This window comes from Bradyrhizobium sp. in8p8 (assembly GCF_000426845.1).
Lineage (GTDB): Bacteria > Pseudomonadota > Alphaproteobacteria > Rhizobiales > Xanthobacteraceae > Bradyrhizobium > Bradyrhizobium japonicum_C.
Genome location: NZ_AUGD01000001.1, coordinates 1 through 459160, shown reverse-complemented (window position 1 = coordinate 459160; position 459160 = coordinate 1). Strand labels below are relative to the sequence as shown.

Sequence of the window (459160 nt, the reverse complement as noted above, 5' to 3'; positions counted from 1 at the left end):
CGCGCGTCAGGGTCGTGCAGGTCGATGGTGCCAACCTCACCGTCGCCGTGACGTAGCGCTCGTATCCTCCAGGCGCCGGCAAGCGCGGTCCTACTTCCTCCACCTCTCCGCAAACCGGTGCAGCGGTACGAACGTCTCGCACAATTCCTGTCCGAGCGGGGTCAATCCGTAGCCACCACCGTCGCCAAGCTCGACGAAACCCGCCTCGCGCAGCTCCGTCAGCCGCGCCTGCAGCACCGTCGGCGAAGCCTCGTCACAGGCTGCGCGGAGTGCTCGAGAGGTGAGGGGCTCGTCCCGTAGCTCCCACAATATCCGTAGACTCCAGCGCCGGCCGAGCAGATCGAGCAATGCCATGATCGGCCGCCCGGTGCGCGAGCCGCGCACGCTGCGTGTCTTGGAGTCAGCCTCTTTCGCCATCGCCGCCTCTTGCGTCATGCTACAAATAATGTAGCGTCATGCTACTATAAGTGTAGCAAAGGAGCCGACCCATGTCCCCATTCGCGCCGCGTATCGCCCCGCTCGCGCCGCCTTATCCCCTGGAGATCCAGGCGCAGTTCGAGCGCATCATGCACGGCGCACCGCCGCTGATGCTGTTCCGCGTGATGGCCGGCCACGGCCGCGCCTGGGACAAGTTCCGTGCCGGTGGCCTGCTCGATCCCGGCCCGCTCTCCTTGCGCCAGCGCGAGATCGTCATCGACCGCACCTGTGCGCTGAACCGATGCGAATACGAGTGGGGCGTGCACGTCGCGATCTTCGCCGGACCGGCAAAGCTCAATGAGGAGGAGGTGCGCGCGACGGTGCTGGGAGATGCGATGTCGCCGTGCTGGTCACCGTCCGAGCAGGCGCTGGTTGCGGCCGTGGACGCGCTGCATCGCCGCGCGACGCTTGACGACGAGGAGTTCGCCGCGCTCTCGGCTCATTACGACGAGGCGCAGATTCTGGAGATCATGCTCCTGTGCGGCTTTTATCGCACGGTGTCGTACCTGGCGAACGGCCTGAGATTGCCGCTGGAGGAGAAGGCGGCGCGGTTTCCGACACCGCTCTAACGGAGAAGAGAGGCGTGCTACACACTCTCTGTCATTCCGGGGCACGCGAAGCGTGAACCCGGAATCCATTGGGTAGCGACCTCGGAGATGAATGGATTCCGGCTTCGCGCCCAAGCGGCCGCGCCCCGGAATGACTCCGTGGAGAGAGCGGGCCCTACGCCACGCCCGCGCGCAGCAGGTCGTGCAGATGCACGATCCCGACCACCTTGCCCGCCTCCGTCACCAGCAGGGTCGTGATCTTGCGGGTGTTCAGCACCTCGATCATTTCGGTCGCGAGCATCGACGGGGGCACCGTCTTCGGCTGCCTGGTCATGATCTCGTCGACCGTTGCGGTCAGAAGATCAGGCCGCATGTGGCGGCGCAGGTCGCCGTCGGTGATGATGCCGACCGCCTCGCCGGCATCGTTGATGATACAGACGCAGCCGAGCCCCTTGGCCGACATCTCCACCACGGCTTCGGACATCTTGGTGCCTTCGGGCTTGATCGGAATCTCAGTGCCGGTACGCATGTAGTCGCGGACGAATTTCAGCATGGCCCCCAGCTTGCCGCCGGGGTGGAAATGCGCGAACTCCAGCGCGGTGAAGCCGCGCCCCTCCAGCAGCGCGATCGCGAGCGCATCGCCGATCGCGGCCTGCATCAAGGTCGAGGTGGTCGGCGCCAGATTGTGCGGGCAGGCTTCGCGCGCCTTCGGCAGTTCGATCACGAGGTCGGCGGCCTGGCCGAGCGAGGAGGAGCCGTTCGAGGTCACCGCGATCATGGGAATCGCGAACCGCGCCGAATAGTTCACGAGGTTCTTCATCTCCGGCTGCTCGCCGGACCAGGACAGCGCCATGATGACGTCGTCGGGCGTGATCATGCCGAGATCGCCGTGGCCCGCTTCGGCGGCGTGCACGAAGAAGGCCGGCGTGCCGGTCGAAGCCAGCGTCGCCGCGATCTTGCGCCCCATATGGCCTGATTTGCCGAGCCCGGTGACGATGACGCGGCCCTTGGCATTGCGAATCAGCTCGACCGCCCTGGCAAAGGTCTCGCCAAGCGGACCGCGCAGGGCGGCGGCGAGCGCGTTGATGCCGCCGCTCTCCGTCTCCAGCGTGCGGAGTGCGGATTCGACGCTTGTCGGAATGGGGCCGGATGATGCGGTCATCAGCGCTTTCGAACTCGGCATGGTCTGGTCCAGGGAGGAGGGGCTTTCGCCCATTGGCGCCTGCTTAGCATGCCGCGCCCGGGGAGGCGACGCGCCCCCCGGCACCCTCAACGGGTCATTAACCATAATTGTTTTAACTCCATTAACGATGGTTCCCGCCAGCCGGCGGAGACGATCGTGAAAGTGTCTGATTTCGTTGGAGTTATTCCATCGTGGGGTCGTCTCCAGGCAGTAGCCGGAGCAAACGCGCGCAGTTGCTGCGCGCGGTTTTGCCATGCCTGGCGCTGACGGCCCTTGGAAGCGGCTCCGCGGCTGCCCAGAGCCTTACGCCGGACCTGTTCAACCCCAACCGCGGCGGCTTTGCCTCGCCCGATACGCTGCCGACGCGCCGCACGGCCGGCGTCCCGCAGGCGCCGTCGGATGCATTGCCGGCGCTGCCCGATCCCAATGCCGATCCGCTCAAGGCCCGCCAAAGGCCTGCGGCCTCGCGCGTCGGTCAGGTCCCGACCTACGGCCTGCCCGCGGCCACCGGAGCGAGCAGCTCCGGTTACGACTCGCTCAACCGCAAGCGGCAGCAGCCGAAGCTCTATCCCGGTCAGCCGAAGCCGAAGCGACCTGCCGGTCCCGGCTCGCCGGCGCCATCGGTAGCGCCGCCTGCGTCAACGCTCGGCCCACCGCGGATCGCGCCCCCGCCCTCAGCGTCCGCGAACAGGGCGCCCGTGCCGGCGGCGATGGCGGGCACCGTGCCCGGCCAGCCGTTGCGCCGGCGCCTCAGGGCCGATGACGATGCGTTTGGGGCCATCGGCGATTATGCCGGCAGCTTCCTGATCAAGGGCGGGCTCGAGCTCTCCGCGGGCTACGACACCAATCCGACGCGCCTCAACAGGCCCGTCGGTTCGCCGGCCTATGTGATCGCGCCCGATCTGCTCGTGATGTCCGATTGGGAGCGTCATGCGCTGGTCGCCGATCTGCGCGGCTCGTTCTCGGGCTACACCAACGACATGCCGGCGAGCATCAACGGCTTCGCTTCGCCGTCGCCGGTCGAGGCCAATCGCCCGGACTTCACCGGCCATGTCGATGGCCGGCTCGACGTCACCCGGGACTTCAAGCTTCTTTCGCAGCTGCGTCTGCGGCTCGCCACCGACAATCCCGGCAGTCCGAACGTGCAGGCCGGCTTGCAGCGATATCCCGTTTACGCCGCCTACGGCACGACCATCGGCTTCGACCAGACTTTCAACCGCTTCCAGGTCGCCGCCGGCGCCACCATCGATCGCACCGCCTATACCGATTCGAAGCTCACTGACGGCACGACCTTCCCCAACACCGATCGCGACTTCAATCAGTATGGCGGCGTCGGCCGGTTCTCCTACGACCTCAAGCCGGGGCTGAAGCCGTTCGTCGAGATCCAGGGCGATACCCGCGTCCACGACCAGGCGGCCGACCGCAACGGCTACTTCCGCGATTCCAACGGCGGCTACGCCAAGGTCGGCTCGTCCTTCGAGTTCTCGCGCATCCTCACCGGCGAGATCTCGATCGGCTATTCCGCGCGCAACTACACCGACCCGCGCCTCAGCCAGCTCGCCGGCTTCCTCACCACGGGCTCGCTGATCTGGAGCGCCAGCGGCCTCACCACGGTGAAATTCTTCACCGACACGCAAATCGCCGAGACCACGATCCCCGGCTCCTCCGGCGTGCTGGTGCGCACCTACGCGGCCGAAGTCGATCACGACTTCCGCCGCTGGCTCACCGCTGTCGGCAAGTTCACCTACGGCACGCTCGACTACCAGGGCCAGAACCGCAACGACAAGACCTACTCGTTCGAGAGCAACCTGATCTACAAGCTCAACCGCAACATCTGGGTCAAAGGCACGCTGCGCCACGACATCCTGGATTCGAACGTGGCCGGGTCGAGCTCGCAGGGGACGGTGATGCTGGTCGGGGTGCGGCTGCAGAATTGAGAGACACCATGGCTGCTCGAATTACCTTGGACATCAATTCGGCTGGCGAATTCGAGCTATGGCTCAATCCGGGAGGTCGAGACCTTCTTGTGAAGCAGCTACTGGCTCTGAGCGAAACCAACGAGCACTTTCACTTGATGCCAAGTGAAGTCCCATCGGACGTCGAAGTTTCGACGCGTCCCTATCGGCCAAACGACAAGCTTCTCGAATACGGCAAGGTGCTGTTCCGACTTGACGAGTGGGACGCGCAGCACTTTCCGCGCGTCTTGGGTTGAGGCCTGCTCTCTAACCGTTCACTTCATTGTCGTGCCCCGGCTTGACCGGGGCATCCAGTACGCCGCGGCCTCTCGTTTCAATGACAATTGTCTCTGGAATACTAGATCGCCCGGTCAAGCCGGGCGATGACACCTTTTTCCGGTTTGGCGGCGGAGCAAAAACTCAGCGCGGCAGATCCGTCTTCCCCATCAGGAATGTGTCGATCGACCTTGCGCACAGCCGGCCCTCGCGGATCGCCCACACCACCAGCGACTGGCCACGGCGCATGTCGCCGGCGGAGAACACGTTGGGCCGCGAGGTCTGGTAGTCCAGCGTGTTGGCCTTGACGTTGCCGCGCGGGTCGAGCTCGACCGCGAGCAGCTTGAGCAGGCCCTCGTGCACGGGGTGGACGAAGCCCATCGCGAGCAGGACGAGGTCGGCGTCGAGCTCGAACTCGGTGCCGGCAATCGGCTTGAACTTGTCGTCGACGCGCACGCAGTGCAGCTTCTTGACCTTGCCGTTCTCGCCCGAAAACTTCTGCGTCAGCACGGCGAATTCGCGCACGGCACCCTCGGCCTGGCTCGACGAGGTGCGCATCTTCAGCGGCCAGTACGGCCAGGTCAGGCCCTTGTTCTCGCGCTCGGGCGGCGAGGGCATGATCTCGAGCTGCGTCACCGACAGCGCGCCCTGGCGCAGCGAGGTGCCGATGCAGTCCGACCCGGTGTCGCCGCCGCCGATGACGACGACGTGCTTGCCATTGGCCAGGATCTCCTGGACGCCGCCGAGCGGCTCCTCGGAGACGCGCCGGTTCTGCTGCGGCAGGAAGTCCATGGCGTAGTGGATGCCGGACAGCTCGCGGCCGGGGATCGGCAGGTCGCGCGGGGCTTCGGCGCCGCCGGTCAGCGCGATCGCGTCGTACTCGTTGAGCATCTCGCGCGGATCGACATTGCCCTCGGTGCCGACATGGCTGTTGTAGTGGAAGGTGACGCCCTCAGCCTCCATCTGCGCCACGCGGCGGTCGATGACGCCCTTCTCCATCTTGAAGTCGGGAATGCCGTAGCGGAGCAGGCCGCCGGCCTTGGCGTACTTCTCGAACACATGCACGTCGTGGCCGGCGCGTGCCAGCTGCTGCGCGCATGCCATGCCGGCGGGGCCGGAGCCGATCACGGCGACCTTCTTGCCGGTCTTATGCGCGGCGATCTCGGGCGTCAGCCAGCCATTGTCCCAGGCGCGATCGACGATCGCGCATTCGATCGTCTTGATGGTGACGGGGTTGTCGTCGATGTTGAGCGTGCAGGACGCCTCGCACGGCGCCGGGCAGATGCGGCCCGTGAACTCCGGGAAATTGTTGGTGGAGTGCAGATTGCGCGAGGCTTCTTCCCAGTTGCCCTGATAGACGAGGTCGTTCCAGTCGGGGATCTGGTTGTTGACCGGGCAGCCGGGCGTGCCGGGCGCGACCGAGCCGGTGCCATGGCAATAGGGAATGCCGCAATTCATGCAGCGCGCAGCCTGGTCGCGCACCTCCTTCTCGGAGAGGGGAACGACGAATTCCTTGTAATGCTTCACGCGTTCGGCGACCGGCGTGTACTTGCGGTCGTGCCGTTCGATTTCCAGAAAGCCCGTGATCTTGCCCATTAAACCCGAAGTCCCTGCCGGCTAATTCGTTTGTTGCTTCTTCAACCGTCATTGCGAGGAGCGAAGCGACGAAGCAATCCAGTCTGTTGCTCAGGAGAAAGTCTGGATAGCTTCGCTGCGCTCGCAATGACGGGCGCTGATAATCTTTAAGCCCCGATCGCGATTTTCGGCTCGGCGTCCGCATTGGCGGCCAGTTCGCGCAGAGCGCGCCGGTATTCGACCGGCATCACCTTGCGGAATTTGGGCAGCCATTCCTTCCAATTGGCGAGGATGTCGGCGGCGCGCTTGGAGCCGGTTGCCTTGGCATGGCGCGAGATCAGGACGTGCAGCCGCTCGACGTCGGAGGCGAGCAGGTTCTTGAACACGTCCACCCGGCCGTGCGCCTCGAGGTCACCGGAGGCGTGATACGTTTCGGCGTTGATCATCTCTTCCGACAGCACCGGCTCGAGCTCGACCATGCTGAGGTTGCACAGCTTGTCGAAGTCGCCGGCCTCGTCCAGCACATAGGCGACGCCGCCGGACATGCCGGCCGCGAAGTTGCGTCCGGTCTTGCCGAGCACGACCACGATGCCGCCGGTCATGTATTCGCAGCAATGATCGCCGGCACCCTCGACAACGGCGACGGCGCCCGAGTTGCGCACGGCAAAGCGCTCGCCGGCGATGCCGCGGAAATAGCATTCGCCTTCGATCGCGCCGTACATCACGGTGTTGCCGACGATGATGCTCTCCTCCGGCACGATGGCAGAGTTCTTCGGCGGCTTGACGATGATCTTGCCGCCCGAGAGGCCCTTGCCGACATAATCGTTGCCCTCACCCTCGAGCTCGAAGGTGACGCCGTGGGCGAGCCAGGCGCCGAAGGCTTGGCCGGCGGTGCCCTTGAGGCTGACATGGATCGTGTCGTGCGGCAGCCCGGCATGGCCGTAGATCTTCGCCACCGCACCCGACAGCATCGCGCCGGCGGAGCGGTTGGTGCTGTTGATCGTGGCCTCGATCTTCACCGGCGCGCCGCGGTCGAGCGCGGGCTGCGCCTTCTCGATCAGCGTGCGGTCGAGCACCGCCTCCAGATGATGGTTCTGGCGCTCGGAGTGATAGATCTTCTGGCCCTTCTCTTCCTTTTGCTTGACGAACAGCTTGGAGAAGTCGAGGCCCTTGGCCTTCCAGTGCGCGACCAACTTAGTCTGGTCGAGCAGCTGCACCTGGCCGACCATCTCGTTGAAGGTGCGGAAACCGAGGCTTGCCATGATCTCGCGGACTTCCTCCGCGACGAAGAAGAAGTAGTTGATCACGTGCTCGGGCTGGCCGGTGAAGCGCTTGCGCAGGACGGGGTCCTGCGTCGCGACGCCCACCGGGCAGGTGTTGAGATGGCACTTGCGCATCATGATGCAGCCGGCCGCGATCAACGGCGCCGTGGCGAAGCCGAACTCGTCGGCCCCGAGCAGCGCGCCGATCACGACGTCACGGCCGGTGCGGAAGCCGCCGTCGACCTGGACCACGATGCGGCTGCGCAGCCGCTCGCGCACCAGGGTCTGGTGGGTTTCGGCAAGGCCGATCTCCCAAGGCGAGCCGGCATGCTTGATCGAGGTCAGCGGCGATGCGCCGGTGCCGCCTTCGAAGCCTGCGATGGTGACATGGTCGGCGCGGGCCTTGGCGACACCCGCGGCCACCGTGCCGACGCCGATCTCGGAGACGAGCTTGACCGAGACGTCGCCCGCCGGGTTGACGTTCTTGAGGTCGTAGATCAGCTGCGCCAGATCCTCGATCGAGTAGATGTCGTGGTGCGGCGGCGGCGAGATCAGGCCGACGCCCGGCGTCGAGTGCCGGACCCTTGCGATGGTCGCGTCGACCTTGTGGCCGGGCAGCTGGCCGCCTTCGCCGGGCTTGGCACCCTGCGCCATCTTGATCTGCATCATGTCGGAGTTGACGAGATACTCCGTGGTGACGCCGAAGCGGCCGGAAGCGACCTGCTTGATCGCCGAGCGCATGGAATCGCCGTTCGGCATCGGCTTGAAGCGGTCGGCTTCCTCGCCGCCTTCGCCGGTGTTCGACTTGCCGCCGATCCGGTTCATGGCGATCGCGAGCGTGGTGTGCGCCTCGCGCGAGATCGAGCCGAAGGACATGGCACCGGTGGCGAAACGCTTGACGATCTCCTTGGCCGGCTCGACCTGGTCGAGCGGGATGGGCTTGCGCTTCTCTTCCTCGGCGCTCTTGATCCGGAACAGGCCCCGCAGCGTCAGCAGCCGCTCCGACTGCTCGTTGAGGATCTTGGCGAAGGCGCGATAGCGCTCCTGAGAATTGCCGCGCGCGGCGTGCTGGAGCAGCGACACCGACTCGGCGGTCCAGGCATGGTCCTCGCCTCGGCTGCGATAGGCATATTCGCCGCCGACATCGAGCGCGTTCTTGTAGACCTGAGCCTCGCCGAACGCGTCGGCATGACGGCGGACGGCTTCCTCGGCGATCTCGGCAAGGCCGACGCCTTCGACGCGGGTATGCGTGCCGGCGAAGAACTTCGCGACGAAGTCGGCCTTGAGGCCGACCGCGTCGAAGATCTGCGCGCCGCAATAGGACTGGTAGGTCGAGATGCCCATCTTGGACATCACCTTGAGCAGGCCCTTGCCGATCGACTTGATGTAGCGCTTGACGATCTCGTAGTCGTCAAGCGAGCCCGGCAGGCGGTCCTTCATCGCGATGATGGTCTCGAACGCCAGATACGGATTGATCGCTTCGGCGCCGTAGCCGGCAAGGCAGGCGAAGTGATGCACTTCGCGCGGCTCGCCGGATTCGACGACGAGGCCGACCGAGGTGCGCAGGCCTGTGCGGATCAGGTGATGATGCACGGCGGCGCAGGCCAAGAGCGAGGGGATCGGCACGCGGTCGGTGCCGACCATGCGGTCGGACAGGATGATGATGTTGACGCCCTCGCGCACCGCGCTTTCCGCGCGCGCGCAGAGCTCGTCCAGCACCTGGTCCATGCCGGCCGCGCCGAGGCCGGAGTGGAAGGTGGTGTCCAGCGTGCGCGACTTGAAATGCGACTCGGCCACTTCCGAGATCGAGCGGATCTTTTCCAGGTCCGCATCGGTCAGGATCGGCTGGCGCACTTCGAGGCGCTTGGTCGTTGCCATGCCCTGCAGGTCGAACAGGTTCGGCCGCGGTCCGATGATGGACACGAGGCTCATCACCAGCTCCTCGCGGATCGGGTCGATCGGCGGGTTGGTAACCTGCGCGAAGTTCTGCTTGAAGTAGGTGAACAGCGGCTTGGCCTTGTCCGACAGCGCCGAGATCGGCGTGTCGTTGCCCATCGAGCCCGCGGCTTCCTCGCCCGTTGCCGCCATCGGCGTCATCAGGATGGCGATGTCTTCCTGGCTGTAGCCGAACGCCTGCTGGCGATCGAGCAGCGACAAATTGGAGCGCACGCCGGTGGTCGGCACCTTCGGCAGCTCTTCCAGCACGATCTGGGTCCGCTCCAGCCACTCCTTGTAGGGATGGCTCCTGGCGAGCTCGGCCTTGATCTCGTCGTCCGGGATCAGTCGGCCCTGCTCGAGGTCGACCAGCAGCATCTTGCCGGGTTGCAGACGCCACTTGGTGATGATCTGGTCCTCGGGGATCGTCAGCACGCCCATCTCGGACGCCATCACGATGCGGTCGTCCTTGGTCACGAGATAGCGCGCGGGCCGCAGGCCGTTGCGGTCGAGCGTCGCGCCGATCTGGCGGCCGTCGGTGAAGGCGATCGCGGCGGGGCCGTCCCACGGCTCCATCAGCGCGGCATGATATTCGTAGAAGGCGCGGCGCTTCTCATCCATCAGCGGATTGCCGGCCCAAGCCTCCGGAATCATCATCATCACGGCGTGCGGCAGCGAGTAGCCACCCTGCACCAGGAATTCGAGCGCGTTGTCGAAGCAGGCGGTGTCCGACTGTCCTTCGTAGGAGATTGGCCAGAGCCGGTTGATGTCCTTGCCGTAGAGCTCAGAGCTCACCGACGCCTGGCGCGCCGCCATCCAGTTGACGTTGCCGCGCAGCGTGTTGATCTCGCCGTTATGCGCGATCATGCGGTAGGGATGCGCCAGCGACCAGGCCGGGAAGGTGTTGGTCGAGAAGCGCTGGTGAACGAGGGCGAGCGCGCTCTCGAAGTCCTTCTCGTGCAGATCGGGATAGTACTTGCCGAGCTGGTCGGCGAGGAACATGCCCTTGTAGATCACGGTGCGGCAGGACATCGAGCAGGGGTAATAGCCCGCAAGGCCGCGGTCGCGGCGCTGGTAGATCGCCTGCGAGATCGACTTGCGCAGGATGTAGAGCCGGCGCTCGAACTCGTCCTCGGTCTTCGCGGTGCCGTTGCGGCCGATGAACACCTGCATGCAGGCCGGCTCGGTCGGCTTCACCGTGACGCCGAGCGAGGAATTGTCGGTCGGCACGTCGCGCCAGCCGAGCAGGGTCAGGCCCTCTTCCTTGATCTGGTCGGCGATGATGCTCTTGATGACGTTGCGCCAGGCGGTCTCGCGCGGCATGAACAGCGCGCCGATGGCGTACTCGCCTGGCGCGGGCAGCGAGAAGCCCAGCTCCCCGGCCTTGCGGCTGAAGAAGGCGTGCGGGATCTGCACCAGAATGCCGGCACCGTCACCGGCGCGCGGGTCGGCGCCGACGGCGCCGCGATGTTCGAGATTGCAGAGGATGCTCAGCGCGTCCGAGACGATTTCGTGCGACTTCTTTCCCTTGATGTTGGCGATGAAGCCGACGCCGCAGGAGTCCTTCTCCAGGCTCGGATCGTACAGACCTTCGGCCTTGGGGCGCGAATTGTGTTCCTGAATCGGATCGGTCGTTTTCGAGGCGACCGTCGGCGACAGCTCTTCTGCCACGATGTTTGCGCGCTCGAATTGCGACCCGTTCATTGTTCCTGTCCTCTCCGTGCGGCAAGCTGCCTCACCGCCATCTTCGGCGCACCTTGGGCGTACCGCGGCACCCGCCTCTGGGTCACCGCTCGTCCGCTGCGAGCCGCATTTTCTTAAATAGGCCTAGGCGTTCTTCGTCCCCGAGAACGGCTTTGCCTGGTACCTTGCCGACGCTCGAGAGCATCGGTTTTCGCTGCAATCCCTGTGCCGGGGTGGCAAGCAAAATTGAGACAGTCTTCCTGTCCTAACCATCACCTTGCCAAATTTTTGTCTAGCACACAAGCGTGGGAAAGTCCCGATTCCCGATAAGTCAATCAATCGCTTTCCAAAAGTTGCGCAGCCCCGGTTTTGAAGCAAACGCGCCGTGTTCCGGCCCCGCGCGCGCCGAAATCGCAAATGAAGCTTCGGATCAGCCCTTCGGAGAGCGCGCCACGCCGCGAGAAGCGAAAGATGGCGGCCATCCGGGGGCCTGACAGGAGCGTCTCGACCATGAAGTTTTTCACAGGATGTGTGGCCGTCGCCACGCTGATGCTGGCGGCAAGTGCAGCTCAAGCGCAGGTTCCCGCGCGCGGTATCGCGGGAGGGGCCGTCATCGCGGTGTCGGATTTCGACGGGCCTTATGCGTCGCCAGAGGTGGCGCCGCCTCCGTCCCCGCGTTACGGCTACGGCTACGAGGAGCGCGGTTCGGTCCCGCAGTTGCTGCCGTCCACCGAGGTCTACGCGGTGTTGCGCGACAACGGCTTCCTGCCGCTTGGCATCCCGCGCCTGCGCGGCAGCGTCTACACCATCGCGGTGATCGACCGCCGCGGTGAGGACGGCCGGCTGGTGATCGACGCCCGCGACGGACGGGTCCTGCGCTTCATGCCGGCCGCTGATGCCTACGGCATGGCCCCCGCCTATGACGAGCGCGCGGTCGCGCCTTACGGCCCGCAAAGCGCGCTGCCGCCGCCGACCGTGATCCGCAGCGGTCCGCCGCGCCCGCCAGGCTCGATCCCGCATGTGGCGAGCCGCGCCGTGCCGCTGCCCAAGGCAGCCCCGCGCCGCGGCGAGACGCCGGTGGCTGCCGCGAAGCCCGAGCCGGCGGAGGCCCAAGCCCGTCAGGCGTTGCCTTCGCAGCAAGCGGCCAAGGCGGCCGAGCCCGTGCCGCAAGCTTCCGCACCGACCGTCGGGCAGGCGAAGCCGTCGGCCACGATCTTGCCGACGCAGGAGATGCCTGCGGCGCAGGGGCTGGATTAGCGCCGCGAGTTGGACACGATGGCGCCAGCCATGATCACGTTTGTCGTCCCTGCGAACGCAGGAACGAAAGCTGAGCAAACGAAAGGCGCCGAATGCTCAGGCGCCTTTCATCAAGCAGTCGCGGCTCAGCTCCGCGGGTACCCCGCCGCTTCCAGGATCAAGTTCGCAATATCCTTCGGATGCGACACCAGGGACAGGTGACCGGCGTCGAGCTCGATCGTGGTGGCGTTCATGCGCTTGGCGAGGAAGCGCTCGAAGTCGGGGTTGATAGTGTAGTCGTTCTTCGACACTGCGTACCAGCTCGGCTTGGAGCGCCACGCCGCCTCCGTGGATCGAAGCCGCGGTCGGCCATTGTACGGCATAGAGCTCCTTGGCCTGGTTCGGCTTCACGCCGTTGGCGAAGTACTTCAGGAAAGCGTCTTCCGAGAGCTTGGTGTAGCCATCGCGCTCGACGACGCCGGCGCGCGCGGGCCCGGTCGGAAACTGCTTCGAGAGCGCCACGAAATCCTCGTTGGCATCGGGTGCGCGGGCGGCGACGTAGACGAGGCCGGTGACCTTCGGGTCGGTGCCGACCTGGCTGATCACGGTGCCGCCCCAGGAATGCGCAGCCAGCACGGTCGGACCATCCTGCTCGGCCAGCGCGCGCTTGGTCGCGTCCACGGAGTCCGCAAGCGAGGACAGCGGATTCTGGACCGCGGTAACATGCAGGCCTGCCGCTTGCAGGATCGGGATCACCTCCGACCAGCTCGAGCCGTCGGCCCAGGCACCATGCACCAGCACGACGTTCTTGGCTTTGACCGTCTGTATGGCCTGCGCATGAGCAAGGCCGAGGGGAGCCGCCAGCAGGCCCGCGGCGACGAAAAGGCTGCGCCAGAGTGAGATGATCTATCTCCGTCTTGTTTGGGTTCGATGCCCAAAGGACGGAGGGAGAAATGGCGGCGTTACGCGCTTTCACCGCCCTGTGAATGCAATGCACAACGGAGAAACGCCCCGGGGCACCGGGGCGTTTCGCAACCTGGACGTTTGCTTGGCTTAGGCGGCTTGCGCCGAGTTCTCGATCACCTGGGCCTTCGCGCCGGCGTTGATCGCAATCTGGCGAGGCTTCTTGGCTTCCGGAATCTCGCGCACGAGATCGACGTGAAGCAGCCCGTTCTCGAGCGAGGCGTCCTTCACCTGCACGAAGTCGGCAAGCTGGAAGGCACGCTCGAAGGCACGCGCGGCAATACCGCGGTAGAGCACTTCGGACTTGGTGTTTTCGTTAGCGACTTTCTCGCCCTTGATCGTCAGCGTGTTTTCCTTCGCGACGATGGAGAGCTCGTCCTTGGCGAAACCGGATACCGCGACGGTGATGCGGTAGGCGTTCTCGCCGGTGCGCTCGATGTTGTAGGGCGGATAACCGGGGCTGCCGTCCGAGCTGGCCTGGTCGAGCAGGTTGAAGAGGCGGTCAAAGCCGACGGTGGAGCGATAGAAGGGGGTGAGATCGTAAGTACGCATGGTCAAGTCCTCCATTGAGCGACTGTTAGGCAACCCGCCCGCCATCGGGCCGGGCTCATCTCTGTGTGCAGCCTGATGTTCCGGTTCCGAAACACTGGTAGCGGCCTGCACGGAAATGATATGGGTGGAACGAGACGGCGTTCAAGAGGGCGGCATTTGCGCCTTTTCGGCGCTTCAGCCCCTTGATTTGCAGTGCTTCCCGCCTATGACGCTGGTCTCAATTCCCGCCAATCCCGTCCCTGAAAACGTCGTCAGCGGCACCATCAAGACCCCCGACGGCGTCGAGCTGCGCTTTGCGCGGTGGGCGCCGCCGGCGGGCCGCAAGGGCACGGTCTGCGTCTTCACAGGGCGCAGCGAGCAGATCGAGAAATATTTCGAGACTGTGCGCGACCTGCGCGACCGCGGCTTCGCGGTGGCGATGATCGATTGGCGCGGGCAGGGCCATTCCTCCCGCCGCCTGCGCGATCCGCGCAAGGGCTATGTGCGCGACTTCGCCGATTTCGAGATCGACGTCGAGACCTTCGTGCAGCAGGTGGTGCTGCCGGATTGCCCGCCGCCGTTCTTCGCGCTCGCCCACTCCATGGGAGGCACGGTGCTGTTGCGAGTGGCGCATGCCGGCAAGCGGTGGTTCGACCGCATGGTGCTGTCGGCACCGATGATCGACCTGCCCGGACGCACCACCTCGTTTCCGGTGCGCGCCCTGCTCAAGACGATGCGCCTGCTTGGACAGGGCGGCCGTTACGTTCCCGGCGGCAGCGATCGCCTCACCGGCCTCGATCCTTTCATCAACAATCCCCTGACCAGCGACCCCGTGCGCTATGCGCGCAATGCCGCGATCCTGGAGGAGGATCCGACGCTCGGACTGGCGTCTCCGACGGTTGCCTGGGCCGATACCGCCTTCAGCGCGATGCATACCTTCAAGCGCGCGAACTACCCCTCGCAGATCCGCCAGCCGATCCTGATGCTCGCGGCGTCCAACGACACCGTGGTCTCGACCGCGGCGATCGAGGAGTTCGCGTATCATTTGCGAGCCGGCTCCCATCTCGTGATCGCCGGGGCCAAGCACGAGATCCTGCAGGAGCAGGACCGCTACCGCTCCCAGTTCTGGGCCGCCTTCGATGCCTTCGTGCCGGGCACGCCGCTGTTCAAGTGAGCGCGTGAGCGAGGGATCGCGACACGAACTCGTCATGCCCGGGCTTGTCCCGGGCATCCACGTTCATGGTAGGCGGAAAGGTTCGTGGCCGGCGGGGACAAGCCCGGCCATAAGACGAAGAACTCTGGTCGCGTTAAAGCGTCTTCAGATACTCGATCAGGTCGTAGCGCTCGGCATCGTCCTTGAAAATGCGGCCGATGACGCCGGCACGTTTCGGCTCGCCTTGCTTCAGCTCGAAGGAATGGCCGAGCACGCTGTTGCCCCGGATCGGCTGGCCGTCAGAACCGATCGCTGAAAACTCCGTTTCTCCCGTCCTGCAGCTCTCGTTGGCGGTGACTGCGAAACCCACGGTTTCAGGGTCATAGTCGCGACGGCCCATGCAGAATTTTTGCGGACGCTCGTTCTGCGGCTTCAGCAGCCAGTACAGCGAAGGGACCGAGCCGTTGTGGAGGTAAGGGGCCGTTGCCCAGATGCCGTTCAGCGGCCGCGCGCGGTAGCGCGGGTCTGGCGCTGGATTGAGGCAGTTCTTGCGCGCCAGATTCCACATCCTCCCTCGCTCGGCCTCCGGAATGTTTTCATCATCCATCCACTTGCGGACGGCGAGGTCGACCACCGTCATCAGGCCGAGCGCATAGACCATCTCGTTGGGCGATTTGCTCGCGGTCGGGACCTCGCATTGCCACCATGTCTGCAGGTCGGCCGTATTCACCTTCAGGAAGCCGGGCACGTCGACGATCCTCTTGCTGAGGACGAGCGACTGCTCGGGATCAGTCTTGATCTCATCGAGAGGGATCGTCACCGCGTTCAGGACCTTGCTGTCGCCGCTCGGCTCCCAGCGCTTCGACGACCAGAAGGCCGGCGTGTCGACGGCCGGCAAATGACATCCAGAGCACATCTCCGCGTAGATCGCGCGGCCGCGCTCGACGCGGTCCGGCTTCAGCTTCCAGGCGTCTCCGAGAATGTGCGAGGGCCATTTCGGCGCGAGCAGGCCGCCGAACTTCGGACCGGCAACAGGATCGGCCGTTTTGAACGGATCGGGGCCTCGCAGCATGTCCTCGATCCAGCCGAGGGTTCTGACATTTACCGACGAACGCCAAAGCCTGTCCTCGGGAAAGGCGTCGGACAGGTTGAGCAGCGCCGTGACGCCGAGCGCTTCGCCGGCATTGCGGATCAGCGGCTGCTCGATCGAGGCGTCGTACTGGGCGAACTTGAACCACGGTACGGTCCAGATCGCGGGGTAGCTCACCGGGGCGTCCTGGGCGTGCAGATTCTTCTCGAACCCCTTGACGCCGCTCATTGCGAGGTCCTGCGAGAAGACCTGGTTGCCGATGCGGTTGAGGGCGTCGAGGCGGCCGAATCCTTCCTCGGTGTCCTGCTGCTGCTTGCCGTCCCAGGTCTTCTTGCCCTCGATCGTCTTGTCGTAATTCTTGGCCCAGTCGATCAGGAAGCTGCCGATCGTGCTGAGCTTCTGCTTGAGCGCGGCGCGGTCCGTGTCGCTGGCCTCAGGGCCGAGCACGCGATCGGCAAAGCGCTGGAAGCGGAATGGGACGTACAGCGTGTAGGCGATCGACAGGCCAGTCGCGAGCTCGAGCTTCTTCAGGTCGGTCATGGCCGCACCGCCATCGAAGCGGATGTCGACGCCCTGATAATGGATCTGGCCGGTATGGCAGGCCGCGCAGGTCAGCCCGATCATGTCGTCTTCGCGGCGCCCGGTCGCGGGATCGACCACGCCGTTCATGCGCGCGAAGCCGACCGGCAGGCCGTCGACGTTCTCCGCCGGCGTCCATCGCGTCGACCAGTCCGACACCTGCGCCGTCTCGTAGACATTGGCGTAGCCGAAGCGGCGCAGCGTCGCCGTGTCGGCCTGGATCGTCTGCGGGCTCGGGATGAAGCCGAAACGCTCGAGATAGGCGCTGTCCTTGATCATGCCGGGCTTCGAGAACAGATGAAGCCGCGGCTGCTCCAGCGCCACGAACCACTCATAGGGCACCGGGAAGGTCGCAGTGCCCTGGCTAGCATGGTGGAACCAGTGCCGGTCCTTCAGCGACCAGTTCTGCTCGAGCCAGTAAGCGGCCTTCGTCTCGGGCACGGTCGGCAGGGGCGGCGGCAGCAGGTTCACGAGCACTCCCTTCTGCGGCAGCATGGCGCGAACCTGGTTGGGGAATTCGGCGACGGCCACTAGGACTGCGAAGCCAAGACCGATGACGAGCGCCGTCAGCGCGGCCGCCCAGCGAAAGCGGAGCTGGCAGGACGACAGCAGCGGCTGCGACAAAATCCGCTGATTGATGCGCTCGGGGAATTTGCGCTCCTCGAACAGCGTGCGCACGTCGGCCACGCTGAGATAGCGCTCCTCGTCCTGTTTGCCCTTGCCCATGATCTTCAAAAGGATCGGCCATTCGAACTTCATCAGCAACGGGTAGTACCAGCGCGCGGCGTTGCCCGCGCGCTTGAGGTTGTCGCGCATGAAGGTCTTGATTTCCGCGGCGTTGAGGCCGGGCTCGCTGCTGCCGGTGTTTGGATCAATGTAAGTCCGGCCGAAGCTCGCGAGTCGCGCGATCTCGTCCTCGTTGACCTTGCCGTCCACGCCAAGGATGCGCGAGCCGGCACCGTGCTTGTCCAGCGGCCCGCCGCGTAGCGCGTCGAGCTGCGCGCCCGACCAGATGCTCTTCAGGATGTGCTTGAAGCCGTTGGCGATGAGGGCGACGCAGCGGACCTGAATGCGCGCCCAGACCTTCTTCAGCCCGGTCTCGCCGGTCGCGTTGGCGATGGTCTGCGACAGCGTGTTGAGCGGGACCGTCCCGCCGTCGACGAAGCCTTCTCCGACGAGGCCGCGCAGGAACGGGCAGGGATTGTTCGGCGAGACCGGGATCGAGGGATCGAGGGGCGGCTTCGAAGCGGGGTGATGCATGGCCCAATCCTGAAGACAGCGAATCGTGAAAAGCAGGCGCGCCGTTAGAGCGCGGAAAGTCCTAACAAACCGGCACAATATACGACTTGGGCGTGTGACGAAGTGTGGCGGAGTTCACTTATCGCGGCAAGAGCAGGCGGCCGCCGATAGGGCGTGATGGACTCGCAGCCCGCCGTTCAGGACTCGGCGGCGCGTTTGAGGTCGCTCTGCAACAGGGTCAGCTTACTGAGCGGCACGCCGGCCTTCAGCAGCCCCTCGCGATAATGGGCGATGTCTTCGGGCCGCTTCCAATGGAAATTTCGCAGGTGCCGGTCGACGTTCAGCGACGGATAGTTTGCCATCAACACGCCGGCGGCTTCGCTCGCCTCGTCGCTTCGCCCAAGTTGCGCCAGCGCCGCGGCGCGGATCGCCAGCGCCTGCATGTGGTTCGGATTGATGTAGAGCTGCTCGCGGGCCCATGACAGGGTCGCGTCATATTGGCGCAACAAGTAGTGGCTGAACGCGTTCAGCGCCGCCCATTGATAGCGCGGGTCGCTGTTGTCGCGCTGCGAGGCCATCGAGAACAGCTCGATCGCCTCTCGGTGCTCGCCGATCATGAAATGGCAGATGCCGAGCACGCCGCGTGCGCCATTGTCGTAGGGATTGAGCGCGACCGCGCGCTTTGCGGCATCCATCGCGGCCTCGTGATGTCCCTCCAGCGAATGGGCCCAGGACAGGATCGAGAACGCGAACGACGAGCGCGGATCGAGGCGCACGCTGGTTTCGGCGAGGTTCATCGCCTCGGCCCACATCTCCCGCGTGCCCTTGACCCAGCCGAACTGAATGCTCTGGATCTGGATCGTGCCCAGATAGGCATGCGCGATCGACAGTTTGGGATCGAGCCGGATGGCTTCGCGGAACAGGTCGACGGCGGCGGCCAGATCCTCCTTGGTCTGCCGGTAGTAATGCGACAGCCCCTTGAGGAAACGGTCCCAGGCGGAGACGTCGGTCGAGAGCCGCGCCGGCGCCGAAGCTTCGGCGCGCACGATTTCGGTGGCGATGGCGGCGGACAGGTTGGTGGTGATCTCGTCCTGCATCGCGAAGAGATCGCCGATGTCGCGGTCGTAGCGACCGGTCCAGAGCTGCTCACCCGTCTCCGGCGCGATCAGCTCGGCGGTGACGCGGATCTTGGCCCCGGCGCGCCGAACCGAGCCCTGGATCAGATAAGTGGCGTCGATCTCGCGCGCGATCAGTCGCGTGCTGGTGTTCTTGCCCTTGAAGATGAAGGTCGAGTTGCGGCTCAGCACGCGATAGAAGGATTGCAGCGACAGCGCGTGGATCAGGTCCTCGGTCAAGCCGTCGGAGAAATACTCGTCCTGTGCATCGCTGAGATTGGCGAAGGGCAGCACGCCGACGATCGCGGTGCGGTACTGCTGCGAGAGAGCGGACGCCTCTCTCAGCTCGGGAGCGAGCGCCGGCGCGCCCTCGGGCGTCCAGGTAAAGACCCCGATCGCATCCTTGATGTTCTTGAAGCGATGGTTGCCGGCATCGGTCAGCGGCATCGCCAGATGCTTGCTCGCCTCACCATAGGCTTTGGCCGAGATCGCGAACCCGCCGGGGCTCGCTACCGATTCCAGGCGGACGGCGATGTTGACGTCGTCGCCGAAGACCTCGTCCTCGTCGGCGATGACGTCGCCCATATGGATGCCGAGCCGGAACTGCATGGCGCGGTCGGCAGGCAGATGGCGGTTGCGCTCGGCCATCAGCGTCTGCATCGAGAGCGCCGCCTCGGTGGCGCCGACGATTGAGGCGAACTCGAGCAGGAAGCCGTCGCCGGTGTTCTTCACGACGCGACCGCCGTGATTGAGGATGATGGGGTGGATTGCTGCACGATGGGCCTTGAAGGCGGCATGCGTGCCGGCCTCGTCGCTGCCCATCATGCGCGAATAGCCGGCGACATCGGCGCAGACGATGGCGGCCAGACGTCTTTCCATATCGGCGAAGCTCCGAGGGATAGGAGACCGACCACGGCGTGGCGGTCGCCTTGAATCCCGCATTTCAAGAACCCTGCCTTTATAAAGCAGATGCGGCCGAGCGGAAGCACGATCCGCACTGCAATTTCGGGTAGATCTTGCGCGGCCGACGGTGGACGGGTCCGCGCGAACCGACTAAGTGGAACCAACACGCCCGGGCGGGTGGCGGAGGGTGGCGCATGCTGGGCATTCACGAAATCGGGCTTTTCGTCCTCTCGGGCGTGCTGCTCAACATCACGCCGGGGCCGGATTCGGTTTATGTGATCGGCCGCAGCATGCAGATGGGCTGGCGGGGCGGCGCCGCTGCTGCCTTGGGCATCAGTTGCGGCTGCTTTGTCCATGTCGCGGGCGCGGCGATCGGGCTTTCCGCGCTGCTGATGGCCTCGTCGACCGCCTTCTCGATCCTGAAGCTGGTCGGCGCGGCCTATCTCGTCGTCACCGGCCTCCAGATGCTGTGGTCGCGACCGGCCCTCGTTTCGGCCGTGGACGAGCCGGTGCGGAGCTCGTTGCGCCGGGTCTTCCTCCAGGGCGTCTTCACCAACGCGCTCAATCCCAAGGTCGCGCTGTTCTTCCTGGCCTTCCTGCCACAATTCGTCGCAGCCGATGCGCCGCACAAGCCGCTCGCCTTCCTGACGCTCGGCCTGATTTTCATCTTCACGGGCACGCTCTGGTGTCTGGTGCTCGCCGCCTCTGCGGCCAGGGCCGCCCACCGGCTGCGGCAGTCCGAGGGCGCGATCGCCTGGGTCAATCGCGCTCTCGGTGGGCTGTTCATCTATCTCGGAATCCGCGTCGCCATGCTGGAGGCGCGGTGAGCTCACCTGTCCCAGGGGGAGGAGGTGAATCGGGCGTCACACCTGGATCGAATTCCGGGCTCTCAGGCGAACTCCTGCGCCAGCGCGCTGCCCGCAAGATAGAGGCCGAGCAGAATCATCGCGATCAGGAACCAGCGGCGGAACGCTTCTGCCGGCATCCGCGCCCGCACCGATTGGCCGAGGAACATGCCGGCAAAGGCCATGGCGAGGCCAACGGCACCCGGCAGGGCATTGGCGGGCGTCAGCAAGCCAACGGCCGTAAGGTTGAAGGCGAGCGCCAGCGTTGCCGTCGTGAAGAACACGCCGAGCGCCTGCACCAGCTCGTCCTTTTCCATGCCGATCGCCTGCATGAAGGGCATTGAGGGGATCACCTGCACGCCTGTCGAGGCCGAGATCACGCCGGTGATAACGCCGACCACCCCGCCGACCCATTTCTCGTTCCGCGGTGAAACGTGGAAATGGAATTTGTTCAGGCCGATCACCGCGTAGATGACGAGCAGAATGCCGAGCACGATCGTGCCGTAGCGCGCATGCGGGCCGGTCAGTGCGCCGGCATTGAGCCAGCAGCCGACCACAGTGCCGATCATCAGCGGCCATAGCCGCCTCAGGATGTCCCGCAGGTAAGGACCGACGAAGGTCTGCCAGATGTTGGTGACGATGGCAGGCACGATCACGATCGCAATGGCGCGGCTGGGGGCCATGCTCACCGCGAGCAGGCCCATGGACACCGTCGGCAGGCCGAGGCCGATGACGCCCTTGACGAATCCCGCCAGCAGGAAGACGGCGGCGATCAGGATGAGGAGCGGGTCGATCATCTCAGCACATTGACGGAAGCTGCGCGCCGGCACAATCTGGAGGTTACGGAGAGAGCCTTCGCTGCAAACGAAGGCATGAAAGACCTCTTATGCGCTTCGACCTCGTCGATCTCCAGCTCTTCATCGCGGTCGCCGACCAGCGCAGCATCACCCGCGGCGCGGAGCGCTCGCACCTAGCGCTGGCCTCGGCCAGCGCGCGCATCAAGGGTCTCGAGGATGCGCTCGGCGTCGCGCTGCTCAAGCGCGGGCGCCGCGGCGTGGAGTTGACCGCCGCCGGCGAGAGCCTGCTCGATCATGCCAGGCTCGTCATCCACCAGATCGACGCCATGCGCGGCGATCTCGCCGGATTTGCCTCTGGTATGCGTGCCAGCGTGCATTTCCTCGCCAACACGTCGGGGCTGTCGGAGCATCTGCCGAAGGCGCTCGCCGGCTTCCTGCGCGCGCATCGCGACATCGCCGTCGACATCGAGGAGCGCGAGAGCACCGACATTGCGGCGGTGGTCACCGCCGGTGCGGCCGATCTCGGCTTCGCCGCCGAGCACGCGCTGCCCGATCATATCGAGCGCTTCGTCTTCAGCGAGGACCGCCTGACGCTGGTGACGTCGAAGCGCGGCCCCTTCGCCGACCGCCGCCGGATCGACTTTCAGGAGGCGGGAGCCTGCGACTTTGTCGGCCTGACAAGCGCCACCGCGCTCCAGATGCACATCTCGAAGCACGCGGCGCGGCTCGGTATGCGACTGCATGTCCGCGCCCGCCTGCGCGACTTCGACGCGATCTGCCAGATGGTTGCCGCCGATGTCGGCGTTGCTCTGGTGCCGGAAGCTGCCGCCCGTCGCTGCGCCAGGACCATGCCGCTCGCCATGGTCCGCCTGCGCGATCCGTTCGCCAACCGTCGACTCGTGATCTGTGCGCGGAGCTTCAAGGCGCTGCCAAAGCCGGCCAAGATGCTGGTGGAGCATTTGCGGGCAGAGGCGGTGTGAGCGAACCCTTACCCTCCCCTGGAGGGGGAGGGGCCACCGTGCGAAGCGCGAGCGGGATGGGGTGACAGTCTCTCCATTGAGGCACTGCCTGTGTGGAGAGATCACCCCACCCCGCTTCACCTCTCGCTTCGCTCAAGGCGAAGCGCCCCGCCTCCAGGCGGGGTAAGAACCACCTACTTCGCCGTCTCCCGCTCCCGCGTCGGACATGCAAGCCCTCCGACCGCTCGCTACTGGTTCAAAAGCTTCAACGCTTCTTCGTGAACCCGCGCATCGCCGGCCGCGATGATGCGGCCGCCGCCCTGGGCCGGCTCGCCTTCCCATGTGGTCACGACGCCGCCGGCGCCGGTCACGATCGGGATCAGGGCCGCAATGTCGTAGGGTTTCAGCTCGGTCTCGACCACGAGATCGACGTGGCCGGCCGCCAGCATGCAATAGGAGTAGCAGTCGCCGCCATAGCGCGACAGCCGCGCAGCCCGCTCGATGCGGCCGAACACGGCGCGGTCGCTCTCGTTCATCAGCAGCGGGCTGGTGGTGTAGCTCGTTGCCTCAGACAGCGAAGCGCAGCGGCGAACCTGGAGCCGGCGCGCGCCGGACGGGCCTTTGTAGTTGGCCGAACCGTTGTCGCCGGAAAAGCGCTCGCCGATGAAGGGCTGATGCATCATGCCGTACACCGGCGCGCCCTTGTGCAAAAGCGCGATCAGCGTGCCCCAGATCGGAAAGCCGCCGATGAAGGATTTGGTGCCGTCGATGGGGTCGAGCACCCAGACATAGTCTGCGTCCTCGCGCTCGTTGCCGAATTCCTCGCCCACGATGCCGTGCTGGGGGAAGCTTGCCTTGATCAGCCTGCGCATCACCGCCTCCGCGGCGCGGTCGGCCTCCGTCACCGGGTCGAAATCCCTGGTCTTGCTCTTGTCGTCGATCGAGAGGGACGTGCGGAAGAACGGCAGGATGGTTTCGCCGGAGGCGGTGGCGAGCCGTCCGATGAAGGCGGAGAAATCGATCACCGTCACGGGAATCCTCGAAGCGAAAGTTGGATGAAGCTCGCCTTCTGCCTAGCTCAATTCGTCTCCGACGTGCAGCGCTGTCTTGATTTGCTCCCTGGTATTTTGGATGCCCGGAGCGACTGCTCGTTCGGTCATCCCGGGGCCAAAAATCGATCATAGAGTTGAAAGCTTAGTTCCGAGGTTGCGGCCCGCGCCCCCAAACGACTATCAACCCATTGAATTTCCTTATCAAAGAAACTGAATCTGGGTTTCCAAGGAAGCAACTGAGCCATGTGCTAATTGCATGGGAAACGGCTCAAAAGCCCTTGCACTTTGTGCGGCGCGGCCGCATATTGTTGCGGTGCGGTAGCGCTTGGCGTTACCGCTGCCCTCCTTGGGCGTTTCCTCCCTAGACTTGGGCCGCTTGCGTCATTCGCGAGCGGCCCTTTTTTCTTGGGGCTCTGGTTTCATTCGGTGCGCGGAAACCTGCGAAGCGAAAGCGGATTCGCGCTTCGCATGGGCAACACGAATGCAGCTTGCTCTATTCCGCCGCGGCTTGGAACGGGCCGAGATCGGCGAAGGGGATCGTGGTCGCCAGCACGTCGGCGAGGACACCGAAATCGGACGCCACTTGCACGAAGCGCGCGCTTCGCTCGCGTCGCCGCTCATCCATGTAGATCGCGCGATTAAGCTCGAGCTGCACCGCGTGCAGACCGCTTGCGGGGTTGCCGTAATGTTCGGTGATGAAGCCGCCGGCATAGGGCTTGTTGCGGCCGATCGAATAGCCGAGCCCGGTCATGGTCTCCTCGACGCAATCGGGCAGCAGCGGCGTGCAGCTCGTGCCATAGCGATCGCCGATCACGACGTCGGGACGGCGCGGCTCGTCTCTGCTGACACCGACCGAGGGCATCGAGTGGCAATCGACCAGCACCACGGTGCCGAACATCTGATGAACCTTGTTGATCAACCGGCGCAGCGCGCGATGGTAGGGCTTGTAGAGCGTCTCGATCCGCCCCAGCGCATCGTCGACCAGGATGCGGTCGCGGTAGATCTCCTGGCCATCGCCGACCACGCGCGGAATCGTGCCGAGGCCGCCGGCGACCCGCATCGAGCGGGTGTTGGCGAAGCTCGGCAGGCGGCCGGTGAACATGCGTGGGTCGAGCTCATACGGCTCGCGATTGACGTCGACATAGGAGCGGGGGAAGTTGACCCGCACCGTCGGAAAGCCTCGCTCGCTCAAATGGCCGATCAGCTCGTCCATAAACGAATCTTCCGAACGCCGCAGCGTCGGCAGGTCGATTCGCGAGGCCGCCAGGAATTCGTCCGGATAGGTTGAGCCGGAATGGGGCGAGTTGAAGATGACAGGCGCGCGCCATTGCGCGGGCTCCACGATCTCGAAGGCTGGCGACGTCTCGCCGTCAAACCGGGTCATCTTCTCAGGTTTCGTCCCTCGGGCCGGGATCTGGCAGGAGCCAGTTCGCATTGAGTTCGGCCGATCGAGCGGCTCTTATGTGTCGTCATTGTCCGGAATCGCAACCATTCTGCCAAGCGAAAAGATGTGACGGCGCGTTGGAACACCTCTTAACCGTGCCGACAGGGAGGCGGGATGGGCCAAGGCGGCTCGATTGATTCGAGCCGCTTTCCGGTTCAGAAGAGTGCGGCAGCGCAGCCGACTCAGGGTAAAGATTTTCACCCCAAATTTACCCTCTGTCGGGCTTAGTGATCTCTGCTGATATCCTCTGGGGATGCGACATTTCCTGCCATGCCAAAGATCCTGCTCGCCGAAGACGACAACGACATGCGCCGTTTCCTGGTCAAGGCGCTGGAAAACGCCGGTTTTCAGGTTTCGTCCCATGATAACGGCATGGCCGCCTATCAGCGGCTGCGAGAAGAGCCGTTCGAGATGCTGCTGACCGACATCGTGATGCCCGAGATGGACGGCATCGAGCTCGCCCGCCGGGCTTCGGAACTCGACCCTGATATCAAGATCATGTTCATTACCGGCTTCGCCGCGGTCGCCCTGAATTCGGATTCGGACGCCCCCAAGAACGCCAAGGTGCTGTCCAAGCCGGTGCATCTGCGCGAGCTGGTCAGCGAAGTGAACAAGATGCTGGCGGCCTGAATCAGGCCCCTTCCGTCCTTGCGCCGGCTCCCCTGAGCCGTTATAGGGACCCACCCGATCTTAGACGACCTCTAGGGCACGTAGCTCAGCGGGAGAGCACTACCTTGACATGGTAGGGGTCACAGGTTCGATCCCTGTCGTGCCCACCATCCTCTTCAACGATTTGGGCGCCCGGCGCCTGGGGCTGAAGAGGAGGTTTCTACAAGATTTCCACGAAGACTCATCTCGACGCGGGCTACCCCCGTGCAACTAGCGCGCGGATTCCGCCGATCTGACAGCGCGCGGTAGCCGCGTCACGCGAAGCGCCTCTGTCGTCAACAGCGCGTTTCGGAGCCAAGACTCTCCGGGCTCTCCGGGGGGCGGTCAGATTTTCCGACCTGATGGAGGAAGCTGGCGGCTCTCAAGTTCCGTCCGTTTTGTGGTCCATCGCCGCTGCGCACTTCACCTCGCACCAGTAATGGCCGGACGGTGGAACTCGCGGGCGCCGCGGTCGTTGCTTGGCCGCGGCAGCAGGAGCGAGTAGGAGAGCACGTGAATCGACGCCAGCTTGTTCGAGGGTCGGCGTTGCTGCCGGCGCTGCTGCTCGCCTCGCGCGGGCGTTTCGCCGCGGCGTCAGACGACGCGTTCAGCCCGTCCACGGTGAGGGACTTGGCGCGGATGCTGGCGGGCAAACCGTACGAGGCGCCGGACGAGAAGCTCCCGAGCGCATTGAAGGATCTCGACTACGATAAGTATCGTTCGATCCGCTTCTTGCCCGAGCGCGCGCTCTGGCGCGGCAAGAATCTTCCATTCGAAGCGCAGTTCTTCCATCGCGGCTTCTTCTACAAGAACAGAGTGAACATCTTCGAGGTCGTGGACGGAAAGGCAACCGAGCTCAAGTACCGCAAGACAGACTTCTCGTTCGGCGAGAAGATTCCGGCGTTCGAGGACATGGATCTCGGCTTCGCCGGCTTTCGCATACACGCGCCCATGAACCGCCCCGACTATTACGACGAGGTCTGCGCCTTCCTCGGCGCGAGCTATTTTCGCGCCGTTGCCAAGGGGCAGACGTACGGGCTTTCAGCCCGCGGGCTCTCGATCGATACGGGCGAAAGCAAGGGCGAGGAATTTCCGCTCTTCAAGGCGTTCTGGCTCGAGCGGCCGGCGCCTGGTGCGTCCTCGCTGGTGATCCATGCTCTGCTCGACAGCAAGAGCTGCGCAGCGAGCTACCGGTTCACGGCGCGACCTGGGGACACGACGGTCTTCGACGTCGAAATGTCGGTCTACCCGCGCGTCGAAATGCAGCGGGCCGGGCTCGCGCCCATGACGAGCATGTTCTTCTATGGTCCGAACGACCGCAACGACATCGATGATTTTCGTCCGTCCGTCCACGATTCCGATGGCCTTGCGATCTTCAACGGAAAGGGCGAAAGCCTGTGGCGGCCGCTCAGCAATCCCCGCGACCTCCAGATCAGCACTTTCCAGGATCTCAATCCGCGCGGGTTCGGCTTGATGCAGCGGGAGAGAGACTTCTCCGCCTATCAGGACATCGAGTCCAGCTTCGAAAAACGCCCAAGTCTCTGGATGGAGCCGATCGGCGATTGGGGCGAGGGCGGGGTCATGCTGTTCGAGATCCCGACCAAGGAGGAAGTTCACGACAACATCGCTGCATTCTGGCGGCCTAAGGGCCCGCTGCAGGCCAAGGGCGAACACAACTACACCTACCGGCTGCATTGGGGGCCGGATAGTCCGAAGCCGCATTCGCTCGCCAGGTTCACGCGAAGCGGGATAGGTGCCAGGGGTGAGGACGCGCGCCTCTTCGTCCTTGATCTGCTGGGCGACAACCTGAAAGGCGTCGATCCGGCTGGCGTCAAAGGCGTGGTGACGGCCGAAAAGACCGAGGTGAAGAACATCGTCACGCAGCCCAATCCGTACACCGGTGGTTGGCGGCTGAGCTTCCAATGCCAGGTGAAGACCGAGCCGATCGAGCTGCGGGCCTTTCTGACCGCAGGTGACAAGCCCTTATCCGAAGTCTGGGTCTACCGATGGGCCCCGTGAGCCGCGCGCAGCGGCCGATCGCCGAAGACATCGCGGCCCAGCGCCTGCTGCCGGCGGAAGCTCCCCTTCCGATGGCTCCCGGCGACCTGGGAAAGAACCGGGTACGCGACCGGATTCCCGCGCCTGTCACCCCCGCAATGGCCTGGCGGCGCGGCCTCATCCTCCTCTCGACGGCGGCGCTCACGGGGGGCGGCGGGTATGAGATGTATCGCGTGCTGCAGGTCGGTGGCGTAACCGTCCTTGAAGCGATGGTGCTGGCGCTGTTCCTGGTGCTGCTCGCCTGGGTCGCCTTCTCGTTCGCCTCCGCGATGGCCGGCTTCTTTGTGCTGCTTGTCCATCGTCCGGGCGCCTTCGCACCAGACGGGGAGCTCCCTGCGATCGCAAGCCGCACCGCCATGCTGCTTCCTACCTACAACGAAGACCCACACCGATTGACGGCGCGGCTTCGGGCGATCATCGAATCCTTGGAGACGACCTCGCGCGGAAAGCTGTTCGACTGGTACGTTCTGAGCGACAGCACCGATCCGGACATCTGGGTCGCCGAAGAAAAGGCGGTGCTTGCGTTGCGACAGGCCGTTGGAACGCGGCTGTACTATCGCCACCGAGCAGACAATACGGCACGGAAAGCCGGGAACATCTCCGAGTGGATCACGCGATTCGGCGGCGTTTACGACTTCATGATCGTGCTCGACGCCGACAGTCTGATGAGCGGGCAGACGATCGTGAGATTGGTCCATGCCATGGAGAGCAATCCGAGCGCCGGCCTCGTTCAGACGCTCCCCATGGTCGTCAACGCGCGAAGTCTGTTCAGCCGGGTCCAGCAATTCGCTGGCCGCCTGTACGGCCCGATGATCGCCGCGGGCGTAGCCTGGTGGCACGGCTCGGAAGGCAATTACTGGGGCCACAATGCCATCATCCGGGTGAAGGCGTTTGCCGAAGCGGCAGCGCTGCCGCAACTCCGCGGACGTAAGCCGTTCGGCGGGCACATCCTCAGCCACGATTTCGTCGAGGCCGCGCTGATGCGGCGGGCAGGGTGGGGCATCTACATGCTGCCGACGCTCGGGGGCAGTTACGAAGAGGTGCCGCCCTCGCTGCTTGATTTCGCCGCGCGCGACCGACGCTGGTGCCAGGGCAATCTTCAGCATCTCGCTGTGGTGCCCGCGCGGGGGCTCCACTGGGTGTCACGTCTGCATTTCATGGTGGGCATAGGGGCATATCTGACGGCTCCGCTGTGGCTCCTGTTCCTGCTGCTGGGGATGCTGATCTCGCTGCAGGCCCGCTTCGTGCGTCCGGAGTATTTTCCCAAGGGCTTCTCTTTGTTTCCGAGCTGGCCGGCCCAGGATCCCGTGCTCGCCATCTGGGTGTTCGCTGCAACGATGGGGCTGCTGTTGTTGCCGAAGCTGCTGAGCCTGATCCTTGTTTGGATGCGGGGCTCGGTACGACGCCAATTCGGCGGCGCATTGCGAGCCTCGGCCGGCCTTTTCGCAGAGATCGTCGTATCGGCGTTGATGGCGCCGGTGATGATGATCTTCCAGTCGATCGCGGTCGTCGAAATTCTTGCTGGCCGCGATGCGGGCTGGCAGACGCAAAGGCGCGACGACGGGACCGTGGAGCGCCGCGAGCTCTATCGCAAATACGGCGTTCCAACATTGTGCGGCGTTGTCATGGCGGCAAGCGCGTACGCCGTTTCGCTCCCCCTTCTGCTCTGGATGTCGCCTGTCATCGTTGGCCTGCTGTTCGCAGTTCCGATTGGCGCACTGAGCGCCAGGCCCGCGTCCGGCAAATTGTTCGTCACGCCCGAAGAGCGGGAGCCGCCTGCGGTGTTGCGACGAGCGAACGAATTGAGCGCGTCGGCCGATCTAGCGATCAAACCCGCGCTCGTGGAACTGCGCGGAGATGCCGCACTCCTGGCCTTCCACGTTGCGCAACTGCCGCCTCCTCGCGCCGCCCGGCCCGAGACCGTCGACCCAAACCTGGCGGTCGGGCGCGCCAAGGTCGATGCCAGCGAGACTTTCGATCAGGCTGCGGCGCATCTGTCCTCCCGGGAGGTTTTTTCGATCTTGAACGACGGTTCGGCGCTCTCGGCCGTATTGGACAAGCGATGAACACGCGACGGGTGCGCCTATAGGAGAGAGGCAGGTTGGTCCGGGTATTCGATGAGGCGGCGGCTCCCTAGCGCCACTCGCTTTTTCGCGACGGCATGATTGAACGGTTCAAAGACGGGCGTCGAAAAAGGTCGCACCGCTCTCCGAGTTGAGAATGCCCTCCTGCCTAAAAGCCGCGCACAAGGCTAGCGTCTGCATCCCATCCCGGTTCTCACCATTTCTCGCTGCGCATGTAAGGGCTCATCTCGGAAATCAGTGTTGGATCGAATCCATTCCGATAGTCAGCCAGGCAACCTCTCTGAACGCAGCCTTCGATGGTGCGGGACGACGGATGGCTGCTCCACCACATCGCGATTGCCGCAATGAGGATGATGATGAGTTGAAGCTGGAACCTTTCCATTCCCATGCAAGCCTGAGTCCGAATTCGAGCAGCACCGATCCGTTCAACAGGAGAGCAATTCGTTGTGCGCTGATGAAGCGCTCTGGCCGGCAAGACAAGTGACGAATTGCCGCAAATCCGCTGACGACGCGCGTTTCTTGGTACGCTTCCGCGCCAACTAGACCACCAGAGGCTTACGCGAAGCGCTTCGGAAGAAAGGGAATGGGCTGCTGCTTGCAGCAGCCCATCGACGTGGTGCTTATCGACAAACGCGCACGCGGGTCACGACGCGGTGGCCGTGAGGGCCGCGTCTTACGACGGTGCGCAGCTTGCACACCTTCCGAGAATGATATCGATGGTGACGGTGATAGCGGTGGTGATAGTGCGCTTGCACCAGCTCGGAAGCTACCGCAGGAGCAATCGGACGCGCCGGCGCCGCGTTGGCTGGAACCGAGAGTGTTCCGAAAGTGAGCAGGACGGCAATGGCGAGACCATGAGCGAGTTTCTTCATAAAGTTTCCTTACAAGATGCCCCATCTTCAGTGTTGCGTCAGCGGGTGAATACGAGATGAACGGCACCGTCGCGCAGAGCTGCGTTGCGCCGATCAGTCAAACGATCTTCCGCGCATCAATACACTTCGTCGGGATACACGCCCCACAGTCTGGTCTGCCGAACGTAGCCTGCGGAAGTCTCTGCTCGAACGTGACACCACACGCCGGCGCACGCATCTACGATGACGAGAACGCGCGGTTCAACGACGGCGTTGACCGCCGAGTCTGGCTTCGGATGCTTTCGAAGACGAACCGGCTTTGCGGCCGACCAGGGAGCAATCAACGCGGTCCTCCGGCCGGACAACAGTGCGCCCAGCATCCATCCCTCTTCGCCATCGGCATCGCGGATGCGCCGCCAGTTTCCGAACTCCGCGAGTATCTCCACGGGAAGATGGCGGCGAACGAAGGTCCATCGCAGCGGATAATCGATACCGGGTCCAGCGCGAACGTTGGCCGGCTTGCTCTTGACGGAGGCAAAACGGGGTATCGGAAGGCCGCTCCGTTGGACGCGCTCGGAACCAGACGCCGAGCCGACCAGGCTTCCGAGCAAGATCGCCGTCGCTGCTGCGCTCATCAATCTCTGCAACGACAGCTGCTTCCAAATGCTCCAATTCTCCGTATCTGATCGTCCCAACACCCTCGAAACCAAACCCTCTCCTGATGATAGTGCGACGCGCGCGGCGAGCGAGAGGACGTCCGCACTTCAGACGCAAGAACGCCCGCAGCTCCTCGACGCCTGCGCGAGCCGTTGCATACATCGTCGGAAGGGAGATTTGCGCCCGAGATTTGTACGGTAGAGGACCAAGCGCGAGATCGAATCAAGAGAGATGCTCGCTTCGTGCGGCGTAGTTAACCATCTCTCCCGGCTCGCCCAGTTTCTGCCGTCGTTCGTCGTTGCACTCGATCGTCTCGGCTCCTCACCGCCCAGGAAGAAGCTTATGCCGCCGATGTCGCGCAATCGGGTCATCCATATCCCGCTGCTTGTCCACATGATGCTATTGGCTGCCGGTTCGGTGGTTGTCTTCGCCTCCGAAGCGCACGGACATAAACCGTTAGCGGATCCACAGTCCGACTCTCGTACCTCAAGCTCAGAGCACGTGCCGTTCGCGCGGACCGAACCGTCTCCAGCACGGCGAGGGAGGTCCTTGCCACGTCAGAGCGCCTCGACGTCCGATGCTTCCGATGTGATTGGCCGATTGCTATCATCGAGGAAGGCGGCGCTCCCCTCGCCTCCCGCCGCGACGTCGCAGGACCATTCTCCCGATACGCGCTTCGTTCACCAGGAGACGGAGGCACGGTCGGTTACTGCGTTCGGCAACTTGAAAGAGACGATCCGTCTTGCCCGTCGCGGGAAGACGGGATTGGCGATCGAACGCAGCGGGACAATTCGTGACCGCGCGAGCCGTAGACTGGCGGAGTGGGTGATCCTGCGTTCCGATGATGATGGGATCGACTTTCAACGCTACGCCTCGTTCGTCCGCGCCAATCCATCGTGGCCCAGCCTCGATCGTTTTCGGCGACGCGCAGAAGCCAGGCTCTGGTTCGAGCCGCACGAGCCCGGAACCGTGCTCATGTTCTTCTCCGAGCGGAAACCCTTGGGGGCCTTAGGCAAGCTCGCGCTTGCGCGAGCGTTGTCGGAGCGCGGCGATCAAGCCGCAGCCCGAAAATACGTCCGTTCCGCCTGGCACAACGGCCGCCTCTCCGCGCAGTCCGAGGCGCAAGTGCTGGCGCGCTTCGGACACCTGCTCTCGGCTGCCGATCACCGGGCTCGCATGGAATCACGTCTGTATGCGGACGACATCACGGGATCCCTGCGTGCGGCGAAGCGCCTCAGCGCAACCGACCGAGCGATCGTGAAAGCGCGGGCAGCCGTCATCCAAAATGCCAGCACCAGCGGTGCCTTGCTCGACGCGGTAGCATCGGCTGCAGGCGCTGAGCCTGCTTACCTCTTCACTCGTATCCAGTGGCTTCGCCGCAAGGACCGCATTGCGGAGGCCGCGCAACTGCTGCTTTCCGCCAAGCTTCGCGCATCCGTTTCCGACCATGCCGATGCATGGTGGGTCGAGCGCCGCATCCTGGTGCGTCGACTGCTCGATGACGGCAAGGCGCAGATAGCCTACCGAATCGCCCGCGATGCGGCCTCCCCCTCCAGGGAGAGTCTTCGCGTCGACCAGACATTCACTGCGGGATGGATCGCGCTGCGATTTCTGAATAACCCCCATCTGGCCTCACAGCATTTCGCGCGTATCGCGAGGATGACGACCCATCCAACCTCGCTTGCACGCGCAGCGTACTGGCTCGGACGTGCTGCAGAGGCGGGCGGTGATCGGGAGAAGGCGCGCGGCCACTATGCCGCCGCATCGAGACGCACCGCAGCATATTACGGGCAGCTGGCAAGCGCCCGATTGGGCCGACGCGACGTTTCATTGCCGCGACCGCCAAGCCTCGGTCCTAGAGAGCGCGCAAACCTGTCCAAACGCGATCTTGTTCGCGCAGTCGAACTGCTCTACGCGACTGGCAACAGCGATCTGGTGATCCCGTTCGTCGCCGACCTTGGCCGTACGGCCGACATTGGACTGCTGACGGTCATCGCCGAAGCCGTCGCCAAGAGGCGGGATGCGCGCGCTACCCTTGCGGTCGGCAAGGGCGCCCTTGCGCGTGGGTTTCCGCTGGATCTGTACGCGTTTCCCAATTTCGGCCTGCCCAACTATGCCTCGGTCGGCCCGAAGGCGGCTGCAAGTCTCGTCTACGCTGTGGCGCGGGCGGAAAGCGCCTTCGACAAGGGCGCGCAATCGCCGGCAAAAGCCTCGGGATTGATGCAGGTGACACCCGCAACAGGCCAAACGATCGCCCGCCGGCTGGGTATCGCATTTGAGCCCGGGCGGCTGCGAAGCGATCCAGCCTACAATGTACAACTCGGATCCGCCGAACTCGCAGATCTTCTCAAGACCTATGATGGGAACCACGTCCTCGTTCTGGTCGGCTACAACGCCGGGCGTGGGCGGGTCAAGCAATGGATCGCACGCTACGGCGATCCCCGAGATCCGACCGTTGACGTCATCGATTGGGTCGAGCGTATCCCTTTCACCGAGACGCGCATCTACGTGCAGCGTGTGATGGAGAACCTTCAGGCCTATCGGTCACGCTTCGACGAACGTGCGCCTCCGGGAATCGAGGCGGATATGCGGGGAGCTCACTAGGATGTTCCGGAGACGGCCGCATGCACAGGTGCGGACAGCCTTGCTGCGGCAGACATGCCGTTCCGCTCGGCTCTCGAGAAACGGCGCTTGGGTTCCATCGATTCGTGCCCCGGCGCGAGGCACCGACGGTTCCGAGGATCTCCGCCGCCTCATGTAACCGGCACGCGTGTCGCTTGTGCTGCGCTCAATGTAAAGCGGCACTCCCGCCGCCGGCATCAGCTGCACTCTGAGCTTCGTCAGTCAAAATGAAAATGAACCATCCCGGCTGCGTTACTGGTTTCCCGAGGCCTTCCTCGGCTACGTGCCGAATAGCTTGCGCACTGCTGGCAACCATTCGCCGGTCATCGTGAACTCGAGCCCGAGTCGAGCTCCGCAGGCAATTGCCAACATGGTGATAGGCGCTGAAAGAGAGAGCGTCGAGAATGCGGTCAATCCCTGGCCGATCGTGCATCCCATCGACATGACCCCTCCGATGCCCATCAGGAGCGCGCCGGTCATGTGCCGCTTCAGCTCGCGGGCGTCGTCGCAGGCCTCCCAACGAAAGCCGCGCGCGAGCATCGCCGCGGCAAACGAGCCTGCGACGACGCCGACGACGGAGCCGATGCCGAAATTCAGCCGCGCACCGGAAAAGGTGGCAATATAGAGAATGGCATCGCCGAGCGGAGCCACGAAGGTGAGCGAGGAGACCCGCACCGCGTCGAACTCGTCGTCGGCAAGCCATCCAGTCGCAAACCAGCCGAACGCGATCGCCGCGCCCACGGCAAGACCAGCGGCCAGCAGCCGCGGCGACCGGATCAGCCTGCCGTCCGCAAGGGCCCAGAAGGCGAGCGCGGTGGCAATGGCCACGACGAGGACCGCGCGCATCATGCCGCCGGCGCCGAGCAGCGACGTCAAGGTCTGGGTGCTCCCCTCGGGCAGCCGCACCGACAACGGTTCGATCAGCATCAGCCGCAGCACACCGGTAATACCGCGCATGGTCGCGAGCGCCGAAAGGCCGAGCACGAGAAACACCACGATGGCACGCAGATCGCCGCCCCCGACGCGCACCAGCGTGCCGAACCCGCAAGTGCCGACCAGGGCCATGCCGACGCCGAACATCAGCCCGCCAAGGATGGCCCCGCCAAGGCCGATCGACGCCGTGAGGTAGATCGACCGCGACAGATCGACGATGCCGAACTCGGCAAGCGCCTGGGTCGCGAGCAGGGCGACCGCCGCGGCCAGCGCGAAGGATTTCAGCCTGCGATAATCCGATCCGAAGAACGCGTCCTCGAGCATCGCCAGCGTGCAGAAGCGTCCGGCGCGGCCGGCAATGCCGAGCACGGCACCGGCGGCAAGCCCGCATGCAAACGCGATGGTCGAAGGGCTCAGCATTCCTCCCGCTTCTTCTTGGTCCTGGCGGCGGGTAATCTGCGCCGGTGGGGCGCGAAAAGCCAGCGCGGAGAACTACCGGCGGCGCCGGCGCACCGGCTCGCAGAACACGTCGTAAACGGCGGTGAGAATCTTGCGGACGTCCTCGTTGGCGAGGCTGTAGTAGATCGTCTTGCCGTCACGGCGGGTCGTCACCAGCCGATCGAGCCGTAACCGCGCCAGCTGCTGCGAGACCGTCGATTGCCGCTCGCCCAGGAATTGCTCGAGCTCGGTCACGGATTTCTCGCCCTCGGCGAGGATGCAGAGCAGCAGCAATCGGGACTCGTGGGACAGCGCCTTGAGCATGTCGCTCGCCTCGCGCGCCTTCTCGATCATTTGCTCGAGTTCGGCTGAGCCCTCGATCTCCTTCAGCTTGGGCAACGGCATCGCGTCAGATTCCTCTTAGCACAATAGGCAAGAACGGTCACGACCTCCCGGGTTCTGATCCCGTGTTTGACAGGATTCGGTCCAAGAGGCCGAAGAAGAAGGCATCCCCGGGATAGCCACGAATACGCCCGATCTCACGGCCCTCTTGTACCACGACAAAGGTCGGCGTGAAGGGACCCGGATCGATTCCGGCCAGATCGGCGGGGAGGGAGCCGTTCAGGTCGACCCGACGCAGCGGTGCGGCCCGGCCCTCCCCGGTCTTGCCGTAGATTGGCGCGATCTCCGCGTTGAAACGCGCGCACCAGGCGCAGCCAGGCCGCTCGAACATGACGAGCTCTGCGGCGCGCGATGCGGTCGCGGGCAGCGCCAGCCCGATGGCGAGGGCGAGCAGGGCGATGATTCTGTTCATGCTGCGTAACCGAGCCTTTTGGACCTGCCTGGCGGGCTTGCTTTTCGGACGTCCTCGGCGCTTTATATCATTAAATTCGTATATGTGCTAGGGATGGGCGGAAATGACCTTGGACGTGACGCTGGGTGCGGCCTTTGTCGCGGGCCTCTTGTCGTTTCTGTCGCCCTGCATCCTGCCTCTGGTCCCGCCGTTCCTGTGCTACATGGCCGGCGTCTCGGTTACGGATCTGTCCGGCGACAGGCCGGATTTGCGGCCGCGCATCCTGCTCTCGGCGCTGTCCTTCGTGGCAGGTTTCTCGCTGGTCTTCATCGCGCTCGGCTCGACCGCCTCGATCGCGGGACGCTTCGTCTCCGCGCATCTGTCGACGCTCGGTATCGCTGCGGGCGGGCTGATCATCGTCATGGGGCTGCATTTTCTCGGGCTGCTCAGGATTCCGCTGCTCTATCGCAGCGCCACCGTGCAGGTCGACAATCGTCCGGCCGGTATGGCGGGGGCATTCGTCATGGGGCTGGCATTCGCGTTCGGCTGGACGCCCTGCGCGGGCCCGATCCTCGCCGCCGTCCTGCTGATGGCGGGTTCGGAGGACACGACCGGGCGAGGGGCGCTGCTGCTGCTCGCCTATTCGGTCGGGACCGGAATTCCCTTTCTGATCGCAGCGGCGTTCACCGGCCGCTTCATCGGAGCGCTTGGCCGCGTGCGTCGGCATCTCGGTCTGGTCGAGAAGACGATGGGCGTCTTCCTGGTTGTGACCGGTCTCATGTTCCTGACCGGATTGATGCCCGCGGTCTCGCAATGGCTGCTCGAGCAGTTCCCTGCATTGACCAGCATCGGCTGAGGCTAGCCGAAGCGGAAGTCGAGCAATTGGGCGAAAGATTGCAGCTCGATGAGGTAACGATGCACGAGGGGGCCGTCGCCGGCCATGGCGGCATGAGCGATCTCGCCGCTGCTGGCGATTGCGCCATCGATCAGGCGGCGGAATTCACCTTGCGCGGCGATCTCGCCGTTTGCCCATTCGTTGCACCGTAAAAGCCGATCGCGGAACGCGCCTGCGGCGGCGACGGTCTCCTCGGCGTTCGCTTGTGCCGGCCGTTCGCTGTAGCGGGTCGCAGCGACACGCAAGGCGTCCATGGCGGGCGCGATCTCGAAGATGCAATCGCCGAGATCGTAGAGGCCCGCGTGACGCCTGAGCGCGTGGAAAGCTCGCCGAACCGCAAGCAGCTCGCGTTCGGCGGCCGCATTGTCTCCGCGGTCCAGCGCGCCCATTGCCGTTGTGAGCTGTTCGTATCCTCGGTCGAGAAATCCCGACGATTCGGAAGAAGCGTGAACTGGCGGGCGTTCGCGGGTGTTCGGCTCGATCCGCTTCCAGCGGCTGGCCGCTTCGTCGATCTCGCTTTGTGCCAGCGCAACGTTGCCGGTGCGCGCATAGCTCGCGGCAATGCGCAGGTTGGCCATGATCGGCGCCACCGCGGATACGAGATCCTCCGGCTTGTCGCCATCCGCGCCAAGCGCGAGCGCGTTGGAGGCCAGCCATGCCAGCAGCGCGATGGTGCAGCGCAAGATCAGAACTCCTTGTCACATTCCTATATTTGAATATCATAATGAAAACGATCGGCGCGCAAGATCTCCAAGGCAGGAAACCCCAATGTCGCTCCGCATGCCCACCCGACGCGGTCTCCTCGCATTCGCGGCAGGCACGGCTTTGGCGGGCCGCGGCGCGGCAGCGGCCGAGCCAGCAGTCGGAGAAGACGGGCTCTACCACGAGCCCTGGTTCCTGCAGAGCTTTCTCGATCTGCGCGAGGACCTGGAGAGCGCCACCGCCGGCGGCAAGCGCCTCGCCGTCATGTGGGAGCTGCGCGGCTGTCCCTATTGCCGCGAGACGCATCTGGTGAACTTCGCCGACCCCGGGATCGCGAGCTACATTCGAGCCAACTTCGAGGTGTTGCAGCTCAATCTGATCGGCTCGCGCAAGGTTACGGACTTTGACCGCGAGGAATTGGCCGAGAAGGATCTCGCCCGGAAGTACGGCATCAGGTTCACTCCGACCGTTCAGTTCTTTCCGCCGTCTGCCGATGGCGTCGAAGCGAAGGAAGCGATGGCGCGCGAAGTGGCGCGGGCGCCCGGCTATCTGAAGCCTCCGCACTTCCTGGCGATGTTTCGTTTCGTGCGGGAGCGCGCCTACGAGCGCGGCTCGTTCCGGGATTTCCTGGCGTCGAATGGCTGATTGAGAGCGTCTTCCGAATTTCGCTTGACGCGGCCATTCGTATGAACATATCATGATACATGAATTTGATGGACGTTGAATTCCATCGTGATCAACAGCGGGCGTCACCCCGCATTCAAGGGCAGGAAACATGCGGCGCTCGCTTATGGCTGCGTTTGCACTTTATGTAGCGGCCGGGGGCGCTCTCGCCCAAGAACCGGTCAAGGAGCCGATCAAGCTCGACGTCGTTGACGATTCCCTGCCGAAATCCCTGATAGGCGCGCCCGGAAATGCCGCCGCCGGCAAGAAGGTATTTCTCACGCGTACGCTCGGCAATTGCCTGGCCTGTCATCAGGTCACCAGCCTGAAATCCGAGGAATTCCACGGTGAGTTCGGTCCGTCGCTCGACGGCGTGGCCGGCCGCTACACCGAGGCGCAATTGCGCCTCATCGTCGCCGACCCCAAGCGCATCTTCACCGACACGGTCATGCCGGCGTTCTTCAAGAACGACGGTCTCAGCCGGGTGCGCCCGGAATTCGTCGGCAAGACGATCCTTACGGCCGCGCAGGTCGAGGACGTCGTCGCTTTTCTCAAGACGCTGAACTGACGGCGAGGAGGACCAGGAATGAAAGCCATCAATCGACGGCAGGCATTTGCGCTCGGGGGCGGCTTCGTCATGCTGACCCTTGTACCGATGGCGGCCGGTGCGGAAGTGTCGAACGACGCGGCAAAGTGGATCGAGAAGTTCACCGGCGGCAAGCAGCCGGCCAAGGGCAAGATTTCGCTCGACTTGCCGGAGATCGCGGAGAACGGCAACACCGTGCCGCTGTCGATCAACATCGAGAGCCCGATGACCGCGGAGTCCTACGTCAAGGACGTTCTCATCATTGCGGATGGCAATCCGAACGCCGGCGTCGCGACATTGTCGTTCACACCGCTGTCGGGCAAGGCGGAAGCCTCGATCCGGATCCGGCTCGCCACCACGCAGAACGTGGTTGCGGTCGCGAAGATGAGTGACGGTTCGCTGTTCACGGAACAGAAGACCGTGAAGGTCACGATTGGCGGCTGCGGCGGCTGAGGGCGTCAGGAGAGGAACAATGGCAGACAAACCACGCATCAAGCTCCCCAAGGAAGCGGCCAAGGGCGAGGTGATCCAGATCAAGACCTTGGTCTCGCATCTCATGGAATCGGGTCAGCGCAAGGACGCGCAGGGCAAGCCCATTCCGCGCAAGATCATCAACAAGTTTGCCTGCGAGTTCAACGGAAAGCCGGTGTTCTCTTGCGCACTGGAGCCTGCGATCTCGGCCAATCCCTACATCCAGTTTGACGCCAGGATCGACGAGGCCGGGACGTTCAAGTTCGCCTGGACCGACGACGACGGCTCGGTGATCACCGCCGAAGAGAAGATCGCGCTCAAGGCATGATGCGCATCGCGCAGTGAGGGAGACTCGAATGGCGTCACGATATGTTGGGTTTGCCGCTGCAATCGTGGCCATCACGTCGGGTGCGACGCTCGTGTCTGCCGATGACGCCGAGCGGAAAGGTATCGCGGCGCCGCCGGGCCATGTCTTCAAGACCATCATCTCCGGCTACGAATTTCGCAGCAAGGAGACCCGCGCCTTGCAGGACGACGATCTGGAGAATCCCGGCTTCCTCGCCGTGGAGCGCGCGGCGGATGCCTGGAAAAAGGCGGAAGGCAGTGAGGGCAAGTCGTGCATGAGCTGTCACGGGGAGGCCGAAGCCAGCATGAAAGGTGTGGGCGCCGCCATGCCGAAATGGGACGACAAGCTGAAGAAGCCGGTCAATCTCGAGCAGCGCATCAATCTTTGCCGTAGCGAACAGATGAAGGCGGAGCCTTGGAAATTCAAATCCAGGGAGTTGACCGACATGACGACCTTCGTCCGTTACCAGTCGCACGGTATGCCTGTGGCGGTGAAGATTGACGGGCCGATCTCGCCCTGGTTCGAGCGCGGCAAGCAGATCTATTACAACCGCTATGGACAACTCGATCTCGCCTGCGCGTCCTGCCACGAGCGCAACAATGGCAAGTTTATGCGCGCGGACTTCCTGAGCCAGGGGCAGACCAACGGCTTCCCGACTTATCGGTTGCGTGACCAGCGTGTGGTGCCGCTGCATGAGCGGTTCGAAGGCTGCATGTTCGACGTGCGTGCCGAGCCGTTCAAGCCGCTGTCTGACGACTTCCTTGCCCTCGAGCTCTACGTGGCCTGGCGCGGCATCGGGCTGCCGGTCGAGACGCCCTCGGTGCGCAATTGAAGCCATGAATATGCAGGAGCATTGCGCGTGATCTCTCGCCGCGAGTTCATCCAGGTTGCTGCGGCAACGGCTGCACTTTCGACTGGTGTGGGTTCTGGCCTGACCCGGGCGGTTGCCCAGCAGCGCCTGACCCAGACTGAGTTGCTCGCCTTCGAGCCGCTCGGCAACGTCACGCTGGTGCATGTGACCGACATTCACGGTCAGCTCATGCCGCTCTACTTCCGAGAACCTTCGACCAATCTCGGCGTGGGAGACGCAAGAGGGGTGCCGCCCCACGTCACCGGTCGGGAGTTTCTCAGCCGCTTCGGCATCGCGCCGGGCTCGTCGGCGGCGTATGCCTTGACGTCCGAGGATTTCGAGGCGCTGGCCAAGACCTATGGCCGGATCGGTGGTCTCGACCGCGCCGCCACGGTGATCAAGGCCATTCGCGCCGAGCGCGGCGACAAGGTTGCACTGCTCGACGGAGGCGACACCTGGCAAGGATCCTGGTCGTCGCTGAAGACGCGCGGCCAGGACATGATCGACTGCATGGCGCTGCTCAAGCCCGATGCCATGACTGGGCATTGGGAGTTCACTTACGGCACCGAGCGCGTCAAGCAGGCGATCGAAGGACTCGGCTTCCCGTTTCTCGGGCTCAATATCCGCGATACCGAATGGAACGAGGCGGCGTTCGACGCCTCTACAATGATCGAGCGCGGCGGCGTCAAGATCGCGGTGCTCGGCCAGGCTTTCCCATATACACCGGTCGCCAATCCGCGCTGGATGATCCCGAACTGGTCGTTCGGCGTGCGCGAGGAGGATGTCCAGTCGCAGGTCGACAAGGCGCGCAAGGGGGGCGCGCAGCTCGTCGTGCTGCTGTCGCATAACGGTTTCGACGTCGACCGCAAGCTTGCGAGCCGCGTCAAGGGAATCGACGTCATCCTGACCGGACACACCCATGATGCGCTGCCAGAGGCGGTGAAAGTCGGCAAGACCTTGCTGATTGCCTCGGGCTCGTCCGGCAAGTTCGTGTCCCGGCTCGATCTCGATGTCCGCGACGGCGAGGTCAAGGCGTTTCGCTACAAGCTGATTCCACTGTTCTCCGATGTGATCACGGCGGACGCCGAGATGGCTGCGAAGATCGCCGAGGTCCGCAAGCCCTTCGCGTCCGATTTGGCCAAGGTGCTCGGCAGGACTGAATCGCTGCTGTACCGCCGGGGAAATTTCAACGGCACGTTTGATGACCTGATCTGCCAGGCGCTGATGCAGGAGCGGGATGCCGAGATCGCGCTCTCGCCCGGTTTTCGCTGGGGCACCAGCGTGCTGCCGGGCCAGGACATCACCTTTGAGGATGTCACCAATGCAACCGCGATCACCTATCCCGCGGTCTACCGCATGGGCATGACTGGCGCGCGCTTGAAGGAGATCATCGAAGACGTCGCCGACAACCTCTTCAATGTCGACCCGTATTATCAGCAGGGCGGCGACATGGTGCGGATCGGCGGCCTGTCCTATGCCATCGACGTCACCAAGCCGCAGGGCAGCCGTATCTCGGACATGCAGATGGTCAAGACCGGCACGCCGATCGATCCTGCCAGGGAATATCAGGTCGCCGGCTGGGCCAGCGTCAATGAAGGGACCGAAGGGCCGCCGATCTGGGACGTCGTTTCGAATTACCTGACGCGACAGAGAGCCATTCGGCTCGAGCCCAACAGAGCCGTCAAAGTCACCGGAGCGTAAGAAGCGATGTCGAAGATGGACAGTCCCCGGCAATCCCGACGCAGTTTTCTGGCCGCTGGCGCCGGTGTTGCGGCGTCGGTGCTCGCAAAGCCCGCCTTGGCCGGCGGCGGCAATCCGGCGAACCAGCCCCCAAACGTGCCGGAATGGACCAAATCGCTCGGCGAAGGCGTCGCCGTGCGTCCGTACGGCAAGCCGTCGAAGTTCGAGAAGGACGTCGTTCGGCGCGACGTTGAATGGCTGACCGCCTCGCGCGAGTCCTCGGTGAGCTTCACACCGCTGCATGAGCTCGAAGGAATCATCACCCCGAACGGTCTCTGTTTCGAGCGGCATCATGGCGGCATCGCCGAGATCGATCCGGTCGATCATCGCCTGATGATTCATGGGCTCGTCGAACGCCCGCTCATTCTCACGCTGGAGGAGCTGAAGCGCTATCCGCGCGTCAACCGCATCCACTTTATGGAATGCGCGGCGAATTCGGGCATGGAATGGCGCGGCGCCCAGCTCAATGGCTGCCAGTTCACCCATGGCATGATCCACTGCGTGCAGTACACAGGCGTGTCGCTGCGCACTCTTCTCGATGAAGCCGGCGTCAAGGCCAACGGCAAGTGGCTGCTGGTCGAAGGTGCCGATGCGGCCGCGATGGATCGCAGCCTGCCGATCGAGAAGGCGCTCGACGACTGCATCATCGCCTACAAGATGAACGGTGAGGCGCTCTATCCCGAGCAGGGCTATCCGATGCGGCTCGTGGTGCCGGGCTGGCAGGGCAATCTGTGGGTCAAGTGGCTGCGCCGCATCAAGGTCGGCGACCAGCCCTGGCACACCCGCGAGGAGACGTCGAAGTACACGGACCTCATGCCGAACGGCAAGGCACGCCGCTTCACCTGGTCGATGGACGCCAAATCGGTGATCACGAGCCCGAGCCCGCAGGCACCGATCAGGCACGGCAAGGGCTTTACCATTGTCTCCGGTCTGGCCTGGAGCGGCAACGGCAAGGTCAAGCGGGTGGATGTGTCGCTCGACGGCGGCCGCAACTGGTGGCCGGCACGCCTCGACGGGCCCGTTCTCGACAAGGCGCTGACGCGCTTCTACTACGAGTTCGACTGGAACGGAGAGCCGCTGCTGCTGCAGTCGCGGGTACAGGATGACACCGGGTACGTGCAGCCGAGCAAGGCCGAGCTGCGCAAGATCCGCGGCGTCAACTCCATCTATCACAACAATGGCATCCAGACCTGGCATGTGCAGGCCAATGGTGAGGTCGAGAATGTCGAAGTCGCGTAAGTTCATGGCAGTGGCGCTGACGGCCTGCGTGCTGGGCGCGCCGGCGCTTGCGGGCCAGAGGACGGACACCAAGAGCGGTCCCCGCTATCACATCGGCCGCGCGCCGACCGCGGACGAAATCCGCGGTTGGGACATCGACGTGCGACCCGATGGTCAGGGCCTGCCGGAGGGCAAGGGCACGGTTGCCCAGGGCGAGAAGCTGTTCATGGACAATTGCGCGAGCTGCCACGGCGAGTTCGGCGAGGGCAGCGGTCGCTGGCCGGTGCTGGCCGGCGGCAAGGGCTCGTTGACCTCGGACAATCCGGTCAAGACCGTGGGCTCCTACTGGCCCTACGCCTCCACCCTGTTCGACTACATCCGTCACGCCATGCCTTATGGCAATACGGGATCGCTGTCGGTCGACGAATATTATGCACTGGTTGCGTATGTGTTGCATCTGAACGACGTGATCACAGATCAGAATTTCGAGCTGACCAATAGGAATCTCGCCACGATCAAGATGCCGAACGAGCAGGGCTTCGTGATGGACGACCGCGCCACCAGCGAGAAGTCGTTCTGGCAGAAAGACCCCTGCATGAAGGATTGCATCGCGCCGGTGAAGATTACGGGGCGAGCTGTCGCCATCGACGTGACGCCTGAGGACGGCAAGAAGTCCCGGGGTGTGGAGTGAACCACGGCCGGGTGAGCCGTCGCATGCTGCTGCATGCGAGTCTCGTTGCGGGTTCGCTCATAACAATCCACCCGGCCGCGGCGGAAGCGGCGGAGCCGCATAGGCTCGCGCTGCAGATCAGCGATGACGACCAGAGCAAGATGCGAGCCGTCCTCGATGTTGCGGCCAACGTCTCGCGGCATTATTCCGGGCAGGGCGAGGATGTCGAACTGGTGGTGGTTGCCTTCAACGGCGGTCTCGACATGCTGCTCGAGGACCGCTCGCCGGTGAAGGAGCGCCTCGCAAACTTCCTGAAATCGATGCCCAATGTGAGCTTCATCGCCTGCGGAAACACGCTGGAGACGCTGGCGGCGAAGGAGGGTAAGCAACCGCGGCTGATCGAGGGCGTCAGCGTCACCCAGGTCGGGGTCGCTGCGTTGATGGATCTTGCGGAAAAGAACTGGACGATTGTCCGACCCTAGGGGAGACAGGCGCCAATGCGATGGTTGGTGGGATTGATAGCGTTGCTCGCACTTGCGACGTCCGCAGGTGCTGCCGAGCAGGAGCTCGAATTGTCGCTCGACGGCCGCACGACGCTCGCGACCCTGCGCACCCCCAGCTCGATGGGGCCCGATACGCCGCTCGTGGTCATGACCCACGGCACGCTTGCGCACAAGGACATGGAAGTCATTCAGGGCATTGCCAAGGCGCTTGAGCAGCGCGGCATCGCTTCGCTCGCCCATACGCTGTCACTGGGGCTCGATCGTCGCAAGGGCATGTATGACTGCGCCGCGCGGCATGATTATGTCATCGAGGACGCAATTGCCGAGATCGGCGCCTGGGTTGCGCGGGCGAGGGGCATGTCCCGGCTCGTCCTCGCATTCGGCCATTCGCGCGGCGGCAATCAGGTCGCGCGGTACCTCGCCGCAGGCGAAACCCCGCCTGTTGCGGGTGCGGTGCTGCTGGCGCCGGTGACCGCAAAGGCCGAGGCCGACTTGCGCGCCTCCTATGCCCAGACCTATGGCAAGCCGCTCGAGCCCCTTGTGGAGCTGGCGACCAAGTCGATCTCGGCTGGCCGCGGCGGCGAGTGGATGGATGTGCCGGGGTTCATTTATTGTCGCAATGCCATGGTCACCGCGCGGGCGCTGGCTTCTTTCTACGGTCCCGATGCCGGCCAGGACACGGCCGCGCTCGTGGCGCGTGTGAAACCGCCGGTGCTGGTACTCGTCGCGGCCAAGGATACCGTCGTGCCCGACGTGGCAGCGTCCTTCGCTTCGCTCGCGGGTTCGGGAGGGGGAAGGGTTCAGCTCGACGAGATCGAGGATGCCGACCATTTCTTCCGCGACCTGTTCGCAGACGATGTTGCAGACCGAATCGCCGAGTTCATCAAGCGAATGAGATAGAAGAAGGCTGCAGCGGCGTGTTGCGGCTCGCCGAGCTGCAACAGCACGGATATGCCGATTCGCGTTCCCGAGGGCCCCTTTGGTCCGGGATCCGGCGGTGTCTGGCTTTGATCTGGCTCATGGGACGCGACGACCAGATCGCTAGAATTGCAAACTCGCAGCAACAGCCGGGACGAACGTGCTGACGCCGGTTATCGATTTCCTTGGTGAAGACCGGCTGTCATGGCTCGGAGGTCTCCTCGTCGGAGGCCTGTTCGGGTTCTTCGCCCAGCGCAGTCGCTTCTGCCTGCGCGCCGCAGCGGTCGAATTCTCCCGGGGCGAGGGCGGTCCGCGCCTTGCGGTCTGGCTGCTGACCTTTGCCGCGGCGCTGGTCGGCACGCAGGCGCTGGTCGCGATCGGCTGGCTCGACGTGTCCGAGGCGCGCCAGCTCGCGCAGCAGGGCAGCATCTCCGGCGCGCTCGCGGGCGGCGTGATGTTCGGCTGTGGGATGGTCCTCGCGCGCGGTTGCGCCAGCCGACTGCTGGTGCTCTCGGCCAATGGCAATCTGAGAGCCCTGCTTTCAGGGCTGGTGTTTGCGGTGACCGCCCAGGCCGCCTATCGCGGGCTGCTGTCGCCGGCACGCGAATGGGTGACCAATCTGTGGCTGATCGATGGTGGACCGTCCCGCGACATCATGGCCGTTTTCGGCGCCGGTGCCCCCGAAAAGCTCGCGTTTGGCGGACTGTGGTTGATTGCCGGATTGGCTTTTGCCTTTCGCAGCAACCTGCCACGCGATCTCATGCTTGCCGCCCTTGCCACGGGAGCGGCAGTCGTTGCTGGCTGGCTCTTCACCTACCAGCTCGCGCAGGCCTCGTTCGCACCCGTGACGCTGAAGAGCCTCACCTTCAGCGGGCCTTCGGCCGAGTTGCTGATGCTTGTGCTGAACAGTTCGCAGCTCCGGCTCGGCTTCGACCTCGGCATTGTTCCGGGCGTATTCCTCGGCTCATTCGCCGCGGCGGCGCGCGCGGGTGAGCTGAAACTGGAGGGATTCTCGGACGGCCTCGGCATGAGGCGCTATCTGTTCGGCGCGGTGCTGATGGGGTTCGGCGCGATGCTCGCCGGCGGCTGCGCGGTCGGCGCCGGGGTGACCGGAGCCTCGGTCTTTGCGCTCACAGCCTGGCTCGTGCTTGCTGGCATGTGGCTCGGGGCAGGGCTGACCGATCTTCTCGTCGACGGTGCCGGCATGCCGCGACCCCGCCGCCCGGCAAAGTCGCCGACGCCGGGCGCCTGACCATTATTTTAGAGATTGCTAAATCTAATTCCTTGAATATGATTTCCCCCGATGCGCGCCGCTCGAGCCGCAGGAACGCGGTAATGCGCCGCTGCCCCGGGGAAAAGGCACATGACCACCATCACGGAAAGCTACGTTCGCGAAGCGCCGCGCACCGCGCGGATCGACTGGTCGCCCTATCTGGTCGGCGCCGGAATCGGATTGTTGAGCTGGGTCGCCTTTGGCGTATTCGGCGATCCGCTCGGCGTCACCACCGCCTATTCGCGCATCGCCTCACTCTTCGCCGTCCCGGTGATCGGACCGGAAGCTGTGGCACAGAACTCCTACTGGAAGAGCATGCCGCTGAAGTGGGATTACGGTGTTTGGTTTCTCGTCGGCATACCATTCGGCGCGTTCGTCTCGGCAGTGATATCAGGCACGTGGCGCCTCGAGCTCGTGCCTGATGTCTGGAAGGAACGGTTCGGCCCGTCAGTTGCGAAACGCTTCGCCGCCGCGTTCCTCGGTGGCATCGTGATCATGTACGGCGCCAGGCTCGCCGGCGGTTGCACCAGCGGCCACGGCATCTCGGGCGGTTTGCAGCTTGCGCTCTCGAGCTGGCTGTTCCTGGCGGTCATGTTCGCCACCGGACTCGCCGTTTCCGCCCTCATGTTCCGTGCCCGCTGAGGAGAACTGACATGACCGCAATGATGACCATCCTTGGGCCGCTGGTGATGGGTGCCGCCTTCGGCTTCCTCCTGCAGCGAGGCAAGGTGACGAGCTGCAACGTCATCGAGAATCAGTTTCGCTTGCGCGACTTCACCGTGCTGAAAGTGATGGGCACGGCGATCGTGGTCGGCGGCATCGGCGTGCTGCTGCTCGTCGACACCGGCAACACGAAATATTACGTGAAGGATGCCAACATGCTGGCAGTCGCGCTCGGCGCCGCACTGTTCGGCGTCGGCATGGTGGTCTATGGCTACTGTCCCGGAACGGCGCTTGGCGCTATTGCGACCGGCAGTGTCCATGCTCTCGTCGGCGCGCTCGGCATGATCGCCGGCGCCATCCTCTACGCGCTGAGCTTCGATTGGCTGAAGGCGAACGTGCTCAACGTCGGGGCACTTGGCAAGGTTCGCCTGCCGGACGTGACGGGCATCCCCGACGTCGTCTGGTTTGCCGCACTGGCAGTCGGTGCCGGGCTGTTCTTCTGGTGGATCGAATCCACGGAAGCCAGGCAGAAGAAGGGCTAAGTCCTGTTGTCCGCGCCGAGATGCGCGGAGACAAGCTCATCGTTTCCGAGGACGACAGAAGAGCCGGTGCAGGGTTGAAAACAACTCTTCAACCCGCCCGTCCGCGATGCGATACCACATCGTTTGCCCGTCGCGCCGGGCGGCGACAACGCCCTCTGCCTTCAGCTTGGCGAGGTGTTGCGACAGTGCCGAGGGCGAAAGACCGACGTCGTCGGCGAGCGCGCTTGCGGCAATCTCGCCGTATTCCACCAGCCTGCAGAGGATGAGCAGGCGGTGCTCGTTCGCCAACATGCGCATGAGCGCGGCCACCTCCTTGGCCTGCCGCTCCAGCTCGGTCGTCTTTAATTGGCGCATGACGGAGAGTTCAATAGCATCTGTATCGCCGCAGTCAAAGGCGCTCGCAGGAGCTATATTTGCGGAAGCGTCGCGACGATGTCGGTAGCGGCGGCAGCGAGACCGCGACAGCTTGTGCGTCGCCCTGATCAACGAGCGATGGCAGCACGACAATCCCAGGAAAGCAAACGGTTGATCCCCCAATTTGCCGACAGATCCCGGAACAGGAGGCAGATTGCGGCCGCGACCATACGATGCGGTTCAACGTGCCGCCATTCCCTGAGGGCCGCGATCAGATCGCCGACGGTGTATGTGAGATCGAGAAGAGTAGGACGCCGGGACAGCCACTGAAACCAATGCGTCCGTGGTCGCGTCCGCCGGCGCCGCACTGGCCGACACGAGCAGTCGGCGCTGGCTTGCCTTCCCCGCACCGGTCATTCGCGTTCCGTCCCAGAGCGCGATCAGCTCACGTCTAAGTCTGCAAATCAGCAGGACATCCAGAGCCGGGTCCTCAATTTCTTTCAGCTCAAGAGATCCAGAGTGCCCTGAAGAGCGTCACGACGGCTCGCATCTCCGGCGGTGGTGCAGCCGGGCGCCGCAGGGTTCGAATGCCCGGGGGTGGGAGCGAAGCCGCTTGTGAACCAGAGAAGCCGAACGGCCGAGCCTTCCTCCCGCAGCGCACAGTCGGCGCACAGCAGCAAGAGCGTGCCGTTTTGATTCTGAAGGGTGAAAGGAAAACACCCACCGCGATATTTGGGAGTTCGCAGCCGACCTCAAGTATGAAAGCTCGTTGATCTGCGTCATGAGACTTGCCTTGATGCTCCTATAGGTTACCTACCGGTTCACAAGCACAATTGCGGCCCAAATGACCGGAGGGGATCAATGCGCATTCTTCTTCTTCTCGGCGAGACGGAGTCCTCGCTTAGCGCGCGGGAGTTTGCATTCGATCTCGCCCGTCCCGGCGGACTACTGGTTTCCGGCCTATCTGGTATCGATCTGTCTTCCCTCACTGTTCCAATGATTGGCGGGATTGGCGCGTCGGCATATCAAGCCAAGCTCGAGGAGATCCGGGGGCGGCAAGCGCGCGAGAGTAACGCGCGGCTACACGCGTCATATGCTGAAGCATGTGATGCGAGGGGCGTCGAGTTCTCCTGGCTCTCTTTCGAAGGTGATCCGCCTGAGGCCTTCCGCGCTGCTTCCGAGACGCGAGATTTGATCGTCACCGGTCACGATACGACCTTTTCGGTCGACCAGGCTCCCTCGCTGCCGGAATTGCTGTCCAACCTTCTGCTGCTCTCGCCACGGCCAGTCGTCGTCTGCGGCGACGAGTATCGCCGTCCGCGCGACGTGTTGGTCGCATATGACGGCAGTCTGCCCGCCATGCGCGCCTTGCAAATGTACGCACTTCTGGGATTGTGGCGCGAGGCTCGCGTGCACGTGACGTCTATCGCAGCGGAATCGGAGCTTGCGACCCGACGCGCTCATGCTGCGGCCGACTTCTTACGTGGCCATGACGTACACTGTACGGTCGTTCCGATCGAGGCGAGGGTGGACCCGTCCGAGGCGATCCGAATTGAAGTCATTGATAGGGACATTGGTCTGCTGGTGATGGGCGCGTTTGGTCATCGCGGCTGGAGCAATGCCCTGTTTGGCTCGACGACGCGGCGACTGGTCGAGCGGCCGCCTTGTCCCCTGTTCCTCTTCCACTAGAACCGGCGTCCGTGCCCGTGCAGGTACGCGCCTTACACCGCTTCAAGATCGAGCAGATCGAGGAGGCTTACGGGCTATGCGCCAATCAGCGCGAGGACGTCCTCGAAGTGGCGATCTCGCCCTGACAACGCAGCGGATAGCAAGCTCAACCGAAACACAACTCCGGGTCTCACAATTGAGCAAGAACGAGCGCGAAGCACACCACCACGCAATGTCCGTGGAAGCGGTCCTCGCCGCTCTCGAGGCTGGTGCAAGCGGGCTTTCGGCTTCCGAGGCGGCGCGGCGCCTAAGCCGATACGGACCCAACCGGCTTCCGGAACCGCCGCGACGCAGTGCGATCCTGCGTTTCCTCTCCCACTTCCACAACTTCCTGATTTATGTGTTGCTGGGTGCGGCGGCGATCACTGCCGCTCTCGGTCATCTCGTCGACTCGAGCGTCATCCTCGCGGTGGTGATCGCCAATGCGGTCATCGGCTTCATTCAGGAAGGGCGCGCGGAACAGGCGATGGATGCCATCCGCCAGATGCTGGCTCCGAAATCCTCCGTGATGCGCGATGGCGAACGGCACAGCATCGACAGCGCCTCAGTGGTCCCGGGCGATATCGTGCTGTTGGAGGCAGGCGAGAGAGTTCCTGCCGACTTGCGGCTGGTAGAGGCGACCGGTCTCCGGATCGAGGAGGCAATCCTCACCGGCGAGTCCGTTCCGACAGAAAAGGAAACGAAGCCTGTGGCAAGCGGAGCGATGATCGGTGACCGATCGTGCATGGCTTTCAGCGGGACGCTCGTTGCCGGAGGCGCCGGTCGTGGCGTGGCCGTGGCCACCGGAGCGTCAACGGAAATAGGCCGCATAAGCGGCATGCTGTCCCGAGTCGAGACATTGACCACGCCGCTGGTTCGCCAGATGGACGGGTTCGCGCGATGGCTGACAATCCTGATCCTGATGATTGGCGGCGTGCTGCTCGTCTACGGCTATTTCGTGGGGCATCTGCCCTTCGCCGAGTTGTTCATGAGCGTCGTCGGCCTGTCGGTCGCTGCAATCCCGGAGGGACTACCGGCCGTACTGACCATCACGCTGGCCGTGGGTGTCCAGGCGATGGCTCGCCGCAACGCCATCGTTCGCCGCCTGCCGGCCATCGAGACGCTTGGGTCTGTTTCTGTGATTTGCAGCGACAAGACGGGAACACTCACCCGCAATGAGATGATGGTGACCACCCTGGCCAGCGCCGACCACATCTATTCGGTCGCGGGAGACGGGTATGCGCCCGAAGGCGCTATCCGGCTCGCCGATGCTGACGTCGACCCGGCGGAGCATGAGCTGCTGCTCGAATTCGCCCGAACCTGTGCTTTGTGCAATGATGCCGCCTTGCACAGTCATGACGAAGGGTGGAAGGTCGAGGGCGATCCAATGGAAGGCGCGCTCAAGGCTCTGGCCGGCAAGATTACGCGTCAGGGCGCTGCGGCCTTCGCCGATTGGACGCGAACCGACACCATCCCCTTCGACGCCAGGCATCGGTACATGGCCGTCCTCCATCACGATCATGAGGGGCATGCCTGGATCCACGTCAAGGGCGCTCCGGAACGGATCCTCGCCATGTGTTCCGTCCAGCGGGCATCAGATGGTAGCACTCACGCTATCGACGCGGACTACTGGCGCAAGCGGATGGACGACATTGCCGCGCATGGACAGCGCGTCCTGGCTCTTGCCGCACGTTCAACGGCGCCGGATCACGTCGTCCTGAACACTGCCGATCTCGACGGCCATATGGTGCTTGTCGGACTGATCGGCCTGATCGATCCACCTCGCCCGGAAGCCATCGCCGCCGTTGCGGAGTGCCATGGCGCAGGAATCCGCGTCAAGATGATCACCGGCGACCATGCAGGCACGGCAGCAGCAATCGCGCGCCAGGTCGGCCTTCAGCACCCCGGCAAAGTGCTTACCGGGGCCGATCTCGAGGCAATGAGTGACGCCGAGTTAGCGGCCGTCGTCGTCGACACCGACGTTTACGCGAGGACCAGCCCTGAACACAAGCTAAGGCTGGTGACAGCGCTCCAATCGCACGGATTGACGGTTGCCATGACTGGGGACGGGGTGAACGACGCGCCCGCGCTCAAGCGCGCCGACGCCGGTATCGCGATGGGACAGAAAGGCAGCGAAGCCGCCAAGGAAGCCTCCGATCTGGTCCTCGCCGACGACAATTTCGCATCCATCGCCGTCGCGATCCGCGAAGGACGCACGGTCTATGACAACATCAAGAAGGTCATCAGTTGGACGCTGCCCACCAATGCGGGGGAAGCCACGACAATAATCGCCGCGCTGTTTCTCGGAATGGCGCTGCCCGTCACAGCGGTGCAGATCCTGTGGATCAATCTGATCACCGGAATCACTCTCGGCGTTGCGCTAGCATTCGAGCCGACCGAAGAAGACACGATGAAGCGGGCGCCGCGGTCACGAAAGGAGCCACTGCTGACTGGCGCGCTGATCTGGCACATCATTCTCGTGTCCGTACTGTTCCTTGCGGCAGTCTTCGGCATGTACACCTATGCAATCGACAAAGGACATGCGCCAGACCTCGCCCGGACCATCGCCCTGAACACGCTTGTGGTGCTCGAGATCTTCCATCTCTTTTTCATCCGCAACATCTACGGCACTTCGTTGACCTTGAAAGCGGTGCGGGGGACACGCGCCGTGTGGATTTGCGTGATCGCAATCACCTTGGCTCAATTCGCTGTCACTTATCTTCCGCCGCTCCAGCAGGTGTTCGGCACGCAACCGGTATCGTTCTTCGATGGGATGCTCATCGTGGCGGTCGGCGCAGTGTTCTTCGCGGTGATCGAGGCGGAGAAACAGCTAAGAATTGTCTTCCAGCGCACCGAGCAGGCCCCCGCCTCACAGACGACCGTGTAGCGACAAGCACAATTGAAGACCAGGGCGGCGCATGGCTCTCTCTACTTACGATACAAGATAGCTCGCGACCCATTCCGCGATCACTCGCGTTGCGGCCTGATGCACATCAGCGCACTGCGGCCAACTGTCACGGTCTTGCGTCGGTGCGGAGCCGGTATGGCATGAAGGCTGGCGGATACCCTTCGATGCCGAGAGCGTTATCGTAAGATTTCGGAGACTTGGTCGACCGAATCGCCCGACAATGACAGCCAGCTGTAACGGACTCGTAGATGAAACTTTCGCTTGTTGTCTTGCTGCCGGTCGTTGGGGCTCTGATCCCGCCGCTCGCAATCCAAGCGGGGCGGAATGTCTGCACGACCGTTACAGCCGCCATCACGGGACTCGCACTCGTCATTCTACTCACGGAAGCTCCGGCCGTTTATTCTGGTGGCGTCCCGCAGACGAACATGTCGTGGTTACCGCAACTCGGCCTCTCGGTTTCGCTTTTCGCCGACGGTCTTGCCCTGTTCTTTGCGGCACTGATCCTAGGGATCGGGCTGCTGATCATCCTCTATGCGCGATTCTACCTGAGCCGCAGCGACTCGATGGGTCGGTTCTTCTGTTACCTCCTGCTTTTCCAGGGCTCGATGGTCGGCATCGTCCTGAGCAACAATATCCTCCTCCTGGTTGTGTTCTGGGAGCTCACCAGCCTCACATCCTTCCTGCTGATCGGCTACTGGTATCACCTGCCGGCCTCGCGTGCGGGAGCGCTCATGGCTTTGGTGGTCACGGGCGCCGGTGGACTTGCGCTGATGGGCGGCATGCTGTTGCTCGGTCATTCTGCCGGCAGCTTCGAGCTGACTGAGATCCTGAACCGCGGCGAAGCGATCAAAGCCTCACCCCTCTATCTGCCGGCACTGCTGTTGATCCTCCTGGGAGCGTTCACCAAGTCGGCGCAGTTCCCGTTTCACTTCTGGTTGCCGCATGCGATGGCCGCGCCGACGCCAGTATCCGCTTATCTGCATTCGGCGACCATGGTGAAGGCTGGTGTCTTCCTGCTCGCGCGTCTTTGGCCGGTCATGTCCGGCACGCAGGAATGGTTCCTGATCGTCTCGTTGACCGGCCTCGTCACGATGGTGATGGCGGCGTGGATTGCCCTGTTCAAGGATGATCTGAAAGCGCTGCTCGCATTCTCGACCATCAGCCATCTCGGACTGCTGACGATGCTGCTCGGCTTCGGCACCCGCATGGCGGTCGTCGCCGCCGTATTCCATATCCTCAATCATGCCACCTTCAAGGCGGCGTTGTTCATGTCCGCAGGCATAGTGGATCACGAGGCCGGCACGCGTGACATCCGCAGGCTTGGCGGTTTGCGTCATCTCATGCCGATCACAACAGGCCTCGCCATCGTCGCCGCAGCCTCGATGGCTGGGGTACCCTTGCTGAACGGCTTCCTGTCGAAGGAAATGATGCTGGAGGAGGCGTCGCACACGATCTACGCGGGACAGGCCTGGATCTTTCCGCTTTTTGCCACCGTCGGAGCGCTGCTGTCAGCGGCTTACTCCGCCCGGTTGATCTTCCACGTCTTTCTCGGTCCGCAGCGGAGCAATTACCCGCGCCACCCGCATGACCCGTCCTTCGGGATGTGGCTGCCAGTTGCAGTGCTGGTCATCCCGGTCATCGCTATCGGCGTGGTGCCCGCGACATTCGCCGTGCCGATCGAACTGACCGCGCGCGCGGTCGCACACGGAACCTTGCCAGACTTTCACCTCGCCTTGTGGCACGGCTTCACTCCCGCACTGGCAATGAGCTCGCTCGCACTTGCGGGGGGCCTCGTGCTGTTGTGGATCTACCCGTCCGCCAACCGCTTGCGCCTCGCCGCGCCACGGGCCGATGCCATGACGATGTTCATGACTTCCCTCGCAGCCGTAATTTGGGCATCGCGGCTTGCCCTCAGCAGCATCAATGGCGGAGGTCTACCGCGCTACCTGAGCATCATCGTCGGGACCATCAGCATCCTGGCCCTGACTGGATTCCTGGGGGCGGCGCCCGCGCCAATGGCAGGCGGTCGCGCCGTTCTTCCCGCCACGCTACCGGTTGTGACGGGCTGGCTGGTCTTGCTCCTGGCGTGCGGAATGATCGTCCGGTGCCACTACGATCGGCTGACCGCGTTGATCGTCACCAGCATTGTCGGGCTCGTGGTATCGCTCGCCTTCCTGCAGTTCTCGGCTCCCGATCTCGCGCTGACCCAAATCTCGGTCGAGGTGGTAACTACGATTCTCCTTCTGCTCGCGATCAATCTGTTGCCGCGCACGACGCCTGACGAATCGCCCTTGCGTGCAAAGCTCGGCGCTGGCGGACTGGCGATGGTCGCAGGAGTTGGCGTAGCTGCGCTGGCTTACGCCGTGATGACGCGCAACTTCGAGCCCATTTCCGGCTATCACATCGAACAATCGAAACCCGGCGGCGGCGGCACCAATGTCGTGAATGTCATTCTGGTCGACTTTCGCGGCTACGACACATTTGGCGAGATCATCGTGCTCGCGATCGCGGCACTAACGATCTTCGCTTTGCTCGACTCCGCGATGCAGGGCGCCGCTGGGCGCCGGCTCGCACGGGTGCGTTTCGATCCGCAGGCCCACGACCCTCACCCGCTGATGCTGACGGTCGTGACCCGCATTCTGCTGCCGCTGTCGCTGATGGTCGGCGCCTACATCCTCCTGAGGGGGCACAATATGCCCGGCGGCGGATTCATCGCCGGCCTCATCGTCGCCATCGCCTTCCTCATGCAATATATGGCGAGCGGTTATGTCTGGGCGCATCGCCGCGCTCGCTTCGACGCCCATGTGATGATCGGCGGCGGTGTGTTGATCGCAGGTGCGACCGGCCTCGCAGCGCTCCTGTTCGGCCGGCCGTTCCTAACGAGCACGTTCGGCTATTTCAACCTGCCAGTGTTCGGCGAAGTGGAACTGGCCTCCGCAATGGCCTTTGACATTGGCGTGTTCTTCGCCGTGGTCGGCACCTGCCTGCTGTCGCTTGCGACATTATCTCGCGTGGAAGAACGCGCAGAGCAGGCATCCAACCAGATGGAGGCCCGCAATCCATGAGCATGGAATTTCTCGTCGCTACAGGAATCGGTGCGCTCACTGCCGTCGGTCTCTACCTGATCCTACTGCGGCGCACGTTTCCGGTGGTAATCGGACTGTCATTTCTCTCCTACGCGGTAAATGTATTCCTGTTCGCAATGGGCCGGCTTACGATCGACCTGCCCCCGATTGTCAGCCGGTCCGCTGCCGGATACACTGACCCGCTGCCGCAGGCACTCGTCCTCACCGCGATCGTCATCACTTTCGGGATGACGGCATTGATCGTGGTGTTATCGCTACGGGCCTTTCTTGAGACGGGCACTGACGACGTCGCTCTGCATGTCCGGCGCGACGAGGAGTCGTGCGGCATACCCCGCGACGAGCGTTTCCGATGACAGATGCATGGCTAATTGTTCCTGTCGCGGTGCCGGCAATGACCGCGGCGATGCTGGTGCTGGCCATGCGCCACAGTCTGGCCGGACAGCGGATTTTGTCAGCGGCGGCAACCGCATGTCAGCTCGCTGTCGCGATCGGGCTCTACGTCGGCGCCAGCGACGGCGAACCACGAACATATCTGCTTGGGAATTGGCCTGCGCCGTTTGGAATCGTGCTGGTGCTGGACCGGCTGGCGGCCACCATGCTGCTGCTGGCCGGGCTGCTTGCCGTCGGCGTGGTCTTGGCAGCGATCGGCGAGTGGGACAAGCGCGGACGGCACTTCCATGCTCTGTTCCAGTTTCAATTGCTGGGCGTTAATGGCGCCTTTCTCACGGGCGACCTGTTCAATCTGTTTGTATTCTTCGAGGTGCTTCTGATCGCCTCCTACGGGCTCATGCTGCATGGCGGCGGCGCCCGTCGCCTGAAAGCCGGATTCCACTACGTCGCAATCAACCTGATCGGCTCGACCGTCTTCCTGCTCGCGGTCGGGACGATCTATGCTGTCACTGGCACGCTCAACATGGCGGACCTCGCCGTGAAGGTACCTCAAGTCGCGACCGCCGATCAGGCGCTGCTCGCAGTCGGGGGGCTTCTGCTGCTCACCGTGTTCGCAATCAAGTCCGCTATGGTCCCGCTGCATTGGTGGCTGCCGCCGACGTACGGATCGACGTCGCCGCCTGCCGCCGCATTGTTCGCAATAATGACCAAGGTGGGGGCCTATTCGATTATCCGTGTCTATACGCTGATCTTCGGTTCCGGTGCAGGCCCGCTGTCGGACCTCGCAACGCCCTGGATTCTGCCGGCCGGGATGCTGACGCTCGTCATCGGGACAATTGGGGTGCTGGCAAGCCGCCGCCTGCTTGATCTTGCCTGCCATTCGCTGATCGCCTCGATGGGAACGTTGCTCATTGCCATCGGGCTGGCCAGCGCCGCCGGACTTGCCGCTGCGCTCTATTACGCGGTGCAGAGCACCATCGCCAGCGCCGCGCTGTTTCTGCTCGCCGGCCTTCTCGCTCCCGGGAGAGGCGGCCGCGCAAAGTTCGGGTGGTATCAGCAGCATGCCGAATTGTTCGCAGGATTCTACTTCCTTCTCGCCATCGCGACGGTGGGCATGCCGCCGCTCGCCGGGTTTATCGGCAAGCTCCTGATCCTCGAGGCCGGACGCGCCGCTTCCCATGCCACGACCATCTGGCCTGCGGTCCTGATCACGAGCCTCCTGCTGATCGTCGGTTTCGCACGCAGCGGCATTCAGATCTTCTGGAACCGGATCGAGCTACCGCAGGTGTCGGCGGTGCGACCTGTGCCGATGCTGCCGACATTCGTGATTGCCGGCATGATTGCGACAGTGGCGGCCCTGGGTTTTTTCGCTGGTCCGGTGATGGACGACATGACCGCCACCGCCGAACAATTGCTCTCGCCGCAGCGCTACATCGCGACGGTGCTGCAGCCGCGCGAAACCTCGAGCCTCACGGGAGAATAGGCCGATGCGCGCATTGCTGCCTCATCCCGTGCTTGTCGTGATCCTCGCTCTGGTTTGGGGCCTGCTGATCAACGACCTCTCATGGGGCGCTATCCTGTTCGGATTGCTGCTCGGGGTGGTGATCGCCTGGCTGACCAGCCCCTACTGGCCGGGGCGGTCGAAGATCCGAAACCCGCTGCCGATCCCGGAATATTTTGCCATCGTGCTTTGGGACATCTTCGTCTCCAATGTGCAGGTCGCCTATCTTGTTCTATTCCGTCGCGGAGCAAGCCTGAAGTCGCAATTCGTCACGGTGCCCCTCTCTCTCGAAAGCCCGGAGGCGATCGCCACCCTGGCGGGCACGATCACTATGACCCCGGGGACGTTGAGTGCCGATCTGAGCGCCGATGGACGATCGCTGCTGGTGCATTGCCTTGATATAACCGACCCCGCCGCCACCGTGGCCACTATCAAGTCCCGTTACGAGCGGCGCCTGATGAGGATATTCGCATGATCGCTGCCAGCTGCGCCTTTGCCATCATCGCGATCGCGGCATCCATCCTGTTGAACGTCTACCGCCTGATTATAGGGCCGGACGTGACCGACCGCATCCTTGCACTCGATACGATGGTGATCAATGCGATCGGCCTCATCGTCGTGGCCGGGATCGTGTTCGGAACCGCCATGTACTTCGAGGCGGCCTTGTTGTTCGCTATGGTCGGGTTCGTCTCAACCGTCGCGTTTTGCAAGTTCCTGCTGCGCGGCAATGTGATCGAGTGATGACCATGGCGGCATTTATCGAAATGGCGAGCGCCGCTTTCATCGTGATTGGCGGCGCGTTCCTGTTCGTCGGATCGGTCGGGCTTGCCAAGCTGCCGGATACGATGCGGCGCCTGCATGGCCCAACCAAGGCGACGACGCTCGGGATTGGCTCCTTGCTGATCGCGTCCATGCTCTATTTCTTGGTGCGCCATCAGGCAGTCGGCATCCACGAAATCCTGATCACGCTGTTCCTGTTCCTGACCGCGCCGGTGAGCGCCCAGATGATCGCGAAGGCTCATATTTTCCGAAGTCAGGAGCTGCAGCGGACCCTGCCTCTCGATGCAGGCGGCTCCGGATGGGCGACACTGGCCGGCCAAGCTAACTCGCCCAAGGCTTCCGCACCTAGCGCTCACCCGGTGTGCGCGAGCAATCCGCCCCGCTCACAGTCCGACTGATTCGAACAAATGCCGCATTCTGCCTTTGGGCACCGAAAGCTGCCAGTGCCGCACATCGGGCTAACCTAGCTTCGAGGATCTCTGCCGGTTTCATCGGAAGTACGGCAACGGGTCTGATTGCTGCCTTCCGGCTCAAGTTGCCCCCCCGTCATCTTCTTGAGCTCTCGCTCCAGGGCGCGCTTGAACCTGAGCTCCTGACGCTCCACAAGCAAGTAAGCGCCCATGAACGTCACGGCAACGGAGATGGCAAGTGAGGTGCCGCTGGATGCCGTAAACCGAGCAATGAAGAGCCAAACTGCTGCACCTGTTAGAGCTCCTACAAAGGACGCGGGAAGTATCGGCCGTCCAACCTCCTGCAGGGCGGCCTGCAACGCTTTCATGCGGCAGTTGCGGTCGATCGGCTGAGAATACTGGCGCATTGACGACCACCTTTGAGCTCAGAACCGCGGCTCCAAACGGAGCCCGCGACCACAGCGTTGGGCCGGCGAACATTTCCATGCTCGATTCTGCCACATTGGGGAGACCGGACAATCCCACGAATGTTTTGGCATACGAGCTGGATGTACGGTCGCGTACCAACTTTCAAGGGCGGACCTTTGCCGATCCACAGCACCATCATTGCGGAACCCGCCACGAACGATTGCCTCCAATGGCGAGAGTCGTCAGCTGGGCTGATGCGTGACGTTATCGATCTTGCCAGCGCTGAAATGCTCCTAGGCACATCCAATCGCCGCAGGTAAGTATCTCTTCGGTTATGGCGCACCTCCTCTTCGTGCGGCAGCGTACCAGTTAAATTGAAGTTCGCACGTTCGGCTCCGATTGCCTGGCTTGCGACGGGGTTGCTTTCATGAGCAGATGGGATGCGATCCAAACAACAAGAGACGCACGATCGCCGAGAGGGAGGCCGGCCTTTCAACGAGGGCCGGCCAACTGTTTTGGCCGGCAGTGAAATGTCCCAGGTCCAGGCCGAGCCTGGACTAGCGTGAACGCAAGGCTAATGAACCTGAAAACTGCGGGATCTCGCACCTTGCGCAAAGGCTCAGTTCGTTGCATGCGCGACTTCGTCATGGCTCAGGTCGTCTTACCGCGTTCAAGAAGCAATCGACGGTGCTTCTAGCTGTCGCTGGTCTCGCATAGCATCTCAGGCAGTGGAAACGACGTGCGAGGTGCCGGATCCGTTCTGAGGAGCCGCGCGAGGGACGCCGGTGAGATTCAAGAAGACCTGAGAGTCGCTCCCTGCAGGTCTTCCGACATCTGCTGCGTCGGCAAAGGTCAAGAGAAGCCGGTAAACGAAATGGCGATCCAGCCGCACCAGATCGTCAGAACCACAAAGATCGTGGCGCCAACGACGACGTAGGATGGATCCACTTTCCTCACTTGATCACTCATCTGCGCGACCACCGACAGGTGAAACTCCAACGCTCGTTCGGTGTTCCGAACCTATGGCGGACCGGACAAGGCTTTACCGAGTGGTTCCTGGACGGCGGAGCTCGTCGACTAAGTCGGTAGGACGAGTCAACACCTCGCATATTCGCAGTCGATGCGGCCGAATAAGCTCCTGCTGCCGAGGAGTGGATGTGCGAGCGACTGATCGAACGTCGCGTTGCCCGGATTCCCGATCGATGTTCTGGCACGGGATCTTGGATGAAGCTTGCAGTTACCTGAAACAGCTTGGCAGTCTGATGATCCTGCCGGCAGTCACGGCTGCGTCACCTTGCTTCGAAGGTGGTCATTCGCGCTCCATTCCCGTCGAGGCACTCCGAGAGCGAGGCGGCAGAATCTGACGACCGAGACTCCGCCGGCGCGCCGTTTGGCACGGTAGCGGACAATGTTCGGAGCGTCGCGCAGAACTCCTGACCTCGCATCTGGTTGTAGTCGAGCAATCGACTTTAGCGCAGGGAGTACCACAATGCACCCAATGAAGACCTTCGTCACAGCTCTCATGTTTGGTGCGTTCGCCATCTCCGCGTGCCCTGCGCAAGCTGATCCGAAAGTTCCGCCGGCTCAGCCGACACAATCCCAGGAGTTCGCGAGCACAGTCTACGATGGATACCGTGCCTCCCGATTGCTCGGGAGCGCTGTGTTTTCGTTGAAGGGCGAGTATCTAGGAGCAGTTCGGAACGTGATCGTGGCGGAGGAAGGCAAGATCGTTTCTTTGTTGGTCGAGGGCCTCAGAACCAAAGAAGAGCCGGAATTCATGTCACGAATTCCATTCGAGCGCGTACTGCGTCCGCTTCACGAAGGCGCTATCGTGGCGGATTTCTCTGACCTCAGATCGCGGGAATACGGTCTGTTCTTTGATCCCGATCAAGGGCGGGACCAGTCGCATGAGTTCTCGATCTCGAAGGTCATCGGCGATTACGCGCGCTTGCAAGCGGGGCAGGGCTATGGCTACGTATCCGATCTTGTCTTCGATCGAACCGGCAAGTTAGCGGCCGTCGTGATCTCGCGGGAAGCGTCTGTCGGCGGAGGGACATATGCGTTCCCTTACCCGGGCCAATTAGGAAGGTGGAGTCCGAAGCTGAGCTATTACGGCCTTCCCTACGTCACTGCGGAACAGGCGAGCAGAGCAGGGCTGCGGCTGGACATGAAGGAATTTCAGCAGTCGTAAATGACCGTGAGACGGAGAGTCTCGCTTGGTTGGCTTGGAGTCGGACTGCAGTTGCGGAGTGGGCGCACGGGCCGTTGTGTCCGACGTCTGCATCGCGCTCACTTGGCTGTCCTGTCACCTCCGAAGCCAAGCTTGCCTTCGATCGCACTCTTGTGCCGCTGCGCTTTTCGATGGGCCGTTCGTCGCCAGCTGCACTCAATCCAGCGCGCTGAACCACGCGGCTGGCATCACGTCGCTGGGCTCCACGGCCGCATCTCCTCATTTGTCGCATGCGCCACTGCCGCATTGCTTTGGCAAGAACAACAGACGCGTCGTTCCTTCAGCGGCTTTGCTGCCCTGCGAGCGTGCTGAGCGCGCCTGGAGTAAGGCTGAGAGGTCGTCGCTGCTTCATTCAATTATGCAAAGAGCCACTACAGCGGGAGATTAGTTGGAAGATCAGCGGGATGACTCTGTCCGTGATATCGAGCGCACCCTTCGGGTGAGCGCAATCGCTTTGTTCCTCGCAGCTTCTGTGTGGCTGCTTCGCGACCTCCTCTTGCTCTCATTCAGCGCCATCGTCATCGCTTGCGTCCTGCGAGGGACAAGCGATGCCGTCCGGCGGGGAACACGGCTGGGCCCCGTCGTTGCTTTGCGTGATCCTCACCATCGGCCTCACGCTCGGTGCGATGCTGTGGTGGCGCGGCAGCGCTTTTCTGGAAGAGGGCAACGAGATCGGCCAGCAGCTGAGAACGCAACTCCAGCGAGTCTGGCGAGAACTGGAAGGCAGCTCATGGGGCTCAGTGCTGGCCCAGCAGTTGCAGATTGCGGGAAGGTCCCTGCGCTCGGGTCTGACGGGCTATGTCCCGGGTGTTGTCGGCTCTGTCCTCGGCATCGGCGGCAGCCTCATCGTGACGGGCGCGACGGCGATATTTCCTCGCCGCATCGCCGCAACTGTATCTTCGCGGGGCGCTGCGTCTTCTTCCGATGACTTGGCGGTCTCGTGGCCGGGAAGTTGCCGCAGAGCTCGGCGCCACGCTCAGGCTCTGGTTTCTCGGGCAATTCATAGATATGGCGATTGTCGGGCTGCCGCTTGGCTGGGCATCTTCCTGATCGGCTTACCACTGGCGATGTCCCTTGCCCTGCTGGCGGGATACTCAATTTTGTCCCTTATGTGGGCGCGCTTGCCGGCGCGGTTCCAGCAATTCTCGTTGCCATGGCTCAGTCTCCTGTTCTTGCGGCCTGGGTCGCTCTTCTATTCCTTTCGGTTCAACTGCTGGAGGGAAACGTGATCGCGCCCTGGATTCAAAAGCGGACGATCGCGCTGCCGCCGGCACTCACGATGCTTTCTCAGACGGTTCTCGGGATTCTGTTTGGCCTGATCGGCCTGATCGTTGCGACTCCATTTATTGCGGTCCTTCTTGTTGCGGTGCGTATGATCTACGTCGAATGGTTCTTGGAGAGAAAGAGCGGCAGCGACTGTGGTCGAAAGGTTGCGGTCTGCGGTGCCAAATAAAGTCTGTACACTGCCGTACAGCTTGTACCCCGACGTTCCCTGACCCTGGAAACCAAGGTAGCAGGCTTCAGTTGACCGCACTCTGCAGTGACAGGAGCCAGACATGCGTCAACTCACACTCGCTCTTTCTCTGACGGGCCTGATAGCTATTTCGCCTGTCGGCAGCATTCAGGCTGCACCCCTGACATCGCTCTCGGCGGCGGCGAATTCTGCGGACCATACGCCGTTCGTGCGTGACGATCTCACGCGGGTTCACTGGCGTGGCGGTTGGGGCGTCGGCGCCGGATTCGTGGCGGGCGCATTGATCGGCTCAGCGATTGCCACTCCTCACTATTATGCGGGCTATAGGCCGCTCTACAGGTACCGCTATCCATACGGCTATGGTGGTTACTATCCCGCGTACGCCTACACGCCTTATTGGGGTGGCTACGGCTGGGGACCGCCACGCTACTACACCTGGGGCCCGCGCCCCTGGCGCTACAGCCACGGCTGGTCTGCGCCCAGGCCGTGGGGCTACGCAGTCCGGCGTGCTCCCCCATGGAGACACAGCTACGGCTGGGCGCCACGACATCACCGGAATCATCACGGGGTGATTCGAGCGCGCCATCGGTGGTGATGAACCGCCTTTAGGAAGTGCCCGGCGCGATCGAGCGTAGCCGCGCCGGGCAGGCGAGAGCTTCTAGCTGAGAAACTGGTCCATGGTTGAACTGGCCCCAGCTTGGGAGACGCTAGTCGCACGATGGCGGCCGTCGTGGCCTTGTACATCGCGCTTCTCCTTGTTCGAACATTGGGCCAGCGCGCCTTGGCAAATAGAACGCCTTCGGCCTCGTAGCGACGGTCGCACTCGGCTCTGCGATAGCAACGGGAATCCTGTCGAACCGCGTTTCGATTCTGCAGAGCACTGCGGCGGCCGCTGCGCTTCTCGGCACGCAGTTGCTATTCGCTGCCATTTACGTTCACTCGCCTGGTCTCCGGATGTTTTCGACCCGTCCCCTCAGCTTATCGTCCAGCGAGGCAAGTTCATTGGAGCGAAGCTGAGGAGGCACCGGATCGCGGAACAGGATGTCTGCGCCGCGGCTCGCTCGCGCGGAACCGGCCGCGTTGAAGATATGAGTGCCGAAGCGTCGACGTGAACGGACTTCGTAACGCTGAGAGTTCCGTTCGATTGAGTACGACGGCATCCTGGTTGACATTCGAGATCGGTGATCGGAGAGCCGCGGCCGCAGCGCCGGGGACGAACCAGAACCATGAATGACGCAGCTGTAGATGGTTACCGGGCACCCCTGATCGCTGTCCGTTTCGCAAGAGTAGAAACCATTCTTGCGCACGCCAATTGGAGAGGCGGGGCGGGTAAGGATGGAGAATTCAATGCAAGCTCAAGCAATGATCAGCACGCATCCGCAGGTTCGCGGCAATACAAACGACGCCCTCATTCGCTGCATCGAGGAGTGCTACTCCTGTGCGCAGACATGCACGTCGTGCGCCGACGCGTGTCTTGCGGAAGACAATGTAAAATCCCTGACCCAATGCATCCGACTGAATATGGACTGCGCAGACATCTGCAACATCACCGGGAGGATCGCGACCCGCCGAACCGGGTCCGACGAGGAGATGATCCGAAGAATGCTCGATGCCTGTGCAGCGGCGTGCCGGCTCTGCGGCGAGGAATGTGAAAAACACGCTGAGATGCATGAACATTGCAGGATCTGCGCCGACGCGTGTCGCCGGTGCATGAGCGCCTGCGAAAAGGCGCGGCCCAGCCTGGCACATTAGTTGAGCCTCGGGTTCACCATCAACTTCATCGTGCGGTGATAGCGACCCGGGCCGGCATCCCGTCATTGCCGACGTGCGATTTCAACATTTCCGCTGCCGCCGAACTTGGCGGTGGCGGCCGCGGCAATGCTGTCCAGGGTTGCTCTTGGCCCAAACACCTGCGGAACCTTTGTCCGGTTGAATCGGCACCGGTTCATCGGGCTCGTTTGACGGTGCGCCTTGTAACCCAGCCCAGGGTCGAGCCTTGGACAATGATGCTGAACAAAACGACCGCATAGGTCGAGGTGAGAATAGCGACTTTCGCCGGGCTATCTGGCACCGATAGGGCAAGTGCAACAGAAATCCCGCCACGAACGCCGGCCCAGGTCAAAAAGGGCGCGTTGCGCATCGAGAGAAGCCGCGTCCACCCGAACAGAAAAGGCTGCACTGCAACCGAAACGAAGCGAGCGAAAAGAACAATTGGCACGGTCGATGCCGCAAGACCGAAGCTGCGAAGATCGAAACGTAGAACCAGTGTCTCCAGCCCAATCAGCAAAAACAGGACTGAATTGAGGATCTCGTCGATAAGGGTCCAGAGTGCGAAAAGATAACTCTGTGTCTGCTCGCTCATCGCATATCGCGGTCCTCGATCCCCGATGAGGAGGCCTGCCGCCACCATGGACAGCGGCCCGCTGACGTGCAAGTGGAGCGCAATTGCGTAGGTTCCGGTGACAAGAGCGAGGGAGATCAGTACTTCGATCGCGTAGTCATCAATGAGCCGCATCGCGCGATACGCGAGATAGCCCGTCAGCAAGCCCAGCACGATCCCTCCGCCAGCTTCGCGGATGAGCAACTCTGCGACCTCCGCGACCGAAACGTGCGCTCCTTCCTCGGAACTCGCAAACTGAAGCAAGATCGTGAACAGGACGAGGCCGACGCCGTCGTTGAACAGTGCTTCGCCCTCGGTTTCGATCTTCAGTTCGCTCGGCACGTTAGTGTTGCGAAGTGTGCTCAGAACGGCGACGGGATCTGTCGGGCTGATCAAGGCGCCGAAGACGAGGGCCCAGGGCAGCGACACTGGTATTCCCATGAGACTGCAGATGCACCAAAACAGGAAACCAACGGTCGCCGTTGAAATCGAAGTGCCGAACACGGCCAAAATGAACACCGGAACTGCGCGGCTCCTAAGGGTCGCCAAATCCACATGCAATGCGCCGGCGAACAGTAGAAACGCGAGCATCCCATTCACCACGATCTCTGCGAAATCGATCTGGCGGAGACCCTCTGAAAGCTGTTTGAGAAGATGAACGGCGGGAATTGCCGCATCCAGGCCTATGAGAAACAGCGACGTCGTGACGCTCATCACCAATAGTCCCACGCTGCGGGACAAAGGCAGGAATTTGTGGTTGAGCCAGCCAAATACCGCCGAAAGCGTAAGTAGAACGGCCGCAATGTCCATGAGCGAAAGCACCGCCGAACTCCACTTTCAGGGCTGGACGATTGAAGCAGCCGCGTACATCAAGGCCACAGCCGCTATGGAATGAAGTACAGAAGGTAACGGCTCCGGCGGCGGTTCGGCAATTTGGAACAGGCGATCGCCCATCCAGGCGATGTGTAACATTTGACAATTGTCTTGGCAGCATCTTGCCCCGGCTCCCGCATGGGCAGACGACCGTTGCCTGATCAGACATTGAGCGTCTGCGGCCGAGATCCTGGCCACAATCCGCGTTCCATTGAGGAGATGAAAAATTCCAGATGGGGCGAGGTCGCGATTGCAGTCCGATCAATGCGGCCCCTTGCAGAGACGACGAACCTCCGCATGAATTCAAACGGGACGGACGTCGAATTACTCCACGGGCCGCTTGGCGTTAGTCGCTTGAGGTTTACCGCCGATCGTACCTCCAGATGATCGGCGGGCCGCGACCTCCAGCGCCGCGAGGCCGAAAGCGGAAAGCGCCGTGACGAAGACGAGTAGTAGCAGGCTGCCGTCCATTCAGATGACCATTGCTGATCTGCGCTCCTGCAGAGAGCTTAAGCCTGGATACTGTGCCGTGCCGGTGTAGCCAGCACGATGTAATTGTCGATCAAGCAATTGCATACGCGGATAACAGCAAGCAGGCGACGTATACGCAGGCGAGGACCATCCCCGTGGTCCGGGCTGCGCGGGCATCTGCTCGCGAACCTGCTTTTGCTCTGAGCCGGGGCAGCTTCTGATACTGCGCAAAAAGTTGTCGGCCGGCGCGTCCTCGAAAGAGTACGTTTCTCATTATAGTCTCCACGACCGATCGACCCGCTAAACGTGCGCTTACCAAGAACAAAATCGGCCCTTGTGACGAGCGAGCCTGTTCGACCAGTGCACGAAGGATACAGTAGTGCGCGGCGGCTCGCCGGACAGTCGGGACAGCAGTTGAGGTCTGTCGGGATAATCCTGACACACAACATCCTGGCGGGCGCGAAGTGGATCGTGGCTCAGACCGCGGCACCCGTCCCTGCTTGGCCCAGCCAGCCCACCGCGACGCCGTAGCGAACGATGTCGGCGCGCGTGAACAGGCCAAGCTTTTCCAAGGCTCTTGCCTTGTAGGTCTCAACGGTCTTGATGCTGATGTTCAGCTGGCCGGCAATTTCCTTGTTGCTGAATCCTTGGGCGATGAAACGCAGCACTTCGCTCTCCCGTGGCGTGAGTTCACTGCCTGTCGTCTCGGCAGACGGATGAGCGCCGGCAGAGGACGGAAGTGCCTTCTCCGCGATTGCGGGATCCAGATACAAGCCTCCGCTGGCGATGGCTCTTACCGCCCGCTCGAGCTCATCTGCCGCGGAGCGCTTGAGCAGATAGCCGCGGGCTCCGGCCTGGAGCATGGGCTGGACGTAGGCGTGGTCCTCGTGAACGGTCAACGCCAGCAGACGAACCTGAGGCAGCTGCGTCGCGACAGTGCGAGCCACCTCGAGGCCGCTGATGCCTGGAAGTGAAATGTCCACGATCGCGATGTCCGGCGTGACCTCGCGAATGATATCGAGCGCTGTCTGTCCATCCGTTGCTTCTCCGACGATCTCGATGTCGTCCACCGCCTGCAGCAGCGCCTTCATCCCGGCCAGAACGAGCGGATGATCGTCAGTTAACGTGATCCGGATCGGGCACATAGCCCATCTCCTCTGCTGGCACGGGAATTCTCATGAAGAGGGAAGTGCCGCGGCCCGGTTCAGACTCGATCGCCAAGGATCCGCCCAGAATCGTAAGGCGCTCTTCGATGACCGACAGGCCGAGCTTTGAGTGGCGGGCATCACTCCGCGAGAAGTCCTGAAGGTCAAATCCGTTTCCGTCGTCTTCGACAACGATCCGCAGCTCTGCCGTGCGCCGGTCGACCACCACGCTGACGTTTCGCGCCTTTGCGTGCTTGACCACGTTGTTTACAGCTTCCTGGACTGCGCGGTAGACCGCGATTTCGACATCCTGGCCGAGACGTTCCCTTCTGCCCAAGGGCTGAAGATCGACGCTGATCCCGAACCGCCGCTGGATCTCGACACAGAAGGCTTCCAGCGCCTTGTAAAGCCCGAGATCATCGAGAGCAGTCGGCCGAAGATCGGAGGCGACTTGATGGATGTCGCGGCCGATTCCTCTGGCCAATCCCTGGAGCCAGTTGAGCTTCTCCAGCCCTACCTTGCGCTTGTGACTTGGCCCGAGAAACTGTTCCAAGTTCTTGAGTCCCAGAAGGAGCCCTGTGATCGTTTGGCCGATTTGATCGTGAAGCTCTCGCGCGATGCGACGGCGTTCATTTTCCTCTGCTTCGGAAAGACGCCTAAGTAGCCGCTGCCGTTCCAGCTCGGCCCGTTTCGTTTCGTCGATGTCCAGAATGACACCATAGACGACATCTGGGTTCTTCTGGTCCAGCCGGGAGAGCCGACCACTGGCGCGCAACCATCGACTGTGCGGAGGAGCGGTCCGGAAGTCTGCAATCGCGACGCTTCCTGAACGACATCTTATAAGTGAAGACTCAAACTGCTGCCGGTCGGCGGGTTCGATGCAGTTCAGCATCCGATCGATAGGCAAGCTAGTGTCGCCGTCAGGGGAGCCGCCAATCTGCAACATCTCTCGCGCACGAGGCGACACGAGCGCTTCCCTGGTTGCGAAGTTCCAGCTGAATACGCCTAGGTCTGCGGCATCAATCGTAAGCCTGCGCTGCTCTTCACTGGCGCTGAGCGCCAAGGCCGCCTGAGCCTCCTGCTCGCGCCTGCGAAGAGAGATGTCGCGGATCGTGTACCAGGCCAAGGTAAGTGCCAGGACGAAGCTCAGCACTCCGCCCCCGGCTAGGAAAATGGCTGATCGCTGAACTGGACCATTGAGCTCTTGTGTCGGTATTCCGAAATGGACCGACCAACCACTCGTGCCGGGTATGAGCTTGTAGATCGAGTCGACCTGATCGCCGGTGGATGTCGTCTTGACATAGCTTCCTTCCGGCGCCGAGGCGATCGCCTGACGCACGGTAGCGCTGGCGGACTGACCGAGTTCCGATTGCTCGCCGAACGTGCGAGCGACAATGTTGCCCTTTGCATCAACGACAAAGCCATCCCACCCGGTCGGAGCTCCCGCGCTTTTCAAGATCTGGCTCATCGCGTCCGGGACGAGGGCGATCGTAAGAACAAACTTCAATTGCCCATCGCGTTCGACAGGCGCTCTTACCGCAACGACGCGTTTGCCCGTGACCGGACCGGGTGGTCCGATACCGCCGATCGCCGGCCGGCGCGTCTTCAGGATCTGCTCGAAATTCTCCCGGTCGGCTATCACCCGCATTCCGTCTGCCAGCGGACGGGTGACGTCCAGCACCTGATTGCCCTTGGGATCAACAAGCTGAATCGTTTCCCAAAGCGTCCTGGCCTCGTTCACCCGCGTCGCCTCTCGATAGAATGCATCGAGATCAGGCTTGTCCAGCGTAGCGGAGGCCGCGATCGTCTCCGCGATCTCGAGCTGCAGGCTGATCTCAGAGGCGAGCCTGCTCACTACGCTGTCGAGGGTTTCGACCGCTGCCGCTTGTGAATGATTGCGTTGCTGCTGGGCATTCAGAAAGACGACCCAGCCGGCAAACAGGGCCAGAGGCATCGCTGCTGCGATGAAGACAAGGACCAGCGGGCGCCGCGCTGCGCTCCGTGTAGTCGAGCTTCTCGCTTCCCTGTGAGCAGGAGCCGAATGTGACGACGAAACGCCCACGTCCACAGTTTCCTTCGTGTTCTGGTCGTCAGGGTTTTCCTGACAGCGCGGACGGTCACCCTGACTCCCGAGATCGCCCAATCTGCCCCATGTTACAGACAATCGTAGTTGCGGTCCAGAATTGGCCTTGACATGGAACATCAATCAATGCGGCTGCTTGCTGAGAGCGATGCGCTCGACCTGAAACGGCCGAGCTATGAGAGCAAATCCGTCGAGCTCAGCTGCAACGAACTGATCTCACGTTTATCGGATCGCTCGCGCCAGTCCTTGCTCGAAAGGTGCGAGAGGGTGCCGCTAAGCAAGCGTCAGGTGCTCTATGACCGAGGCATTCCTCTTCGTTTTGCCTATTTTATCGAGAGCGGCGGATGTTCGGTCACGACGCGCGCCGGCGATTGCCTGCCGGTGGAGATCCACACACTCGGAAGGAAAGACTTTGTTGGAGTGCCGTTGATTCTCGGCATGCGCGTGTCGCCACATCGGTGCAGCGTGCAGGTCCGAGGCCACGCGCTGCGCATTCACTGCGACGAGTTGATCGCGTTGATAAAGCGAGATGCCGAGCTCGAAACGCTGCTCTTGGGATACGTGCAGGCGATCCTGATTCACAGCTCCCAGCTGTCCGCTTGCAACTCCCGGCACACATTGCACCAGCGCCTTGCCCGATGGCTGGTGGTAGCCAGCGACAGGCTCGGATCGCGGGAAGTGCCCTTTACGCACAGCTACATTGCGAACGCACTCGCGGTCCGGCGCGCAGGAGTTACCGTAGCTTTGGGAGAGATGGTGCGAGAGGGAGTGATCAGTTGCCGAAGGGCGGGGATCGTCGTTGTGGATGCAACGAGGTTGAGATCGATGTCCTGTGATTGTCACAGCGTCATCCTGTCGGCGCACGAGCGCACTTGTACGGTATCGCCCGTTCGCATGGCTTATTCCTAGCCCGTTGATGCACCCTGGCTGAGGCGCGCGAACGGCGATCGGATTCGAGGGATGCTGGGAAGAGGAGCGCCAAATGGATGGAGGTCAGGGTGAGCAAGGTGAGAACGGATGCTGAGGTCTTGGTGGCCGCCGTAGAGGAAGCTCAACGCCTGCTTGCCGCCTATGAGAATCCCCACTGCAAATGCTCTAGGGATGACGTCATAGCCATGGTCGAATTCATCTTGTGTGATCCGTCAGTTACGCGGGCGATGCTTCGTCAAAAGATGCGCACGCGCCTCATGTTGGTTGGTTAGATGAAAAACGAGGGGTTCACTTCCGAGCTTTCGAACTTCTAGGCGCGCGGGGAGTTGGTGACAATCCATCAACCTTAGGAGAGCACTACATGAAAAAGCTTCTGTGCGCCGTTTCGACAGCGATGCTTCTGACCGCTCCGGTTGCTGCGCAATCACCTCAAAATAGCGCGAGTCCGGCTGCTCCCAACCTGCAACCGAGCACGGCCTCGCCCGCCTCTATGCAAAAGCAAGGCGAATGGCGGGCATCGAAGCTTGTTGGCGTTGCCGTCTACAACAACAACAACGAGAAGATCGGCGACATCAACGATATCATCCTGGACCCGGCCGGCCGAGTCGCCAATGTAGTGATCGGCGTAGGCGGATTCCTTGGAATGGGTGAACGCAACGTCGCGGTCGGTTTCGATCAACTCAAGTTTGTAAGGGAGCCGGTGAAGACAGCGTCCAACGATGCCTCTGGGAAAGCAGGTAATGCCAATCCAGGAAGCACGACAGGAAGCACGACGGGAAGCGCATCGACACCGTCGAGCCGAAATGACAACTGGTACCCGGATCACGTGGTGCTGAACACAAACAAGGATCAGCTGAAGCAAATGCCAGAATTCAAGTACTGAGCCGGTCTCGAGCAGCACCCCGAAGCTGCTCCAGCCTCACGAGGCGGCGTCATGCGGATGACGCCGCCTTCAAGTTGCCTGCGTCATTCATCCCTTGCGCGCCTCCGGCGGACGATCTTGATTATGTGCTTTCTGAATAGCCCGGCTTGCGCAGTGCTGGCTGAGATCGAAGATGTCTGACGAAGAGTTGCCGCATGATGTAAAGGAACTGGTCCGCCGCTACATCCATTCGGTGGCGCAGCTCGAGGCCCTCCTGTTTTTCCATGAGCGGCCCGGTGAGCGCTGGGACGTCGAATCGCTGTCCAAGCGTCTTTACGCGGGCAAGGTAGAGATGGCCGACGCCCTGGCGTCGCTTAGGCGCGATGGCTTCCTGGAGGGTGGCCCGGCACTGTATGAATTCGCTCCACGAGCCGAATTGCGGGCTGTCGTTGAGACCCTCCGCAAAGCATATTCGCGGCACCTCATTCCGATCACTTACATCATCCACAACAAGCCGCGCCGGATTCAGGCATTCTCCGATGCCTTCAGGATCCGAAAGGATTAGACATGGCGGCGGTCATCTACAGCCTTTGCGCAATAACGAGCGGCTTCTGTGCCTGGCTGCTGGTTCGAGCGTACTCTGTCAGCAGGTCAAGGCTGCTGTTATGGAGCGCGGTCTGCTTCGCAGGGCTTGCGCTGGAGAACGGCGCTCTGTGGATAGACAAGATCGTCTTTCCTCAAGACGATCTTTCCGCACTACGCGTCTCGATCGGCTTGTTCGCCATGACGGTCCTGCTGCTTGGAATGATCTGGGAGGCCGAGTAATGGACCATCTGGCTCCCGTCCTTGAAGGTGCGACGGCATTCGCATCACTCATGGCAAGCATCTATTTCCTGAAGTTCTGGCGCAGAACGACCGATGTTTTTTTCCTGTTCTTTGCCGCAGCATTCGCAATCGATGCCGTTGCGCGCTTCGTGCTGGCGGTCGTGCAAGCGACGAATGCAAGTGAGCCTGTCTACTTCATTCCGCGCCTGATCACATTCAGCCTGATCGCGCTTTCCATTGCTGGAAAGAACGCGATGCCTAACAAGCCGAAGTGAAGCCGTGTTCTAGAGACGCGGATCGTACGCGGCTTGGTGCGGTAACGTACAACTGGCTTCTACGCGCGTTTCTTGCGACCTTTTGCCCGCGCTCGTGCAGCCGATTCTCGGAACGCAGCGCATGCCTCCTCGTTGGCACCTCGTGCAAACAGAAGAGGATATTTCCCATGGCACCCATGAAGCCCATGATCGTCGTGACGGCACTGATGTCAGTCGCATGCACTCCTGCGCTTGCCGCTCCGATCTCGCCAACGTCCATCAAGCAGGACACCCATGTCCAGCAGGTGCAGTATCGAAGCTGGCATGGCCACAGAGGTCATCGACACGGTGGATGGCACAGGGATCGCTATGGCTCCGGGGCCGCAGCGCTGGGTGGGCTGGCTGCTGGCGCGATCATCGGAGGCGCGATCGCCAACAGCCGGGCACAGGCGGATGCGAATGCATACTGCTCGCAGCGATATCGGTCGTATGACCCCGCTTCAGGAACATATCTCGGCTACGACGGAATGCGGCATCCGTGTCCCTGACGACGACCGGCCCCCGGTCGGGTGATCCCCGAGGGGCCGCTGGCCGCTGCGCGCTGCTCTGCCAAGTCTTTGCGTCTTCGCCTCCGGCACATCCGCAAGGCATTTCGTGGCAGGGTTGGCGGCAGCGCTGCCGCGCATGAAATCCGGTACACTTGCGTACCAAACATGGCCGACTCGGCCCGCTGCCGCTTGCTCACGGGGCTCCTGAAAACGATAGTGTCCGCGGGGGCTCTCATGATCAGAAAACCGAATCGAACGGCACTCATCGTGGTTCCGCAAGCATATTGCTTGTCTTGTGAAGAGAAGACGCCGCATCGGCATGAACGATTGGCAATCCGGGGAGCGCAGGTGGCACGCACGATTTGCTTGGCCTGCAACAATGAGCGCGGCGGCGTTACGCCGGAGAGGCTGCCGATCAGTCCCAGCTGACGGCAGTCACTCACGGGTGCCAACATGTACTACCGCAATGCCATTGGCCCAGTTCTGTTCGGAGCGTGAGCTGCGCTGCGGCTTCACCATTCTCTCGTTCGGATCACCATGGTAGCGCCTGAGTGATGCCGATATCATACAAGCAGTTGCTCCGCTATGGCATGTTCGGTTTGGCGGTGGCGGCACTCGTTGCGTTTGGCATCTCACCGTTCACGGGAGGGATCGTACAGCAATGGTCGCGAAGCGATGTTGAGACCAGGTCCAAGTTGGTTTTCAATGCCATCCAGCCGTTGCTCAGCCTTGATGTGGAAGAACGTGCGTGGGACCGGCTCTCCGACCTTTTCAAGAGAGTAGCACTCGACCAGAAGATCCTCGCCGTCGGATTTTGCGATACGGACGGATCGTTGATCGCTCCGACACCCGAAATGCCGGCGGACTTCTCGTGCGAAAAACTCGCCAGATCTGAAAGCGACAGCTTCGCAAGCATAACAAGCGGCGGACGGCGGGTTCTTGTAGCTGCCTTTCCCGTCGCAAGCAGCCGTGGGCGGTCGTACCTCGTTATACTGACCGACCTCAGCTTTGCAGCTGCCAGATCGAGCCAAGTGCTGGCGTATCTCCTCGCGGCGCTTGCCGGAGTCGTACTGGTGTTGACCGTCGGCACCATCATCCTTGCCGTGATCATGATGAGGGGATGGATGAATGCCTTGCGGCGGGCGGTCGACGAGGTGCGTCGCGGTGCTCAGAGGGCCGAGCCCAAGCCAAGTGGTTCGTCAATCGATCGCGAGATTCACAAGCTCCTGCGTGACGCCGAACACATTGCGGTTACAAGTCAAATCGAGTGGACGCCACAATCGTTGCAACAGGTGCTGCATGGGGCGCTGCCTGGGGCCGAAGTGATCGTCGTAGCCAATCGGGAGCCATACATCCACAACGCTTCGGAAGGAGGGACTGTGGTGCAGAGACCGGCGAGCGGCTTGGTCTCGGCGCTGGAGCCGATCATCCGCGCCTGCGGCGGCACGTGGATTGCGCATGGCAGCGGCAGCGCGGATTGTGAGACGGTCGATGAACACGACAGAATTCGTGTGCCCGAGGCAGCTCCGGCCTACACGCTTCGGCGGATCTGGATCTCCGAAGAGGAACAGGACGGGTATTATTACGGCTTCGCCAACGAAGGGCTGTGGCCGCTGTGCCACATTGTTTTCGTGCGTCCCACGTTCAGGCTCGGTGATTGGCGACTGTACCGGCAGATCAACCAGCGCTTTGCCGATGCAGTCGTTGCCGAAGCACGCACCGAGGATCCCGTCGTGCTGGTCCAGGACTATCATTTCGCGCTTGTCCCGAAGATGATCCGTGAGCGCCTGCCGAAGGCAACGATCATAACCTTCTGGCATATTCCATGGCCGAATGCGGAGACTTTCAGCATCTGCCCATGGAAGGAGGAGATCATCGAAGGAATACTCGGCAGCACGATCGTGGGCTTTCACACCCAGTTTCACTGCAACAACTTCATCGAAGGCGTCGACCGCTTTCTGGAAAGCAGGATCGACCGCGAAGTGCAGGCGGTCAGCCTTGGGGGGCATGAGACCAGGATACGCGCCTATCCAATTTCGATCGAATGGCCGCCGAGGGAACTGGAGAAGCTGCCGGCCGCTGCGCAATGCCGATCCGACATCATCGCGCAATTCGGTCTGGCGGAGGGGACGCGGCTGATCGTCGGCGTCGAACGCTTCGACTACACCAAAGGCATTCTCGACCGCATGCGGGCCGTCGATGCGCTCCTGTCGCGAGATCCGACCTGGACGGATCGGCTCGCATTCATCCAGATCGCGGCTCCGACCCGCAGCAAGCTGAGCTCATATTCGAGATTGCAGGCGGAAGCAGAGGACTTGGCTTCGGAGATAAACGAACGGCACAAAGGTCGCCAACGTGTGGTCCATTTGATCGTTCAGCACTACGAGCCTTCGGACGTGTTCCGGCTGTTCAAAGGAGCGGATGTCTGCGTCGTCAGCAGCCTGCATGACGGAATGAACCTGGTCGCAAAGGAGTTCGTGAGTTCGCGAGAGGACGGCGCCGGGGTGCTTGTCCTGTCGAGCTTTACCGGAGCTTCGCGCGAGCTCTCCGAAGCGCTCATTGTCAATCCATATGATATCGAAGAAATGGCATCAGCGATCGAGCTTGCACTCTCAATGCCGCTGGAGGAACAGGCCGAGCGCATGAACCTGATGCGACAGCAGGTGAAGGAGCACAACGTCTATCGCTGGGCAGGAGCGATGCTGCTCGACGCTTCGAGAAGTCGCACCCGCGAGCGGGTTCTCGGTATGGCCACCAGAGCCCGCTCGCCCTGAACCCCACCTGAAAGCATTCCACTCGAAAGAAGGGTGGTCGAGAAAGTCAGTACCAAAGCGTACGGTCCAATCTTTCCAGGACGAGCGGATAGTCGCACCCTCCAGCTTGGGAGCCTTTGCTCTCTGAGAAAGGAAGGCGTGCGTGAACATCCTAATCGGAGCTGTTATGCTTGCGGCCGCAGCCACCCTGATCTTCATTGGGCGTCCCAATCGTGCTGGCGAACACCCGAAGTTCTTGCGCTTCGAGGCCGCGTTGGTTCTGTATCCTCCAATCGTTCTGTCGTTCACTGCACTCGGCGCCGTAGCGTTGATTTCAGGGCTGCTATCCAGATAGCACATTCCCGAATTCGGCTTGGGGTGCGCGCAAGCGAGGCAGCCAATCCCCGAAGGGCCCGGGCCTGCTTTGCCGCTACAGTCGAATTGTTGCCACTGCCTATCATCATCGGCCATTCAAAGCGGCGGACCGCGCTGGCGAAGGCATGCTCAAGCAGAAGGCATGCTCGAGCACATGTCTGTTGGAGCCGGCAAAGCGGGAGTGCACCGGCGCACCATGTTTGCGCCGCGTCTCACTTGCTTGGGGCAAGGTCGAGCTGATCGCTCCTTAAGCGCATCACCCTAATCCGGGGATCGGCCTTGGCGCGCTGATTCGGCCAACCTGACTCTCGGGCCAGAAGGCTTCCTGTGCACCGGGTCTATCGCTGCCCAGGACGATGAACTCCGCGCAGCAGGGAGAGGAGCCGAGGAACGTACCGACAGCGCCCACGTTGCCGAAGAAATTCGTGTGATCGTGCGGCCCTGTTCTGGCGCCAGCGCATCGTGATTCTTGATGGCGGTGCTGAGCCTTAGCAAGCGCTCTCCCGGCACAAAGGAGGCCATTTATGGTGCTTCGGAACGTCATTCTTATGACGCTGGCTGTTGCGCTTCTCGCTATGGGCGTCGCCTTGATGGTCGGTGGTCTCTGGCTGATTTACCTTGGCGGATCCTGGTACTATGCCCTGTCTGGCCTCGCGTTTCTGGCGACCTCCATCCTCCTGTTTCGCCGAGACGAACGGGCATTGTGGGTCTTCTGCGCCCTGACCGCCGGCACCCTGATCTGGTCGCTGTGGGAGGTCGGCCTTGACTGGTGGCCGCTGGCAGCGCGCGGCAGCGTCATCTTCATCGTGGGTGCAATCCTGTTGACCCCCTGGATTGCCGGTAGCTTGGCCCATGGGGGATCTGCATCATCTCGACTTCGCGGGGGATCGGCATGGCATGGCGGCGGACTGGCGCTGTCCATCGCGCTATGCGCTGCGATCCTGGTTGCTGTCGCGTCCTGGACGACTGATCCACATCGCTTGGCGGCAAAGACGACGTCTGTCTCCAAGGCAACGCCGGAGCCGGCGGCTGTAGAAGCGCAGGATCTGCCGCCGGGCGAGTGGCACGCCTATGGGCGCACTGGACTTGGCCAGCGTTATTCCCCCCTCAGTCAGATCACGCCGCAAAACGCCGCGAAACTCGAGGTAGCTTGGACCTATCACACTGGCGACATGCGAGGGCGACCGGGTGATCCCGAGGAGACGACGTTTGAAGTGACGCCGCTGAAGATTGGCGATCGCCTTTATTTCTGCACGCCACATCAGTCGGTCATTGCCTTGGAGGCGACCACCGGAAGGGAGATCTGGCGCTATGAGCCGAAGATCCTCGACAAGCTTGCCCTTCAGCATTTGACCTGCCGCGGGCTGTCCTACTATCCCGGCGCTTCCAGCGCGAACCAGACTCCCGGCACGGAAGCCGTCGATACCGCAGCCGGCCCGCAGACTGATCCTCCGGACGCGGTCATCAACAAGCCGGTACCTGACATGCCGATTGCCGTGGCGGACGGCGTGCCGACCAAGAGCTGCACGGCGAAGCTGTTCATGCCCACCGCGGATGGCCGATTGATCGCGCTCGATCCGGAAAGCGGAGCGGTGTGCCGCGACTTTGGCAGGGGTACCGGTCAGATCAACCTTTGGGCCAACATGCCGAATGTTCGGCCGGGTGCCTACTATTCCACCTCGCCGGTGGTTGTCGCAGGCGGCCTGGTGATCGTAGGCGGTACGGTGCTTGATAATGTCTCGACCAAGGAGCAATCCGGTGTGATCCGTGGCTTTGACGTCCGGACTGGCGATCTGGTCTGGAATTGGGATTCCGGTAACCCCGACCAGACGGCGCCGCTGCCCCCAGGTCAGACCTACACGGCCAATTCGCCCAACAGCTGGTCTATCATGAGCGTGGATGAAGCGCTCGGACTGGTGTACGTGCCGCTCGGCAATCAGCCTCCCGATCAATGGGGTGGCAACAGAAGCCAAAGCGTCGAGCGGTTCTCATCGTCGGTTGTCGCTCTCGAAGTCTCCACGGGCAAGGTGCGCTGGGCGTTCCAAACTGTGCATCATGACCTCTGGGATTACGACGTCCCCTCTCAGCCCAGTCTGATTGACCTGACCATCAAGGGACAGACCGTTCCGGCCTTGGTCCAGCCGACCAAGCAGGGTGAAGTCTTCGTGCTGGATCGACGAAACGGAAGCCCGGTCCTCCCGGTGACGGAGACGCGCGCTCCGGGAGGTGCGGCCAAGGGAGATCACACCGCGCCGACGCAGCCGGTGTCCGCACTGTCATTCAATCCGACACCGCTCAACGGCGCCAGCATGTGGGGGGCGACGCTGTTCGATCAGCTCGCGTGCCGTATCCAGTTTCGCCGCCTGCGATACGATGGGCGCTTCACGCCTCCGTCTACCGATGGATCGCTCATTCATCCCGGCAACTTTGGCGTATTCAATTGGGGCGGCATTGCCGTCGACCCGCAGCGACAGATTGCATTCGTAACGCCTGCCTCGCTCGCGTTCGTGTCTCAACTCGTGCCGCGTGCGGACGATCGGACCATGTATGTCCAGGGCCACAACAGACCTGACAACAGCCTCCCGGCGCTGAACGAGAATTTCGGAGCGCCGTTCGCAGTGAAGCTGTCGGCCTTCACTTCACCGCTCGGATTGCCCTGTCAGGCTCCGCCTTGGGGCTATGTGGGCGCTGCGGACCTCGCCACCGGAAATGTGCTCTGGCAGCACAAGAACGGTACGGTCAGAGATCTCATGCCGCTGCCGATTCCTTTCAAGATGGGAGTGCCAAACCTCGGAGGGCCCATCCTGACCGCGGGAGGCGTCGCCTTTCTCTCAGGCACTCTCGACTACTATCTGCGCGCTTACGACGTGAACACGGGTGAACAGATCTGGGAGGGCCGGCTACCGGCTGGAGGGCAAGCTACGCCGATGACTTACCTCGGTGCCGATGGACGTCAGTTCGTCCTGGCGGTGGCGGGTGGGCATGGTTCGCTCGGCACCAAGACGGGCGACGCGGTGATCGCATACGCTTTGCCGAAGGAGTGACGCTTGTCATGTCCTCCTCTGGCCGCGGACGATCCAAGAGTCGGACGCGGGCTGAGCCATGCAATTCTCAAGGCCGCCCTCGCCAGGGTCGGAGCGCAGCTCGCCAGATTGAATCCCGAAGATCGCAGCGGCACCAGATCGGAGCTGACGTTCGATGTATGATCAGGGTCCGGCGCCGCGGCACGAGATGCGATTGTTTCGGGCCTATACGCAGGTCTGCGCGCCGCCCTTCAGCTTCACGGGGATCGTGAGGTAGCGCACCCCGTTGGCTTCGGCCGGCGGGAATTTGCCGGCGCGGATATTGACCTGAATGGAAGGCAGCAGCAGCCTGGGCGCCGAAAGCTTGGTGTCACGCGCCTGCCGCAAAGCCACGAATTCGTCTTCCGAAACGCCGTCCCTGACGTGGACGTTGTTCTCGCGCTGCTCGCGTACCGTGGTCTCCCACGCGAACGTATCACGGCCTGGGGCCTTGTAGTCGTGACACATGAACAGCCGCGTCTCCGACGGCAGCGCCAGCAGCCGCTTGATCGAACGGTAGAGCTTGTGAGCATCGCCGCCGGGGAAATCGGCGCGCGCGGTGCCGTAGTCCGGCATGAACAGAGTGTCGCCGACGAATACGGCATCCTCGATCTTGTAGGAGATGTCCGCCGGCGTATGCCCCGGCGTGTAGAGAACCTCGACGTCGAGTTCTCCGATCTTGAAGCGCTCGCCGTCGCGGAACAAATGATCGAAATCGCTGCCGTCGGTTTTCAAGTCGGTGGCGTTGAAGATCGGTCGAAAGATGCGCTGGACGTCCTTGATGTGCTCTCCAATACCGATCTTCGCGCCAGTCCTCGCCTTGATGAACGGCGCGCCCGAGAGATGGTCGGCATGAGCGTGCGTCTCCAGCACCCATTCGATGGTGTTGCCGGCATCTTCAGCAGCTTTCAGCATCGCCTCCACGGATCGCGTATCCACCTCGCCCGAACTGTGGTCATAGTCGAACACCGGGTCGATGATAGCGGCCTTTCTCGTGGCGGGATCACCGACCAGGTAGCTCACCGTGTTGGTCGGCTCGTCGAAGAATGATCGGATGATGGGTCGTGACATGTCTGGAACCTCCTGATGTCATCGTCCGGTTTGGTCTTGACGGATATATTAGCATAAACTAAATAAGCAACATCTAAAATACAAGAGAAGGCCGATGGCGTCCTCAACATTTGATCCGGAAACCTTCGAGAAGCAGGCCGTCGAGGTCGCCGCCATCTTGCGGGCGCTCGCGAACGAGCGCCGGTTGATGATCCTGTGCAGGCTGGTTGAATGCGGCGAGGACAACGTCGGTTCCCTGGCTCAAGCCGTGGGCCTGTCACAGTCGGCCCTGTCCCAGCACCTGGCGAAAATGCGCGACGAGGGTCTCGTCGCGTTCCGGAGGGAGAGCCAGACGCTCTGGTATCGCATTGCCGATCCGCGGATCGAACAACTCTTCGCAACGTTCTACAGGCTGTTTTGCGCGCCTGTCAGAACTAGGAGCAGATAAGCCAACATAGGAGCCGATAATGTCGCTACCCACTATCAATCCCGCACAAGCTCGCAATCTCCTGGCGAAAGGTGCTATCCTCATCGACATCCGCGAGGCGAATGAGCATGCCCGCGAAAGGATCGTGGGCGCCCGAAACTTGCCTTTGTCCAAGCTCGACGAGGCCGATCTTGCGGCGCATCAGGGCAAGCAGGTCATTTTCCACTGCAAGAGCGGCGCTCGCACGCAGATCAATGCGTCGCGGCTCGCGTCGAAACTGGACGGAAGCTGCGAAGCCTTCATCGTGGAAGGCGGGATCGACGCCTGGCGCAAGGCGGGGCTGCCGGTTGAAAACGACCGAAAGTAATCGAGCGGCCCAACGCCGAACGCAGAACGGTGCCGACTGATCGCCGCAATGATGCCGGCCTTTGGCCGTCTCGACGTCAAGTGCCCTGGAACTGCCGGGGCTGCCACGTGCCGTCAGGAGCTGCGTGACGGCAAATTGAGGAGCTCACAATGCTGTCGCTGACCCAAGGCGCACTCGGCATCGCCTCCGGTTCGTTGGTCGGCTTCTCGCTGGGGCTGGTCGGCGGCGGGGGCTCTATCCTGGCCGTCCCGCTCCTGATCTATCTGGTCGGGGTGAGCGACCCTCATATTGCGATTGGTACGAGCGCCGTCGCCGTCGCGGCCAACGCGGCTGCCAACCTGGCCAACCATGTCCGTGCCGGAAACGTGAAGTGGCGCTGCGCCGCCGTGTTCGCGGTCGCGGGTGTGGCCGGCGCCTTTCTCGGCTCCACTCTCGGCAAGATCATCGATGGCCAGAAGCTGCTCGCCCTTTTCGCCCTAATCATGCTGGTCGTGGGCGCCCTGATGCTGAGGGGGAACTCCGGCGAGGGCGAGCCATCGGTGAGGCTGAGCCGGGAGAATCTGCCGAAGCTTGTTGCCTTCGGCCTCGCCACGGGAGCGTTGTCCGGCTTCTTCGGGATCGGCGGCGGCTTCCTGATCGTCCCCGCCCTGATCGCCGCCACCGGCATGCCCATATTATATGCGGTGGGTTCATCTCTCCTGGCGGTCACCGCGTTCGGGCTGACAACTGCGGCGAACTACGCCGTGTCCGGTCTTGTGGATTGGTCTCTCGCCGGGTTGTTCATCGTCGGCGGCGTTCTCGGCGGGCTTCTCGGCGCCCGCTCCGCAACCTCCCTTGCGGGTCGCAAGGGCGCGCTGAATACGGTCTTTGCGGCGCTCATATTTGCGGTCGCAATCTACATGCTGGTCCGCAGCCTTGGCCTGATGTGACGAGGCTTGCCCCAGCGGTTGCTCCTCGGAGCCGTCTGGCCGAGAATCCTTCCGAGCATCGGTTCCGCAGACTTGCTGCCGCGGCCATTGCTGCGGTCTGACCGGCAAGCTTCCATCACCCCACAAAGTTGGTCCGACAAGCGATCTTCCCTGAGATTGGATCTTGTCCCTAGCCGTAGGGACAGACTTTCGCCGCGGCCGGAGCGACATTGCGTCGGCGAATAGAATATAAGGGAGGACATCATGATCAGGCGCTGCCTCGCAGCCTTGAGCGTTTGCACTGCAATGATTCTCGCCATCCCCGGCGCACACGCCGATATCAAGGTGGGGATCGTGGTGTCTGCTACCGGGCCGGGATCGGCGCTCGGCCAGCCGCAGATGCGGACGGTTGCGGCCCTGCCCAAGGAGATCGGCGGCGAGAAGATCGTCTATATCGCTCTCGATGACGAATCGGATTCGACCAAGGGCATACAGAACGCCCGGCGCCTTGTCATTCAGGACGGCGTCGATGCCATCATCGGTTCCTCGCTGACGCCCGTGACGATGCCGATGCTCGATGTCGCCCGGGAAGCCAGGACACCGATCATCTCGCTGGCCGCGGCGACCGCCATCGTCCAGCCGATGGATGAGCGGCGCAAATGGGCCTTCAAGGTCGTTCCCAACGACGACCTGATGGCGCTCGCGATTCTCAAGCACATCGCCAAGTCCGGGGTGAAAACCCTCGGCTACATCGGCGTCTCCGACGGCTATGGCGAGGGCTATTACAAGGAAGTGAGCAGGCTTGCTCCGACCTTCGGCCTGACCCTGACCACTCACGAAGTCTATGCGCGCGCCGACACCAGCGTGACCGGCCAGGCCCTCAAGGTCATCGCGACGAATCCGGACGCGGTCTTCATTGCCTCGGCGGGCACTCCGGCAGTGCTGCCGCAGCAGGCGCTGCGCGAGCGCGGCTATTCCGGCAAGATCTACCAGACTCACGGTGTGGCCACCGAGGAATTCATCAAGCTCGGCGGAGCCAGCGTCGAAGGCGCCGTCTTCACCGGCGAGGCGTTCACGATCGCCGATGACCTGCCGGCGGACGACCCGTTCCGCAAGGTTCGGGATCAATTCGTGTCCGCCTACGAAAAGGCGAACGGGCAGAAGCCGAACATCTTCGCGGCGCATCTGTGGGATTCGATGGCGCTCCTCAAGACGGCGATACCGAACGCCTTGAAGACGGCGAAACCCGGCACGGCAGAATTTCGCACCGCCCTTCGCGACGAACTCGAGCGCGTCAAGGACGTATACCTGAACAACGGCCTCTCCACGATGACCGCAACCGATCATAACGGCTACGACGAGCGCTCGGCGTTTCTGATCAAGGTGGAAGGAGGCCGCTTCAGGCTGATGAAGTAGCCGCCGGCAGCGGGCGGCTTTTCCTTTGCGCGAGGCGTCGCGTTCGGCAATGACCGCGCGTTTGCGCGAAGCTGCCCCTTGCCGCGCGCCTAGCAGCAAGCCCTTGGCCTTGCGGGAAACAGGCTCGGGGCACCTTCCACGTCGAGGCCGGCGAGGTCGAACCAGCGGGCAACGACGTGGGCGCCATTGTCCTCCTGAAGTCGATCCGCTTCTGATCGTGGAACGCGGCATCGGGAAGCTCGACCTCCGAGATGAACGGATCAATGCGTTGATCTTGGTCAACGTGGCGGCGGCGAAACGGGGCAAGCTCAACGAAAAGGTGCAGACGCGGAGATTGCAGTGCGTGCTTGTCTCTTTGGGTTGCCTCTCGCGATCGCTGTTCTCGGATTCTCGCCGGCGAACGCGGGTTGCTGGCCGAGCGATAACTTTCCGCTCGTCTGTTGGCTCGATACCAAGGGCGAGGGGTGTTCGGAGCATCATGCGCTAACCAGCGCCAAAGCAGTGATGTACCCGCATCCGAACCAATCCATCTATGAGTTCGAGACCACCCATTGGTGGACCGGGCCTCCCATCACGGCCTGTCCGCCGAGCAAGACGCTCAAGTTTACCGGCATTTGGGACCGCGAGACGGGCAAGGCGGAGGAAAACGTGTCCACCGGCTGGTCGTCGTGGTCGCGCTACGTCTATTGCAGCAACAATCCATGGACCGGACAAGGTCCCTCAACGGTCCCGGTCTGCTCAGGGCCTGCCAACGACAAGAATGTAGGGCAGCCCGTGACCTCGGCGATGCTTTCGCAGAGTCAGCGAGTGAATTTGCTTCAAGTTCAGGAGCCACTACACACGAAGTGTTTGCAGGTCGAACCTGACCCGATGGGGTCGGAATGGCTTACGGGAAACTCGATCGTCCGGGTCGTCGTTTCGCACCATGAATTCCAGAAGATCGAGTGGCACGTTTTCTTCCAGGAGTTCTATTCGTTCGAGGGTTGGAAGGAAGTCCCCGCGCCGAAGTCGAAGGTCCCGCTGTTCTCGACGAAGAAATACACCGAGCGCCGCGTCGCGACCACGATGAGGCAGTTCTGGCTCAACAAGCAGGGACGTTGGATGATCGTCGCGGTTCCGAAGCCGACCTCGCCCGCCGCCCAGCTCGTGGCAACGACCGTCACCAACGAATGCCCGGGCGCGCGATTCAACATCCAGTGAAGGCAGATCGGCCATAGGGGCCCCTCGAAGTACGTGCTGTGACATCGACAGCAATGAACCAGCATGCGAGGGCGCATCTGCGGCGACGCTTCAGCCGTCCCTGCTGCTCAACTCCGCAACGCCGTTGGTTGAGTGAAGGGCCCGTCTGCGCGACGATGTCGCAGCAGAAGGTCGCGGCACGCCGCCGCCTCTCGCCTGGCGCCACAGGGAAAGCCGCCGGTACTCTGAGCTAGATCAAGCTGCCCCGAACTCGCGTGAATATGCTCAGGCAGCTTCAGTTCGGAGAGTCCAAATGGCAATCAGGGACATCTTGCTCACGCTCACCAGCTATCCCGACCCGACCCCGGTCGCGGTGATCGACCGTGCCGTATCGCTGGCCTCTCTCCTCGGCGCCCACATCGCGGCGGTCTCCTGCGAAGTTCATGTGCAGGTGCCTGGCAGTTTCCTGGCGGGGGCCGGCAATGTCGGGGCAATAGTGGCCAGCGAGGCCCACAAGAGCCGGAAGAATGCCCAGGATCTGCTGGCGACCTTCGAATCGACGGCACAAAAATCCGGTGTTGCGCACGAGCTCGTTCTCGATCGTTGTTTGTCGTCCGAGGTGCCGGGCGTTCTGGTGGAGTATGCGCGGCTTCGCGACCTTGCCATTGTGCCGGTGCCGGAATCTTACGATCAATGGTATGCTGAATCGATCATCTTCGGTTCAGGGCGGCCGACCGTCGTGCTTCCGGAAGCGTCGGCTTCCAGGGAGTTCGAACTGAACAGGGTTCTTGTCGGGTGGGATTTCAGCCGCGCGGCTGCGCGTGCAATATCTGATGCCATTCCGATCATGGAGAAAGCGCGCGAGGTCTGCATCCTCACCGTGACCAACGAGAAGACGATTTCGAGCCGACGCTCGTCGTCCGAACTCGCCAAGAACCTGTCGAAGCATGGCATCGACGTCGTCGTGGAGGAGGCCGATGCCGCTGGACGGGCGATCGGTAGGGTTTTCGCCGAGCAGGTGGCCTCCCGCAGGGCGGATCTCCTTGTCATGGGGGCTTACGGCCATTCCCGTTTCCGGGAGTTCGTATTGGGAGGCGCGACCCGGAGCATCCTGACGAAGCCGCCAATTCCGGTGCTGTTGTCCCACTGATCACCGGTCAGATAAGGCCCCGAAGGCGGCGAGCGGGTTATGCCCATGGACGCCCAACAGTTCGAACAAGGTAACAAGAGATCCCCGGTGTTTCACGCCAGGGGTCTTTCGAAGACCTATCGAATGGGAGAGATCGAGGTGCATGCGCTGCGCGACGTCGACCTCGACATCTTCGAAGGCGAGTTCGTCGTGCTCCTAGGCCCGTCCGGATCGGGCAAGTCGACCCTGCTGAATATCCTGGGAGGCCTGGACAGTCCGACTTCGGGCGAGGCTCATTGGCGGGATCACAATCTGGTCGGCGCAACTGATGCGGAGTTGACCCGGTATCGACGTGAACACGTGGGCTTCGTTTTTCAGTTCTACAATCTCATTCCCAGCCTGACGGTGCTTGAGAACGTCGCGCTGGTGACCGAGATTGCGGACAAGCCGCTTGAGCCGCGGGAGGTGCTTGCGCTCGTCGGGCTCGAAAAGCGGACCGATCACTTCCCCTCGCAGCTGTCCGGCGGCGAACAGCAGCGCGTCGCGGTCGCCCGTGCCATCGTCAAGTCGCCGGATGTCCTTTTGTGCGACGAGCCGACGGGCGCGCTGGACTATGAGACCGGCAAGGTAGTGCTGGCGGCGATTGCGCGAGCCAATGAGCGCCTCGGCACCACAACGATCATCATCACGCACAATGCTGCAATTGCGGGCATGGCGGATCGCGTACTTCGGCTCGGAGGCGGGCGGATCGTCGGCGAGGAGCGCAATGCGCATCGGCTCTCGGCAGACGAGGTGCACTGGTGAGCCTGCTCGATCGAAAACTGCTGCGTGACATCGGCGCGATGCGAGGGCAGGTGCTGACGATCGCGCTGCTGGTCGGAGCCGGCGTTGCCGTCTTCATCGGGTCGGTCTCCACCTACGAATCGCTCAACATGGCCGTTGAGCGATTCTACGGGGCTGCGCGGTTCCCGCAGATCTTCGTGACGCTCAAGCGGGCGCCGCTGTCGATTGTCCCGCAACTCGAATCGATTGCCGGCGTTGCGACGGTTGAGCCCCGTATCGTTCGTGAGGTCATCGTCGATTGGCCGGCTGCATCCCAGCCGGTGTCGGCCCGGATCGTGTCGCTCAACCATGCGGGCGACGAAAGGCTCGCCCGACTTCACTTGCGCCGTGGCACGGCGCCCGAGCCAGGCTCTGCGAGAACTGCAGCGATGAACGAAGCGTTCGCGGAAGTCAACGGAGTGAATCCCGGCGACGACGTCCGCGTCCTGCTCAACGGGAAGGTGGAAGCTTTCCACGTCTCCGGCATCGCGCTTTCGCCCGAATATGTCTATGCCGTCAAGCCGGGCCTGCCGATTCCCGACGATCGGCTCTATGCGATCCTTTGGGTCGACCGCAGTGCGGCGGAAGCCGCCTTCGATATGAAGGCAGCCTTCAATGACGCCGTCATTTCGCTGGCGCCGGGCACCGATCCGAAGCCGGTTATCGACGAGCTGGACCGCTTGCTTGAACAGTACGGATCGGTCGGCGCCGTCCAGCGGCGGGATCAGCCTTCTAACCGCTTCCTCGAGGATGAACTGAACCAGCAGAAGGTGATGTCGACCACGATCCCGTTCATCTTCTTCGGGGTTGCGGCGTTCCTGCTCAACAGCGCTCTGGGGAGGATCGTGGCGGTCCAACGCGAGCAGATTGCTGCGTTGAAGGCACTGGGTTTTCCAACCTCGACGCTAACTATGCACTATCTCAAGCTCATCCTCGTTATCGTGCTGATTGGATCTGCGCTTGGTGTTGGAGCCGGCTGGAGCTTTGGGAAAGCGATGATTGCGAGCTATCAAAGCTTCTTTCGCTTGCCTGATCTGCCGTTTCGGCTGACGCCGTGGTCGTTGGCGCTCGGGATTGCGATCAGCCTGGCTGCGGCATCGCTTGGCGTCCTGACTGCGCTGCGGCAGGTCGTCCGGCTGGCGCCGGCGGTTGCCATGCGGCCGGCGGCGCCGCTGGGCTTTCGCCGCTCGTGGATCGAGACACTTCTGCCAGGCAACGCGACCAGATCTCGCCTCCTGATGATTTTGCGGAATACCGCCGGACGTCCATTTCGTTCGTTGCTGACCGTCGCCGGGGTGGCCTTTGCCGTCCCAATGATGGTGTTGGGAATCTTTTGGCGCGACGCGATCAATGAGATGATCGACCTGCAGTTCAACCTGGTGGAGCGCGGCAACACGACGGTGACGTTCCCGCACCCTATGGACCGGGCCATAATGCGGGATCTGGCTCGCGAGCCCGGTGTCTTGGCCGTGGAAGGGCAGCGCATCGTGCCGGTGCGGCTACGCGCCGGCCAGCAGAGTTATTTGACCTCGGTGATCGGTCTATCCGCGGGAGATGAGCTGCGGCGGCCGCATGACGCGACGCTGCGCCCGATCGCGGTAAGCCCCGACGGAATTACGCTCACACGGCGGCTCGCCGAACGACTCGACGCGAAGGCCGGTGACATCCTCACGGTCGAGGCGATGGAAGGACGACGACGGAAACGCGATCTGCCGGTCAGTGCCATCGTCGACGAGGCGATCGGAATGGCATCTTACATGGAGATCGAGACCCTGAATCGCTTTACCGGGGAGGGTGCGGTGATTTCGGCGGCGAGCCTGTACGTTGAGCCGACTGCGATGATAGCCTTGGGGCAAAGGTTCAAGAGCTTGCCGACCATCGAATCTGTGACGATGAAGGCGTATGCGCTCACTTCGTTCATGGAGAAGATCGCCGGGCTCGTTTTCGTGACCGCCGGAATCCTTGCGGCCTTCGCCACCATCATCACGGTAGGGGTCGTCTACAACAGCGCGCGCATCAGCTTGCAGGAGCGCGCATGGGAACTGGCCAGCCTTAGGGTGCTCGGCTTTACGCGCGGCGAGGTTGCGAGCATCCTGTTCGGCGAGTTCGCTATCGAGATCGCGCTGGGGATTCTGATCGGCCTGCCGCTCTCTCATGCCGTTATCGAGCTGATCGCCAGATTTCACTCCAACGAGAGCTTCCAGATACCTGCCGTGATCGCCCCGCAGACTTATCTCATTGCCGTCGGCGTCGTCCTCGCTGCGGCTGCCGCCAGCGCCCGCATTGTCAAAGGCCGTGTTGATCGGATCGACTTGGTCGCAGCTCTCAAGACCAGGGAGTAAACATGCACGTCACGGGCCGTCATATCGCAATTGCTGCCGGACTCTTGGCCGCCGCCGGCGTTACGGCCTGGCTCCTGGTTCCGGCCTCAGTGTCGGTCGAGACCGCAGCTGTGACAAAGGGGAGGTTCGCCGCCACTGTCGATGAGGATGGCAAGACGCGCGTCCGCGAGCGGTACGCGGTCGCCGCGCCGCTTGCGGGGCGCTTGAGCCGGATCCGGTTCAAGGTTGGCGATCAAGTTCAGGTCGACGACGCCATCGCCACGATCACCCCATCCCCAGCGCCCCTGATGGACCCCCGGACCCGCCGAGAGGTCGAGGAGAGATTGGGAGTGGCCGAAGCCAATCTGGAGCGCGCCAGGGCGGTCGTCGAGCGGGCTAAGGCCCAGAGCGATCACGCCAATACCGATTTGACCAGGGCGCGGACGCTGGCTCAGCAAGGAGCGGCGACGACGCAGGCGCTCGAGCGTGCAGAGCTTGCGGTGCATCTCGCCGACCGGGATCTTCGGGCGGCGGAATTTCAGAATCATGCGGCCGAGCATGAGATCAGCCAAATGCGCGCATTGCTGGCCCGGTACGGCAATGATGGCAACGGCCACCCGGATAGCTGGAACGTTGTGTCGCCTGTCGCCGGCGTGGTGCTGAAGGTCGCGCAGGAAAGCGAAACGATCGTGCAGCCGGGTACGCTCTTGCTTGACGTCGGTGACGCCAGAGATCTCGAAGTCGTGGCCGACGTTCTCAGCACCGATGCGGTGGAGATCCGCCCCGGAGCCGACGTCGACATCGACAATTGGGGTGGGGAGGGAAAACTGAAGGGTCGGGTGCGCCGGGTCGAGCCGGCAGCTTTCACGAAGGTCTCGACGCTCGGAGTCGAGGAGCAAAGGGTCAATGTTCTCGTCGACATCCTCTCGCCCGCGAAGCAGTGGGCACGACTAGGAGATGGCTATCGGGTGGATGTTCAGATCACCGTCCTCGCGCGGGACGAAGCCACGATCGTCCCGTCGGGCGCGCTATTTCGTCGGGGTGAAGGCTGGAATGTCTATGTTGCGAAGGGCGGGCGGGCCGAACTGCGCCAAATCGAGCTCCTGCGCCGGTCCGGCCGCTTCGCGGCCGTCGCTTCCGGCCTCGCGCCTGGTGAAGAGGTGATCGTCTATCCCAGCGACCGAGTTGCACCGGACGTGCGTATCGCACCCAGATCACCGTGAAGAGATCGCCGGAGACGGCGAATGCAGTCGCCCTTATACGCCGACATTGGCCGCAATGACGAACACGTTGAGAGCCTCCACCCCCGACCTAACCGACCAGATACTTCTTCACCGCCGCCTCGTCCCATGCGATCCCGTTGCCGGGCTCCTCGCTCGGCAGTGCGAAGCCGTCCTTGATCTTCAATCGTGTTGCCAGCACCGCATCGGCCCAGTCGACATATTCCAGCCAATGCGCGGTCGGCGTGACGCAGAGCAGATGCGCGCTCACTTCCGAGAACAGATGCGTGGACATCTCGATGCCGGCGGCGTGCGCAAGCGCCGCGGCACGGAGCCAGCCGGTGACGCCGCCGATGCGTTGAACGTCCGGCATCACGTAGTCGCAGGCTTCCGCCGAGAGTGCGGATTGCATCGAAAACGCGCTGTCGAAATTCTCGCCGATCTGCACTGGCGTATGCAGCGCGTCCGCAATGCGGGCGCAGCCGGCATAATCGTCATGGCGGATCGGCTCCTCGATCCAGGTGAGGCCCTCGTCGTCGAGCATCTCGCCGCGGCGGATGGCCTCGGTCACCGTCAGCGCCTGGTTGTAGTCGCACATCAGCGTGACCTGATCTCCGACGGCCTTGCGCACCGCGCGCACGACCGCGAGATCCTCCCGCGCATCGGGCCGGCCGACGCGGATCTTGGCAGCCTGGAAGCCTTCGGCCAGCAACTTGTGGGCTTCCTCGACAGCGGCGCCGGCCGGCATGATGCCAAGCCCCTTCGAATTGTACGCCCTGACCGGCTTCGGTGCGCCGCCGAGCAGGCGCGCCAGCGGCAGGCTGCGTGTGCGCGCAAGCGCATCCCAGGCCGCCATGTCGATGCCGGATTGCGCCAGCCGTTGCAGGCCGGCGAGGCCCAGCAGCGTGAAGCGCTGGGCCAGCTTGCGTTCGATCTCGAACGGCAGCAACTCGTCTCCGGTGAGAAGATCTGACATCTCCGTGACCATCGCCGCCAGCGGCCGCAAGGCCGAGGGTGTGAGCGAGAACAGATAGGCATGGCCTACTGCGCCCTGATCGGTCTCGCAGTCGATCAGCACCAGCGGCGCCTTGGCGACCGCGCCGGTCGCGGTCTGGAGCGGCAGGTTCATCGGCACGATCACGGGACGCGCCTGGAAGCGCTTGATGCGGATGGTTTCGGTCATGGGCTTCTCCCGGCCGGGCGGATGCAGATCGGTGCTGATCTTAAGCATCCGTGATCAAACGAAAAGCCATTTGCTGCGACCCCACAAAATGGGGTTGCGCCGGCCTGGAATTATTGGCTCTGTGCCGCCGCATTCTTTGTCGCAGATTCTGTGCAATTTGCGACAAAACCGTACATAACGGAGCCGCAGGGTGAAACAAGAGATCTCCGAAGAACAGCGCAAGAGCGGCATTCTCACGGGCGCCGTGATCGTCTTCCTCCTGCTTGCCCTGCCCCTGGCAGTGTGGCTGGACCTGACCGAGCTGAGCAGTACGGCGCTGCGCCGCCAGGCGGTCGATCTCAATTCAGTGATCACGAGCGTGCGCAGCTACTACGCATCCAACGTGGTCGGGCGCGTGCTCGCCAACCCGAACGGGACGACCAAGGTCGTGCACAATTATGAATCCGTTCCCGGCGCGATCCCGATCCCGGCGACGCTCTCGCTCGAACTCGGCCGGGTGATCGGTGCGCAGCAGGAGAACATCACCTACCGCTTCGTCTCCGACTTCCCGTTCCAGAACCGGGCGCCCCACCAGCTCGACAAGTTCGAGAAGGACGCGCTGGAGGCGCTTCGAAAGGATCCCGAACAGAAGATCGTCGACACCGAGACCTCGTTGTTCAACGACAAGGTCCGCCTCGTGGCCCCGGTCACCATGGGTCCCGCCTGCGTCAGCTGCCACAACAGCCACCCGGAAAGCCCGAAGAAGGACTGGAAGGTGGGCGACGTCCGCGGCATCCAGGAGGTGATCATTGCCCAGCCGATCGCCGCCAACATCTTCTCGTTCAAGTTTCTCCTGGCCTATTTCGTGATTGCCGCCGGCAGCGGTCTGGCGTTCCTGTCGCTGCAGCGCCGCCAGGCGCTTCGCATCAAGGGTATGAACAAGGAGCTTGAATCCGCCAACGACTTCCTGGCCTCTCTGTCGATGAAAATCTCGCGCTACATTCCGCCTCAGGTCTACAAGAGCATCTTCTCGGGCCAGAAGGACGTCACCATCCACACCGAGCGCAAGAAGCTCACCATCTTCTTCTCCGACATCCAGAACTTCACCGCGACCGCCGAGCGGCTCCAGCCGGAGCAGCTGACGCAGCTGCTCAACGAATATTTCACGGAGATGTCGGCGATCGCCCACGAATATGGCGGCACGATCGACAAGTTCATCGGCGACGCCATGCTGATCTTCTTCGGCGATCCCGAGACCCGGGGGGACCGCGCCGATGCGCAGGCCTGCCTTCAGATGGCCTGGCGCATGCAGCAGCGCCTTGCCGAGCTCAATGCGAAATGGCGGGCGTCCGGCATCGAGCAGCCGTTCCGTTCACGCATGGGCATCAATTCCGGCTACTGCAACGTCGGCAATTTCGGCAGCGCCGACCGCATGGACTACACCATCATCGGCGCGGAAGCGAACCTCGCCGCGCGCCTGCAATCCATCGCCGAGCCCGGCGGTATCGTCTTGAGCTACGAGACCTTCGCGCTGGTCAGCGACGTCGTGCGCGCCCATGCGCTGCCGGCGATCACCATGAAGGGCATCAGCCGAGAGGTGATTCCCTATTCGGTGGATGCGCTGAACGACGCTGCGGCGGCGAACAGCGGCATCATCACCGAGCGCGCGCCCGGGCTCGAGCTCTATCTCGACCCCGCGGTGGTGAGATCAGGCGATGCCGCGCGTGTCCGCTCGCTGCTGGAGAACGCGCTCGCCACGCTGAAGCCGGCATGAGGCCCGGCCTCGGTCTGTCCAGCCCAACGCCTTGCGCCGGTTACGGCAGTCCCCGCGCCTCCAGCTGCCGCACCAGCAGGAGCGTGGGTTCGGCGAGGCTGTCGCCGGAGCCGTCGAGGCCGAAGGCGCTCGCAATGCCGTCGCGGCTGCGCAGCAATGCGCTGCGCGGGCAGTGGCCGGCGCCGCAGAGCGTCTTCTTCAGGGTTTCGCCCTGCGCCACGAGGCCGGCGGAATCATCCGCGGCCCAGGCCAGCACGATCGGCACATCGACATTGAGGATGCCGGGGAAGACCGAGCGCTTGTCGTACTGGGCGGCATCGGTGCCGAGATAGGCCTTCTCGCTGTCGCTCGCGTCCTTGCCGACGCGGTAGATCCCGGACACCAGCACGACGCCGGCGACGTCGGCGCCGTCGGTCTGCAGCTCGGGATGCGCCAGCAGCGTTGCGAGATGGAACGCGCCGGCACCGTATCCGACCGCGACGATCTCGCGGTGGTCGCCGTTGAACAGGTCGATATTGCCGTGGACCCACGATAGCGCGGACGCCACGTCGGAGGCGCCGGCCGGCCAGGTCGCCGCGGGCGCCAGGCGGTAGTTGACGCGGACCCCGACCATGCCGTTGCGTGCGGCAAAGCACATGACCTGATCCTGGATCTGACGGGCCAGCTCCGGCGCCGCGCGGTCGCCGGTGAAGGTGTCGCCCGCGACGAACAGCAGCACAGGCCGTGGCGTGTCGGCCTTGGTCGCGTTGGTCGCGACATCTAGCACGTTGGCCTCGCTCTCGCCGTAGCGCAGACCGCGCGAGAAGGTGACCTGCTCGCACAGCCGCGCGGTGCCGCCGGCCGTGGTGTCGGAATCGGTGAGGCCCGCCCGGACGAGATCGGACGGCGCAGCCAGCCGGTGCGGCAAAGGCCCGTGCGCCGAGGCCGTGGTCATGGTCAGAAGGAGGAAAAATGCCAGATAATTCTTCATCGTGATGCGGGCCCTGTGGGGCATATTGGCTCGCCGATTTGGCCTGTCTTTTCAGTTCGCCTCATTAGTTGGCTGCCCTTGAGGCGGATTCACGGCACCCTTGGCGAGGCGTTGCCGGCTTCGACCCGGTACAGGCCTTCTACTGTGCATGGGGTTGTTTTCGCGGTTTTGTTTTGGACCGCCCATCAGGTCCGTTTCATCGTGCGGAAGGTGATGGAATAGCGCCGCGCCTCGACGGGCGGGATGCTGTGTTCCCACACGGAGCGCGCCTCGCCGTCCATCATGTAAAGCGAGCGCGGCAGGGCCTCGAGCGTGTGGCGTTCCCACCGGTCGCCGCTGCGGCGGCGGAAGCGGAACTTGCAGGGCGAGCCCAGCGACAATCCGAAGACCTTGTCGAAATGCGGCTTGTCACGGTGCCAGCCGATGCCGACACTGACCTCGTACTCGGTACACAGCACCTGCCGGACGCTGGCCTCCGGCAGCCCCGCCCATGCCTCGACCCGGCGGGCGACGGGCGTCACCCAATCCGGGATCGGCTCCGCCTCGGCCAGCCGCTGCAGCGCATAATCGTAGCGATAGCCGAACGAGGCGACCCGGCGGTTGCCTTCGAAGGCCCCGAACTGGAAGCGCCGCAGCGGCAATGCTGCGATGCGATCGATCAGGTCCTGCTCGATGGCGGCGTTGATGAAGTCGTCCGTGTAGCGGAGCCCCGCAGGGCCGTCTTCGCCGCCGCCGAACAAGGCCAACTGGGTCATTCTCGCACGTCCGTGATGGAACCTCTTGGCGGCTGATACGACTTACATATGACGCGGGGAGTCATGTGCGAGGCTGTCATGGCAGAGAAGCATTCCGCCGATCCGGCAGAGATCATGCGAGCGACCGGCCATCCCGAGTTGGAATATGCCGCAGGCTGGACCATCGCTGGTCTCGTGACCATCGCCACCATCGTCGCCGCCTGGGTGTTCGCCATCTAGGCTGCCGGGAATTGGAGTTCGAAGGCCGCGCCCTTGTCGGTGGGCTTGAGCCTGATCGAGCCGCCATGGCTCGCCATCACCGCGCGCGCGATCGCCAGTCCCATCCCGGTGCCGCCCTGGTCGCGGCGGGTGGTGAAGAACGCGTCGAAGATCCTGTCTCGATTCGGCGGCGAGATCGGTTCGCCGTCGTTGCTCACGGTCAGCAGCAGGGTCGTGCGCTCGAAGGCCGCCTCCAGCCGGATTGACCTCGCCTCGTGCCGCATCGCGTTGTCGGCGAGGTGCGACAGAACGATCAGCGCCTTCTCGCTGGACATCGCGACCGGGCGGTCGAGGTCGCCGCTGGCCGAGATGTCGCCTGCCGGGAACCGGCTCCTGAGATCGGCAATGACGGGGGCAAGCTCGGTGCGCTCGTTTTGCGGCAGGCTTTCGGCGCGGGCGAGCTCGCGCAGCCGCTGTGCCATTGCTTCCAGCCGTTGGGTGTCCGACAGGATGTTGGCGATGAACATCTTCTGCTCGGCCGGCGTCAGGCCGCCCGATTTGCCCTGAACGGAGTCCTGCAACAACTCGGCCGCCCCCTTGATCGAGGTCAGCGGCGATTTCAGTTCATGGGTGAGGTGGGCCGAAAATGTCGCGATGTAGTCGGAGCGCCGCGCCAGTTGCTCGGCCATGCCGAGAAAGCTGTGCGAGAGCTGGGCGAACTCGCGCGTGCCGTAGTGCCGGAGCGGCTGGAACGCCTCGCGGTCACCGCGGCCGATTCGGGCGGCACGGTCGATCAGTTCGCGCATCGGCAGCGTGATGGTGCGCGAGAAGACGATGCCGATTGCGATCGTGCCGAGGATGACGGCAAGGCCGGCCAGCACGAACTTGGCCCGCTCCTGGTAGAGATGGTCGAAGATGTTGCTCGGCGTACGCGTGGTGTAGATCACGCCGGCGACGCGGTTGTTGACGATGACCGGCATCGCCGAGAACACATGCACGCCGAGGCCGCGGCTGAAGGAGTAGATCGGCGGCGGCGGCTTGTCCGGCACACGATTGCGCAAGGTGGCGCGGTACTGCCCGTGCAGTGCATCGGCGACCTCCTCGATATGCGCAAGGGATTGCCCGATCTCCTGCCGCCCGGCGATCACAACGCCTTGCGGATCGAGGATGCGAAAACCTGCCAGGGTCACCTTCTGGGTCTCGCGGATGATCGGCGTCAATCTTGCGCCGATCTCGACAAAGGCAGGCTGCGCCGGCCGGATTGCTGCTTGGGCACCGGGCCGACGCCGCAGCAGGTCGTTGGCGGTGAGATCGAGCGCGGGGCGAATCGGCGTGACCTGGTCGCCGGGATCGGGCAGCACGCCCGGGGGCACCTCGGTACCGAGCGTCAGGCCGCTGTCGAGTCTTGCCGCGACCTCCTGCGCATAGATCGTCGCGAGCACGCGGCTCTGCGCGATCAGTTCGGCCTGGGTCTGGCGGATCAGCTGGTTGTCATAGAGGCGGAAGAAGAACAGACCGACCAGCGGCAGGATGGCGACCGTGGCCAGCACCGTGAAGATGACGAGCCCAAGCGACGGCCGCCATTTGTCGGGCGCCGCGCTCATGCCTCTTTCTCGCAGCGTCCGAGCTTGAAGCCGACGCCGTGGATGGTCTCGATGACGTTCTCGCAGGCGAGCGCCGCGAGCTTGGCGCGGATGTTGCGGATATGGCTGTCGATGGTGCGGTCGGAGACCTGGATATTGAGCTGATATGCCGCCCGCATCAGCTGTTCGCGGTTGAACACAGACGTTGGCCGGGTCAGGAAGGCGCGCAAAATGCCGAACTCTATCGCGGTCAGCTTCAGCGGCGTCCCTGCAAACGAAGCCACGTGCTGCTCGGGATCGATCAGGAGCCCACCTTGCACGAGCGCGGCCGGACCGGACTTGGCCTCGCCATTGCGCGGACTGAGGCGGCGCAGGATGACATTGATCCGCGCCACTAGCTCGCGAGGGCTGAACGGCTTCGTCACGTAGTCGTCGCCGCCGATCTCGAGACCGAGTATGCGGTCGATCTCCTCGTCGCGCGCCGACAGAAACAGGATCGGCACGTCGGACGTCTTGCGGATCTCGCGGCAGACGTCGAGGCCGTCGAATTCGGGCAGGCCGATGTCGAGCACGATCACATCCGGCCTGTCGGCGGCAAAGCGGGCGAGTGCCTCCTTGCCGTCGCGTGCTTCGATCACGTCCATGCCCGCCTTCTTGAGGGCGACACGGATGACCTCGCGGATATGGATCTCGTCGTCGACGATGAGAATGCGATGCGCCAAGAAACTCTCCGTTAACTCGTCAGCCCGCCGGACCGCTGCCGGACTGAGCTCTCGCCTGCGCGTCCAGCCTGCGCTGGAGCCGCCAGCTCCGAAATCCCCAGCTTCGCCAGGCCAGGTCCCGACGTTGCTGTTCTACAAGTCGGTCGCGGCGTGACACAAGGCTGCCCTGGCCGGCGCCGGGCCGCAGCGCCATCGCATTGTCGATGGCAGGCAGCGCTTGCGGCCCGAGTGTCAGCAGATAATCGATGTCCAACTGCACGCCTTTGCCCGATGCTTCCCGGCTGTGGGCGACATTGTAGTCGGCGATCAACGCATCGAAGTTCACGAGGGAGCAGCCATAAAGCACGATCGACAACGCGATGAGGTTGGCGCCGACGAGCCATAGGTTGGACCTGTCGAGCACGATGCGCGCGACGATCAGGATCAGGCCGAGCGCCACCAGCCCCATCCAGATGAAGGCGGCGATGCGCCAGTAGGTCAGCATGTAGATGTCGACGTAGAGATCGAGCCGAAGGATGGACGAGGCGACCAGAAGCACGTTCTGCCCTACCCAGAGATAGACCAGCGACCGGATCACCCTCGATTTCTCTGCCGGGCCGCCCGGGCGCATTGCCACCAGCACGAAGGCGGCGGCCAGCAATGCCGTCGCGATCAGGGGATAGGCGCCGCGATGGGCATAGCCGGCATAGGTCAAATTGTCGGGCAGCGCCACATGGCCCCAGAGATAGATGCCATCGAGGACGGTCTGGGCCGCGAACAGCAGGTTGAACAGGATGAGCGATCGCAGAATGGTCGAGGGGCCCAAGAAATCTGGCGAGACGAGGGGCGCAACAGGCTCCGGCTCGGCGACATCGGCTGCCGCGTCGACAGCGATCTTCCGGCTTCGCCAGCGCACATTGATGAATGGCCAGACCAGTGTCAGCATCAAGGCCCAGAACAGCACGCGCGGAACGCTGACATGCTCGAGGACAACCTTCGGATTGAGCAGGGATACCCACTGCTCGATCACCGGATTGGCCGCGGCGAACAGTGTGACGAATACGGTGCTCAGGGCCATCGGCATCAGCCACAGCGCGATGCCTTTAGCGAAAGATGCCTTGTCGAAGACCTTGAGCACATCCGGCAAGAAGCGAAAGAAGCCGAGCAGGATGAAATCTCGAAGGGCGCGGGCGCGGTCTACGAGTCCTGCCGTCTCTGGATTCGTCGTGAGTAGCAGGGCGACGAGCAGCGCTGCGGCGAGGATCGGAAATGAGAGAGCGTTGATCTCTTCCATCGCGGGCACGAGGCCGAGCGCGAGAATCGCACCTCCAATCGCCGCGCGCCGAAGATTCAGCATCGCGTGGTTTGTGAACATCGAGGCACAGGCGATTGCGATCACAAAGATGGCCAGCGAAAACCCGAGCCGCTGGCCGTAGAAGAGCCAATCGGCGAGTGCTGCGAGCAGCAAGGCCATTGTGAGTTGGACCGGCAGCGCGGAAGGCCCGATCGGTTGGATGTCCGTCGTCGATGTCGAAGGCAGGCTGGTCATGTCCAGAAGATCCTCCGTGAATGGTGGCATCACAGAGTCTGAATGGCTCCTGTGCAGAAGCCTGGATCGTCGTCTGCACGGTTTCAGGAGTCTTTTGCAGATTTCGTGCAGGTGCGTTCTTGCCTCTCGCGCAATGTCGATCGCGCTGATTAGGTGTGAAGCATTCGCCACTCACGAGTGTGACGCATCATGCAGTTACTCCGACGTATCGGTCTCATCCTGCTCTGGCTGGCCGCGCCTGTAGCTGCATTCGCGGCTGCGAACAAGAACGATCCCTATCTGGTTCTGCTGCGCGGCGCCGGAAACATCGCGCTTGTCTTTGCAAGCATCGCGATTGTCATCGTCCTGTGGCGCAGGGGGCGATGGCGAAGCATTGCAGGAAAGCTGCTCGTCATGCTTTGGTGCTTGCCGCCGCTGCTGATGTCGGCGGCGCATGTCAGGTTCGAGCTGCGCAAGCACGCTGTCCTCACCTCGAGTGACCCCGAGGCGCGACAGCTCGGACCTCACTTCATGGTCGGCTATTCATCGTTCCCGGAAGTCGCGCGCCTTGCCGAGAAGGGATTGATCGGCGGCGTCTACATCACCCGGCACAACATCCGGGCGCGGACGGTCGGGGCGCTACGCGCCGAGATCGCGACGCTCCAGGATATCAGGCGCACCGCCGGCCTGCCGCCACTGTTCGTCGCCGCGGATCAGGAGGGCGGCATCGTCGGCCATCTTTCACCGCCGCTGACGAAAGTTCCGGCGCTGGCAACACTCGCCGGGCTCGCGCCAGACGAGCAGCAGGCCAAAGCCGAAGAGTTCGGCCGCATTCATGGCCGCGAACTCGCGGATCTCGGAGTCAACCTCAACCTCGCGCCGGTGCTCGACCTGAAGCCGCCGCCCAGGCGCAATCGCCTCGATTTCCATACGCTGATCGGGCAACGTGCGATCGCGACCGATCCCGTCGTCGTGGGCACGATCGCGACCGCCTATGTGCGTGGGCTGGAGGAATCCGGCGTCGGTGCCACGCTGAAGCATTTTCCTGGCATCGGCCGCGTGGACGGCGACACCCACCACTTCAGCGCAAACCTTGATACGCCCGTGACGGAGCTGGAGGCAACGGACTGGCGCCCGTTCCGGGAGGTGCTGTCGCGTTCGCGCAGCGCGCTCATGGTCGGTCATGTCACGCTCACCGCCGTTGATCCCGATCGCGCCGCCTCGCATTCGAAACGCGTCGTCCAGGGCATCATTCGCGACAAGTGGAACTACCACGGCGTGGTGATGACCGACGATCTCGTCATGGGCGCGATCTACCAGAACGACGTCTGCAAGGCTGTGGTGGAGGCGATCAATGGCGGGGTCGATTTGCTGCTGGTCGCCTATGACGGCGTGCAGTTCTACCGTGTCTTTGCCTGCGCGCTCGAGGGATCGCGGCAGGACAAGCTCGATGCCGCGATGCTGCGCGCCAGCGCGGGGCGGCTGGACAGTGGCCGTCCGGTCGTGCAGGCCCGGACTGTTTCGCGAGCGATCAGCGCCGATCGTCAGGAATAGTTACATACCGGCTCGATCGCGCAGCACCGCCTCGCGCAACGGCGCGAGGCAGTCCGGTTCCGGTCGTCCGTGCGTCGGGTCGTCGTACGCTCCTTATTCGGCCTGCTCCAGCGCGGCGGGCATCTTCGCGACCGACATCAGCGACCGCGCCACCTGATTGAGCAGGAGGTCGGCATTTTCTTCCTCGGCAAGCGACCTGGAGAGCAGGGCGACAATCGCGCTGTGCCGAAGCTGCTGCGCCAGGTTGCGGGCCGTGGTGTAGCCGGACATCTCATAATGTTCGATGCGCTGGGCCGCTGAGATCAGCGCAAGGTCGGCGGCCGCGTCCTCCTTATCTTCGCCTTCCTTCATGACCTCCTGGCCCTCCTCGATCAGGCCCATCATGCCCTTGCATGGCTTGGCCCGGGCGTTCTCGCCGAGCAGTTCGAAGCACTCGTTGATGCGCTCGACCTGGTTCTCGGTCTCCACCAGGTGCTGCTCGAACAGCTCGCGCAATTGGTCGAAGCGCGCGGCCTGCGCCATCTTGGGAAGCGCCTTCGTCAGCTGCTTCTCGGCATGCAGAATGTCGCGGAGTTCGTGGAGCAGGAGATCCGTCAGGCCCGCCTCGTCGACGGGCGGTGAGCTCTCGGTGACGATCGGGGTCGCAGCGCCGGGATCCGAGGATTGCAGCGCAGGCGATTCCGTGAACACCCAGTCCTCTCCTTCGTTCCAGGGACCGCGGGTGTCGATCTCGCCATGGTCGCCGCTGCCCGTGGAGTCGTTGAAGTACTGGTTCACCAGGCCGGGCGTCGGCGCAATCCTGCCCACACTGAAGGCCGGCTTCGACAGGCTTTCGAGCGCGCGCGCAAATGCCTTCATATGCGTGATCTCGCGCGTCATCAGGAATTGCAGCGCATCCTTGCTGCCGGCATCGTCGCAGAAATTGATCAGTCGCTCGTAGACGATCTTCGCGCGCGCTTCGGCCGCGATGTTGCTGCGGAGGTCCACGTCGAGTTCGCCGGTGATCTTGAGATAGTCGGCGGTCCAGGGATTGCCCTGCGAATTGAACAGATTGACGCCGCCCCCGCCGGCAATCGCAATCAGCGGATCGGCCTCGGCGGCCTGACGGTCGTTCTTCGAAGGCGCGAGATGCATGCGGGCAAGGCAGCCGACGACTTCCAGATGGCTGAGCTCTTCGGTGCCGATGTCCATCAGCAGGTCCTTGCGATCAGGATCCTCGCAATTCAGCCCCTGAATCGAGTATTGCATCGCAGCCGCAAGTTCCCCGTTGGCGCCGCCGAACTGCTCGAGGAGCATATTGCCGAAGCGCGGATCGGGTTCATCGACGCGCACAGTGAACATCAGCTTTTTGACGTGGTGATACATGGAAGGGCTCGCGCTGAGAGGGAACTACGCCGACAACGAACGCTTGGAATGTTCGTTCCTAGCCATCCCAAAGTTGGGATTCGCGGGGGTGACGGGGGACGAGGAGGCGCCATGCCACCGCAATGTGGACCACTTCGCATGAGGTTATGTGACCCGCGATCCTCGTCAGCATTGTGCTTCGAACGCGGGTGCGATATGGCTCGCGCGCCTTTCAGAAGCGGAGACCAGCCTTGTCGAAACAATCCCTGCGCGAGGAGGCCGAACGCCTGATCCGCGAGTCGATGGAAAAGAAGACCATCGTCGTCAAGCAGGGCACGACCCGCATCGAGGCGATCTGCGGCAAATGCGGCGCACCGAACCGGGTACAGGCGGAGAAGGGCCAAAGCCGCGTCAAGTTCGCCTGCAAGAATTGCGGGCACAAGCAGGAGACGCTGTAGTGCTTGCGTGCAGCGAACACTCCGCCCGTCCTCCTGCGGAGCCCGCTGTAAGCGGTCGGGCCGGGCTGCCCCAGCCGGGCCTGCATGGTTCGTGACGCGCACAAGGCGCGCTCCTCACGGCGAGGGGGCGGCAGTCACTTCCCCTCCACGAACGTCTTGAACGCGTCCGCGTAGTCCGGATGCCAGCGTGACAATGGCGGGCGGTTCTCGACGATGTCGCCGGCGGCCCAGAGCATGCGTTTCTCGTCGAGGGCGCGCGGTACGTCGTTGTCCGGACACAAGATATAGAAGTCGCCCGCCTCCAGCCGCATCAGCATGAAATCCACGGTCTGTTCCGGCGTCCAGGCGCCGGCCGGCTTCTCGCTGCGTCCCTTCGCCGTCAGGCCGGTGAAGACGAAGCCCGGGATCAATAGATGTGCCGAGACCTGGCAATCTTTCGTGTTGCGCAGCTCGTGTTGGAGCGCCTCAGTGAACGCCTTCACGCCGGCCTTCGAGACGTTGTAGGCGGGGTCGCCCGGCGGCGTGGTGATGCCCTGCTTGGAACCGGTGTTGATGATCAGGCCGCACCGGCCGCGTGCGATCATGTTCGGCGCGAAGATCCGCGAGCCGTTGATGATGCCCCACATGTTGACGCCGATGATGCGCTGCCAATTGTCGGGATCGCCGAACAATGTGCTGCCCGGCTGGATGCCGGCATTGTTCATGAGGACATCGGTGCCGCCGAACCGCCCGCGTACCGTGCGCTCCAGTTCCAATACGCTCTCGGCCTCGCTGACATCGACGACTGAACTCATCACGTTTGTGGCAACCGTGATGGATGACAGTTTTGTTGCAGCTTCTGCTAACCGTGTCTCGTCGACGTCCGCGATACACACCTTCATTCCAGCGCGCGCAAACGCGGTGGCAGCGGCAAATCCGATGCCGGACGCGCCGCCTGTGATAACGGCAACGTTGTCTCTGACGATGGCGGGATGTGGCATGGATCGTCTCCGTGGATGGCTCTCGGTCGAGCTATAGCATGGCAGCAATCCGACCCTGCACAAGTCGGCATGGGAGGTCTTCCTTCTTCGCTGCCTTTACGCCTATCCAGCAGGGCTGTATCCTCGATCGAACGATCCCGCCCAGATCGAACCAATCAATCACCTGATAGGGAGCGCAGCCATGGCTGTATCGCAGGCTATTCCGATCACGCGTCATCCGTTCGCCAACGGATCGTACAAGCAGATGCTGATCGACGGAAAATGGGTCGATGCAGCCTCGGGCAAGCGCTTCGAGACCCGCAATCCCGCCACCGGCGAGCTGCTCGCAACCGTCGCCGAAGGCGACAAAGAAGATATCGACCGCGCGGTGGCCGCGGCACGCCGCGCCTTCGAAGGGTCCTGGAGCAAGGTCAAGCCCTTCGAGCGGCAGAACCTGCTCTTGAAGCTCGCCGATCTCGTCGAGAGAAATTTCGACGAATTGTCACAGCTTGACACGCTCGACATGGGTGCGCCTCTCAGCCGCACCCGCGCCTATCGTCTCCGCGCCGTAGGCATGCTGCGTTACTACGCCGGCCAGACGACCGCGATCCATGGCGAGACCATCGAGAACTCGCTGCCGGGTGAGATCTTCTCCTACACGCTGAAGGAGCCGGTCGGCGTCGTCGGCGCTATCATCCCCTGGAACGGACCGCTGACGGCGACGATCTGGAAGATCGGTCCGGCGATCGCGACCGGCTGCACCGTCGTGCTCAAACCTGCCGAAGAAGCGCCGCTGACTTCGCTGCGCATCGCCGAACTCGCGATGGAAGCCGGCGTGCCGCCCGGCGTCATCAATGTCGTGCCCGGCTATGGCGAGACCGCGGGCGCTGCGCTCGCATCGCACCACGATGTCGACAAGGTCGCCTTCACCGGCTCGCATGTTACGGGCCAGTCGATCATCCGTGCCTCGGCCGGCAACCTCAAGCGCGTCTCGCTCGAGCTCGGAGGCAAGTCGCCTGACATCGTCTTCGCGGATGCCGATCTCGACGCAGCCGTCCCGGGCGCCGCGATGGCGGTGTTCGCCAATTCCGGGCAGATCTGCAGCGCCGGCACGCGCCTGTTCGTCGAACAGTCGATCTATGACGAATTCGTCGGTCGCGTCGCCGAGTTCGGCAAGAAGCTGCAGGTCGGCAACGGCCTCGATCCCAACGTGCAGATCGGCCCGCTCGTCTCCGAGCAGCAGCTCGAACGCGTCACCGGCTATCTGGACATCGGCCAGAAGGAAGGCGCCAGGGCGCTCGCCGGCGGCGGCCGCGTCACCGAAGGAGCTTTGTCAAAGGGCTTCTTTGTCTCCCCCACGGTGTTCGCGGGTGTTGAAGACAACATGCGCATCGCGCAGGAGGAGATTTTCGGACCTGTGATCTCCGCGATCGCCTTCAAGGACATGGACGAGCTGGTCAAGCGCGCCAACAACACCACGTTCGGCCTCGGCTCCGGCTTGTGGACGCGCGACGTCAGCAAGGCTCACGCGGTGGCGAAGAGTCTGCGTGCCGGTTCGGTCTGGGTGAACTGCTACCAGGCGATGGACCCAGCCGTGCCGTTCGGCGGCTACAAGATGAGCGGCTATGGCCGCGAGTCCGGCAAGCAGCATGTCGAGGAATATCTCAACGTGAAAGCCGTCTGGATCAAGACCGCCTAACATCAACATCCCTTCCATCTTCCACGGGAGGGAATATCTGCCTTTGCGGGGGCGGCACCTTTGCCGGTGGCCGCCCTTCGCTATATGATCCGCATCCTTCCATAGACATCTGGGGCCCATATGAAATTCGAGGCGTTGTTTCAACCGTTGCAGGTTGGTCCGTATAAGCTTGCGCACCGCGTCGCGATGGCACCGCTGACCCGTATGCGAGCCGAGCGCGAGAGCTTTTCGCCGCGCCCGCTCAACGCCGAGTATTACGGCCAGCGTGCGACGAAAGGCGGCCTGATCATTGCCGAGGCCTCGCCGGTGCTCTCGCATGGCCGCGGCAATCCGGCCACGCCAGGCATCTATTCGGAGGCGCAAGTAGCCGGTTGGCGTAAGGTGGTCGATGCGGTGCACGCCAAGGGCGGCATCATCTTCCTGCAGCTCTGGCATGTCGGCCGCGTCTCGCACTCATCGTTCCATGGCGGCGCGCTGCCGGTCTCTGCTTCGGCGATCCCGATCAAGGCCGAGGGCATGAAGGCCATGACCGCAGACGGCAAGATCGCCGATTACGAGACGCCGCGTGCGCTGGAGACCGAGGAAGTGAAGGGCATCGTCGAAGCCTTTAGACAGGGCGCGAAGAACGCGCTTGCCGCGGGCTTCGACGGCGTCGAGATCCACGGCGCCAACGGCTATCTGCTCGAGCAGTTCCTGCAATCGCGCAGCAACCAGCGCACCGATCAATATGGCGGCTCGATCGAGAATCGCGCGCGGCTGCTGCTCGAGGTAACGCAAGCTGCGATCGACGTCTGGGGTGCAAACCGCGTCGGGGTACGGCTGTCGCCCTACGGCATCGCCAACGATTCCGGTGAGCCCGATCCGATGCCGCTCTATACCTATGTTGTGAAGGATCTCGACAAGCTCGGTCTGGCGTATCTGCATTTCATCGAACCACGCTCCAGCGGCTCGGGCCGCGCCGAGGTCAACTGGCAGAACGTGCCATCGGCGATGGTGCTGTTCCGTCCGCTCTACAGCGGCGTGTTGATGACCGCCGGCGGCTTCACCGGGGAGACCGCGAACGCGGCGATCGCCGATGGACATGCGGACATCATCGCGTTCGGCCGCATTTTCATCTCCAATCCCGATCTGCCACGCCGCCTTGAGCACGGCTATCCGATCACGCCGTACAACCGTGCGACATTCTACGGCGGTGAGGAGAAGGGATATACCGATTATCCTGTGTATGACGAACTGACGCCGGCTTGACCTCTGCTGTCATTCCGGGGCGATGCGCAGCATCGAACCCGGAATATGAACGAGCCGCCTGATGGATTCCGGGCCCGCGCCTTCGGCGCGTCCCGGAATGACAATCGTGTATTGTTGCGGTCGCTATGACGACGGGGAGAATTCCATGGCCAAAGCCGCAGCAGCCGCGGGCATAGCCACCGGCCAGTGCCTCTGTGGCAAGGTCACCTTCGAAATCGACGTTCCCGCGCGGTGGGCCTGGCATGATCATTCCGCCGCCAGCCGTCGCGCACATGGGGCGGCCTACGCAACCTATGTCGGAAGCTGGAAGAAGCGCTTTCGCATTACCGCCGGCAAGACCGCGCTCACGCGCTACGAGGACAAGGCGACGAAGACCGCGCGCAGCTTCTGCTCGCATTGCGGCACGCCGATCGCCTATGAGCGACCGCGCGGCCCGCACATGGTCAACATCCCCCGTGCGCTGTTCAACGAGCGCACCGGCCGCCAGCCGCTCTATCACATCGCCATCGAAGAGCTGCAGGAATGGGCCTACACCGGCGAGCCGCTGGTGCCGCTCAAGGGGTTTCCGGGCGTGGTGTGGCAGCGATCGAAAAAGAGGATGCGTGCGCGCGGCGGTGATCCGTTCGAACTGGGACCGGGAGAGATGTAGCGCGCCTCTCCGCGCAACGCAGCCATGACCGCGTTTCCTTGCGCCCATCCCGCAATCTCGGCCATCATACGTTCCGTCCTTGCGGCAACGCCCGCTCCTGGAGGAAACATGAAGAACAAGATCACCGGCCGTTCCGCCTTTCTCGCGCTGCTCAAGGACGAGGGCATCACGCACCTTTTCGGCAATCCGGGCACCACCGAGCTGCCGATCATGCATGCGCTGAAGGATCATCCTGATCTCACCTATGTAATGGCGATGCAGGAGAGCCTGGTGGTCGCGATCGCCGACGGATACAGCCGCGCCTCCGGAAAGCTCGTGGCCTGCAACGTCCACGTCGCGCCCGGCCTCGGCAATGCCATGGGCTCGCTCTACAACGCGCAGTTCACGGGCACGCCGATGATTCTCACCGCCGGCCAGCAGGAGCAGGGCCACGGCCTGATGGAGCCGGTGCTTTACGGCCCCTTGGTGCGCATGGCCGAGCCGCTGGTGAAATGGGCGGTCGAGGTGACGCGGCTGGAAGATCTGCCGCGCATCGTGCGCCGTGCCGCCAAGGTCGCAACGACGCCGCCGACCGGGCCGGTGTTCATTTCGCTGCCGGGCGATATCCTAAACAGTGAAGCCGGCATCGATCTCGGCCGGTCCACCCGGATCGATGCCCGCACGAAGCCATCGGACGAGGCGCTGAAGGCCTTTGCCGCGCGGCTGCTGAAGGCGGAGCGCCCCGTCATCGTCACCATGGACGAGGTCGTCAAGAGCGATGCGTTGAAGGAGGCTGCCGCACTCGCCGAATTGCTCGGCGCGGCAGCTTACCAGTCCTCGACGCCATATGGGGCGCACTTCCTGTCGGAGAGCCCGAGCTTCGTCGGCACTCTGGCACGCGTGCAGAAGGTCGCGCGCGATACGCTTGCGCCTTACGATCTGCTGATCGCGCTTGGCGGCGATCCCTTGCGGATGTCGGTCTATAGCGAGGTCGATGCGCTGCCCGATGGCGTCGGCATCGTGCAGATCGGTCTGCTCGATTGGGAAATCGCCAAGAACTACGGCGCTGAGATCGCATTGAAGGCGGATCTGAAGGAAACATTGCGCGCGCTCATCCCGGTGCTGAAGGAGATGGGCGGCGCAACACTGGCGAGCAAGGCGAAGCAGCGCCTCGCCGAGCTCGCGCCGACCAACTGGGCCGCGCGGCGTGCCGCTCTTGTCCAGGAGATCAGCAAGAGCGCGGACCGTACTCCGATCGATCCCGATTTTCTGGTGCTGCAGATGGTCGAGGCGATGCCTGACAATGCCATCCTCGTCGACGAAGGCCTCACCTCCAGCCGCCAGATCACGGCGCTGCGCCCGCACCGCGACCGCTACGGCTATCACGGCCTTGCCTCCGGCGGCATCGGCTGGGGTCTGCCGGCGTCCGTCGGCGCGAGCATCGCCAACCCGGATCGTCCGGTGGTGTGCTTCTCGGGCGATGGCAGCGCGATGTACTCGATCCAGTCGCTGTGGACCGCGGCGCACCACAAGCTGCCGCTCAACGTCGTCATCGTCAACAATGGCGGCTACCGCATCATCAAGCAGCGGCTGCTCGCCTTCCATGGCGACGACAATTACGTCGGCATGGACTTCGTCGATCCTCCCGTGGATTTCGCAGGCGTCGGCAAGGCACTGGGCTGCGAGGCGATCAGGGTCAGCGACCCCCGCGAGCTGAAGGCGACGCTGGCGTCGGCGTTCGGCCGGCCTGGGACGAAGCTGATCGAGGTGATGGTGGACGGCAAGGTGTAGGGGCGGGATGTCGCATCGTCATTGCGAGGAGCGTAGCGACGAAGCAATCCAGACAGTCTCTGCGGATGCATCTCCGGATCGCTTCGCTACCCTCGCGATGCGAGGAGGTGGCAACCTATCCCTTCTTCCCCACCCGATACTCCGCCGCCGGATGGTTCGCATCGAGTCTTGCCCGGCCCGCGCCAAACAGCTTCTCACGCAGCGTGCCTTTCGCGTATTCCGGCTTGTACCGCCCGCGCCGGGTCAGCTCCGGCACCAGCATGTCGGCGATATCCTCGAAATCACCGGGCGAGACTGCGAACGCGACGTTGAGCCCGTCGACGTCGGTCGCCTCGAACCACTCTTCGATCTTGTCCGCGACCATCTCGGGCGTGCCGACCACGACCGGGCCGGCGCCGCCGATGCCGACATGCTCGATGACGTCGCGCACGGTCCAGACCCGGTCGGGATCGGCCCGGGTGACATTGTCCATCGCACTGCGGCCGGCGTCATTCTGGACGTGGCGGACCTGCTGGTCGAGGTCGTAGCCGGAGAAGTCGACGCCGGTCCATCCCGACATCAGCGCCAGCGCGCCCTCGGGGCTGATGTAGCGGCGGTAATCGGCGTATTTTTCCTTTGCCTCAGCCTCGGTCCGCCCGAGGATGATCGTCATCATCGAGAACATCAGGATTTCGGCCGGATTTCGCCCCAGCGCAGCGGCCTCCTGCCGGATCGCCGACACGCGTGGCGCGATCACCTTGGCCGACGGTCCCGACATGAACACGCATTCGGCGTGACGTGCGGCGAACTGCCGGCCGCGCGGCGAGGTGCCGGCCTGGTACAGCACCGGCGTGCGTTGCGGCGACGGCTCGCTGAGATGAATCGTGTTGTTGATACGGAAGTTCGCGCCCTCATGATTGACGCGATGAACTTTCGCGGGATCGGTGAAGATGCCGCGCGTCCGATCGCGCAGCACGGCGTCATCCTCCCAGCTGCCTTCCCAGAGCTTGTAGACGACCTCCATATACTCGTCGGCGATGTCGTAGCGGTCGTCATGCCCGGTCTGCTTGTCCTTGCCGGCGCCGCGTGCGGCGCTGTCGAGATAGCCGGTGACGACGTTCCAGCCGACCCGCCCTTCGGTGAGGTGGTCGAGCGTCGACATCCGCCGTGCGAACGGGTAGGGTGGCTCGAAGGATAGATTGCTGGTGACGCCGAAACCGAGATTTTGCGTCACGGCGGCCATCGCCGAGAGCAGCAACAGCGGCTCGTTCGACGGCGTCTGTGCTGCATTGCGCAAGGCTGCGTCAGGGCTGTTGTCATAGACATCGTAGACCCCGAGCACGTCCGCCAGGAAAAGCCCGTCGAAGCGGCCTCGCTCGAGCGTCCTGGCGAGATCGATCCAGTAGGGCAGGCGGTTGTAGTCGGCGGTGCGGTCGCGCGGATGGGTCCACAGGCCGGGTGATTGGTGTGCGACGCAATTCATCGCAAATGCGTTGAGCCTGATCTCTTTGGCCATGCTGATCTCCGGGCGCTCTGTACTGGGCGCTCATCGAATGATAGATGTGCGCGCCAACCTGGCGAAGTTCTTGCATATGGTTGGCCCTTGGCAAGGGCCAACCAAGGTTTGGGTGTTGGCAAGATCAATTCGGCGGTGCCGCTGCGCTTGGCAAGCCAATCTCAAACGAGCAGGACGAAATCCCGAGACAACTGCAAGAGAACTACAACGGAAACTCCAGAACTGTCCAAGCGCGCCGCTGTGGACGGCCTTTGTAGCCCGCTGCGTTCGCCCGCGCCGAAACCTTGAAACCGAAAGCAATGACCAGAGCCGACGCCATCGCCCGCGCCCGGGGCGACTTCAAATCCGGTGCGTTTCTCGCTGAACTCGACCGTCGCGTCGCGTATCGCACCGAAAGCCAGAATCCATCGCGCGGCGCCGAGCTGCGCGCCTATCTGAATCAGGAGATGCAGCCGGCCTTCGCCGCGCTGGGCTTCTCCAGCCGCATCGTGGAATCGCCGAGCGGGAAGGCGCCCTTCCTGCTCGCCGAGCATCACGAGAGCGCGTCCGCGCCGACTGTGCTGATTTACGGCCATGGTGATGTCGTCGATGGCATGGAGGGCGAGTGGCGCGAGGGGCGCGATCCCTGGCGCACCACCGTTTCAGGCGCGCGGCTCTACGGCCGCGGCACCGCCGACAACAAGGGCCAGCACAGCATCAACATGGCGGCGCTCCGCGCGGTGCGCGAGGCCCGCGGCGGCCAGCTCGGCTTCAACGCCAAGTTCATCATCGAGATGGGTGAGGAGATCGGCTCGCCCGATCTCGGCAAGGTCTGCGATCTCCATCGCGATGCGCTCACGGCCGACCTGTTCATGGCTTCCGACGGGCCACGCCTGTCCGCCGACCGCCCGACGCTCTTTCTCGGCTGCCGCGGCGGCATCCGCATCCATCTCGACGTGAACCTGCGCGATGGCGGCCACCATTCCGGGAATTGGGGCGGCGTGCTCGCCAACCCCGCGACCATCCTGGCCAACGCGATCTCGACGCTGGTTGATGGGCAGGGCCGTCTCCTGCTCGATGCCTTGAAGCCGCCGCGGCTCACCAATCAGATCCGCAGCTATCTCGCCGACGTGCAGGTGGTGCCCTCGGCGGACGAGCCGGCACTGGCGGAGAATTGGGGCGAGGAGGGGCTGTCTGCCGCCGAACGGCTCTATGCCTGGAACACGCTGGAAGTGCTCGCGATGTCCTCGGGCAACATCGAGAAGCCGGCGAACGCTATCCCCGGTCAGGCCAATGCCGTGCTGCAACTGCGTTTTGTGGTCGGGACCAAGATCGAGGGCCTGATCGAGGCGATCCAGGCACATCTGACCGCGAAAGGTTTTCCGATGGTCGAGGTGCGGGCGGCCCAGAGTTTTGCTGCATCGCGCACGGATTTTGACAGCCCCTGGATCAAATGGGCGGCGGAATCGGTGCAGGCGACCACGGGCAAGGCCCCGGCGGTGCTGCCGAACTTTGGCGGATCGCTGCCCAACGACGTATTCTCCGAAATCCTGGGCCTGCCGACGATCTGGGTGCCCCACTCCTATCCCGGCTGCTCCCAGCATGCGCCCAATGAGCACATCCTGCTGCCATTGACCGAAGAGGCCTTGACGGTGATGGCCGGGCTGTTCTGGGATCTCGGCGAATTGCCAAAACCACTAGCAGGCCCGTTAACCTGAGCCGTCGATCCCGCCAAAAGTTACATTCTAATCCGGCCCGATTTGTGCTTGCATCCGGGCCGCATCATCCGAAAGGGGAAGAGAAAAGTGAAACATTTCCGTAGCATCGGGCTCGCGCTCGCCGCGACCTTCGTCGTCAGCCAGGCCGGGGCCCAGCAGCTGACCGGCACGCTGAAGAACATCAAGGACACCGGCGCCATCACGCTGGGCTTCCGCGACTCCTCGATCCCGTTCTCCTACCTCGACGACAACCAGAAGCCCGTCGGGTTCGCGATGGACATCTGCTACAAGATCGTCGATGCCGTGAAGAAGGAGCTCAAGCTCGACAAGCTTGAGGTCAAGCTCAACCCGGTGACGTCGGCAACGCGTATCCCGCTGATGGCCAACGGCACCATCGACCTCGAATGCGGCTCGACCACCAACAACGCCGAGCGCCAGAAGCAGGTCGCCTTCACCAACACCCACTTCCTGACGGCGAGCCGCTACGTTTTCAAGAAATCGAGCGGCCTGAAGTCCATTGACGACCTCAAGGGCAAGACGGTGGTCTCGACTGCCGGCACCACCAACATCAAGCAGCTCACCGAAGCCAACGCTGCGAAGGGCCTCGGCGCCAACATCATCCCGGCCAAGGACCACGCCGAAGCCTTCCTGATGGTCGAGACCGATCGCGCGGTCGCCTTCGTCATGGACGACATCCTGCTCGCAAGCCTCGTCGCCGGCTCGAAGTCGCCCGGCGACTATGAGATCTCCAAGGACGCGTTCTCCAAGCCCGAGCCCTACGGAATCATGCTGCGCAAGGACGACCCCGCCTTCAAGAAGGTGGTGGATGCGGCAACGGCGGCGCTCTACACCTCCGGTGAAGCCCAGAAGATCTACGACAAGTGGTTCATGCAGAAGATCCCGCCGAAGGGCCTGAACCTCAACACGCCGATCTCGGCCCAGCTGAAGAACGAGTTCGCCAAGCCGACGGACTCGCCGAATCCGGACGACTACAAGTAAGACAAAACCTCGATCTTTCGACCGGGATCATGTCCGGCCACTCTTGACACCAGAGTGGCCGGACATTTGCATAGGCGCCCAGGACATCCATGGCGCGTTCGCGCGGGGGACACGTGAACTACAACTGGAACTGGGGAATCTTTTTCCAGCCGAATCCGATGGGGACCGGCACCTATCTCGATATGCTGCTGTCGGGCCTTGCGCTGACCCTCAAGACCGCGGCGCTGGCCTGGGTCATTGCGCTGATCACCGGCTCGATCGTCGGCGTCATGCGTACGCTGCCGTCGAAAGGCGCGAACTGGTTCGGCTTCGCCTATGTCGAATTTTTTCGCAACATGCCGCTGCTCGTGCAGTTGTTCCTGTGGTTTTTCGTGCTGCCGGAATTGCTCCCCAAAGGCGCCGGCACGTGGCTGAAGCAACTGCCGAATGCGCCGTTCTGGACGGCCGCGATCGGCGTCGGCTTCTTCATGTCGGCCCGCGTCGCCGTGCAATTGCAGGCCGGCATCGGTTCGCTGCCGCGCGGACAGAAGATGGCGGCGACCGCGCTGGGTCTGACCACGGTGCAGACCTATCGCTACGTGCTGCTGCCCATGGCATTCCGCATCATCCTGCCGCCGCTGACCTCCGAATTCCTCAACACCATCAAGAATACCGCGGTTGCGATCACCATTGGCTTGCTCGAGCTGACCGGACAGGCGCGCTCGATGCAGGAATTCTCGTTCCAGGTGTTTGAGGCCTTCACGGCCGCGACCCTCCTTTACCTCCTCGTCAACGCGGTGGTCGTGACCGCGATGCGCTTCCTCGAGCGCTGGGTCGCGATCCCCGGCTACATCACGGGGAAATAGCGCGATGTTCGCCAATCTCGATTTCGACGTCATCCGCCGCGCGCTGCCCTACCTGTTCTATGAAGGCATGACGTTCACGCTGACGCTGACGGGGCTCGCTGCACTCGGCGGCCTCATCTTCGGCACGGCGCTCGCCCTCATGCGTCTCTCCGGCTTCAAGATCCTCGGTCGGATCGCCGGCATCTATGTCGATTTCATGCGGTCGCTGCCGCTGGTGCTGGTGATCTTCTGGTTCTACTTCCTGGTGCCCTATATCGGGCAGTGGGTGACCGGCGCCTCACGGCCGATCAGCGTCGGCGCCTTCGCGTCCTCTCTCATCACCTTCATCATGTTTGAGGCCGCTTACTTCTCCGAGATCATGCGCGCCGGCATCCAGTCGATCTCGCGCGGACAGCCGGCCGCCGCGAGCGCGCTGGGGCTGACCTACGCGCAGTCCATGCGCTACGTCGTGCTGCCGCAGGCCTTCCGCAACATGCTGCCGGTCCTGATCACGCAGACCATCGTGCTGTTCCAGGACACCTCGCTGGTCTACGTCCTGTCGATCACGGACTTTCTCGGAGCGGCCAGCAAGGTGGCCCAGCGCGATGGACGCCTCGTTGAAATGTACCTGTTCGCTGCGATCGTCTACTTCACCATTTCCTGTGTCGCGTCATACGGCGTCCGCCGCCTGCAGGCGCGCATCGCCATCATTCGCTGAGGCTAGGCGCTCATGATCGAAATCAGCCACGTCAACAAATGGTACACGCCGAGTTTCCAGGTGCTGACCGACTGCACCACCAGCGTCACCAAGGGTGAGGTCGTCGTGGTCTGCGGCCCCTCCGGCTCGGGCAAGTCGACGCTGATCAAATGCGTCAATGCGCTGGAGCCGTTCCAGAGCGGCGACATCCTGGTCGACGGCACCAAGGTCAACGATCCCAAGACCAACCTGCCGAAGCTGCGCTCGCGCGTCGGCATGGTGTTCCAGCACTTCGAGTTGTTTCCGCACCTCAAGATCATCGACAATCTCTGTCTGGCGCAGGAGAAGGTGCTGGGCCGCCCGCGCGACAAGGCGCAGACCAAGGGCATGCAGTTGCTGGAGCGCGTCGGGTTGAAGGAGCAGGCGCAGAAATTTCCGGCTCAGCTCTCCGGCGGTCAGCAGCAGCGCGTCGCCATCGCCCGCGCGCTCGCCATGGACCCGATCGTGATGCTGTTCGACGAGCCGACCTCGGCGCTCGATCCTGAAATGGTCAGCGAAGTTCTCGATGTGATGGTCGATCTCGCCCGTGAAGGTATGACTATGATGGTGGTTACTCACGAGATGGGCTTTGCCCGCAAGGTCGCCAACCGCGTCATCTTCATGGACCGAGGCGAGATCGTCGAGGACGCGTCGAAGGACGATTTCTTCGGCAAGCCCCGCAGCGACCGCGCGCAGAAGTTCTTGTCGAAGATCCTCTCCCACTAACCGATGGTCGTCCCGGGGGCGCCCGTAGCGCGAGCCCGGGATCCATCAGGCGGCGTAACGCGGGGCGAAATGGATTCCGGGCTCGTCGCTTCGCGCTGCCCCGGAATGCGAATAGAGGGGTGATCCGTCCCCCTAACTGGCGTATAAGCGCGCCAAATTTCCCATCCCCCCAGGAGACCCGCGCCTTGGACCCGATCGCCTACGTCAACGGCTCATTCGTCCCGCTCTCGGAAGCCAAGATCTCGGTGCTCGATCGCGGCTTTCTGTTCGCGGACGGCATCTACGAAGTCTCGGCCGTGCTCGACGGCAAGCTGGTCGACAACGCCTCGCATCTGGCGCGGCTTGAGCGTTCCGTTGGCGAAATCAAGCTGAAGCTGCCGGAGACGATCGAGCGCATCACCGAGCTTCAGAAGGAACTGATCGCGCGCAACAAGCTCGACAATGGCCTCGTCTACCTCCAGGTCACCCGCGGCGCCGACAAGGGGCGCGACTTCCCGTTCCCCAAGGGTGACGTCAAGTCGAGCCTGGTGATGTTCACGTCCGAGAAGGACATCGTCAACGCCGCCTCGGCGAAGACCGGCATCAATGTCATCACTGTGCCCGACATCCGCTGGGAGCGACGCGACATCAAGAGCGTGGCGCTGCTGGCGCAGGTCTTGGCGAAGCAGGCCGCCGCGGAGGCCGGCGCGGGCGAGGCCTGGATGCTGGAAGACGGATACGTCACCGAGGGCGGCTCGTCGTCGGCGTTCATCCTGACCAAGGACGACGTCATCGTCACGCGCAGGAATTCCAACGCGATCCTGCCGGGCTGCACCCGCAAAGCGGTGATCGCACTCGCCGAGGAACGCCAGCTCCGTGTCGAGGAACGTTCGTTCACGGTCGCAGAGGCGCTCGCCGCCAAGGAGGCGTTCATCACCAGCGCATCCTCCTTCGTGCAGCCGGTGGTCGCCATTGACGGCAAGACGATCGGCGACGGTAAGCCCGGCCCGGTGGCAACGCGCCTTCGCGAGATTTACGTGGAGTTCGCCAAGGCGACGGCGGTTTGATCGTCATTGCCGGGCCTCACCCAGCAATCCATCAGGAGTCAGAGGTTCATTTTGATGGATGCGCGGGTCAAGCCCGCGCATGACGATCTATATTTGTGTCGACGTGGTTGCCTGCGCCATCGACGCCTTCACCTTCACCGGATGGACGGCGCGGAACGCGATCGCGATCCTATTCCAGGCGTTGATCGTCGCGATCAGCATGGTCAGGTTCACCGCCTCCTCCGCGGAGAATTGCGCGCGGGCCTGCTCGTAGGCGTCGTCGGGCGCATGCGTCTCGGAGATCAGCGTCACCGCCTCGGTCCAGGCCAGCGCGGCGCGTTCGCGCTCGGTATAGAGCGAGGATTCGCGCCAGGCATCGAGGAGATAGATGCGCTGCTCGGTCTCGCCGCGCTTGCGCGCGTCTTCGGTGTGCATGTTGATGCAGAACGCGCAGCCGTTGATCTGCGACGCCCGGATCTTGACGAGTTCGATCAGTGATTTCTCCAGACCCGTCGACTGGATCTGCGCCTCCAGCGCCATCAGCGCTTTGATGGTATCGGGTGCGGCCTGGTAGTAGTTCATGCGAGGCTTCATCGTCGTTCTCCTCTGTTGGACTTGAGTCAGTGGGCGCCGCCAGCGGAAGTCTGGCCGGGCTTCTTCAGGAAGAGGACGGCGAGCAGCGCCACGATCAGCGCCATGCCGAGCAGATAGAAAGTGTCGCTGAACGCGAGGATATAGGCCTGCTTCTGCACGATGCGGCCGATTGCGACATAGGCGCGATGCACGGCATCTGCATGGTCGAGGATGCCGTGATTGACGAAGTACTGGGTGAGCTGCTCCAGCCGCGTGCGCGTCGCCTGATCGAATGCCGACACCGACTGCATCAGCACGTTGGAATGATACTGCTCGCGCTTGGTCAGGGCAGTCTGAAGTAGGGCGATGCCGACGGCCCCGCCGAGATTGCGCATCATGTTGAACAGGCCGGAGGCCGAGCCTGCATTCTCCGGTTCGATGCCTGCGGTTGCCACGGCCGACAGCGGCGCCATCACCAGCGCCTGACCGAGCGCTCGCACCACATTGGGCCAGAGCAGCTGGTCGGCGGCATAGTCATTGGTCATATGGATGTTCATGAAGTTTGAAGCCGCGAACAGCACGAAGCCGATGCCGATGATGATCCGCGCGTCGAAGCGCTGCATCAGGCGCGGCACCAGCGGAATCAGCAGGAGTTGGGGCAGCCCGGTCCAGGCCAGCACCATGCCGATCTGCTCGGCATTGTAGCCCTGGATGCGGGCCAGATATTGCGGCAGGATGAACACCGAGCCGTACAGCGCGATGCCCAGCAGAAAGTTCGCGAGCATGCCGAATCCGAAATTGCGGCGGACGAGCAGGCGCAGATTGAGCAGCGGCTTCTTTACCGTGAGCTCGATGACCAGGAACGAGACCAGTGCGATGGCCGCGATCACGCTGAGCTTGACGATGAAGGGCGAGCCGAACCAGTCGTCCTTGTTGCCTTCCTCCAGCACGGTCTGGAGTGCGGATAGGCCGATTGCCATGGTGACAATGCCGGCCCAATCGCCTCCCCGCAGGAGCGACAGCTTCATCGGCTTGGCCTCGAGCGCGTACCAGAGCATGCCGACCATGATCGCGCCGGGCACGAGGTTGACGTAGAAGATGTACTGCCAGCCAAAATTCTCGGTGAGATAGCCGCCGATGGTCGGGCCGATCGCCGGCGCGAACGTCGCCGAGAGTGCGAACAGCGCGAGGCCCACCGGCTGCTTGCCGCGCGGCAGCAAGGTGATGATCAACGTGAAGGCCAGCGGAATCAGCACGCCGCCGGTGAAACCCTGGATGGCGCGCAGCACGATCATCTGCGACAGGTCCTGCGCCAGCGCGCAGGCCGCGGAGAGAGCCAGGAACAGGATCGCGTTGGTGAGCAGATAGATGCGGATCGAGAACACCTGTGCCAGCCAGCCGGACAGCGGGATCACCACGATTTCGGCGACCAGATAGGAGGTCGAGATCCAGCCGCCGTCGTCGATGCCGGCGCCGATCGCGCCCTGGATGTCGGCGAGCGAGGCGTTGACGATTTGGATGTTCAGCACCGCCATGAAGGCGCCAAGCGTCGCGCCGATCACCGCGATCCAGGTCTTCGCGGATACTGAGGGTGCGGTTGGCTCGCTGCGGGCGGGGCGGCCGGCAGCGGCGTCGAAGGTCGGCTGGAGGGTGCTCATGTCAACCCCCGCTCGAACGAGCCGTCTTGCCGGCGATCTGCTTGGCAGTCCCCCGCTCGGCGAGCACCGTCTGTTTGGTGTCGACAACCGGCACCGCGGACATGCCCGGCCGCAGGAGGCCGGTCAGGCTGTGGTCATCGAGCACGATCTTCACCGGCACGCGCTGCACGATCTTCGTGAAGTTGCCGGTGGCATTGTCGGGGGGCAGCAGCGCGAATTCGAGTCCGCTGGCGGGCGACAGGCTGTCAACATGGCCGCGGAGGGTGGTGTTGCGGAAGCTGTCGACGTGCAGCTCGACCGGCTGGCCGGGGCGCATATGCGTGAGTTGCGTCTCCTTGAAATTGGCGACGACATAGACGGCGTCGAGTGGCACCACCGCCATCAGCTGTGTGCCGGCTTGCACGTACTGGCCGACGCGCAAGCTGCGGGCACCGACCGTGCCTTCGACCGGAGCGGTGATCGTGGTATAGGACAGATTGAGCGCGGCCTGCTCCGCGACGGCGCGGGCGCGTTCGAGCTGCGCTGCGGCCTGGGCGCGCTGCGTGGTGAGAACGTCGATTTTTCGCTGCGCGGCCAGCAGGCCGAACTTGGCGTGCTGCAATTGGGCGCTGCTGGCGCGCAGCGCCGCATCGGTCTGCTGTGCGCGCTGGACCGTACCCGACCCCGTCTTCATGAGATCGTCGTACCGGGCGCGCTCCTCCTGCGCGAATTTCAGGTTGGCCTCCGCAGCAGCAACATCAGCCGTGCCTTGCTCGATGATCGGCTGTTGCAGCTTCAACTGGGCATCGATGTTGCGCACCGACGCTTCGGCAGCGGCGACATCGGCGCGGGCCTGATCGAGCGCCGCCTTGAAGTCGCGGTCGTCGATCTTGGCAAGCACCTGGCCCGCCTTCACCTTCTCGTTGTCTCCGACCAGCACCTTCGCGATGTAGCCGGAGACCTTAGGCGCGACGATCGTCGAGTCCGCCTTCACATAGGCGTCATCGGTGGATTCCAGGTAGCGGCCGGTGGTGATGTAGTCGTAACCGAAGCGCCCGGCCGCGGCGATCCCGAGCGTCAACGCCAGGCCCAAGGCCACCCGCTGGATCGCTTGGCGGGATGGACGGAGGCTGATTTTCTTATTGGTTTCAGCAACATAAGCGATCGACATGGTGTCCTCGGAATTCCCGCACGTCCCGGTGCGTCGGGACGTGTTGTTGATGCGGGTAAGATGCGTCGTCCCTCCCATTGTGATAATCCGTCAAAAACTGGAATGATTATCCAGCGAAGATTGATAATCGGGGCGTTCGACATGGACCGCTTTACGAGCCTCACTGCTTTCGTCCGCGTGGTCGACGCTGGCGGCTTCTCAGCCGCGGCCCGCCGGCTCAACATGTCCACCACGATGGTGAGCAACCACGTCCAGGCGCTGGAGGACCGGCTTGGGGTGCGGCTGCTCAACCGCACCACGCGGAAGGTCAGCCTTACGGAGATCGGCAAAGCCTATTACGAGCGCTCAACGCAGATCCTCGCCGATCTCGAACAGGCCGACGACATCGCGAGCGAACTGCAGTCGGTGCCTCGTGGAACGCTGCGCGTTCACGTCGCTACCCATATGGTGCCACTGGTGGCGCCGGTCGTGGCGCGACTTCTGTCCACCTGTCCGGAGCTCAAGATCGACCTGCGCATGGGGGAGGCCGAAGTCGACCTGATCGAGGAAGGCTACGATGTTGCCCTCCGCATGACGCAACCGCGGGATTCGAGCCTTGTCGTGCGAAGCCTCGCCACTTGGCGCCACGTGCTGTGCTGCTCGCACGATTATATCGACAAGCACGGCCGCGTGCAGAAGCTCGACGAGCTCACCGGGCACAATTGTGGGCGGCACTTGAACTATCCGTTCGGCGACGAATGGCGCTTCCTTGACCGCAAGGGCACGCCGGCCTCCGTGCGGATCTCAGGCAGCTTCGTCACCAACAGCGGGGAGGCGCTGCGCGAGGTCGCGCTCGATGGCGCCGCCGTGTGCCTGATGGCCGGGTTTCTCATTCAGGACGATCTCGAAGCCGGCCGCCTCGTGCGTCTCTTGCCGGAATATCGTACGGTCGAGCTGTCCATGAATGCGGTCTATCCGCACCGCCATCATCTGTCGGCTAAAGTCAGGACCTTCATCGACCTGCTCGTGCACCACAGCGCCGAGCAGCAGAAGCTGATCAACCCCTACTCATGATCGGCGCGGGGGCGGCAATCGTCCGAATAGTGTCTCCAGCGCGATTCCGATAGCAAGCAGGTGACGGTCGCTTCCTGCGGGGCCATCCAGCTCGAGCCCGATCGGCAGTTGGCTGGTGTCGCCCAGCGCAATCGGGATCTGAATTCCGGGAATACCGGCATTGCTCCCGGGATCGGTGTTCTGGATGAAGAGCCCGAAATTTTCGAGGCTGCTGGAATCGGGATTGGAGGCAATCGCGACGCGCGGCGTTGTCGGGAAAGCGATGGCGTCGAGCCTGTTTCCCGAAAACGTTTCGCTGTACAGCGCCTGAAGCGCGGGGCGCGCGATCTTGATCGCGGCATCGTAGATCGGCCTGGCATCGATCAGCGTGTCGTTGGGGCCCGGCAGTTTGCGCGGGATAACGAGCCCATCATAGGTGCCCTTCACGTCGGGGCTCGAGATCTCCTTCGCCAGCGCTTCGATGCTGAGATCAGTACCGGTGTGCTTCAGATACGCAACCATGTCGTCGTATGCTTCATACAGCGCGACCGGAAACCCGACCTGACCGTTGAGCTCGGCCAATCGTGGCATTTCGATCTCCAGGATCGTGATATGCCGGGCTTTCATCTTCCCGATCGCCGTGTCGAATGCGGCCGCGGTGTCGGAATCGAGATTGGCCAGCATGGACGTCACGATGCCGATGCGCACCTGCTTCAGATCAGCCGGTGCAATCTCGTCTCCGCCCGCGATGATGCGGTCGAGCAGCGCGACATCGGCCACGGTTGCGGCCATGGGCCCCGCGGTATCGCGGGTATGTGAGATGGGCGCGATGCCGTTCTGCGGGTAGCGTCCGATCGTCGGCCGCAGCGAGGCGCACCCATTCAGGGCGGCGGGCACGCGCACTGATCCGCCGGTGTCGGTGCCGAGCCCGCCCGCGACGATCCGTGCGCCGATCGCGGCGCCCGTGCCGGACGAGGAGCCACCGGCGATCCGCGCGCGATCATAGGCATTGCGCACGCCGAACTCGGCGCCGGTCTTGAACGCGGTGTTGTAGCCGGAGATGCCGAAGGCCAATTCGTGCATGCTGGTCTTGCCGATGATGATTGCTCCCGCGGCGCGCAGCTTTGCCACGACGGGCGCGTCCATCGCTGGAATGTAATCCTGCAGCGCCGGGGTACCGGCGCTGCAGGGCAGCCCGGCCACCTCGATGTTGTCTTTGATCACGACCGGCACGCCGCCGAGCGGCTTGCTTCTGTCGCCTGCCACGTCGAACGCGGCGGCGGCCTCCAAGGCACCGGTCTCGTCCAGCGTGACGAAGACATTGAGGCCGGCGTTGGCTTTGGCGCGAGCCAGGGCTTCCCGCGTCAGCGCGGTGCTCGTAACCTTCCCGGCGCGGAGGCCGTCCGTGGCCTCGGTCAGTGTGAGCTGGTCGAAATCCATGATGCAATTGCCCGATCGCGGGAGCGCCATCAGGGCGTCCCTCCAGGGTCAGAGGCTGAAGCCTCGCTGGCGCCACGTCAACCGTTTGCGCGCATCCTGGCCGGCAACGGCGCGGGAAGTTCGGCGAGCAGTCGCTCGATTTCGGACTTCACCTTCCCGATCGCGGCATCCTTGACCGGGCCATAGCCGCGGATCTCCATGGGAGCCGCTGCAATCGCGACGAGGTCCGGAAGAGACGCCGTGTCGAGGTGGCCGAGCATCCGCTCGATCAGCGCTTCATACCAGCCGATCAGTTCGCGCTCGACGCGCCGTTCCGGGGTGTAGCCGAACGGATCGAACGGCGTTCTGCGCAGCGCCTTCAGGCGTGCAAGCATCGCCAGCGGCATTTGGATCCACTGGCCGAAGGCGCGTTTGCGCGGACGTCCACGGACATCGCGCCGCGACGGCAGGAACGGCGGCGCGAGGTGATACTGGATCCTGAAGCCATCTTCGAACTCGTTCTTCAATTCGTCCATGAAGCCGCTTTGCATGTGCAGCCGCGCCACCTCGTATTCGTCCTTGTAGGCCATCAGCTTGAACAGCGCGCGCGCCACTGTCTCGGTCAGCGCCTCGCTGTTCACGTCGGCTTCGGCATTGCGGACTCTTGCGACGAACGTCCGGTAGCGGGTTGCATAGGCGGCATTCTGATAGGCCGTGAGAAACTCGGCGCGCCGGGCGATGAGATGGTCGAGCGTCTCGGCTTTCGGCGCATCATTCGTGCTCGGCAGAAGACCCGGATCGCCGGCTGCGATCCGGCCCCAGGCGAACGCCTGCTTGTTGCGTTCGACCGCGACCCCATTGAGTTCGATCGCGCGTAGCAGCGCCTGCAGCGAGACAGGCACGAGGCCGTGCTGCCAGGCAAAACCAAGCATGATGATGTTGGCATAGACGGAATCGCCGAGCAGCCGTTCGGCCAGCGCATTCGCATTGATCGTATCGAGATTGCCTTCGCCGATGACGCGGCCGACCGCGCGCAAGCGGGCAGGGGAGGCGAGATCGGCGTCGCGGAAGCGGACCACGTCGCCGGTCGGCATCTCCGCGGTATTGATCGCGGCGCGCGTGCCGCGACAATAGGTGCCTGATGCCTTCGGCGAGGAGCTGACGACGAGGTCGCAGCCGATCAGCGCATCGGCCGCGCCCTGGTCGATGCGGACCTGGTGCAGCGCTTCGGGCGAAGCGGCAAGCCGGATGTAGCTCAGCACGGGCCCGAACTTTTGCGCAAAGCCGGTAAAATCCAGGACCGAGACGCCACGGCGTTCGAGATGAGCGGCCATGCCGATCAGCGCACCCACCGTGATCACGCCGGTGCCTCCGACGCCCGTCACCAGCAGATCGTAGGGCCGATCGAGCGTTGCGGGCGCAGGAAGGGTGAGAGCGGCCGCGCGGCCGATCGCATCGATCTGGCTTGCGGATTTCTTCCGGCGCGTGGCGCCTTCGACCGTGACGAAACTTGGGCAGAAGCCATTAAGACAAGAAAAGTCCTTGTTGCATGCCGATAGGTTGATCTGCCGCTTGCGGCCAAACGGCGTCTCCTTCGGCTCGACGCTGAGGCAGTTGGACTCGACCGAGCAGTCGCCGCAACCCTCGCAGACGAGGTCGTTGATGTAGGCGAAGCGTCTGGGATCGGCCATCTGCCCGCGCTTGCGCCGCCGCCGCTTCTCGGTAGCGCAGGTCTGCTGATAGATCAGCACCGAGACGCCGGAAACCTCGCGCAGCTCACGCTGAACGACATCCATCTCCTCTCGCGGATGGATGGTGACGCCGGCCGGAAGCTCGGCCGGGCTGAAGTGCGCGGGATCGTCCGATACCAGTGCGATGCGCTCAACGCCCTCGGCGCGGACGCTATGCGCGATGGCTTGTACGCTGACGGGGCCGTCGACCGGCTGGCCGCCGGTCATCGCGACGGCATCGTTGAACAGGATCTTGTAGGTGATGTTGGCGCCTGCTGCGATCGCCTGCCGGATCGCCATCGAGCCGGAATGGTAGTAGGTGCCTTCGCCGAGATTCTGGAACACATGCTTGCGGCCGGTGAAGCGCGACGAGGCCGCCCAGTTCACGCCCTCGCCGCCCATCTGGATCAGCGAAGAGGTCTCTCGGTCCATCCAGCTCGCCATGAAGTGGCAGCCGATGCCAGCCAATGCCTTCGATCCCTCCGGGACCTTCGTAGACGTGTTATGCGGGCAGCCCGAGCAGAAATAGGGCGTGCGGGTCGCGCCGCCGACATTGATCGTGCGCGCCGCTTCCGGCATCAGGGCGGCCGCGCGTGCCGCGAGATTGAGGCCCGGGAACACCGGGTCGAGCCGGCGCGCCAGCACAGACGCCAGCGCCCGCGGCGACAATTCGCCGATCCAGGAGATGAGACGTGCTCCTTGCTCGTCGTGCTTGCCGACCATGCGCTCGGGCTTGCTGCCCGGATAGTCGTAGAAGTATTCCTTGAACTGGCTCTCGATGATGCCGCGCTTCTCCTCCACGACCAGGATCTCGCGCTTGCCCTTCACGAAATCCATCGCATCATGGAGTGCCAGCGGCCAGACCATGCCGACCTTGTAGATGTCGATTCCGATGTTGCGGCAAGCCGCTTCATCGAGGCCCATCAGGCGCAGCGCTTCCATCAAGTCGAGATGCGCCTTGCCCGTCGTGACGATGCCATAGGTCGCACCCGGAATGTCGTAGATGTGGCGGTCGATCGGATTGGCCTTGGCGAAGGCGTAGACCGCATGCTTCTTCGCCTCCAGCCGTTCCTCGATCTGCGGGCCCGGCAGGTCGGGCCAGCGATAGTGCAGGCCGCCGGGCGGTGGCGTGAAGTCGGGCACGAGAAAAGCGCGCGGGGGGCGCAGGGCGACGGAAGCGCCGGACTCCACGATCTCCGAGATCGCCTTGAAGCCGACCCACATGCCGGAAAAGCGGCTCAGCGCGTAGCCATATTCGCCGAAAGCGAGATATTCGCCGACGCTTGCGGGGTGCAGCGTCGGCATGAGCCAGCTCATGAAGGCGACGTCGGACTGGTGCGGCATCGAGGAGGACACGCAACCATGGTCGTCACCGGCGACCACCAGCACGCCGCCATGCGGCGAGGAGCCGTAGGCGTTGCCGTGCTTGAGCGCATCGCCCGAGCGATCGACCCCTGGGCCCTTGCCGTACCAGAGGCCGAACACGCCATCGACCTCGCGGTCGGCTTGCGTTTCGACCTGCTGCGAGCCGAGCACTGCGGTTGCCGCGAGGTCTTCGTTGACGGCCGGAAGAAATTCGATGCGGTCCCGCTTGAGGCGTTCCTGGATGCGCCAGAGCTCTTGATCGATGCCGCCGAGTGGCGAACCGCGATAGCCGGAGATGAATCCGGCCGTGTTGAGGCGGGCCGCACGGTCTCTGCGTGCCTGATCGAGCGCGATGCGGACGATGGCCTGCGTGCCGGTGAGAAAGACGCGGCCCTCCTCGCGGTCGTAGCGGTCGGAGAGCTCGTAGGTATCGAGTGATGAAATGGCGTCCATGACGGACCTCGCGCGGCATCCTGCCCGATGGTGGAAGGTTACGCCCGCGCAGCCGGTAGATCTTACCTATCTCACCGATTTGGTCTGTCATTTCGGTAGAGTTTTGCGTAAGATGGCTGATTGTGGTAGGTTCTTCCAGGTTGGAGCTTTCATGATCGAAGAGCAGGACACGCGGATTCTCGCGCATCTCCAGAAGGACGGCCGTGCCACAAACCAGCAGCTGGCTGATGAAGTCGGCATGTCCACCTCGGCCTGCTGGCGCCGGGTGCGAGCGCTTGAGGACAGCGGCGTCATCCAGGGCTATGCGGCGCTGGTCGCTCGCGAGCAGGCGGGCTTTGCAATGTCCGCCATCCTCCACGTGTCATTGGAGCGGCACGATGCGAAGTTCGTCGATGAGTTCGTGGCCAGGGTCACCAAGCGCCGCGAGGTGCTGGAGTGCTTTGCGACGACGGGCGATGCCGACTATCATCTGCGTGTCGTCGTGCAGGACATGGCCGCCTACAACAGGTTTCTTGACGAGTTCATGTTCCGCATCCCCGGCATCCGCTACGTCCGCAGCAACGTGGTCCTGAAGGAGATCAAGACGAGTGTGGAGCTGCCGTTTTGAACCTGACTGATGTCGGCGTCTAACGCGCGTCCCTTGTGTCTCTGGTGGGCAGCATGCGCGTCGCACGTTCCGGCCTGTCGCATTGCTGTTCGGCTTCGCCGAGAACCACGGCGAGCGCTTCGTCGAAATCCCGAACGAGCCCGAGCTTGACCAGAACTCTCCCGAGCGCGCTGAATGCGTCGGGCGCATCAGGCTTCAGCCTGATGACTTCCCGGTAATTGCGGGCGGCTTCCATATGCTCGTTGAGAGCCTCGCAGGACTGCGCGAGGCAGAACCAGGACTTGTGCGTCTCGGGCTTGATCGCCGTCAGCAGCTTGAACAATCGCCTTGCCGCAACGTGATTTCCGCGCGTGGCATAGAGCTGGCCGAGGCGGTGGATCGCGTCCGGATTTCCTGGCTCGACGTCGAGGATTTGCCGGTAGCCGCGCTCCGCATCGGCGAGCTTGACGGCCTGGTGTAGCCTGGTCGCCTCTTCGAGGGCATCACCGAGGGTTCTCCGGTCGAGCCGGCCACCGAGATTGAGGCCGTTTCTCGTGCTGATGGTGACACTGCGAATGCGCCGTTCCTTGACCCCGAACGAATACTTGTAGGGTTCATTTCCACGCAGAAAGTCATACTCCGCGAAACCGTCGGCGATGGCCCGGCGAATGCTGTAGGCATGCAGGATCACTCCGGCCGGCGGTCCGTCATGGCTTTCGTCACGGCCCGTCATGTAGAACAGGAAGCTGCGTTTTCTCCGGTCGATCAGGGTGGCAAGGGCCGCAAGTGGGCGATCATTCTGCCACAATGTCGGCAAGAACAGCAGGCCGGACCTGAAGCTCGTGGTCAGCATGGCGCGGTTTGAACGAACGAGCTTGTCGACGAGACCACCCTTGCGCGGCCGCCATTTGGTTTCCCAGAGCTGGAGAAGCGTATTGAGATCGCGATCGATCGTCTCGGCCGTTGCCTCGGTGATGCGAAACTCTCCCGGAGCGTCCACCAGCTTGAGCAGGCGCCTGATCTTTTGCCTCGTATTGGCGCTCAGGCCGGCGAGGTAAGCGTCCCAGTCGGCCGGAAGCGAAGCGAACGGGCATACGTTGTTGTCGATGCCGTCGACCTTGTTGATCCGGTTGACCTCGTCGTGCTGAAACTTCGCCTTCGGGAAATGCGCCATGAGCAGGCGATAACGTGTCCCGGACAGGCGAATATTGTCGAGGTTCACGCGCGCCCAATTCATGCGCTTGAGCTGTCTTGCGAAAGCCGGGATCGCCTGGCTTTCGAAGCGAGACGCGCACAGGATGCCGGTATAATCGGCAGAGAAATTGCCGGCCATGTTGAGCTCGTTGCGGAACTTCCCGTCGGTTGACTTGAAGTAGGTCCGCAACGGCCAAAAAGCGACATACGGAGCGCCGTCGTCGTCGCTCTCGCGGGCGGCCAGGATCAGCCAAGGCCCCGCAATCTGCCGAAGCCATCCAGCCAACCATTTCCAGGACAGAAAGAGCTGCGCGTCAGGGTCCGCATCATACACCGCGTTCCAGTTGTCCTCGATACGCTCGAAGTCATCGAACGTCTCTATCAGATCGATGTGCACAGTGCCCTCACTCTGTCAGTTGGCTACGAATTGACCTGGACTCCCGTCGTTACCGCTCCCGGAATGCCCGCATCATGCTGTCGTGGATCGGCTTCACGATGTATTGGAAGAAAGTCCGCTCGTGGGTCTTGATGTAGACCTCGACCGGCATACCCGGTGTCGGGCTGAAATCGGGGATTGCCATCGCTTCGTTCCTGTTGAGCTTCACCCGCACGATGTAGATGTCGGTTGGTCCGACCTGCTGCGATTTGCGCTCGTCGGCGAGCGTGTCCGCGGACAAGTAGATCACGTCGCCCGAGATCATCGGCGTAATCCGCTGGTTGAGCGCGGTCAGGCGGACCATCGCGTGCTGTCCGTTCTTCATGGTGTCGATGTCCTGCGGCCGAACCCGAGCCTCGATGATCAGCTCTTCCTGAAGAGGCAGGATTTCCATGATGGTCTTGCTGGGCTCGACCACGCCACCCTGGGTGTGATAGCGCAGCTTGACCACGACTCCCTTGACGGGGGCGGTGATCCGAATGCGGTCCAATACGCCTTGGGCGGCGAGCATGCGCTCGCGTACATCCGCAAGCTCTCCCCGCACCTCGTGCATCTGCTCCACGGCGACCTTGATCGCGGTTTTGCGCACGCCGTTGATTTGCTCCTTGGAACGCGCGATGCGCTCCTTGGCGTCGCCGATTTCGCCGAGGATGCGACCGATCTCGCCCTCGAGATTGGCCTTTGTGCGCTGCAGAACCAGCAGTTCAGGCTTGCGAACGAGGCCCGTCTGCAGCAGGTACCGCTTGGTCTCGATCTCGTCGTCCAGCAGAGCGATTTGACGCCGCACGCCATCGAGCTGCACATTTGAGCCCTGAATACGCTCGCTGAGGGCGTTGATGCCCTCCTCGATGCCGGCAATGTCGCTATTCAGATTGTTCCTGCGTGCGATGAAGGTGAGTTTCTGACTTTCGATGATCTGCGAAATTTCCGGATCGCTTGTGGCCGAGAGAACCGACTCCGGAAATTGAATCTCTGCATCCTCGCGCATCTCCGCCTGGAGCCTGGCATCGATCGCGCTCAGGCGCAGGCTGCGCAGGTACAAACGCCGCAGCTCCGCGCGAGGGACGGTGTCATCGAGTTCGACGAGGAGTTGCTTCTGCTCGACCAGATCGCCCTCCCGCACATGGATGGTGCGGATTACCCCACCCTCGAGATGCTGAATGATCTTGTTCTGGCCCGTGGCGACGAACACGCCGGAGGCGACCACGGCGCCGGCAATGGGAGCGACATTGCCCCAGACGCCAAAGCCGCATAGCATCACTGTCATCACGATGATGCCCGCGATGGTAGGAAGCCGCGTCGAACGGGGCAAATTCGCGTACCATGCAGCTTCGGGCGGTTGTTGACGGAGAACAAGGTCCTTCGACATTGGACAGTCCGATCATGCTCTAGGAATTCAGCAAGGGTGGACCGTCGCCGCCGTTCGGCTTCCGTCCGGTGATGAGTGGAATGATCTCGTCCCTCGTGCCAAAGGCCTGAACGGCTCCGCTGCTCAGGATCATGATCTTGTCGACGCTTCTCAGGAGGGCGGCCCGTTGCGTCACGGTGACCACCGTGATCCCGCGATCCTTGGCGCGCAGAAGAGCCTTGGCCAGAGCGCGTTCACCACTGGCGTCGAGATTTGAGTTCGGCTCGTCGAGCACCATGAGGCGGGGATTGCCGTAGAACGCGCGGGCGAGCCCGATGCGCTGCCTCTGACCGCCGGACAGGGGACTTCCGTCCATCCCGACGATGGTCTCGTACCCCTGTGCAAAGCTGGAGATCATTTCGTGGACGTCGGCGAGCTCGGCTGCATCGAAGATGTCGGCGTCGATCGCATCCTCGCGCATCCGCGCGATGTTGGCCTTGATCGAGGCCGGAAAGAGCTGAACGTCCTGCGGGAGATATCCGCAACTCTCGCCGAATTGCCTCGGATCCCAGTTGCGCAGGTCCATCATGTCCAGTCGCACATTGCCTGCGGTCGGGATGATCGAGCCGACGAGCATGCGGGCCAGCATGGTCTTGCCGGCGCCGGAGTCGCCGACGATGGCCAGCGACTCGCCCGGCTCGAGCTGGAAGCTGATGCCATTCAGGATGACCTTCTTCGTTGGCGGCGGAACGTAGAGAATTCGCTCGACGCTGAGGTGCCCCTGTGGGCGCGGCAGGCGCAGCCGGTCGAGATTGAGCGGAGAGCTCTGGAGCAGAGCTTTCACCCGGCTGTAAGCGGATCGCGCCTGAACGAAGTTGCGCCAACCCTCGATCGTGCCTTCGAGCGGAGCGAGGGCGCGACTGGCGACGATCGAGCCTGCGATGATCATGCCGCCGGTCAGCTGGCCTTCGAGGGCAAGCCAGGCGCCCCAGCCAAGAATCGCGATCTGCGTGCAAAGTCGCAGGAACTTGGAGATCCCGGTCATCAGGATGTTGAGATCCTGTGCGATGACCTGTTCCTTCAGTGACTCGACGGTCTCGCGTCCCCAGACGAGAACGCCCTCGGGGATCATCCCCATCGCGTTGATGACCTGGGCGTTGCGCGCCATGGCCTCGGCCTGCAGATTTGCCCGCGTTCCGTAGGCGTTGGCCCGCGTGAACGGCATCGCCGTGATTCTCTGATTGAGCAAGGCGACGCCCATCAATAGCACGCCCGAGGACAGCACGATCAGCCCGAGATGGGGGTGAACAAGAAACACGACGGCGAAGTAGATCGGGGTCACGGGGGCATCGAACATGGTGAGCAACACCGGACCGGTGATGAACGAACGCAGGTGCTGGAGATCGGCGAGGGTCTGGAACTCACGGCTTGATCCGGTTTGCGCCGCCTTTGCTGCGGCACTCAGCACCGGGCCGCCGAGCCGCGCTTCCGTGTCCACGGCGACGCGCATCAGGATGATGCGGCGAAGCACGTCCATCAGCACGTGAGCGGCGATCGCGGCGACGACGATCATTGTCAGCATCACAAGAGTGTCTGTGCTGCGGCTGGTCAGCACCCGGTCCGACATGTTGAAGAGATAGACGGGGATCGCGAGTACGAGCAGATTGACCATTACCGAGAAGATTCCGACGGTGACGAGATTGCGCCGCGCGCCGGAGAGCCCCTTGCCGAGCACGTCACGGAACTCGTTGTCCCCGGATCGTTTGTGTAAGGGCTGTGAGCCGCCGCCATTGCCGCGTCCGCCGCCGCTTGCGGCTCCGCCGCCGCCTCCGCCGGGCGGAGCTGGGCTGGCCGAGCCGTTGCCGATCGACGCCTTATCGGTCGTCCCGCGCGCGTCGCTGCGCGCAGGCGTTCCTCGGGGTTGTTGAACGGCTGGCTGCTCCAGTCTTGCGCCGGAGGCGGTCGTGGGTGTCGCAGCGGACACGGTTCCGGACGTGGGGGTAGGGGGCATTGCGTCCGGGCTTGGGGGCTGCGGTCGCTCTCCGGGCAACGGAGAAACGATCGATGCGTCGCTGCGGCTTTCTCGGCCGTGGGGACGGCCGGGAAACGTGAGAACTCTGGCGGTATCTCCGTCGGCAGAGGTGCTGTCTTCGATGTCGCGCGCGAGATCGCGCTTCTCCTCGCTGCCCCAACCCATTGACCGCCCTCCTGTATCCGCCATTCAACCGATGCTTCTGGTTCGCCTGCGTTCTAGTGCATGACGTTGGAGATGGCGTCGTCGCAGGGCGGTGGGGGCGGCGCTGGTGGCGCCTGCTGCTCCTCGTCCTGCGCGTCGGTCACGAATGCCACGAGCTCGGACACCAATGTTTGGGTATCCCTGGCGAGAGCGGGGTCGGCGTCGGTCGGCAGCAGGTTTGCCTGGACCAGAATCGTGTCGCCATAGACCTGGCCGCCGACATAGGCGTCTGTCGGTCCGACATCGACGATGGCTGCGTCGTTGGTCAGCATGTTCGCGCCCGTGCTGGCGACCTGAGCGCCATCGTCGCCGGGATGAAGTTGTTGCGCGGCGTCCGACGGACGCTCGAGAAGCTGAAGCAGCACATCGACGTCCGAGACCACGTTGGTCTGCCAGACCGCATTGATGTCGTAGTAGTCGCCGGTAATGTAGAGGACCTCGAAGGTCCCACCCGTCCCTGGGAGCAACGTTCCGGTTTCCGGATCCAGTCCGGGTATGCCGTTTGCGAGTGCGGCAACGAGGCTCTCCAAGCCCGGGGTGAGCGGCAGGAAATTGTCGTTACCGAACGTCTCGATGGTGGCCGCGTTCAGGAGCTCGTTCTGGCCCGTAGCGAGTGATTGCGTCTGCTCGTCGCCTTTGGCGAGCTGGGTGACGGCGTCATTGTCCAGGAGAATGTTGTTCTGGAAGATCACGTTCATGCCGTGATAGGCGCCGGCAACGATGATCAGATCGTAATGGAAGCTGCCATTGAAGATCTGTGCGAGATTCCCCTGTTCGTTCTCTCCAGAGATCAGGTCATAGTGATTGCTGCCGCCCGTCTGGACGATTACGTCATTGTCGAGCAGATAGTTCATCTGCACGAGGGTCTGAACGTTGTAGTAATCGCCGTTGACGACATCGACATGCCAGTTCGGTCCCGCATAGGTCGCCGGCATCAGGCTGTAGACGCCGGGGTGCTGGATGAAGTCGGCAATGTTGTCGGTGATGTCGTCTCCCGCGGTCATCGATCCGTCTTCGGCTTGCGAAGCTGCGATTTGGTCCTCGTCCATCAACGAGTTGGTCTGGAAGATCGCGTTGGTATGGAAATAGTCCCCCTTTACGATCATGGATCGGCCGGACTCGCTGAGATCAACGATCATGACGCCGTTGAAGCTGACGTTGCCGCCTGCCTCGGCCCAAAGGCCAAGGCCGTTTCCCGTGTCTGGATCGGCGGGCCTGCCGAGCTCTGGAGAGGGGGGCTCTGGGGCGGGCGTCTGAAGTTCGCCATTGAGATAGTATCCGGGCACAACGGAATTGGCGTTGACGGTGCCATCGTGCGCGACTTGGCCGTTGTCGAAATCCTGGACGAAGGCGGTCACTCCTGCACCGTTCTGGGGAATCCACCATTGGCTCGGGATCTGCCCATTGGCGTCATCCGCCATATGTTGCAGGAGTGAAGCCGCCTGCGCGCTGATTTGCGCGGCCTGGGCAGAGAGCACTCCCGTGTCGCCGCTCCCGAAGCTGCCTTGGAGGGTTATGTCATTGTCCAGCATTCCGTTGAGCTGACGTATCTGGATTTGGCCCTGTTCGCCGCCGGGCTCGTGGATCACCTTGATCTCATGGTCCGAGCCGCCGCCGCCACCGCCGGCGCCGGGGCGGAATATCGGCGTTGCAGGCAGCCTCGTCGGCAGATCGAGATCATCGTCGATTGGGATGCCCTGCGATCTCACCTGCGGCAGCTTGGAAAGGATGTGATCGTCAAGGAGTCGGATGACGGGAGGACCGATCGGCGTCGTATCGAATGCATCGAGATCGTGGTCGCGATCGAAATCCGGCCGCGGCGTCTTGTAGTCGTCCAGCGGCTTCGGAAGGGCAGGCCCTTCGTAGGCCGTGCGATCGCGTGCAATATCGTCGGTGATGCGCAGATGGGCGATGAAATGCCAAACCAGTTCGGTGATTCCGCCAGGAACCATGAGAGCCTCCCGTCACAGGCCCACGAGCCAAAAAATCTCGCGCAAGGGAAGCGCGGAGCTTAAATGAATCACGGTCGTTGCAAATATGCCGGCCAAAAAGTCCCGCGCGGCAGGCGCCGCGCGGGTCGCGTCACGTGTCAGCCGAGATCGTGGCTGTCCTGGAGGTCGTTGCCTGCCACACTCATCGTGATGCTGTTGAACTGGATGTTCGCACCCTGCGTGATGGTCTGGTTGAAGGCTTCCTGGCTGATGGCAGCGTCGGCAGACGCAGTGACGCCACTTGCCGAATCGCCGATCACGTCCTCGATGTCGGAATGCATCTTGACGTCGCCGCCCTCGGCCTTGGCGTCCATCCTGAACTCGCCGCCCTTGCCGTCGTAGTCGACCGACGAGCGGTTCCAGTCGTTGTCGATCAGGTTGTTGACCTGGTCGATATTGAACTGGTTGCCATTGCCGTCCAGCTTCTGGTCAACCACGTCGGGCATGATGACCGAGCCCTTGACGTCGCTCAGGCACGACAGGTCGATCACGGGGCTGCTCAGGCCGTCGGCCTTGAGATCGAGATCGATATCGACGTCAACCTCGACGTTGACCTTGGTGTCGACGGTATTCTCGACCTTGTTCTCGATCTCGTTGTCGACGTCATTGTCGACACTGTTGGCCAGCTTGTTGTCGACCTTGTTGTCGATCGAGTTCTCGTTCTCGTTCTTGTTCTCGTTGCTGTTGTCGTTGTCGTTCTCGTTCTCGTTCTCACTCTTGGAGTCGAGCGACTGAACGGCAAGCTGGGCTTGACCTTGCGCCTGTCCCTGACCTTGGCCCTGAAGCTGACCTTGCAGCTGGCCTTGCAGGTTGGCTTGCTTCTGGTCCTGCTCTTGATCCTGGTCCTGATCCGGATCGTACTTCTTCTTGGGATAGCTCATGACGAACTCCTGCTGGATTAAGGAGCATCGTCGTTCTGGAGATCGCTGATCTTCTGCGTCTGCGACGACCAAGACTACGATGCGATTGAAGCCGGATGTTCCGGCTGCGACCCTCCCGCGATCATTCACGAGACTTCGCAGGCTCAACGTTGCTCGGGTCGGATTGATTGGCTAGTTGCACATTCGTGCTATCGCACGGCCGCGAAGAAGGCGTCGCAACAAGCTGTTCGTATGCGTCTGCCCTGTCTATTGATGTAGGTCGTCACACGCGTGTCGCTAACCCTTTTGGGGGAGGGGCATGACCCAAAGGAGTAGAGAGCCCGTTACTGCATCACTCGATCGGTCGAGTGGGGCCGCACGTAAGCGTTGCAGCAGCAACGTCGGCGCGGTCTGCGGCAGAGGTCGGCATAGTCGTGAAAGGCGACGGTTCAGCTGGGGCGGCCGGAAGATCAACGCGCGGCATCCGTCGAACGGATATGGCTTTCAAGCCGGGGCAGCAGATCCCAGATCTCCCGGTTAATGCGGGTCATGTCCTTCGTGGCGTTGACCATGCTCTTGAGCCGAGCGTCATCCATCGGCTTTCTTTCTCCGAACTGCAGGCCATTCTTGCTCTGCGAGATGCGCATCGACTGAGTAGAGGTGATCTGTCCGGTAGAATCCACGATGTACATACAATGGTTGAATTCGTTGCGGATTTGAGTAGTTTCATTGAACCGCTCGATCACCTTCGTGAGGGCGACGTTGAGCTGCTTGTCCTTTATCGTGATCTTCGCAAGCCTCTGTATGAGGTCGAGCCGGGCTCGCGTGGTGTTGAGAGTTGCGAAGGTCAGTGCAGCGGAGGCCTGATCGGTCCGCAGCAGGATCATGAGCACATAGATGAACAGGCTCTCATTGTTCGACCAGCTGGAGACCAGGTTTCCGATCAGCGCCAGGATCAGCGTGCGCCGATCGGCCGAGGCGGGAGCTGCGGCTGCGATCGCGTCGAAATCGGGTTTGGATGGAAGTCGACCGGACGGCATGGTTCAGGGCTCGCTCCTACGCAACACGTACAGCGCGCTCAGAATGAATGCGATCGAAATATACGAGAGGGTCTGCGAACGGGCAAGACGCTGGCGAGATCGGTAGAGGTCTTCGCGCTGCAACAAGCAGCGGGGTTGAAGATGTGGCATTGGGTGCGGGACACGGTTCGGGTCCGAAGAGCCCGCAAGGCTGCGGCCGATATGCTCGTGCCGATCGTCGAGCAAAGCCGCGCGCGTCTTGGCGGGATCAGCGAGGCCGTCTGGTCGGATCCCTACATCACTGGTCTTGTCGTTATGCTTATTAGCGTCGTCGCAAGGGTCGAGGGTGGAGAGTTCTCTGAACGTGCGCTCTTCCGTATTCAACACGGAGCTTGGCACGATATTACGTCCGTTCGAGATAGCGGGATTGCGGAGCGTTTCATGCTGTTGAACAAGGGCCGCGATCGTGACTTCGAGCTAGGCTGTCACAATGCGGCGGCGTTCGCTCTCGTTTTGTTCAGTACGAAAGAAATGCTGGAAGGAGCGGGTTTGCCGCTCGTCGATACTTTGCTTGATAGTCCGGTGGCGCAACGGGAGGATGTTCGAGAGGCATGGTCGCAATGCTTCGATGCCTATATTTGTGCGCGCGCGAATGACCCGGTCGGCTGCCGCGATCAGCTGTGACGTCGGGCCGCTGCTGACTTTGAATAACTGTGAGTTGTGCATGGTGGGCAGATATGATAAATGCAAACATTATTTCATTCAAAGCTACCAAGAAAATTTTAGATCAGGCGGGGTAATCATTACAAGAGGGTAGCATCGTGCGTAGTTTGTTGCATTTGAGTTCGCAGCCTTCGCTGCGGTCACTTTCAGAAAGCCATTTGATTGCGCCACCGTCAGGCGATGGCGGAGCCGATGATGATGATGCCGTCGGTCACTTTGCGGAGGAGGTATGCTTCTCTGCGCCGATTGAGATTCCGCTCTCTCCTGCGTCGAGCTCGCGGCAGCTCATTCGGGGCTCGAAAAGGGTGCGTGGTGGCGATCCGTTCTCGGACGAGTCGCCGGAAGCGGTTGAGCGCGGCGCTCCCAATGGATTCGACTTCGAGCAGCCGGAAGCCACGATTGCCTCGAAGCTGAAGCCTACGATCGTGGTGATTCATCCACGTGCCGTATTTCGAGATTGTTTCGCCCGCTGCCTCGAGGTTTCATACCAGGATCATCACGTCTATTCGTTTGCGAGCGTAGAGGACTGGCGTGGTTCTACGGAGCCGCTGGCTTCGGCGCCGGCAGTCGTCATCATCGTGGTTGAGTCCGGAGACGCATCGAGCTTGAATGATCTCCAGAGTCTGGATAGCGCGACCGGCAAAACGTCCTTTGTTGTCGTGTCGGACGTAGATGATGTCGATCACATTGTTCGAACCTTGAAGCGTGGAGCGCGTGGATACATCCCCAGCAATCTCCCGTTCAATGTCGCCGTGGAAGCGGTGCGGCTGGTCGAGGCCGGAGGGATCTTCGTTCCCGCGAGCAGCTTCGTTGATCGTGAGCCACCGCCTGCCCCGGTCAAGCCGCAAGTAACGCTTACAGAACGACAGACCGCCGTTCTCGAGGCAATCCGTCATGGCAAAGCCAATAAGCAGATTGCCTATGAGCTCAACATGAGCGAGCATACGGTCAAGGTCCACCTCCGCCATATCATGCGGAAGCTGAAGGTCCGTAACCGGACCGAGGCAGCCATCTTGCCCAAGAGCCTCATTTCGTCGAAGGACTAGCGCCTACCGCCCCTCCCGCACGAACCTGTTCCGCAGCGTGCCAACGCCTGTGATCTCGACCTCCACGACGTCGCCGTGCTTGATATCCGGCGAGGCGCCGTCGGTACCCATCCAGATCACATCGCCGGGCCAGAGCGTAAAGTACTTGGTCAGCTCGACCAGGAAGGGCGCCACGCCGAAGATCATGTCGTTGGTGTGGAAGCGGTTGGTCTCGCGGCCGTTGACCCGGACGATGGTCTCCATCTTGTCGAGATCGGCGTCCGTCTCGATCCACGGGCCCATCGGCTTGAACGTGTCGGCGTTCTTCGAGCGCCACAGGCCGCGATCCGCCTTCTGCCAGTTGCGTTCGCTGACGTCGTTGCCGATGGTGTAGCCGAACACGCAATCCATCGCATTCGCTTCGGTGAGATGCTTGACCTTCTTGCCGATCACCACGACAAGCTCGCCTTCATAGTGGATCTTGTCCGTCGCGAAGGAGGGGATCACGACGTCCTCGCCATGGGCGATCAGCGCGTTCTGTGCGCGATAGCCGATCTCGGGACGGTCGGGGACTGCCGGCACCTCGCCGCGCTTGTCCGCGGCCTCCTTCAGGTGCCTGAGGTAATTCAGCCCGACGCAATAGAAGGTTCGCGGGATCAGTGGCAGCTCGATCTTCGCCTGGGACAGCGGAAGGATGCGCGACGTGCGCCGCCATTCGCCGAAGGGATCACCGTCAACAGCGACGACCTGCTCGCCTTCGATAATTCCCCAGGAGCTCCTGCTCGAGGCGGTGAACTTCAACCAGCGCATGCTCTGTACTCCCGGTCATTCCGCCGCATCGGGCGGCTGCACCTTCCAGGCGCCGGCAGCCGGGCACCTGAGCCCGAGACTCTCGCGCAGCGTCCTGCCGCGATAGTCCTCTTGGAACAGCCCGCGCCGTTGCAGTTCCGGCACGACGTGTCGCACGAAGTCCGCGTAGGAGCCGGGCACATGGGTTGCGGCAATGACAAAGCCATCGCAGCCGCGCTCGACGAACATCTCCTCCAGCCTGTCCGCGATCTCCCTTGGGCCGCCGACCACGGCGTCCTGGACCTGGCCGCGGCCGGAGAAGGTGACGAAGTCGCGTGCGCTCGGATTGCTCTTGCCCGAACTCTTCAGCACGCCGTCGCGGATACCCAGGATGCCCTGCATGCTCTTCAGTTCTTCCGTCGTCAGCGGCTCGTCGAGACCCTTGGAGGCGAAGTCATAGTTGAGCGCTTCGGCGAGCAGCGACAGCGCGTCGATCTCGAGCGGCAGCTTGTTGATCAACGCCATTTTGTCCTCGGCTTCAGCCTTTGTCGCGGCGCAGACCGGCGTCGTCAAGTTGCAGAGGAACATCTGGTCGGGATCGCGTCCGGCCTTTGCGGCTTCGTTGCGCACGGACGCATAGCCTTCCTTGGCGGCGGTGAGATTGCGCGCGGCCGTGAAGATCACCTCGCCCCATCGCCCGGCGAAGCGCTGACCGCGGCCGGAAGCGCCGGCCTGGATGATCACAGGATGGCCCTGCTGCGAACGCGGGACGGTGAACGGTCCGCGCGACCTGAAGGCCTGTCCCCTGTGGTCGAGCCGCTTCACCTTGGCGGGATCGGCGAAGCGGCCGCTTGTCTTGTCCATGATCAGCGCGCCGTCTTCCCAGGTGTCCCAATGGCCGAGCACGACTTCCATGAACTCATCGGCGCGGTCGTAGCGGGAATCATGTTCGGGATGGGAATCCCGGCCCATGTTGAGGGCTTCGCCGTCGTTCAGCGAAGTGACGACATTCCATCCGGCGCGTCCACCCGACATCAGGTCGAGCGTTGCAAAGCGCCGGGCCACGTCGAAGGGCTCGTAATAGGTGGTCGAGCAGGTGGCACCCAAGCCGAGCTTCTCGGTGACCATGCCCATCGTGGTCAGCACGATCAGCGGGTCCATCTTCACGCAGCGGATGCCGTATTCGACGGTGTGGGCGTGGTCATTGCCGTAGCGGTCCGGCATCGCCAGGCGATCGTCGAAGAAGGCCATGTGGAACTTGCCGGCTTCGAGAATTCTGGCGATCTCCTGATAATAGTCCGCCGACATCGAGTCGTTGCGGGAGTCGGGATGTCGCCAGGAGCTCGGCAGGTTCGTGCAGTTCTGCGCCTGAAGGAAGCCGACGAGGACCATCTGCCGATTCATGCTGCTGCTCTCCTGATGACGTCAGGCCAGATCGAGGACGGTGTCGAGCCTGTATTCGCACGCCAGCGCACACAGCCTTTCCCAGGTGGCATCCTCGATCTCAATGCCGTCGCGCAGGCGCTGCTGCTGGCGCAGCCCTTCGATCTCACCGGGGTAGAACACGCCGTTGCTGCCTTCGGACGGCGGCGTCGATTTCAGATAACGCGCGAATTCCGCGACTTCGCGCTTGAACTCTTTCAGCGCTCTGAATGCTGCGACATTGAAGACCGCCATGAAGCATCCGTCGTTGTGTCGCCCCGTCGGCTCGACCCCGAAGCCGAGACCAGTGAGCAGGCCGCAGAGCACCTCGACCATGGCGGCGAGGCCGCTGCCTTTGTAACCCTCGGTACCGCCGAGCGGCAGCAGCGCGCCGCCCTTGCGGTATTGCGTCGGGTCGGTGGTGTGCCGCCCCTCGGCGTCGATGATCCATCCGGTGGGGATTTCCTGGCCACGGGCGACCGCGAGCTGGATCTTGCCGGCAGCGACCGCCGAGGTCGCCATGTCCAGACAGAACGGCGCATCGAGATCGGACGGCACCGCGATCGAAATCGGATTGGTGCCGAGCCGCGCCTCCTTGCCGCCGAACGGCGCCACGTGCTTCGGCGAACGGCCGGAGTCCGCCGTCGCAATCCCGATCATGCCCTCGCGCATCGCCATCAGCGGGTAGGCCGCCAGGCGCCCGACATGGCTCTGTCGGAACACGGTGCAAGCGGCGACGTTGCCCGTCTTCGCCTTCTCGATCGTCAGCGCCATCGCCCTGGCGTTGACATGGAAGCCAAAACCCCAATGGCCGTCGATCACGGTCGTGGTCGGGGATTCCTGAACGATGGTCCACTTGGCGCCGGGAACGATGTGGCCGGCCTTGATGCGGTCGATATAGGTGGGAACGGCGATCACCCCGTGGGAATCATGGCCGGCGAGATTGGCGTTGACGCAGCCGATGGCGACGGCGTCGGCTTCCTCCTCCGAAGCGCCGGCGGCGCGGAGCAGCGCGGCGCTGATGCGCCTCAGGCGATCGGCTTTGACGATCGGCATGGCGTTCCCTCGGATTTGGCCCCTAACAGGCTGCTCGTTGGTCGCATCGTCTCAAAGCGCCGCCGCGATATCAATCTCCCGTAAACCAATACAGGGCTGCAATTTCGTGGAGAGGACGCACCCTTTGTCGAAGATTCGTCCCGCATGGCGGCATTTTCGACAGTTTGGCGCCCCTCATTCGTAGCTCATTCACTTTGATGGATGGTTTGCAGCGCGCAATAACGACCACTTAGGCGATCACCGTTGATAAAGGCACCGGGAGAAATAGGCAGAATGCCCGGGAGCTGAGATCGTGCCGACGACACTCGCGCGCACCTTTGCGGCGTTGAGCGCCATTAACGAAGCGATCCTCTATGCGAAATCGCCCGACGAGCTGTACCAGAAGGTCTGCGACGCCGGGTTTTCGAGTGGGGACTTCTTGGGCGTCGCCGTGTTCCTGGTGGGACCGGACGGCCGCCGGCTGCATTTTGCGGCGGGCTGCGGCGACGACGTTGAACGGCTGCGCTCCATCGGGATCACGACGGAAGCCGGTACCCCTGAAGGCTCGGGCGTCGGCGGTGAGGCCTTTCGCGAGCAGAAGCTATGCGTCTCCAATGACTATCTGAGCGATCCGCGCTCGCTGGCGTGGCGCGAGAGCGCCGCCAAGGCCCACATCGGTGCGGCTGCGGCGCTGCCGCTGCTTTGCGACGGCAAGAGCGTCGGCGTATTGTACGTGACGAGCGGAGAGGCCAATTCGCTGAACGAGCAGATGGTGTCGCTGTTCGAGCGCATGTCGGCGAACATTTCCTATGCGCTGGACAATTTTGCGCGCGAGACCGCGCGGCAGGTCAGCGAGCAGGCGACACGGCGGCTCAACCGCATGTTCGGCGCCATCAGCGCCACCAACGAGGCCATCCTCCGCGCGAAGACCGAGCAGGAGCTGTATCAGCTCGTGTGCGACGCCTCCGTCCACAGCGGCAAGTCGCTGGCGACCATCGTGCTGCTACGTGAGCCGGATTCACACTGGATGGTTCCGGTCGCGGCCACGGGGCAGAACCTCGAGCTGGTCACCCAGGCGCGCTATTCGGTCGACCCGGACAATCCCTACGGCAAGGGCATCTCCGGCGAGGTGTTTCGGACCCAGAAGGCCATCGTCGAGGAGGATCTCGCAAGCCGCACCAGGGGCACGCCGTGGGAGCAGGCCAAGGTCAACACCGGCGTTGCCGCCTGCGTGATTGCGCCGCTGATCAAACGCGGCGCAAGCGTCGGCGTCCTGCAGTTCTTCGTCAGCCGCTCCTGGGTCAAGGACGAGGAGATCGTCGCGCTATTGCTGCGCATGGCGGAGAACGTCTCTTTCGCGATCGAGAATTTCGGCCGCGAGGCCGAGAAAGCCAGCATCGCTGCGGGAGAAGAACGCCTGGCGCGAATGTATGCGGCACTCAGCGCCACCAACGAGGCGATCCTGCGCGCTGGGTCGCGGACCGAGCTGTTCGATCTCGTGTGCGAGGCGACGGCCAAGGGAGCCAAGTTCACCTCCGCCACCATCGCGCTCGCCGACCATCACGCTGAGCTGCTTCGCGTCGTTGCTTCCTACGGGCCGAATGCGGATCAGGTCCGCAACTTCACGTTTTCCACCTCCGACCGGGTTCCCGAAGGGCGCGGGCTGACGGGCACCGCGTTCCGCAGCCGGCAGCCCGCCGTCAGCAACGACGTGCTCGCCGATGACCGCATGGCGCCGTGGCAGGCCAGCGCCCACCGCAACGGCATCGCGTCCTCCGCGGCACTGCCGCTGCTCAACGGCGACCGCGTGGAGGGCGTCTTCCTGTTCAACTCTCCGGAGCGCGGCACCTTCACGCCCGAGCTCGTCGAGCTGCTGCGCAAGCTCCAGGCCAATGTCGCCTTCGCGCTCGAGAGTTTCGACCGCGCCGACGAGAAGGCGCGAGCGGACAAGCAGCGCAATCGTCTGAGCGGCATGTTCGAGGCGCTGAGCGCAACCAATGAAGCCATCATGCGCGCCAAGACGCGCGAGGAATTGTTCGAGGCCGCCTGCCAGGCGGCTGTGCTCGGCGACCTCTTCGCCTCGGCGACGATCGGCATCATCGATGACGAACTTCAGGTCGTTCGCGTCGTCGCCGTCAAGGGGCGCCTGCAGGAGCGCATGATCGGACGTACCTGCAGCATTTCCGCCGGCCATCCCGAGGGCGAAGGCATCATCGGCACCTCGCTGCGGACGCGCCAACCCAGTGTCATGAACGACTATCTGAACGAGCCGAGCTCCGCGCACTGGCGCACAAAGGCCGTCGAGGATGGAACGCGGGCTGCGGCGAGCTTCCCGCTGCTCAGGGGAGGACAGGAACCGGTCGGCATTCTGCTCTTCCTCGCGCTGGAAGAGAACACGTTCACGCCCGATCTGGTCGCGCTGCTCGGGCGATTGGCGGAAAACGTCTCCTTCGCACTCGACAACTTCGAGCGCGCCGAGGAGAAGGCCCGCACCGAAGCGCAGAAGGAACGCCTGACGCGCATGTTCGCGTCTTTGAGTGCGACCAACGAGGCGATCATGCGGGCGAAGTCGCGCGCCGAGCTGTTCGACCTCGTCTGCCTTGCAGCATCCAACGGCGCCAAGTTCACCTCGACCACGATTGCGCTGGCCAGGGCCGGCACGGATCAGCTCGAGATCGTCGCCACCGCCGGTCCGTCCGCCGACACCACGCGCAACGTCCGTCTCTCCATCGATCCCGAGCGGCCGGAAGGGCGCGGGATGAGCGGAACGGCGTTCCGCACGCGGCAGCCCTGCATCAGCAACGATTATCTCAACGACGACCGCGTCCGTGTCTTCCATGCCATCGTCCGTGGAGACGGAGCGCGGTCGGGCGCCGCCTTCCCGCTCATCGTGCACGATCAGGCCGTCGGCGTGATGATCTACATGTCGACCGAACCGGCCACCTTCACGCCTGAGTTCGTCGAGCTGTTGCAGCGCCTTGCGGAAAACGTCTCCTTCGCCATGGAGAATTTCGACCGCGCCGACGCGAAGAAGGATGCCGACGAGCGGATCGAGTACCTCGCATCGCATGACAGCCTGACCGACCTGCCGAACCGCGAGACCTTCAACGGGCTGTTGCGTGACGCGATCGATGCGGCGCAGCGCCGCGATCACCGCTTCGCGGTGCTCTTCATCGATCTCGACCGGTTCAAGGTCATCAACGATTCCCTGGGTCACGAGGCCGGCGACCTGCTCCTGCTCGAAGTGGCGAACCGCTTGCGTGGTGCGCTGCGGACCAGTGACGTGGTGGCGCGGCTCGGCGGCGATGAGTTCGTCGTGATTCTCGACCAGTGCGGGGAGATCGACGCCGTTCAGCGCATCGCGACCGAGCTGCTCGCCGTGCTTGCCGAGCCCATGGAACTGGCGGGTCACGAGTGCCACACCACGGCCTCGATCGGCATCGCCATGTATCCGGCGAACGGCTCCGACGCGCAGACGCTGACCAAGAATGCCGACATGGCGATGTACCTCGCCAAGGAGGACGGCAAGAACGGCTATCGATTCTTCTCCAATGAAGTGAAGACGCAGTCGATCGAGCGGCTGTCGCTCGAGAGCGCGCTGCGGCGCGCGCTCGAGCGCGAGCAGTTCTCGCTGAATTACCAGCCCAAGGTGGACATGGAGACGGGTCAGATCACCGGCGTCGAAGCGCTGCTGCGCTGGACCCATCCGGATCTCGGCAGCATCTCGCCCGCCCAGTTCATTCCGCTTGCGGAGGAAACCGGGCTGATCGTGCCGATCGGCCGCTGGGTGCTGAATGAGGCCTGCGCGCAGGCCATGGCCTGGCAGCGCCGCGGCCTGCTGCCGCTGTCCATGGCCGTCAACCTGTCGCCGCGGCAGTTCGCGGACGAGCATCTGTTGCAGGACGTCGATGAGGCGCTGGCCGCCTCCGGGATGTCGCCGGTCCTGCTCCAGCTGGAGGTCACCGAGAGCATGATGATGCGCAATGTCGGGCGCGCGCTCAAGGTGCTCGACTCCATCCAGAGCCGCGGCATCCGTCTTGCCATTGACGATTTCGGCACCGGCTATTCGTCGATGTCGCTGATGAAGCACTTTCCGATCGACACCATCAAGATCGACCGCTCCTTCGTGCGCGATCTGCCGCAGGATTCGGAGGACCAGGCGATCGCGCAGGCGATCATCAGCATGGGTAAGGCACTTGGCATGACCGTCGTCGCCGAAGGCGTCGAGAATGCCGAGCAGGAGACGTTCCTGCGGACCCATGGCTGCGACGAGATGCAGGGCTTCCTCGTCTCCAAGCCGCTGCCGGCGCGGCAGATGGCCGAGCTGCTCCGGCCGATGGTGCTGCCGGTCGCGCCCCCGCTCCAGCCGGAGTCTGCCGACGAAGGCGCAGCGTCACGGCTGAAACGCGCTGTCGTCTGACGGCTGCGGGTGCAGCTCACGAGACTCTGCAGCCTCGCTCTCCACCTTGCGCGGAAAGTCGTCCGGCCACGGTAGCGAGGTCTGTTTCTCGAACAGCGCAAGAAGCAGGGACGCCCCGCCTGCAAAGGTCGATCCGTCGTCGAGGCCGAGCGTGCGCGACCATGCCCTTGGCATCGGCTGGTGCGCGTCGCGTACTGCGATCGCGGGTCCCCACCACCAGGCCGGTGCCGGCGACCGTTCGTTCTCGGGCACGGCGAGCCAGCGGGCGAACTCGTTCACCACGCGCTCGAATTGCAGGCTTGCGGCCTGGTGCATTCGCTCCGTGCTCCTTGTCGCGCCTGAAAGCAGGCCGATGCGCGCACTCGGTCGTGATCTCGAAGCTCTGAAGAACGGCGCGTCGCGCAGCCACGTATGCCGCTCCATCGGCGGCCATATCACCATCACCCGGTGGCCGGACAAGCGGCGACGCGGGTTTCTATCGTCTCTTCGTTCTCTTTAGCGGCTTAACGTCTCCGCCGGCAAGGTCCAATGCGGTTGCCTAACGCGATCTGAACGGATGCGCCTTCTGGTGCCAGGCCCAGGCGGTCCGGATGATCGTCGGCAGGTCGGAGTGGCGCGGCACGAAGTTCAGCACCTTTCTCGCGGCGGAGGGATCTGCGACCAGATAGGTGGGATCGCCCGCGCGTCGGGGCTTGACGGTGTGCGGCACCTCGCGCCCGGTCTCCTGCCTGATGGCGTTGAGGATCTCGCGTACCGAAAAGCCGGAACCGGTGCCGAGATTGAAGCTGGCGCCGGCATGTCCTTGCTCCAGAAGCTTCAGCGCCGCGACATGTGCCGCCGCGAGGTCGGTGACGTGGATGTAGTCGCGGATCGCGGTGCCGTCGGGCGTGTCGTAGTCGTCGCCGAACACGGCGAAGTCGACATGCCCCTGAAGCGCCATCATCGCCCGCGGAATGAGGTGGGTTTCATTGTCGCGCAATTCGCCGATGCCGCCGCCCGGATCGGCGCCGCTGGCATTGAAATAGCGCAGGCAGAACGCGCCGAAGCCATAAGCCGTGCGGTAGTCGGCGAGCATGCGCTCGATCATCAGCTTCGATGCGCCGTACGGATTGATCGGCGTGCAGGGGAAGTCCTCCGGCAGTTCCTTGGAATCGGCATTGCCGTAGACGGCGCCGGTCGAGGAGAACACGATGCGATGGCAACCGGCGTTGCGCATCGCCTGCAACAGCGAGAGTGTGCCCTGGACGTTGTTGATGTAGTACTTCTGCGGGTCGGTCATGGACTCCCCGACGAGACTCGCCGCCGCGAAATGCATGACCGCCGTGATCCTGTGGTCGGCGAAGGCGCGCGCCAGCATCGCGCCGTCGAGCAGGTCGCCCGCCACAAGCGGGCCGTCTACGAAGCTGCGATGACCTGTCGAAAGATTGTCGTAAACGACGGGCTGATAGCCGGCGGCGGTCAATGCGCGGCACGCATGCGAGCCAATGTAGCCTGCGCCCCCGGTGACGAGGACGGTCGGTCGGTCGGTCATGTCGTCTTCTGCTCTTCTCTTAGCGGAGGGGGCGGTTGCGGCTGAAGAGAAGATAGAGCGCGCGGGGGTTGGTGGTCAAATAGCGCCAGAACAGGCGGCGCGGCTCGAGCAAGGTGCGCCAGGCCCATTCGAGTCCGATCTTCTGCATCCATTGCGGCGCGCGGGTACGGCTTCCGGACAAGAAGTTGAACAGACCGCCGGATGTCTTGATGACGCCAACATTGCTCAGGTGCGGCGTGAACTCCTTCACGAATGCCTGCTCGTTGGGCACGCCGAGCGCGACCCACAGATAGTCCGGCGCCAGGGCGTTGATCTCCTCGATCTTCGCACGCAACGCTTCGCCTCGCAGATAGCCGTGGCTGCGCCCGACGATCTTGAGGCGCGGATACATTTTCTGGACGTTCTCGACCGCCGCGGCGTTCTCGGCCTCGCTTGCACCGAACATATAGAATGTGCGGCCGACCGCTTCTGCCTTGCGCGCGACGACGTGGAACAGGTCGGTGGTCGCAACGCGCTCCGGCAGCGGGAACCAGGATTGCAGCTTCGAGGCCGCGACCAGTGGCTGACCGTCGGCGTTGATCAGGTCGGCGGCGCGGAACAGGTACTCGGTCTGGGGCTCGGTCGAACAGCGCGCCAGCACCTCCCCGTTGGCTGAGGTCAAAAACAGCGGACGGCCGATGCGATTTTCAGGGTCGGTTGCCTCGATCATGAAATCGGCGGTGGCTTCCAGGTCGAGCGCTGCCATGCGAAGCCCGCCGAGGGTGATCCTCGGCACGTCGGCAGTTGCTGCCCGTCCGTCGAGGTTGACGCGGCGCTCAAGCATATTGTTTGCCTCGCTGGCGCGTTTGGATTTCAGGGGCGAGCTCGTCGAGCACGACCCCAACGAGCTTGCGCTCGGCGGGACCGAGCGCGGCGAGGATCTCCTCGAGGCTGTCGTTGATGTCGAGATCGGTCGGCAGCACGGCCACCAGCGAGTCCGTGTCGTCGAGGAGCTTGCGGCCGCCGGCCGAGAGCGGCATCGCCGGGCCGTCGAGGATCACGAGATCATACCCGGCCGCAGAGCGAGCCTGCGTGATCGCCTTGCGGATCGCCGCAGCCGCCTTTCCGGCGTCGGCTTCCGCGGCCGGCAGCACCGAGACACCGTTGACCGTTTTGATCTCGCGTGCGGCCTTGCTGCCGATCGAGAGCCAGCCGAGCTTGCTCGGTTCGGTCCTGCCCAAACGGATCACCTTGTTCGAGAGGGATCGGGCCTGATGGTCGGCATCGATCATCAGCACGCGGGCACCGTCGCGAGCGGCTGCCAGGGCGAAATTCAGTGCGATCACGCTCCGCCCGCTGCTCTCGCCGGGACTGACGAGCGCGATCACCGGCATCGCCTTGCCGCCGGCGCGCCGGGACGCAGCTTCGCGCATGTCCCGCCAGGCGTTGAGCAGCGCGGTCAGGGCAAAGCCGGGACGGAGCGTCGGCCAACCCAAGCGCGTGAGATCGACGGACTGGCCCGTTGCGAGTATTGCGCCGAGCGTGTGGATGACGTCGGCCTCCTGGAAGCGTGCGATCAGCGGTTTTTCGATCACGGGCCTCTCGACCATCGAAGGCTGCAGCGGAGGCGCGGCAAGTTCCGGCGGAGCCTGCGCAACTTCCGGGGCGCGCGAAATCGGCTGCGGCTGGGTGAGCTCGGCGGTCCGTGGAGGCTCTGCAGCCGTCGGGGGCTGCGGGGCGGGCGTGCGCTCGCGGCGGGCCGGTGAGGGCGCCGGTGTGGTGGCGCCGACGAGCAGGAGCTCGGCTGCAACGAACCAGCCTGACGCTGCGATCGCGCCGAAGATGAAGCCGATCATGGCGAACAAGCTCATTGCCGGCGGGAACGAGCGCCGCTGCGGCACCGTCGCCTCGCCGATGACGCGGGCTGCCGAAGTGTTCAGGCTCTCCTGCTCCTCCGTCTCGCGGGAGCGCTTGAGAAAGGATTGATAGACGTCGCGGCTGGCATCGACCTCGCGTTCGAGCTCGCGCAGGCGCACGGCGGCCTGGCTGAGCTGGACGCTCTGCCGCTTCTGCGCTTCCAGCGCCCGATTGAGCGAGGCTTCGAAATCGCGGGCGCGCGTCAAATCGTTCTTGGCGGCCTGGGTGAAGCGGTCGATCTCTTCGTTGATGGTGCGCTTGAGGTCTTCGACCTGCTTCTCGGTCTGGCGCAGCGCCGGATGGCGCGGCCCGAGCTCGCTGGCCTGCTCCGCATATTTCTTGCGCGCATCGGCATATTGCGCGCGCAGATTCGCTATCGTCGGCGATTGCAGCGCCTCGGGGATCGCACCTGCATCGGCGGCCGTGCGCCGGCTCGCCTCGATCTGGTCGAGCCGTGCTTGCGCATCCATGGTTGCCGCACGGGCCGCGGAGAGCCGCTGGTTGCTGGCGGAGAGCTGCTGATCGCTGATCAGCGCATCCTGGGTGCCGACGAAATTGTTCTGGGCCTTGTAGGTGGCGAGCGCAGTCTCTGCGTTGCGCAGCCGGTCGCGCAGCTCCTTCAGGCGGCTGGAGAGATCGTTGGTGGCGCGCCGTGCGGCCGAAGCCTGCGAGTTGCGGGATTCCGCGAGGTAGGCGCTGGTCAGCGTGTTGGCGAGCATCGCCGCTTTGGCGGGGTCCGTCGACCAGACCTCGACATCGACGATGAAGCTCTTCTCGGTCTTGCGGACCGTGATGTGCTTGTTCAACGCGTCGAGTGCGGCGAGCTGCACCTCCTTCTTCTGCGCGGCGGAAGGTGCGCGAGGGTGCAGGCCGATCAGGCCGAGCAGCGACGACGTCAGGCTCGTGCCCTCGCCGCCGCCGAATTCCGGATCCTTCTCGAGGCCGGCCTGCTGGATCACCTGGAGCAACACGCTGTTGGAGGTGATCAGGCGGGCCTGGCTCTCCACCACCATGGACATGCCGGAGACGTCCTGGGCGCGAGGCGTAAGCTCGCGATCGACCAGCTGAAGCTCGCGCGGATCGACATAGAGCTGGGCGGTGGCAGTGTAGCGGGGCGTTATGCTCTTGCCGATGGTGACTGCAAGTGTCGCTCCGAGCAGGGCGGCCGCTGTGATCGCCACCTTTCGCCGCCACAGCAGATTGGCAAGCTCCAGCACGTTGAAGCCGGCCTGAGGCTTCCGCTGCGTGGCCTCCGGTGCGGCCCGATCGATCGGCTGGCTATAGTCAAGCATGATCCCCAGCTTTCATTCCAATTGCCGCGGGCTGAGGGGTTATTCTTCGCTTTACGCCACGCACCCGGGATATGGGTGCCCAATCAACGCAACAGGGAAAATTAACCATACTCATCCGGGGACTATTCACCGAAATGGCAAACAAAGCGTTTAAGCGCATGCCGCTGTTCGAAGCGTCGCCGAGACGCCGAGTTCCCCGGGAGATTAACGGTTCGTTGCTGCCCGCAGCGTGCCCGCGAAGCGTCGCGGGTCGGGCGATCGGCCGCGCGTGCATCGCTTTCAGCTCTTCCGCAGGATGACGTGATAGTCACCGCGTCGGACGTCGGTGCCGCTCGGGAGCACGGCGTTCAGCACCGCGGCGCCGGCGTCGACGAGGGCCGCGAACAGCGGCTTGCGCCGGCGCATCTCGGGATAGCGCGGGCTTTCGACCTCGCGGCGATAGATCATCTCCAGGCCGTTGGCGGCCGCGAATGCTTCGAGTCGGGGCAGCGTCACCAGCGGATGAAAGAACGTCGGGAACGGCGGCTCGCCGGGCAGGCCGGCATCCTTGATGCCGCGGATGTGCCGGTAGAACCAGACGTGAAACCAGTGCGGCGAATATTTGGTGACGACACCGGAAAGCGAACGCGGATTGGGTGCGCCGATCAGGATCATCCCGCCGCGCTTGAGCGCGTCGCGGAAGTTCAGGAGCGCCGTGTCGACGTTCGGCAGATGCTCGATCACGTTGTAGCAGATCACGAGATCGAAGGTCTCGCGCCCGAAGCGGTAGGTCTGGATGTCGCCCAGGATCGCCTCGTCGGCGTAGGTGTTGTTGCGGACCTGATCCTCGTCGATGTCCACGACGGTGACTTTGCTGCGGTTCAGCAATTCGGGGGGCAGAACGCTGCACGAGCCGCCGCCCGCTTCATAGATGGCGAGCCGGTCACGCGGCAGCTCGCGGCGCAGAACGTCATGGACAGCGAGCAGGCTGTCGCGGGCTTCGCCGGGGACCAGATCGTGCAACGCCTGGGTGGGTGGAGCCGCGGCGGGGACGTTGATGGCCGTGGCCGTCGCAAAATCGATCGTCGCTGGCTTGTTCATGATTTCTGACCGCGCTTGTTCTATTCAAATTACAGGAAAAAACTCGATCGCCCGAAGAGCAAATCCGATGCCGCGCCGCCTCACTGCTCGCAGTGCTTACAACCGGGTTAATGCGCATGGCCGTTAACTACGGCATTGTCCATGTTGGGTGTCGTCGGCGCGCTGGACCGTGAATTGCACTAGCACGCGTGCAGCGTTCTGCGGCAGAAACGCGCGAAAACGGTTAAGTGCATGGTGTTGCGCGGAGATGGCTCAGTTCGCCGGCGTGTGCTGTTCATTTTTGGAACGAATCCGTTCTGCGGCGATGTGCCGTTGCGGGACGTACCGGCTTGCGCGATCGAAGCAGGGCTTTCTCAACATATCTCGGACATCTAGAACGTCATGACATTGATCCCGACAGACCTGTCCGCCGCGCGCCTCTCGGATGCCGTGTGCGATTCCAACCGGGAAATCGCGGCGAGCTCCCGCATCATTGATCTGTCGGTCGGCATCGTCGTCTGCATCCCGTGCTTCCGCCGCCCGCAGCACCTGCGGCTGACGCTGGAATCGCTTGCGAACCAGCGTACGCCGCGTTCCTTTGCCGTTGTCATGGTCGAGAACGACGCCGCGCGGCGCGAGAGCGCGCCGGTCGCCGCAGAGTTTCTGGCTGACGGCAGGCTCCAGGGTGTCTGCCTCGTCGAGAAGCGGCAGGGCAATTGTCACGCGATCAACGCAGCGTTCGAAACGGCGCAGACGCTGTTTCCCGCCGCGACCCGCTTCCTGATGATCGATGACGACGAGATTGCTTCGCCCGACTGGCTCGAGCTGATGGTCCGCACCGCGGAGGCGACCGGCGCCGATGTGGTCGGCGGGCCGGTGTTGCCGGTCTTCGACGACGACAGCAAGCCCTGGCTTGCGCGCCATCCCGCCTTCTGTCCGACTTACGACTACAGCGGCGCGGTGCCGCTGATCTATGGTTGCGGCAATTGCCTGATCACGCGTGCCGCCTTCGAGCGGTTCGACCGTCCCGCGTTCGATCTTCGCTTCAATTTCCTCGGCGGCGGCGATTGCGATTTCTTCGTGCGGTGCCGTGATGCCGGCCTGCTGTTCCACTGGACGGCGGAGGCGGTCATCACCGAGACGGTGCCGCGGAACCGCACCAGTCTGGGCTGGATCGCAAAGCGCGGCCTGCGCATCGGCGCGATCAATTATCGCGTGCAGTACAAGGCTGCCCGAAGCAGGGCGGCGCGGGCCAGGGTGTTTGTGCAGATGCTCGGACGGGTGCCGCTGTCGCTGGCTCGCGCCGCAGCCTTGCTGACGTCGTCGAAAGCCGTCGTTGCGATGCATCCCGTGATGGTTGCGCTTGGCGCCGCCTTGGCGGCCGTCGGCTTGGAGCAGAAGCCTTATGAGGCCTCGAAGATCGTTTCTTGACGCGACGGCGGACTAGATGCCGAAGCGGGCGAGTGCGACGCGGATCGCCGCGCGTGGCAGAGATCTTGGCGACCGACTACCGATCATCGCGAGATAGGCAAAGGCGTCGCGATATCTGCCGAAGCGGACTGCCTGCATCGCCGAATAGGTGACGAGGTGAATCTCGGCGGCTCGGCGCAATCCGCTCGCCGCGTCCTCGGGAAGTCTCGCCAGGATCAACCCGTCATCGAAAATCCGCGCAACCGCCGGCAAGAAATCCTGCGGGGTTCGCACCGCTGCGTTCATCGTGTTGGCCGTGTGCAGGCGATAATCGAGCAGAAGCTTCGGCACGAACTCGAACTCGCCGATCGACGCGAGGCGGCACCAGCAATGCCAGTCCTCGCAATATCTGAGCGATACGTCGAAACCGCCGATGGCGCGGAAAGCGTCCGCACGGGTGAGAACGATGCCGCCGTTGACGATGAAATTGCCGGCCGCCAGCCGCGACAGCACGTCGCCGGACGGTTTGCGGCGTCCCTTCAGCAACTCGCGCCGGCCGATCTGCCGTCCTTCGGCATCGATCGTGTTGTAGTCGCCGTAGATCAGAACCGCGCGCGGTGCACCGCGCGCTGCCGACAGGAGCGCTGCCACCGCGCCGGGGCGCAGGCGGTCGTCGGCATCGAGGAACAGCAGCCACGCGCCGCTCGCATGCCGGGCGCCGAAATTGCGCGCCGCCGAGACACCGGCCGAGTCGTTGTGGATCAAGCGCAGCCGCGAGTCGCGCACGGCCCGGACGATCGCAACCGTTTCGTCGGTGGAGCCGTCGTCCACGACGATCACCTCGGTCACCTCGCGCTGCGCCAGAGCACTCACGAGGGTTTCGCCGATATAGGCGGCCACGTTCTTGGCGGGAATGACGACCGACACTGATGTGGCCGAGTCGACCTGAAGCGGGAGGCGCGCCGGCGCCGTCGCACGGGGGGCGGCTGGCAGTTCGAGAACGTCTTCGGCGGTGATCAAGCTGCGGCTCGTCTTTAATGATCCGTTAACCAGGACTTGTCCGTCGCGCCGGCAACGCTGGCGACTACAAGTTCGGCTCGATCATACTCGCACTGCGCTCAAAGCGGCGCTGCGAAGGCCGGTGCGTCGCCGGTTTCGTAAAATAGCGTTAAGCCGCTGGCATTAAGCCTGTGGCAAATTCGGACGAGTGCGACGGTCGGTGCCATGCGAGAATGCGCATCAGACTGTCGCGGATGGATCCAGTGCCCGCAAAGACCTTCGAACACGACCCCGACGCGATGATCCTGAACCTCTTCTATGAGGACAAGGACGATCGCTGGTTTCCCGGCGACCGGCATCTGCGGCGCATGGCGCGGCGGTTGCTGCTGGGCGAGCCGCGCATGAGCGGCCAGCTTCGCGTGTTCCTCAACCTCTGTGCCGGGCTCGACCGGCTCGGCATTCGCTACCGCGTCAACGATTACGGTCATGTCGCCCGGCATCCCGAGGAACTCGCCTGTATCATCGGCCGTACCTTCCTGCTCGACAAGTTCGCGTGGAAGAACCCGATCCTGCTCGGCGTTGCCGCCCACAATCATCCGCTGGACGACCCCGATCTGTTCAGGCGTCTGCCCGTGAAGAAGGTGGTGGTGCCCGGCCGCTGGTACGTCGACATGTACCGGCCGTATTGGCCCGAGACGGAGGCTTGGCCGGTCGGCATCGACACGGATTTCTGGGCGCCGTCGGAGTCATCGCAGAAGACGATCGATGTCCTGATCTACGACAAGGTCTATTGGGACCGTGAGCGCTACGTGCCGGCGTTGATCGAGCCCCTTCGCGCCCGGCTGCTGAAGGAGGGGCGCTCGTTCACGGAGCTGCGCTATGGCAGCTACAAGGAGGCAGATTATCGGGCCGCGCTGGCGCGTTCGCGCGCGATGATCTTTCTGTGCCAGAGCGAGAGCCAGGGCATCGCCTACCAGCAGGCCTTGTCCTGCGGCGTGCCGGTGTTTGCCTGGGATCCGGGCGGGCCTTGGCGCGACCCCGATTACTATCCGCACCGTGTGAGGTTTGAGCCGGTGTCGTCGGTGCCATACTGGGACGAACGCTGCGGTGCAAAGTTCACCGACATCACGGGCTTCGAGGCGGGTTGGGACAATTTCTGGGCCGGGTGCGCTGCCGGCACCTTCGATCCGCGCGGCTACATCCTGGACAACCTAACCCTGGAGCAACGCGCGCTCCAATACTACGAGATCGCGTGCGGCATCATGCGGCGGCCCGCGGTGGCGAAGGCCTCGGGCGGCGCCGTCGACGGGTGCTCGGCAGGGGCGAGCCAGGGCCTGGAGCTTCTCCGGCATCACCAAATGTCCTGAGCCATGGACCGCAGCGCCGCCGACATGACTGCCGCCCAGACTCGATCATCCGGCCATATGCTGCGTGAGGCGCTTGCAGGGCTCGATGCCGTGCAGACCGCGCGCTGCCTTGTCGCCGCCGCAGCTCTGCTGCTGGTGCTGGTGACGCTCGATCCGTTTCCGGACCTGCGCAATCCAGACGTCACCACCATCGTCGGCGGACGAATGGCTCTGACCTATGTCTCCTGGGGCCTCCTGGCCGGGGTCGCGGTCCTGCTTGTCGCCGCCACCGACGCGCCCGCGCTGAAGACCCTGGCGACACCGCTTCATCTCTGCCTCCTGGGCTGGCTGGTGATCAACATCGTCTTCTCCGAGAGCCGCGGCGTCTCGATGCAGCGGTTCGTGCTCGCGGCCAGCGTGACGTCGATCGCCGTCCTGTTGCCATTGCTGCCGCCGACGCAGCGCAGTTTCAATCTTTGTCTGGGTGCTACAGCGTTGGTGCTGCTCGCGCTCTGCTATCTCGGCGTCCTCCTCGCGCCGCAATATTCGATGCATACCGCGCTCGACGTCACCGAGCCGCAGCTTGCCGGCGACTGGCGGGGCAGTTTTGGCCACAAGAACGTCGCCTCGCCCGTGATGACCATCCTGGTCTATGTCGGCATCTATTTGTCCGCCGTGGGCTCGTTCGTGATGGGACCGGCGATCGCCGCTCTGGCCGGCATCTTCCTGATCTTCACCGGCGGAAAGACGTCGTCGGTACTGTGCCTTGCGATCTACGTTCTCGCCTCCCTGGTCTATGTCACGCCAGGCCTTTGGATGAAGCGGATCATCTGCTTCGTGCCTCTGGTCGCGATGAACCTGTTGACCGTCGGCAGCGCCCTCAGCCCGGCACTCGCGGCGATGACGCGGCTGCTTCCGCTCGATCCCACCTTCACCGGCCGCTCCGCGATCTGGGAGTTCGCTCTGGCAGCCGTCGCCGAGAAGCCGATCATCGGTCACGGCTATGCGGCATTCTGGGACGACGTGACTTCGCGGCAGACCGCTCAGGGTGCAGAATGGGCAACGTCCGCAGCGCACAGCCACAACAGCTACCTCGACCTCGCGGTCACGATTGGTCTGCCCGGGCTGATGCTCGTGATCCTGGTCTTCGTGCTCGCCCCGCTCGGTAACTTCCAGACGGCCCAGGCGCACAGCCGCAGTGGTGCGCTGGCCAAGTTGTTCCTGACCGTGTGGTTGTTCGGCCTGTACTATGGGGCTACCGAGACCTTCCTGCTCGACCGGCAGAATCCCGTCTGGTTCTTGTTCGCTCTTGCCGTCGCTGGCCTGCACTTTCTGGCGAGGTTCCAATGTGTCGAGCAGGCGGAAATGGAGCGCTGAGACACGGTTGGTGTCACACGCTTAACGATATGCAGCGACGCTGCTTGTGGTCTGCCACGAAACATAATCTATGCGGACACACTCAGCAGTCGCATGTCGCGTGGATGACGTTCCCTAGTATCGAGCAGTCAGAAGGCCGGATCTCCAGCGCGTCCGGGGTCGCGGTCGATTTCATGCGTGACTGGCGGCAGGCCGCATCGCGCCTGAACGCCGGGCACCGCACCGCGTTCCAGCATGGCGACTGGCTCGGTGCGTGGTACGAAGCGTTCCAGGATGTAGCCCCGCTGATCGCGGTGATCTCCGATGTCGCCACCGGCAAGGACATCGCGATCCTGCCGATGATCAGCCATGTCAGGCGCGGCATTCGCATTGTCGAATTCGCGGACCTCGGCGTCTCCGACAACAACGCACCGATCCTGGCGTGCGATGCCGCCTTGGATGCAGGGGCGACGGATGCGATCAACGCGGCGCTGATCGATGCGTTGCGCGCGCTGCCTGACCGTCTCGATCTGCTCCGCATGAGGAAGATGCCGGCCTGGATCGAGGGCGAGCCAAACCCGTTCGTGGCGCTCGGCCGGCTCGGATCCTCCTCGCTCAACGGCAATCTCGTGCTGATGGGCGATGACTACGGCGCCTACCAGGCTTCGATCAAGCGCATGCAAATGCCGCGTTGCTGGCGCGTCTTCAGCCGGCACGAGGGCGCGCGGTTCGAGATCGCCACGGATGTCGCGCGCGCGCATGAATTGCTGGACGTAATGGATGGGCAGCAGCAGGCGCGCATGCAGAAGCTCGGCTCGCGCTTCGTCCTCAACGACGAGTCCCATGCGCGGTTCTATCGCGAGGTGGCGCGCCGGGGCCTTGCGGAAGGCTATGCCGTCGTCTCGGCGCTGGTCTGCGACGCAGGTGTCATCGGCACATCGTTCGGCGTCAGGCAAGGCGCGACCTATTATCTGCTGCGCATCAGTCACGCCGGCGATCCCTGGTCGAGCTGCTCGCCCGGCCTGCTCGTCATCGAGCGCACCATGGCGGCGCTGCATGCAAGGGGCGTTCGTCGCTTCGATCTCAGCATCGGCAACCAGGACTACAAGCGACGCTTCGGTGCCGAACGGGTGCCGCTGACCGATGTCAGCGTCGCGCTGTCCTGGCGCGGTCTGCCCTACGCATGGCGCGATCATGGCGCGCAAGGCCTGCGCCGTCATCCCAGGCTTGCCGCCCTCGCGGCGCGGGCGATGGGCAAGGGAAAGCGCTGAAGCGGCATTCCCGAACGGGAATGCCGCGATCGTCAGCCGTGCAGCCTCACCCATGCAGCTTCTTGGCCGTCTCCGCGATCTGGCGGCCCTGATAGCGTGCGCCGGCCAGCTCGTTGGCGCTGGGCTGGCGGCTGCCGTCGCCGCCGGTGATCGTGGTGGCGCCGTAGGGCGCGCCGCCCGTGACCTCGTCGAGCTTCATCTGGCCGGCGAAGCCGTAGTTCATGCCGACCACGACCATACCGAAATGCAGGAGGTTGGTGATGATCGAGAACAGCGTGGTCTCCTGGCCGCCGTGCTGCGTGGCGGTCGAGGTGAAGGCGCCGCCGACCTTGCCGTGCAGCGAGCCCTTGGCCCAGAGCCCGCCCGCCTGGTCGAGGAAGTTCGCCATTTGCGAGGCCATGCGGCCGAAGCGGGTGCCGGTGCCGACGATGATCGCGTCATAGCTGGCGAGGTCCTCGATCTTGGCGATCGGCGCGGCCTGGTCGAGCTTGTAGTGGGACGCTTTGGCGACGTCGGCCGGCACCAGTTCGGGTACGCGCTTGATGTCGACAATGGCGCCGGCCTCCCGCGCGCCCTCGGCGACGGCGTTGGCCATCGCTTCGATGTGGCCGTAGGCGGAGTAATAGAGGACGAGTACTTTGGTCATGGTGGTCTCCGTTGGGGTGACGATGCGAGTTGCTGTATGTTGGCGTCATTGCCGGGCTTGATCCGGCAATCCATCAAGTTTGGAAAAGCTCCTTGCGAAAGGGTTGGATGCCCGGCTCGAGGCTGGGCATGACGGGTTGGGGTGCAGGTAGTGCTTACGCCGCGTCGACGAGCACGAGCTCGGAATCTTCCAGGGCCGTGATCTTCAGCCTGGCTTCGTCGCGGATCGCGGCGCCGTCGCGGGCATTGACGCGCACACCGTTGATCTCGACCGCGCCCAGCGCCGGAACCAGATAGAGATGCCGCGAGGTCTGCGGCTCGTACTCCGCGCTTTCGCCTGCCCTCAGCGTGGTCGCGAGCACGCGAGCGTCTGCGCGGATCGGCAGCGCGTCGGTATCGTCCGCAAAGCCGCTGGCGATGGTGACGAGCTTGCCGGAGCGATCCGCCTTCGGAAACGGCTTCGAGCCCCAGGTCGGCTGTCCCCCGCGCTCGGTCGGCTCGATCCAGATCTGGAAGATCCGTGTCCTGGTCGGCTCGAGATTGTACTCGGAGTGACGGATGCCGCTGCCGGCGCTCATCACCTGCACGTCGCCGGCTTCAGTCCGGCCCTCGTTGCCGAGGCTGTCCTGATGCGTGATCGCGCCCTCGCGCACATAGGTGATGATCTCCATGTTGGCGTGGGGATGAGCGGGAAAGCCGGTGTTCGGCGCGATCTCGTCGTCATTCCAAACCCGCAGTGCCCCGTGGCCCATATTGTTCGGGTCGTAGTGGCTCGCGAAGGAGAAATGATGCTTGGCCTTGAGCCAGCCGTGGTCGGCGCCGCCGAGCTTTGCGAAGGGTCTGAGTTCGATCATCTGCGTGGGTCCTCGGTGAACGAATGAGCAGTTCGACTGCGATTGACCCCTTGGATAAGCGCTCGCTCATGGTGTAGAAATAGAAACTATTGAAACGCATTGTTTCTAAAAATATCCAGACTGGATCTGCCCATGGCCAAACTCCCGGATTTCGAGGCGCTCGCGATCTTCGCCAAGGTCGTGGAATTGCGTTCCTTTGCGGGTGCTGCGAGCGAGCTCGCGATGTCCAAGGCGACGGTATCCAAGGCGGTGACCCGGTTGGAGGAGCGGCTCGGCGCTCGTCTGTTCAACCGCACCTCGCGCCGGCTCGCGCTGACTGATGCCGGCCACAAGCTGGCCGAACGCGCGACGCGCCTGTTGGCTGACGGCGAGGCTGCCGAGAACGAGGCGCTCGCGCAATCGATCGCACCACGCGGCCTGGTGCGGCTCGCGGTGCCGATGACGTTCGGCATCAAGGCCGTGGCGCCGCTGCTGCCGGAGTTCTTTGCGACCTATCCGGAAGTCTCGGTCGATCTGCATCTGAGCGATGCGACCGTCGATCTGATCGGGGAGGGCTTTGACATGGCGGTGCGGATCGCGCGGCTGCCGGACTCCTCGCTGATCGCGCGGCGGCTCTTCACCATGCCCCGCTACACCGTCGCCGCACCGTCCTATCTCAAGCGCCACGGACGGCCGACGCATCCGATGCATCTCGCCGAGCACAAGTGCTTCAGCTATGCCTATCTGTCGACGCCCAATGTCTGGCACTACACCAATTCGGCCGGTGAGCAGGCCAGCGTGCGTCCGGGTGGCCAGCTTCGCGTCAACAATGGCGAAGCCGTGATGCCGGCGCTCATCGCGGGGCTCGGCATCGCCGAGCTGCCTGAATTCATCGTCGGCGAGGCCATTTCCTCCGGCGAGGTCGAAGTCATCCTGAAGGACTGGAAGCAGGCCGAAGGCGCCGTGCACCTGGTGGCGCCCCCCGGCGGCCCGCGTCCCGCTCGCGTCGAGGCGCTCGGCGATTTCCTCGCGGCGAATCTGCCGGGCATGTGCAAGCGGCGGACGCGCGGAAAGGCGAAGACGGCATAGAGTGGGCCGCTTCCGCGGGCGCCCGCAATGAGGTGTTGGGCTAAGCCACTTTCTCGCCGTCGATCGCGACAATGCGCAGGCTCGGCTTCAGCGTCTGCTCCAGTTGCGACTTCAGCTCGTGAACGCGCGGATCGCTCGAACGCTTCGCGCAGACCGCATATTGATGGACGGACTGCGCCAGCGCGCGCCGCGCCTCCGGCGTTTGCGTCAATTCGGGCTTCGCGAGCCGCAGAATGATCGCGGCAAGGTTGACCAGCATCTCGTCCAAGGCGACGTCAACGGTTGCGAGTTTTCCCATGGCGCACTCCCTGGGAGGGGCAACGGTTGCCTCAGCCATGCGTTCCCGGCTCGGCCGAACGTGGTTAACGCCTGGTAAACATCTTGTTCGTGCCGATCGCGCGCGTGGTGGTCGATGCCCGGCAAAATGCAAAGTGAACAGGGCAGATTCAAGATTCGCTGCGAAGGCCGCCAGCGCCGGACTAGGCATCAGCTGCAGCGGCATGAGCGAGCGGCGCCAGCGCGGTTGTAACGAGCAGCCTGTTGTGCAGGATGCCGACAACGCCGGTCCGTGCGTGGGCTGGCCTTGTAGTCGGCATCGGTGATCCCCTCATTGCACTCGCGCAAGTGCTAGCGAGAATGCGGCGATCGTTTCTTGGCGTCAGGCGAAACGGGCTGTGGTCGAAGGCGCAGGGCGCTGGTTTGCGCCGGAGCTGTTGCGATAAGGCCACGGATGGTCGCGCGGGGAAGCGGCCTGGTGTCGTGACAAATGGACCGAAGCGAAATCCGCATGGCTTTGCGCGCCACCTTCGCCCTCGGGCTTCAACGACGTTCCTGTTTTCCGTCGAACCCCGTCCCCGGCGCTTTGGAGTGACGCCTGCGGACGCGAGATGGCGGCAGACGGAAACGGGCCGCCGCTGACAAACGTCCTGCCCCTCAGGCGATTTGCGTCCGGTTTGCGCCCCACGGAAGCCGACGCCGGCGAGTTCCGGTTGCGTCTTCACGTTTATTTGTTGAGCCAGAACCTTTGCCCGCTTCATCGATTAGGCAGGCTTCACATGATCGGGAAGGATTGCAGGATGCGAACGGAGCTGGCCTTGCTGGGTGTGGCGCTTGCTATCGGGGGCATCGGAGCGCAGAGCGCTGCGTCCGCGCAGGAATATCGCGGCACGATGGAACAGCAGATGGCCTGCACACCGGACGTGTGGCGGCTGTGCAGCGATCAGATCCCGGACGTGAACCGCATCGTCGCGTGCCTGCAGCAGAACACGCCGCAGCTCTCCAGCGGCTGCCGTGGCGTGTTCCAGTCCAACAATCAGGTGCAGCCGCAGCAGCCGACGCCGCGCAATCGCGTCACGCCCCCGCCACGCTACAATGCTGCGCCTCCGCCCACTCAGCCGCAGCCTTACGATGAGGATGAATAACTTCCTCTAGGGTCTATGCTCGCAGACGTCGACCCATTCAGCCGCGGTCAGCTCCGCCATCCGCTCCGGCGTGATGCGCACCGCGCTGTGGGTCGAGCCTGCGGCCGGCACCACGACGTCGAACGCCTTCAGGGAGACGTCGCAATAGACCGGCAGCGGCGACTTCAGTCCGAACGGGCAGACGCCGCCGACCTCGTGGCCGGTGATGTCGGCGACCTCCTCCAGCCCCAGCATCTTCGGCTTGCCGCCGAACTGCGCCTTGACCTTCTTGTTGTCCATGCGCGAGGTGCCGCTGGCGACGATCAGGATCACGCGCTCGCCGATGCGCAACGACAGCGTCTTGGCGATGCGGCCGGGCTCGACGCCATAAGCTTCGGCCGCCAGTGCCACCGTCGCGGAGCTGATCGGGGATTCGATGACTGAGATGTCGGGGGCATTCTCGGCGAAAAAAGCGCGAACGGATTCCAGGCTCATTCCAATCTCATGGGCGCGACGACACTTAGGCGATTCTCGGCAGTTCGGAGAGCGAGCGGATCCGATGGTCCGGCGCAAAGCCGAGCTCGTCCATCTGGGTGCGGATCGCCTTGAACATCGTCAGCGGTGCCACGGCTTCGTTCTCGACGCAAGCCAGCGCCATGGCTTCGGGCGTCACCCGATCGATCCAGGCGACGTTCAATCCGAACGATTTCGCTCCGGCGGCGTCCCAGGGATTGGAAGAGACGAACAGGACCTCGTTCGGCGCGGTGCCGAGCACCTCGCCGATCAGCTCATAGGCTTGCGGGCTCGGCTTGAAGATCTTCTTCGCGTCGACGCTGATGGTCGCATCGAGCAGAGCCTCCAGGCCCGAATTGCGCACGAGCGCATCGAGCATGTCCGGGCTGCCGTTGGAGAGGATGGCGAGCTTGCGCGGTCTCAGGGCCGCAAGCGTTGCAGTCGCATCCGGATAGAGATCAAGGTGCAGATATTTCTCGATCACGCGCTCGAACACCTCGCTCTCGTAGGCCAAGCCGAGCACACGCAGCGTATAGGCAAGCGAGTCGCGGGTGATGGCAGCAAAGTCCAGATAGCGCCGCATCAGAGAGCGCAGCCAGGTGTATTCGAGCTGCTTGATGCGCCAGACCTGGGTGATGATCTCGCCATAGCCCGGAAACGCATCCTCGGTGATCTCAGCGACCGACTGGATGTCGTAGAGCGTCCCGTAGGCGTCGAAGACGACGGCTTTCAAGCTCATCGGCTGTCCTTCCGTGTGGTTGTCGTTACAAGCTCGGCAGCTTACCAAAGAAAAGCGGAAGCTTGTGACTGCAAGTACGGTCGGCGGCTTGTGACCGAAACGGACGTAGGCTGTGACAATGCGAACCACGTTTCAAGCAGGTAGGAACGACTCCGCGAGCGAAAGGATTGAAAGGTCGGTCTGTGCCGTGATCTAGACACGGCATCCACCCGGGACGACCCGTCGTCAGACGCGCGTTTGGCGACGGGCCGGTTCTCGTTCCCCCCCGCAGCCCGCACCGAGCGGGTTCCTGACCTTCAAAAGAACTTTGTGACGATCGAGGACTATGAGAGGGTTGTTGAGGCGTCGGGCTTCGATGACAGCCATTTGCACTTGGCCAGGAACCCTCCCTCCTCTTGAGCGCTTTCGCTAGGGATGCGCTTCTATTTCTCTCAACCCGGGGACCTGCCGGCAGGGGTGGAGTGACTCGGCCCTGAGAGAAGCAGCCAAGAGAGCCCTCCATTTTGCATCTCGATATGGAAGCACATCATATTGGGAGCGCATCGCTCATGGGATCGGCGCTTCCGGCCGCACGTTGAGCCTTGCGAGCTCACGGCGCTCGGCATCGGACAATTGCCAATCCTCGCATTGAGTGAAGAGCTGTTCGAAAACGTCGTGTAGCTTGCTCCGGGCGACCTTTACCATCTCCGTGTCGTCAAATTCGCGAGAGTTGAGGAAGATCGGCAAGGTAAAACTGGTTTGATCGCGCTCAAATCGAAACGTTAGACCCATATCCTCACCTCGCTCATTCGGCGAGATCATCTCAATGCGTGCGAGTGTGATCTTGAAGTTGCTCATTCATTCAACCTGCGGAAGCATGGGCCGAAAGCAAATCGGGTTTATTGTTCATCAGGCCCCTTTTGAGAATTGGTTGGCGACAAGATCATAAGAGCCCCTGCTGCCGCGCACATAAACCTTTGCGGCTGTGGCGCAGATCACATCACGATTGCGGTCAAATGCATTCAGGAAATCAGCTTCGTGACAGGCACCCGGCTGAAGTCGTTTTAAGGCGTCTTCCTCAATGAAGAATGATGCCTCAATCGCGCTGTCTGAGCCCCAGAAATGCACCGCACGTCTCGTCCGGTCATACGAGCGGCTTTGATTTGGAAACTCGATCATACGGCGGTCCAATTCAGGTTAGCAGGCGTCTCGTCGTGCGATGTTCGAAGAAGGTAGCTGCCCGTCTGCCGTCACCGTCACCACATGCTCTCAAGAGACTGGCTAAGCCGGCGCTTGATGCGGTGCAATGGCAATCGGAAATTGATTGATCCGCCGCGATGAGCAACACTCAGCTACTCCAATACAATCGGCTTGCGACGAAGAAGTTGCTCGGTCGCGAGCTATGAGGTGACCAGAACCTCCACTGACATGCCGGCGAAGGCATGGGTGCTGCCGATGTAGCTGCCGGATACAGGGGCAATCTGGCGGATGTCGCGGGCTACCGCGATGGGAACCAAGTTGAAGCCGCCTAAGCTGCGGTTTGTTGGGTCAAAGGTGATCCAGCCCGCTCCCGGTACGAAGATCTCGGCCCACGCATGCGTTGACCCTGCTCCGCCGGAGCCCGCACTTTGCTGGCTCGGGCTGTACAGATAGCCGGAAACGATCCTCGCTCCGAAACCCAGTACGCGGGCCGCTTCGGTGAACAACACCGCCAGATCCCGGCATGAACCCCAGCCACGGCTCAAGGTCTCCAGCGGAGTTTGGGTGCCTTCCTCGTCACGGCTCTGATATCGGACAGCTTCCGAAGTCCCAACGCTTAGGTCCTTGAGCAGCGCCAATGTGTCGGTCTGGCTTCCGCGAACAAACATTCGTGCCCAGTTTCGCAACGTTCCTTCGGGGTCCGCGAACTGCGGACTGGCCAAGGCGCCAAGATCGGCCCAATCATGATCGGAATAGAAGAAGGGGTAGGATGTTGCAGAGACGGCGATGTCGAAAATCGGCCACTCGACCGAAGCGAGCTGAAGCTTGGCAACGCTGGAGATCACCAGAGTGCTCGCCTTCGTGGCAAACGTTGCCGTCGTGACTGTATTCCCGAACACATCGCTGGCCCAGCTCAGGACCGCATCGGGCGACGCCGAGATCCGGCTGGACAGCAGCCGAACATCTCGGCTTTCGCGCGGGCGAAGCATAAGGCGATGAGGAAGAAGGCCTACCGGTTCGTCGAAGCGACAGGTCGTCGTATGCTGATGTCCAGGGTGATCAACGGCAACTCCCGCCGGCAGCCGCGCTGGCTCCAAGTCGGCCTACTCCGAAGATGGCGAACCGCCGGGAACGACGCTGATAGCTGCTATATATGGCTGCGAGGAAGAAGCGCCAGAGAGCCGGCTTCAACTAGTCGGCGCTGGTTCCGAGCGCTCGACTGCTTGCAGTCACGTCTGCTTTGACCGAGGAACGAAGCGGCGGCCTGTCCGTTCATTTCACCTGCAACATTTCTCAATGCCTGAGGCATCGTGCAGACCCGGAGAGGTGGTGCCAATGACTGTCCCGCATGTTCGTTTTCCAAGAATCCTGTCCAAGTGTCTCGTCGCATTCCAGCGTCACCCTGCGCTTGCCACCGTTGCTGGCGCGGCCACTCTCATGGCGGGCGCTGCGCTCATAAACCGGAAGCTTGCGAAGAAGGCGCAACGCGACAATCCTCCACAAGGGCGATTCATCGAGGTCAACGGCGTCCGGCTGCACTATGTTGAACGCGGCAATGGTCGGCCTCTCGTTCTCTTCCACGGGAACGGCAGCATGATTCAGGATTTCCAATCGAGTGGCTTGATTGATCGCGCGGCTGAAACCTACCGGGTGATCGTGTTCGACCGGCCTGGCTTCGGACATAGCCTCCGACCCCGCAACGTCGTTTGGACCCCGGAAGCGCAAGCGGATCTGTTCAAGGTTGCACTTGATCAGTTGAATGTCGACCGCGCGATCGTGCTCGGGCATTCGTGGGGAGCGTCTGTCGCGGTAGCGCTCGCGATCCGGCACCCGTCTTCGGTCGAAGCCTTGGTGCTTGCGTCGGGCTACTATTTCCCCACCGCTCGGAGCGATTCAGCGACCTCCCTGTTGCCCGCGACGCCGGGACTAGGGGACATCATCAGCTACACCGCCTCGCCGCTCCTCGGTCGCTTGATGTGGCCTGCGATGTTGAAGAAGCTGTTCGGCCCGCAGTCGGCTCCTGGGAAGTTTGCCGGTTTTCCCAGAGACATGGCACTGCGACCGGGGCAGATGCGTGCCGGCGCCGCAGAAGCAGCTTTGATGGTCCCCGGTGCGTTCTCGGCTGAAAAGACCTACAGCGAACTTGGGATGCCTACGATCATCATTGCGGGTGAAGGGGATCGCTTGATTGATATCAATGAGCAATCGGCCAGGCTTCATGGAGAGGTCAAGCAAAGTAAACTGCACCGCATCACCGGAGTGGGTCATATGATTCACCAGTCTGCAATGCCTGACGTCATGGCGGCCATCGACGAAGCTGCTGCACAGACGGTGCATTAGGCAGATTGGATTCGCGCTCGCGCAGGTCCCTGGCATTGTTCTCGATCTCGGCCAGCGCACGGCGAAGATCTGTTGCCTACTGCGCCGCCTTGCAGCGGTGCTTGTCGAACTCGACGGGGATGTCGGTCATCAGCGGTTCACGTCGGTGCGCTGAGCGTCCGCGAGGTCGACCGAACTGATCGCGCGTATCTCCGTCGCGCCCTGCACGTCTTTGGACGGCACCGTGATCATGGTGGCGACACGGCGCCAAGCCGCGAACGAAAGTCCATCGATCATCTCCTCGTCGGTGACGACCTCATAGCGGCCTGCCGGCAACTCGCGCGCAATGCCGCGGATGTGGAACGGATGCTTGAATGTGACGGTTTCCCGCCGCGAACGGATGGTCATGCGCGCCTGCCTTCTTGTGAGAGCGTCCCCGACCGGCACCGGCGATCAGGACCTTGGGCTTTGTGCGTGGCAATAGCCAGCACTATCGAGCCATCGGGGCGCGCGGCGTTTAGTCCTCGCTATTGGCGTGATGCAAGCGTAGGGTCGTATCCACCACCGTATCTTCCGCTACGGCTTCGACCGGTGACTGAGAGTCACGTGCGCTCTCGCCGAGAACCGGTCATTGAAGCACGACCACGTCGTGCTCGCGCAGGAGCGTGCGATTTGGCATTGTTGGACCTCGGAATGGATCGTTCCGCCAATCGTGGTTCCCGTGTTCCTGCTGCTTCTCGTTGTGCAGCGGCACTCTTCCATAGCTAGCGCGACACGTTCTTATCGCGTGACCTCGTAGCCGAACACTCAAAGGGATGAATGCATGTCCGACCAAGGCGTTACAAGTCTCGGAGACGGAGGAGAGGATGGCACCGCTCTTGAAGGACGGATCCGTGAGCGGGCCCACCATCTTTGGGAATTGGAGGGCCGACAGGAAGGAAGGGACGAAGAATATTGGCATCGGGCTGAGGAGCAATTGCAATCCGATGCGCAGGCGGCATATCCGCCATCTGCGTCCCGGGGGCACAGGACCTCATAGGGAAGTCCGTTGCGGGAATGTCCACAATTGCCCATCAGCGAAGTTGAGCAATGCTTGACTGAGGTGCGCTCATCGCGGGAGCGCGCGCGTCGCCCGCGCTACCGGCCTAAGTTGACTTAGAAGTGGCCCGATTTCGTTCCCGTATCTGGAGCCGTCTGTCCGCCGCAGCGGCATACTTGAGAATGCCCAGACACTTCCTCCACGTCCACAAGGTGCCCAAGCCATGACGGGGGATTGCCGGATGACAAGGCGGCATGGCGGGCGGCGACGACCTTTCGCAGGCGCTCCGTTCAGGACGTCGTTGGCAAGTCCCGGCCGGACGAAGAATGGAGCCTCGGGGTGAGGACGAAGCCCGCAAACTGCTTCATCAGCATTGAGTCGTGAAAGTAAGCCGCCCTTTGGCTTATTCTCAAAGCGGTCACCCGGCTACATCGGAACCGCCCGTCAGTGCAGGGGACGAGTTGCGGTTGCAGCGTCACTACGGCTGCTTTGCTGTGGAATTCTGTATCTATCTTGAGGGAACCAGCGCCTAGTGAATCCATCACCGGCACATCATGGCGCCTTCACTTCGGATGAGGACGCGCCTTACCTGAATCAGCGGGAAAACTAAACCAATGTCTCCTCGAGACGTGAGCATGCCCGTATGGCACGAAAAGCACCTCCGGGCCGCGACGCGCGCCGCCGGCGTCGCATTGTGGTCTTGGAACGTCGACACTGACGCGATCACGATGGACGAGGCCGCATATGATCTTTGGGATGTTCCGAAGGAAGAACGGACAATTACCTTCGAAATACTGTCCAGGAATATTCATCCTGCCGATCTCGAAAGGGTCAGGTCGGCCTTTTCGGCAACGCGAGCGGTAGTGGGCGCTTATGAGATCGATTTTCGTATCTTATCTGGAGGCGATGTTCGCTGGATCTCCGCCCGGGGCCAAGGGGACGATGCTGACATCGCAGAACGAGTTATGTTCGGTATCTTCCTTGATGTCACCCAACGCAAGCAGGCCGAGGAAGCAAATGAACTGCTGGCGGGGGAGATGAGCCATCGGGTGAAGAATCTTTTGACGATTGCGACGGCCCTTACCCAAATCACATCCCGCTCGGCCGAAACAAAAGAAGAGATGGCACAGGAACTGACCAGTCGCCTGATCGCCCTAGGCCGTGCTCAAGACCTCATTCGTCGAATACCCGGTCAGAAGACCGGGGCCACGCTTCTCGGCGATCTCATCTCTGTCCTGCTCGCACCGTACGATGAGAAGGGAGCTAGTGTTCGTATTCGCGTTTCGGTCCCCAAGATGACCGTGGGAGAGAGCTCGAGCACGGCACTAGCCCTCGTGATCCACGAACTGGCGACAAACTCTGCGAAATACGGCGCATTGTCTGTTTCGAGTGGCACCTTGGACGTTTCATGCAACGCCCATGAAGACGAAGTTGTGGTCATGTGGACCGAACGCGGCGGCCCTCCGGTGGTCGCGCCAACAAAGCTGCACGGCTTCGGAAGCAAGATGGTGCACCGGAGCATGGCTTCACAGCTTGGCGGCACCATAGCTTTCGAGTGGTCAGACGAGGGTGTGGTTGTCGCCTTGCGAATGAGCAAACACAGTCTCGCCGATTGAACCGCTGCAATCCTGCGCCCGCTCATTACAGCCGGTGCCTGGCCGCGGGCGAATTGGAATAGTGAGCCACGCTTCAGGCCGACGTCGAGCCCAAGCGCAAAGCAAACAGGTTCAACCCAAACTCATGCCGCCACTAGATCCCCAACAGCTTGCGCGCGTTGGCCTTCAGCACCTTCGGCCGGATCTCGTCGCGGATGTCGATCTTGGCGAAGTCCGACAGCCAGCGGTCCGGCGTGATCACCGGCCAGTCCGAGCCGAACAGCATCTTGTCCTGCAGAATCGAGTTGATGTAGCGCACCAGGATCGGCGGAAAATACTTTGGCGACCAGCCGGAGAGGTCGATGTAGACGTTCGGCTTGTGGGTCGCGACCGACAGCGCCTCTTCCTGCCAGGGGAAGGAGGGGTGTGCGAGGATGATCTTGAGATCGGGGAAGTCGGCCGCGACGTCGTCCATGTACATGGGGTTGGAATATTTCAGCCGCATGCCCATGCCGCCCGGCATGCCGGAGCCGACGCCGGTCTGGCCGGTGTGGAACAGCGCGATCGCGCCGCCATTGTTGATCTCTTCATAGAGTGGATAGGCCATGCGGTCGTTGGCATAGAAGCCCTGCATGGTCGGGTGGAATTTGAAGCCGCGCACGCCGTATTCCTCGATCAGCTTGCGCGCCTCGCGCGCGCCCAGCTTGCCCTTGTGCGGGTCGATCGAGACGAAGGGGATGAGGACGTCCAGATGCTCGGAGGCGATCTCCAGCATCTCCTCGTTCTTGTAGCGGCGGAAACCGGTCTCGCGCTCGGCATCGACAGGGAAGATCACGGCGGCGATGTTCTTCGAGCGGTAGTAGGCCGCGGTCTCCGGCACCGTCGGCGGATGCTTGTGCGGCGACTTGAAATACTCCGCCATCTGCGCCTGGAAATCGTCGTAGCCGTCGTCGGGATGCGTGCCGCAGGGCTCCTCGGCATGGGTGTGGATGTCGATGGCGACGACATCGTCGATGTTTGGCAGCTTCAGCTTCGGCATGGGTGTCCTCCCGACGTGTTGCCGAATTGATTATAGTATATAACGAATTTGGCAAGGCGTCGCGGGAGGCCTTTGAAGTCATTGCCAGAAAATCCGGCCGATCCGGCCGCTTCTACAGTGCATGGGGTTGTTTTCACGGATTGCCGGTCCGGCGCGGCCAGTTAACATTGACATCACCTCCCGCCATGCCTTAAGAACCGCCCCGTCCCGGGCGGTCGGTCCGCCGGCGGGAAAGATCCCATTTTGCCACATTCGCGCGTGCCGAAACGGTAGTGCCGAAAACGGCCTTTCGAACGTTCAGGATTCTGCCATGAAGGTCCGTAACTCGCTGAAATCACTGCGCGGTCGCCATCGCGCCAACCGCCTGGTCCGCCGCAAGGGCCGGGTCTATGTGATCAACAAGGTGCAGCGCCGCTTCAAGGCTCGCCAGGGCTGATCCGCCCTAAGGCTGATCTTGCCCTGCCGGGCGCCGTCAGGCGCTCCGCAAGACTACGCTCTCACACGAGTTTGACGCCGCCCTTGCTTGGCAAGGGCGGCTTTGCGCGTTTAGACTTTCACGATGACAATCAGATTCCCCTTCGTCCGCGCGCTGTGTCTGGCCCTTGTGCTGGGAACCGCCGGCGTGGCTCCAGCCCTGGCGCAGCAGGTTGAGCCGCCCGGCAAACAGAAGAAGCTCCCGGAAGCGCCTGCCAAGCTGCCCAAGGTCGATCGCAGCAAGAATCTCGACTTCCTGTTCGGCGCGTTGAAGGCGGCCCCCGACGAGGCCAGCGCCAAGCACGTCGAGGCGCGGATCTGGGCGGTCTGGCTGCAGACACCGAGCGACACTGCGGCGCTTCTGATGGCACGGGCCAAGACCGCGGTCGACGCGAAGAAGATCGAGGTTGCGATCAAGCTCCTGGATTCGGTCATCAAGCTCAGGCCGGATTACATCGAGGCATGGAACCGGCGTGCGACGCTCTATTACATGCAGAACGACTATGGCCGCTCTCTTTCGGACATCCAGCAAGTGCTGATCCGGGAGCCGCGCCATTTCGGCGCGCTCGCTGGTCTCGGCATGATCATGCAGGAGGTCGGCAACGAGAAGCGCGCACTTGATGCCTATCGCAAGGCGCTCGCCGTCAATCCCCACCTCGAAAAGATACCCGATCAGGTCAAGGCGCTGACCGAGAAGGTCGAGGGCCGCGACATCTAGCCTACAACTCGATCATTTCTTGAGCGATTGCAGCCGTCGCCGATTAACCACGATCGCAGCCGTCGCGCAGCGGGGCTGTTGCGCGGCGCTTTGCAGGCCTACGTCCACGGCAGGAGCGAAAGCCATGAAGCGTTTGATGGTCGCAGCTGTCTTGCTGCTCGGGTCGGGAACGGTGAGCTTCGCCGACGGACTGTTCTGGGTGGTCGGCAACCGCGCCACCGGAAAATGCAATATCGTGACCAGCAATCCGGTCATCGCCGGCGACATCTTCTTCGGCGACGGTCCCTACAAGTCAAGGGCGGATGCCAAGCTTGCCCGCTCGACGATCCGCGTCTGTCCCGCAGTCACGCCCGAGGACGAAAAGGAGGAAGACGGGACGAACTAGCCCGCGCGCCGAGCATGATCCGGAAACGTGTGCGGCGGTCTCTTTCGACGAGATCACGCTCAAGAGAGAGCCTGAAGTGCGATCGATCGCACTTCAATGCAGGACGTTGCCGCCGCGCTCGACAAGGCCGCGATCGGCCGCTGCGGCGTAAGCCCTTGCAAGCTCGGTCTCGAGATGCTCGTTGATCAGGAGCAGCGCCCGCACCGCACCGCGCAGGTCGCCATTGCAACTCGCGACGATTTCGTCGATCGCAGTGTCGCTTGATCTGAAGCTCATTGAGGTTCTCCGGTTCAACCAGGACAAATCCTGCCGGTCTTTCCCGCATCTCTGAGGTTGCGAGGCGGATCGGCGCCCATCCGCGCGTAGATGGCGGAACCGACCGTGGCGATTATATGGACGCCGCGATGACGACTGCATGAAGCTATCCCGGGCCGGCGCGCGCGTTGGGAGAGCCGCTGATTTCGTTGAGTTTTTTCGTTTTGAATTATGCACATATCCACAGCCCCGGCATTTACAGTGGAAGCGAAAAAGGCCGGCGGCGAAACTGCCGTCCGATCGCTCTCGTAACTGCCCTGTGCCCAGGATCACCCGGATTCGCTCGATGATCGTGATGTCAGCCGTGACGGCGCTGGTTCTGCTGGCCCTGGTCACGCAGGTGGGAATCGTCGCCGTGCAACGCGCCTTTCCGCCGCAGGGCCGGATGATCGAAGTCGACGGCGCGACGCTGCACGTCGTCGATCTCGGCCCGCGTGAGGCCGGCCTGCCGGTCGTGATGCTGCACGGCGCGAGTTCCAATCTCGAAGCGATGCGGCGGCCGCTCGGCGATATCCTCGCGGAGGACCGGCGCGTTGTTCTGATCGACCGCCCCGGCCATGGCTGGAGCTCGCGGGCGCGCCGGCAGGATTCGACACCGCAGATCCAGGCGCGGATGATCGACGAGGCGCTTCATAAGCTCGGGATCGATCGCGCGGTCTTCGTGGTGCATTCCTGGAGCGGTGCTCTCGGCGCGCGGATCGCGCTCGATCATCCGCACCGCGTTGCCGGTCTTGTGATGCTCGCGCCCGTCACTCATCCCTGGCGCGGCGGCGTCGGCCGCTACAACGAGATCATCGCAACGCCCGTGATCGGTCCGCTGCTCGCCTACACCATCACGCTGCCGCTCGGCTATGTTCTCGCTGAATCCGGCGCGCGCAATGTCTTCCTGCCGCAAACCATGCCGGATGGCTTCGTCAAGGACTCCGCGACGCCGCTGCTGCTGCGCCCCCGCGAATTCATCGCCAACGCCCATGATCTGGTGACGCTGAAGGAGGCCGTCGCCGCGCAAGTCGCGCGCTATGGCGAGATTTCCGCGCCGGTGACGATCATCGCCGGCGAGCCCGACAAGACGGTATCGACCAACATCCATGCGCGCCCGTTCGCGGCCATGGTGCCGAATGCGAAGCTGATCGTACGTCCCGGTCTCGGCCACATGGTGCAGAACGCCGTGCCGGATCTTGTGAAGGCGGAGATCGAGACCATGATCGGCAAGATCGTTCCGGCGCAGGCGGCCGCCGACTGAACCCGTTATCAAGCGATGTCAGCGGCCGCGTTTTGCGCGCTTACTGCTTGATCTTCCCGTCCTTGTCGTACTGGGCGATGAAGGCCCAGAGATTGGCGATCTCGGTCTCGTTCTTGATGCCGGCGAACGCCATCTTTGTGCCGGGGATCTTGGCCTTGGGGTCCTTGATGTATTCCTTGAACGTCGCCTCGTCCCAGGTGATGCCGGAATTCTTGTTCGCGTCCGTGTAGTTGTAGCCCTCAACGGTGCCCGACTTGCGGCCCTTGAGGCCATTGAGCTCGGGGCCGACCTTGTTCTTGGCGCCTTCGCCGATCGCGTGGCAGGCCAGGCACTTGTTGAACGATGTCTTGCCGGCCGCGACATCCTGCGCCATCGCGGCGGGAGCGGTGGCAATCGCGGTGAGGATCGTCAGTGCGCCAAAAGTCAGTTTTGTCATCGGGTGCTCTTCGTCTCTTCCCTGGTGGCTCTGGTCAGTCTCTTGCCTGATCGACAATCGCCGACCTGCCGCTTTTGGCAGGCCTGCTCGGCTTGGACAAGCCACCAAACCATGACAGGTTTCACGATTTCCTACTTGTCCCAGAGCGAACTCGCGGAACATCGTCGCTGCGACTTTCGGATGGCCTACCCAAACGGGCGCGGACGTGATTGATTTGTCGCGACAAATCGATCGTACGGCGTCAGCCGGAACGATATGCCATGAAGGACTTGATATGGCCATCATGATGCCTGCCAGCGACCAGGCCGTGCTCGCGCGGCGCGCGGAAATCATTGCTGCGTTGCGTGCGATCGTGCCCGGGGAAGGCGTGATCGACAGTGCCGCCGAGATGCGGGCCTACGAGTCCGACGGGCTGACCGCCTACCGGCAGCCGCCGATGGTCGTGGTGCTGCCGGATACGACGGAGCAGGTCTCGCTCGTCCTGAAATATTGTGCAGAGCAGAGCATCAAGGTGGTGCCGCGCGGCTCTGGCACCTCGCTCTCGGGCGGCGCGCTGCCGCTCGAGGACGGCGTGCTGTTGGGGCTTGGCAAGTTCAAGCGCATCCGCGAGATCGATTTCGACAACCGCGTCGTCGTCACCGAGCCCGGCGTCACCAATCTGGCGATCAGCCAAGCCGTCGCTCATGCCGGCTTCTATTATGCGCCCGATCCGTCCTCCCAGATCGCCTGCTCGATCGGCGGCAATGTCGCGGAGAATTCCGGCGGCGTGCATTGCCTGAAATACGGCATGACCACCAACAACGTGCTGGGCTGCGAGATTGTGCTGATGAGCGGCGAGATCCTGCGCATCGGCGGCAAGTCGGCCGAGAACCCCGGCTACGACCTGATGGGTGTCATCACGGGCTCCGAAGGTCTGCTCGGCGTCATCACAGAGATCACGGTGCGCATCCTGCAGAAGCCCGAGACGGCACGCGCATTGATGGTCGGCTTCGCCGAGGTCGAGGCCGCCGGCGAATGCGTGGCGCGCATCATCGGCGCCGGCATCATTCCGGGCGGCATGGAAATGATGGACAAGCCGGCGATCCACGCCGCGGAGGCCTTCGTGCATGCCGGCTATCCGCTCGACGTCGAAGCGCTCCTCATCATTGAACTCGACGGCCCCAAGATCGAGGTCGACGAGCTGATCGCGCGCGTCGAGGCCATCGCCAATGCGTGCGGCTCCACCACCTGCCAGATTTCGACGTCGGAGGCCGAACGCAACCTGTTCTGGGCGGGCCGCAAGGCCGCATTCCCGGCCGTGGGCCGCATCTCGCCCGATTATCTCTGCATGGACGGCACGATTCCCCGCGGCGCGCTGCCCAAGGCGCTGGCGCGCATCCGCGAGCTCTCGGAAAAATACCAGCTCGGCTGCGCCAACGTGTTCCACGCCGGCGACGGCAATCTGCACCCTCTCATCCTCTACGACGCCAACAAGCCCGGCGAGATCGAGCGCGCTGAAGCCTTCGGCGCCGACATCCTGCGCGCCTGCGTCGAGTTCGGCGGCGTGCTCACGGGCGAACACGGCGTCGGCATCGAGAAACGCGACCTCATGCCCGACATGTTCAGCGAGATCGACCTAAACCAGCAGCAGCGGCTGAAATGCGCCTTCGACTCACAGGGCCTGCTCAATCCCGGAAAGGTGTTCCCGACCCTGCACCGCTGCGCCGAGCTCGGTCGCATGCATGTGCACGCGGGCAAGCTGGCGTTCCCGGACATTCCGCGGTTCTAGTCTGCGCTGAACGAATTGCTTTCCCTCGCAAACTTCGCTACCGGCTTTTCCCGTGGATACGCTCAGAGTCAGAGACGCCAAAGACGTTGAAGAGGTGGTACGCGCGGCGATTGCGAACGAGCAGCCGCTCGAGATCATAGGCCATGGCAGTAAGCGCAGCATCGGCCACGCGATGGCGACCAATGCCGTGCTCGACGTCTCGGCCTTGAATGCCGTCACGTCCTACGAGCCAAATGAGCTGATCGTCACGCTCCAAGCCGGTGCGCCGCTGGGCGACGTGCAGTCGCTGATCGATGCCAAGAACCAGCAATTCGCCTTTGAGCCGATGAACACCGCTCCGCTGCTCGGCACGCCCATGTCAGGCACTATCGGCGGCATGATCGCGGCCGGGCTTGCCGGTCCACGGCGGATCAGGGCCGGGGGCGCGCGCGATCACCTGCTCGGGGCGCACGCCGTCTCCGGCTTTGGCGACAGCTTCAAGACCGGCGGCAAGGTGGTGAAGAACGTCACCGGCTACGACCTCTGCAAGCTTCTCGCCGGTTCCTGGGGCACGCTGTCGGTGATGACGGAGGTTACGCTCAAGGTGATGCCGAAGCCGGAAGCCGAGCGGACGCTGCTGCTGCGTGGGCTGGATGATGCCGCCGCCAACAAGGCCATGACCGCGGCGCTGGGCTCGCCCTTCGACGTCTCCGGTGCCGCGCATCTGCCGAAATCGGAACTCCGGGCCAAGGTCGAGGGGCTAGGCGACGTCGCGGGTGAGGGCGAGCCGCTGACCGTGCTGCGGCTCGAAGGGATCACGGCGTCTGTCGCGCACCGCGCCGGATCGCTGCGCGAACTGCTGGCGTCGTTCGGGACCGCGACCCTGGTCGAGGATGGCGCATCTGAGGCGCTGTGGACCACGATCCGCGATGTGCTGCCGTTCGCGGCGACCGGCGCGCTCGGCGCCTGGCCGGTGTGGCGGATCGTCTGCCCGCCGGCCTCGGGCGCGGCACTCGGCACCCAACTGGCCCGCGAGACGGGGGGCGATTTGATCTACGATTGGGGCGGCGGGCTGATCTGGGCGGCATTGCCGCCGAAGTCGGATGCCCATGCCCCGGTCGTGCGCGCACGCGTGAGTGCGGCCGGAGGACATGCCACGCTGATCCGGGCGGAAGAGGAGGTCAGGCGCGACGTCGATGTATTTCATCCGCAAGAGCCGGGCATCGCCGCGCTGAGCGAGAGGGTGCGCGCCAGCTTCGATCCGAAGGCCATTCTCAACCGGGGCCGCTTGAGCCGGGGCGCTACGGCATGAAGACCGAATTCTCACTGGCGCAGCTCGCCGACCCCGATATCGCGGAAGCCGACAAGATCCTGCGTGCTTGCGTCCATTGCGGCTTCTGCACCGCGACCTGTCCGACCTATGTTTTGCTCGGGGACGAGCTCGATAGCCCCCGCGGCCGCATCTACCTGATCAAGGAGATGCTGGAAAAGGACCAGGCGCCGACGGCCGAGGTGGTCAAGCATATAGACCGCTGCCTGTCGTGCCTTGCCTGCATGACGACCTGCCCCTCGGGCGTGAACTACATGCATCTCGTCGACCAGGCCAGGGTCCGCATCGAGCAGCGCTATCAGCGGCCCTTGACCGAGCGGCTGCTGCGCCGCGTGCTGGCCTTCGTGCTCCCGGATCCGCAGCGCTTCCGCCTCAGCATGTGGCTGGCGCGGCTCGCCCGTCCGCTGGGCGTCTTGTTGCCGACGCCCCGGCCTTCGGCCACACCCGGATTGATCCATCGCATCAAGGCGATGCTGGCGCTGGCGCCGAACCGGCTGCCACCGGCAGGGCCTGCTGCAGGCAGCGTGTTCGCAGCGCTCGGCAAGAAGCGCGGACGTGTGGCGCTGCTCCAGGGCTGCGCCCAGCAGGTGCTGGCGCCGCGCATCAATCAGGCCGCCATCAATCTGCTGACGCGCCACGGCATCGAGGTTGTCCTTGTCAGGGACGAGCAGTGCTGCGGCGCGCTGACCCATCACCTCGGCGACGACCAGGATGCCTTGGCGCGAGCTCGCGCCAATGTCGCGGCATGGCGGAAGGAAGCGGCCGGCGAGGGGCTCGATGCCATCCTCGTGACGACCTCGGGCTGCGGCACGGTCATCAAGGATTATGGCTATCTCCTGCGCGAGGAGGCCGCCTTCGCGGCCGATGCGGCCAAGGTGTCGTCGCTCGCCAAGGACATCACCGAATACGTCGCCGGCCTCGAACTCTCGACCGCCGCGCGGCAGGAGAACATCGTCGTCGCTTATCACTCGGCGTGTTCGTTGCAGCACGGGCAGAAAATCACGAGCCTTCCGAAAGAATTGCTTTCCAAGAATGGATTCGTGGTGAAAGATGTGCCGGAGAGCCATTTGTGTTGCGGTTCGGCGGGGACCTACAACATCCTCCAGCCTGAGCTTGCGGGTCGGTTGCGCGATCGCAAGGTCGCCAACATCGTGAGCGTCAAGCCGGATATGATTGCCGCGGGCAATATCGGCTGCATGGTGCAGATTGCCAGTGGCACGTCAGTTCCGGTCGTACACACGATTGAGCTTCTCGATTGGGCTACGGGCGGGTCGCGGCCGGCACTGAACGCGCAGGTTTGAGCTTTCAGAGCCTGAGCCTTCCTCCCGAGGTGACGACTGAAGACGCCCGATCGACCATTGTTCGGCGGCAACAGGAGGACCACGATGGCGAAAGCGAAGAAGAAGAAAAGCAAGAAGGCCAGAAAGGCCAAGAAGGCTGTAGCGGCCAAGAAAGCAACCAAGAAAGCAGCCAAGAAGTCCGCGAAAAGGTCGGCTAAGAAAGCTACGAAGAAGACTGCAAAGAAATCTGCCAAGAAGGCCGCCCCGAAGAAAGCCGCCAAGAAGGGCGCGGCAAAGTCGGCCAGGAAGGCCGCACCCAAGAAAGCCGCAAGGAAAGCGGCACCGAAGAAGGCGAAGGCAGCTCCTGCTCCGAAGCCGTCAGCACCGGCGGAAGCTCCGGCTGCCGAGCCTGCCGCCGAGACTAGCTGGGCGATGCCTTCGCCTTCTGCGGAGCCGGCGGCGGCTGCCGAGGGTCAGGGGTAGGTCGGACTTTCCGTCCCCTTGGAAGAACAGAAGGCCGCAGCGCCGGGCGCTGCGGCCTTTTTGCATCGTTGCAGGCAGGGTGGACCGCCGCGTTCCTCCGCGCGATCTGATTCGTGGCCCTGGGATCACGCCGGCCAACGATGTCCGGACTAACACGGGGCTCCTCTGCACTTTGGAATGCAAATAATGTGATCAAGAAGCCACACAGGCGGACAACCTTTCGTGAAACCGTCAAAACGCCCAAAAAGTCGGCAGATGCCCGCCCTTTTTGCTTCTCGGTTCACGCCCCTCAATTCAAATTGTCGCAGTCACGCAATTTTGCAGATGGGTCGTATGCCCCCGGGGGGCTTCCGGGATCCGACCGAGTAAGAACTGGCGATGGGGATCGAAATGAAAAAAGTGGCTTTGTTGGCAACGGCGCTGGCAATGGTGACGACGGGTTCGGCTTTCGCGGCGGATTTGCGTGTGAAGGCGCTGAAGGCCTCGCCGCCCCCGGCCTTCGACCCTTGGGATATCGCCTTCGGCGGCGCGATCATGAGCAACTACGTCTTCCGCGGCATCACCCAGTCGAACCACAAACCGTCGGTCGCCGCCTATTTCGAGCCGCGCTACAACGTCACCAAGGATCTCCAGCTCTATATCGGCCTCGCCGGTGAGAGCATCTCCTTCCCGAACCGCGCGGCGGCCGAGATCGATGTCTACGGCGGTATTCGCCCGACCTTCGGTGCGTTCGCCTTCGACATCGGCGTCTGGGGTTACCTGTATCCGGGTGGGACCTGCTATTACGGCGCAGCAACCGACACCGCCGGCAATCCGCTCAGCGCCGAGTGTGCCGCCAACGCCCTGCTCAACGGCAACGTCATGAAGAGGGATGTCAGCTTCTTCGAAGTCTACGGCAAGATGACCTACACGGTGAATGACAATTGGGCATTCGGCATCAGCGAGTTCTATTCGCCGAACTTCCTCAACACCGGGGCTTGGGGCAACTACACTTCGGTCACGGCCAAATGGATAGCGCCGAGCACCACCTTCGGCGCGAGCGGCGTCGGGATGTACGTGTCCGGCGAGTTCGGCCGTCAGTGGTTCGGCACCTCCGATTCGTTCTATGGCACGGGCATTGCCAGCCCGCTGGGTGGCGGCCCGTTCCCGAACGGCATCAAATATGCCGACTACAACACCTGGAATATCGGTGTCGGCTTCACCTACAAGGTCATGACGTTGGATCTCCGTTACTCCGACACCGACCTGAGCAGGGGTGATTGCAATGCCTTCACCAGCGACTATACCGCCGGCGGAACGACCAATGCGACCCCGATCAACCCCGGCGGAGCCGGCTCCAAGTGGTGCGGCGCGACCGGCATCGCCAAGCTCTCGTTCGATCTGACGGCGATGACCAACCTGAAGTAAGTTTCTTCCAAGCGACTTGGCGAGGGCGGCAGGGCAACCTGCCGCCCTTTTGCTTTGGCTGCGGTCTCTTCACGAAAGTCATGCCCGGGCTTGGCCCGGGCATCCACGTCCTTGGCAGCGCCGCACAACGAGCGCGCGGATGGCCGGGACGAGGCCGGCCATGGCGAAGCAGCAGCGGCAGCGAACAGCCACCGAGCGCCTTCTCGCCGGGAGGGACTTGGCTTCAATTCGGAGGAGAACAGATGCGGCTTGCGCTCCGCCTCAGCGCGCCGCGCTCGGCTCCGCTGCAGCCCGTTCACCGCCGAGGACATGGATTGTGCCATCTTTCACCAGCGCTACCTTGCGTGTGTGGAAGGCGTCGAGCGTCGAGCGGTGGCCGATCGAGACGATGGTGGCCTGCGGCAGCTTCTCCGCCAGCAGCCGGTAAAGCCGCGCCTCGGAGGGCTCGTCCAGCGAGGCGGTCGCCTCATCCAGGAACAGATAGTCCGGCATGTGCAGCAGCGCGCGCGCAAGCCCAAGGCGCTGCTGCTCGCCGAGCGACAGCATCCGATTCCAGTGACCCTCCTCTTCAAGCCGCTCTGCGAGGCCCGGCAGCCCGACCGCGATCAACGCGTCGCGCACTTGCGCTGGGGCGAACGCGCCGGGTGCTGCCGGATAGACCACGGCGTCGCGCAACATGCCGACTGGAAAATAGGGCCGCTGCGGCAGCATCATCAGCTTTGCCTTCTCCGGGATGACGACCGTGCCGGTGCCGAACGGCCAAACTCCGGCGATGGCCCGGAACAGCGTCGACTTGCCGGAGCCCGACGGTCCGGTCACCAACACGCGCTCCGACGTCTGAATGGCGAAGCTCTTGGCGGCGACCAGCGGCGTGCCGTTGGGCAGGTTCACGCAGAGCTGCTCGAGCTCGATATGGCCGCCGCTGCCGGCGACTTCCAGCGCGATCGCAGGCTCATGGAGCGGCAGGTTCGCGGCCGAATCGACCGACATTTCAAAGCCATCGAGGCGCGCAACGATCGACCGCCACTCCGCCAGCGACCGGTAAGCCGTGACGAAGAACGACAAGGCGCCCTGTACGCTGGAAAAGGCGGATGCGGTCTGCATCATGTCGCCAAGCTGGATCTTCTTGGCGAAGAATGCCGGGGCCACCAGCACGTAGGGAAAGATCACGGCGGCCTGCTGATAGCTGGCCGTGAACGCGGTGAGGCGTTTGGTCCGGCTCATGATGGCGTACCAGTTGGCGATCACGAAGCCGAAACGATCGAGCAGGCGGGCACGTTCGGCGCCTTCGCCGTTGAGCAGCGCGATCTGCTCGGAATTCTCGCGGACGCGGACGAGATTGAAGCGGAAGTCAGCCTCATAGCGTTGCTGTTCGAAGTTGAGGTTGACCAGCGGTGCGCCGATCCAATGCGTCAGCGCGGTGCCGAAGATCGCGTAGATCAACGCGCCCCAGCACAGATAGCCGGGAATCATGACATCGGTGCCGAACAGGCGCAGCGGTGCCGCGTTTGAAAGGCCCCAGAGGATGATCACGAAGGAGAACAGCGTCACGATCGACGAGAGCAGGCCGAGCCCGATGCTCAGCGTCTGCTCGACGAAGTTCTTGACGTCCTCGGTGATGCGCTGGTCCGGGTTGTCGGCCGCATCGCCCTTGAGCTGCATGCGGTAATGCGTGGCATTCTGCAGCCATTCGCCGAGATAGTGCCGCGTGAGCCATTGCCGCCAGCGAATCTGGAGCCACTGGTTGAGGTAAAGCTTGTAGACCGCGAGCGCGATATAGGTGAACGCGAGCGCGATAAAGATCCAGATCTCCCGCACGAAGGTGTCCCAGTCGCTGGTCTGGAGCGCGCTGTAGAACCGGTTCTGCCACTGGTTCACCAGCACATCGATCGCGACCAGTGCCAGTTCCATCGCGACCACCGCGGCGAGCAGGCCGCGCCCGGCCCATTTGTCCTCGGATCGGAAATAGGGGGCGGCGATTCGCCAGACGATCGCGAGCGTGGCGCTGATGTTCTTCACAGAGCAGGGTCTCCTCAGGGAATGCGTGTATAGCGGCCCAGGGCCAAGGACTTGAGGCAATTTTGGAAACGGGTGCGGTTAGACCAAAGTCGCAAGCTCTACAATTTGCGGTGGATTGTCGCACCTGGCGACCCTAGCATGGGGCTCGACTGCGCGGGTGGATGCTCAGGGACTTTCGCGAGCTTGTGAGCGGGCGGGAACCGCCGCGTTCGCGAGGAATTTGCGTCCAGCTCAGGCTTTATCGCTTCAGCTTCAAGCAGGATCGGCTCTCCACGCGGGCCGCCTGCCACAAACATGCGTGGGGAGAAAGACCATGTGGAATCAAGTCTATGATCCGCTGAACAGCCCGGTGCTGTCGACGATCGCGGCGGCGGTGCCCGTCGTCACGTTGCTGGTGCTGATCGCGAGCGGGCGCGTCCAGGCGCATATCGCGGCCATTATTGCCGTGATCGTGGCAAACCTGATCACGATCTTCGTCTTCACCATGCCTGCGAACATGTCGATCCGCGCCTCGGTGCTGGGCGTCGTGACCGGTTTCTTTCCCATCGGCTGGATCGTTCTCAACGTCATCTTTCTCTACCAGGTGACGGTGGCCACCGGGCGCTTCGAGCTTTTGAAGCGCGCGGTCGGTGGTGTCACCGAGGACCGGCGGCTGCAATTATTGCTGATCGCCTTCTCGTTCGGCGCATTTTTCGAGGGCGCCTCGGGCTTCGGCACGCCGGTCGCGATCACCGGCGCGGTCCTGATCGGTCTCGGCTTCTCGCCACTCGCAGCTTCCGGCCTGTCGCTGATCGCCAACACCGCCCCGGTCGCCTATGGCGCTCTGGGTACGCCGATCCAGGGCCTCTCCTCCGTCACCGGGATCGATCCTTACATCCTCGGTGCGATGGTTGGCCGGCAATTGCCGGTCTTCTCGCTGATCGTGCCGTTCTGGGTGGTGTGGGCATTCGCGGGCTGGAAGGGCATGAAGGACGTCTGGCCGGCGATCTTCGTTACCGGCATATCGTTTGCCGTCCCGCAATTCGTGATCTCGAACTACATCAATCCCTGGATCGTCGACATCGGCGCGTCGCTGATCTCGATGGGCGCACTGATCCTGTTCCTGAAGGTGTGGCAGCCGAAGCAGCTCTGGCTGTCGCCGGCGTTGCGCGGCAATGATGAATCGGCCGCCACCATGGCGGCGGCAAGGCCGCTCGACAAGACGCCGCTGACGCAGAGCGAGCTGTTCAGCGCGCTGCTGCCTTGGATCATCGTCTGCATCGTGATGCTGATCTGGGGCAACGGTGGCTTCAAGGCGTGGGCGAACTCGATCTTCGTCTGGAACTACCCCGTGCCCGAGCTGCACCAGATGATCAACAAGATGCCGCCGGTTGCGCCGGGCCCGACGAAAGAGAGTGCGGTGTTCGCCTTCACCTACTTGTCCTTCACCGGCACGGGCATGCTGATCGCTGCGATCATCGCAGGCATCCTGATGGGGGTCGGTCCCGGCAAGCTGGCGGCCGAGTATGGCCGCACCATCCGGCTGTGCGCGATCTCGCTGATCACGATCTCGGCGATGCTGGCGATAGGCACGCTGACGCGCCTGTCCGGCGTCGACGCCACGCTCGGCCTCGCCTTCGCGGCGACCGGCGTGCTCTATCCCTTCTTCGGCACGCTGCTCGGCTGGCTCGGCGTGGCGCTGACGGGATCGGACACCGCCTCCAACGTGCTGTTCGGAAACCTGCAGAAGATCACCTCCGAGCAGCTTGGCCTGTCGCCGGTGCTGATGGCGGCGGCGAACTCCTCCGGCGGCGTCATGGGCAAAATGATTGATGCGCAATCGATCGTGGTCGCCTCCACCGCCACCAACTGGTACGGCCATGAGGGCACTATCCTGCGCTTCGTGTTCTGGCACTCGATCGTGCTGGCGTGCCTCGTCGGCGTGCTCGTGACGCTGCAGGCCTATGTCTGGCCGTTCACGGAGCTGGTGCTGAAGTAGGATCGATGTCGCTGACGACGCAAATCCCCGCGAGGTTCCCCTCGCGGGGATCTTTGCATCTGCGCGAACCTTCTCAAGGAGGCGGCCGTCTTATAGAAGGTGCCGCGAATCAGGTCGGTCCAGGGGTTTCATGGTTTCGCTCAAACGATTGATGTGTGCCGCGGTTGCAATGCTCGCGATGTCCACATTCGCGCGTGCCCAGGAGGGGTTTCCGTTCGGTACCGAAATGACGCTGGAAGCGCTGCCGCAAGCCGGCTCGAAGCGGATTCCGAACATCGAGATCGGCGACCATGGCGAGGTCGTGCTGGAGCTTTGGTGCAAGGGCGGCAAGGGGCAGTTCTCGGTCGCCGGTAACACCGTGATCTTCGTTCCCGGGCAGATCCAGGACCGTTCCTGCCCGCCCGCCCGGGCCCGGGCCGACGACGAGCTCGTGGCAGCGCTCGGCAGCGTCGAGACCTGGACGCGCCAGGGCGACGTGCTCACGCTGATCGGCCCGAAACCGCTGCGTTTTCGCACGACGGGGAATTGACCGTCAGGTCCTTCCGGGTTCGACGCCTGAGGCGTCGCCCCGGAATAGACTACGTCACTTCCACACCGACTTGTCCGCGTCCCAGTGCTGGCCCTTCAGCTCCCGGGCAAGCGCCTCGATCGACCCGTTGTCCTCGGGAAGATCGCCTTCTTCGTCCAGGCTCGCGTCGTCGGACAGATTGAGTTTGGCGCCGCCGCTCTCGTCGGCAGTCGTGGTGGCGGGACTGCCGATCCAGAGCATGAGCTTGTCGGTGGAGCCCGGCTTGTCCGGCGATACGAGCCCTGCGACCTCGATCGTGTCGGTGAGCTCGAGCGCCGGAAAATCCTGATTGGGCCGCTTGAACACCAGCTTGAGCTTGCCCGTTGCGGGATCGAAGTCCTGCGAGACCGGCTTTGCGGCGAGTGTCCTGCTCAGCACGTTGGCCACCGCAGTCGCAAGCCTGGCCTTGTTGATCTTGTCGCCCTCGCGCCAGTCCGCCGCGGGGAAGCGGATGGTCCGGTCCATCTCGGTCATGCCCGCGGTCCAACCTGCCGCCGTGACGCCCGGCATCGCCTTGAACTTGGCCAGCAGCGCGCCCGCACGCTCTGGATCGACCGACATGTTGATGGTCTGCTCGCCCGCGCGCAGTGCATCGCAGCCGACGCTGAGGCTCGCCAGCGTCACCTCGACCTCCTGGCCCTTCAGGCTCTTCAGGAAGTCCGTCGCAGCGTCGAGCTTGACCCTGACCGCAATCGCTTCCGGAGAAACGTCCGTGAAGTCCTTCGGCTGGGAGGTGATGCCGTCGTCGGAGGTCTGGTTGTCCAGGAATTCCCTTTCGCTGAGGTCGGAATTGTCGGGCGATGTGACCTCGGTCACGGCCTGGCCGATCGAGATCTGGCCGCGGAATTCAAACGTGTCGCCGGACTGCTTGCGCGTCAGCTTGACGCTGACCGGCGACTTCTCGCCAAGGCTCTGCGTCGTTCCGGTCAACGTCTGCCCCGCGACCTGGAGATTGACGACGAAGCGGTCCTTGCGGTCGGAATTCCTGGCGATCGGGTAACAGACATCGAGCACCGCCGCGGTGACATTCTTGCCCTGGCGCGTCTCTTTCAGGATCACGTCGGCATTGCCGTCCATCAGTCCGTCGATGGAGGTGAAATAGCGCGTCTCGGTTCCGCCCGGTGCTGTCGCCTTCGGCGACAGCTTCATCTGGGCAGGGGCCCGATCCGGCCAAACGGCGAGCAGGGCCGCCACGACGGCCGTCGAACAAACCAGAAGCGCACGCATCGATGAAATCCTCGCGCAATCGAATCGGCGCGCCACCGTAGTGGGTTTTGGCCGCTGGTTGAATCGGAAAGCGAAAGGGGAAGGTCGGCAAAAAAGAAGGCCGCCCGGAGGCGGCCTTCGCAATCAATGTCGTGGGGTGGAGGCTTAGAAGCCACCCATCCCGCCGCCGGCGGGCATGGCGGGCGGCGCGTCCTTCTTCGGCGTTTCGGCGACCATGGCTTCGGTGGTCACCAAGAGGCCGGCCACGGAGGAGGCGTCCTGCAGCGCGGTGCGAACCACCTTGGCGGGATCGATGATGCCCTTCTCGACCATGTCGACATAGTCCTCGTTCTGGGCGTCGAAGCCGAAAGTCTCGGACTTGTTCTCCAGGATCTTGCCGACGACGATCGAGCCCTCCACGCCGGCGTTCTCGGAGATCTGGCGGATCGGGGCTTCCAGCGCCTTCAGCACGATGTTGATGCCGGCCTGGACGTCGTCATTGGCGTTGGTGAGACGGCCCACGGCCTTCTTGGCGCGGAGCAGCGCGACGCCGCCGCCGGGGACGATGCCTTCCTGCACCGCGGCGCGGGTGGCGTTGAGCGCGTCCTCGACGCGGTCCTTCTTCTCCTTGACCTCGATCTCGGTGGCGCCGCCGACGCGGATCACCGCGACGCCGCCGGCGAGCTTGGCGAGGCGCTCCTGGAGCTTCTCGCGGTCGTAGTCCGAGGTGGTCTCCTCGATCTGGGCCTTGATCTGGCCGACCCGGGCCTCGATGTCGGGCTTCTTGCCGGCGCCGTTGACGATCGTGGTGTTCTCCTTGTCGATCACCACCTTCTTGGCGCGGCCGAGCATCTTCACCGTGACGTTCTCGAGCTTGATGCCGAGCTCCTCGGAGATCAGCTGGCCGCCGGTGAGGATCGCGATGTCCTCCAGCATGGCCTTGCGGCGGTCGCCGAAGCCCGGCGCCTTGACGGCGGCGACCTTGAGGCCGCCACGCAGGCGGTTGACGACCAGGGTGGCCAGCGCCTCGCCCTCGACGTCCTCGGCGATGATGACGAGCGGCTTGCCCGACTGCACCACCGCTTCGAGCACGGGCAGCATGGCCTGGAGGCCCGAGAGCTTCTTCTCATGCAGGAGGATGTAGGCGTCCTCGAGCTCGGCGGTCATCTTCTCGGGGTTGGTGACGAAGTAGGGTGAGAGATAGCCGCGGTCGAACTTCATGCCCTCGACGATGTCCACCTCGGTCTCGAGCGACTTGTTCTCCTCGACGGTGATGACGCCCTCGTTGCCGACCTTCTGCATGGCCTGGGCGATCATCTTGCCGATGGCGGCATCGCCGTTGGCCGAAATGGTGCCGACCTGGGCGACCTCGGAAGAGGAGGCGACCGGCTTGGCGCGCTTCTCGATGTCCTTGATCACGGCGGCGACGGCGGAGTCGATGCCGCGCTTGAGGTCCATCGGGTTCATGCCGGCCGCAACTGCCTTGGCGCCCTCCCGCACGATGGCCTGGGCCAGCACGGTCGCGGTGGTGGTGCCGTCGCCGGCGAGGTCGTTGGTCTTGGAGGCGACCTCACGCACCATCTGGGCGCCCATGTTCTCGAACTTGTCCTCGAGCTCGATTTCCTTGGCGACGGTGACGCCGTCCTTGGTGATGCGGGGCGCGCCGAACGACTTCTCGATGACGACGTTGCGGCCCTTCGGGCCGAGCGTCACCTTGACGGCGTTGGCGAGAATGTCGACGCCGCGCAGCATGCGATCGCGCGCGTCTCCGGAGAATTTGACGTCTTTGGCAGCCATCTCTCAATCCCTCGTGTTCGTGATGTGTCTTGCCGCTTCTTCTTCGTCATTGCCGGGCTTGACCCGGCAATCCATCATCTTGCGAAACGTGCTGGACGCCCGGGTCGTCTAGCGCGAACACGCGCTTCTGCCCGGGCATGACGAGACGATATTCAGCGGCCGTTCAGGCGAATGGCCCTAGGCCAGCACGCCCATGATGTCCGACTCCTTCATGATCAGGAGCTCTTCGTTGTCGATCTTGACCTCGGTGCCCGACCACTTGCCGAACAGCACGCGGTCGCCGACCTTGAGGTCGATCGGGATCAGCTTGCCAGTCTCGTCCCGGCCGCCGGGGCCGACGGCGACGATTTCGCCCTGGGAGGGCTTTTCCTTGGCAGTGTCGGGGATGATGATGCCGCCCTTGGTCTTTTCCTCGGCGTCGATACGTTTGACCACGACACGGTCATGCAGCGGACGAAATTTGGATTTAGCCATGACGTTTCCCTTTGGAGGCTCGCTTAGGAAATAGTGGAAGTCGGTGGGGCGGCGCTTCCGTCCACCCTCTCATCGAGAATCGAACGGCGCGCTTAGCAATCGGGCTTTCCGAGTGCTAATAGTGGGCCCGGAAATATGGCTTGGCCGCGATCCTGTCAAGCAAAGGTGGTTAAGCGGTTGTTGAGGCGGATATAGGATGGTGGCATTGGAAACTCGTTCGGGGTGTCGGCGTACAGAAGGACGTCATTGCTCCGGCAGCAGTTTTGCGCTTGGCTGCGGGAGGGGTGCGGCCATGGTCTTGTTCGGGGGGAATGCCATGATCAGTTCGGCTCACGCGCGCACGGTTGCCAATCTGGCCGCCGCCTCTTGTCTGGCGCTGCTGCTGGGAGCCTGCGGCGGCGGCTTCAACCTGCCGTCCTTGACGTCCTCCCCGCCGCCGCCCGAAGCCGAGCCCGGCGTGGCTCCGGAAATGCCCGCCACCATCCGCGCCGACGAGATCGTCGGCCGCTGGGGCCTCGCCTCGTTCCAGAACCCCGCCGACCGTGCTCGCACAGAAGCCGCCGCGCGCGCCCAATGCAAGAACCCCTACGTGATCACCGCCGGCTCCTCCGGCGGCGTCATCATGCATCTCGCCGACCAGGCGACGCCGCAGGAACTGCGGCTCAAGGGCTCTCCGAGCGGCAAGAACTACATCGGTCCCGCCGGTCCGACCCCCGGCGACCAGGACCGCGAGATCATCTCCTTCGACGGCCGCGTCCTGATCACCCGCTTCATCGACAAGGACGCCGCCACCCGCTACGGCAACATGGTCTACGTCCGCTGCGCGCCCCGGGCGTGAGGTGGCCTCCGGCCTAACCCCTCGTCATTGCTTCGCTCCTCGCAATGACGAGAAACAAAAACGCCGGTCCCAGGACCGGCGTTTTGCTTTTTCCGTATCCGCGACCGCTCAGTCGAACAGCGCGTCGATGTCGTCCTGCGAGGCGTGGCCGACGTCGCCGGCGAGCTTCGGGCCATTGAGCAGCTTCTCGTCGTCGCTGCGGTTGTCGACCTGCGCAGGCACATGGGCCTTGATCGCGTCGACGCCGCCCCAGATGTCCATCATCGCATTGATGTGCTGCTCGATGAACTTCATGGTGTTCATGACCTTGCTGATGCGCTGGCCGGTCAGGTCCTGGAAGTTGCAGGCTTCGAAGATCGAGATGACGCGTTCCTGGATGTCGTCGGCGAGCCGCTTCTGCTGATCGGCCGAGTCGACCTTGGACATCGCGCTGGCGGCCTGGTCGATCGATTCCGCGGCCTCGAGGATCTGCTGGGTCGCCTGCTCGGTGCCCCCGACCACCGCGCCGAGCTCGCCATTGACCTTGGCCATCTCCCCGCCGTCGAAGCTCTTGCCGTGCAACGTTGCGATTTCGCGCTTGGTGCGATCGATGGCGTCGTGGATGAGGTCGAGCTCGACCTTCAGCTTCTCGCACTGCTCGATCTGCGCTCGGTAGGTGTCGAGCATGGCACGCGCTTCGGCGAGCTCGTGAGCCGTCGAGGCGTCGATCGCCGCCATGGCTGCGCTGCCGGACAGCGGAGCCGCGGCGAGGCCCTTCGCCATCTGTGCGCGGATCGCACGCAGCTCGGCCATGATCTCGCTATGCATCGGGAGTACCTCTTCAGTCACGTCTAGAACGGGCATCTCGCCAGCAACGATATCCTCGACACGAAAACGCTTGCGGTGAACAGCCATCAGGATACTCCCCCCACCTCACTCACGCGTCTTTGTAGGCAGAAGCGATTTAACACGAAGTTCACAGCCGGAACCGCTCGGCGGCTTCGCGCGACGCTGCGCAAGCGGCGATTAACCATGGACGCGCGACGTTCATGGAAAATAAACGCTGATTGCCAAATTGCGCCGTCGCTCGCGACGTGGTGAATCCAAACGCTCGTTCCGTTTACCAAACAAAACGGCTTTTGCCTTTTATTGACCACGTCGCGGGCGCCGATCAGCCAGGCACCGTCTACGGGGTGTGTGATCTAGACGAAACAGTACAGAGTACGTCGATGTTCAAAAAAATGTCTGTCGCGCTGCTCGGCAGCGCTTGTACCTTCATTGCCGGCGTGAACGAAGCCGGCGCCTTCGACAACAGCGTGCCGAACGATCCGCCTGCGGTGCTCTACGCGCCGCGGGTGCCGCCAGCGCCGGTGCGCGTCGCTTCAAATTCGAACCTGGGCGGCGGCTTCATCGAGTTTCTGTTCGGCGACGGCCCCGGACGCGGTCCGGCTTACGCGCCCGAGCGACCGGTATATCAGCAGCAGCCGGCTTACTACGATCAGCGCCGCCTGCCGCCGATGGGCGAGCCGCAGATGCAGGGTGAATATCAGCAAGGCGCAATTCAGCAAGGCGCGCTGCAGCAGGACGCCGTCGACCCGCGGCAGCGTCCGTTCGATCCGAAATTCGAGAAACAACTTGTTGACTATAACGGCAAGGAAAGTCCCGGCACGATCGTGGTCGACACGCCGAACAAGTTCCTCTACCTCGTCGAGGGCAACGGCAGGGCGATGCGCTACGGCATCGGCGTCGGCCGTCCTGGCTTCACCTGGTCCGGCGTGAAATCGATTACGGCCAAGCGCGAATGGCCGGCATGGACGCCGCCGGCCGAAATGCTCGCGCGCCGGCCCGATCTGCCCAGGCACATGGAAGGCGGCCCGGACAATCCGCTCGGCGCCCGCGCGATGTATCTCGGCTCGACGCTCTATCGCATTCACGGCTCCAACGAGCCCTGGACCATCGGCACCAACGTCTCCTCCGGCTGCATCCGCATGCGCAACGAGGACGTCATCGACCTCTACGGCCGCGTCAGTGTCGGCACCAAGGTCGTGGTGTTGTGATCGCGCGAGGTTCGAAATGAAAACGGCCGCCACTTGGGCGGCCGTCTTTGCTTGCGCCACTATCGGGCGACGTCACGCGTAATCGCTGCCGCCGTCGTCGTCGCCGAAATCGCCGTCGTCGGCCATGTCCATGTTGTCGTCGTGATCGTCGTAGCTCTGGTTGTTGTCGTTGTGCCGATCGTCGTTCGACGCCTGATCGAACAAGCCCTGGCGGGAATCGCGGTTCGAGCCGATGTCATTGAGGCCGGCATCGCGCGCCAGCGATCCGCCGGACTGGTCGCCGCCGCCGCCCCAGGGGCTCCCACCAGCGCTGCGGTCGCCGAGAGCATTGCTGTCGCCAAAGCCCTGTTGATGCGATCCACCCATCATGCCGCGGATGCTGGAGAGCAGCAGCGAGCCGCCGACGACGCCGGCCGCGGCCGCCGCCGCCGTACCTAGGAACGAGCCGCCGCCACCGCCCGCGGGCGGGGCGCCAAAACCTTGTCCCGGACCTTGGCCATAAGGCGCGCCGTAGCCCGGCTGGGCCTGCTGCATCGCCTGGCCGCTATTCCATGTCGGGCGCTGCTCGCGCGGCGGCACGTTCGGCACCGAGCCACGTGAGGGTGCCCCGCCGAACAGCGTATCGCGCATGGTGTCGAGGAAGCCGCCGGACTGGGCAGGGTCCGGCGCCTGAGCGGATTCGAGCTCCTGGATGCGATTATGCGCGCGCTTGAGCGCTTCGTCCTGCAGCAGCGTGGTCTGCACCAGCGCATAGACGGCGCCGGGAGCCTTGCGCAGGCCATCGGAGATCGCGGCGACCGCATCGGGATCGCGCGGTGCATTTTCCAGCTTTGAAAGCCGGTCAAAAAGGTCGTCGACGAGCTGGCGTTCCTGCGGCGTCATGATCTCTCTCCTTCGCGCAAACCAAGCGCGCAGGAGATGTAGGGTTCCATTATGGCCCCAACAGTGTCGCCCGGATTAAATTTCCGTATGCGACAAGCTGTCGTTGCGCCGGCTCATCCCAATGTCACCTTGCTGTCCGCCAGCAGGCGCGGGAAGGCGTCGCCGGCGAGATAGGCATGTTCGCGTTCACGCACGTCCGTCATCGGGTCGAGGCTGGCGAGGACGTCATCGACGAACCCGGGATGGCACATCACGAGACCGCCGTCGGGGAGGCCTTCCAGGAACTGCCGCATCAGCGCGCCGAAATCGGCGGCGCGCGTAAAATCATAGGCGCCGGCGAAGCCGGGATTGAAGCTGAGGCCTGCGTTGCCGGCGCGGCGGCGGAATTGCGCGCTGAGACTGTCGAGCACCAGAGCCTTGGGGGACGCCAGCCGCTGCCTGAGCGGTAGATCGCGGCCGCCCTGACGCACCCAGGCGTTCGGCACAGCCTCAACGACCGCATCGACAAAGCCGTCGCGCACCTGCGGGTAGAGCTGCACGTGCTGGTGACCGTCGACGAAATCGGGTGCGCGCCCGAACGCGTCCATGAAGGCTGCCAGCTGCGACTTGACCTCGTTGCGGACGAATTCGCGGTCGAGCCGCCGCAGGAGGCCCGCGCGCAGCAGCTTCGGGAACGGCATGAACATGTCGCCGTCGAGCGGACGGAAGTGCATCGTCAATGGCCGGAACGGCGCCGACAGCGTCACATGCAACCCGATCGCACAGCGCGGGCTGGTCTCGGCCGCGGATTGAAGCGCTTCGACGTCGCTGCGTGCGATCGCCGGCCCCACCATCATCACCGAGGTGGCGTTGAGGCGGCCGCGTTCGATCAGGTCACGGATGCCGCGATTGACGCCCGGGCTGATGCCGTAATCGTCCGCGCAGAGCCAGATCCGCCGCAGGTCCGCGGCCGCGCTCATTCGGCCGCCGTCCTGCTCGCCGCGTCCCGGCTTGAGGCGTCCTGGGCCTTGTCGGCCTCGGAGTGCTTTTCGCTGTGTTCGGCGACGAAGTAGATCGGCCGCGCCTTCAGCTCGGAGAGGATCTTGCCGATATATTCGCCGACGATGCCGATCATGATGAGCTGCACGCCGCCGATGGTCATCAGGCCGATCACGAGCGAGGGATAGCCGGGCACCTGCTTGCCGGTCGTGAGCACCTCCCAGAGGATCGAAAGGCCGAACAGGAAGGCACCTCCGGCGAGAATGACGCCGAACAGGCTGGCGAAGCGCAGCGGTGCCACCGAGAACGAGGTCAGGCCCTCGATCGAGAGGCCGAGCAGGCTTGCGGCGTTGAAGGTGGTGACGCCATGGGCGCGCGCCGCGGGTTCATAGTCTACGCGGATCTGGCGGAAGCCGATCCAGCTGGCGAGGCCCTTGAAGAAACGGTTGCGCTCCGGCAGCTGCCTGAGCGCAGCGACCGCGCGCGGCGACAGCAGGCGGAAATCGCCGGCGTCCTCGGGAATCTTCTGGCGAGCACCCCAATTGATCAGCGCGTAGAAGCCGTGCACCGCGACCCGCCGCAAGAAAGGCTCGTTGTCGCGATGCGCCTTGGCGGTGTAGACGACGTCATAGCCGTCGTCGATCCAGTGCCGCACCAGCTGCTCGACCAGTGCCGGCGGGTGCTGGCCGTCACCGTCCATGAACATGACGGCACCGAGCCGGGCATGGTCGAGGCCCGCCATCAGCGCGGCCTCCTTGCCGAAATTGCGCGACAGCGACACCACCTGGACATCGATCGCGTCCGCGGGCAACGATCGCGCGATCGCCAGCGTCGCATCCTTGCTGCCATCGTCGACATAGACGACCTCGCAGGAGAGGCGATAGCGTTGCCGCAGGGTCTTGGCGAGATCGCAGATGCGCTGATGCAAGGCCGATAGACCCGCCGCCTCGTTGTAGACGGGGATGACGATCGACAGCCCCTTCGCTGCGGCGCTCGCTGCGGTGGTCGTCATGCCGGAAACGTCAGAGCCCAGCGTCATCGATCAAGGTTCCAGAGGTGTTAGATCTTCTCAACAGCATATGGTAGCTGCCATTTGCTGTCGCTATGCTGAACGAACCTGGCTCAACGTCCCAGAAACGCCTCGAGCTTCGCGAACAGCGGGTTCTCCCGGTCGAATACGTAGTCGAGCGATCCCACCGAGACGGTCTCGGCGCCATGCTCCCGCAGGAAGGTCGCCAGCGCATAAAGCTGCCCTGGTGGGCAGTGCAGCGTCAGCATCCCTGACGAAGTCGGTCCGCCAAAAGGAGCTTCGACGCCGAACCGGCTGTGGGCCTCGCCCAGCAGGGCGGCATCGCACTGCCGGAAGCGGGTCCGGACCTCGCGGTACTTGTTGGCCCGCGCCCGCGCTGCGATGTGATCGAGGATGACACGGGCTGTCTCTCGCGCCTGCGGCGACCAGTCGGCATCCTTCGACGCCACGAGATTGGCCTGGCTGCGCAGGATCACGCCGTCGTCGAGCACCCGCAAGCCGTTGGCGGCGAGAGTCGCGCCGGTCGTGGTGATATCGACGATCAGCTCGGCGCTGCCAGCCGCCGGTGCGCCTTCGGTCGCGCCCGCGCTTTCGACGATGCGGTAATCGGTGATGCCGTGGGTCTGGAAGAACGTACGGGTCAGATTGACGAACTTGGTCGCGACCCGCATCCGCATGTGATGCTGCTCGCGGAAGCCGGTGGTGACGTCATCGAGGTCGGCCATGGTGCGGACGTCGATCCAGGCCTGCGGCACCGCGACGACCACGTCGGCATAGCCGAAGCCGAGCCCCTCGATCAGCGACACGCGCCTGTCGGCATCGGCGATGGTCTCGCGCACCAGATCCTCGCCGGTGACCCCGAGATGCGCGAAGCCGCGCGACAATTGCGATGCGATTTCGCTCGCGGAGAGATAGGCGACCTCGACATTGTCGAGGCCCGCAATCGTGCCGCGGTAGTCGCGGGCGCCGCCGGCCTTCGACAGCTTGAGTCCCGCACGGGCGAAAAAGGCCTCGGCGTTCTCCTGCAAACGGCCCTTGGAAGGAACGGCCAGAACGAATGGCGCGCTCATGACTTAAGCTCCCACCTTGCGGCCGATCTTCGTCAGCGCGTCAACCCAGACCGAGAAGCCGACGGCGGGAATCGGCTCGGCGGAGCCGAGCTGGGTCATCAGCCCGTCATAGCGGCCGCCGGCGATGAGCGGCTCGGCGCCGTTGCCCCTGTGATGAAGCTCGAACTCGAAGCCGGTGTAATAATCGAGGCCGCGCCCGAACGCCGTCGAAAAGCGCGTTTGCTTCACGTCGATGCCACGCGCGGCCATGAAGCCGACGCGGCTCTCGAACTGGTCGATCGCAGCATCGAGATCGAGCTTTGCATCCGCGGTCAGCGCGCGCAACTCGGCGATCGCGTCGTCGGGATTGCCTGCAACGCCCAAGAAGCGCTTGAGCACGACGATCGCCTCGCGCGGCAGGGCGCCGCCCTTCAGCGTGGATTGCTCGAGGAAGCGATCGGCGATCTCGGCCGTGGTGCGGCCGCCAACATTGGTGGTGCCGGCGATCGACATCAGATCGGTGACGAAGGCGAGTGCCGCCTTGCGGTCAGAGCCGGCGAGCGCCGCCAGCACGCCCTGGTATTCGCTGCGGGTCGCCGTGGTCGCGGCCGCCAGCCGCTCCAGATCCTGCTCCAGGCTGACCTTGCGGTTGAAATCCTTGACCAGGCGGCGGCGCCAGACCGGATACAGGTCGAGCGCGTCGAGCAGCGCATTGAACAGCGCGACGTCGCCGGTGCGGATCTCCACATCGCGGACGCCGAAGGCGGCGGTCGCCTCCAGCGCCAGCGCAAGCATCTCGGCATCGGCCGCGGCGCGGTCCTGGCGGGCGAACGATTCGATGCCGGCGTGCAGGAACTCGGAGGGCTGGCCGCTACGGTAGCGAAACACCGGGCCGAGATAGCTGAACCCGGCCGGCTGGCCGGCACGGCCAGAGGCGAGATAGTCGCGCGCAACCGGGATGGTGAGGTCCGGGCGCAGGCAGAGCTCTGCGCCGGAGAGGTCGGTGGTGAGATAAAGGCTCTTGCGGATGTCCTCGCCGGAGAGGTCCAGGAACAGCTCGGCCGGTTGCAGGATCGCCGGCTCGGCCCTGACATAGCCGGCCTGCGCGAACGACAAGAGCAGCGTTTCCGCCCAGGCGGAGCCGGCAGCATTTGAGGTGGCAGTCGCGGTCATCTCTGGGGTCCATCGGCCCGGCGAACCGGGCAGGGCAAGGCAGGCAAGCGGGTTCGCGCAGCCCCTTAGCATGGCCCGGAAGCGGTTTCGACCTCCAAAGGATCAATCGCTTAACAAGTCGGGAGCGCTGCCGGACTGCCGACAGCGCATGAAATAGGCACTGTTTGGACTTCCACTCCTGGTATTTTGATACCCTGCCTCGCGTCGAGTTTCGCCGCGAGGCGAGGCGGAAGAGAGGATCGGCTTTTCATTCGGTCGGGACGGGAACGTCTCTGGCCGGGTCCGCGGATGATGCATCAGTCGCGGCAAACGCCGACGCTGTCGCGGTGGATTCGGCTTCTTCCGCAAGATGCTCGGCGAGTTCGAGTACCCTCTGCCTCCTGCGGGGGGTTGTGAGCCGGAGAAACGTTTTGATGAGCCGCAGCGCCTCGAACTGCCTCGCGCTCAACAGAACATCTTCGTTCATAGCCATCTCTTTCATCGCCACCTTGAGGCCGATCGCACTGCCGAAACGCTTGGATGCGTGCTCGCGCACCAAAGTCATGGCGGCAATCGGTTCGACAGAGACGCCGAACATCCAGCATTCACACCTCGCGAACGCGTCGGCAAACGAGGGCTGATTGCGCCCAAGGCCGAGCGTCACAATGAGAAATCGAAGACCGCTGGCAAGTCGTCGCATACTCATTTTGGGTATGGCCGGTGATCCGTTCGCCATAGCCATCGTTTACAACATCAATGTTGGTTCCGATTCATGCGCAATGCTTCAGACATCATCCGGACGGTCTCGCGGCATACGCTGGCCTATATGCTGTTCTCGATGAGCGAGTTGTTCCGGCATTACGACGAGTTTGATCCGCTGGATCTTCTTATCGTTCATGCGGTTCTGAACGCGAATGTCATCCATGTAATGAACGATCCCGTCTTGGACGAGAAATTCTCCAGCATTCATGCCGTCGAGCCGGATGTGATCAAGCAGGGGGTCTCGCGTGCGGCACTCTCCCGCTTTCTCAGCCTTCCGCTCGAGACGGTTCGCCGTCGCGTGACGGGCCTGAAGAGGCGGAAGATTCTTGAAGAGACCAAAGCCGGGCTGATCGTGACCGAGCAGAACGCATTCAGGTTTGGAAACAACCACGAACTGCAGAAGACCAACATGCTGCTGCTGATGAAGCTGCTTCGCGACCTCAAGCGTGCCGGCATCAACGGGCCGGATGATCTGCGTGCCTCCAAGAGCGCCACATCGGCAAAGAAGGCAAAGTAAGCGGCACGGCATGGATCAAGGCCATCTCGATACTGCGCGCCACGGAGCGCAAAATCTGGCCACGGACCTATTGATGTCCTTCCAGGGACTCAAGCCTTCGTCGTCCCTCGAGCTCAGGGCGTATGACATCGACCATTTCGGCGAGACCGAGAGATATGCCGGCGCATCCAGCATGCCGCTGTCGGTCGGGACGACGGCCATCATGCGGGCCCGGCTCAGCTTGCCGAGCCTGACCCTGTCTCTGGTAAGAACCTTTCCGCGGATCATTCGCGGCTATCAATTGACCAGTGCCGCCGCCTTCGTCGTGCCGATGGATAACGTGACCTCGGCCCGCATCAACGGCCAACCGATGGGCAGTTCTATCGTCATTCTGAAGGGTACCTCTGATTGCGTGGTGTATGAGCCTGAGGGCCGCCTGATGGCTGTCGTGTATTTCGCTCCGCCCCAGCGCGAGCCCTGGGCGCAACTGACTGATGGCTATCATCTGGTGAATCCGGCATCGGAAGTACTCGTCTCGCTGCGCCGTCTGATCTCTGTCACGCTGGAAATCGCGGCTCATGACCCGGACTTCCTGAACCAGCCGATGTCATTGACGGCCGTCGAGCAGTCCCTGCTCGGCACGATGGAAGCTGCGCTTTGCACCGGCGTAAGCGGCGGACCTGTGTCGTCCGCGACGGAGGGCTATCGGCGGATCGTCGCGGAGATGGAAAGGCTGATCCGGCAAGATCTGACGGTCTGGCACAAGACGACCGAACTGGCCAACCAGGTCGGCGTGTCCGTTCGCACTCTCCAGAGCGCGACACGGGCCATCTGCGGCATGAGCCCGCACCGCTATAGCCGAATCCTGCGACTCTGGTCGGTGCGCAAGCAACTGCGCAGCGGTCCGGCGCGGCGCAGTGTGAAGGCCTGCGCGATTGCACATGGCTTCCGGCATCTGAGCGAGTTTGCGGCGAGCTACAGGGCAGCCTTCGGGGAACTGCCGTCCGAGACCCTGCACCGCGCGATGCGGGAAACGATCTAGCCGCTACCACCGCGCCAATCGCCCAGCACCGCCTGCACCAGCGCCAGGGCGGCCACTGCGGCGGTGTCGGCCCGCATGATCCGCGGGCCCAGCGCCAGCCGCAGGATCTTGGGCTGCCGCAGCAGCAGGGCCCGCTCTTCCTCGGCAAAGCCGCCTTCGGGGCCGATCAGCACGTCGATACCTTCGGCGGCGTCGTGGGCGCCTTGCAGGCTCTGAACGGGATCTTGGACCTCCGTCGCCTCATCGCAGAAGATCAGCAAGCGACCCGCCGGGCGCTGGCTTAGGAAGCGCTCCAGCGGGACCGGCTCGGCAACGGCGGCGATGCTGAGGATCCCGCATTGCTCGGCGGCCTCGACGACATTGGCGCGCATGCGCTCGGTATTGACGCGGGAGGCCTGGGTAAACCGGGTCAGGACTGGTTGCAGGGCGGCGGCCCCCATCTCGATGGCCTTCTGCACCATGTAGTCCAGTCGGGCATGCTTGAGTGGGGCAAAGACATAGGTGAGGTCGGCGAGTCGGTCCTGGGGCCGGGTCTGCTGAAGGATCACCAGGGCATCCGGCCGCTTGCGGCCCTCGATGGCGGCCTGCCATTCGCCGTCGCGGCCGTTGAAGGCCAGGACCGCGGCTCCGGCGGCAAGCCGCAGCACGTTGCCCAGATAATTGCTCTGGTCGCGGTCGAGCGGCACCCGGGCGTCCTGCACGAGGGGGGCGTCGACGAACAGGCGGGGGGCGCGAAAATCGTGGGAGGGCATCGTCAAAGGTCCGACTTGGCGCCGTTCTTAACCGAAATCGGGGCTTCTGGGGGTAAATATCGCCGAATTGATGCGTCCCCGCGCCGCGCTCTTGCCCTATTCAACGGGTTGTTAAGGCCCGGCGGGAATCGTAAAAACGCGAACACGCTGGTTGCGCTTCAATTGGAAAGACGCCGAGTCCCGTAAGCTCCTGCCGGAGAGACTGTCTTCATGATCCGTCATCTGATGGTTCCGATCATCGCCGCCCTGGTCTCCGTGGGGGCCTCCGGCGCTTATGCGCAAAGCGCGTTCCCGGCGCCGCTGCCCAATCAGGCCGCCGCCAATTCCCCGTTTCCCCCCGTCAACGGTTCGGCACCGACCGCTTCAGTCGGCGCGGCGCCGCAATCGTCCTTTCCCGTGAACGGCGCCGCCCCAATCGGCGGCCCCGGCGCCTTCAGCGCGGCTCCGCCGACGCAGGCTGGTCCCGGCGATGACTGCATGAAGGCCTTCGCTCCTCTGCGCGAGGAAGCCGAGAAGCGCGGCAAGCTGATCAAGGCTGCGAGCGACCGCCGCGCACCGCCCGACGAGGCCTGCAAGCTGATCCGCAACTTCAGCCAGGCTGAAGTGAAGATGATCAAATACATCGAGGCCAACGCCGCGAAGTGCGGAATCCCGCCGCAGATCGGCGCGCAGATGAAGGACGGCCACAAGAACACCGAGGCCATGGCGACCAAGGTCTGCAACGTTGCGCAGCAGATGCAGCAGCAACAGGCGCGTCCTGCCGGGCCCTCGCTGAGCGAGGTGCTGGGCTCGGGCTCCGCGCCGGAAGCCAATGCCAGCAGGAAGGGCGGCAGCACCTTCGATACGCTCAACGGAAACGTCCTGACCCGATGAGCGACTCATCCGCCCGCGTTGCCGATTCCACCGGCAACTGGGTCGATACTATCGCGCCGCACTGGTCGCGGCCCTATCTGCGCTTGTCCCGCTTCGACCGTCCGATCGGCTCCTGGCTTCTCTTGATGCCATGCTGGTGGTCGGCGGCGCTCGCCGCCGGCATGGCGCACGACGTTCGCGACCTGCCCCTCACCATCTTGCTGTTCTTCATCGGCGCCTTCGTCATGCGCGGGGCGGGCTGCACGTGGAACGACATCACCGACCGCGATCTCGACGACAAGGTCGAGCGCACGCGCTCGCGACCGCTGCCGTCGGGGCAGGTGACCACGAGACAGGCGCTGGTCTTCATGGTCGCCCAAGCCCTGATCGGCCTCGTGGTGTTGCTGCAGTTCAACCGCTTTGCGATTCTGACCGGCATCGCCTCGCTTTTGATCGTCGCGATCTACCCCTTCATGAAGCGGATCACCTGGTGGCCGCAGATCGTGCTTGGCCTCGCCTTTTCCTGGGGCGCCCTGATGGGGTTCGCGGTCACCTTCGGACGCATCGACCTGACCGCGCTCGTGCTCTATGCCGGCGCCATTTCCTGGGTAATCGGCTACGACACGATCTACGCACATCAGGACGCCGAGGACGATGCGCTGATCGGCATCAAGTCGACCGCGCGCCTTTTCGGCGCGCATACGCATCAGGCGCTGATCCTGTTCTATGGTCTCGCGGTAATGCTGATCGGTGTCGCGCTGGCCTCTGGAGATGCAGGCTGGCCGGCCTGGCTCGGGCTTGCCGCCTTCGCCGTACATCTGGCATCGCAGATCATGCGCTTGAGGATCGACGATCCCGAACTGTGCCTGCGCCTGTTCAAGTCGAACCGCGATGCAGGTCTGCTGCTGTTCGCGGGATTGCTGGCGGATGCGGTCATGCAGGCCGCGTAGCGCATTGCGCAGGGCGGATTGGCCAAGCGCAATCCACCACTGTTTCCATCGACGGAAGCAGAAGAGGCGGGTTACGCCTTTGGCTACCCACCCTGCAAGACCAAACTCAATTCCGCGCGATGATCTCGCGCTCGCCGCGATGAACGGACAGCTCGCGGGCGATGCCGGCACGCCGGCGCATCAAGAATTTCGGGCGCCGGGCGCGGATCGCGTTGGCGCGGCGGCGGCGCGCTGCGGGCTTGCGAGCGCCTTCGTCGAGCTGGGGCAGCGCGAAGAGCTCGCTCCAGATCGCCCAGGCCTCGGCGATCTCGTCAGCATCGGCGCCGACCAGCAGCGGGATGGACAGTGAGGGATCGCGATGCACGAGCACGAGCGTCCGCGCTTCGTCATTGCCACGCAATGCGACGCCGGTGAAGTCGGCGACGCGCACGTTGATCGCCATCTGCATGCCGCGAACGGCACGGCGCAGCACGACACGCTCGCGATGAAGCTCGATTTGCCTGGTGTATCCGTCGGCGCGCGGATCATGCGCATCGAAGCGGACCGGAAGGGAAAGAGGGTCGAGCCGCAGGAAGCGGCTCGACCCGGCGGGAGCGATCCCGCATGTTGCTGTTTGACGCCTCACGGCTTGGTTCTCCCCGCCGGGATTATGTTCCCGGTCGATGCGAGGACCTTATCGCGCCGCTTTCCGAAACCGCTTAAAAAGGCTGGTTAACCTACCGTCACTGCTACTCATGATTGACAAGACCTTGGCGCGCATGATTGACGAGACGTTGCGCCGAAGTCGCGAATCTGAGCTTTTGGCGGGCTGAAAATGCTTGAAGTCCACGCGATCAGGGCACATCTGTGGGTTCCGGTCCCGAACCCCGCCCCAACAGGATTTCGTTCGTGAACTCTTCACCAAGCTCGACGCCTTCGACCCAAAAAACGTCGCAGGCCAATCGCGACCTGTTCGATCAGTCCGCACTTTCCGATCTCGCGCAGCGGCTGGTCGAGGCGGCCAGGCGCGCCGGTGCGGATGCGGCCGATGCGGTCGCGGTGCGGGGCGTCTCGCAGGGCGTCGAGGTTCGCGACGGCCGGGTCGAGGAATCGGAGCGATCCGAGGGTGACGATGTCGGTCTGCGCGTGCTGGTCGGCCAGCGCCAGGCGGTGGTCTCCACCAACGACGTCAGCGGCGATGCCGTGACCAAGCTCGCCGAGCGTGCGGTCGCGATGGCGCGTGTCGCGCCCGACGACAAGTATGTCGGCCTCGCCGATCCCGCGCTGCTCGCGCGCGACTTCCCTGATCTCGACCTGCTCGATCCCGATCTGCCCACGACCGCCGAGCTCGAGCGTCGCGCGCTCGCGGCCGAAGCGGCGGCGCTCGGCGTAAAGGGCGTAACCAAGTCTGGCGGCGCTTCCGCATCCGCCGGCATCGGGGGCATGGTGCTCGTCACCTCCACCGGCTTCCACGGCTCCTATCTGCGCTCCAGCCAGGGCATCTCGGCCACCGCCATATCAGGCGAGGGCACCAGCATGGAGCGCGACTACGACTTCACCTCGGCGCCGCACGGCGCCGATCTGCTGTCCCCGGAGGTGGTCGGCCGTTCCGCCGGCGAGCGCACCGTGGCGCGCTACAATCCGCGCAAGGTCGAGACCTGCAAGGTGCCCGTGGTGTTCGATCCGCGCGTCGCAGGCTCGCTGGTCGGTCATCTGGTCGGCGCCATCAACGGCGCCTCGATCGCGCGCAAGACGAGCTTCTTGAAGGACAAGCTCGGCCAGCAGTTGTTCGCGAAGAACATCCGCATCGTCGATGATCCGCTGCGCCGGCGGGGCCTGCGCTCGCAGACCTTCGATGCCGAAGGCGTCGCGGTGAAGAGGGCGGCGCTGGTCGACGAGGGCGTGCTGACGACCTGGCTGCTCGATTGCGCCACCGCACGCGAACTCGGTCTCACCACCACCGGTCACGCCCATCGCGGCGTTTCCTCCTCGCCCTCGCCCGGTCCGTACAATCTGCATCTCGAGCCTGGCACGCCGACGCCGGCCGAGCTGATCTCCGACATCAAGCAGGGCTTCTACGTCACCGACCTGATCGGTTCAGGCGTCAACGGCGTCACCGGCGACTACAGCCGGGGCGCCTCCGGCTTCTGGATCGAAAACGGCGAGATCACCTATCCCGTCAGCGAAGTGACGATCGCCGGCCATTTGTTCGAGATCTTCAAGTCGATGCAGCCCGCGAACAATCTCGAGTTCCGGTACGGCATCAATGCGCCGACGGTGCGCATCGAGGGTTTGACGCTTGGCGGACGTTGACGCGCACGTACTGGACCTGACGATCCTGACGCGCGATGCGGCGCTGCTGAAGGACACGGTGAGGGAAGCGGGCGCGCTCGCGCAGTCGATGTTCCGCACCGAGCTGAGGAGGTGGACCAAGGGCGCATCCTCGCCGGTGTCGGAGGCCGACATCGCCGTCAACGACCTGCTCGAAGCGCGCCTTCGCACGGCCACTCCCGACTATGGCTGGCTGTCCGAAGAGAGCGCTGACGACGCTACGCGGCTGTCGCGGCGGCTGACATGGATCGTCGATCCCATCGACGGCACGCGCAATTATCTGGGGGGCCATGACGAATGGTGCGTCAGCGTCGCGCTGGTGGAGGACGCCTCGCCGGTGCTTGCCGCGGTGTTCGCACCGGCCAGCGACGAATTCTTCTTTGCAGTGCGCGGCCAGGGCACGACGCTCAACGACGAGCCGGTCAGCGCGACGGCCGGATCCGAACTCGACTTCGCCCGCGTCGCTGGCCCGAAGCCGCTGGTCGAGCGGCTGAAGCCGTCACTCGGCGACATCAAGCTGCATCGGCGAATCGGCTCGCTCGCGCTACGTCTGTGTCGGGTCGCCCATGGCGCGCTGGATGCGGCCTTTGCGGGGGGCAACAGCCATGATTGGGACCTTGCGGCGGCCGATTTGATCGTGCAGGAAGCGGATGGTAGAATGAGCGACCTCTCCGGAGAACCCATCCTCTATAACCGCCGGGAAGTGGCGCACGGGGTGCTGGTGGCAGCGGGACGCGATCGTCATGCGGGCATTGTCGCGCATTTTCGCAACCGTCCCTTGGCCTGAAGCGCTTCCGTCGTGCTTGTCGAACACTGCTTTGCCGGGCAGCCCGTTAGGAACAGAAGCCATGCCAGATAGCGCCCCGCAACAATTGCTTCATCTCGTCATCGGCGGCGAGCTCGTCGATCTCGAGCACAACACCTTCAAGAATCTGGATGACGTCGATATCGTCGGCCTCTATCCGAACTATGCCGCCGCCCATGCGGCCTGGCGCGCCAAGGCGCAGAGCACGGTCGACAACGCGCAGATGCGCTACTTCATCGTCCACCTGCATCGGCTGCTCGACCCGAATCAAGAACCGGCGCGTTGAAAAAACTGCTTCGCAATACGCTGCGAAGCAGCTGGTTTCAGCGTGCCGTCGGGGTCCTGGCGGCCGAGTATCTGCGTCTGGTCTGGCGGACCAACAAGTTCACGATCGATCCGCCTGATGTCTATGGACGCGTCGAGCCGCAGCTCCCCGCCATCTTCGCGTTCTGGCACGGCCAGCATTTCCTCACGCCCTTCATCAAGAACCAGGACAAGGCCTCCTATCGGGCCAAGGTCCTGATCTCCCGCCATCGCGACGGCGAGTTCAATGCGATCGCCGCCGAACGGCTCGGCATCGGCACCATCCGCGGCTCCGGCGACCACGGCGGGGCGTTCCATCGCAAGGGTGGTGTGGGTGCCTTCAAGGAAATGGTGCGGACGCTTCAGGCCGGTTGTAATGTCGCGCTGACCGCCGATGTCCCCAAGCGCTCGCGCGTGGCGGGGCTCGGCATTATCATGCTGGCAAGGGAATCGGGGCGGCCGATCATGCCTTTCGCGATGGCGACCAGCCGCTTCGTCCGGCTGAAGAACTGGGATCGCACCACCATCAATTTGCCGTTCGGGCGGGGCGCATTGGTCGGCATCAAGGAAATCCACGTTCCACCGGATGCCGATGCCGCCACGATGGAAGCGTTGCGGCAGGAGCTGGAGGACACGCTGAACGAGGCGACCCGGCGCGCCTATGCGCAGCTCGGCCGCCCGGGACCGGAAGATGCCTAAGTCGCTTCCCATTGCGCTGCCGATGACGCTGCGGATGTATCGGCGCCTGGCATCCGGCCTGGTTCCGCTCGCGCCTGCGCTGATCAAGCGGCGGCTGAAGCAGGGCAAGGAGGATCCCGCGCGCGTCGGCGAACGGCGGGGGCTTTCCCGGGACGTGCGGCCGCATGGTCCGCTGGTCTGGATCCACGGCGCCAGCGTCGGCGAGGTTCTGGCCGCGGCGGCGCTGATCGAACGACTGCGCGATCTCAATCTGCGCATCCTGCTCACCTCGGGCACGGTCACCTCGGCGGCGGTGGTGGCAAAGCGCTTTCCGCCCGACGTCATCCATCAATACGTGCCGTACGACTCGCCGCGCTATGTCGCGCGTTTCCTCGACCACTGGAAACCCTCCCTGGCGCTGTTCATCGAATCCGACCTGTGGCCGAACCTGATCCTCGCGGGCGCGGCGCGCCGGGTGCCTATGGTGCTGATCAACGGACGGATGTCGCCGCGATCCTTCCCACGCTGGCGGCGCATGCACGGCACCATCTCGGCACTGCTGTCGCGGTTCGACATTTGCCTTGCGCAGTCGAAGACCGATGCCGAGCGCTTTGCCGCGCTCGGCGGCCGCGACGTCGTCACCACGGGCAATCTGAAGCTCGATGTGCCGGCGCCCCCGGCCGATCCCGCCAAGCTCGAACGCTTGGCGGCGATGACGCGCGGGCGGCCGATCATCGTCGCTGCCTCGACCCATCCGGGCGAGGACGAGATGCTGGTCGCCGCGCATCGCAGCCTCTCCGGTTTCTTCCCGCAACTTCTCACCGTGATCGTGCCGCGGCATCCGGACCGCGGCTCCTCGATTGCAGGCCTGATCACGGCCTCGGGCCTGAAGCCCAGCCTGCGCTCGCGCGAGGAGCTGCCGACGGCCACGACCGACATCTATGTTGCCGACACGATGGGCGAGCTCGGCCTGTTCTATCGACTCTCGGGAGTCGTGTTCATGGGCGGATCGCTGGTCCGCCATGGCGGCCAGAATCCGATTGAGGCGATCAAGCTTGGCGCCGCGGTCGTGCATGGTCCGCACGTCTTCAACTTCAGCGACGTATATGAAGCGCTCGACAGCAGTGGCGGGGCGCGGCAGGCCGACACGCAGGAGGCCCTGGTCAAGCAGCTTGGCCTGCTGCTGGGCGAGCCGACGGTGCGCGAAAAGGTGCAGCGCGCAGGTGGCAACGTGGTCGAGCAGCTCGGCGGTGCGCTCGATCGCACCATGATCGCGCTCGAGCCGTATCTCCTGCAATTGCGGATCGAGATGGGGGCGGCCAATGCGTGAGCCGGCCTTTTGGTACCGGCCACGTTCCCCGCTATCGCTTGTCCTCCGTCCCCTGGGCGCGCTCTACGGTGCCATCACCGCATGGCGCATGCTGCGCCAAGGCGTGGACGCCGGCATTCCCGTGATCTGCGTCGGCAACTACCATGTCGGAGGCGCCGGCAAGACGCCGACGGTGCTTGCGCTGACGAAGCTGCTTCGCGAGCTCGGCGAGACGCCCGTGGTGCTCAGCCGCGGCTATGGCGGGCGCCTGGAGGGCCCGGTGATGGTCGATGGTGCACGACATACCGCGGCCGAGGTCGGCGACGAGCCCCTGATGATGGCGCGCGACGTCGCGGTTGTCGTGGCGCGCGATCGTCTCGATGGCGTCGCGCTGGCGAAATCGCGAGGCGCCACCGTGATCCTGATGGACGACGGTTTTCAGAACCCGCGCCTGCTCAAGGACGTCTCGCTGATCGTGATCGATAGCGAGCGCGGCCTCGGTAACGGCGAGGTGTTTCCCGCCGGTCCCTTGCGTGCGCCGCTGAAGGCCCAGCTTTCGCGCACCGATGCGCTGGTGCTGATCGGCGGCGGCAATGCCGCCAACGAGGTCGCCGCGGAGGTTGCGAAGCGCAACAAGCCCGAGCTGCGCGCCCGCCTGAAGCCCGATGCGACTTCGCTCGCGCAGCTGATCGGCAAGCGGGTCTTCGCCTTCGCCGGCATCGGCGATCCCGATCGCTTCTTCCGCACCCTTCGCGCCAGCGGCATCGATGTCGCCCATACGCGCGCATTCGCCGACCACCACATGTTCTCGATCGACGAGCTCGCTGCGCTCGCGGCGGAGGCGCGGCGCGAGCAGCTCACACTTGTCACGACGGAGAAGGATCTGGCGCGCTTGCGCGGCGGCGCGGGAGTGCCCGATGACATCGTGCCATTCGCCGTCCGGCTCGACTTCGATGATCCGGCCGCGCTCCGGAGATTGATCAGCGATCATCTCTACAAGGCGCGCGAACGAAGGTTCTCGAGGCCCTGATTTCGGACGGCTTGGCTCGCCATCCATCGTTCGCCATTCAGACCACATTCATCGCAGCGATCCTATGGATTCAATACGACCGAAGGATTCGATGAAATTGAACGATGCCGGGGCCTCGATCTCATACAGCGGGCAAAGCGAAGCGTGCCCCCCTTGTTCGTGCTGGTCTTCGCGTGAGAGCGGGCACGGCGCGTTGCGCCTTTGCCCAATCTACGACATCACGACTGTTTCTGCGCCCCGGGAAAGTGCCGCTGCAGCACCGCGGCGGGCGTAGCGTAGGCCTCCTGCAAATCAACGCTCCAGTACTTCAGCTCGTCGAGCGGGATTCGCGTCCCGGTGATCGCGCAGCGCACGAACGTCCCCGGCGAGATCACGCGGAAATCGCCGTCGAGATACTGCACCTGCGCTTCGCCATGGCCCGAGGGGCCGAACTTGTTCAGCACGGTCGAAAGTCTCCGCGGAAGGCCTCTCCACGTAAGGCCTTGGAGGGGCACGATGTTGATGGGATGTAGCATAGATAGGGTGGATTGTCCGCCCGTCAAATCCGCCGGTTCATGATGTCTTGCCATCGTTTCCGCTTGATAATACCTCGGGTGAAGGCGGGCCGGTTCCGGGGCCTGCTTCGTCAGAGTCCGCGGCGCCTGCCGCCGGCCGCCATGTTCCTGGCGCTGCTGATGTCGGCCGCGTGGGCCGCGCCGGCACCGCAGCCGGTGGACATTCCGATTGCGTCCGGGATTCTCCATGCGCAGCTTTACAAGCCCGAGGGCGCAGGGCCGTTTCCGACCGTGATCGCGCTGCATGGTTGCGGCGGCCTCGGCGGCCACTCCGATCCCGTGTTGCCGCGCTACCGGGCGTGGGCCGAGCGCCTGCTCAAGGTCGGCAATGCCGTGCTGCTGCCCGACAGTTACGGCTCGCGCGAGCTCGGGCCGCAATGTCGCGTCAAGGAAATGCACGTCAAGGCGCGGCGCGACCGCGTCACCGACATCGCAGCCTCACGTGCCTGGCTGATGAAGCAGAGCTGGGTGGCGCGCGACCGCGTCAGCCTGATCGGATGGGCGAACGGGGCAAACGCGCTGCTCTGGGCCGTGCGTCCGCAGAGCGCGGCGCGCGATCTCAGTCCGGATTTCCGCGCCGCGGTTGCGTTCTATCCGGATTGCCGGATCGCGGCGGGTTTGGGATGGAGCACGCGGGTGCCGACGCTTGTGCTGATCGGGGCCGCAGACGACGTGTCGCCGCCGCCGGCCTGCCGTCAGATGGTGGATGGCGCGCGCGGCCGCAGCGCCCTCGCGCGCATCGTGGTCTATCCCGGCGCCGATCACGATTTCGACCGCGCCAGCATGCCGCTTCACGCCGGCAGCAGCGATGCCGCCGCGCCCGAGCGCGGTCATCTCGGCATGGATGCCGAGGCGCGCGCAGCTTCGCAGAAGGACGTCGCGCAATGGCTGGCGCGGTGAGCGCGGCGCCGCAACCGGGCTGATGCGACGCGCAATCCCCGCCACAAGACCGGCACGTTACAAGATGAGCCCGCCATCGACGACCAGCGTCTGGCCGATGATGTAGGATGACAGCGGCGAAGCCAGGAACAGTGCCGCGCCCGCCATGTCGGCCGGCGTGCCCAATCGCCGCAGCGGGATGCGCGCGAGAGCACCTTCGAGCCGCTTCGGATTGTCGGTCGTCACCTTCGTCATCTTGGTGTCGACGAGCCCCGGGGCGATGCCGTTGACGCGGATGCCGTCTTCGGCCCAGGCTTCGCCCAACGTCCGCGTCAATCCGACCGCACCGGTCTTGGAGGCGTTGTAGGCGGGATTGCCCATGGTGGAATGATAGGCCGCGGTCGAGGACACGATGATCAGCGAACCCTTGGAATCCCGCAACATGGAATGGAAACGAGTGGCGCAGGCCATCAGGCTCATCAGGTTGACCTCGACCACCTTGCGAAAGCCGGCCATCTCGAACTCGCCGCGGCGATAGAGCACCGCGCCCTGCGCGAGCACGAGCACATCGACCTTATCGAAGGGCGGCCTGAACGTCTCGATCGCGCCGGCATTGCTGACGTCGAGCTGGTCATAGGCAAGGCCCGTGAGATCGGAGCCCTCCTCCGCAGAATATTCCGTTGCGCGAGCGCGCGTCCCGCAGACCGCGACCTGCGCGCCCCTCGCGCGAAAGGCCTGCGCGATGCCGTTGCCGATGCCGCTGGAACCGCCGACGACCAGCACCTGCTTGCCTGAGAAATCGAGCTCGTTTGCCATCGTGGCCTCCCCTTTTGTCTTGCTTGTTTGACCTGTCTGCGGATCGATGCCAGCCTTGTCAATCATAACAAGAACAAGCACCTCGCGAGGAGACCCATGTCCGACTTCAAAGAACTCAGCCGGTCTGTGAAGGGCCTGACCGTACTCGTCACCGGCGCAGCCAGCGGCATGGGGCGCGCAACCGCGCGCGTGTTCGCCGCCGAGGGCGCGAACGTTGCCGTCACCGATTACGACGAGCAAGGCGCGCATGCGCTCGCCAGGGAAATCGCGGCGAGCGGTGCGTCTGCCAGGGCGTGGAAGCTCGATGTCGCCGACGGCGGCGAGATCAAGAAGGTGGTCGGCGATATCGCCGCGCATTTCGGCGGGCTCGATATCATCGTCAACAATGCCGGCATTTCCGTGCGTGTCGCGATCGACGACGAGGCCTATGAGGACGCCTGGGCCAGGAGCATTGCCGTCATGCTGACGGCGCATCCGCGCATCATCCGCGCTGCACTGCCCCACTTGCGCAAGTCGAAAAGCCCGCGCATCGTCAACATTGCCTCGACCGAGGCTCTCGGGGCCACCGCGCTGCACAGCCCGTATTCGGCAGCGAAGGGCGGCGTCGCGAGCCTCACGCGCTCGCTCGCCGTGGAGCTTGGCCGCGAGGGCATCACGGTCAACTGCATTTGCCCAGGCCCGATCCGCACGGCGATCACTGACCGCATCTCGGAGGAGCACAAGACCATCTACGCCAAGCGCCGCACCGCGCTCGGCCGTTACGGCGATCCCGAGGAAGTCGCGCATATGACGCTGAACCTGTGCCTGCCGGCCGCGTCCTTCCTCACCGGCGCGGTGATACCGGTCGACGGTGGGCTGATGGCGCGGAATGCGTGAGAGCCATCGATCTCGGCCTCTCGCCTCGCGCAGGACCGTTCCCCGCCTGCGCTTTCGCTCCATCCGGGCACGCCTCCTACACTTTCGTAACGACGTGGAACTGGGCTGCTTCTGATCGGTTACCCCGGCTGACCATCGAGGAGGATCATCATGGACACGGATCGGATTGTTGGGTCGGCCAAGGAATTCGCCGGGCGCGCCGAAGGCGCGGTCGGAGACATGGCAGGCGATGCGAAGACACAGGCGTCGGGCAAGGCGCGGGAAGCCGCGGGCACGGTGCAGAATCTCTACGGCCAGGCCAAGGATGCCGTGCGTGATGCCACGGACACCGCGGCGAGCTACGCCAAGGACGCTTACGAGAACAGCGGCGATACCTTCCGCGACGGCTCGAAGGCTATCGCGCAGAAGGTGCAGGACAATCCGCTCGGCGCGCTGCTGGTTGCCGGCGGCATCGGCTTCGCGCTGGCGCTCCTGATGTCGCGGCCCGCCCGCCGCCCGCCGCAGCGCTGGCGCTATTAAGGCGGACCGGAAAGCTCACCTGCTCGTGCCCCGGAAGCAGCGCAGCACCCAGTGATGCGCTGTTCACCCGGGGCCGATTCTTTGCTGAACTGGAAGGCGGCGGAGCCCAGCTCTGCGGCATATCGCAAAGAGTCTCGCGACGCGCCGGGAACGAGATCGACTACCGGAACATCTCCGCCGATCGCCCGACGTTGCCAGGCGGACGCGGGATCGGAGGGCTTTGCGCTGGATTGCGCAGTCCCGGCGGCGGCGCGAATTGACGCGGGGGAGGTTGCGGAGAACCGAAGCCGAAGAAATCCCGAAATGACGGTGAGGCCTGTGCAGGCTGCTGCTGGGGCTGCTGCGGCGGCATCGGCGGCTTTTTCGGCGCGAGCTTCGGCGGCGCGACCGCGGCGGCCGCTCCCGGCGAACCCTGAGCTGGGCCGCCCTCCGGCGTCGTTGCGGCCATCGGCGCATCGCCCTTGGCCTGCTCCCGGCCGACTTCCCGGCGCGGCCAGGCGTAATCGTCAGCGCGGCCGGCAGGCGCCGCAAGCGGCTCACCCTTCACCATGGTCTTCGCAGCGAGCGCATCGACGGCAGCGGGACGCGTCCCGGGACCGCCAAGCAATTGATCGGTCGAGATCGAGGCTGCGACCAGCGGCACGATCGGCCCGGCCAGCGGCCGGGGCGCGGGCTTGCCCGGCTCGGCGCTGGTATCGGGAGTGGCTGGCTCGCTCGGCAGCGCGATCGGGCCGGAGCGGCCCGCGAGCAGGCGCGTAATCTCACGCTCGACAAAGTGCGCGAGCTTGCGCGCGCCGGCCTTGGTGAAATAGACGCCGTCCGAGCTACGGAGCTGACGGATCTGACCCTCGAAGTCCGGGCCCTTCTGAAGGAAGCGCCCCGCTTCGTCGACAAAGCCGTCCCACACGTCGACATAGGTGATCCCGGCCTTGGCCGCGCCTTCGCGATAGAGCGAATTCAGGAACAGCGTGTCCGCGGTGCCCTTGGGGCCGCGAACTGCAGGCAGGCCGACCCAGAGCACCGGCACGCCTTTCGACTTGAGGATGTTGGCGAGCTCCTCGATCTTCTTGCCGTAGAGTTCGACCCAGCGGTCGTCGCGGAATTCGTAGAGCCCGTTGGGGTTGCGCGCCGTCTTCTCCGGCGCTGCGGCCGGCGTATCGGCATTGTCGGCGTCGTCCTGCGGCAGATCGGCATCGGCAGGCTTGTCGTCCGGCTTGGCGGCACTCTCGGCGCCCGGCTTCGTCTCGCCGGGTTTGGCCGGCTGCTTGGCGCGCGCCGCTTTGTCGTGCTTCTTGTCCTTCTCTTTATCCTTTTCCGTGGCCTTGTCCGGTTTGTCGGCTGCGGGCTCGCGGATTGCGGCGCGGTCGTTGAGGCCGAGCATGACGACAATGACATCAGGCCTTTCGGTCTCGAGGATACCCTTCGCGGCGGCCGCCCAGTCGGAGGGTTCACCCCTTGGCTGGTACTTGATCAGGCCCGAATTCGTCCTGTGCTTGCGGATCACGCCCATGTCGGGCTGCTCGACGTAGGCGTCTTCCAGGCCATAGGCGAGCCAGTCGGCCATGGCGTCGCCGATCACCAGCACGTTCTTCTCAGGAATGGTGTCCCGCTTGGTCGGCGTCGGCGCGCGCGAAAAGTCCTGGCGCGGTGCTTGCGGCGGCGGCTGTTGGAACGGTGCGAAGAAATCTCCGCCGAACCAGCCGCCACCACCTCCGCCGCCCCTCGGCGGCGGTGGCGCCGCGCGCTGCGGCGGTCCGCCGAAGCCCGGGAAGTTGAAGAATTGCGCAGAGGCTGGCGCTGCGATCGAGACCAGGATCGCAAGCGCCGTCCCCAGCGCGATCAACGGGCCGGTCTCGGTCAGCGCCTTGAACAGGGACTTCTTCGACATGCGATCTCGGGCACGCGCAATGGGGGATCGAATTTAGCTCGATATAATAACGGAATCAGGCGCCAAGCGGGCAGATTCTCTTGCGGATTCTTCTGCCATGCACCGGAGAACGGCTGGCGCCGTCAAGCCGGCCTGCCGAAAATCCGGTTCAGGGTTACTTTCCGCGCGATTTTACCGCCCGCGGAGCCGGTCCAGCATGTCGGATGAAGCGAATCCGTCCGCGGGCGCCCCGATCGAGGCCTGGAAGTGGCGCAACGCCTCACGGGTCTGGCCGCCGAACTGCCCGTCCGGGGTGCCCTTGTAGAAGCCGCGCTGCGCCAGGAGCTGCTGCAGTTCCAGCCGCTCGGTGCGCGACAGCTCCCGCTCCTGGCGGGGCCAAGGCTGCACGAAGGGTTGCCCGCCGCGCAAGCGGTCGGCGAAATGGCCGATCGCCAGCGCATAGGCCTCGGCCGGGTTGTACTTCATGATGACGCGGTAGTTCTGCAGCATCAGGAAGCCCGGCCCTTGGGCGCCGGCCGGCGCCAGCAGGTAAGCCTTCTGCGAGGGATGTGGGAAGGGCTGGCCTGTCGCCCGCTTGAGCCCGAGCTTTTCCCAGTGCGCGATCGGCATCGCCTTGGAGCGGTCGGCCAGCATGTAGTTGAAGCCCCGGGGCACCACGACCTCGTAGCCCCAGGTTTGGCCCGACTGCCAGCCGTCCTTCTTGAGATTGTTGGCGGTCGATGCAATCAGGTCGGTGGGATTGTCGACGACGTCGCGCCTGCCGTCGCCATCCCCATCCACCGCGAACCGCTTGAAGGCGGTCGGCATGAACTGCGTCGGGCCGAAGGCGCCGGCCCAGGAGCCGCGCAGCTGCTCCGGCCTGAGATCGCCGCGATTGAGGATCTCCAGCGCGGACAGGAACTCGTCCTTGAAATAGGCTTGGCGCCGGCCGACGCAGGCGAGTGTCGCGGTCGATTGCAGCACGCTGCGATCACCCATCTGCGTCGAATAATTGGACTCGATTCCCCAGATCGAGGCGATGATGTAGCGGTCGACGCCGGTGGCCCTTTCGGTCGCGTCGAACTGCGCCTTGTACGTGGCGAGGATCTCGCGGCCCTTGGCGAGACGGTTGTCGTTCACGAGAATGTCGAGATAGTTCCAGATCGACTTGGTGAACTCCGGCTGCGAGTCCATGAGGTCCATGATGCGCAGGTCAGGCGAGAGCCCCGCGGTGAAGCGCTGAAAGTTGTCCTGCGTGATGCCACGCCGTGCAGCATCGGGCCACATCGCCGCGACGCAATTGCTGAAATTGCCGGCTGCCTCGCGGATCGCGGCGGCCGTCATCAGCGGGTGGCCGGAGGCGCCATCCTCGCCGCTCCAAGGCAACGGTCCGGTCTGTGAGCCGCCGGGGCTCGGCGCTGCTTGTGACGGAGCGGGGTTGGGCCCCGAGAAGATGCCGCCGAACAGATTGGACAGGCCGTTCTGCGCCTGGGCGTGCGCGCTGGCCGGCAGCAGCAAGGCCGCCGCGATCATCGTTGCTCCGGCCACAAAGCCTGCCCGCGCTGCCACTGATTGCATCATGTCCCACCCGTCGGCCCGAGAAATCCGCCACAGGAGGCCTGGTTAGCGTTGCCAATAACTTAACAAAGGTGAAATTTTGGTGACGGCCTTTTTCTTAAGTCTGTCGGGGCGAGGCCCCACATCCGCCTTTGTTGGCGGCTGCAAACAGGCTAGCAAGGTGCATTGCTCCGTTCCCATGTGCTCCCAGGTATTCGATCAATCACATGAAGATTCGCAAAGCCGTATTCCCAGTCGCCGGCCTCGGCACCCGCGTCCTGCCCGCCACCAAGGCAATGCCGAAGGAAATGCTGACCATCGTCGACAAGCCGCTGATCCAATACGTCTATGATGAGGCGAGGGAGGCCGGCATCGAGCATTTCGTCTTCGTCACGGGCCGTAACAAGAACGTCATCGAGGACCATTTCGACCGGATGTTCGAGCTCGACACGACGCTGGCCGCGCGCGGCAAAAAGGCGGAGCAGGACATCCTGGCCCAGAACCAGCCCGAAGCCGGCGCCGTCAGCTTCACCCGCCAGCAGGCGCCGCTCGGCCTCGGCCACGCGGTCTGGTGCGCGCGCGACATCGTCGGCAACGAGCCGTTCGCCGTCGTGCTGCCGGACGAGCTCGTGCTCAACACGCCCGGCTGCCTGAAGCAGATGATCGAGATGGCGGCCTCGCTCGGCGAGAAATCCAATCTGGTCGCGGTCGAGGCGGTGCCCGATCACCTGACCCATCAATATGGCATCTGCGGCGTCGGCAAGCGCAACGGGAAGATGTTCGAGGTCGACGGCATGGTCGAGAAGCCGGCCAAGGGCACCGCGCCTTCCAATCTCTCGATCACCGGCCGCTACATCCTGCAGCCGGAGATCTTCAAGATCCTGGAGACCCAGGAGCGCGGCGCCGGCGGCGAGATCCAATTGACCGACGCGATGATCGGGCTTGCCAAGTCGCAGAAGTTCTACGGGGTCGAGTTCGAAGGCGAGCGCCACGATTGCGGTTCCAAGCCCGGCTTCCTGCGCGCCAACATCGCCTACGGCATGAAGCGCCCGGAATTGCGCGACGGGCTGATCGCGGAGATGAAGAAATATCTAGGGCAGTAGCGAGCGTTATCTCTCCACTCGTCATTGCGAGGAGCGAAGCGACGAAGCAATCCAGGCTACCTCCGCGGAGACGATCTGGATTGTTTCGCTTGGCTCGCAATGACGAGGGCGAGAGAGTTCTTCACGCCACCAGCGACAGCTGCGGCAGGCTCGCCACCACCGACTGATTACGCCCGCCCGCCTTGGCGGCATAGAGCGCCTTGTCGGCGGCGGCAACCAGGACCGGCCAATCCATACCCGCATCGGGAACGAGGCTTGCGATACCGCAGGAGACGGTCGACATTGCCTGATCGTCGGACCAGCCCTGCACCTTGAGACGGATGGTCTCGGCGACCTTGAAGGCGTTGGTGGCCGACATGTTCGGCAGCAGTACGGCGAATTCCTCGCCGCCGTAGCGCGCGGCGCAGTCGCCGGCGCGGCTCACCGAATCGGAAATGCAGATGGCGATGCCGACCAGCACCTGGTCGCCGGCCTGGTGGCCGAACGTGTCGTTGTAGGCCTTGAAGTGATCGGCATCGATCATCAGCAGCGCGATCGGAACCTTCTGGCGCATCGCGCGCCGCCATTCAGTGTCGATGACGGAATCGAACTTGCGGCGGTTCTTCAGGCCGGTGAGTGCGTCCGTCGTCGCCATCTCCTCGAGCTTTCGCTCGGCCTCGGCGCGCCTGCCGATCTCGCGCGCGAGCACGAGCGTCGATGCCAGCACGAACAGCGCGAGCGCCAGCACAACTGCGCCGATGCGGTAGGCTTCTTTCTGCCAGAGTTCGAATACTGCGGCCAGAGGCTTGCCCGCCACCACGAACAGCGGTCCGCTGCCGCCGCTGCGGACGTAGAGCCGCGGCGTCGGATCGACCGGGCCCTGTCCCGAATAGGAGTCGCCGGCCCGGAGATTGTCCGCTCTCCAGGTTCGGCGGTCGTTCAGGTTCGTGCCGATGATGTCGAGATCGAACGGCCGCCGCATCATGATGGTGCGATCGCGCTTGAGCACCGTGATGGTGTCTTCAGGGTCGAGGTTCAGACGCTCGAACAATTCGTGGAAGTAGCTGAAGCGGATCGAGCCGGCGACGACGCCGAGAAAGCCGCCGTCGGTATCGCTGATGCGGCGGCTCAGCACGATCGAGTAGGCACCGCGAAACAGCATCGGGCGGCTGATGAAGAGCCCGGCGCCCGGATTGTCGCGATGCACCCTGAAATAGTCCTCCTCGCTCCGATTCTCGGCGAGGGGATCGAGCGTGGACGCGTCGATGGTCAGCCGGCCCTCGGCATCGAAGACCTGAATGGCACCGAAATGCTTGGCCGTCGTCGCATGGTCGAACAGGATCAGGTGGCGGATCGTCTTGGAAACAGTCGCGAGCTCGGGCAGCAGCATGTTGCTGGCGACCGCCTTCAGCGACAGGTCGTAGATCTCGACGTTCCGGTTCACGTCGGATTCGATGGTGGTCGCGAGGTTCTCCAGCGTCTGGCGGGCGAGCGCCTCCTCGCCCCGGCGCATGTCGAGCATGACGTTGACGCAAATGGCGGAAAAGCCGATCACCGTCACCACGGACGATATGATCAGCAGTTTCGCTGAAATCCGCCACGGCTGGCGGGCCATGACGTCGCGCCATCCAGACAGCATCGTTTGCTCCCGGACATAGTGGATGCGCCCGAAAGCTTGAGTAGTGTTTAAGGTAGGACGGCGCTGCCGCAATGAGTTAAGAATCGGTTTATGCGACGCACGGTTTTGAGCAGCTGATGTGAGAGGACAATCGTGAACGACTATCTCGCGTTGCGCGACTATCTGCTGCGGCAGAAGCAGGAGGAGTTTGTGCTGAGCTTCGAGCAGATCGAGGAGATCATCGGCGCGGCGCTGCCGCGCGCGGCGCAGCGCGCCTCCTGGTGGGACAGCCTGCGCAGCCCCGACATCCAGATGCCGCAACGCGAAGCGTGCCTTGCCGCGGGCTTCGTGGCGACGCGCATGCCCGATGGCGAGAGCGTGAGGTTCAGGAAGCAGAAGTCGAAGAAGCGGTGAGGCCGCGCCGCATGATCCTGCGCTGGCTTGGTGGGATCCTTGGCGCAGCGCTGATCGGGTTGGGCATGCTGTCAGCGCTCGCCTTCGAATCCCGCTATTGGCGTTGGCGCGACTGCTTCAACGAACTCGGCCGGTGCTACGACCCGGTCTCGCAGGACGTCTACCTCGAGCAAGCGGGGTTGGTGTGGGGCGGTCTTGCGGTGGTCTCGCTGCTGCTGGGGCTTGGACTGCTGATGAGTCTGCGGCGCAGACAGAGCTAGCTCGCCGCTTCGAGCCGCACTTCCGTCAGCAGGCGCATCGCGGCATCGGCGTCCATCGGCTCGCCAAAAGCGAAACCTTGCGCGTATTCGCAGCCCATCTGGTAGAGCTCGACGGCGTCGGAATCGGTCTCGGCGCCTTCCGCCACCACGTCCATTCCAAGATCGTGCGCGAGCGCGATGATCGATTTCAGGATCACCGGGCGGGTGCCGCGGCTGGTGGTGCGCACGAAGGACTGGTCGATCTTGATGGTGTCGAACGGGAAGCGCTGCAGATAGGCCAGCGAGGAATGGCCGGTGCCGAAATCGTCGAGCGACAGCCCCGTGCCGAGCTCGCGGATTCGCGTCAGCATCTGCGCGGCGTGCTCCGGATTCTCCATCACCAGCGATTCCGTCAATTCGAGCTTCAGCGTGCCGCGCGCAACCGAGGAGCGCGACAGCACGGTACGGATGTCGTGGATCAGGTCGTGGCGCAGCAATTGCCGCGAAGAGACGTTGACCGAGGCGAAGATCGGGTCGCGCGAGCGCATCGCGCGTTGCCAGATCGAGAGCTGCTTGGCGGTCTGGTCGAGCACGAACATGCCGAGGTCGACGATCAGGCCGGTCTCTTCGGCGATGGTGATGAATTCCGACGGTGCCATGCGCCCGAGCTTCGGATGATCCCAGCGCGCCAGGGCCTCGAAGCCGGCGATCGAGCGATCCTCCAGCCGCACGATCGGCTGGTACAGGATGGTGATCTCCTGCCGCTCGATGGCCCGGCGCAGCTCGCTCTCCAGGGTCAGGCGATCGGTCTTCCGTGCGCGCATCGCGGGCTTGTAGACGTCGATGCGGTCGCCGCCGATGCGCTTGGAATGATACATCGCCAGCTCGGCGTCCTTGATGATCTCGTCCGTCAGCTGAACCTGGGGATCGGAGAGCGCGAGGCCGATCGAGGCGGTGAGGAAGATCTCCCGGTCGTTGAAGGCGATCGGCGCGCGGATGGTCTTGCGGATGGTCTCGGCGAAGGCGGTGATGCGCGCCGGGTCCTGCTCCGAGAGCAGGATCAGGCCGAACTGGTCGCCGGCCATCCGGGCCAGCGTGTCCTGCGGCTTCAGGATGCGGGTGAGGCGGCGGGCCAGCGTCAGCAGAATGGAATCGCCGACCGCAATGCCGACGGAATCGTTGACCTGCTTGAAACGGTCGAGGTCGATCACCATCAGCGTCGGCCGCAGCGTCGGCATGGTCTTGGCGAAGTTGGCGACGGCACCCAACCGGTCCATGAACAGCTTGCGGTTGGGCAGGCCGGTGAGGTTGTCGTGCACGGAATCGTGCAGCAGGCGCTCCTCGGCGTTGCGCAATTCCGTGACGTCGGTGAGCGTGCCGACGACGCGCGAGACCTCGCCGTCCGAGCCGACCACGGGCCGGGCCTTCAGTGCGAACCACATGAAATGACCGTCCGGCGTGCGCAGGCGGAAATCCTGCACCAGCCGGCCGCGGCGCTGGTCGAGCACGCTGTCGAGCGCGGCGCGGAAACGATCCTGGTCGAGCGGATGCAGCACCTCGAGCCATGAGGCTGCAGGACCTTCGAGCGTGCCGCGCTTCAGTCCAAGCAGGGCTTCGGTCTCGGGGCTGGTGAAGACCTTATCGGCAGACACGTCCCAGTCCCAGATCAGATCGCCGGAGCCGGCCAGCGCCAGCGCCCGGCGCTCGATGTCGGAGACGATGCCGGTGGTGGCGCCGCCGCCGGCGAAAGCGTGCTGCATCACGGTGAATCCGATCAGCATCACGATCAGCACGAGGCCGCCGAGCAGGGCCGGGCCGACGATGTCGTTGGTGACGGAGCCGGCCACCGTCATGCCGGCGGCGGCCACCCAGACCACCAGGAGGAACCAGGTCGGGATCAAGAGCACCGCACGGTCGAAGCCGTGGGTGGAGAGATAGACGATCAGCGCGAAGCCGGCGAAGGCGATCAGCACCAGCGAAATACGCGCGATGCCGGAGGCCACCGCCGGATCGAACAGCGCGAGCGCCACCAGCGAGCCGAGAAAGGCGAGCCAGCCGATCGTGATGTGCGAATAGCGCACGTGCCAGCGGCTGAGATTGAGATATGCGAACAGGAACACGAGCAGCGTTGCCGCCAGGATCGCTTCGCCCGCCGCGCGCCAGATGCGCTCGGCGTTGTTCGACATGTCGAGCACTTTGCCCCAGAAGCCGAAATCGACGCCGATATAGACCAGCACCGCCCAGGCCAGCGCTGCGGCGGCCGGGAACATGATGCTGCCCTTCACCACGAACAGGATGGTCAGCACCAGCGCGAGCAAGCCAGAGATGCCGATCACGATGCCCTGGTAGAGCGTGAACGAGTTGACCTTGTCCTTGTAGGCTTCCGGCTCCCACAGATAAAGCTGTGGCAGCTTGTCGGTGCGCAGCTCCGCGACGAAGGTGACGACGGCGCCGGGGTCGAGCGTGATGCGGAACACGTCCGCGGTGGCGCTTTCCTGACGTTCCGGCCGATCGCCGATCGAGGGCGTGATGGTCGCGATGCGCGACAGGCCGAGGTCGGGCCACAGCAGCCCGGAGGAGACGATGCGATAGTGCGGTGCGACGATCAGGCGGTCGAGCTGGTCGTCGGTGTTGTTGGCGAGCGCGAACACCACCCAGTTCTGCCCGCCTTCGCGCGCGCGCACCTCGATGCGGCGGACGATGCCGTCGGTGCCGGGCGCGGTGGAGACCTGGATGCGGTCGGCATCGCTGCGCTGATGCTCGAGCACGCCGGTGAGGTCGATCGCGGGCGCGTCGCTACGGACGCTGACGGCGTCGAGCGCGCGCGCGGGATACGCGGCGACAAGAATCATGAGGCCCAGCGCGATGGGCGCGAGGCACCTGATCAGACGCAAGGCCAGTTCTCCGCGTTCGACGCAAACTCTTCAGTGCAAGGCGAATCTAAAAGGCGATATCGGACCGGGACGGAAGTGGTCCGGTGCGTCGCGATAGATGCCACGAAAGCGAGGGAAATCAAAGGGTTTCCGCCCTGCCCGCTGGGCCGATGGCCTAGACCTCCAACACAATTTTGCCAATATGTGCGCTCGTCTCCATGCGCCGGTGAGCATCCGCCGCCTTTTCCAGCGGGAAAGTGCTGTCCATGACCGGCTTGATGCGGCCTTCGCGCAAGAGCGGCATCACTTTCTCTTCGATCGCAGCCACCATCGCCGCCTTGTCCGCATTACTACGGGGGCGCAGAGTCGAGCCGGTATGGGTCAGGCGCTTGACCATCACCTTGGCGATGTTGACGCTGACCTTCGGGCCGTTGAGGGTCGCGATCTGGACGATGCGGCCGTCGACCGCCGCAGCATCATAGTTGCGATCGACATAGTCGCCGGCGACCATGTCGAGGATCAGGTTGACACCAACGTTGTTGGTCTCAGCCTTGACCACGGCGACGAAATCCTCGGTCTTGTAATTGATGGCGCGGTCGGCACCCAGCTTGAGGCAGGCGTCGATCTTGTCCTGCGATCCCACCGTGACGAACACCTTCGCGCCGAATGCCTTGGCAAGCTGGATCGCCATGGTGCCGATGCCGGAGGAGCCGCCATGGATCAGCAGCGTCTCGCCGGCCTTGAGGCCGCCGCGCTCGAACACGTTGTGCCAGACCGTCATCAGGGTTTCCGGCAGCGCGCCGGCCTCCTTGATCGACAGTGCCGGCGGCACGCTCATCGCCTGGGCATCCTGGGCGATGCAGTACTGCGCATAGCCGCCGCCGGCGACCAGCGACATCACCTTGTCGCCGATCTTGTGCCGCTTGGCATTGCTGCCGACCGTGACCACTTCGCCCGCAATCTCCAGGCCTGGCAAGTCGCTGGCGCCGGGCGGCGGCGGATAGGCACCGGAGCGCTGCGCCACGTCGGGCCGGTTGACGCCGGCAGCCTCGACCTTGACCAGGATCTCGTCGGGACCGGGCTGCGGCAGCGCCCGTTGTTCCGGCACCAGCACCTCCGGTCCGCCGGGCTTGGAGATGGCGACCACGGTCATTTGCGCGGGCAGCTTGTCCATGATGTGTCCTTGGGCAAAGGTGCGGGATGAAAGCGAGGCCCTTGCTTAGCCAGCGCCATCCAAGCTGGCAACCGCCTCGGTCATGGTCCGGCGCGAACGCAGGAGGAACGAGGATGCCGATCGAAGACGACGACCGCCCGCGCAAGAAGATCAGCCATGAAATCGGTCAAGATCTCTCGCTGTTGTCAGTCGAGGAACTGACCGAACGCGTCATGCTGCTCAAGACCGAGATCGCACGACTGGAAGAAGCGGCCGCAAAGAAGCGCGCCTCACGCGATGCGGCGAACAGTATTTTCAAGTCGTAATCTCTTCACAGTCATTCCGGGGCGGCGCGTCGGCGCCGAGCCCGGAATCCATCACCCCAGGAAATCGAAACGGGCACCTGACAAGGCGGGCCGCTGCATCCACTCGTGATTATGGATTCCGGGCTCGCGACGGCGTCGCGCCCCGGAATGACAGTGATAGCGTTCGTGCCGCACTGCGTTGGAGCGCAAGACCTCGGCTCGGCCACTGGCCGACATGGCTAACGAAGTCTCAAAAAATTAGCTCGTTTACTTCGAATTAAGCTTTCGGGTTTATGACTGGAACTGTCCTCGTTTGGACACCGAGTGGCTCCTGTCCACTCTGTTTGACGCCTCCCTGTTATCAACTTTCAAAGCCGCCGGTCTTCCGGCGGCTCTTTTTTGCGTTTTTGCATCTCGTTGCGGTTGAATTCCCGGGGAGCGACCCGCGGAAACCATATCTGCGCTTGTCACTGGACTCCGCGTCCCGCTCGCGCAATGATTTGTTTATCATAAGCCGGCGCCAAAGCCGGACAGTCAAACAGTTGCGTAAGAGGCGTTAACCATGGAACGTTTGCAGGCCGACGGCGCTCTCGTTCAACTCAGCGAGCGGTTCACCAACTCTGCAGCCTTCGGCAACCTGTTCCGTGAGGGCATGGACCTCGTCGAGGAAACCGCTGCCTATCTCGACGGCGCCGGCCGCATCGAAGCCAAGGCGCTCGATCGCGCCGTCAGCCTGACCTACGCGACAGAGAGCATGCGCCTCACCACGCGTCTGATGCAGCTCGCCTCGTGGCTGCTGCTGCATCGCGCCGTGAAGGAGGGCGAGATGACGCTGAGCCAGGCCAACCGCGAGAAGACCAAGGTCAAGCTCACCGCCGCCGATCCCGGTCCCGCCGACACCATCGAGAAGCTGCCCTCCCAGCTCCAGGACCTGATCCATCGCTCGATGAGCCTGCAGACCCGCGTGCGCCGCCTCGACAGCACGATCCACACCCCGCCGACCGAGCATGCAGCGATCGGCAACCCTCTGGTGCCGCAACTCAACGCGCTGAAGGCCGCGTTCGAGCGGTAGCGTCTGTCCGTCGCCATTGCGAGCGCGCGAAGCAATCCGGAAATCCCTCTGCGGAGGAAGTGTGGATTGCTTCGCCGCATCAGCGCAAATTGCTCCGCAATTTTGTTTGTCGCGAGCTCCTCGCGATGACGCCGGCCCCAAAACAAAAACGCCCCTGATTTCCTCAGGGGCGTTTTTCGTCTCCAGCCTTGCGGCCGGCTCAGTCCTTTTTGAGAAAGCCCGAAAACTTCTTCTGGAAGCGCGAGACGCGGCCGCCGCGGTCCATGATCTGCGCGGAGCCGCCGGTCCAGGCCGGGTGCGACTTCGGGTCGATATCGAGGTTCAGCGTGTCGCCTTCCTTGCCCCAGGTCGAGCGGGTCAGGTACTCGGTTCCGTCGGTCATGACGACTTTAATCGTATGATAATCTGGATGAATTTCGGCTTTCATGGCAATTCCTCGGCGCTCCGGCGCCTTCTTGGGTGGCTAGCGAATGACGGATTTGGGCGGCTCTATACCTCACGAAATCAGGCAAAACAAGCTGTGCCGGCCTGTTGAAGCGGGGTTTGCCCCTAAGGGACATCCCGGATTTGCCACTACCAGCGCACCGGCCTAATTGGGAGCGAACGCATGCAACGGGTCGAATCTCATGAGCGCAGTGGAACGGCTTGATGACCAATATGTCGATCGGCCCGAAATGAACGTCGCGGACACGCCATCGATCGAGGATGAGCTGATCGAGCAGCCGGCCAAGGGACGCGCAAAGCTCCGGCCGTTGCTGGCGCTCGCGCCCTATGTGAGCCGCTATCGCGGCCGGGCGGCGCTGGCCTTCGTCGCGCTCACGGTTGCCGCGCTGACCACGCTGCTGGTGCCGATCGCGGTGCGCCGCATGATCGATTTCGGCCTGACGCCCGAGGGCATCGAGCTGATCAACAGCTACTTCTCGGTGATGCTGGCGGTGGTCGCCGTGCTCGCGCTCGCGAGCGCGGCGCGCTACTACCTCGTGATGACGATCGGCGAGCGCATCGTCGCCGACCTCAGGCGCGACGTCTTCGGCCATCTGCTGTCGCTGTCGCCCGCCTTCTTCGATTCGGCGCGCAGCGGCGAGCTGATCTCGCGGCTCACTGCCGACACCACCCAGCTCAAATCGGCGGTCGGCGCCTCCGTGTCGATCGCGCTGCGCAACCTCATGATGTTTCTGGGCGCCGCCGCGATGATGGTGATCACGAGCCCGAAACTTTCTGGCTTCGTGCTGCTGGCCATTCCTCTCATCGTGCTGCCGCTGGTCGCCTTCGGGCGCTGGGTGCGCCGCCTGTCGCGCAATGCGCAGGACACCCTCGCCGACGCCTCCGCCTATGCCGGCGAACTGGTCGGCGCGATCCGAACCGTGCAGGCCTATACCAGCGAGCAATTTGCCCAGAAGCGTTTCGGTGGCGAGGTGGAACAGGCCTATGAAGCTGCGCGCACCTCGACCCAGGCCCGCGCCGTGCTCACGGCCATCATCATCTTCATCGTGTTCGCGAGCGTGGTCGCGATCCTCTGGATCGGCTCGCATGACGTGCTCTCCGGCGCGATCACGCCGGGCCGGCTCGGTCAGTTCGTGCTTTACGCGGTGTTCGCCGCGGCCGGCCTCGGCCAGCTCAGCGAGGTCTGGGGCGAGGTCTCGGCGGCATCGGGCGCGGCCGAGCGCCTGTTCGAGATCCTGCACGTGAAGCCCGAGATCACCGCGCCCGCGGCGCCGCTTGCGCTGCCGGTGCCGGCGCGCGGCGAGGTCGGTTTCGAGCAGGTCAGCTTCGCCTATCCGGCGCGGCGCGACGTCAAGGTGCTCGATGCCGTGTCGTTCACCGTGCGCCCCGGCGAGAAGGTCGCGATCGTTGGTCCCTCGGGCGCCGGCAAAAGCACGATCTTTCATCTCTTGCTGCGCTTCTACGATCCGCGCAGCGGAACGATCTCGCTCGACGGCGTACCGGTCAAATCCGCCGATCCGCGCGATTTCCGCGCCCGCATCGCGCTGGTGCCGCAGGAATCCGTGGTGTTCGCGGCAAGTGCCCGCGAGAACATTCGCTTCGGCCGGCCCGATGCGACCGATGCGGAGGTCGAGCGCGCCGCCGAGCTCGCGCACGCCGCCGAGTTCATCCGCCGCCTGCCGGAGGGTTTCGAGACGGCGCTCGGCGAGCGCGGCGTGACGCTGTCCGGCGGCCAGCGTCAGCGCATCGCCATCGCCCGCGCCATCCTGCGCGATGCGCCGCTCCTGCTGCTTGATGAAGCCACCTCCGCCCTGGACGCCGAAAGCGAGACGCTGGTGCAGACCGCTCTGGAAGAGCTGATGCGCCACCGTACCACGCTCGTCATCGCGCATCGCCTTGCAACCGTGCTGTCCTGCGACCGCATCCTGGTGATGGACCAGGGCAAGATCGTCGAGCAGGGCACGCATGCCGAGCTCGTCGCTGCGAACGGGCTTTATGCGAGGCTGGCGAGGCTGCAGTTCGAGGGGGCGTGAGGCGGGCAGCGTTGGAGAGGAAGCCTACGGCTTCCATTCCATCTTCAGCACCGGCCGGCCCGAGGTCGGGTTCACATCGTCGCCTGCATGGGCGAAGCCGTTGCGCTCGTAGAAGCGGATGGCGCGGGCATTGTCCTTGTTGACGAGAAGCGTGACCCCTGAAGCTGACAGCCGCTTGGCCTCGTCCACCAGCAGCCTTGCCGCGTCTGTTCCCCAATGGACGGGATCAACCACGAGCTGGTCGAGATAGCCTTCGCCATCGATGGTGACGAACCCGATCAGCGCGCCGTCAAGCTCCGCCACCACGATCGCGGCCTTCGGCACCAGGTCTTTGCGCCAGCGCCCGCGCCACCATTCGAGCCGCGCCGCAAAGTCGATCTGCGGGTAGGCCTGCTGCCAGGTGCGATGCCAAAGGTCGATTGCGGCGGCCTCGTCCTCAGAGCGATAGGGGCGGAGTTGGATCATCGGGATTGACTCGTCATGGCCGGGCTTGACCCGGCCATCCATTCATTTGGAAAAGAATCCCTCCTGATGGATTGCCGGGTCAAGCCCGGCAATGACGAAGCGGGATGTATCTGACGCCACTACCGCTCCGTCAGCTTCAGCTCGATGCGGCGGTTGCGCTTGTAGGCTTCCTCGCTGTTGCCGGGATCGAGCGGCTGGAATTCGCCGAAGCCGGCCGCGACGAGGCGCTGGGCGGGCACGCCGAGCGAGATCAGGTACTGCACCACCGAGATGGAGCGGGCCGCCGACAGATCCCAGTTCGACTTGAAGTTCGCGCCGCTCACCGGCCGCACGTCGGTGTGGCCGTCGACGCGCAGCACCCAGGGAATCTCGCTCGGGATCTTCTTGTCGAGCTCGATCAGCGCGGCCGCCAGCGTGTCGAGCTCGGCGCGGCCCTCGGGCAGCAGCATCGCCTGTCCGGTGTCGAAGAAGACTTCGGACTGGAACACGAAGCGGTCGCCAACGATACGGATGTCGGGGCGGTTGCCGAGGATGGCACGCAGGCGGCCGAAGAATTCGGAGCGGTAGCGCGATAATTCCTGCACGCGCTGCGCCAGGGCGACGTTGAGGCGCGATCCCAGATCGGCGATCCGGTTCTGCGATTCCTTGTCCCGCTTTTCAGAGGCATCGAGCGCTTCTTCCAGCGCCGCCAATTGCCGCCTGAGCGCACTGATCTGCTGGTTCAGCACCTCGATCTGGGCAAGTGCCCGTGCCGAGACCGCCTTCTCCGAGTCCAGCGCCTTGCCGAGCTCCGCCGTCTTGCCTTGCGCGTCGTTCCCGGCGGCGGCGAGGCCATCGTAGAGACCCTTGATGCGGTCGCGCTCGCTCTCGGCCGAGGCGAGGCCGGCTTTCAGCTGCGAGACCTGGTCGTCGAGCGTAAGCTTGCCCAGCTTCTCGAGCGAGAGCAGCTCGTTGAGCTGCGCGATCTTGGCATTAAGCTGCTCCAGCGCCTTGTCCTTGCCGGTGACCTCCTGCGACAGGAAGAACTGCACGACCAGGAACACGGACAGCAGGAATACGATCGACAGAACCAGCGTCGACAGCGCATCGACGAAGCCGGGCCAGTAATTGAGGCCGCCTTCGCTGCGGCGGGCGCGGGCAAGAGCCATGGTCGCTTCTTTCGTCTAGCTGCTAACTCTTCTCAGGCTGGCGCGCGATCCGCTCCAGCAGGCGCCGGATCTCGCGGTTCTGCTCGCCCTGACCGTCGGCCCATTCGCGGATCATCTGCTGCTCGGTGCGCATGTGCGAGACCAGCGCCTGGATCGCTTCGGCAAGGCTCGCCATCGCCGCCGTGGTGCCGCGGCTGCCGCTGCCTTCTTCCAGCACCGAGCGCAGCCGCTCCACCGCGGCCTGGAGCTCGCCGCTGGCGACGCCCCCGCCGGAGGCGGCAGGCACCTCGCTGCCGCCATATTCGCGCACGGTGGTGGCAAGCCAGTCTTCGAGGTCGGTGTAGAAGCGGTTCTGCGCCTGGCTCGACTGCAGGTCGAGGAAACCGAGGACCAGCGAGCCGGCAAGTCCGAACAGGGAGCTGGAGAACGAGATGCCCATGCCGCCGAGCGGGGCGGCGAGGCCCTCCTTCAGCGTGTCGAACAGCGCCCCGGAATCGCCCCCGACCTTGAGCCCGTCGATGACCTTGCCGACCGAGCCGACCGTCTCGATCAGACCCCAGAAGGTGCCGAGCAGGCCGAGGAAGACCAGGAGGCCGGTCATGTACCGCGAGATGTCGCGGGCCTCGTCCAGGCGCGTCGCGATGGAATCGAGCAGATGCCGCATCGTGGTCTGGGTGATCGTCATCCGCCCAGAGCGCTCGCCGCCGAGGATGGCCGCCATCGGCGCCAGCAGTTTTGGGTGCCGGGCCGGCGCAAGGCCCGGATCGGCGATGCGGAAATTGTTGACCCAGGAGACCTCGGGATAGAGCCGGATGACCTGGCGGAAGGCCAGCACGATGCCGATGAACAGCACGGCCCCGATCAGGGCGTTGAGCCCGGGATTGGCGAAGAAGGCCTGGATAATCTGTTTGTAGAGCACCACGCTTACCAGCGCGCAGAGCACCAGGAAGACCAGCATCCGCACCAGGAAGACGCTGGGCGAGGACAGCTTGGTGTACTCGATATCCATGGTGGAGCGGGAAGTGCCAGACGGCATGGCCGGTATCATCCGTTACGTAAGCTTGCTTGCAGTGCGCACTATGGCACAGCGCCAGCCCAAAAAAAGCGCCGGATGCGCCGATTTCGGGGACAGCCCCTCGGAACCCGGGCCGGAAGCGGCGCTTTGATAAGCAGGTGACTGCAAGCTCGACATTCTGGGGCCGCATGAGCGTCGTTTCCGCGATCATCGGGACTGCCGAACGCGTGCCGCTACCGGATGTGGTGATGCGCGCCGCGATCCAGCGGCTGTGCTCCCGCACCGCCATGCGCCTTGCCGGCCATGACGCCGCCGCCGATGCCGCCTTTGCCGGCCGGATGATGCTGCGGCCGATCGCCGAGCAACCGGAGGCCGGGCGTAACGATGTGCCCGTGGCCCTCTCCGCGGAGGTGCTCGGCCCGAACCGGAAGTACTCCTGCGGCTTCTACAAGACCACTGCGACCACCCTGCAGGAAGCCGAGGAGGAGGCGCTGCGCCAGACCGTCGAGCATGCCGGTCTCGCCGACGGGCAGACCATCCTGGAGCTCGGCTGCGGCTGGGGCTCCTTGTCGCTTTGGATGGCCCGGCAGTTTCCGCACGCCAAGGTGACGGCGGTAGCGACCTCGCAGGCGCAGCGCGCGTATGTCGAGGAGCAGGCAGAGCAGCGCGGTTTGCTGAACCTGCGTGTGGTTGCGGCGGACATGAACGTGTTCGCGCCCAACGGCCAATTCGACCGCATCGTCTCGGTGGAGACGTTCGAGCGGATGATGAACTGGCGCAAGCTGCTGACGCGCTTGCACTCATGGCTCGCGCCCGACGGGCGCTTCTTGATGCACATCGCAACCCATCGCACCGGGTCCGATCTGTTCGACCGGTCCGATCGCGACGGCGGGATCGCGCAGCATGTCTTCACGGGCGGGCTAATGCCGAGCCATCATCTCGTCAGGCAATTCGACGACATCTTTGCGATCGAGAAGGAATGGTGCTGGAGCGGTACGCACTATCAGCGCACCGCCAACGACTGGCTCGCCAATTTCGATGCGCGTCGCGGCGCGATCGAGGTGTGCCTGCGCAGGGTCTATGGCGAGGAGACCGCCCGGTTGATGCGTCGCTGGCGCTGGTTCCTCCTCGCGACATCAGGCTTGTTCGGCTATGCTGGGGGAACTGAATGGGGAATCAGCCACTATCGGATGAAAGCCGCCGACTGATTGCGATGTTCCGTCGCAGCACGCGGCGATGGAACTGGACTCACAATCGAGTGACTTGGCCAAACCTTCGTGATTTCAATGACTTGCGTCGTGTGACAATGAGCCGCCCGCGATACGCGTTGCGTCGCAGCAAGTCCATTCTATTTTGAAGGTACCGGCCGCCGCAGAGAGGCCCAGAATGGGCCCACGCGGAGCGCGATCAGTATCAACAATATCGGGGCACTACACTTCATGTCAGGACTTCGCGCGCGATCGGCATGCGTTGCATTGATGCTCGCGGCCCTTACGCCGCTACTCGGTGCTTGCGACGAATCCAGCTCCGCCATTTCCGCAGCCCAGCCGGTGGCCCCCGATGTCAGCGTGGTCGTCGTCAAGCCGCAGCCGCGGTCCGTGGTCCGCGAACTGCCGGGCCGCATCGCACCGACGCGGGTGTCGGACGTGCGGCCGCGCGTGTCCGGCATCGTGGTTGCGCGTCTGTTCCGGCAGGGTAGCGAGGTAAAGGCGGGCGATCCGCTCTATCGCATCGATCCGCGCCCCTTCGAGGTCGAGGTGATGGCCAATGAGGCCGCGCTTGCCAAGGCTGAGGCGGCATTGATGCAGGCCAGGCAGCAGGCACATCGCATCGCGACCCTCACCAAGGATCGCGCTGCTCCGGAAGCCGAGAATGAGAAGGCGATCGCAGCCGAGCGCCAGGCCCATGCCGAAGTCGAGGGCCGCAAGGCTGAGCTCGCCCGGGCAAAGCTCAATCTCGATTATGCGACCGTGCGTGCGCCGATCGACGGCGTGGTCGGTGCGGCGCTGGTCAGCGAGGGTGCACTCGCCGTGCAGAACGAGACCAATCTCGCCACGATCCAGCAGCTCGATCCGATCTACGCCGACTTCACCCAATCGGTGAACGAACTGAATCAGCTCCGCCGTTCCTTCGAGACCGGCGACCTCGAGCGCATCGCCTCGGATACCGCCAAGGTGCGCCTGGTGCTCGACGACAACACCATCTATTCCCTTGAGGGCAAGCTGCTGTTTTCCGACGCCAAGGTCGACGCCCACACCGGGCAGGTGACGTTGCGCGGCGAGTTCCCCAACCCCAAACGCGAATTGCTGCCGGGCATGTATGTCCGTGTCCGCATCGAACAGGGTCTCGATTCCGATGCGATTGCGGTGCCGCAGCAGGCGGTCCAGCGCAACGGCGGCGGTGGCAGCGAGGTATTCGTCGTCAAGGACGATAACCATATCGCGGTACAGGCGGTGCGCACAGGTTCGGTGCAGGACGGACTCTGGTTCGTTACCGAAGGCCTGAAGGCCGGCGACAAGGTCGTGGTCGAAGGGTTCCAGAAGTTCGCAGCCGGCGACAAGGTGCAGCCTCAGCCCTGGTCGGAGGTGGGCGCGACCGCGGATAACCGGCACGCCCAGCAGCAGGTCACGCGGTAACGGACAGCTCCGCGGGTGCCTTCGGCATCCTGGGGAGCCTGCCACAGCGGGTGTCTCGAAGGATGGCGACCGAGGACAGCCGGGCCCTCATGGTGAAACGCGCGTTCCGCGCCCTCGCTGTGAGAACGCAGTGAAACAACGAGGGTAGAGCGGCAAATGCCGAGTTTCTTCATCGACAGGCCTATTTTCGCCTGGGTCGTCGCGCTGTTCATCTGCTTGATCGGCGCGATTGCGGTGCCGCTGCTGCCGATCGCGCAATACCCGATCATCGCGCCGCCATCGATCTCCATCTCGACCAGCTATCCCGGCGCCTCGCCGGAAAACCTCTACAACAGCGTCACGCGGCTGATCGAAGAGGAGCTCAACGGCGCATCCGGCATCCTCAACTTCGAATCGACCAGCGACTCGCTCGGACAGGTCGAGATCATCGCCAATTTCCAGCCGGGCACCGATACCAACGACGCCTCGGTCGAGGTGCAGAACCGCATCAAGCGCGTCGAGGCGCGCCTTCCGCGCGCGGTGATGCAGCAGGGCATCCTGATCGAGGAAGCCTCCAGCGCGGTGCTTCAGATCATCACGCTAAGCTCGACCGACGGCAGCCTGGACGAGGTCGGCCTCGGCGACTTCATGATTCGTAACGTGCTGGGTGAGATCCGCCGCATTCCCGGCGTCGGCCGCGCCACGCTGTACTCGACGGAGCGCTCCCTTCGCGTCTGGGTCGATCCGGCCAAGCTCGTCGGCTATGGGCTGACCGCCGATGACGTAAACAAGGCCATCGCCGCGCAGAACGCGCAGGTGGCCTCGGGCAGCATTGGTGCGGAGCCTTCGACGTCCAACCAACGCACTTCGGCGCTTGTGCTGGTCAAGGGCCAACTCTCCTCGCCCGACGAGTTCGGCGCCATCATCCTGCGAGCCAATGCCGACGGCTCGACCGTGCGCCTGCGCGATGTCGCGCGCGTCGAGGTCGGCGGCCTCAGCTACCAGTTCAACACACGCCTCAACGGCAAGCCGACCGCGGGTCTGTCGGTGCTGATGTCGCCGACCGGCAATGCGCTGGCGACCGCGAGCGCGGTCGAAGCCAAGATGAAGGAGCTGTCGCGCTTCTTCCCGGCCAACATCACCTACGAGATCCCCTACAACATCACGCCCGTGGTCGAGGCCTCGATCAAGAAGGTGCTGACGACGCTGGTGGAAGCCGTGGTGCTGGTGTTCGTGGTGATGTTCCTGTTCCTCCAGAACATCCGCTACACCATTATCCCGACCATCGTGGTCCCGGTGGCGCTGCTCGGCGCCTGTACCACGCTGCTGCTCGCCGGCTACTCCATCAACATGCTCTCGATGTTCGGCATGGTGCTCGCGGTCGGAATTCTCGTCGACGACGCCATCGTCGTGGTCGAGAACGTCGAGCGCATCATGGCCGAGGAAGGCCTGCCGCCGAAGGAAGCGACACGCAAGGCGATGTCGCAGATCACCGGCGCCATCATCGGCATCACCTTGGTGCTGATGGCGGTGTTCGTGCCCATGGCGTTCTTCCCGGGCTCGGTCGGCATCATCTACCGCCAGTTCTCCGTCACCATGGTCGCCGCGATCGGCTTCTCGGCCTTCCTCGCGCTGTCGCTGACCCCGGCGCTCTGTGCGACCCTGCTCAAGCCCGTCGCCAAGGGACACGCTCATTCGAGCAACTTCGTATTCGGCTGGTTCAACCGCGCGCTGGAAGCCACGCGATTTCGCTACGAGGGGACGGTCGGCTTCTCGCTGAAGCGCACCGGCCGGCTGATGCTGGTCTATGCCGCGCTGCTGGTCGGCCTGTCCTGGGCCTTCGTCAGCCTGCCCGGCGGCTTCCTGCCGGTCGACGACCAGGGCTTCATCACCACCGACGTGCAAACGCCTTCAGATTCGTCCTACGCCCGCACCGAGGCCGTGATCGAGAAGGTCGAAAAATACCTTGCCGCGCGGCCGGGCGTCAAAGACGTCACCTTCCTCACGGGCTTCAGCTTCTCCGGTCAGGGCATGAACACCGCGCAGGCCTTCATCACCTTGAAGGATTGGTCGGAGCGCGGACCGCAGGATTCCGCCGCGGCGATCGTCAACGACGTCAACCGCGACCTGGGCTCGTCGATCCGCGACGCCAAGATCGCGGCGCTGCAGCCGCCGCCGATCGACAATCTCGGCAACTCCTCCGGCTTCTCGTTCCGCCTGCAGGACCGCGGCCAGAAGGGTTATCCGGCCTTGATGCGCGCCGCCGACCAGCTGATCGCGGAGGCCAATGCGAGCCCGGTGCTTCAGAAGGTCTATATCGAGGGCCTGCCAGAGGCGGGCGTTGTCAATCTCATGGTCGACCGCGAGAAGGCCGGCGCCTTCGGTGTCACCTTCGAGGACATCAACAACACGATCTCGACCAATCTGGGCTCCAACTACATCAACGACTTCCCGAACCGCGGCCGCATGCAGCGCGTCGTGGTGCAGGCCGACGCCCGCGACCGCATGCGGACCGAGGACATCCTCAACTACAACGTCAAGAACAGCCGTGGCCAGCTGGTGCCGTTCTCGTCCTTTGCCACGGTGGAATGGGCGCGCGGTCCGACGCAGATCGCCGGCTTCAACTATTATCCGGCGGTGCGAATCTCCGGCGAAGCCAGGCCCGGCTTCACCTCGGGCGACGCGATCGCCGAGATGGAGCAACTGGCCGACAGGCTTCCGCGCGGTTTCGGCTATGAATGGACCGGACAATCGCTGCAGGAAAAACTGTCGGGCTCGCAGGCGCCGTTCCTGTTGGCACTGTCCGTGTTCGTGGTGTTCCTGTGCCTCGCAGCACTCTATGAAAGCTGGACCATCCCGCTCGCGGTGCTGCTCACCGTCCCGCTGGGCATCGTCGGCGCGGTGACCGCGGCGATGCTGCGGGGCTTGCCCAACGACGTCTACTTCACCGTCGGCCTCATCACCATCATCGGCCTCGCCGCGAAGGACGCGATCCTGATCATCGAGTTCGCGAAGGATCTGCGGAAAGAAGGCAAGCCGCTGGTGGAAGCCACCATCGAAGCCTGCCGCCTGCGCTTCCGCCCGATCCTGATGACCGGCCTCGCCTTCATCTGCGGCGTGCTGCCGATGGCGATTGCCCATGGCGCCGGCGGCGCCAGCCAGCAGGCGCTCGGAAGCGTCGTGATGGGCGGCATGATCGCCGTGGTGATCCTGGCGCTGTTGATGGTGCCGGTGTTCTTCGTCTCGGTGCAGCGCGTGCTGGGCGGAGACCGGGAGCCGGCGACGGCCAATGAAGGCAAGAAGGCCTATGGAGGACCGCCGGCGCGGGCGCACACGAGCCATTGAGGCCCTCGTGCGTCATTCCGGGCGCGCGCAACGCGAGCCCCATCGAGCTACAATGGATGCGGGTGAATGGATTCCCGGGTTAGCGCCAGGAGGCGCGCCCCGGAACGACGATCGAGAAGCCGCGTCTTACGCCGCTTTCCGCAAGATCTTCACCAGTTCCCCGTGCACGAATTCGTTGCCGCACACGACGTGGCCTGTGGTCAGCGCATCACCCGGCGTGTCGATGTCGCTCACTGTGCCGCCGGCCTCCTTGACCATGATCTGTCCGGCCGCGATGTCCCAGGGCGACAAGTTCCGTTCCCAATAGCCATCGAGGCGGCCGGCGGCGACGAAGGCGAGGTCCAGCGAGGCGGCGCCGAAGCGGCGCAGGCCCGCGACGCGGTCCTGGATCGCGGTCATCTCGCGGCGGAATTCCTCGTGGTCGCCGCGACCGATATGGGGCAGGCCGCAGGCCACCACGCATTCGTTCAGCTGGCGCCGGCCGGCCACGCGCAGGCGCTGGTCGTTGAGGAAGGCACCCTTGCCGCGCTCGGCGATGTAGAGCTCGTCATTGGCGGGGTTGTAGATCACGCCGGCGATCACCGTGCCTTCGCGGGCGAGGCCGATCGAAATCGCGAATTGCGGGATGCCGTGCAGGAAGTTGGTGGTGCCGTCGAGGGGATCGACGATCCAGGTGTGGCTCTTGTCCGTGCCCTCGCGGGTGCCGCCTTCCTCGCCGATGAAGCCGTAGCCGGGCCGCGCCTTGGCGAGGTCCTGGTAGAGGATCTCCTCGGCGCGCTTGTCGGCGAGAGAGACGAAATTCGCCGGCCCCTTCAGCGAGACCTGCAGATGCTCGATCTCGCCGAGATCGCGCTTGAGGCTGCGGCCGGCGCGGCGCGCGGCCTTGACCATGACGTTGATAGTGGCGGAGTACAGCATGGGCTCTGGACTTGGACGGGGGAAATGGCGCGAAAACCGCCGGGTCGAGGCAGTGGGTGCCCTGCGAGGGACCCAACGTCAAGTCATTTGGTCCCGAGCCATTTCTTGGCGGCGGCCTCCGCCTTGGCCCGTTCCTCGGCCGGCAGATCGGACAATTGCTTGTCGAGCTCCGGGTCGCCCTTGCCGGCGGTCTTGGCCACCAGGTGCCATTTGAAGCCCTCGACCTTGTCCACGGGTGTGCCCGCGCCGTTGATCAGCACCCATGCCAGGCGGTTCTGTGCGATCGCGCTGCCCTGGCGCGACGCCTTGCGGAGCAGGGCTACGGCCGCGGGCTGGTTCTTCGGCGTGCCGGTGCCGTTGAACATGGCGATGGCATATTCGACCTCGGCATCGACGTTGTCGGCCAGTGAGGCGGCCTGGAGCAGCCGCACCGCGCGTTCAGGATCCTTTGGAACGCCGGTGCCTTCCTTGTAGAAGGTCGCCAGCGCGTATTGCGCCTCGGGCAGGCCGGCATCGGCGGCCTGACGCAGCAGTTCCGCCGAGCGCCGGACGTCCTGTGGCAAGGTCTGGCCGTCGAGGTAGAGCAACGCGAGATTATAGGCCGCCTTGGGCTCGCCGAGCTTGGCGGCGGAGGCCATCAGCCTGACCGCCTCGTTCTTGTCGACCGTGCCGCCACGGCCGGAGATGCGCAGCATGGCGAGCGCGAACATCGCCTCGCGGTCGCCGGCATCGGCGGCGCGCTTGTACCATTCGGCCGCCTTGGCGTAGTCGCGGCGGATGCCCATGGCGTTGGAATAGAGCTCGCCGAGCATGGTCATGGCCTTGGGATCGCCGGCTTGCGCACGGGCGGTGGCGAGCTCGAAGGCGGTCTTGTACTGGCCGCGCTGATAGGCGCCGTAGACGAGGTCGACATTGGGATCGTCTGGCGGCGGCGCGGGGATCACGGTCGCGGCCGGCTTGGGCGAGGGAGAGGCCGAAGGTTTCGGCGCCGGTGCTGCCTCTTTCTTCATGGCGGGCGCGGGCGGTTTTGCCTTGTGCTTCTCCGCCGGTGCGCTCGGCGTCGTGGCCGGCGGCGCGATCTGAAGCTGCGCGACCGCGGGCGCTGTCAGCAGCAGCGTGGCCAGCAGGGTGATGCAGGGGAGCTTCATGTCGGGCGCTAGCCGTGCTCCTGGCCTGCAGGATTCTGGCTCGCGGTCGCCGTCGCGTGGGCCTTCTTGATCGCGGCGTCGACTTCGATCAGCGCAGCCTTGGGCCCGCGCGGATCGGTCCAGATGAAGTCGACCAGCACGAAATCGGCGCCGCTCGCGGCGAAGTCGTAGGCCTCCTCCAGCGAAACGGCAAAGCCGACGCAGGGCGGCTCGAACAGCTCGGCCCACCAGTCCAGCCGTTCGGCGATGGCCTGGGACGACGGCCGCTGGCCGTTCTCGTCGGGCTCGCCGAACAGCACGTAGTCGGCGCCCATCTCGCCCGCGCTCATGGAATCGTGACGCGTGGCGAGGCCGCCGACGCCGGCGATGCGATCGGGCTTGAGCGAGGGCGCCGCCTCTTCCAGCGCGGCAAGGCCGGTGAGATGCGCGCCGTCAGCGCCGCCGCGCGCGACGATGTCCGGATGACCGTCGACGAGGAGTGCCGCGCCCGCCTTCTGCACCGGCGGCGCCAGCGCCTTGACCCGCGAGATCATGGTGCGCTGGTCGGTCTCCTGCAGCCGCAGCAGCACGGCGGCGACGTCGGCCGAGGCGAGCAGGCCCGGCAGCTCGGCGACGAGCGCAGCGGGATCATCGACCACAGGCGTCGCGAGGTAGAGACGCGGCGCCGGGCGCGGCGGGGGCGGTTTGTTCGACAAGGTCTAGGCTGCCTTCTGTTCCAGGCTGCTTTGCCATTCGCCCGTGGAAGCAAGGCCGTTCATCCGTGCGCGATGGCTGAAGGCGCGCTGCCCCGCGGCGACGTTCTCGGCCTTGCCGGACCAGGCCTTCTGCGGCGCCGCCTGCAGCGCGCGGCCGTAGGAGAAGGTCAGCCCCCAGGGCAGCGGGCCGAGCCTGTGCATGGCGTTGAGATGCGCGGTCGCCTCCTCGTCGGACTGGCCGCCGGACAGGAAGGCGATTCCGGGCACCGCCGCCGGCACGCAGGATTTGAGCAGCCGTATCGTCTTCTCCGCGACCTCTTCGACGGAGGCCTGCTTCGGACATTTCTTTCCTGCGATCGCCATGTTCGGCTTCAGCACCATGCCTTCCAGCGCGACGCGCTGCACGCGCAGCTCCTGGAAGGTCTTGTTGAGCACGCGCTGCGTCACTTCATAGCAGCGCTCGATGTCGTGGTCGCCATCCATCAGCACCTCGGGCTCGACGATCGGCACGATCTGCGCCGCCTGGCACAGCGCCGCATAGCGCGCCAGCGCGTGGGCGTTGACGCTGATCGCGGTCATCGAGGGGATGCCCCGGCCGTCAGTGCCGCTGCCGATGTCGATCACCGCGCGCCATTTGGCGAAGCGGGCGCCGCGCTCGTGATATTTCTTCAGCCGCTCGGCGAGCCTGTCGAGCCCGACGGTGACTGTTTCACCCGGGCACATCGGCAGGGCTTGCGTGCCCTCGTCGACCTTGATGCCGGGAATGGCACCGCTCTGCTCGATCAGCTTCACCAGCGGCGTGCCGTCCTTGGCATTCTGCCAGATGGTTTCGTCATAGAGGATGACGCCGGAGATGTACTGGCTCATCGCGTCCTTGGCGCGAAACAGCATCTCGCGATAGTCACGGCGGTTCTCTTCGGTGGATTCCACGCCAATCGCATCGAAGCGCTTCTTGATGGTGCCGGAGGATTCGTCGGCGGCAAGGATGCCCTTGCCGGGCGCGACCATCGCGGTCGCGATCTTGTTGAGCTCAGTCAGATTCATCGAGAGGTCTCCCAAAACGACTCTGCCCTTGCCCGGGAAAATAGACCGTTCTCGGGCAATTGCCGAGTTAACGTTGGTCGCAGGTAAAGGGGGGAGACCGGGTTTTTCCGGGGCGCGCCGCTTGGCGCGAGCCCGGAATCCATTGATCCGCGTCGATGGTGGCACCATGGATTTCCGGGCTCGCGCTACGCGCGCCCCGGAATGACGGAAGACGGTGCTGCGGTCCTTACGCCGCCTCCGCGATCGCTACGCGACGCGGGGATCGAGCTCACCCTTGGCATAGCGCTTGGCCATTTCGGCCGTCGTCAGAACCTTCTTGATCTTCGAAGCCTGCCCCGCGGTGTTGAATTCCTGCAGGCGCTGCTTGCACAGCTTGGTCATCGCTTCCATCGCGGGCTTCAGGTACTTGCGCGGATCGAACTCCTCCGGGCTGTCCTTGAGCACTTTCCGGATCTGGCCGGTCATCGCCATGCGGTTGTCGGTGTCGATATTGATCTTGCGCACGCCGTTCTTGATGCCGCGCTGGATCTCGGCAACAGGCACGCCCCAGGTCGGCTTCATCTTGCCGCCATAGGCGTTGATGATGTCCTGGAGCTCCTGCGGCACCGAGGAGGAGCCGTGCATGACCAGATGCGTGTTCGGCAGCTTGCGGTGGATCTCCTCGATCACGTTCATGGCGAGGATGTCGCCGTCGGGCTTGCGGGTGAACTTGTAGGCACCGTGCGAGGTCCCCATCGCGATCGCGAGCGCGTCGACCTTGGTCTCCCTGACGAACTTCACGGCTTCGTCAGGATTGGTCAGGAGCTGGTCGTGGCTGAGCTTGCCTTCGGCGCCGTGGCCGTCTTCCTTGTCGCCCATGCCGGTCTCGAGCGAGCCGAGCACGCCGAGCTCGCCCTCTACCGAGATGCCGCCGAGATGGGCCATATCGGTCACCGTCTTGGTGACGCCGACATTGTATTCCCAGTCTCCGGGGGTCTTGCCGTCGGCCTTCAGCGAGCCGTCCATCATCACGGAGGTGAAGCCGGCCTGGATCGCGGTCATGCAGGTCGCCGGCTCGTTGCCGTGATCGAGATGCACGCAGACCGGAATGTGCGGATAGATTTCGGTCACCGCGTCCATCATGTGCTTGAGCATGACGTCGTTGGCGTAGGAACGCGCGCCGCGCGAGGCCTGGATGATGACGGGCGCATCGACCTGGTTGGCCGCGTCCATGATCGCCAGCGCCTGCTCCATGTTGTTGATGTTGAAGGCCGGTACGCCGTAATCGTTCTCCGCCGCGTGGTCGAGCAGTTGACGTAACGTGATCCGAGCCATCTGTCTTTTTCTCCCGTTGGGGCCTGCGAGGCCGCTTGCTTACTTGATGCGCAGAACTTCGACGCCGGGCAGGGGCTTGCCTTCCATCCATTCGAGGAACGCGCCGCCGGCGGTCGACACATAGGTGAAGTCACCGGCCACATGGGCCTGGTTGAGCGCCGCGACGGTGTCGCCGCCGCCCGCGATCGAGATCAGCTTCTTGGCTTTGGTGCGCTCGGCGGCGTGCTTGGCGGCCGCGACCGTGCCGCGGTCGAACGGCTGCATCTCGAAGGCCCCGAGCGGTCCGTTCCACACCAAGGTTGCCGCATCATCGATCGCTGCGTGGACGCGCGCGATCGATTGCGGACCGACATCGAGGATCATGCCGTCGGCGGGGATCGCATCGAGCCCATAGGCATGCGACGGCGCGTTGGCCGCGAAGTGATAGGCGACGACAGCATCCACGGGGAGAATGATGGCGCAATTGGCGGCGTCCGCCTTCTCCATGATGCGCAGCGCGGTGGCGGCCAGGTCCTTCTCGGCCAGCGACTTGCCGACCGCGACGCCCTGGGCGTGCAGGAAGGTATTGGCCATGCCGCCGCCGATCACGAGCGCGTCGACCTTGGTGACGAGATTTTCCAGGAGGTCGATCTTGGTCGAGACTTTCGCGCCGCCGATGATCGCGATCACGGGCTTGGTCGGCGAGCCCAGCGCTTTCTCCAGTGCGTCCAGCTCGGCCTGCATTGTGCGGCCGGCATAGGCCGGCAGCTTGTGGCCGAGGCCCTCGGTCGAGGCGTGGGCGCGGTGTGCGGCCGAGAACGCGTCGTTGACCCAGATGTCGCCGAGCTTGGCGAGCTCCGCGACGAAGGCGGAATCGTTCTTTTCCTCTTCCTTGTGGAAGCGGGTGTTTTCCAGGCACAGGATGTCGCCGTCCTTCAGGCCGGCGACGGCCTTGGCCGGCGGCTCGCCGATGCAATCCTCGGCGAAGGCGACCGGCTTCTTCACGACCCTGGCCAGCGCTTCGGCGACGGGCTTGAGCGAGTCCTTGGCATCGCGTCCCTTCGGCCGGCCGAAATGCGCGAGCAGAATGACCCTGCCGCCCTTGCCGGCGATCTCCGTGATGGTCGGCGCGACGCGTTCGAGCCGGGTGGCGTCAGTGACGCGCCCGTTCTCCATGGGCACGTTGAGGTCGACGCGCAGCAATACGCGCTTGCCCTTCACGTCGACGTCGTCGAGGGTGCGGAATGTGTTGGTCATCGGACGCTTCCTTGTCCCGGGCCTCTAGGAGGTCATTCCGGGGCGGCGCGCTGGCACCGAACCATGGTGCGCAATTGCGCCCCGGAGAATCTCGAGCTTCCGGGTCTGGTCCTTCGCGCCATCCCGGAATGACGAAGTCGCTGCGAAGGTCAGATCACCTTCGCCATCGCGACGGCGGTGTCCGCCATGCGGTTCGAGAAGCCCCACTCGTTGTCGTACCAGGACATCACCCGCACCAGCGTGCCGTTCTGAACCTTGGTCTGGTCCTCGTGGAAGGTCGAGGAGTGCGGATCGTGGTTGAAGTCGATCGAGACGTTCGGCGCGCTGGTGTAGCCGAGGATGCCCTTGAGCTGCTGCTCGCTGGCGCGCTTCATCGCGGCGTTGATTTCCTTGGCGTCGGTGGCGCGCTTGGCGACGATCTTGAGGTCGACCACCGAGACGTTCGGGGTCGGCACGCGGATCGCGACGCCGTCGAGCTTGCCCTTCAGCTCGGGCAGCACGAGACCGATCGCTTTCGCGGCGCCGGTCGAGGTCGGGATCATCGACATCGCAGCGGCGCGGCCGCGGTAAAGGTCCTTGTGCAGCGTGTCCAGCGTCGGCTGGTCGCCGGTATAGGCATGGATCGTCGTCATGAAGCCGGTCTCGATGCCGACGAGATCGTTCAGCACCTTGGCGACCGGAGCGAGACAGTTGGTGGTGCAGGAGCCGTTGGAGACGACCAGGTGATCCTTGGTCAGCGTCTCGTGGTTGACGCCGTAGACGATGGTGGCGTCGGCGCCGTCGGCGGGCGCGGAGACCAGCACGCGCTTGGCGCCGGCGGTCAGGTGCGCGGAGGCCTTGTCCTTCGAGGTGAAGATGCCGGTGCATTCCAGCGCGATGTCGACGCCGAGATCCTTCCACGGCAGCTTCGAGGGATCGCGCTCGGAGGTCACCTTGATCTTGCCGCTGCCGAGATTGATCGAGTCGCCATCGACGGTGACGGTGCCGGGGAAGCGGCCATGGACGCTGTCGAAACGGAGCAGATGCGCGTTGGTCTCTACCGGGCCGAGATCGTTGATGCCGACGACCTCGATGTCCTTGCGCCCCGACTCGGCGATGGCCCGAAGGACGTTGCGGCCGATGCGACCAAAACCGTTAATTCCGACCCGGACTGCCATGTTTCGTCTCCTTCAATGACCGTTGTCATCCCGCACAACGCGCTATACGCGCCTGCGAGGGTTTTTTAGGGGCGTGCGCCCGGTTCGGCCGGGCGGTGCTTGATCATATGAGGGATTACGTAGTCCTTTTTTGCGGCAAGCTCAACTCTCAGGAAATGCGCTTCAGCACAGCGTTAACTGCAGCCTCGGCGGTAATGCCGAAGTGCTGGAAGATCTTGTTGAGAGGCGCGCTGGCTCCGAAGGAGTGCATGCCGACAAATTCGCCATCCTGGCCGATCACGGCGTCCCAGCCCCAGCGCACGGCGGCCTCGATCGCGACCTTGATCGGCGCGTTGCCGATGATCGCATCACGGCGTTCCTTTGGTTGCGCTAACAAGAGCTCGAGCGAGGGCACTGAAACCACGCGTGTCGGAATGCCGCGCTCGGCAAGCTGCTTCTGGGCGGCGACCGCCATCTCCACTTCGGAACCGGACGCGAACAGCGTCGCCTTGGCTTCGCCCTGGGCTGCGACCAGCTCGTAGGCGCCGTGCTGGCAAGGATTGTCGTTGGGCGCGGAGGTACGCAGCTGCGGCAGGTTCTGCCGCGTCAGCGCCAGCACGGTCGGGCCATCCACGCGGTTGAGCGCGAGCTCCCAGCACTCGGCGACCTCCATCGCATCGCACGGACGGAACACGCGCATGTTCGGAATGGCGCGAAGCGCGGAGAGATGCTCGACCGGCTGGTGGGTCGGGCCGTCTTCGCCAAGGCCGATGGAATCGTGCGTCATCACATAGACGACGCCGGCGCCCATCAGCGCGGCGAGGCGCATCGCAGGCCGCGCATAGTCGGTGAACACCAGGAAGGTTGCGCCGTTCGGCGCGAAGCCGCCATGCAGGAAGATGCCGTTCATCGCCGCGGCCATGCCGTGCTCGCGGATGCCGTAATGGATGAAGCGGCCCTTCGGCGTCTTCGCGGAGAAAGCCGTCGCCGACTTCGCCTTGTTGTTGTTGGAGCCGGTGAGGTCGGCCGAGCCCGCGAGGAATTCCATCGGCATGGCGCCGGCAATCACTTCGATCACGGCTTCGGAGGACTTGCGGGTCGCCGCCGTCATCGGCTTTTCCAGCAGCTCCTTCTTGTAGGCGCGCAGGGCCTTGGCGAGCGAAGCTGGCCGCTCATGGCGCAGGCGGCGCTCGAACTCGGCGCGCTTGCGGCTGCCGAGCTCGGCGAGCCGCGCTTCCCATTCCTGGCGTGCAGCCGCGCCGCGGCTGCCCGCTGCGCGCCACGCCTTCAGCACGTCATCAGGCACCGAGAACGGCTCCAGCGAGATGCCGAGCTTCTCCTTGGCGCCCTTGAGCTCGTCGGCGCCGAGCGCCTCGCCGTGCACTTTCGACGTGCCGGCCTTGGTCGGGGCGCCGAAGCCGATGGTGGTGCGGCAGGCGATCAGCGTCGGCTTGCTCGATTTCTTCGCGCGTGTGATGGCGTCGGCGATCGCGGCCTGGTCATGGCCGTCGATCTTCTCCGCGGCCCACCCCGCCGACTTGAAGCGCTTCACCTGGTCGACGGAATCGGCGATCGAGGTCGGGCCGTCGATCGAGATGCCGTTGTCGTCGTAGAGCACGATCAGCTTGTTGAGCTTCCAATGGCCGGCCATTGCGATCGCTTCCTGCGACACGCCTTCCATCAGGTCGCCGTCGGAGGCGAGCACGTAGGTGTGGTGATCGACGATCTTCTTGCCGAACTCGGCGGCGAGCATCTTCTCCGCGAGCGCCATGCCGACCGCGGTCGAGATGCCCTGGCCGAGCGGACCGGTGGTGGTCTCGATGCCCTTGGTGTGGCCGTGTTCGGGATGGCCCGGGGTCAGCGATCCCAGCTGGCGGAAATCCTTGAGCTGGTCGATCGTCATCTCGGGGCTGCCGAGGAGATGGAGCAGCGAATAGAGCAGCATCGAGCCATGGCCGGCCGACAGCACGAAGCGGTCGCGGTCCGGCCAGTCGGTCGCATTGATGTCGAACTTCAGGAACTGCGTGAACAGCACCGTGGCGATGTCGGCGGCGCCCATCGGCAGGCCGGGATGGCCCGATTTTGCCTTCTCGACAGCATCCATCGAAAGGCCGCGGATCGCGTTGGCCATACGGGTGTGATCGACCTGCGTCATGTCTGAAATCCGTCTGAAATGAGGCGCTTGGCGCTGTACGCCCGCGCGGGAGGAGCCTGGCGGCCACTGAAGGTCGGGGCTGGGATAGCACCTCGGTTCCGGGAGTCCAAGGCAATCAAACGCCGGTTTCGCCGTAAAAGTTGCCTGTGTGGAGACCGGTTTTCCGGCAGCGCGTACCTGCCGGGAATGGAGGGATCGGAACGCGATCCCATCCCGATTGATCGGTGCATAGTTTTGCGGCGGCGTTGCGCTGGGCTAGCTTGCCACGTAAATTTCTGCTTCTAACCGCTTGCCGAACCGAGTCTTTTGCCGGACGGCAAGCCACCGGGGATAGACCACAGGTTCCGCCGCTGACCGCATGAACGATCGCGTGTCCAACAGCTCTGCCATGACGGAGTCCTCTGCCGTCGAGATCGAGATCGCGACGCGCAGGCTCACGGCTGCGCTTGATGCACTCGAAAGCGCAGTGGAGCGGCGGCGCGATGCCGATCGCGACGAGAACGAGCTTGCTGCGCGGATCCAGGCGCTCGGCGCGGATCGCTCGCGGCTTGCCGACGAGCTCGACGGCGCGCTGGTGAAAGCGCGCAAGCTCGAGCGCACCAATCGCGAGATTTCCGACCGGCTGGATTCCGCAATCGTCACGATACGCTCGGTGCTCGATACCGGAGAGGACGGATGAGCCACATCAACGTCACCATCAACGGCCGGCAGTACCGCATGGCCTGCGAGGAGGGTCAGGAGGTGCGGCTGCTCAAGCTCGCCGAAACCCTGGAGACGCGCATCCAGTCGCTGCGCGGAAAATTCGGCGAGATCGGCGATGCGCGCCTCACCGTGATGGCGGCGCTCACCGTGTGCGACGAATTGATCGACACCAGCAACCGCGTCCGCACCCTCGAGCAGGAGCTGACCGAGCTCAGGGACTTCCGCAACGCCGCCGTCGAACGCGCCAGGATGACCCAGACCGCCGTGGTCAACGCGCTGAACGCAGCCGCCGAGCGCATCGAGAAGTCGACCCAGGTCCTGAACCGCACCGTCGGAGGCGGCATCGCGATCGGGTGAGAGTCATCGGAACGATCCGTTGCCGCCGGGGACGGTGTCCACCTCTCCCCGCTGGGGAGAGGTGGGCACCAGCACCCGCCGCCACTGGCACTTCCTCACTATCGTTGTTACATTGCGCAGGCGAGGCTGCGACGTGCGTCAGGAGCCATATATCCCCGGGGCCTTATCGATCCTTTAGGGAACTGTCCCTGGCCGGGCCCGTGGGCCCGGACATATGGTGCCCACCTACTTTCGTAGGGAACTCCGGGATCGAGTGCTTCAACGGCGTACGCGGCTTCGCACTGTCTGCTTCTGGTTCGTGTCTGTCGAAAAGACTGCGGCAAGTTCAGTTGGTGTCATGCCCCCCGAGTGCGCAATTGCGCACGTGGGACCGGGGCATCCAGTACGCCGCGGCCTTCGTGTGATTCACCACCGCCTCTGGGATACTGGATCACCGCTCCAGTGCGCAATTGCGTACAAGGCGGGTGATGACGTGGGGACCAAAGCGCATGTCCGCTTCCAAAGCCGAACTCCGTGCCAAAGCCCTCGCCAGGCGCGACGCGTTGAGCGAGAAGAAGCGCGCCGCCGCCGCTGCGAAGCTCGCCAAGCGCGGGCTGCCGTTCGAGCTCTTGCCCGGCAGCATCGTCTCCGGCTATTCGCCGATCCGCAGTGAGATCGATCCGATGCCGCTCTTGAAGAAGCTCGCGGAGCAAGGCGCGAAACTGGCGCTGCCTTGCGTCACCGCGCGCGGTCAGTCGCTGATCTTCCGCATCTTCCATCCGAGCGATCGCCTGATGCTCGGCCCGCTCGGCATTCCCGAGCCGTCCCCCGCGGCTGCGGAAGTCATTCCCGACATCATGCTGACGCCCCTCGCGGCCTTCGACCGCCTGGGCCATCGCATCGGTTACGGTGCGGGACATTACGATGTCACCTTCGCGCATTTGCGCAAAGCCAAGCACATCATCGGCATCGGGCTGGCTTTTGCGGCGCAGGAGATCGAAGCTGTTCCGGCACTATCGCACGACGTGGCGCTGGATTATGTGCTAACGGAATCAGACGTGTTCGATTTCCGGAGTTCTGACGTTGCGCATTCTCTTCGTGGGTGATGTCGTCGGCCGCAGCGGCCGCGAGGCCGTCGCCGAATATCTGCCCGGCATGGTCAAGGACTGGTCGCTCGATCTCGTCGTCGTCAACGGCGAGAATTCCGCCGGCGGCTTCGGCATCACGGAGGCGATCTACCAGGAATTCCTCGAGGCCGGCGCCGATGCGGTGACGCTCGGCAACCACTCCTGGGACCAGCGCGAGGCACTCGTCTTCATCGAGCGCGCCGACCGCCTTGTGCGTCCGGCGAACTATCCGCGCGGCACGCCCGGCCGCGGCGCCGCGCTGGTCGAGACCAAGAACGGCAAGCACGCGCTCGTCGTCAACGCGCTGGGCCGCGTCTTCATGCCCCCGTTCGACGATCCTTTCGCGGCGCTCGAACGCGAGCTCGGCGCCTGCCCGCTCGGTGTCGCTGCGGACGCCATCGTCGTCGATTTCCATTGCGAGGCGAGCAGCGAGAAACAGGGCATCGGCTTCTTCTGCGACGGCCGCGCCAGCCTCGTCGTCGGCACGCACACCCATGTGCCGACGGCCGACCACCAGATCCTCGCAGGCGGCACTGCCTACATGACCGATGCCGGCATGACCGGCGATTACGATTCGATCATCGGCATGCAGAAGGAAGAGCCGCTGCGCCGGTTCACGTCCGGGATTCCGTCGGCAAGGTTCGAGCCCGCAGCGGGCGCCGCGACGCTCAGCGGCGTCGCCGTGGAAACGGACGACGCCACGGGACTCGCGCTCAAGATTGCACCCGTGCGCATGGGTGGAAGGCTGGAGCCGGCAACGCCGAAATTCTGGTTGAGCTGAAGAACGTCGCAACATCCTCGGTGTCGTCCCGGCCTGGAGCACGTGCTCACAGATCGCGCCACCGGACGACTGTATCAGCTCTGCCCCAAACGAAGGACATGGGCGGGCAACCAGGGGCATCCGCTTTGGGCCAGGAGCGGACGCTAGTCGGACTTCGGTCACACTTCGGCAGAGGTGGAAACATCACATGCTTACAATGTAGTAGCTTCCGGCGGCAGCATCTTCGTCTTGGAACACCTCAATGCAAGTCTTCTATGGTTGGCGGATGGTCGCCGCTTGCATGCTGTGCTCACTCATGGGGAATGCACTCGGCTTGTTTGGAGCGGGTGTCTATCTTCATCAGGTTGTGACAGCAAACGGTTGGACAACCGGAGTGGTCTCGGGCGCCGTTACGGTGTTCTATGTCGTTAGCGCGTTGCTATTGATACCGGTCGGCTCTGGAATCAGAAACGTCGGTCCGCGCCCAATCATCGCAGTCAGTGGCGTCGCGTTATCTTGCGGAGTAACTTTGATTGGTCGAGTAACGAAACCTTGGGAAGCCTATCTCGCCTTTCTTTTGATGGGCATCGGATGGGCCGGCCTTTCGATCACCGCCGTCGCAACAACGCTCGCACCGTGGTTTGATCGGTACCAAGGGCGGGCAGTATCCATCGCGTCGCTCGGAGCCAGTGCCGGAGGCATCCTCGGCGCACCAGTCCTTCTGTTCGCCATATCGCGGGTTGGCTTTGCAGCAACGACCCTAGCGGCGGGCTGTTGCGCGTCGGTTGTCATACTTGCGCTGGCCATCTTCGTGTTGCGCAGTCGCCCCCAAGATCTAGGGCTCTTGCCGGATGGATTGCCCGTGAGAGCGCACGCGCCAGCCTTCGATAGACAAAGTTGGACGTTGCCCTCTGCACTTCGAGCACCAACGCTTCTTAGCGTAATGGCAACGTTCGGAATCGGGATGATGGTGCAGATCGGCTTTCTAACGCATCAGATTGCTTTACTAGCTCAATCCCTCGAACACTTCAGCATCTCCTTAGTCGTTTCGGCCACGGCTTTCGCTGCTCTTGCAGGACGTGTCGTGCTCGCGCGATTTGCTGATGATATTGATGCGAGGGTAACCGCGGCGGTTGCCCTCATCGTTGCAGCAGCATCGTTTGCGGCAATGGCGACTTTCCCGATTCTGCCGGTCCTAATTGGTGCCAACATCATCTTCGGCTTGACCGTGGGCAATGTGACCACATTGTCGCCCATTATTGTCAGGCGGGAGTTTGGAGCTAAATCCTTCGGTTTGGTTTTTGGCGTCGCGTCGTGCGCTATACAGTTGATTGCGGCCTTGGGCCCGAGTCTTTACGGCATATTGCACGACGCCTTTGGCAGCTACGCCCCCGCGCTGATTATTGCTGCAGTCTTGGACATTCTTGCTGCAACCATTGTCTTGGCAAGCCGTCGCAACCCCATCGTATCATAAACGTCCGCTAATGGGATGGACCGGCTGCTTCCCCCGCGGGGATAGTCTGTAAAGACTACCCTACAGCATCCGGAGAAGCAGCCCATGACCACCACACCTTTGGCCTCGATCGGCATCGACATCGGCAAGGAAGTCTTCCATGTCGTCGGTTTCGGCACTGACGGCAAGATCGCTTTCCGTCGCAAGATCAAGAGACTGGCGCTACTTGAGGTCTTCAAGAGACTGCCTCCCAGCATCGTCGGCATGGAGGCTTGTCTCAGCGCGCACTTTGTCAGCCGTGCTCTGCGGCAACTTGGCCATCAGCCCAGGATCATCCCTGCGATCTATGTAAAGCCGTTCGTGAAGGGACAGAAGAACGACTACAACGACGCCGAGGCCATTGCAGAGGCCGCCCTGCGGCCGAACCTGCGCGTCGTGCGCGAGAAGACACAGGATCAGCTCGACCTCCAGGCTTTGCATCGGGGTCGCTCCCGCCTGGTCTCGCGGCGAACGGCGACCATCAACCAGATCCGTGCCTTTCTGATCGAGCAAGGCATCGCGGTCAGGACTGGGGCGATGGCTCTGCGAAACTCGCTCCTGGCGATCCTGGAGAACCGGCAGGACGAAATATCGCCGCGAATGCGCGATCTCATCGTGGGTCTCTACGAAGACTGGATACATCTCGATGAGCGGATCGCGACCCTCGCCGGCGAGATCGATCAGATCGGCGAGAAGGAAGCCAACTGTCAGCGCCTCATGAGCGTCCCCGGCATCGGTCCGCTGATCTCGACCGCCGTCGTGGCGGCCATCGGCACCGGTGAGGCATTCGAGCGCGGACGAGACTTTGGTGCATGGCTTGGCCTCGTGCCACGTCAGTACAGCACGGGTGGCCGATCTATTCTGGGACGCATCTCCAAGCGCGGGAGCAAGTATCTCAGGACCCTGTTCATCCAGGCTGCGAACGTCATCCTGATGCGCCCGCACAATTGGGATCGCTTCAGCTTCGGAGCATGGCTGCAGAACGCAGCTCCACGGCTACACCGCAACAAGCTGGCAACGGCCCTGGCCAACAAGCTGGCGCGGATAGCATGGAGCATCTTGCGCAACGAGAAGACCTTCGACGCAACCCATTACGAAGTGATCGCAATCTGAATTCTACCTCGAGTTCGCGACAGAGAAAATGCATGGAACGGATCGATGAACGCATCCAGAGTCTGGTGACCCAAATGGTTGCTTGCCAACCAACGATGCGTGCGTATTCCCATCAAGGCCACGGCCCGCGAGCCGATCAGACAGGCCGGATACATATCAGCGACTTCCGAAACCTACGCACGATCTCTATTGCGAAACGCAGCCGGTCCATACAAATGGGTCACTAGCGGTCTTCACATGCAGTTGGCGGGACGTCCGCAATAAGTCTGGAAGCCGAAGCTGACTGCCCTGCGTCTCGGAATGTTCAAATCCGTTGCTGCCTCAGATCCGCATTTCCGGATTAACATGCCTGAATCCAAAACCGGGAAAATTCGGCTAAGATCCTACTTTCCCTTGTTGGGGGCATCTGATGTTCGACACGGCGACCACCGCACTTTTGTGCGCGGTCTTCGAAGATGTGAATGCTCAATGAACATTGACCCCCATCGGCGGCGTCGAACCCCTTCAGGACGTTGACTTCATTGAATTGTACGGCGGGACCCGTACGCCGATCATGGTCGAGACCCTGCGCCGAAACACAGCCCCATGCGACTCTCATGACGCCGCCATTTTTTGCAGAACGTGAGCGAGCTCACACCGCCGCTCTCCGAAAGCCCATACTCTTGGACCGTATTGCACGTCATTCACGAAGAGCGAACGAGGCGCTGAGCCAGATGTCGCTCTGTCTGTTGAAGCATCAGTCGCAACATCGGCAAGCAAGAGGCGCACATGGTCCCCGCATGGCAGGCCCGTCACAACCTCTCGGGCGCTGATTATCAAGGCGCATTCGATCTTCTGAAGAACCAGGGCTTTCGTCCCATCGACGTAAATGGCGGCAGCGCCAACGGCGTCGAACGGTTCTCCGGCGTCTGGGAGCAATCACCGGGACCCGCAACCCAGGTACGCCACGGCATCAACGCAGCCGCGCACCAGCAGCTGTTCACGACCCTGCCCGCCCAGGGATTCCGCCCGATCGCAGTGAGCGGTCATGACACGGCAGGCGGGATACGCTTCAGCTCCATCTGGCAGGCCATCCCATCGCCGGAAGTGAGGGCGCGGCATGGCCTGACCCCGGCACAATGGCAGAACCAGGTGGACACGCTTCCGAACGAAGGCTTCCGCCCGGTGGACCTGTGTGGCTACACCGAAGCCGGCCAAGTGCGCTTCGCCTCCATATGGGAGCGGACAACGACGCCGGAATGGGTGGCACGCCACGGCATGACGGCCGGAGAATACCAGCAGCAGTTCAATCATTGGGCCACCCACGGCTTCATCCTGCACCGGGTGAGCGGCTACCTGGACGGCGGGCAAACCCGCTACGCGGCACTCTGGAGCCGCGGACCGGACCTGACCTGGCAGGCCCGGCACGGGATCGACGCCGCGCAACATCAGACGGAATTCAACGCCCTGGTGAATCGCGGCTATCGGCTGGTCAAGGTAAACGGGTATCCCGAGGGCGGCACGGTTCACTACGCCTCGATCTGGCACAAGCCCTTCCTGTCGGATCGCGATGAGACGACGATCCGCCAGGCGGTGCAGAACTTCATGACCGCTCACAACGTGCCCGGTGTCTCGATCGCGATGACCCGCAACGGCGCGCTGATGTCCGCACGCGCCTTTGGCAACGCGGATAGCGCCGGAACGCCGGTCCTGCCAAGCCACCTCTTTCGTATCGCTAGCGTGTCAAAACCGATCACCTCGATGGCGGTCTTCCGGGCGATCGAAGCCGGATTGCTGGCGCTCACCGATCGGGTCTTCGGGCAGGGCGGCATCCTCGGCACGCAGTTCGGGACACTGCCCTATCCGGATCAGCGGGTCACGCAAATCACAGTGCAGCATCTGCTTGAGCACACCAGCGGCTGGAGCGGCGCGCAGGACCCGATGTTCGGCCAGCCCAGCGCCACACACGCGGATCTGATCGGCCAGATGGTTGGCCTCACGCTTGCAAACAACCCGGGTGCGATCTTTGACTATCTGAACTTCGGCTATTGCGTGCTCGGCCGCGTGCTGGAGCAGGTGTCCGGGTTGAGCTACGCCGACTTCGTGCGACAGCGGGTGCTCGCGCCCTGCGGCGTGACGGACATGCACATCGCCGGAGACACCCTGGCTCAGCGCCGTTCGAACGAGGTCACCTACACCCAGCAGGGAACGTTTAACCCCTACGCCCTGCCCGTCGCTCGCATGGATGCCCATGGCGGCTGGATCGCCAACCCGACCGACCTCTTGCGCATCGCGCTCCGGTTCGACGGCTTCCCGTCGAGGCCGGACCTGCTCCAATCTACGACCGTCGCCACCATGGCGACCGCCACCACGGCGCCGGCTGCAGGCGGCGGAGCCGCCAACTACGCCAAGGGCTGGGCCGTGAACAGCGCGGGCAACTGGTGGCATCTCGGCGACTTCGCCGGCACCATCAGCGAACTGGTCCGGACCTCCGACGGCTTCTGCTGGGCGATCCTCGCCAACACCCGCAACGACGCCCAGCTCAACGCCATGCGAGCGGCGATCGACAATCTCGGATGGACGATCAAGAACGGCATCACCGACTGGCCGGCGGGCGACGCGATTTGAGGTGGTGTCGGATCATTCACTGTGTTCCCACGACCCGGTGAGGATTCTGGCGGACGCTCATCCAGTTGCCAAAGCGCGCCAGCCTCCAACTCGTTGCTTTCATCGGCGGCTCGCCGGCGCGTCCTGGAAGGGGCAGATGATGAAGTGCGCCGACATCATGAGCAACAGGCCGAGGATAGCCAAGCACGATCTCAAGGTGGACGTCCCGGATGGCACTGACATCGACGCGACACTCGATGACGGTGCTCCGCAATGGGAAGACCGCTGGGAAGAATAGTGCTGGAAATCTTACCGGGGCCAGGCGCAACAAGGCGCTGCGCGAGGCTTGCGAATGCTGATCGAATAGTGACGCCTAATTGGCGCCGCCATGTGCCCTTCAGACCATTGAATTTAATGAAATGGAGTGGTGGGACCCCGCGCCGATCATGGTTGAGAGCCCACGCCGATGCACAACGAGGGCCGCTTGGAAGATCGGCCGGTTGCTTCCGGTCTACCTCGATGAGCCGACAATTGTGGGCGCCGCCCGAACTTCGCAATCGGGCCAGCAGCGGAAGTCAATGGGACTGAAAACGAAAACGACTACCAACTGAGACGGCCTCACTTCTTTACGGACCGTTTCGAGTAACAGGCCGGCCCCGGGGCGTTCTGCCGCTTCGTTTCCTGCGTACTTCGTCTGGTATCTGCTCCAGGCTCTTTAGCCTGTCCGGCATTCATTCATGATAAGCGGGGGATCTCGGAGAACGCTGTCGCTTCACGCGTGGGGCAGGTCAACCCTGCGCTGGTGAACCAGAAGGTGCTGGACGCGACAGAACACCATGAATGCGGAACACCTTTGATTGGTAGACTAACGGAGCCTGCCCGTGCGCCTTTTGCTGAGAATTATGCTTGCAATCGCCATCGTGAACCTTGCGCCGGCCATCGCCGCGACGCCGAAGGGCCCCGTCGCTTCTCCTGCCTTACAGAAGGAATTCGATGGCTTCATGGAGAAGTTTCGCGCGGCGCTGAGCGCAAACGACTCCGCCGCCGTTGCCGGTATGACGCAATTGCCCTTCATGAATGACAACGCAATTCGCGACGCCGCGCAATTCCGTACCAAGATCTATCCGACTTCGTTCACGGCGAAGAATCGCGCGTGTATCCAGCGCGGCAAGGCCTTCTACGATCGCGATCAACAGAACAATGACTATTACTCAGTCTTCTGCGGCCAGCTCATCTTCGTCTTCACTAAGACGCCGGCGGGCTTCCTTTTCACGGATATCGGCGCGAATGACTGATCAGGCACAATGCTGTTCACTGCTGCAACCGTTAATCCGACCTGCGCTGATTGATCAAGGCTCGCGGAATGCGATGTGGGCCGCTTCGGGTCATTTGCAGACGTTCCCAGCCGGGCAGTCCACGTCTGCTCGTCTCTTGGAAACGGGCAGCCCCGAATTGTGAGTGTACGCCTTGGCCCGCAATTGCGAACGAAGGGCCAGAACTCACAACCCCAAGCACGTAGTTGCTTCGCAAAGCTTGTCACTCCGCGTCTCGCCCAACCAATGCTGTGGCATATGGGTCTCGGATCTGCACTTCGTTTGTCCGCGACGACGGTGGAGATCGACGCGCCATCACGCATCAATCTCAGGTGACCGCGCCGCGCGCCGCGACCGGCCAAAGTGCCTCCACGCGGGCATTCGGCGTATGGAAGCCGCGCACGCCGACATACCAGTCGTAGAGATTGACGGTCGGGTCGCAATGGCCCGGGATCAGCGTCACCTTGTCGCCAAGCGCGAGCCGTGACGATGCGCTGCCGAAGTCGAGCACGCCATGCTCGTCCGAGGGCCGATGATAGCGCAGGTCGGGCCGGCCGAGCACGACCGGAAATCCGCTGTCGTTCGACAGGGCCTTGTGGCCGGCATCGATGACCGCGCGTTCGCCGGAGGCGGTGCTCATCACGGTCGCGACTACGAACAGCGCGTGCTCGAACGGGCTGGCGTTGCGCGCGCCGTCGGCGACGTTCTTGGCGTAGTCGGCGTCCATGAAAATATAGGAGCCCGCTTGCAATTCGTTCCAGATGCCGCTCGCGCCTTCGATCTCGAACGTCCCGGTGCCCGCGCCTCCGATCGTCCGGCATTGAAAGCCCGCGTCCTTGAGGGCGCGCAGTGTCTCGCTGGTCGCGTTCGCGGCACCGGTGATGGCCGCGCGCCGCTCATCCGGCGTGCGCAGATGCTGGGCGGCGCCGTGATAGGCCTGCAAGCCGCCGAACGACAGGAAGCGTGAGACCGCCACCTGCCGCGCCAGGCCAACCGCGGCCGGGCCCGGCCTGACGCCGCAGCGACCGGCGCCGACGTCGATCTCGACCAGGACTTCGATCTGCACGCCGGCCCGCTCCGCGGCGAGCGCCAGTTGCTCGACCATGATGGAATCGTCGACGCACACGCTGATGCGCGCGTGGCGCGCCAGCGCAGCGAGCCGTTCCAGCTTCCGCAGGCCTACCACCTCGTTGCTGACAAGCACGTCGCTCACCCCGCCCGCAACCAGGACCTCGGCCTCGGCGACCTTCTGGCAGCACATGCCGACCGCGCCGCGCGCGATCTGCTTGGCCGCGATGATCGGCGACTTGTGGGTCTTCGCATGCGGCCGCAACCGGACGCCGAGCTTGCCGACCGCCGCCGCCATCGTCTCGAGGTTGCGCTCGAAGGCGTCGAGGTCGATGATCAGCGCCGGTGTATCGATCTCGGAGAGCGGCGCGCCGATTTGGGCGGGTGGAAGGGACATCGAAAACCGGTTGATTGTGTTAGGGTTCGCGCCTCGAACGCGCTGCGGCATTTCTAGGGCAACATCGGCCGCAGCACCAGTGCAGGCGGCTTCGATGCTCTCGGCAGGTGCGGGGAGGCGCCGTCCTCGCGATTTCGGAATATTGGCAGTCTACCCCTGTTTTGCCCGACGAGTCAAAACGGGCCATTGCTCGGCGCAGGCCATTGATGCCACCCCCCAAGGCTACTGTGCATGGGGTTGTTTTCGCGTTTTGTTGTGCGGGGGCGGCGCGCGAGCCCGAAAGGTCGGTCACCCCTGCCGAAAGCCCATCCGGAAGGCGCCCCAGTGCCTGCCGCGGATCATGATCGGCGAGGACAGGTCCTTCATCAGCACGAACTGCCCGCCGCCCATGTCGCGGCGGTAGGTCTGCAGCAGGAAGGGCTTCGTGCTGCCTGCGACCTTCTTCACCGTGCGGTCGGTGAACAGGCGGCGGTTGCGGCAATTGGCGTTGTTCCAGACCGGGTCCTTGCCCTGCGGCAGGCGGTAGTTCGGATTGTGGGTCGGCAGATAGCCGCTCCTCGCCCACGCGACGCAGTAGACGATGCGCGGATCCGATTTCTGGATCGGATCCTGGATCGCGGGCAGCACGCGGTCGGTGAACTCGACATAGCTGGTCAGGTACTGCTTCGGATCGGTGCCGGGAATCTCGCGGTAGGTCTCGTCCATGAGCTGGTCGAGCGTGATCTCGCCGCGATCGATCGCAGCCTCGAACTCCGTCGAGATCCGCTTCGCGGTGTCGACGACGGTGCGGATCAGCGGTGTGTCGGATGTCTCCACGCCGCTGTCGGCGATCAGCGCGATCAGGCCCTCGGACGTGTCGAGCAGCTTCGCCACCCGCTCATCGGCGTGCTTGAGGTCGCGCGAAGACAGGTCGACGCCCTTGGCGAGTTCGTTGAGCTCGCTGATGACGGTGTCGCAATGTCCGAGGTTGGAGGTTGCCGCGCGCGCGACGCTGTCGATCTCCGCTTCCACGGAGGCAAAGCCCTGCTGGACGCGCGAGATGATGCCGGAGATCGCTTGCGCGCCTTCGCCGGCGGTCTTGGCGCGCTGCGAGGCGTCGCTGCTCTCGCCGATCAGGCCTTCGATCTGGCCGTCGAGATCGCGCACGGTGTCGGAGATCTGGTGCGTGGCCTGGCGCGTGGCTTCGGCCAGGTTCTTCACTTCGCTCGCGACCACCGCGAAGCCGCGGCCGGCATTGCCGGCGCGCGCGGCTTCGATGGTGGCGTTCAGCGCCAGCAGGTTGGTCTGCTTGGCGATCGCCTCGATCGAGCCGGACACCTTCGCCACCTGTGCCAGCGCCGAGCCGACGGCGCTCAGGCGCGCCTCGATCCGCTCCACGGCTGCGACGAGCTCCGAGATGTGGCTGACCGCGTTATCGACGGCGCTGCGCGACTGGGCGATCTCGCCGACCGCGGCGGACGTGGTCGTCTGCACCGCCTGCGAGGCATTGGCGATGTCATGGTTGGCCGACACCATCGTCTCGGCCGTCTTCTGCAGATGATGGAACCGTTCCGACTGGTTCGCGACGCGGTTTGCGACTTCCTGGACGTTACCGGCGATGTCGGCGAGCTCCACGCCGAGACCGCCGATGCGGTCGGCGAGCTGGTCGATCAGTCGCTCGGCGAGCGTCCGGTTCGATCCGGTGTCCATTACTGCAAGCTGTGCCTGGGACATGTACGGGCTCTCTCCAGTCAGGGCCGTTGATCGGCTCTCGGCGGCATTCCCATTCCAGCTCGGCTTAGAGGGTGATTCGCAGCCGGTGTCTTGCCTGAGCGTGCACTACAGTTTGTAGGCGGTGCGAAATCCGCCCCAGTGCCGGCCCTGGACGCGGATCGGGACGTCGATCTCGCGCATCATCACCGTGTTCCCGTTGCCCATGTCGCGCGCATAGCTCTGGACCAGGTACGAGCGCAGGTTGCGGGCGGCAGCCAGCCCCGCCGGATCGTTGAACATGCGCCGGTTGCGGCTGTTCGCCGTGTTCCAGGCGACGTCGCCCGGCCGCTGCGGGTGCGAATAGATCCTGTTGTGCACGGGCAGGAAGCCGTTGCGGTCGACCATGGCGCAGAACGCCATGCGCGGGTCCTTGGCGAGGAACGTCTCCTGGAAGGGCGGCAGCGCACGGTCGGCCCAGTCCAGATATTTCGTGCGATATTGCTGCGGATTGGTGCCTGCAATTTCCACGTAGTCGACGTCGAAGAGATCCTCCATCTTGACCTCGCCGCGTGCAACCGCCTGCTCGAATATCTTCGTCAGCGCATTGCCGGCCTCCATGGCGCGGGTGACGAACTCCGTGTTCTCCTCATGGATCGACCAGAGCTTGTCCTCGATCTTCTCGCTGAGCGCGGCATTGGCATTGACGAATTGCGCGCGGGCGCCGGCCTTCGATTGCTCGACCACCCGCAGGCGGCAGGTGCCGATGTCTTCGAGGCTGCCTTCGATCGTCGCTTGCGGGGCGAGCCGGCCGGCATCGGCGCCGCCGATCAGCACGCCGTCCATCGCGATCTCATAGACCGGCATCACGCCGCGCGTGGTCTCGAATTTGAGGTGGCATGGCAGCCGTTCGGTCTTGCGCCGGTCGGCATGCTCGCTCTGGCGCAGCAGCACGGCGCAGCGCGATTTCAGCTTTTGTGCAAACGTGGTGACCGCTTTGCCGGCACTGGCGACGTTCTCGCCGTGGGTTTCGGCCGCCTTGGTTGCCGCGTCGATCTCCGCCGCGCTCTCGCCGACCGAGATGATGAATTCCGAAGCGCTGGCGGCATTGCCGGAGACTTCGCTGGTGGTGGCGTTCTGCTCGGCGACCGCGCCGTTGACGGTGTCGAACACCGGGCGGATCGCTTCGATTGCCTGCGAGATGCGATGCACCGCGTCCGCCGATCCGGCCGCATCGCGTTGCAGCGCATCGATCTTCTTGGTGATCTCTTCCGTCGCGCTCTGGGTCTGCACCGCGAGTGCCTTGACCTCGGTGGCGACGACCGCAAAACCCTTTCCCGCGGCGCCGGCGCGCGCGGCCTCGATGGTCGAGTTGAGCGCGAGCAGCGTCGTTTGCCGCGCGATCTGCGCGATGAGGTTCACGACGTTGCCGATGGCAGCGGACGACTCGCGCAAGCGGTCGACATTGGCGCGCGCTTCCTGCGCCGCGGTGCTGGCCTCATCCGCGAGTTTGCCGGCTTGCCGGACCTGCGCGCCGATGCCTTGCGCGGACTGGGTGAATTTGTCGGCGGCATCGGCGAAGGTGGATGCGGTCGATTGCGCCGCGTTGGTCCGGCCGGTCAGGGCGTCGGTGCGGTCGCGAATGGCGGCCAGCGTCGCCGCGGTCGCCTCGGCTCCGCCGGCAACCGAATTGGCGGCGCGCTCCAGCTGGCGGATCATGCCGCCGAGCTCGAGCTCAAGCAGTTCCAGGATCTCCCGGGCCGAATCGCCTTCGGTGGGGGCGGGTTCGGAATGGGGCGCCGAAAGCGCAGCCTCAGGGGCTGCCAAGGGCGCGGGCATTTCCGGCAGACGCTTCCGAAACAGTCCGAACGCCATCAGGTCTCTCTTGTCGGGGGACAGGCCGAGGTTATTTTCGCAAGCTGGAATGAAGTCACGGTTAACGTTGCCTCACTTCTAGGCATGGAACCGTATGCTATTACCCTAAAGTATCAGAGGCTCTTTCATTCCGGTGGGGTGGGGGCCTATAAGGCCGCGTTTCCCACCCCATTGGCGTACGATTCCCAGAACATCCCAAGAGACCACGCATGGCCGGACATTCCCAATTCAAGAACATCATGCACCGCAAGGGGCGGCAGGATGCCCAGAAGTCGAAGATCTTCGGCAAGCTGGCGCGGGAAATCACCGTCGCGGCCAAGCTGGGGACGCCTGACCCTGCCATGAACCCGCGCCTGCGCGCCGCCGTGATCGCAGCGCGGCAGGAGAACATGCCGAAGGACAACATCGAGCGCGCCATCAAGAAGGCGATCGGCAGCGACGGCGAGAACTATGACGAAATCCGTTACGAGGGCTACGGCCCCGGCGGCGTCGCCGTCATCGTCGAGGCACTGACCGACAACCGCAACCGCGCGGCGTCGGATATCCGCTCCTTCTTCACCAAATCGGGCGGCAATCTCGGCGAAACCGGCTCGGTGTCGTTCATGTTCGACCGCACCGGCATCATCGAATACGACCGCAGCGTCGCCTCCGACGACGCGATGCTGGATGCCGCGATCGAGGCAGGCGCCGACGACGTGGTCTCGGGCGAGAGCGGTCACGAGATCTACGCCTCGACCGAAGGCTATCGCGACGTCGCCAAGGCGCTGGAAGCCAAGTTCGGCGAGCCGCGCAAGGCCGCGCTGATCTGGAAACCGCAGAACACCGTCGCGGTCGACGATGAGACCGGCGAGAAGCTGCTCAAGCTGATGGACCTGCTCAACGAGCACGACGACGTCCAGAACGTCTACGCCAATTTCGAGGTGTCGGACGCGCTGATGGCGAAAATGGGCGGCTAGGCAGCTGCTGGTCTGGTCCACGGCTGTCATCGCCCGCGAAAGCGGGCGATCCAGTATTCCAAGCACGCCGGAGCGATACAGTTACACGCGGCGTGATGGATACCGCCTTTGCGGCGTGTGACGGCAGAACGCGTGGTGGACAGCCTCGCTCCTCAAAGCACCCCACTTCCCCTGTTACTTCCGTTCTGTTTCTGTTTCCCTCAGTCCGGCCAGCCGCTATCACTGGCCCATGACCGCGCTCCCGATTCGTGGCCCTGTTCGCATCATCGGCATCGACCCCGGCTTGCGCCGCACCGGCTGGGGCGTGATCGAGGCCGAGGGCAACCGCCTGATCTACGTCGCCTGCGGCTCGGTGGAGCCGCCGGATGATCTGCCGCTGGCGAGCCGGCTGCTTGCCATCCATGAAGGACTCGCGGCCGTCCTGTCCAGCCACGAGCCGATGGAAGCGGCGGTCGAGCAGACCTTCGTCAACAAGGACGGCGTTGCAACGCTGAAGCTCGGCCAGGCCCGCGGCGTCGCCATGCTGGCGCCTGCAATGTTCGGCATCTCGGTCGCCGAATATGCGCCGAACCAGGTCAAGAAGACGGTTGTCGGCGCCGGTCACGCCGACAAGCAACAGATCGCGATGATGCTGAAGATATTGCTGCCCAAAGCCGAGCCGCCGTCAGCAGACGCCGCCGACGCGCTCGCCATCGCCATCACCCACGCCCATCACCGCCAGAGCACCGCGCTCCGGCTGAAGGTGGCGGGGATATGATCCGTCGTCGCTTGTCACCGCCGTCATGCCCGGGCTTGTTCCCGTTATCCACCTTCTTTGTTGCAGGGGGCAAAGACGTGGATGACCGGGGCAAGCCCCGCCATGACGAAAGACAGGCGTGTATTGCGACCGGGGACCTGAGATGATCGGCAAGCTCAAGGGCCTGATCGATTCCTACGGCGAGGATTTCGTCATCCTCGACGTCGGCGGCGTTGGCTATCAGGTGCATTGCTCGTCGCGGACGCTGCAGCATCTGCCGTCGCCGGGTGAGGCCGCCGTGCTGTCGATCGAGACCTATGTCCGCGAGGACCAGATCAAGCTGTTCGGCTTCCGCACCGACCATGAGCGCGAATGGTTTCGCCTGCTCCAGACCGTGCAGGGCGTCGGCGCCAAGGTTGCGCTCGCCGTGCTCGGCACGCTGGCACCGGCCGACCTCGCCAATGCCATCGCGTTGCGCGACAAGGCCGCTGTGGCGCGCACGCCCGGCGTCGGCCCCAAGGTCGCCGAGCGCATCGTCACCGAGTTGAAGGACAAGGCGCCGGCCTTCGCCAATGTCGATCCCGCCGTGGTGCATCTCGCCGGTGCCGTCGACGACCAGCGCGCGCCGCGCCCGGTGGCGGATGCAATTTCCGCGCTGGTCAATCTCGGCTACGGCCAGCCGCAGGCGGCTGCTGCGATTGCATTGGCCTCGCGTAGCGCCGGTGAGAATGCCGAGACGGCGCAGCTCATTCGCCTCGGGCTGAAGGAACTCGCGAAGTGAGCGACCCCAAAGCCAGCCGCATGGTTTCGCCCGAGCGCCGCAGCGACGATGTCGGCGATACCGCGCTGCGTCCGCAATCGCTGTCGGACTTTGTCGGCCAGCAGCAGGCGCGCAAGAATCTCTCGATCTTCATCGAGGCGGCGCGCAAGCGCGGCGAGGCGCTGGATCACGTGCTGTTCGTCGGCCCGCCCGGCCTCGGCAAGACCACCCTGGCGCAGATCGTGGCCAAGGAACTCGGCGTCGGCTTCCGCGCCACGTCGGGGCCGGTGATTGCCAAGGCCGGCGATCTCGCCGCGCTCCTCACCAATCTCGAAGAGCGCGACGTGCTTTTCATCGACGAGATTCATCGCCTCAGCCCCGCGGTGGAGGAGGTGCTCTATCCCGCGATGGAGGATTTCCAGCTCGACCTCATCATCGGCGAGGGACCGGCGGCGCGCTCGGTGAAGATCGAGCTGTCGAAATTCACGCTTGTCGGCGCCACCACGCGCGCCGGCCTTCTCACCAACCCCCTGCGCGATCGCTTCGGCATCCCGGTCCGGCTGAATTTCTACACCATCGAGGAATTGGAGAGCATCGTCAGCCGCGGCGCGCGCGTGCTCAATGTTGGCATGAGCGCCGATGGCGCCAACGAGATCGCGCGCCGCGCCCGTGGCACGCCGCGCATCGCCGGCCGCCTGCTCAGGCGTGTGCGCGATTTCGCCTCGGCGGCCAATGCCGACACGATCGATCGCAAGATCGCCGACCACGCGCTGAGCGCGCTCGAGGTCGACGCGGCAGGTCTCGACGCCATGGACCGCCGCTACCTCACGACCATCGCGCTCAATTATGCGGGCGGCCCGGTCGGCGTCGAGACCATGGCCGCGGCGTTGTCGGAGCCGCGCGACGCCATCGAGGATATCATCGAGCCCTACCTGATCCAGTGCGGCTATCTGCAGCGCACCCCGCGCGGTCGGCTGCTGACGTCCCACGCCTTCCGGCATCTCGGTCTCGCCGAACCCAACCGCGACCCGGCCCAGTTCGGCCTGTTCGGCACGGATCAAGCCGACGAAGACTGACCGCCGCAACCGGTGAACCCACCGGATCAATCCCGTCACTAATCCGAATGCGCGGCGAAAGACGCCGCCGTTCATGCAGATGGATTGGAGTTCGGAGTATGGGGCTGACGGACGACACAGGAGTGCTCGAACTCATCTCGGCCGCGCCGCAGCTTCGCACGCCCGATGAGACCGAGGCGTTTCTGGACCCAATGCCGATCAGTGAGCTGGCGTCGATGTGGTGCGCGCTCCAGCGCGTCAGCCGGCGCGACCAGGCCGGCAGCATCTGGGCCCTGAAGCTCTATTTCGATCATCTGCCCCACCGCCGGCCTCAACAGGCGCTCGATCTCGTGCTGGAAGTGCTCAAGACCGAGGCTGACAAGCCGACAGTGATGCAGCTCAACGACAAGTTCCTGCTGTCGCTGCTCTATGCGCATGGCGAAGTCGTGATCGCGCGCATAGAGCACGAGGCTGCGCACAATGACCGGCTGCGCTGGCTGCTCGGCGGCGTGCATGTTGCGCCCGACGATCCCTTGATGTCGCGTATTGCAGAACTTGCCGACAGCGAGGCCTGGCAGGCCGACTATGTGGCCCAGCGCACGCCGCGCGAGCCGCTCGATTGCGCCAGCATGCCGACCGCAGCGCTCGCCCGCGCTTGGGTCGAGCAGTATTCCAAGTCCGATCGTGATCAGGACGACAATCTGTTCGCGATCATGGATTTCGAGCGCGATCTGCGCGAGGACGATCCCGACCGGATGATCGACCTGATCCTCGAGATACTAAAAATCGAGGCAAATCCGGTGTTGCTGTCGCTGCTGGCCGCCGGTCCCCTCGAAGATGTGATCAGTGCCGGGACGATCGACCGCATCGAGCGCGAGGCGCGTGTCAATGAACGGTTTCGCGATCTGCTCGGCGGCGTCTGGTACTACCGCGCGCCCGAGGAATTGAAGACGCGGCTGGATGCGCTGATCGGCGAGAGCCGCTGGTGACGATTGTGCAGGCCTCTGCACGCAGATGCAGACGGTCTGCACGGGCGCACCCCAATTCCGCTTCAATCGGATCGCATCGAGACGCTGCATCAGAAACGGGCTTCCATGATCACGCGTCGTCACCTCATCCGTTCCATCGGGGGCTTGTCCGCCCTCGGAATCTCGACCGCTGCCTATGGCGTCGGCGTCGAGCCGATGCTGCGGCTCCGCGTCACCCGCTATCATCCGACGCCGCGGCAATGGCCGGCGGATCTTCCGCTCAAGATCGCCGTCATCGCCGACCTCCATGCCTGCGATCCCTGGATGCCGCTGGATCGGGTCGAGGCCATCGTCGACCGCACCAACGCCCTCAGGGCCGATCTCATCGTGCTGCTCGGCGACTACGTCGCCGGCCTGCATCAGGTCACGCGGCTCATTCCATGCACCGAATGGGCACGCGTGCTGGCCGGCCTCAAGGCGCCGCTGGGCGTTCATGCCGTCATGGGCAACCATGATTATTGGGACGACAGGGCCGTGCAGCGGGCGGGGCAGGGGACAACCATCGCGCATCGTGCGCTGGAGGCCGCCGGCATCCCCGTCTACGAGAACGACGTCGTGCGCCTCACGAAGGACGGTCGCCCGTTCTGGCTCGCCGGCCTCGGCGATCAACTCGCGTTCCTCCCGGCGCGCCGGTTCCGGACCATGGCGCGCTTCGGTGCCGACGATCTCACTGCAACCCTCGCCAAGGTCACGGACGATGCGCCGATCATCCTGCTCGCGCATGAGCCCCACATCGCCCCACGGGTGCCATCGCGCGTCGCGCTGCAACTGTCCGGCCATACCCATGGCGGCCAGGTCCGCCTGCTCGGCTGGTCTCCCGCCGTGCCGCCGCAGCATGGCGTCCGCCTCGCCTATGGTCATGTCAGGCTGAAATGCGACGTCATCATCTCCGGCGGCCTCGGTTGCAGCATCTTGCCGCTCCGCTTTGGCGTGCCGCCGGAGATCGTCGAGGTGACGCTGGGTCGGGCGGGACACCTCGTGTCCTGACGACGCTTGCGCCGCGGTCTGTTTTTGCGCAGAACGGACCGGTGACGACAAGCGAAGAGGCTCGTGACGTGACTGCCCATCTCGATGGCGAGATCCGCGACGGCCGCCACCACATGCAGGTCCGCGTCTACTACGAGGACACGGATTTTTCCGGCATCGTCTATCACGCCAATTACCTGCGCTACATGGAGCGCGGGCGGACCAATCATCTCAGGCTGATGGGCGCCGAGCAGCAGGCGCTGTTCGAGCAGACCGAGACGGAAGGCGCCGGCTTCGCCTTCGTCGTGCGGTCGATGCATCTTGATTTCCTCAAGCCCGCGCGAATGGACGACGTCCTCGACATCGTGACCTGGCCCGTCGCGGTGAAGGGCGCCTCCATCATGCTGGCCCAGGAGGTACGGCGCGGCGGCGACGTGCTGGTGAAGGCCGAAGTGCGCGTCGCCTTCATCAGTGGCGGGCGTGCCCAGCCGATTCCGAAGTCCATCCGCATGCTGATGAAGGCCGATCTGATTTCGTGATCGCCCGATTTGTGATGCCCTATCGACTCCGGCGAGTGCAGCGATAGATTGCGGTCCTGACCCATCGATGAGGCACCCCATGTCCCGCCCGCCGCTTCCGCCCTTCACGAAAGAGACTGCTGCGCAAAAGGCCCGCATGGCCGAGGACGCCTGGAATTCACGCGATCCCGTCCGCGTGTCCCTCGCCTATACCGAGGACAGCCGCTGGCGCAATCGTTCGGAGGTGTTTCAGGGTCGCGAGGCCATCGTCGCGTTTCTCACCCGCAAATGGGAAAAGGAACAGGACTATCGCCTCATCAAAGACCTCTGGGCCTTCGACGGAAACCGTATCGCGGTGCGCTTTCAGTACGAATGGCATGATGCCGGCGGCCAGTGGTATCGTTCCTACGGCAACGAGCAGTGGGAGTTCGACGAGCACGGTCTGATGAGGCGGCGCGAGGCATCGATCAACGATATCGCGATTGCGGAGAACGATCGCCGGTTTCACTGGCCCACGCCGGGGCCGCGGCCGGCGGATGTGCCTGGACTGGGGGCCGATCCGTTCTGAAACCTCAACTCTCATGGTGAGGAGCCGCGAATCGGCGTCTCGAACCATTCAGGCCCGCCCCTGCAATTGGAGCCTCTCATCCCTCGAGACGCGCGCGAGAGCGCGCTCCTCAGGATGAGGGGATGGATTTGCGCGCCAGAAACCGCGCAATCGCTCCACCCAGCTTCGCGCTGTCCATCGGCTGCTGCAGCGACTGCCGCGCCGTCGCAACGACACCCTCCGGCGCCTTGCCGTCACGCATATCGCAGCACACCTGCGCGAATTCCACGTCGAATTCCGGATGCGGCTGCACGGTGAGGGTGGTGCCGTTGGCGTAGAGCAGGCCGGCATGCGGGGTGAAGTCGGACCGGAGGATCGTGAGCGCATCGTTCGGCGGTTCGATCACCTGATCCTGATGCGAGCAGGGAATTGCGACCGTCTCGCCGTCGAGGACTCCGTTTTCCGGCAGCACCTGATAGACGTGCCGGCCGATGCCCCAGCCCTTGTCCGACTTGCGCACGGTGCCGCCGAGCGCCTGCGCGATCAGCTGATGGCCGAAGCAGACGCCAACCATCGGCGTCTTGTCGGCGTAAGCCCTGCGGACGAAATCTTCCAGCGGCGCGATCCAGTCCAGCCCGTCATAGACGCCGGCGGCCGCGCCGGTGATCAGGATCGCCTCAAGCTCGCGGGGATCGGGAAGCGCATCCCCATTCGGGATGCTGACGACGTCGACCGTGGCTGTGGGGTCCTCCGCACGGATCATGCGCGCGAACATGTCCGGAAATGAGCCGTGGCGTTCGCGATGCTCTCGAGGAACGAGCCCTGTCTCGATGATGGTGATGCGTGCCATGCGATACCTGTGAAGGCCAAGAGGATACAGCGGAAGCTACAGGGCCTCCAAGTCAACCATGCGCAAAATCCCGTGCGGGGTTGTCCTCGAATTCCAGCAACGCCTTGCGCATGGTCTCGACCAGGTCCAGCGCCACGGGCGACGGACTGCGCTGGGCCGGGAACACCGCCGAGAATTCGAAATCGATGCGCGGCAGGAACCGTCGGACCACGACGCCGCGCGTGGCAAACTCCTGCGCGGTGAAGGGATCGCAGATCGAAACGCCGAGTCCTGACGACACCATGCCGCACATGATCTCCGACAGCGTCGTCTCGACCCTGAGCACGCGGCGGACGTCGTTGCGGTGAAAGACCTGGTCGACGAGATGCCGGCTGGACGAGCCCGCCGACAGCGAGATGAAGGTCTCGCCCTCGAAGTCGCGCGGCTCCAGCACGTCCTTCTCCGCGAGGCGATGCCCCGCCGGCATCACGGCAACACGCGCCAGCGCCGGCAGCCGCAGGCTCGGCAGGCCGGAATGGGCGATCGGCACCTCGGCAAAACCGATGTCGCATTGGTTGTTCAGGACCCAGTCGACCACGATCGGCGAGATCACGCCGAAGAAAGCAAGATTGAGGTTGGGGCGCTCCATCAAGAAATGTCCGGCAAGCCGTGGCAGATAGCCGTTCGCCAGCGCGGGCAACGCAGCGATGCGCAACGAGCCGGTGCGACGGCCGCGGATCTCCTCGGCCGCCGCGGAGATGCGCTCGAGACCGACGAAAGAGCGCTCGACCTCGGTGTAGAGCGCCATCGCCGCTGCGGTCGGGACCAGACCGGTGCCGCGCCGCTCGAACAGCTCCATCTTGAGCAGCGCCTGGAAGTCGCGCAGCAGCCGGCTGACGGCGGGCTGCGTCACCACCATCAGCTTGGCCGCCTCCGTGACACTGCCGGTCAGCATCGTCGCGCGGAAGGCTTCCACCTGCCGCGAATTGATCCGCACCATCTCCGATCCGATCATAACATTTCGGCATGCAGAAGGTGCCATTATTCATTGGACGATGGAAGTATAGGTCTGCGATCTTTTTCGGCAGAGCTGGAGACAGCCCGCTTTTTCGGCAGATTGGAGGCGTTCAAACCTCCAGATCGCGCCAAACCCGCCGACCGGGGGCCGGAGCCCTGATCAGAGAGGGGGGGCGCAGAAGGGAAAGCGGAAGGCGCTCCGGCCGGAGACTTGTCGGCACGTCACCTCATTCCGGTATTGGAGATTGGTCCAAATGAAGACACTTCGCCTTCTGACAGCGGTCAGCATCGCTGCGCTCGTTGCCGTTCCGTCGGTCGCTTCGGCCCAGCAGAAAACGCTGTACGTCGCAGGTTACGGCGGCTCGTTCGAGAAGACGATCCGCGACGAGGTGATCCCGGCCTTCGAGAAGGAGAACGGAGTCAAGGTCGAGTATGTCGCCGGCAACTCTACCGACACGCTGGCAAAGCTTCAGGCGCAGAAGGGCAATCAGCAGATCGACGTGGCCATCGTCGATGACGGCCCGATGTACCAGGCCATTCAGCTCGGCTTCTGCGGCAAGCTCGACGGCCTGCCGGCCGATCTCTACGACACTGCGCGGTTCAAGGACGACCGCGCGGTTGCGATCGGCATCGTCGCGACAGGTCTGATGTACAACACCAAGGTGTTCAAGGAGAAAGGCTGGGCGCCGCCGACCTCGTGGAACGACCTGAAGGACACGAAATACGCCAAGCAGCTCGTGATCCCGCCGATCAACAACACCTACGGTCTTGAAGCGCTCGTGATGCTGTCGAAAATGAACGGCGGCGGCGAGACCAATGTCGATCCCGGCTTCAAGATCTTCAAGGAACAGATCAATCCGAACGTGCTCGCCTATGAGCCGTCGCCGGGCAAGATGACCGAACTGTTCCAGTCGGGCCAGGCCGTGATCGCGGTGTGGGGCACGGGCCGCGTGCAGAGTTTTGCCAACACCGGTTTCCCCGTGGACTTCGTTTACCCGAAGGAAGGCGCGGCGACGCTGCTGACGACGGCATGTCCGATCAACAAGCCGAACGCCTCGCCGGTCGCGGCGAGCTTCGTCAAGATGCTGCTCGATCCCAAGATTCAGCTCGTGATGCTGAAGGACTATGGCTACGGTCCGGTGCTGAAATCGTTGGTGATCCCGCCGGAGCTCGGCAAGATGGCGCCGATCGGCGAGCGCGCGTCCAAGCTCTATAATCCGGACTGGACCGTCATCAACGAGAAGCGCGAGGAGTGGACGAAGCGCTGGAATCGCGAGGTCGAACGCTGATCGGTCGCAGCGGAGACAGCGTCATGGCCTATCTCGAGCTCGATCGGGTCGCAAAGCAGTTCGGCGCGCAGACTGTGGTCGATGACTTCAGCCTGTCGGTGGGGAAGGGGGAGTTCATCTCCTTCCTCGGCCCATCCGGCTGCGGCAAGACCACGACGCTGCAGATGATCGCGGGCTTCCTCGATCCCACCCGCGGCGCGATCCGGCTGGAGGGAAAGGATCTCACCGCGATCCCTCCGGCCAGGCGGGGCCTTGGCATCGTGTTCCAGAGCTACGCGCTGTTTCCGCACATGACGGCGGCGGAGAACGTCGCGTTCGGCCTCGAGATGCGCAAGGTGCCGCGCAACGAACGGGCCGAGCGCGTCCGTGCCGCACTCGCGATGGTTGGCCTTGCCGGCTACGAAGACCGCCATCCCCGCCGCATGTCCGGCGGCCAGCAGCAACGCGTGGCCCTGGCCCGCGCGCTGGTGATCAAGCCGAGCGTGCTGCTGCTCGACGAGCCGCTGTCGAACCTCGATGCGAAGCTGCGCGAGGAGATGCAGATCGAGCTGCGTCAGATCCAGCGCACCGTCGGGACCACCACGATCCTCGTTACCCACGACCAGAACGAGGCGATGTCGCTGTCCGATCGCATCGTGGTGATGAGCCAGGGAAAGATCGAGCAGATCGGCACGCCGCAGGAGACCTACGAAAAGCCGGCTTCCGCCTTCGTCTCGCAATTCCTCGGCAAGACCAACGACTTCGCCGCGACGATCGATCGGACAGCGGCACCGGCGCGTCTCGTGGTCGGCTCCTGGGCCGTGCCGGCGCCGGCCGGCTTCAACGGTGCCGTCACCGTCAGCGTTCGTCCTGAAAGAATCGGCTTTGGCGATGCGGGCCTCACGGCCAGGATCGTCACCCGCATCTTCCAGGGCAATCACTGGCTCTTTCAGTGCGACAGCGAGTGCGGCCCGGCGATCGTGATTCGCCAGAACGACGGCAAAGCGCAGCCGGCCGAAGGGGACGCGGTTCGCCTCACCTGGCGACCCGAGGACATGAGTGCGCGCGCGAGGGAAAGCGCATGAGCGGGGTTGCGGAGGAACGCGGCGCACGTGCGCCGTGGGCGCTGACGGCGCCCGCCTTGATGCTCTTCGTCGGCGTGCTGCTCATTCCGCTCGCGATGACCGTGATGCTGTCGTTCCACGATTGGGGCCAATACAAGGGCATCGAGCCGGTTTTCATCCTCAAGAACTGGTACGAGATCGCGGCCGATCCGTACTACGCCGAGATGTTCTGGCGGACGTTTCGCATCGCGATCCTGACCACCTTGCTCACGGCCTTGCTGGGCGCGCCGGAAGCCTACATCCTCAACCGCATGAGCGGCCGCTGGAAGAGCTTCTTCCTGCTCGTCATTCTTGGTCCGCTGCTGATCTCCGTCGTCGCGCGCACGCTTGGCTGGGCGCTGTTATTCGGCGGCAACAACGGGCTCGTCAACAAGCTGCTGATGTCGCTCGGGGTCATGCGTTCCCCCATTCCATTCATGTTCACGGAAACAGGCATGGTCGTTGCGCTCGCGCATGTGATGATGCCGTTCATGGTGCTTTCCGTATGGGCGGCGCTGCAGCGGCTTGATCCGCAGATCGAGAACGCCGCGATGTCGCTAGGCGCCGGCCCCGTCACCATCATCCGTCGCATCATCATGCCGCAGATCATGCCGGGCGTGCTGTCGGGCGCGATCATCGTGTTCTCGTTGTCGGCAAGCGCCTTCGCGACGCCCGCGATCATCGGAGGCCGCCGGCTCAAGGTTGCGGCGACGCTCGCCTACGATGAATTCCTCAACACGCTGAACTGGCCGCTCGGTGCGGCGGTCGCAACGTTGCTGCTGTTCGCGCTGGTCCTGATCGTTGTCGGCAGCAACGCGCTGATCGAGCGGCGCTATGCGGAGGTGTTCCGATGAGACGGAACGGTCCGCTCGCGCTGATCTTCCATACGATCTTCGTCATCATCATGTTGGCGCCGATCCTGGTGGTGTGCCTCGTCGCGTTCACGCCCGAGGGATACTTGTCGCTGCCGACCAACGGCTTCTCGCTGCGCTGGTTCAGGGCTATCGCGAACTATCCCGAATTCATTCATGCCTTCTGGGTCAGTCTTGGCCTTGGCGCGCTGTCGTCTCTGGTGGCGCTGCTGTTTGCGGTGCCAGCGGCGCTCGCGATCGCGCGCTATCGTTTCCGCGGCCGCGATGCGCTGGCGGCGCTGTTCCTGTCGCCTCTGATGATCCCGCACGTCGTGCTCGGTATCGCCTTCCTGCGCTTCTTTACGTCGGCCGGGCTGGGCGGAAGCTTTGCCGCGCTGATCATCGCTCATGTGATCATCGTGTTTCCGTTCGCGCTGCGGCTGACGCTCGCCGCGGCGACCGGCATGGACCGCACCGTCGAGATGGCGGCGGTCTCGCTGGGCGCCGGCGGCTGGACGCTGTTCCGCCGGGTGACCTTGCCGCTGATCCTGCCCGGCGTCATCAGCGGCTGGGCGCTCGCCTTCATCCAGTCCTTCGACGATCTCACCATGACCGTCTTTCTCGCCGCGCCCGGTACCGAAACGCTGCCGGTTCGCATGTTCCTCTACATCCAGGACAACATCGATCCGCTGGTGACGTCGGTCTCGGCCTGCGTGATCGCGATCACCATGAGCGCCCTCATTCTGCTCGATCGCTTCTACGGGCTCGACCGCGTGCTCGCCGGCAAGGGCGATACGGGACGATAGGAGAACCTATGTCAGGAGAATACGACGTCGCCGTGGTCGGCGGCGGCTTGCTCGGCTCCGCCATCGCCTGGGGCCTCGGCCGGCTCGGCAAGAAAGTCGCCGTGCTCGACGAGGGCGACATCACCAAGCGCGCCTCGCGCGCGAACTTCGCGCTGGTCTGGGTGCAGAGCAAGGGCCTTGGTATGCCCGCCTATACCGTCTGGACCGTGCGGGCGGCGGAAGCCTGGAGCCGGCTCGCCTCGGAGCTGAAGCAGCAGACCGGCCTGGACGTCTGCCTTCAACAGAATGGCGGCTTCCATCTCACGCTCGGCGAGGAGGAGTTCGGCCAGCGCTCCGAGCTGGTCAGGCGCATGCACAACCAGGTCGGCGCCGCCGATTACAAGATGGAGATGCTCTCCGCCTCCGAGGTGAAGAAGTCGCTGCCGCTGATTGGCCCTGAGGTCTCCGGCGGCAGCTATTGTCCGCTCGACGGCCATGTCAATTCGCTGCGCACGTTTCGCGCGTTCCACACCGGATTCAAGGCGTTCGGGATCGACTACCTTCCGGAACGGCCGGTTTCGGCCATCAGCAGGAGCGGCGGTGAATTTCGCCTGACCACGCCGAAAGGCGAGCTGCGCGCCGCCAGGATCGTGCTCGCCGCCGGCAACGCCAACCAGGCGCTGGCGCCAATGGTCGGCCTCTTTGCTCCGATGGGGCCGACCCGCGGCCAGATCGTCGTGACCGAGCGCACCATGCCCTTTCTGCCGCATCCGCTGACCACGATCCGCCAGACCGACGAGGGCACGGTGATGATCGGCGACAGCAAGGAGGACGAACTCGACGACCGCGCGCTGAAGCATTCGATCAGCGCCGTGATGACGGACCGCGCGCAGCGCATGTTCCCGCATCTGTCGCGGCTCAACGTGGTCAGGAGCTGGGCCGGCATTCGCGTCATGCCGCAGGACGGCTTTCCGATCTACGACCAGTCGGAGACGCATCCCGGCGCCTTCGTCGCTTGTTGCCATTCCGGCGTGACGCTCGCCTCGAACCATGCCTTCGAGGTCGCACGCATGGTGGCGCAGGGCGCGCTCGAGCCCGAACTGGTCGGCGCGTTCTCGGCCAGCCGTTTCGGCGGCGCGGGCGCGGCGAACAACAGCGGCTACTAGAGATTCTTCAGCAAGGAGCCAAGAGGCATCCCCATGTTCAGGCGATCCGAACACGACCAGCGTCCGCCGGTCCAGATCTTCGTCGACGGCGTCGCTGTCGCGGCGCGTCAGGGCGACACAGTCTCCGCGGCGCTCTTGGCCTCCGACGTTGACGCACGGCGTTCCACCGCAGTCAGCGGCGCGCCGCGTCTGCCCTATTGCATGATGGGCGTGTGCTTCGACTGCCTCGTCACGATCGACGGTGTCGGCAATCGCCAGGGCTGCCTCGTGCCCGTCGCCGACGGGATGCAGGTCGAAATCCAGAAGGGCAAGCGGGAGATCGGAAAATGACTTTGGCTCCCAAGCGCGAGGATTACGACGTCGTGGTGATCGGCGCCGGGCCCGCCGGCCTCGCTGCCGCTGCAACGGCCGCCGAAGCCGGCTTGTCGACGTTGCTGCTCGACGAGAACATGGGCCCCGGCGGCCAGGTGTTCCGCGCGATCTCATCCACGCCGGTGACCGACCGCAACCAGCTCGGCGCCGATTATTGGGTCGGTGCCGATCTCGTGCAGGTGCTGCGCGCGAGCAGCGCCGAGGTGATTCATCGTGCCACCGTCTGGAGCCTCGACCGTAATCTCGAGATCGCAGCCTCGATCGGCGGTGCGTCCGCCTTCGTCAAGGCCAACCGCGTGATCATTGCGAGCGGCGCGCTGGAGCGGCCGTTCCCGATTGCGGGGTGGACGCTGCCCGGTGTGATGACGGCTGGCGCAGCGCAGACCATGCTGAAGTCTTCGGCGCTGGTGCCGAACGGCCGTACCGTGATCGCAGGGCAGGGGCCGCTGCTCTGGCTGCTCGCCGCGCAGATTCTGCGCCTCGGCGGCCGTATCGACCGCATTCTCGATACCACCGAGCGCGGCAATTACTTGGCCGCGCTGCCGCACGCCTTCGCCTTCCTGACCTCGCCTTATTTCGCCAAGGGTCTCGCCATGATGCGCGAGGTGAAGGCGAAGGTGCAGGTCGTCTCCGGCGTTACTGAGCTCTCGGCCTCCGGCGATGGCCAGCTCGCCAGCGTGAGCTATGTCGCCGGCCGCAGGCGCGAGACCGTTCCCGCCGATCTTCTTCTGCTGCACCAGGGCGTCGTGCCCAACGTCAATCTGGCGATGGCGGCCGGGGTCGAGCATCGCTGGGACGATCTGCAATTGTGCTGGTCGCCGGTGCTCGATGCGAACGGGAATTCGTCGGTCGCGGGCATCGCGATCGCGGGCGACGGAGCAGGCATCGGCGGCGCAAATGCAGCCGTTGTGCGCGGCCGCATCGCGGCGCGCGCGGCAGTGGAGGCGCTGGCCCCCGCTTCTGCCGCGAAGCTCGTGCCGATGGCACAGCTGCGCACCGATCTCGCCAAGGCCGAGCGCGGCCGCGTCTTTCTCGACACGCTGTTCCGCCCCGCGCGGCAGTTCCGCATTCCCTCGGGCGATACCGTTGTCTGCCGATGCGAAGAGGTGACGGCAAAGGACATTCTCGATGCGGTCGCGATCGGCGCGACCGGGCCGAACCAGCTCAAGGCCTACCGCCGCACCGGCATGGGCCCGTGCCAGGGCCGGCTCTGCGGCCTCACCGTGACCGAACTGATGGCGCAGGCGCGGGGCAAGACCCCGCAGGAGATCGGCTATTACCGGCTGCGCGCGCCGGTGAAGCCGATCACGCTGGCAGAGCTCGCCGCCGTTCCGAAGACCGAGGCCGACGTCAAGGCGGTGGTCCGCGGATGACCAAAAACGTGGATGCGATCGTCGTTGGCGGCGGCATCCACGGATGCTCGACGGCTCTGCACCTGTGCCTTGCCGGGATGAAGCCGATGCTGATCGAGAAGGACTATGCGGGACGCCACGCCTCGGGCGTGAACGCCGGCGGCGTGCGCCAGCTCGCGCGGCACATCCCCGAGATTCCGCTCTCGATCCGCTCCATGGGGATCTGGGAGAAGGTTGCGGAGCTCGTCGACGACGATTGCAGTTTCGAAAGCCACGGCCAGGTGCTGGTCGCCGAGAACGAGGAAGAGCTCGCGGTCTGCCGCGCCCGCGTCGCCGAGCTCAACGGACTCGGCTTTACTCACGAAGAGCTGATCGACGCGGCTGAACTCCGGCGCCTCGTGCCTGCCGTTGCGGAGACCTGTCCCGGCGGCGTCGTCTCGCGCCGCGACGGCGCGGCCAATCCGGCGCAGACGACCACTGCATTCCGCCGCAAGGCGGAGCGGCTTGGCGCCACCGTGCGCGAGGGCGTGGCCGCCAACAACATCCGGTACCGCGACGGCCGTTGGCATGTTGAAGTCGGCTCCGACACCTTCGCCGCGCCCGTGCTGGTGAATGCCGCCGGCGCCTGGGCCGGCAAGATCGCCGCTGATCTCGGCGAGCCCGTTCCGGTCGAAACCGTCGCGCCGATGCTGATGATCACCTCGCGTGTGCCCCACTTCATCGATCCCGTCGTGATCCTGCGCGGCCGCAAATTGTCCTTCAAGCAATTCGTCAACGGCACCGTGCTGATCGGCGGCGGTCATCTCGCGACGCCATATCAGGATCGCAACGAGACGGTGCTGGATTGGAAAAGTCTTGCGACCAGCGCACAGACCGTGTTCGAACTGTTTCCGGTGATGCGCAGTGCCACCATCGTGCGCGCCTGGGCCGGCATCGAAGCCAAGATGAAGGACGACATCCCCGTGTTCGGGCCGAGCAGCCGTCACCAGGGTCTCTATCACCAGTTCGGCTTCTCGCTGCATGGCTTCCAGCTCGGCCCCGGCGCCGGAGCCGTCATGGCGGAGCTGATCGTGAATGGCGGCACCCAGACCCGCGTCAGCGATCTCGGCATTGACCGCTTCCATCCCTCCACGCTCCAGAACAAGAGGACATCATGAGCATTACCCGCAGCATTCGCACACCCATCATGCACCGCGCCGTCGAGGCGAATGGCTTCGTCTTCCTCGGCGGCACCATCGCCGACGACACGTCGGTGTCCATGGGAGAGCAGACCCGCAACATCCTCGGCAAGATCTCCGGTTATCTTCAGGAAGCGGGAACCGACAAGAGCCGCGTCGTCAGTGCATCGATCTTCGTTACGGATCTCTCCAAGAAGAAGGAGATGGACGCAGCCTGGACCGAGTTCTTCGGCGACAATCTGCCGACCCGCGCCACCGTCGGCGTCGCCGATCTCGGCGGCGGTGCGCTGATCGAGGTGGTGGTGACCGCGCTCAAGGGCTGATCGCTCGTTGATCGAACGGCAGCGCCTGCTTCGCGCTGTCGTTCCCTCGAACACCGGCTTGATCTTGCGCTCCTGCAAGACTAATTAAAGGCTCTCAATCAGGAACTTCGCAGCCATGGACTTGACCCCGACCGCAACGCTCATCCGCCTTGCTCACGGGGAATTCCATGCCTGCTTCCATCATCCTGTCGAACCTCTCGCTGTCCACGCCTGACGGCCGTTCTCTTCTCGCCGGCATCGATCTGACATTCGGGGCCGAGCGCACCGGTCTCGTCGGCCGTAACGGGGGCGGGAAGACGACGCTGCTTGCGGCAATCTCAGGAGACCATCTTCCCCAGTCCGGACGCGTTCTGATCAACGGCACCATCGGCCTGTTGCGCCAGGACGTGCAATTGCCTGCAGGAGCGACCGTAGCCGATCTGTTCGGCGTGCGGTCGGCAGTGGAATTGCTGCGTCGTGCCGAGCGCGGCGACGCATCAATCGACGATATGGCCGCGATCGACTGGACTCTCGAAGGGCGGCTGGAGATCGCCCTGGCGCGCCTCGGATTCGATCTGTCGCCCGATACGGAGCTCTCGTGCCTGTCCGGCGGCCAGATCACGCGGGTGCGGCTCGCGGCGCTGCTCTTTGCCCAGCCCGATTTCCTGTTGCTGGACGAGCCCACCAACAATCTCGATCTGGATGGACGCAAGGCGGTGATCGATTTCCTTGCGACTTGGCGCGGGGGTGCGATCGTCGTGAGCCACGACCGCAACCTGCTTGAAGCGATGAATGCAATCGTTGAACTGACGTCGCTCGGAGCAACACGATACGGTGGCAATTGGAGCCATTACCAGGTGCAAAAGGCCCTCGAACTCGCCGCCGTCAGGCAGGATCTCGCGCACGCCGAGAAGAGCCTGTCCGAGATCGACGAGAAGGCACAGGAGGCTGCAGAGAGGAAGGCGCGCAAGGACGTCGGCGGCAGGAAGAAGCGCGCCAAGGGCGACATGCCGCGGATCCTGGCGGGGGCCCGCAAGGACCGCAGCGAGGACAGCGGCGGCAAGACCGTGCAAATCGGCGAACGGCGACGAGCCCAGGCCCTCGAGTCAGTCGATGCTGCGCGCCGACGCGTCGAGATTCTGCAGCCGCTCTCCATCAGGCTGGCCGCGACCGGTCTGCCGGCAGCCAGGGAAGTGGTTTGGCTCGACAGCGTCAGCGCCGGTTATCGGACGGAGCAGCCGGTGCTGCGCGGTCTATCGTTCACCATGGTCGGGCCCGAGCGCGTGGCGCTGACCGGGCCCAACGGCTCCGGCAAGACCACGCTGCTGAAGGTCATTGCGGGTGAGTTGCCGCCGATTGCGGGAACGGTTCGGGTCAGGCCTGACTTCGCCTTCTTCGACCAGAAGGTCAGCCTGCTCGATCCCGCTCTCTCGATCCTGGAGAACTTTGGCCGCCTCAATCCAGCGGCAGGTGACAATGCGTGCCATGCCGCGCTGGCGCGCTTCATGTTTCGTGCAAACGCAGCTCTACAGCCGGCTGGAAGCTTGAGCGGCGGGCAGATGTTCCGTGCAGGCCTTGCCTGCGTGTTGGGCGGGGCGGCGCCGCCATCATTGCTGATTCTGGACGAGCCGACCAATCATCTTGACATCGAGTCGGTCGAAGCTGTCGAAGCGGGCTTGAGGGCCTATGACGGCGCGCTGCTCGTGGTCAGCCACGATGAGGCATTCCTGCAGGCGATCGGAATCACGCGGCGGCTAGATCTTATCGCCAGCATGCCGCGCGCCAATGGCAGGATCACGTGATCGATCGCGATCCATTGTTGCAGAGATTTTCAAAAGCCCGACGCCCTGCCCCCAGCGCGTCGGGCGGAAAAAACGAGTATCAATCCGTGATCCCAACGCCGCTGTTGTGACGCGTGTCGCGCCGGTTTCCTACTCCGGGAAACTACCGCATCGGAACCGGGCCGTCCGCAAGATGCTGCTGAATGGGACGCGCCGATCAGGGCAGGCGAGGTTGAGCAGCGAACCTGGTCCGTAGGCCCCGACCGTGAACGCCATCGCACCGAAGCGCCGACCGGCGCGAGGCGAACGATGATGCGAATGATGCCGAAGAACATCTTTGCGCCGTGTCGAAGTAAATCAGCGGCTTCAGCCCGGGCGCGGCAGACACGGTTGAGATTTCCCATCGAGGAGATGCCGCACCAGGGTGCAGAAGATCACCGCGGGATCATCATCTTAATCAGCGCGATGAAGCCGTCGCCGATCGGCTTTACGGCTACCGCGCTCGGGATAGGCATAGCCAATGAGGAGGTCGAGCGTGACCGCGATCAGGACCTGGATGCAGAGGATCTTGTACCAGGGCTGATGCTGGCGGAGGACGGCTGGCTGGATCGCGACGCATGTCGTATTGTCGGCTCTGAAACGTATCGTTGCTTGATTTGCATGATGTGATGGTCGTCGCGGAAGCGACAATCACATTTTTGCCTGTTAGCACCAAGATCGAACACTGGGCCGCAATCGGGGGAAACATGTCGAAAGCAACAGGCTCCGACGAGCACGTGCAAGGTTATTTTCCGCGTTGGAAACTGAAGACCTCGGGCGTGATCATGCCGGAGGAGCGGTTGTCCTGGGGCCAGACGATCGTCTCCAGCCTCCAGCATTGCGTTGCGATGTCGGGCTCGACGATCATCGCGCCGCTGCTGATGGGGTTCGATCCCAATATTGCAGTCCTGTTCTCCGGCATCGGCACCTTGATCTTCTTCGTCATCGTCGCCGGACGCGTACCGAGCTATCTCGGCTCGAGCTTCGCGTTCATCGCCGTTGTTATCGCCGCCACCGGCTATGCCGGACAAGGGCCGAACCCGAACCTATCGGTTGCGCTCGGCGGAATCGTGGGCGCTGGGGTGCTGTACGGCGTGATTTCGCTGATCGTCATGTGGTCCGGCGTCGGCTGGATCGAAAGGCTGCTACCGCCGGCCGTCACCGGCGCCGTTGTTGCCGCGATCGGCCTCAACCTCGCGCCCGTGGCGGTCAAGGCGGTGAGCGCCGGCGCATTCGACACCTGGATCGGGCTCGCCACCGTCCTGATCATCGGCGTGGTCGCCGTTGCCGCGCAGGGCCTTTGGCGCCGCCTCCCGATCATTGTCGGCGCAATCGGCGGGTATCTCTTGTATTGGCTGTTCACGAACGGCCTCGGTCTCGGCAAGCCGATCGACTTCGCACAAGTCTCGGCCGCGCCATGGTTCGGCCTGCCGAATTTCACCACGCCGACGTTCCAGGCTGATGCAATCTTCCTGATCGCGCCTGTTGCGGTCATTCTCGTCGCCGAGAATCTCGGGCACATCAAGGCCGTCGGCGCTATGACAGGCCGCAGTCTTGACGCCTATCTCGGCCGCGCCCTGTTCGCAGATAGCCTCGCGACCATCGTAGCGGCCTTTGGCGGCGGCACCGGTGTCACGACCTATGCCGAAAACATCGGAGTCATGGCAGCGACGAAGGTTTATTCCACCTTGTTGTTCGCCTTCGCCGCCGTTGTGTCGATCCTGCTCGGTTTCTCCCCGAAGTTCGGCGCGCTGATCCTGTCGATCCCGGGTCCCGTCATCGGTGGACTCTCGATCGTGCTGTTCGGGTTGATCGCAGCGATGGCAGGACGAATCTGGGTCGAGAACAGGGTCGACTTTGCCGATCCTGCAAATCTGATCACCGTCGCCGTGGCGCTGATCGCAGGCGCCGGCGACCTCACGCTCAGATTCGGCGCGTTCACGATCGGCGGGATTGGTACCGCGACCTTCGGGGCCATCATCCTCTATCAGGTCCTGACTTCCCCAATGGCGCGCCGCCTGGGATGACGCCCGGCGATGCGCTGACGGGATGGAACAAAAAGCCCGCGCCGCTGATGAAGAGGTGTCCTGGAGAGAACACATGCAGCAGACCGACCGCCGAACCTCGTTCCCCTCCCGCCTCGTCGGTCAACACGCCCTGGTGACCGGCGCCTCACAAGGCATCGGCCGCGCCGTCGCGGTCCGGCTCGCCCAGGAAGGGGCAGCCGTTGCCATCAACTATTTCGGCAGCCCCGAGGGGGCCGATGAGACGCTGGCGCTTGCGCGAGCGGGATCCGCCGCTCGCGGCCATGAGGGGCTCGATCACGTCATCGTCAAGGCCGACGTCGGCAGTGAGCAGGAGATCGCCGCAATGTTCGAGACGATCCTGGCGCGCTGGAAGCGCCTCGATTGTCTCGTCAACAATGCCGGCTTCCAGCGGGAATCGCCGAGCGAGGCGCTCGACGTCGAAACGTATCGCCGCATCATCGACGTCAATCTCAACGGCGCCGTGCTGTGCGCGCAGAAGGCGCTCGCCCATTTCGTCGCACGCGGCGGAGGCGGCAGCATCATCAACTGCTCCAGCGTCCACGAGATCATCCCAAAGCCCGGCTATCTCGCATATTCGATCAGCAAGGGCGGCATGGCCAATCTGACGCGCACGTTGGCGCTCGAATTTGCCGGCCGCGGCATCCGCGTCAACGCAGTCGGTCCGGGCGCAATCGACACGCCAATCAATGCGGCCTGGACCGGCGATCCCCAGAAGCGCGAGGTGGTCACCAGCCACATTCCGATGGGGCGCGTCGGCACGCCGGAAGAGATCGCCGCCGTGTTCGCCTTCCTTGCCTCCGATGATGCGAGCTACATCACCGGGCAAACCATCAATGCCTGCGGGGGCCTGACGCTGTTTCCGGAATTCCGGGAGAATTGGGCGAGCTGAGGGGTTGTTTCGGACCCGCGTTTCGGTTGGGACGCTGCGGCGCCGTGTGCTATCGACCGTGGACGATGCTGCCGCCATTGGCAGCCGCCGACACATGACGGGCTCGTGAGCACAACCATCAACATCAATGCCTATAGCGACGCGCTGGTGGTCCTCGGGACGGCCGGCGTCGTGGTGCCGATCGTCCGCCATTGGGGCATCAATCCCGTGCTGGGTTATCTCGGTGCCGGCGCCATTCTCGGTCCGCTCGGGCTCGGCTCGCTCGTGCAGCAAATGCCGTTCCTGTATTGGTTCACGGTGACGGACGCGCACAATGTCGAGGGTATCGCGAATCTGGGCATCGTCTTCCTGCTGTTCCTGATCGGGCTCGAGCTGTCTTTCAGACGGCTATTGACGATGCGACGTCTGGTGTTCGGGCTCGGCGGCCTGCAGGTGGTCGTGACGTCCGCCTTGATATTCGGCGCCGCGCTTCTCTCCGGGCAAAATTCCGATACCGCCGTCATCCTTGGTGCGAGCCTTGCGCTGTCCTCGACGGCGATCGTGCTTGAGCTTTTGTCCAGCGAAAGGCGGCTTGCGACCACGGCCGGGCGCGCCAGCTTCTCCGTGCTGCTGGCCCAGGACCTTGCCGTGGTTCCCATTCTCGTCTTCGTGTCCTTGCTCGCTGCAGACAGTGGCGGCTCGGTCGTGGCGCACATTTCCAGCGCGATCCTCAAGGCGACGGTCGCGGTCGTTTCCCTGATTCTGATCGGGCGGCTGCTGATGCGTCCGCTGTTCCAGATGGTTGCGGGCACTCATTCAACGGAGTTGTTCGTCGCGGCGACCCTGTTCGTCATCGTCGGCGCAGGGCTTGCCGCGCACCAGGCTGGCCTGTCGATGGCGCTCGGAGCGTTCGTTGCAGGACTGATGCTGGCGGAGACCGAGTATGGCAAGGCCATCGAGGCCACCGTCGAGCCGTTCAAGGGTCTGCTGCTGGGCATCTTCTTCTTCACAGTCGGCATGGCCATCGACTTCCGCGTGTTCATGCGCGAGCCCGGCTGGCTGCTCGCCGCCGTCATCGGCATCCTCGTCGGCAAGGCGATCGTGCTCATCGTCCTGGGGCGCCTCTTCAGGCTGTCATGGCCGGCCGCGATCGAGATGGCATTCTTGCTGGGTCCTGTCGGCGAATTCGCCTTCGTCAGCCTTGGAATGGCGGCGGCCGGCGGCATGATCGAGCCGAGCGTGTCGGGCTTTGCCGTGGCCGTCACCGCCGTGACGATGGCGTTGATACCGCTTATGGGCATGCTCGGGCGACGACTGGCGGCGAAGCTGAGCAGCGAACGCGCGCCCGATCCTGAACTCGCGGTTCGGCCGCCCGCCGACCGGGCGCAAGCCATCGTGGTCGGCTATGGCCGCGTTGGCAAGGTCGTCTGCTCGCTGCTGACCAGCCATGGCCTGAACTATATCGCGGTCGATCACGAGGCTGTCGCCGTGGCGCGCGACCGCCGCGACGGTCACAAGGTCTATTTTGGCGACGCGACGGAGCCGGGCTTCCTCGAGGCGTGCGGCCTGATGCAGACGACCGGCGTGATCATCACCATCCAGTCGCGACCAGCGATCGATGCTGTCGTCGAGCGGATCCGCGCGGTGCGGCCCGATGTGCTGATCGTTTCGCGGGCGCGGGACGCCGATCATGCCCGTCACCTCTATGCGATCGGCGCAACCGATGCGGTGCCGGAGACGATCGAGGCAAGCCTGCAGCTCTCCGAAGCCGCGCTGGTCGGCCTCGGGGTTGCGGTTGGGCATGCGATCGCCTCGGTGCACGAGAAGCGGGACGAGTTCCGGCTGACGCTGCAGCAGGCGGCCCGTGTTGCGGGACACGAGAAAGCTCGTCCGCTCGATCTTGCAGGGCGCGGGCCCCCGCGATGACCGCCCTGCGGTCGCTCTGCGCGGGATTTGTCGCGATCTGGCAAAACGTGCTCGCCCGAACTACATCATGAGCGATGACAAAGGCCTCGCTTGCAGACTCACCGCTCCAGGATTTCATCGGCCGGCACGAACGCCTGTTCGTGCTGACCGGCGCTGGCTGCAGCACCAATTCAGGCATTCCCGACTACCGCGACGTCCACGGCAACTGGAAACGGACCCAGCCCGTGAACTTCCAGTCCTTCATGTCGGACGAGCCCACGCGGCGGCGCTATTGGGCGCGCAGCCTGATCGGCTGGCGGCGGTTCGGCCAAGCCCGGCCGAATGATGCGCATCATGCGCTGGCGCGGCTGGAGGCGAACGGCCGGTGCGGCATGCTGCTGACGCAGAACGTCGACCGGCTGCATCAGTCTGCCGGCCACCGGCAGGTGATCGACCTGCATGGCAGGCTTGATCTGGTCCGCTGCATGGGTTGCGGTCGCAAGATGCAGCGTGAAGAGTTTCAGCATGCGCTTGGCCGCGCGAATGCTGCTTGGCTGACGCTCGATGCCGCCGATGCGCCTGATGGCGACGCGGATCTGGAGCACGAGGATTTCTCGTCCTTCGAAGTGCCCGCATGCGACGCCTGCGGCGGCATCCTCAAGCCCGACGTCGTGTTCTTCGGCGAGAACGTCCCGCGCGACATCGTCGCCACCGCGAAGGATCATCTGGCGCGAGCCGACGCCATGCTCGTCGTCGGCTCATCGCTGATGGTCTATTCCGGATTCCGCTTCGTGCAGGCTGCCGCGCAGCGCAACATTCCGATTGCTGCGGTCAATCTGGGCCGCACCCGCGCCGATGATCTCCTGACGCTGAAGGTCGAGGAGCGTTGCGAGGCAGCGCTTGCATTCCTGCTTTGACTGCGCCCGCGACGGACACACCTTGCCTATTGCATAGGTGCCCAGCAGAATAGCTGGGCGTGGCGTTGTCCTCGTCGTCCATGGCATGGAAATTGCTGCGCTTTCGACCTCAGTCTTGACGATCAGCGCGGAGAATTTGGAATGCTTGAGGGAGCCGAGGTGCGGCTTGCCGTCGATATCGGTGGGACGTTCACCGATATCGTGCTGGACGTTGGTCAAGACCGCAAGACACGCAAGGTGCTGACGACGCCGCAGCGGCCCGAGCAGGCAGTGCTGGATGGCATGCGCCTCATCCTTGCTGACGCGCGCGCACATATCAGCGACATCGACGTCTTCATTCACGGCACGACGCTCGCGACCAATGCCATCATCGAGCGGCGAGGGGCCAAGACCGCGCTGATCGCGACCGAGGGCTTCCGCGACGTGCTCGATATCGGCACCGAAAGCCGCTACGACCAGTATGATCTCAGCATCGAGAAGCCGAAGCCGCTGGCGCCGCGCAGCCTGCGCTTCACCGTGCCGGAGCGTATCGATGCGCACGGTGCCGTTCGCCTGCCTCTGGACGAGGCAGCGGTGCGCGCGCTCGCGCCGAAGCTGGGTGAGCTCGGGGTCGAGAGCGTCGCAATCGCCTTTCTGCACTCCTATGCCAATCCCGAGCATGAGCGCCGGGCCGCAGCGATCATCGGTGATGAGATACCCGGCATATCCGTGACGCTCTCATCGGCCGTGTGCCCTGAGATCCGCGAATATGAACGCACCTCCACGGCGGTCGCCAACGCGTATGTGCAACCGCTGATCGACGGCTATCTCGCCCGCATGGCCGAGGCCCTGCAGGTCGAGCAGTTCCGTGGCGCGATCTATCTCGTCACGTCGGGCGGCGGTGTCACGTCGATCGAGACGGCGCGGCGCTTTCCTGTGCGCCTCGTCGAATCCGGCCCGGCCGGCGGCGCGATCTTCGCGGCGCAGATCGCGGCACGTCTTGGCGAGAGCAAGGTGCTGTCCTTCGACATGGGCGGCACCACCGCAAAGATCTGCCTGATCGAGAAGTACCAGCCCGAGACCTCGCGCGTGTTCGAGGTCGATCGCGCCGCACGCTTCCTCAAAGGCTCCGGCCTGCCGGTGCGCATTCCCGTGATCGAGATGGTCGAGATCGGCGCCGGCGGCGGCTCGATCGCTCATGTCGACGCGATGAAGCGCGTCACCGTCGGTCCCGAGAGCGCCTCCTCGGAGCCGGGACCCGCCTGCTACGGCCGTGGCGGCCAGCGCCCGGCCGTGACGGATGCGGACGTCGCGCTCGGAATGATCGATCCCGACGCGTTCGCGGCCGGCACGATCAAGCTCGATCCGGAGCTGTCGAAGCAGGCGCTGCTGCGCGACGTCGGTGAGCCGCTCGGCCTGTCGGCGGAAACCGCAGCCTATGCGGTGTATGAGGTCGTCTGCGAGAACATGGCGAGCGCGGCGCGCGTGCATGCGGTCGAGCGCGGCGCGGTGGTCGGCCAGCATACGCTGATCGCCTTCGGCGGCGCTGCGCCGCTGCATGCGGCGCGCGTCGCCGAGAAGATCGGCGTCTCCCGCGTGATCGTGCCGTCGAATGCCGGGGTCGGCTCGGCGGTCGGCTTTCTTGCCGCGCCCATCGCCTATGAGCTGGTGCGCAGCCGCCATGTCCGCCTCGACGATTTCGACACCGAGGCGGTCTCCGACCTCCTGCAGGAAATGGTGACCGAGGCGCGCGCGCTGGTCGAGCCGGGTGCCGCCGGTGCGCCGGTGCGCGAGCGCCGCGCCGCTTTCATGCGCTATGTCGGCCAGGGCCACGAGATCTCGGTCGAGTTGCCGAACCGGCGGCTGACTTCGGCTGATCTCGCCGGCCTGCGCCGGAAGTTCGAGGCGGATTACTCCGCGATGTTCGAGCGTCCGATTCCCGGTGCGGCGATCGAAGTCTTGAGCTGGTCGGTGCTCGCCACCACCGAGGCGCGCAATCCGCCTGCGGTCGCCTCCGTCGCGCGCAAGCCCGCGGCCAAGGCCTCCGGGAGCCGCAAGTTCTTCGACGGCCGCGCAGGAGAGGTGATCGAGATTCCGCTCTATCGCCGCGAGGACATGGCGCCGGGTGCGACCATTGCGGGCCCCGCCGTGATCGCGGAGGACGAGACCTCCACCTTCGTGTCCACCAGCTTCGACGCTCATATCGACGGTGCCGGCAGCATCGTCATGGAACGAAAGGCGGCCTGATCATGAGCAAGGCAAGCGGCGCGAGCCTGATCGACCTTCAGATCATGTGGCACCGGCTGATCGCCGTGGTCGAGGAGCAGGCGCAGGTGCTGCTCCGCACCGCGTTCAGCCCGATTGTGCGCGAATGCGGCGACCTCTCCGCCGGCGTGTTCGACCTCAAGGGCCGCATGCTGGCGCAGGCGGTGACCGGCACGCCCGGTCACGTCAATTCGATGGCCGAATCGGTCAAGCACTTCATCGCCCACTTCCCGCTTCAGACGATGAAGGAGGGCGATGCCTACATCACCAACGATCCCTGGATGGGCACCGGTCATCTCAACGACTTCGTCGTCACCACGCCCTGCTTCAAGGACGGCAAGCCGGTCGCGCTGTTCTCCTGCACCAGCCATCTCATGGACATCGGCGGCATCGGCTTCGGGCCCGACGCCACCGACGTGTTCATGGAGGGGCTCTACATCCCCATGCTGAAGCTGATCGACGAGGGCGTCGTCAACGAGACGCTGATGGCGATGATCCGGACCAATACGCGGCTGCCCATCGACACCGAGGGCGACACCTATTCGCTCGCCGGCTGCAACGATGTCGGATGCGAGCGCCTCGTCGAGATGATGACCGAGTTCGGCATCGACACGCTCGACGAGCTCGGCGACCACATCTGCGAGCGCTCGCGCGAGGCGGTGCTCGCCGAAATCGCCAAGCTGCCGAAGGGCAGCTGGCGCAACACCATGGTGGTCGACGGCTACGACGCGCCGGTCACGCTGGCCGCGACGCTGACGATCTCGGATGAAGGCATTCACGTCGATTTCGACGGCACCTCGGCTGCCTCGAAGTTCGGCATCAACGTGCCGCTGTCCTACACCACGGCATATACCGTGTTCGGCCTCGGCTGCGTCGTCGCCTCGCAGATCCCGAACAATGCCGGCTCGCTCTCGCCGCTGACGGTGTCGGCGCCGGCGGGCGCGATCCTCAATGCGCCGAAGCCGGCCCCGGTCGCCTCGCGCCACGTCATCGGGCAGATGCTGCCCGACGTCGTGTTCGGCTGCCTGCGCCAGATCATCCCCGAGCGTGTGCCTGCGGAAGGCACTTCGTGCCTGTGGAATCTCAACGTCCGTGGCCAGACCCGCTCGGGCGCCGGTGGCAATTACGGGTTCTCGATGGCGGTCACCTCGAATGGCGGTACCGGCGCGCGCTTCGGCAAGGACGGCCTGTCGGCCACCGCCTATCCCAGCGGTGTGCGCGGCACGCCGGTCGAGATCGCGGAGACGCAGACACCCTTGATCTTCTGGCGCAAGGAACTGCGACCGGATTCCGGCGGGGCAGGGCGCACCCGCGGCGGCCTCGGCCAGATCATCGAAGTGGCCAGCGGCGTCGATGCGCCGTTCGACATCCTCGCGGCGTTCGACCGCATCGATCATCCGCCGCGTGGGCGGGATGGCGGCGGGGACGGCGAGGCCGGCTATGTCGGGCTGAAGTCCGGCAAGAAGCTGCGCGGCAAGGGCTTTCAGCAGGTCCCGCCGGATGACCGCCTGGTCGTGCTGACGCCCGGCGGCGCTGGCATCGGCGATCCCAGAGAGCGCGATCGTGCGGCCGTCAACGAGGACGTCGCGAGCGGTCTCGTGTCCTCGGAGAACGCAGTCAAGGTCTATGGGTACGCGCGTTGAAGCGTCAACGCGCCTTGTAAACGGAGGGGGTTCATGATCACGCGACGAAACTTCACCGCGGGCGCAGCGACGCTGCTTGCCGCAAGTCACATGTCCACTCGCGCACCGGCGGCGAGCGTGAGCTGGGACATGTCGACGGTATGGCCCGACGGCAATTTCCATACCCAGAACGCGATGGCGTTCGCGGAGGAAGTGAAGAAGCAGAGCGGCGGTGCGGTCGCCATCGTGGTGAAGGCAGGCGGCCAGCTCGGCTTCAAGGGCCCCGAGCACTTGCGCGCCGTGCGCGATGGCCTCGTGCCGCTCGCCGACGTCCTCAATATCCAGCAGGTCGGCGACGAACCCTTCATGGGCGTCGAGAGCATTCCCTTCCTTTGCGGCTCCGTGGAGGAGCTGAAGGTGCTGCACAAATATGTGCGGCCCGAATACGAGAAGATCGCCGCGCGCAACAACCAGAAGATCCTCTACATCGTGCCGTGGCCGACGCAGTATCTGCATCTGAAGGCGAAGGTGGCAGACGTCGAGGGTCTGAAGAACATCAAGATCCGCGTGCCTGACAAGAACGCGGTCGAGATGCTGAATGCGATCGGCATGGCAGCGGTGATGATCCCCTGGGGCGAGACGATTCCCGCGCTCGCCTCCGGCGCGGTGGCCGGCGTCTCCACCTCGTCGGTGTCGGGCGTCGACGGCAAGTTCTGGGAGTTCCTGAAATACGTCTACCCGACCAACCACGTCTGGTCGTCGCAGATGCTCACCGTCAACCTCGATGCCTGGAAGGCACTCTCCGGCGATCAGCAGAAGCTCGTTGCGGATATAGCGGCAAAGATGGAGCCGGGCTTCTGGGCCAACTCGCTCAAGGCCGATGTCGACAGCCTCAACCGCCTCAAGGAAGGCGGCATGGAGGTGGTGCCTGTCTCGCAAGCCATGATGGCGGACATCCGCGCCAAGACGGCGCCGCAGCTCGACGCTTTCCTCAAGCGCGTGCCGGCGGCCGACAAGCCGGTGCGGGCCTATCTGGCCGAAATGAAGCGTGGCTGAGGGTGGCCGCGTGGCGAGCGTCTCGACCGAAGCTCCGCAAAGTCTCAACGCAGCGGCGCCCGCGCCGCTGCGTATCCTGCTCGACGGCATCGACCGGCTCGGCCGGCTCGACGGCTGGATCGGCGGCTTCTGTCTCTTGATGCTGACGCTGCTGATGCTGTGCGAGGTCGCAACGCGATTCCTCTCGAACTTCCTGCCGTTCTTTCCGCCGAGCATCTCGATCGCCTGGGAATACTCGTCCTACCTGATGGCGGCGTCCTTCACCTTCGGCGCCGCCATGACATTGCGCGTCGGCGGCCATATCCGCGTCGTGCTGCTGGTGAAGAACGCGCCGGCGCCGGTGCAGCGCGCGCTCGAGATTCTCGCTGCAGCAGCCGGCTTTGCCTTCATGGCGTTCCTGACCTACGCGATGGCCAGGTTCGCCTTTGCTGCGTACACGCGCGGCCAGGTCTCGACCTCGAGCGACACGCCGTTGTGGTTTCCACAAGCCGTCGTCACCTTCGGCATGCTGCTGCTGACGCTCCAGTTCCTGGCGCGCGCGATCCAGGCCGCGCTCGGCCTGCCGCTGGAGGATCACCGCATGAAGGCCTCTCCCGTCGAATGACCGCCGTGTTCTGCACCGGATTCAAGATCGCATGACCATCGAAGTCCTCGCCTTGTTCGCGATCCTGTTTGCGCTGCTGGCCTGCGGCGTGTGGATCGGCCTCACGCTTGCGCTCACCGCGACGCTCTTGCTCGCGATGTTCCGCTCGATCCCGCTCGAAAAACTGCTGCCTCAATATGCCTGGAACATCCTCACAACTCAGGAGCTGCTTGCGCTGCCGCTGTTCATCCTGATGGGCGAGCTGTTGTTTCGAACCCGGCTGTCGCGCTCGTTGTTCCAGGGCCTCGCGCCCTGGGCGGGGCTGCTGCCAGGTCGTCTGCTGCATGTGAACGTGATCGGCTGCACCATCTTTGCGGCGATCTCGGGCTCGTCGGCGGCGACCACGCAGGTGATCGGCCGCATGTCGCTCAACGAGCTGCTGCGCCGCGGCTATTCCCGCGACATCGCGATCGGCTCGCTGGCCGGCGCCGGGACGCTCGGCTTTTTGATCCCGCCGTCCAACATCATGATCATCTACGGCGTGCTCGGCGACGTCTCGATCCTCAAGCTGTTCACGGCCGGCGTGCTGCCGGGCTTTCTGCTCGCCGCCACCTTCATGGCCTGGGTGATGCTGCATTCGAGCCTCAATCCCGCGATGGTGCCGGAGGCGGAGGCCAGGCTTTCGCAGGTGCCGTGGGGCGAACGATTCGTCGCGCTGAAGGACCTCGCCCCGGCGCTGTTCCTGATCGCCTGCGTGCTCGGCTCGATGTATGGCGGGCTCGCGACGCCTTCGGAGGCCGCCGCCGTCGGCGTGCTCGGCGCCGGGCTGGTGGCCTGGGCGCAAGGGGCGATGTCGCAACAGGTGATCCGCGATGTCCTGATCGGTTCGGTCGTGACCTGCTCGATGATCGCGCTGATCGTGCTCGGCGCTTCCATCCTCGGCAATGCCGCCGCCTTTCTCGGCATCCCGCAGTCGGTCGCTGCCTTCGTCAAGGGCCTCGGCCTGTCGCCATTCATGCTGATCGTGGCGTTGATCGTCTTCTATCTCGTGCTCGGCTGCTTTCTCGACGGCTTCTCGATGATCGTGATGACCCTGCCGATCGTGCTGCCGATCGTGAAGGGGGCCGGCTTCGACGAGGTCTGGTTCGGCGTCTTCCTCGTGCTCGCAGTCGAAATGGCGCAGATCACGCCACCGGTCGGCTTCAACCTGTTCGTCATCCAGGGCCTTACCGACGACAGCCTTGCCTACATCGCCCGCGTGACGATGCCTTTTCTCATCATCATGGTTGGATTCGTGCTGCTGATGACGCTCTGGCCCGGCATCGTCACCGTCCTGCCGCGTGTGCTGTACGGATAGGCTTGCGCCGCCCCGGCTGAGCGGCCGGGACGGGCTTTCGATGCTCAAGGCTCACGCCGCCGCCTTCTTTCGCGCGAGCTCGGCCTTGTACATCTCGAACTCCTCCGCGATCGCGCGTGCGATCGAGGGCCGCTGGCGCAGACGCTCGTGATAGGCCTTCAGGTTCGGCCATTTCGCAAGCTCGATCGGCGGCGTGGCCACCGTCCAGTTGATGACCGTGACGAGATAGGCGTCCGCCACGCTGAAATGGTCTAGCAGGAATTCGCGGCCTTTCAGATACTTGTCGAGATAGTCGAGCCGCGACAGGTTCTTCTCCAGCGCATAGGCCTTGGCCTCATGCGGCGCCTTGCTGTCGAGCAAGGGGACGAAAAGGCCCTTGTGCAGCTCGGTGCCGATGAAGCAAAGCCATTGATGCAGACGCGTGCGCTCGAGGCCAACCGCGGCGCCGAGCCCCGATTGTGGGAAGCGATCTGCGACATATTGCAGGATCGCCGCGTTTTCGGTCAGCACCAAGCCATCGTCGGTACGCAGTGTCGGCACCAAGCCGATCGGATTGACGGCGCGGAAGTCGGACCCGTTGCTCAGCACCGTCTTGGTCGGCGGATCGACTTCGAGATAATTCGCTTCGGCGCCGGCTTCATACAGCGCAACGCGAGTCGCCATCGAGCAGGCGAGTGGCGAGAAATAAAGATCCATCTTGGGCCTCCTTGGGCAATTCCTTTTCGGGTGTCGCTCAACCTGGCCAGATTGATTTATGTACCATCCTGCATAATATATCCGCGGTCAAGGAATAATTTGCGAGATGGTACAAAAATCGAAGCCGCCAGCTGCTGCCAGCCAGCCCAAGCGTCGTGGCCGCCCGCGCAGCTACGAGCCCGACACCGCGCTCGGAAAGGCGCTTGACCTGTTCCGCAAGCAAGGCTTCGCAGCCACCTCGCTCGACGATCTCAGCGCAGCAACCGGCATGAACCGGCCGAGCCTCTACGGCGCCTTCGGCGACAAGCGTGAGCTCTACATCAAGAGCTATCAGCGCTATCGCGACGAGGCGGGCGCGGCCATCGGTGCGATCTTCCGCGAGGAGATGCCGCTGCGTCAGCGGCTGGAGCGCATCTATGCTGCCGCGCTCGACATCTATTTGTCCGGCGACACCGGACCGCGCGGTTGCTTCACAGTCGTGACTGCGGCGTCCGAAGCCGTCGGCGATCCCGAGATTCGCGCCATGGTGCTGGACGGCCTCACCGGGCTCGATAAAGCCTTTGCCAGTTGCTTCCGCCGCGCCAAGGACAAGGGAGAGTTGCCGGAGAGCGCAGATCCATTCGCGCTGGCGCAGATCGCATCCGCCACCATTCACACCATTGCGATCCGCTCGCGCGCCCGCGTGCCGCGCAAGGAGCTGGAGGCGATCGTGAAGGGTGCGATCGATGTGATGATCGGGACCAAAGGGTAGCTTGGAAGCGAAGCTTCAATATCCCCTTGCTCGATCCACCACATTCTCCAGCGCCCCGCCGGCCTCGAACCGCGCGATCTGCTCCGCGACATAGGCTGATATTGCGTCGGCATCGGTATCGGCTGCGTTGTGCGGGGTCAGCACCACCTTTGGGTGGGTCCAAAACCGGCTGTCCACCGGCTGCGGTTCCTGCACGAAGACGTCGAGCGAGGCGGCGCCCAGCGTGCCGTCGTCGAGGCAGGCGAGAAGATCGGCTTCATTCTGCAGGCCGCCGCGGCCGGCATTGATCAGCACGGGCGCGCCGAGCGGGCTGTTGCGGTTGAGCTTTGCAAAGACGTCGCGGTTGAGGATGCCGTGCGTGTCGGGCGTCAGCGGCAACAGGCAGACCAGGATGTCGGTCGTGCGCAGGAACGCGTCCATCCCGGCGGCGCCATGGAAGCATTCGATGCCGTCGATCGTCCGCGGGCTGCGGCTCCAGCCGGCGACACGGAAGCCGAGCCGCCGCAGCACATCGGCCGCATCGGCTCCCAGCGTGCCCAACCCCATGACGCCGACCGTGATCGCGCTCGCCGACCACTGATATCTGGGCTCCCAACGTCTCGCGCGCTGGCACTCCCGCAAGTACAGCTCCTGGCGGTGGTGCATCAACACGTGCAGCACGACATATTCGGTCATGCGATTGGTGAGATCGGGCACGGCGACGCGCACCAGCGGCACTTCGGGCAGGCTCTTGTCGGCCATCAGCGCGTCGACGCCGGCGCCCAGATTGAAGATCGCACGCAGATTGGGGAACGCGCCGAGAGCGCCCGGCGCCGGCTTCCACACCGCGGCGTAGTGCACCTCCGCCGGATCGAGCCCGGCATCGGGCAGCAGCACCACTCGGCGGTCCCCGCAGACCGTTTCGAACCGGGCCTTCCATCGCTCCGGCAGCCAGTTCTGCTGCGTGCTGTTGATCAGGACGGCCAGTGTGCCCGGGGTCATTCGAAGTGCCTCTTAGGTTCCGCTCGAGTAGGCTCTCCTTGGCACGATCTGCCGGATTTTTCTTGCAAATTTTTTCCGCAGTCCTGTCGGCACGGGGCATATTGGCGCGTCTTCAGAACAGACGAGGAAAGTGCCGCCCATGCTCTACGCCATTCTTTGCTACCACGATGAGGATTTCGTCGGCTCCTGGAGCAAGGACCAGGACGAGGCCGTGATGAAGAAGCTCGCCGTTGTGCAGGAGAAGCTCACCAAGCAGGGACGGCTCGGTCCGGTCGCGCGGCTGCTGCCGACCACCGCGGCGGCGACGCTGCGCAAGGAGGACCCGCCCCTGGTGCTCGACGGCCCCTATGCCGAGACCAAGGAGCAGCTGCTCGGCTTCTACATCGTCGATTGCAAGAACCTCGATGATGCGCTCGACGTCGCTCGCGAGCTGGGCGCAGCCAATCCCGGCGGTGCCTATGAGGTGCGTCCGGTGGGCGTATTCCGGCCCGGAGGAAATCTAACGTGAGCGAGGCCGACACCGCCTGGATCGAGACTGCGCTGACCTCGGCGCGACCGCAGGCGGTGGGCGCGCTGCTGCGCTATTTTCGCGATCTCGACACCGCAGAGGAGGCTTTTCAGAACGCCTGCCTGCGCGCGCTGAAGACCTGGCCGCAGAACGGTCCGCCGCGCGATCCCGCGGCCTGGCTGATCATGGTGGGCCGCAACGTCGCCATCGACGAGGTGCGCCGCGCCCGCAAGCAGCAGCCGCTGCCGGAGGACGACCAGGCCATCTCCGATCTCGACGATGCCGAGGGTGCGCTGGCCGAGCGCCTCGACGGCTCGCACTATCGCGACGATATTCTGCGGTTGATGTTCATCTGCTGCCACCCGCAACTGCCGGCGACGCAGCAGATCGCGCTGGCCTTGCGCATCGTCTCGGGCCTCACCGTGAAGCAGATTGCTCGCGCGTTCCTGGTCTCGGAAGCCGCGATGGAGCAGCGCATTACGCGGGCCAAGGCGAAGGTCGCCGAGGCTGGGACACCGTTCGAGACGCCCGGCGCGGTCGAGCGTTCCGAGCGGCTCGCCGGCGTCGCGGCGATGATTTACCTGATTTTCAACGAAGGCTATTCGGCGGGTGGCGACACCGCGGAGATCAGGAAGCCGCTCTGCGAGGAAGCGATCCGGCTGGCGCGGCTGCTGCTGCGGCTGTTTCCGAGCGAGCCGGAGATCATGGGCTTGACGGCGCTGATCCTGTTGCAGCACGCCCGCAGCGCCGCGCGCTTTGCCGCGGACGGTTCGCTGATCCTGCTCGACGATCAGGATCGTTCCTTGTGGAACGGCACGATGATCGCCGAAGGTCTCGCGCTGATCGACAAGGCGATGCGCCACCACCGCAGCGGGCCCTATCAGATCCAGGCCGCGATCGCGGCGCTGCATGCGCGCGCATCGACGCCGGAAGAGACCGACTGGGCGCAGATCGATCTGCTCTACGGCGCGCTGGAAGTGGTGCAGCCCTCGCCGGTGGTGACGCTCAATCGCGCGGTTGCGGTCTCCAAGGTGCGCGGGGCGCAGGCTGCGCTCGATCTGATCGAGCCGCTGGCAACGAAGCTCGCCAACTATTTCCATTTCTACGGCGTGCGCGGCGCCTTCCTGATGCAGCTCGGCCGCAACGCTGAAGCCCGCGTCGCCTTCGACCGGGCCATCGCGCTCGCGAATACCTCCGCCGAAGCCGCTCACATTCGTATGCATCTCGATCGCCTGATCCGGGACAGCCAGTCGAAGAAGGAAAGCGCCAAGGCCAAGTGAGGCGAAGACCATCTCCGCCGTCAGGCCCGGGCTTGACCCGGGTATCCACGACTTGCCATCGAGGTTGAAGAACGCGGATGGCCGGGACAACGCCCATGACGTGGGAGGGGCGGTGCGCCAAAAATTTCACGTCGCCTTGTCGGCCCCGGCTCCTCGCCTTCGTCCTAGTTCCGTATCGGGGGAGTCATCCATGCTGAAAGTCTTTTCCATCATCGCTATCGTCCTCGCCGTCGGAGTCGCTGCCGTCCTCGTCTTCGCCCTGACCAAACCCGACACGTTCCGCGTCGAGCGAAGCCTGGCAGTGAAGGCGCCGGCCGATGCGATCTATCCGCAGGTCGCCGATTTTCACCGTTGGACCGCCTGGTCACCGTATGAGAGCCGCGATCCCGCCATGAAGCGGACGTTCGGCGGACCTGCCGGTGGCAAGGGCGCGACCTATGCCTGGGACGGCAACAACAATGTCGGCGCCGGCCGGATGGAGATCCTCGAGGCGAGCGGACCTTCGAAGCTCCGCATCAAGCTCGATTTCGAGCGGCCGTTCGAAGGCCACAACACCGCCGAGTTCACCTTTGTGCCGCAAGGCGATGCCACACTCGTCACGTGGGCGATGTACGGTCCGGCCCCGTTCCTGTCCAAGCTGATGCAGGTGTTCATCAACATGGACAGCATGATCGGCAAGGATTTCGAGGCTGGTCTCGCCAGCCTGAAGAAGCTCACCGAGAAGCACTAAGCCTCACTGGAAGCGAAGAGGAGAGAAACGATGCTCAATCCCTATCTGTTCTACCAGGACACCTGCGAAGCGGCGTTCACCTATTACGCCAAGGTTCTCGGCGGCAAGATCGAAGCGATGATGCGCTCATCGGAGGCGCCGCCGGAGGTGCCGGCCGCGCCCGGCCGTGAGAAGATGATCATGCATGCGCGGATGTCACTCCCCGACGGCGGCGTGCTGATGGCCTCCGACGCGCCCGCGGAGCACTTTCAGAAGCCGCAGGGTTTCTCGATCTCGCTCACGGTCACGGACCCCGCGGATGGCGAGCGAAAGTTCAATGCCCTTGCCGACGGCGGCTCGGTCACCATGCCGTTCAGCAAGACCTTCTGGGCCAGGGGCTTTGGCATGTGCGTCGACAAATTCGGCATTCCCTGGATGGTGAACTGCCCGGCGGAGGGAATGTGACGGGCGCGATCGAGCGCATTCCGTTGAGCGGCGATCCCGCTTCTCCAATGCCGCGGGAGAGGGGATCGCCGTCAACGGACTGAACCGGTGACGTCCTCGCGCAGCGGCGACGAGTCCACGCAGCGAGGACAGATCACGAGCTTGCTGCCGAGCTGCCGGTCATTCTCCGCCTGTATTTCGTCATGGACCGCCCACCATGCTTCGGAATATGGGCGCAATGTGCCGAGCACCCTTTCCCGCTCCTGATTCGGATCAGGTGCTGCGGGCGCGTGATTCGTGGCGCGCCGCTTCGCGGCATGAGGACGATTGGGATCCTTGCCAAGACCGTCCCAGGCGATGGAGCGACGTTCCTGGGCTGGAGCGTCGGCGCATCCGATCAGCGCTGTGCAAAAAATAAGCAAGATGAAGCCGTGTCGAATCATGCCGCGCCTTTGTTACGTAGGGGACGCGCAGAATCCGCGTGAAATGCGCGCCACCGCGTCCGATCGTTGGAACTCAAGACAAAGCAAATGCGCCGGCATGGCCGAATGGAGCGTGCTTCGCATCACTTTGCGGGCGCAGTGAGGCCGCTTCGTGAAACCAACTGCGCCGCACAACAAGTGGCGCAATATTGGGCTGTGATCCGCGCGTCAGAATCGCTAATTGTGCTTCACAAAAGCTACAAACTGGGGTGGGGCGACTTGGAAGGGAGCGACCGATGGCGGCGGCGCTGCAGATCAATTTCGCACTTTGGGGGATGCTCATCTGCGTCAGCATGAAGCTGGGGCCGGTGGTTCAGACTCTCTTCTGAAAACGGTTCTGAAACAATAGCGTGACGTGGTTCTCGCGAAAGCGGGCGGAACTAGCCGGACGCTCGGAAGGCCAGGCCGAAGAGCCGAACTGGCTGGCGAGCTCGTCACCGGCACCGCGGATAGATCGCGGCGAGATCGCGCCCCTTCAACAGCAACAGCCGTGAGCTCAGGCCGCCGCGGCGGCTGATCCAGTCGCGCACCGGGCCGGGATAGGCAGCAAGCACCGCAACCGATGCCTCCGGCTCGGCATAGAAACGTCCGCGCCGATCTACCGAGCGCGCGGCGTGGAAGCCCAGCACGGCGCGCTTGGTGACGCAGATGCGCTCGCCCGGCACGATGCTCAGCACCAGCGTGCAGGCGGACAGGCAGGGACCGTCGATCACCACGCGCTCGCCGCTATCACGCACCTTCTCGAACAAGTCGAGGAATGGGCCGACCTGCCCGCCCGGAGACTGGATGATGCGGATCTCGGCGGCGGCCGGCGTGGCGGCGATTGCCGATGCGAGCATCAGGGCCTTAAGGCAGGTGATACGTCGCATGAAGCCACCAGCTCGCTCTTGTAGATGGGTCAGCCGCAGGCGCAACTCCACCATCTGTCTCTTTCCAGCGATCGCAATGAGGTGGAATACGCCTGCGGCTAATCCACCCTGCTATTGCAGACCTACCCATTCCGTCGCTGGCCACGCAGCGTCGGCAGGCCGATGCCCGCCGCATCGAAGCCGCCATCAACGGCCAAAATTTGGCCGGTGATGTAGCTCGCGCTTGCCGAGGACAGAAAATAGATCGCTTCCGCGAGTTCCTCTTCCAGCCCGTAGCGGTTGAGCGGAATGGCGTCGTGATAGTCGGCGCGGATCTCCTTGGTGTGCACCTGCTTTGCCATCGCGGTATCGACCGGTCCCGGTGCGACCGCGTTGACCCGAATGTTGAGTGAGGCGAGCTCCACGGCGAGCTGTTTGGTGAGGTGCGCAAGCCCCGCCTTGCTGGTGCCGTAGGCCGAGCGCAGCGTCGAGGCGCGCACCGCCGAGATCGAGGTGACGTTGACGATGGCGCCGCCATGGCCCTCGCGCATCAGGGGCACCGCGGCCTTGGTGCAGAGAAACGGGCCGGTGAGGTTGACGTCCAGCACGCTCCGCCAATCGGCCTCCGATGTCTCCATCAGCGGTGCGAACACCGCGATGCCGGCATTGTTGACGAGCGCATCGAGCCGGCCGAACCGGCCCTCGATCTCCCCCATCGCATCGCTCAATGCGGCTGCGTCCGAGACATCGCAGGTCAGCGCCAGCGTCGCCTCACCTCGACCGATCTCGGCGACGGCGCGGCTGAGCAGTTCACCCTCGATGTCGAGCAGCGCCACACGCCAGCCCTCGGCCAGGAATTTCTTCGCGGTCGCAAGCCCGATGCCGCGGGCGGCTCCGGTGACGAGGGCGACTTTGTGCGGGGCTTGCGGCATTTGCTGATCTGTCCTTCTAGCGGAAACGGAAGCTTGTCGGGCGGCCAGCGCCTTTTACTTCGCTTTCGTCCCGACGAGGAAGGGCCTATGCCGGAGTTCGCGCTTGCACCGTCACCCTGAGGGCACCCGCTGTTCAGCGGTCCCGGAAGAATGGCCGAGATCGCGGAAGGTCGCGCCTATGCCAGCTCCGCCGAGGCGCGCTGCATGTTGGCTGACATGTCAGCCGTCACGATGCTCTGCTCCTCGACTGCGGCGGCGGTGGACGCGATGAACTCGTTCACGCCGGCGATCGCGGCCTTGATCGCCGTGAGCGATCCGGCGACGTCGCCAGAGATGACGTTCAGGGCATCGATCTCCGAGGTGATCGTGTCGGTCGCCTGCTTGGCCTGGCTCGCGAGGTTCTTCACCTCGGAGGCGACCACCGCGAAGCCCCGGCCGGCCTCGCCCGCGCGGGCGGATTCGATCGTGGCGTTGAGTGCGAGCAGGTTGATCTGGCTGGTGATGCCGGAAATCATCTCCACGATGCCGCTCATTGCTTGTGCTGCCGTGGCCAGCTTCTGGGCCTGACTGTCCGCGGACTCGACCCGCGCTGTCGCGACCTTGGAGGTCTCGCGCGATTTCGCCATGGTTTCGGAAATCTCGCGGATCGAGGCGCTCATCTGTTCGCTGCCGGCCGCAACCGCGTCGATCAGCCCGCGCGCATTGTCGGCCTTCTTGCGGCCGATCGCCTGGGCGGTGATGTCGGTGGCGTATTTCACCACCTTGTAGGGCCTGCCGTTGAGATCGAGAATCGGGTTGTAGGATGCCTGGATCCAGACCTCTCGCCCGCCCTTGGCGATCCGCTTGTATTCGGCGGCCTGGTATTCGCCGCGATTGAGGGTCTCCCAGAACTGGCGATAGGCCGCCGAAGTCCTCTCATTCGGCTCGACGAACATCGAGTGGTGCTGGCCCTTGATCTCGGCCAGCGAATAGCCGATCGCCTTCAAGAAATTCTCGTTGGCGGTGCGGATCGTGCCGTCCATGTTGAATTCGATCACGGCTTGCGATTTCTGGATGGCGGCGAGCTGACCGTCATTGTCGGCGGCCCTCATCTTTTGGGCGGTGACGTCGGTGGCGAACTTCACCACCTTGAATGGCTTGCCGTTCTCGTCGAGGATTGGATTGTAGGTGGCGATGATCCAGATTTCTTTGCCGCCCTTGCCCAGCCGCTTGTATTCGGCCGCCTCGTACTCCCCGCGGTTCAGCTTGGCCCAGAAAGCGGCATAGGCGGGGCTGGCGCGGTCTTCCGGCGTTACGAACACGCTGTGATGCTTGCCCTTGATCTCGTCGAGCGAGTAACCCATGGCGTTCAGGAAGTTCTCGTTTGCGGTGATGATGGTGCCTTCCATGTTGAACTCGATCACCGCCTGCGCGCGATTGATGGCGGCGATCTTGCCGGAATCCTCCATGCTCTTGATCTTGTACGCCGTAATGTCCGTCGCGAATTTGATGAAGCTGACGACCTTGCCGCTTTCATCGCGGAGCGGCGCGTAGGAGGCGTGGACCCAGACTTCCTTCCCGCCCTTGCCGAAGCGCTTGTATTGAGTGGTCTGGAACTCGCCGCGGTTGAGGCTGGCCCAGAAGTCGCGATAGCAGGCACTCTCGCGCTCGGCCGGGCTGACGAACATGCTGTGATGCTTGCCCTTGATCTCGGCCAGCGTGTAGCCGCTCATTTTCAGCAGGTTCTCATTGGCGTCGAGTATGGTGCCGTCGAGGTCGAATTCGATCACGGCCTGCGAACGGTTGAGCGCCTCGACCTCTGCGATAGCGTGCCTGACCTTCTTGCTCTGGAAATTGAACACGTGAGCTCCGCAATATTACTGGCAAACTGGAGGACCGTGATACCGGCTTCCTTGAAGAAAAAGTTGCATGCTCTTCTTGAGCATCTGTAAACCTTGCGAACGCTTGGCCGAGGCCCGCGCTTTTACGGTGCGTTGTCCAAGTCATTCAACTAACAGGCGTTTCCGTTCCATATGCACGATGACGTTCACAAGGCGACCCGTAGTTGTACGGGAGGATCGCGCATTATTTTTCCTTGCAGGTGCGCCATTCGACCCTCTGGCTGCTGAGGATCGATTGCTGGCGGCCGCCTGATTGGGCCCAAGCATAATCTCGTGGCATAAGCTTCGCAGCTCAGTTCCCGACCCGGAACTAGTTGCGCGGCGCAATTCCTTTGGTGTCGCGAGCCGGCGGGCCATTTCTTCGGGCAGCCGAGCCTGTTGCGTCCCAGAAATTCTCGTCCGCATTTCGGTTCCTTGGACGTCTGTTCGTCTTGGAGGCGAGGGCGGACGGTTCCGCCGCCGCTCTCCCCGACGACGAGGGCAAGGAATACTCATGCGATTCATGATGCTGATGATCCCGCTCGGCTACGAGAGCGCACCGCCGGACGTGCAGCTCGATCCAGAACGCGTTGCCGCGATGATGCGATACAACGAGGCGCTGAAGGATGCCGGCGTGCTGATCACGCTCGACGGCCTGCATCCGCCTTCGATGGGCGCGCGCGTCTCGTTTGCGACCGGAGTGCCCGTCGTCACCGACGGGCCGTTCGCTGAGGCCAAGGAAGTGCTGGGCGGTTACTGGATGATCGAGGTCGCCTCGCGCGAGGAAGCGATCGCCTGGGCGACGAAGTGCCCGGCTACGCCGAACGAAATCATCGAGATCCGGCAGGTGCAGGAGATGAGCGACTTTCCGCCTGACGTGCAGGCGGCCGCCGCGGGTCTCGACGGCCTGAAGGCATAGCCACCACGGTCGCGATGAGCTCGCGGCCGTCATCAAGACTTCAACACGGGAGAGACCGATGAGCACCGGACATACATTCCTTGCCGTCTACCTCGGCAGCATGAGCGGCGAAAAGATGAAGGCCTGGCATGCGAGGCCCGAGGCGGAACGGAAGGCAATGGAGCGCGAGGGCATGGCCGCTTGGCACCGCTGGGTCGAGAAGCACAAGGACGTCATCGTCGAGATGGGCGGCCCGCTCGGCAAGACACGCAGGATCGACGCGAATGGCATCACGGAGGTCAGCAACGCCCTGACGGGGTTCACCGTGGTGCGCGCCGCCTCGCAGGAGGAAGCTGCAAGACTGTTCGAGAACCATCCGCATTTTGCGATCTTTCCCGGCGAGGCGATCGAGATCATGCCCGTGCTGCCGGTTCCTCAGATTTAGTGTTGGCAAGGGGCTGTCATTCCGGGCGGTTCGCAGGATCGAACCCGGATTTCGAGAATCTCAGGTTCGCAAGCGCGCAGCGTAGTTCGATGCTGGCGCATCGCCCCGGGTGGCTGCAGAGAATACCGGGTTAATCACGCCCCATCGGCGCTAGTGACGTTCACGTCCGGCTCATGTAAAGCTCTTTCACATGAGCTGGCGCAAGGAGCAGCGCCGCGCCGAGCGCGGCTATCACCACGGCAATCTGAAGGAGGCCCTGTTGCAGGCCGCTCTCGGCCTGATCGCCGAGAAAGGCGCAGCGGGCTTCACCTTTGCCGATGCCGCCCGGATGGCCGGCGTCAGCGCGGCGGCGCCATACCGGCATTTCCGCGACCGAGACGAACTGTTGTCATCGATCGCCCAGCGCGGCTTTGAGCAGTTCGAGGCGCGCCTTGGCGCGGCCTGGGACGACGGTCGCCCCGATACGGTCACCGCGTTCGAACGCGTCGGCAAGGCCTATCTCGCCTTTGCCCGCGAGGAGCCCGCCTTCTACAACGCGATGTTCGAATCGGGCGTGCCGGTGGATGTGAATCCCGCACTCCAGGCGGCTAGCGAACGGGCCTTCAACATCATTCGCGCTGCGGCCGAGCGGCTCGCGGCCCTGACGCCGCCGGGCACGCCTCGGCCGCCGGCGATGATGATGGCGCTTCACATCTGGTCCATGGCGCATGGCGTCGCCTCGCTATTTTCCCGCGGCGACGCCGCCCGACGAAAGCTGCCGATGTCGCCCGACGAGCTGTTGGAGGCCGAGGTGCTGATCTATCTGCGCGGCCTCGGTTTTCCGACCGACCGTCGTCCGGCAGGCAAGAGCGCCGAGCCGCCGCCCGTGCCACCTGAGGCATCCTCCGGATCGGGCCTGCCGCCGGGCGGTCCCTGGGGCAAGCCGAAATAAGATTGCGCAAATAATCACGCGGGCGTGTCTGGCGGCCAGCTTGACAAAATCGCGGGATGGTCTAGCTATGTAAATGTTATTTACATTCACAACGGCGCTGGTGCCGTGATGGAGAGGGAAATGGCCTACACCGCTGATGTCAATCGATGGCGCGGCCCTTCGGACCAATACCAACGCTACGATCGTCCCCGCATGCTCGATACGCCCTGGCATCCGGGCTGGATCGCCGTGACCATTCTCGGGTTCATCATCTGGTGGCCGATCGGGCTTGCCCTTCTCTTTTTCACACTCGGGAGCAGAAGAATGTCGTGCTGGAGCCATCCGGATCGTTGGCAGAACAAGATGGAAAAGATGCAGTACAAGATGGACCGCATGCGCGACCGCATGGAGCGTCGCGGCTTCGGGTTTGGCTTCGGCCCGCCGTCCTCCGGCAACCGCGCCTTCGACGAATACCGCGCCGAGACGCTGCAGCGCCTCGAGGAAGAGCAGCGTGAGTTCAAGGACTTTCTGACCCGTCTGCGTCACGCCAAGGACAAGGAAGAGTTCGACCAGTTCATGGCGCAGCACAAGACGCGTCCGACCCCGCCGCCGACCGACCAGCAGCAGGGCTGACACCTCTCAAAGCCTTCAGGCGCATGCCCCCAAAGTCCTGATGGCCCCGAGCCGCCCGCCTGCGCAACCCGCAGGCGGGCGGTTCGGCTTGTAGCGCCAAGATGCCAGACAGAGCTCGTTCGCAGGCATTCTCGTCCATCTGCGACTCGCGAGCGAAAGCTCGCCCGGATGCAAGACTGGCGCCTCGCCCTGGATCGCCTATATTCGCCGCCACAGATGCACGCGGAGCGGAGGCGACGATGGCGCAAGTTGCGACACTGGCGAGCGACGCCGTCTGGCAGGCGATCCGTGGCGAGGCTCAGCGCGCGACGATTGCCGATCCTGTCTTCGGCCGGGCTCTTGCGGGCGCCATCCTCACCCATAACGATTTCGCCGCCGCCCTGGCCGATCTGATCGGGCAGCGGCTCGGCGGCGCCGGCGCCGAACGCACGCGCTTCACATCCTTTGCCAGCGATGCCTTTCGCGGCGAGGCGGACCTGATCGAAGCCGCCGGACGAGACTTGCAGGCCGTCTCGCGCAGCGACCCCGCTGCGGCGGGCCTGCTGCAGCCGCTGCTGCATTACAAGGGTTACCTCGCGCTGCAGGCCTGGCGCGTCTCGAACTGGCTCTGGCGGCATGACCATCGTGACGCGGCGCTGCTGTTTCAGAACGAGGCGTCGAACGTGCTCCAGGTCAGCATTCATCCGGCCGCCAGCATCGGATCCGCCGTTTATCTCGACCACGCCACCGGCATCGTGATCGGCGCCGGCGCCGTCATCGGCGATGACGTCACCATTCTCCAGAACGTCAGCATCGGCCGCAGCAGCGAACTGCCGGCGCGCTCGCCCCGCATCGGCTGTGGCGTCTATATCGGTGCGGGCGCCAGCATCCTCGGCGACATCAGCATCGGCGCTCATGCGAAAATCGGCGCCGGCACCCTTGTGAGCAAGGACGTCCCCGCCGGCTGCACGGCGGTCGGCAATCCTGCGCGGCTGACCAACTGCCCCGAGCCCGCCTCGGCGGCCTGACGTGCCGCTCGCTCAGGCCGCGCGGCGGCGACCTTCGCCGCCATGATGCGGCGTGACGGGCTCCGAGCTGGTCTGGCCCGGCGCATCCAGCACCGCGACGTGATGCCGATACACCATTTCCCAGCCCTTCCACCCCGTGAACAGCAGGATGCCGACCACGATCAGGGACAGCACCACGCCCCATGGCTTGATCGCAGCTTCCGCACCTTGTGCGTAACGGAGGTAGAAATTGACGAGGGCCAGCACAACTGCCGCAAGGTTACCGACCATGTGGTACCAGGCATCGTTGAGACTGCGGATGCGGGGTTCGCCGAAGAAGTCCACAAAGCCGGCGGCGGCGGCAACCAGCGCCATGACGATGCCGGCGCCGATCAGCCACATCGCGGCGCGGGCCCAGAAAGCGTCGTCGGTTCCAATGAAGGCGAGATCGGTGATGGGTGCGCCGACCAGGCATGCAACGGGGAACGGAATCAGCATGGGATGCAGGGGATGATCGCCGACCGCGGCGGTCGTCTTGGGGTTGATGCTCATGGAAAGACCTCGCCAAAGGTGAGTTTCCCAGACAATTTTCCGCCCTCTGGCTGGTTCCTACCGGCGCCGGGGCGGACGCTCTCCTTCTGATGCGCGAACGGCAGGGCTGAAATCCCATGACCGGGCGGCAGCGGGCCGCCCCATCTCCCTGCGCTGCCTGCCTTTCCCGGAGCCAAATTCGCCGCCGGTAACCCCGCATTAACCAACGCCGGGCTCTGGTAAGAGTGGACAGTCGCGCCCGAAGCCGTGTCGAGGCCCTTAGTTTTGACATCTTGGCGGGGAATGCAGGCGACCGGCTTTGGACGAGCCTTTGGACGAGCCCTGCACCCCAAAAAGACGAGGCTTTGAGCGGGCTTGCCGGCCGCGCCGGTTCTAGCGCGGCGGTTGGGGAACACCGGCGGCGATTTGCTGGCCGAGGACAATAGGTAACGATCGCCTTGAGAGGATACTGCTCATGAATCCGGCCGACGTGGCTCAGTCAGCCCTCCCGGTTGCTGCCTCCGCCGACGTATCGCTGATTGCGCTGTTTTGGCAGGCTCACTGGATCGTGAAAGCGGTGATGCTGGGGCTTCTGGCCTGCTCGGTCTGGGTCTGGGCCATCGCGATCGACAAGATCTTTCTTTATGCGCGCACCCGGCGCTCGATGGACCGGTTCGAGCAGGCGTTCTGGTCCGGCGAGTCGATCGAGGAGCTCTATCGAACGCTCTCGGCCAAGCCCACGCATTCCATGGCAGCCTGCTTCGTGGCCGCGATGCGCGAGTGGAAGCGTTCTTTCGAGAGCCATGCCCGCTCGGTCGCGGGCCTGCAGATGCGTATCGACAAGGTGATGAACGTCTCGATCGCACGCGAGGTCGAACGGCTGGAGCGGCGCCTGCTGGTGCTGGCGACCGTCGGCTCCGCCGGCCCCTTCGTCGGCCTGTTCGGCACGGTCTGGGGCATCATGTCGAGCTTCCAGTCGATCGCGGCGTCGAAAAATACCTCTTTGGCGGTGGTCGCTCCCGGTATCGCGGAAGCGTTGTTTGCGACCGCCGTCGGCCTTATCGCCGCCATTCCTGCCACTATTTTCTACAATAAGTTCACCTCCGAGGTGAACCGGCAGGCCCAGCGCCTGGAGGGTTTCGCCGATGAATTTTCAGCCATCCTGTCCCGTCAGATCGACGAGCGTGGCTGACGGACGGCATGTATAGTGTGAAGGGCAATTTGGGCACCAGACCATGGGCATGAACGTCGCAAGTTCATCCGGAGGCGGCGGACGCCGCGGCCGGCGCAAGCCCGTCGTGGCCGAAATCAACGTCACGCCCATGGTCGACGTCATGCTGGTGCTGCTCATCATCTTCATGGTGTCGGCGCCGATGTTGACGGTCGGCGTGCCGCTCGATCTGCCGCAGACCCAGGCCAAGAGCATCGAGAACAGTGATCAGAAGCCGATCCAGCTCTCGGTCGACATCAAGGGCAAGGTGTTCATCAACGACTCCGAGATCGCCATCAACGAGCTGATCCCCAAGCTGAAGGCGATCACCGACGCGCGCGGCGGGCTCGAGGAACGCATCTATCTGCGCGCCGACAAGAAGGCGGATTACGGCACCGTGGCCAAGGTGATGGGCCAGCTCTCGGGCGCCGGCTTCAAGAAGCTCGCCCTCGTCACAGAAGCGGATCAGGGGTCCTAGGCCGGTGAAGGTGAACGTCGACAAGACACTCGTTGCGTCGATTGCTCTCCACGTCCTCGTGCTGGGATGGGGTCTGCTGACCTTTAGCAGCAAGGCCTATATCGCGCCGGAGGAGTCGCTTCCCGTCGATATCATTTCCACCGATCAGCTGGCGCAGATGATGGCGGGGCAGAAGACCGGAAAGAAGGAAGAGCCGAAGCCGAAGGTCGAGAAGATCGCGGAAGCGAAGCCCGAAGAGGACGCCGTCGGCAAGGTCACCGAGAAGAAGGAGCTGATCAAGACCAACTCGCAACCGGAGCCGCCGCCGAAGCCTGCCGAGAAGCCGGTGGAGAAGAAGCCCGAGCCCCCCAAGCCGGTCGCCGAGGCGAAGCCGAAGGAAGAGCCGAAGCCGCAGGAAAAGAAGCCTGATCCGGCCAAGGAAGATCCGATCGCTGAGCTCCAGAAGAAGCTTGAGACCAAGAAGCCGCCGCCCAAGCCCGTGGAGCAAAAGGTTGCGGCGGTGCACCCTCAGCAGCAGCCCAAGCCGAAGGAGCGCACCTTCGATCCCGCCCAGATCCAGCGCGACCTCGACAAGCGCGCCGCGACCCGGCACGAGCTCGCCGGCTCCGCGCTGAATGCGTCTGCCTCGCTGGGAGCGGCCACCGGAACTGCCGCCAGCAATGTCGCGACCTGGCGCGGTGCTTTCCAGGGCGCGGTCAAGCGCTGCTTCACACCCACATACAACGGGCAGGACGCCGACCAGTACGAAGCCGATATCGACATTCCCATGAAGATCGATGGATCGCTGGCTTCGGAGCCGATTGTCGTCGCAGTGCGTGGACCGTCGCGCTCGATTGCTCAGGCCATTGCCGAGAGTGCCAAGCGCGCCATCGTGCAGTGTCAGGTCTATTCGTTCATGCCGAAGCAGCAATACGAGAGCTGGAAGCTCATCCCGATGACTTTCGGCCTGAAAGACATGTTGTGACATCCGAACAAAAGAATTTTGCAATGAATGACGTCCGATCGATCAACCGCCGCCGCTTCATGACCCTGGCTGGATCGGGGCTTGCAATGCTCGGAGGCGGGCGGGTCTTCGCTCAAGGCCAGGACGGCCGCATCCGCATCGATCCTACGGCGTTCCAGCCGATCCCGATCGCGATCACCAATTTTCTGCCGGGATCGCCTTCCGATGGCGAAGTCGGCAACGGCGTCACCCAAGTCATCACCAACAATCTGAAGCGCTCGGGCCTGTTCGCTCCGATCGACCAGGCCGCCTTCATCGAGCGCATCAGCAACATGGACGTTGCGCCGCAATTCCAGAACTGGAAAACCATCAACGCTCAGGCCCTCGTCACTGGTCGCATGACGCGGCAGCCGGACGGCCGCCTCAAGGCCGAATTCCGCCTGTGGGACGTGGTCTCCGGCCAGCAGCTCACCGGACAGCAATATTTCACCTCGCCGGAATACTGGCGGCGTATCGCCCACATCATCTCCGACCAGATCTACGAGCGGATGACCGGCGAGAAGGGGTATTTCGACAGCCGCGTCGTGTTCGTGGACGAGACCGGACCCAAGGAGCGCCGGGTCAAGCGGCTCGCGATGATGGACCAGGACGGCGCCAATGTGCGCTACCTGACCCGCGGCTCCGACCTCGTGCTGACGCCGCGCTTCTCGCCGAATTCGCAAGAGATCACCTACATGGAGTTCGGCCAGGGTGATCCGAAGGTTTATCTCTACAACATCGAGACCGGCCAACGCGAGATCGTCGGCAATTTCCCCGGCATGACCTTTGCGCCGCGCTTTTCGCCGGACGGCCAACGCGTCATCATGAGCCTGCAGCAGGGCGGCAATTCCAACCTGTTCGTGATGGATCTGCGCTCGCGCTCGACCACGCGCCTCACCGACACGCCGGCGATCGACACGTCGCCGTCCTACTCGCCGGACGGGACCCGCATCTGCTTCGAATCCGATCGTGGCGGCCGGTCGCAGATCTACGTGATGGCGGCGGGCGGCGGGCAGGCGCAGCGCATCTCCTTCTCCAAGGACGACACCAATGCCAGCTATTCGACGCCGGTGTGGTCGCCGAAGGGCGATTACATCGCCTTCACCAGGCAGGGCGGCGGGCAGTTCGCGATCGGCGTCATGAAGCCGGACGGTTCCGGCGAGCGGCTGCTCACCTCCGGCTTCCACAACGAGGGCCCGACCTTCTCGCCGAACGGCCGCGTGCTGATGTTCTTCCGCGATCCCGGCGGCAACGGCGGACCGTCGCTGTACACCGTCGACATTTCGGGACGCAACGAGCTGAAGGTGCCGACGCCTGGCTTCGCCTCGGATCCCGCATGGTCGCCGCTATTGTCCTCGACGTCGGGCTGACGATCGCAGTTGAAACATCGCGCATTCAGACGCGCGATGTTTTCGAAAAAGCGCGCCGATTTTTTCGCGTTCCGCGCGAACAGCAACACTTCCTTCACCCTGTGCCCGGCAGAGCTTGCCTAGTTGCTTGATTTGTAAGCGGAAATAGCTTCGCCATTGCCGAAAAACAACTCGACTTTAACGATGTTCCCTCAGAAAAGCTTCATCTCGGCTCGGTAAGACTACGCGCTGAACAGGACGCGCGTACAAACCAAAATGCAGTTCGCAAGCCAGAGCGGAGAGCAGGGGCAGGCCTCGCCGACGATTTCGGCGGCGCTGACCGATTCGCTGTTCGAGGCTCCCGGCACGGTGCTTACCGGCATTGTCTTCTCGGCGTTCTCGGCCTCCCTGACGGCGCTCAAGACCGGACAGATGCTGCTCTGGGGCTTTGTCCCGCTCCTCATTCTTGCGGGCGCCATACGCGCCTTCGATCTGAGCCGGTACCAGGCCCAGAAATCGGTTCTGAGCGCGGAACAGGCCGCGCGTTGGCAGAAGCGCTATCAGATCGGAGCGCTCATCCAGGCCGCTGTGATCGGTCTGTGGTGTTCCACGACGCTGTTGAGCAACGATGATGCCATCGCTCACATGATTGCGCTCTCGGTCACAACGGGAATCGTGGCGGGAGGCGCCGGAAGAGCTTATGGACGACAGTCGATATTTCGTCTGCAAGCCACTTTGATATTTGGACCGGCCGTGATCGCGCTGGCGCTGCACCGCACGCCTTACTACGTCGCGATGTCCGTCGTGTGCGCCGCGTTCCTCTTCTCGGTCATGCGCCTCTCCGGCAATCTGCACAAGATTTTCTTGCGCGCCGTTGTCGCACGCGAACGCGAGGCCGCACTCGCCGGCCAGTTCGACACGGCGCTCAACAACATGCCGCACGGGCTCTGCATGTTTCGCATCGACGGTCAGCTCGCGGTGATGAACCACCGCTTCGCCGCCATGATGAGCCTGCCAGACGATCTCGCCCAAAACGGCACGACTGCGCGCGATGTCGTCGCCGCATGCGTCGAAGCGCGATCGATCTCGGCCGCGAGCGGCCAGGCGATAATTGCCGACATCGAAAACGCGCACGCGAAGGAGATCATTACCACCGACCCCGATCCACAAAGGAACCGTTCGCTGTCTTGGACCGTCCAACCGATGGCTGATGGCGGTGCGGTGGTGCTGCTCGAGGACATTACGGAGCGGCGCACGGCAGAGGCCAGGATCAGCCATATGGCCCGCTTCGACGATCTCACGGCGCTGCCGAACCGCGTCAGCTTCCGCGACGAGATCGAGCACCTGTTGGCCGTCTCACACGACGCGGAGCAGCTCTCCGCGCTGCTGTTCATCGACCTCGACCAGTTCAAGCAGGTCAACGATACGCTCGGCCATCCCTGCGGCGACCAGCTCCTGTGCGCCGTCGCCAACCGCCTGCGCGAGATGCTTCGGCCGGAGGATTTCGTCGCCCGGTTCGGCGGCGACGAGTTCGTCGTGTTCCAGCAGAACCTCAATGCCCCCGAGGACGCCGCAGCGCTCGCCCGCCGCATCGTCGAGCGCCTGAGCGAGCGCTATCGCATCGACAATCACCTGGTTGAGATCGGCGCCAGCGTCGGCATCGCACTGACCTCGCCGGAAGGCACCAGCGCCGACACCCTGCTCAAGAATGCTGACATGGCGCTGTACCGGGCCAAGGCCGACGGCCGCGGCACCTATTGCTTCTTCCGCGACGAGATGGCGGCGACCGTCGAGGCACGGCGCATTCTCGAGCTCGACCTGCGCAAGGCGCTCGCCAACGAGGAATTCGAGCTGTTCTATCAGCCGCTGGTCAATCTGAAATCCGGCAAGATCACCACCTGCGAGGCCCTGCTGCGCTGGAATCATCCGGTGCGCGGCACGGTCTCGCCCGTCGACATCATACCGGTCGCCGAGGACATGGGCCTCATCGTCGATCTCGGCCGCTGGATCCTGCGCCGCGCCTGCATGGAATGCATGAAATGGCCGGAGGGCGTCAGCGTCGCCGTCAACTTCTCGCCGCAGCAATTCCATCAGCGCGACGTGCTGAGCGAGATCCGCTATGCACTCGAAGTGTCGGGCCTGCCGGCGCATCGACTGGAGATCGAGATCACAGAGTCCTCGCTGCTGCGCAACACCCAGCTCACCCACGACATCCTGTCGCAATTGCATGCGCTCGGCGTTCGCATCTCGCTCGACGATTTCGGCACCGGCTATTCCAGCCTCAGCTACTTGCACAACTTCCCGATGCAGAAGGTGAAGATCGACCGCTCCTTCCTTGAAGGCATCGACTCGGACCGTCCGCTCACACTGCTCCGAGGTGTGGCGCGGCTGTCCGCCGACCTGGGCATGTCGGTGGTGGTGGAAGGAATCGAGACCAACGAGCAACTCGAACTCATCAATGCCGACGGGACGGTGACCGAAGCTCAGGGTTATCTGTTCAGCCGGCCTGTCCCGGCCGTGCGCATTCGTCAGCTACTCAATGCCTCCTACGGCGTTCGCGGCGGCAACGATCAGGCCGTCGCAGCCTCGGCGCGATCGATCGCCTGACCCTCCGTCGACTTCTCAAGGTCTCTGCCGGGTTCTTACGGGCCCAAAAGGTTAACCCTAACAATTCTAACACTTTGCAATTGCGTTAAGGAACCATTAATCTACGCTCACTCGCGGAAGTTGCTAGCAGCGTAGGGGTTATAGATGAAGTCCGGGGCCGAACCGCAGACGGCGCTTCTTCCACGCGGAGCCGCGCTGTTTGAGCGTCTCGATTATCGGCTCATCGAAACGCCGGAAGACAAGGATCGCCTCCATCTGATGCGTTACCGGGCCTATTTGCAGGCCGGGCTGATTCCGCCGTCGGAATCGCAGCGGGTGACCGACCGTTTCGACGACGCGCCCAACGTCTGGAATTTCGGAGTCTACGTCGACAACGAACTCTGCAGTTCCGTCCGCATCCACGTTCTGACATCCGAATGGCGGATGTCCTACACGACCGAGGTGTTCGGCGACGTGCTGCATCCCCGCCTGGACCGAGGCGAGGTCTTTATCGACCCATGTCGATTCGTTGCTGATCCGGAAATGCAGCAGCGTTTCCCCGAACTGCCTTATCTGACGGTGCGGCTTCCCTTCGTGGCCTGCGAACACTTCAACGCCGATGTCGGGCTCTCGATGGTGCGAACCGATCATCAGGCGTTCTACCGCCGCGTGTTCCTGTCCGAGACGCTCACCGAACCGCGTTCCTTTCCAGGCTGGCCGACGAAGAAGGCGGTCCTGATGGCCTCGGATTACCCTAAGGTCCGGGACAGGATCCTGACGCGTTTCCCCATCATGCGATCGAGTGCGTTTGAGCGGCGGATGCTGTTTGAACGCAGCACGCAGCGGATCGCCCCTGCGCGACCGATTCGCCTTGCCGGCGCAGCCGCGCAGGCCTGAATCCTCGGTCTGTGAGCGGGACTTCAGCCGCCCTGGCCGCCAGGCTATCCTGGCGGAACGGGGGTTTTCGTCATCAACCCGCTTGCCTTCACCTTGGCGCCACATTTACAAATCATTAACCATCACGGTTGCTTTTCGCTGGTTGGGGGCATTTGACTGGCTGCGGCAAGGTTCCGTCAAGGTTGACGGAACGTTCGCTTAACCAACCCCCTGTAGACCGGACAGCAGTGGACTAACGTGAGCGTGGAGGCTCCGGAATGAAACATCCTATGCGTATCCTCCAGGGATTGAAGTTGGCCGCGGTGCTCGCCGTCGCGCTGTCGATGGGCGCCTGCGCCAACAAGAATGCCGCGACGGATGCGATGGCCAATGCGGCGACGCCGGGCAGCCAGCAGGATTTCGTCGTCAACGTGGGTGACCGCGTCTTCTTCGAAAGCGACCAGACCGATCTGACCCCGCAGGCGATCGTGACCCTGGAGAAGCAGGCACAGTGGCTCCAGAGTTATCCGCGCTACAGCTTCACCATTGAAGGTCATGCCGACGAGCGCGGCACCCGCGAATACAACATCGCGCTCGGCGCCCGGAGAGCCCAGTCGGTGCGCTCGTTCCTCGCCTCGCGCGGCATCGATCCGAACCGCATGCGCACGATCTCCTATGGCAAGGAGCGGCCGGTTGCCGTCTGTAACGATATCTCCTGCTGGTCGCAGAACCGTCGCGCCGTCACCGTCTTGAACGCGAGCTCCTGATATTCGGTCAGGTCTCTGGCAGTTCAGTCAGGCGCCGTTCAGCTTTCGAATTGGATGATGCCGGCGCCCTCTCGGGCGCCGGTTTCGTTTCAGCATTCTGTGACAGAAACCCCTTTGTACCAGTCACATTTTTGGCGTACTGCACTTCGATGTGTGGCGCGTCGAACGTTCCGTCGCAGGCCATTCCGCTTTTGTCGTCAGGGCAAGATGTCATCCAGATTTAAGGTCTTTGGCGGTACCGTGGCGACCGTCGCGCTGCTCTCCTTGTGCTCGCCCGCGTTTGCGCAGTCGATCTTTGCGCAGTCGGACGATGGCGACGCCGAGTTGCGGATCGAGCGGCTGGAGAATCGGCTGCGCCAGCTCACCGGCCAGAACGAGGAGCTGCAATACCGCAACCGGCAACTCGAGGAGCGGCTGCGGGCGCTCGAAGGCGGCGCGCAGGCCGCCCCCGGACAGGCGCCCAACGTCGCGGCGATGCCGCCCGCGCAGATCGCGCCGGGCCAGATTGCACCGGGGCAAGCCGCGCCGGGCCATCGGCAGCCGCCGGTGCAGCCGAACTACGAGCAGCCGCAGATCGCATCTCCCGCCCCGATCATTCAGGAGCAGCCGGCGCCCGGCGCTCCCGGCACGCGCCGCCGTGGCGATGCGTTCGACCCGAACCAGAATCCAAATGCGCCCGGTGCGCCCCGCGCGCTCGGCGGCGGGCAGCAGCCGATGCCGGCAGGAGCTCCGAGCGGGACGCCCGGCGGCCGCAATGCCGGCGAGCCGCTCGATCTCGCCAACACCAGCCCCCGCTACCAGCAAGGTGTGCCGTCAGCAGCGCAGCCCGGCTACCCGCCGGCGCAATCCGGCTATCCGGCGCCGGCCGGCGGCGCCGGCTTGACCACCTTGCCGCCGTCGGCAACGCCGCGCGACGAGTTCGACCTCGGCATCGGCTACATGCAGCGCAAGGACTATGCCCTGGCCGAGCAGACCATGAAGAACTTCACGCAGAGATTTCCGAGCGACCCGCTTATCGGAGACGCGCAATATTGGCTGGGCGAGAGCTATTTCCAGCGCCAGCAATATCGCGATTCCGCGGAAGCCTTCCTCGCCGTCACCACCAAATACGAGAAATCGGCCAAGGCGCCGGATGCGCTGCTGCGGCTCGGCCAGTCGCTTGCCGCGCTGAAGGAGAAGGAGGCCGCCTGCGCCGCCTTCGGCGAAGTCGGCCGCAAATATCCGCGCGCCTCCGCCGGCGTCAAAGCCGCGGTCGATCGCGAGCAGAAGCGGGTGAAGTGCTGACCTCCAGGGGCATGACAAGCATGACAAGTCGGAGTGCGCTGCGCTAAACACGCAACCGTCCGTCGGCGAGTGTCAGGGCCGCGTCATGTCAGACGACGACAATTCACCGATCTCAGCGCGCGAGGCGAGGCGGCTTTTCGCCGGCCTGAAAGCTGCGCCGGCGCTGGTGCTCGCCGTCTCCGGCGGCCCCGACTCCGTCGCGCTGATGTGGCTTGCTGCGCGCTGGCAGCGCAGCCTTGCGCGGGGTCCACAACTCACCGTCGTCACGGTCGATCACGGCCTGCGCCCGGAAGCGGCCCGCGAGGCGCGCGAGGTCAAGCGGCTCGCCGCCGAGCTCGGATTGCCGCACCGGACCGCGCGCTGGCGCGGTGCGAAACCGAAGACCGGGCTGCCTGCGGCAGCGCGCGAGGCCCGCTACCGCCTGCTCGCTGAGGCCGCGCGTGCCGCGGGTGCGAGCCATGTGCTGACGGCCCACACCCGCGACGACCAGGCGGAGACCCTGTTGATGCGCCTCCTGCGCGGCAGCGGCCTTGCCGGGTTGTCGGCCATGGCGCCCCTCAGCGAGCGCGACGGCATCGTCCTGGCGCGCCCGCTGCTCGATGTTCCGAAATCGCAGCTGATCGCAACCTTGAGGCGGGCGAAGGTCGGCTTCGTCGACGACCCCACCAACCGGGACACCGCCTTCACCCGGCCGCGGCTGCGCGCGCTGCTGCCGCTTCTCGCCGCCGAGGGCGGCGACAGCAGAAATCTGGCGCGGCTCGCGGCAAGGCTGGCGCGCGCCAATGCGGCAGTCGAGGTGCTGGCCGACGGCGCCGAGCGCTTTCTCCGTTTGCGGGATCGCGGCGATGCGCCGCAGGCGGGCGTCCGGAGCTTCGAGGCTTCGGCCTTTGCCGCCCTCCCGGAGGAGGTCCGGCTGCGGCTTCTGCTGCGGGCCATCGACGCGCTCGGACATGAGGGACCGGCGGAACTCGGCAAGGTCGAAACCCTGGTGTCCGCACTGGACGAGGCCATGGCCGCAAGTCTGCGCGCCCGCGCCGGCCGGCCGGCCCTGAAGCAGACCCTTGCAGGAGCCTTGATCAGCCTTGCCGGCGGGCGTATCCACATCGCGCCGGCGCCGGCCCGGCGGCGCACCGGGCGATGAGCGCGAATGCGGCGGATCATGGCACCGGCGGTTTCGCATCCACGCCGTCAGGCCACCTTAACCAGGCCGGAAAAACCCGCCATAGGGCGCCATTATTTCCGCGGGAATCGCTCTAGGATGGGATAAATAGTCCCATCTCGTTCTCTTGGCAGCGACCGGGACGGCACCTAAATTGTATCCGTCTAACGATGAGGATTCCTTGGGATTTCCTCGCATTGACCAAATCAACTGCCCAAGGATCACGGCCGCGATCCGCGCGACCACGAAGGAAGATCGATGAACGCCAATCTGCGCAATTTCGCCCTCTGGGTCATCATTGTCTTGCTGCTGTTGGCGTTGTTCACGCTCTTTCAGAATCCGGGTCAGCGGGCGTCCTCGCAGGACATCGCCTTCTCCCAGCTCCTGAGCGAGGTTGACCGCGGCAATGTGCGCGACGTCGTGATCCAGGGGCCGGACATCCACGGCACCTTCACCAACGGCTCGAGCTTCCAGACCTATGCGCCGAACGATCCGACGCTGGTGAAGCGCCTCTACGACAGCAAGGTGCAGATCACTGCGAAGCCGCCGGGCGACAACGTGCCCTGGTTCGTCTCGCTCCTGGTCTCCTGGCTGCCCTTCATCGCGCTGATCGGCGTGTGGATCTTCCTGTCGCGGCAGATGCAGGGCGGCGCCGGCAAGGCGATGGGCTTCGGCAAGTCGCGCGCCAAGATGCTCACCGAAGCGCATGGCCGCGTCACCTTCGAGGACGTCGCCGGCGTCGACGAAGCCAAGCAGGACCTGCAGGAGATCGTCGAATTTCTGCGCGACCCCGGCAAATTCCAGCGTCTCGGCGGCCGCATTCCGCGCGGCGTGCTGCTGGTCGGCCCTCCCGGCACCGGCAAGACCCTGATCGCGCGTGCGGTCGCGGGTGAGGCCAACGTGCCGTTCTTCACCATCTCCGGTTCGGACTTCGTCGAAATGTTCGTCGGCGTCGGCGCGAGCCGCGTCCGCGACATGTTCGAGCAGGCCAAGAAGAACGCGCCCTGCATCATCTTCATCGACGAAATCGACGCCGTCGGTCGTCACCGCGGCGCCGGACTCGGCGGCGGCAATGACGAGCGCGAGCAGACGCTGAACCAGCTGCTGGTCGAGATGGACGGCTTCGAGGCCAACGAGGGCGTGATCCTGATCGCCGCGACCAACCGTCCCGACGTGCTCGATCCCGCGCTGCTGCGTCCGGGTCGCTTCGACCGTCAGGTCGTGGTGCCCAATCCCGACGTCGTCGGCCGCGAGCAGATCCTCAAGGTTCACGTCCGCAAGGTGCCGCTGGCGCCGGATATCAACCTCAAGACCATCGCGCGCGGCACGCCGGGCTTCTCAGGCGCCGACCTGATGAACCTCGTCAACGAAGCTGCGCTCACCGCCGCCCGCCGCAACAAGCGGATGGTGACGCAGGCCGAGTTCGAGGAAGCCAAGGACAAGGTCATGATGGGTGCCGAGCGCAAGTCGCTCGTCATGACCGAGGAAGAGAAGCTCTTGACGGCCTACCACGAAGGCGGTCACGCCATCGTCGGCCTCAACGTTCCCGCGACCGATCCGATCCACAAGGCGACCATCATCCCGCGTGGCCGTGCGCTCGGCATGGTCATGCAGCTGCCGGAGCGCGACAAGTTGTCGATGTCGCTGGAGCAGATGACTTCGCGCCTCGCCATCATGATGGGCGGCCGCGTCGCCGAAGAGCTGATATTCGGCCGCGAGAAGGTGACCTCGGGCGCTGCTTCCGACATCGAGCAGGCGACGCGCCTGGCCCGCATGATGGTGACGCGCTGGGGCCTGTCGGAAGAGCTCGGCACGGTCTCCTACGGCGAGAACCAGGACGAGGTGTTCCTGGGGATGTCGGTGTCGCGGACGCAGAACGCCTCCGAGGCGACCGTCCAGAAGATCGACTCCGAGATCAAGCGTCTGGTCGAGGAGGGCTACAAGGAAGCGACCCGCATTCTCACCGAGAAGCGCGCCGACCTCGAAGCACTCGCCAAGGGCCTGCTCGAATTCGAAACGCTGACCGGCGAGGAGATCGTCGATCTGCTCAAGGGCAAGAAGCCGAACCGCGAGTCCGTGCTCGAGCCCACCGCGCCGCGCGCCTCCGCCGTGCCCCCGGCCGGCAAGTCGCGCCCGCGGCCCGATCCGGATCCCGGCCTGGAGCCGCAGCCGCAGGCGTAACCGATCAGCGGCACACCGAATTGAAAAACGCGGCGGGAACGCCGCGTTTTTTGTTATGCGAGCGCGCGTTTGCGCCGGCATCGGGATGGCTGCTTCCGGCAATGCGAGCACCGCCGAAGCAGAGCGCTTCTGTTCCGGCCGTCGCCGTTCGGGCCTAGGCCGTTTTGCCACAGCCATTGCGGCTGAATCGGTTGCGGTCGATCAAGAAAGAGCACCTCCACGGCGTTAGGCTTCGACTTGTCAAAGGAGGGATACATGGCTTTCAAGGATATTCTGTTGACCCTGGCGAGCTATCCGGAACCGACGCCGGTTTCGGTGATCGACGATGCCGTTTCGGTCGCCGCCGTCCTGGACGCGCACATCGCGGCCATTTCGTGCGAAGTCCATGCGGAAGTGCGCGCAAGCTTGCTCGGGGATGCCATCCTGGACATACCCGCACTCGTTGCGCGCGAGGCCGCCAAGAGCCGCGAGAATGCGAAGGCGCTGCTTGCGGCGTTCGAAGCCTCGGCCGCGAAATCCGGCGTCCGGCACGAGACCATCTTCGAGCAATGTGCAACCGCCACCGAGGCCGCGCTGCTGGCAGACTATGCAAGGCTTCGCGATCTCACGATCATGGCGGTGCCGGACTCCCATGATCGATGGTACGCAGAAGAGGTGATCTTCGAATCCGGCAGGCCGACGCTGATCCTGCCCGCCGCTCCCCGATCGCGTCCATTCCAGCTCGATGCTGTTTGCGTGGCCTGGGACTTCAGCCGCACCGCTGCGCGAGCGGTTTCCGATGCGCTTCCTTTGCTCGAAAGCGCAGGAAGCGTGCGGGTCGTGACGGTCACGAACGAAAAGGCCCTGGATTCCAAGCATTCCGGCGAAGAGCTGGCGAAGAACCTCGCTCGTCACGGCATCGAGGTCGTGTGCGACGAGATCGACGCCGCGGGCAAGGCGATCGACGAGGTCCTGACATCTTACGTGTTCTCCCATGGCATCGACGTCCTCGTGATGGGCGCGTACGGAACGCCGAGGTGGCGGGAATTCGTGCTTGGCGGCGCGACCAGGGGGCTGCTGTCCAAGCCGCCGGTCCCGATTCTGTTCTCGCATTGACGCTTGGTCATGCAGGAGGCCGCGTCGCTCGGGTCCACCAGGCTGATCAGGTCGCTCACGCTGACGCACGCCGTGCTGTACGGGCTCGGCGTGACGATCGGCGCCGGAATCTACGTCCTGGTGGGAGCGGCCGCTGCGCGAAGCGGGATGCATGCGCCCCTGGCGTTCCTCGCTGCCGCGGTCGTGATGGGCGTGACGGCCGGGAGCTTTGCCGAACTGGGCACGCGATGGCCGGTTGCGGCGAGCGAGGCCGCCTACGTCCAGGCCGCGTTTCATCGAAAATGGCTCAGCGGTGCCACAGGGCTGCTCGTGGTGGCCGCAGCGACGATTTCCGGCGCGACCATCACCGTGGGGAGCGCCGGCTACATCGGCGTGTTCCTGCCGCTGCCCGCCACCTGGATCATCGCCGGCGTCGTGCTTGCGATGGGAGCGGTCGCCTGCCTGTCCGCGGTTCAGTCCATCGGCTTCGCCGGCTTGATGACGGTCGTGGAGATCGGGGGATTGGTCCTCATTGTCGGGGCCGGGCTGTTTCAGGGCGACGCCCTGGTCTCCCGGCTCCCCGAACTGTTGGCTCCCCTGAGCGACAAGGCGGCGTGGACCGGGATCGCACAGACGTCGCTGCTCGCCGTGTTCGCATTCATCGGGTTCGAGCACCTCGTGAACATCTCCGAGGAAATGAAGAATCCGTCCCGTACCCTGCCATGGGCGCTCTTCATCACCCTCGGCGTGACGGCGTTCCTCTACATGACTGTCGTCTGGGTTGCGGTGGTCGCGGTGCCCCCGGCCGAGCTCGCGCACTCCTCGGCTCCGCTTGCACTGGTCTTTCAGCGGTTGACCGGTCTTCCCCTCTCGGTGTTGAGCGTCATCGCGATCGTTGCGACGGTCAACGGAATCATCGTTCACATGCTGATGATCGGACGTGTGCTGTACGGGCTTGCGGACCAAGGCAGCCTTCCGGCCTTTCTCGCGAGGGTGAACGCGAGAAGCGGCGCGCCGGTGGTTGCAACCCTCTTCGGCGTGGGCGCCATCCTGATCCTCGCCCTTGGCATTCCCTTGACCGGATTGGCCGAATGGACCTCACGCCTGACGCTCGGGGCCTTCGTCCTGGTCAACCTGGCGCTTCTTCGCATCAAGACGAGAGAATCCGAACCTCCTGCCGGCGTGTTCGTCGTGCCCATCTGGGTGCCCATTGCAGGACTGCTCACAAGCGCCGCCTTGCTCCTGATCGACCTCCTCGGATAGTGCGCGCCTTCGCGTTTCGGCGGACGAGCCAGGCGCCGCGATGGCGGTCCTCTCGCTTCCACACGCGCGTTGAAGCGATGGGTGAAACACTAAAGAAGAACTTAACGCTTGAGGCCTACTTTGGCCCGCCATGACTGATCAGGTCGTCCACAGCGCGGTTCAACCGTTTTCGGCACGTGCAGCGCTCCCTTGGGCAGTGGCGCTCGCCGTCTATGCTGTGCTGCTGGTCGCCGGGCCGCGGCTGCTCGGTGATCCCGACAGCTATTCTCACATCGAGGTCGGACGCTGGATCATCGCACATGGCACCCTGCCGACGAGCGATCCGTTCTCGTTTTCAAAGCATGGCGCACCCTGGATCACGTTCGAATGGCTTTCCGAGGTCGTCTATGCCGGGGTCTACGCGCTGTCCGGCTGGCCGGGCGTCGTCGCCATCGCCGCAGCTTCGATCGCGCTCGCCTTCGGCCTTCTCACGTTTTTCCTGCTGCGCGAACTTTCGCCAGCCCTGACGCTGCTCATGGTAACGGCGGCCGTCGTCCTGCTGGCGCCGCACATGCTGGCGCGGCCACATGTTCTCGTGCTGCCGTTGATGGTGACCTGGGCGGCCGCGCTGGTGCGCTGCATGGATCGCGGCGGACCACCGCCATACTGGGCGCTGCCGCTGCTGGTGCTATGGGCCAATCTGCACGGCAGCGTGGTTCTGGCGCTTGGGCTGATCGGGCCTGCGGTACTCGAGGCGCTGCTGCGTGAGGGACGTAGCGGATGGCGGCAAACGATCCTGCGTTGGCTGCCATTCTCGGCACTTGCCCTGGCGGCGTCCTGCCTGACGCCGCACGGACCGGAACCACTGCTGATGCCGCTGACGACGCTTGGCCTCGGTTCCGCGCTCGCCTGGATCGGGGAATGGCGGCCGCAGGATTTCAGTCGCGTCGGCGGCTTCGAATTGCTGCTGCTGGCCGGCATCTTTGCGCTCTCGCGCGGCGTCACTCTGCCGGTCGTGCGGTCCCTGGTGGTGATCGGCTTGCTCCATTTCGCGCTGGCGCAAATCCGCAATGCGGATCTGCTTGCCATGCTGGCACCGCTCTATCTGGCGGCCCCGCTTGGCCGGATGTTCGGCGGACCGGCCGCGGACGATGCGGCGGTCTCCTCGCGTGGCCTGAAGCTGGCAGGGCTCGGTCTGTTGGCCGCAATGAGCGGGGTGGCCTTGGCGCGCGACGTCGCGCCGAATCCCTCCATCACCCCTCACGCCGCCGTCGCCCAGGCCAACCTCGCCAAGTCGGGGCCTGTGCTCAACGACTATGCTTTCGGCGGCTACTTGATCTTCGCCGGCATTCCCTCCTTCATCGATGGGCGCGGCGAATTGTACGGGGGGCCGTTCATCGAGCGCTACAACCGTGCGCTGGCGCTGATCGACCTTGGAGACTTTCTCAAGCTGCTCGACGAGTACAGGATCGGTGCGACGCTGCTGGCCCCGAGCACACCGGCCGTCGCAATGCTCGACCGGCTGCCGCAGTGGCAGCGCGTCTACCGCGATGATGTAGCGGTTGTGCACAAGCGGCGAGATACGCCGCAAAGATAGCTCAAGCGGTCCCGAAGGCGGCGTATTGGCCGCCGAGCCACACGCCGCTCAGGGCCGTCTCGAGGTGCCGCGCCGGCTTAGTGGCCCAGGGGAGCAGCAGGAAATGTCGCGCGCCGATCTCGCGCAGGCCGCCCGCTGCCATCAACTTCCGGGTCGTGCCGGCACCGAGCAGGACGGCGTCGCGATCGAACTCACAGCGCGCCACGGCCAGGCGCGTCAGCGGATTGTACGGATTGTGCTCGATCACGCAGACGAGCCCGCCGGGGCGGGTCACCCGGCGCATCTCGGCGATGAACTGGGCCCATTCGGTCGGCACGATATGGTGCATCACGCAGATGGCCGTGACGAGATCGAAGCTGGCGTCGGCAAACGGAAAAATGCGGCCGTCAAATTCCTGGTAGTCGACCTCGCGGTTGTGAGCGCGCGCCTGCGTCAGGCTGGCCGACGAAACGTCGATGCCAGTCAAGCGCCCGACCATGCCGTGCAGCAGCGGGTGAAGACTGCCGACGCCGCAGCCAACGTCCAGCATGTCGGGCCGTTCAGTATCCAGCCGCCGCGCGATCAGATCGCGCAGCAGATCGGCCTTTGCGCGCATGAAGAAGTCATGCGGCAGGCCCGAGAAGTCGATCGAGGCTTGGACTACATCGCGGTAATTGTCGTGATAGCCGTCGAAGAGTTCGGTCATGCGCTCGGTCACTCGTTGACGGCGTGGATTGCAGGCCTGGCCGCCGTCTCGTCGCGATCGAAGCCGATTCGAGCCTGCACCACATAGAGCGGGCGGCGTTTCACCTCGGCATGGATGCGGCCGACATAGAGTCCCACGATGCCCGTCATCAGCATGTTGATGCCGCACAGCAACGACACGACGACGATCGTCGAGGACCAGCCGGTCACGAGGTGGCTGTCCTTGCCGAGCCACAACAGGACCACCCAGCCGCCGTAGAGCAGCGCGAGTCCGGAGACCGTCAATCCGCACCAGATCGCGAGCCGCAACGGCAGGTCGGAAAAGCCGAGCGCGGCGTTCACCGCCAGGCGGACCATCTTGAACAGCGGGTATTTGGTTTCGCCCGCAGCCCGCTCGAGGCGATGGAAGGCGACCTCGGCCTGCCGGAAGCCGAGCCAGGCGATCATGCCGCGCACGAAACGGTCCTGCTCCGGCATCTGCTTGAGGGCGTCGAGCACCTTGCGATCGATCAGGCGGAAGTCGCCGACATCGGCGGGGATGCCGACGGAGGACATCCTGCCGAGCAGCCGGTAGAACAGATGAGCGGTCGCGCGTTTGAAAGGACTTTCGCCCTCGCGGGAGAGGCGGCGGGCATGGACGATGTCGTTGCCCTCCTTCCACTTCGCGATCAATTCCTCGATCACCTCGGGCGGATCCTGCAGATCGGCGTCCATGACGATGACCGCGTCCCCTTGCGCGGCGTCCATGCCGGCGGTGATCGCGATCTGATGGCCGAAGTTTCGCGAGAGGCCGATGTAGCGATAGCGCGGGTCGCGCGCCGCGAGCGCGCGCAGCACGATCGAACTGGAATCCCTGCTGCCGTCGTCGACGAAGATCGCTTCTGCCGGCCCGTCGAGCCGGGACATGACCAGGTCGAGCCGGCGCAGCAGGATCGGCAGCACGGCTTCCTCGTTGAACACAGGGATGACGAGGCTGTAGCGGATCGATCTGGAACTGGCCGCCATGCGAAGGATTCCGACTGGGTTGCAGGGGCGGAAGTCTATGACCCGCTGGTTAAGGTCGCCTTGCGGCGACCGTGAAGGGTCTAGGGTCGCTGCATTGCTGGCGGGACCGCGAGAGTCGCTTCAGAGCGGGAGGGGGCCGGGGATGGTGAAGTGCGGTTAACCACGCTTGAGCAGCCGCGGCGTCGGTCTAGGACTTGTGGCGAATCCTGTAGAGGACGAATCGGTGCGAAGTCTCCAACGCCTCCAGCAGATCCGGGAGCGGATTTGCGGCCGGTGAGCCCAGCACGTAAAGATAGTCGAAATCCCGGTACCAGGTGCGGACATATTGCGGGGCGTCCGCCGGCGACTCGCCCGTCGCGATCGCGGCTAGCAGGCCCGACGGCACCGGACCGCCGTAGGGAATGGCGATACTTCGCACGGCCTCGCCAGGCCGTACCGGTTGCTTTCCCGTCTCGGTGAACAGGTTGGGCACGAACGCGTTGGCATAGTGCACGGCCAGCGTCGGCGCATAATACATCGGATACGTGGTGAGGTCGGCGAAGGGCGGATCGCCGTTGTCGACGGTGCTGCCGACGAGAACGCGGGAGCCGCGATCGATCTTCTGGAACGAGGCGATGATCGCCGCATAGTCGGCGCGGTAAGGCAGCCAGACCGCGAGGACGACGGCGAGATTGAGCAGCGTGATGCCGCTGATGGCAGCGAGCGCAGCCATTCTCCAGGCCCGGCTCGGCAGCGACAGCGAACAGAAGGCCGGCAGGATCAAAGCCGCAGCGGGAATCACGCGAAGATCGACGAACGAGGTCCCGAACAGCTTCGAGGGAATGATCAGGTAGAGGAGCGCAAGACCGATCGCGAGCCAGATCCCGGCGGGCTCGAGCCTGAGGACACCGCGCCTTGCGGCAAAGAGCAACGAGATCATCAGCGCCAGTCCGGTCGCTGCCGCGATCGTCAGATTGTAGCCGTTCATGATGCGGAGCGGCCAGACCGGCTTGAATTGGAGGAACCAGCTCGTGCCTTCGCTTCCGATCGTGCCTGCGGTGAGGTGCATGATCGCCAAGAGCGCAAGCGCCGGGAGAGCCAACGCGCCAAGCCGCGCGGCCGCGACCGGATACGCTACCCGCTCCTGGCGGATACGCGACAGTTCGAAAAGGCCGAGCGTCGCGCCGTAGATGCCGAGCGAAAAGAAGTGCGCCACGTACAGCGCGGCGACAAAGACCAGGTTGGCGAGGAAGCGCAGCGGCCAAGGCCCGTCGGCGAGCATCAGATAGACGGCGATGCCCCAGAGCGCGAGGCCCAGCCCGAACTCGAAGTTCACGAAGCCCCAGCTGAACGGCAGACAATAGAGGAAAGCAAGCGCAGCGAAGCCGGCGAGATGGACACGCCCCTTCCGGACCCATTCGAGCAGAAGCGCGCCGGCCACGATCAGCAACTGGCTCAGCAGCAGAAACAGCCGCGTGGCATTCTCGACGCTCGTCAGCCGTGCCAGCTGCGGCACCAGCAGATCCATGCCAAGGTTGGGATAGAGGGCCCAGGCCACCTCGTAATGCGGGTTGGCATCGGGGGTGCCGTTCTGGCTGAGAATATACATGCGCGCGAGGTGATTGGGATAGTCGACCATCGCCGGTATGGGCGTCAGCAGCACCGGAGCAAACGAGACCGCCGCCAGCATCACGAAAACGGCGACGGTCACCGAGCCGTCCGAGGCGGGACGAACCGGAATTGTCGGTGTCGGCTTGCTGGAAGGACCCATCTGATGCTGAGGTCTAGGCGCAGCGTGGCGGGCGCCGTCTGCCGCTGCCGCCCTTGAAACAGGTCTTCACTTCGAAGGCGCCGCGGTCGCGCTGTCTGCGGTGTCGCGCACATGGACCACGGCGATGTCGTCCGCATAGATCCGCTTCCAGCCCTTGAGCTGGTCGAGGATCTGCGGCCCCGGCGCGTCCGCGACCAGGAGCGTCGCGTCGATCTTGTATTCGTCCAGCAGGCGCGGCAGCAGCTCGGGCTTCTTGCCCTCGGTGGCCTTGAAGAAGTCCATCACGAACTTCTCGCCATAGAGCTCGGCGCGGCCGTCGACGAAAACGGGAATATTGCGCGAGATCAGATAGCCGCCGAACTGGTAGGCGTTGAAGATGCGCTGTGCCTTGCGTTGCTCGAGCAGGTCGACTGCCGCAACCGGCGTCTGCGTCATCGTGAAGGTGAAGCGGTGGTGTCCCATGTAGAGCGACGTCGAGGTCCAGCTTGCCGCCACGATCATCAGCGCGCCGAGCGCGGTGACGTAGTGAGCCGGCCAGCGGTCGGCGCCGACCGCCTCGGGGACCGCGCGCGGAAACATCGCGCCGAGCGGCTTTGCCAGCACCAGCGGTATCAGGAACGCAAAGGCTTCGATGCTTCTGACATGGGTCAGCGCGCTCCAGGTCAGGAACAGGATCAGGAAGATCCGGGGGGCCGACAGCACCAGGCCGCGATAATAGCCGAATGCGATCAGGGCGAGCAGGGCGCCCTCGAACGGGGTGAACGTGGCGAAGTTCGCCGGCATCCATTCGAAGATCAGCGACAGCAGCTCGCCGAGGCTGAGGATGTTGGTCGCACCCTGCAACGTTCGCCAGCCGTACGGCGTGAAGCAACTCGCGATCAGCGCGGCGATTCCGAACAGCACCCAGCGCATGAACAGGGCAAGCCGCCGTCCCTTCTCGGCATGCTCGACCGCCTCCAGCGAGATCGGGCCGATCAGCGCAAGGCCCAGCACGAAGCCGCCGTGGAGGTTCGCCCACAGTGCCATCAACGGCAGCAGATGCCAGGAGGGGGCGCCCCTGCGGTCGGCGGTCGCCATCAGCAGCCCGACCCACGCCACCATGACCGGCAGCGCGAGAATATGCGGACGCGCCAGCACGTGATGCAGCGACAGCAGCACTGCAAGCATCGCGAACAGCACCGCGCGCGGCGCCTCGATCTGCACGTCGAGCAGATAGACGAAGATCGCGATTGCGAGCGCGAAGGCGACGGCCGTCAGAATGACGGGGCCGGCCCAGCCCCATTGCGCATGGGAGAAGGCGAATGCGACCTGCGACAGCCAGGACGTCGAGATCCAGGGCGCGCCCGCTCGCGTGAACGAATAGAAGTCGTTGGTGGGCATGGCGCCGTGGTCGAGGATCCATTGCCCAATCTTGATCTGCCAGAACGAGTCGGAGTCACTTAGCAGCGTGTCGCCGAGGAAAAGGAAAAACAGGTAGGCGCCGGCGCCGGCGCACAATGGCACGAGGGCCCGCGCGCGGTCCTGCACCGCGATGCTGTTGGCAAGGGATAAAGACATGCCGGCTCGTCGTCCTGTTGCTGTTCGCGATCGAGCATGATCCGGACCCGGACGACCGCGTCAGCACATGCGGTCCTCCGAGAAGATCATGCCCAGGCAATCACCTGATGCGCGATGAATGATTCATCTCATCGCGCGCCGGCCCCTGCGGGCGGCATTGGATCACGGGCGGTCATAACTTCGGGTAAACCGGCAGCCACAGCCGGTTTCATGTTGCCGACAATTTAACGGATTGTTTTGGAATTCGATTTACCATGGGCGAATACTCGCAAACCGCCCGGTGTTTACGCAGTCGAATTAACTGCGGCGAAATTCTTTGTCTCTACGTTCCGGTTCCATGGTCGGGCGGCGCTGGGAAGCCGAAAAGACCAGATCAGTTGTAGCCTCGTGTACTCATTTGGAGCACTCTATGAAGAACCTCGTTGCGCGTTTCTTGAAGGATGAATCCGGCGCCACCGCCATCGAATACGGCCTGATCGCCGCTGGCATCGCGCTGGCGATCATCACCGTCGTGAACAACCTCGGCACCACGCTGAACACCAAGTTCACCTCGATCTCGACCAGCCTGAAGTAAGGCCGGCACGATCTGACAGTTTCGAGAGCCCCGTCCTCGGCGGGGCTCTTTGCTTTTGGGGCGACGTCAGCACGCTGCTGACGAAGCCGGCGTGGCAGACCCGCGCACCGCACGGCTCCGGCCGAGATAAAGCTTCGCGGCCCAGATCGAGGCCATAGCGAGCGCGATGCCGGCGAGGACGTCGACGATGTAGTGTGCGCCCATCACCGGGGTCGCTGCGATCATCAGCAGGCTGAGCGCGGCTGCGATGCCGCCGATGCCGCGTACCGGCCACAATGCCCACATGTAGAGCACGGCCGATGCGGCATGAAAGCTCGGAAACGAAACGATGCCTGACAGAGAGAACAGCCGGAGTTCACGCAGGCCGCCGTCCCTAAGCGCGAGGATGTCCCGCAGCTGTCCGGCGTAGACCGTGGTGTTGATCTCCGGCAGATGGGCGGCCGGCAGCTGCAGTGCGTAATAGGTGCCGATCGCCGGCACGATCGCGGAGATCGCGATCGTGACTGCGAGCGCGAGGCTCATCGCGAGCAGGAACAATTGCAGCCGCACATACCGCGCCGTCAGTGCCAGCACGATGGGAACGCCGAGCAGCGGAAACTTGATCAGTCCGTAGCTGCTCGCGAGGGTTCTCGCGAGCCATGGATGGTTGTTGACGTAGCGTGCGATCGGTTCCGGATCGAGCCCCAACGTGCGGTCGATCGCCAGCAATGCTTGATCCTCGAGCGGCCAGTTCAGCTTGCCCGCGACGTAGCTCAGCGGCCCGACGATTGCGCAGGTGAGAATGACCTGTCCGATGGTGCCAAGCGAAAACACCAGCTTCGGATCCGCAAGCTCGCCTTTCGCGATTCGGTAGCCATAGGCGAGCACAAGCAGCAGCGTGGCGATCGCCACGGCGACGCCGTAGGCGACCGGCTCGAGCCTCAGTCCTGTGGCGCGAAGGCCGAGCGCGAGCAGGATTCCCATGCCGAGGATCGGAAGCCAATTGAGGTGAAAAAGCTGCCAGGCGGTCCGGGCGTCCGTGTCGAGCATGGGTGTAAGCGCGTGGAATTGCATTGCCTCCGTACAGTTACGGACCCGTGTTAAGATCGCGGTAAGAGGTGTGGTTATCGATTATACAACCACAGAGCGTTCCTTTTAGGTGTCTGGAACGCGCGGCCTGTTACGGCTTGGCGCCCCAATCCGCCCCATGACGCTTCACGCATTTGCATCTTGTCATCCCGCCTGAATAGTTGTTCAGTCCTTGCGGGGCGATTTGCATCTTTCGACGTGAGAAGCGTTCGGCCGCAGGGCGTGCGGCCGGCGTGTGGGACAGGAAGCGCGCCATGGTTTATCGGCGGACGCATCAAGTGGTGAAGCGCCTTGCGGCACGGCGCAGCGCGATTCTGGCGGCGGCGCGGGAGGCGGCGGCGGAAGGCGGGATGGCGGCGGTGCAGATCGCACCCGTCGCGGTCCGGGCCAATGTCGCGGCCGGCACGGTCTACCGCTATTTCCCTTCCAAGGCGGACCTGATCTCCGAGCTCATTGCCGAGGTGTCCCGCGACGAGCTCGCGGCGATCCGGCGGGCGGCCGATGCCGCGCCGGGCCCGTCCTCGGCGCTGGCGGCCGCCGTCACGACCGTGGCGGTCCATACGCTGTCGCAGCGCCGGCTCGCCTGGGGCATCCTGGCCGAGCCCGTCGATGTCGATGTCAGCGCCTCCAGGCTGGCCAGCCGGCGCGAGATCGCCGGCGAAATCGCTGGCCGGATCGACGCGGCCGTGCGTGCCGGCCATTTGCCGGCCCAGGACACCGCGCTCGCCGCCACCGCCTTGCTCGGCGCGCTGCATGAGGCTCTCGTCGGCCCTCTCGCGCCCGACAATCTCGATGATCCCGTCAAGATGCGCGATGCGGTGCAGACGGTGACTCTGCTGGCGTTGCGCGCGGTCGGCGTCATGGATGCCCGTGCCCGCGGCTTGGTGGTGCAGCAGACGCTGCTGCCGACGACCAAGGCTTTGGTTGGAGCGTAAGACCGCCTCAGCGGCGAGGTGGCGCGCTGATCGCGCCGACGTCATTGCCGACGCGGGCCTTTTCGTGACATCCGAGCAAGTCCGCCGGCTCCGGCCGGCTACTGTGCATGGGGTTGTTTTCGACTTTTTGCTTTGGCCGCGCGGGCGGGCCTACATGTTTGCATCGCCCTCGGGGCCGACCGAGGCGATGCGTACCATGTTGGTGGTGCCGGGGATGCCGAGCGGCACGCCGGCGACGATGATGACGCGCTGACCGGCGCGGACGAAGCCGTCGCGGAACGCGATCTGGCCGGCGCGGCCGACCATGTCGTCCTGGTCGCGGGCATCTTCGGCGACGACGCAATGCACGCCCCAGACGACGGCCAGCCTGCGGCCGGCGGTGATGTTCGGGGTGATCGCCACGATCGGCGGCTTCGGCCGTTCGCGCGCCACGCGCACGGCGGTCGAGCCCGACGAGGTCCAGCAGATCAAGGCCGGCAAATCGAGCGTCTCGGCGATCTGCCGCGCGGCATCGGCGATGGCGTCGCCTGCGGTGGATTCCGGCGCCGGGCGCTGGGCTGTGATCACCGACCGGTAGGTGGGGTCGCGCTCGACCTCCTCGCCGATGCGGTTCATGGTCGAGACCGCCTCGACCGGGAATTTGCCGGCCGCCGATTCCGCCGACAGCATGATGGCGTCGGCGCCCTCATAGACGGCGGTGGCGACGTCGGAGACCTCGGCGCGGGTCGGCACCGGAGACTGGATCATGGATTCCAGCATCTGGGTCGCGACCACCACGGGCTTGCCGGCGCGGCGCGCCATCCGCGTCATCTGCTTCTGCAGGCTCGGCACGCGCTCCAGCGGCAGCTCGACGCCGAGGTCGCCGCGCGCCACCATCAGCGCGTCGGAGGCCTCGATGATGTCGGCGAGGCGATCGATCGCCTGCGGCTTCTCGATCTTGGCCATCACCGCGGCGCGGCCGCGGATCATCTTCTTGGCTTCGAGCACGTCGTCGGCGCGCTGGACGAACGATAGCGCGATCCAGTCGACGCCGGTGACGAGCGCGGCTTCGAGGTCGGCACGGTCCTTCGGCGTCATCGCCGAGACCGGCAGGTCCGTGTCGGGCAGGCTGACGCCCTTGCGATCGCTCATCCTGCCGCCGACCACGACCCGCGTCACCGCGTGCTCCTTCGAGGTCTCCTCCGCGATCAGCCGCACCTTGCCATCGTCGAGCAGCAGAGCATGGCCTGGCCGCAGCGCGGCCAGGATTTCCGGATGAGGGAGATGGACGCGCGTGGCATCGCCCGGCGTCTTGTCGGAATCGAGCGTGAAGGTCTGGCCGTTCTGGAGCTGCACCGCGCCCTCGGCGAAAGCGCCGAGCCGGAGCTTGGGACCCTGAAGGTCGACCAGGATGCCGATCGGCCGGCCATAGCTGCTCTCGACGTTGCGGATCGTCGCCACCAGCTCCCGCATCTTGTCGTGCGAGGTGTGGCTCATGTTGATGCGGAACAGGTCGGCGCCGGCCTCGAACAGGCGGCGGATCATCGCGAGGTCTGAGGAGGCCGGCCCCAGGGTTGCGAGAATCTTGATACGGCGGAGACGCCTCATGGCTTGTTTCCAGACGGGGGCGAGGGCGCGGGCGGGAGCGCGGCGGGGGGCGTACCACCGGACGGACCATTGGGCAAACCCGGAACGCCGCCACCAGGTCCAACCGGCCCGGGCAAGCCAGGTACACGTTGTTGTGCCGGCTGCTCGTTGGCGTCGGTCAGCTGCACCGTCCAGGCGCGCTGCTCGCCGGTGTCGACCTCGAAATAGCCGGTGCGGTCATAGCCGCGCGCGAGGCAATCCTCGGTGCCGCGGATGGTGAACTCCTTGTCCCGCGAGCACATGTAGGCCTGACCCGACCATTCGCCGCCGCGGTCGTAGTCGATGGCATAGATGTAGTAGTAACGCGCGACGAGTGTGCCCCGCAGCAGCGTCTCACAGGAACGCGAGGAGATGTTCCACCAGCCTTCCGTGGTCCAGCCCTCGGCGTCCTTGTAGCCGAGCGCAATGCCGACCCGGCTTGAGGTGTTGTTGCAGAGACGGAAATCGGCGGAGGCGGGACTGGCGCTAAGGCACAGCAAGGCGACCGCCAGCACCGGGACCGACCGGGCAAGCAGGCGAAGCGGGGAGCGGAGAGATTCGGCAATCATTGTCGCGGAAGCTATACCAGATCATTGACGATTTGGCGTTGGGCCGGGACGGCGCTCGGTAGCCGGGCTTTTGCCCCTTTGCGCCGCGATATGGCAAAATCTGTGACAGCACCCACCTGATCCCGTAAGGGTGACCACCATCGGGACGAGCCTTGAGGAATTCAGCCATGCCAATCGACGACAAAACCAGAACGGAGCTCGAGGCCGCCGCTTTCCGGCGCCTGGTCGATCATTTGCAGGCGCGGACCGACGTCCAGAACATCGATCTGATGAACCTGGCGGGTTTCTGCCGCAACTGCCTGTCCAACTGGCTCAAGGACGCCGCCGACGCCCAGGGCGTCGCCCTGAGCAAGGACGAGAGCCGCGAGGCAGTCTACGGCATGCCCTACGAGACCTGGAAATCGAAATATCAGGGCGCGGCCACGCCCGAGCAGCTTGAGGCGATGAAGAAGGTCCATCCCCACGGCCATTGAGGGGGCGCTGGCGGCCTGCTGAGTCGCACCACACAACAGCTTTCTTGCGCCCGCCGCAGGAATGTGTGGGCGCGCTGTGGACGAGCGCGATGCCGCCTTGAACGCTGGCGGCGCCAACCCTAAGGGTTCTGCCAGCACGCGCGGTGAGGGATGCCGGCGTCACCTCGTTTTGCCAGTTCCATTGGGAGTACAAGATGGCCACCTCCGCCGCCGTCCGCGACGACGAGCCCGCGACGAAATTTGCCAAGGACCAGCTCAAATCCATCATCGAGCGTATCGAGCGGCTGGAGGAAGAAAAGAAGGCGATCTCCGACGACATCCGCGACGTCTATGCCGAGAGCAAGGGCAACGGCTACGACGTCAAGGCGCTGCGCACCATCGTGCGCCTGCGCAAGCAGGACCCGAACGAACGCGCCGAGGCCGAGACGATCCTCGAGACCTACATGCAGGCGCTGGGCATGATCTGAGGCGTTCGCGTCTCAACAACGCTGCCGTAGCCCGGATGGAGCGAAAGCGAAATCCGGGCTCTTGCTGCGCGGGCGGCATCCCCGGATTACGCTTTCGCTCCATCCGGGCCACCAGACCGACTTCCTGGAAATCGTCGTTTCTATCAGCGTAGCGACGCGGTCCGCACGACGAACGACGTCGTCTGGAGCTTTGCGGTCGCGCTGCCCGAGAAACTGTCGCAGGACAGGCCCGGCATGGGGTCGTCGGCAAATCCCATCGCGATCACGGCATGAGGCTTGACGAAGAAGCCGCGCAGCGCTGCGGTATCGAGCTCGCCCATCAGCGTCACCGACATCGCGTGGCTGGCACTCGGCGAGAGCATGACGATCTTGAGCCAGATGCTCTCGCCCTTCGCCGCGGAGAGGCGGGTGGCGGTCGCGACCCTGCCGTCGATGCTCTTGCCGACGACCGTGTTGATCTCGGTTGCCTGAGCGACGCTGCGGGACGCCGCGGGGCGGGCGGTGCGCGGGATCGGCGCGGATGCCGCGACGACGTTGGCGCGATCGACCGGGGAGGCGGCCGGCGCGTAAGCCAGCGCCTGCAGAGTTGCGTTGGTGACGCTCGCGGTCGGGTGCGGATCGGTGGCGGCCGCAAGCGCCTGGCGCGCCTTCAGGGCCGCCACCTGCGCCGGTGTAGCCTGCTGCGGCGCAGCCGGGACATCATCCCAGAAGCCGCGGGCATTGATGATGTCGGCAGGGGTCTCCAGCTTGCCGGTTGCAGGCTTGTCAGCCACGGGCGCGGGCTTCGGCTTGGGCGGCGCAACGATCTGCGCATCGGCCGAAGCGAGCTGGAGTGCGGCGGCGATCTGCGGCTTGGCGCGAGGCGTCGGCACCGGCTCGGCAGGCTTGGCGGCGGCTGCGACGACGGTCGGTGCCGCCGGCTTCGCGGCTGGGGCGGGCGCGCCCTCGTCATCCTCGTCGCTGCTCGCGGCGGGAGCCGGCTTGCTCTTGAACAGGGCGGCGAAGAAATTCGGCTTGCTGCCGGCATCGTCGCCGCTGCCGCGCCGCTCGATCTCGGCCTTCGCCAGCTCATAATTCTTCAGCGGCACGCCATCGGTCGGCAGATGCACCGTCTTTCCGTCCGGGAAGACGCGGGCGAGCTGGTCATGGGTCATCCGCGGCCAGTGCCGGACGCTGCCGGTGTCCAGATGCACGAAAGGCGAGCCGGAGGTCGGATAGAACCCGACGCCGCCACGCTGGAGGCGCAGGCCGGCGAAACGGATCTGCTCCAGCGGCACGCCCGGGATATAGAAGTCCATCGCATGTCCCAGCATATGCTGGCTGGAGCGCGCCACGCCCGAGGAGCGGCGGCGGAGCATGGCATTGGTGGCGGGGGAGCGATAGGAGGAAATGATCTGGATCGGCTGCTTGCCGTCGACGTCGCGATAGACTTCCCAGAGGATGTCGAACAGGCGACGGTCCATGACCGTCTGCTCCTGGGTGCGCCAGTCGCGCAGGAAGTGGTTGAGCTGCTTCAGCGCTGCTTCGTCGTAGCGCCCGTCGCGTTTGAAGGTGACGGTGAGGTCTTCGCCGGAATGCGTGTGGTGGAACGAGAGCGTCTTGGTCTCGTTCAGGGCGGCGGCGTCATGAACCGAGCCGGCGGCCGCAAGCAGCAATGCAGCAGCGAGGCCGATCCGGGATCCGGCCTTCACGCCCGCATGGGACAACGACAGCACAGCAAATCGGCGTGCGAGACCAGTTAGCACGTATGAGCCCACCCAGTCGACGAGCGTTCAAATGGACTCTCCCGCCAACCCCGTTAGCAGCGCGAAAGAGGGTGAACGCTTTCTTAAAGCAAGAAGGTTAACTCGAGGTTGACCTTCCCGCCCCCAAACCAATTCAGAATACAATCCTAAACGGTTGACTGTGGCAAAAAAACGCCCGCTGCCCGGGACGCGGTGGAGAATGGTTAACGTTAAGCGACTCCATCCATGCGGATGGAGTCGCTGATTTCATTGTCGAATTTCGCGAGGTGGGTGCGCTGGGGTCGCCCTCAGCGGGTGAACACCCGCTGCTGCTGCGGCCGGCGGCCGACCGGGGCCGGCGGCGCGGCCGGGGTTGGTGCCCCGAACAGGCGCTCGAAGAAGTTCGGCCCGGACGAGCCGAAGCCGCTGCCATTGAAGCCGCCGCCATTGTTGGCCACCGCAACCCCCGCCGGCAGCGTCGTCGCCGGCCGTGAGTAGCTCGGCTGCGAGTGCGCGACGACGTTCTCGATGTCCTTGCCGCGGCTGTTCTTCAGAATGTTGATCATGGCGGCGTCGCGGCCATAGATGTCCTTGCGGAATTGCAGCTTGCCCGCGTCATCGACGAATGCGGTCTGATAGGTGATGTTCACCGGAATCGGCGTCGGGAATTTCAGGTCGATCTCGCTCTTGCCGTACATGCTGCGGATGCGCTCCGGCGTGTACTTCTCGTTCGGCATGACGATGTTGAGCAGGACGGAGGCGTACTGATCCGGATTCTGCACGCGCATGCAGCCATGGCTGAAGGCGCGCTCCTCCTTGGCGAACAAATGCTTGTCCGGCGTGTCGTGTTGATAGACCAGGAACTTGTTCGGGAAGTTGAAGCGTATGCGGCCGAGCGCGTTGGCCTCGCCGGGTGGCTGCGAGATGTGCACCGAGCCGTCGCGGTTTTGCTCGAGCCTCAGACCCATGCGCTGAAGCACGGTCGGGTCCTGCTGCAATGCCGGCAGGTACTCGTTATAGACGATCGACGGCGGCACGTTCCAGGTCGGGTTGACCGTGATGTACTTCATCGTCTCGGTGAGGAGCGGGGTCGCATGCTTGCCCGGCTTGCCGGTGACGACGCGAGTGGTCCACACCTGCTGGCCGCGCTGCATCACCTTCAACGTGAAGTCGGGAATGTTGAGGATGACATAAGCGTCGCCCAGCGCGGGCGCGCCGAGGTCGCGCGGCAGCCAGCGCCAGCGCTCCATGTTCACCAGCACCACATCGATCTGCTTGTCGCGCTTGGGGGTGTTGAGCGCCTTGACCGTCTTGTCGTCGAGGATGCCGGTCGCCTTCATCTCGGCGCCGCTCTGGAATTTGCGCACGGCTTCGGCAACCGCCGCGTCATAGCGGGTGTCGCCGGCGTTCTCGGCCAGGCCGAGCTTGGCGCGCAGCTGCGGCACGCGCGGATCTTCCACGACGATCTCATGCCGCTTCTTGCTGGCCGGGGTGTATTTCAGCGCCGGGCCCTCGGCGATCTCGATCACTGGGCCGTTGCCCTGGCCGCGCAGCTCGGCCAGCTTCGCCTTCAGCTCCTTGTAGAGCTTGTGCGGCGGGTTGTAGCTCTCGAGCGCTGCGGAGGCGTCCGCCGCCGTCGTGACCTTGGCGAGCACCTCGTTGGGATCGACCGGATGTTCGGGATAGAGAATGTCGCCACTCGCCTGCGACCAATGCATGCGGCCGCTCTGGGCATGGCGTGCATAGTCGAACATGCTGGAGGTGAGCTTGAGCTCGGCATCAGCCAGCGCATCCGGCGTCGTGGCGGCGGCGAAATCCGGAACCGGATAGTCGGAGGGATTGAGGCCATCGGAGGCCGCGTCTTTGAGCCGCGCAACCACGCCCTTGGCCGCAGCGGTGAGAGTACCGCCCTGGGTCCAGACCGGCGCGAAATCGCGTGCGCTGTAGAACTTCTCGACTGCAGCGCGCTCGTTCTTGCGGTCGAAGTGCCGCGAGGTTTTGGCGCCGATGATATCCTTGAGCCTGTCGGCAACCGGCTGGTCGGCAGCGGGAACGCTGCTCGCGGCCTTCACCGGCTCGGCGGCCGGAGCGGCCGCAGCAGCAGGAGGCGCGGGCGCTGTCGTTGCGGTGTCGGCCTTGGCCGGCTCGGTCTTTGCCGGTTCCGTCTTGGCTGTATCGTTCTTAGGCGCTTCGGTGGCAGGCGTAGTGGCAACGTCCGAAGCCTTGGGTTCGGGCGAGGGCGCCGCCTCAGTTTTCGCGGGCTCCTTGGTCGCGTCCTGAAGCGTCGCGGTGGTGTCGAGCTTGATGTCGGCTGCAGTCGGAGGCGGGACGTTGGCCGGCTCGGGGCGCGGGATCGCAGCTTCGATCGCGAGCTCGGCGGCGCTGCTGCGCGCCTGATCCTGCGCCAGAGCCGCGCTGGCCGACACCGCGAGGAAGGTCGCCGCGACTGTCATCAAGACACGGTCAAAGCCCACACGGTGGTTCAAACAGTCACGCATTGTGTCGCACCCCTCGGGTAAGCTGTCCGTCGGGGAACAGCTTCGTTATCGCCTAATGAGTTTCGGCTAAACCGCGCCGGCCTCTCGAAAGTTGCACGCCTGCACGCAACGATTCCTACGCAGACGATATACAGGCCCCGATTTTGCAGCCAGCGCTACCCGGGACAACTCACGACAAACTGACTTCAAGGGAGCCTCTTGGCAACGGATTGTGCGCTTCTGCCACGCGCTTTTCCCTCTGTCTGTCACTTCCGGGTCACGGTTCAAATCGCAGTCGAATTCTGTCGTGCTGCGAACGGGTTACAAAGGTCCCGCACCTCCGCGCGAGCCTCCGTTTGTATCAGGCTCAATGCGTCTCTTCGCCGCTTTTGCCGCCATGCCCGGGAACGCCCGCTTCATCGAGTTTGCGGTAGAGCGTGGACCGGCCGATCTTGAGACGGCGGGCGACTTCGGACATCTGCCCGCGGTAGTGCGAGATGGCGAAACGGATGATCTCGTTCTCCATGTCCTCCAGCGGGCGGACGTCGCCGGTCGCGGTGAGCATGGGGAGAGTTCCTGCCGCGGGGAGGGGAACGATGGGTATTTCGCTACCTGATACGAGGGAAGGCACAGCAATCGGCTCAATCATCAGCGGTGCCGTCGGAATGTCCGCTGCGACGTGCGGCTGCGAGGCAAGCAGGGGAAAATCGTCGAGCTCGAGCTGGTCGCCGTCGCTCATCACCACGGCACGGTACACCGCGTTCTCGAGCTGGCGGATGTTGCCCGGCCAATCGAGCTGGGTGAGATGCGCCACCGCCTCGCCACTGATGCCGGTGATGGGGCGGTTCTCCTCGGCGGCAAAGCGCGCCAGGAAATGCCTGAGCAGATGCGGGATGTCCTCACGCCGCGCGCGCAGCGAGGGGATCGTCAGCGGCAACACGTGCAATCGGTAGAACAGGTCTTCGCGGAAATGACCCTGTTTCACCCGCTCCAGCAGCTTGCGATTGGTTGCCGAGATGATGCGGACATCGACTTTGACCGGCTTGCGGCCGCCGACTGCCTCAACGGCACCTTCCTGAAGCGCGCGCAGCAGCTTCACCTGCGCGGTCAGCGGCAGTTCGCTGACTTCGTCCAGGAACAGCGTGCCGCCATGAGCCTCGACGAACTTGCCCATGTGCCGCTCGGTGGCGCCGGTGAACGCGCCCTTCTCGTGGCCGAACAGGATGGACTCGACGAGATTGTCGGGAATTGCGCCGCAATTGACCGCGACGAACGGCTTGGCCTTGCGCTCGCCGCTGCCATGGATGGCGCGCGCGAACATCTCCTTGCCGACACCGGACTCGCCCTCGATCAGCACGGGGATGGCGGAGTTCGCCGCCTTCTGTGCAGTTCGCATCACCTGGGTCATTGCCTCAGCGCGCGTAATGATGTCCGAGAAGGTCAGCCGGCCTTCGCGGCTGTGACGGATGCGCTGCAATTCGCCCTTGAGCGCGGAGGTATTGAGCGCGTTGCGCAACGACACCTGGAGGCGCTCCACGCCGACCGGCTTGACGACGAAATCGGCCGCGCCCGCGCGCATCGCCGAGATCACGTTGTCGATTCCGCCATGGGCGGTCTGCACGATCACGGGGATACTCAGACCCGCTTCACGGATCTTCGCCAATACGCCCATGCCGTCGAGGCCGGGCATCACGAGATCGAGGATGACGGCGTCGATGGCGGGCGCGTCGGGGGCGGTGAGGGTGGCGACCGCGGCATCGCCGGAGTCCACGACGACCGTCTCATAGCCGCATTTCTGCACCATGTTCTCGATCAGCCGGCGGGCTACAGCGTCGTCGTCGGCGATCAAAATACTGGCAGCCATGGTGTTCCCCGCACGCTACTACTATCTGTCTCGAATCGGGGCACTCTGGCCGAAGCCGATTAACGCACTCTTAAACCTTGATGCCCCCGCCCGACGTCGTGCTCGTTGAACACAGGTTTCCCACACAATGACTTCGCGCTCCAAGACTGCTCTTGAAAAGACTGCACTCCGCAAGCCTGCCACGAAGAAATCCGTCGGCAAGAAGTCTGTCACCAAGGCATCGCCCTCCAAGTCTTCGCTCTCCAAGTCTTCGCTCTCCAAGTCTTCGCGCTCCAAGTCTTCGCCGGCAAAACCTGCGAGCAAGACCGGAAAGCTTCCGGAGTGGAACCTGGCCGATCTCTATTCCGGGATCGATGCGCCGGAAGTGGCGCGCGATCTCGAAAAGCTGGATGCCGACTGCGTCGCCTTTGAGACCGACTACAAGGGCAAGCTCGCCTCAGGCACAGCAAACGAAGATGGCGGAAAATGGCTCGCCGAGGCCGTGCGACGCTATGAGGCGATTGACGATCTCGCCGGCCGTCTCGGCTCCTATGCCGGCCTCGTCCATGCCGGCGACAGCGTGGACCCCGCAATATCAAAGTTTTACGGCGACGTGTCCGAGCGCCTGACGGCCGCGTCGACGCATCTTCTGTTCTTCGCGCTCGAGCTCAACCGCGTCGATGACGATATTTTGAACCGCGCGATGCAGGCCGCCGAACTCGCATACTACCGTCCGTGGATCGAGGATCTGCGCAAGGAGAAGCCGTATCAGCTCGACGACAAGCTCGAGCAGCTCTTCCTGGAAAAGGCGCAGACCGGCTATTCCGCCTTTAACCGGCTGTTCGACCAGACCATCTCCAGCCTCCGCTTCAAGGTCGGCGCCAAGGAGCTCGCGATCGAGCCGACGCTCAATCTGCTGCAGGACCGCGACGGCGCCAAGCGCAAGAGCGCGGCCGAGGCGCTGGCCAAGACCTTCAAGGCCAACGAGCGCACCTTTGCGCTGATCACCAATACGCTGGCCAAGGACAAGGACATCTCCGACCGCTGGCGCGGCTTCAAGGACGTTGCGGATTCCCGCCATCTGAACAACCGCGTCGAGCGCGAGGTTGTCGATGCGCTGGTCGCATCGGTGCGCGCGGCCTATCCGAAGCTGTCGCATCGCTATTACGCGCTGAAGGCGAAGTGGTTCGGCAAGAAGCGGCTGGCCTATTGGGACCGCAATGCGCCGCTGCCATTTGCGGCGACCGACGTCATCGGCTGGCCGGACGCGCGGAGTATGGTGCTGACGGCCTATCGCGGCTTCTCGCCCCAAATGGCCGACATCGCCGAGCGCTTCTTCACCGATCGCTGGATCGATGCGCCGGTGCGTCCGGGCAAGGTGCCCGGCGCGTTCTCGCATCCGACCACGCCATCGGCGCACCCTTACGTCCTCATGAACTATCAGGGCAAGCCGCGCGACGTGATGACGCTCGCCCACGAGCTCGGTCACGGCGTCCATCAGGTGCTCGCCGCCAAGAACGGGGCTCTGATGGCACCCACGCCGTTGACGCTTGCCGAGACCGCGAGCGTGTTCGGAGAGATGCTCACGTTCAAGCGTCTCCTCGCACAGACCAAGAGCGCCAGGCAGCGTCAGGCGCTGCTCGCCGGCAAGGTCGAGGACATGATCAACACCGTGGTGCGGCAGATCGCGTTCTATTCGTTCGAGCGCGCGGTCCATACCGAACGCAAGAATGGCGAGCTCACCGCGACGCGCCTGGGCGAGATCTGGCTGTCCGTGCAGGGCGAGAGCCTGGGGCCGGCGATCGAGATCAAGGCGGGCTACGAGAACTACTGGATGTACATCCCGCACTTCATCCATTCGCCGTTCTATGTCTACGCCTATGCGTTCGGCGATTGCCTGGTGAACTCGCTTTACGCCGTCTACGAGAACGCGGCCGAGGGCTTTGCCGAGCGCTACCTCGACATGCTCGCAGCGGGCGGCACCAAGCACTATTCCGAGCTGCTGCGCCCGTTCGGATTGGACGCCAAGGATCCGAAATTCTGGGACGGCGGGCTCAGTGTCATCTCGGGAATGATCGATGAGCTGGAGGCGATTGGCTGAGGCGACTGCGCTCTGGCGCGCTGGATCCGCGACAATTGGAATTCTAAATGACCCGATTTGCGGGAAAACCCCGCCTCGGTGCCGTTGCCCTGTGCAGATCTTTAAGGTATCCACCCCAGGAATTCGACTTTCGACTGGGGACAATCCATGGCTGACCATAGCGAAGTGGCCTACACCACCGCCGACGGCAACGACTACGTTGCCCACGAGCAGACCTACGAGGGCTTCATCAAGCTGGTGAAGTACGGCACGGTCTCGGTCGCGCTCATCGTGATCCTGATGGCGATCTTCCTCACCTGATCGGTCGACCGCCGCACCGCCAGCGTCGACGGTGCCCATAAAATTTGCATTCAAGCCGGTCCCAAAACCGGTATCCAACGTTGCGGGAGTAACGCTAAGTTCGCGTGCGCGCTTTTTCCCGCGTCGCCGGAGGCCTCATGAAGATTGCCGTTGCCAAGGAAATCGATCCGTCGGAGCCGCGCGTCGCCGCTTCGCCTGATACGGTGAAGAAGTTCAAAGCGCTGGGCGCGGAGGTTGCCGTCGAGCCGGGTGCCGGTGTCAAGTCGGGCCTGCCGGATTCCGAATTCACCGCGGCCGGCGCCACCGTCAGCGCCGACGCGTTGAAGGACGCCGACATCATCATCAAGGTGAAGCGTCCCGAAGCGTCCGAGCTTTCGCAGTACAAGCGCGGCGCGCTCGTCATCGCCATCATGGATCCCTATGGCAACGAGGCCGCGCTGAAGGCGATGGCGGATGCCGGCGTCTCCGCTTTCGCAATGGAATTGATGCCGCGCATCACGCGTGCGCAGGTGATGGACGTGCTGTCCTCGCAGGCCAACCTCGCCGGTTATCGCGCCGTGATCGAGGGTGCCGAGGCCTTCGGCCGCGCCTTCCCCATGATGATGACGGCGGCCGGCACCGTGCCCGCCGCGAAGGTGTTCGTGATGGGCGTCGGCGTCGCCGGACTGCAGGCGATCGCGACCGCACGCCGTCTCGGCGCCGTCGTCACCGCGACCGACGTGCGGCCCGCGACGAAGGAGCAAGTGGAATCGCTCGGCGCGAAATTCCTCGCCGTCGAGGACGAGGAATTCAAGAACGCGCAGACGGCCGGCGGCTATGCCAAGGAGATGTCCAAGGAATACCAGGCCAAGCAGGCCGCGCTCACCGCCGAGCACATCAAGAAGCAGGACATCGTCATCACCACCGCGCTGATCCCGGGCCGGCCCGCCCCGAAGCTGGTTACCGCCGAGATGGTCAAATCGATGAAGCCGGGCTCGGTGCTGGTCGATCTCGCCGTCGAGCGCGGCGGCAATGTCGAGGGCGCGAAGGCGGGCGAGGTCGTCGATCTCGATGGCATCAAGATCGTCGGCTATACCAACGTTGCCGGCCGCGTCGCGGCCTCGGCCTCCAGCCTCTACGCACGCAATCTGTTCTCCTTCATCGAGACCATGGTCGACAAGAAGGAGAAAGCGCTCGCCGTCAACTGGGACGACGAGCTCGTCAAGGCCACCGCGCTCACGAAAGACGGCGCCGTCATCCACCCGAACTTCCAGCCGAAGGTTTAAGGAGACCCGCCATGGAGCACGCAGCACAGGTCGTCGACCCCTTCATCTTCCGGCTGTCGATCTTCGTCCTCGCCGTCTTCGTCGGCTATTTCGTGGTGTGGTCGGTGACGCCGGCGCTGCACACGCCGCTGATGAGCGTGACCAACGCGATCTCCTCGGTGATCGTCGTCGGCGCGCTGCTCGCGGTCGGCGTCGGCATGGTTTCGAGCGGCTCGGGCTGGGCGCGCGGCTTCGGCTTCGTCGCGCTCATCTTCGCCTGCGTGAACATCTTCGGCGGCTTTCTCGTCACCCAGCGGATGCTGGCGATGTACAAGAAGAAGTCGAAGTAAGCGGCCACCTCGGGCTGAAGGGATCAATGGGGACCTGAGATGAGCGCCAATCTCTCTGCATTTCTGTATCTCGTGGCGGGGGTGCTATTCATCCTGTCGCTGCGCGGGCTGTCGAGCCCGGCAACCTCGCGCCAGGGCAATCTGTTCGGCATGGTCGGCATGGCGATCGCGGTCGCCACAACGCTGGCGAGCCATCCGCCGGCCGACGGCATGGCCTGGGTGCTGGTCATCCTCGCGGTTGCGATCGGCGGCGGTATCGGCGCGGTGATCGCCCGCCGCGTGCCGATGACCTCGATGCCGGAACTGGTCGCTGCCTTCCATTCGCTCGTCGGCATGGCTGCGGTGCTGGTGGCCGCCGGCGCGTTCTACGCGCCCGAAGCGTTCGACATCGGCAAGCCCGGCGCGATTCATGCATCAAGTCTGGTCGAAATGTCGCTCGGCGTCGCCATCGGTGCGCTGACCTTCACAGGTTCGGTGATCGCCTTCCTGAAGCTTTCCGCGCGCATGAGCGGCGCGCCGATCATTCTGCCCGCCCGCCACATCATCAACATCGCATTGGCCCTGGCGCTGGTGTTCTTCATCGTCCGTCTCGTCCTCACGGGCGGCGCTTTCGACTTCTGGATGATCACCATCATCGCGCTGGCGCTCGGCGTCCTCATGATCATCCCGATCGGCGGCGCCGACATGCCGGTCGTGATCTCGATGCTGAACTCCTATTCGGGGTGGGCCGCGGCCGGCATCGGCTTCACGCTCGGCAATTCCGCGCTGATCATCACCGGCGCGCTGGTCGGCTCTTCGGGCGCCATCCTGTCCTACATCATGTGCCACGCGATGAACCGCTCCTTCATCTCGGTCATCCTCGGCGGCTTCGGCGGCGAGACCGCCGCCGCCGCCGGCGGTTCGGGCGAGCAGAAGCCCGCCAAGCTCGGCTCCGCCGACGATGCGGCGTTCATCATGAAGAACGCCTCCAAGGTCATCATCGTGCCCGGCTACGGCATGGCGGTGGCGCAGGCCCAGCACGCGCTGCGCGAGATGGCCGACGTCCTGAAAAAGGAAGGGGTCGAGGTGAAATACGCCATTCACCCGGTCGCCGGCCGCATGCCCGGGCACATGAACGTGCTGCTGGCCGAAGCCAACGTTCCCTATGACGAAGTGTTCGAACTCGAGGACATCAACTCCGAATTCGCGCAGGCCGACATCGCCTTCGTGATCGGTGCCAACGACGTCACCAACCCGGCCGCTGAGGAAGACAAGTCCTCGCCGATCTACGGCATGCCCGTGCTCCAGGTCTGGAAAGCCGGCACCGTGATGTTCATCAAGCGCTCGCTCGCTTCGGGCTATGCCGGCATCGACAATCCGTTGTTCTATCGCGACAACACCATGATGCTGCTTGGTGACGCCAAGAAGGTCACCGAGAACATCGTCAAGGCGATGTAACGCGAGGCGGGGATCGTGGCCATCAACAAGGAATGGCACCGGTCTCATCCCATGCCGCCCAAAGCGACGCGCGAGCAGCGCGTCGCCTGGCACGCCGCGCACAGGGCGGCGTGCGGCTGCCGCGATATTCCGGCGAGCCTTCGGCCCGATGTCATCAAATTGCTGCGGAGCCATCGCAAGCCGTGAGCCGAAAGGCTGCCGCCTGTCATGACCTTCATCAAGTGGACCGCCATCCTGCTCGCGACCGTCTATCTCGCTGGTCTCGTTGTGCTGTACGTCCGACAGCGCGAGATGCTGTTTCCGATCCCGCCTGTCGGCCGGACTGCCCCCGATGCCGCGGGCCTTCCGGAAGCGGAAGAGCATGTCCTGATCACGTCTGACGGCGAGAAGGTCATCATCTGGCACGTCCCGGCCAAGCCAGGCCGTCCCCTGATCCTTTACTTCCCCGGCAATGGCGATTTCCTCGCCGGCCGGATCAGCCGTTTCAAGGCGATGACCGCCGACGGCACCGGCCTCGTCGCACTGTCCTATCGCGGCTATGCCGGCTCGAGCGGCGCGCCGAGCGAACAGGGCCTGCTGCGCGATGCTGAGGCCGCCTATGCCTTCACCATCGCGCGCTACGAAGCGGAACGAATCGCCGTCTGGGGCTTTTCGCTCGGGACGGGCGTGGCGGTTGCGCTCGCCTCGGAACGTCGCGTCGGAAAGCTCATCCTGGAGGCCCCCTATACATCGACCGCCGACATCGCAGCTGCATCGTTCTGGTACGTTCCGGTGCCGCTCTTGATGCGCGATCCGTTTCGCTCCGACGAGCGCATCGCGCGCGTCACGGTGCCGCTCCTCGTGATGCATGGCACGAATGATTTTGCCATTTCGATCGTGTTCGGAGAGCGTCTGTTCGCACTCGCCAATGAGCCCAAGCGGTTCGTTTCCATGGCTGGCGGCGGACATGACGATCTCGATCAATTTGGTGCGGTCGAAACCGCGAGAGATTTTATCGGCAGTTGATAATCTCTTTGTACGTTACATTTGGGCGCTCGCCGCCTTCTGCCGCGCTGATTCCGCGTTCCTGCTGTTGACGCTGCTGCCGGTCGCGCCGATCCTGCACTGGCATTGAATCTCGCGCCTGATTTGCTACTGCTCGTCCAGGCAATTGGAAGCGGTGGATGAGCGCGCATAATCGGATGCCCCGGTCGGCTTGGATGTTTCCCGCGCTTGCCGTGCTGTTGTTCGCTGCCGTCAGCGCGACGGACTACGTGTTCACGCTGTCGCTGGGCGGGCTCGTCTTTGCCATCGTGCTTCTGGTCATCCTGTTCGGCACGGTGTTCGCCGCGGTTCACCATGCCGAAGTGATCGCAGAGCGGGTCGGCGAACCCTATGGCACGCTCGTGCTGACGCTCGCGGTGACCATCATCGAGGTCGCGCTGATCACCACGATCATGCTGGGCGACAAGCCTGCCCCGGCGCTCGCCCGCGACACCGTTTTCGCCGTGGTCATGATCGTCTGCAACGGCCTCGTGGGGCTTTGCATCTTCATCGGCGGCCTGCGCTATCGCGAGCAGGGTTTCCAGCTCTCAGGGGCCAACGTCTATCTCAGCGTGCTGTTTGCGCTTGCGACCATCACGCTGATCCTGCCGAACTACACCACCACCGCGCCGGGTCCGGTCTATTCGGCGGTTCAGCTCGGCTTCGTCGACGTGGTCACGCTCGCGCTGTACGGAGTGTTTCTCTACACTCAGACCGTCCTGCACAAGGATTACTTCGTTCATGAACGGGCGGAGGGCGAGGCTGGGGAGGTGCACCGGTCGGCCGGGGCGCTCGCCCTTACCGTGGTGCTGCTCCTGGTCTCGCTGCTGGCGGTCGTTCTTCTGGCAAAGAAGTTCTCGCTGGTGGTCGACGCCGTCGCGGCCCGGATCGGCGCGCCGCCCGCTTTTGCCGGGCTTCTGGTCGCGCTCCTGATCCTGATGCCGGAAGGCGTCGCGGCCGTGTCGGCGGCTCGCAAGAACGACCTCCAGAAGAGCATCAACCTGGCGCTGGGCTCCTCGCTCGCCACCATCGGGCTGACCATCCCGGCGGTCGGGCTCGCCACCTACGCGCTCGAGAAGGAGCTCGAGCTTGGCCTCAACGCCCAGGGCAGCGTGCTCATGCTCCTGACCTTCTTCCTGAGCATGCTGACCTTCGGCACGGGCAGGACCAATGTCCTGTTCGGGCTGGTCCATATGGTGGTATTTGCCGTCTACGTATTCATGGTGTTCGTGCCCTGAAGCGCGAAAGGAGAGATCCAATGCTTGCAGCCAAGTCCGAAGTTCAGGTCGACAACGAGCAGGTGCGGGTGACGGAATGGCGCCTTCCGCCCGGCAGCGCGACCGGACATCACACCCACGGCATGGACTATGTGATCGTTCCCGTCGTCGCCGGCGAGATGACGATCGTGTCGCCCAATGGCGAACGGGGCAAGGCGCAGCTCTCCGCCGGAAAATCCTACTTCCGCAAGGCTGGCGTCCAGCATGACGTACTTAACGAAACCTCAACTGAGATCGTGTTCCTTGAAATTGAGCTAAAGCCGTAAGCTGGCGTTGCCCGCCTGCCATTGATCCGTCGCAGTTGATCCCTCACAATGCCCCAAAGTTCCCGCATCAGGCCCGCGGGGAGTGGTCGGAATGCTGAAATACCTCGCCAAGATTTCGATGGATATTTTCCCCTCGGTGCTCGCGACGATCATCGGGGCGTACATCGTTAATCATTACATCAACGCCAAGCCGGCGGCTGATGCGCCCGCGGCGATGGTTGCACCCGCCGACGCCGGCCACAACGGCAAGCCTGCTGATACCGCCAACCTCCCCGCTCCCGGCGCCAAGGCCAAGGGCATCTCCGAGAAGAGCGTCACGGACAAGGCGGCCGCCGATCATCAGCCGGCCGCCGAGCCCAAGGGGGCCGAGAAGGCTGCGGAGAAGGCACCGGACGTGGCGCCGACGGAGACCGGGCCGCGCGCCAAGCCGTCCGCCCGTGAAAAGGTGATTGCCAAATCTGCCCCGGCGGTTCCCGCTGCTCCGATGGTCGAGGCCAATTCGGCACCGGCGGCTGCCGCTCCGGCCGCAACCCCTGATGCCAACGATCTCGTGCGTGCTGCGATCGAGCGCCTGCGCAAGTCGCCTGAGGGCAGGTCCGAGGCCAAGTCCGAGGCCAAGTCCCCTGAGACCAGAACGTCTGAAACCAAGCCAGCCGAGAGACCGGCGGAGCCTGCGGTGCGGGAAGCCGTCCGCACGCCGGAGGCCCCGCGGGTCGTTAGCATGGAGCCGGCCACAGTCCGTCCGCTGCCGCCGCCGATCACAGTCTCGACACCCTCACCTGAGATCTACGGCAATGGTGGCTCCAATCCACCCTACACGGCCTCGATCAGCAATGAGGATCCGAACCGGGTGACGCCGCCGGCTGATATTCCCGTGCCGGTCATCGCACCGCCGCTCGACTTGCGTGCCGATGCGGGGGCCTCCATGCCGCGACCGAAGAAGACCAATGTCGCCGACGAGATGCTGTCGGGCATGAAGTCGATGTTCAACGCGGTTCTGCCGAAGAGCGCCACCCCCGACTGAGACTGCGCTCGCTGCGCCATCCGTCAGCCGCCAACGCGGGCAAGGCCGCTGCGGGCGGCATCATCGCGCGGACGGAGCGCGACCGCCTTGGCGTAGGACGCCGCCGCCTTGGCCTTGTCGCCCAGCCGCTCATAGACCTGTCCGCGCGTGGTCCAGACCTGGGCGTTGTGCGGATCGGCCTCGGAGGCTTCGTCCAGATCGGCTGCGGCCTGCGTGACCTTGCCGAGCGCGAGATAACTGATGGCGCGGCCGAGCAGCGGCTCGGCCTTCTGCGGGTTGAGCCCGCTTGCAGCGCTGAAATCGGCGATGGCGAAGTCGTGCTGGTTCTTGCCCTGATAGATCAGGGCGCGGCCGTAGAATGCCTGCGCGTTGTATGGGTCGAGCCCGACCGCCCGATTGAACTCATCGAGCGCTGCCGCGGTCTCGCCTGACTTCGCCAGGGATTGGGCCTTTGCGGTGTGAGCCTGAGCTTCGGCGACGTTGCCCGCGCTCACCGCGCTCTCGGCGGGCGCGGCCGTCTTGGGCGCCTCCTGCGGCTTGTCCTTCTCCGGGAGCAGCGATCCCAGATCGAAGGAGCAGCCGCACAATGTGCTCCCGATCAAGGCCAATACGAGCGTCTGCCGCCAGATCCGGCGTCGTCGCTCCAAGCCGCGCTGAGGGAAAGGGGAAACCATCTACGGTTCGCTCGCGCTGGTGCCGCATCTGTAGTGCCCCGTCCCAGAAAGGCACCGCTCACAAACAATAACGCGGGCCAAGGGCCCGCGTCATCGAAAACTGAGGTCTTACAGCTTCGGCAAATCAGCGCGGTCCGCGCGGACCTGCACCCGGGCCGCTACGACCGCCGCGATCACCGCCCGGGCCAGCGCCGAACACCGGCTTCGGCTTCATCGGCAGCAGGCCTTCGCGCTGCAGCTTCTTGCGGGCCAGCTTGCGCGCGCGGCGCACGGCTTCGGCCTTTTCGCGGGCCTTCTTCTCGGAGGGCTTCTCGTAATGGCCGCGGAGCTTCATCTCGCGGAAAATGCCCTCGCGCTGCATCTTCTTCTTCAGCGCCTTGAGGGCTTGATCGACATTGTTATCGCGAACGAGAACCTGCACGCGGCATCCTCTTTAGGTGGATCGGATTTGAATTCTGGTAAGTCAAAGGGGATGGCGAAACGCGCAAGCCCTTAACCTTGAGCGCGCGGATGTATCAGACAAAACCGCAGATGTCCACCGGGCAAGCGGGTTTTCGGGCCAAGTTCGGCCATTAAATGCGGCGAAAATGCCCCTGTGCGGCCCTGATTTGGGTGACTTGGCGCCGATGAGGGGTCGTTCCCGGACGCTTTGCGCCGAGAACCAGGGGAGACGCCACATGGATATCAAGAAATATGCTGCCGAGGGCATCGGCACGTTCTGGCTCACTTTCGCGGGCTGCGGCAGCGCGGTGATCGCTGCCGGCTTCCCGCAGGTCGGAATTGGCCTGGTCGGGGTGTCGCTGGCCTTCGGATTGAGCGTCGTGACCATGGCCTATGCCATCGGCCACATCTCGGGCTGTCATCTCAACCCAGCCGTCACAGTCGGTCTCGCTGCCGGTGGCCGTTTTCCCGCGGGCCAGGTTTTGCCATACGTCATCGCCCAGGTGGCCGGCGCGATCGTGGCCGCCTGGCTGCTCTATGTCATCGCGAGCGGGGCGCCCGGATTCGATGTCGGCAAAGGCTTCGCGTCCAACGGCTATGACGCGCATTCGCCCGGCCAGTACAGCATGGTCGTGTGCTTCCTCACGGAAGTGGTGATGACGATGATGTTCCTGTTCATCATCATGGGCGCCACCCATGGCCGTGCACCCGCGGGTTTCGCGCCGCTCGCGATCGGGCTCGCGTTGGTGATGATCCATCTCGTCAGCATTCCCGTCACCAACACCTCAGTGAACCCGGCGCGCAGCACGGGCCCGGCACTGTTCGTCGGCGGCTGGGCGCTGTCGCAGCTCTGGCTGTTCTGGATTGCACCATTGATCGGTGGTGCGCTCGGCGGGGTGGTCTATCGCTGGCTCAGCGAGGAGCCCACCGGCATCGTCGCGGGCGTGAAGGCGGCCTGATCGCCTGGCGGGATCGCAGGTCGGAGCCGCGGTCCCGTTACTTGCTTGCGCTGGGACGCACTTCGGTGACGTGGCCCATCTTGCGGCCGGGGCGGGGCGCGCCCTTGCCGTAGATGTGTACGGTCGCGCCTGGCACGGTCAGCCATTTTTCGTAATCGTTGATCTCGTCGCCGATCAGGTTGGTCATGGTGACGACGTCGCCATGGCGCACGGGCTTGCCGAGCGGCCAGCCGGCGATGGCGCGGATGTGCTGCTCGAACTGCGAGACTGAGGCGCCATCCAGCGTCCAATGTCCGGAATTGTGCACGCGCGGAGCGATCTCGTTGACCAGCACCTTCGGTCCGGTGCCATTGGCGAGCACGAACATCTCGACAGCGAGCACGCCGACATAGTCGAGCGCGCCTGCAATTTTGCCGGCGATGCTGCGCGCCTCCTCGGCGAGCGCATCCGGGATCGGCGCGGGCGCGCGCGATATCTTCAGGATGTGGTCGCGGTGCTCGTTCTCGGTGACGTCGAAGCACTCGACCTGGCCCGTGGCCGAACGCGCAGCGATCACGGAGATCTCGCGTTCGTACGGCACGAAGGCTTCAAGAATCGCCGATTTGGTGGCGAGGCTCGTCCACACCTTGGCGATGTCGTCGCCCTCGCGGATGATGGCCTGACCCTTGCCGTCATAGCCGAACCGGCGGGTTTTCAGCACCGCAGGAAGGCCGATCCTGGCGATCGCCTCGCGCAGCGAGGAGACGGAGGTAACGTCGGCATAGGCTGCGGTTCCGATCCCGAGGTGCGTGACAAAATCCTTTTCGGCGAGCCGGTCCTGGGTGGTCTCCAGGATCTTGCGGTTGGGCAGCACCGGGCGGCGCGCGTCCAGCACCATCGCGGCCGCGGCCGGCACGTTCTCGAACTCGTAGGTGATGACGTCGACGTCGCTCGCGAACAGCTCCAGCGCCTCGACATCGGCATATTCGGCGCAGGTCGCGTTAAGTACGACGTCGAAGGCCGGCGAGTCCGGATCGGGCGAGAACACCTGGCAGCGCAGGCCGAGCCGCGCCGCAGCCATGGCCAGCATCCGCCCCAATTGTCCGCCGCCAAGGATACCGACGGTGTCACCGGGCTTCAGCTTCACGTGCCTGGTCTCAGTCACGCCTTGTCCTCCGGGCGCTCCGCGACGGCGTCAGTCTGCGCCTTGCGCCAGGCGGCAAGGCGATCGGACAAGGCCGGGTCTGACAACGCCAGCACGGCGGCTGCCAGCAGTGCGGCGTTGATCGCACCGGCTTTGCCGATGGCGAGGGTGCCGACGGGGATTCCTGCGGGCATCTGCACGATCGAGTAGAGCGAATCGAGACCCTTGAGCGTCTTGGATTCGACCGGCACGCCGAAGACCGGCAGTTCGGTTAGCGCCGCGGCCATGCCGGGCAGATGTGCCGCGCCGCCGGCGCCGGCGATGATGACCTTGTAGCCTGCGGCCTTGGCGCCCTTGGCGAAAGCAAACAGCCGGTCGGGGGTGCGATGCGCCGAGACGACGCGGGTGTCGGCGGCGATGCCGAGCGCCTCGAGCGTGTCGGCGGCATGCCGCATCGTGTCCCAGTCCGACTGGCTTCCCATGATGATGGCGATCGGCGCGGTCATGACGTCAATTGTGCCCGGAAAACAGAAAGATAGGCCAGATTAGCGGGTTCCGGCCGGCGGCTCGCAAGGCGGTGGCAAGGAGAAGGGAATCCACTATCCTGTCTTGGTGAATCCCCGCAAGCCTTCATTGAGCAGGATGCCCATGAAGAAACCAAAAAGGGCGAGCGCTGCGAAGGCCAAAGCGGGCCGGAAGACCAGCGCCGGCCGATCCACGCCCGCCGCCGGGCGGCTGACCAAGCGGTCGGTGAAGCCATCGCGGCGCAACGCCCCGGCGGATGATGCAGCCAAGGACAATCTCAGGGCGACAATCCGGGACCTGCGGACCAAGCTCAAGGAAGCACAGCGCCGGGTCGCGGAACTCGAAGCTGCGGCCGATACGGATTTCCTGCTCGAGATTCCCAACCGGCGCGGCTTCGAGCGCGAGCTCGCGCGCGCCATCGCCTATATGAAGCGCTACCGCGCCAGCGGGGCGCTGATCGTCCTCGACGTCGATCGGCTGAAGCCGATCAACGACTCCTTCGGGCATGCCGCCGGCGACGAGGTGCTCAAGGCGATTGTCGCGACCCTGACGCGGCAGATTCGTGCCTCCGACGTGGTTGGCCGGCTCGGCGGCGACGAGTTCGGGCTGCTGCTCTGGAATCTCAGCGAAACTGACGCCAAGGCGAAGGCCGCGGCCTTCGAGCAGGCGATCGACGAATTGTCCTTTGTGTTTCGTGGACAATCGGTGGCCGCGGGCGCCTCCGCCGGCGTCGCGCTGCTCGGCCCGCACGCCGACGCAGGCCGCGCCCTGGAAGAGGCCGATGCCGCGATGTACGTGCGCAAGGCGCGACGCCGGCATGAGCCGCGTATCAGGCTTGTCGGTAGCGAGCTTTAGAGGGTTGCGAGATCTTCGGGCACGTTGCCGAATTTGCGCAGCAGCGTCGCGTCGCCAAATTCGCCGGTCATGGGATCGCCGCTGCGGCTGAACGCGATTGCGCCGATATGGCCGGGGCCGCGCGCCAAAATCTCGGCGCGTCGTAGCGCCGCCGTTGAGGACTGACACTCTTCCGCCGCGCCAGCGACGGGTGATCCGTCGTCATCGATCAAAAAGGGCATTGCAACGTAATAGGTCACATCCGACATGGCGTTGCTCCAGTGTTGAACTCAAGCGGCGCTGCTCTTGCTCCGCATCTTGCTGCGCGAGGTTTCCGGAATGCAGCCGGCGGCAACAGCCGCCTGCAACTCCTCCAGCTCGGTTTCCAGATATTCATTGGCCATGATCAGCGCCTTGATGGTGCTGCGTAGATTGCCGTCGCACATCGCGATCGCCTGATCGCAGGCCTGTTCGTAATGAGTGTTGTCGAGAAGGGGCGTTGCCGACATCGCGTTGTCCTCGTGTCCTGTGTTTAGGCATCTGCTGAGCTGCGTGCCCTGAATGTTCATCTTTTGTTCCGATCGAGTCAAGCGGATTCATTGGTGAGCCGCGGGACGACCCGTCGACGGATCAGGCGATGATGTCGGGCGTGATCTGGTCTTCAATGAACGCGATGCGGTCGCGCAACAACAGTTTGCGCTTCTTCAACCGCTGTAACCGCAACAGGTCGGGGGCGGGCGATTGATGCAATGCATCGATCGCCGCATCGAGATCTCGGTGTTCCTGCTGCAACCGGGTGAGCTCGGCTTCGAGCTCACGCTCATCTTCGTTGGTCATGTCTGCGGTGGCCGAAAACCGATAGGCGTGAGATCCGGGCTGTGGATGCCCTGTGGAAATTATCGTCCTTGCGCAGCGTGATCGCAAGCGATCTGCGGCTTCGTCCGCCGGTCTCCCGCAAGATATTTCTGCAAGGAGCCGCGGAAGTTGCGCAGCCGCATTGATATCACGGATTTTTCCCGCGTGGTTCCCTTTAGTCACGCTTCGTTACATATGAACTTTCAAAAATGACACTGTGACGACGGATACCCATCGACAGGACGAATCGGTGATGTAGACTTGCTTGTCCGGATCGAATCCTGAGGTTCAACCCTACCGAGGAGGTTTCGAATGACAATTCAGGCACATCTCGTTGAATTGGAACGGAAGCACAAACTGCTCGAAAACGAATTGCACGAAGCTCTCGTGCACCTTTCAACGGACGACCTGCAAATTGTTGAGTTGAAGCGCCGGAAGTTGATGGTCAAGGACCAGATCGAGCGTCTGAAGCACAGCGATACGCTCCACTAGCACCCCCATAACAGCGTAGAGTTGATCGCATCCTTCTTGCAGGGATGAGAGCCACGTGCTCATCCCTGCTGCAAGATACAAACTGCGCACGATCCTTGCGCGGGGATGATGTTTTGCTTGGGCGCGTTTTCTCGACAACGATCTGTGATCGACCACGCTCGAAAGCTCTCTAGACGGTTGCGAGTTCGGCGACGTGGTCGGCGATCGCGAGCGACGACGTCAGTCCTGGCGATTCGATGCCGAACAGATTGATCAGGCCTGCGACACCGTGATCGGGCGGGCCCTGCATCAAGAAGTCCTGGCTGGCCACAGCGGGCGGCACGATCTTTGGTCGGATCCCTGAATAGCTCGGCATCAGCGCCCCATCGGGCAGAGTAGGCCAGTACTTGCGGATCGCCGGATAGAAGCGCTCGGCGCGGGACGGATCGACCTCGTAATTGATCGTTTCGATCCATTCGACGTCGGGCCCGAAGCGCGCCTGGCCGGCCATGTCCAGCGTCAGGTGCACCCCTAACCCGCCGGGTTCGGGCACCGGATAGATCAGGCGCGAGAACGGCGCCTTGGCGTTGCAGCTGAAGTAGTTTCCCTTGGCAAGATAGGCCGGCGGGATCCGGTCCATCGGCATGCCGTCGATGTTGCGTGCGACCGTTGTCGCCGAGAGTCCTGCGGCGTTGACGAGAAGGTCGCATTGGAGCGTCATCGGCGCATCGCCGCCGGCCTCGATTTCGATGATGCCGCCGGCAGCCTTGGCGCGGATCAGCGGCGTGTGAAACGCGAAGGCCGCGCCGGCGTCCTCGGCTTCGCCACGCAGCGAGAGCATGTAGGCGTGGCTGTCGATGATGCCGGTCGACGGCGACAGCAGCGCAGCGTCGCAGGCGAGCGCCGGCTCCAGCGCGCGTGCGACCTCGCCCGTGAGCAGTTGCATGTCGAGCACACCGTTGGCTTCGGCATGCGCCTTGATCGATTGGAGCTTCTCGGTTTCCTTTTGGCTGGTCGCGACAATCAGCTTGCCGCAATTTCTGTGCGGGATGCCGCGCTCGGCGCAGTAGCGGTAGAGCGCGTGCTTGCCCGCGACGCACATGCGCGCCATCCAGCTCCCGGCGCGGTAGTAGATGCCGGCATGGATCACCTCACTGTTGCGCGAGGAGGTGATGGTGCCGATGGCCTCGGCTTCCTCGAGCACGATCACCTCGCGCCCGGACTGGGCGAGCTTTCGAGCCACCGCGAGACCGACCACGCCGGCTCCGACGACGACACAGTCCACCCTATCCATGGTTGTGCATGATCTCCGCTGGAGCCGCCGGCGGCATCAGGTCCCGGAACGGCCGCGCGGGGGGATTTTCCGTTAAGAAAGCATTTATCATGTCAGGGCAATTGCCGTATCGCACGTCACATTTTTCTGTTGCGGGTACAGGCGTTTACCCGATCCAAACCCGCGAGGCCAGACAATCCGACGTTGAAATCGCGGGTGGCTGATGGCTGAGAAGAACTGGCAGGTGGGCAGCACGCTTCCGATTGCTGTGCAGGCCCTTACTTGCCTGGCCGGCGCGGTCGCACCTGCACGTGCCTTTGCGCTATCCGACAGCTTTCCCGCTCCGAGCGATTTCGCCAAGCTCGAGCCCAACGTGATCTGGGAAGCGCTGATCGCAGCCATCGTCGTGTGCTCGTTTCTCGCCGCGATCGGGCTGTGGATCCTTTCCTCGCTGCGCCGGAGCAGGCGTCTGCAGCTGCGGCGCAACGCCTTCATCTCCTCCGCCATGAACAATCTCAACCAGGGCGTGGTGATGACGGATGCGCAGCGCCGCATCATTTTCTGCAACGACCGCTATCTCGAGATCTACGGTCTGACGCGGTCCGATATCCGGCCTAACATGAACGGCCACGACCTGCTCGAACTGCGTCGCAGGCGCGGGGTGCTGGATGCCGCCTCCGACGACGAGTTCTACGAGAAGGCAGCCAGCGCCAACGGCTTGATCACCGAACTGCCGGACGGGCGCGCCATCCTGGTGAAGTTCTTCGTGCTGCCGAACGGCGGCTCCGTGGCGACGCATCTCGACGTCAGTGAACAGCGCAAGCTATCCCGGCAGCTCGCCTCTACCACGCAGTTCCTGGAATCGGTGCTGGACCATGTGCCGGCTTGCGTGGCAGCCAAGAACATCGAGGACGGCCGCTACATCTTCGCCAATACCGCCTATGAGCGGTTCTGGGGTTTTTCACGGGACCACGTCGTCGGCAAGAAGGCGCGCGAGCTGTTCGCGCCGGTCTCGGCGGACAGCATCGATGCGGCCGACCGGGCGGCGCTCAACTCGCCGGACGGGCAGTTCCGCAACGAGTTCGAGGTCGAGCGGGGCGGGGAGCGGCGCATGGTCGCCTCCATCCGGATCGCGGTTCGCAACGAAGGCAACAGGCCGGGTTTCCTGCTGCTGGTGTTTGAGGACATCACCGACCGCCGATCGCTCTCTCAGGAACTGGAGAGCACCAAGAAGTTCCTCGAACTCGTGGTGGACAACATCCCGGTTGCGCTGATCGTGGAACAGGTCAAGGATGGCCGCTATCTGCTCGCCAACCGCAGCGCGGAGACGATCCTCAACCGCAGGCGCGAGGAAGCAACCGGCCTGACGGCGTCCGACATTTTCAATGCGAAGGAAGCCAAGCTGATCATCGCGCGCGACGAGGCCGCGATCAAGAAGCGCGGGATGATCACCGAGGAGCATCCGATCTCGACCAAGGACGGCCTGCGCCTGTTCCTGACCCGCCGCGCCACCGTGCTCAGCGATGCAGGCGAGCCGCAATATCTGATCAAGACCCACGAGGACGTCACCGACCGCCGGCAGACCGAGTCGCGCATGGCGCACATGGCCTATCACGACGGCCTCACCGATCTGCCGAATCGTGCCGCCTTCCTGCAGGCGCTGATGCAGATGATCGAGGCCTGCGAGGGTACCGGCGAGGAGTTCGCCGTCCTCTGCGTCGACCTCGATGGCCTCAAGGAGGTCAACGACGTCTTCGGCCATGCGCTCGGCGACAAGCTCCTGATCGAGGTCGCCCGGCGGCTCGAGGACTCCGCGCGCGGCGGCCTGGTGGCGCGCCTGTCAGGCGACGAGTTCGGCCTGATCATCGACGGCAAGCAGCCCGAGGCGGGCCTCGCACTGGCGCAGCAGATTGGCGAAGCCGTCGCCAAGGACTTCCAAATCGACGGCCGGCCGGTCCGCGCCGGCATCACCACCGGCATCTCGGTCTTCCCGCACAACGGCACCGATGGCGCCTCGCTGCTCGCCAACGCCGGCGCGGCGCTGTTCCGCGCCAAGCAGAAGTCGCGCGGCACGATCAGTCTCTACCAGCCGGAGATGGACCAGCAGATCCGTGATCGCCGCGTGCTGCACCAGGACCTCTCGATGGCAGTCAAGAACGGCGAGCTCTCGCTCGCCTTCCAGCCGCAGGGGGCCGCGGGCCACAGCGTCGGCGAGAGCGAGATCATGGGCTTCGAGGCGCTGGCACGCTGGCAGCACCCGGTGCGCGGCCAGGTTTCGCCCGCCGAATTCATCCCGATCGCCGAGGAGAGCGGCCTCATCGTCGAGATGGGCGAATGGATCCTGCGCGAGGCCTGCCGCGAGGCGGCGTCCTGGCCGAAGCCGCTCCAGGTCGCGGTTAATTTGTCCCCGGCGCAGTTCATGCACGGTGACGTGGTTGGCCTCGTCCATTCGATCCTGCTCGAGACCGGACTTGCGCCCGGCCGGCTCGAGCTCGAGATCACCGAGGGGGTGCTGATCGAGGATTTCGATCGAGGCCTCGCGCTGCTGCGCCGCCTGAAAGCGCTTGGCGTGCGCATCTCCATGGACGATTTCGGCAGCGGCTACTCGTCGCTGAGCTACCTTCAGGCGTTCCCGTTCGACAAAATCAAGATCGACCGCGCCTTCATCATCAATCTCGGCCGCAACCCGCAATCGGCGGCGATCGTGCGCGCCGTGATCGATCTCGGCCACGGCCTCGACATGTCGATCATCGCCGAAGGCGTCGAGACCGTCGATCAGCTCGCCTTCCTCGCCAGGGAGGGCTGCGACGGCGTGCAGGGCTATCTGCTCGGCAAACCGCTGCCGATCGGAAAATATGCCGGGCTCGTCGGTCGCGCCGACGCGGTGGAGCTCGCGCTCAAGACCGGCTAGAGCGCTTTCGAGCGGAGTGGATCCCGGTTCGCGTCAAGAAGACTCGTCTGAAATAACAGTCTGGAGCCTTGTTCCGATTTCATCGCAACGGAAATGGCTCTAGTGATGAGAGCGCTGCGCTTCGCTCCCATTTGACGGCTTCATGGCAGACTACGATCTCGCGATCATCGGCGGCGGCCTGAACGGTGTCGGCCTCGCGCGCGATGCGGCCGGCCGCGGCCTGCGGGTTATCCTGTTCGAGCAAGGCGATCTCGGCGGCGCGGCATCGTCGGCAACACCGCGGCTGATCCACGGCGACCTCTCGGTGCTGGAGCGGCGCGGCTTCTGGCGGGTGCACCGGGCGCTGGCCGAGCGGCGGACCTGGCTCCGAATCGCGCCGCATCTGGTCCGGCCGATGCGTTTCGTCATACCTGCGCATTCGGACCAGCGTCCGCCTTGGCTGCTGCGCGCCGGCCTGTTCCTCTATGACAGCCTCGCCGGCCGGGGCGGCCTGCCCGGATCGGCGACCCTCGACATCACGCATCATCCGGTCGGCAACGCGCTGAAGCGCCCATTTGGCACGGCCTTCGAATATTCGGACTGCGTCGTCGACGATTCCCGCCTTGTCGTGCTCACGGCGCTGGACGCCGCCGAGCGTGGCGCGACGATCCGGACCGGAGCGCGCTGCGTGCGTGCCGATCGTGCCGACATCTGGCGGCTCGCCGTGGTCGATCGCGGACATCGCCGCACCATCACGACCCGGGCGCTGGCCAACACCACCGGCGGCTGGACGTCGATGGTCGCGGAGATGGTCCTGCGCCAGCCGCAGCCGGCCGCGACGGCCATGCAGATGAGCCAGATCATCGTGCCCAGGCTGTTCGATTCAGACAACGTCTACGTCTTCCAGAACGGTGATGGCCGACTGATCTTCGCAAGCTCGTACGAGCGGGAGTTCACGCTGATCGGTACGGTCACGCATGATTTCACCGGCGATCCCGCAATCGTTGCGGTGTCCCGGGCCGAAATCGGCTGTCTCTGCGAAGCCGCCAGCCGCTACTTCCGCGCGCACATCGCCCCGGCCGACGTGGTTCGGACGGTTTCGGGCGTCAACATGAGGCCGGTGTCCGCGAGCCGAGGTGACGGCACGACGCTGTTCCACGCGCGCCGGCGCAAGGCGCCGCTGCTCACGATGTTCGGCGGCGACGTCACCACTTCGCGCTTGCGGGCGGAGGAGGCGGTGACCAGGCTGACGCCATTCTATCCGATGTCCCCGCCCTGGACCGCCGGCGCTGCGCTACCGGGCGGAGATTTCGCCTGGGATCGCTTCGACGCCGAGGTCGAGTTCGCCCGCGACCGCTGGCGCTTTCTGTCGGAGCCGCAGGCCCAGCGCCTCGTTGCCGCCTATGGCTCGCGATTGTCGGCGGTGCTGGGCGAGGCAAGGACACGCGACGAACTGGGGCCGAACTTCGGCCCTGAACTGACCGGCGCCGAGGTGCGCTATCTCATGACCCGCGAATGGGCGCGCTTCCCTGAGGACATTCTGTGGCGTCGTTCCAAGCTCGGCCTGACAATGACCGCGGCAGACCGTGACGCGCTGGCCGCATTCATGGCGGGGAACGATTCATCCCGAACCGGTTGAGCAAATCGCGATCGGCCGCTAGCGTGCGGCGGAATCGGGGTTGGCAGGGATTATGGCGGAAGAGTTGTCCGGAACGAACATTGCGGCTGAAGCGGCTGGCGCGGATGCATTACCCGCGGCGGAGCAAGGGCTGCTGCGCATCGAGGGCGTGGCCAAGACGTTCGGCACGTTCCGCGCCGTCGATGGTGTCTCGCTCGACATCAAGGCCGGCGAGTTCTTCGCGCTGCTCGGTCCGAGCGGATGCGGCAAGACCACGCTGCTCCGTATGCTCGCCGGATTCGAGGCGCCGGACGAGGGGCGCATCCTGCTCGGGGGCAAGGACATCGCGCAGGCGCTGCCGCACGAACGCCCGGTCAACATGATGTTCCAGAACTATGCGTTGTTCCCGCATCTGTCGGTGCGCGACAACATCGCCTTCGGCCTGAAGCGCGCCGGCATGGCACGCGCCGACATCGCGACCCGTGTCGCCGAGATGGTCGCGCTGGTGAAGCTCGAGGGGCTCGAGAAGCGCAAGCCCGACCAGCTCTCCGGCGGTCAGCGCCAGCGCGTGGCGCTCGCCCGCGCCCTGGCGCGCCGGCCGCAGCTCCTGCTGCTCGACGAGCCGCTCGCGGCGCTCGACAAGAAGCTGCGGGAGAACACGCAAGCCGAGCTGATGGAGCTGCAGCGACGGCTCGGCATGACCTTCATCGTCGTCACGCACGACCAGGAGGAGGCGATGACGATGGCGAGCCGGATCGGCGTGATGAAGGCCGGCAAGCTCGTCCAGGTCGCGAAACCCCGCGAACTCTACGAGGCGCCGCGCTCGCGCTGGATCGCGGAGTTCGTCGGCGACATCAACCTGTTCGACGGCGAGTCGAAATTGCGCGACGGTCATCGTCTGGTGATTGGCACGCGTGATGCGGGTGCGCTGGTGGTCGCCGAGCCGCGCGAGCCGGTCGGCGCGGGAAAACTGGCGGTCGCGATCCGCCCCGAGAAGGTCAAGCTCTCGCGCCGGGGCCCCGCGAGCGAGGCCGGTCATCAATCGGCGATCAACCTGCTTGACGGCGTCATTGCCGACATCTGCTATCTCGGCGGCACCACCACCTACAAGGTGAAGCTCGACAGCGGCGGGGTGCTGCAGGCTTCCGTTGCCAACAGCGCGCGCCTCGACGTCGATGCCTACAGCCTGAACCAGCATGTCGTCGCCTGGTTCGGCCCCGACGATTGCATGGTGCTGACGTCATGAACTCGCGTCGCATCTTCGCGCGGCCGGCGCGCTTTGCCGCAATTGCGCCGTACGTCTGGATGGTGCTGTTCTTCCTGGTGCCGTTCGCCTTCGTGCTGAAGATCAGCCTGTCGCAGACGGCGATTGCGCAGCCGCCCTACGAGCCGGTTTTCGACCTGACGGCAGGATGGGACGCGCTCACCAGCGCCTTTGCCGCACTTTCGATCGACAATTTCAAGCTGCTCATCTCCGACGACATCTACGTGTTCGCCTATGTGCGCAGCCTCACCGTCGCCATCATTGCGACCGCAGCGTTGCTGCTGATCGGCTATCCCATCGCCTATGGCATGGCGCGATTGCCGAAGCGCTGGCAGGCGGTGGCGATGGTGCTGGTGATCGTGCCGTTCTGGACCTCGTTCCTGATCCGCATCTATGCCTGGATCAACATCCTCCAGCACGACGGCCTGCTCAACCAGATCCTGCTGGCATTGCATCTGGTCAGTCAGCCCGTGGTGTGGCTCTCCACCGATACCGCGATGTATATCGGCATCGTCTATTCCTATCTGCCGTTCATGATCCTGCCGCTCTACGCCACGCTCGCCAAGATGGAGCCGGCGCTGGAGGAGGCAGCCGCCGATCTCGGCGCGCCGCCCTGGCAGGCGTTCTGGCTTGTCACCTTCCCGCTGTCGCTGCCCGGTGTCGGAGCCGGCGTGCTGCTATGCGTCATCCCCATCGTCGGCGAATTCGTCATCCCGGATCTCCTCGCCGGCTCCAACGCGCTGATGATCGGTCAGACCCTTTGGCTCGAATTCTTCACCAACAAGGACTGGCCGGTCGCCTCTGCTGCCGCGATCGTGTTGCTGGTGATGCTGCTGGTGCCGCTGTTGCTGTACGAGCGGCTGCAGAAGCAGCAGCTCGAACAGGGGCGCTGAGGCGATGCGCAAGGCCCCTCGTCTCTCCCGCTTCAACATCGCCTCGCTGGCGTTGGGTCTGGCATTCCTCTATCTGCCGATCCTCATCCTCGTCATCTATTCCTTCAACGACTCGCGTCTGGTGACGGTGTGGGGCGGCTGGTCGCTGCGCTGGTATCACGAGTTCTTCAATGATCGCGCGATGATCGAGGCGGCGTGGATGAGCCTGCGGGTCGCGGTCTCCTCAGCGACGATTGCCACACTGCTCGGCACGCTCGCTGCCGTCGCGCTGTCGCGCGGCGAGCGCTTCCGCGGCCGCACGCTGTTCTCCGGAATGCTCTACGCGCCGCTGGTGATGCCGGAGGTGATCACCGGACTTTCGCTGCTGCTGCTGTTCGTCGCGCTGAACGCCGAGCGCGGCTTCTGGACCGTGACGATCGCCCATACCACGTTGACGATGTGCTTCGTCACCGTGGTCGTGCAGTCCCGCCTCGGCTCGCTCGATCGCTCGCTGGAGGAGGCGGCGATGGACCTCGGCTGCGACCCGGTGCGCGCGTTCCTATCCGTGACGCTGCCGCTGATCGCGCCCGCCATCGTCGCCGGCTGGATGCTGGCGTTCACGCTGTCGCTGGATGATCTCGTGATCGCGAGCTTCACCACGGGGCCGGGCTCGGCCACCTTGCCGATCCGGATCTATTCGGAGGTGCGGCTGGGGGTGAAGCCCGAGATCAACGCGATCTGCACGCTGGCGATCGCCCTGATCGCGGTGGTGATCGTGTTGGCTTCGCTCGCTTCCAAATTGTCGAGTTCGCGTGGCGAGAGCGCGGCGCCGCTGTAGGCGCTGCGGTCATTGCGGGGAAGCTCTTGCGACGAAGCAATCCAGTCTGTCTCTGCCGAGCTGGCCTGGATTTGCCTCGCTGCGCTCGCAATGGCGAAGGATGCCTACGACTTCACCGCGCCTGCCGTGAGGCCGCCCACCATGTAGCGGCGGAAGGCGTAGTAGACCGCGGCCGGCGGCAGCGCGTAGATGAAGCCGGTGGTCATGAGCAGCTCCCACGGCGAATCGTCGGCGGCGAGAAAGTTGCCGAGCGCGACGGGGAGGGTGATCTCGCGGTCGTTCGAGAGCAGCAGGAACGCATAGAGGTACTCGTTCCACGCCAGCAGCACCGCATAGGTGCCGATCGCGACCAGCGAGGGCATCATCAGCGGCAAATAGACCAGGCGGAAGATCTGCAGCGTCGTCGCGCCGTCCATCACGGCGGCCTCGTCAAGCTCGACCGGCAGCTTGTCGGACGCCTGTTTCAGCACCCAGATCGCATAGGGGCTCGCGATCGTCACCATCGCCAGGATCAGCGACCAGTGATTGTTGAGCAGGCCGTAATTGCCCATGGTGCGGTACATCGGGACGGCGAGGAACGCCGCGGGGATGAAATAGGTGAAGAGCGCAAGGTTCAGCACGGTGCGTCCGCCCGGCACCTTCAATCGCGAGATCGCGAACGCCGCCGAGGTCGCGATCACCAGCGTCAGCACGCCGACGGAGACGGCGATCACCGTCGAATTCCAGAACTGGATGTAGAAGTCGCGCAGGAAGTAGTGCTGCTGCTTGAACACGATCTGGAAATTGTGCAGCGTCGGGTGATCCGGCCACAGCTTGCCCGAGAACGCATCCTCCTTCGGGGAGATCGCGAACAGGAACATGTGATAGATCGGGATCATCGTCCACAGGAAGACGGGAATTCCGATCAGCAGCAGCCGCGCTTCGGTCGCGACGTCGCGCCAGGAAAATTCGCTTACGCCGGGGAGCTTCATCGCGACAACCGTTTCATCATGAAGTACACGAGCGGCAGGACGAACGGCATCGCGCAGACGATGGACGCCATTGCCAGCGAGAGCTGGTCGAGCCTGAGATACCGGATGCCGAGCGTCGCCAGCACGTGCGTGAGGTCGGCAGGTCCCCCGCCGGTGAGCAGATAGACGCTGTTGAAATCCCCTAGCGTCCAGATCATCGAGAGCAGCGTGCAGGTGATGTAGAGCGTCTGCATCGAGGGCCAGGTGATATAGCGGAATTTCTGCCACCAGCTCGCGCCATCCACCTCGGCGGCCTCGAACAGATCGTGCGAGATCGCGAGCCGGCCGGTGATCAGGATCAGCGTCCAGAACGGCAGCGACTTCCAGATATGCACGGCGATTGCCATGGTCAGCGCCACGGTCGGATCGTTCAGCCAGTTCGGGCCGTCATCGCCGGTCAAGGAGAAGATGTAGTGGTTGATCATGCCCCATTCGGGATTGAGCATGAAGCGCACCGACAGGATGGTCGGGATCGACGGCACCGCCCAGGGCAGGATGAAGATCACCGAGAGCCATTTGATCCAGGTGCGCTGCTGGGCGAAGAAGCCGGACAGGAACAGTGCGATCAACATCTTGATGTTGATGCCGATGACCAGGAAGATCAGCGTGTTGACCGCGGCGCGCGCGAAGATCGGATCGTTGTAGAGCGCCACATAATTCGAAGGGGCCCGCGCCAGCCACAACCCGTAGCAGACGGGATAGACGACGAAAGCAAGGAAGACGAGCAGATAGGGCGCGAGAAGGATGATGCCCCAAACCTGCGCCGGGGTCAGCCGCGACGACAAGGGCGGGCCGGGCATTGCCTGATCGCCGGAGAGCGTGATCGCCATTCTTTCGGACTCTTCAAAGAGAAGCCGGCCGCGAGACGCGGCCGGTGTTGTTCTTGCACCCTCTCTCCGTGATGCGGGGAGAGGGGGCGGGCGACTTAACCCGCGACCTGCTTGATGCGGGCAATCAGTTCGTCGACCGCCTTGTCGACCGGAACCTTCTCGCTGACGACGCGGTTCATCGCCTTCGCCCACACGTTCTCATTGTTGAGGATCGTGAACTTCCAGTTCTTGGTGAAGTCGAACGCCGCGGTGCCGCCCTTGAACTGCGCGTAGACGGCCTTGCGGTGCTTGTCGGCCTGCCAGAACGGGCTTTCCTGGCTTTCCTTGGTCACCGGGAACCAGCGGCCGAGCGCGCCTTCGATGTACGGACGGACGTTCTCTTCCTGGAGCAGGAAGCTGATGAACTGCTTGGCCTCGGCCTTGTTCTTGGCCGCGGTGAACACCAGTCCGGTCTTGACGTCGGAGCGGTACTTGATGGTCGAACCATCGGGCGCCTTCGGGAAGGACGCCGTGATGATGTCCTGCTCATAGGCCTTCTTGCCGGCGTCGCGCTGTTCCTGGGTAAGGGCCTGGTTCTGCAAGTCCTCGAACCATTTAGCCGCGATGGAGATCGTGAAGTTGTGGGTCATCACGATGGTCTTGTTGTGGAACGCGACGTTGTTGTCCGGGTCCTTCCATGTGGTCGAGGACGGCGGCGTGCAGCCCTTGATGTAGGTGTCGGTATAGTCCTTCATCGCCTTGATCAGGCCGTCGCGGACCTTCGGGTCGTCGACCAGCAGCTTGCCGTCGTCGTCGACCAGCTTGACGTGATAGGCGTCCATGAAGGTGTAGAACGACTGGAAGGAGTCGGTGGATTCCACGCCCATCGGCTGGCCGACGGCGTAGACGCGCTGGCCCGTGGCCTTGCGGATCGCCGGCTGCACCTTGTCGCACCAGAACGTCCAGTAGCCCGCCCAGTCGTTCGGGATGTCGCTCTGCTTGAAGCCGGCCTTCTCCAGCATGTCGTTCCAGATCTGGACGTGCATGCTCTGCTGCTTCAGCGGGAAGCCGTAATAGGCCTTCTTCTTGGCGACGTCGTTGTAGAGGATCGACGCGTCCAGCGTGTTCTGCACGAACCGGCCCTTGATCGGCTCCATGATGTCCGTGAGGTCCTCGAGCTTGCCCTCGTAGGCCCACTTGCCCTGCGCCTGAACGTCATAGGAGTCGGAATAGGCGACATCGGGCACGGTGCCGGCGTCGAGCGCAGCGACCGTCTTCGGAATCATGTCCTGGATCGCGTATTGTGACAGTTCCACCTTGATTCCGGTCTTGGCTTCGAACTTTTTGATCGTTTCGATCAGCGCGTCGTCTTCGGACCGATAGAAACCCTTGCCCCACCAGACCGTGATCGTCTTCTGCTGCGCAAAGGCGGGTGCGGTGGCGGCAAAAAGCCCGACCGCAGCGACCGCCAATGATACTGCGCCAATAACCCTGGATCTCACGTTTTTCTCCCTCAAACGGCCGGTGTTTTTAACCGGTCGTATAAAACACTAGCGTAGGATGGTAGCGCAATCAACGCATCTTGTCAGACCCAGGTCTTGAGGGTGTCGGGCCAGGGCAGTTGCTTGACGCGCGCATCGATCCGATCGCCGCATCAATTCGGCCAGATCAACTCGCGATGTCCGGCCGACGCCGGAGAGGCTCCGCTTCAGTTGAAACTCACCTGCGTCAGCCTAGTTGGACTTGGCGTTCTCTTTGGAATTCTCGGCCGTCGGCGATTCCGCTGGCGCGGGGCGCTTTCCGCTGCCGGTGATGCGCTCGATTGCGGAGCGCACGGCGTCTCCCGCCTTGCGCTCCTTCAGCATGTCGAGCAGCGGCGCGGAGGCTGGCGAGCGGCGGATCAGGCTTTCCGGATCGGGGAAGATCAGCGGATCGTCCCAAGGACCCTGCACAACGAAGGGCAGTTCGAACCCCGACGCGCTGTTGAGGCTGGCCACGCCCTTCATGTCGTATTCGCGCGTCGGCACCGATGCGGTGCCGGTGAGCGTGATCCTGGTCGCCGGCCCTTCCACGCGGATGTCCTCGGCGGTGGCGATTCCGTCGGAAAATTTCACCGCGATGGTGAGATTGTTGTAAGGCGTCGAGCCGTTGCGGAAATTGCCGCCGCCCGACAGCGGCCGCCGTTCCAGCCGCTTCAGGAGCTGTTCGGCGTTGAAGCCCGCGATCGCGCCATCATGTCCGGTGATGGTAGCGCTGCCGTCGAGCGACTGCACGAGGCCGAATGGGCTCGAGCCGGAGGCGAGGAGCGAGACGTTGATGTTGCCGCGGCCGGACAGCTTGTTGAGGCCGAACAGTTCGGTGGCGCAAGCCTGCAGGTCGACGTCGGTGAACTGGAATTGCGCCTTGATGTCGGCGACCGTATCGGACCGCGCGATGCCGAACGAGCCTTTGGCGATCCCGCCATAGACCTGGGCCTCGCCGACCGAGAGCGCCAATGTGCCGTTGCGCAAATTCGCGCCGATCGCGGTGCGGCCGAGCTTCGTCGGTCCGACCGTCAGCTTTGCCGCGGACAGGCGCATGTCGAGGTCGGTGGTCGAGAGCCCGTTGAGATCGAATAGCTGCCTGTTCCAGTCGCGTGCGCCGCTCGCGAGCAGGCGGAACGTGGAGATATAAGGCGTGAAGTCGAGCGCGTCGGCGGCGAGCGTCGCCTGCAGCGTCTGCCGGCCGTTATTGGCGTAGGTCATGACGCCCTCGGCGGCATTGCCGTCGAGCTCGACGTTGACATTGGTGAGCGCGATCGAGGGGCCGACCACATTGGCGCGCGCCTTCAGCGCGAACCGGCCGAAGCCGCCGCTGCCGGGCTGCGGCTGTCCGGTCCAGCGTAGCGCGTTGCGCAGGGAAGGGCTGTCGACGGTGAGCGTGCCTTCCATCATCGGGCTGGTGCGATTGGCGACGCTGCCGTCAAAGGCGAGCTTGAGCGGCGGGCTGGCGATCCGCGCCTTCAGGCCAGACCGGTCGCCGGAAAGGGCGGCGACGAAATCGGAAAAGCTGATCGAGCCGTCGACGCGCTCGCCGCGCCAGTCGAACTGCCCGGTCGCAGCAAAGGAGCGCGAGATCGAGGGCCAGGCCAACGAAAGGTCGATGTCCTCGAGCTTGTCGGTGGCTTGCGTGGCGACGTCCACGTAATCGAGCACGCCGTCCTGAATCCGGATTTCGGAGAACGAGACCTGATTCTCCGCCCCCGGCTTCATGGTGCGCGCGATGGTCTGGATGAAGGGCGTCCAGTTGCTCTCGCCGTCCGGCTTGAGGCTGACATGGATGCGCGGCCGCAACAGCGTCAGGTCGGCGATCTCGAACCGCTGCAGCAATAGCGGCAACAGCCGCAGGTTTGCGGTGAGCACGTCGACCTGAAGCGCCGGCGTGCTGGTGCCGCCGCCCTTGAGGCCGACGTCACGGAAGGAGATGTAGCTTGCCGGAAGCACCGAGATGTCGATGGTGCCTGCGACGCTGAGCTCGAGCCCGGTGACGTTGCGGATTTGCGCTTCGACCGCTTTGCGTAGCGCGTCGCGGTTGATGAGCCAGGAGGTCGCGATCAGGGCGATCAGCGCCATGCCGAGCAGCGCCGCGATCGGCGTCCCCAGGCGCTTCATTCCTTGGGCCATGGTCAATGGCATGTCCTGATCGGGTTGGTCGCTGGCGTTAGAAGGGCTGGCCGGTGAACCTGCGCGCCCACACCCAACCCCCGCAACTTGATGGGTTTTCTTGACGCTTTCAAGGCCGCGGCACGGCTATGCCCACGGCGCGGGCAGCTTCTATCACCCAGGGGCGAAGCGGAGAACCCCGTATCATTGACGGCTTCGGACGATTTCGCCTAATAATCGCCGCCAACAAGGCGCGAGGCCTGCGAGCCGAAGGTTCAGTCGAGGTTTTTTGCATGAACAAGGTCTATCCCGACGCCAAGTCGGCTCTTGAGGGCATTCTCAAAGACAACATGATGATCATGTCGGGCGGTTTCGGCCTCTGCGGCATTGCCGAGGAGCTGTCGGACGCGATCCGCGAATCCGGTGTCAAGGGCCTGACGGTGGTCTCCAACAATGCCGGAGTCGACGGCATCGGCCTCAGCCGCCTTCTCGAAACCCGCCAGATCAAGAAGATGATCTCGTCCTACGTGGGCGAGAACAAGCTGTTCGCCCAGCAATTCCTGGCCGGCGAGCTGGAACTCGAATTCAATCCGCAGGGCACGCTGGCCGAGCGCATCCGCGCAGGCGGCGCCGGCATCCCGGCTTTCTACACCAAGACCGGCGTAGGCACGCTGATCGCCGAAGGCAAGGAAGTGAAGGAATTCGACGGCGAGAAGTACCTGATGGAGCGCGGCCTGTTCGCCGATCTTGCCATCGTGCACGCCTGGAAGGGCGACACCGCCGGCAACCTCATCTACCGCAAGACCGCGCGCAACTTTAACCCGATGATGGCGACGGCCGCGAAGATCACCGTGGCCGAGGTCGAGCATCTGGTTCCGGCCGGCGAACTCAATCCCGACCACATTCACACGCCGGGCATCTTCGTGAAGCGCATCGTCGAGGTCGGTACGGCCAAGAAGCGCATCGAATTCCGCAACACGCGCCCGCGTCCGACGACGGCGCCGGCGGCTGGCACTGGAGTTGAAATCTGATGGCCTGGACCCGTGAACAGATGGCCGCGCGCGCCGCAAAGGAATTGCGCGATGGCTACTACGTCAATCTCGGCATCGGCATCCCGACGCTGGTCTCGAACTACATTCCCGACGGCATGGACGTTTCCTTGCAGAGCGAGAACGGCATGCTCGGCATGGGTCCATTCCCCTATGAGGGCGAAGAGGATCCCGATCTGATCAACGCGGGCAAGCAGACCGTCAGCGAGCTGCCCTCGACTTCCTATTTCTCCAGCGCCGATTCCTTCGGCATGATCCGCGGCGGCCACATGGATCTCTCCATCCTTGGCGCGATGCAGGTGGCCCAGAACGGCGATCTCGCCAATTGGATGATCCCTGGCAAGATGGTCAAGGGCATGGGTGGCGCGATGGATCTCGTCGCCGGCGTCAAGCGCGTCATCGTGGTGATGGAGCATTCGGCCAAGGACGGTCCGAAGCTGCTGAAGCAGTGCAACCTGCCGCTGACGGGCGAGCGCGTGGTCGACATGGTCGTGACCGATCTCGCCGTCTTCACCATCGACAAGCACGGCAGCGGCGGCATGGCGCTGATCGAGCTCGCCGACGGCGTTTCGCTCGACGAGGTCAAGGCCAAGACCGAAGCCGAATTCCGCGTCGCGCTGAAGAACACGTAAGCGGAAAACGCTGGGGCGCGCATTCACGAACGGTCTGCGCGTCCTCACGATTCTGATTCAGCGCTGCCATCCCGTGAAGGCCGGCCGTGGCGGCCGTTCGATCAATCACGAACTCCCGAAGTGCCGTATCGCGCCATCAGGTTGGGCGATGACCACTTAACGGGTCGAGGCGCCACGAATGACAATGTCCCATGCCTTCAAGCGGGGCCGCTCGGCACTTCGGAGAACCGGGTCAGCCAGGCAACCGGGCCGATGCTGGCCGCGATGATCAGGAGGGCCGCCAGCGCGCCGTCCTCGAAATTGCCTCGGCTTGCGAACTGGTAGATCGACGTCGACAGCGTTTCGACGTTGAGGGGCCGCAAGAGCAGCGTTGCCGGCAGCTCCTTCAGGCAGTCGACGAACATGATGATGATGGCGCCGAGCATCGCGGGCCGGAGCAGCGGCAGATAGATCTGTCTCAACATGACCGCCTGGCCTGCGCCGACCGTGCGCGCGCTCTCGTCATAGTCGCGCGGAATGCTGTCGAACCCGGCCTTGATCATGCCGACCGGGACGGCCAGAAAACGGATCGTATAGGCGATGACGACGGCCGTCCCCGAGCCGACCAGCAACAGCCCGGGCAGCGAAAATCCCGTCCAGGTGGCGACCGCGCTCAGCGCGTTATCGACCGCGAGTACGGGGGTCAGCAGGCCGAGGGCAATCACGAGGCCCGGCAGCGCGTATCCGGTCTGCGCGATGCTCATCGCCACATATCGCAGAGGATCCGGCCGAAAGCGGTGCGCAATGGTCGTGGCGAGCGCAAGTATCAGCGCCATGGCCGTCGCGAGCGCTGCAAAGGCAAACGAATGGAAGGTGTGGCGCCACAGGAGCGGATCGAAATTTGCAAGCAGTCCGCGGCCAAGAGCCTGATGCGCCAGATAGAGCAGCGGCACGATGAAGCCGATCAGCGCCGGCAGCAGGCAGACCGCGAACGCAGTCCACGCTCTTGCGCCCGAAAGCGGGGTCCGCTGCCTCACATGGGGGCTTTCGGCCGAGAATTCGATGTTGGCGTTGCGGCGGCCGTAGCGCTCCATCGCGATCAGGCCGGCGACGATCGCAAGCATCAGGCAGGCGAGTTGCGCAGCACCGGCAAGGCTGCCGCGGTTGAGCCAGGTGGTGAAGATCGAGACCGTCAGGGTGCGGATGCCGAGATATTCGCTCGCGCCGATGTCGTTGAGCGTTTCCAGCGCGACCAGCGCCACGCCGACCGCCAGCGCCGGCCGCGCCATGGGCAGTGAAACGCGCCACAAGATGGTCCATCGGCCGGCGCCGAGCGTCGTCGCCGCTTCCGCGAATTCGGCTGACTGAACCTGGAACGTCGCACGCGCCGAGAGATAGACGTAAGGGTAGAGCACGAGCCCGATCACGAAGATGGCGCCCGGCAGCGAGCGGAGGTTGGGCAGAAGGCCGAGCGCATCGCCCAGCGGCAGCCAGATCGCCAGGGTGCGATGCACCAGGCCGAGCGGCTCGAACAGATCGGCATAGACGTACGCCGCAAGATACGTCGGAATCGCCAGCGGCAGCGGCATCAGCCACAGGAGCATGCCCCGGCCGGGAAAATCGTGGCGCGACATCACCCACGCAGTGCCGGCGCCGATCAGAAGTGTGAGCGCGCCGACCCCGATGAGCAGAAGGGCAGTGTCGAGGAGGGCGGCCGGCAACACGTAGTTGATCAGGTCGTGCCACACATCGGATGCCGGCTGCAAAGCCAGCGAAACGATCGAGATCACGGGCGCCGCGACCAGGATCGCGGCTGCGACTGCGATGGCGGTTGCGGTTGCGGCGTGCACACGGCCTCTCGAGCAAGGCCGTGTGCTCGTTGCTTCTACCAGTTTGACAGACGAGGGCTGCCAGAGATCAGTTGTCAAAGCCGACCTTGTCCACCAGCGAGGCCGCAGCCTTGCGGTTGGCGGCGATCTTTGCGATCGGCAACGGATCGGGGCCGAGCTTGCCGTAGCCCGCGATGGTGGAGTTGACGGCGACGCCGGCGCGGACCGGATATTCGTAGTTCTGGTCGGCATACATCTGCTGCGCCTGCTCGCTGACGAGCCACTCGATCAGCTTGATGGCGTTGGCCTTGTTGGGCGCGTGCTTGGCGAGCAGCACGCCCGAGAGGTTGACGTGGGTGCCGCCGCCTTCGAAGGTCGGCAGAATGACGCGCGTCGCTTCCGCCCACGGCTTCTTCTCGGGATCGTTGTTCATCATCAGCGCCCAGTAATAGGTGTTGCCGATGCCGATATCGCACTTGCCTGCGGCGACGTCACGCGCGGCTTCACGATCGCCGCCCGACGGCTTTTGCGCGAGATTGGCTTTCACGCCCCGCAGCCATTCCTCGGTCTTGGCCTCGCCGTGCTTTGCCGTGTAGGCCGCGAACAGCGCGTTGTTGTAGATGTGCTGGCCCGAGCGGATGCAGATCTTGCCCTTCCACTTGGGGTCGGCAAGCTCCTCATAGGTGATCTTGTCCTGCTTGACGCGATCCTTCGAGGCATAGATCACGCGCGCGCGCATGGAGATGCCGGCCCAGTGTCCGTCCGGATCACGATACTGCGCCGGCACGACCTTATCGACCACTTCCGACTTGATCGGCTGGGTGACGCCGGCCTGGACGGCCTCGTCGATGCGGCCGATATCCACCGTCAGCAGCACGTCGGCCGGACTGTTGGCGCCTTCCGCCTTCATGCGCTGCTCCAGACCGGAGCTTGCGGAGACGACATTGACCTTGATGCCCGTATCCTTGCTGAAGGCATCGAACAGCGGCTGGATCAGCTTGGTCTCGCGATAGGTATAGACGTTGACCGCGCCATTGTCGGCGGCTGCTTTCGACACGAAGGCCGAGGTCAGGCTCAGCACCGCCGCGGACGCGGCGAGGACACGAAGATTGATCATAAGGGCTCCCAGGCGGGCAATTGAACGCCTCACTGAGTAGCGCAGACAGTGCGGCAAAGTCAGCGACGCGATGTCGCGAAGAGACATGACTTAGAGTGATTCCAATAATAGTTTAGACTCGTTCTAAGAGGCGGCGACTATCGTGGGGAAACGGCGGGCAGCTATGATCTTGCCGGCCACGCCTTGCTCAGGCGCTTCGACACGCTGACCAGCCACGACGTCTGCTCGCGGACCAGGCGGAAGCCGAGATTGGCGGGCGGCACGCCCTGGGCGCAGCCGCCGGCGCGGGCATCGCGAACGAAGTCGGTGACATAGGCGCGGTGGGCGCCCTCGGCGACACGAACCCCGCAGTTCACGGTCGGGCGGATCGCGTTGCCGGCCTCGTCGACGCGCGAGCGCACGAAGCAGGTCGACGTCCATTCCCAGACGTTGCCGGAGACGCCTTCGAGGCCGTGCTCGTTCAGGCCGAACTTGCCGAACGGATGGGCGGCGGTGTCGGAAGCGTCGCGCTCGGACTCGCGCTCGTAGCGGCTGATCCAGCGCTTTGACGGATCGCTTGCATCGACCGGCACGCCGTCGTCCTTGAAGCGGCTGCCGGCGGCGAATGCCCATTCCTCGTCGCTGGGAAGTCGATAATGCTTGCCGGTCTTGCGCGACAACCAGCCCGCATAGGCTTCGGCGTCATACCAGTTCACCTGGACCGCAGGACGATCCGGCGCGATGACGACGTCGCGGCCCAAAGCGCGGCATGCGCCATCCCGCACGCAGAGCTGAAAGTCGGCGGACGAGACCTGCTCGCGCATGATGTGCAGCGGCCGGTCGAACCGGAGTGTGCGCAGCGGCGCTTCTGCCTGCTGCCCGCCGCGCGTGAAGTCGCCGGCCTCGCGATACAGGAAGCTGCCCGCGGCGACCTCGACAATCGCCGGCTCTTCTTGCGCGGCGTGTGTCTTCATCTCCGACATGAGAGGCGCAACGGCGAGCGGCCCTGCAAGCCCGGCCGCGCAGGCAAGCACCAGCTTCAGCTTGAATGCGATCAGCATGATGGTCCTCCGAAAGAGGGGCCGGCTGTCTGCCGGCCCCTCTCGCCTGGTCAGTTGATCTTGCGACCGGTCTGCAGGGCGCCTTGTGTCTGCGGCGGGATCTCCGCCGGCGCCTTCACCTGGGTCATCAGATCGTCGTTCCACTTGCCTTCGACCTTGAAGTGCGCGGTGGCGCCGAGATCGGCCGCCTCGATCAGATTATGCGTGACATAGGCGTAGATGCCGGGCTGCTGGAACTTGTACAGCGCAGCTCCCGCCGAACCGCCGCGGATGAACCAGGTCTCGAGCCCGACCTCGGGTGCATTGCCGAACTTGCCGGTCTCCCAGACATAATCGCCATGGCCGCCGATCAGATGCGGACGGCTGTCGCGATTGGCCTGCGAATGCACGATCAGCACGTTCTCGCCGACCTTGGCGGTGAGCGCATTCTTGCCGGTGAGCGCGCCAACCTTGCCGTTGAACACGACATGGGTCGGGATCAGCTTCTTCATCACCTCTTCGGTCTCGGTGAAGGCTTCGCCCGGCGAGTCGTAGGACTTGAAATTGCCCTTCTCGTCGCGCGGCACGTACATGTCCTGCTCGCCGATATAGTAGACCTTGTCGTATTTCAGCGCTCGGCCCTTGCCGTCGTTCAGCCCGTCGCGCGGCAGCACCATCACGGCACCGTTCATGCCGGAGACGACGTGCCAGGGGATCATCGGGCCGCCCGGTGCGCAGTGATAGACGAACACGCCGGTCTTGGTCGCCTTCCAGCGCAGCACGACCTGCTCGCCGGGATTGATGAGCGTGAGCTCGCCGCCACCGAGCGCTCCGGTCGCGGAATGGAAGTCGATGTTGTGCGGCATGCTGTTGGTCGCGGGATTGACCAGCGTCAGCTCGACGTAGTCACCCTCGTGCACGACCATCAGCGGTCCCGGCATCGAGCCGTTGAACGTCATGGCCTGGAAGGTGGTGCCCTTCTCGTCGATGACGACCTTCTTCTCCTCGACCGTCATCTTGAACTCGACGATCTTGGGACCCTGCGTCGTGGCCTGCTCGTGCGCGTGCACGAACGGCGGAGCGACCAGCTCGACCTTCTGGCGCGGCAACTTGAGATCGCTTGCGGCGAAAGCCGGGGCCGCCAACATCAGGGCGGTGGCGGCGGCGCTGATCAATGCGGCTCTGCGGGTGAACATCGGAAGCATCCTTCATGTGAAAAGATTTGATGACGGATGCAGTGTGCGCCGATCGCGGCAAGCGTGTTTGCGCTGCGACAAGCTTTCGCCGTGATTCACCTCCGCAACGGTACTTAGGCGTCGCGGTGAAGTAGTATCGCCGATACCGCGTTGATCGATTCCGGCGCCGTGATGCGGACGTCGAGGCTCAGCAAACAGCAGCCGGACAGCGGTGTCGACATTCTGACATGCTGACATGCGACTGATCGTTGCCGACGCCTCGGGCGTCGCGGTTACCAGTTGCCATGCGGTGTGCAGGATTGCCGGGCGTGACCGCCACCGCGTCTGTGCTCAGCGGCGACTCGTTCGCATCTTCAAGTGGGGTGGGCATTTCGACCCGACCGGCGAGGCGATGACGTTGGCTGTCGTCTCTTCGCAGAGGCGGCCGACACTGGCCTGCGACCGTTGCGGTGCGTGGTCCATGCGACCGACCGTCGTAGCGCAACTTATTAGATGAGCTGCACGGCAAGCCAGACCGTTCCCCAGATCGCCAGCGACAACACGGCGAAGACGGCAATCGCGGCGGCCAGCGCGCGCACGATGCCGGCAGTGGCCGGTGTGGCCGGAGCCGGACGGAAGTCGTCGAAACGCGGGATATGACCGCGGACGTCGAGCAGGGAGAGAATGAGTTCGAGTGCAAAAAGCCTCATGGCAGACGCTCCGGATGGCTGCGCAGAATGGCCCCAATCATCCCCGGGAACCGGCCGTTCCGCTTTGCGCCACCGCAAAGTCGCTTCCGCGCATCCGGGTTAATTGAACTCATTCCGTGATTTGCCGCGATCTATGCTCGCGGCGGGAATTTACGAATGGGTAAGATATGAGAGCTGATCTTGCGGCGATCTACGGCGAGGAACGTCTCCCGCGCTACACGAGCTACCCGACCGCACCGCACTTTACGTCGGCGATCGGTCCGGAGACGTACGCCCGGTGGTTGGCGGAGCTGCCGGCGGGGGCCAGCGCGTCACTTTACCTGCACGTGCCGTTCTGCCGGGAGATGTGCTGGTACTGCGGCTGTCATACCCAGATCGTCCGTCGTGACGAGCTCATCGTCGGCTATCAGCGGACGCTGCTTCGCGAGATCGGGCTTGCCGCCGAGACCATCGGCCGTCGCATCAAGGTCGAGCACATTCATTTCGGCGGCGGCACGCCGACGATCATGGCACCGGAGGCCTTCGCCGAACTGATGGCGGTGATGCGCCAGAAATTCTTCGTGCTGCCTTCGGCCGAAATCGCGGTCGAGATCGATCCGCGTACCTTGACGGCGGACATGGTCGAGGCCATGCGGCTCTCGGGCGTCAACCGTGCGAGCCTGGGCGTCCAGAGCTTCGATCCCGTCGTGCAGCGGGCAATCAACCGGGTGCAGAGCTTCGAGCAGACGGCTGCCGTGGTCGAGATGCTCCGCCGCGCCGGCATCGAGGGAATCAATTTCGACTTGATCTACGGGTTGCCGCACCAGACGGTAGCTTCGTGTCTGGATACGGTGCGGCGCAGCCTCGCGCTCGCGCCCGACCGCTTCTCTGTGTTCGGCTATGCTCACGTGCCTGATTTCAAGAAGCACCAGCGCATGATCAACGCGGCCGTGCTGCCCGACGGCCTTGCGCGCCACGACCAGGCCTGCGCGATCGCGAATGCGCTGAAGGAGGCCGGCTACGTGCAGATCGGGCTCGATCATTTCGCGCGTCCCGGTGATTCCATGGCGGTGGCGTACGAGCAGCGGACGCTGCGGCGAAATTTTCAGGGCTACACCACCGACACGAGCGAAACTCTGCTCGGCTTTGGCGCGAGCGCGATCGGACATCTGCCGCAGGGCTATGTCCAGAACGAGGTGCAGATCGGCGCCTATGCGCAGAGCATCGCCGCTGGCCGCCTCGCCACCGCGAAGGGCTACGGGCTCACCGACGACGACCGGTTGCGCGCCGACATCATCGAACGCATCATGTGCGAGTTCAGTGCCGATCTCGGCGACATCTGCGCGCGCCATGGCGCGGAGCCAGGCGCGATGCTGAAATCGGCGGCGCGTCTGAAGCCGCTGATCTCCGACGGCGTGGTGAGGCTGGACGGCGACAGGCTCGCTGTCGCCAAGGATTCGCGCTTCCTGGTGCGCAGCGTCGCTGCTGCATTCGACGCGCATCTGGATCCGGGAAAGCAGCTGCATAGCCGCGCGGTGTAGGGTCTCTCGCCCGTCATTCCCTGCGCACCCTTGGTGCGAGCCCGTAGTCCATTGTTCCACGTCATCCACAGCACGGTGCATTCCGGGTTCGCGCTTCGCGCACCCCGGAATGACAAGCCAGCTTGCGCTTCAACAAAGAGACTTCCGCCCACGCCGCTATCGTCAGCCGGGAACGGAGTTGTCCATGTCCTTCGGATTTGACGATCTGGTCGATGACATCATGCAAACGGCGCCGCACACGATTCGCGTGTTTCTCGCCTTCAGGATGGCTTGTGTCGGCTGTCCGATCGCGACCTTCCACACCGTGGATGACGCCTGCCGCGAGCATGGCATCGACCGCGAAAAATTCCTCGCCGCATTGAGCGATTGCGTGCCGGCGTGAGCCGGTCTGGAATTCGTGCGGGCGCGCGCGGGTTCCCGGATGAGGAAGCGCTTTCGCCGTACGCGGAAGCGCCCCTCACCAAGGCTTGGGGAGGGGATGCTTCGGCTCTCAGGCCGCGCCGCTGTCGGCGCTCCGCTCCGCCAGCACGACGATCTTGTGCGGCTCGCGCAGGATGATGCGCTGACGCCCGCTTTCGACGAGGCCCTGGCTCTCCCAGCCACTCAGGATGCGGCTGACGGTGTGCAGCGTGGTGCCGGTCATCTGCGCAATGTCCTGGCGGCTGATCGGAAAGTCGATCTCGATGCCATGGTCGAGTTTCTTGCCGGATTGCTTGGCGAGACGGAGCAGCGCGTGCGCGACGCGTTGCTCGACCTGCTTGGTCGACATTTCCAGGATGCGGGTGTGGCTTTCCTGCAGGCGCGCACCGACGGTCTGGAGTGTGTTGGCGGCGAGCGCCGGAAACCGCTCGACCAGGCGCGGCCAGGCCGAGGTCGGCCAGATCAGCACCACGCTGTCATCGACCGCCATCGCCGTTGCCGGGTAACGCGCGGCTCCGATTGCCATCGCGAGCCCGAACGTTTCGCCGGGCCCGACATAGCGGACCACGATCTGCTCGCCGGTCGGCGTGGTCTTGGCCGCACGGACATGGCCGTGCAGCAGCAGGAAGAAGGACTGTGCGTCGGCGCCCTGCTCGAAGATGGCGGTGTTCTTGGGATAGCGTGCCGAGCGGGCCTCACGCAGGATCTCATCGAGGGCGTCCGGCGTCACTCCGGCAAACAGCGGCAAATGCGCAACCAGCGATGTGTCGACCTTGGCCATTCTGTCTCCTTGGCGCTCGGGAGTGTGATGGCACCTGCAACCGTCAGGTAGTTTGCGTTAGCGCAAAACGGGCCGACCGGATGGCGGTATTTTTCCAATCAACGATCTGAATCTACTGGAGTTGACCCATGGCTGGCGCTCGATCCCGCAATTTTGCGGGCTGGCCGCTGTTTGCGAACAGCTTTAGGCCCTTTTTCCTGCTTGCCGCCATCCAGGCAGCGCTGTCGATCCTGGCCTGGCTGCCGATGTTCTATGGCGAATTGTCGGTGAGTTCCGCATTCGCGCCGCGCGACTGGCACATCCACGAGATGCTTTATGGCTTCCTGCCCGCCGTGATCACCGGATTTCTGTTCACGGCCATCCCGAACTGGACAGGGCGGCTGCCGATCCAGGGTACGCCATTGGGCGTGCTGCTGGCGGTCTGGCTCGCCGGGCGTGTCGTTGTGACGGTGTCGGCGAATACAGGCTGGACATTTGCGCTGCTCGTCGATGCCGCCTTCCTCGCATTGGTCGTCGCCGCCGCGACGCGCGAGATCATCGCGGGCGGCAATTGGCGCAACCTGCCGGTAGTGGGGCTGGTGCTCGCTCTGCTCGCAGGCAACATCGCCTTTCATGTCGAAGCGCATTACGCGGGAGCGGCCGACGTCAGCATCCGCGTCGGCATCAGCGTGGTCGTTCTGTTGATCGCGTTGATCGGCGGCCGCATCATTCCGAGCTTCACCCGCAACTGGCTGGTCAAGTTCAATCCCGGCCGCCTGCCCGTGCCGTTCGGACGCTTCGACGGAGCAGTGATCGGATGCAGTGCGCTCGCGCTCATCACGTGGATCGTGGCGCCATTGAATGCCGTCACGGGCATCCTGATGGCACTCGTCGGCGGACTGCATGTGGTGCGGCTTGCGCGCTGGGCCGGTGATCGCACCTCCCGCGAGCGGCTGCTCGTGATCCTGCATGTCGGCTATTCCTTCGTGCCGTTGGGCTTTGTCCTCAATGCCATCGCCGGTTTCGGTGAGCTGCCGCCAAGCGCCGGCATCCACGCCTGGATGGCGGGTGCGGCGGGAACCATGACGCTCGCGGTGATGACCCGCGCGAGCCTCGGCCATACCGGACAGGCCTTGACGGCTTCGCCGGCAATCCAGGGAATCTATGCTGCGATCGTGATCGCGGCTCTGACCCGGGTCGCTGCCGTGATGTGGCCTGCGCACGGCGATGCGCTGCTGCAAATCGCTGCCTGCGGCTGGATCGTTGCGTTCCTTGGCTTCGCGATTGCCTTCGGTCCGTTGCTGGCCGGTCGTCCCCGGCGCGCTCTGGCCGTCATGGGCGTGCCGTCGCCGGCACGCTGAGCCCATGCTACCGACGCCGCGGGGATTTCAGCCGGTTTCACCGCGTCTCGCCCCTGGCCTTGAAGGCCGCCGGGCAAAGCGTTCAGCGGTCACGGGGCCGCCTTAGCGGCGTCCCACCGAAGCCTCAATCGAACCAGTTCCTTCCCTGCCGCGTCCAATCACGATGGCGAGGCATTTCATCGCGCGCGCCCGGCTGGAAGCGCGGTGGTGCTGGCAGGAGGGACTTTATGCGCATCACCGCAAAATGGTTGGCAACCACGAGCTTGGTCCTCGTGACCTTTGCCGTCGCATCTGGATCGTGGGCGGCGAACGTGGATACCAATTCGGCGATCGACACGGTCACCGTCTATCCCGACGGGGCCACCGTCACCCGCGTCATTTCCTTGGATCTCGTCTCCGGTGACTCGACGCTGGTCGTAAGGGATTTTCCGCTCTCGCTAGATCCGTCGTCCCTCCGCGTCGAAGGCGAGGCGGGTGCCAAGCTCACCATCGGCACGATCGATGCGCGGCCGCCGAAGGCGGCGCCGCCGGTCAATCTGCCCGAACTCGACAAGCGTATCGAAGCGCTGAAGGACCAGCGCGCGGACCTGCAAGGCGCAATCGAATCGGCCGCAGCGCGACGCAAATTCGCGCAGCATTTCGCCGAAACCTCTCCCGCCGGACTTGGCGACAAGGGCGAGGCGAGGCCGATCACCGAGTGGCGCGCCGCCTTTGCGGCGGTCGGGGAGGAGGTCGCGATCGCGGACACCACCATCCGCGAGGCCACGCGAAAACAGCGCGAACTCGATCGTCAGATCGCGCAGCTGGAGGCCGAGCGCTCGGCCAAGCCGCCAAACAAGCTGGAAGTGCGGATCGATGTCGCCTCGGCCGCCCCGACCAAGGCGACGCTGCGCGTGACCTACACGGTGCGTAGCGCACGCTGGACGCCGCTTTACGATGCCCGGCTCGACACCGGAGCCAAGGACCGTAAGCCGCAGCTCGAACTGGTGCGCCGTGCGGAGGTCACGCAGTCGACCGGTGAGGACTGGTCCAACGTGACACTTGGCGTCTCCACGGTCCGCATCAGCCGCGGCGGCAGTGCTCCGGAGCTGAACTCGCTGGTTGCGCAATATCCGCAAGTCCCCAAGCCGCTGGCGCTCGGCACGGCGTCCGATCTGGCGCGGCCGGCTCCGATGACGCGCCAGGCGCAATCGCCGTCGATGGCCAAGATCGCCGAGGCGGCCGAGTCGCGCGAGCGCGCCGACGAGCAACAGGCCGTCGCCGAGATCGGCGATTTCCAGGCCACCTTCAAAATTCCGGGCCGCGTCAGCCTCGGCGCCGCCGAGGGCGCCAAGAGCCTCCGTATCGCCTCGATGAATGTTCCCGCCGATCTCGCAGTGCGCGCGGCACCGGTGCTCGACCCGACCGCCTTCCTCGAAGCCAGCTTCAAGCAGACCGATGACACGACCCTGCTGCCCGGCAAGGTCGCGATCTACCGCGACGGCATCTTCGTCGGCCGCGGCAAGATCACGGCGTCCGCCAGGGACGACATCGTGCGCCTCGGCTTCGGCGCCGACGAGAAGGTCAAAATCCAGCGGGCCGTGCTCAAGCGAAACGAAGGCTCGGCAGGTCTCCTGGTGACGACGTCGAAGACCGACGAGCGCTCGTTCAGGACCACGATCCGCAATGGCCATGACTTCCCGATCAAGGTGGCGATCGAGGATCAGCTGCCGGTCAGCGAGAACGAGGACATCGTGGTCGAGATGCTGCCCTCGAGCACTCAGCCCACCGCAACCAACATCCGCGACAAGCGCGGTGTGCTGGAATGGTCGTTCGACGCCAAGCCCGGCGAGATCAAGGACATCAACTTCGCCTGGCGCATCCGCTGGCCGAAAGACAAGAGCGTGGTCATCGTGCCGGCAGGTTAGGTCGTTGTGTCCTCACCTCTCCCGGAGGGAGAGGTGAGGCGCCGCCCGCATCGATTGCGGCAGCACGAAAGGCACTCCGCCGCCGTCCTGATCCACGACGGCATCGATCTCGAAGATATCCCGGATGGTCTCGCGTGTGACAATCTCCGCGCGCGGCCCGTCGGCGGCGAGCTTGCCGCCGGCCAGCACGACGAGGCGGTCGGCGAAGCGGATCGCGAGATTGAGATCGTGCAGGATCGCGATCACGGCGGTGCCGGCGGCTGCGCGGCGGCGCGCCGCTTCGACGAGGTCGATCTGGTGACGCAGATCGAGGCTTGAGGTCGGCTCGTCCAGCAGCAGCAGCCCAGGCCCATGCTCGGCCTCGCCGCAGGCGAGTTGCACCAGCACGCGGGCGAAATGGGCGCGCTGCTGCTCGCCGCCCGACAGCGTCGGCAATTGCCGTTCGCGGAAATGTGCGAGGCCGACTTCGTCCAGTGCGGCGTCGACGAGCGGCGCGGCATCACGAAGGCTGCGCTCGCCTGCTCCCATCAGCACGACCTCCTCGACCGTGAACGGGAAGGTGACGTTGATGTGTTGAGAGAGCATCGCGCGTCGCGCGGCAAGCTCGCGCGGCGTGAAGCTGCCGATGTCGCGCTGCATCAGGCGCACCTCGCCTGCGCTCGGGCGGAGATCGCCGGAAAGCAGCCGCAGCAGCGTCGACTTGCCGGCCCCGTTCGGGCCGATGATGGCGACCATTTCACCCTCTGCCACCGTCAGGCTGGCGCCATCGAGCAGCGTCGCCCGGCCGGCGCGCTTGCTCAGGTGTCGCGCCTCGATTACGACGGTCATAGCGCGGTGAGCCCGCGCTGGCGCAGCAGGATGAAGAGAAAGACGGGCGCGCCGACGGCCGCGGTCAGGATACCGATCGGCATCTCGGCCGGGGCCACGATGGTGCGCGCCAGCGTGTCGGCGCCGACCATGAGGACCGCGCCGAGCAGCACCGAGGCCGGCAGCAGCAGCCGATGCGCCGGCCCGATCACGAGGCGGAGCAGGTGCGGCACGACGATGCCGACGAAGCCGATGACGCCGCTGATCGACACGGCAACGCCGGTCATGGCGGAAACCATGACGATCGAGATCCGCTTCAGACGCTCGACGTCGACCCCGCCGTGAAAGGCGTCGGCCTCGCCGAGCACCAGCAGATCGAGACCGCGCGCGATGAAGGCGCAAGCTGCGAGTCCGATGACGAGGACCGGCGCGAGCACGGCGGCCTTGGTCCACGTCGCGCCGCTCATCGAGCCGAGCATCCAGAACGTGATGTCGCGGAGCTGACGATCGTCGGCGATGAAGACGAGCAGGCCGATGCCGGCATTGGCGATGGCGGTGATGGCGACGCCGGCGAGCAGGAATACTGCGATCGAGGTCCGCCCCGAGCGGCTGGAGATGCCGTAGAGAATTGCGGTGGTCGCCAGCGAGCCTGCGAAGGCCGCGAGCGGCAACAGCTCGGCCTGAAGAAAGCGCACCGCCTCGCCGAAGCGCGAATCGGTGAAGACGATCGCGCTTGCGGCCGCGAGCGCGCCGCCGCTGGAAACGCCGACCAGGGCCGGATCGGCAAGCGGGTTGCGAAACAGCCCCTGCATGATCGCGCCGGCCGCCGCGAGCAGACCGCCGATCATCGCGGTCGCGGCGATCCGGGGGATGCGGATCGACCACAGCACGAGCTGGTCGCGGGCGGTCATGGCAGTGTTCTCGCCGGCAATCCCGAGCGCGGCAGGCAGGCGGGAGAGGGGGATGCCGGCGGCACCGACCGTCAGCGCGACGATTGCGGCGAGCAACAGCACCACGAGCAGAAGGGAGATCGCGAACGAAGCAGACCGCCGTCCGCCGCTTCGTCGCGGGCTCCGTTGTGCGATCCCGACAGCCACGCTCATTGGCGGCAGTTCGCGGCTGACAGAGCCGACGTGAAGGTGCCCCGGTCTGCCAACGCCGGGTAGAGTTTGACCGAGAGATCGCGTGCCGCGGCTGCCGTCCGCGGCCCGAAGCCGAGCAGATAGAGCCCGTCCATGCTGACGAAGCTCTTGTTGGCCGCAACCGGCGTCAGTGCGAATCCGGGATGGGCATAGATCGCTTCGGCCTGGAGCGAATCCTTGCCGCGCTCGATCGACAGCACGACGTCGGGCTTTCCGGCCACGATGGCCTCGTCGCCGATGATCTTGTAACCGTCGTAATCGTCGACGGCGTTGGCAGCGCCGGCGAGCTGGATAATCTCGTCGGCCGCAGTCTTGTGGCCGGCAACCATCGCCCGCCCGTTCTGGAGCGACATCACGAACATCACGCGGACCGGCTTCGTCACCTTGGCGCGCAGCGCGCGGAGTTGCGCAAGATCGGCCGCGACCGCGGCGCTCAGGCATTCGGCTCGCTCGTCGACGCCCATGGCATGGCCGACCAGCTTGATCTTCTCGATCAGGCCGTCCTCGGAGAAAGTCTCGGGCACCAGCACCAGCGGCACCTTTGCCGCCTCCAGGATCTCCATGGTCTCGCGCGGGCCCGATCCCTGGACTGCCAGGATCAGCGTGGGGTTGAGCCCCAGCACGCCCTCCGCGGAGATCTGGCGCATGTAGCCGACGTTCGGTTTGTCGTGCAGCGCCGCTGGCGGATAGAGGCTCGTGGTGTCGACACCGACCAGCCGGTTCTCCAATCCGAGCGCATAGAGGATCTCGGTGATGGCGCCACCGATCGAGACCGTGCGCGCGAAGTCGTTGACGGCGATGTCGCGATTGCGCGCATCATGCACGATGATACCGGCGGCATGCGCACCGGACACGAGCGCGAACGTGCAGGAAAGTGCGACGCTTGCAAGGGTGCGACAAAATGCCATTGCAGTTTACTTCGTCAGGATCAGCTTGTTCTGCGACGTGAGGCGCAGGCGATAGCTGTCGTCGCCATGCGCGATGATGATCTCGCGTTCGGCCGCGAACAGCTCACGGCTGTCGATCCGGCTCCCTCGCATCGTGAGGGTTCTCGTTGTCGCAGAAGGGCTTCCCGCCGGCCCTGCCGCGACGCCGCTGCTGTCTCCCGATGTTGCTGACATTGTGCTGTGATGCGCTTTCGAAATTTTCAGATGCGTGCTGCTTTGTACAAGCGGCGCGAGGCGCATTCCAACGGCGGCAATTTACAATCGATATAAACTGCAACGCGACGTCATTGACCGTCAGAGTGTTGCCAAGTTACCAGTTGCGGCAGCGGGTAACTTACCCGCGGCTTTCAGCCAGCCAGTCGTTCGCGTTGCGAACGCACGCCAGCCAAAGACTCCAAAACTAAGGTGAAGTGCAGGCTGGGGCTGATATGGCTGGCGGGGCTAGGTATTCGCGCGCCCTGATTTTCGGCGCGTCGGTGGTTTCAATTGCGGCGGTGATGGCGGAGGGCAGTCTCGCGCAGACTGCCTCTCGGCCAGCGGAAGACGGGTCGTCGGAAAGGCCGAAGCAGGCCAAGCGCAAGCCGCAAGTGGCGCAGCAGGCAACGCCCGAGGTGATGAACGCCCGCGCTCAGGTGGGCGCCGCTGCGCCCGTTCAGGTGCTCGACACCATCACGGTTGCCGCGACCAAGACCAAGGAGCGCGCAATCGACGCGCTGGCGCCGGTCAGCTCGATTTCGCTCGACCAGATTCAGGGCATCCAGCCGAACCGGCTGTCGGGCATCTTCTATGCCGTGCCAGGCGTGTCGTTCCAGGAGCGCGGTGACGATCCCGCGACCGTCGTCAACATCCGCGGCTTGCAGGACTTCGGCCGCGTCGCGGTCGTCGTCGACGGCGCGCGGCAGAACTACCAGCGCACCGGCCATAATGCCAACGGCTCCTTCTTCCTCGATCCTGAACTGATCGGCGGCGTCGATGTGGTGCGCGGCCCGACCGCCAACATCTATGGCTCGGGTGCGATCGGCGGCTTGGTCTCGTTCCGTACCAAGGACATCAATGACGTGCTGCGTCCCGGCGAGCGCTGGGGCGTCGATCTCTCGGGCTCTTACGGATCAAACAACAATCGCGGCCTGGGCTCCGTGTTCGGCGGCGTGCGCGCAACGCCGGACGTCGACATCTTCGGTGGCGCGGTCTATCGGACCCAAGGCAACTACAAGGACGGCAACGGCACCGAGATCGGCAACACCGGCAATCAGGTCGAATCCGGGTTGATGAAGCTCACCGTGCGGCCCGCCCTCGGCCATGAGGTGAAGTTCGGCGCCGTCTTCCAGGACTTTCAGTACGATGTCGGCCAGTTCAATCGCGGCCCGGTCGCAACGGCGGCACAGCGCGCCCTCTATCAGGGCTCGTCGGTCTATGCTTCCGACACGAAGAACTACACCGGCACTGTTACGTGGAACTATTCGCTGCCCAGCGACAATCTGTTCGACTGGCACATGTCGCTCTACGGCAATCGCGTCGACAACGACCAGACCAAGACCTATCACTACTCGACCTCGGGCGCGGCCTATTGCGGCGCCGGAAATTTCGGCAACAACATCTCGGGCTGTGTCGGCGACACGCGCGGCTATGTGCTCAACACCTACGGCATCGACGTCAACAATACCACGCGCTTCAACGTGGGCGACTGGCGCAATGCGGTCACTTGGGGTGTCGATGCCTTTCAGGACGACGTGATCACGACCGACAGCCGCGGAAATTCCAACATCACCACGCCGAGCGGCATCCGTACCGTGTCCGGCGGTTTCATGCAGTTGAAGCAGAACTACAGCAACTGGTTCGAAGCGGTGAGCGCGGTCCGCTACGACCGCTATGACCTGGACTCCGGCAATACGCACGCCGGTGGTGACCGCTTCTCGCCGAAGATTACCCTCGGCGTGACGCCGGTTCCGGGCTTCCAGCCCTATGTGAGCTACGCCGAGGGCTATCGTGCTCCGTCGATCACCGAGACGGTGATCTCCGGCGCGCATGCGACCGGTGGCGGACCTGCCTTCTTCCCATGTCCCGATGGCACCGTCGGCCTGTTCTGCTTCCTGCCCAACCCGAACCTGCGTCCGGAGGTGGGCAAGAACAAGGAGGTCGGCTTCAACCTGAAGTTCGACAACATCTTCAGCGCCAACGACTCGTTCCGCGGCAAGATCAATCTGTTCCGCAACGACGTCAGCGACTACATCGATCTCGTCGCTTCGGCGCCGACGCCGGTGCCGCCGTTCGGCTCGTTCAGCCAGTACTACCAGTACCAGAACATCGCCAACGCCCGCATCCAGGGCTTCGAGGCGGAGACGATGTATGATGCCGGAAGCTGGTTCATTGGTGTTGCCGGTCACTATATCCAGGGCAAGAACGTCGCCACCAATATCGGCCTGGCCACCATCACTCCGCGCAAGGTCGTTACGACTGGCGGCGTACGCCTGCTCGATCGCACGCTGATCCTGACGGCGCAGTGGGCTTCGTTCGGCGCCAACAACGATGTGCCGGCCGGCTATCTGCCTTCAACGGGATACGAACTGGTCAACCTGTACCTGACCTACAACGCGACCAGGGACATCGTGTTTACGGCCTCGATCGACAATCTCTTGAACCAGTACTACCGGCCTTACGCCATTCCGGGCAGCTCGACCGACGGCACGTCGCAGAACGACGTGCTGTGGTCAAGCCCGGGACCGGGCAGAGTCTACAAGGCCGGAATGAAGATCCACTTTGGAGGTGCGTAAGCCTGAAGGCGCCGCAGCACCACAACCTCCGCCGGGCCGCGCTGATGCTCCAGTGCGGCTTCGGCGCGTTTTCGACTTGATAGCAAGGAGAGACCTGCATGTTCATCGCAATGAATCGCTTTCAGGTGAAGCCCGGCCAGGAAGCCGCTTTCGAGACCGTCTGGCGGACCCGGGAGTCCTATCTCGGCGGCATGGCGGGCTTCGTCGAATTTCATCTGCTCAAGGGGCCGGTCGCCGAGGACCACACGCTCTATTCCTCGCACACGGTGTGGGTCGACAAGGCGGCTTTCGAGGCCTGGACGCGCTCGGAGGAATTCCGCCGCGCCCATGCGCGCGCCGACAACAAGACCGGCGAAAGCCTCTATCTCGGCCACCCCAAGTTCGAGGGGTTCGAGGTCATCATGACCGAGCGCAAGGCGAGCGCGGCTGCCTGAGGCGGCTGGTTGAGGAGAGCCAGACATGCTGAGCACCGATCTCGCCGACCTCAAGGCGTATATGGCCGACAATCCCGGTGCGGTGATCGAGGATGTCGCGCGCGAGCGCAGCGTCACCCCGCGCGCGGTGATCGAAGCGCTGCCGCCCTCCATGGTGCGCATGGGAGGCGGCGAACATTTCGCCGCCGTCATGCAGGACATCGCACAATGGGGCGAGGTCACGCTGATCGTTCACACGGACGATGCGATCTTCGAGTTCACAGGTGGAATTCCGGCGGGTGAGATCGGCCGCGGCTATTTCAACCTGATGCAGCCCAAGGGCCTGCACGGCCATCTGCGCCACGAGCGCTGCGCGGCCGTAGCCTTCGTCGAGCGGCCGTTCATGGGCAAGACGTCGGCATTCGTAGCGTTCGTGAACGCGGACGGTGGCATCATGTTCAAGGTCTTCGTCGGACGCGATGGGACCCGGGCGCTGCGGGCGGATCAATTGGTGCGGTTTCGCCAGCTTGCGGACCAAATCGCGGCCGCGCCCGCGGCGTGAACTGCTTCAACCTGTCGGGAGATCAGGATGCAGAGCATTGTCAGGCTTCGGCACGTGATCCTAACCATCGTGCTGGCGCTAGCGCCGGCACCTGCCTTCGCCATCGACGAGGCGCTCTTGCCGCGCAATCTGTCGCCTTGGGGCATGTTCGTCGGTGCCGACATCGTCGTGAAGGTCGTGATGGTCGGGCTCGCCATCGCCTCGCTGGCGACATGGACGGTTTGGCTGGCGAAGACCATCGAGCTGCGCCGCAAGGGCTCGCTCGCCTTGCAGCGGACGCGCGCGCTCGAAGGCAACATGACGTTGGCCGAGGCGTCCGCGCGGGCCGGCGACGCGCGCGACGCGGTCGCCCAGTTGATCCGGTCCTGCGCCAGGGAAGCGGAGCTCTCCGGTGGCATCCTTGACGACGGCCTCCAGGAGCGTGTGGCACTGCGGCTCGAGCGGGTGGAGGCAGCCATGTCGAGGCAGATTGCGCGCGGCACCGGTGTGCTCGCGACCATCGGCGCCGTCGCGCCGTTCGTTGGCCTGTTCGGCACCGTCTGGGGCATCATGAACGCCTTCATCGGCATCTCCGAGAGCCACACCACCAGCCTTGCGGTCGTCGCGCCCGGCATTGCGGAGGCGCTGCTTGCCACCGCGCTTGGGCTCGTCGCCGCGATCCCGGCGGTCGTGATCTACAATCACCTCGTCCGCGGCATTGCCAATTACCGTGCCCTGCTTGCGGACGCCTCGGCGCAGCTCATGCTCCTGGTGAGCCGCGGGCGCGACCACGGCCATTTCCGTCTGGCGCGGGCGGCGGAGTAGGGCCATGGCCGCAAAGCTCGGGGCATCGAAGCTCGGCTCGCGCGGGGACGGGAGCGATCTCGACGTCACCCACGAGATAAACGTCACGCCGTTCATCGACGTGATGCTGGTGCTGCTGATCATCTTCATGGTGGCCGCACCGCTCGCGACCGTCGATATCGGCGTCGAACTGCCGGCGACCGCCGCCCAGCCCGCGCCGCGGCCGGACAAGCCGGTCTTCGTCACCGTGAAGCCGGACCTTTCGATCGCCGTGGGCGAGGACATCGTGGGTCGCGACACGCTCAGTGCTTCACTCGATGCCGCCACCAAGGGCCGCAAGGACGAGCGCATCTATCTGCGCGCCGACAAGGCCGTCTCCTATGGCGACCTGATGGAGGTGATGAACAGCCTGCGCAATGCCGGCTATCTCAAGGTCGCTCTCGTCGGCCTCGACGGACGAAGCTGATGGCCGCGAGCGCCTTCATCCTGCACGAGCCGCTTGGCGAGCGCGAGGGCACGCGCTGGGGGGGCTCGGCGGTCGTGATCGTCGTGCTGCATGTGGCAGCCGCGCTGCTCGCCACGAGCTGGCTCAAGTCGCAGCCCGAGCAGGGCGTCAGCCTGCCCGCGATCATGATCGACATGTCGCCGGTGACTTCGGCTCCGCAGCCGACGCTGGATGACGTCGCGCCGGGGCCGCTGATGCAGGAGGCAGATGCATCGCCGCCCGAAGCCGTGAAGCAGCAGGCTGTCGAGGAGACCATCGCGCCGACGCCGCCGCAGGAAGCGCCGGAGGTGGTCGCCCCACCCGAGCAGAAGCTGGAGCCGACCCGAGCAAAGCCTGAGCCCGCAACGATCGTGCCTGTCGAAAAACCTGCGCTCGAGAAGCCGAAAGTGATCCGCCGCGAGGCCAAGAAGCCGTCCAACGCAACTCCGGCGCCGCGTACCAGCGCACCACCGCGCGCCGAGCGCGAGGCGCCGATGGCTTCCGCCATGAGTGCGGGTGCGACGGCCTCCGCGATCGCATCCTATAATCAACGAGTCCGTGCGCATCTGATGCGCTTCCATCAATATCCGTCGGCCGGAGGCGGCCAGCGCGGTGTCGCAAGGCTCAGCTTCACCATCAGCCGCAGCGGGCAGGTGACTTCGAGCCGCCTTGGCGGCTCATCGGGCGTCGCGGCCTTCGATGCTCAGGCCATGTCCATGCTACGCCAGGCCGCGCCGTTCCCGCCGTTTCCGGATGAGATCAGGAACGGCTCGATGAGCTTTGCGATTCCGGTGGAATTTACGGTGAGGTAGTCCCCCGCTGTCACGCCCGGTCAAGCCGGGCGATGACAGTTGAAGGAGACGGGCTTTACTTCGCCTTCAGGAAATCCGCGACCTCGAGCAGTACGAACTCGTTGTCGTCGGCCTTGTTGGGGTCGCGGCTGGAAGAGAACGGCAGGTTGTTGTCGTTGCCGACGATGATGTGGGTATCGTCGACGCGATCGACGTTCTCGATGGTGAAGAACGGGAAGGTGTAGACCCCGTCGTTGAGCGGCTTCCTCGCCTTCCTGTCGGGATCCTTGATCTTCATCAGGTCGATATAGCCGATCTTGCGCACCGGCTTGCCGACATTGGCGTCGGTAAGCTCGATCTTGTAGATGCGCTTGAACTTGGCCAGGTCGGGAAAGCAATTCTCGCCGCGCTTGCCTTGCGGGCAGGCCTTGTCGGACGTGCCCTCGCCGTTATCGCGTTCGATGATGAGGCCGGAGGCCTGATCGATCATGTTGAAGTCGCCGATGGCGTTGCCGTTCTGCTCGAACACATACTGCCAATGGCGACCAGTGAATTTCTGGGCGGCGACGTCGAATTCGAGAATGCGGGCCGCTTCCTTGCCGTCGACCTTCTCCCAGTCCTTTTTATCGCCGTCCCACAGCGGTCCTTCGAGCAGGCCGTAGAGGAATTTTCCGTCCTTGGAGGACGCAAAGCCCTCATAGCCCTTGGAGCGACGGAGATTGACGTTGGTGTAGGTCGCGCCCGGCGCGGCCGGCGTTCCAACCGCCCAATTGTCCGGCGAGCGCACCGGCTTGCCGTCGGCAACCGTATCGAACACGCCGAGGATCTTGCCGGTCTTGTCCGCCTTCAGGATGTACGGACCGAACTCGTCGCCGATCCAGAAGGTATCGCCGAGGATCTGGAAACCTTCGGTGTCGAAATCGGAGCCGGTGAGATAGCGCTTCTGGGTGTCCTCATGCAGGATGCGGAACGGAACCTTCTTGTCGGGATCGTGCAGGAAGATGGTCTCCAGCCGCTCGATCTTGCCGCTCGCCCAATCCATCTTGTAGCGGTTCAGGTAGAGCATCGAGTCCGGCGAGTTGGCGCGGGCGCCCATGCCGTTGTCGGTGATCACCCAGAACGTGCCGTCGGGCATGGTCTTGATGCCGGAGTGGCCCTGCAACGGCTGGCCCTTGAAAGGCAGCGAGACGCCGGTCGGCCGCTCATAGGACTTGCCCATCACGGTGCCGAGCGCGTCGACCCGCTTGCCGCTGGTGTATTTGCCTGCGGATTTGAGGTCGGCGGGTGCGTCAGCCGGTGCATCGATGAACGTTTCGGCCGGCATCACCACGTGGCCGGCGAGCTTGGCCGGGAATTCGCCTTCGCTCTGCGCCAGCGCGGAGCTGGCGGTGAGAATGATCGTTGCGACGGTGCTGAGAAAGGTCGCGCGCATGTGCGTCTCCTGTTGGCGGACGCACGCCTTATGCGGTTCGCGTGTTGCAGTATTGTGAAGCCGGGCCAAACGCCGCAGCGCACTCCCCCTCTCCCCGCAAGGACGTGGAGAGGGGGGCGAGCGAGTCGCGAGCTACTCCTTCACCGCGCCGGTCAGCGAGGACACGTAGTAATCCACGAAGAGCGAGTAGAAGATCGCGACCGGCAGCGAGCCGAGCAGCGAGCCCGCCATCAGCGCGCCCCATTGGTAGACGTCGCCGGTGACGAGCTCGGTCAGGATCGCGACCGGCACGGTCTTGTTGGCGCCGCTCTGGATGAAGGCGAGCGCATAGATGAACTCGTTCCAGGACAGCGTGAAGGAGAAGATGCCGGCCGAGATCAATCCGGGCACGGCGAGCGGCAGCGTGATCCGCCGCAGGATCTGCAGCCGTGTGGCGCCGTCGACCAGCGCGCATTCCTCGAGCTCGTAGGGGATCGACTTGAAGTAGCCGATCAGGAGCCAGGTGCAGAACGGCACCAGGAAGGTCGGATAGACCAGGATCAGAGCCATCGGGCTGTCGAACAAGCCGAACTGCACCACCACGGTCGCAAGCGGGATGAACAGGATCGACGGCGGCACGAGATAGGCGAGGTAGATGCCGAGGCCGACATAGGGACTGCCGCGGAAGCGCAAGCGTTCAATGGCATAGGCCGCGAGCGTGCTCGCGACCAGCGACAGCGTGGTCGATCCGATCGCCACCAGCATCGTCGTCCACAGCCAGTGCGGATAGGCGGTGTTGAACAGCAGATGCTTGATGTGCGCCAGCGTCGGCGAGGAGATCCAGAACGGGTTGTGATCCTTGTAATTCATCAGCTCCGCGTTCGGTTTGAACGACGTGATCGCCATCCAGTAGAACGGGAACAGAAGAATCAACACGAAGCAGCCGAGCGGCAGATAAATCATCATCAGCCGCCGCAGCCCGGAATCCCAGGCCATGGTATCGGGCGCCGCCTTCGCGTCCGCGACGGCCGGTTGGACGGCACTATCAGTCATTGCTTTCTCCCTGCTGCCATTTGCGGCGCGCGAGGCCGAAATATGAGAACAGCGTCGCGAATACCAGGAACGGTATCATGGACACCGCGATCGCTGCACCTTCGCCGAGCTCGCCGCCGGCGATGCCCCGCTGGAAAGCCAGTGTTGCGAGCAGGTGAGTCGAGTTGCCGGGGCCGCCGCGCGTGATGGCATAGACCAGCTGGAAGTCGGTGAAGGTGAAGATGATCGAGAACGTCATGACGATGGCGAGGATCGGCATCATCATCGGAAACGTAATGTAGCGGAAGCGCTGCCAGGCGCTGGCGCCGTCGAGCATCGCCGCCTCGTACAGCGAGGGCGAGATGGTCTGCAGTCCTGCCAGCAGCGAGATCGCGACGAAGGGAATGCCGCGCCAGATATTGGCGGCGATCAGCGAGAAGCGCGCCGGCCAGGGCGAACCGAGGAAGTCGACGTTGCTGTCGCGCCAATGCAGCACGTCGACAAGCAGGTAGGAGATGATCGAGAACTGCGGATCGTAGATCCACCAGAACGCCAGCGCCGAGAGCACGGTCGGCACGATCCAGGGCAGCAGGATGATCGCGCGCAGGATGCTCTTGAACGGAAAATGGTTGTTGAGCAGCAGCGCCAGCCAGAAGCCGAGCGCGAACTTCCCGAACGTCGCGACCGCCGTGTAGAGAACGCTGTAGAACACCGCGTTCCACCACAGGGAGTCGGTGAGCAGGTATTGGAAGTTTTCGATCCCCACATAGATGCCGCTGCGGCCGATCGTGGTGTCGGTGAAGGCGAGCCAGATGCCGAGACCGAGCGGATAGGTCAGGAACACCGTCAGCAATCCGATCGCGGGCGCGAGGCACATCACGATCAGGAACGGCTTGTAGTCGAACAATCGCACCAGCCAGTTCGGCTGCCGGGCCGCTACGCCATGCGTTGAAAGAGCGGTTATGGACATCGGACCTTTGTCTTTTCAGGGCTCCAAGGTCATTCCGGGGCGATGCGCAGCACCAACCCCGGAATCTCGAGATTCCGGGCTTTGCTTGCGCACCATCCCGGAATGACGTCAGGTCAGCCGCCTAACGGTTCTGCCGCCGGAAGTACCGCTTGCAGCGTTGCTCGGCTTCTGCGGCCGCGGCCTCCGGCGTGGCGGTGCCGGTGGCAACGGCCGAGAACATCTGGATCAGCACGTAGTCTGCGCTGACGGCGCCCGTCGCCGTCGAGATCGGGCCCTTGTAGCCGTCGTAGTAGGGGCTGTTCATCGTGTCCTTGAACAGTTTCACCTTGGGATCCTGCGACCACACGGCGGCCTCGGCATAGGCGGCCAACGGCTGGGACCAGTAGCCGGAGTTGGCGTTGAGCCACGGCTCGTACTGGTCCTTCTCCAGCATGTATTGCAGGAAGGCCTTCGCCGCGTTGGGATATTGGCTGTGCTTGAACACCATGGCGTTCAGCGTCAGACCTGCCATGGGCGAGATCTTCGCAAGGCCCTTGGGCAGCAACTGATGCTCGCTGTCGTCGGCGATCGCCTTGGTCGCCGGATCGTTCTTCAGCGAGAAGTACAGCGAGACGCCATTGGCGGTCAGCGAGATCTCCTGCGAGGAATAGGCGCGATTGTTGCTGACGTCGTTCCAGGAGGGAGTTCCGGCGATGAAGGTCGGGTACAGCTTCTTGACCCAGTTCAGCGCGGCAATCGTCTCCTTGCTGTTGATGACGACGTTGCCTTCCTCGTCGAGCAGGGAGCCGTTGTGCGACCACAGCGCCCAGTTCGCGAAGCCGTTGCCGTCGCCCTTGGCGTTACCCAGTGCGAAGCCGGCCGGTTTGCCGGCCTTGTGCAGCTTCTGGCACAAATCGAGGATTCCGGCATGGTCCTCCGGCACCTTGTCGAAGCCGACCGATTGCAGGATCGACTTGCGGTAGATCAGGGGCCCCGCGGTGGCGCCGAACGGCAGTCCGATCCAGGCGTTGCTCTTGTTCTTCTTGCCATAGCGCTGCGCCAGCGGCAGCCAGCCTCCATACTTCTTGCCGACATAGTCGGCGACATCGGTCAGCTCGATCAGCTTGTCGATATAGATGTGCGGTGCATCGGAGAAACCGATGATGATGTCGGGGCCGGCGCCGGAATTGGCGGTCACCGCGGTCTGCTGGTTGATGTCTTCCCAGCCGACGAAGTCGACCTTGACCTCGACGCCGGTCTCCTTGGTGAATTTTGCGGCGTTGGCGCGGAACACGTCCTCGTCGGCCTGGACGAAGCGCACCGGGCGCAGCATGCGCAGGGTGGCACCTTTCTCGATCTCTCGCTTCGGTGCCGCAACGTCCGCGGCCTTGATCGTCGATTGCGCTGGTTGCGCTGCAGCACCGGTGGCCGCGAGCGTTGCAGCGGACAGGCCCAGCGCCAGAGCATCACGACGGGTGATGTCGTTCCTCATCAGTTCCTCCCTTGATGTCTCCCTTCCCGGCGTTGGTCGCCGGTGAAGGGCCGTTTCGGTCGTTGCGCGTTCGCGCCGGCCGCCTAGCTGTTCGGGCCGCGGTCCATGCTGACAGGTTGCCAGCGGCGGAGCGCGGTGTTTTGCAGCACCGACGGATTGACGCAGCTTACCGGCCACATGCCCTGAAGCACCAGTGACAATTCGTAGCCCACGCGGCGCTTGCGCGCCTCGTCAAACCGTGCCGAGGCCGAGGCCACGTGGGCGGTCAGGGTCACGTTCTCCATGCCGAGCAGGGGGTTGTTGTGCGAAGGCGGTTCCTTCTCCAGCACATCGAGGGCGGCGTGGGCGATCCACCCCTCTTGCAGGGCCTTGATCAGGCTCTCCTCGTCCACGGTGGCGCCCCGTCCGGTGTTGATGAAGATCGAGCCTTTCTTCATCTGCCGGAAGTGCTTTTCGGTCAGCATGTGGTGCACTTCGGGCCTCGCGGGCGCGTGCATCGAGACAAAGTCGGATTGCGACAGCACCTCGTTCAGCGTCGCCGGGATGACGCCGTGGTCATACATCAGCGTTTCCTGGATGAAGGGATCGTAGGCCATCATGCGCAGGCCGAACGGCGCGGCACGCTTCGCGACCGCACGCGCGACGCGGCCGAACGAGATGAAGCCGAGCGTCTGGCCCATCAGCCTCGGGATCTTGAGCAGCGCCGGCCGGCCTTCGGCCCAACGGCCGTCACGCACCATCCTGTCCTGCTCGACTAGGCGTCGGAAGCCTGCAAGCAGCAGCATCATGGCGTGGTCGGCGACCTCCTCGATGAAGGTGTCCGGGATGTTGGTGACGGGAATGCCGCGCGCGGTGGCGGCCTTGACGTCCACACTGTCGACGCCGACCGAGCCGAGCGTGATGACCTTGCAGCTTTCGAGCGCGTCGATGATCGACTTGGTGATCGGGATGCCCTTGGCGTAGATGGCGTCGGCATTTTTCGCGGCGGCGATGAACCCGGCCTCGTCGGCGGGCGCCTCAACGATCTCGGCATCGATCGGATCGAGCGCCTCGCGCTCGTAGGAATAATCGCTGCCCGCGACGGTGAAGCTCGCACCCTTCGGCGTCACCACCCTGTATTTCGGCATTTTCTGCTCCCGATTTGGTTGTCGGTTCTTGTTGTGACCCGCCTTCGCGGGCAGGCCTGTGCGTCTTTTACGCGAAATCGGGGCGCTCGCGTACAATTCCAGGTTGTTGCCGCCGAGATAAATTGCCGGTTCTGACGGTGGCGTCCGGGCTTCTACGGAGGCCCGTAAGTAACTTGCTAAGGGCTCTCCCCCTAAGAATCGATTCGATTTTGATCGATCGTGCGTGCCGCTTACCCCGATATTGCTGGAGCCATCCGTGAAATTGAGCAATCTGAAGATCGCCCCGAAGCTCGGCATTCTTGTCGGCGTCACCTTGTTCGGCCTCTGCGTCTCCGGTGTTCTCGCCGGCTACCTGATGAAACAGGAAATGGTGAACGCACGCATCGACCAGGCCAAGTCGATCGTCGACATGGGTCGCAATTACGCGATGGCGCTGAAGAAGCGGGTTGATGCCGGGGAACTGACCAAGGATGCCGCGCTCGCCGACCTTCGCCGCTACGGCAACGCGATGACCTACGACAATGGCTCCGGCTATCTGTTCGGCACGTCCTATGACGGCATCACGCAGCTTGCGCCAGACCCGAAGCAGATCGGCATGAACCGCATGGATGTCGTGACCAACGGGCGCAAGCTGTCCATGGAACTGATGAACGGCGTCAAGGCCAACGGCTCGATCCTGCTGTACTACGACTACGTCAAGCCCGGCCAGAAAACGCTGATCCGCAAGATCGGCTACGCGGTCGCGGTGCCTGGCTTCGACATGTATATCGGCACCGGCGCCTATCTCGACGATATCGACGCCAAGATGGGCCCGGTCTACTGGCTTCTCGGCTTTGCCATGCTCGGCATCATGATCGTTGCTGGCAGCGTCGCCTGGCTGCTCGGGCGCAGCATCAGCCGGCCGCTCGCAATGCTCGGCGCCCGCATGAAGGACCTCGCTGACGGCAAGCTCGACGGTGACATCCCCGGCGTCGGCCGCGGCGATGAAGTCGGCGCGATGGCGGCCACCGTCCAGATCTTCAAGGACAATGCGGTTCGCATCCGCGACCTCGAGAAGACCGAGGCCGATGCCCAGGAACGCGCCGCGGCGGAACGCCGCAAGGCGATGGAAGAGATCGCCAACGACTTCGAGCGCAGCGTCAACGGCATCGTCCGCTCGGTCTCCTCGGCCGCGGCCGGCATGCAGACGACGGCACAGTCGATGACCGCGACCGCCAGCGACGCCTCGTCGCGTGCGGCGACGGTCGGTGCGGCCTCGCAAAAGGCTTCCGGCAACGTCGGCACCGTCGCGGCGGCCGCCGAAGAGCTGTCGAGCTCGGTTGCGGAAATCTCCCGCCAGGTCACGCGTTCGACCGAAGTTGCGAGCCGAGCCGTCAACGATGCGGAGCGCACCAACGCCACGGTGCAGGAGCTCTCCACTGGCGCCGAGAAGATCGGCGAGGTGGTCAAGCTCATTCACTCGATCGCGGCGCAGACCAATCTGCTCGCGCTCAACGCCACCATCGAGGCGGCCCGTGCCGGCGAGTCCGGCCGCGGCTTCGCCGTCGTCGCCTCCGAGGTCAAGGCGCTTGCCAACCAGACCGCGAAGGCGACCGAGGAGATTTCTGCGCAAGTTGCTGCGATGCAGACCTCGACCAGCGATGCTGTCGCCGCGATCGGCGGCATCACCCAGACCATTGCCGAGATGAGCGAGATCACCGCGGGCATTTCCGCATCGATCGAACAGCAGGGGGAGGCGACCCGCGAGATCGCCCGCAACATCCAGTCGGTCGCGGCCGGCTCGAGCGAGATCAATGCCCATATCGGCAGCGTGACCTCGGCCGCGGAAGCGACCGGGAGCGCTGCTAGCGACGTGCTCTCAAACGCCCGCGAACTGGACAACCAGTCCGGCGCGCTGCGCTCGGCGGTTGACAACTTCCTCGCCAAGGTGCGGGCGGCGTAACTCGCCGCGCAAGCTCATCTCGGGCAGTCATTCCGGGGCGATGCGCAGCATGAACCCGGAATCGCGGGAGTCCGGGGTCACGCTACGCGCGCCCCGGAATGACTGGGCTACTGCTTCTCGATCTTCGCGTTCGTGATCAGCTTCTCCCAAAGCACGAGTTGATCCTTCACGAACGCTTCAAGCTGCTCCGGCGTGCCGGAGAAGGCGTCCATGCCGAGCGTAGCGAGCTTGGCCTTGATCTCCGGGTTCTCGATGATCTTCCGGATCTCGGTGTTGAGCCGCGTCACGATCTCCTTCGGCATGCCGGCAGGGCCGAAATAGCCCTGCCAGGACGAGATGTCGAAATCCGGCACGCCAGCTTCCTGCATCGAGGGCAGGTGCGGCGCCAGCGGCGAGCGGTCCTTGGTGGTGACGGCAAGCGCGCGCAAGGCGTTGCCGTTGACGTGCGGCAGACCGGTCAGGATGTCCACGAACATCATCGAAACGCGGCCGCCCATGACGTCGTTGAGCGCCGGCGGCGAGCTCTTGTAGGGGACGTGCAGGAGGTCGAGGCCCGCATTGTGCGCGAAGGTCGCGCCCGACACGATCGCCGACGATGAGCCCGAGGCGTAGCTCAGCTTGCCCGGATTGGCCTTGCCATAGGCCACCAGCTCACCGACGGTCTTGGCCGGCACTTCCGGATTGATGACCAGCATGAAGGGCAAATCGCCGGTGCGGGCGATCGGGGTGAAATCCTTGACCGGATCGTAAGTGAGGCTCTTGAGCAGATAGGGATTGGCCGAATGCGTGGTGTTGGTCGTCACCAGCAGCGTGTAGCCGTCGGGTGCGGCCTTCGCGACATAGGTGGCGGCAAGCATGCCGTTGGCGCCCGCCTTGTTCTCGATGACGATGCCGACGCCGAGCGCTTGCGACAGGTGCTGCGAGATCAGCCGTGTCGTTGTGTCCGTGCCGCTGCCGGCCGCGAACGGCAAGACCAGCGTGATATTCCGGCTGGGATAGTTGTCGGCCTGGGCCGTGGATGCCGCTGCGAGGCAGAGTGCGGCCACACCGACCGTCCGCAGGTTTCGAATCAACGTTGAAATCATCTTTGGTCGTTCCCTTTTTTGGTTGGCGCGGAACCTAGCTCGTCCGAAAAGGATTCGAAAGATGGTCGGAGGTCGTTAATGCGTCCGTCGCGCGGAATTACGTCACCGCGCCGAGCCTTGGCGCGATGCAAGCACGACGCCCGCGAGTACCAGCGCGTAGCCGATCAGATGGAACGGCTGGAGCTTTTCACCCAGCAGCAGGATCGCCATCGCAGAGCCGAACACCGGCACCAGATGGAAGAACGGCGCCGCCCGGTTCGGCCCGATCAGCGCCACGCCCCTATTGAAGAAAAGGTAGGCGAGGGTGGAGGGAAAGATCAGGATGTAGCCCAGCGTCGCCAGCGTCTTCCCGTCGAAGTGCAGCACGTGGCCGCTTGCTGTCTCCCAGATCGCCGTCGGCAGCAGCATCGTCGCGCCGCAGCAGGTGGTGAAGGACAGGAAGGAGAGCTGATGAATCTTCGGCCGCCGCGGAATGAAGGCGGAGTAGATGCCGAACGCCACCAGCGAGGAGGCGAACATGATGTCGCCCCTGTTGAAGCTGATGCTCGCAAGCGCGGCAAGGTCGCCACGCAGGATGATGATCAGCACACCGAAGAGCGAGATCGCGATGCCGCCAAGCTGCGCCCCGGTCAGCCGCACGCCGAACAGCACCAGCGACCACAGCGCCACGAACAGGGGACCCGCCGACTGGATCAGCAGCGCGTTCAGCGCCTCCGTGTACTGCATTGCCCAGTAGGAGATCGCGTTGTTGAAGGCAAAGCCGACCAGCGACAGGAACAGCATCAAGGGGAGGCTCTTGCGCAAGGCAGGCCAGTCGCGCTTCAGATGCTGCCAGGCGAACGGCAACAGGATCAGGAACACGCCGTACCAGCGGATCGTGGTCACCGTCAGCGGCGGCACATGCGCGCCGACATGGCGAGCGAGCACGATGTTGCCGGCCCAGAACAGCGAGGTTAGGCTGAGCAGCAGATAGGGCTGGTTGTTGAGCCAGTTGGCCGGATTCGAGGCCGGTGGCGCGGGCGAAGCGGTCGTCATTGGCGTTGGATGCGAGCTTGCGCCGGATCGTCGCCGTGACACAAGTCACAGCGCCGCAATGCTACAATGCAGGCATGAGCTGAGGAGGTGCCATTGGCGGTCAATATGTTGAACATCGAAGGCCTGGAGCGGCTCGATCCGAGTGCGCCGGTGGTGATGCTGAACCTGATGCGCTTCCACGCGCGTTCGCGCGATGGCGATGGCTCCGGCTGGGACGCGTATCTGCGCTACAGTGCGATCACCGTGCCGATGATCAGGGCGCGCGGCGGCACGTTGCTCTGGACCGGCGAAGCCAAAACGGTCGCCCTCGGTCCGCACGCGGGCAACGCGTGGGATTTCGTTGCGCTGGTCCATTATCCGTCCGTCTCGGCCTTTCTCGACATGATGACGTCGGAAGCCTACGAACGTGAAGCCGATCCGCATCGCGTCAACGGCTGCGCCGAGCACGTGATCATCGCGACGAGCGAGGCCTACAGCAAGTTCAAGGTGAAATAGCGAGCGCACGCGCCAGCTCGCGCAAAATGCGCCTGTGCTTGGCGCCTACGTCGTCTGCTTCCGCGATGCCACGAACACGCCCGCCAACACCAGCGCGAAGCCGACGAAATGGAAGATCTGCGGGTGCTCGCCGAGGAACACCATCGCCATGACCGAGCCGAACACCGGCACGACGTGGAAGAACGGCGCAGCGCGGTTGGCCCCGATCAGGCGCACGCCGCGATTGAAGCAGAGATAGGCGAGCGCCGACGGAAAGACGGCGACGTAGAAGAGCGTCAACAGGTTCGGCCCGTCGAGCTTCATCACGGGCCGCGCGGACAGTTCCCAAATCTCCAGCGGAATCAGGCAGGCGGCACCGACCCCGAACGTGAAGGCGAGGAACGACAGTCCGTGCATCGGCGGCCGCTTCAGGGTCAGCACCGAGTAAAGTGCGAAGATGACGAGCGCGACGATGAAGATGAGGTCGCCCTTGTTGAACTCGATGTTCGACAGCGTGGTGAAGTCGCCGTGCAGCAGGATCGTCAGCACGCCGCACATCGACAGCAGCACGCCGAAAGCCTGCGCCGCGGTGAGGCGGATGCCGAGGATGGCCAGCGACCACAGCGCCACGAGCAGCGGCGCGGCCGACTGGAGCAGCAGCGTATTCAGCGCCTGGGTATGCTCCAGCGCCCAATATTGCAGCGTGTTGAAGGCGCCGATTCCGGTGATCGAGAGCGTGACCATCAGGCCGAGCTTGCCGCGGATGGCCGGCCAGTCCTGCACGAGGTGCTTCCAGGCAAACGGCAGCACCAGCAGGAAGGCGAAGAACCAGCGCAAAAAGGATAGCGTGACCGGCGGAATGTGGCCGGCGGCGAGCCGCCCGACGATGGCGTTGCCGGCCCAGCACAGGGCTGTGATGCTGAGCAGCAGGTAAGGCTGGTTGGCGATCCAGTGATGGCCTGATGATTCGGAGCCCGTGCTCTGGCCGGTGGCGGACATTCTGATTGTTTTGGCTCCGCGTCATGCGCGCCGGGGCCCCGGCCCGGCAAGGTCGGGCCGGCTGACAGCCCGGCAAATACCCAAAGACACGGAAATCGTGGTTGCATCAACGGGGGCGGGATGCATCGCGACCATGCAGCGGCCGGGATCGGTCTCCCGCTTTGGTCGAGGCTTGCCGATCTGATCCGGCAGCCTTCAGGATTTTCGGGGGATATCAAAGGCTTAAAGTGTCTCTCGGGCCCGGAAAATGCCCCGTTCTTGCTTGCCTAGAGGGGCTGCTTCCTTTATCCGGTTGGCTGCCTTGCGTGCGAGCGGCTCCCGGCCGTCAGCTTGGGTGGCGCATCTAAAATCTTCGAAGGATTACCCGAGAATGGCCAATGTTGTCGTCGTCGGCGCCCAGTGGGGCGACGAAGGGAAGGGCAAGATCGTCGACTGGTTGTCGGAGCAGGCGGATATCGTCGTCCGCTTCCAGGGCGGTCACAACGCCGGCCACACGCTGGTGATCAACGGCAAGACGTACAAGCTCGCGCTGCTGCCCTCCGGCGTGTTGCGCGACCAGAAGCTGTCGGTGATCGGCAACGGCGTGGTGTTCGATCCCACCGCCTTCCTCGACGAGGTCACCAAGCTCAGGGCCCAGGGCGTCGCGGTCTCTCCGGACAATTTGCGCGTCGCCGAGAACGTCACGCTCATCCTGCCGCTGCACCGCGAGCTCGATGCTCACCGCGAATCCGCGAGCGCCGCGACTGCGATCGGCACCACCCGCCGCGGCATCGGACCTGCCTATGAAGACAAGGTCGGCCGCCGTGCCATCCGTCTGATGGACCTTGCCGATCTCGACACGCTTCCGCACAAGATCGACCGCCTCCTGGCGCACCACAATGCGCTCCGCCGTGGCCTCAATCTGCCGGAATTCGACGGAAAGGAGATCCTGAAGGAATTGACCGCGCTGGCGCCGCAGCTGTTGCCCTACGCCGAGACGGTGTGGCGGCTGCTCGACATCAAGCGGCGCGAAGGCAAGCGCATGTTGTTCGAGGGCGCGCAAGGCGCGCTGCTCGACGTCGACCACGGCACTTATCCTTACGTCACCTCGTCCAACACGGTGGCGGCGCAGGCCGCGACCGGTGCCGGCCTCGGGCCGGGCGCGGTCGGCTATGTGCTCGGCCTGTGCAAGGCCTACACGACCCGTGTCGGCCAGGGCCCGTTCCCGACCGAACAGGACAACGAGATCGGCCGCAAGATCGGCGAGCGGGGCCGCGAGTTCGGCACCAATACCGGCCGTCCGCGCCGCTGCGGCTGGTTCGATGCCGTGCTGGTGCGTCAGGCGGTCCGGACCTGCGGCATCAACGGTCTGGCGCTGACCAAGCTGGACATTCTCGACGGCTTCGACACGATCGAGGTCTGCACCGGCTACAAGCTCGATGGCAAGGAGATCGACCATTTCCCGGCCGGCGAGGGCGCCCAAAGCCGGGTCGAGCCGATCTACGAGACCATCGAGGGCTGGAAGGAGCCGACCGCCAGCGCGCGGTCCTGGGCCGACCTGCCGGCCCAGGCCATCAAATATGTCCGCCGGATCGAGGAATTGGTGGGATGCCCCGTCGCGCTGCTTTCCACCAGCCCGGAACGCGAGGATACTATCCTGGTGCAAAATCCGTTTGAGGCTTAACGATCTCTTACCGGGACGCGCGTATAGTTGAGTAGAAATGGCTGATTACTATCCGCTGATCGCCCGCGCTATTGCCGCCCTGGACCCGAATGCTCCCGGCGAGAGCCGTCGCGCGCTCTATGAGCGGGCTCGCACGGCCCTGATCGCGCAGCTGCGCAGTGTGCAGCCGCCGCTGTCCGAGTCCGAGATCACGCGCGAGCGGCTGTCGCTGGAGGAGGCCGTTCGCAAGGTCGAATCGGAGGCTGCCCAACGTGCCCGAGAGGCCTCGCGCCCCGGCGGCGGCGGCCCGCGCTCCGGCGGCAGTGGAGATGCCTTCCGACGCGCCAGCACCCGTGCCGCTGAGGGCAGCCCGGCTGCGGCCCCGCCGCGCACGCGTCCTGCCCCGACCCCGCCGCGAGCCGACCGCCCGTCCTTCAACGTCGATGACCAGGGCGAGACCCCGCGCCCGCCGCGCGCTCCCCGTTTCGACGCCCCGCGCCAGCCGGGCCCCACGGCCCCGCCGCCGACACCTGAGCCGCCGGCCGGCCGCGATCGCGCGGGCGGGCGCCGTCCGCCCGATGTCGGACCTGCCCCGCCGCTGCCGCCGGCACCGGGCGTGCGCGGCTTCCGCGACATCACGGCCGACGCCAATGATCTCGGCGGTGCTGCCGCGCAGGCGAGCCGCGCCGCGCGCCGCACCTATGCCAACGTCCCCTCGCCCTCGCCGGAATTCGACCGGCTGGAGCCGAGCCTGGAAAGCCGCGCCGGCGAGTCCGAGGCGCCCTATTCCTACGACGAATCGATCGAGGAAGCCGAGCGCTACGCGCCGCAGCCGCCCTCGCCCCGTGCGCGCGTCGCCCCCGAGCGCGACGTCAAGAAGCGCGTCCGCACCAGCTCGGCGTTCCCGTTCAAGAGCGCGATTGCCGTCGGCATCGTGCTGATCCTGGTCGGGGCCGGCATCCTCTGGGGCAGGCAGCTGGTCCAGGTCGTCAACGGCTTCTTCAAGCCATCCGCAACGCAGGTGGTGGAGGCGCCGACTCCGGCGCAGCCGCAGAGCAAGCCGAAGATCCCCGATCGCGTCGGCCAGCCTTCGGCGGATCAGCCGGTCGCGCCCGTGGCGCAGAAGGTCGTGCTCTACGACGAGGATCCGTCCGACCCGAAGGGCAAGCAATATGTCGGCTCGGTGGTGTGGCGGCTCGAGCCGATCAAGGCGTCCGGCAACCAGAAGCCCGACGTCGCCGTGCGCGCCGACATCGAGATCCCCGACCGCAAGTTCAAGATGACCATGTCGTTCCGCCGCAACACCGATTCCTCGCTGCCGGCGAGCCACACCGCGGAGCTGACCTTCATCCTGCCGCCGGATTTTCCTGGCGGCAGCGTCTCCAACGTGCCGGGCATTCTGATGAAGTCGAACGAGCAGGCGCGCGGCACGCCGCTCGCAGGCCTCGCGGTCAAGGTCACCGACGGCTTCTTCCTGGTCGGCCTCTCCAATGTCGACGCCGACCGCGCCCGCAACATCCAGCTCCTGAAGGAGCGCTCCTGGTTCGACGTGCCGCTGGTCTACTCCAACCAGCGCCGCGCCATCATCGCCATCGAGAAGGGCGCTCCCGGCGAACGCGCCTTCAACGACGCGTTCGCGCAGTGGGGCGATTGAGTTAGGCGGCCGCCACTTCCGTCATCCCGCGGCATGCGAAGCACGAGCTATGATGCGCAATTGCGCATCTGAGAAGCGATCGTGCAGCGCGTGACGTCAAGACATGGATTCCGGGTTCGGTGCTGCGCACCGCCCCGGAATGACACCCCATATGGTCACTACCGCGCCGAAGCTTCCCGCTTGCGCGATGCCGCGGCGGCTGCGTGCTCGCGGTCCATCACGGCGCGGCAGCCGGGGCTGACCTGCGACTTGTTCCGCACCATGCAGGCGGTGATTCGCGGAATATCCGGAATTTCACTGGAGCACAGCCGCATCGCATCGCCCGAGCACATCTGCTGTGCTTCGGACGTGAAGGCGAGGCCGGGTGAGGTCTGGAGTGCCAGGCTGGTGACGGCGAAAGCGAAGAGCGAAGCGATCGTCTGATTGCGTGTCATGCGAGATTGGTCCCCGAGTTTCCGCGGGCTTGAGCCGCTTGGTTTCTTGGGGCGCCGCACGCGGCTTGATCTGCCGCATGTCACAGCCTCCACGCCGGGAACTTGGTCCCGCATGTGGTCGCTCGATTTCTTTGATGTTGTTCGAATCGAAAGTGCTGCGCCGCCCGAGCGAAGTATGCGCCATTGGCGCGCACCTGCAATGGTCGGCGCAAAGGAATTCGCAATTGTTGCGCGCGAGTCACGTCGCGGGCGGTCAGATCAGTCGGTCGGAGGATGCGTTCGCTTGTTCCGCATCGCTCATGCCGAGAGCGGCGTGCTCCTCGACGGCGGTGACGCCCTTGGCCGTGAGCTCGAACAGATCGCCGTCCTTCATGACGTAGCCGTCGGCGATCAATTGCCCCATCTTGCCTTGCCGATCGTCCGCAAACGCAATGGATTGGCTGATGTCCCGCAGGATTGAGAGTTCTTCGTCGTGCAACATGGCTTCACTCTCCATTCGCGGGGCGGGGTCCGATCCTCACATGCCGTGGCTCTGAAACACCTTGCTGCACGACTTCGACAACTTGGCCCGATTGGCTTGCAGGCAGCCTTGCACCGCCAGGTCGTTGCCGAGGTTCTTGCGGCAGAAACGTTGCGCGTCGCGCGAGCAGGCCTTCTGCTCCTGCGGCGTGCCCATGTGGCCTTGAGCGAAAGCAGGCGCGTCGGACAGGCCAAGGGCTGCCAGCGCGATCGTCGCCAGGAGAAGTTTGCGGGCCATCAGGGCTCCAGTCTGCCAGGGTTAAATTCAGGTCCAGCATGAACTCGTCGCCTTGCCACTTGTTCCCCTGATGCGGACGCCTGGTGCCCCGCTGTTCAAGGTTCCCTCCGCGCTGCTATAACGCTGGCAAAGGGTGAGGTGCTTTGATGAAACGCTATCTGGTGTTTGCGCTGGTCGGCCCGTTCGTCGGCGGGTTCCTGCTGCTGCTGACGACCACCTACCAGTCCGGCTATTGGACCCAGACCAATCTTGGCGAGGTCGGCAAACTGTTCGCCGTGTTCTTCAAGACCCTGCAATACAGCTACCTGTTCGGGTTCCTGCCCGCGCTGATGATCGGCGCAATCGATGACATCCTGATCCACATCCGCCGGATCGGCCCGGTTTTGCGGATGCTCCTGGTCGGCCTGTTCGCCTTCGCTCTGGCCTCGTTCACCTACAGCTCGCGCGGGCCGGATTCGGGCGCGGTGCAGTTCATCCTGTATGGGCTCGTCGGCTTCGTGCCGGCAGTGATCTCATCCTGGCTCGTGCATCGTTATGTCGAGGAGCCGGAAGCCGCGGCGGCGCCGACCTGAGCGCGACCTTCGGGCGCGGCGCGGCAACCTCCGTCGCGGCGGCGCGTTGTGTGGAGGCCATGACCATGTCCGACGACGACATCCTTGCGCCGCGCCGAGCTCCTTCGGGGAGCAGTTCGCGTACGACCTCCTTCGGCAAGGAGGCGCGCGGGCCGATCATCGATCAGGAGGGGCACGAAATCAGGCCCGAAACGCTGGAGCAGGGATTTCGCGAGTTTCGGTTCGAGTTCGGGCAAGGCAATCCGTTCGGCAATCTGACGCGCGAGCAGCGGATCGCGCGGCTCGAGGCCATCGCCAAGCTGCTCGACGTCGCCTTCATCCTGCCCGGCACCAACATCCGCTACGGCATCGACGGGCTGATCGGGCTGATCCCCGTCGTCGGCGACATCATCACGACTGCGATCTCGCTATGGCTTGTGCGCGAGGCTCGCGCGCTGGGCGCGCCCTGGCACATCACGGCGCGCATGCTCGGCAATGTCGCGCTCGATGGCGCGGTCGGCCTGATCCCATTCGCCGGCGACGCCTTCGACGTGATGTTCCGAGCCAACATGCGCAACGTGCGCCTGCTCCAGCGCTGGCTGGAGAAGCAGCCGCGGATGTAGGCCGCTCCCCGCACATCCATCCGCTCGACAATGCGCCGGATGTCTCCGGCGGGAGAAGAGCCTCGACACACAAAAGGCACGACGACCTTTCGGCCATCGCGCCTTCTGCGCACATCGAACTGTTTTGCGAAAAGCCTATGCCGCGTCGGCGTCGGTCTCAGCGGCCGGGGCCGGCTTGGGCCGACGGGGCAGCGGGAAGGCATCGCTTTCGTACAGCGAGCGGATGCCGTTCTGGTCGAAGCGTGCTTCCTCGACCTGGAGATAGGCGCCGTTCAGCGAATCCGTCGGCAACTGCTCCATCGCGAACTGCACGGCCTCGGCTGCGGTGCCGAACCGGCGATAGGTGAAGCCGGCGCGCTTCTTCTTGCGAATCGCGGCGGGGAAGAGTTCGGCGGAGGTGTTGAAGTTGAACGGACGCAGTGGACGCATGGTCAAAGACCTCGTGATCTTCTCTGGGGCTTTAAGCGCGTGGGGTTGGGGAGGGCAGAGGCCGCAATCAAGCGGGCCCGCCGCATGTCATTTTCGTCCTCTAATATAGGCCGTTTTGACAGAAATGCGACCCCTGCGATGCGAGATGATGAATCCGCGCATGGCAGCTCTACGGGTGATATAAATCCAGCAATATCAACGACTTATTGCATCATAACTTGCCAAGAAGCAGCAGCACGATCAGCACGACCAGCACCACCCCGCCGATCCCCATGCCGGAATGGCCCAGGCCATAGCCGTAGCCGCCGAACCGGCCGGAGAGCCCGCCGATCAGATAGATGATGACCAGGATGATCAGGATGGTCCCAAGCGTCATGGCATCCTCCCTGGCAGCCGCCGAAACGTGAGGATCGGCCGCTCCGCCAGAAGAGAAAAGCACATCGCGGGATCGGGTTCCACGTCGGAACCCGATCCCGCGCCGCTCATTTCGGCTCCAGCTTCAGCGCTGCCGAGTTGATGCAGTAGCGCAGGCCGGTCGGCCCGGGCCCGTCGGGGAAGACATGGCCGAGATGGCCGCTGCACTTGGAGCAGAGCACCTCGGTGCGGATCATGCCGTGGCTCGTATCCCGCTCCTCGTCGATATGGCTCTCGACCGCCGGCTGGGTGAAGCTCGGCCAACCGCAGCCGGAGTCGAACTTGGCGTCGGATTCAAACAGCACATTGCCGCAGCCGGCGCACACATAAGTGCCGGCACGGTGCTCGTGCTCATACTCGCCGGAGAACGGCCGCTCGGTCGCCTTCTCGCGCAGCACGGCGTACTGCATCGGCGTCAGTTCGCGCCGCCACTGCTCCTCGCTCTTGATGACTTTGTCATCCGTGATCTTCGTCTTGGTGTCGGGCATGGATCTCCCGTTGCTTTGGTGATCTTTCGATCAGTTGGTGGCCTTGCCGGCATTCACCAGCGTCGGCTTCTCGATATAGTTATCCGCGAACAGCTTTTTCAGGTTCTCGACCTTCGGGATGTCGTTATAGGCAATGTAGGGCTGGTTCGGGTGCAGCGTCAGATAATCCTGGTGGTAAGCCTCCGCCGGGTAGAACGCCTCCAGCGCACCGACCTTGGTCACGATCGGCTTCTTGAAGACCTTCGCGCCGTTGAGCTGGGCGATATAGGCCTCCGCTACCTTCTTCTGTTCGTCGGATGACACGAAGATGGCCGAGCGATATTGCGGGCCGACATCGGGGCCCTGCCGATTGAGCTGGGTCGGGTCGTGCACCACGGAGAAGTAGATCTGGAGGATCTTGCCGTAGGAGATCTTCTTCGGGTCATACTTGATCTCGACCGCCTCGGCATGGCCGGTGCGGCCGCTCGATACGCTCTGGTAGTCGGCGGTCGCCTTGGTGCCGCCGGCATAGCCGGAGATTGCGTTGAGGACGCCCGCGGTGTGCTGGAAGACGCCCTGCACGCCCCAGAAGCAGCCGCCGGCGAGCACGGCGGTCTGGATGCCGCTCGCAGGCGCCGCGTCCATTGCGGGAGGAGGGATCACGACCGCCTCCTCCGCGGCGCGTGACGGCACGGCAAGGGCCAGCGTCAGGGCGGTGGTTGCGGCGAGCAGGAAGGCGAGGGCGGGTCGGCGCATGGCGGATCCTCTGGCAAGGGTGGGCAGTCTAAGGCGAGCCGGCCCGGGCGAATAGCCTCGCCGGCGTCGGTCGTTGCCGAAGATACGACTGTCCCGCCCCGCTGTTACAGGCGGCCGGACACGAGTCCGTGAGGGCGCCCGCCGGGCCGGGGGTCCCGCTCACAGCAGCGTATTGAACCAGTCGAACGCCGTCGGAGATCCGTTCAGGACGGTACTTTCGCCATAGAGGCTCGCCAGGAACGTGCCGCGGTGGCTCGCGCCCTTGACCGGAACGCCGTCGGCGAAGTGCCCGCCGGCGACGATGGCCGGCTGCACCAGGCGCGGCGGCAAGGCCTCGTCGGCCATTCCGTAGTAGAACTTGATCGGGGAATCGTAGTCCCAGAACGTCGTGCCGTTGTCGCCCAGCCGGCGCATGAACTTGCTGTTCGTGTCGTTGGTGAAACGATCGAAGAAGCCGTCGGTCAGGAAATCGCCCGCAGGAGGAATGCTCTTCGCGATCTCTCCATCGAGGCTGTAATCGGTCCAGTACTTTTCCGCGAAGGCCCGATATTGCGGCTTGATCGCCGTCTTGAACAAATCGTTCAGCCCGTAATAGCGCCGATAGCTGCCGAGCAGGACGATGATGCAAGGCGTGATCCAGGCCGGCGGCATCGGATACGAGCTTTCCGAGGCCGGAATATAGGCGGCGGGGTTCGACCAATAGTGGAAGCTCTCGGCGAGATTGTTGAACGGACTCTCAGCCGCGGCCGCCCGCACCTTGATGTCTCGGCGCTGCATCTCTTGTTTGAGCCACTGCGTGTTCAGCGCGCCTTGCGACCACCCGTTCAGGAACAGGGAGGATTGGCGCAGGCCCAGCGTCCGCAGTTCGCGCTGCCCGGCGCTCAGAACGTCGAGGCAGCATTGCACGGTCGCGCCCTTCACCGCGTAGGCTTCGCTCCGGCCGCGGCGATAGGGGCCCTTGCCGACATAGTCGGCCGCGACGACCGCATAGCCGTTGCCGGCGAAGCGCTGGATGTTGAACAGGGTCTCGATCGAGTCGACATTGTCGCGCAGCTCATATTTCTGGTCGTCCAGGCGCAGAAGATTCGAGGGGACCTCGTCGAACGACAGGATCGTGCCGTGCTGCCACGACACCAGCGGCAAGGCGCCGCGCGCGCCGGCCGGCACGGCAAGCAGGCCGCTGACCTCAACGCGTTCTCCCGTCTCGGGGATGCGCGTGAAAGTGACGATGCGCCTCAGCTCGACGTCGTTGCGCGCGGCGAATTTGTCCGGGAAGGGCGCCGGCAGAATATTGCCCTCGTTGAAGACGGCATAGAACGTCGCGGCCAGCTTATCGAGCCGTTCCTTCGAGACGCGCACCGGCCCGCTCGGGTTCGTACGCGTCGCCGGCGCCGCAAGAGCGGTTCCCGGAATCGCGGTCGACAGTGCGAGGGAGCCTGCTGCCACACTCGCGGACTTCAGGAAGCTCCGTCGGCTCAGTGTACAATCGGATCGGGTAACGAGTTCATGAGATCTTGTTGCGCGTGCAGTCATAACGTTCCGCTCCGATGCAGATCGCAAGCTGATACACTAAAAAGCCTAGCGCGCGGTGAATGTACCTCGGCGCGGCTGCCCTTTGCGGGCGGGTTCGCAGTCAGTATGAGCGCAGCGACAGGCGGGTCCTTTCTTCCGGGATGTCGCTACGCTCATCCGGGTTGCAGCATCACACCACCACGCTCAGCCGCTTCGCGGCGCGCGTGATGCCGGTATAGAGCCACCTTGCCCTGGACTCCTGGAACGCAAAGCTCTCGTCGAACAGCACGACATCGTCCCATTGCGAGCCCTGCGACTTGTGCACGGTCAGCACGTAGCCGTAATCGAACTCGTCATAGGGCTTGCGTTGCTCCCACGCGATCTGCTCGATGCCGCCCTCGAAGCAATCCGCGCGAACCGAGACCTTCGTGACCTTGTGACCGAAATCCTCGTCCGGCATCAGCCGCATGCTGAGGATGCGTGACTTCGATCGCGATGTGTTGCGCGACTTCACGCGCCACAGGCCGCCGTTGAACAGGCCCTTCTTGCGATTGTTGCGCAGGCACACCAGCTTGTCGCCGGCGACTGGAAACTGGTCCTCGATGTTCTGGCGCTGACGCACCCGCATGTTGTAGGCGCGCCTCGTGTTGTTGCGACCGACCAGGATCTGGTCGGCGCCCATCACGCGGTCGGGATCGAGCTCCTTCCGCGACACCACCTCGCTCTCGCCGTAGCGGCCGATGTCGAGCTCGCGACCTTCCCTGACGTCCATCGACATCCGCACGATCGGATCGTCCTGGGCCTGACGATGCACCTCGGTCAGCATCGCATCCGGCTCCGAATTGGTGAAGAAGCCGCCGCCCTGGATCGGCGGCAGCTGCGCGGGATCGCCCAGCACCAAGAGAGGGCAGTCGAACGACATCAAGTCGCGCCCCAATTCGGCATCGACCATCGAGCATTCGTCGATGACGATCAGCTTGGCCTTGGAGGCCGGCGCATCGTCCCACAGCTCGAAGCTCGGCTGCTCCTCGCCGGATTCGCGGGCGCGGTAGATCAGCGAGTGGATGGTGGACGCGTCGTCGCAACCCTTGTTGCGCATGACGAGTGCGGCCTTGCCGGTGAAGGCGGCGAACTTCACCTCGCCATCGACGCCCTCGGCGATGTGCCGCGCCAGCGTGGTCTTGCCGGTGCCGGCAAAGCCGAACAGGCGGAACACCGGCGGCGTGCCGCCCCGGCCGGGCTTGGCCTTGAGCCAGTCGCCAACGGCCTTGAGCGCGGCGTCCTGATGCGGGGTGAAGGTGGGCATGTCCGTCTTGAGAAGGAACCGGCGATTCGCCGCTTCGCGGAAGCTAACCATTGCGGCCAGCCGTTCAAGCGGCGTTCAGGCCGTCCTGCCCGTCCCCGGCTATTTGTCGATCCGGTCGTGCAGCTGCCAGAATCGCAGTGTGCGCTCGGCCGTCGCGGGGGACAGCTTGGCGAAATCCGTGCCCGCGAGCTTCAGGGTGGCCTCGTCGATGCGGTACTTGGCTGGACGATTGCAGAGGATTCTTTCGACCGTCGGCCAGCCGAGGCCTGCCGATTTGCACGGGATCAGCACGAGATCGGCACGCGGCCCTTCCAGAACCTTCGCCATCAGCTCGGTTGGCGCGCTGTTGTTGAGAAGCCCGAGCGCGGCGGCAACCTCGTCGAATCTCCTGGTTTCCGCGAACCGGGCGATGGCGGCATCGTTGAGTTCGTTGAGGCCCTTCATCCGCTTGACGGCCGCTTCAGCCAGGCTGAAATCCCGCTTCGGCTCTGGCGGGGCCGCCTTGCTGGTGATCGCGGCGAGGATGCGCTTGATCTCGGCCTGGAGCTCCGGCGGGGCAATGGTCGCAAGGCGCGCGCGCACGGCTTCGGTCGCGCGCTGCAGCAGGTCGCGAAGATATTTGATGGGAAGATCGATGCGCAGGCCGAGCGATTCGGCGAGCGTTTCGTCGGCTTCCGCGTGCGCGATCATGCCGCCATAGCCGTCCTCGGAAAAGCGGGCGGTCGTGTTGACGGCAAGGCGGCGGATGACCTTGCGCTCGCCGCGCTCGACCAGGACGTCGGTGACGACCTCCGGCAGGTCGGCGCGGCCGGAAATGGCGAACAGGTGATCCTGTCCCTTGGCTTTCGCGATCTCGACCAGCGTCGGGGTGCTCAGGCGATTGGACTCGGTCAGCACCTTGCCCGCGACGGCGATCTCGTCGTCCCAGGCGAGGCGTTCGAGCACGCCGGCAGGTGCATAATCCAGCGGCGCCAGACGATCGCCAAGCTCGGCCCTGACACGACTTTCCACCCGCGTCACCAGATGCGAGAGCACATGATCGAAGACCTCGACCTGATCGTCGCTGAGGCGCTGCCCCTGGTCGAGAAACAGGTCTGTCACCCGTCGCAACGTCTCGATCCGTTTGGCCGAGGAGCCGTTACGGACCGCATCTTCGAGCTCGTCGATGATGGAATTCGTCTGCTGCATCATGCTTTTCTGGCCATCGCAGTAGGACTGGGACGGCTTACGCCGCGCCTGACATGATCGGTCCTGCGATTTAAGCCCGGCATAACGCGGCGGTATAATGAAACTGCCGAGGGGAACTTTCGCTATCAGAATTCGGCATGTCTGACGTTGTCCGCCCGCCGCGCCCGGCGAGCGGTGCGCCTGGAGCGGAGCTTACTGCCAGCCGGGAACGCCGCGCATGTCGGGCAGCTGGTGGGCGATGCCCTTGTGGCAGTCGATGCAGGTCTTTTCCTTGGTGAACAGGAAGCGCTGGTGCGCCACCGAAGCCCGCGGCGATTGCTTGGTGACGTCCATGGAATCGGCGCTGTGGCAGTTGCGGCATTCCAGCGAATCGTTGGCCTTGAAGCGCGCCCATTCATGTGCGGCGAGCTCGAGCCGGTGATCCTGGAATTTCTCGCGCGTGTCGATCGTGCCGAAGATCTTGCCCCAGACCTCCTTCGAGGCCTGCATCTTGCGTGCGATCTTGTCGGTCCAGTTGTGCGGCACGTGGCAGTCCGGACAGGTCGCGCGCACGCCGGAGCGGTTGGTGAAGTGGACGGTCGACTTCAGCTCCGCGTAGACGTTGTCCTTCATCTCGTGGCAGCCGGTGCAGAACTTCTCGGTGTTGGTGAGCTCCAGCGCGGTGTTGAAGCCGCCCCAGAAGATCACGCCGGCGACGAAACCGGCCAGCACCAGGGTGCCGAGCGCGAACACCGAGCTCGGCCGGGTCAGCACCCGCCAGAGCTCGAGCGCAAAGTCCCGGCTTCGCGCCAGGAAACTGCGCCTTGCGTTCAGCCCGGCATTGGGATCGTCAGCGGTCGTCGTCATCGCCGGCCACCTGGGGTGGCGCGCGACAGCAGCGTGTCGATGTCGATGAAGTCGTTGCTGACGGGCGGAGTGGCGGTGCTCTGCGGCACGTGGCACTCGGTGCAAAAGAAACGTCGCGGCGAGACCGACGCCAGGAACTGGCCGTCGCGGTCCATGAAGTGCGTGATCGAAACCATCGGCGCCTGCGATTCCGCGGTGCGCGCCCGCGCATGGCAGGACAGGCATTTGTTGCCGTTGAGATCGACCTGGTAGCCGTCGATCGTGTGCGGGATGACAGGCGGCTGCTCCGGATAGTTGCGGACCTCCTTCTCGGAGGTGTTGCGGTTCGGCAGCATCGGCGGCGCCGGGCCCTCGTCGTTGAGCGGGGTCGGGCCGCGCAGGCCGGACGTCACGGTCTGCGCCGTCAGCGAACTCGTGCCCGCTGCGATCGCGAAGGCGAGCAGGATGATTGCGGATCGTTTCATCATGACATGTTCACCCGCTCGATGCGCACGGCGCATTTCTTGAAGTCGGTTTGCAGCGAGATCGGGTCGGTGGCGTCGAGCGTCACCTTGTTGATCAGCTTGGATTCGTCGAACCACGGCACGAACACGAGGCCACGCGGCGGCCGGTCGCGGCCGCGGGTTTCGACGCGGGCGCGGATGAAGCCGCGGCGGGAGACGACCTTTACTTCATCCCCGCGGCGGAGCTTGGCCTCCTGGGCATCGTCGGGATGCATGAAGCAGACGGCTTCGGGGAATGCCTTGTAGAGCTCGGGCACGCGGCGCGTCATTGTGCCGGAATGCCAGTGCTCCAGCACACGGCCGGTGGAGAGCCAGTAGGGATATTCCTTGTCGGGCGATTCCGCCGGAGGCTCGTAGGGCAGCGCGAAGATACGGGCCTTGCCGTCGGCGTGGCCATAGAACTGCACCTCGGTGCCCTGCTTGACATAGGGATCGCTGCCCTCGCGAAAGCGCCACTTCGTCTCCTGGCCGTTGACGACGGGCCAGCGCAGGCCGCGCTCGCGGTGGTAGGTGTCGAACGGCGCGAGGTCGTGGCCGTGGCCGCGCCCGAACTGGGCATATTCCTCGAACAGGCCCTTGTGGACATAGAAGCCGAACGCCTTGGACTCGTCGTTGGCGTAGCCGGGCTCGATGTCGCTAACGGGGAATTTGTCGACCTGCCCGTTCCTGAAGAGCACGTCGAACAGCGTCTTGCCGCGATATTCCGGCTTCTTGGCGATCAGCTCCTCCGGCCAGACCTCCGCGATCTTGAAGCGCTTGGAGAATTCCATGAGCTGCCAGAGATCCGACTTCGATTCGCCCGGGGCGGAGACGAGCTGGTGCCAGAACTGGGTGCGCCGCTCGGCATTGCCGTAGGCTCCCTCCTTCTCCACCCACATCGCGGTGGGCAGGATCAGGTCGGCCGCAAGCGCGGTCACCGACGGATAGGCATCCGAGACCACGATAAAATTGTCGGGGTTGCGGAAGCCCGGATAGGTCTCTTCGTTGATGTTGGGGCCGGCCTGAAGGTTGTTGTTGACCTGCACCCAATAGGCGTTGATCAGGCCGTCCTTCAGCATCCGGCTTTGCAGCACGGCGTGGGCGCCGTTCTTGTCGGGAATGGTGCCCTCGGGCAGCTGCCAGATGTGCTCGGCGTGATCGCGGTGCGCCTTGTTGGTCACGACCATGTCGGCGGGCAGGCGGTGCGAGAAGGTGCCGACCTCGCGCGCGGTGCCGCAGGCCGACGGTTGACCGGTCAGCGAGAACGGGCTGTTTCCGGGCGCGGAGATCTTTCCGGTCAACAGATGGATGTTGTAGACGAGGTTGTTGCACCAGACGCCGCGCGTATGCTGGTTGAAGCCCATGGTCCAGAACGAGACCACTTTTGTCTTGGGATCGGCGTAGAGCTCGGCGAGTGCCGTGAGGCGGTTGAGCGGCACGCCAGACATTTCGGCGGCCTTCTCCAGCGTGTACTCGGACACGAACTTGACGAACTCGTCATAGCTCATGTCGGTAGCGTCGTTGGGCTTCGCCGCACCCGTCGCCTTCTTCTGCAGCGGATGCTCGGGCCGCAGGCCGTAACCGATATCGGTCTGGCCGCGCTTGAACACGGTATGCTTGGCGACGAAGTCCTTGTTGACCCGGCCGGTCTTGATGATGTGATTGGCGATGGCGTTGAGGATGTAGAGGTCGGTCTGCGGCTTGAACACCATGCCGATGTCGGCGAGGTCGAACGAGCGGTGCTCGAAGGTGGAGAGCACGGCGACGCGGACATGCGGAGCGGACAGCCGGCGGTCGGTCAGGCGCGTCCACAGAATGGGGTGCATCTCCGCCATGTTGGAGCCCCACAGCACGAACGCGTCGGTGGCCTCGATGTCGTCATAGCAACCGGGCGGTTCGTCGATGCCGAAGGTGCGCATCATGCCGGCCACTGCGGAGGCCATGCAGTGCCGCGCATTCGGATCGATGTTGTTGGTGCGGAAGCCGGCCTTGAACAGCTTCGATGCCGCGTAGCCTTCCCAGATCGTCCACTGCCCGGAGCCGAACATGGCGACGCCGTTCGGGCCGCGCTTCTTGATCGCCTCCTTCCATTTCTGTTCCATGATGTCGAAGGCTTCGGTCCAGCTCACAGGCGTGAACTCGCCGTTCTTGTCGTACTTGCCGTTCGTCTTGCGCAGCATCGGCTGGGTCAGGCGGTCGTGGCCGTACATGATCTTGGAGAGGAAGTAGCCCTTGACGCAGTTCAGGCCGCGGTTCACCTCGGCCTTGGTGTCGCCGTGCGTGGCGACGACACGGTTATCCTTGGTGGCGACCATCACGGAGCAGCCGGTGCCGCAGAAGCGGCAGGCGGCCTTGTCCCATTTCATTTCGCTTGCGTTGCGCTCGGCAACGAGGTTGGCGGCGAGCGCCGGAGCCGGCATGCCTGCGGCGGCCGCGGCGATCGCGGCGGCCTCGAGCTTCAGCATCTGGCGGCGGTCGAGCTTTGGCGATGTCATGATGGCTCTTCCTGACTCAGGCGGTTTCGATGGCGTGGAAAACCAGCACCGCGGAATAGACGTGTTGCAGCGACTGGATGGTGTTGAGCAATGTGCCGAGGCTGCCGGAGTCGGGCGCTTCGGTGACGATGACGAGCTTGCCGCGGGGGTCCCGCCCATGGATCTCGCACCCGGGCAGCGCCGTGATCTCGGCTTCGACATCGGCGAGCCGCTCGGGCCGCGCCTGCACGATGATGCTGGCGATCTCGGCGCCTGGCGGCGCGATGACGCGGTCGGCGCTGAGCACCCGGCCGGTGATCAGGGCGCGGCGATTGAGCGTGGCGTGAGCCATGATGCCTGTCTTTCGCTGGTTGGGGATCAACGAGGGGAGGGCGGCGGGCCCGGAGGGCCGGCCATCATCTGGTAGATCCAGACGCCAAGGCCGTAAGTGCCGACGGTTCCAACCGCGAGCACAGGCATCACGATCGCGGTCAGGAACAGGAAGGCGAAAATCTCCATGCGCTTACGGCGCACGCGCGACATCGCGTCGTCAGGGGCCGACATATTCGGTCTCACAGATAAGGATGTTGGGGAGTGGACGGCATCCGGGCCGTTGCCTTGCTGCAGTTTAGATGCTGTCTAACCGACAGCGCGTTGATTTGGATCAATCGTCAGTCGGCTGCGTCTTCCTGCGCCGAAGGATGGATCGTCTCCCATGGGGCGGAATTGCGAATGCGTAGACAGCACCGCTTCACGCATTAAGATGCCGTCAACAACAATAAGCGGGAGAGCGACGCCATGAAGTTCGGCATTTTCTATGAACTGCAATTGCCACGGCCCTGGGTGGCGGGCGATGAGCTCCGGCTCTACCAGAACGCGCTCTCGCAGATGGAGCTTGCCGACAAGCTCGGCTATGACCATGCCTGGGTGGTCGAGCATCACTTCCTCGAAGAATATTCGCACTCGCCCTCGCCGGAGTCTTTCCTGGCGGCGGCCAGCCAGCGCACCAGGAACATCAGGCTCGGCCACGGTATCCTTCAGCTCACCACCAACCATCCGGCGCGCGTCGCCGAGCGCGTCGCGGTGCTCGATCTGCTCTCGAACGGCCGCTGCGAGTTCGGCATGGGCGAGAGCGCGTCCATCACGGAGCTGGAGCCTTTCGGCCGCGACATGGAGACCAAGAAGGAGGTGTTCGAGGAGGCCGTAGCTGCGATCTTCCCGATGTTCAAGGATGCCGGCAGCGAGCATCACGGCAAGTATTTCGACATCCCCTTGCGCAACGTCGTGCCGAAGCCGGTGCAGAAGCCGCATCCGCCGCTGTGGATGGCCTGCTCGCAGCTGCCGACCATCGAACGCGCCGGCCGCCACGGCTTCGGCGCGCTCGGCTTCCAGTTCGTCAGCGCCGACGCCGCGCACGCCTGGGTGCACGCTTACTACAATGCGATGACCAAGCGGCTGCACAAGCTCGCCGATTACGAGATCAATCCGAACATGGCGCTGGTCTCGTTCTTCATGTGCGCCAAGACGGACGAGGAGGCGCGCGCCCGCGCCGACGGCGCCACCTTCTTCCAGTTCGCGCTCCGCTTCTACGGCGCCGCGCAGAACCGCCAGCGTCCCGCACCCTACACCGTCAACATGTGGGACGAGTACAACAAGTGGAAGCGCGACAATCCGGAGGCGCAGGAGGCGGCCTTGCGCGGCGGCCTGATCGGCTCGCCCGAGACCATCCGCAGGAAGCTGAAGCGCTTCCAGTCTTCGCATATCGACCAGGTCATCCTGCTCAACCAGGCCGGCAAGAACAGCCACGAGCACATCTGTGAATCGCTCGAGCTGTTCGGCCGCGAGGTGATGCCCGAGTTCCAGAACGATCCCGCCCAGGCCGAATGGAAACGAGGCGTGATGAGCGGCGAGATCCAGCTCGAAGAGATCGACACGCAGGCCTTCACCGACCGCTACGGCAGGCTCGCGATCAACGTGGCCCGCGCGGGGTAGAAGCACCCATAGCCCTTGTTTCCGAGCCGGCGCGCGCGAACTCAGCGACGCGACATGCTTTTGTTTGATCTAACGCAACGCAAGTTCGCGAGGCCGGCCGCACAAATGCGTTCGGCTGGCACGTCGATGGTCGTGCCCTTGGAGGGAGCCATCTCGTGCACAAAGGCTTCATGCTCATTCTGGCGAGCATCTTAATTGATGTGCTGCCCGTTTCCCATGCGGCGGCGGTCGAAATGGAGCCGGGCCTCTGGCAGCTCACGACCAGGATCGAGCGCGACGGCGTCGGGACGACGCGGCCGCGGTCCGGAAGATGCGTCACCGCGGACCAGGCGCGTGCCGCGCGCACAGCGTCCGCTCTCGATATCGGCACCGGCTTCAAGACGGCTTTGGGATCGTCGCCCAGCCAGGAGAGCTGCAAGCTTTCCGATGCGAAGAACGACAAGAACCTGATGACGTGGCGGCTGCTGTGCACTGGCGGCACCAGCGCCGAGAGAGAGTTCACCGCCCGCTTCGACAATCCCCGGCATTACGTGACGGTCACCACGACGCGTGTCACCACCGGCAGCAAGACCGTCACGATCGTGACGACCACCGAGGCTCAACACAAGGGCGAGTGTCCGCGATGAGCGCCATGAATCGTGCTGTCCTGGCTTGCCGCTTGCGATCGCTGCCCGGTGTGGGCCGGCGCCTCCGGACTTGGATGCTCCCGATCCTGTTCGCCTTGACGGTGCTGCTGTCCGCATCGCCGGTCCGCGCCGGCTGCAATTTCGAAGATATGGTGGCCGCCTTCAAGCAGGCGGTGGCGACGACGATCGAGTGCGAGCCCGTCTGCAAGAACCAGTACGAATGCTACGCGGTCGCCGTGCTGGCCGCCGCGCTCACCTTCGACGTCAAGCAGGGCGTGGACGTCAGCCCGATTTGCGTCGACATACCCGCCAAGGTCGAGGACCTCATGGCCAAGCTCGCGCCGTTCCTGTCGCAACAGGACATGGCCGATCTGTCCCAATACGCCAGCTATATTTCGGACGCTTTGCAGTTCGTGCGCTGCGCGTGCAAGACCAAGGACCTCAACATTGCCAACGAGTCCAGCTTCGGGCAGTGCGTTAATGACGTGGCGGAAGCCGTCGGATGCGAGCCGATCGTGATCGCGGGTTTCACGGTTCACTACGACTGCTTGCCGGGCAACCCCGCCGCGAGGGCGTTTGACGCGATCGAGGCTTGGACCTGCAAGCATCTTTCACTCGGTTGCGAGGACAGCGATTACGTCGAGGCGAACTACAATTACTCCTGTCCCTCTGGGCAACAGTCCGACAGGAACGGCAATTGCGTGCCTTGCGAGAGCATCGCCAATGCGACGGTCGGCAACAACGGGGAATGCGCCTGCAAGTCGGGCTATTCAGAGGATGCCTTCTGGCTCTATCTCCCCGGCTATTCCGATGCCAAGATGAAGGTCTTGGAGTCCTGCACATTCTCGTGCAACGCGCCGTTCGTCTATTCCGGCGGCTTCTGTCAATGCCCGTTCGGCACGCAATCGGACTATGCCGGAGGCTGCAAAGCCTGCGGCGCCACCGAGAGATACGTGCCCTTCAAGGTGCAGGGCGGCGTTCTGACGGAGGGACGGTGCGAGGCCTGTCCACTCTGTACCCAGCCAAGCGCGAACAAGCTCACCTGCAACCCACCCTGCAACAACGCGGCAGGTGAGATCTTCGAGAAGGGCAAATGCGTTGCCTGCCCGTCCAACAGCAAGTCGGTCTATTTCTCCGGCAGCTGCGGTCAGTGCGAGGCCTGCGCGTTCGGTCAGAAGGTGTCCGCCGATCACAAGTCCTGCATTCCGGCCTGCGCACCGGGGCAGATCATGGGCGGGCTGATGCTCGGCAAGGACCAAATGTCCGATCCGACCGCCACGCAATGCCAGACCTGCCCGGACAACACCGCCCCAAGTTATGAGAGCCCCGACAGCAGCAAGGGCGTCTGTCTGCCGTGCCCGGACGGTACGTACTCGAAGGCCGGCGCGACCCGGTGCTTCGATCTCAACTGTGCGCCCGGTTCCTACCAGGACCCGGACAATCCGCACGCCTGCAAGAGCTGCCCGCCGACCCAGATCTACATTCCGACCGAAAAGAAGAGTGTGACCGGCCCGTCGCCGGGCCAGGGCATGCAGGTCGTGCCGGGTCATTGCGGTTGCGGCGAGAACCAGGTGCTGCAGGGCGACGTGTGCGTCTGCGCAAAAGGAGCCACCAAGGTCCCGTTGCCGGGAGCTCCAGGCACGGTCTTCGCCTGTGCCTGCCCGGCCGGGGCGCATTTCGACGCGGCATCCGGTGCCTGCGCGTGCCCTGCCGGGGCAACGCTCAATGCAGCCAAGAACGCATGCATCTGTCCGACAGGGCAGCGTCTGGAGGGCGGCAAGTGTGTTGCGCCGAGCCTTCAGCATCTGCCGCTGAAAGACTGCTCGACCTTGGGCCCGAACTACATCAATGACCCCAAGAATCCGGCGGCCTGCATGCGCTGCCCGGGAGGGAGCGTTGCCAATGCGGAGCGCAATGTCTGCATTGCCGCCGGTCGGCCCACCGGGCCCGCGATCGTTCCGATGTTGCCCGGGCGGACCGCCCGACCGCCGCTTCGATGCCGGCCAGGTCTGGTGCCGAACGCTGCCGGGACCGCCTGTATCCGCTTGCCTGCGCCGCCGAGGGTTGCGCCTCCGGGACCGAGGTTTGCTCCTCCGGCTGCAAGGCCTGCTCCTCCTGCGGGAGTGCGTCGGCCAGCGCCTGTGCGCGAAGCACCGATGCGACTGAGGCCAGGGGCGGCCGCTCCCCGGAACTAGCAGGAGTCCGTTGATGCAGCGACGAGAGGTAGGAACCGTCATGACGCGATGGAAACGGATGTTGGCCGTGTGGCCCGTCCTCTGTGCAGCCCTGTTCGGTGCGCCTGCGGCGGCCGAAACGACGCGTGCAGAAATCGAGGCCGTCGTGAAGGACTATCTCGATGCGCACCCCGAGGACGTGCAGCGCATCGTCAAGGACTATCTGAAGGACCATCCCGAAATCCTGCGGGACGCGCTGACCGAGCTGATCACCAAACGGGCGCCCGCGGCGGCGCGCCCTGCGCCGGCGGATCGAAAGGCAGCGATCGACGGCAACGCGGCGGCGCTGTTCAATTCGCCGCGCCAGGTGGTGCTGGGCAAGCCCGATGGCCGGGTCACGCTGGTGGAATTCTTCGACTACAATTGCGGCTATTGCCGGCGCGCTCTGTCCGACACGTTGGTCCTGCTGCAGGAAGATCGAGACCTGCGCATCGTGCTCAAGGAGCTTCCAATCCTCGGTGCTGCCTCGACCGAGGCAGCAGGCGTCGCAGTCGCGGTCCGGATGCAGGATCGGACCGGGGAGAAGTACCTCGCGTTCCACCGCCGGCTGCTCGGCGGCCGCGGCCCGGCGGACCGTGCGAGCGCGCTCGCCGCTGCCCGCGAGGAAGGGCTCGACATGGCGCGGCTGGAGCGGGACCTCTCGAGCGAGGAAGTCCGGCTGACCTTGGAGGAGAACGCCGCGCTCGCCCGGGCGGTCGGCATCAAAGGCACGCCCGCTTATGTCATCGGCGACACGGTCGTTGCAGGCGCCATCGGCGCGGCAGGCCTGAAGGAAAAGATCGCGGCGGAGCGATCGAGATAGGCGCGGGGGCCCTGCGCCGCTGTCTGAGATCCGGCGGCACCTGTGAAGACACGCGCCGATCAATCCCAGTATGGAATCGCCGGGCGTGCGATCATGAGCCAGAAGATGATCAGCACGGCTGCAAAGGCCGGGTAGCCGAATGCGAACCACCATCGGAAGAGCTGGTGATACCGGGCCGGCAATTCGCTGTTGCTCGCGACCGCCGCGACGGCGAGATCGCGCATCTGCATCTGCATCCACACCACCGGCAGCCAGAAGGCGCCGGTCACGAGATACAGTGCGATCGAGGCCGCAATCCAACCGTCGCCGAGGGAGTACCCGCTCGACCAGGCGAGCCATGTGCCGGTGATCGGCTGCAGGATCACCGCACTCGCGGTGAACAGGAAGTCGGCCAGCACCACTGTCCGCGCGACGCCCGCGATTTCGCGCGGATCGCCGCGCAGATGCGCGACGAGCATGAAGAAGGCGATGCCGGCCCCGGTGCCGAGCAGGACCGCAGCGCCGATGATGTGCGCCATCTTCACCAGGAAGTAGAGCATCAGCGATCCTCCCGGATCGCCATGGCGACCAGGTTGAGCATGATCACCGGCCAGATCTTCAGCATCGGTCCCAACGGATCGGCCCACAGCCGCGGCACCAGCGCCGTGCCGATCACGGCATAGCTGAGCGAAATGATCAATGCCGCCCACAACCCGTAGCGGCTCAGAGGTCGCCAGAGAATGGCGAGGCCGATAGCGATGTCGGCTAGCGCGCCTGCAGTGACGGTGAGCGCCGCGGCGTTCTCCTGCAGCCCGCCTTCCCGCAGCAACGACATGCCGATGTTCCACCCGGCGCTCAGCGAAATGATGCCCGTGGCGATCCAGAACAGGCCGAAGACGCCGAAGATCAGCGGCTTGAGCGCATAGAGGCGCGCAAACCAGCGTTCCTGCACCGAGGCGGGTTCGCGTGCGAGCGCGACCTCGAGATCGCGCGGCCTCAAACCGGTCATCTGGCGCCAGGGCTCGGGATCGCCCGCCGCGCCGCGCCGCATTTCTGCCTGTGCGGTGGCGTTGATGGGCGTTCGCCAGCCCAGCACCTGCGCGACGTCACCCGCGCGGTAGGCGGCCGAGGCCAGCCAGGACGGCAGGTGCAGGCGGTAGGCCGGCCTCCAGCGCAGCCAGGCGCGAAACAGCGCGACGGCGTCGCTGAAGGCGATCTGCCGTGGGCCGGCAAGATCGAGCGCGATACGGGAGGGAGCGCCGGGTTGCAGGAAGAACAGCACCGTCTCGACGACATCGTCCAGATGCACCGGTTGAATGGCTGCCGTCTCGGGCATGACCGGCAGAACCGGGAGCGCCGCAAGACCTCGCAGCAGCGCGCTGCCGCCATAGGCGGGCCGGCCCACCACGACGGAAGGACGCAGCACGACCCAGTCGAGATCCCGCGCCATCAAGGCGGCTTCGCCATCGCGCTTGCTGCGCGAAAACGCGCTCGGAGCATCGACATTGCTGCCGATCGCCGAGAACAGGATCACCCGGCGGACACCCGCGCTTTCACAGGCCGCGTAGAGCGCCGCGCTGCCGGCGACATGAACGCCTTGCATGTCCTGACCCTGCAGCGCACCGGCCGCATTGATCACGGCATCGACGCCGGAGAGAAGCCCCTTCCATTTGGACGGATCGGTGGCCTGGGTGATGTCGAGCGTGATGTGGCGTCGATCGCGTGCTGCCGCCGGATGACGCGACACCAGGATGCAATCGTGCCCCTCCGCTGACAGCTTGGCGTGGATTGCCGACCCGATAAGTCCCGTTCCCCCGACGAGAAGAATGCGCATTGCCTCGTGCCTCCAATAGCAACCTGGGTAGCGACAAAGGGCCGACCGGAATGAGGATGCGACGACAAAGCGGGCCCGATGCAATCGTTCCTCGCCCCGGAACCCGGGGCACCGTGTCCACCCTGGACGACGATCTCCCGCCGAGCGAGGTGCAGGGAAAAATAAACTGCAAAGATCTCAAATGATAAAGCCTCGCGTCCCGGTCGTGTGATTGATGAGGCATCACACAGAAGAGCGGACATTATCGAAATGCTCGGACCGAATGTTCTTTCTCCCGAAGAACTGTCGTTGCTCGGAGCGACCTACGATCTGGTCGTTGACTCGCTTCCAAGCCGAATGCGCACACCTCGCAACCGGCGCCAGGTCGCGCTCAACCTGCTCTATCTCACTCGGCGCGGCGAGCGCGACCCGCTGGAGCTGGAGCTTGGCGCGGCTGCTGGATTGACCTGCTGAGTGCAGGCTGCCTCGCACGGGTCGATGAGTTCTGACGCGCTTCCTGCGCTTGCGCCGGTGCACCGAAAAGACGGCGTCGAGGCAGACATCGAAGCCGTCTTTAACAATGTAAATGTCCGAGCGGGGCTGTCCCGGTACAGGGTGATGAGCCATCCCGAGAGGGGCCATGTTCAATCGGCAAACAACGGCAATGCTGCGCCTGGTCCTCGACGAGGTCTGCGCCGACCTTGGCAAGTATGAAAAGGCAGTGCGGGCGCATGTCGCTCGGCCGCTTCATCGTCGATCGAATGGGCCACCGCATCGGACAGAACAAATTCCTAGTGAGAACGTGATCATGCAAGACCGAACCAAGAAACGCCGACGGGTCAAACAAACGCAGAGCTTGACCGAACGCCTGCTTGCGTCCGCCACCCTCGCCAAATCCAGGGCACAAGGGATGGCGCCGGGACACGATCGCGATCTCCTGCTGCAAAAGGCCCGCGAGGCGGAAGCTGCCGTCGCACTTGAAAGCTGGATTCGCGGCCCGAGCTCGCCGCGCTGATCGAGAAGGCTTCCGATCCCTCGCTTGCTGTCGTAACGCCACCGGCTTCCGGCGCTTGGCAGTTGTTGCTAGAATGCGCGGCAAAGCTGAAGGAGGAAGCGATGCGGTCGCGCGGGAGAGGCTCATGCTCGGGGTTGGCGGAAGGGGACGTCGCGCCCGCGGTGCTGGCCATCGGTCGCCCTGATTTCCCGAAAGTCCTAATCGACACGTTGCGCCGGCAGGCCGGCGTCGGCCATTGCATGGTGTTCGCGCTGAGCCGGGCCGGTGCGGCGAGCTGCATGCTCGACGCAGGCAGCATCGCGATCGGCGGCGATCTCGGCGCGGCCTATGCCGGACAGTTCCATGAATTCGATCCCAACCGCGATGCCCTGTTCGAAGGCGAGGGCAATGCGCCGATCATGCTTCCGGCGTTTGCGCCGCGCATGTACGGCGCGCGCTACCGGAAGATCTTCTTCCAGGATTCCGGCATCGTCGACAAATGCGCGACCGCGATCTGGGTCAGCGGTACCTGCTTCTATGTCAATTTTTACCGCATCGCAGCGCAGGGGCGCTTCAGCGCTGCGCAGCGCGAGCGGCTCGAGACGATGGCGCCGGCGATCGCTGCGAGTGTTGCGCGGCATTTTCAGCATAACGCAGCACCCGAGCGCTCTCTCGCCGAAATGTTCGCCACCTGCGCTCCACTCGCCGGTCTTACGCCGCGCGAGCGGGATGTCTGTCGCCGCATCCTCGAAGGCTTCAGCTCCGAGGCGATCTCCAACGAGCTCGGCATCAGCCTGCATTCGACCTTGACCTACCGCAAGCGCGCTTATGAGAGGCTCGGCATCTCCTCGCAGAGCGAGCTGTTTGCGATCGTGCTTCGCCTGCTCGCCCCTCGGCTGAACTGAGGCGTGAACCTGAGCTCCGCGATGTCTTCTTGTCCCTGTGCAGTGGGCGCGCGCCCGCTCAGGGGGCCGGTTGTCGACTTGGGAGGAAAGGAGGCGGCCTCAACCCAAGGATTATGAGCTGAGGCCGCGAACGCTTCGGCACGGAGGCGAATCCAGCCGAGGCCTCGAGGTTAGGCTGGTTCCATGTCGGCGCATGTTCACATGTGAACACTTGTGCGATGGTGTTCGGTCCGATGCTTTGCGTCTCGTGAATCAATGTTGCCCGGCGCGCTGCCTTGTCGCGCACAATTGCGCGAGACGAGCCGAAAGCAATCAGTTCGCGATCCTCTGAAGCGACCAGTCGGCCGGCTCGCACGAGCTGTCAGCCAAATGCTCGGGCCATTCGATCGGCCTGCAGAAAAGCCCGCGACGCTCGATTTCCCTGAAAAGATGATCTGCGCGACGCCTGGCAGGCAGGCCGACCAGCCGGGTGCCGGCCAACGCGTCGGCTTGCACCTCGTTGCGGATGAACTCGTACATTCGCAAGATGAAATGGTCGGAAAGCCCTTCAAACTCACTCATGGTGTGACCGGCGCACTTCCTACTGAAATATCCACGCGATCAGGTGCCAGCTGACCCAAACGATTGCGGCAATCCAGGCTGTCATGACGATGCCCACGGCGCCGAAAAATGCCAACGCGAGGGCATAGCCGCTAGCGTTGCGGCGATCGGCCTTCAGCAGCGCGTGCTGGTCGGTCCTGTCGAGCATGTCATTCCCTGCTTGTCTCACGAGTACCCAGGACGGCCGCGATGGGCAAACGCCGGCTTGAATTAACCTCACCGATCAACCTTACCTGGGCGGCGCCGCAGCTGTGGCCCGCTGCAGGCGAGGCACGCCCTTGAACACGTGCGGTTCAGAAGATGCCGCGTGTAAGGGTGGCTGACTCCCGAGTGGAGGGCGCCTCGCCGAGCGGCCCAGGCATCTCCGCCACTCGCGTGGCCATAGGAACGATGAGAACGGCAGAGCGCTAATACACGACAGAGCGATGACACATGAAAGATAGGAACGCATCGTTGGCTCGCGACGAACACAACAATTCAATGGAACCGCAATACGCCAACACGGCACAAGTGCGGGGATCTGATCAAGTGCTTCTGCCCGGCATCGCGGGCCGAGAAGACGATCTCGGCGCCGATCCGGCGTCTCCATCCGTTGCTGACGTCAACCAGCCGGTCGGGGCTCGGCCGAGGAGCGATGTAACCGGGCAGCCCCAGCCCGGTATGGGAGCGAACGAGACCACCGACGGACTGAGTGAGACAGAAGAAGCGGTGCGTGCTGCAGCAGAGGACGAAGAGGAGAACCTCGACCTGGAGGAGCCGGTGTTTGACCGAGCCGATTCGATGCCAAAGATCATCTGAGGTGCGGGCATCATGACCGACGATCTGGAACAGAGAATACGTGACCGCGCGCATCGCATGTGGTGCGACGAAGGCCAACCGGAGGGAAAAGCAGACGTCCATTGGGAGCTCGCGCGCATGGCCATCGCATTCGAAGACGCCAAACCGGCGATGCAGAGACCCGTCATAAGTGACACCGTCGAGCCGGTGGAAGCCTGGGCGAACCAGGGCGAGTTTCCAACGCTCACCGACCAGGGCGAGCAGCACATTCCGGGCGAGATGGCCGATCCAGACTGAGGCTCCCCGACTGCAGCCGAACGCCGCTCGCCCGGCTTCGGAGCTGGGCTTGCCCGGCCTACAGCGGCCGTACCGGCCGCTGATTGTGGGCAATCCAAAGTGACGGCGGCGAGCTACCGGCCTGTCAGCGTCTGGATAGACTCCAGAAGTCGCTCGAGACGGTAGGGCTTGTGGAGCATGATGCTTCCTGACACCGGTCGCGGAGCGGAGTGGGTGTGTCCCGTTGAGTAGATGACGGGAATGCCGGGATGGCTCTCCCGGCATCTTATGGCGACGTCCCATCCGGAAAGCGGGCCCGGCAGCTTTACGTCGGTGAAAATCAGGTCCGGAGTGACTTCGGCGCAGAGCTGTAGCGCGCGCTCCCCGCTCTCGGCCTGGAGAACTTCGTGGCCCTGACTCTCCAGAATGTCCACGACCACGTCGCGAATCAGATCTTCGTCTTCGACTACCAGAATTTGCAAATCAATCTCCCGGCCGGCAGGTTCTCTTTATCTGGGCTCGCCAGGCTGAGAGATGGTGAGGCATCTTGATCAAACGCCGATATGTTCCGGCCGTTCCCCGCGAGGTGCTGCAGGCGCCTCGCCGACAGCCTTGGGACGCCTGTCCCAATTGCTGGGGACAGACGGCGGCTCCGGAAGGCGCTAGTCTCGACGCAACACAGCAAGGGAGCGAAGCTTGAGCACCGCGCCGCGCATCGACATCGATCCCGCCGCATTCTGGGCCGATCCTTATCCGATGCTCGCCAGGATGCGCAAGGAGGCGCCGATCGCCTTCGTGCCGCAGCTCGGATCGACACTGCTGACGAGCCGCGACGACATCTCGATCTCGGAGAAGCAGATCGATGTGTTCTCCTCGCACCAGCCCGCAGGCCTGATGAACCGGCTGATGGGCCACAACATGATGCGCAAGGACGGCGAGGCGCATCTGGTCGAGCGCCGCGCGATGTTTCCGACGGTGTCGCCGAAGACGGTGAAGGCGCACTGGACCGCGCAGTTCCAGGCCCACGCGGATCGCATCCTGGATCGCCTCGAGCCCGGGCGCATCGACTTCATGCGCGACTTCGCGCTGCCGTTCTCCGGCGAATGCCTGAAGTCGATTACGGGCCTCATCAACATCGGCTACCAGGACATCGACGCGTGGTCGCAAGGCATGATCGAGGGCATCGCCAATTATGCCGGCGACCCCGAAGTCGAGGCGCGCTGCCATGCGGCGACATCAGGCATCGATGCCGCGATCGACGACATCCTGCCTGTGATGCGCAAACATCCCGACCAGAGCATCCTCGGCGTCCTCCTGGCCTCCGGCATGCCGATGGAGAGCGTGCGCGCCAATGTGAAGCTCGCGATCTCGGGCGGGCAGAACGAGCCGCGCAAGGCGATCGCCGGCACGGTCTGGGCGCTGCTCACCCATCCCGAGCAGCTCGATCTCGTCCTGCGCGGTGAAGTGTCCTGGCTGCAGGCCTTCGAGGAATATGCCCGCTGGATCTCGCCGATCGGCATGTCGCCCCGGCGGATCGCAAAGCCCTGGATGATCCGCGACGTCTCGTTCGAGCTGGATGAGCGCGTCTTCCTGATGTTCGGCTCCGCCAATCGCGACGAGAAGCATTTCGAGCGCGCCGATGCGTTCGACGTGCGTCGCGACACCTCCAAGAGCGTCGCCTTCGGCGCGGGCCCGCATTTCTGCGCCGGCGCGTTTGCCTCCCGCGCCATGATTGCGGACGTCGCGCTGCCGACGGTGTTCGCGCGCGCCAGCCGGATCGAGATCGCTGACGACGAGCCGGTGCGAATCGGCGGCTGGGCCTTCCGCGGGCTGCAGAATCTGCCGGTGACATGGCGGCACTAGCTGCCGAGGGCCTGCCATCCCTTCCGCGGCATGGTGACATTCTGCCACTGTTTTGCCCGACAGGTCAAAGCGACATTCGCAAAATTCGAATAAGCATTTCCTGGCAAGACCTTGGCTACTGTGCATGGGGTTGTTTTCGCGTTCTTGGTTCGGGCCGGCGTTTGTCACGTTCGACGCGACTGCGGCGCCGGCCTGCTGGCGCGGCCAGGACGTGGCGGTGAACCAGGACGTAGACGCCGCCAGGATTGCAGATGTCGGCGTTCCCGCACGCAGCCTGCCGCGGCATTTGATCGCCGCGCGGGTTGGCGAAAGGCTGGCCTTTTTCCCATCATCGCTCTAGAAGCGCCCCGAGCCTTCCCGCCGAACGGCAATGGAGCGAAACGATGAAGCGCGTCGCGACCTGGGCCTTCTACGCCATCGGCGCGATCGCGATCGCCTATCTCGCGCTCTATGCCTATGCGATGTTCTCAGGCTCGCCGATCGTGCCGGGCGACCCCATCCACATCTTCCGCAAGCCCGACGCGCCGAGCTATTCGTGACGGCACTCTCTCCTCGTCATGGCCGGGCAAGCCCGGGCATGACGGCGGGGTGTGCCGCGACTACCCCCGCAGGATCGCCAGCGCCAGCGCCTGCGCGCGTGGCACGATGCTCTCGACCTCGAGATATTCTTCCGGCGTGTGCGCGAGACCGCCGACCGGGCCAAGGCCGCAGATGGTCGGTGTTCCCACGGCGGCAGTGAAGCCGGAATCTGCGCAGCCGCCGGAGAACTCGCCCTGGAGCGTGGTGAGGCCGACATCTCTTGCGGCAGCCTGGTAATTCTCGAACAGCGCCTTCGACTCTGCGCTCTGCACCACCGGCACGAACTCGCCCTTGATCGTGAGCGTTGCGCTGGTGCCCGGCAGGTAGGACGTCGCGACGATTGTTTCGATCGCAGCCATCACCTTCGCGCGATCCGCCGGATCGACGTAGCGCAGGTCAATCTGGCCCTCGGCATAGGGCGCGGTGGTGTTGACGGACTGGCCGCCCGAGACGAGGCCGACATTGAGCGTGATGCCCTTGTCGAGATCTGTCAGCGCGTGGATCTGCACGATCTTGTGGGCGAGCTCGCCGATCGCGCTGACGCCAGCGGCGAAGTTGGCGCCGGAATGCGCGGCCTTGCCGGTGATGGCCATGTGCATGAAGATGCCGCCCTTGCGTCCCGTGACGACGTTGCCGGTCGGACGTCCCGGCTCGGAATTGAAAACGGCGCGCGCGGCGCGCCCCTCGCGCTCGATCACGGGCCGCGAGGAGGGTGAGCCGATCTCCTCGTCCGAGGTGATCAGCACCTTGATCGGATGCGGATTGCCGCCGAACTTGTGGAAGGCGGTGGCCACGAACACGTTCATGACGAGGCCGGACTTCATGTCGGCGACACCCGGTCCATAGGCGCGGCCATCCCGGATCGTGAACGGACGGCGCCCGGCCTCGCCCTTGCCGAACACGGTGTCGCGGTGCCCCATCAACAGCACCGGCTTTTCGTTGCTGCCGGGCTTTGCGACCTCGGCATGGATCGCATCGCCGAAGGTGTCGTGGCTCTCGCGCCGGCACGGAATGCCGTGCTCGGCGAAATGCCGCTCGAACCGCGCACCGACCGCATCGACGCCTTCCTTGTCGTAGGACCCGGAATCGATGTTCACGACATCGCGCAAGAGATCGATCATCGCTTGCCGCTGCGATGCCAGCCAGTTCGTTACTTGAGCTTCAGACATGCGGTCCCTCGTGTGTTCTCACGCAGCGTTATATGGCCTGACGCAGGTGCGACCTAGTCGCCGGATGCGGTGCCGCCATGCCGACCAGGGTCGTCCCCGCGAACGCGGGAACCCCTACCGCGACACCGAGGGGGTTGCGCCCGTGGTTGTCTCGTCGCCAAAACAAGATGCCCGGGACCAGCCCGGGCATTCACATCTTTCGATGGTCGTGGGCGCCTCTACGCCCCCACCATCGGCATCCGCGGATACTCACCCGGCGTGCCCGCAGGCGGGATCGGGATGCCGCCGTCGGCATATTCGTTGAGCTTGTTGCGCAAGGTGCGGATCGAAATGCCGAGGATGTTCGCGGCATGGGTGCGATTGCCGAGGCAGTGCTTCAGCGTCTCCAGGATGAGGTCGCGTTCCACATCGGCCACGGTGCGGCCCACGAGCGCGCGCGTCACCTGCTCGGCGGCCATGGTGGCATGCGCCACGGCCGGGGGCGTCTTGGCGAGGTCCAGGCGGTCGCCGTCCGGCGTGATGATGGCATCAGGACCGATCTCGTCGCCCTGCGCCATCAGCACCGCGCGGTGCATGGTGTTTTCAAGCTCGCGGACGTTGCCCTGCCAGCGGTTGGCGGTGAGCACCCGGCGGGCTTCCGCCGAGATCGGGCGCAGCGGCACGCCATTGGCCTCGGCGTACTTCTTCACGAAATGCTGGGCGAGCTCCAGGATGTCGGCGGGGCGCTCGCGCAGCGGCGGGATCTTCAGGTTCACCACGTTGAGGCGGAACAGGAGGTCCTCGCGGAACGTGCCCTCGCGCACGGCCTCGGCCAGGTTGCGATTCGACGTCGCGATGATGCGGATGTCCACGGGCACCGGCCTGGTGCCGCCGACGCGGTCGATCACCCGCTCCTGGATGGCGCGCAGGAGCTTGGATTGCAGGCGGACGTCCATCTCCGAGATTTCGTCGAGCAGCAGCGTGCCGCCGGTCGCCTCCTCGAACTTGCCGATGCGCCGCGCGACCGCGCCGGTGAAAGCGCCCTTCTCGTGGCCGAACAGCTCGGATTCCAGGAGGTGCTCGGGGATCGCGGCGCAGTTGATCGAGATGAACGGACGCTTGGCGCGCGCCGAGCGGGTGTGGACGTAGCGGGCCAGCACTTCCTTGCCGGTTCCGGATTCGCCGGTGATCATCACCGAGGCGTCCGACCCCGCGATTTGCTGGGCGAGCTTGATTACCTTTGCCATCGCTTCGTCGCGATAGACCAGCTCGCGGGAATCGTTGGCGACGGCGGCGAGCACCGCCGCGATCAGCTCCGGATCCGGCGGCAGCGGGATGTATTCCTTGGCGCCGGCATGGATCGCGGCAACCGCGGCGCGGGCATCGTTGGTGATGCCGCAGGCGACGATCGGGGCGTGGATGTGCTCGGCCTCCAGCCGCAGCACGAGATCGCGGATGTCGAGGGCGACGTCGACCAGCAGGAGGTCGGCTCCCTTGCCGCCGCGCAGCACGCGCATCGCCTGCTCGTGATCTTCGGCATGGGTCACGGTGGCGCCGTTCTCCATCGCGATCTTGGTGGCGGTGGTGAGCTGGCCCTTCAATGTGCCAACGATGAGAAGCCGCATGTCAGTCTCCTGTCCGTCTGCTCGCGCTGCCGCGCGTCATGTCCTTGTGCTAGCCGCGCTCGGCCTTGATGATTTCCGTCATGGTCACGCCGAGCTTGTCCTCGACCAGGACGACCTCGCCGCGAGCGACCAGCTTGTTGTTGACGTAGATGTCGATGGCCTCGCCGACGCGCCGGTCGAGTTCGAGGACGGTGCCCGGTCCGAGCTTGAGGAGCTCGCCGACGTCCATCTTGGAGCGGCCGAGCACGGCCGAGACCTGTACCGGCACGTCGAATACCGCTTCGAGGTCGGCGGCGGCGCGTGCCGCATATTCGTCCTCGTTGTAGCCAACGTCGGTGCCTCCAGGGGGCATCGGGCCGTTGAGATCGGGCAGCGGGACCTGTCCCTCGGTATCGCTCATGGCTTAATTCCCCCTGCGGGACGCGATATAGCGTCCGACCATTTCATCGATCTTGGCCATGATGGCGCCGCGCTCCAGCACGACGCCGCCATCGGCCCATTCGATCCGGCAGTCGCCGGTGGCAATTTCCGGCTCGGCCAGGATCACCAGCCGGCCCTCGAAGCCGCTCTGCTTGGCGAGCCGCTCGATCTTCTCGCGCGCGGCGTCGTAGAGCGCATCGTTGATGCGGACGACGAGATGCGGTGTCGCGACCAGATGCGAGAAGCAGTCCTTGACCAGCGCGATGACCTCGCCGAGCGGCTCGGCTGCGACCAGATCGGCGCACAATTTGCGCGCCACCGCGACGGCGACCTCGACCGCCTCGGTCTCCATCTTGGTCTCGATGTTGGAGATGCCGGAGGCGAGGCCCCGGATTCCGATGTTGATCTCTTCCATGGCGAGCGCGACGCGGCGGTCGCTCTCGGCCTTGGCCTCGCGTTGGCCGGCGGCAAAGCCTTCCTGATAGGCGCGCGCTTCGGCTTCGGCGACCTTCTGGGCGATCTCGGCCGCAGTCGCCGCCTTCTCGCGCGTCGTCCGCTCGGGCGCCGCGAAATCGGTATCGAACAGGAATTTTGCCGGAGCGGCCATCAGTACACCAGCTCGTCGTCGGCGCGGTTCTTGGTCAGCATGATCTCGCCCTTGGCGGCGAGGTCCTTGGCGAGGTTGACCAGAAGCGCCTGGGCCTCGTCGACGTCGCGCAGGCGCACCGGACCCATCGCCGCCATGTCGTCCTGGAGCATCTTGGCCGCGCGCGAGGACATGTTGCCGAAGAAGAAGTTGCGGACGTCCTCGTTGGCGCTCTTGAGCGCGACGCCGAGCTTGTCCTTGTCGACGTTGCGCATCAGGGTCTGGGCGGAGCCGGAATCGAGCTTCACGAGGTCGTCGAAGGTGAACATCAGCGCCTTGATGCGCTCGGCCGATTCACGATTGTCCTCTTCCAGCGAGGTGATGAAGCGGGTTTCGGTCTGTCGATCGAAATTGTTGAAGATTTCGGCCATGACCTCGTGGGCATCGCGGCGGCGGGTCTGTGACAGGTTGGACATGAACTCGGTGCGCAGCGTCTTCTCCACGCTCTCGATCACCTCCTTTTGCACCGCCTCCATCTTCAGCATGCGGTTGACGACGTCGAGCGCGAGCTCCTCGGGCAGGATGCTGAGAACGCGGGCGGCGTGCTCCGACTTCAGCTTCGACAGCACCACCGCGATGGTCTGCGGGTATTCGTTCTTGAGATAGTTGGCGAGAACCTCCTCCTGCACGTTGGAGAGCTTCTCCCACATGTTACGGCCCGCCGGGCCGCGGATCTCGTCCATGATGCCGTTGACGCGCTCCGGCGGCAGGTATTGCTGGAGCAGGCGCTCGGTGGCGTCGAAATTGCCCATCAGCGCGCCCGACGCCGACATGCGCGAGACGAATTCGAGCAGCATGTCCTCGACGGTTTCGACCTCGACGGTGCCGAGCGTCGACATCTCCAGCGAGAGCTGGCGCACCTCGTCGTCGTCGAGCAGGCTCCAGATCTTGCCGCCATATTGCTCGCCGAGCGCCAGCATCAGGATCGCGGCACGCTTCGGTCCGGTCAGCCCTTCGGTCCTGGGCCCGCCTGCACGGCTGCCGGCGCGCTGGCCGAGCGTGGAGATCACGCTGGTGATGTCGTTGGAATTGGCGTTTTGCAGGGAGGCGGCCATGTCAGTTCACTTCTCGTATCACTTTGCGGATTCGCTCAGCCACTGGCGGACGATGGCGACGGTCTCGTTGGGGTTGCGCTCGGCCAGTTCGCCGACGCGATGAACAGACTGGGCGTGGACCTGGCCCTGAACCGTGGCGACGTCGATCGCGCTGGCGGCGCCGCTCGGCAGCAGCGGCTGGCCCGCCGCCGGCGCGGCCTCTTCCGAAGCGGCGGGGCCCGTCAGCACGCCGGAGATGGCGGCGGCGACCTCGTCCGAGGCGAGGATGCGCTTGACCAGCGGCCGGATCACCAGGAACAGCACGACCAGGCCGAGCAGCATCATCACCCCGAGTTCGACGAAGTACATGACGTCGTCCTTGGTGAACTGCAGCATGCCAAGAAGGCCGCCGGGTTCGCCGATCGGTGCAGTGGAGGGGGCGTCGGCGAAGCGCAGGTTGACGACCTCGACCTGGTCGCCGCGCTTCTGGTCGAAGCCGATGGCCGAACGCACCAGGGCGGCGATGCGGTCGAGCTGCTCCTTGGTGCGGTCCTGATAGGCCAGCTCGCCCTTGTCGTTCTTGGTGTAGATGCCGTCGACCAGCACCGCGACCGAGATGCGGTTGACCCGGCCGGCTTCGGTCACCTCGGTCTTGGTGGTGCGGGAGATCTCGTAGTTGTTCGTCTCTTCGGTCTTCTTGCTCTGGTCCTTGGGCGCGACGCCGTTGTTCTGCTGGTTGCCGGGCAGCTCGTTATTGACGGTGACCTGGCCGTTGTTGTCGGCGGTCATGCTCTGCTCTTCGCGGGTCTGGCTCGAGCGTAGCACGCGGCCTTCGGGGTCGAACTTGTCCGAGGTCTGGGTGACCTTGTTGAAGTCGAAATCGGCGGAGAGCTGCACGCGGGCGCGGCCGGAGCCGACGACGGAGGACACGATGTCCTCGACCTGCTTGCGCATGCGCTTTTCGAAGGAGATGCGGCGTTCGTCGCCGACCGCCTGCTCCGGATCGGTCGCCGCGCCGTCCGCGAGCAGCTGGCCGGCCTCGTCGACGATCGAGACCCGCTGTGGCTTCAACCCGTTGACGGCGGAGGCGACGAGATGGCGGACGGCCCGGATCTGCTGGGCTTCCAGCGAGCCGCGGACGCGCACCACGATCGAGGCCGAAGGCTCCGGCGCCTCGCGCGCGAATAGCGGGCGCTCGGGCAGCACGAGATGGACGCGGGCGGCCTGGATGCGGTCGATGGCGCGGATGGTGCGGGCGAGCTCGCCCTCCAGCGCGCGGAGGTGATTGATGTTCTGGACGAAGGAGGTAGTGCCGAGCGCGTCCGACTTGTCGAACACCTCGTAGCCGACGCCGCCGCCCTTGGGCAGCCCGCCCTCGGCGAGCTTCATCCTGAGGCGCGTGACCTTGTCCTTGGGCACCATGATGATGGAGCCCTCGTTGCGGATCTCGAACTGGATGCCTTGGCGTTCCAGGTCCTTGATGATGCTGGAGGAATCCTCGACGGACAGGTCCGTGAACAGCGTCGTCATCTGCGGCGTGGTGACGCGCATGATGACGAAGGCGAAGAAGCCGATGAGCGCGGCGGTGACCGCGATCATCGCCCCGAACCGGGCGGCGCCGATACTCTTCAGAAAGTCCGCAAGCCCTTGCAAGCAACCGCCCCACAGATTCGGCCGCTTTCACTGGAAAGGCCGACTGGGCAATTATTGCCTAGGTGATGGTTTCGATATGGTTAACGAAGATTAAGAGGTCGGACAAAAGTGCATCATGAAAAAAATCGGCCTCGCAAAGCGAGGCCGATTTTCGTCAAAAGCAGCAGATTCCGGATCGCTTACTGGCGATATTGCTGGATGCGGGTGGTGCGAAGACCCGCCAGACCGTGCTGGTCGATGGAAAACTGCCAGGAGAGGAATTCGTCGACCGTCAGGGTATAACGGCTGCAGGCCTCCTCGAGGGAGAGAAGTCCACCACGGACAGCGGCGACGACTTCGGCCTTGCGGCGGATGACCCAGCGTTTGGTGCCGGGTGCAGGCAGATCCGCGATCGTCAACGGACTACCGTCCGGCCCGATGACGTATTTTACCCTCGGGCGATGGGGTTCTGTCATGGCGTACTCACAAACTCTCAACCACTGAACTCACGCCCGTAACCCTACGCCCCGCGGCTTAAAAATCCGCTAAGCCTAAGGCTTCAATACAATTCTCGTTGAAACTTGCGGGAACACGGCCGTCTCGCGGGCGGGAGAGGTGATCTCGGCCGGCTGAGCGGGGCAGAAGGTAAATGCTTTGCTAACGCGGAACGACGCTTGCGGGGTCGGCGCGAGCCCGGAACTCTGATCCGCCTTTTCCCCGCTGGGAGAGATGCTGCGAGCCTCAATAGCTGCTTGTCGCGATGATGCTCTTGACCTGGCTCATCGTGTAGCTGGCACCGTCGATGGTGAGCAGCGGCGGCGACTGGGTCAGGTCGACCGACGACACCACGCCCTGCACCTGCGCGGCGATGCCGACATTATTGTTCGCCACGTCCTTCCCCGTGGCCGAGATCGTGTACTTGCCGTCGGGCCATTGCGTGCCGTCATTGCCCATGCCGTTCCAGGTGAAGGGAATGTCGGTGCCGGCGGCGGCGGTGTATTTGCCATTGAACACGGTCTGGCCGCTCGAATTGGCGATGGAGATCTCGACGGTGGAGTCGGTCGGCACGTTGAGGTGCCAGACCGCCGACGAGTTGGTCATGGTTGCGGTCGAGCCGTCGACCAAGGCGGTCTTGCCGACGAAGCCCAGCGCCTGAGTTGCCTGCGTGGTCTGCTGCAGGCTGACGAGCTGGGCCAGCGACTCGTTGGTCTTGAGCTGCTGCTCGACGCCGGCGAACTGCACCAATTGCTGGGTGAACTGGTTGGTGTCGAGCGGATCCAGCGGGTTCTGATTCTGCAACTGCGTCGTCAGCAGCGTCAGGAAGGTCTGGAAGTTGCCGGCGAGGGTCGACCCGGTGGTCGAGCTCATCGACGAGTTCGACGAGGATTTCGGGATGTCGGTCGTCCCGGAGACGACCGACGGTGCGGTGGCGGCATTCGTGGTGGTCATGATCGAATACTCCTCACACTCTGATATCGACGCCGCTGCTCGATCCGAGCATGCGACCGTAACCGCGCCCAACGGGCGCGGCAGCGACGGCTTCGTCCTCGCTGATGATCAGCCGGCGGGCGTTGCCGCCATGGTCGTTGTTCTGGCCGGAATTCTGGCCCGATGTGTTCTGATCGCGCAGGCTGAAGGACAGCCCGTTACTGCCGGTCTTGAAGCCCGCATCGTCGAGCGCGCGCTGCAATTGCGGCGCGTCCTGACGCAGCATCTGCAGCGTCTCCGGCTTCTCCACCGTCAGATGCGAAGTGACCTGCCCGTTGCGGTCGACGTTGATGCGCACGTCGATGCGGCCGAGCTCGGCCGGATCGAGGCTGATGTCGAACCGGGACCTGCCGGCGCGTATGGCGGCCGCGATCTCGATCGGCACGCCGCTGATCGGCACGGCCGTCGCGGTGGCCGCGGTTGCGGTGAGCGTCGCGGTCGATGCCGTGGCGGCCGAGGTGGTATTGGTCAGCGGGGCCTGCACGGCGGAACCCGCCTGCGCGCCGCTATCGGTCGGAGTGACGGCCGCTTGTGTGCCCGCATGCGCGTGTGTGGCCGGCGCGCCGTGGGCCAGATCGGCGGTGCGGTCGGCCGCCCCCGCTTTCGCCTCGATCGCTCCGCCATCTGCCTGCGGCTTGACACCTTCTGCATGTGCGGCGCTCGCAGCCGGTGCCTGCGTCGTGGCGGCGTTCGCCGTGCCGCTGTCCTGGCCGATATTGGAGACATCGGTCTGGGCCTGCGCCGCGACAGCATCCTTGAACGAGGTCTTCGGCGTGCCCTGACTGACGGCGATCAATCCGCCATTGGCTTTCGCATCGGCCGTGGCGGCTTCGTCCGTGCCGGTCGCGGCCTCGCCGAGGGTCGCCGTGGTGTCGGCATCGACCTCGGCGCCTGCGACCTTGGCGCTCTGGTCGCTCGTCTTGGCGGTATCGGTCTTGGTGCCGGCGATCTGGGCCGCAGTGGAGGCACTGGCGGCAAGACCTGCCGCGGCGATCGATAGTGGCGAAGCGGCATCGCTGGCCTGGTTGGCCGCCGCGTTCGGATCGACCGCCACGGCCGGCGCGGCAACGATAATGCCGGGATCGGGCAGGGCGGTCTGCGTCGCATCGGCCGCCGCGGCGGCGCCCGCATCGGCGCCGGTGACGGGCGTGCCGTCAGTCTTGTCAGCGTCGGTCTCCTCGGATTTGTCCGCCGGTTTGGCGTCCGACGTCTCCGACTTGTCCTTGGCCTTGCCGGCATCCTTGGCCGGATCGCTGGTCGCCTCGCTCTTGTCATTCTTCGCCGGCACAGGCGTGTCGACGTCGTCGCTCGCCTTGCTCTGCGAAGGCTGGTCCGTCGATGAGGTGTCGCGCGCGCTCCGGTCGAAGGACGGGGAGGATGACTTGGATTCGCTCCGTCGCGGCGCGGGGTCCTGCACCTGCGCATTGTTGTTGATCGCCTGAGTGTTGCTGTCGACCAGCGAGCCGAAGGAGTCGTTCGCAGACGCGTCTTTCGGCCCTTGGCTCCGCGCAGGCTTTTGCTGCGCGCTCGGGACCTGCACGCTTGCCACGACATCTGACGTTCGACCAACCACCGGCGACCCCTTGGAAACAACTTCGGACAAGGGGTAGCAAGGAGCGGGCCAGCGTCCCGTTGCGGCAATTTATATAGTAGAATCAACATCATGTGCGCGTGGCGCCGCAGCCCAGCAAGACCCCGCAGCACCGTCGTTTCTGCCGGCCCGGCAAGAATTGCCCTAAGCAGGGTGCCCGCGTGATTGCTTCACCGGAAGGCCGCCTATATTAAAGAGGCTACTCTCAGCCGCTTTCGACTTGGGCAGTCTGCGCTTCGGGAACAAAAGTTCCGGGAGATCGCCGATGTCCCGCGAGAAGGCACAGGAATCGCAGTTCGCGCCACGACGCCGTCACAACGCTTAGGCCCATGCTCAACAGTCTGGATCTCGAAGGCCGTCCCGAGGACACCAGGGTCGTCGTCGCCATGTCGGGCGGCGTCGATTCCTCGACGACGGCTGCGCTGCTGAAGGCGGAGGGCTATGACGTCGTCGGCATCACATTGCAGCTCTACGACCATGGCGCGGCGACTCACCGCAAGGGCGCCTGCTGCGCCGGTCAGGACATCCACGACGCCCGCGACGTCGCGGCCAAGCTCGGCATTCCCCATTACGTGCTCGACTACGAGGATCGCTTTCGCGAGTCCGTCATCGACAACTTCGCCGATTCCTACGCGCTAGGCGAGACGCCGGTGCCGTGCATCGAGTGCAACCGCAGCGTAAAATTCCGCGACCTCCTGAAGACCGCGCGTGAGCTCGGGGCGCACGCGCTCGCCACCGGCCATTATGTCGCCTCGCGTCGTCTGGATGACGGCTCGCGCGCGCTGGTCTGTGCGGCCGATAGCGACCGCGACCAGAGCTACTTCCTGTTCGCGACCACGCGCGAGCAGCTCGACTTCCTGCGCTTTCCGCTCGGCGACATGACCAAGCCGCAGACGCGCGAGCTTGCGCGTCGCTTCGGGCTTGCGGTCGCCGACAAGCACGACAGCCAGGACATCTGCTTCGTGCCTACGGGGCGCTACACCGACATCATCACGCGCCTGCGGCCGAATGCGATGGATCCCGGTGACATCGTCGATCTGGACGGACGCGTGCTCGGCCGGCACAACGGCATCGCCAATTTCACCGTCGGCCAGCGCCGCGGCCTCGGCATCGCCTCCGGCTCGCCGCTGTTCGTGGTGCGGCTCGACGCGGCGCACCGCCGCGTCGTCGTCGGCCCGCGCGATGCGTTGAAGATGCACCGCATCTCCTTGCGCGACGTCAACTGGATCGGCGACGGCGACATCGACTGCGCCATCGGCGGCGGGTTAGAGATGTTCGTGCGCGTGCGCTCGACCCGCAGCCCGCAGCCGGCCTGGCTGCGCGGCGGCAACGGCCGCTACGAGGTCGAACTCGTCGCCGGCGAGGAAGGCGTCTCGCCCGGCCAGGCCTGCGTGTTCTACGATGCGCCCTCGGGACAGGCGCGCGTGCTCGGCGGCGGCTTCATCCAGAGCGCCGCCGCGAAGGTCGGAGACGCGACATCGCGCCCGCTGGTGGAAGCGGTTCGCGGCTGAGCACGATGAGATCGAGCCCGCCTGTCACCGCAGCGACGGTGCGCCCCCTCTCCCGCCTGCAGGAGATGGTAGGGGATGGGGCTCTGTCCATCATCGATTCGTCGCGAGAGGAAGAAGCTCTCACCCGCCACGCTCTTGCGAGCGTGTCGACCTCTCCCGCAAGCGGGACAGGCGCTAGGCCGAGCGCGGAGCCGGTATCGATTTCACCAGCGCGCATCACACTCTAGAAACGCACAGGGCAGGGGGGCATGGCAGCAGACATCTCGCGGGCTGGGGTCGAGAAGGCCTATGGCCGCTGGGCGCCAGTCTATGATCTCGTGTTCGGCAAGGTGTTCGATGCCGGACGGCAGTCGACCATCGCGGAGGCCGACCGCATTGGCGGTCGTGTGCTCGACGTCGGCGTCGGCACGGGCCTCTCGCTCTCGGACTATGCGCGCACGACGAAAGTTTGTGGCGTCGACATTTCCGAGCCGATGCTGCGCAAGGCGCAAGCGCGCGTGCGCGCGCTTCGTCTCTCCAACGTCGAAGTGCTCTCGGTGATGGACGCGAAGAACCTCGCCTTCCCCGATGATTTCTTCGACGCGGTGGTCGCGCAATACGTCATCACCGCCGTGCCTGATCCCGAAGGCACGCTCGACGAGTTCGTGCGCGTGCTCCGGCCCGGCGGCGAGCTGATCCTGGTCAACCACATCGGCGCCGAGAGCGGCCCGCGAAAGCTGTTCGAGCTCGCCTTCGCCCCGATCGCTCGCCGCCTCGGCTGGCGCCCGGAATTCCCCTGGGCGCGCCTCGCGAACTGGGCCGCAAGACACGGTGGCGTCACGCTCACCGAGCGCCGCCCGATGCCCCCGATGGGCCACTTCTCCCTGATCCGCTACCGCAAAGCGTAGCTGCGAGCGACACGGGCAGTGCGCAGCTCACCGGAGGGGAGGGTGGAGTTCGCCCGCGGCTGGCTCCGATCGAACCCCGATTAGATCGCACTCCGCCTGGGGAACGGCCCGCCTGCCCCGCGCGTTTCCTTCTCATGAGCACGACATCGAATATCATCCTGGCAAGCCTCCTGATCGCCGCCTCCGGCGCCGCGATCGCGCAGGCGCCGCCCGCCCCAGCGACGCCGCCGCAAGCAACCGCGCCGCCATCCCCGCAACGCGCCGCCGGCTGTGCCCCATCCGATCGGCTGGCCACCACCCCCGACGGCACCACCACCGGCCAGTCCCGGGAACCGCTCGGAGACAAGCTCGCCAAGACGGACGGCGTGCTCTGCCCGCCCTCGGGCGTCGATCCCGACATGCACGCCCCCGCGCCCAGCACCGACAGCAACACCCCGGTCATCCCGCCCCCCGGCAGCCCCGGCGGCGACCCGAATGTGAGGCCGAAATAGCCTGTCCCGCCGAAGCTTGAGCGAAGGCGGAAGCCGGTTTCGCATCCCAGACCGTCATGCCCGGGCTTGCCCCGGGCATCCGCGTTCTTGGCCGCGACTGAAGGTGGGGTATGGCCGGGACTAGCTGGCCGGCCATGACGAACCCGTTGAAAAGAGGTCCGTATTCACCAGGCGGCGCGTCCCGCCACAGCCCTGGCGATGGCGGAAAAGGCCGCCGCTTTGCTTGACTTCCCGCCGCCCCCTTCCTTATATGCCGCGCGTTCGCGAGATCGGCCTTATTCGCCGCCGCGATCCCTGTGGCGGGGTAGCTCAGCTGGTTAGAGCACGGGAATCATAATCCTGGGGTCGGGGGTTCGAGTCCCTCCCCCGCTACCACGTATAACCCACTGTTGTGGTGGGCCTCGGAAGAGTCCTCCGCCGACCAGAGCGGCCAGCTTTCCCTTGACGTCGAAGCCTTCCCGAGGCTCTTTCGGGTGAACGATGACGCTGTGCACAAGCGACCTGGAATCGGCCAAAAGGCCCCCACGTCCTCGCGCTTGCATCGCGTGCTATCATGTTAGCAAGAGCGTTGACGGTCTCGATGTAGCGATCCAGCGTTGCCGGATGCAGTGACATGGGGGTAGGGGTCTCCTCGAGGGCAGCCAGCTCCGCCTGGACACGCAACGGCTCCTGCTTCAGTTGCGATCCGTTGCTTGGCATCCTCCTCGGAAGCCAAGTACCTGATCATGAGATCAATGTTTCGCTGACTAGAATCATTGGCCCGCTGCCATCGGTAGCTCCGTCAGCTCAACGCGGTGGTTCTACCGAAGCTAAATCGCAATGGCCTACTTCCAGCACGAAGACGCCGGCACCTCCAAAGCTGTCGCTAGCTCACGACTATCCCCTTAGGCGAGTGCTCCGGTTTCCAAAGGGGCGAACTGACGAGCAGCGCACCCGCGACAGCGGTAGATCGTCGGTGTCCGGTCAACGCTGCGCTTGGCCAGGCCGAATTGCGCTGGTCGGCTCGTCTCCCGAAAGCTGACCTCGAAGGCTTCTGAGCAAAGGGCAGCCAAGGCCAGAAACAGATTCAGGCAGCATCAGCACACCACGCCTGCTCACTTGGCGAGGATCCGAGGATCTAGCGGCTTCGAAGGTCGGGACATCGTACTGGCGGCAATGTGGCAGCAGGCTGAACAATGACGACGATAGGGACTTGGATTATTTCTGCCGCAGCGCGCGGGCGAGCTGATCTTCCAGCGGCTTGCGCAGGTAGGCGATCGCCGTCCGCACGCCGTTCTGGATGAAGGCTTCAACCGGCATGCCGGGCACCAAAGCCTTGCCGTCGAGCTTGGCGAGTTCGCTCGCGTCGAGGCTGATGCGGGCGACGTAGTAAGCCGCGCCGGACTGCGGGTCTTTGGTCAAGTCGGCGGCGATCCGCGTCAGCGTGCCGTCGAGCTCGGGGGTCACGGCGGCGTCGAACGCGCTGAAGCGGAGCTTGGCGGATTGCCCCACCTTGAGCCGGTCGATCATTTGTGGATCGACCCGGGCCTCGACCACAAGCGAGTCCTTCGGCACGATCAGCATCAGCTGTTCGCCCGCAGTGATCACGCCGCCGACGGTGAAGACCGATTTCTGGTGGATCAGGCCGTCTTGCGGCGCGCGCAACACCACGCGATCGAGCTGGTCCATCGCGGCGATGCGGCGTTCACCGAGGTCGGCAAGCTTGGTCTCGACGTCGCGCAGTTCGGTCGCGACCTCACGGCGCTGGTCCTGAACCAGCTGGATGATCTGCAGTTCGGTTTCGGTGATCCGGCCCTTGGCGCGCGCGATCTCGGCGATCAGCTGGCCTTCCTCGCCGGTTAGGCGGGAGGCCTCGCGCTCGAGCGCAGTGAGGCGCGCATAGGGCACCAGACGCTTTTCGTATAGCTGGCGGACGCCCTCCAGCTCGGTTTCGATCCAGCGGATCTGCTCGCGCTTCGACGCGATCTGCGCCTCCAGGCCGCGGATTTCGTCCACGATCTGCGCCTTGCGTTCGCGCAGCTGCGACTGCTGGCCGCTGATCGCCTCGCGCCGCCGGGCGAACAACGTGGTCTCCCCCTCGATCATCTCCGTGATCGCACCGATGGCGCGGCGTGCGGAGATCTCGCCGGGCAGCACCACCGCGTCGCGGCCGTTCTGCTCGGACTGCAGCCGGGCGCGACGCACCCCAAGCTGGTTGAGCTGGTTTTCGATCAGCGCAAGGTTGGCGCGCGACAGCGTCTCGTCGAGGCGGACCAGCATATCGCCGGCCCGAACCTGATCCCCGTCGTTGACGTAGATTTCGGCGACCACGCCGCCGGTCGGGTGCTGAACCCTGCGGACGTTGCTGTCGACCACCACTTGCGCCGGCGCGATCACGGCGCTGGCGAGCGGCGCGGTCATCGCCCAGACTCCGGCGGTGGACACCACGATCGCCAAGGTACCGATTCCGAGTCCGGTGGCGCGCCGGATATCGCGAAACGGATCGTTGCGGCGAGCTTCGGGCGTGGAGGGGGCGGTCATGTGGAGGTCCTCAACTGACGGCTGCGGCCGGAACCGAGCGCGCATCGGGCACCGCCTGCAGCGCCGCCCCGCCCGGCGCCGGATGAGCGGCAAGCGATTTGCGCAGCACTTCGTCCTTCGGGCCGAACGCTTGCACCTGACCGGCCGCCAGCGTCAACACGAGATCGACCGCGGCGAGCGCCGCCGGCCGATGCGCGATGATGACGGCAATGCCGCCGCGAGCCCGGACACGCCGGATGGCGTCGGTCAGCGCGGCGTCGCCTTCGGCGTCCAGGCTGGCGTTCGGCTCGTCGAGCACCACCATGAACGGATCCTTGTAGAGCGCGCGCGCCAACGCGATCCGCTGCCGCTGGCCTCCCGACAGGGTGGCGCCGGCCTCGCCGATCCGCATCTCGAACCCCTTCGGCAGCTTCAGGATCATCTCGTAGGCGCCGGCGGCCTTCGCCGCGGCGATCACCGTCGTCTCGTCGATCTTCGGGTCGAAACGCGCGATGTTTTCCGCTACCGTTCCGTCGAACAATTCGACGTCCTGCGGCAGATAGCCGATCATGCCGCCACGAATCTCTGCCGGCCACTGGTCGAGGGTGGCGCCATCAAGGCGGATCTCGCCGCGTGCGATCGGCCAGATCCCGACCAGCGCCCGCGCCAGCGTCGATTTGCCGGCGGCTGACGGGCCAATGATGCCGACCGCCTGGCCGGCTTCAAGTACGAACGAGGCGTTGTGCACGATCGCGGTCGTGCCGCCGGGGGCGGCGATCGTTACCTGCTCGACCGTGAGTCGATGGACGGCGCGTTCGGGGGCGACGTCGGGCTTCGGGGCGTCGCCGTTGCGCAGAGCGGCGCGGAGCCGTTGGCCCGCCTGTCGCGCGCCGAGGAACGGACGCCAGATGGAGATCGCAAGCTCCACCGGCGCGAGCGCGCGGCTGCCCATGATCGACGCGGCGATCATCACGCCGCCGCTGGCCAGCCCCTCGATTACTAAATAGGCGCCGAGGCCGAGCAGCGCCGATTGCAGCATGAAGCGCAGCGCCTTCGACAACGCGCCGAGCGATCCGGCGATATCGGCGTTGCGCTGCTGGGCGGCGACGAGATCGTCATTGGCGGCGCCGATCCGGTCGATCAACCGCTGCTCCATCCCCAGCGCGGCCACGATTTCGGCGTTGCGCCGACCGGCTTCAAGCTGAACGCCGCGGATTGCGCCGGCACGCGACGCGTCCCGGGTCGGCGCTCGCGTCAGCACCTCGGTGAGCAGCGCGATCCCGAACAGCAGCACCGCGCCCACGACCAGCGTCCAGCCGAGATAAGGATGCAAGAGAAAGCAGCCGGCGAGATACAGCGGCATCCATGGCAAGTCGAACAGGGTCGTCGGGCCGAGCCCGGAAAGGAACGACCGGACCGAGTCCAGATCATGAGACAATTGCAGGCCGCGATTTGCGCCGCCGCCGCGCAGCGGCCCCCGCAGGATGTTGCAGACGACCGGTTGCCACAGCGCGGCGTGCAGCGCTGATCCGATCCGCGTCAGAATGCGCTGACGCAGCAGGTCGAACAGCCCTTGCATCGCATACGCCGCCGCCACCGCGGTCGACAGTGCGATCAAGGTCGGAATGCTGTGCGATGGAATGACCCGGTCGTACACCTGTAGCATGTAGATCGAGCCGCTGAGCATCAGCAGATTGAGCACCGCCGAGAACAGTCCTACCGTCAGAAAGGCCGTTCTGCAGGAGGCGAGCGCGGCCGACGCGAGATCGCCGGACGGGGGGGACGACGCGGAGGACGTTGTTGCAGTCATGATACTCAATTCAAAACGACGTCGGACAGTCACGGTCGGATGCGGCCGGCGTTCGTTAGCGAGGTTCAACGTCAGGCGCATGACAATGCGGCACGTGCGCGAAAACGCGTTCCAGTGGCGACCAGGCGCGACATCCTGCGACGAAACGCCGCTCTGGTTCGGAATTCGGCCGCACCAGCCGGCAACCGAAGCCTGGCGTGGTCGTCCCTCGCGGCGGACTGATCAAGCTTTAACGCGATGACTCAATGGCGATTGCCGGCGGCCGAGCGTCGAGCGCGCCGCGAGGAGTGGTTGGTGCGCGCGGTCTTCGCAGCACTTTCCATGTTGCGACTTCACCGGCCCGTTAAGAAGCAGTCACCGATCTGTTGTCGTCGGCATTCTATCAACGCGCATTAACGATCCGTTAACCAACGGCGGTCTGGACCGCGCCCTCACGCATGCCGTGAGGCGGCGATCCGCGACGTCTTCTTCTCAAGCGCTGGAGTGCAATACATGTCGACGACCCCTCATGTCCTGGCGAACGGCGATTTCCTGCAGGACTGGTCCAACACCGGCCTCATCACGACTAACGATGATTGGTCGGGGGTCGCATCGATCGTCGGCTATCTCGGCAACGATGTCGTTTCGGCCACCGGGGTGGACGCGCGCACGGCTACCGGATCGTCGTCGGGAGACGTCGACGTCATCGCCAACCAGACCAACACCGCCATCACCAATGGCGGTGTGGCCGAATTCCAGATCGCCAACCCGACGGTGGCGCTGAACGGCTCGAACAGCGCGGATGCTCCTGGCCTCGTGATCCATCTCGACGCCACCGGCCGCAAAGACGTCCGGCTGAGCTTCAATGCACGCGACCTCGACGGCGGCACGGACGACTCCGCGCAGCAGATCAACGTGCAGTACCGGCTCGGTTCGAGCGGGTCGTGGACCAACGTTCCGAGCGGTTACGCCGCCGACACCACCACCGGTGGCGCCGCAACCCAGGTGACGCCGTTCGATCTGCTGCTGCCCGCCGCCGTCGACGGCCGCAACGACATCCAGGTTCGCATTCTCACCACAAACGCCGCCGGCAATGACGAGTGGGTCGGTATCGACGACATCCGCGTCACCAGTTCATCCGAATCGTCGGTCGAAGCGCAGCACGTTGCCTTCGCGCCGGGTTCGCTTACGGTGTCGCATGACGAAGGCAACAGCGGTCCGACCGTCTATCAGTTCATCGTCGAGCGCAGCGGCGGTACCACGGGCGACGTCGCGTTCTCGGGAACGATCGCTTCGGCACAGACCGATGCGGCCGACTATGTCGGCGGCAACCCGGTCAGCTTCAGCGGCAGCATCGCGGCGGGAGAGACCTCCGCGATCGTGACCGTCACCGTTGCTGGCGACACCGACAATGAGGCGAGCGAGAGCTTCACGCTGACGCTGCAGAACGTTTCCAATTCGGTGGGCGTGACCACCACGATCGGCAGCGCCGCGACGGCGACCGGCACCATCGTCAACGACGACGTCGGCATCACAAAGATCAGCGCGATTCAGGGCAGCGGAGCCAGCAGCGCCATGGTCGGTCAGACTGTGACCGTCGAAGCCATCGTGGTTGGCGACTTCCAGAACGGCGATGCCGACGCCGGCCGCAATCTCAACGGCTTCTATGTCCAGGAGGAGACCACCGATTCCGACGGCAACGTGCTGACCTCCGAGGCGATCTTCGTCTACGGCGGCGCTACCGACGTCCAGATCGGCGACCGGGTCCGCATCACCGGTTCGATCAGCGAATATTTCGGCCTGACCGAGCTCACCGCCAGCAACATTTCGGTCGTCCAGGCCGGCGCGGTGGCCGACGTCGACACGATGGCGGTGCAGATCGACCTGTCGTCGATGGGCACCACGCTGAGCCAGGACGGCGACTACCAGCCCGATCTTGAAGCCTATGAAGGCATGCTGGTCACGATTCCGCAGACCCTGACCGTCACCGAGCAGTACAATCTCGACCGGTTCAACGAGATCAAGCTGACGGCGGGCGAACGGCCCGAGCAATTCACGCAGGAGAGCGCGCCCGACGCCGCCGCCTACCAGGCGTATCTGGCGGAGCTCGGTGCTCGCACCATCACCTATGACGATGGCCTCAACGTCCAGAACGCCGCGATCAACAATCTCGACGGCTTCGATCCGAACGACAACCCGTCCGCCACGCCGAACTACGACACCGCCGACGCGGTCCGGATGGGTGATACCGTCACCGGCCTGACCGGCGTGCTCGACTATCAATGGGCCGGAAACTCCGCCTCGGGGGCGACTTGGCGGATCCGCTCGGTCGAGGACGGCGCCAACACCTTCGAAGCCGGCGACAATCCGCGCACCGATGCGCCGGAAGACGTCGGCGGCCGCCTGAAGGTTGCGAGCTTCAACGTACTGAACTACTTCACCACGCTGGACAACGGTGGCACCACCGCGATCGGCGAAGCGCCGCGCGGCGCCGACAATGCGGCGGAGTTCGCACGCCAAACCGAGAAGCTGGTCGCGACCATCCTCGACATGGACGTCGACGTGCTGGCGCTGACCGAGCTGGAGAACGATTTCTCCGCTGCATCGTCCAGCAACGCGATCAAGTATCTGGTCGAACAGCTCAATGCCGTGGCTGGGGCCGGTACCTATGCCTGGGTCGATCCCGGCCGGCAGTTCGTTGGCGGCGACGCCATCGCGGTCGGCTTCATCTACGACACCACCGCAGTGAAGATCGCCGACGGTACGACCATCGAGACCCTCAACGACGCCGACCTGCCCGGCCTCGGCCTCGGCGGCCTGATCGGTCAGAGCACGGTCGGCGCGGTGTTCGACGGCGAGAACACCAGCCGCAACGCGCTCGCGGTGACCTTCGAGGAGCTTGCGACCGGGGAAACCTTCACGGCGATCGCCAACCATCTCAAGTCCAAGAGCGGTACCGGCTCCGGCGCCGATTCCGATCAGGGCGACGGCCAGGGCAACTGGCAGAACCAGCGCGAGCTGGCCGCCACAGCGCTGACCGCGTGGGCGGCGACCGATCCGACCGGCTCGGGCGATCCGGACGTGATGCTGCTCGGCGATTTCAACGGCTACGCCAAGGAGCAGTCGACCGCTCTCATCGAGAGCGCGGGCTATGAGAATCTGCAGGATCGCGAGGACGGCGCTTATTCCTATGTATTCGACGGCCAGACCGGCACGCTCGACTATGCCTTCGCCAATGCCAGCCTCGGCGGGCAGGTGTCCGGTGTGACCACCTGGCACATCAATGCCGACGAGGCCGACGCGCTCGACTACAATACCGACTATGGCCGCGACACCTCGATCTTCGACGGCGACTCCTCGATCCGGGTGTCCGACCACGACCCGGTGATCGTGGGCCTCAATCTGGGGGAACAGGAGCCGACTCCGGCTTACACGCTGCAAATCCTGCATGCATCGGACTTCGAGGCGGGCCTGAACGCAGTCGATCGCGCCGGCAACTTCGCGGCGATCGTCGATTATCTCGAGGAGACCTACGACAACTCGATCACGCTGTCTTCGGGAGATAATTTCATTCCCAGCCCGTTCTTCAGCGCCGGCAGCGACAGCTCGCTGAAGGAGGTCTACGAAACCGCGCTGGAAACCCGTTACGGCCTCGCTGCCGGGACGCTGAACATCTCGCCCGGCTTCGGCACCGCCGACATGGCGATGCTGAACATCATCGGCGTGCAGGCCTCGGCGATCGGCAATCACGAATTCGACGCCGGCACCAAGGCGTTCGCCGACATCATCAAGCAGACCGCCGGCTATCCCGGCGCGCAGTTCCCGTACCTCGCGGCCAATCTGGACTTCTCGGCCGATGCCAATCTCGCTTCGGTCTACACCGGCACGATCCAGGATGCCGACGCCTACACCGGCTTCCCGCCGGTGGCCGGTATCGGCAAGAAGATCGCGCCGGCCACGGTCATCGAGGAGAACGGCGAAAAGATCGGCGTGATCGGCGCGACCACCCAGATCGTGCAGAGCATCTCCTCGACCGGCGGCGTCGAAGTGATCGGCGACAATGTCGATGACATGGCGGCTCTGGCGGCAATCCTGCAGCCGACGATCGACGGTCTGCTGGCTCAGGGCATCAACAAGATCATCCTGGTCAGCCATCTGCAGCAGCTCGCGCTCGAAAAGGCGCTGGCGCCCCTGCTGCACGGCGTCGACGTCATCGTCGCCGGCGGCTCGCACACGCTGCTGGCGGACGAGACCGACACGCTCCGTGTCGGCGATACCGCTGCCGACACCTATCCGATCGTCACCGCGAACGCCGACGGCAAAACCACGCTTATCGTCAACACCTCCGGCGAATACTCCTATGTCGGACGACTGGTGGTCGATTTCGATGCTGAAGGCAACGTGATCTACACCGCCAACTCGGCGGTCAATGGCGCCTACGCCAGCACGGAAGAGGTGGTCACCTCCCTGTACGACGGCAACACCACGGTCGACGTCGACCATGACGGCGACGTGGATGCCGACGACGCCGATCCGTTTGCCGACGGCGGCCGCGGCGATCTGGTCAACGACATCGCCCAGGCGGTGGGCGGCATCATCGACGCGCAGGACGGCAACACTTTCGGCAAGACGGACGTCTATCTCGAGGGCCGTCGCAGCGAGGCTCGCACCGAGGAGACCAACCTCGGCGACCTCTCCGCCGATGCGAACCTGTGGTACGCCCAGAAGGTCGACCCGACCGTGCTGGTTTCGATCAAGAACGGCGGCGGCATCCGCGACTCGATTGGCTACGTCTATGCGGTCGGTGGCGAAGCGGTGGAGAGCCCGCCGCTGGCGAACACCAGCGTCGGCAAGGAAGCGGGCGAGGTGTCGCAACTCGATATCGCCAACTCGCTGCGCTTCAACAACGCGCTGTCGATGGTCACGGTGACCGCGGATCAGTTGCTCAAGGTGCTCGAGCACGCAGTGGCGGCGACCACGGCGACCGCGACGCCCGGCCAGTTCGCCCAGGTCGGCGGCATCGCATTCTCGTTCGACAAGGATTTGCCGGCCGGCAACCGCGTGCAGTCGGCAGCGCTGATCGATGACAACGGCAACCCGGTGCTGGCGTTGGTCGCGAACGGCGAACTGGTGGTCGATCCGGAGATTGCGATCCGGGTCGTGACCTTGAGCTTCCTGCTCACCGGCGGCGACGGCTATCCGTTCGCGAGCTTCATCACGGCCAATCCCACCTTTGCCAACGTCGTCAATCTGTCGCCAGACCTGGTTCCAGATGCGGGGCAGGAGGCGAACTTCGCCACCGAGGGCACCGAGCAGGATGCCTTCGCCGAATACATGGCGGCGAACTACTCCGACACGCCCTACGACGTCGCCGACACCGACCGGGCGCACGACGAGCGCATCCAGAACCTCGACTATCGTCAAGACACGGTGCTCGAAACAGAGGCGCTGGTGCTGGTCGGCGACGACGGTGACAACCAACTCGCCGGCGCGCTCGGAGACGACGTCCTCACCGGCCTCGGGGGCGACGACGTCCTCGCCGGGCTCGGCGGCGACGATCAACTCGATGGCGGCGAGGGCGATGATACCCTGTCCGGCGGCGATGGCGACGACACGCTGCTTGGCGGTGCAGGCGACGACACGCTCGACGGTGGCGCTGGCGACGACCGGCTGGTGGGCGGCGACGGTGACGACACCCTGACTGGCGGCGAGGGCGACGACGTCCTGATCGGCGGCGAAGGCTATGACACCCTGCAAGGCGGCGACGGCAACGACGAACTGGTGGCTGGCGCCGGCGACACCGCGGAAGCCGGTGACGGCGACGACCTCATCATCGTCTCCACCGACGACCCCGCGCCGGGCTCGATCGACGGCGGCGCCGGCAACGACACCGTCAAGCTGATCGGCGGCGGCACGGGGGAACTGATCGCCACGCTCAATGTCGAGAACCTGCTGGTGGCCGCAGGCACTTGGTCGGTGGCCGGATCGGCATCGTACGACGATGTGACGATCCAGGGCGGCGCGATGCTGGCTTCGAGCCTCGTCGTGGACAACAACGATCACGTCGCCATCGAGGCCGGCGGCGCGCTCTCTGTGTCCGGCAACGCTATCGTCTGGCAGGGCGGTGGCAACGCGGTCATCGACAATGCCGGCGAGATCTCGGGCTCGACCCGTGCGCTCACCACCACGGCGGGGGCGACCGGCTCGGTGACCCTCGACAACCAGGCCGGCGGCGTCGTCCGCGGCGCGCTGACCCCGGAACGGGCCGGTCACGCCGACGCGACCATCATCGTCAACAACGCCGGCGTGATCGAAGCGAACGGCCGCGTCATCGACTTCCGCACCTTCGACAACAACGGCGCCTCGGCGGTGATCAACAACCTTGCCGGGGGCGTCATCCGCCAGCATGGCAGCGACACCGACGTGATCCGCCCGGGAACTGACGGCGTCGTCAACAACTGGGGGACGATCACGACGGATCCGACGTTCGTGGGCGGAGGCGATCTGATCGACTTCCAGAGCGACACCGGCGGCAAGGTCACCAACTATGCCGGTGGCTGGATGGAAGGTTCGCGTCACGCTGTAACCGGTGACAATGCCGTCACCGTCATCAACAGTGGCACGATGATCGGCCGCAACGGGTCCGCCGTGAACCTGGACACCGACGGGACCGAAGCGCAGAAGGCGTTCATCACCAACCACGGCGTGATGGAGGGCCGCTCGGCCGAACTGTCCGACAGCGACGGCGACGCCATCGATGTCGACGGTCTGGTGCAGATCGTGAACTACGGCAAGATCTCGGGCCTCGGCGCCGAGGGCTATCACGACGGCGAGCCGAACGTCTCCGAAGCGATCGCGATCGGCGGCGGCAGCATCGTCAACAATGCCGGCGGCGAGATCTACGGCTACGGCCGTGCGATCCAGGTCGACAACTCCAGCAACGCCAACGCGCTGGGGGTGACGACCATCGTCAACCACGGCCTGATCAAGGGTGACGGCCACGGTCCGGAAGGGGTCACCCCCGAGGATGCGGCGCGGTTCGACCTGCGCGGCAACGAGGCGATCAACCTGGTCGGCACATATGCCGACAGCCTCACCAACAGCGCCACCGGCCAGATCGTCGGCGGCGTCTCGATGGGCGGCGGCAGCGACACGCTGAGCAATGACGGCTCGATCACCGCCACCGGCGGATCAGCGGTGAACATGGGCGAGGGTGACGATCTGATCGTCAACCGCGCCATCATCACCGGCGACGTCCTGCTCGGCGCCGGTGCCGACGAGCTGATCAACCAGAGCTCCGGCGTCATCACCGGCGACGTCAGCTTCGGCGACGGCAACGACAGGCTCGGCAACACCGGCAAGATCGTCGGCAAGGTCGATCTCGGCGCCGGCGACGACTTCGTCAACATCTGGATCGGGTCCGATATCCAGGGCCAGATCCTGCTCGGCGACGGCAACGATATCTTGATCTCCAACGACTGGATCTCGACCAAGATGGAGATCGACGGCGGTGCCGGGAATGACGAGATCTACACCTCGTTCGGTAACGACACCATCCACGGCGGCGAAGGCAACGATCGGATCTATGCCAACCAGGGCAACGACACCGTCTACGGCGATGCAGGCAACGACGAGATCTACGGCAACGACGGCGACGATCTGATCATTGGTGGTGCCGGTGACGACATCATCGACGGCGGCGCCGGGACCGACACCGCGACCTTCTCCGGCGCGATTGCCGGTTACGCGATGACGCTGAACGCCGATGACTCGGTGAACATCGCTGATCAGGCCGGCACCGACGGCACCGACACGCTCAGCAACATCGAGGAACTCGGCTTCGCCGACGGCACCTGGACGCTGCGCACCGGAACCGGCGGCAGCGATACGATCGTCGGCGGCCTTGGCAACGATCTGGTGTTCGGCGGCGCCGGCGACGACACCTTCATCGGCGGCTATGGTCTGGATCGCTACGATGGCGGCGACGGCGTCGACACCATCGACTACAGCAACATCTCGTTCAAGCTGACGATCGATCTCGACTCCGGGCTGGCCTACTATCCCGGCTACATCCCGGGCGCCGACCATCTCGCCGGGATCGAGAACGCGGTAGGCACGGCGTATGACGACACGCTGATCGGCTCGGCCGGAGCCAACACCCTGAATGGCGGCCTTGGCAATGACCTGCTGATCGGCGGCGCCGGTGACGACGTGCTGCTCGGCGGCTTCGGCGACGACGTGCTCCGTGGCGGTGCTGGTGACGACACCATCGACGGCGGCTTCGGTCAGGATCTGTTGGATCTGTCCGACGCCACCGGTGCGGTCACCATCAACCTGGTGTCCGGCACCGCGACCGGCGCAGGCATTGGCACCGACCACTTCAGCGGCATCGAGGGCTTCGTGCTCGGTGCCGGTGCGGACCATGTCACAGGCGGCAACGGCGCCGATATGTTCGATGGCGGAGCCGGTAACGATGTCATCGCCGGTGGTGCCGGCAATGACACGCTGCGTGGCGGCGAAGGCGACGATAGCGTCGACGGTGGCTCCGGCAACGACGTGATCGAGGGTGGCGTCGGCAAGGACACGTTGAAGGGCGGTTCGGGGGTCGACGTCGTCTCCGGCGGCGACGGCGACGACAACATCGATGGCGGCTCCGAGAACGACATGCTGAATGGCGGTGCCGGCAACGACACCATCAAGGGTGGCTCGGGTGCCGACATCCTCGCGGGCGATGCCGGCAACGACATCCTGTCCGGTGGTTCGGGCGCCGACGTGTTCACGTTCGCCGCCGGCTTCGGCAAGGACACCGTCACCGACTTCGCCGCCAGCGGTGGCTCGGCCGACGTGCTGCAATTCTCGAGCAGCCTGTTCGCCGACTTCGCCGAAGTGATGTCGCACACCACGCAGGTCGGCAACAACGTCGTCGTGACGCTCGATGCCGACGACACCGTGACCCTGGCCAATATGCAGATGGCCTCGCTCGCGGCAGACGATTTCCGCTTCGTCTGATCCGTCGCCGACTGAACCGAACCACGGAACGCAAGAGCGTTCCGTGGTTCTTCGCAAACGCGCTGGCGTCGATGCCGGTGAAACAAGACGGAAGACCAAACTCTAGAGACGGGCCTCGAATGTCCGCTATGGTCTTGGTTGTGTGGAAACGGACGGGTCAGAAGCGGCCGTGGTAGACGATTGTTGGAGGCTGCCGATGTCTTCGCGTGAATCGTCCAAGTAGCGGCCAAGGTTGGACGGAAGAGGCCTGTTTTCTAACGCGGAAGGCTTGCGGCGCAGACGGGGATTGCGCCGTTTCGCAATCACCTCGTCGTGGATGCGGTCGGCGCGGTTTTCCGTTCGGTACGAGAGCTTTTTCGCGCTTGCGCGAACAGTTCTGGATAGGGGTGTTAGAGGAGGCCGCGAAACAGAAATCGATCCTTGATCTTCACATTTGCCCCGGAACCGACCGTGGCCCGAGGTTTTGCGAGCCGCCGTGCCGTGCCCCTGCACGACAATCGAGCGAAATTCGCTGGTCGGAATGGATTCCGCCCGGTCGCGGTCAGGCGAAGGAACTCTTGCCCGTGGTCGAAGCTTGACTCCGTGGGCCAGCATCGCCGCCGATCGCTGGTCTGCACGGCCCCGCCTCCAAGCCCCCCATACCCCCCAAGGGTGGGGCCGTGCTTCCCAAGCAGGAGGTGCAATTGTCCGAGCCGACCGAGCAAGAGATCAGAGAACGCGCGCATCAATTGTGGGAGCAGGCCGGCAAGCCCGAAGGCCGCGAGGAGGAATTCTGGCACGCAGCCGAGCAGGATCTGCGCAACGAGGACAAGTCGAACACGTTGCGGACCCCGGATACGCTGTGACCGACAAGGCCTGCCCATTCTGCCAGGGTATTGGATGGGTCTGCGAAAACCATCCGCTCCGGGTCTGGAGCGAGAAGCTCGGCGGCTGCCGCTGCGGCGAGGGCATGCCCTGCACCTGCAACACGGCCGAGGACCCTGAAGTCAGAGTGGTGATCGTCGAAGCCGATACCACATGGCACTAGCGGCGTTGGCTGCTTCGATTCAATTGCAAAGGTGATCACTTCCCGCGCGCTCCATCCAGGGGGAACGGACCATCCAGGAAGAGAATTGAGTGTCCGCACGGCTCCGACAACGATCGTTCCCACGGCAGTTTCGCGGTGGATGAGCAGAGAAAACTAGAGCACCAGATCGACCTCGCCACGCGAGCGGCCTCGCTCGTCAGGGACGAAAGCACCGGGCAACGCTTCAGAAGCTTCGCCGATGAGCTGAAAAGAAGGCTCCTTCGCATGATGCGTCGTGGCAAGGTGCGCACTCGCGCCTATGAGCTCTGGGAACAGGCCGGCCGGCCGAGCAATCGGGAGCTGGACTTTTGGCTCGAAGCCGAACGCCAGATCGAGGATGAACGCGAGGAGCGAAAGGGCTCGGGCGCCTCATAGGCGCGTGGTGTCCGCGTCCGCTGCACGCCGTAGCCGATGCCGTTCGAAAGCAAGGAAAAAGCCGCCGGGTTCTTCACCCTGACGGCTTTGCGAAGTCCGTAGCTGTTGATCGTCTTCCCAGCCTCGTGCGTACCGCCGTTACCTTGTTTGCGGCCATGCACAATCCTTGTAGGGGAAGGCGCGTGATTCTGCTGTGATCTGGAGCACACAGTGGAGGGGATTCGGTGCAGCGTTCCGAGGCTCGCGCTGCGCCGCAAAAATAGGCGCTCACCGCCCCTCAGCTCCGATGCCACGCGGCCACATTCCACGTGATGGTGTCCCAGCCGGAGATGTCGATCATCAAGTTGTTGACGCTGGCGTTGACGACGTGGCGCGAGAGCAGCGGCAGGAACACGTTCGCCCCGCAGAAGATCTCGTCGACCTTCATCAGCAGCGCGGCGCGCTTGACCGGATCGAGCTCGTTCTGCGCGGCCTTGTAGGCCTTGTCGGCCTCGGGGTCGGAATAGCGCGAGTTGTTGCGGCCGAGCCACTTGTTGTCCTTGGTGGCGATCTCCCAGGACACGCACTGGTTCAGCAGGCGTTCCGGATCGGGCTGCGGCTGCGTCGTGTTGTACATCTCCATATCGGCATAGAATTTCGAATATGTGTCGGGATTGCCGACGTCGGAGGAGAAGAACACCGAGGCGGTGACCGCCTTGATCTCGATCTCGATGCCGGCCTTCTGGCAGGCCTGCTTGATGATGGCCTGCGTCTTCTGCCGCGGCGCGTTGGTCGAGGTCTGGAACACGTATTTGAGCTTCTTGCCGTCCTTCTCTCGGATGCCGTCCGCGCCCCTGATCCAGCCGGCCTCGTCGAGGATCTTGTTGGCCTTGTCGATATCGAACTCGTATTTCAGCTTGGGCGACTTGAACTGCTTGGGCGCGTTGACGAAGCTCGCGGTGGCTATGGCGCCGCGCCCATAGATGAACTTCTGGATCGAGTCGCGGTCGATCAGGAGGTTGATCGCGCGGCGCACGGCAGGATCGGACAGGGTCGGGTGCTTGGTCTTGACGCTGGAGCGCTCGCCGTCGACCTCGGTCCACGGGTCCGTCGTGTTGAGGATGATGAACTCGACATTGCCGGACGGCGTGATGTCGAGCTTGCCCTTGCCGCCGGCCTCCATGCGCTTGAGCACCTCCTCCTCCACCTGCATGTTCCAGGCAAAGTCGTATTCGCCAGTCTGCAGCACGGCACGTGCCGCCGATACAGCATCACCGCCGCCCTTGACCTCGAGCGTGTCGAAATGCGGCTGGTTCTTGATGTGATAGTCGGGATTGCGCTCGGCACGGATCATGTCGCCCGGCTTGAACTCGACGAACTTGTACGGGCCGGTGCCGACCGGCTTCAGATTGCCTGGCGCTTCGCGCGACTTGGCGCCGACATAGTCGCCGAAATGATGCTTCGGCAGGACCATCCCGACCGAGCCGACGAACGGATCGGCCCAGAACGGCGTCGGGGCCCTGAAGTTCACCTTCACGGTATGGTCGTCGATCTTCTCGACCTTGATGTCCTTGTAGGAGCCCGTCGTGTATGCCGCGGTGGCGAGGTCGGCGGCATACTGCCAGGTGAAGACGACATCGTCGGCGGTGAACGGCTTGCCGTCATGCCACTTGACGCCCTGCTTGAGCTTCCACACCACGCTCATGCCGTCCGCAGCAAGGCCGCCGTTCGCCTTGGTCGGAGCCTCGGCGGCAAGGCAGGGAATGAGGTTGCCCTCCTTGTCCCAGCCGGCGAGCGGCTCGAAGAAGATGCGCGCGGCGATCTGGTCCTTGGTGCCGAGCGCGAAATGGGGATTGAGCAGGGTGGGCGCCTGCCAGAGCAGGATTTTGAGCGTGCCGCCGCCGCCAGCCTTGGTCGGCTTGTAGGCAAGCGTGGCGTCCGCCATGGCGACGTCGTGCCAGGCGAGGATCTGGCTCGCGACCGGCGCGGCGATTCCGAGCGCGGCCAGTGTCTTAATGAAAGAGCGCCGCGACAGCGTGCCTTGCTTTACCTCTGCGATGCATTTGCGGATTTCGTTCTCGTTCATCAGATGACCTCCACCCTCGAAGCAACGTCGTCACCGGCTGTGTGCTCGCCAGTTCAGCACGTCGGGCTCGGCGGAGTCAAAGAGGTGCGGCGGGCCCGAGCCGCCGTAGCCGGATTGCGCGGCGCCGGCCCGATCCCGCGGGCAGCCTTGCGCCATGGCCGCTTGCCTGGAACTGCGGCAATCGACATCATCGGGACGTGGCCAACCTCGCCGACAGGGGTCGTATGATACGCCTTGCAAGCCTGAAACGCCTGGGCTTCTTTACGCGGCTGCTCGACGAGGCTCCGGCCGCCGAGCGATATCGCTTCGCGGCCGAGCAGATCGTGCACGCCGAAAGAGCGGGCCTGGATTCCGCGTGGATCGCGCAGCATCACTTCCACGAGCAGGAGGGTGGCCTGCCGTCGCCTTTCGCGTTTCTCGGTTACGCCGCCGCCCAGACCTCGCGTATCCGCCTCGGCACCGGCATCGTCACTCTGCCGCTGGAGAATGCGGTCAGGGTTGCAGAGGACGCCGCGGTGCTCGATCTCCTCTGCAACGGGCGCTTCGAACTCGGCGTCGGCACCGGCGGCAACCCGTCCGCCTTTGCCGCCTTCGGCCTCGATAGCGCCCAACGCAACGAGATCTTTGCGCGCAATCTCGAGATCGTCCGCACGGCCTTGCTAGGCAAGCCGCTCGCCGGTGGCGATACGCTCTATCCGCAGCGGCCGCAATTGGACAAGCGCATCTGGCAGGCGACATTCTCGGTCGCGGGCGGCGCCCGCGCCGGCAAGGCCGGCGATGGCCTCATGCTGTCGCGGACGCAGCCGCGATCCAAGGAGGCGCCCAAGGCCACGCTCGCCGAGATCCAGAACCCGATCATCGATGCCTATCTCGGGGCGCTGCCACACGGCTGCGAGCCGCGCATCATGGCATCGCGCAGCGTCTTCGTGGCCGACGACCATGGCGAGGCGATGCGCTTCGCAGAGATCGGACTGCGCCGCGCGTTGCCGCAGTTCCTCAAGGGCGGCCACGCCAGGCCGGGCGAGACCCTGCAGGAAATGATCGCGGCGTTTGATACCCATGTCGGTACCGCCGACGAGGTCATCGCTTCGCTCCGCTCGGATGCCACGCTGGAGCGGGTGACGGATCTGGTGTTCCAGGCGCATTCGGTCGATGCGCCGCATCCTTACGTGCTGCGCTCGATCGACCTCGTGGCAGAAAAGGTCGCGCCGGCGCTGGGCTGGACCGGGACGGCGGCATCCGACGGGGCGCTGGCGGGCTCGCCGGGATGAGCATCATGTCATTGTAAGTCGTCACAGCGCCGAGGCGATAGCGCCAGGTCCCGACACCCGTGCTGGGCCTTGAAGCGCGGCCAGCTCTGCGCGCGCCCGGTCCGGGTGCGTTGGAATTGCACTGGTCAGTATGACCATCCTATGAAAAGATCATACTGATGGCGGGACGGGGCGTGTAACGGACGGAATGTTTGGCGTGACGAAATTGTCTTTGCGGGCGGTCGAGCCCGGAATGGCGTTGCTGTTCGGCGGGCTTATCGCCGCCAACGTCGCTGCATGGGCCTGGGCCTTCGCGGCGTTCGGCGACCGGCCGACCATCATGGCGACCGCGCTGCTGGCCTGGGTGTTCGGCCTTCGCCACGCCGTCGATGCCGATCACATCGCCGCCATCGACAACGTCGTGCGCAAGCTGATGCAGGCAGGTGAGACGCCGCGCAGCGTCGGCCTCTATTTCGCCCTCGGCCATTCCACCGTCGTCGTCGTCGCGACCATGCTGCTGGCATTCGGCGTCGTCAGCCTTGGCGGCGACAGCCTGCTCAAGGAGATCGGCGGCCTGATCGGGACATCGGTGTCGGCGCTGTTCCTGCTCGTAATCGCAGCCATCAATCTCGCCATCTTCGCCGGCCTGTG

At 64.2% G+C, this 459160-nt stretch carries 419 protein-coding genes, 2 tRNA genes and 1 other RNA gene (1 of these 422 cut by a window edge); 242 read left to right on the top strand and 180 right to left on the bottom strand.

The features are described from left to right. Nucleotides 1-56 carry the 3' end of an NfeD family protein gene (locus K408_RS0102150; RefSeq protein ID WP_024337362.1) on the top strand. It extends 388 nt beyond the left edge of the window, so 56 of the gene's 444 nt are visible here — the last part of the coding sequence; the start codon falls outside the window, past its left edge; the stop codon is at nt 54-56. A gap of 34 nt (nt 57-90) precedes the next feature. Here K408_RS0102150 and K408_RS0102145 read toward each other — a convergent pair whose 3' ends face one another. Continuing rightward, entirely contained in the window at nt 91-417 is a 327-nt protein-coding gene (locus tag K408_RS0102145) for a winged helix-turn-helix transcriptional regulator (RefSeq protein ID WP_024337363.1), read from the bottom strand. A 71-nt stretch (nt 418-488) separates the two neighbouring features. Here K408_RS0102145 and K408_RS0102140 point away from each other — a divergent pair, with 71 nt between their 5' ends. After that, nucleotides 489-1046, top strand: coding sequence for a carboxymuconolactone decarboxylase family protein (locus K408_RS0102140; protein WP_024337364.1), 558 nt, complete (start codon nt 489-491; stop codon nt 1044-1046). Between the two features lie 154 nt (nt 1047-1200). On the opposite strand, the gene K408_RS0102135 is transcribed toward K408_RS0102140, so the two are convergent. Then, nucleotides 1201-2208 (bottom strand): KpsF/GutQ family sugar-phosphate isomerase, encoded by a 1008-nt coding sequence (locus tag K408_RS0102135; protein WP_024337365.1) that lies wholly within the window; start codon nt 2206-2208, stop codon nt 1201-1203. Nucleotides 2209-2399: 191 nt separating this feature from the next. Between K408_RS0102135 and K408_RS0102130 the strand changes: the two genes are divergently transcribed. Then, entirely contained in the window at nt 2400-4145 is a 1746-nt protein-coding gene (locus K408_RS0102130) for an outer membrane beta-barrel protein (protein ID WP_024337366.1), read from the top strand. An 8-nt stretch (nt 4146-4153) separates the two neighbouring features. Beyond that, the gene (locus K408_RS0102125; RefSeq protein ID WP_028145782.1) at nt 4154-4420 is read left to right on the top strand and encodes a hypothetical protein; all 267 of its coding nucleotides are present in this window, start codon (nt 4154-4156) and stop codon (nt 4418-4420) included. Nucleotides 4421-4583: 163 nt separating this feature from the next. Here the strand turns inward: K408_RS0102125 and K408_RS0102120 are convergent, their stop codons facing one another. From K408_RS0102120 to K408_RS41850, 3 genes are all read right to left on the bottom strand, one after another. Continuing rightward, nucleotides 4584-6035 carry a glutamate synthase subunit beta gene (locus K408_RS0102120; protein ID WP_024337368.1) on the bottom strand — a complete coding sequence of 484 codons (1452 nt, stop codon included), beginning with the start codon at nt 6033-6035 and terminating at the stop codon, nt 4584-4586. Nucleotides 6036-6181: 146 nt separating this feature from the next. After that, nucleotides 6182-10915, bottom strand: a complete 4734-nt coding sequence (gene gltB / locus K408_RS0102115; RefSeq protein WP_024337369.1) for a glutamate synthase large subunit — start codon at nt 10913-10915, stop codon at nt 6182-6184. A gap of 314 nt (nt 10916-11229) precedes the next feature. Then, nucleotides 11230-11406: a hypothetical protein gene (locus K408_RS41850; RefSeq protein ID WP_155248242.1), complete on the bottom strand. Its 177-nt coding sequence runs from the start codon at nt 11404-11406 to the stop codon at nt 11230-11232. Here K408_RS41850 and K408_RS0102100 point away from each other — a divergent pair. Continuing rightward, complete coding sequence (locus K408_RS0102100; protein WP_024337370.1) at nt 11405-12151, top strand: hypothetical protein; 747 nt, start codon at nt 11405-11407, stop codon at nt 12149-12151. The two genes, K408_RS41850 and K408_RS0102100, sit on opposite strands and share 2 nt — an antisense overlap. 96 nt (nt 12152-12247) lie before the next feature. Here K408_RS0102100 and K408_RS37515 read toward each other — a convergent pair whose 3' ends face one another. Together K408_RS37515 and K408_RS0102090 are read right to left on the bottom strand one after the other, a co-directional pair. Further along, nucleotides 12248-12931 (bottom strand): alpha/beta hydrolase, encoded by a 684-nt coding sequence (locus K408_RS37515; protein WP_433994133.1) that lies wholly within the window; start codon nt 12929-12931, stop codon nt 12248-12250. Nucleotides 12932-13183: 252 nt separating this feature from the next. Beyond that, nucleotides 13184-13645: an Hsp20 family protein gene (locus K408_RS0102090; RefSeq protein WP_024337371.1), complete on the bottom strand. Its 462-nt coding sequence runs from the start codon at nt 13643-13645 to the stop codon at nt 13184-13186. Between the two features lie 205 nt (nt 13646-13850). Between K408_RS0102090 and K408_RS0102085 the strand changes: the two genes are divergently transcribed. Next, on the top strand, nt 13851-14798 hold the full coding sequence (locus tag K408_RS0102085; RefSeq protein WP_024337372.1) for an alpha/beta fold hydrolase: 948 nt from the start codon (nt 13851-13853) through the stop codon (nt 14796-14798). Between the two features lie 133 nt (nt 14799-14931). On the opposite strand, the gene K408_RS0102080 is transcribed toward K408_RS0102085, so the two are convergent. Together K408_RS0102080 and K408_RS0102075 are read right to left on the bottom strand one after the other, a co-directional pair. After that, a complete protein-coding gene (locus tag K408_RS0102080) occupies nt 14932-17706 on the bottom strand; it encodes a di-heme-cytochrome C peroxidase (protein WP_024337373.1) in 2775 nt (924 codons plus the stop codon). A 176-nt stretch (nt 17707-17882) separates the two neighbouring features. Then, on the bottom strand, nt 17883-19679 hold the full coding sequence (locus K408_RS0102075; protein ID WP_024337374.1) for an adenylate/guanylate cyclase domain-containing protein: 1797 nt from the start codon (nt 19677-19679) through the stop codon (nt 17883-17885). Nucleotides 19680-19897: 218 nt separating this feature from the next. On the opposite strand from K408_RS0102075, the gene K408_RS0102070 reads away from it, so the two are divergent. Further along, on the top strand, nt 19898-20530 hold the full coding sequence (locus tag K408_RS0102070; protein WP_024337375.1) for a LysE family translocator: 633 nt from the start codon (nt 19898-19900) through the stop codon (nt 20528-20530). A 62-nt stretch (nt 20531-20592) separates the two neighbouring features. Here the strand turns inward: K408_RS0102070 and K408_RS0102065 are convergent, their stop codons facing one another. Further along, on the bottom strand, nt 20593-21345 hold the full coding sequence (locus K408_RS0102065; protein WP_024337376.1) for a sulfite exporter TauE/SafE family protein: 753 nt from the start codon (nt 21343-21345) through the stop codon (nt 20593-20595). Nucleotides 21346-21434: 89 nt separating this feature from the next. On the opposite strand from K408_RS0102065, the gene K408_RS0102060 reads away from it, so the two are divergent. Further along, nucleotides 21435-22325 carry a LysR family transcriptional regulator gene (locus K408_RS0102060; RefSeq protein WP_024337377.1) on the top strand — a complete coding sequence of 297 codons (891 nt, stop codon included), beginning with the start codon at nt 21435-21437 and terminating at the stop codon, nt 22323-22325. Between the two features lie 227 nt (nt 22326-22552). Here K408_RS0102060 and hisN read toward each other — a convergent pair whose 3' ends face one another. Continuing rightward, complete coding sequence (gene hisN / locus K408_RS0102055; protein ID WP_024337378.1) at nt 22553-23335, bottom strand: histidinol-phosphatase; 783 nt, start codon at nt 23333-23335, stop codon at nt 22553-22555. Nucleotides 23336-23849: 514 nt separating this feature from the next. Then, complete coding sequence (locus tag K408_RS0102050; RefSeq protein WP_024337379.1) at nt 23850-24740, bottom strand: N-formylglutamate amidohydrolase; 891 nt, start codon at nt 24738-24740, stop codon at nt 23850-23852. Nucleotides 24741-25070: 330 nt separating this feature from the next. On the opposite strand from K408_RS0102050, the gene cpdR reads away from it, so the two are divergent. The 4 genes from cpdR to mdoH all read left to right on the top strand — a co-directional run bounded on the left by cpdR (nt 25071) and on the right by mdoH (nt 29572). Then, nucleotides 25071-25430, top strand: coding sequence for a cell cycle two-component system response regulator CpdR (gene cpdR, locus K408_RS0102045; protein WP_007597092.1), 360 nt, complete (start codon nt 25071-25073; stop codon nt 25428-25430). Nucleotides 25431-25504: 74 nt separating this feature from the next. Further along, nucleotides 25505-25579: transfer RNA gene (locus K408_RS0102040), tRNA-Val, on the top strand. A 382-nt stretch (nt 25580-25961) separates the two neighbouring features. Beyond that, the gene (locus K408_RS0102035) at nt 25962-27467 is read left to right on the top strand and encodes a glucan biosynthesis protein G (protein ID WP_024337380.1); all 1506 of its coding nucleotides are present in this window, start codon (nt 25962-25964) and stop codon (nt 27465-27467) included. Next, nucleotides 27455-29572 (top strand): glucans biosynthesis glucosyltransferase MdoH, encoded by a 2118-nt coding sequence (gene mdoH, locus K408_RS0102030; protein WP_024337381.1) that lies wholly within the window; start codon nt 27455-27457, stop codon nt 29570-29572. The genes K408_RS0102035 and mdoH overlap by 13 nt, the downstream gene beginning before the upstream one ends. Before the next feature lie 1006 nt (nt 29573-30578). On the opposite strand, the gene K408_RS44250 is transcribed toward mdoH, so the two are convergent. Further along, on the bottom strand, nt 30579-31076 hold the full coding sequence (locus tag K408_RS44250) for an SH3 domain-containing protein (protein ID WP_051160635.1): 498 nt from the start codon (nt 31074-31076) through the stop codon (nt 30579-30581). A 253-nt stretch (nt 31077-31329) separates the two neighbouring features. Here K408_RS44250 and K408_RS37510 point away from each other — a divergent pair, with 253 nt between their 5' ends. Beyond that, nucleotides 31330-33702: a lytic transglycosylase domain-containing protein gene (locus K408_RS37510; protein ID WP_245265868.1), complete on the top strand. Its 2373-nt coding sequence runs from the start codon at nt 31330-31332 to the stop codon at nt 33700-33702. 297 nt (nt 33703-33999) lie between these two features. On the opposite strand, the gene K408_RS0102005 is transcribed toward K408_RS37510, so the two are convergent. The 3 genes from K408_RS0102005 to K408_RS0101995 form a co-directional block, all read right to left on the bottom strand. Beyond that, nucleotides 34000-35073 (bottom strand): YeeE/YedE family protein, encoded by a 1074-nt coding sequence (locus K408_RS0102005; protein WP_024337385.1) that lies wholly within the window; start codon nt 35071-35073, stop codon nt 34000-34002. Nucleotides 35074-35145: 72 nt separating this feature from the next. After that, entirely contained in the window at nt 35146-35496 is a 351-nt protein-coding gene (locus K408_RS0102000) for an ArsR/SmtB family transcription factor (protein WP_024337386.1), read from the bottom strand. Between the two features lie 37 nt (nt 35497-35533). Next, entirely contained in the window at nt 35534-35905 is a 372-nt protein-coding gene (locus K408_RS0101995; protein WP_024337387.1) for a thioredoxin domain-containing protein, read from the bottom strand. Between the two features lie 103 nt (nt 35906-36008). On the opposite strand from K408_RS0101995, the gene K408_RS0101990 reads away from it, so the two are divergent. Beyond that, nucleotides 36009-36740 (top strand): cytochrome c biogenesis CcdA family protein, encoded by a 732-nt coding sequence (locus K408_RS0101990; RefSeq protein ID WP_024337388.1) that lies wholly within the window; start codon nt 36009-36011, stop codon nt 36738-36740. Between the two features lie 2 nt (nt 36741-36742). Here K408_RS0101990 and K408_RS0101985 read toward each other — a convergent pair whose 3' ends face one another. Continuing rightward, nucleotides 36743-37462: a hypothetical protein gene (locus K408_RS0101985; RefSeq protein WP_051160637.1), complete on the bottom strand. Its 720-nt coding sequence runs from the start codon at nt 37460-37462 to the stop codon at nt 36743-36745. Between the two features lie 97 nt (nt 37463-37559). Here K408_RS0101985 and K408_RS0101980 point away from each other — a divergent pair, with 97 nt between their 5' ends. The 13 genes from K408_RS0101980 (at nt 37560) to K408_RS0101920 (ending at nt 47924) form a co-directional block, all read left to right on the top strand. Next, the gene (locus K408_RS0101980) at nt 37560-38126 is read left to right on the top strand and encodes a SoxW family protein (protein ID WP_024337390.1); all 567 of its coding nucleotides are present in this window, start codon (nt 37560-37562) and stop codon (nt 38124-38126) included. A gap of 130 nt (nt 38127-38256) precedes the next feature. Further along, nucleotides 38257-38712, top strand: coding sequence for a sulfur oxidation c-type cytochrome SoxX (gene soxX, locus K408_RS0101975; protein WP_024337391.1), 456 nt, complete (start codon nt 38257-38259; stop codon nt 38710-38712). Between the two features lie 18 nt (nt 38713-38730). Further along, nucleotides 38731-39183 (top strand): thiosulfate oxidation carrier protein SoxY, encoded by a 453-nt coding sequence (gene soxY / locus K408_RS0101970; RefSeq protein ID WP_024337392.1) that lies wholly within the window; start codon nt 38731-38733, stop codon nt 39181-39183. A 19-nt stretch (nt 39184-39202) separates the two neighbouring features. After that, nucleotides 39203-39529, top strand: a complete 327-nt coding sequence (gene soxZ / locus K408_RS0101965) for a thiosulfate oxidation carrier complex protein SoxZ (RefSeq protein WP_024337393.1) — start codon at nt 39203-39205, stop codon at nt 39527-39529. Nucleotides 39530-39557: 28 nt separating this feature from the next. Then, entirely contained in the window at nt 39558-40379 is an 822-nt protein-coding gene (gene soxA, locus K408_RS0101960) for a sulfur oxidation c-type cytochrome SoxA (RefSeq protein WP_024337394.1), read from the top strand. 27 nt (nt 40380-40406) lie between these two features. Beyond that, the gene (soxB, locus tag K408_RS0101955; RefSeq protein WP_024337395.1) at nt 40407-42098 is read left to right on the top strand and encodes a thiosulfohydrolase SoxB; all 1692 of its coding nucleotides are present in this window, start codon (nt 40407-40409) and stop codon (nt 42096-42098) included. 6 nt (nt 42099-42104) lie between these two features. Continuing rightward, entirely contained in the window at nt 42105-43376 is a 1272-nt protein-coding gene (gene soxC, locus K408_RS0101950; RefSeq protein WP_024337396.1) for a sulfite dehydrogenase, read from the top strand. Further along, nucleotides 43360-44046: a c-type cytochrome gene (locus K408_RS0101945; protein ID WP_035697774.1), complete on the top strand. Its 687-nt coding sequence runs from the start codon at nt 43360-43362 to the stop codon at nt 44044-44046. The genes soxC and K408_RS0101945 overlap by 17 nt, the downstream gene beginning before the upstream one ends. Nucleotides 44047-44069: 23 nt before the next feature. Continuing rightward, complete coding sequence (locus K408_RS0101940; RefSeq protein ID WP_024337398.1) at nt 44070-44507, top strand: DsrE family protein; 438 nt, start codon at nt 44070-44072, stop codon at nt 44505-44507. Between the two features lie 15 nt (nt 44508-44522). Next, nucleotides 44523-45428, top strand: a complete 906-nt coding sequence (locus tag K408_RS0101935; protein ID WP_024337399.1) for an alpha/beta hydrolase — start codon at nt 44523-44525, stop codon at nt 45426-45428. A 178-nt stretch (nt 45429-45606) separates the two neighbouring features. Continuing rightward, entirely contained in the window at nt 45607-46698 is a 1092-nt protein-coding gene (locus tag K408_RS0101930) for a YeeE/YedE family protein (protein ID WP_024337400.1), read from the top strand. Between the two features lie 111 nt (nt 46699-46809). Then, nucleotides 46810-47361: a YeeE/YedE thiosulfate transporter family protein gene (locus K408_RS0101925; protein ID WP_155248247.1), complete on the top strand. Its 552-nt coding sequence runs from the start codon at nt 46810-46812 to the stop codon at nt 47359-47361. Nucleotides 47362-47372: 11 nt separating this feature from the next. Then, nucleotides 47373-47924: a YeeE/YedE thiosulfate transporter family protein gene (locus K408_RS0101920; protein WP_024337402.1), complete on the top strand. Its 552-nt coding sequence runs from the start codon at nt 47373-47375 to the stop codon at nt 47922-47924. A 36-nt stretch (nt 47925-47960) separates the two neighbouring features. On the opposite strand, the gene K408_RS0101915 is transcribed toward K408_RS0101920, so the two are convergent. Further along, entirely contained in the window at nt 47961-48278 is a 318-nt protein-coding gene (locus K408_RS0101915) for an ArsR/SmtB family transcription factor (RefSeq protein ID WP_024337403.1), read from the bottom strand. 861 nt (nt 48279-49139) lie between these two features. Here K408_RS0101915 and K408_RS0101910 point away from each other — a divergent pair. The 8 genes from K408_RS0101910 to K408_RS37500 all read left to right on the top strand — a co-directional run bounded on the left by K408_RS0101910 (nt 49140) and on the right by K408_RS37500 (nt 59048). After that, complete coding sequence (locus K408_RS0101910) at nt 49140-49967, top strand: universal stress protein (protein ID WP_024337404.1); 828 nt, start codon at nt 49140-49142, stop codon at nt 49965-49967. A gap of 175 nt (nt 49968-50142) precedes the next feature. Then, the gene (locus K408_RS0101900) at nt 50143-52872 is read left to right on the top strand and encodes a cation-transporting P-type ATPase (RefSeq protein WP_024337405.1); all 2730 of its coding nucleotides are present in this window, start codon (nt 50143-50145) and stop codon (nt 52870-52872) included. A 269-nt stretch (nt 52873-53141) separates the two neighbouring features. Beyond that, on the top strand, nt 53142-55958 hold the full coding sequence (locus K408_RS37505) for a monovalent cation/H+ antiporter subunit A (protein ID WP_024337406.1): 2817 nt from the start codon (nt 53142-53144) through the stop codon (nt 55956-55958). Nucleotides 55959-55960: 2 nt separating this feature from the next. Beyond that, the gene (locus K408_RS0101890) at nt 55961-56332 is read left to right on the top strand and encodes a Na+/H+ antiporter subunit C (protein ID WP_024337407.1); all 372 of its coding nucleotides are present in this window, start codon (nt 55961-55963) and stop codon (nt 56330-56332) included. Then, complete coding sequence (locus tag K408_RS0101885) at nt 56329-57852, top strand: monovalent cation/H+ antiporter subunit D (protein WP_024337408.1); 1524 nt, start codon at nt 56329-56331, stop codon at nt 57850-57852. Before K408_RS0101890 ends, K408_RS0101885 begins: the two co-directional genes overlap by 4 nt. Nucleotides 57853-57856: 4 nt before the next feature. After that, nucleotides 57857-58345 carry a Na+/H+ antiporter subunit E gene (locus K408_RS0101880; RefSeq protein WP_024337409.1) on the top strand — a complete coding sequence of 163 codons (489 nt, stop codon included), beginning with the start codon at nt 57857-57859 and terminating at the stop codon, nt 58343-58345. Next, a complete protein-coding gene (locus K408_RS0101875; protein ID WP_024337410.1) occupies nt 58342-58611 on the top strand; it encodes a K+/H+ antiporter subunit F in 270 nt (89 codons plus the stop codon). The genes K408_RS0101880 and K408_RS0101875 overlap by 4 nt, the downstream gene beginning before the upstream one ends. Nucleotides 58612-58616: 5 nt before the next feature. Beyond that, entirely contained in the window at nt 58617-59048 is a 432-nt protein-coding gene (locus K408_RS37500; RefSeq protein ID WP_024337411.1) for a Na+/H+ antiporter subunit G, read from the top strand. A gap of 65 nt (nt 59049-59113) precedes the next feature. Here K408_RS37500 and K408_RS0101865 read toward each other — a convergent pair whose 3' ends face one another. Continuing rightward, complete coding sequence (locus K408_RS0101865; RefSeq protein WP_024337412.1) at nt 59114-59467, bottom strand: hypothetical protein; 354 nt, start codon at nt 59465-59467, stop codon at nt 59114-59116. 1499 nt (nt 59468-60966) lie between these two features. Here K408_RS0101865 and K408_RS0101855 point away from each other — a divergent pair. The 5 genes from K408_RS0101855 (at nt 60967) to K408_RS43255 (ending at nt 64924) form a co-directional block, all read left to right on the top strand. After that, nucleotides 60967-61659, top strand: coding sequence for a PRC-barrel domain-containing protein (locus tag K408_RS0101855; RefSeq protein WP_024337413.1), 693 nt, complete (start codon nt 60967-60969; stop codon nt 61657-61659). Between the two features lie 632 nt (nt 61660-62291). Next, entirely contained in the window at nt 62292-62927 is a 636-nt protein-coding gene (locus K408_RS43265; protein ID WP_230646541.1) for a hypothetical protein, read from the top strand. Continuing rightward, nucleotides 62810-63151 carry an AI-2E family transporter gene (locus tag K408_RS43260; RefSeq protein WP_230646540.1) on the top strand — a complete coding sequence of 114 codons (342 nt, stop codon included), beginning with the start codon at nt 62810-62812 and terminating at the stop codon, nt 63149-63151. The genes K408_RS43265 and K408_RS43260 overlap by 118 nt, the downstream gene beginning before the upstream one ends. A 103-nt stretch (nt 63152-63254) precedes the next feature. Next, nucleotides 63255-63767 carry a hypothetical protein gene (locus K408_RS40870; RefSeq protein WP_080654819.1) on the top strand — a complete coding sequence of 171 codons (513 nt, stop codon included), beginning with the start codon at nt 63255-63257 and terminating at the stop codon, nt 63765-63767. Between the two features lie 740 nt (nt 63768-64507). Then, nucleotides 64508-64924: a four-helix bundle copper-binding protein gene (locus K408_RS43255; protein ID WP_035697770.1), complete on the top strand. Its 417-nt coding sequence runs from the start codon at nt 64508-64510 to the stop codon at nt 64922-64924. Nucleotides 64925-65117: 193 nt separating this feature from the next. Here K408_RS43255 and K408_RS0101835 read toward each other — a convergent pair whose 3' ends face one another. The 3 genes from K408_RS0101835 to K408_RS0101820 form a co-directional block, all read right to left on the bottom strand. Beyond that, nucleotides 65118-66374 carry a cation:proton antiporter gene (locus K408_RS0101835; RefSeq protein WP_024337417.1) on the bottom strand — a complete coding sequence of 419 codons (1257 nt, stop codon included), beginning with the start codon at nt 66372-66374 and terminating at the stop codon, nt 65118-65120. A 998-nt stretch (nt 66375-67372) separates the two neighbouring features. After that, a complete protein-coding gene (locus K408_RS0101825; protein WP_024337418.1) occupies nt 67373-68041 on the bottom strand; it encodes a response regulator in 669 nt (222 codons plus the stop codon). Further along, nucleotides 68013-69995 (bottom strand): sensor histidine kinase, encoded by a 1983-nt coding sequence (locus K408_RS0101820; RefSeq protein ID WP_024337419.1) that lies wholly within the window; start codon nt 69993-69995, stop codon nt 68013-68015. The genes K408_RS0101825 and K408_RS0101820 overlap by 29 nt, the downstream gene beginning before the upstream one ends. Before the next feature lie 255 nt (nt 69996-70250). On the opposite strand from K408_RS0101820, the gene K408_RS0101815 reads away from it, so the two are divergent. From K408_RS0101815 to K408_RS0101775, 8 genes are all read left to right on the top strand, one after another. After that, nucleotides 70251-71033, top strand: a complete 783-nt coding sequence (locus K408_RS0101815; RefSeq protein WP_245265869.1) for a Crp/Fnr family transcriptional regulator — start codon at nt 70251-70253, stop codon at nt 71031-71033. A 382-nt stretch (nt 71034-71415) separates the two neighbouring features. Continuing rightward, entirely contained in the window at nt 71416-71937 is a 522-nt protein-coding gene (locus K408_RS0101805; RefSeq protein WP_024337422.1) for a PRC-barrel domain-containing protein, read from the top strand. Nucleotides 71938-72109: 172 nt separating this feature from the next. Next, complete coding sequence (locus tag K408_RS37490) at nt 72110-72481, top strand: hypothetical protein (protein WP_024337423.1); 372 nt, start codon at nt 72110-72112, stop codon at nt 72479-72481. A 2-nt stretch (nt 72482-72483) separates the two neighbouring features. Next, on the top strand, nt 72484-72741 hold the full coding sequence (locus K408_RS0101795; protein WP_024337424.1) for a DUF5985 family protein: 258 nt from the start codon (nt 72484-72486) through the stop codon (nt 72739-72741). Beyond that, on the top strand, nt 72741-73016 hold the full coding sequence (locus tag K408_RS0101790; protein ID WP_024337425.1) for a DUF5985 family protein: 276 nt from the start codon (nt 72741-72743) through the stop codon (nt 73014-73016). The genes K408_RS0101795 and K408_RS0101790 overlap by 1 nt, the downstream gene beginning before the upstream one ends. A gap of 167 nt (nt 73017-73183) precedes the next feature. Then, nucleotides 73184-73543: a BA14K family protein gene (locus K408_RS40865; RefSeq protein ID WP_080654820.1), complete on the top strand. Its 360-nt coding sequence runs from the start codon at nt 73184-73186 to the stop codon at nt 73541-73543. 554 nt (nt 73544-74097) lie between these two features. Next, the gene (locus tag K408_RS0101785; RefSeq protein WP_024337426.1) at nt 74098-76317 is read left to right on the top strand and encodes an alpha,alpha-trehalose-phosphate synthase (UDP-forming); all 2220 of its coding nucleotides are present in this window, start codon (nt 74098-74100) and stop codon (nt 76315-76317) included. A gap of 878 nt (nt 76318-77195) precedes the next feature. Beyond that, the gene (locus K408_RS0101775) at nt 77196-79715 is read left to right on the top strand and encodes a glucose/quinate/shikimate family membrane-bound PQQ-dependent dehydrogenase (RefSeq protein WP_028145776.1); all 2520 of its coding nucleotides are present in this window, start codon (nt 77196-77198) and stop codon (nt 79713-79715) included. 204 nt (nt 79716-79919) lie between these two features. Here K408_RS0101775 and K408_RS37480 read toward each other — a convergent pair whose 3' ends face one another. Further along, nucleotides 79920-80804 (bottom strand): MBL fold metallo-hydrolase, encoded by an 885-nt coding sequence (locus K408_RS37480; RefSeq protein ID WP_024337428.1) that lies wholly within the window; start codon nt 80802-80804, stop codon nt 79920-79922. 94 nt (nt 80805-80898) lie between these two features. On the opposite strand from K408_RS37480, the gene K408_RS0101765 reads away from it, so the two are divergent. The 9 genes from K408_RS0101765 to K408_RS0101725 all read left to right on the top strand — a co-directional run bounded on the left by K408_RS0101765 (nt 80899) and on the right by K408_RS0101725 (nt 90575). After that, entirely contained in the window at nt 80899-81231 is a 333-nt protein-coding gene (locus K408_RS0101765; protein ID WP_024337429.1) for an ArsR/SmtB family transcription factor, read from the top strand. A gap of 19 nt (nt 81232-81250) precedes the next feature. Further along, entirely contained in the window at nt 81251-81577 is a 327-nt protein-coding gene (locus K408_RS37475) for a rhodanese-like domain-containing protein (protein WP_029673902.1), read from the top strand. 149 nt (nt 81578-81726) lie between these two features. After that, complete coding sequence (locus K408_RS0101755; protein ID WP_024337430.1) at nt 81727-82506, top strand: sulfite exporter TauE/SafE family protein; 780 nt, start codon at nt 81727-81729, stop codon at nt 82504-82506. 243 nt (nt 82507-82749) lie between these two features. Continuing rightward, the gene (locus K408_RS0101750) at nt 82750-83901 is read left to right on the top strand and encodes an ABC transporter substrate-binding protein (protein WP_029673904.1); all 1152 of its coding nucleotides are present in this window, start codon (nt 82750-82752) and stop codon (nt 83899-83901) included. 504 nt (nt 83902-84405) lie between these two features. Further along, on the top strand, nt 84406-85101 hold the full coding sequence (locus K408_RS0101745; protein WP_245265870.1) for a hypothetical protein: 696 nt from the start codon (nt 84406-84408) through the stop codon (nt 85099-85101). Between the two features lie 292 nt (nt 85102-85393). After that, entirely contained in the window at nt 85394-86230 is an 837-nt protein-coding gene (locus K408_RS0101740) for a universal stress protein (protein ID WP_024337433.1), read from the top strand. A gap of 45 nt (nt 86231-86275) precedes the next feature. Beyond that, the gene (locus K408_RS0101735; protein WP_028145775.1) at nt 86276-87013 is read left to right on the top strand and encodes an ABC transporter ATP-binding protein; all 738 of its coding nucleotides are present in this window, start codon (nt 86276-86278) and stop codon (nt 87011-87013) included. Nucleotides 87014-87630: 617 nt separating this feature from the next. Then, entirely contained in the window at nt 87631-89373 is a 1743-nt protein-coding gene (locus K408_RS0101730) for an ABC transporter permease (RefSeq protein WP_491018462.1), read from the top strand. A gap of 2 nt (nt 89374-89375) precedes the next feature. Next, nucleotides 89376-90575: an efflux RND transporter periplasmic adaptor subunit gene (locus K408_RS0101725; protein WP_024337436.1), complete on the top strand. Its 1200-nt coding sequence runs from the start codon at nt 89376-89378 to the stop codon at nt 90573-90575. A gap of 88 nt (nt 90576-90663) precedes the next feature. Here K408_RS0101725 and K408_RS0101720 read toward each other — a convergent pair whose 3' ends face one another. Continuing rightward, nucleotides 90664-91755 (bottom strand): enolase C-terminal domain-like protein, encoded by a 1092-nt coding sequence (locus K408_RS0101720; RefSeq protein ID WP_024337437.1) that lies wholly within the window; start codon nt 91753-91755, stop codon nt 90664-90666. Nucleotides 91756-91945: 190 nt separating this feature from the next. Here K408_RS0101720 and K408_RS0101715 point away from each other — a divergent pair, with 190 nt between their 5' ends. Beyond that, nucleotides 91946-93508, top strand: coding sequence for an adenylate/guanylate cyclase domain-containing protein (locus K408_RS0101715; RefSeq protein WP_024337438.1), 1563 nt, complete (start codon nt 91946-91948; stop codon nt 93506-93508). 40 nt (nt 93509-93548) lie between these two features. Here K408_RS0101715 and K408_RS0101710 read toward each other — a convergent pair whose 3' ends face one another. Next, complete coding sequence (locus K408_RS0101710; protein ID WP_024337439.1) at nt 93549-94478, bottom strand: alpha/beta hydrolase; 930 nt, start codon at nt 94476-94478, stop codon at nt 93549-93551. A gap of 185 nt (nt 94479-94663) precedes the next feature. Continuing rightward, the gene (locus tag K408_RS0101705; protein ID WP_024337440.1) at nt 94664-95233 is read right to left on the bottom strand and encodes an alpha-ketoglutarate-dependent dioxygenase AlkB; all 570 of its coding nucleotides are present in this window, start codon (nt 95231-95233) and stop codon (nt 94664-94666) included. A 78-nt stretch (nt 95234-95311) separates the two neighbouring features. Here K408_RS0101705 and K408_RS42605 point away from each other — a divergent pair, with 78 nt between their 5' ends. Further along, on the top strand, nt 95312-95452 hold the full coding sequence (locus K408_RS42605; protein ID WP_196232340.1) for a hypothetical protein: 141 nt from the start codon (nt 95312-95314) through the stop codon (nt 95450-95452). On the opposite strand, the gene K408_RS0101695 is transcribed toward K408_RS42605, so the two are convergent. Genes K408_RS0101695 through K408_RS0101685 form a run of 3 tightly spaced genes read right to left on the bottom strand, consistent with a single transcriptional unit; the run spans nt 95449 to nt 99264 of the window. Further along, on the bottom strand, nt 95449-97035 hold the full coding sequence (locus tag K408_RS0101695) for an ATP-binding protein (protein ID WP_024337441.1): 1587 nt from the start codon (nt 97033-97035) through the stop codon (nt 95449-95451). The two genes, K408_RS42605 and K408_RS0101695, sit on opposite strands and share 4 nt — an antisense overlap. Next, entirely contained in the window at nt 97032-97736 is a 705-nt protein-coding gene (locus K408_RS0101690) for a response regulator (protein WP_024337442.1), read from the bottom strand. Before K408_RS0101690 ends, K408_RS0101695 begins: the two co-directional genes overlap by 4 nt. 19 nt (nt 97737-97755) lie before the next feature. After that, complete coding sequence (locus K408_RS0101685; protein ID WP_024337443.1) at nt 97756-99264, bottom strand: DUF4153 domain-containing protein; 1509 nt, start codon at nt 99262-99264, stop codon at nt 97756-97758. Between the two features lie 189 nt (nt 99265-99453). On the opposite strand from K408_RS0101685, the gene K408_RS0101680 reads away from it, so the two are divergent. Further along, complete coding sequence (locus K408_RS0101680) at nt 99454-100797, top strand: glycoside hydrolase family 3 N-terminal domain-containing protein (RefSeq protein WP_024337444.1); 1344 nt, start codon at nt 99454-99456, stop codon at nt 100795-100797. Nucleotides 100798-100890: 93 nt separating this feature from the next. Here the strand turns inward: K408_RS0101680 and K408_RS0101675 are convergent, their stop codons facing one another. Continuing rightward, on the bottom strand, nt 100891-102162 hold the full coding sequence (locus tag K408_RS0101675) for a DUF892 family protein (protein ID WP_024337445.1): 1272 nt from the start codon (nt 102160-102162) through the stop codon (nt 100891-100893). 230 nt (nt 102163-102392) lie between these two features. On the opposite strand from K408_RS0101675, the gene K408_RS0101665 reads away from it, so the two are divergent. Further along, on the top strand, nt 102393-102599 hold the full coding sequence (locus K408_RS0101665; protein ID WP_024337446.1) for a hypothetical protein: 207 nt from the start codon (nt 102393-102395) through the stop codon (nt 102597-102599). Nucleotides 102600-102733: 134 nt separating this feature from the next. Here K408_RS0101665 and K408_RS0101660 read toward each other — a convergent pair whose 3' ends face one another. After that, entirely contained in the window at nt 102734-103579 is an 846-nt protein-coding gene (locus K408_RS0101660) for an SDR family NAD(P)-dependent oxidoreductase (RefSeq protein WP_024337447.1), read from the bottom strand. A 181-nt stretch (nt 103580-103760) separates the two neighbouring features. Between K408_RS0101660 and K408_RS0101655 the strand changes: the two genes are divergently transcribed. The 4 genes from K408_RS0101655 to K408_RS0101640 all read left to right on the top strand — a co-directional run bounded on the left by K408_RS0101655 (nt 103761) and on the right by K408_RS0101640 (nt 108924). Next, on the top strand, nt 103761-105257 hold the full coding sequence (locus K408_RS0101655; protein ID WP_024337448.1) for an aldehyde dehydrogenase family protein: 1497 nt from the start codon (nt 103761-103763) through the stop codon (nt 105255-105257). Nucleotides 105258-105377: 120 nt separating this feature from the next. Further along, the gene (locus K408_RS0101650; RefSeq protein ID WP_024337449.1) at nt 105378-106505 is read left to right on the top strand and encodes an alkene reductase; all 1128 of its coding nucleotides are present in this window, start codon (nt 105378-105380) and stop codon (nt 106503-106505) included. A gap of 145 nt (nt 106506-106650) precedes the next feature. After that, nucleotides 106651-107154, top strand: coding sequence for a GFA family protein (locus K408_RS0101645; RefSeq protein ID WP_024337450.1), 504 nt, complete (start codon nt 106651-106653; stop codon nt 107152-107154). A 108-nt stretch (nt 107155-107262) separates the two neighbouring features. Further along, nucleotides 107263-108924 carry a thiamine pyrophosphate-binding protein gene (locus tag K408_RS0101640; RefSeq protein WP_024337451.1) on the top strand — a complete coding sequence of 554 codons (1662 nt, stop codon included), beginning with the start codon at nt 107263-107265 and terminating at the stop codon, nt 108922-108924. Nucleotides 108925-109039: 115 nt separating this feature from the next. Here the strand turns inward: K408_RS0101640 and K408_RS0101635 are convergent, their stop codons facing one another. Then, entirely contained in the window at nt 109040-110419 is a 1380-nt protein-coding gene (locus K408_RS0101635; RefSeq protein ID WP_024337452.1) for an LLM class flavin-dependent oxidoreductase, read from the bottom strand. A gap of 299 nt (nt 110420-110718) precedes the next feature. Here K408_RS0101635 and K408_RS0101630 point away from each other — a divergent pair, with 299 nt between their 5' ends. From K408_RS0101630 to K408_RS0101605, 6 genes are all read left to right on the top strand, one after another. Further along, nucleotides 110719-112116, top strand: coding sequence for a M20 family metallopeptidase (locus K408_RS0101630; protein ID WP_024337453.1), 1398 nt, complete (start codon nt 110719-110721; stop codon nt 112114-112116). A gap of 87 nt (nt 112117-112203) precedes the next feature. Continuing rightward, nucleotides 112204-113115: an amino acid ABC transporter substrate-binding protein gene (locus tag K408_RS0101625; protein WP_024337454.1), complete on the top strand. Its 912-nt coding sequence runs from the start codon at nt 112204-112206 to the stop codon at nt 113113-113115. A 113-nt stretch (nt 113116-113228) separates the two neighbouring features. Then, nucleotides 113229-113960 (top strand): amino acid ABC transporter permease, encoded by a 732-nt coding sequence (locus K408_RS0101620; RefSeq protein ID WP_024337455.1) that lies wholly within the window; start codon nt 113229-113231, stop codon nt 113958-113960. A gap of 4 nt (nt 113961-113964) precedes the next feature. After that, nucleotides 113965-114657, top strand: a complete 693-nt coding sequence (locus K408_RS0101615; protein WP_024337456.1) for an amino acid ABC transporter permease — start codon at nt 113965-113967, stop codon at nt 114655-114657. 12 nt (nt 114658-114669) lie between these two features. Then, a complete protein-coding gene (locus K408_RS0101610) occupies nt 114670-115401 on the top strand; it encodes an amino acid ABC transporter ATP-binding protein (RefSeq protein WP_024337457.1) in 732 nt (243 codons plus the stop codon). Nucleotides 115402-115586: 185 nt separating this feature from the next. After that, on the top strand, nt 115587-116447 hold the full coding sequence (locus tag K408_RS0101605) for a D-amino-acid transaminase (RefSeq protein ID WP_024337458.1): 861 nt from the start codon (nt 115587-115589) through the stop codon (nt 116445-116447). A gap of 87 nt (nt 116448-116534) precedes the next feature. Here the strand turns inward: K408_RS0101605 and K408_RS0101600 are convergent, their stop codons facing one another. The 3 genes from K408_RS0101600 to K408_RS0101590 are packed head-to-tail and all read right to left on the bottom strand — an operon-like array spanning nt 116535 to nt 119807. Continuing rightward, nucleotides 116535-117020, bottom strand: a complete 486-nt coding sequence (locus tag K408_RS0101600; RefSeq protein WP_024337459.1) for a carboxymuconolactone decarboxylase family protein — start codon at nt 117018-117020, stop codon at nt 116535-116537. Between the two features lie 26 nt (nt 117021-117046). Further along, nucleotides 117047-118657 (bottom strand): MDR family MFS transporter, encoded by a 1611-nt coding sequence (locus tag K408_RS0101595; RefSeq protein WP_024337460.1) that lies wholly within the window; start codon nt 118655-118657, stop codon nt 117047-117049. Between the two features lies 1 nt (nt 118658). After that, nucleotides 118659-119807, bottom strand: a complete 1149-nt coding sequence (locus K408_RS0101590) for an HlyD family secretion protein (RefSeq protein ID WP_024337461.1) — start codon at nt 119805-119807, stop codon at nt 118659-118661. Between the two features lie 141 nt (nt 119808-119948). Here K408_RS0101590 and K408_RS0101585 point away from each other — a divergent pair, with 141 nt between their 5' ends. Beyond that, nucleotides 119949-120860, top strand: coding sequence for a LysR family transcriptional regulator (locus K408_RS0101585; RefSeq protein WP_024337462.1), 912 nt, complete (start codon nt 119949-119951; stop codon nt 120858-120860). Here K408_RS0101585 and iaaH read toward each other — a convergent pair. Together iaaH and K408_RS0101575 are read right to left on the bottom strand one after the other, a co-directional pair. Continuing rightward, nucleotides 120855-122279: an indoleacetamide hydrolase gene (iaaH, locus tag K408_RS0101580; RefSeq protein ID WP_024337463.1), complete on the bottom strand. Its 1425-nt coding sequence runs from the start codon at nt 122277-122279 to the stop codon at nt 120855-120857. The two genes, K408_RS0101585 and iaaH, sit on opposite strands and share 6 nt — an antisense overlap. 77 nt (nt 122280-122356) lie before the next feature. Continuing rightward, nucleotides 122357-125806: an indolepyruvate ferredoxin oxidoreductase family protein gene (locus K408_RS0101575; RefSeq protein WP_024337464.1), complete on the bottom strand. Its 3450-nt coding sequence runs from the start codon at nt 125804-125806 to the stop codon at nt 122357-122359. Between the two features lie 151 nt (nt 125807-125957). Between K408_RS0101575 and K408_RS0101570 the strand changes: the two genes are divergently transcribed. Further along, nucleotides 125958-126413 (top strand): Lrp/AsnC family transcriptional regulator, encoded by a 456-nt coding sequence (locus K408_RS0101570; RefSeq protein ID WP_024337465.1) that lies wholly within the window; start codon nt 125958-125960, stop codon nt 126411-126413. A 19-nt stretch (nt 126414-126432) separates the two neighbouring features. Here the strand turns inward: K408_RS0101570 and K408_RS0101565 are convergent, their stop codons facing one another. The 6 genes from K408_RS0101565 to K408_RS0101540 form a co-directional block, all read right to left on the bottom strand. Then, complete coding sequence (locus tag K408_RS0101565; RefSeq protein WP_024337466.1) at nt 126433-127983, bottom strand: GNAT family N-acetyltransferase; 1551 nt, start codon at nt 127981-127983, stop codon at nt 126433-126435. Nucleotides 127984-128032: 49 nt separating this feature from the next. Further along, nucleotides 128033-129391 carry an HlyD family type I secretion periplasmic adaptor subunit gene (locus K408_RS0101560; RefSeq protein ID WP_024337467.1) on the bottom strand — a complete coding sequence of 453 codons (1359 nt, stop codon included), beginning with the start codon at nt 129389-129391 and terminating at the stop codon, nt 128033-128035. 19 nt (nt 129392-129410) lie between these two features. Further along, nucleotides 129411-131237 carry a type I secretion system permease/ATPase gene (locus tag K408_RS37470; protein WP_349509750.1) on the bottom strand — a complete coding sequence of 609 codons (1827 nt, stop codon included), beginning with the start codon at nt 131235-131237 and terminating at the stop codon, nt 129411-129413. 383 nt (nt 131238-131620) lie between these two features. Then, nucleotides 131621-133558, bottom strand: coding sequence for a hypothetical protein (locus tag K408_RS0101550; protein ID WP_024337469.1), 1938 nt, complete (start codon nt 133556-133558; stop codon nt 131621-131623). A 137-nt stretch (nt 133559-133695) separates the two neighbouring features. After that, nucleotides 133696-134478: a hypothetical protein gene (locus tag K408_RS0101545; RefSeq protein WP_024337470.1), complete on the bottom strand. Its 783-nt coding sequence runs from the start codon at nt 134476-134478 to the stop codon at nt 133696-133698. Nucleotides 134479-134927: 449 nt separating this feature from the next. After that, on the bottom strand, nt 134928-135497 hold the full coding sequence (locus K408_RS0101540) for a hypothetical protein (protein WP_024337471.1): 570 nt from the start codon (nt 135495-135497) through the stop codon (nt 134928-134930). 201 nt (nt 135498-135698) lie between these two features. Here K408_RS0101540 and K408_RS0101535 point away from each other — a divergent pair, with 201 nt between their 5' ends. After that, on the top strand, nt 135699-136160 hold the full coding sequence (locus K408_RS0101535) for a hypothetical protein (protein ID WP_155248250.1): 462 nt from the start codon (nt 135699-135701) through the stop codon (nt 136158-136160). A gap of 137 nt (nt 136161-136297) precedes the next feature. Continuing rightward, complete coding sequence (locus K408_RS37465; protein ID WP_245265871.1) at nt 136298-137245, top strand: response regulator transcription factor; 948 nt, start codon at nt 136298-136300, stop codon at nt 137243-137245. A 3-nt stretch (nt 137246-137248) separates the two neighbouring features. Here K408_RS37465 and K408_RS0101525 read toward each other — a convergent pair whose 3' ends face one another. From K408_RS0101525 to K408_RS0101515, 3 genes are read right to left on the bottom strand one after another with little or no spacing between them, the layout of a single operon-like run. Continuing rightward, complete coding sequence (locus tag K408_RS0101525) at nt 137249-138034, bottom strand: fumarylacetoacetate hydrolase family protein (protein ID WP_024337474.1); 786 nt, start codon at nt 138032-138034, stop codon at nt 137249-137251. Nucleotides 138035-138049: 15 nt separating this feature from the next. Next, nucleotides 138050-139417: an LLM class flavin-dependent oxidoreductase gene (locus K408_RS0101520; protein WP_024337475.1), complete on the bottom strand. Its 1368-nt coding sequence runs from the start codon at nt 139415-139417 to the stop codon at nt 138050-138052. Nucleotides 139418-139438: 21 nt separating this feature from the next. Beyond that, complete coding sequence (locus K408_RS0101515) at nt 139439-140491, bottom strand: Ldh family oxidoreductase (protein WP_024337476.1); 1053 nt, start codon at nt 140489-140491, stop codon at nt 139439-139441. A gap of 292 nt (nt 140492-140783) precedes the next feature. Between K408_RS0101515 and K408_RS0101510 the strand changes: the two genes are divergently transcribed. Further along, nucleotides 140784-144890 carry a bifunctional diguanylate cyclase/phosphodiesterase gene (locus tag K408_RS0101510; protein WP_024337477.1) on the top strand — a complete coding sequence of 1369 codons (4107 nt, stop codon included), beginning with the start codon at nt 140784-140786 and terminating at the stop codon, nt 144888-144890. On the opposite strand, the gene K408_RS0101505 is transcribed toward K408_RS0101510, so the two are convergent. From K408_RS0101505 to K408_RS0101485, 5 genes are all read right to left on the bottom strand, one after another. Next, entirely contained in the window at nt 144864-145205 is a 342-nt protein-coding gene (locus K408_RS0101505; protein ID WP_024337478.1) for a hypothetical protein, read from the bottom strand. The genes K408_RS0101510 and K408_RS0101505 overlap by 27 nt on opposite strands. A gap of 223 nt (nt 145206-145428) precedes the next feature. Next, nucleotides 145429-146421: a UDP-glucose 4-epimerase GalE gene (galE, locus tag K408_RS0101500; RefSeq protein ID WP_024337479.1), complete on the bottom strand. Its 993-nt coding sequence runs from the start codon at nt 146419-146421 to the stop codon at nt 145429-145431. Nucleotides 146422-146440: 19 nt separating this feature from the next. Beyond that, nucleotides 146441-147244, bottom strand: a complete 804-nt coding sequence (locus K408_RS0101495) for a WecB/TagA/CpsF family glycosyltransferase (RefSeq protein ID WP_024337480.1) — start codon at nt 147242-147244, stop codon at nt 146441-146443. Further along, nucleotides 147237-149609: a Wzz/FepE/Etk N-terminal domain-containing protein gene (locus K408_RS0101490; RefSeq protein WP_024337481.1), complete on the bottom strand. Its 2373-nt coding sequence runs from the start codon at nt 149607-149609 to the stop codon at nt 147237-147239. Before K408_RS0101490 ends, K408_RS0101495 begins: the two co-directional genes overlap by 8 nt. A 279-nt stretch (nt 149610-149888) precedes the next feature. Continuing rightward, nucleotides 149889-150689: a class I SAM-dependent methyltransferase gene (locus tag K408_RS0101485; protein ID WP_024337482.1), complete on the bottom strand. Its 801-nt coding sequence runs from the start codon at nt 150687-150689 to the stop codon at nt 149889-149891. A 381-nt stretch (nt 150690-151070) separates the two neighbouring features. On the opposite strand from K408_RS0101485, the gene K408_RS0101480 reads away from it, so the two are divergent. After that, on the top strand, nt 151071-152099 hold the full coding sequence (locus K408_RS0101480; RefSeq protein WP_024337483.1) for a glycosyltransferase family 2 protein: 1029 nt from the start codon (nt 151071-151073) through the stop codon (nt 152097-152099). A 12-nt stretch (nt 152100-152111) separates the two neighbouring features. On the opposite strand, the gene K408_RS0101475 is transcribed toward K408_RS0101480, so the two are convergent. Continuing rightward, nucleotides 152112-153098: a glycosyltransferase gene (locus tag K408_RS0101475; protein WP_024337484.1), complete on the bottom strand. Its 987-nt coding sequence runs from the start codon at nt 153096-153098 to the stop codon at nt 152112-152114. A gap of 242 nt (nt 153099-153340) precedes the next feature. Between K408_RS0101475 and K408_RS0101470 the strand changes: the two genes are divergently transcribed. The 3 genes from K408_RS0101470 to K408_RS42600 all read left to right on the top strand — a co-directional run bounded on the left by K408_RS0101470 (nt 153341) and on the right by K408_RS42600 (nt 157050). Continuing rightward, nucleotides 153341-154444 (top strand): glycosyltransferase, encoded by a 1104-nt coding sequence (locus K408_RS0101470; RefSeq protein ID WP_024337485.1) that lies wholly within the window; start codon nt 153341-153343, stop codon nt 154442-154444. 3 nt (nt 154445-154447) lie between these two features. Next, complete coding sequence (locus tag K408_RS0101465; RefSeq protein ID WP_024337486.1) at nt 154448-155800, top strand: O-antigen ligase family protein; 1353 nt, start codon at nt 154448-154450, stop codon at nt 155798-155800. Between the two features lie 104 nt (nt 155801-155904). Continuing rightward, on the top strand, nt 155905-157050 hold the full coding sequence (locus K408_RS42600) for a GNAT family N-acetyltransferase (protein ID WP_024337487.1): 1146 nt from the start codon (nt 155905-155907) through the stop codon (nt 157048-157050). 46 nt (nt 157051-157096) lie between these two features. Here the strand turns inward: K408_RS42600 and wrbA are convergent, their stop codons facing one another. Continuing rightward, the gene (wrbA, locus tag K408_RS0101455; protein WP_024337488.1) at nt 157097-157696 is read right to left on the bottom strand and encodes an NAD(P)H:quinone oxidoreductase; all 600 of its coding nucleotides are present in this window, start codon (nt 157694-157696) and stop codon (nt 157097-157099) included. Between the two features lie 154 nt (nt 157697-157850). Continuing rightward, complete coding sequence (locus K408_RS0101450; RefSeq protein ID WP_024337489.1) at nt 157851-158549, bottom strand: pirin family protein; 699 nt, start codon at nt 158547-158549, stop codon at nt 157851-157853. Between the two features lie 132 nt (nt 158550-158681). Here K408_RS0101450 and K408_RS0101445 point away from each other — a divergent pair, with 132 nt between their 5' ends. Further along, nucleotides 158682-159617: a LysR family transcriptional regulator gene (locus K408_RS0101445; protein WP_024337490.1), complete on the top strand. Its 936-nt coding sequence runs from the start codon at nt 158682-158684 to the stop codon at nt 159615-159617. A gap of 40 nt (nt 159618-159657) precedes the next feature. Here K408_RS0101445 and K408_RS0101440 read toward each other — a convergent pair whose 3' ends face one another. Continuing rightward, nucleotides 159658-159915 (bottom strand): hypothetical protein, encoded by a 258-nt coding sequence (locus tag K408_RS0101440; protein ID WP_024337491.1) that lies wholly within the window; start codon nt 159913-159915, stop codon nt 159658-159660. Nucleotides 159916-160693: 778 nt separating this feature from the next. On the opposite strand from K408_RS0101440, the gene K408_RS0101435 reads away from it, so the two are divergent. Beyond that, a complete protein-coding gene (locus tag K408_RS0101435; protein WP_024337492.1) occupies nt 160694-161038 on the top strand; it encodes a hypothetical protein in 345 nt (114 codons plus the stop codon). A 6-nt stretch (nt 161039-161044) separates the two neighbouring features. Here the strand turns inward: K408_RS0101435 and K408_RS0101430 are convergent, their stop codons facing one another. The 5 genes from K408_RS0101430 to K408_RS0101415 all read right to left on the bottom strand — a co-directional run bounded on the left by K408_RS0101430 (nt 161045) and on the right by K408_RS0101415 (nt 164545). Beyond that, nucleotides 161045-161512 (bottom strand): YbaK/EbsC family protein, encoded by a 468-nt coding sequence (locus K408_RS0101430; RefSeq protein WP_024337493.1) that lies wholly within the window; start codon nt 161510-161512, stop codon nt 161045-161047. Between the two features lie 25 nt (nt 161513-161537). Continuing rightward, nucleotides 161538-162269: a haloacid dehalogenase type II gene (locus K408_RS0101425; RefSeq protein ID WP_024337494.1), complete on the bottom strand. Its 732-nt coding sequence runs from the start codon at nt 162267-162269 to the stop codon at nt 161538-161540. 546 nt (nt 162270-162815) lie between these two features. After that, nucleotides 162816-163106 carry a hypothetical protein gene (locus tag K408_RS0101420; RefSeq protein ID WP_024337495.1) on the bottom strand — a complete coding sequence of 97 codons (291 nt, stop codon included), beginning with the start codon at nt 163104-163106 and terminating at the stop codon, nt 162816-162818. A gap of 51 nt (nt 163107-163157) precedes the next feature. Next, on the bottom strand, nt 163158-163427 hold the full coding sequence (locus K408_RS37460) for a DUF1488 family protein (RefSeq protein ID WP_035697758.1): 270 nt from the start codon (nt 163425-163427) through the stop codon (nt 163158-163160). Between the two features lie 221 nt (nt 163428-163648). Next, nucleotides 163649-164545 (bottom strand): transglutaminase family protein, encoded by an 897-nt coding sequence (locus K408_RS0101415; RefSeq protein ID WP_024337496.1) that lies wholly within the window; start codon nt 164543-164545, stop codon nt 163649-163651. 238 nt (nt 164546-164783) lie between these two features. On the opposite strand from K408_RS0101415, the gene K408_RS0101410 reads away from it, so the two are divergent. Then, nucleotides 164784-165788 carry an alpha/beta fold hydrolase gene (locus K408_RS0101410; protein WP_024337497.1) on the top strand — a complete coding sequence of 335 codons (1005 nt, stop codon included), beginning with the start codon at nt 164784-164786 and terminating at the stop codon, nt 165786-165788. A 129-nt stretch (nt 165789-165917) separates the two neighbouring features. Here K408_RS0101410 and K408_RS0101405 read toward each other — a convergent pair whose 3' ends face one another. Next, on the bottom strand, nt 165918-166175 hold the full coding sequence (locus K408_RS0101405) for a hypothetical protein (RefSeq protein ID WP_024337498.1): 258 nt from the start codon (nt 166173-166175) through the stop codon (nt 165918-165920). A 415-nt stretch (nt 166176-166590) separates the two neighbouring features. Between K408_RS0101405 and K408_RS40860 the strand changes: the two genes are divergently transcribed. Continuing rightward, nucleotides 166591-166806, top strand: coding sequence for a DUF2934 domain-containing protein (locus K408_RS40860; protein WP_080654822.1), 216 nt, complete (start codon nt 166591-166593; stop codon nt 166804-166806). 635 nt (nt 166807-167441) lie between these two features. Beyond that, nucleotides 167442-168422 carry a sensor histidine kinase gene (locus K408_RS0101400; RefSeq protein ID WP_155248252.1) on the top strand — a complete coding sequence of 327 codons (981 nt, stop codon included), beginning with the start codon at nt 167442-167444 and terminating at the stop codon, nt 168420-168422. A 133-nt stretch (nt 168423-168555) separates the two neighbouring features. Here the strand turns inward: K408_RS0101400 and K408_RS0101395 are convergent, their stop codons facing one another. Further along, the gene (locus tag K408_RS0101395; RefSeq protein WP_024337500.1) at nt 168556-169440 is read right to left on the bottom strand and encodes an amidohydrolase family protein; all 885 of its coding nucleotides are present in this window, start codon (nt 169438-169440) and stop codon (nt 168556-168558) included. Nucleotides 169441-169750: 310 nt separating this feature from the next. Between K408_RS0101395 and ykgO the strand changes: the two genes are divergently transcribed. The 3 genes from ykgO (at nt 169751) to K408_RS0101380 (ending at nt 171017) form a co-directional block, all read left to right on the top strand. Beyond that, the gene (ykgO, locus tag K408_RS0101390) at nt 169751-169876 is read left to right on the top strand and encodes a type B 50S ribosomal protein L36 (RefSeq protein WP_006611362.1); all 126 of its coding nucleotides are present in this window, start codon (nt 169751-169753) and stop codon (nt 169874-169876) included. Nucleotides 169877-169999: 123 nt separating this feature from the next. Then, a complete protein-coding gene (locus K408_RS0101385; RefSeq protein ID WP_024337501.1) occupies nt 170000-170632 on the top strand; it encodes a tetratricopeptide repeat protein in 633 nt (210 codons plus the stop codon). A 124-nt stretch (nt 170633-170756) separates the two neighbouring features. Next, the gene (locus K408_RS0101380; RefSeq protein ID WP_024337502.1) at nt 170757-171017 is read left to right on the top strand and encodes a hypothetical protein; all 261 of its coding nucleotides are present in this window, start codon (nt 170757-170759) and stop codon (nt 171015-171017) included. Between the two features lie 93 nt (nt 171018-171110). Here K408_RS0101380 and K408_RS0101375 read toward each other — a convergent pair whose 3' ends face one another. After that, the gene (locus K408_RS0101375) at nt 171111-171293 is read right to left on the bottom strand and encodes a hypothetical protein (RefSeq protein WP_024337503.1); all 183 of its coding nucleotides are present in this window, start codon (nt 171291-171293) and stop codon (nt 171111-171113) included. A 325-nt stretch (nt 171294-171618) separates the two neighbouring features. On the opposite strand from K408_RS0101375, the gene K408_RS0101370 reads away from it, so the two are divergent. Next, nucleotides 171619-172575 carry an alpha/beta fold hydrolase gene (locus tag K408_RS0101370; RefSeq protein WP_024337504.1) on the top strand — a complete coding sequence of 319 codons (957 nt, stop codon included), beginning with the start codon at nt 171619-171621 and terminating at the stop codon, nt 172573-172575. 40 nt (nt 172576-172615) lie between these two features. Here the strand turns inward: K408_RS0101370 and cycA are convergent, their stop codons facing one another. Then, complete coding sequence (gene cycA / locus K408_RS0101365; RefSeq protein ID WP_024337505.1) at nt 172616-173011, bottom strand: cytochrome c-550 CycA; 396 nt, start codon at nt 173009-173011, stop codon at nt 172616-172618. A gap of 274 nt (nt 173012-173285) precedes the next feature. On the opposite strand from cycA, the gene K408_RS0101360 reads away from it, so the two are divergent. The 5 genes from K408_RS0101360 to K408_RS0101340 all read left to right on the top strand — a co-directional run bounded on the left by K408_RS0101360 (nt 173286) and on the right by K408_RS0101340 (nt 179258). Then, nucleotides 173286-174779, top strand: coding sequence for an FAD-linked oxidase C-terminal domain-containing protein (locus K408_RS0101360; protein ID WP_024337506.1), 1494 nt, complete (start codon nt 173286-173288; stop codon nt 174777-174779). 52 nt (nt 174780-174831) lie between these two features. After that, a complete protein-coding gene (locus K408_RS0101355; RefSeq protein WP_024337507.1) occupies nt 174832-176070 on the top strand; it encodes an FAD-binding protein in 1239 nt (412 codons plus the stop codon). Continuing rightward, complete coding sequence (glcF, locus tag K408_RS0101350; RefSeq protein WP_024337508.1) at nt 176067-177389, top strand: glycolate oxidase subunit GlcF; 1323 nt, start codon at nt 176067-176069, stop codon at nt 177387-177389. Before K408_RS0101355 ends, glcF begins: the two co-directional genes overlap by 4 nt. 84 nt (nt 177390-177473) lie before the next feature. Then, nucleotides 177474-177851 (top strand): hypothetical protein, encoded by a 378-nt coding sequence (locus K408_RS0101345; protein ID WP_024337509.1) that lies wholly within the window; start codon nt 177474-177476, stop codon nt 177849-177851. A 390-nt stretch (nt 177852-178241) separates the two neighbouring features. Beyond that, the gene (locus tag K408_RS0101340) at nt 178242-179258 is read left to right on the top strand and encodes a TorF family putative porin (RefSeq protein ID WP_024337510.1); all 1017 of its coding nucleotides are present in this window, start codon (nt 178242-178244) and stop codon (nt 179256-179258) included. 261 nt (nt 179259-179519) lie between these two features. Here K408_RS0101340 and K408_RS0101335 read toward each other — a convergent pair whose 3' ends face one another. Further along, nucleotides 179520-181277 carry an ABC transporter ATP-binding protein/permease gene (locus K408_RS0101335; RefSeq protein WP_024337511.1) on the bottom strand — a complete coding sequence of 586 codons (1758 nt, stop codon included), beginning with the start codon at nt 181275-181277 and terminating at the stop codon, nt 179520-179522. Between the two features lie 313 nt (nt 181278-181590). Between K408_RS0101335 and K408_RS0101330 the strand changes: the two genes are divergently transcribed. Then, a complete protein-coding gene (locus K408_RS0101330) occupies nt 181591-183255 on the top strand; it encodes an L-lactate permease (protein WP_024337512.1) in 1665 nt (554 codons plus the stop codon). Nucleotides 183256-183385: 130 nt separating this feature from the next. Next, the gene (locus K408_RS0101325; RefSeq protein WP_024337513.1) at nt 183386-183784 is read left to right on the top strand and encodes an META domain-containing protein; all 399 of its coding nucleotides are present in this window, start codon (nt 183386-183388) and stop codon (nt 183782-183784) included. Between the two features lie 54 nt (nt 183785-183838). Here K408_RS0101325 and K408_RS0101320 read toward each other — a convergent pair whose 3' ends face one another. From K408_RS0101320 to K408_RS0101310, 3 genes are all read right to left on the bottom strand, one after another. After that, nucleotides 183839-185050 (bottom strand): hypothetical protein, encoded by a 1212-nt coding sequence (locus K408_RS0101320; RefSeq protein WP_024337514.1) that lies wholly within the window; start codon nt 185048-185050, stop codon nt 183839-183841. 144 nt (nt 185051-185194) lie between these two features. Continuing rightward, nucleotides 185195-186826: a chaperonin GroEL gene (gene groL / locus K408_RS0101315; protein WP_024337515.1), complete on the bottom strand. Its 1632-nt coding sequence runs from the start codon at nt 186824-186826 to the stop codon at nt 185195-185197. 177 nt (nt 186827-187003) lie between these two features. Then, nucleotides 187004-187300 (bottom strand): co-chaperone GroES, encoded by a 297-nt coding sequence (locus tag K408_RS0101310; RefSeq protein WP_008544107.1) that lies wholly within the window; start codon nt 187298-187300, stop codon nt 187004-187006. A 316-nt stretch (nt 187301-187616) separates the two neighbouring features. Here K408_RS0101310 and K408_RS0101305 point away from each other — a divergent pair, with 316 nt between their 5' ends. Continuing rightward, nucleotides 187617-188138: a hypothetical protein gene (locus K408_RS0101305; protein ID WP_024337516.1), complete on the top strand. Its 522-nt coding sequence runs from the start codon at nt 187617-187619 to the stop codon at nt 188136-188138. A 108-nt stretch (nt 188139-188246) separates the two neighbouring features. Here K408_RS0101305 and K408_RS0101300 read toward each other — a convergent pair whose 3' ends face one another. Next, complete coding sequence (locus K408_RS0101300) at nt 188247-189032, bottom strand: protein phosphatase CheZ (RefSeq protein WP_024337517.1); 786 nt, start codon at nt 189030-189032, stop codon at nt 188247-188249. A gap of 314 nt (nt 189033-189346) precedes the next feature. On the opposite strand from K408_RS0101300, the gene K408_RS0101295 reads away from it, so the two are divergent. Continuing rightward, on the top strand, nt 189347-190174 hold the full coding sequence (locus K408_RS0101295) for a L,D-transpeptidase (protein WP_024337518.1): 828 nt from the start codon (nt 189347-189349) through the stop codon (nt 190172-190174). 72 nt (nt 190175-190246) lie between these two features. On the opposite strand, the gene K408_RS0101290 is transcribed toward K408_RS0101295, so the two are convergent. The 6 genes from K408_RS0101290 to K408_RS43245 form a co-directional block, all read right to left on the bottom strand. Next, nucleotides 190247-191056: a DUF2076 domain-containing protein gene (locus tag K408_RS0101290; RefSeq protein WP_024337519.1), complete on the bottom strand. Its 810-nt coding sequence runs from the start codon at nt 191054-191056 to the stop codon at nt 190247-190249. A gap of 113 nt (nt 191057-191169) precedes the next feature. Further along, nucleotides 191170-192015: a ChbG/HpnK family deacetylase gene (locus K408_RS0101285; protein WP_024337520.1), complete on the bottom strand. Its 846-nt coding sequence runs from the start codon at nt 192013-192015 to the stop codon at nt 191170-191172. Continuing rightward, on the bottom strand, nt 192012-193073 hold the full coding sequence (locus K408_RS0101280) for a glycosyltransferase family 2 protein (RefSeq protein WP_024337521.1): 1062 nt from the start codon (nt 193071-193073) through the stop codon (nt 192012-192014). The genes K408_RS0101285 and K408_RS0101280 overlap by 4 nt, the downstream gene beginning before the upstream one ends. Before the next feature lie 83 nt (nt 193074-193156). Then, nucleotides 193157-194134: an ATP phosphoribosyltransferase gene (gene hisG / locus K408_RS0101275; RefSeq protein ID WP_024337522.1), complete on the bottom strand. Its 978-nt coding sequence runs from the start codon at nt 194132-194134 to the stop codon at nt 193157-193159. A gap of 3 nt (nt 194135-194137) precedes the next feature. After that, entirely contained in the window at nt 194138-195286 is a 1149-nt protein-coding gene (locus K408_RS0101270; RefSeq protein ID WP_024337523.1) for an ATP phosphoribosyltransferase regulatory subunit, read from the bottom strand. A gap of 247 nt (nt 195287-195533) precedes the next feature. Next, on the bottom strand, nt 195534-195965 hold the full coding sequence (locus tag K408_RS43245; protein ID WP_245265872.1) for a hypothetical protein: 432 nt from the start codon (nt 195963-195965) through the stop codon (nt 195534-195536). A 72-nt stretch (nt 195966-196037) separates the two neighbouring features. Here K408_RS43245 and K408_RS0101260 point away from each other — a divergent pair, with 72 nt between their 5' ends. Further along, nucleotides 196038-196544 (top strand): hypothetical protein, encoded by a 507-nt coding sequence (locus K408_RS0101260; RefSeq protein WP_024337525.1) that lies wholly within the window; start codon nt 196038-196040, stop codon nt 196542-196544. A gap of 10 nt (nt 196545-196554) precedes the next feature. Continuing rightward, nucleotides 196555-197565, top strand: coding sequence for a helix-turn-helix domain-containing protein (locus K408_RS0101255; RefSeq protein WP_024337526.1), 1011 nt, complete (start codon nt 196555-196557; stop codon nt 197563-197565). Here K408_RS0101255 and K408_RS0101250 read toward each other — a convergent pair. Next, on the bottom strand, nt 197562-198317 hold the full coding sequence (locus K408_RS0101250) for a 16S rRNA (uracil(1498)-N(3))-methyltransferase (RefSeq protein ID WP_024337527.1): 756 nt from the start codon (nt 198315-198317) through the stop codon (nt 197562-197564). The genes K408_RS0101255 and K408_RS0101250 overlap by 4 nt on opposite strands. 210 nt (nt 198318-198527) lie before the next feature. On the opposite strand from K408_RS0101250, the gene K408_RS0101245 reads away from it, so the two are divergent. Next, a complete protein-coding gene (locus K408_RS0101245; RefSeq protein ID WP_024337528.1) occupies nt 198528-199190 on the top strand; it encodes a hypothetical protein in 663 nt (220 codons plus the stop codon). Next, complete coding sequence (gene ubiA / locus K408_RS0101240; RefSeq protein WP_024337529.1) at nt 199187-200119, top strand: 4-hydroxybenzoate octaprenyltransferase; 933 nt, start codon at nt 199187-199189, stop codon at nt 200117-200119. The genes K408_RS0101245 and ubiA overlap by 4 nt, the downstream gene beginning before the upstream one ends. A gap of 106 nt (nt 200120-200225) precedes the next feature. Here the strand turns inward: ubiA and K408_RS0101235 are convergent, their stop codons facing one another. Further along, complete coding sequence (locus tag K408_RS0101235; RefSeq protein WP_024337530.1) at nt 200226-200744, bottom strand: DUF6101 family protein; 519 nt, start codon at nt 200742-200744, stop codon at nt 200226-200228. 263 nt (nt 200745-201007) lie between these two features. On the opposite strand from K408_RS0101235, the gene K408_RS0101230 reads away from it, so the two are divergent. From K408_RS0101230 to lpxK, 6 genes are all read left to right on the top strand, one after another. Then, nucleotides 201008-202411: a TldD/PmbA family protein gene (locus K408_RS0101230; RefSeq protein WP_024337531.1), complete on the top strand. Its 1404-nt coding sequence runs from the start codon at nt 201008-201010 to the stop codon at nt 202409-202411. After that, nucleotides 202398-203216, top strand: a complete 819-nt coding sequence (locus K408_RS0101225; RefSeq protein ID WP_024337532.1) for a 3'(2'),5'-bisphosphate nucleotidase CysQ — start codon at nt 202398-202400, stop codon at nt 203214-203216. The genes K408_RS0101230 and K408_RS0101225 overlap by 14 nt, the downstream gene beginning before the upstream one ends. 61 nt (nt 203217-203277) lie before the next feature. Continuing rightward, on the top strand, nt 203278-203520 hold the full coding sequence (locus K408_RS0101220; protein WP_024337533.1) for a DUF4170 domain-containing protein: 243 nt from the start codon (nt 203278-203280) through the stop codon (nt 203518-203520). Further along, nucleotides 203517-204236, top strand: coding sequence for a lysophospholipid acyltransferase family protein (locus K408_RS0101215; RefSeq protein ID WP_024337534.1), 720 nt, complete (start codon nt 203517-203519; stop codon nt 204234-204236). The genes K408_RS0101220 and K408_RS0101215 overlap by 4 nt, the downstream gene beginning before the upstream one ends. Then, on the top strand, nt 204199-205545 hold the full coding sequence (locus K408_RS0101210; RefSeq protein WP_024337535.1) for a 3-deoxy-D-manno-octulosonic acid transferase: 1347 nt from the start codon (nt 204199-204201) through the stop codon (nt 205543-205545). The genes K408_RS0101215 and K408_RS0101210 overlap by 38 nt, the downstream gene beginning before the upstream one ends. Then, entirely contained in the window at nt 205538-206554 is a 1017-nt protein-coding gene (gene lpxK, locus K408_RS0101205) for a tetraacyldisaccharide 4'-kinase (RefSeq protein ID WP_024337536.1), read from the top strand. The genes K408_RS0101210 and lpxK overlap by 8 nt, the downstream gene beginning before the upstream one ends. A 218-nt stretch (nt 206555-206772) precedes the next feature. Here lpxK and K408_RS0101200 read toward each other — a convergent pair whose 3' ends face one another. Beyond that, on the bottom strand, nt 206773-206997 hold the full coding sequence (locus tag K408_RS0101200; RefSeq protein WP_024337537.1) for a DUF2093 domain-containing protein: 225 nt from the start codon (nt 206995-206997) through the stop codon (nt 206773-206775). A gap of 213 nt (nt 206998-207210) precedes the next feature. Here K408_RS0101200 and K408_RS0101195 point away from each other — a divergent pair, with 213 nt between their 5' ends. Beyond that, nucleotides 207211-208008, top strand: a complete 798-nt coding sequence (locus tag K408_RS0101195; protein WP_028145770.1) for a dienelactone hydrolase family protein — start codon at nt 207211-207213, stop codon at nt 208006-208008. Nucleotides 208009-208065: 57 nt separating this feature from the next. On the opposite strand, the gene K408_RS0101190 is transcribed toward K408_RS0101195, so the two are convergent. Beyond that, on the bottom strand, nt 208066-208803 hold the full coding sequence (locus K408_RS0101190; RefSeq protein ID WP_024337539.1) for an SDR family NAD(P)-dependent oxidoreductase: 738 nt from the start codon (nt 208801-208803) through the stop codon (nt 208066-208068). Between the two features lie 96 nt (nt 208804-208899). Between K408_RS0101190 and K408_RS0101185 the strand changes: the two genes are divergently transcribed. After that, entirely contained in the window at nt 208900-209679 is a 780-nt protein-coding gene (locus K408_RS0101185) for an SDR family NAD(P)-dependent oxidoreductase (protein WP_024337540.1), read from the top strand. 150 nt (nt 209680-209829) lie between these two features. Then, nucleotides 209830-210198 (top strand): CsbD family protein, encoded by a 369-nt coding sequence (locus tag K408_RS0101180; RefSeq protein WP_024337541.1) that lies wholly within the window; start codon nt 209830-209832, stop codon nt 210196-210198. A 160-nt stretch (nt 210199-210358) separates the two neighbouring features. Here the strand turns inward: K408_RS0101180 and K408_RS0101175 are convergent, their stop codons facing one another. Beyond that, on the bottom strand, nt 210359-212086 hold the full coding sequence (locus K408_RS0101175) for an SGNH/GDSL hydrolase family protein (RefSeq protein WP_024337542.1): 1728 nt from the start codon (nt 212084-212086) through the stop codon (nt 210359-210361). A gap of 171 nt (nt 212087-212257) precedes the next feature. Beyond that, nucleotides 212258-213646: a lytic murein transglycosylase gene (locus K408_RS0101170; protein ID WP_024337543.1), complete on the bottom strand. Its 1389-nt coding sequence runs from the start codon at nt 213644-213646 to the stop codon at nt 212258-212260. Nucleotides 213647-213849: 203 nt separating this feature from the next. On the opposite strand from K408_RS0101170, the gene K408_RS0101165 reads away from it, so the two are divergent. After that, nucleotides 213850-214725: a UTP--glucose-1-phosphate uridylyltransferase gene (locus K408_RS0101165; RefSeq protein ID WP_024337544.1), complete on the top strand. Its 876-nt coding sequence runs from the start codon at nt 213850-213852 to the stop codon at nt 214723-214725. Between the two features lie 121 nt (nt 214726-214846). Here K408_RS0101165 and K408_RS0101160 read toward each other — a convergent pair whose 3' ends face one another. Beyond that, the gene (locus tag K408_RS0101160; RefSeq protein ID WP_024337545.1) at nt 214847-216343 is read right to left on the bottom strand and encodes a sensor domain-containing diguanylate cyclase; all 1497 of its coding nucleotides are present in this window, start codon (nt 216341-216343) and stop codon (nt 214847-214849) included. Between the two features lie 132 nt (nt 216344-216475). Between K408_RS0101160 and K408_RS0101155 the strand changes: the two genes are divergently transcribed. After that, on the top strand, nt 216476-216736 hold the full coding sequence (locus K408_RS0101155) for a DUF7662 domain-containing protein (protein WP_024337546.1): 261 nt from the start codon (nt 216476-216478) through the stop codon (nt 216734-216736). Between the two features lie 11 nt (nt 216737-216747). Further along, nucleotides 216748-216996 (top strand): hypothetical protein, encoded by a 249-nt coding sequence (locus K408_RS37455; protein WP_024337547.1) that lies wholly within the window; start codon nt 216748-216750, stop codon nt 216994-216996. Here the strand turns inward: K408_RS37455 and K408_RS0101145 are convergent. Together K408_RS0101145 and K408_RS0101140 are read right to left on the bottom strand one after the other, a co-directional pair. Then, a complete protein-coding gene (locus K408_RS0101145) occupies nt 216993-219869 on the bottom strand; it encodes an EAL domain-containing protein (protein WP_024337548.1) in 2877 nt (958 codons plus the stop codon). The two genes, K408_RS37455 and K408_RS0101145, sit on opposite strands and share 4 nt — an antisense overlap. A 154-nt stretch (nt 219870-220023) precedes the next feature. Beyond that, a complete protein-coding gene (locus K408_RS0101140; protein WP_024337549.1) occupies nt 220024-221022 on the bottom strand; it encodes an NAD(P)H-quinone oxidoreductase in 999 nt (332 codons plus the stop codon). A 113-nt stretch (nt 221023-221135) separates the two neighbouring features. On the opposite strand from K408_RS0101140, the gene K408_RS0101135 reads away from it, so the two are divergent. Both K408_RS0101135 and rcdA read left to right on the top strand, forming a co-directional pair. Next, nucleotides 221136-221327: a DUF1192 domain-containing protein gene (locus tag K408_RS0101135; RefSeq protein WP_024337550.1), complete on the top strand. Its 192-nt coding sequence runs from the start codon at nt 221136-221138 to the stop codon at nt 221325-221327. A 541-nt stretch (nt 221328-221868) separates the two neighbouring features. Beyond that, nucleotides 221869-222378 carry a protease adaptor protein RcdA gene (rcdA, locus tag K408_RS0101130; protein ID WP_024337551.1) on the top strand — a complete coding sequence of 170 codons (510 nt, stop codon included), beginning with the start codon at nt 221869-221871 and terminating at the stop codon, nt 222376-222378. Nucleotides 222379-222577: 199 nt separating this feature from the next. Here rcdA and rpmE read toward each other — a convergent pair whose 3' ends face one another. Next, the gene (gene rpmE / locus K408_RS0101125; protein ID WP_024337552.1) at nt 222578-222805 is read right to left on the bottom strand and encodes a 50S ribosomal protein L31; all 228 of its coding nucleotides are present in this window, start codon (nt 222803-222805) and stop codon (nt 222578-222580) included. Between the two features lie 199 nt (nt 222806-223004). On the opposite strand from rpmE, the gene K408_RS0101120 reads away from it, so the two are divergent. Further along, nucleotides 223005-224855, top strand: coding sequence for an ABC transporter ATP-binding protein/permease (locus K408_RS0101120; protein ID WP_024337553.1), 1851 nt, complete (start codon nt 223005-223007; stop codon nt 224853-224855). Nucleotides 224856-224879: 24 nt separating this feature from the next. On the opposite strand, the gene K408_RS0101115 is transcribed toward K408_RS0101120, so the two are convergent. The 3 genes from K408_RS0101115 to K408_RS0101105 form a co-directional block, all read right to left on the bottom strand. Next, the gene (locus K408_RS0101115) at nt 224880-225320 is read right to left on the bottom strand and encodes a GNAT family N-acetyltransferase (RefSeq protein ID WP_029673927.1); all 441 of its coding nucleotides are present in this window, start codon (nt 225318-225320) and stop codon (nt 224880-224882) included. Nucleotides 225321-225439: 119 nt separating this feature from the next. After that, nucleotides 225440-226468, bottom strand: coding sequence for a peptidoglycan -binding protein (locus K408_RS0101110; RefSeq protein WP_024337555.1), 1029 nt, complete (start codon nt 226466-226468; stop codon nt 225440-225442). A gap of 22 nt (nt 226469-226490) precedes the next feature. After that, nucleotides 226491-227504 (bottom strand): flagellar motor protein MotA, encoded by a 1014-nt coding sequence (locus K408_RS0101105; RefSeq protein WP_024337556.1) that lies wholly within the window; start codon nt 227502-227504, stop codon nt 226491-226493. 167 nt (nt 227505-227671) lie between these two features. Between K408_RS0101105 and K408_RS0101100 the strand changes: the two genes are divergently transcribed. The 3 genes from K408_RS0101100 to K408_RS0101090 all read left to right on the top strand — a co-directional run bounded on the left by K408_RS0101100 (nt 227672) and on the right by K408_RS0101090 (nt 233443). Further along, on the top strand, nt 227672-228691 hold the full coding sequence (locus K408_RS0101100) for an SAM-dependent methyltransferase (RefSeq protein WP_024337557.1): 1020 nt from the start codon (nt 227672-227674) through the stop codon (nt 228689-228691). Between the two features lie 231 nt (nt 228692-228922). Further along, entirely contained in the window at nt 228923-230119 is a 1197-nt protein-coding gene (locus K408_RS0101095) for an efflux RND transporter periplasmic adaptor subunit (RefSeq protein ID WP_029673928.1), read from the top strand. Nucleotides 230120-230275: 156 nt separating this feature from the next. Beyond that, on the top strand, nt 230276-233443 hold the full coding sequence (locus K408_RS0101090) for a multidrug efflux RND transporter permease subunit (protein ID WP_024337559.1): 3168 nt from the start codon (nt 230276-230278) through the stop codon (nt 233441-233443). 126 nt (nt 233444-233569) lie between these two features. Here the strand turns inward: K408_RS0101090 and K408_RS0101085 are convergent, their stop codons facing one another. The 8 genes from K408_RS0101085 to tkt all read right to left on the bottom strand — a co-directional run bounded on the left by K408_RS0101085 (nt 233570) and on the right by tkt (nt 243089). Next, a complete protein-coding gene (locus K408_RS0101085) occupies nt 233570-234361 on the bottom strand; it encodes an inositol monophosphatase family protein (protein WP_024337560.1) in 792 nt (263 codons plus the stop codon). 83 nt (nt 234362-234444) lie between these two features. After that, nucleotides 234445-235509, bottom strand: coding sequence for a tetratricopeptide repeat protein (locus K408_RS0101080; protein ID WP_024337561.1), 1065 nt, complete (start codon nt 235507-235509; stop codon nt 234445-234447). Between the two features lie 8 nt (nt 235510-235517). Continuing rightward, the gene (locus K408_RS0101075; RefSeq protein WP_024337562.1) at nt 235518-236204 is read right to left on the bottom strand and encodes a thiamine phosphate synthase; all 687 of its coding nucleotides are present in this window, start codon (nt 236202-236204) and stop codon (nt 235518-235520) included. Between the two features lie 3 nt (nt 236205-236207). Then, nucleotides 236208-237248 (bottom strand): class I fructose-bisphosphate aldolase, encoded by a 1041-nt coding sequence (locus K408_RS0101070; protein ID WP_024337563.1) that lies wholly within the window; start codon nt 237246-237248, stop codon nt 236208-236210. Nucleotides 237249-237494: 246 nt separating this feature from the next. Beyond that, on the bottom strand, nt 237495-238562 hold the full coding sequence (gene fba, locus K408_RS0101065) for a class II fructose-bisphosphate aldolase (RefSeq protein ID WP_024337564.1): 1068 nt from the start codon (nt 238560-238562) through the stop codon (nt 237495-237497). A 39-nt stretch (nt 238563-238601) separates the two neighbouring features. Further along, nucleotides 238602-239798: a phosphoglycerate kinase gene (locus tag K408_RS0101060; protein ID WP_024337565.1), complete on the bottom strand. Its 1197-nt coding sequence runs from the start codon at nt 239796-239798 to the stop codon at nt 238602-238604. 149 nt (nt 239799-239947) lie between these two features. Beyond that, complete coding sequence (gap, locus tag K408_RS0101055; RefSeq protein ID WP_024337566.1) at nt 239948-240955, bottom strand: type I glyceraldehyde-3-phosphate dehydrogenase; 1008 nt, start codon at nt 240953-240955, stop codon at nt 239948-239950. Between the two features lie 148 nt (nt 240956-241103). Beyond that, nucleotides 241104-243089, bottom strand: coding sequence for a transketolase (gene tkt, locus K408_RS0101050; protein ID WP_024337567.1), 1986 nt, complete (start codon nt 243087-243089; stop codon nt 241104-241106). 358 nt (nt 243090-243447) lie between these two features. Between tkt and K408_RS0101045 the strand changes: the two genes are divergently transcribed. From K408_RS0101045 to K408_RS0101005, 10 genes are all read left to right on the top strand, one after another. After that, the gene (locus K408_RS0101045; RefSeq protein ID WP_014439722.1) at nt 243448-243768 is read left to right on the top strand and encodes a DUF4164 domain-containing protein; all 321 of its coding nucleotides are present in this window, start codon (nt 243448-243450) and stop codon (nt 243766-243768) included. Then, complete coding sequence (locus K408_RS0101040) at nt 243765-244148, top strand: cell division protein ZapA (protein WP_024337568.1); 384 nt, start codon at nt 243765-243767, stop codon at nt 244146-244148. The genes K408_RS0101045 and K408_RS0101040 overlap by 4 nt, the downstream gene beginning before the upstream one ends. Nucleotides 244149-244268: 120 nt before the next feature. Next, nucleotides 244269-244429, top strand: a non-coding RNA gene (gene ssrS / locus K408_RS40690) — 6S RNA. Nucleotides 244430-244636: 207 nt separating this feature from the next. Continuing rightward, on the top strand, nt 244637-245233 hold the full coding sequence (locus K408_RS0101035; protein ID WP_024337569.1) for a 5-formyltetrahydrofolate cyclo-ligase: 597 nt from the start codon (nt 244637-244639) through the stop codon (nt 245231-245233). Further along, nucleotides 245211-246035: a TIGR00282 family metallophosphoesterase gene (locus K408_RS0101030; protein WP_024337570.1), complete on the top strand. Its 825-nt coding sequence runs from the start codon at nt 245211-245213 to the stop codon at nt 246033-246035. Before K408_RS0101035 ends, K408_RS0101030 begins: the two co-directional genes overlap by 23 nt. 241 nt (nt 246036-246276) lie before the next feature. Beyond that, entirely contained in the window at nt 246277-247488 is a 1212-nt protein-coding gene (locus K408_RS40855) for an MFS transporter (RefSeq protein ID WP_080654824.1), read from the top strand. Between the two features lie 84 nt (nt 247489-247572). After that, on the top strand, nt 247573-248619 hold the full coding sequence (locus tag K408_RS0101020) for an IS110 family RNA-guided transposase (RefSeq protein WP_024337572.1): 1047 nt from the start codon (nt 247573-247575) through the stop codon (nt 248617-248619). A gap of 768 nt (nt 248620-249387) precedes the next feature. Next, the gene (locus tag K408_RS0101015) at nt 249388-251226 is read left to right on the top strand and encodes a serine hydrolase (protein WP_024337573.1); all 1839 of its coding nucleotides are present in this window, start codon (nt 249388-249390) and stop codon (nt 251224-251226) included. Between the two features lie 136 nt (nt 251227-251362). Then, nucleotides 251363-251503, top strand: coding sequence for a hypothetical protein (locus K408_RS41825; protein WP_155248258.1), 141 nt, complete (start codon nt 251363-251365; stop codon nt 251501-251503). A gap of 583 nt (nt 251504-252086) precedes the next feature. After that, nucleotides 252087-252500: a hypothetical protein gene (locus K408_RS0101005; protein WP_024337574.1), complete on the top strand. Its 414-nt coding sequence runs from the start codon at nt 252087-252089 to the stop codon at nt 252498-252500. 346 nt (nt 252501-252846) lie between these two features. On the opposite strand, the gene K408_RS0101000 is transcribed toward K408_RS0101005, so the two are convergent. The 3 genes from K408_RS0101000 to K408_RS0100990 all read right to left on the bottom strand — a co-directional run bounded on the left by K408_RS0101000 (nt 252847) and on the right by K408_RS0100990 (nt 257547). Then, entirely contained in the window at nt 252847-253983 is a 1137-nt protein-coding gene (locus tag K408_RS0101000; protein ID WP_024337575.1) for a DSD1 family PLP-dependent enzyme, read from the bottom strand. Nucleotides 253984-254271: 288 nt separating this feature from the next. Further along, nucleotides 254272-255696 (bottom strand): methyl-accepting chemotaxis protein, encoded by a 1425-nt coding sequence (locus tag K408_RS0100995; protein WP_024337576.1) that lies wholly within the window; start codon nt 255694-255696, stop codon nt 254272-254274. Nucleotides 255697-255801: 105 nt separating this feature from the next. Next, nucleotides 255802-257547: a methyl-accepting chemotaxis protein gene (locus tag K408_RS0100990; protein ID WP_024337577.1), complete on the bottom strand. Its 1746-nt coding sequence runs from the start codon at nt 257545-257547 to the stop codon at nt 255802-255804. A gap of 209 nt (nt 257548-257756) precedes the next feature. On the opposite strand from K408_RS0100990, the gene K408_RS0100985 reads away from it, so the two are divergent. From K408_RS0100985 to K408_RS0100950, 8 genes are all read left to right on the top strand, one after another. Beyond that, nucleotides 257757-258503 (top strand): YebC/PmpR family DNA-binding transcriptional regulator, encoded by a 747-nt coding sequence (locus K408_RS0100985; RefSeq protein WP_024337578.1) that lies wholly within the window; start codon nt 257757-257759, stop codon nt 258501-258503. Nucleotides 258504-258732: 229 nt separating this feature from the next. Beyond that, nucleotides 258733-259260, top strand: coding sequence for a crossover junction endodeoxyribonuclease RuvC (ruvC, locus tag K408_RS0100980; protein WP_024337579.1), 528 nt, complete (start codon nt 258733-258735; stop codon nt 259258-259260). A gap of 142 nt (nt 259261-259402) precedes the next feature. Beyond that, on the top strand, nt 259403-260020 hold the full coding sequence (gene ruvA, locus K408_RS0100975) for a Holliday junction branch migration protein RuvA (protein WP_024337580.1): 618 nt from the start codon (nt 259403-259405) through the stop codon (nt 260018-260020). Between the two features lie 20 nt (nt 260021-260040). Then, complete coding sequence (gene ruvB / locus K408_RS0100970; protein WP_196232345.1) at nt 260041-261075, top strand: Holliday junction branch migration DNA helicase RuvB; 1035 nt, start codon at nt 260041-260043, stop codon at nt 261073-261075. 98 nt (nt 261076-261173) lie between these two features. Continuing rightward, nucleotides 261174-262043, top strand: a complete 870-nt coding sequence (locus K408_RS0100965) for a DUF6869 domain-containing protein (RefSeq protein ID WP_024337582.1) — start codon at nt 261174-261176, stop codon at nt 262041-262043. Nucleotides 262044-262148: 105 nt separating this feature from the next. After that, nucleotides 262149-263069 carry a metallophosphoesterase gene (locus K408_RS0100960; RefSeq protein WP_024337583.1) on the top strand — a complete coding sequence of 307 codons (921 nt, stop codon included), beginning with the start codon at nt 262149-262151 and terminating at the stop codon, nt 263067-263069. Between the two features lie 68 nt (nt 263070-263137). Next, nucleotides 263138-263587: a tol-pal system-associated acyl-CoA thioesterase gene (ybgC, locus tag K408_RS0100955; protein WP_024337584.1), complete on the top strand. Its 450-nt coding sequence runs from the start codon at nt 263138-263140 to the stop codon at nt 263585-263587. A gap of 79 nt (nt 263588-263666) precedes the next feature. Continuing rightward, the gene (locus K408_RS0100950) at nt 263667-264134 is read left to right on the top strand and encodes a nuclear transport factor 2 family protein (protein WP_024337585.1); all 468 of its coding nucleotides are present in this window, start codon (nt 263667-263669) and stop codon (nt 264132-264134) included. Between the two features lie 109 nt (nt 264135-264243). On the opposite strand, the gene K408_RS0100945 is transcribed toward K408_RS0100950, so the two are convergent. Both K408_RS0100945 and K408_RS0100940 read right to left on the bottom strand, forming a co-directional pair. Then, nucleotides 264244-264963, bottom strand: a complete 720-nt coding sequence (locus tag K408_RS0100945) for a type 1 glutamine amidotransferase (RefSeq protein WP_024337586.1) — start codon at nt 264961-264963, stop codon at nt 264244-264246. 52 nt (nt 264964-265015) lie between these two features. Next, nucleotides 265016-265942, bottom strand: a complete 927-nt coding sequence (locus tag K408_RS0100940) for a LysR substrate-binding domain-containing protein (protein ID WP_024337587.1) — start codon at nt 265940-265942, stop codon at nt 265016-265018. 271 nt (nt 265943-266213) lie between these two features. On the opposite strand from K408_RS0100940, the gene K408_RS0100935 reads away from it, so the two are divergent. From K408_RS0100935 to K408_RS0100840, 20 genes are all read left to right on the top strand, one after another. Next, complete coding sequence (locus tag K408_RS0100935) at nt 266214-267248, top strand: ABC transporter substrate-binding protein (RefSeq protein ID WP_024337588.1); 1035 nt, start codon at nt 266214-266216, stop codon at nt 267246-267248. A 23-nt stretch (nt 267249-267271) separates the two neighbouring features. Continuing rightward, nucleotides 267272-268312, top strand: coding sequence for an ABC transporter ATP-binding protein (locus tag K408_RS0100930; protein ID WP_024337589.1), 1041 nt, complete (start codon nt 267272-267274; stop codon nt 268310-268312). Beyond that, nucleotides 268309-269184: an ABC transporter permease gene (locus K408_RS0100925; protein WP_024337590.1), complete on the top strand. Its 876-nt coding sequence runs from the start codon at nt 268309-268311 to the stop codon at nt 269182-269184. Before K408_RS0100930 ends, K408_RS0100925 begins: the two co-directional genes overlap by 4 nt. Continuing rightward, complete coding sequence (locus tag K408_RS0100920) at nt 269181-269987, top strand: ABC transporter permease (protein ID WP_024337591.1); 807 nt, start codon at nt 269181-269183, stop codon at nt 269985-269987. Before K408_RS0100925 ends, K408_RS0100920 begins: the two co-directional genes overlap by 4 nt. An 8-nt stretch (nt 269988-269995) precedes the next feature. Beyond that, the gene (locus K408_RS0100915; RefSeq protein ID WP_024337592.1) at nt 269996-271132 is read left to right on the top strand and encodes an NAD(P)/FAD-dependent oxidoreductase; all 1137 of its coding nucleotides are present in this window, start codon (nt 269996-269998) and stop codon (nt 271130-271132) included. 33 nt (nt 271133-271165) lie between these two features. Continuing rightward, complete coding sequence (locus K408_RS0100910) at nt 271166-271462, top strand: (2Fe-2S)-binding protein (RefSeq protein ID WP_024337593.1); 297 nt, start codon at nt 271166-271168, stop codon at nt 271460-271462. Then, complete coding sequence (locus tag K408_RS0100905) at nt 271459-272877, top strand: FAD/NAD(P)-dependent oxidoreductase (RefSeq protein ID WP_024337594.1); 1419 nt, start codon at nt 271459-271461, stop codon at nt 272875-272877. Before K408_RS0100910 ends, K408_RS0100905 begins: the two co-directional genes overlap by 4 nt. Then, nucleotides 272874-274013 (top strand): NAD(P)/FAD-dependent oxidoreductase, encoded by a 1140-nt coding sequence (locus tag K408_RS0100900; RefSeq protein ID WP_024337595.1) that lies wholly within the window; start codon nt 272874-272876, stop codon nt 274011-274013. The genes K408_RS0100905 and K408_RS0100900 overlap by 4 nt, the downstream gene beginning before the upstream one ends. Beyond that, complete coding sequence (locus tag K408_RS0100895) at nt 274010-274357, top strand: RidA family protein (protein ID WP_024337596.1); 348 nt, start codon at nt 274010-274012, stop codon at nt 274355-274357. The genes K408_RS0100900 and K408_RS0100895 overlap by 4 nt, the downstream gene beginning before the upstream one ends. A gap of 167 nt (nt 274358-274524) precedes the next feature. Then, nucleotides 274525-276138, top strand: a complete 1614-nt coding sequence (locus K408_RS0100890) for an ABC-F family ATP-binding cassette domain-containing protein (RefSeq protein ID WP_024337597.1) — start codon at nt 274525-274527, stop codon at nt 276136-276138. A 297-nt stretch (nt 276139-276435) separates the two neighbouring features. Continuing rightward, nucleotides 276436-276786 (top strand): hypothetical protein, encoded by a 351-nt coding sequence (locus K408_RS44245; protein ID WP_155248261.1) that lies wholly within the window; start codon nt 276436-276438, stop codon nt 276784-276786. 77 nt (nt 276787-276863) lie between these two features. Continuing rightward, nucleotides 276864-278183 (top strand): solute carrier family 23 protein, encoded by a 1320-nt coding sequence (locus tag K408_RS0100880; protein ID WP_024337599.1) that lies wholly within the window; start codon nt 276864-276866, stop codon nt 278181-278183. 73 nt (nt 278184-278256) lie between these two features. After that, nucleotides 278257-279093, top strand: a complete 837-nt coding sequence (locus tag K408_RS0100875; protein WP_024337600.1) for an SDR family oxidoreductase — start codon at nt 278257-278259, stop codon at nt 279091-279093. A 105-nt stretch (nt 279094-279198) separates the two neighbouring features. After that, entirely contained in the window at nt 279199-280998 is a 1800-nt protein-coding gene (locus K408_RS0100870) for a cation:proton antiporter domain-containing protein (RefSeq protein ID WP_024337601.1), read from the top strand. 74 nt (nt 280999-281072) lie between these two features. Next, on the top strand, nt 281073-281894 hold the full coding sequence (locus tag K408_RS0100865; protein ID WP_024337602.1) for an NAD-dependent protein deacetylase: 822 nt from the start codon (nt 281073-281075) through the stop codon (nt 281892-281894). A 141-nt stretch (nt 281895-282035) separates the two neighbouring features. Further along, entirely contained in the window at nt 282036-284120 is a 2085-nt protein-coding gene (locus tag K408_RS0100860) for a hydantoinase/oxoprolinase family protein (protein ID WP_024337603.1), read from the top strand. A 2-nt stretch (nt 284121-284122) separates the two neighbouring features. Continuing rightward, nucleotides 284123-285781: a hydantoinase B/oxoprolinase family protein gene (locus K408_RS0100855; protein WP_024337604.1), complete on the top strand. Its 1659-nt coding sequence runs from the start codon at nt 284123-284125 to the stop codon at nt 285779-285781. A 33-nt stretch (nt 285782-285814) separates the two neighbouring features. After that, complete coding sequence (locus K408_RS0100850) at nt 285815-286816, top strand: TRAP transporter substrate-binding protein (RefSeq protein ID WP_024337605.1); 1002 nt, start codon at nt 285815-285817, stop codon at nt 286814-286816. A gap of 10 nt (nt 286817-286826) precedes the next feature. Continuing rightward, nucleotides 286827-287420 (top strand): TRAP transporter small permease subunit, encoded by a 594-nt coding sequence (locus tag K408_RS0100845; RefSeq protein WP_024337606.1) that lies wholly within the window; start codon nt 286827-286829, stop codon nt 287418-287420. A gap of 31 nt (nt 287421-287451) precedes the next feature. After that, nucleotides 287452-288756 carry a TRAP transporter large permease gene (locus K408_RS0100840; protein WP_024337607.1) on the top strand — a complete coding sequence of 435 codons (1305 nt, stop codon included), beginning with the start codon at nt 287452-287454 and terminating at the stop codon, nt 288754-288756. 51 nt (nt 288757-288807) lie between these two features. On the opposite strand, the gene K408_RS0100835 is transcribed toward K408_RS0100840, so the two are convergent. Further along, a complete protein-coding gene (locus K408_RS0100835) occupies nt 288808-289452 on the bottom strand; it encodes a glutathione binding-like protein (RefSeq protein ID WP_024337608.1) in 645 nt (214 codons plus the stop codon). Nucleotides 289453-289558: 106 nt separating this feature from the next. Between K408_RS0100835 and K408_RS0100830 the strand changes: the two genes are divergently transcribed. Further along, nucleotides 289559-290203: a TetR/AcrR family transcriptional regulator gene (locus K408_RS0100830; protein ID WP_024337609.1), complete on the top strand. Its 645-nt coding sequence runs from the start codon at nt 289559-289561 to the stop codon at nt 290201-290203. A 15-nt stretch (nt 290204-290218) separates the two neighbouring features. Here K408_RS0100830 and K408_RS0100825 read toward each other — a convergent pair whose 3' ends face one another. Further along, entirely contained in the window at nt 290219-291184 is a 966-nt protein-coding gene (locus tag K408_RS0100825; RefSeq protein ID WP_024337610.1) for a 2-hydroxyacid dehydrogenase, read from the bottom strand. A 139-nt stretch (nt 291185-291323) separates the two neighbouring features. On the opposite strand from K408_RS0100825, the gene K408_RS0100820 reads away from it, so the two are divergent. From K408_RS0100820 to K408_RS0100805, 4 genes are all read left to right on the top strand, one after another. Then, nucleotides 291324-291692, top strand: coding sequence for a YciI family protein (locus K408_RS0100820; RefSeq protein WP_024337611.1), 369 nt, complete (start codon nt 291324-291326; stop codon nt 291690-291692). Then, entirely contained in the window at nt 291689-292972 is a 1284-nt protein-coding gene (locus K408_RS0100815; protein ID WP_024337612.1) for an RNA polymerase sigma factor, read from the top strand. Before K408_RS0100820 ends, K408_RS0100815 begins: the two co-directional genes overlap by 4 nt. Nucleotides 292973-293162: 190 nt before the next feature. Beyond that, nucleotides 293163-293702 (top strand): SRPBCC family protein, encoded by a 540-nt coding sequence (locus tag K408_RS0100810; RefSeq protein ID WP_024337613.1) that lies wholly within the window; start codon nt 293163-293165, stop codon nt 293700-293702. Between the two features lie 30 nt (nt 293703-293732). Next, nucleotides 293733-294146, top strand: coding sequence for a VOC family protein (locus K408_RS0100805; RefSeq protein ID WP_024337614.1), 414 nt, complete (start codon nt 293733-293735; stop codon nt 294144-294146). A 71-nt stretch (nt 294147-294217) separates the two neighbouring features. Here the strand turns inward: K408_RS0100805 and K408_RS0100800 are convergent, their stop codons facing one another. The 4 genes from K408_RS0100800 to K408_RS0100780 all read right to left on the bottom strand — a co-directional run bounded on the left by K408_RS0100800 (nt 294218) and on the right by K408_RS0100780 (nt 298228). Continuing rightward, entirely contained in the window at nt 294218-294568 is a 351-nt protein-coding gene (locus K408_RS0100800; RefSeq protein ID WP_024337615.1) for a hypothetical protein, read from the bottom strand. Nucleotides 294569-295041: 473 nt separating this feature from the next. Further along, entirely contained in the window at nt 295042-295476 is a 435-nt protein-coding gene (locus K408_RS0100790; RefSeq protein ID WP_024337616.1) for a hypothetical protein, read from the bottom strand. Between the two features lie 122 nt (nt 295477-295598). After that, nucleotides 295599-296387 carry an SDR family NAD(P)-dependent oxidoreductase gene (locus K408_RS0100785; RefSeq protein ID WP_024337617.1) on the bottom strand — a complete coding sequence of 263 codons (789 nt, stop codon included), beginning with the start codon at nt 296385-296387 and terminating at the stop codon, nt 295599-295601. A 176-nt stretch (nt 296388-296563) separates the two neighbouring features. Next, nucleotides 296564-298228, bottom strand: a complete 1665-nt coding sequence (locus K408_RS0100780; RefSeq protein WP_024337618.1) for a methyl-accepting chemotaxis protein — start codon at nt 298226-298228, stop codon at nt 296564-296566. Between the two features lie 532 nt (nt 298229-298760). On the opposite strand from K408_RS0100780, the gene K408_RS0100775 reads away from it, so the two are divergent. From K408_RS0100775 to K408_RS0100755, 5 genes are all read left to right on the top strand, one after another. Next, nucleotides 298761-299165 (top strand): YciI family protein, encoded by a 405-nt coding sequence (locus K408_RS0100775; RefSeq protein WP_024337619.1) that lies wholly within the window; start codon nt 298761-298763, stop codon nt 299163-299165. Nucleotides 299166-299223: 58 nt separating this feature from the next. Then, nucleotides 299224-299589, top strand: coding sequence for a YciI family protein (locus K408_RS0100770; protein ID WP_024337620.1), 366 nt, complete (start codon nt 299224-299226; stop codon nt 299587-299589). 190 nt (nt 299590-299779) lie between these two features. Continuing rightward, a complete protein-coding gene (locus K408_RS0100765) occupies nt 299780-300520 on the top strand; it encodes a TetR/AcrR family transcriptional regulator (RefSeq protein ID WP_024337621.1) in 741 nt (246 codons plus the stop codon). A 120-nt stretch (nt 300521-300640) separates the two neighbouring features. Then, nucleotides 300641-301132, top strand: a complete 492-nt coding sequence (locus K408_RS0100760; RefSeq protein ID WP_024337622.1) for a DUF2852 domain-containing protein — start codon at nt 300641-300643, stop codon at nt 301130-301132. A gap of 239 nt (nt 301133-301371) precedes the next feature. After that, nucleotides 301372-302139 carry a serine acetyltransferase domain-containing protein gene (locus K408_RS0100755; RefSeq protein WP_024337623.1) on the top strand — a complete coding sequence of 256 codons (768 nt, stop codon included), beginning with the start codon at nt 301372-301374 and terminating at the stop codon, nt 302137-302139. 12 nt (nt 302140-302151) lie between these two features. Here K408_RS0100755 and K408_RS0100750 read toward each other — a convergent pair whose 3' ends face one another. Further along, a complete protein-coding gene (locus K408_RS0100750; RefSeq protein WP_024337624.1) occupies nt 302152-302670 on the bottom strand; it encodes a DUF2231 domain-containing protein in 519 nt (172 codons plus the stop codon). Between the two features lie 454 nt (nt 302671-303124). Between K408_RS0100750 and tolQ the strand changes: the two genes are divergently transcribed. The 13 genes from tolQ to K408_RS0100680 all read left to right on the top strand — a co-directional run bounded on the left by tolQ (nt 303125) and on the right by K408_RS0100680 (nt 319434). Continuing rightward, on the top strand, nt 303125-303841 hold the full coding sequence (gene tolQ / locus K408_RS0100745; protein WP_014492404.1) for a protein TolQ: 717 nt from the start codon (nt 303125-303127) through the stop codon (nt 303839-303841). A 43-nt stretch (nt 303842-303884) separates the two neighbouring features. Beyond that, the gene (gene tolR, locus K408_RS0100740) at nt 303885-304337 is read left to right on the top strand and encodes a protein TolR (RefSeq protein ID WP_024337625.1); all 453 of its coding nucleotides are present in this window, start codon (nt 303885-303887) and stop codon (nt 304335-304337) included. 4 nt (nt 304338-304341) lie between these two features. Further along, a complete protein-coding gene (locus K408_RS0100735) occupies nt 304342-305301 on the top strand; it encodes a hypothetical protein (RefSeq protein ID WP_024337626.1) in 960 nt (319 codons plus the stop codon). Between the two features lie 23 nt (nt 305302-305324). Further along, nucleotides 305325-306689, top strand: a complete 1365-nt coding sequence (gene tolB, locus K408_RS0100730; RefSeq protein WP_029673942.1) for a Tol-Pal system beta propeller repeat protein TolB — start codon at nt 305325-305327, stop codon at nt 306687-306689. A 255-nt stretch (nt 306690-306944) separates the two neighbouring features. Next, on the top strand, nt 306945-309275 hold the full coding sequence (locus K408_RS0100720) for a putative bifunctional diguanylate cyclase/phosphodiesterase (RefSeq protein ID WP_024337628.1): 2331 nt from the start codon (nt 306945-306947) through the stop codon (nt 309273-309275). A 144-nt stretch (nt 309276-309419) separates the two neighbouring features. Then, nucleotides 309420-310151, top strand: coding sequence for an N-acyl amino acid synthase FeeM domain-containing protein (locus K408_RS0100715; protein WP_024337629.1), 732 nt, complete (start codon nt 309420-309422; stop codon nt 310149-310151). Nucleotides 310152-310408: 257 nt separating this feature from the next. Continuing rightward, nucleotides 310409-310897, top strand: coding sequence for a peptidoglycan-associated lipoprotein Pal (gene pal, locus K408_RS0100710; RefSeq protein ID WP_024337630.1), 489 nt, complete (start codon nt 310409-310411; stop codon nt 310895-310897). Nucleotides 310898-311104: 207 nt separating this feature from the next. Then, on the top strand, nt 311105-312181 hold the full coding sequence (ybgF, locus tag K408_RS0100705) for a tol-pal system protein YbgF (RefSeq protein WP_024337631.1): 1077 nt from the start codon (nt 311105-311107) through the stop codon (nt 312179-312181). A gap of 85 nt (nt 312182-312266) precedes the next feature. Then, the gene (tilS, locus tag K408_RS0100700; RefSeq protein WP_024337632.1) at nt 312267-313322 is read left to right on the top strand and encodes a tRNA lysidine(34) synthetase TilS; all 1056 of its coding nucleotides are present in this window, start codon (nt 312267-312269) and stop codon (nt 313320-313322) included. 276 nt (nt 313323-313598) lie between these two features. Continuing rightward, nucleotides 313599-315521, top strand: coding sequence for an ATP-dependent zinc metalloprotease FtsH (gene ftsH / locus K408_RS0100695; RefSeq protein ID WP_024337633.1), 1923 nt, complete (start codon nt 313599-313601; stop codon nt 315519-315521). A 255-nt stretch (nt 315522-315776) separates the two neighbouring features. After that, complete coding sequence (locus tag K408_RS0100690) at nt 315777-316616, top strand: universal stress protein (protein ID WP_024337634.1); 840 nt, start codon at nt 315777-315779, stop codon at nt 316614-316616. Nucleotides 316617-316625: 9 nt separating this feature from the next. After that, nucleotides 316626-317858, top strand: a complete 1233-nt coding sequence (locus K408_RS0100685; protein ID WP_028145766.1) for an APC family permease — start codon at nt 316626-316628, stop codon at nt 317856-317858. A gap of 130 nt (nt 317859-317988) precedes the next feature. Beyond that, a complete protein-coding gene (locus K408_RS0100680; protein ID WP_024337636.1) occupies nt 317989-319434 on the top strand; it encodes a hypothetical protein in 1446 nt (481 codons plus the stop codon). 1 nt (nt 319435) lies between these two features. Here K408_RS0100680 and K408_RS0100675 read toward each other — a convergent pair whose 3' ends face one another. From K408_RS0100675 to K408_RS0100660, 4 genes are all read right to left on the bottom strand, one after another. After that, complete coding sequence (locus tag K408_RS0100675) at nt 319436-320119, bottom strand: class I SAM-dependent methyltransferase (protein ID WP_024337637.1); 684 nt, start codon at nt 320117-320119, stop codon at nt 319436-319438. An 8-nt stretch (nt 320120-320127) separates the two neighbouring features. Next, nucleotides 320128-321123 carry a glycosyltransferase family 2 protein gene (locus tag K408_RS0100670; protein WP_024337638.1) on the bottom strand — a complete coding sequence of 332 codons (996 nt, stop codon included), beginning with the start codon at nt 321121-321123 and terminating at the stop codon, nt 320128-320130. A 187-nt stretch (nt 321124-321310) separates the two neighbouring features. After that, nucleotides 321311-322873, bottom strand: a complete 1563-nt coding sequence (locus tag K408_RS0100665; protein WP_024337639.1) for a hypothetical protein — start codon at nt 322871-322873, stop codon at nt 321311-321313. 66 nt (nt 322874-322939) lie between these two features. After that, nucleotides 322940-324430: a hypothetical protein gene (locus K408_RS0100660; RefSeq protein ID WP_024337640.1), complete on the bottom strand. Its 1491-nt coding sequence runs from the start codon at nt 324428-324430 to the stop codon at nt 322940-322942. Nucleotides 324431-324839: 409 nt separating this feature from the next. Here K408_RS0100660 and K408_RS0100655 point away from each other — a divergent pair, with 409 nt between their 5' ends. Continuing rightward, complete coding sequence (locus tag K408_RS0100655) at nt 324840-325004, top strand: Flp family type IVb pilin (protein ID WP_028145764.1); 165 nt, start codon at nt 324840-324842, stop codon at nt 325002-325004. Between the two features lie 66 nt (nt 325005-325070). Here the strand turns inward: K408_RS0100655 and K408_RS0100650 are convergent, their stop codons facing one another. After that, nucleotides 325071-326033, bottom strand: a complete 963-nt coding sequence (locus K408_RS0100650; RefSeq protein ID WP_028145763.1) for a phosphatase PAP2 family protein — start codon at nt 326031-326033, stop codon at nt 325071-325073. A gap of 293 nt (nt 326034-326326) precedes the next feature. Between K408_RS0100650 and K408_RS0100645 the strand changes: the two genes are divergently transcribed. Then, entirely contained in the window at nt 326327-327007 is a 681-nt protein-coding gene (locus tag K408_RS0100645; protein ID WP_024337641.1) for a TetR/AcrR family transcriptional regulator, read from the top strand. A gap of 150 nt (nt 327008-327157) precedes the next feature. Here K408_RS0100645 and pyk read toward each other — a convergent pair whose 3' ends face one another. Together pyk and K408_RS0100635 are read right to left on the bottom strand one after the other, a co-directional pair. Next, a complete protein-coding gene (gene pyk / locus K408_RS0100640) occupies nt 327158-328594 on the bottom strand; it encodes a pyruvate kinase (protein ID WP_024337642.1) in 1437 nt (478 codons plus the stop codon). After that, nucleotides 328591-329181: a DUF1036 domain-containing protein gene (locus tag K408_RS0100635; RefSeq protein ID WP_024337643.1), complete on the bottom strand. Its 591-nt coding sequence runs from the start codon at nt 329179-329181 to the stop codon at nt 328591-328593. The genes pyk and K408_RS0100635 overlap by 4 nt, the downstream gene beginning before the upstream one ends. 167 nt (nt 329182-329348) lie before the next feature. Between K408_RS0100635 and K408_RS0100630 the strand changes: the two genes are divergently transcribed. Further along, nucleotides 329349-329654: a DUF1244 domain-containing protein gene (locus K408_RS0100630; protein ID WP_024337644.1), complete on the top strand. Its 306-nt coding sequence runs from the start codon at nt 329349-329351 to the stop codon at nt 329652-329654. Nucleotides 329655-329848: 194 nt separating this feature from the next. Further along, complete coding sequence (locus tag K408_RS0100625; protein WP_008546273.1) at nt 329849-330121, top strand: DUF2312 domain-containing protein; 273 nt, start codon at nt 329849-329851, stop codon at nt 330119-330121. 143 nt (nt 330122-330264) lie between these two features. Here the strand turns inward: K408_RS0100625 and mepK are convergent, their stop codons facing one another. The 3 genes from mepK to K408_RS0100610 all read right to left on the bottom strand — a co-directional run bounded on the left by mepK (nt 330265) and on the right by K408_RS0100610 (nt 336186). Beyond that, entirely contained in the window at nt 330265-331878 is a 1614-nt protein-coding gene (mepK, locus tag K408_RS0100620) for a peptidoglycan L,D-endopeptidase MepK (RefSeq protein WP_024337645.1), read from the bottom strand. A 275-nt stretch (nt 331879-332153) separates the two neighbouring features. Continuing rightward, a complete protein-coding gene (locus K408_RS0100615) occupies nt 332154-334343 on the bottom strand; it encodes a L,D-transpeptidase family protein (protein WP_024337646.1) in 2190 nt (729 codons plus the stop codon). A gap of 346 nt (nt 334344-334689) precedes the next feature. Beyond that, nucleotides 334690-336186 (bottom strand): sigma-54-dependent transcriptional regulator, encoded by a 1497-nt coding sequence (locus K408_RS0100610; RefSeq protein ID WP_024337647.1) that lies wholly within the window; start codon nt 336184-336186, stop codon nt 334690-334692. 127 nt (nt 336187-336313) lie between these two features. Between K408_RS0100610 and K408_RS0100605 the strand changes: the two genes are divergently transcribed. The 10 genes from K408_RS0100605 to K408_RS0100560 all read left to right on the top strand — a co-directional run bounded on the left by K408_RS0100605 (nt 336314) and on the right by K408_RS0100560 (nt 345187). Next, nucleotides 336314-338266, top strand: a complete 1953-nt coding sequence (locus K408_RS0100605; RefSeq protein ID WP_024337648.1) for a M3 family oligoendopeptidase — start codon at nt 336314-336316, stop codon at nt 338264-338266. Nucleotides 338267-338413: 147 nt separating this feature from the next. Beyond that, the gene (locus K408_RS0100600) at nt 338414-338566 is read left to right on the top strand and encodes an aa3-type cytochrome c oxidase subunit IV (RefSeq protein WP_008546229.1); all 153 of its coding nucleotides are present in this window, start codon (nt 338414-338416) and stop codon (nt 338564-338566) included. Between the two features lie 137 nt (nt 338567-338703). After that, nucleotides 338704-339831 (top strand): Re/Si-specific NAD(P)(+) transhydrogenase subunit alpha, encoded by a 1128-nt coding sequence (locus K408_RS0100595; RefSeq protein WP_024337649.1) that lies wholly within the window; start codon nt 338704-338706, stop codon nt 339829-339831. Between the two features lie 11 nt (nt 339832-339842). Further along, nucleotides 339843-340160 carry a proton-translocating transhydrogenase family protein gene (locus tag K408_RS0100590; RefSeq protein WP_024337650.1) on the top strand — a complete coding sequence of 106 codons (318 nt, stop codon included), beginning with the start codon at nt 339843-339845 and terminating at the stop codon, nt 340158-340160. Between the two features lie 39 nt (nt 340161-340199). Continuing rightward, nucleotides 340200-341597, top strand: a complete 1398-nt coding sequence (locus K408_RS0100585) for an NAD(P)(+) transhydrogenase (Re/Si-specific) subunit beta (protein ID WP_024337651.1) — start codon at nt 340200-340202, stop codon at nt 341595-341597. Nucleotides 341598-341612: 15 nt separating this feature from the next. Continuing rightward, nucleotides 341613-341783: a hypothetical protein gene (locus tag K408_RS42595; protein ID WP_196232339.1), complete on the top strand. Its 171-nt coding sequence runs from the start codon at nt 341613-341615 to the stop codon at nt 341781-341783. Between the two features lie 21 nt (nt 341784-341804). Further along, nucleotides 341805-342602 (top strand): alpha/beta hydrolase, encoded by a 798-nt coding sequence (locus K408_RS0100575; RefSeq protein WP_024337652.1) that lies wholly within the window; start codon nt 341805-341807, stop codon nt 342600-342602. Nucleotides 342603-342760: 158 nt separating this feature from the next. Beyond that, nucleotides 342761-343858 carry a calcium:cation antiporter gene (locus K408_RS0100570; protein ID WP_024337653.1) on the top strand — a complete coding sequence of 366 codons (1098 nt, stop codon included), beginning with the start codon at nt 342761-342763 and terminating at the stop codon, nt 343856-343858. Nucleotides 343859-343878: 20 nt separating this feature from the next. Continuing rightward, nucleotides 343879-344163: a cupin domain-containing protein gene (locus tag K408_RS0100565; protein ID WP_024337654.1), complete on the top strand. Its 285-nt coding sequence runs from the start codon at nt 343879-343881 to the stop codon at nt 344161-344163. A gap of 91 nt (nt 344164-344254) precedes the next feature. Then, nucleotides 344255-345187, top strand: a complete 933-nt coding sequence (locus K408_RS0100560; RefSeq protein ID WP_024337655.1) for a hypothetical protein — start codon at nt 344255-344257, stop codon at nt 345185-345187. 23 nt (nt 345188-345210) lie between these two features. Here the strand turns inward: K408_RS0100560 and K408_RS0100555 are convergent, their stop codons facing one another. Together K408_RS0100555 and rpsU are read right to left on the bottom strand one after the other, a co-directional pair. Beyond that, the gene (locus tag K408_RS0100555) at nt 345211-345861 is read right to left on the bottom strand and encodes a tetratricopeptide repeat protein (RefSeq protein ID WP_024337656.1); all 651 of its coding nucleotides are present in this window, start codon (nt 345859-345861) and stop codon (nt 345211-345213) included. A gap of 124 nt (nt 345862-345985) precedes the next feature. Next, on the bottom strand, nt 345986-346282 hold the full coding sequence (gene rpsU / locus K408_RS0100550) for a 30S ribosomal protein S21 (protein ID WP_014492442.1): 297 nt from the start codon (nt 346280-346282) through the stop codon (nt 345986-345988). 256 nt (nt 346283-346538) lie between these two features. On the opposite strand from rpsU, the gene aqpZ reads away from it, so the two are divergent. Continuing rightward, nucleotides 346539-347261, top strand: coding sequence for an aquaporin Z (aqpZ, locus tag K408_RS0100545; RefSeq protein ID WP_024337657.1), 723 nt, complete (start codon nt 346539-346541; stop codon nt 347259-347261). Nucleotides 347262-347298: 37 nt separating this feature from the next. Here aqpZ and K408_RS0100540 read toward each other — a convergent pair whose 3' ends face one another. Next, nucleotides 347299-348405: a 5-(carboxyamino)imidazole ribonucleotide synthase gene (locus K408_RS0100540; RefSeq protein ID WP_024337658.1), complete on the bottom strand. Its 1107-nt coding sequence runs from the start codon at nt 348403-348405 to the stop codon at nt 347299-347301. Continuing rightward, nucleotides 348402-348890: a 5-(carboxyamino)imidazole ribonucleotide mutase gene (gene purE, locus K408_RS0100535; RefSeq protein ID WP_024337659.1), complete on the bottom strand. Its 489-nt coding sequence runs from the start codon at nt 348888-348890 to the stop codon at nt 348402-348404. The genes K408_RS0100540 and purE overlap by 4 nt, the downstream gene beginning before the upstream one ends. A gap of 142 nt (nt 348891-349032) precedes the next feature. Between purE and K408_RS0100530 the strand changes: the two genes are divergently transcribed. Then, on the top strand, nt 349033-349764 hold the full coding sequence (locus K408_RS0100530; protein ID WP_024337660.1) for a GGDEF domain-containing protein: 732 nt from the start codon (nt 349033-349035) through the stop codon (nt 349762-349764). Here the strand turns inward: K408_RS0100530 and K408_RS0100525 are convergent. The 3 genes from K408_RS0100525 to K408_RS0100515 form a co-directional block, all read right to left on the bottom strand. Beyond that, nucleotides 349761-350012: a hypothetical protein gene (locus tag K408_RS0100525; RefSeq protein WP_024337661.1), complete on the bottom strand. Its 252-nt coding sequence runs from the start codon at nt 350010-350012 to the stop codon at nt 349761-349763. The genes K408_RS0100530 and K408_RS0100525 overlap by 4 nt on opposite strands. A 21-nt stretch (nt 350013-350033) precedes the next feature. After that, nucleotides 350034-350252: a hypothetical protein gene (locus K408_RS0100520; protein WP_024337662.1), complete on the bottom strand. Its 219-nt coding sequence runs from the start codon at nt 350250-350252 to the stop codon at nt 350034-350036. A gap of 121 nt (nt 350253-350373) precedes the next feature. Further along, nucleotides 350374-350580 carry a YdcH family protein gene (locus tag K408_RS0100515; protein WP_008546179.1) on the bottom strand — a complete coding sequence of 69 codons (207 nt, stop codon included), beginning with the start codon at nt 350578-350580 and terminating at the stop codon, nt 350374-350376. 330 nt (nt 350581-350910) lie between these two features. Between K408_RS0100515 and K408_RS0100510 the strand changes: the two genes are divergently transcribed. Then, nucleotides 350911-351090, top strand: a complete 180-nt coding sequence (locus K408_RS0100510; RefSeq protein ID WP_024337663.1) for a YdcH family protein — start codon at nt 350911-350913, stop codon at nt 351088-351090. Between the two features lie 169 nt (nt 351091-351259). Here K408_RS0100510 and K408_RS0100505 read toward each other — a convergent pair whose 3' ends face one another. After that, nucleotides 351260-352363, bottom strand: coding sequence for an NAD(P)/FAD-dependent oxidoreductase (locus K408_RS0100505; protein WP_024337664.1), 1104 nt, complete (start codon nt 352361-352363; stop codon nt 351260-351262). A gap of 202 nt (nt 352364-352565) precedes the next feature. On the opposite strand from K408_RS0100505, the gene K408_RS0100500 reads away from it, so the two are divergent. From K408_RS0100500 to K408_RS0100480, 5 genes are all read left to right on the top strand, one after another. Next, complete coding sequence (locus K408_RS0100500) at nt 352566-355253, top strand: sensor domain-containing protein (protein ID WP_024337665.1); 2688 nt, start codon at nt 352566-352568, stop codon at nt 355251-355253. Nucleotides 355254-355395: 142 nt separating this feature from the next. Then, entirely contained in the window at nt 355396-356871 is a 1476-nt protein-coding gene (locus K408_RS0100495) for a glycerol-3-phosphate dehydrogenase (protein ID WP_024337666.1), read from the top strand. Between the two features lie 52 nt (nt 356872-356923). After that, nucleotides 356924-358096 carry an ABC transporter ATP-binding protein gene (locus K408_RS0100490; protein WP_024337667.1) on the top strand — a complete coding sequence of 391 codons (1173 nt, stop codon included), beginning with the start codon at nt 356924-356926 and terminating at the stop codon, nt 358094-358096. After that, a complete protein-coding gene (locus K408_RS0100485; RefSeq protein ID WP_024337668.1) occupies nt 358093-359007 on the top strand; it encodes an ABC transporter permease in 915 nt (304 codons plus the stop codon). The genes K408_RS0100490 and K408_RS0100485 overlap by 4 nt, the downstream gene beginning before the upstream one ends. 4 nt (nt 359008-359011) lie before the next feature. Beyond that, nucleotides 359012-359824 carry an ABC transporter permease gene (locus K408_RS0100480; protein WP_024337669.1) on the top strand — a complete coding sequence of 271 codons (813 nt, stop codon included), beginning with the start codon at nt 359012-359014 and terminating at the stop codon, nt 359822-359824. A gap of 104 nt (nt 359825-359928) precedes the next feature. On the opposite strand, the gene K408_RS0100475 is transcribed toward K408_RS0100480, so the two are convergent. The 4 genes from K408_RS0100475 to K408_RS0100460 form a co-directional block, all read right to left on the bottom strand. Next, complete coding sequence (locus K408_RS0100475) at nt 359929-360795, bottom strand: carbohydrate ABC transporter permease (protein ID WP_024337670.1); 867 nt, start codon at nt 360793-360795, stop codon at nt 359929-359931. Further along, nucleotides 360792-361664 (bottom strand): carbohydrate ABC transporter permease, encoded by an 873-nt coding sequence (locus tag K408_RS0100470; protein WP_024337671.1) that lies wholly within the window; start codon nt 361662-361664, stop codon nt 360792-360794. The genes K408_RS0100475 and K408_RS0100470 overlap by 4 nt, the downstream gene beginning before the upstream one ends. Before the next feature lie 95 nt (nt 361665-361759). Next, entirely contained in the window at nt 361760-363145 is a 1386-nt protein-coding gene (locus tag K408_RS0100465; RefSeq protein WP_024337672.1) for an ABC transporter substrate-binding protein, read from the bottom strand. A 231-nt stretch (nt 363146-363376) separates the two neighbouring features. Beyond that, nucleotides 363377-365305, bottom strand: a complete 1929-nt coding sequence (locus K408_RS0100460; protein WP_024337673.1) for an AsmA family protein — start codon at nt 365303-365305, stop codon at nt 363377-363379. A 272-nt stretch (nt 365306-365577) separates the two neighbouring features. Between K408_RS0100460 and K408_RS0100455 the strand changes: the two genes are divergently transcribed. Then, the gene (locus K408_RS0100455; RefSeq protein ID WP_024337674.1) at nt 365578-366315 is read left to right on the top strand and encodes a CoA transferase subunit A; all 738 of its coding nucleotides are present in this window, start codon (nt 365578-365580) and stop codon (nt 366313-366315) included. Beyond that, on the top strand, nt 366315-366965 hold the full coding sequence (locus K408_RS0100450; RefSeq protein ID WP_024337675.1) for a CoA transferase subunit B: 651 nt from the start codon (nt 366315-366317) through the stop codon (nt 366963-366965). The genes K408_RS0100455 and K408_RS0100450 overlap by 1 nt, the downstream gene beginning before the upstream one ends. A gap of 197 nt (nt 366966-367162) precedes the next feature. Here K408_RS0100450 and K408_RS0100445 read toward each other — a convergent pair whose 3' ends face one another. The 5 genes from K408_RS0100445 to K408_RS0100420 all read right to left on the bottom strand — a co-directional run bounded on the left by K408_RS0100445 (nt 367163) and on the right by K408_RS0100420 (nt 372794). Further along, entirely contained in the window at nt 367163-368794 is a 1632-nt protein-coding gene (locus tag K408_RS0100445) for an ABC transporter permease (protein WP_024337676.1), read from the bottom strand. Between the two features lie 67 nt (nt 368795-368861). Next, nucleotides 368862-369890, bottom strand: coding sequence for a Fe(3+) ABC transporter substrate-binding protein (locus K408_RS0100440; protein WP_024337677.1), 1029 nt, complete (start codon nt 369888-369890; stop codon nt 368862-368864). A gap of 161 nt (nt 369891-370051) precedes the next feature. Further along, nucleotides 370052-370930, bottom strand: a complete 879-nt coding sequence (locus K408_RS0100435; protein WP_024337678.1) for an SUMF1/EgtB/PvdO family nonheme iron enzyme — start codon at nt 370928-370930, stop codon at nt 370052-370054. Between the two features lie 50 nt (nt 370931-370980). Beyond that, nucleotides 370981-372105, bottom strand: coding sequence for a copper-containing nitrite reductase (nirK, locus tag K408_RS37445; protein ID WP_024337679.1), 1125 nt, complete (start codon nt 372103-372105; stop codon nt 370981-370983). A gap of 488 nt (nt 372106-372593) precedes the next feature. Continuing rightward, complete coding sequence (locus K408_RS0100420) at nt 372594-372794, bottom strand: hypothetical protein (protein ID WP_024337680.1); 201 nt, start codon at nt 372792-372794, stop codon at nt 372594-372596. A 167-nt stretch (nt 372795-372961) separates the two neighbouring features. Here K408_RS0100420 and hemN point away from each other — a divergent pair, with 167 nt between their 5' ends. After that, nucleotides 372962-374314: an oxygen-independent coproporphyrinogen III oxidase gene (gene hemN / locus K408_RS0100415; protein ID WP_024337681.1), complete on the top strand. Its 1353-nt coding sequence runs from the start codon at nt 372962-372964 to the stop codon at nt 374312-374314. 184 nt (nt 374315-374498) lie between these two features. After that, a complete protein-coding gene (locus K408_RS0100410; RefSeq protein WP_024337682.1) occupies nt 374499-374696 on the top strand; it encodes a DUF1858 domain-containing protein in 198 nt (65 codons plus the stop codon). 108 nt (nt 374697-374804) lie between these two features. Here K408_RS0100410 and K408_RS0100405 read toward each other — a convergent pair whose 3' ends face one another. Further along, complete coding sequence (locus K408_RS0100405; protein ID WP_024337683.1) at nt 374805-375515, bottom strand: Crp/Fnr family transcriptional regulator; 711 nt, start codon at nt 375513-375515, stop codon at nt 374805-374807. 128 nt (nt 375516-375643) lie between these two features. On the opposite strand from K408_RS0100405, the gene K408_RS0100400 reads away from it, so the two are divergent. Both K408_RS0100400 and K408_RS0100395 read left to right on the top strand, forming a co-directional pair. Further along, nucleotides 375644-376855: an NnrS family protein gene (locus tag K408_RS0100400; protein ID WP_024337684.1), complete on the top strand. Its 1212-nt coding sequence runs from the start codon at nt 375644-375646 to the stop codon at nt 376853-376855. 227 nt (nt 376856-377082) lie between these two features. After that, a complete protein-coding gene (locus tag K408_RS0100395) occupies nt 377083-378762 on the top strand; it encodes a mucoidy inhibitor MuiA family protein (RefSeq protein ID WP_024337685.1) in 1680 nt (559 codons plus the stop codon). Between the two features lie 12 nt (nt 378763-378774). On the opposite strand, the gene K408_RS0100390 is transcribed toward K408_RS0100395, so the two are convergent. Genes K408_RS0100390 through K408_RS43235 form a run of 4 tightly spaced genes read right to left on the bottom strand, consistent with a single transcriptional unit; the run spans nt 378775 to nt 381832 of the window. Beyond that, nucleotides 378775-379590, bottom strand: a complete 816-nt coding sequence (locus K408_RS0100390; RefSeq protein WP_024337686.1) for a heme ABC transporter ATP-binding protein — start codon at nt 379588-379590, stop codon at nt 378775-378777. After that, nucleotides 379587-380672 (bottom strand): FecCD family ABC transporter permease, encoded by a 1086-nt coding sequence (locus tag K408_RS0100385; protein WP_024337687.1) that lies wholly within the window; start codon nt 380670-380672, stop codon nt 379587-379589. Before K408_RS0100385 ends, K408_RS0100390 begins: the two co-directional genes overlap by 4 nt. Then, entirely contained in the window at nt 380669-381619 is a 951-nt protein-coding gene (locus K408_RS0100380; RefSeq protein ID WP_024337688.1) for a heme/hemin ABC transporter substrate-binding protein, read from the bottom strand. Before K408_RS0100380 ends, K408_RS0100385 begins: the two co-directional genes overlap by 4 nt. 6 nt (nt 381620-381625) lie before the next feature. Continuing rightward, the gene (locus K408_RS43235) at nt 381626-381832 is read right to left on the bottom strand and encodes a hemin uptake protein HemP (RefSeq protein WP_024337689.1); all 207 of its coding nucleotides are present in this window, start codon (nt 381830-381832) and stop codon (nt 381626-381628) included. Nucleotides 381833-382086: 254 nt separating this feature from the next. On the opposite strand from K408_RS43235, the gene K408_RS0100370 reads away from it, so the two are divergent. The 6 genes from K408_RS0100370 to K408_RS0100345 all read left to right on the top strand — a co-directional run bounded on the left by K408_RS0100370 (nt 382087) and on the right by K408_RS0100345 (nt 387483). Next, entirely contained in the window at nt 382087-384429 is a 2343-nt protein-coding gene (locus K408_RS0100370; RefSeq protein WP_024337690.1) for a TonB-dependent hemoglobin/transferrin/lactoferrin family receptor, read from the top strand. A 98-nt stretch (nt 384430-384527) separates the two neighbouring features. Next, nucleotides 384528-384863 carry a heme-degrading protein HmuQ gene (gene hmuQ, locus K408_RS0100365; protein ID WP_024337691.1) on the top strand — a complete coding sequence of 112 codons (336 nt, stop codon included), beginning with the start codon at nt 384528-384530 and terminating at the stop codon, nt 384861-384863. Nucleotides 384864-384888: 25 nt separating this feature from the next. Then, on the top strand, nt 384889-385404 hold the full coding sequence (gene hutX / locus K408_RS0100360) for a heme utilization cystosolic carrier protein HutX (RefSeq protein WP_024337692.1): 516 nt from the start codon (nt 384889-384891) through the stop codon (nt 385402-385404). Nucleotides 385405-385431: 27 nt separating this feature from the next. Continuing rightward, nucleotides 385432-386208 carry a tonB-system energizer ExbB gene (exbB, locus tag K408_RS0100355; RefSeq protein ID WP_024337693.1) on the top strand — a complete coding sequence of 259 codons (777 nt, stop codon included), beginning with the start codon at nt 385432-385434 and terminating at the stop codon, nt 386206-386208. Between the two features lie 4 nt (nt 386209-386212). Next, on the top strand, nt 386213-386653 hold the full coding sequence (gene exbD, locus K408_RS0100350; RefSeq protein WP_024337694.1) for a TonB system transport protein ExbD: 441 nt from the start codon (nt 386213-386215) through the stop codon (nt 386651-386653). After that, nucleotides 386653-387483: a TonB family protein gene (locus tag K408_RS0100345; protein WP_024337695.1), complete on the top strand. Its 831-nt coding sequence runs from the start codon at nt 386653-386655 to the stop codon at nt 387481-387483. Before exbD ends, K408_RS0100345 begins: the two co-directional genes overlap by 1 nt. Nucleotides 387484-387538: 55 nt before the next feature. On the opposite strand, the gene K408_RS0100340 is transcribed toward K408_RS0100345, so the two are convergent. From K408_RS0100340 to K408_RS0100320, 5 genes are all read right to left on the bottom strand, one after another. Next, nucleotides 387539-388894, bottom strand: a complete 1356-nt coding sequence (locus K408_RS0100340; protein ID WP_024337696.1) for an esterase-like activity of phytase family protein — start codon at nt 388892-388894, stop codon at nt 387539-387541. Nucleotides 388895-389026: 132 nt separating this feature from the next. Next, on the bottom strand, nt 389027-389926 hold the full coding sequence (locus K408_RS0100335) for a carbohydrate ABC transporter permease (RefSeq protein WP_024337697.1): 900 nt from the start codon (nt 389924-389926) through the stop codon (nt 389027-389029). Then, nucleotides 389919-390875, bottom strand: a complete 957-nt coding sequence (locus K408_RS0100330) for a carbohydrate ABC transporter permease (protein WP_024337698.1) — start codon at nt 390873-390875, stop codon at nt 389919-389921. Before K408_RS0100330 ends, K408_RS0100335 begins: the two co-directional genes overlap by 8 nt. A gap of 121 nt (nt 390876-390996) precedes the next feature. Then, the gene (locus K408_RS0100325; protein WP_024337699.1) at nt 390997-392346 is read right to left on the bottom strand and encodes an ABC transporter substrate-binding protein; all 1350 of its coding nucleotides are present in this window, start codon (nt 392344-392346) and stop codon (nt 390997-390999) included. Nucleotides 392347-392429: 83 nt separating this feature from the next. Next, entirely contained in the window at nt 392430-393473 is a 1044-nt protein-coding gene (locus K408_RS0100320) for a C-terminal binding protein (protein WP_024337700.1), read from the bottom strand. Between the two features lie 256 nt (nt 393474-393729). Here K408_RS0100320 and K408_RS0100315 point away from each other — a divergent pair, with 256 nt between their 5' ends. Further along, nucleotides 393730-395415 carry a methyl-accepting chemotaxis protein gene (locus tag K408_RS0100315; protein WP_024337701.1) on the top strand — a complete coding sequence of 562 codons (1686 nt, stop codon included), beginning with the start codon at nt 393730-393732 and terminating at the stop codon, nt 395413-395415. A 107-nt stretch (nt 395416-395522) separates the two neighbouring features. Here K408_RS0100315 and K408_RS0100310 read toward each other — a convergent pair whose 3' ends face one another. Together K408_RS0100310 and K408_RS0100305 are read right to left on the bottom strand one after the other, a co-directional pair. Further along, on the bottom strand, nt 395523-396500 hold the full coding sequence (locus K408_RS0100310; protein ID WP_024337702.1) for a Bug family tripartite tricarboxylate transporter substrate binding protein: 978 nt from the start codon (nt 396498-396500) through the stop codon (nt 395523-395525). A 102-nt stretch (nt 396501-396602) separates the two neighbouring features. Then, nucleotides 396603-397535, bottom strand: coding sequence for a DMT family transporter (locus tag K408_RS0100305; protein ID WP_024337703.1), 933 nt, complete (start codon nt 397533-397535; stop codon nt 396603-396605). Between the two features lie 105 nt (nt 397536-397640). On the opposite strand from K408_RS0100305, the gene K408_RS0100300 reads away from it, so the two are divergent. Beyond that, complete coding sequence (locus K408_RS0100300; RefSeq protein WP_196232344.1) at nt 397641-398030, top strand: DUF1330 domain-containing protein; 390 nt, start codon at nt 397641-397643, stop codon at nt 398028-398030. A gap of 45 nt (nt 398031-398075) precedes the next feature. Here the strand turns inward: K408_RS0100300 and K408_RS0100295 are convergent, their stop codons facing one another. After that, nucleotides 398076-399008: a DMT family transporter gene (locus K408_RS0100295; RefSeq protein ID WP_024337705.1), complete on the bottom strand. Its 933-nt coding sequence runs from the start codon at nt 399006-399008 to the stop codon at nt 398076-398078. A 370-nt stretch (nt 399009-399378) separates the two neighbouring features. On the opposite strand from K408_RS0100295, the gene K408_RS0100290 reads away from it, so the two are divergent. Both K408_RS0100290 and K408_RS0100285 read left to right on the top strand, forming a co-directional pair. Then, the gene (locus K408_RS0100290; RefSeq protein WP_024337706.1) at nt 399379-400671 is read left to right on the top strand and encodes an adenylosuccinate synthase; all 1293 of its coding nucleotides are present in this window, start codon (nt 399379-399381) and stop codon (nt 400669-400671) included. Between the two features lie 37 nt (nt 400672-400708). Beyond that, on the top strand, nt 400709-402304 hold the full coding sequence (locus K408_RS0100285; protein ID WP_024337707.1) for a hypothetical protein: 1596 nt from the start codon (nt 400709-400711) through the stop codon (nt 402302-402304). A gap of 158 nt (nt 402305-402462) precedes the next feature. Here the strand turns inward: K408_RS0100285 and K408_RS0100280 are convergent, their stop codons facing one another. The 3 genes from K408_RS0100280 to K408_RS0100270 all read right to left on the bottom strand — a co-directional run bounded on the left by K408_RS0100280 (nt 402463) and on the right by K408_RS0100270 (nt 403495). Next, entirely contained in the window at nt 402463-402738 is a 276-nt protein-coding gene (locus tag K408_RS0100280) for a hypothetical protein (protein ID WP_349509749.1), read from the bottom strand. 253 nt (nt 402739-402991) lie between these two features. Beyond that, the gene (locus K408_RS0100275) at nt 402992-403219 is read right to left on the bottom strand and encodes a hypothetical protein (protein ID WP_024337709.1); all 228 of its coding nucleotides are present in this window, start codon (nt 403217-403219) and stop codon (nt 402992-402994) included. Between the two features lie 36 nt (nt 403220-403255). Continuing rightward, nucleotides 403256-403495 carry a hypothetical protein gene (locus K408_RS0100270; protein ID WP_024337710.1) on the bottom strand — a complete coding sequence of 80 codons (240 nt, stop codon included), beginning with the start codon at nt 403493-403495 and terminating at the stop codon, nt 403256-403258. A 146-nt stretch (nt 403496-403641) separates the two neighbouring features. Here K408_RS0100270 and K408_RS0100265 point away from each other — a divergent pair, with 146 nt between their 5' ends. Continuing rightward, nucleotides 403642-404067 carry a DUF5413 family protein gene (locus K408_RS0100265; protein ID WP_024337711.1) on the top strand — a complete coding sequence of 142 codons (426 nt, stop codon included), beginning with the start codon at nt 403642-403644 and terminating at the stop codon, nt 404065-404067. 59 nt (nt 404068-404126) lie between these two features. Continuing rightward, nucleotides 404127-404669 carry a DUF4112 domain-containing protein gene (locus K408_RS0100260; protein WP_024337712.1) on the top strand — a complete coding sequence of 181 codons (543 nt, stop codon included), beginning with the start codon at nt 404127-404129 and terminating at the stop codon, nt 404667-404669. Between the two features lie 135 nt (nt 404670-404804). On the opposite strand, the gene K408_RS0100255 is transcribed toward K408_RS0100260, so the two are convergent. From K408_RS0100255 to napE, 12 genes are all read right to left on the bottom strand, one after another. Beyond that, complete coding sequence (locus K408_RS0100255) at nt 404805-405098, bottom strand: hypothetical protein (RefSeq protein ID WP_024337713.1); 294 nt, start codon at nt 405096-405098, stop codon at nt 404805-404807. A 211-nt stretch (nt 405099-405309) separates the two neighbouring features. After that, entirely contained in the window at nt 405310-405474 is a 165-nt protein-coding gene (locus tag K408_RS37440; protein ID WP_035697745.1) for a DUF3309 family protein, read from the bottom strand. Nucleotides 405475-405580: 106 nt separating this feature from the next. Continuing rightward, on the bottom strand, nt 405581-406000 hold the full coding sequence (msrB, locus tag K408_RS0100245) for a peptide-methionine (R)-S-oxide reductase MsrB (RefSeq protein ID WP_024337714.1): 420 nt from the start codon (nt 405998-406000) through the stop codon (nt 405581-405583). Between the two features lie 30 nt (nt 406001-406030). Continuing rightward, nucleotides 406031-406735: a peptide-methionine (S)-S-oxide reductase MsrA gene (gene msrA / locus K408_RS0100240; RefSeq protein WP_024337715.1), complete on the bottom strand. Its 705-nt coding sequence runs from the start codon at nt 406733-406735 to the stop codon at nt 406031-406033. Nucleotides 406736-406894: 159 nt separating this feature from the next. Next, nucleotides 406895-408268 (bottom strand): alpha/beta hydrolase family protein, encoded by a 1374-nt coding sequence (locus K408_RS0100235; protein WP_051160641.1) that lies wholly within the window; start codon nt 408266-408268, stop codon nt 406895-406897. A gap of 169 nt (nt 408269-408437) precedes the next feature. Continuing rightward, on the bottom strand, nt 408438-409553 hold the full coding sequence (locus K408_RS0100230; protein WP_024337717.1) for an ATP-dependent DNA helicase: 1116 nt from the start codon (nt 409551-409553) through the stop codon (nt 408438-408440). 99 nt (nt 409554-409652) lie between these two features. Beyond that, a complete protein-coding gene (locus tag K408_RS0100225; protein WP_245265875.1) occupies nt 409653-410741 on the bottom strand; it encodes a DUF2336 domain-containing protein in 1089 nt (362 codons plus the stop codon). A gap of 192 nt (nt 410742-410933) precedes the next feature. Next, nucleotides 410934-411587, bottom strand: coding sequence for a NapC/NirT family cytochrome c (locus tag K408_RS0100220; RefSeq protein ID WP_024337719.1), 654 nt, complete (start codon nt 411585-411587; stop codon nt 410934-410936). Beyond that, entirely contained in the window at nt 411584-412054 is a 471-nt protein-coding gene (locus K408_RS0100215) for a nitrate reductase cytochrome c-type subunit (RefSeq protein WP_024337720.1), read from the bottom strand. Before K408_RS0100215 ends, K408_RS0100220 begins: the two co-directional genes overlap by 4 nt. Further along, nucleotides 412051-414564, bottom strand: coding sequence for a nitrate reductase catalytic subunit NapA (napA, locus tag K408_RS0100210; protein WP_024337721.1), 2514 nt, complete (start codon nt 414562-414564; stop codon nt 412051-412053). Before napA ends, K408_RS0100215 begins: the two co-directional genes overlap by 4 nt. Before the next feature lie 16 nt (nt 414565-414580). Next, complete coding sequence (locus tag K408_RS0100205) at nt 414581-414895, bottom strand: chaperone NapD (RefSeq protein ID WP_024337722.1); 315 nt, start codon at nt 414893-414895, stop codon at nt 414581-414583. Between the two features lie 26 nt (nt 414896-414921). Further along, entirely contained in the window at nt 414922-415107 is a 186-nt protein-coding gene (gene napE, locus K408_RS0100200; protein ID WP_024337723.1) for a periplasmic nitrate reductase, NapE protein, read from the bottom strand. A 234-nt stretch (nt 415108-415341) separates the two neighbouring features. Between napE and K408_RS0100195 the strand changes: the two genes are divergently transcribed. The 4 genes from K408_RS0100195 to K408_RS0100180 all read left to right on the top strand — a co-directional run bounded on the left by K408_RS0100195 (nt 415342) and on the right by K408_RS0100180 (nt 420197). Continuing rightward, nucleotides 415342-416535, top strand: a complete 1194-nt coding sequence (locus K408_RS0100195; protein ID WP_024337724.1) for an LLM class flavin-dependent oxidoreductase — start codon at nt 415342-415344, stop codon at nt 416533-416535. A gap of 155 nt (nt 416536-416690) precedes the next feature. Next, on the top strand, nt 416691-417161 hold the full coding sequence (locus tag K408_RS0100190) for a DUF3617 domain-containing protein (RefSeq protein ID WP_024337725.1): 471 nt from the start codon (nt 416691-416693) through the stop codon (nt 417159-417161). A 74-nt stretch (nt 417162-417235) separates the two neighbouring features. Next, nucleotides 417236-419356 (top strand): hypothetical protein, encoded by a 2121-nt coding sequence (locus tag K408_RS42590; RefSeq protein ID WP_024337726.1) that lies wholly within the window; start codon nt 417236-417238, stop codon nt 419354-419356. A 40-nt stretch (nt 419357-419396) separates the two neighbouring features. Then, nucleotides 419397-420197, top strand: coding sequence for a DsbA family protein (locus tag K408_RS0100180; RefSeq protein WP_035697743.1), 801 nt, complete (start codon nt 419397-419399; stop codon nt 420195-420197). 59 nt (nt 420198-420256) lie between these two features. Here K408_RS0100180 and K408_RS0100175 read toward each other — a convergent pair whose 3' ends face one another. Together K408_RS0100175 and K408_RS0100170 are read right to left on the bottom strand one after the other, a co-directional pair. Continuing rightward, complete coding sequence (locus K408_RS0100175; protein WP_024337728.1) at nt 420257-420736, bottom strand: DUF2269 family protein; 480 nt, start codon at nt 420734-420736, stop codon at nt 420257-420259. Further along, nucleotides 420736-422010 (bottom strand): SDR family oxidoreductase, encoded by a 1275-nt coding sequence (locus K408_RS0100170; RefSeq protein WP_024337729.1) that lies wholly within the window; start codon nt 422008-422010, stop codon nt 420736-420738. Before K408_RS0100170 ends, K408_RS0100175 begins: the two co-directional genes overlap by 1 nt. 619 nt (nt 422011-422629) lie before the next feature. On the opposite strand from K408_RS0100170, the gene K408_RS43230 reads away from it, so the two are divergent. After that, the gene (locus K408_RS43230; RefSeq protein ID WP_230646630.1) at nt 422630-423004 is read left to right on the top strand and encodes a hypothetical protein; all 375 of its coding nucleotides are present in this window, start codon (nt 422630-422632) and stop codon (nt 423002-423004) included. Between the two features lie 134 nt (nt 423005-423138). Continuing rightward, a complete protein-coding gene (locus K408_RS0100155) occupies nt 423139-423888 on the top strand; it encodes a helix-turn-helix transcriptional regulator (RefSeq protein ID WP_024337732.1) in 750 nt (249 codons plus the stop codon). A 312-nt stretch (nt 423889-424200) separates the two neighbouring features. Here the strand turns inward: K408_RS0100155 and K408_RS0100150 are convergent, their stop codons facing one another. Both K408_RS0100150 and K408_RS41805 read right to left on the bottom strand, forming a co-directional pair. After that, on the bottom strand, nt 424201-424407 hold the full coding sequence (locus K408_RS0100150; protein ID WP_024337733.1) for a hypothetical protein: 207 nt from the start codon (nt 424405-424407) through the stop codon (nt 424201-424203). 61 nt (nt 424408-424468) lie between these two features. After that, nucleotides 424469-424636 carry a hypothetical protein gene (locus tag K408_RS41805; protein ID WP_155248274.1) on the bottom strand — a complete coding sequence of 56 codons (168 nt, stop codon included), beginning with the start codon at nt 424634-424636 and terminating at the stop codon, nt 424469-424471. 305 nt (nt 424637-424941) lie between these two features. On the opposite strand from K408_RS41805, the gene K408_RS0100140 reads away from it, so the two are divergent. Beyond that, nucleotides 424942-425286, top strand: a complete 345-nt coding sequence (locus K408_RS0100140) for a hypothetical protein (RefSeq protein WP_155248275.1) — start codon at nt 424942-424944, stop codon at nt 425284-425286. A gap of 12 nt (nt 425287-425298) precedes the next feature. Beyond that, complete coding sequence (locus tag K408_RS0100135) at nt 425299-425562, top strand: DUF2934 domain-containing protein (RefSeq protein WP_024337735.1); 264 nt, start codon at nt 425299-425301, stop codon at nt 425560-425562. Nucleotides 425563-425675: 113 nt separating this feature from the next. Here the strand turns inward: K408_RS0100135 and K408_RS0100130 are convergent, their stop codons facing one another. Next, nucleotides 425676-426023: a response regulator gene (locus K408_RS0100130; protein WP_024337736.1), complete on the bottom strand. Its 348-nt coding sequence runs from the start codon at nt 426021-426023 to the stop codon at nt 425676-425678. Between the two features lie 214 nt (nt 426024-426237). Between K408_RS0100130 and K408_RS0100125 the strand changes: the two genes are divergently transcribed. From K408_RS0100125 to K408_RS42580, 3 genes are all read left to right on the top strand, one after another. Beyond that, on the top strand, nt 426238-427404 hold the full coding sequence (locus tag K408_RS0100125; RefSeq protein ID WP_024337737.1) for a cytochrome P450: 1167 nt from the start codon (nt 426238-426240) through the stop codon (nt 427402-427404). Between the two features lie 124 nt (nt 427405-427528). Then, nucleotides 427529-427744 carry a hypothetical protein gene (locus tag K408_RS42585; RefSeq protein ID WP_024337738.1) on the top strand — a complete coding sequence of 72 codons (216 nt, stop codon included), beginning with the start codon at nt 427529-427531 and terminating at the stop codon, nt 427742-427744. Nucleotides 427745-427787: 43 nt separating this feature from the next. Continuing rightward, nucleotides 427788-427943: a hypothetical protein gene (locus K408_RS42580; protein WP_024337739.1), complete on the top strand. Its 156-nt coding sequence runs from the start codon at nt 427788-427790 to the stop codon at nt 427941-427943. 60 nt (nt 427944-428003) lie between these two features. On the opposite strand, the gene K408_RS0100110 is transcribed toward K408_RS42580, so the two are convergent. The 9 genes from K408_RS0100110 to K408_RS0100070 form a co-directional block, all read right to left on the bottom strand. Next, nucleotides 428004-429152 (bottom strand): M20 family metallopeptidase, encoded by a 1149-nt coding sequence (locus tag K408_RS0100110; RefSeq protein ID WP_024337740.1) that lies wholly within the window; start codon nt 429150-429152, stop codon nt 428004-428006. A 218-nt stretch (nt 429153-429370) separates the two neighbouring features. Continuing rightward, nucleotides 429371-430756 carry a sigma-54-dependent transcriptional regulator FlbD gene (gene flbD / locus K408_RS0100105; RefSeq protein WP_024337741.1) on the bottom strand — a complete coding sequence of 462 codons (1386 nt, stop codon included), beginning with the start codon at nt 430754-430756 and terminating at the stop codon, nt 429371-429373. 49 nt (nt 430757-430805) lie between these two features. After that, on the bottom strand, nt 430806-431156 hold the full coding sequence (fliN, locus tag K408_RS0100100; protein WP_024337742.1) for a flagellar motor switch protein FliN: 351 nt from the start codon (nt 431154-431156) through the stop codon (nt 430806-430808). Between the two features lie 3 nt (nt 431157-431159). Continuing rightward, on the bottom strand, nt 431160-431783 hold the full coding sequence (locus K408_RS0100095; protein ID WP_024337743.1) for a FliH/SctL family protein: 624 nt from the start codon (nt 431781-431783) through the stop codon (nt 431160-431162). After that, a complete protein-coding gene (gene fliG, locus K408_RS0100090) occupies nt 431783-432877 on the bottom strand; it encodes a flagellar motor switch protein FliG (protein ID WP_024337744.1) in 1095 nt (364 codons plus the stop codon). The genes K408_RS0100095 and fliG overlap by 1 nt, the downstream gene beginning before the upstream one ends. Nucleotides 432878-432895: 18 nt before the next feature. Beyond that, entirely contained in the window at nt 432896-434509 is a 1614-nt protein-coding gene (gene fliF / locus K408_RS0100085) for a flagellar basal-body MS-ring/collar protein FliF (RefSeq protein ID WP_024337745.1), read from the bottom strand. Nucleotides 434510-434688: 179 nt separating this feature from the next. After that, nucleotides 434689-434964 (bottom strand): CtrA inhibitor SciP, encoded by a 276-nt coding sequence (sciP, locus tag K408_RS0100080; RefSeq protein WP_002714638.1) that lies wholly within the window; start codon nt 434962-434964, stop codon nt 434689-434691. A 265-nt stretch (nt 434965-435229) separates the two neighbouring features. Further along, nucleotides 435230-435937, bottom strand: a complete 708-nt coding sequence (locus K408_RS0100075) for a flagellar hook assembly protein FlgD (protein ID WP_024337746.1) — start codon at nt 435935-435937, stop codon at nt 435230-435232. Between the two features lie 13 nt (nt 435938-435950). Then, nucleotides 435951-437549: a flagellar hook-length control protein FliK gene (locus K408_RS0100070; protein ID WP_024337747.1), complete on the bottom strand. Its 1599-nt coding sequence runs from the start codon at nt 437547-437549 to the stop codon at nt 435951-435953. Nucleotides 437550-437896: 347 nt separating this feature from the next. Between K408_RS0100070 and mnmA the strand changes: the two genes are divergently transcribed. From mnmA to K408_RS0100050, 4 genes are all read left to right on the top strand, one after another. Continuing rightward, complete coding sequence (mnmA, locus tag K408_RS0100065; RefSeq protein WP_024337748.1) at nt 437897-439078, top strand: tRNA 2-thiouridine(34) synthase MnmA; 1182 nt, start codon at nt 437897-437899, stop codon at nt 439076-439078. Nucleotides 439079-439326: 248 nt separating this feature from the next. Continuing rightward, entirely contained in the window at nt 439327-439965 is a 639-nt protein-coding gene (locus K408_RS0100060) for a class I SAM-dependent methyltransferase (protein ID WP_024337749.1), read from the top strand. Nucleotides 439966-440099: 134 nt separating this feature from the next. Continuing rightward, nucleotides 440100-440456, top strand: a complete 357-nt coding sequence (locus K408_RS0100055; RefSeq protein WP_024337750.1) for a hypothetical protein — start codon at nt 440100-440102, stop codon at nt 440454-440456. A 298-nt stretch (nt 440457-440754) separates the two neighbouring features. Beyond that, nucleotides 440755-440831, top strand: a tRNA-Met gene (locus K408_RS0100050). Nucleotides 440832-441653: 822 nt separating this feature from the next. Here K408_RS0100050 and K408_RS0100045 read toward each other — a convergent pair. Further along, on the bottom strand, nt 441654-442976 hold the full coding sequence (locus K408_RS0100045; RefSeq protein ID WP_024337751.1) for an HlyD family type I secretion periplasmic adaptor subunit: 1323 nt from the start codon (nt 442974-442976) through the stop codon (nt 441654-441656). A gap of 10 nt (nt 442977-442986) precedes the next feature. Further along, complete coding sequence (locus tag K408_RS0100040; RefSeq protein ID WP_024337752.1) at nt 442987-444765, bottom strand: type I secretion system permease/ATPase; 1779 nt, start codon at nt 444763-444765, stop codon at nt 442987-442989. Nucleotides 444766-445257: 492 nt separating this feature from the next. Between K408_RS0100040 and K408_RS0100035 the strand changes: the two genes are divergently transcribed. The 4 genes from K408_RS0100035 to K408_RS43215 all read left to right on the top strand — a co-directional run bounded on the left by K408_RS0100035 (nt 445258) and on the right by K408_RS43215 (nt 455194). Continuing rightward, nucleotides 445258-453753, top strand: coding sequence for an ExeM/NucH family extracellular endonuclease (locus K408_RS0100035; RefSeq protein ID WP_024337753.1), 8496 nt, complete (start codon nt 445258-445260; stop codon nt 453751-453753). Nucleotides 453754-454436: 683 nt separating this feature from the next. Further along, a complete protein-coding gene (locus tag K408_RS37430; protein WP_080654833.1) occupies nt 454437-454598 on the top strand; it encodes a DUF2934 domain-containing protein in 162 nt (53 codons plus the stop codon). Continuing rightward, nucleotides 454595-454780 carry a hypothetical protein gene (locus tag K408_RS0100025; RefSeq protein ID WP_024337754.1) on the top strand — a complete coding sequence of 62 codons (186 nt, stop codon included), beginning with the start codon at nt 454595-454597 and terminating at the stop codon, nt 454778-454780. The genes K408_RS37430 and K408_RS0100025 overlap by 4 nt, the downstream gene beginning before the upstream one ends. Nucleotides 454781-455044: 264 nt before the next feature. Beyond that, nucleotides 455045-455194 carry a DUF2934 domain-containing protein gene (locus K408_RS43215; protein WP_210349564.1) on the top strand — a complete coding sequence of 50 codons (150 nt, stop codon included), beginning with the start codon at nt 455045-455047 and terminating at the stop codon, nt 455192-455194. A 277-nt stretch (nt 455195-455471) separates the two neighbouring features. Here K408_RS43215 and K408_RS0100015 read toward each other — a convergent pair whose 3' ends face one another. Beyond that, nucleotides 455472-457259 carry a peptide ABC transporter substrate-binding protein gene (locus K408_RS0100015; protein ID WP_024337756.1) on the bottom strand — a complete coding sequence of 596 codons (1788 nt, stop codon included), beginning with the start codon at nt 457257-457259 and terminating at the stop codon, nt 455472-455474. A 224-nt stretch (nt 457260-457483) separates the two neighbouring features. Between K408_RS0100015 and K408_RS0100010 the strand changes: the two genes are divergently transcribed. Further along, on the top strand, nt 457484-458530 hold the full coding sequence (locus K408_RS0100010; RefSeq protein ID WP_024337757.1) for a putative FMN-dependent luciferase-like monooxygenase: 1047 nt from the start codon (nt 457484-457486) through the stop codon (nt 458528-458530). Between the two features lie 232 nt (nt 458531-458762). Continuing rightward, nucleotides 458763-459160 (top strand): HoxN/HupN/NixA family nickel/cobalt transporter (locus tag K408_RS0100005; RefSeq protein WP_491018463.1); only part of this gene is annotated, 398 nt, incomplete at its 3' end.

Bases quoted from the DNA above. Each gene is read 5' to 3' on its own strand.
- K408_RS0101550 (WP_024337469.1), bottom strand. From the start codon at position 133,558: ATGGTTCCTGGCGGAATCACCGAACTGGTTTGGCATTTCATCGCCCAT.
- K408_RS0100450 (WP_024337675.1), top strand. From the start codon at position 366,315: ATGGCCTGGACCCGTGAACAGATGGCCGCGCGCGCCGCAAAGGAATTG.
- glcF (WP_024337508.1), top strand. From the start codon at position 176,067: ATGAAGACCGAATTCTCACTGGCGCAGCTCGCCGACCCCGATATCGCG.
- K408_RS0101720 (WP_024337437.1), bottom strand. From the start codon at position 91,755: ATGACCGAAACCATCCGCATCAAGCGCTTCCAGGCGCGTCCCGTGATC.
- K408_RS0100800 (WP_024337615.1), bottom strand. From the start codon at position 294,568: ATGATTCGACACGGCTTCATCTTGCTTATTTTTTGCACAGCGCTGATC.
- K408_RS0100400 (WP_024337684.1), top strand. From the start codon at position 375,644: ATGGCTGGCGCTCGATCCCGCAATTTTGCGGGCTGGCCGCTGTTTGCG.
- K408_RS0101175 (WP_024337542.1), bottom strand. From the start codon at position 212,086: ATGTCGAAGAAGTCCCTGTTCAAGGCGCTGACCGAGACCGGCCCGTTG.
- K408_RS0101820 (WP_024337419.1), bottom strand. From the start codon at position 69,995: ATGCCTCTGGCCCTGTTTGCCGGCTGGGTCGTCTTTCTGAATGCCCAG.
- K408_RS0101210 (WP_024337535.1), top strand. From the start codon at position 204,199: ATGCGCAGCTCGGCCGCCCGGGACCGGAAGATGCCTAAGTCGCTTCCC.
- K408_RS0101260 (WP_024337525.1), top strand. From the start codon at position 196,038: ATGCGCAATGCTTCAGACATCATCCGGACGGTCTCGCGGCATACGCTG.
- K408_RS0101855 (WP_024337413.1), top strand. From the start codon at position 60,967: ATGAAGACCTTCGTCACAGCTCTCATGTTTGGTGCGTTCGCCATCTCC.
- K408_RS0101615 (WP_024337456.1), top strand. From the start codon at position 113,965: ATGTTCGCCAATCTCGATTTCGACGTCATCCGCCGCGCGCTGCCCTAC.
- K408_RS0101945 (WP_035697774.1), top strand. From the start codon at position 43,360: ATGTCGAAGTCGCGTAAGTTCATGGCAGTGGCGCTGACGGCCTGCGTG.
- K408_RS0100945 (WP_024337586.1), bottom strand. From the start codon at position 264,963: ATGGCACGCATCACCATCATCGAGACAGGGCTCGTTCCTCGAGAGCAT.
- K408_RS0101165 (WP_024337544.1), top strand. From the start codon at position 213,850: ATGAAGATTCGCAAAGCCGTATTCCCAGTCGCCGGCCTCGGCACCCGC.
- K408_RS0100150 (WP_024337733.1), bottom strand. From the start codon at position 424,407: ATGTACGAGTTCATCCGCAACGAGGTGCAAGCCGACGCGTTGGCCGGC.
- tolB (WP_029673942.1), top strand. From the start codon at position 305,325: ATGAATGACGTCCGATCGATCAACCGCCGCCGCTTCATGACCCTGGCT.
- K408_RS0101345 (WP_024337509.1), top strand. From the start codon at position 177,474: ATGGCGAAAGCGAAGAAGAAGAAAAGCAAGAAGGCCAGAAAGGCCAAG.
- K408_RS0100205 (WP_024337722.1), bottom strand. From the start codon at position 414,895: ATGGCTCACGCCACGCTCAATCGCCGCGCCCTGATCACCGGCCGGGTG.
- fliN (WP_024337742.1), bottom strand. From the start codon at position 431,156: ATGAGCGATACCGAGGGACAGGTCCCGCTGCCCGATCTCAACGGCCCG.
- K408_RS0100655 (WP_028145764.1), top strand. From the start codon at position 324,840: ATGAAGAACCTCGTTGCGCGTTTCTTGAAGGATGAATCCGGCGCCACC.
- K408_RS37440 (WP_035697745.1), bottom strand. From the start codon at position 405,474: ATGACGCTTGGGACCATCCTGATCATCCTGGTCATCATCTATCTGATC.
- K408_RS0100680 (WP_024337636.1), top strand. From the start codon at position 317,989: ATGACTGATCAGGTCGTCCACAGCGCGGTTCAACCGTTTTCGGCACGT.
- K408_RS0101370 (WP_024337504.1), top strand. From the start codon at position 171,619: ATGATCGTGATGTCAGCCGTGACGGCGCTGGTTCTGCTGGCCCTGGTC.
- K408_RS0101080 (WP_024337561.1), bottom strand. From the start codon at position 235,509: ATGAAGCTCCCCTGCATCACCCTGCTGGCCACGCTGCTGCTGACAGCG.
- K408_RS0101245 (WP_024337528.1), top strand. From the start codon at position 198,528: ATGATCCGTCATCTGATGGTTCCGATCATCGCCGCCCTGGTCTCCGTG.
- K408_RS0100010 (WP_024337757.1), top strand. From the start codon at position 457,484: ATGATACGCCTTGCAAGCCTGAAACGCCTGGGCTTCTTTACGCGGCTG.
- K408_RS0102145 (WP_024337363.1), bottom strand. From the start codon at position 417: ATGGCGAAAGAGGCTGACTCCAAGACACGCAGCGTGCGCGGCTCGCGC.
- tolR (WP_024337625.1), top strand. From the start codon at position 303,885: ATGGGCATGAACGTCGCAAGTTCATCCGGAGGCGGCGGACGCCGCGGC.
- K408_RS0101585 (WP_024337462.1), top strand. From the start codon at position 119,949: ATGGACCGCTTTACGAGCCTCACTGCTTTCGTCCGCGTGGTCGACGCT.
- sciP (WP_002714638.1), bottom strand. From the start codon at position 434,964: ATGACAGAACCCCATCGCCCGAGGGTAAAATACGTCATCGGGCCGGAC.
- K408_RS0100760 (WP_024337622.1), top strand. From the start codon at position 300,641: ATGGCCTACACCGCTGATGTCAATCGATGGCGCGGCCCTTCGGACCAA.
- K408_RS44250 (WP_051160635.1), bottom strand. From the start codon at position 31,076: ATGAGCGCAGCAGCGACGGCGATCTTGCTCGGAAGCCTGGTCGGCTCG.
- K408_RS0100305 (WP_024337703.1), bottom strand. From the start codon at position 397,535: ATGACGACCGCTTCGCCCGCGCCACCGGCCTCGAATCCGGCCAACTGG.
- K408_RS0100670 (WP_024337638.1), bottom strand. From the start codon at position 321,123: ATGGCGGCCAGTTCCAGATCGATCCGCTACAGCCTCGTCATCCCTGTG.
- K408_RS0100665 (WP_024337639.1), bottom strand. From the start codon at position 322,873: ATGGGTCCTTCCAGCAAGCCGACACCGACAATTCCGGTTCGTCCCGCC.
- iaaH (WP_024337463.1), bottom strand. From the start codon at position 122,279: ATGGATTTCGACCAGCTCACACTGACCGAGGCCACGGACGGCCTCCGC.
- K408_RS0100900 (WP_024337595.1), top strand. From the start codon at position 272,874: ATGACCAAAAACGTGGATGCGATCGTCGTTGGCGGCGGCATCCACGGA.
- K408_RS0101375 (WP_024337503.1), bottom strand. From the start codon at position 171,293: ATGAGCTTCAGATCAAGCGACACTGCGATCGACGAAATCGTCGCGAGT.
- soxZ (WP_024337393.1), top strand. From the start codon at position 39,203: ATGGCAGACAAACCACGCATCAAGCTCCCCAAGGAAGCGGCCAAGGGC.
- ruvB (WP_196232345.1), top strand. From the start codon at position 260,041: ATGGTTTCGCCCGAGCGCCGCAGCGACGATGTCGGCGATACCGCGCTG.
- K408_RS42580 (WP_024337739.1), top strand. From the start codon at position 427,788: ATGAAGCGCGTCGCGACCTGGGCCTTCTACGCCATCGGCGCGATCGCG.
- K408_RS0100750 (WP_024337624.1), bottom strand. From the start codon at position 302,670: ATGAGCATCAACCCCAAGACGACCGCCGCGGTCGGCGATCATCCCCTG.
- K408_RS0100060 (WP_024337749.1), top strand. From the start codon at position 439,327: ATGGCAGCAGACATCTCGCGGGCTGGGGTCGAGAAGGCCTATGGCCGC.
- K408_RS0100595 (WP_024337649.1), top strand. From the start codon at position 338,704: ATGAAGATTGCCGTTGCCAAGGAAATCGATCCGTCGGAGCCGCGCGTC.
- tolQ (WP_014492404.1), top strand. From the start codon at position 303,125: ATGAATCCGGCCGACGTGGCTCAGTCAGCCCTCCCGGTTGCTGCCTCC.
- K408_RS41850 (WP_155248242.1), bottom strand. From the start codon at position 11,406: ATGGTCGAGACGCTCCTGTCAGGCCCCCGGATGGCCGCCATCTTTCGC.
- K408_RS0100685 (WP_028145766.1), top strand. From the start codon at position 316,626: ATGCAGGAGGCCGCGTCGCTCGGGTCCACCAGGCTGATCAGGTCGCTC.
- K408_RS0101445 (WP_024337490.1), top strand. From the start codon at position 158,682: ATGGCCAAACTCCCGGATTTCGAGGCGCTCGCGATCTTCGCCAAGGTC.
- K408_RS0100290 (WP_024337706.1), top strand. From the start codon at position 399,379: ATGGCCAATGTTGTCGTCGTCGGCGCCCAGTGGGGCGACGAAGGGAAG.
- K408_RS0100265 (WP_024337711.1), top strand. From the start codon at position 403,642: ATGAAACGCTATCTGGTGTTTGCGCTGGTCGGCCCGTTCGTCGGCGGG.
- K408_RS0101995 (WP_024337387.1), bottom strand. From the start codon at position 35,905: ATGAACAGAATCATCGCCCTGCTCGCCCTCGCCATCGGGCTGGCGCTG.
- K408_RS0100335 (WP_024337697.1), bottom strand. From the start codon at position 389,926: ATGACTGATAGTGCCGTCCAACCGGCCGTCGCGGACGCGAAGGCGGCG.
- flbD (WP_024337741.1), bottom strand. From the start codon at position 430,756: ATGCGGCTTCTCATCGTTGGCACATTGAAGGGCCAGCTCACCACCGCC.
- K408_RS0100225 (WP_245265875.1), bottom strand. From the start codon at position 410,741: ATGCAGCAGACGAATTCCATCATCGACGAGCTCGAAGATGCGGTCCGT.
- K408_RS0100605 (WP_024337648.1), top strand. From the start codon at position 336,314: ATGACTTCGCGCTCCAAGACTGCTCTTGAAAAGACTGCACTCCGCAAG.
- K408_RS0101890 (WP_024337407.1), top strand. From the start codon at position 55,961: ATGGAATTTCTCGTCGCTACAGGAATCGGTGCGCTCACTGCCGTCGGT.
- K408_RS0101330 (WP_024337512.1), top strand. From the start codon at position 181,591: ATGTGGAATCAAGTCTATGATCCGCTGAACAGCCCGGTGCTGTCGACG.
- K408_RS0101545 (WP_024337470.1), bottom strand. From the start codon at position 134,478: ATGAGCTATCCCAAGAAGAAGTACGATCCGGATCAGGACCAGGATCAA.
- K408_RS0100910 (WP_024337593.1), top strand. From the start codon at position 271,166: ATGTTCAGGCGATCCGAACACGACCAGCGTCCGCCGGTCCAGATCTTC.
- K408_RS0100435 (WP_024337678.1), bottom strand. From the start codon at position 370,930: ATGCTGATCGCATTCAAGCTGAAGCTGGTGCTTGCCTGCGCGGCCGGG.
- K408_RS0101735 (WP_028145775.1), top strand. From the start codon at position 86,276: ATGGACGCCCAACAGTTCGAACAAGGTAACAAGAGATCCCCGGTGTTT.
- K408_RS40865 (WP_080654820.1), top strand. From the start codon at position 73,184: ATGGCACCCATGAAGCCCATGATCGTCGTGACGGCACTGATGTCAGTC.
- K408_RS0100055 (WP_024337750.1), top strand. From the start codon at position 440,100: ATGAGCACGACATCGAATATCATCCTGGCAAGCCTCCTGATCGCCGCC.
- K408_RS0100865 (WP_024337602.1), top strand. From the start codon at position 281,073: ATGACAAAGGCCTCGCTTGCAGACTCACCGCTCCAGGATTTCATCGGC.
- K408_RS0101440 (WP_024337491.1), bottom strand. From the start codon at position 159,915: ATGGGAAAACTCGCAACCGTTGACGTCGCCTTGGACGAGATGCTGGTC.
- K408_RS0101480 (WP_024337483.1), top strand. From the start codon at position 151,071: ATGACATTGATCCCGACAGACCTGTCCGCCGCGCGCCTCTCGGATGCC.
- K408_RS37455 (WP_024337547.1), top strand. From the start codon at position 216,748: ATGATCCTGCGCTGGCTTGGTGGGATCCTTGGCGCAGCGCTGATCGGG.
- pal (WP_024337630.1), top strand. From the start codon at position 310,409: ATGAAACATCCTATGCGTATCCTCCAGGGATTGAAGTTGGCCGCGGTG.
- K408_RS0101105 (WP_024337556.1), bottom strand. From the start codon at position 227,504: ATGCCGTCTGGCACTTCCCGCTCCACCATGGATATCGAGTACACCAAG.
- K408_RS0102060 (WP_024337377.1), top strand. From the start codon at position 21,435: ATGCGCTTCGACCTCGTCGATCTCCAGCTCTTCATCGCGGTCGCCGAC.
- K408_RS0101085 (WP_024337560.1), bottom strand. From the start codon at position 234,361: ATGCTGTACTCCGCCACTATCAACGTCATGGTCAAGGCCGCGCGCCGC.
- K408_RS0100920 (WP_024337591.1), top strand. From the start codon at position 269,181: ATGAGACGGAACGGTCCGCTCGCGCTGATCTTCCATACGATCTTCGTC.
- K408_RS0101755 (WP_024337430.1), top strand. From the start codon at position 81,727: ATGCTGTCGCTGACCCAAGGCGCACTCGGCATCGCCTCCGGTTCGTTG.
- K408_RS0100610 (WP_024337647.1), bottom strand. From the start codon at position 336,186: ATGGCTGCCAGTATTTTGATCGCCGACGACGACGCTGTAGCCCGCCGG.
- K408_RS0100390 (WP_024337686.1), bottom strand. From the start codon at position 379,590: ATGACCGTCGTAATCGAGGCGCGACACCTGAGCAAGCGCGCCGGCCGG.
- K408_RS0101435 (WP_024337492.1), top strand. From the start codon at position 160,694: ATGCGAACGGAGCTGGCCTTGCTGGGTGTGGCGCTTGCTATCGGGGGC.
- K408_RS0100825 (WP_024337610.1), bottom strand. From the start codon at position 291,184: ATGACCCCGGGCACACTGGCCGTCCTGATCAACAGCACGCAGCAGAAC.
- K408_RS0101595 (WP_024337460.1), bottom strand. From the start codon at position 118,657: ATGAGCACCCTCCAGCCGACCTTCGACGCCGCTGCCGGCCGCCCCGCC.
- K408_RS37490 (WP_024337423.1), top strand. From the start codon at position 72,110: ATGTCTGACGAAGAGTTGCCGCATGATGTAAAGGAACTGGTCCGCCGC.
- K408_RS0100380 (WP_024337688.1), bottom strand. From the start codon at position 381,619: ATGGCATTTTGTCGCACCCTTGCAAGCGTCGCACTTTCCTGCACGTTC.
- K408_RS0100810 (WP_024337613.1), top strand. From the start codon at position 293,163: ATGCTGAAAGTCTTTTCCATCATCGCTATCGTCCTCGCCGTCGGAGTC.
- K408_RS0100755 (WP_024337623.1), top strand. From the start codon at position 301,372: ATGGCGCAAGTTGCGACACTGGCGAGCGACGCCGTCTGGCAGGCGATC.
- exbD (WP_024337694.1), top strand. From the start codon at position 386,213: ATGGCCGCAAAGCTCGGGGCATCGAAGCTCGGCTCGCGCGGGGACGGG.
- K408_RS0101680 (WP_024337444.1), top strand. From the start codon at position 99,454: ATGCAGTTACTCCGACGTATCGGTCTCATCCTGCTCTGGCTGGCCGCG.
- K408_RS0100480 (WP_024337669.1), top strand. From the start codon at position 359,012: ATGCGCAAGGCCCCTCGTCTCTCCCGCTTCAACATCGCCTCGCTGGCG.
- K408_RS0101790 (WP_024337425.1), top strand. From the start codon at position 72,741: ATGGACCATCTGGCTCCCGTCCTTGAAGGTGCGACGGCATTCGCATCA.
- K408_RS0101340 (WP_024337510.1), top strand. From the start codon at position 178,242: ATGAAAAAAGTGGCTTTGTTGGCAACGGCGCTGGCAATGGTGACGACG.
- K408_RS0102085 (WP_024337372.1), top strand. From the start codon at position 13,851: ATGACGCTGGTCTCAATTCCCGCCAATCCCGTCCCTGAAAACGTCGTC.
- K408_RS0101635 (WP_024337452.1), bottom strand. From the start codon at position 110,419: ATGGCCAAAGAGATCAGGCTCAACGCATTTGCGATGAATTGCGTCGCA.
- K408_RS0100405 (WP_024337683.1), bottom strand. From the start codon at position 375,515: ATGGCCAAGGTCGACACATCGCTGGTTGCGCATTTGCCGCTGTTTGCC.
- K408_RS0101410 (WP_024337497.1), top strand. From the start codon at position 164,784: ATGACTGTCCCGCATGTTCGTTTTCCAAGAATCCTGTCCAAGTGTCTC.
- K408_RS0102135 (WP_024337365.1), bottom strand. From the start codon at position 2,208: ATGCCGAGTTCGAAAGCGCTGATGACCGCATCATCCGGCCCCATTCCG.
- K408_RS0102000 (WP_024337386.1), bottom strand. From the start codon at position 35,496: ATGCCGTTGCCCAAGCTGAAGGAGATCGAGGGCTCAGCCGAACTCGAG.
- K408_RS42585 (WP_024337738.1), top strand. From the start codon at position 427,529: ATGGGGTTGTTTTCGCGTTCTTGGTTCGGGCCGGCGTTTGTCACGTTC.
- K408_RS0101710 (WP_024337439.1), bottom strand. From the start codon at position 94,478: ATGAAGAATTATCTGGCATTTTTCCTCCTTCTGACCATGACCACGGCC.
- K408_RS40855 (WP_080654824.1), top strand. From the start codon at position 246,277: ATGCAAGTCTTCTATGGTTGGCGGATGGTCGCCGCTTGCATGCTGTGC.
- K408_RS0101650 (WP_024337449.1), top strand. From the start codon at position 105,378: ATGAAATTCGAGGCGTTGTTTCAACCGTTGCAGGTTGGTCCGTATAAG.
- K408_RS0101980 (WP_024337390.1), top strand. From the start codon at position 37,560: ATGCCCACCCGACGCGGTCTCCTCGCATTCGCGGCAGGCACGGCTTTG.
- K408_RS0100325 (WP_024337699.1), bottom strand. From the start codon at position 392,346: ATGAGGAACGACATCACCCGTCGTGATGCTCTGGCGCTGGGCCTGTCC.
- K408_RS0100420 (WP_024337680.1), bottom strand. From the start codon at position 372,794: ATGAGGCTTTTTGCACTCGAACTCATTCTCTCCCTGCTCGACGTCCGC.
- soxY (WP_024337392.1), top strand. From the start codon at position 38,731: ATGAAAGCCATCAATCGACGGCAGGCATTTGCGCTCGGGGGCGGCTTC.
- K408_RS0101160 (WP_024337545.1), bottom strand. From the start codon at position 216,343: ATGCTGTCTGGATGGCGCGACGTCATGGCCCGCCAGCCGTGGCGGATT.
- K408_RS0100495 (WP_024337666.1), top strand. From the start codon at position 355,396: ATGGCAGACTACGATCTCGCGATCATCGGCGGCGGCCTGAACGGTGTC.
- K408_RS0100505 (WP_024337664.1), bottom strand. From the start codon at position 352,363: ATGGATAGGGTGGACTGTGTCGTCGTCGGAGCCGGCGTGGTCGGTCTC.
- K408_RS41805 (WP_155248274.1), bottom strand. From the start codon at position 424,636: ATGCTCGACAGGACCGACCAGCACGCGCTGCTGAAGGCCGATCGCCGC.
- K408_RS0101430 (WP_024337493.1), bottom strand. From the start codon at position 161,512: ATGAGCCTGGAATCCGTTCGCGCTTTTTTCGCCGAGAATGCCCCCGAC.
- K408_RS0101100 (WP_024337557.1), top strand. From the start codon at position 227,672: ATGAGCGTCGTTTCCGCGATCATCGGGACTGCCGAACGCGTGCCGCTA.
- K408_RS0101380 (WP_024337502.1), top strand. From the start codon at position 170,757: ATGAAGCGTTTGATGGTCGCAGCTGTCTTGCTGCTCGGGTCGGGAACG.
- K408_RS0101880 (WP_024337409.1), top strand. From the start codon at position 57,857: ATGCGCGCATTGCTGCCTCATCCCGTGCTTGTCGTGATCCTCGCTCTG.
- K408_RS0100950 (WP_024337585.1), top strand. From the start codon at position 263,667: ATGTCCCGCCCGCCGCTTCCGCCCTTCACGAAAGAGACTGCTGCGCAA.
- K408_RS0100630 (WP_024337644.1), top strand. From the start codon at position 329,349: ATGCCAATCGACGACAAAACCAGAACGGAGCTCGAGGCCGCCGCTTTC.
- ubiA (WP_024337529.1), top strand. From the start codon at position 199,187: ATGAGCGACTCATCCGCCCGCGTTGCCGATTCCACCGGCAACTGGGTC.
- K408_RS0101775 (WP_028145776.1), top strand. From the start codon at position 77,196: ATGGTGCTTCGGAACGTCATTCTTATGACGCTGGCTGTTGCGCTTCTC.
- K408_RS0100510 (WP_024337663.1), top strand. From the start codon at position 350,911: ATGACAATTCAGGCACATCTCGTTGAATTGGAACGGAAGCACAAACTG.
- K408_RS0101795 (WP_024337424.1), top strand. From the start codon at position 72,484: ATGGCGGCGGTCATCTACAGCCTTTGCGCAATAACGAGCGGCTTCTGT.
- K408_RS0100260 (WP_024337712.1), top strand. From the start codon at position 404,127: ATGACCATGTCCGACGACGACATCCTTGCGCCGCGCCGAGCTCCTTCG.
- K408_RS0101120 (WP_024337553.1), top strand. From the start codon at position 223,005: ATGAGCGCAGTGGAACGGCTTGATGACCAATATGTCGATCGGCCCGAA.
- exbB (WP_024337693.1), top strand. From the start codon at position 385,432: ATGCAGAGCATTGTCAGGCTTCGGCACGTGATCCTAACCATCGTGCTG.
- K408_RS0101825 (WP_024337418.1), bottom strand. From the start codon at position 68,041: ATGTGCCCGATCCGGATCACGTTAACTGACGATCATCCGCTCGTTCTG.
- K408_RS0101170 (WP_024337543.1), bottom strand. From the start codon at position 213,646: ATGATGCAATCAGTGGCAGCGCGGGCAGGCTTTGTGGCCGGAGCAACG.
- K408_RS0100915 (WP_024337592.1), top strand. From the start codon at position 269,996: ATGTCAGGAGAATACGACGTCGCCGTGGTCGGCGGCGGCTTGCTCGGC.
- K408_RS0100615 (WP_024337646.1), bottom strand. From the start codon at position 334,343: ATGCGTGACTGTTTGAACCACCGTGTGGGCTTTGACCGTGTCTTGATG.
- K408_RS0101115 (WP_029673927.1), bottom strand. From the start codon at position 225,320: ATGATCCAACTCCGCCCCTATCGCTCTGAGGACGAGGCCGCCGCAATC.
- K408_RS0101495 (WP_024337480.1), bottom strand. From the start codon at position 147,244: ATGCTTGAGCGCCGCGTCAACCTCGACGGACGGGCAGCAACTGCCGAC.
- K408_RS0101725 (WP_024337436.1), top strand. From the start codon at position 89,376: ATGCACGTCACGGGCCGTCATATCGCAATTGCTGCCGGACTCTTGGCC.
- K408_RS42600 (WP_024337487.1), top strand. From the start codon at position 155,905: ATGACGTTCCCTAGTATCGAGCAGTCAGAAGGCCGGATCTCCAGCGCG.
- K408_RS0101685 (WP_024337443.1), bottom strand. From the start codon at position 99,264: ATGACCAGCCTGCCTTCGACATCGACGACGGACATCCAACCGATCGGG.
- K408_RS0100410 (WP_024337682.1), top strand. From the start codon at position 374,499: ATGTCCTTCGGATTTGACGATCTGGTCGATGACATCATGCAAACGGCG.
- K408_RS0101070 (WP_024337563.1), bottom strand. From the start codon at position 237,248: ATGAATCTGACTGAGCTCAACAAGATCGCGACCGCGATGGTCGCGCCC.
- K408_RS0100300 (WP_196232344.1), top strand. From the start codon at position 397,641: ATGTTGAACATCGAAGGCCTGGAGCGGCTCGATCCGAGTGCGCCGGTG.
- K408_RS0101910 (WP_024337404.1), top strand. From the start codon at position 49,140: ATGCGCATTCTTCTTCTTCTCGGCGAGACGGAGTCCTCGCTTAGCGCG.
- K408_RS0101040 (WP_024337568.1), top strand. From the start codon at position 243,765: ATGAGCCACATCAACGTCACCATCAACGGCCGGCAGTACCGCATGGCC.
- K408_RS0100600 (WP_008546229.1), top strand. From the start codon at position 338,414: ATGGCTGACCATAGCGAAGTGGCCTACACCACCGCCGACGGCAACGAC.
- K408_RS0101525 (WP_024337474.1), bottom strand. From the start codon at position 138,034: ATGCGCTGGTTGAAGTTCACCGCCTCGAGCAGGAGCTCCTGGGGAATT.
- K408_RS0101940 (WP_024337398.1), top strand. From the start codon at position 44,070: ATGCTGCTGCATGCGAGTCTCGTTGCGGGTTCGCTCATAACAATCCAC.
- ybgF (WP_024337631.1), top strand. From the start codon at position 311,105: ATGTCATCCAGATTTAAGGTCTTTGGCGGTACCGTGGCGACCGTCGCG.
- mdoH (WP_024337381.1), top strand. From the start codon at position 27,455: ATGGGCCCCGTGAGCCGCGCGCAGCGGCCGATCGCCGAAGACATCGCG.
- K408_RS0100555 (WP_024337656.1), bottom strand. From the start codon at position 345,861: ATGGTTTCCCCTTTCCCTCAGCGCGGCTTGGAGCGACGACGCCGGATC.
- K408_RS0100675 (WP_024337637.1), bottom strand. From the start codon at position 320,119: ATGACCGAACTCTTCGACGGCTATCACGACAATTACCGCGATGTAGTC.
- soxA (WP_024337394.1), top strand. From the start codon at position 39,558: ATGGCGTCACGATATGTTGGGTTTGCCGCTGCAATCGTGGCCATCACG.
- K408_RS0102090 (WP_024337371.1), bottom strand. From the start codon at position 13,645: ATGCGTACTTACGATCTCACCCCCTTCTATCGCTCCACCGTCGGCTTT.
- K408_RS0101020 (WP_024337572.1), top strand. From the start codon at position 247,573: ATGACCACCACACCTTTGGCCTCGATCGGCATCGACATCGGCAAGGAA.
- K408_RS0100925 (WP_024337590.1), top strand. From the start codon at position 268,309: ATGAGCGGGGTTGCGGAGGAACGCGGCGCACGTGCGCCGTGGGCGCTG.
- K408_RS0100775 (WP_024337619.1), top strand. From the start codon at position 298,761: ATGCGATTCATGATGCTGATGATCCCGCTCGGCTACGAGAGCGCACCG.
- K408_RS0101140 (WP_024337549.1), bottom strand. From the start codon at position 221,022: ATGGACAAGCTGCCCGCGCAAATGACCGTGGTCGCCATCTCCAAGCCC.
- K408_RS0102070 (WP_024337375.1), top strand. From the start codon at position 19,898: ATGCTGGGCATTCACGAAATCGGGCTTTTCGTCCTCTCGGGCGTGCTG.
- fliG (WP_024337744.1), bottom strand. From the start codon at position 432,877: ATGGCCGCCTCCCTGCAAAACGCCAATTCCAACGACATCACCAGCGTG.
- K408_RS0100835 (WP_024337608.1), bottom strand. From the start codon at position 289,452: ATGGATCTTTATTTCTCGCCACTCGCCTGCTCGATGGCGACTCGCGTT.
- K408_RS0100930 (WP_024337589.1), top strand. From the start codon at position 267,272: ATGGCCTATCTCGAGCTCGATCGGGTCGCAAAGCAGTTCGGCGCGCAG.
- K408_RS43245 (WP_245265872.1), bottom strand. From the start codon at position 195,965: ATGCGACGACTTGCCAGCGGTCTTCGATTTCTCATTGTGACGCTCGGC.
- lpxK (WP_024337536.1), top strand. From the start codon at position 205,538: ATGCGTGAGCCGGCCTTTTGGTACCGGCCACGTTCCCCGCTATCGCTT.
- K408_RS0101180 (WP_024337541.1), top strand. From the start codon at position 209,830: ATGGACACGGATCGGATTGTTGGGTCGGCCAAGGAATTCGCCGGGCGC.
- K408_RS0100280 (WP_349509749.1), bottom strand. From the start codon at position 402,738: ATGACACGCAATCAGACGATCGCTTCGCTCTTCGCTTTCGCCGTCACC.
- rpmE (WP_024337552.1), bottom strand. From the start codon at position 222,805: ATGAAAGCCGAAATTCATCCAGATTATCATACGATTAAAGTCGTCATG.
- K408_RS0100940 (WP_024337587.1), bottom strand. From the start codon at position 265,942: ATGGTGCGGATCAATTCGCGGCAGGTGGAAGCCTTCCGCGCGACGATG.
- mnmA (WP_024337748.1), top strand. From the start codon at position 437,897: ATGCTCAACAGTCTGGATCTCGAAGGCCGTCCCGAGGACACCAGGGTC.
- K408_RS0101135 (WP_024337550.1), top strand. From the start codon at position 221,136: ATGCCGATCGAAGACGACGACCGCCCGCGCAAGAAGATCAGCCATGAA.
- K408_RS0100770 (WP_024337620.1), top strand. From the start codon at position 299,224: ATGAGCACCGGACATACATTCCTTGCCGTCTACCTCGGCAGCATGAGC.
- K408_RS0100175 (WP_024337728.1), bottom strand. From the start codon at position 420,736: ATGCTCTACTTCCTGGTGAAGATGGCGCACATCATCGGCGCTGCGGTC.
- K408_RS0101815 (WP_245265869.1), top strand. From the start codon at position 70,251: ATGCGGCTGCTTGCTGAGAGCGATGCGCTCGACCTGAAACGGCCGAGC.
- K408_RS0101935 (WP_024337399.1), top strand. From the start codon at position 44,523: ATGCGATGGTTGGTGGGATTGATAGCGTTGCTCGCACTTGCGACGTCC.
- K408_RS37480 (WP_024337428.1), bottom strand. From the start codon at position 80,804: ATGTCACGACCCATCATCCGATCATTCTTCGACGAGCCGACCAACACG.
- K408_RS0100575 (WP_024337652.1), top strand. From the start codon at position 341,805: ATGACCTTCATCAAGTGGACCGCCATCCTGCTCGCGACCGTCTATCTC.
- K408_RS0101385 (WP_024337501.1), top strand. From the start codon at position 170,000: ATGACAATCAGATTCCCCTTCGTCCGCGCGCTGTGTCTGGCCCTTGTG.
- K408_RS0100015 (WP_024337756.1), bottom strand. From the start codon at position 457,259: ATGAACGAGAACGAAATCCGCAAATGCATCGCAGAGGTAAAGCAAGGC.
- K408_RS0101420 (WP_024337495.1), bottom strand. From the start codon at position 163,106: ATGAGCAACTTCAAGATCACACTCGCACGCATTGAGATGATCTCGCCG.
- K408_RS0101035 (WP_024337569.1), top strand. From the start codon at position 244,637: ATGTCCGCTTCCAAAGCCGAACTCCGTGCCAAAGCCCTCGCCAGGCGC.
- K408_RS0101515 (WP_024337476.1), bottom strand. From the start codon at position 140,491: ATGCCGATCGTCAAAGCCGATCGCCTGAGGCGCATCAGCGCCGCGCTG.
- K408_RS43255 (WP_035697770.1), top strand. From the start codon at position 64,508: ATGGAGAATTCAATGCAAGCTCAAGCAATGATCAGCACGCATCCGCAG.
- K408_RS0100990 (WP_024337577.1), bottom strand. From the start codon at position 257,547: ATGGCGTTCGGACTGTTTCGGAAGCGTCTGCCGGAAATGCCCGCGCCC.
- K408_RS0100565 (WP_024337654.1), top strand. From the start codon at position 343,879: ATGCTTGCAGCCAAGTCCGAAGTTCAGGTCGACAACGAGCAGGTGCGG.
- K408_RS0102125 (WP_028145782.1), top strand. From the start codon at position 4,154: ATGGCTGCTCGAATTACCTTGGACATCAATTCGGCTGGCGAATTCGAG.
- K408_RS43235 (WP_024337689.1), bottom strand. From the start codon at position 381,832: ATGTCAGCAACATCGGGAGACAGCAGCGGCGTCGCGGCAGGGCCGGCG.
- K408_RS0100370 (WP_024337690.1), top strand. From the start codon at position 382,087: ATGGCTGGCGGGGCTAGGTATTCGCGCGCCCTGATTTTCGGCGCGTCG.
- K408_RS0100855 (WP_024337604.1), top strand. From the start codon at position 284,123: ATGAGCAAGGCAAGCGGCGCGAGCCTGATCGACCTTCAGATCATGTGG.
- K408_RS0101095 (WP_029673928.1), top strand. From the start codon at position 228,923: ATGTCAGGACTTCGCGCGCGATCGGCATGCGTTGCATTGATGCTCGCG.
- K408_RS0101300 (WP_024337517.1), bottom strand. From the start codon at position 189,032: ATGGCTGTTCACCGCAAGCGTTTTCGTGTCGAGGATATCGTTGCTGGC.
- K408_RS0101015 (WP_024337573.1), top strand. From the start codon at position 249,388: ATGGTCCCCGCATGGCAGGCCCGTCACAACCTCTCGGGCGCTGATTAT.
- K408_RS0101290 (WP_024337519.1), bottom strand. From the start codon at position 191,056: ATGACGCCGCAGGAACGCCAGCTCGTCGACGACCTTTTTGACCGGCTT.
- hutX (WP_024337692.1), top strand. From the start codon at position 384,889: ATGCTGAGCACCGATCTCGCCGACCTCAAGGCGTATATGGCCGACAAT.
- K408_RS0101705 (WP_024337440.1), bottom strand. From the start codon at position 95,233: ATGACCCAGTTGGCCTTGTTCGGCGGCGGCGAAGACGGCCCTGCGGGG.
- tkt (WP_024337567.1), bottom strand. From the start codon at position 243,089: ATGACGCAGGTCGATCACACCCGTATGGCCAACGCGATCCGCGGCCTT.
- K408_RS0100585 (WP_024337651.1), top strand. From the start codon at position 340,200: ATGAGCGCCAATCTCTCTGCATTTCTGTATCTCGTGGCGGGGGTGCTA.
- tilS (WP_024337632.1), top strand. From the start codon at position 312,267: ATGTCAGACGACGACAATTCACCGATCTCAGCGCGCGAGGCGAGGCGG.
- napE (WP_024337723.1), bottom strand. From the start codon at position 415,107: ATGTCGGCCCCTGACGACGCGATGTCGCGCGTGCGCCGTAAGCGCATG.
- K408_RS0100985 (WP_024337578.1), top strand. From the start codon at position 257,757: ATGGCCGGACATTCCCAATTCAAGAACATCATGCACCGCAAGGGGCGG.
- K408_RS0100905 (WP_024337594.1), top strand. From the start codon at position 271,459: ATGACTTTGGCTCCCAAGCGCGAGGATTACGACGTCGTGGTGATCGGC.
- K408_RS0100285 (WP_024337707.1), top strand. From the start codon at position 400,709: ATGGCTGATTACTATCCGCTGATCGCCCGCGCTATTGCCGCCCTGGAC.
- K408_RS0101740 (WP_024337433.1), top strand. From the start codon at position 85,394: ATGGCAATCAGGGACATCTTGCTCACGCTCACCAGCTATCCCGACCCG.
- K408_RS0100035 (WP_024337753.1), top strand. From the start codon at position 445,258: ATGTCGACGACCCCTCATGTCCTGGCGAACGGCGATTTCCTGCAGGAC.
- K408_RS0101045 (WP_014439722.1), top strand. From the start codon at position 243,448: ATGAACGATCGCGTGTCCAACAGCTCTGCCATGACGGAGTCCTCTGCC.
- napA (WP_024337721.1), bottom strand. From the start codon at position 414,564: ATGACATCGCCAAAGCTCGACCGCCGCCAGATGCTGAAGCTCGAGGCC.
- K408_RS0100965 (WP_024337582.1), top strand. From the start codon at position 261,174: ATGGGGCTGACGGACGACACAGGAGTGCTCGAACTCATCTCGGCCGCG.
- K408_RS0101060 (WP_024337565.1), bottom strand. From the start codon at position 239,798: ATGACCAACACATTCCGCACCCTCGACGACGTCGACGTGAAGGGCAAG.
- K408_RS0100295 (WP_024337705.1), bottom strand. From the start codon at position 399,008: ATGTCCGCCACCGGCCAGAGCACGGGCTCCGAATCATCAGGCCATCAC.
- K408_RS0101220 (WP_024337533.1), top strand. From the start codon at position 203,278: ATGCCAGATAGCGCCCCGCAACAATTGCTTCATCTCGTCATCGGCGGC.
- K408_RS0101090 (WP_024337559.1), top strand. From the start codon at position 230,276: ATGCCGAGTTTCTTCATCGACAGGCCTATTTTCGCCTGGGTCGTCGCG.
- K408_RS0101805 (WP_024337422.1), top strand. From the start codon at position 71,416: ATGAAAAAGCTTCTGTGCGCCGTTTCGACAGCGATGCTTCTGACCGCT.
- K408_RS0100320 (WP_024337700.1), bottom strand. From the start codon at position 393,473: ATGCCGAAATACAGGGTGGTGACGCCGAAGGGTGCGAGCTTCACCGTC.
- K408_RS0101195 (WP_028145770.1), top strand. From the start codon at position 207,211: ATGTTCCTGGCGCTGCTGATGTCGGCCGCGTGGGCCGCGCCGGCACCG.
- K408_RS0101280 (WP_024337521.1), bottom strand. From the start codon at position 193,073: ATGACGCTGGGCTCTGACGTTTCCGGCATGACGACCACCGCAGCGAGC.
- K408_RS0101695 (WP_024337441.1), bottom strand. From the start codon at position 97,035: ATGAGCGCGGCGCCCGACAAATGGCGGCCGTCGCTTGGGCTCGTCATC.
- K408_RS0101640 (WP_024337451.1), top strand. From the start codon at position 107,263: ATGAAGAACAAGATCACCGGCCGTTCCGCCTTTCTCGCGCTGCTCAAG.
- K408_RS0100110 (WP_024337740.1), bottom strand. From the start codon at position 429,152: ATGTCTGAAGCTCAAGTAACGAACTGGCTGGCATCGCAGCGGCAAGCG.
- pyk (WP_024337642.1), bottom strand. From the start codon at position 328,594: ATGAGGCGTCTCCGCCGTATCAAGATTCTCGCAACCCTGGGGCCGGCC.
- K408_RS0101360 (WP_024337506.1), top strand. From the start codon at position 173,286: ATGGCCATCATGATGCCTGCCAGCGACCAGGCCGTGCTCGCGCGGCGC.
- K408_RS0101925 (WP_155248247.1), top strand. From the start codon at position 46,810: ATGACCACCATCACGGAAAGCTACGTTCGCGAAGCGCCGCGCACCGCG.
- K408_RS0101190 (WP_024337539.1), bottom strand. From the start codon at position 208,803: ATGGCAAACGAGCTCGATTTCTCAGGCAAGCAGGTGCTGGTCGTCGGC.
- K408_RS0100310 (WP_024337702.1), bottom strand. From the start codon at position 396,500: ATGATTTCAACGTTGATTCGAAACCTGCGGACGGTCGGTGTGGCCGCA.
- K408_RS0101255 (WP_024337526.1), top strand. From the start codon at position 196,555: ATGGATCAAGGCCATCTCGATACTGCGCGCCACGGAGCGCAAAATCTG.
- K408_RS0102005 (WP_024337385.1), bottom strand. From the start codon at position 35,073: ATGCTGAGCCCTTCGACCATCGCGTTTGCATGCGGGCTTGCCGCCGGT.
- K408_RS0101400 (WP_155248252.1), top strand. From the start codon at position 167,442: ATGCCCGTATGGCACGAAAAGCACCTCCGGGCCGCGACGCGCGCCGCC.
- K408_RS0100180 (WP_035697743.1), top strand. From the start codon at position 419,397: ATGACGCGATGGAAACGGATGTTGGCCGTGTGGCCCGTCCTCTGTGCA.
- K408_RS0101730 (WP_491018462.1), top strand. From the start codon at position 87,631: ATGAAGGCAGCCTTCAATGACGCCGTCATTTCGCTGGCGCCGGGCACC.
- nirK (WP_024337679.1), bottom strand. From the start codon at position 372,105: ATGTTCACCCGCAGAGCCGCATTGATCAGCGCCGCCGCCACCGCCCTG.
- K408_RS0101990 (WP_024337388.1), top strand. From the start codon at position 36,009: ATGACCTTGGACGTGACGCTGGGTGCGGCCTTTGTCGCGGGCCTCTTG.
- K408_RS41825 (WP_155248258.1), top strand. From the start codon at position 251,363: ATGATGAAGTGCGCCGACATCATGAGCAACAGGCCGAGGATAGCCAAG.
- K408_RS0101250 (WP_024337527.1), bottom strand. From the start codon at position 198,317: ATGCCCTCCCACGATTTTCGCGCCCCCCGCCTGTTCGTCGACGCCCCC.
- K408_RS43215 (WP_210349564.1), top strand. From the start codon at position 455,045: ATGATGCGTCGTGGCAAGGTGCGCACTCGCGCCTATGAGCTCTGGGAA.
- K408_RS0100995 (WP_024337576.1), bottom strand. From the start codon at position 255,696: ATGTCCCAGGCACAGCTTGCAGTAATGGACACCGGATCGAACCGGACG.
- K408_RS0100935 (WP_024337588.1), top strand. From the start codon at position 266,214: ATGAAGACACTTCGCCTTCTGACAGCGGTCAGCATCGCTGCGCTCGTT.
- purE (WP_024337659.1), bottom strand. From the start codon at position 348,890: ATGACCGCGCCGATCGCCATCATCATGGGAAGCCAGTCGGACTGGGAC.
- K408_RS0101765 (WP_024337429.1), top strand. From the start codon at position 80,899: ATGGCGTCCTCAACATTTGATCCGGAAACCTTCGAGAAGCAGGCCGTC.
- K408_RS0100095 (WP_024337743.1), bottom strand. From the start codon at position 431,783: ATGGCCGCTCCGGCAAAATTCCTGTTCGATACCGATTTCGCGGCGCCC.
- K408_RS0100880 (WP_024337599.1), top strand. From the start codon at position 276,864: ATGTCGAAAGCAACAGGCTCCGACGAGCACGTGCAAGGTTATTTTCCG.
- K408_RS42590 (WP_024337726.1), top strand. From the start codon at position 417,236: ATGCTCCCGATCCTGTTCGCCTTGACGGTGCTGCTGTCCGCATCGCCG.
- K408_RS0100895 (WP_024337596.1), top strand. From the start codon at position 274,010: ATGAGCATTACCCGCAGCATTCGCACACCCATCATGCACCGCGCCGTC.
- K408_RS0100460 (WP_024337673.1), bottom strand. From the start codon at position 365,305: ATGGCCCAAGGAATGAAGCGCCTGGGGACGCCGATCGCGGCGCTGCTC.
- K408_RS0100385 (WP_024337687.1), bottom strand. From the start codon at position 380,672: ATGAGCGTGGCTGTCGGGATCGCACAACGGAGCCCGCGACGAAGCGGC.
- K408_RS0101675 (WP_024337445.1), bottom strand. From the start codon at position 102,162: ATGTATCACCACGTCAAAAAGCTGATGTTCACTGTGCGCGTCGATGAA.
- K408_RS0100270 (WP_024337710.1), bottom strand. From the start codon at position 403,495: ATGGCCCGCAAACTTCTCCTGGCGACGATCGCGCTGGCAGCCCTTGGC.
- K408_RS0101785 (WP_024337426.1), top strand. From the start codon at position 74,098: ATGCCGATATCATACAAGCAGTTGCTCCGCTATGGCATGTTCGGTTTG.
- K408_RS0100765 (WP_024337621.1), top strand. From the start codon at position 299,780: ATGAGCTGGCGCAAGGAGCAGCGCCGCGCCGAGCGCGGCTATCACCAC.
- K408_RS0101630 (WP_024337453.1), top strand. From the start codon at position 110,719: ATGACCAGAGCCGACGCCATCGCCCGCGCCCGGGGCGACTTCAAATCC.
- ruvA (WP_024337580.1), top strand. From the start codon at position 259,403: ATGATCGGCAAGCTCAAGGGCCTGATCGATTCCTACGGCGAGGATTTC.
- fba (WP_024337564.1), bottom strand. From the start codon at position 238,562: ATGGCTCGGATCACGTTACGTCAACTGCTCGACCACGCGGCGGAGAAC.
- K408_RS0100715 (WP_024337629.1), top strand. From the start codon at position 309,420: ATGAAGTCCGGGGCCGAACCGCAGACGGCGCTTCTTCCACGCGGAGCC.
- cycA (WP_024337505.1), bottom strand. From the start codon at position 173,011: ATGACAAAACTGACTTTTGGCGCACTGACGATCCTCACCGCGATTGCC.
- K408_RS37460 (WP_035697758.1), bottom strand. From the start codon at position 163,427: ATGATCGAGTTTCCAAATCAAAGCCGCTCGTATGACCGGACGAGACGT.
- K408_RS0101185 (WP_024337540.1), top strand. From the start codon at position 208,900: ATGTCCGACTTCAAAGAACTCAGCCGGTCTGTGAAGGGCCTGACCGTA.
- K408_RS0101000 (WP_024337575.1), bottom strand. From the start codon at position 253,983: ATGTCCCTTCCACCCGCCCAAATCGGCGCGCCGCTCTCCGAGATCGAT.
- K408_RS0101610 (WP_024337457.1), top strand. From the start codon at position 114,670: ATGATCGAAATCAGCCACGTCAACAAATGGTACACGCCGAGTTTCCAG.
- K408_RS0100560 (WP_024337655.1), top strand. From the start codon at position 344,255: ATGCTGAAATACCTCGCCAAGATTTCGATGGATATTTTCCCCTCGGTG.
- K408_RS0100195 (WP_024337724.1), top strand. From the start codon at position 415,342: ATGAAGTTCGGCATTTTCTATGAACTGCAATTGCCACGGCCCTGGGTG.
- K408_RS0101295 (WP_024337518.1), top strand. From the start codon at position 189,347: ATGTTCAAAAAAATGTCTGTCGCGCTGCTCGGCAGCGCTTGTACCTTC.
- galE (WP_024337479.1), bottom strand. From the start codon at position 146,421: ATGACCGACCGACCGACCGTCCTCGTCACCGGGGGCGCAGGCTACATT.
- K408_RS0100590 (WP_024337650.1), top strand. From the start codon at position 339,843: ATGGAGCACGCAGCACAGGTCGTCGACCCCTTCATCTTCCGGCTGTCG.
- K408_RS0100890 (WP_024337597.1), top strand. From the start codon at position 274,525: ATGCCTGCTTCCATCATCCTGTCGAACCTCTCGCTGTCCACGCCTGAC.
- K408_RS37505 (WP_024337406.1), top strand. From the start codon at position 53,142: ATGAAACTTTCGCTTGTTGTCTTGCTGCCGGTCGTTGGGGCTCTGATC.
- K408_RS0101915 (WP_024337403.1), bottom strand. From the start codon at position 48,278: ATGCGCCAATTAAAGACGACCGAGCTGGAGCGGCAGGCCAAGGAGGTG.
- K408_RS0100220 (WP_024337719.1), bottom strand. From the start codon at position 411,587: ATGACGACGACCGCTGACGATCCCAATGCCGGGCTGAACGCAAGGCGC.
- cpdR (WP_007597092.1), top strand. From the start codon at position 25,071: ATGCCAAAGATCCTGCTCGCCGAAGACGACAACGACATGCGCCGTTTC.
- K408_RS37510 (WP_245265868.1), top strand. From the start codon at position 31,330: ATGCTCGCTTCGTGCGGCGTAGTTAACCATCTCTCCCGGCTCGCCCAG.
- K408_RS42605 (WP_196232340.1), top strand. From the start codon at position 95,312: ATGGCAGAGAAGCATTCCGCCGATCCGGCAGAGATCATGCGAGCGACC.
- K408_RS0101325 (WP_024337513.1), top strand. From the start codon at position 183,386: ATGGTTTCGCTCAAACGATTGATGTGTGCCGCGGTTGCAATGCTCGCG.
- K408_RS0101465 (WP_024337486.1), top strand. From the start codon at position 154,448: ATGGACCGCAGCGCCGCCGACATGACTGCCGCCCAGACTCGATCATCC.
- K408_RS0101450 (WP_024337489.1), bottom strand. From the start codon at position 158,549: ATGATCGAACTCAGACCCTTCGCAAAGCTCGGCGGCGCCGACCACGGC.
- soxC (WP_024337396.1), top strand. From the start codon at position 42,105: ATGTCGAAGATGGACAGTCCCCGGCAATCCCGACGCAGTTTTCTGGCC.
- K408_RS0100075 (WP_024337746.1), bottom strand. From the start codon at position 435,937: ATGACCACCACGAATGCCGCCACCGCACCGTCGGTCGTCTCCGGGACG.
- K408_RS0100820 (WP_024337611.1), top strand. From the start codon at position 291,324: ATGCTCTACGCCATTCTTTGCTACCACGATGAGGATTTCGTCGGCTCC.
- K408_RS0100790 (WP_024337616.1), bottom strand. From the start codon at position 295,476: ATGCGACGTATCACCTGCCTTAAGGCCCTGATGCTCGCATCGGCAATC.
- K408_RS0102120 (WP_024337368.1), bottom strand. From the start codon at position 6,035: ATGGGCAAGATCACGGGCTTTCTGGAAATCGAACGGCACGACCGCAAG.
- K408_RS0102065 (WP_024337376.1), bottom strand. From the start codon at position 21,345: ATGATCGACCCGCTCCTCATCCTGATCGCCGCCGTCTTCCTGCTGGCG.
- K408_RS0101520 (WP_024337475.1), bottom strand. From the start codon at position 139,417: ATGAATCGGCAGATGGTCCTCGTCGGCTTCCTTCAGGCGCAGAACTGC.
- K408_RS0100875 (WP_024337600.1), top strand. From the start codon at position 278,257: ATGCAGCAGACCGACCGCCGAACCTCGTTCCCCTCCCGCCTCGTCGGT.
- K408_RS0100490 (WP_024337667.1), top strand. From the start codon at position 356,924: ATGGCGGAAGAGTTGTCCGGAACGAACATTGCGGCTGAAGCGGCTGGC.
- K408_RS0100500 (WP_024337665.1), top strand. From the start codon at position 352,566: ATGGCTGAGAAGAACTGGCAGGTGGGCAGCACGCTTCCGATTGCTGTG.
- K408_RS0101485 (WP_024337482.1), bottom strand. From the start codon at position 150,689: ATGAACAAGCCAGCGACGATCGATTTTGCGACGGCCACGGCCATCAAC.
- K408_RS0101865 (WP_024337412.1), bottom strand. From the start codon at position 59,467: ATGCGCCAGTATTCTCAGCCGATCGACCGCAACTGCCGCATGAAAGCG.
- K408_RS0100455 (WP_024337674.1), top strand. From the start codon at position 365,578: ATGAACAAGGTCTATCCCGACGCCAAGTCGGCTCTTGAGGGCATTCTC.
- groL (WP_024337515.1), bottom strand. From the start codon at position 186,826: ATGGCTGCCAAAGACGTCAAATTCTCCGGAGACGCGCGCGATCGCATG.
- K408_RS0101305 (WP_024337516.1), top strand. From the start codon at position 187,617: ATGATCAGTTCGGCTCACGCGCGCACGGTTGCCAATCTGGCCGCCGCC.
- hmuQ (WP_024337691.1), top strand. From the start codon at position 384,528: ATGTTCATCGCAATGAATCGCTTTCAGGTGAAGCCCGGCCAGGAAGCC.
- K408_RS0101395 (WP_024337500.1), bottom strand. From the start codon at position 169,440: ATGCCGAAGCTGAAGCTGCCAAACATCGACGATGTCGTCGCCATCGAC.
- K408_RS0100850 (WP_024337605.1), top strand. From the start codon at position 285,815: ATGATCACGCGACGAAACTTCACCGCGGGCGCAGCGACGCTGCTTGCC.
- K408_RS37475 (WP_029673902.1), top strand. From the start codon at position 81,251: ATGTCGCTACCCACTATCAATCCCGCACAAGCTCGCAATCTCCTGGCG.
- K408_RS0101310 (WP_008544107.1), bottom strand. From the start codon at position 187,300: ATGGCTAAATCCAAATTTCGTCCGCTGCATGACCGTGTCGTGGTCAAA.
- K408_RS0100625 (WP_008546273.1), top strand. From the start codon at position 329,849: ATGGCCACCTCCGCCGCCGTCCGCGACGACGAGCCCGCGACGAAATTT.
- K408_RS0100570 (WP_024337653.1), top strand. From the start codon at position 342,761: ATGAGCGCGCATAATCGGATGCCCCGGTCGGCTTGGATGTTTCCCGCG.
- K408_RS0101270 (WP_024337523.1), bottom strand. From the start codon at position 195,286: ATGACCGCGACTGCCACCTCAAATGCTGCCGGCTCCGCCTGGGCGGAA.
- K408_RS0102050 (WP_024337379.1), bottom strand. From the start codon at position 24,740: ATGACCCGGTTTGACGGCGAGACGTCGCCAGCCTTCGAGATCGTGGAG.
- K408_RS0100340 (WP_024337696.1), bottom strand. From the start codon at position 388,894: ATGCGCGCGACCTTTCTCAGCACCGTCGCAACGATCATTCTCACCGCC.
- K408_RS0100040 (WP_024337752.1), bottom strand. From the start codon at position 444,765: ATGACTGCAACAACGTCCTCCGCGTCGTCCCCCCCGTCCGGCGATCTC.
- K408_RS0100255 (WP_024337713.1), bottom strand. From the start codon at position 405,098: ATGCGTCCACTGCGTCCGTTCAACTTCAACACCTCCGCCGAACTCTTC.
- K408_RS0102080 (WP_024337373.1), bottom strand. From the start codon at position 17,706: ATGCATCACCCCGCTTCGAAGCCGCCCCTCGATCCCTCGATCCCGGTC.
- K408_RS0102100 (WP_024337370.1), top strand. From the start codon at position 11,405: ATGAAGTTTTTCACAGGATGTGTGGCCGTCGCCACGCTGATGCTGGCG.
- K408_RS0100235 (WP_051160641.1), bottom strand. From the start codon at position 408,268: ATGACTGCACGCGCAACAAGATCTCATGAACTCGTTACCCGATCCGAT.
- K408_RS0100045 (WP_024337751.1), bottom strand. From the start codon at position 442,976: ATGACCGCCCCCTCCACGCCCGAAGCTCGCCGCAACGATCCGTTTCGC.
- K408_RS0101885 (WP_024337408.1), top strand. From the start codon at position 56,329: ATGACAGATGCATGGCTAATTGTTCCTGTCGCGGTGCCGGCAATGACC.
- ruvC (WP_024337579.1), top strand. From the start codon at position 258,733: ATGACCGCGCTCCCGATTCGTGGCCCTGTTCGCATCATCGGCATCGAC.
- rcdA (WP_024337551.1), top strand. From the start codon at position 221,869: ATGGAACGTTTGCAGGCCGACGGCGCTCTCGTTCAACTCAGCGAGCGG.
- K408_RS0101745 (WP_245265870.1), top strand. From the start codon at position 84,406: ATGTACCCGCATCCGAACCAATCCATCTATGAGTTCGAGACCACCCAT.
- aqpZ (WP_024337657.1), top strand. From the start codon at position 346,539: ATGGATATCAAGAAATATGCTGCCGAGGGCATCGGCACGTTCTGGCTC.
- K408_RS0101660 (WP_024337447.1), bottom strand. From the start codon at position 103,579: ATGCCACATCCCGCCATCGTCAGAGACAACGTTGCCGTTATCACAGGC.
- K408_RS43230 (WP_230646630.1), top strand. From the start codon at position 422,630: ATGTTCAATCGGCAAACAACGGCAATGCTGCGCCTGGTCCTCGACGAG.
- K408_RS0101575 (WP_024337464.1), bottom strand. From the start codon at position 125,806: ATGGACGCCATTTCATCACTCGATACCTACGAGCTCTCCGACCGCTAC.
- K408_RS37500 (WP_024337411.1), top strand. From the start codon at position 58,617: ATGGCGGCATTTATCGAAATGGCGAGCGCCGCTTTCATCGTGATTGGC.
- K408_RS0102140 (WP_024337364.1), top strand. From the start codon at position 489: ATGTCCCCATTCGCGCCGCGTATCGCCCCGCTCGCGCCGCCTTATCCC.
- K408_RS0100690 (WP_024337634.1), top strand. From the start codon at position 315,777: ATGGCTTTCAAGGATATTCTGTTGACCCTGGCGAGCTATCCGGAACCG.
- K408_RS0100475 (WP_024337670.1), bottom strand. From the start codon at position 360,795: ATGAAGCTCCCCGGCGTAAGCGAATTTTCCTGGCGCGACGTCGCGACC.
- gap (WP_024337566.1), bottom strand. From the start codon at position 240,955: ATGGCAGTCCGGGTCGGAATTAACGGTTTTGGTCGCATCGGCCGCAAC.
- ykgO (WP_006611362.1), top strand. From the start codon at position 169,751: ATGAAGGTCCGTAACTCGCTGAAATCACTGCGCGGTCGCCATCGCGCC.
- K408_RS0100470 (WP_024337671.1), bottom strand. From the start codon at position 361,664: ATGGCGATCACGCTCTCCGGCGATCAGGCAATGCCCGGCCCGCCCTTG.
- K408_RS0101285 (WP_024337520.1), bottom strand. From the start codon at position 192,015: ATGAGCGCGGCCGCGGACCTGCGGCGGATCTGGCTCTGCGCGGACGAT.
- msrA (WP_024337715.1), bottom strand. From the start codon at position 406,735: ATGCGCCGACCCGCCCTCGCCTTCCTGCTCGCCGCAACCACCGCCCTG.
- K408_RS0100230 (WP_024337717.1), bottom strand. From the start codon at position 409,553: ATGCCCACCTTCACCCCGCATCAGGACGCCGCGCTCAAGGCCGTTGGC.
- K408_RS0101590 (WP_024337461.1), bottom strand. From the start codon at position 119,807: ATGTCGATCGCTTATGTTGCTGAAACCAATAAGAAAATCAGCCTCCGT.
- K408_RS0101110 (WP_024337555.1), bottom strand. From the start codon at position 226,468: ATGGCTCTTGCCCGCGCCCGCCGCAGCGAAGGCGGCCTCAATTACTGG.
- K408_RS0100515 (WP_008546179.1), bottom strand. From the start codon at position 350,580: ATGACCAACGAAGATGAGCGTGAGCTCGAAGCCGAGCTCACCCGGTTG.
- K408_RS0101320 (WP_024337514.1), bottom strand. From the start codon at position 185,050: ATGCGTGCGCTTCTGGTTTGTTCGACGGCCGTCGTGGCGGCCCTGCTC.
- K408_RS0100785 (WP_024337617.1), bottom strand. From the start codon at position 296,387: ATGCCGCAAGCCCCGCACAAAGTCGCCCTCGTCACCGGAGCCGCCCGC.
- K408_RS0100860 (WP_024337603.1), top strand. From the start codon at position 282,036: ATGCTTGAGGGAGCCGAGGTGCGGCTTGCCGTCGATATCGGTGGGACG.
- K408_RS0101560 (WP_024337467.1), bottom strand. From the start codon at position 129,391: ATGTCGAAGGACCTTGTTCTCCGTCAACAACCGCCCGAAGCTGCATGG.
- K408_RS0102075 (WP_024337374.1), bottom strand. From the start codon at position 19,679: ATGGAAAGACGTCTGGCCGCCATCGTCTGCGCCGATGTCGCCGGCTAT.
- gltB (WP_024337369.1), bottom strand. From the start codon at position 10,915: ATGAACGGGTCGCAATTCGAGCGCGCAAACATCGTGGCAGAAGAGCTG.
- K408_RS0100650 (WP_028145763.1), bottom strand. From the start codon at position 326,033: ATGCTCGACACGGACGCCCGGACCGCCTGGCAGCTTTTTCACCTCAAT.
- K408_RS0101645 (WP_024337450.1), top strand. From the start codon at position 106,651: ATGGCCAAAGCCGCAGCAGCCGCGGGCATAGCCACCGGCCAGTGCCTC.
- K408_RS0100660 (WP_024337640.1), bottom strand. From the start codon at position 324,430: ATGTCTTTATCCCTTGCCAACAGCATCGCGGTGCAGGACCGCGCGCGG.
- K408_RS40870 (WP_080654819.1), top strand. From the start codon at position 63,255: ATGCGTCAACTCACACTCGCTCTTTCTCTGACGGGCCTGATAGCTATT.
- hemN (WP_024337681.1), top strand. From the start codon at position 372,962: ATGAGAGCTGATCTTGCGGCGATCTACGGCGAGGAACGTCTCCCGCGC.
- K408_RS0100805 (WP_024337614.1), top strand. From the start codon at position 293,733: ATGCTCAATCCCTATCTGTTCTACCAGGACACCTGCGAAGCGGCGTTC.
- msrB (WP_024337714.1), bottom strand. From the start codon at position 406,000: ATGCCCGACACCAAGACGAAGATCACGGATGACAAAGTCATCAAGAGC.
- K408_RS0100635 (WP_024337643.1), bottom strand. From the start codon at position 329,181: ATGATTGCCGAATCTCTCCGCTCCCCGCTTCGCCTGCTTGCCCGGTCG.
- wrbA (WP_024337488.1), bottom strand. From the start codon at position 157,696: ATGACCAAAGTACTCGTCCTCTATTACTCCGCCTACGGCCACATCGAA.
- soxX (WP_024337391.1), top strand. From the start codon at position 38,257: ATGCGGCGCTCGCTTATGGCTGCGTTTGCACTTTATGTAGCGGCCGGG.
- K408_RS0101505 (WP_024337478.1), bottom strand. From the start codon at position 145,205: ATGCACCAGGCCGCAAGCCTGCAATTCGAGCGCGTGGTGAACGAGTTC.
- K408_RS0100330 (WP_024337698.1), bottom strand. From the start codon at position 390,875: ATGTCCATAACCGCTCTTTCAACGCATGGCGTAGCGGCCCGGCAGCCG.
- K408_RS44245 (WP_155248261.1), top strand. From the start codon at position 276,436: ATGATGCCGAAGAACATCTTTGCGCCGTGTCGAAGTAAATCAGCGGCT.
- K408_RS0100525 (WP_024337661.1), bottom strand. From the start codon at position 350,012: ATGTCGGATGTGACCTATTACGTTGCAATGCCCTTTTTGATCGATGAC.
- K408_RS0101540 (WP_024337471.1), bottom strand. From the start codon at position 135,497: ATGCCGTCCGGTCGACTTCCATCCAAACCCGATTTCGACGCGATCGCA.
- K408_RS0100440 (WP_024337677.1), bottom strand. From the start codon at position 369,890: ATGATCAATCTTCGTGTCCTCGCCGCGTCCGCGGCGGTGCTGAGCCTG.
- K408_RS0101655 (WP_024337448.1), top strand. From the start codon at position 103,761: ATGGCTGTATCGCAGGCTATTCCGATCACGCGTCATCCGTTCGCCAAC.
- K408_RS0100275 (WP_024337709.1), bottom strand. From the start codon at position 403,219: ATGTTGCACGACGAAGAACTCTCAATCCTGCGGGACATCAGCCAATCC.
- K408_RS0100395 (WP_024337685.1), top strand. From the start codon at position 377,083: ATGCGCATCACCGCAAAATGGTTGGCAACCACGAGCTTGGTCCTCGTG.
- K408_RS0101490 (WP_024337481.1), bottom strand. From the start codon at position 149,609: ATGCTTGACTATAGCCAGCCGATCGATCGGGCCGCACCGGAGGCCACG.
- K408_RS0100345 (WP_024337695.1), top strand. From the start codon at position 386,653: ATGGCCGCGAGCGCCTTCATCCTGCACGAGCCGCTTGGCGAGCGCGAG.
- hisG (WP_024337522.1), bottom strand. From the start codon at position 194,134: ATGAGCGCGCCATTCGTTCTGGCCGTTCCTTCCAAGGGCCGTTTGCAG.
- K408_RS0100830 (WP_024337609.1), top strand. From the start codon at position 289,559: ATGGTACAAAAATCGAAGCCGCCAGCTGCTGCCAGCCAGCCCAAGCGT.
- K408_RS0101920 (WP_024337402.1), top strand. From the start codon at position 47,373: ATGACCGCAATGATGACCATCCTTGGGCCGCTGGTGATGGGTGCCGCC.
- K408_RS0100170 (WP_024337729.1), bottom strand. From the start codon at position 422,010: ATGCGCATTCTTCTCGTCGGGGGAACGGGACTTATCGGGTCGGCAATC.
- K408_RS0100530 (WP_024337660.1), top strand. From the start codon at position 349,033: ATGAAGAAACCAAAAAGGGCGAGCGCTGCGAAGGCCAAAGCGGGCCGG.
- K408_RS0100485 (WP_024337668.1), top strand. From the start codon at position 358,093: ATGAACTCGCGTCGCATCTTCGCGCGGCCGGCGCGCTTTGCCGCAATT.
- K408_RS0101875 (WP_024337410.1), top strand. From the start codon at position 58,342: ATGATCGCTGCCAGCTGCGCCTTTGCCATCATCGCGATCGCGGCATCC.
- K408_RS0100960 (WP_024337583.1), top strand. From the start codon at position 262,149: ATGATCACGCGTCGTCACCTCATCCGTTCCATCGGGGGCTTGTCCGCC.
- K408_RS0100135 (WP_024337735.1), top strand. From the start codon at position 425,299: ATGACCGACGATCTGGAACAGAGAATACGTGACCGCGCGCATCGCATG.
- ftsH (WP_024337633.1), top strand. From the start codon at position 313,599: ATGAACGCCAATCTGCGCAATTTCGCCCTCTGGGTCATCATTGTCTTG.
- K408_RS0100645 (WP_024337641.1), top strand. From the start codon at position 326,327: ATGGTTTATCGGCGGACGCATCAAGTGGTGAAGCGCCTTGCGGCACGG.
- K408_RS0101600 (WP_024337459.1), bottom strand. From the start codon at position 117,020: ATGAAGCCTCGCATGAACTACTACCAGGCCGCACCCGATACCATCAAA.
- K408_RS0101535 (WP_155248250.1), top strand. From the start codon at position 135,699: ATGCTCGTGCCGATCGTCGAGCAAAGCCGCGCGCGTCTTGGCGGGATC.
- K408_RS0100720 (WP_024337628.1), top strand. From the start codon at position 306,945: ATGCAGTTCGCAAGCCAGAGCGGAGAGCAGGGGCAGGCCTCGCCGACG.
- K408_RS40860 (WP_080654822.1), top strand. From the start codon at position 166,591: ATGTCCGACCAAGGCGTTACAAGTCTCGGAGACGGAGGAGAGGATGGC.
- K408_RS0101425 (WP_024337494.1), bottom strand. From the start codon at position 162,269: ATGAGCTTGAAAGCCGTCGTCTTCGACGCCTACGGGACGCTCTACGAC.
- K408_RS0100215 (WP_024337720.1), bottom strand. From the start codon at position 412,054: ATGATGAAACGATCCGCAATCATCCTGCTCGCCTTCGCGATCGCAGCG.
- K408_RS0101570 (WP_024337465.1), top strand. From the start codon at position 125,958: ATGATCGAAGAGCAGGACACGCGGATTCTCGCGCATCTCCAGAAGGAC.
- K408_RS0100520 (WP_024337662.1), bottom strand. From the start codon at position 350,252: ATGTCGGCAACGCCCCTTCTCGACAACACTCATTACGAACAGGCCTGC.
- K408_RS0101750 (WP_029673904.1), top strand. From the start codon at position 82,750: ATGATCAGGCGCTGCCTCGCAGCCTTGAGCGTTTGCACTGCAATGATT.
- K408_RS0101405 (WP_024337498.1), bottom strand. From the start codon at position 166,175: ATGACCATCCGTTCGCGGCGGGAAACCGTCACATTCAAGCATCCGTTC.
- K408_RS0100840 (WP_024337607.1), top strand. From the start codon at position 287,452: ATGACCATCGAAGTCCTCGCCTTGTTCGCGATCCTGTTTGCGCTGCTG.